Source organism: Sphingobacterium sp. UME9 (genome assembly GCF_014170215.1).
Lineage (GTDB): Bacteria > Bacteroidota > Bacteroidia > Sphingobacteriales > Sphingobacteriaceae > Sphingobacterium > Sphingobacterium paramultivorum.
The window spans coordinates 57,672-519,044 of sequence record NZ_LZZP01000013.1 but is presented as its reverse complement, the minus strand read 5'-3'; the positions used below and the strand labels follow the sequence as shown (position 1 = coordinate 519,044).

The 461,373-nt window shown below is 40.3% G+C and carries 394 protein-coding genes, 4 tRNA genes, 1 rRNA gene, 3 pseudogenes and 2 riboswitches (2 of these 404 running past the window's edge); of the genes and pseudogenes, 174 read left to right on the top strand and 228 right to left on the bottom strand.

The annotated features are described in order from the left end of the window. From A9970_RS21290 to A9970_RS21235, 12 genes are all read right to left on the bottom strand, one after another. On the bottom strand, nucleotides 1-1,937 hold the 5' portion of the coding sequence (locus A9970_RS21290) for a glycosyl hydrolase family 95 catalytic domain-containing protein (protein ID WP_182983609.1). The gene continues 415 nt to the left of window position 1, outside the view; the window shows 1,937 of its 2,352 coding nt (coding positions 1-1,937); it begins with the start codon at nucleotides 1,935-1,937; its stop codon lies beyond the left edge, outside the window. A 6-nt stretch (nucleotides 1,938-1,943) separates the two neighbouring features. Beyond that, nucleotides 1,944-3,929, bottom strand: a complete 1,986-nt coding sequence (locus A9970_RS21285) for a sialate O-acetylesterase (protein WP_182983608.1) — start codon at nucleotides 3,927-3,929, stop codon at nucleotides 1,944-1,946. A 96-nt stretch (nucleotides 3,930-4,025) separates the two neighbouring features. Next, a complete protein-coding gene (locus A9970_RS21280) occupies nucleotides 4,026-6,224 on the bottom strand; it encodes an alpha-galactosidase (protein WP_182983607.1) in 2,199 nt (732 codons plus the stop codon). A gap of 12 nt (nucleotides 6,225-6,236) precedes the next feature. Then, complete coding sequence (locus A9970_RS21275) at nucleotides 6,237-8,465, bottom strand: glycosyl hydrolase family 95 catalytic domain-containing protein (RefSeq protein ID WP_182983606.1); 2,229 nt, start codon at nucleotides 8,463-8,465, stop codon at nucleotides 6,237-6,239. A 34-nt stretch (nucleotides 8,466-8,499) separates the two neighbouring features. Continuing rightward, a complete protein-coding gene (locus A9970_RS21270; protein WP_182983605.1) occupies nucleotides 8,500-10,095 on the bottom strand; it encodes a solute:sodium symporter family transporter in 1,596 nt (531 codons plus the stop codon). 17 nt (nucleotides 10,096-10,112) lie between these two features. Beyond that, nucleotides 10,113-11,153 carry a GntR family transcriptional regulator gene (locus A9970_RS21265; RefSeq protein WP_182983604.1) on the bottom strand — a complete coding sequence of 347 codons (1,041 nt, stop codon included), beginning with the start codon at nucleotides 11,151-11,153 and terminating at the stop codon, nucleotides 10,113-10,115. A 9-nt stretch (nucleotides 11,154-11,162) separates the two neighbouring features. Continuing rightward, nucleotides 11,163-13,187, bottom strand: coding sequence for an alpha-galactosidase (locus tag A9970_RS21260; RefSeq protein ID WP_182983603.1), 2,025 nt, complete (start codon nucleotides 13,185-13,187; stop codon nucleotides 11,163-11,165). Between the two features lie 11 nt (nucleotides 13,188-13,198). Beyond that, a complete protein-coding gene (locus tag A9970_RS21255; RefSeq protein ID WP_182983602.1) occupies nucleotides 13,199-14,377 on the bottom strand; it encodes a DUF4998 domain-containing protein in 1,179 nt (392 codons plus the stop codon). 20 nt (nucleotides 14,378-14,397) lie between these two features. Beyond that, nucleotides 14,398-15,585 carry a DUF5000 domain-containing lipoprotein gene (locus tag A9970_RS21250; protein WP_182983601.1) on the bottom strand — a complete coding sequence of 396 codons (1,188 nt, stop codon included), beginning with the start codon at nucleotides 15,583-15,585 and terminating at the stop codon, nucleotides 14,398-14,400. Between the two features lie 25 nt (nucleotides 15,586-15,610). Next, entirely contained in the window at nucleotides 15,611-17,536 is a 1,926-nt protein-coding gene (locus tag A9970_RS21245; RefSeq protein ID WP_182983600.1) for a RagB/SusD family nutrient uptake outer membrane protein, read from the bottom strand. Nucleotides 17,537-17,549: 13 nt separating this feature from the next. Continuing rightward, entirely contained in the window at nucleotides 17,550-20,741 is a 3,192-nt protein-coding gene (locus tag A9970_RS21240) for a TonB-dependent receptor (RefSeq protein ID WP_259655451.1), read from the bottom strand. A gap of 280 nt (nucleotides 20,742-21,021) precedes the next feature. After that, complete coding sequence (locus A9970_RS21235) at nucleotides 21,022-21,327, bottom strand: hypothetical protein (protein WP_075993880.1); 306 nt, start codon at nucleotides 21,325-21,327, stop codon at nucleotides 21,022-21,024. 222 nt (nucleotides 21,328-21,549) lie between these two features. On the opposite strand from A9970_RS21235, the gene A9970_RS21230 reads away from it, so the two are divergent. The 3 genes from A9970_RS21230 (at nucleotide 21,550) to A9970_RS21220 (ending at nucleotide 24,335) form a co-directional block, all read left to right on the top strand. Further along, nucleotides 21,550-22,422 carry an AraC family transcriptional regulator gene (locus A9970_RS21230; protein WP_182983599.1) on the top strand — a complete coding sequence of 291 codons (873 nt, stop codon included), beginning with the start codon at nucleotides 21,550-21,552 and terminating at the stop codon, nucleotides 22,420-22,422. A gap of 134 nt (nucleotides 22,423-22,556) precedes the next feature. Continuing rightward, complete coding sequence (locus A9970_RS21225) at nucleotides 22,557-22,889, top strand: hypothetical protein (protein WP_153845189.1); 333 nt, start codon at nucleotides 22,557-22,559, stop codon at nucleotides 22,887-22,889. Nucleotides 22,890-23,276: 387 nt separating this feature from the next. After that, a complete protein-coding gene (locus A9970_RS21220) occupies nucleotides 23,277-24,335 on the top strand; it encodes a DKNYY domain-containing protein (protein WP_182983598.1) in 1,059 nt (352 codons plus the stop codon). Between the two features lie 410 nt (nucleotides 24,336-24,745). On the opposite strand, the gene A9970_RS21215 is transcribed toward A9970_RS21220, so the two are convergent. The 7 genes from A9970_RS21215 to A9970_RS21185 all read right to left on the bottom strand — a co-directional run bounded on the left by A9970_RS21215 (nucleotide 24,746) and on the right by A9970_RS21185 (nucleotide 38,974). Further along, on the bottom strand, nucleotides 24,746-26,209 hold the full coding sequence (locus A9970_RS21215) for a polysaccharide lyase 6 family protein (RefSeq protein ID WP_182983597.1): 1,464 nt from the start codon (nucleotides 26,207-26,209) through the stop codon (nucleotides 24,746-24,748). A 28-nt stretch (nucleotides 26,210-26,237) separates the two neighbouring features. Further along, entirely contained in the window at nucleotides 26,238-27,005 is a 768-nt protein-coding gene (locus A9970_RS21210; protein ID WP_153845186.1) for a hypothetical protein, read from the bottom strand. 24 nt (nucleotides 27,006-27,029) lie between these two features. Beyond that, a complete protein-coding gene (locus A9970_RS21205) occupies nucleotides 27,030-28,592 on the bottom strand; it encodes a RagB/SusD family nutrient uptake outer membrane protein (RefSeq protein WP_182983596.1) in 1,563 nt (520 codons plus the stop codon). Nucleotides 28,593-28,650: 58 nt separating this feature from the next. Next, nucleotides 28,651-31,749 carry a TonB-dependent receptor gene (locus tag A9970_RS21200; protein WP_182983595.1) on the bottom strand — a complete coding sequence of 1,033 codons (3,099 nt, stop codon included), beginning with the start codon at nucleotides 31,747-31,749 and terminating at the stop codon, nucleotides 28,651-28,653. Between the two features lie 205 nt (nucleotides 31,750-31,954). Continuing rightward, entirely contained in the window at nucleotides 31,955-34,090 is a 2,136-nt protein-coding gene (locus tag A9970_RS21195) for a TIM-barrel domain-containing protein (protein WP_182983594.1), read from the bottom strand. Between the two features lie 6 nt (nucleotides 34,091-34,096). Further along, nucleotides 34,097-35,236, bottom strand: coding sequence for a glycoside hydrolase family 105 protein (locus A9970_RS21190; RefSeq protein WP_259655450.1), 1,140 nt, complete (start codon nucleotides 35,234-35,236; stop codon nucleotides 34,097-34,099). 429 nt (nucleotides 35,237-35,665) lie between these two features. Next, nucleotides 35,666-38,974 (bottom strand): TonB-dependent receptor, encoded by a 3,309-nt coding sequence (locus A9970_RS21185; RefSeq protein ID WP_182983593.1) that lies wholly within the window; start codon nucleotides 38,972-38,974, stop codon nucleotides 35,666-35,668. A gap of 466 nt (nucleotides 38,975-39,440) precedes the next feature. Between A9970_RS21185 and A9970_RS21180 the strand changes: the two genes are divergently transcribed. Next, nucleotides 39,441-39,917: a hypothetical protein gene (locus A9970_RS21180; protein ID WP_182983592.1), complete on the top strand. Its 477-nt coding sequence runs from the start codon at nucleotides 39,441-39,443 to the stop codon at nucleotides 39,915-39,917. Between the two features lie 77 nt (nucleotides 39,918-39,994). Here A9970_RS21180 and A9970_RS21175 read toward each other — a convergent pair whose 3' ends face one another. From A9970_RS21175 to A9970_RS21160, 4 genes are all read right to left on the bottom strand, one after another. Further along, nucleotides 39,995-40,807 (bottom strand): M48 family metallopeptidase, encoded by an 813-nt coding sequence (locus A9970_RS21175; RefSeq protein WP_153845179.1) that lies wholly within the window; start codon nucleotides 40,805-40,807, stop codon nucleotides 39,995-39,997. Nucleotides 40,808-40,933: 126 nt separating this feature from the next. Then, a complete protein-coding gene (gene plsY / locus A9970_RS21170) occupies nucleotides 40,934-41,584 on the bottom strand; it encodes a glycerol-3-phosphate 1-O-acyltransferase PlsY (RefSeq protein ID WP_075993893.1) in 651 nt (216 codons plus the stop codon). Between the two features lie 15 nt (nucleotides 41,585-41,599). Beyond that, nucleotides 41,600-42,457, bottom strand: a complete 858-nt coding sequence (gene nadC / locus A9970_RS21165; RefSeq protein ID WP_182983591.1) for a carboxylating nicotinate-nucleotide diphosphorylase — start codon at nucleotides 42,455-42,457, stop codon at nucleotides 41,600-41,602. A 77-nt stretch (nucleotides 42,458-42,534) separates the two neighbouring features. After that, nucleotides 42,535-42,993 carry a DUF4783 domain-containing protein gene (locus tag A9970_RS21160; protein ID WP_182983590.1) on the bottom strand — a complete coding sequence of 153 codons (459 nt, stop codon included), beginning with the start codon at nucleotides 42,991-42,993 and terminating at the stop codon, nucleotides 42,535-42,537. A 172-nt stretch (nucleotides 42,994-43,165) separates the two neighbouring features. On the opposite strand from A9970_RS21160, the gene gpmI reads away from it, so the two are divergent. From gpmI to A9970_RS21140, 4 genes are all read left to right on the top strand, one after another. Then, nucleotides 43,166-44,698: a 2,3-bisphosphoglycerate-independent phosphoglycerate mutase gene (gpmI, locus tag A9970_RS21155; RefSeq protein ID WP_182983589.1), complete on the top strand. Its 1,533-nt coding sequence runs from the start codon at nucleotides 43,166-43,168 to the stop codon at nucleotides 44,696-44,698. Further along, the gene (locus A9970_RS21150) at nucleotides 44,679-45,266 is read left to right on the top strand and encodes a hypothetical protein (RefSeq protein ID WP_182983588.1); all 588 of its coding nucleotides are present in this window, start codon (nucleotides 44,679-44,681) and stop codon (nucleotides 45,264-45,266) included. The genes gpmI and A9970_RS21150 overlap by 20 nt, the downstream gene beginning before the upstream one ends. Before the next feature lie 213 nt (nucleotides 45,267-45,479). Continuing rightward, complete coding sequence (locus A9970_RS21145; RefSeq protein WP_182983587.1) at nucleotides 45,480-45,794, top strand: hypothetical protein; 315 nt, start codon at nucleotides 45,480-45,482, stop codon at nucleotides 45,792-45,794. Nucleotides 45,795-45,957: 163 nt separating this feature from the next. After that, nucleotides 45,958-48,252 (top strand): TonB-dependent receptor, encoded by a 2,295-nt coding sequence (locus A9970_RS21140; protein WP_182983586.1) that lies wholly within the window; start codon nucleotides 45,958-45,960, stop codon nucleotides 48,250-48,252. A 98-nt stretch (nucleotides 48,253-48,350) separates the two neighbouring features. On the opposite strand, the gene A9970_RS21135 is transcribed toward A9970_RS21140, so the two are convergent. Then, nucleotides 48,351-48,905 carry a ferritin gene (locus tag A9970_RS21135; protein WP_120336483.1) on the bottom strand — a complete coding sequence of 185 codons (555 nt, stop codon included), beginning with the start codon at nucleotides 48,903-48,905 and terminating at the stop codon, nucleotides 48,351-48,353. A gap of 234 nt (nucleotides 48,906-49,139) precedes the next feature. Further along, a complete protein-coding gene (locus tag A9970_RS21130; RefSeq protein ID WP_070563675.1) occupies nucleotides 49,140-49,796 on the bottom strand; it encodes a tetratricopeptide repeat protein in 657 nt (218 codons plus the stop codon). A 342-nt stretch (nucleotides 49,797-50,138) separates the two neighbouring features. On the opposite strand from A9970_RS21130, the gene lon reads away from it, so the two are divergent. Then, a complete protein-coding gene (gene lon / locus A9970_RS21125; RefSeq protein WP_182983585.1) occupies nucleotides 50,139-52,616 on the top strand; it encodes an endopeptidase La in 2,478 nt (825 codons plus the stop codon). Nucleotides 52,617-52,877: 261 nt separating this feature from the next. On the opposite strand, the gene dctA is transcribed toward lon, so the two are convergent. From dctA to A9970_RS21085, 8 genes are all read right to left on the bottom strand, one after another. Further along, entirely contained in the window at nucleotides 52,878-54,140 is a 1,263-nt protein-coding gene (gene dctA / locus A9970_RS21120; protein WP_220801672.1) for a C4-dicarboxylate transporter DctA, read from the bottom strand. Between the two features lie 132 nt (nucleotides 54,141-54,272). Next, nucleotides 54,273-56,183 carry a class II glutamine amidotransferase gene (locus tag A9970_RS21115; RefSeq protein ID WP_182983584.1) on the bottom strand — a complete coding sequence of 637 codons (1,911 nt, stop codon included), beginning with the start codon at nucleotides 56,181-56,183 and terminating at the stop codon, nucleotides 54,273-54,275. A gap of 120 nt (nucleotides 56,184-56,303) precedes the next feature. After that, entirely contained in the window at nucleotides 56,304-58,181 is a 1,878-nt protein-coding gene (locus tag A9970_RS21110) for an Nramp family divalent metal transporter (protein ID WP_182983583.1), read from the bottom strand. Nucleotides 58,182-58,265: 84 nt separating this feature from the next. Further along, nucleotides 58,266-58,868, bottom strand: a complete 603-nt coding sequence (locus A9970_RS21105) for a 2'-5' RNA ligase family protein (RefSeq protein ID WP_182983582.1) — start codon at nucleotides 58,866-58,868, stop codon at nucleotides 58,266-58,268. Between the two features lie 87 nt (nucleotides 58,869-58,955). Beyond that, nucleotides 58,956-60,911, bottom strand: coding sequence for a gamma-glutamyltransferase family protein (locus tag A9970_RS21100; RefSeq protein ID WP_220801671.1), 1,956 nt, complete (start codon nucleotides 60,909-60,911; stop codon nucleotides 58,956-58,958). A gap of 151 nt (nucleotides 60,912-61,062) precedes the next feature. Continuing rightward, nucleotides 61,063-62,739 (bottom strand): sodium/sugar symporter, encoded by a 1,677-nt coding sequence (locus A9970_RS21095; protein ID WP_120336239.1) that lies wholly within the window; start codon nucleotides 62,737-62,739, stop codon nucleotides 61,063-61,065. 51 nt (nucleotides 62,740-62,790) lie between these two features. Next, nucleotides 62,791-64,119 (bottom strand): xylose isomerase, encoded by a 1,329-nt coding sequence (gene xylA, locus A9970_RS21090; protein WP_182983581.1) that lies wholly within the window; start codon nucleotides 64,117-64,119, stop codon nucleotides 62,791-62,793. A gap of 1 nt (nucleotide 64,120) precedes the next feature. After that, the gene (locus tag A9970_RS21085; RefSeq protein WP_182983580.1) at nucleotides 64,121-65,605 is read right to left on the bottom strand and encodes a xylulokinase; all 1,485 of its coding nucleotides are present in this window, start codon (nucleotides 65,603-65,605) and stop codon (nucleotides 64,121-64,123) included. Nucleotides 65,606-65,725: 120 nt separating this feature from the next. Between A9970_RS21085 and A9970_RS21080 the strand changes: the two genes are divergently transcribed. From A9970_RS21080 to A9970_RS21065, 4 genes are read left to right on the top strand one after another with little or no spacing between them, the layout of a single operon-like run. After that, nucleotides 65,726-66,748 carry a LacI family DNA-binding transcriptional regulator gene (locus A9970_RS21080; protein ID WP_182983579.1) on the top strand — a complete coding sequence of 341 codons (1,023 nt, stop codon included), beginning with the start codon at nucleotides 65,726-65,728 and terminating at the stop codon, nucleotides 66,746-66,748. Between the two features lie 27 nt (nucleotides 66,749-66,775). Continuing rightward, a complete protein-coding gene (locus A9970_RS21075) occupies nucleotides 66,776-67,333 on the top strand; it encodes a hypothetical protein (protein ID WP_120336235.1) in 558 nt (185 codons plus the stop codon). 1 nt (nucleotide 67,334) lies between these two features. Continuing rightward, entirely contained in the window at nucleotides 67,335-67,808 is a 474-nt protein-coding gene (locus A9970_RS21070; protein ID WP_153845164.1) for a hypothetical protein, read from the top strand. A gap of 13 nt (nucleotides 67,809-67,821) precedes the next feature. Continuing rightward, nucleotides 67,822-68,844, top strand: coding sequence for an oxidoreductase (locus A9970_RS21065; protein WP_182983578.1), 1,023 nt, complete (start codon nucleotides 67,822-67,824; stop codon nucleotides 68,842-68,844). A gap of 122 nt (nucleotides 68,845-68,966) precedes the next feature. On the opposite strand, the gene A9970_RS21060 is transcribed toward A9970_RS21065, so the two are convergent. Both A9970_RS21060 and glmM read right to left on the bottom strand, forming a co-directional pair. Further along, complete coding sequence (locus A9970_RS21060; RefSeq protein ID WP_182983577.1) at nucleotides 68,967-71,042, bottom strand: Na+/H+ antiporter; 2,076 nt, start codon at nucleotides 71,040-71,042, stop codon at nucleotides 68,967-68,969. Nucleotides 71,043-71,129: 87 nt separating this feature from the next. Next, complete coding sequence (gene glmM / locus A9970_RS21055; RefSeq protein ID WP_120336231.1) at nucleotides 71,130-72,512, bottom strand: phosphoglucosamine mutase; 1,383 nt, start codon at nucleotides 72,510-72,512, stop codon at nucleotides 71,130-71,132. Nucleotides 72,513-72,712: 200 nt separating this feature from the next. Between glmM and A9970_RS21050 the strand changes: the two genes are divergently transcribed. After that, on the top strand, nucleotides 72,713-73,294 hold the full coding sequence (locus A9970_RS21050; protein WP_153845160.1) for a phosphatase PAP2 family protein: 582 nt from the start codon (nucleotides 72,713-72,715) through the stop codon (nucleotides 73,292-73,294). Next, on the top strand, nucleotides 73,294-74,103 hold the full coding sequence (locus A9970_RS21045) for a ZIP family metal transporter (RefSeq protein ID WP_153845159.1): 810 nt from the start codon (nucleotides 73,294-73,296) through the stop codon (nucleotides 74,101-74,103). Before A9970_RS21050 ends, A9970_RS21045 begins: the two co-directional genes overlap by 1 nt. Before the next feature lie 5 nt (nucleotides 74,104-74,108). On the opposite strand, the gene A9970_RS21040 is transcribed toward A9970_RS21045, so the two are convergent. After that, nucleotides 74,109-74,558, bottom strand: coding sequence for a MarR family winged helix-turn-helix transcriptional regulator (locus tag A9970_RS21040; protein ID WP_182983576.1), 450 nt, complete (start codon nucleotides 74,556-74,558; stop codon nucleotides 74,109-74,111). Between the two features lie 129 nt (nucleotides 74,559-74,687). Here A9970_RS21040 and A9970_RS21035 point away from each other — a divergent pair, with 129 nt between their 5' ends. The 4 genes from A9970_RS21035 to A9970_RS21020 all read left to right on the top strand — a co-directional run bounded on the left by A9970_RS21035 (nucleotide 74,688) and on the right by A9970_RS21020 (nucleotide 79,000). Continuing rightward, nucleotides 74,688-74,927 carry a FeoA family protein gene (locus tag A9970_RS21035; protein ID WP_182983575.1) on the top strand — a complete coding sequence of 80 codons (240 nt, stop codon included), beginning with the start codon at nucleotides 74,688-74,690 and terminating at the stop codon, nucleotides 74,925-74,927. Then, nucleotides 74,927-77,029, top strand: coding sequence for a ferrous iron transport protein B (gene feoB / locus A9970_RS21030; RefSeq protein WP_182983574.1), 2,103 nt, complete (start codon nucleotides 74,927-74,929; stop codon nucleotides 77,027-77,029). Before A9970_RS21035 ends, feoB begins: the two co-directional genes overlap by 1 nt. Before the next feature lie 6 nt (nucleotides 77,030-77,035). Beyond that, on the top strand, nucleotides 77,036-77,197 hold the full coding sequence (locus tag A9970_RS21025) for a FeoB-associated Cys-rich membrane protein (RefSeq protein WP_075993917.1): 162 nt from the start codon (nucleotides 77,036-77,038) through the stop codon (nucleotides 77,195-77,197). Nucleotides 77,198-77,581: 384 nt separating this feature from the next. Beyond that, nucleotides 77,582-79,000: an amino acid permease gene (locus A9970_RS21020; RefSeq protein ID WP_182983573.1), complete on the top strand. Its 1,419-nt coding sequence runs from the start codon at nucleotides 77,582-77,584 to the stop codon at nucleotides 78,998-79,000. Nucleotides 79,001-79,071: 71 nt separating this feature from the next. Here the strand turns inward: A9970_RS21020 and A9970_RS21015 are convergent, their stop codons facing one another. The 3 genes from A9970_RS21015 to mnmA form a co-directional block, all read right to left on the bottom strand. Further along, a complete protein-coding gene (locus A9970_RS21015; RefSeq protein ID WP_153845156.1) occupies nucleotides 79,072-79,614 on the bottom strand; it encodes a GNAT family N-acetyltransferase in 543 nt (180 codons plus the stop codon). Between the two features lie 52 nt (nucleotides 79,615-79,666). Further along, nucleotides 79,667-80,731, bottom strand: coding sequence for a PA0069 family radical SAM protein (locus A9970_RS21010; protein WP_182983572.1), 1,065 nt, complete (start codon nucleotides 80,729-80,731; stop codon nucleotides 79,667-79,669). A 187-nt stretch (nucleotides 80,732-80,918) separates the two neighbouring features. Then, nucleotides 80,919-82,010, bottom strand: a complete 1,092-nt coding sequence (gene mnmA, locus A9970_RS21005; RefSeq protein WP_046672147.1) for a tRNA 2-thiouridine(34) synthase MnmA — start codon at nucleotides 82,008-82,010, stop codon at nucleotides 80,919-80,921. A gap of 188 nt (nucleotides 82,011-82,198) precedes the next feature. On the opposite strand from mnmA, the gene A9970_RS21000 reads away from it, so the two are divergent. Further along, a tRNA-Phe gene (locus A9970_RS21000) sits at nucleotides 82,199-82,271 on the top strand. A gap of 42 nt (nucleotides 82,272-82,313) precedes the next feature. Further along, nucleotides 82,314-82,386: transfer RNA gene (locus A9970_RS20995), tRNA-Phe, on the top strand. Nucleotides 82,387-82,627: 241 nt separating this feature from the next. Here A9970_RS20995 and A9970_RS20990 read toward each other — a convergent pair. The 8 genes from A9970_RS20990 to fucP form a co-directional block, all read right to left on the bottom strand. After that, a complete protein-coding gene (locus A9970_RS20990; protein ID WP_159731720.1) occupies nucleotides 82,628-83,419 on the bottom strand; it encodes an SDR family oxidoreductase in 792 nt (263 codons plus the stop codon). Nucleotides 83,420-83,599: 180 nt separating this feature from the next. After that, nucleotides 83,600-84,427 carry an amidohydrolase gene (locus A9970_RS20985; protein WP_182983571.1) on the bottom strand — a complete coding sequence of 276 codons (828 nt, stop codon included), beginning with the start codon at nucleotides 84,425-84,427 and terminating at the stop codon, nucleotides 83,600-83,602. A 25-nt stretch (nucleotides 84,428-84,452) separates the two neighbouring features. Continuing rightward, complete coding sequence (locus A9970_RS20980) at nucleotides 84,453-85,310, bottom strand: fumarylacetoacetate hydrolase family protein (RefSeq protein WP_182983570.1); 858 nt, start codon at nucleotides 85,308-85,310, stop codon at nucleotides 84,453-84,455. A gap of 41 nt (nucleotides 85,311-85,351) precedes the next feature. Continuing rightward, nucleotides 85,352-86,116, bottom strand: coding sequence for an SDR family NAD(P)-dependent oxidoreductase (locus tag A9970_RS20975; RefSeq protein ID WP_182983569.1), 765 nt, complete (start codon nucleotides 86,114-86,116; stop codon nucleotides 85,352-85,354). Nucleotides 86,117-86,118: 2 nt separating this feature from the next. Beyond that, complete coding sequence (locus A9970_RS20970) at nucleotides 86,119-87,432, bottom strand: alpha-L-fucosidase (RefSeq protein ID WP_182983568.1); 1,314 nt, start codon at nucleotides 87,430-87,432, stop codon at nucleotides 86,119-86,121. Nucleotides 87,433-87,481: 49 nt separating this feature from the next. Next, nucleotides 87,482-89,140 (bottom strand): UxaA family hydrolase, encoded by a 1,659-nt coding sequence (locus tag A9970_RS20965; protein WP_153845149.1) that lies wholly within the window; start codon nucleotides 89,138-89,140, stop codon nucleotides 87,482-87,484. A 2-nt stretch (nucleotides 89,141-89,142) separates the two neighbouring features. Next, nucleotides 89,143-89,475, bottom strand: coding sequence for an L-rhamnose mutarotase (locus A9970_RS20960; protein WP_182330832.1), 333 nt, complete (start codon nucleotides 89,473-89,475; stop codon nucleotides 89,143-89,145). 10 nt (nucleotides 89,476-89,485) lie between these two features. Then, complete coding sequence (gene fucP / locus A9970_RS20955; RefSeq protein ID WP_182983567.1) at nucleotides 89,486-90,751, bottom strand: L-fucose:H+ symporter permease; 1,266 nt, start codon at nucleotides 90,749-90,751, stop codon at nucleotides 89,486-89,488. 144 nt (nucleotides 90,752-90,895) lie between these two features. Between fucP and A9970_RS20950 the strand changes: the two genes are divergently transcribed. After that, nucleotides 90,896-91,759, top strand: coding sequence for an AraC family transcriptional regulator (locus A9970_RS20950; RefSeq protein ID WP_182983566.1), 864 nt, complete (start codon nucleotides 90,896-90,898; stop codon nucleotides 91,757-91,759). Here the strand turns inward: A9970_RS20950 and A9970_RS20945 are convergent. From A9970_RS20945 to A9970_RS20910, 8 genes are all read right to left on the bottom strand, one after another. Then, nucleotides 91,748-92,719 carry an NAD(P)H-quinone oxidoreductase gene (locus A9970_RS20945; RefSeq protein WP_310889301.1) on the bottom strand — a complete coding sequence of 324 codons (972 nt, stop codon included), beginning with the start codon at nucleotides 92,717-92,719 and terminating at the stop codon, nucleotides 91,748-91,750. The two genes, A9970_RS20950 and A9970_RS20945, sit on opposite strands and share 12 nt — an antisense overlap. Beyond that, nucleotides 92,716-95,394 carry a TonB-dependent receptor gene (locus tag A9970_RS28955; protein ID WP_310889300.1) on the bottom strand — a complete coding sequence of 893 codons (2,679 nt, stop codon included), beginning with the start codon at nucleotides 95,392-95,394 and terminating at the stop codon, nucleotides 92,716-92,718. The genes A9970_RS20945 and A9970_RS28955 overlap by 4 nt, the downstream gene beginning before the upstream one ends. 223 nt (nucleotides 95,395-95,617) lie before the next feature. After that, nucleotides 95,618-96,145, bottom strand: a complete 528-nt coding sequence (locus tag A9970_RS20935; protein ID WP_075993930.1) for a ferritin — start codon at nucleotides 96,143-96,145, stop codon at nucleotides 95,618-95,620. Nucleotides 96,146-96,519: 374 nt separating this feature from the next. Then, a complete protein-coding gene (locus A9970_RS20930) occupies nucleotides 96,520-96,912 on the bottom strand; it encodes a DUF6686 family protein (RefSeq protein WP_259655449.1) in 393 nt (130 codons plus the stop codon). A gap of 240 nt (nucleotides 96,913-97,152) precedes the next feature. Continuing rightward, nucleotides 97,153-97,515 carry a ribosome hibernation-promoting factor, HPF/YfiA family gene (gene hpf, locus A9970_RS20925; protein ID WP_153845144.1) on the bottom strand — a complete coding sequence of 121 codons (363 nt, stop codon included), beginning with the start codon at nucleotides 97,513-97,515 and terminating at the stop codon, nucleotides 97,153-97,155. 14 nt (nucleotides 97,516-97,529) lie between these two features. After that, nucleotides 97,530-98,411: a tyrosine-type recombinase/integrase gene (locus tag A9970_RS20920; protein ID WP_182983564.1), complete on the bottom strand. Its 882-nt coding sequence runs from the start codon at nucleotides 98,409-98,411 to the stop codon at nucleotides 97,530-97,532. 101 nt (nucleotides 98,412-98,512) lie between these two features. Then, nucleotides 98,513-98,707 carry a 30S ribosomal protein S21 gene (gene rpsU, locus A9970_RS20915; protein WP_046672133.1) on the bottom strand — a complete coding sequence of 65 codons (195 nt, stop codon included), beginning with the start codon at nucleotides 98,705-98,707 and terminating at the stop codon, nucleotides 98,513-98,515. A 90-nt stretch (nucleotides 98,708-98,797) separates the two neighbouring features. Next, a complete protein-coding gene (locus A9970_RS20910; protein WP_182983563.1) occupies nucleotides 98,798-99,430 on the bottom strand; it encodes an HAD family phosphatase in 633 nt (210 codons plus the stop codon). 264 nt (nucleotides 99,431-99,694) lie between these two features. Between A9970_RS20910 and A9970_RS20905 the strand changes: the two genes are divergently transcribed. The 15 genes from A9970_RS20905 to A9970_RS20840 all read left to right on the top strand — a co-directional run bounded on the left by A9970_RS20905 (nucleotide 99,695) and on the right by A9970_RS20840 (nucleotide 114,484). Next, a tRNA-Ile gene (locus A9970_RS20905) sits at nucleotides 99,695-99,768 on the top strand. 183 nt (nucleotides 99,769-99,951) lie between these two features. Continuing rightward, nucleotides 99,952-101,253, top strand: coding sequence for a site-specific integrase (locus A9970_RS20900; RefSeq protein ID WP_182983562.1), 1,302 nt, complete (start codon nucleotides 99,952-99,954; stop codon nucleotides 101,251-101,253). 78 nt (nucleotides 101,254-101,331) lie between these two features. Next, nucleotides 101,332-101,487 carry a hypothetical protein gene (locus tag A9970_RS20895; protein WP_182983561.1) on the top strand — a complete coding sequence of 52 codons (156 nt, stop codon included), beginning with the start codon at nucleotides 101,332-101,334 and terminating at the stop codon, nucleotides 101,485-101,487. A gap of 128 nt (nucleotides 101,488-101,615) precedes the next feature. Beyond that, complete coding sequence (locus tag A9970_RS20890) at nucleotides 101,616-102,026, top strand: hypothetical protein (RefSeq protein ID WP_182983560.1); 411 nt, start codon at nucleotides 101,616-101,618, stop codon at nucleotides 102,024-102,026. Nucleotides 102,027-102,112: 86 nt separating this feature from the next. Next, the gene (locus A9970_RS20885) at nucleotides 102,113-102,331 is read left to right on the top strand and encodes a lipoprotein (RefSeq protein WP_182983559.1); all 219 of its coding nucleotides are present in this window, start codon (nucleotides 102,113-102,115) and stop codon (nucleotides 102,329-102,331) included. Between the two features lie 119 nt (nucleotides 102,332-102,450). Next, a complete protein-coding gene (locus A9970_RS20880; protein ID WP_182983558.1) occupies nucleotides 102,451-103,134 on the top strand; it encodes a HupE/UreJ family protein in 684 nt (227 codons plus the stop codon). Between the two features lie 12 nt (nucleotides 103,135-103,146). Further along, nucleotides 103,147-103,755 carry a hypothetical protein gene (locus tag A9970_RS20875; protein ID WP_182983557.1) on the top strand — a complete coding sequence of 203 codons (609 nt, stop codon included), beginning with the start codon at nucleotides 103,147-103,149 and terminating at the stop codon, nucleotides 103,753-103,755. 19 nt (nucleotides 103,756-103,774) lie between these two features. Further along, nucleotides 103,775-108,160 carry a CusA/CzcA family heavy metal efflux RND transporter gene (locus A9970_RS20870; protein WP_182983556.1) on the top strand — a complete coding sequence of 1,462 codons (4,386 nt, stop codon included), beginning with the start codon at nucleotides 103,775-103,777 and terminating at the stop codon, nucleotides 108,158-108,160. A 17-nt stretch (nucleotides 108,161-108,177) separates the two neighbouring features. Next, nucleotides 108,178-109,374 carry an efflux RND transporter periplasmic adaptor subunit gene (locus A9970_RS20865; RefSeq protein ID WP_182983555.1) on the top strand — a complete coding sequence of 399 codons (1,197 nt, stop codon included), beginning with the start codon at nucleotides 108,178-108,180 and terminating at the stop codon, nucleotides 109,372-109,374. A 22-nt stretch (nucleotides 109,375-109,396) separates the two neighbouring features. Further along, nucleotides 109,397-109,606 (top strand): hypothetical protein, encoded by a 210-nt coding sequence (locus A9970_RS20860; protein ID WP_182983554.1) that lies wholly within the window; start codon nucleotides 109,397-109,399, stop codon nucleotides 109,604-109,606. A gap of 124 nt (nucleotides 109,607-109,730) precedes the next feature. Next, nucleotides 109,731-110,441 carry a transglutaminase family protein gene (locus tag A9970_RS20855; RefSeq protein WP_182983553.1) on the top strand — a complete coding sequence of 237 codons (711 nt, stop codon included), beginning with the start codon at nucleotides 109,731-109,733 and terminating at the stop codon, nucleotides 110,439-110,441. A gap of 87 nt (nucleotides 110,442-110,528) precedes the next feature. Continuing rightward, entirely contained in the window at nucleotides 110,529-110,852 is a 324-nt protein-coding gene (locus tag A9970_RS28560) for a DUF6122 family protein (RefSeq protein ID WP_220801670.1), read from the top strand. Nucleotides 110,853-110,873: 21 nt separating this feature from the next. Then, nucleotides 110,874-112,151: an MFS transporter gene (locus A9970_RS20850; RefSeq protein ID WP_182983552.1), complete on the top strand. Its 1,278-nt coding sequence runs from the start codon at nucleotides 110,874-110,876 to the stop codon at nucleotides 112,149-112,151. A 114-nt stretch (nucleotides 112,152-112,265) separates the two neighbouring features. Continuing rightward, entirely contained in the window at nucleotides 112,266-113,174 is a 909-nt protein-coding gene (locus A9970_RS20845) for a hypothetical protein (RefSeq protein ID WP_182983551.1), read from the top strand. 134 nt (nucleotides 113,175-113,308) lie between these two features. After that, nucleotides 113,309-114,484 carry a hypothetical protein gene (locus A9970_RS20840; protein ID WP_182983550.1) on the top strand — a complete coding sequence of 392 codons (1,176 nt, stop codon included), beginning with the start codon at nucleotides 113,309-113,311 and terminating at the stop codon, nucleotides 114,482-114,484. On the opposite strand, the gene A9970_RS20835 is transcribed toward A9970_RS20840, so the two are convergent. Next, complete coding sequence (locus A9970_RS20835) at nucleotides 114,479-114,697, bottom strand: hypothetical protein (protein ID WP_182983549.1); 219 nt, start codon at nucleotides 114,695-114,697, stop codon at nucleotides 114,479-114,481. The genes A9970_RS20840 and A9970_RS20835 overlap by 6 nt on opposite strands. 110 nt (nucleotides 114,698-114,807) lie before the next feature. On the opposite strand from A9970_RS20835, the gene A9970_RS20830 reads away from it, so the two are divergent. The 30 genes from A9970_RS20830 to A9970_RS20685 all read left to right on the top strand — a co-directional run bounded on the left by A9970_RS20830 (nucleotide 114,808) and on the right by A9970_RS20685 (nucleotide 138,527). Continuing rightward, nucleotides 114,808-115,062 carry a helix-turn-helix domain-containing protein gene (locus A9970_RS20830; RefSeq protein ID WP_182983548.1) on the top strand — a complete coding sequence of 85 codons (255 nt, stop codon included), beginning with the start codon at nucleotides 114,808-114,810 and terminating at the stop codon, nucleotides 115,060-115,062. A gap of 160 nt (nucleotides 115,063-115,222) precedes the next feature. Beyond that, nucleotides 115,223-115,498: a hypothetical protein gene (locus A9970_RS20825; protein ID WP_182983547.1), complete on the top strand. Its 276-nt coding sequence runs from the start codon at nucleotides 115,223-115,225 to the stop codon at nucleotides 115,496-115,498. 294 nt (nucleotides 115,499-115,792) lie between these two features. Then, entirely contained in the window at nucleotides 115,793-116,068 is a 276-nt protein-coding gene (locus tag A9970_RS20820) for a hypothetical protein (protein ID WP_003005553.1), read from the top strand. Nucleotides 116,069-116,098: 30 nt separating this feature from the next. Beyond that, entirely contained in the window at nucleotides 116,099-116,932 is an 834-nt protein-coding gene (locus A9970_RS20815) for a hypothetical protein (protein WP_182983546.1), read from the top strand. Nucleotides 116,933-116,949: 17 nt separating this feature from the next. Further along, on the top strand, nucleotides 116,950-117,903 hold the full coding sequence (locus A9970_RS20810; RefSeq protein ID WP_182983545.1) for a toprim domain-containing protein: 954 nt from the start codon (nucleotides 116,950-116,952) through the stop codon (nucleotides 117,901-117,903). A 628-nt stretch (nucleotides 117,904-118,531) separates the two neighbouring features. Next, complete coding sequence (locus tag A9970_RS20805; RefSeq protein ID WP_182983544.1) at nucleotides 118,532-119,581, top strand: DNA cytosine methyltransferase; 1,050 nt, start codon at nucleotides 118,532-118,534, stop codon at nucleotides 119,579-119,581. Next, nucleotides 119,578-119,988 (top strand): hypothetical protein, encoded by a 411-nt coding sequence (locus A9970_RS20800; RefSeq protein WP_182983543.1) that lies wholly within the window; start codon nucleotides 119,578-119,580, stop codon nucleotides 119,986-119,988. The genes A9970_RS20805 and A9970_RS20800 overlap by 4 nt, the downstream gene beginning before the upstream one ends. After that, nucleotides 119,985-121,232 (top strand): relaxase/mobilization nuclease domain-containing protein, encoded by a 1,248-nt coding sequence (locus tag A9970_RS20795; RefSeq protein ID WP_182983542.1) that lies wholly within the window; start codon nucleotides 119,985-119,987, stop codon nucleotides 121,230-121,232. The genes A9970_RS20800 and A9970_RS20795 overlap by 4 nt, the downstream gene beginning before the upstream one ends. A 38-nt stretch (nucleotides 121,233-121,270) precedes the next feature. After that, the gene (locus A9970_RS20790; protein WP_182983541.1) at nucleotides 121,271-121,906 is read left to right on the top strand and encodes a ParA family protein; all 636 of its coding nucleotides are present in this window, start codon (nucleotides 121,271-121,273) and stop codon (nucleotides 121,904-121,906) included. Beyond that, nucleotides 121,903-122,250 carry a hypothetical protein gene (locus tag A9970_RS20785; RefSeq protein WP_182983540.1) on the top strand — a complete coding sequence of 116 codons (348 nt, stop codon included), beginning with the start codon at nucleotides 121,903-121,905 and terminating at the stop codon, nucleotides 122,248-122,250. The genes A9970_RS20790 and A9970_RS20785 overlap by 4 nt, the downstream gene beginning before the upstream one ends. After that, nucleotides 122,247-122,567, top strand: a complete 321-nt coding sequence (locus A9970_RS20780; RefSeq protein ID WP_182983539.1) for a hypothetical protein — start codon at nucleotides 122,247-122,249, stop codon at nucleotides 122,565-122,567. The genes A9970_RS20785 and A9970_RS20780 overlap by 4 nt, the downstream gene beginning before the upstream one ends. A gap of 6 nt (nucleotides 122,568-122,573) precedes the next feature. Continuing rightward, nucleotides 122,574-122,879 carry a DUF4134 domain-containing protein gene (locus A9970_RS20775; protein ID WP_182983538.1) on the top strand — a complete coding sequence of 102 codons (306 nt, stop codon included), beginning with the start codon at nucleotides 122,574-122,576 and terminating at the stop codon, nucleotides 122,877-122,879. Between the two features lie 41 nt (nucleotides 122,880-122,920). Next, nucleotides 122,921-123,229, top strand: a complete 309-nt coding sequence (locus tag A9970_RS20770) for a DUF4134 domain-containing protein (RefSeq protein WP_182983537.1) — start codon at nucleotides 122,921-122,923, stop codon at nucleotides 123,227-123,229. After that, complete coding sequence (locus tag A9970_RS20765; RefSeq protein ID WP_182983536.1) at nucleotides 123,226-123,597, top strand: DUF4133 domain-containing protein; 372 nt, start codon at nucleotides 123,226-123,228, stop codon at nucleotides 123,595-123,597. Before A9970_RS20770 ends, A9970_RS20765 begins: the two co-directional genes overlap by 4 nt. Then, the gene (locus A9970_RS20760; protein ID WP_182983535.1) at nucleotides 123,569-126,058 is read left to right on the top strand and encodes a TraG family conjugative transposon ATPase; all 2,490 of its coding nucleotides are present in this window, start codon (nucleotides 123,569-123,571) and stop codon (nucleotides 126,056-126,058) included. Before A9970_RS20765 ends, A9970_RS20760 begins: the two co-directional genes overlap by 29 nt. Beyond that, nucleotides 126,055-126,717 (top strand): hypothetical protein, encoded by a 663-nt coding sequence (locus A9970_RS20755; protein WP_182983534.1) that lies wholly within the window; start codon nucleotides 126,055-126,057, stop codon nucleotides 126,715-126,717. The genes A9970_RS20760 and A9970_RS20755 overlap by 4 nt, the downstream gene beginning before the upstream one ends. Beyond that, complete coding sequence (locus tag A9970_RS20750; RefSeq protein ID WP_182983533.1) at nucleotides 126,714-127,373, top strand: hypothetical protein; 660 nt, start codon at nucleotides 126,714-126,716, stop codon at nucleotides 127,371-127,373. The genes A9970_RS20755 and A9970_RS20750 overlap by 4 nt, the downstream gene beginning before the upstream one ends. After that, on the top strand, nucleotides 127,370-128,044 hold the full coding sequence (locus A9970_RS20745; protein ID WP_182983532.1) for a hypothetical protein: 675 nt from the start codon (nucleotides 127,370-127,372) through the stop codon (nucleotides 128,042-128,044). Before A9970_RS20750 ends, A9970_RS20745 begins: the two co-directional genes overlap by 4 nt. 2 nt (nucleotides 128,045-128,046) lie before the next feature. Beyond that, the gene (locus A9970_RS20740; protein WP_182983531.1) at nucleotides 128,047-128,835 is read left to right on the top strand and encodes a hypothetical protein; all 789 of its coding nucleotides are present in this window, start codon (nucleotides 128,047-128,049) and stop codon (nucleotides 128,833-128,835) included. An 18-nt stretch (nucleotides 128,836-128,853) separates the two neighbouring features. Continuing rightward, the gene (locus A9970_RS20735) at nucleotides 128,854-129,996 is read left to right on the top strand and encodes a plasmid transfer protein (protein ID WP_245153288.1); all 1,143 of its coding nucleotides are present in this window, start codon (nucleotides 128,854-128,856) and stop codon (nucleotides 129,994-129,996) included. Between the two features lie 22 nt (nucleotides 129,997-130,018). Beyond that, the gene (gene traK / locus A9970_RS20730) at nucleotides 130,019-130,639 is read left to right on the top strand and encodes a conjugative transposon protein TraK (protein WP_182983530.1); all 621 of its coding nucleotides are present in this window, start codon (nucleotides 130,019-130,021) and stop codon (nucleotides 130,637-130,639) included. Next, nucleotides 130,617-131,057: a hypothetical protein gene (locus tag A9970_RS20725; RefSeq protein ID WP_094256622.1), complete on the top strand. Its 441-nt coding sequence runs from the start codon at nucleotides 130,617-130,619 to the stop codon at nucleotides 131,055-131,057. The genes traK and A9970_RS20725 overlap by 23 nt, the downstream gene beginning before the upstream one ends. A gap of 12 nt (nucleotides 131,058-131,069) precedes the next feature. After that, the gene (traM, locus tag A9970_RS20720) at nucleotides 131,070-132,230 is read left to right on the top strand and encodes a conjugative transposon protein TraM (RefSeq protein WP_182983529.1); all 1,161 of its coding nucleotides are present in this window, start codon (nucleotides 131,070-131,072) and stop codon (nucleotides 132,228-132,230) included. Between the two features lie 22 nt (nucleotides 132,231-132,252). Next, on the top strand, nucleotides 132,253-133,101 hold the full coding sequence (traN, locus tag A9970_RS20715) for a conjugative transposon protein TraN (protein ID WP_182983528.1): 849 nt from the start codon (nucleotides 132,253-132,255) through the stop codon (nucleotides 133,099-133,101). A 34-nt stretch (nucleotides 133,102-133,135) separates the two neighbouring features. Continuing rightward, a complete protein-coding gene (locus tag A9970_RS20710) occupies nucleotides 133,136-135,160 on the top strand; it encodes a type IV secretion system DNA-binding domain-containing protein (RefSeq protein WP_182983527.1) in 2,025 nt (674 codons plus the stop codon). Beyond that, nucleotides 135,157-135,681 carry a M23 family metallopeptidase gene (locus tag A9970_RS20705; RefSeq protein ID WP_182983526.1) on the top strand — a complete coding sequence of 175 codons (525 nt, stop codon included), beginning with the start codon at nucleotides 135,157-135,159 and terminating at the stop codon, nucleotides 135,679-135,681. The genes A9970_RS20710 and A9970_RS20705 overlap by 4 nt, the downstream gene beginning before the upstream one ends. Before the next feature lies 1 nt (nucleotide 135,682). Then, nucleotides 135,683-135,841: a hypothetical protein gene (locus A9970_RS20700; RefSeq protein ID WP_182984346.1), complete on the top strand. Its 159-nt coding sequence runs from the start codon at nucleotides 135,683-135,685 to the stop codon at nucleotides 135,839-135,841. Further along, nucleotides 135,831-137,057 (top strand): ArdC family protein, encoded by a 1,227-nt coding sequence (locus tag A9970_RS20695; RefSeq protein ID WP_259655448.1) that lies wholly within the window; start codon nucleotides 135,831-135,833, stop codon nucleotides 137,055-137,057. The genes A9970_RS20700 and A9970_RS20695 overlap by 11 nt, the downstream gene beginning before the upstream one ends. A 31-nt stretch (nucleotides 137,058-137,088) precedes the next feature. Further along, nucleotides 137,089-137,904, top strand: coding sequence for a DUF4099 domain-containing protein (locus tag A9970_RS20690; RefSeq protein ID WP_182983525.1), 816 nt, complete (start codon nucleotides 137,089-137,091; stop codon nucleotides 137,902-137,904). Then, on the top strand, nucleotides 137,904-138,527 hold the full coding sequence (locus A9970_RS20685) for a hypothetical protein (RefSeq protein WP_182983524.1): 624 nt from the start codon (nucleotides 137,904-137,906) through the stop codon (nucleotides 138,525-138,527). Before A9970_RS20690 ends, A9970_RS20685 begins: the two co-directional genes overlap by 1 nt. Nucleotides 138,528-138,657: 130 nt before the next feature. On the opposite strand, the gene A9970_RS20680 is transcribed toward A9970_RS20685, so the two are convergent. The 4 genes from A9970_RS20680 to A9970_RS20665 form a co-directional block, all read right to left on the bottom strand. Continuing rightward, nucleotides 138,658-139,629: a hypothetical protein gene (locus tag A9970_RS20680; protein WP_182983523.1), complete on the bottom strand. Its 972-nt coding sequence runs from the start codon at nucleotides 139,627-139,629 to the stop codon at nucleotides 138,658-138,660. Nucleotides 139,630-139,670: 41 nt separating this feature from the next. Beyond that, on the bottom strand, nucleotides 139,671-141,416 hold the full coding sequence (locus tag A9970_RS20675; protein WP_182983522.1) for an SIR2 family protein: 1,746 nt from the start codon (nucleotides 141,414-141,416) through the stop codon (nucleotides 139,671-139,673). A 49-nt stretch (nucleotides 141,417-141,465) separates the two neighbouring features. Next, entirely contained in the window at nucleotides 141,466-142,707 is a 1,242-nt protein-coding gene (locus tag A9970_RS20670; RefSeq protein ID WP_182983521.1) for a hypothetical protein, read from the bottom strand. A 284-nt stretch (nucleotides 142,708-142,991) separates the two neighbouring features. Then, a complete protein-coding gene (locus tag A9970_RS20665; RefSeq protein WP_182983520.1) occupies nucleotides 142,992-144,365 on the bottom strand; it encodes a hypothetical protein in 1,374 nt (457 codons plus the stop codon). A gap of 145 nt (nucleotides 144,366-144,510) precedes the next feature. Here A9970_RS20665 and A9970_RS20660 point away from each other — a divergent pair, with 145 nt between their 5' ends. From A9970_RS20660 to A9970_RS20605, 12 genes are all read left to right on the top strand, one after another. Continuing rightward, entirely contained in the window at nucleotides 144,511-144,726 is a 216-nt protein-coding gene (locus A9970_RS20660; protein WP_182983519.1) for a hypothetical protein, read from the top strand. 209 nt (nucleotides 144,727-144,935) lie between these two features. Next, nucleotides 144,936-146,024 (top strand): AAA family ATPase, encoded by a 1,089-nt coding sequence (locus A9970_RS20655; protein ID WP_182983518.1) that lies wholly within the window; start codon nucleotides 144,936-144,938, stop codon nucleotides 146,022-146,024. 2 nt (nucleotides 146,025-146,026) lie between these two features. Then, entirely contained in the window at nucleotides 146,027-148,384 is a 2,358-nt protein-coding gene (locus A9970_RS20650; RefSeq protein WP_182983517.1) for a S8 family peptidase, read from the top strand. Between the two features lie 32 nt (nucleotides 148,385-148,416). Beyond that, entirely contained in the window at nucleotides 148,417-151,680 is a 3,264-nt protein-coding gene (locus tag A9970_RS20645; protein WP_182983516.1) for a DEAD/DEAH box helicase, read from the top strand. A 29-nt stretch (nucleotides 151,681-151,709) separates the two neighbouring features. Next, complete coding sequence (locus A9970_RS20640) at nucleotides 151,710-152,219, top strand: hypothetical protein (protein WP_182983515.1); 510 nt, start codon at nucleotides 151,710-151,712, stop codon at nucleotides 152,217-152,219. 64 nt (nucleotides 152,220-152,283) lie between these two features. Next, nucleotides 152,284-152,383 (top strand) — tRNA-OTHER (locus A9970_RS20635). A gap of 220 nt (nucleotides 152,384-152,603) precedes the next feature. Continuing rightward, nucleotides 152,604-153,122 (top strand): RNA polymerase sigma factor, encoded by a 519-nt coding sequence (locus tag A9970_RS20630; protein WP_182983514.1) that lies wholly within the window; start codon nucleotides 152,604-152,606, stop codon nucleotides 153,120-153,122. 49 nt (nucleotides 153,123-153,171) lie between these two features. Next, on the top strand, nucleotides 153,172-154,188 hold the full coding sequence (locus A9970_RS20625) for a FecR family protein (RefSeq protein WP_182983513.1): 1,017 nt from the start codon (nucleotides 153,172-153,174) through the stop codon (nucleotides 154,186-154,188). Nucleotides 154,189-154,213: 25 nt separating this feature from the next. Beyond that, on the top strand, nucleotides 154,214-157,423 hold the full coding sequence (locus tag A9970_RS20620) for a SusC/RagA family TonB-linked outer membrane protein (RefSeq protein WP_182983512.1): 3,210 nt from the start codon (nucleotides 154,214-154,216) through the stop codon (nucleotides 157,421-157,423). A 19-nt stretch (nucleotides 157,424-157,442) separates the two neighbouring features. Further along, nucleotides 157,443-158,822, top strand: coding sequence for a RagB/SusD family nutrient uptake outer membrane protein (locus A9970_RS20615; RefSeq protein ID WP_182983511.1), 1,380 nt, complete (start codon nucleotides 157,443-157,445; stop codon nucleotides 158,820-158,822). Between the two features lie 34 nt (nucleotides 158,823-158,856). Continuing rightward, complete coding sequence (locus A9970_RS20610; protein WP_182983510.1) at nucleotides 158,857-159,510, top strand: hypothetical protein; 654 nt, start codon at nucleotides 158,857-158,859, stop codon at nucleotides 159,508-159,510. A 7-nt stretch (nucleotides 159,511-159,517) separates the two neighbouring features. Beyond that, the gene (locus tag A9970_RS20605) at nucleotides 159,518-160,657 is read left to right on the top strand and encodes a cytochrome-c peroxidase (RefSeq protein WP_182983509.1); all 1,140 of its coding nucleotides are present in this window, start codon (nucleotides 159,518-159,520) and stop codon (nucleotides 160,655-160,657) included. 178 nt (nucleotides 160,658-160,835) lie between these two features. Here A9970_RS20605 and A9970_RS20600 read toward each other — a convergent pair whose 3' ends face one another. From A9970_RS20600 to A9970_RS20570, 7 genes are all read right to left on the bottom strand, one after another. After that, nucleotides 160,836-164,480, bottom strand: a complete 3,645-nt coding sequence (locus tag A9970_RS20600; RefSeq protein ID WP_182983508.1) for a M1 family aminopeptidase — start codon at nucleotides 164,478-164,480, stop codon at nucleotides 160,836-160,838. Further along, entirely contained in the window at nucleotides 164,473-165,357 is an 885-nt protein-coding gene (locus A9970_RS20595) for an ABC transporter ATP-binding protein (protein WP_182983507.1), read from the bottom strand. Before A9970_RS20595 ends, A9970_RS20600 begins: the two co-directional genes overlap by 8 nt. Nucleotides 165,358-165,554: 197 nt before the next feature. Beyond that, the gene (locus A9970_RS20590; protein WP_182983506.1) at nucleotides 165,555-166,523 is read right to left on the bottom strand and encodes a dimethylarginine dimethylaminohydrolase family protein; all 969 of its coding nucleotides are present in this window, start codon (nucleotides 166,521-166,523) and stop codon (nucleotides 165,555-165,557) included. Between the two features lie 66 nt (nucleotides 166,524-166,589). Then, complete coding sequence (locus tag A9970_RS20585) at nucleotides 166,590-166,991, bottom strand: glyoxalase/bleomycin resistance/extradiol dioxygenase family protein (protein WP_182983505.1); 402 nt, start codon at nucleotides 166,989-166,991, stop codon at nucleotides 166,590-166,592. Between the two features lie 9 nt (nucleotides 166,992-167,000). Beyond that, on the bottom strand, nucleotides 167,001-167,450 hold the full coding sequence (locus tag A9970_RS20580; RefSeq protein WP_182983504.1) for an SRPBCC family protein: 450 nt from the start codon (nucleotides 167,448-167,450) through the stop codon (nucleotides 167,001-167,003). Between the two features lie 120 nt (nucleotides 167,451-167,570). Next, a complete protein-coding gene (locus tag A9970_RS20575; protein WP_145330114.1) occupies nucleotides 167,571-167,993 on the bottom strand; it encodes a DoxX family protein in 423 nt (140 codons plus the stop codon). Between the two features lie 62 nt (nucleotides 167,994-168,055). Further along, the gene (locus A9970_RS20570; protein WP_182983503.1) at nucleotides 168,056-168,478 is read right to left on the bottom strand and encodes an SRPBCC family protein; all 423 of its coding nucleotides are present in this window, start codon (nucleotides 168,476-168,478) and stop codon (nucleotides 168,056-168,058) included. Between the two features lie 135 nt (nucleotides 168,479-168,613). On the opposite strand from A9970_RS20570, the gene A9970_RS20565 reads away from it, so the two are divergent. Further along, nucleotides 168,614-169,603: a GlxA family transcriptional regulator gene (locus A9970_RS20565; RefSeq protein ID WP_182983502.1), complete on the top strand. Its 990-nt coding sequence runs from the start codon at nucleotides 168,614-168,616 to the stop codon at nucleotides 169,601-169,603. 62 nt (nucleotides 169,604-169,665) lie between these two features. On the opposite strand, the gene A9970_RS20560 is transcribed toward A9970_RS20565, so the two are convergent. The 3 genes from A9970_RS20560 to A9970_RS20550 form a co-directional block, all read right to left on the bottom strand. Beyond that, nucleotides 169,666-171,420 (bottom strand): DUF885 domain-containing protein, encoded by a 1,755-nt coding sequence (locus A9970_RS20560; protein ID WP_182330820.1) that lies wholly within the window; start codon nucleotides 171,418-171,420, stop codon nucleotides 169,666-169,668. Between the two features lie 68 nt (nucleotides 171,421-171,488). Continuing rightward, the gene (gene mgtA, locus A9970_RS20555) at nucleotides 171,489-174,188 is read right to left on the bottom strand and encodes a magnesium-translocating P-type ATPase (protein ID WP_220801668.1); all 2,700 of its coding nucleotides are present in this window, start codon (nucleotides 174,186-174,188) and stop codon (nucleotides 171,489-171,491) included. Between the two features lie 73 nt (nucleotides 174,189-174,261). Further along, nucleotides 174,262-174,966 (bottom strand): MgtC/SapB family protein, encoded by a 705-nt coding sequence (locus tag A9970_RS20550; protein ID WP_120336208.1) that lies wholly within the window; start codon nucleotides 174,964-174,966, stop codon nucleotides 174,262-174,264. A 224-nt stretch (nucleotides 174,967-175,190) separates the two neighbouring features. On the opposite strand from A9970_RS20550, the gene A9970_RS20545 reads away from it, so the two are divergent. Genes A9970_RS20545 through A9970_RS20535 form a run of 3 tightly spaced genes read left to right on the top strand, consistent with a single transcriptional unit; the run spans nucleotide 175,191 to nucleotide 177,338 of the window. Beyond that, nucleotides 175,191-175,667, top strand: coding sequence for a carboxymuconolactone decarboxylase family protein (locus A9970_RS20545; RefSeq protein WP_182983501.1), 477 nt, complete (start codon nucleotides 175,191-175,193; stop codon nucleotides 175,665-175,667). Between the two features lie 40 nt (nucleotides 175,668-175,707). Continuing rightward, complete coding sequence (locus tag A9970_RS20540; protein WP_075993946.1) at nucleotides 175,708-176,046, top strand: YciI family protein; 339 nt, start codon at nucleotides 175,708-175,710, stop codon at nucleotides 176,044-176,046. 50 nt (nucleotides 176,047-176,096) lie between these two features. After that, entirely contained in the window at nucleotides 176,097-177,338 is a 1,242-nt protein-coding gene (locus tag A9970_RS20535; RefSeq protein WP_182983500.1) for an RNA polymerase sigma factor, read from the top strand. A gap of 8 nt (nucleotides 177,339-177,346) precedes the next feature. Here the strand turns inward: A9970_RS20535 and A9970_RS20530 are convergent, their stop codons facing one another. Together A9970_RS20530 and A9970_RS20525 are read right to left on the bottom strand one after the other, a co-directional pair. Continuing rightward, nucleotides 177,347-177,904: a hypothetical protein gene (locus A9970_RS20530; protein WP_182983499.1), complete on the bottom strand. Its 558-nt coding sequence runs from the start codon at nucleotides 177,902-177,904 to the stop codon at nucleotides 177,347-177,349. After that, a complete protein-coding gene (locus A9970_RS20525) occupies nucleotides 177,885-178,418 on the bottom strand; it encodes a hypothetical protein (protein WP_147420985.1) in 534 nt (177 codons plus the stop codon). The genes A9970_RS20530 and A9970_RS20525 overlap by 20 nt, the downstream gene beginning before the upstream one ends. A gap of 200 nt (nucleotides 178,419-178,618) precedes the next feature. On the opposite strand from A9970_RS20525, the gene A9970_RS20520 reads away from it, so the two are divergent. The 3 genes from A9970_RS20520 to A9970_RS20510 all read left to right on the top strand — a co-directional run bounded on the left by A9970_RS20520 (nucleotide 178,619) and on the right by A9970_RS20510 (nucleotide 181,374). Continuing rightward, nucleotides 178,619-179,437, top strand: a complete 819-nt coding sequence (locus A9970_RS20520; RefSeq protein WP_182330814.1) for a hypothetical protein — start codon at nucleotides 178,619-178,621, stop codon at nucleotides 179,435-179,437. A gap of 212 nt (nucleotides 179,438-179,649) precedes the next feature. After that, nucleotides 179,650-180,738, top strand: a complete 1,089-nt coding sequence (locus A9970_RS20515) for a DUF6688 family protein (protein WP_182983498.1) — start codon at nucleotides 179,650-179,652, stop codon at nucleotides 180,736-180,738. 75 nt (nucleotides 180,739-180,813) lie between these two features. Then, complete coding sequence (locus tag A9970_RS20510) at nucleotides 180,814-181,374, top strand: AAA family ATPase (protein WP_182983497.1); 561 nt, start codon at nucleotides 180,814-180,816, stop codon at nucleotides 181,372-181,374. Here the strand turns inward: A9970_RS20510 and A9970_RS20505 are convergent. Both A9970_RS20505 and A9970_RS20500 read right to left on the bottom strand, forming a co-directional pair. After that, entirely contained in the window at nucleotides 181,368-181,946 is a 579-nt protein-coding gene (locus A9970_RS20505) for a TMEM175 family protein (RefSeq protein WP_120336201.1), read from the bottom strand. The two genes, A9970_RS20510 and A9970_RS20505, sit on opposite strands and share 7 nt — an antisense overlap. After that, the gene (locus A9970_RS20500; protein ID WP_182983496.1) at nucleotides 181,939-182,658 is read right to left on the bottom strand and encodes an outer membrane beta-barrel protein; all 720 of its coding nucleotides are present in this window, start codon (nucleotides 182,656-182,658) and stop codon (nucleotides 181,939-181,941) included. The genes A9970_RS20505 and A9970_RS20500 overlap by 8 nt, the downstream gene beginning before the upstream one ends. A gap of 261 nt (nucleotides 182,659-182,919) precedes the next feature. Here A9970_RS20500 and A9970_RS20495 point away from each other — a divergent pair, with 261 nt between their 5' ends. From A9970_RS20495 to A9970_RS20485, 3 genes are all read left to right on the top strand, one after another. Then, on the top strand, nucleotides 182,920-183,342 hold the full coding sequence (locus A9970_RS20495; protein WP_075993955.1) for an OsmC family protein: 423 nt from the start codon (nucleotides 182,920-182,922) through the stop codon (nucleotides 183,340-183,342). Between the two features lie 11 nt (nucleotides 183,343-183,353). Next, entirely contained in the window at nucleotides 183,354-183,668 is a 315-nt protein-coding gene (locus A9970_RS20490) for a hypothetical protein (protein ID WP_075993956.1), read from the top strand. Nucleotides 183,669-183,797: 129 nt separating this feature from the next. Further along, nucleotides 183,798-184,676, top strand: a complete 879-nt coding sequence (locus A9970_RS20485; RefSeq protein WP_182983495.1) for a pirin family protein — start codon at nucleotides 183,798-183,800, stop codon at nucleotides 184,674-184,676. 76 nt (nucleotides 184,677-184,752) lie between these two features. Here A9970_RS20485 and A9970_RS20480 read toward each other — a convergent pair whose 3' ends face one another. Both A9970_RS20480 and rrf read right to left on the bottom strand, forming a co-directional pair. Then, nucleotides 184,753-188,619: a TIM-barrel domain-containing protein gene (locus A9970_RS20480; protein WP_182983494.1), complete on the bottom strand. Its 3,867-nt coding sequence runs from the start codon at nucleotides 188,617-188,619 to the stop codon at nucleotides 184,753-184,755. 376 nt (nucleotides 188,620-188,995) lie between these two features. Then, nucleotides 188,996-189,107: ribosomal RNA gene (rrf, locus tag A9970_RS20475) — 5S ribosomal RNA — on the bottom strand. 150 nt (nucleotides 189,108-189,257) lie between these two features. Between rrf and A9970_RS20470 the strand changes: the two are divergent. The 5 genes and pseudogenes from A9970_RS20470 to A9970_RS28950 form a co-directional block, all read left to right on the top strand. Further along, nucleotides 189,258-189,833: pseudogene (locus tag A9970_RS20470) on the top strand (porin family protein); the annotation flags it as partial. A 171-nt stretch (nucleotides 189,834-190,004) separates the two neighbouring features. Beyond that, a complete protein-coding gene (locus A9970_RS20465) occupies nucleotides 190,005-190,775 on the top strand; it encodes a succinate dehydrogenase cytochrome b subunit (RefSeq protein ID WP_046674909.1) in 771 nt (256 codons plus the stop codon). 57 nt (nucleotides 190,776-190,832) lie between these two features. Further along, nucleotides 190,833-192,767 carry a fumarate reductase/succinate dehydrogenase flavoprotein subunit gene (locus A9970_RS20460; RefSeq protein ID WP_153848171.1) on the top strand — a complete coding sequence of 645 codons (1,935 nt, stop codon included), beginning with the start codon at nucleotides 190,833-190,835 and terminating at the stop codon, nucleotides 192,765-192,767. Nucleotides 192,768-192,781: 14 nt separating this feature from the next. After that, entirely contained in the window at nucleotides 192,782-193,555 is a 774-nt protein-coding gene (locus A9970_RS20455) for a succinate dehydrogenase/fumarate reductase iron-sulfur subunit (RefSeq protein WP_182330307.1), read from the top strand. Between the two features lie 169 nt (nucleotides 193,556-193,724). Next, nucleotides 193,725-197,471: a HAMP domain-containing sensor histidine kinase gene (locus A9970_RS28950; RefSeq protein WP_153848172.1), complete on the top strand. Its 3,747-nt coding sequence runs from the start codon at nucleotides 193,725-193,727 to the stop codon at nucleotides 197,469-197,471. A 313-nt stretch (nucleotides 197,472-197,784) separates the two neighbouring features. Here the strand turns inward: A9970_RS28950 and A9970_RS20445 are convergent, their stop codons facing one another. From A9970_RS20445 to A9970_RS20435, 3 genes are all read right to left on the bottom strand, one after another. Continuing rightward, a complete protein-coding gene (locus A9970_RS20445; RefSeq protein WP_153848173.1) occupies nucleotides 197,785-198,711 on the bottom strand; it encodes a hypothetical protein in 927 nt (308 codons plus the stop codon). 99 nt (nucleotides 198,712-198,810) lie between these two features. Beyond that, the gene (gene gmd / locus A9970_RS20440) at nucleotides 198,811-199,962 is read right to left on the bottom strand and encodes a GDP-mannose 4,6-dehydratase (RefSeq protein ID WP_046674906.1); all 1,152 of its coding nucleotides are present in this window, start codon (nucleotides 199,960-199,962) and stop codon (nucleotides 198,811-198,813) included. Between the two features lie 248 nt (nucleotides 199,963-200,210). After that, the gene (locus A9970_RS20435; RefSeq protein ID WP_046674905.1) at nucleotides 200,211-200,765 is read right to left on the bottom strand and encodes a lipocalin family protein; all 555 of its coding nucleotides are present in this window, start codon (nucleotides 200,763-200,765) and stop codon (nucleotides 200,211-200,213) included. Between the two features lie 474 nt (nucleotides 200,766-201,239). On the opposite strand from A9970_RS20435, the gene A9970_RS20430 reads away from it, so the two are divergent. Together A9970_RS20430 and A9970_RS20425 are read left to right on the top strand one after the other, a co-directional pair. Further along, nucleotides 201,240-202,154: a lysylphosphatidylglycerol synthase transmembrane domain-containing protein gene (locus A9970_RS20430; protein ID WP_075990891.1), complete on the top strand. Its 915-nt coding sequence runs from the start codon at nucleotides 201,240-201,242 to the stop codon at nucleotides 202,152-202,154. A gap of 2 nt (nucleotides 202,155-202,156) precedes the next feature. Beyond that, nucleotides 202,157-202,864 carry an SDR family oxidoreductase gene (locus A9970_RS20425; protein ID WP_159731388.1) on the top strand — a complete coding sequence of 236 codons (708 nt, stop codon included), beginning with the start codon at nucleotides 202,157-202,159 and terminating at the stop codon, nucleotides 202,862-202,864. 159 nt (nucleotides 202,865-203,023) lie between these two features. Here A9970_RS20425 and A9970_RS20420 read toward each other — a convergent pair whose 3' ends face one another. Genes A9970_RS20420 through A9970_RS20405 form a run of 4 tightly spaced genes read right to left on the bottom strand, consistent with a single transcriptional unit; the run spans nucleotide 203,024 to nucleotide 205,820 of the window. Next, complete coding sequence (locus A9970_RS20420; protein ID WP_182983492.1) at nucleotides 203,024-204,397, bottom strand: S9 family peptidase; 1,374 nt, start codon at nucleotides 204,395-204,397, stop codon at nucleotides 203,024-203,026. Between the two features lie 12 nt (nucleotides 204,398-204,409). Next, complete coding sequence (locus A9970_RS20415; RefSeq protein ID WP_182983491.1) at nucleotides 204,410-204,994, bottom strand: hypothetical protein; 585 nt, start codon at nucleotides 204,992-204,994, stop codon at nucleotides 204,410-204,412. After that, nucleotides 204,984-205,475 carry a hypothetical protein gene (locus A9970_RS20410; RefSeq protein ID WP_153848179.1) on the bottom strand — a complete coding sequence of 164 codons (492 nt, stop codon included), beginning with the start codon at nucleotides 205,473-205,475 and terminating at the stop codon, nucleotides 204,984-204,986. Before A9970_RS20410 ends, A9970_RS20415 begins: the two co-directional genes overlap by 11 nt. Nucleotides 205,476-205,520: 45 nt before the next feature. Beyond that, nucleotides 205,521-205,820, bottom strand: a complete 300-nt coding sequence (locus tag A9970_RS20405) for a DUF2089 family protein (protein WP_182983490.1) — start codon at nucleotides 205,818-205,820, stop codon at nucleotides 205,521-205,523. A 123-nt stretch (nucleotides 205,821-205,943) separates the two neighbouring features. On the opposite strand from A9970_RS20405, the gene A9970_RS20400 reads away from it, so the two are divergent. Next, nucleotides 205,944-206,678 (top strand): lysophospholipid acyltransferase family protein, encoded by a 735-nt coding sequence (locus A9970_RS20400; protein ID WP_182983489.1) that lies wholly within the window; start codon nucleotides 205,944-205,946, stop codon nucleotides 206,676-206,678. 7 nt (nucleotides 206,679-206,685) lie between these two features. Here the strand turns inward: A9970_RS20400 and A9970_RS20395 are convergent, their stop codons facing one another. Together A9970_RS20395 and A9970_RS20390 are read right to left on the bottom strand one after the other, a co-directional pair. Beyond that, the gene (locus A9970_RS20395; protein ID WP_259655447.1) at nucleotides 206,686-207,696 is read right to left on the bottom strand and encodes a glycosyltransferase; all 1,011 of its coding nucleotides are present in this window, start codon (nucleotides 207,694-207,696) and stop codon (nucleotides 206,686-206,688) included. A gap of 103 nt (nucleotides 207,697-207,799) precedes the next feature. Beyond that, the gene (locus A9970_RS20390; RefSeq protein WP_075994618.1) at nucleotides 207,800-208,774 is read right to left on the bottom strand and encodes a lysylphosphatidylglycerol synthase domain-containing protein; all 975 of its coding nucleotides are present in this window, start codon (nucleotides 208,772-208,774) and stop codon (nucleotides 207,800-207,802) included. 100 nt (nucleotides 208,775-208,874) lie between these two features. Between A9970_RS20390 and ruvC the strand changes: the two genes are divergently transcribed. Further along, the gene (ruvC, locus tag A9970_RS20385) at nucleotides 208,875-209,441 is read left to right on the top strand and encodes a crossover junction endodeoxyribonuclease RuvC (protein WP_088160095.1); all 567 of its coding nucleotides are present in this window, start codon (nucleotides 208,875-208,877) and stop codon (nucleotides 209,439-209,441) included. Here ruvC and A9970_RS20380 read toward each other — a convergent pair whose 3' ends face one another. Further along, the gene (locus A9970_RS20380) at nucleotides 209,442-210,488 is read right to left on the bottom strand and encodes a hypothetical protein (protein WP_046674895.1); all 1,047 of its coding nucleotides are present in this window, start codon (nucleotides 210,486-210,488) and stop codon (nucleotides 209,442-209,444) included. It lies immediately after the preceding gene. A 388-nt stretch (nucleotides 210,489-210,876) separates the two neighbouring features. On the opposite strand from A9970_RS20380, the gene A9970_RS20375 reads away from it, so the two are divergent. Next, nucleotides 210,877-211,350 (top strand): Lrp/AsnC ligand binding domain-containing protein, encoded by a 474-nt coding sequence (locus A9970_RS20375; RefSeq protein WP_046674894.1) that lies wholly within the window; start codon nucleotides 210,877-210,879, stop codon nucleotides 211,348-211,350. Nucleotides 211,351-211,385: 35 nt separating this feature from the next. Here the strand turns inward: A9970_RS20375 and A9970_RS20370 are convergent, their stop codons facing one another. From A9970_RS20370 to rplC, 34 genes are all read right to left on the bottom strand, one after another. Beyond that, the gene (locus A9970_RS20370) at nucleotides 211,386-212,450 is read right to left on the bottom strand and encodes a M20 family metallo-hydrolase (RefSeq protein WP_182983488.1); all 1,065 of its coding nucleotides are present in this window, start codon (nucleotides 212,448-212,450) and stop codon (nucleotides 211,386-211,388) included. Beyond that, nucleotides 212,440-213,246 (bottom strand): pyrroline-5-carboxylate reductase, encoded by an 807-nt coding sequence (gene proC / locus A9970_RS20365; RefSeq protein WP_182983487.1) that lies wholly within the window; start codon nucleotides 213,244-213,246, stop codon nucleotides 212,440-212,442. Before proC ends, A9970_RS20370 begins: the two co-directional genes overlap by 11 nt. A gap of 27 nt (nucleotides 213,247-213,273) precedes the next feature. Continuing rightward, nucleotides 213,274-214,071, bottom strand: a complete 798-nt coding sequence (gene argB, locus A9970_RS20360) for an acetylglutamate kinase (RefSeq protein ID WP_046674891.1) — start codon at nucleotides 214,069-214,071, stop codon at nucleotides 213,274-213,276. Nucleotides 214,072-214,122: 51 nt separating this feature from the next. Beyond that, nucleotides 214,123-215,085 (bottom strand): acetylornithine carbamoyltransferase, encoded by a 963-nt coding sequence (locus A9970_RS20355; protein WP_075990879.1) that lies wholly within the window; start codon nucleotides 215,083-215,085, stop codon nucleotides 214,123-214,125. 141 nt (nucleotides 215,086-215,226) lie between these two features. Next, a complete protein-coding gene (locus tag A9970_RS20350) occupies nucleotides 215,227-216,372 on the bottom strand; it encodes an aspartate aminotransferase family protein (RefSeq protein ID WP_182983486.1) in 1,146 nt (381 codons plus the stop codon). Between the two features lie 157 nt (nucleotides 216,373-216,529). After that, on the bottom strand, nucleotides 216,530-217,033 hold the full coding sequence (gene rplQ / locus A9970_RS20345) for a 50S ribosomal protein L17 (RefSeq protein WP_153844941.1): 504 nt from the start codon (nucleotides 217,031-217,033) through the stop codon (nucleotides 216,530-216,532). A gap of 131 nt (nucleotides 217,034-217,164) precedes the next feature. Beyond that, nucleotides 217,165-218,157 carry a DNA-directed RNA polymerase subunit alpha gene (locus A9970_RS20340; RefSeq protein ID WP_153844940.1) on the bottom strand — a complete coding sequence of 331 codons (993 nt, stop codon included), beginning with the start codon at nucleotides 218,155-218,157 and terminating at the stop codon, nucleotides 217,165-217,167. 95 nt (nucleotides 218,158-218,252) lie between these two features. After that, complete coding sequence (gene rpsD / locus A9970_RS20335; RefSeq protein ID WP_153844939.1) at nucleotides 218,253-218,861, bottom strand: 30S ribosomal protein S4; 609 nt, start codon at nucleotides 218,859-218,861, stop codon at nucleotides 218,253-218,255. Nucleotides 218,862-218,921: 60 nt separating this feature from the next. Beyond that, nucleotides 218,922-219,311: a 30S ribosomal protein S11 gene (gene rpsK / locus A9970_RS20330; protein ID WP_046674885.1), complete on the bottom strand. Its 390-nt coding sequence runs from the start codon at nucleotides 219,309-219,311 to the stop codon at nucleotides 218,922-218,924. Nucleotides 219,312-219,321: 10 nt separating this feature from the next. After that, on the bottom strand, nucleotides 219,322-219,699 hold the full coding sequence (gene rpsM, locus A9970_RS20325; RefSeq protein WP_046674884.1) for a 30S ribosomal protein S13: 378 nt from the start codon (nucleotides 219,697-219,699) through the stop codon (nucleotides 219,322-219,324). A gap of 30 nt (nucleotides 219,700-219,729) precedes the next feature. Beyond that, nucleotides 219,730-219,846 carry a type B 50S ribosomal protein L36 gene (ykgO, locus tag A9970_RS20320; RefSeq protein ID WP_013665024.1) on the bottom strand — a complete coding sequence of 39 codons (117 nt, stop codon included), beginning with the start codon at nucleotides 219,844-219,846 and terminating at the stop codon, nucleotides 219,730-219,732. A gap of 45 nt (nucleotides 219,847-219,891) precedes the next feature. Beyond that, on the bottom strand, nucleotides 219,892-220,110 hold the full coding sequence (gene infA, locus A9970_RS20315) for a translation initiation factor IF-1 (protein WP_002997456.1): 219 nt from the start codon (nucleotides 220,108-220,110) through the stop codon (nucleotides 219,892-219,894). Between the two features lie 74 nt (nucleotides 220,111-220,184). Further along, entirely contained in the window at nucleotides 220,185-220,967 is a 783-nt protein-coding gene (gene map, locus A9970_RS20310) for a type I methionyl aminopeptidase (RefSeq protein WP_046674883.1), read from the bottom strand. A gap of 9 nt (nucleotides 220,968-220,976) precedes the next feature. Then, nucleotides 220,977-222,314 carry a preprotein translocase subunit SecY gene (gene secY / locus A9970_RS20305; protein ID WP_046674882.1) on the bottom strand — a complete coding sequence of 446 codons (1,338 nt, stop codon included), beginning with the start codon at nucleotides 222,312-222,314 and terminating at the stop codon, nucleotides 220,977-220,979. Nucleotides 222,315-222,317: 3 nt separating this feature from the next. Continuing rightward, nucleotides 222,318-222,764: a 50S ribosomal protein L15 gene (gene rplO, locus A9970_RS20300; protein WP_070570400.1), complete on the bottom strand. Its 447-nt coding sequence runs from the start codon at nucleotides 222,762-222,764 to the stop codon at nucleotides 222,318-222,320. A gap of 119 nt (nucleotides 222,765-222,883) precedes the next feature. After that, a complete protein-coding gene (gene rpmD / locus A9970_RS20295) occupies nucleotides 222,884-223,063 on the bottom strand; it encodes a 50S ribosomal protein L30 (protein ID WP_046674880.1) in 180 nt (59 codons plus the stop codon). A gap of 5 nt (nucleotides 223,064-223,068) precedes the next feature. Beyond that, a complete protein-coding gene (gene rpsE / locus A9970_RS20290) occupies nucleotides 223,069-223,587 on the bottom strand; it encodes a 30S ribosomal protein S5 (RefSeq protein WP_075990876.1) in 519 nt (172 codons plus the stop codon). A 12-nt stretch (nucleotides 223,588-223,599) separates the two neighbouring features. Beyond that, entirely contained in the window at nucleotides 223,600-223,962 is a 363-nt protein-coding gene (rplR, locus tag A9970_RS20285; protein WP_172392455.1) for a 50S ribosomal protein L18, read from the bottom strand. After that, nucleotides 223,959-224,513 (bottom strand): 50S ribosomal protein L6, encoded by a 555-nt coding sequence (rplF, locus tag A9970_RS20280; RefSeq protein ID WP_088160090.1) that lies wholly within the window; start codon nucleotides 224,511-224,513, stop codon nucleotides 223,959-223,961. The genes rplR and rplF overlap by 4 nt, the downstream gene beginning before the upstream one ends. Before the next feature lie 21 nt (nucleotides 224,514-224,534). Further along, entirely contained in the window at nucleotides 224,535-224,936 is a 402-nt protein-coding gene (gene rpsH / locus A9970_RS20275; RefSeq protein WP_223584601.1) for a 30S ribosomal protein S8, read from the bottom strand. A 136-nt stretch (nucleotides 224,937-225,072) separates the two neighbouring features. After that, nucleotides 225,073-225,342, bottom strand: a complete 270-nt coding sequence (rpsN, locus tag A9970_RS20270; RefSeq protein WP_028071569.1) for a 30S ribosomal protein S14 — start codon at nucleotides 225,340-225,342, stop codon at nucleotides 225,073-225,075. After that, nucleotides 225,335-225,904: a 50S ribosomal protein L5 gene (gene rplE / locus A9970_RS20265; RefSeq protein ID WP_046674875.1), complete on the bottom strand. Its 570-nt coding sequence runs from the start codon at nucleotides 225,902-225,904 to the stop codon at nucleotides 225,335-225,337. Before rplE ends, rpsN begins: the two co-directional genes overlap by 8 nt. Then, entirely contained in the window at nucleotides 225,904-226,248 is a 345-nt protein-coding gene (gene rplX, locus A9970_RS20260; protein WP_070570406.1) for a 50S ribosomal protein L24, read from the bottom strand. Before rplX ends, rplE begins: the two co-directional genes overlap by 1 nt. Before the next feature lie 2 nt (nucleotides 226,249-226,250). Further along, nucleotides 226,251-226,619: a 50S ribosomal protein L14 gene (rplN, locus tag A9970_RS20255; RefSeq protein ID WP_046674873.1), complete on the bottom strand. Its 369-nt coding sequence runs from the start codon at nucleotides 226,617-226,619 to the stop codon at nucleotides 226,251-226,253. 1 nt (nucleotide 226,620) lies between these two features. Continuing rightward, a complete protein-coding gene (gene rpsQ / locus A9970_RS20250) occupies nucleotides 226,621-226,875 on the bottom strand; it encodes a 30S ribosomal protein S17 (RefSeq protein ID WP_046674872.1) in 255 nt (84 codons plus the stop codon). Nucleotides 226,876-226,889: 14 nt separating this feature from the next. Then, nucleotides 226,890-227,108, bottom strand: coding sequence for a 50S ribosomal protein L29 (gene rpmC / locus A9970_RS20245; RefSeq protein ID WP_046674871.1), 219 nt, complete (start codon nucleotides 227,106-227,108; stop codon nucleotides 226,890-226,892). Nucleotides 227,109-227,200: 92 nt separating this feature from the next. Beyond that, the gene (gene rplP, locus A9970_RS20240) at nucleotides 227,201-227,623 is read right to left on the bottom strand and encodes a 50S ribosomal protein L16 (RefSeq protein ID WP_046674870.1); all 423 of its coding nucleotides are present in this window, start codon (nucleotides 227,621-227,623) and stop codon (nucleotides 227,201-227,203) included. 59 nt (nucleotides 227,624-227,682) lie between these two features. Beyond that, nucleotides 227,683-228,474, bottom strand: coding sequence for a 30S ribosomal protein S3 (gene rpsC, locus A9970_RS20235; RefSeq protein WP_075990875.1), 792 nt, complete (start codon nucleotides 228,472-228,474; stop codon nucleotides 227,683-227,685). Between the two features lie 11 nt (nucleotides 228,475-228,485). Continuing rightward, entirely contained in the window at nucleotides 228,486-228,920 is a 435-nt protein-coding gene (gene rplV, locus A9970_RS20230) for a 50S ribosomal protein L22 (protein ID WP_070570408.1), read from the bottom strand. A gap of 6 nt (nucleotides 228,921-228,926) precedes the next feature. Beyond that, nucleotides 228,927-229,193, bottom strand: coding sequence for a 30S ribosomal protein S19 (gene rpsS / locus A9970_RS20225; RefSeq protein WP_002997495.1), 267 nt, complete (start codon nucleotides 229,191-229,193; stop codon nucleotides 228,927-228,929). After that, complete coding sequence (gene rplB, locus A9970_RS20220; RefSeq protein WP_046674867.1) at nucleotides 229,193-230,020, bottom strand: 50S ribosomal protein L2; 828 nt, start codon at nucleotides 230,018-230,020, stop codon at nucleotides 229,193-229,195. Before rplB ends, rpsS begins: the two co-directional genes overlap by 1 nt. A 6-nt stretch (nucleotides 230,021-230,026) precedes the next feature. Next, nucleotides 230,027-230,317 (bottom strand): 50S ribosomal protein L23, encoded by a 291-nt coding sequence (gene rplW, locus A9970_RS20215; protein WP_075990874.1) that lies wholly within the window; start codon nucleotides 230,315-230,317, stop codon nucleotides 230,027-230,029. A 1-nt stretch (nucleotide 230,318) separates the two neighbouring features. Then, the gene (gene rplD, locus A9970_RS20210; protein ID WP_075990873.1) at nucleotides 230,319-230,948 is read right to left on the bottom strand and encodes a 50S ribosomal protein L4; all 630 of its coding nucleotides are present in this window, start codon (nucleotides 230,946-230,948) and stop codon (nucleotides 230,319-230,321) included. A 5-nt stretch (nucleotides 230,949-230,953) separates the two neighbouring features. Next, nucleotides 230,954-231,571: a 50S ribosomal protein L3 gene (rplC, locus tag A9970_RS20205; RefSeq protein WP_046674864.1), complete on the bottom strand. Its 618-nt coding sequence runs from the start codon at nucleotides 231,569-231,571 to the stop codon at nucleotides 230,954-230,956. 339 nt (nucleotides 231,572-231,910) lie between these two features. On the opposite strand from rplC, the gene A9970_RS20200 reads away from it, so the two are divergent. The 3 genes from A9970_RS20200 (at nucleotide 231,911) to A9970_RS20190 (ending at nucleotide 233,950) form a co-directional block, all read left to right on the top strand. Then, nucleotides 231,911-232,381, top strand: coding sequence for a DinB family protein (locus tag A9970_RS20200; protein ID WP_075990872.1), 471 nt, complete (start codon nucleotides 231,911-231,913; stop codon nucleotides 232,379-232,381). A 214-nt stretch (nucleotides 232,382-232,595) separates the two neighbouring features. Then, nucleotides 232,596-232,973 (top strand): hypothetical protein, encoded by a 378-nt coding sequence (locus A9970_RS20195; protein WP_075993755.1) that lies wholly within the window; start codon nucleotides 232,596-232,598, stop codon nucleotides 232,971-232,973. Then, nucleotides 232,970-233,950: an IS3 family transposase gene (locus A9970_RS20190; RefSeq protein ID WP_182983485.1), complete on the top strand. Its 981-nt coding sequence runs from the start codon at nucleotides 232,970-232,972 to the stop codon at nucleotides 233,948-233,950. The genes A9970_RS20195 and A9970_RS20190 overlap by 4 nt, the downstream gene beginning before the upstream one ends. A 253-nt stretch (nucleotides 233,951-234,203) precedes the next feature. On the opposite strand, the gene A9970_RS20185 is transcribed toward A9970_RS20190, so the two are convergent. From A9970_RS20185 to A9970_RS28745, 9 genes are all read right to left on the bottom strand, one after another. Continuing rightward, nucleotides 234,204-235,157, bottom strand: coding sequence for a YafY family protein (locus A9970_RS20185; protein ID WP_075990871.1), 954 nt, complete (start codon nucleotides 235,155-235,157; stop codon nucleotides 234,204-234,206). 142 nt (nucleotides 235,158-235,299) lie between these two features. Then, complete coding sequence (locus tag A9970_RS20180) at nucleotides 235,300-235,653, bottom strand: hypothetical protein (protein ID WP_088160088.1); 354 nt, start codon at nucleotides 235,651-235,653, stop codon at nucleotides 235,300-235,302. A 158-nt stretch (nucleotides 235,654-235,811) separates the two neighbouring features. Next, nucleotides 235,812-236,447, bottom strand: a complete 636-nt coding sequence (locus tag A9970_RS20175) for a hypothetical protein (RefSeq protein ID WP_088160087.1) — start codon at nucleotides 236,445-236,447, stop codon at nucleotides 235,812-235,814. Nucleotides 236,448-236,960: 513 nt separating this feature from the next. Further along, on the bottom strand, nucleotides 236,961-238,988 hold the full coding sequence (locus A9970_RS20170) for a DNRLRE domain-containing protein (protein ID WP_182983484.1): 2,028 nt from the start codon (nucleotides 238,986-238,988) through the stop codon (nucleotides 236,961-236,963). A gap of 396 nt (nucleotides 238,989-239,384) precedes the next feature. Continuing rightward, nucleotides 239,385-240,659, bottom strand: a complete 1,275-nt coding sequence (locus A9970_RS20165) for a glycoside hydrolase family 88 protein (RefSeq protein ID WP_182983483.1) — start codon at nucleotides 240,657-240,659, stop codon at nucleotides 239,385-239,387. A 43-nt stretch (nucleotides 240,660-240,702) separates the two neighbouring features. Next, the gene (locus tag A9970_RS20160; RefSeq protein ID WP_182983482.1) at nucleotides 240,703-241,971 is read right to left on the bottom strand and encodes a DUF2264 domain-containing protein; all 1,269 of its coding nucleotides are present in this window, start codon (nucleotides 241,969-241,971) and stop codon (nucleotides 240,703-240,705) included. A gap of 162 nt (nucleotides 241,972-242,133) precedes the next feature. Beyond that, the gene (locus A9970_RS20155; protein ID WP_182983481.1) at nucleotides 242,134-243,978 is read right to left on the bottom strand and encodes a RagB/SusD family nutrient uptake outer membrane protein; all 1,845 of its coding nucleotides are present in this window, start codon (nucleotides 243,976-243,978) and stop codon (nucleotides 242,134-242,136) included. 12 nt (nucleotides 243,979-243,990) lie between these two features. Continuing rightward, entirely contained in the window at nucleotides 243,991-245,145 is a 1,155-nt protein-coding gene (locus A9970_RS28750) for a hypothetical protein (RefSeq protein ID WP_376781342.1), read from the bottom strand. Nucleotides 245,146-245,172: 27 nt separating this feature from the next. After that, nucleotides 245,173-247,263 (bottom strand): SusC/RagA family TonB-linked outer membrane protein, encoded by a 2,091-nt coding sequence (locus A9970_RS28745; RefSeq protein WP_259655446.1) that lies wholly within the window; start codon nucleotides 247,261-247,263, stop codon nucleotides 245,173-245,175. 136 nt (nucleotides 247,264-247,399) lie between these two features. Between A9970_RS28745 and A9970_RS20145 the strand changes: the two genes are divergently transcribed. Then, nucleotides 247,400-249,580: a two-component regulator propeller domain-containing protein gene (locus A9970_RS20145; RefSeq protein ID WP_182983480.1), complete on the top strand. Its 2,181-nt coding sequence runs from the start codon at nucleotides 247,400-247,402 to the stop codon at nucleotides 249,578-249,580. Continuing rightward, on the top strand, nucleotides 249,504-251,276 hold the full coding sequence (locus A9970_RS20140) for a response regulator (RefSeq protein ID WP_182983479.1): 1,773 nt from the start codon (nucleotides 249,504-249,506) through the stop codon (nucleotides 251,274-251,276). The genes A9970_RS20145 and A9970_RS20140 overlap by 77 nt, the downstream gene beginning before the upstream one ends. A gap of 195 nt (nucleotides 251,277-251,471) precedes the next feature. Here the strand turns inward: A9970_RS20140 and A9970_RS20135 are convergent, their stop codons facing one another. Together A9970_RS20135 and A9970_RS20130 are read right to left on the bottom strand one after the other, a co-directional pair. Then, nucleotides 251,472-252,719: a glycoside hydrolase family 88 protein gene (locus A9970_RS20135; protein WP_145327171.1), complete on the bottom strand. Its 1,248-nt coding sequence runs from the start codon at nucleotides 252,717-252,719 to the stop codon at nucleotides 251,472-251,474. 165 nt (nucleotides 252,720-252,884) lie between these two features. Next, on the bottom strand, nucleotides 252,885-255,026 hold the full coding sequence (locus A9970_RS20130; protein ID WP_182983478.1) for a glycosyl hydrolase family 95 catalytic domain-containing protein: 2,142 nt from the start codon (nucleotides 255,024-255,026) through the stop codon (nucleotides 252,885-252,887). Nucleotides 255,027-255,411: 385 nt separating this feature from the next. On the opposite strand from A9970_RS20130, the gene A9970_RS20125 reads away from it, so the two are divergent. The 3 genes from A9970_RS20125 to A9970_RS20115 all read left to right on the top strand — a co-directional run bounded on the left by A9970_RS20125 (nucleotide 255,412) and on the right by A9970_RS20115 (nucleotide 261,496). Then, nucleotides 255,412-256,680 carry a Gfo/Idh/MocA family oxidoreductase gene (locus A9970_RS20125; RefSeq protein ID WP_088160080.1) on the top strand — a complete coding sequence of 423 codons (1,269 nt, stop codon included), beginning with the start codon at nucleotides 255,412-255,414 and terminating at the stop codon, nucleotides 256,678-256,680. A 12-nt stretch (nucleotides 256,681-256,692) separates the two neighbouring features. Beyond that, nucleotides 256,693-260,094: a DUF1080 domain-containing protein gene (locus A9970_RS20120; RefSeq protein ID WP_182983477.1), complete on the top strand. Its 3,402-nt coding sequence runs from the start codon at nucleotides 256,693-256,695 to the stop codon at nucleotides 260,092-260,094. Nucleotides 260,095-260,245: 151 nt separating this feature from the next. Continuing rightward, on the top strand, nucleotides 260,246-261,496 hold the full coding sequence (locus tag A9970_RS20115) for an ROK family transcriptional regulator (protein ID WP_153844923.1): 1,251 nt from the start codon (nucleotides 260,246-260,248) through the stop codon (nucleotides 261,494-261,496). Here the strand turns inward: A9970_RS20115 and A9970_RS20110 are convergent. The 8 genes from A9970_RS20110 to A9970_RS20075 all read right to left on the bottom strand — a co-directional run bounded on the left by A9970_RS20110 (nucleotide 261,493) and on the right by A9970_RS20075 (nucleotide 270,203). After that, nucleotides 261,493-261,852 (bottom strand): CoA-binding protein, encoded by a 360-nt coding sequence (locus A9970_RS20110; RefSeq protein ID WP_182983476.1) that lies wholly within the window; start codon nucleotides 261,850-261,852, stop codon nucleotides 261,493-261,495. The two genes, A9970_RS20115 and A9970_RS20110, sit on opposite strands and share 4 nt — an antisense overlap. Before the next feature lie 128 nt (nucleotides 261,853-261,980). Then, a complete protein-coding gene (locus tag A9970_RS20105) occupies nucleotides 261,981-263,171 on the bottom strand; it encodes a serine hydrolase (protein WP_153844921.1) in 1,191 nt (396 codons plus the stop codon). Between the two features lie 382 nt (nucleotides 263,172-263,553). Next, on the bottom strand, nucleotides 263,554-265,185 hold the full coding sequence (locus A9970_RS20100) for a pyruvate dehydrogenase complex dihydrolipoamide acetyltransferase (RefSeq protein WP_182983475.1): 1,632 nt from the start codon (nucleotides 265,183-265,185) through the stop codon (nucleotides 263,554-263,556). Nucleotides 265,186-265,214: 29 nt separating this feature from the next. Next, a complete protein-coding gene (gene pdhA / locus A9970_RS20095; protein WP_046674850.1) occupies nucleotides 265,215-266,210 on the bottom strand; it encodes a pyruvate dehydrogenase (acetyl-transferring) E1 component subunit alpha in 996 nt (331 codons plus the stop codon). Nucleotides 266,211-266,453: 243 nt separating this feature from the next. Then, a complete protein-coding gene (hisS, locus tag A9970_RS20090; RefSeq protein WP_182983474.1) occupies nucleotides 266,454-267,836 on the bottom strand; it encodes a histidine--tRNA ligase in 1,383 nt (460 codons plus the stop codon). 24 nt (nucleotides 267,837-267,860) lie between these two features. Beyond that, nucleotides 267,861-268,601: a ribonuclease III gene (gene rnc, locus A9970_RS20085; protein WP_075990857.1), complete on the bottom strand. Its 741-nt coding sequence runs from the start codon at nucleotides 268,599-268,601 to the stop codon at nucleotides 267,861-267,863. An 84-nt stretch (nucleotides 268,602-268,685) separates the two neighbouring features. Then, the gene (fabF, locus tag A9970_RS20080; protein ID WP_120333106.1) at nucleotides 268,686-269,939 is read right to left on the bottom strand and encodes a beta-ketoacyl-ACP synthase II; all 1,254 of its coding nucleotides are present in this window, start codon (nucleotides 269,937-269,939) and stop codon (nucleotides 268,686-268,688) included. A gap of 27 nt (nucleotides 269,940-269,966) precedes the next feature. Further along, on the bottom strand, nucleotides 269,967-270,203 hold the full coding sequence (locus A9970_RS20075) for an acyl carrier protein (RefSeq protein WP_028070665.1): 237 nt from the start codon (nucleotides 270,201-270,203) through the stop codon (nucleotides 269,967-269,969). 287 nt (nucleotides 270,204-270,490) lie between these two features. Here A9970_RS20075 and A9970_RS20070 point away from each other — a divergent pair, with 287 nt between their 5' ends. Next, nucleotides 270,491-270,985: an IPExxxVDY family protein gene (locus tag A9970_RS20070; RefSeq protein ID WP_227550100.1), complete on the top strand. Its 495-nt coding sequence runs from the start codon at nucleotides 270,491-270,493 to the stop codon at nucleotides 270,983-270,985. A gap of 134 nt (nucleotides 270,986-271,119) precedes the next feature. Next, nucleotides 271,120-272,547 (top strand): pyruvate kinase, encoded by a 1,428-nt coding sequence (gene pyk / locus A9970_RS20065; protein WP_153844918.1) that lies wholly within the window; start codon nucleotides 271,120-271,122, stop codon nucleotides 272,545-272,547. A gap of 47 nt (nucleotides 272,548-272,594) precedes the next feature. Here the strand turns inward: pyk and A9970_RS20060 are convergent, their stop codons facing one another. After that, nucleotides 272,595-272,924 (bottom strand): hypothetical protein, encoded by a 330-nt coding sequence (locus A9970_RS20060; protein WP_153844917.1) that lies wholly within the window; start codon nucleotides 272,922-272,924, stop codon nucleotides 272,595-272,597. Between the two features lie 381 nt (nucleotides 272,925-273,305). Between A9970_RS20060 and A9970_RS20055 the strand changes: the two genes are divergently transcribed. The 3 genes from A9970_RS20055 (at nucleotide 273,306) to metE (ending at nucleotide 278,613) form a co-directional block, all read left to right on the top strand. Continuing rightward, nucleotides 273,306-275,138 carry a sensor histidine kinase KdpD gene (locus A9970_RS20055; protein ID WP_153844916.1) on the top strand — a complete coding sequence of 611 codons (1,833 nt, stop codon included), beginning with the start codon at nucleotides 273,306-273,308 and terminating at the stop codon, nucleotides 275,136-275,138. Between the two features lie 102 nt (nucleotides 275,139-275,240). Beyond that, a complete protein-coding gene (locus A9970_RS20050) occupies nucleotides 275,241-275,930 on the top strand; it encodes a response regulator transcription factor (RefSeq protein ID WP_172840643.1) in 690 nt (229 codons plus the stop codon). A gap of 188 nt (nucleotides 275,931-276,118) precedes the next feature. Beyond that, a riboswitch (SAM riboswitch) is annotated at nucleotides 276,119-276,222 on the top strand. 78 nt (nucleotides 276,223-276,300) lie between these two features. Beyond that, nucleotides 276,301-278,613, top strand: coding sequence for a 5-methyltetrahydropteroyltriglutamate--homocysteine S-methyltransferase (gene metE / locus A9970_RS20045; protein WP_159731409.1), 2,313 nt, complete (start codon nucleotides 276,301-276,303; stop codon nucleotides 278,611-278,613). Nucleotides 278,614-278,713: 100 nt separating this feature from the next. Here metE and A9970_RS20040 read toward each other — a convergent pair whose 3' ends face one another. Continuing rightward, on the bottom strand, nucleotides 278,714-279,244 hold the full coding sequence (locus A9970_RS20040) for a hypothetical protein (protein WP_153844914.1): 531 nt from the start codon (nucleotides 279,242-279,244) through the stop codon (nucleotides 278,714-278,716). A 422-nt stretch (nucleotides 279,245-279,666) separates the two neighbouring features. Here A9970_RS20040 and A9970_RS20035 point away from each other — a divergent pair, with 422 nt between their 5' ends. Then, the gene (locus A9970_RS20035; RefSeq protein ID WP_182983473.1) at nucleotides 279,667-280,257 is read left to right on the top strand and encodes a helix-turn-helix domain-containing protein; all 591 of its coding nucleotides are present in this window, start codon (nucleotides 279,667-279,669) and stop codon (nucleotides 280,255-280,257) included. 31 nt (nucleotides 280,258-280,288) lie between these two features. Here the strand turns inward: A9970_RS20035 and A9970_RS20030 are convergent, their stop codons facing one another. Further along, a complete protein-coding gene (locus A9970_RS20030; protein WP_182983472.1) occupies nucleotides 280,289-280,654 on the bottom strand; it encodes a hypothetical protein in 366 nt (121 codons plus the stop codon). Between the two features lie 174 nt (nucleotides 280,655-280,828). On the opposite strand from A9970_RS20030, the gene A9970_RS20025 reads away from it, so the two are divergent. Further along, nucleotides 280,829-281,224, top strand: coding sequence for a single-stranded DNA-binding protein (locus A9970_RS20025; RefSeq protein WP_182983471.1), 396 nt, complete (start codon nucleotides 280,829-280,831; stop codon nucleotides 281,222-281,224). Between the two features lie 53 nt (nucleotides 281,225-281,277). On the opposite strand, the gene A9970_RS20020 is transcribed toward A9970_RS20025, so the two are convergent. Both A9970_RS20020 and A9970_RS20015 read right to left on the bottom strand, forming a co-directional pair. Continuing rightward, nucleotides 281,278-281,685 (bottom strand): hypothetical protein, encoded by a 408-nt coding sequence (locus A9970_RS20020; RefSeq protein ID WP_182983470.1) that lies wholly within the window; start codon nucleotides 281,683-281,685, stop codon nucleotides 281,278-281,280. Nucleotides 281,686-282,329: 644 nt separating this feature from the next. Continuing rightward, entirely contained in the window at nucleotides 282,330-282,989 is a 660-nt protein-coding gene (locus tag A9970_RS20015) for a helix-turn-helix domain-containing protein (RefSeq protein WP_182983469.1), read from the bottom strand. A 91-nt stretch (nucleotides 282,990-283,080) separates the two neighbouring features. On the opposite strand from A9970_RS20015, the gene A9970_RS20010 reads away from it, so the two are divergent. The 7 genes from A9970_RS20010 (at nucleotide 283,081) to A9970_RS19980 (ending at nucleotide 293,397) form a co-directional block, all read left to right on the top strand. Next, nucleotides 283,081-283,470 carry a YbjN domain-containing protein gene (locus A9970_RS20010; RefSeq protein ID WP_046674974.1) on the top strand — a complete coding sequence of 130 codons (390 nt, stop codon included), beginning with the start codon at nucleotides 283,081-283,083 and terminating at the stop codon, nucleotides 283,468-283,470. 4 nt (nucleotides 283,471-283,474) lie between these two features. Next, nucleotides 283,475-284,182 (top strand): PspA/IM30 family protein, encoded by a 708-nt coding sequence (locus A9970_RS20005; protein WP_088160063.1) that lies wholly within the window; start codon nucleotides 283,475-283,477, stop codon nucleotides 284,180-284,182. Continuing rightward, nucleotides 284,169-284,363 (top strand): DUF4177 domain-containing protein, encoded by a 195-nt coding sequence (locus A9970_RS20000; protein WP_088160062.1) that lies wholly within the window; start codon nucleotides 284,169-284,171, stop codon nucleotides 284,361-284,363. The genes A9970_RS20005 and A9970_RS20000 overlap by 14 nt, the downstream gene beginning before the upstream one ends. A gap of 11 nt (nucleotides 284,364-284,374) precedes the next feature. Further along, nucleotides 284,375-285,100, top strand: a complete 726-nt coding sequence (locus tag A9970_RS19995; RefSeq protein WP_182983468.1) for an OB-fold-containig protein — start codon at nucleotides 284,375-284,377, stop codon at nucleotides 285,098-285,100. 120 nt (nucleotides 285,101-285,220) lie between these two features. Continuing rightward, a complete protein-coding gene (locus A9970_RS19990) occupies nucleotides 285,221-287,338 on the top strand; it encodes a flotillin family protein (RefSeq protein WP_182983467.1) in 2,118 nt (705 codons plus the stop codon). A gap of 102 nt (nucleotides 287,339-287,440) precedes the next feature. Next, on the top strand, nucleotides 287,441-292,285 hold the full coding sequence (locus tag A9970_RS19985) for a DNA repair ATPase (RefSeq protein ID WP_182983466.1): 4,845 nt from the start codon (nucleotides 287,441-287,443) through the stop codon (nucleotides 292,283-292,285). 155 nt (nucleotides 292,286-292,440) lie between these two features. Then, the gene (locus tag A9970_RS19980) at nucleotides 292,441-293,397 is read left to right on the top strand and encodes a Fic family protein (protein ID WP_182983465.1); all 957 of its coding nucleotides are present in this window, start codon (nucleotides 292,441-292,443) and stop codon (nucleotides 293,395-293,397) included. Between the two features lie 315 nt (nucleotides 293,398-293,712). On the opposite strand, the gene A9970_RS19975 is transcribed toward A9970_RS19980, so the two are convergent. From A9970_RS19975 to A9970_RS19935, 9 genes are all read right to left on the bottom strand, one after another. After that, nucleotides 293,713-295,419, bottom strand: coding sequence for a bifunctional alpha/beta hydrolase/class I SAM-dependent methyltransferase (locus A9970_RS19975; RefSeq protein WP_182983464.1), 1,707 nt, complete (start codon nucleotides 295,417-295,419; stop codon nucleotides 293,713-293,715). Nucleotides 295,420-295,482: 63 nt separating this feature from the next. Further along, the gene (locus A9970_RS19970; RefSeq protein WP_182983463.1) at nucleotides 295,483-296,919 is read right to left on the bottom strand and encodes a phosphatase PAP2 family protein; all 1,437 of its coding nucleotides are present in this window, start codon (nucleotides 296,917-296,919) and stop codon (nucleotides 295,483-295,485) included. Beyond that, on the bottom strand, nucleotides 296,901-297,656 hold the full coding sequence (locus A9970_RS19965; RefSeq protein ID WP_182983462.1) for an SDR family oxidoreductase: 756 nt from the start codon (nucleotides 297,654-297,656) through the stop codon (nucleotides 296,901-296,903). The genes A9970_RS19970 and A9970_RS19965 overlap by 19 nt, the downstream gene beginning before the upstream one ends. Then, nucleotides 297,653-298,681 carry a patatin-like phospholipase family protein gene (locus A9970_RS19960; protein ID WP_182983461.1) on the bottom strand — a complete coding sequence of 343 codons (1,029 nt, stop codon included), beginning with the start codon at nucleotides 298,679-298,681 and terminating at the stop codon, nucleotides 297,653-297,655. Before A9970_RS19960 ends, A9970_RS19965 begins: the two co-directional genes overlap by 4 nt. 50 nt (nucleotides 298,682-298,731) lie before the next feature. Further along, entirely contained in the window at nucleotides 298,732-299,562 is an 831-nt protein-coding gene (locus A9970_RS19955) for a phosphatidate cytidylyltransferase (protein ID WP_182983460.1), read from the bottom strand. Further along, nucleotides 299,555-300,157: a CDP-alcohol phosphatidyltransferase family protein gene (locus tag A9970_RS19950; protein WP_075990835.1), complete on the bottom strand. Its 603-nt coding sequence runs from the start codon at nucleotides 300,155-300,157 to the stop codon at nucleotides 299,555-299,557. Before A9970_RS19950 ends, A9970_RS19955 begins: the two co-directional genes overlap by 8 nt. A 163-nt stretch (nucleotides 300,158-300,320) precedes the next feature. Further along, nucleotides 300,321-301,805, bottom strand: coding sequence for a YgcG family protein (locus tag A9970_RS19945; RefSeq protein ID WP_182983459.1), 1,485 nt, complete (start codon nucleotides 301,803-301,805; stop codon nucleotides 300,321-300,323). A gap of 180 nt (nucleotides 301,806-301,985) precedes the next feature. Further along, a complete protein-coding gene (locus A9970_RS19940; RefSeq protein ID WP_182983458.1) occupies nucleotides 301,986-303,308 on the bottom strand; it encodes a gluconate:H+ symporter in 1,323 nt (440 codons plus the stop codon). Nucleotides 303,309-303,324: 16 nt separating this feature from the next. Next, nucleotides 303,325-304,836, bottom strand: coding sequence for a gluconokinase (locus A9970_RS19935; RefSeq protein WP_182983457.1), 1,512 nt, complete (start codon nucleotides 304,834-304,836; stop codon nucleotides 303,325-303,327). Nucleotides 304,837-305,016: 180 nt separating this feature from the next. On the opposite strand from A9970_RS19935, the gene gndA reads away from it, so the two are divergent. Next, nucleotides 305,017-306,432, top strand: a complete 1,416-nt coding sequence (gndA, locus tag A9970_RS19930; protein WP_182983456.1) for an NADP-dependent phosphogluconate dehydrogenase — start codon at nucleotides 305,017-305,019, stop codon at nucleotides 306,430-306,432. Nucleotides 306,433-306,554: 122 nt separating this feature from the next. Here gndA and A9970_RS19925 read toward each other — a convergent pair whose 3' ends face one another. Further along, nucleotides 306,555-308,186 (bottom strand): ABC-F family ATP-binding cassette domain-containing protein, encoded by a 1,632-nt coding sequence (locus A9970_RS19925; RefSeq protein ID WP_075994613.1) that lies wholly within the window; start codon nucleotides 308,184-308,186, stop codon nucleotides 306,555-306,557. 84 nt (nucleotides 308,187-308,270) lie between these two features. On the opposite strand from A9970_RS19925, the gene trmD reads away from it, so the two are divergent. The 13 genes from trmD (at nucleotide 308,271) to dusB (ending at nucleotide 323,262) form a co-directional block, all read left to right on the top strand. Further along, complete coding sequence (gene trmD, locus A9970_RS19920) at nucleotides 308,271-308,948, top strand: tRNA (guanosine(37)-N1)-methyltransferase TrmD (RefSeq protein ID WP_088160046.1); 678 nt, start codon at nucleotides 308,271-308,273, stop codon at nucleotides 308,946-308,948. A 258-nt stretch (nucleotides 308,949-309,206) separates the two neighbouring features. Next, nucleotides 309,207-310,610, top strand: coding sequence for an anthranilate synthase component I family protein (locus A9970_RS19915; protein ID WP_182983455.1), 1,404 nt, complete (start codon nucleotides 309,207-309,209; stop codon nucleotides 310,608-310,610). Further along, nucleotides 310,607-310,900 (top strand): chorismate mutase, encoded by a 294-nt coding sequence (locus tag A9970_RS19910; protein WP_182983454.1) that lies wholly within the window; start codon nucleotides 310,607-310,609, stop codon nucleotides 310,898-310,900. Before A9970_RS19915 ends, A9970_RS19910 begins: the two co-directional genes overlap by 4 nt. Further along, a complete protein-coding gene (locus tag A9970_RS19905) occupies nucleotides 310,887-311,462 on the top strand; it encodes an aminodeoxychorismate/anthranilate synthase component II (protein ID WP_182983453.1) in 576 nt (191 codons plus the stop codon). The genes A9970_RS19910 and A9970_RS19905 overlap by 14 nt, the downstream gene beginning before the upstream one ends. 11 nt (nucleotides 311,463-311,473) lie before the next feature. After that, the gene (gene trpC / locus A9970_RS19900) at nucleotides 311,474-312,256 is read left to right on the top strand and encodes an indole-3-glycerol phosphate synthase TrpC (RefSeq protein ID WP_182983452.1); all 783 of its coding nucleotides are present in this window, start codon (nucleotides 311,474-311,476) and stop codon (nucleotides 312,254-312,256) included. Between the two features lie 66 nt (nucleotides 312,257-312,322). Beyond that, nucleotides 312,323-312,838 carry an RNA polymerase sigma-70 factor gene (locus tag A9970_RS19895; RefSeq protein WP_259655445.1) on the top strand — a complete coding sequence of 172 codons (516 nt, stop codon included), beginning with the start codon at nucleotides 312,323-312,325 and terminating at the stop codon, nucleotides 312,836-312,838. 49 nt (nucleotides 312,839-312,887) lie between these two features. Beyond that, nucleotides 312,888-313,526, top strand: a complete 639-nt coding sequence (locus tag A9970_RS19890; RefSeq protein ID WP_182983451.1) for a hypothetical protein — start codon at nucleotides 312,888-312,890, stop codon at nucleotides 313,524-313,526. Between the two features lie 31 nt (nucleotides 313,527-313,557). After that, complete coding sequence (locus A9970_RS19885; RefSeq protein ID WP_182983450.1) at nucleotides 313,558-314,760, top strand: DUF4374 domain-containing protein; 1,203 nt, start codon at nucleotides 313,558-313,560, stop codon at nucleotides 314,758-314,760. Between the two features lie 114 nt (nucleotides 314,761-314,874). Continuing rightward, nucleotides 314,875-317,265, top strand: a complete 2,391-nt coding sequence (locus A9970_RS19880) for a TonB-dependent receptor (protein ID WP_182983449.1) — start codon at nucleotides 314,875-314,877, stop codon at nucleotides 317,263-317,265. A gap of 25 nt (nucleotides 317,266-317,290) precedes the next feature. Continuing rightward, the gene (locus tag A9970_RS19875) at nucleotides 317,291-318,547 is read left to right on the top strand and encodes a DUF4374 domain-containing protein (protein ID WP_182983448.1); all 1,257 of its coding nucleotides are present in this window, start codon (nucleotides 317,291-317,293) and stop codon (nucleotides 318,545-318,547) included. Between the two features lie 66 nt (nucleotides 318,548-318,613). Continuing rightward, nucleotides 318,614-319,747, top strand: coding sequence for a PepSY domain-containing protein (locus tag A9970_RS19870; protein WP_182983447.1), 1,134 nt, complete (start codon nucleotides 318,614-318,616; stop codon nucleotides 319,745-319,747). 10 nt (nucleotides 319,748-319,757) lie between these two features. Next, a complete protein-coding gene (locus A9970_RS19865; RefSeq protein ID WP_182983446.1) occupies nucleotides 319,758-322,199 on the top strand; it encodes an outer membrane beta-barrel family protein in 2,442 nt (813 codons plus the stop codon). Nucleotides 322,200-322,266: 67 nt separating this feature from the next. After that, nucleotides 322,267-323,262 (top strand): tRNA dihydrouridine synthase DusB, encoded by a 996-nt coding sequence (gene dusB / locus A9970_RS19860; protein ID WP_182983445.1) that lies wholly within the window; start codon nucleotides 322,267-322,269, stop codon nucleotides 323,260-323,262. A 67-nt stretch (nucleotides 323,263-323,329) separates the two neighbouring features. On the opposite strand, the gene A9970_RS19855 is transcribed toward dusB, so the two are convergent. The 3 genes from A9970_RS19855 to A9970_RS19845 all read right to left on the bottom strand — a co-directional run bounded on the left by A9970_RS19855 (nucleotide 323,330) and on the right by A9970_RS19845 (nucleotide 326,419). Beyond that, nucleotides 323,330-324,799 (bottom strand): lipopolysaccharide biosynthesis protein, encoded by a 1,470-nt coding sequence (locus A9970_RS19855; RefSeq protein ID WP_182984291.1) that lies wholly within the window; start codon nucleotides 324,797-324,799, stop codon nucleotides 323,330-323,332. 44 nt (nucleotides 324,800-324,843) lie between these two features. Beyond that, nucleotides 324,844-325,125, bottom strand: a complete 282-nt coding sequence (locus A9970_RS19850) for an acylphosphatase (protein WP_046674815.1) — start codon at nucleotides 325,123-325,125, stop codon at nucleotides 324,844-324,846. A 118-nt stretch (nucleotides 325,126-325,243) separates the two neighbouring features. After that, nucleotides 325,244-326,419, bottom strand: coding sequence for an amidohydrolase family protein (locus A9970_RS19845; RefSeq protein ID WP_088160035.1), 1,176 nt, complete (start codon nucleotides 326,417-326,419; stop codon nucleotides 325,244-325,246). A gap of 228 nt (nucleotides 326,420-326,647) precedes the next feature. Beyond that, nucleotides 326,648-326,773: riboswitch (TPP riboswitch) on the top strand. Nucleotides 326,774-326,827: 54 nt separating this feature from the next. Between A9970_RS19845 and A9970_RS19840 the strand changes: the two genes are divergently transcribed. The 5 genes from A9970_RS19840 to A9970_RS19820 all read left to right on the top strand — a co-directional run bounded on the left by A9970_RS19840 (nucleotide 326,828) and on the right by A9970_RS19820 (nucleotide 332,399). Next, entirely contained in the window at nucleotides 326,828-329,263 is a 2,436-nt protein-coding gene (locus A9970_RS19840; protein ID WP_153844890.1) for a TonB-dependent receptor domain-containing protein, read from the top strand. Nucleotides 329,264-329,403: 140 nt separating this feature from the next. Beyond that, nucleotides 329,404-329,862 (top strand): D-aminoacyl-tRNA deacylase, encoded by a 459-nt coding sequence (gene dtd, locus A9970_RS19835; RefSeq protein WP_182983444.1) that lies wholly within the window; start codon nucleotides 329,404-329,406, stop codon nucleotides 329,860-329,862. Between the two features lie 16 nt (nucleotides 329,863-329,878). After that, nucleotides 329,879-330,205 carry a nucleotide pyrophosphohydrolase gene (locus A9970_RS19830; protein WP_182983443.1) on the top strand — a complete coding sequence of 109 codons (327 nt, stop codon included), beginning with the start codon at nucleotides 329,879-329,881 and terminating at the stop codon, nucleotides 330,203-330,205. Between the two features lie 62 nt (nucleotides 330,206-330,267). Next, nucleotides 330,268-331,968: a gamma-glutamyltransferase gene (ggt, locus tag A9970_RS19825; protein ID WP_182983442.1), complete on the top strand. Its 1,701-nt coding sequence runs from the start codon at nucleotides 330,268-330,270 to the stop codon at nucleotides 331,966-331,968. A gap of 56 nt (nucleotides 331,969-332,024) precedes the next feature. Beyond that, nucleotides 332,025-332,399, top strand: a complete 375-nt coding sequence (locus tag A9970_RS19820) for a hypothetical protein (protein ID WP_159731427.1) — start codon at nucleotides 332,025-332,027, stop codon at nucleotides 332,397-332,399. A 60-nt stretch (nucleotides 332,400-332,459) separates the two neighbouring features. On the opposite strand, the gene groL is transcribed toward A9970_RS19820, so the two are convergent. From groL to A9970_RS19690, 26 genes and pseudogenes are all read right to left on the bottom strand, one after another. Then, on the bottom strand, nucleotides 332,460-334,097 hold the full coding sequence (groL, locus tag A9970_RS19815) for a chaperonin GroEL (RefSeq protein ID WP_153844887.1): 1,638 nt from the start codon (nucleotides 334,095-334,097) through the stop codon (nucleotides 332,460-332,462). 167 nt (nucleotides 334,098-334,264) lie between these two features. Next, complete coding sequence (groES, locus tag A9970_RS19810; protein WP_028070710.1) at nucleotides 334,265-334,540, bottom strand: co-chaperone GroES; 276 nt, start codon at nucleotides 334,538-334,540, stop codon at nucleotides 334,265-334,267. 302 nt (nucleotides 334,541-334,842) lie between these two features. Continuing rightward, nucleotides 334,843-335,256: a preprotein translocase subunit SecG gene (gene secG, locus A9970_RS19805; RefSeq protein WP_153844886.1), complete on the bottom strand. Its 414-nt coding sequence runs from the start codon at nucleotides 335,254-335,256 to the stop codon at nucleotides 334,843-334,845. 12 nt (nucleotides 335,257-335,268) lie between these two features. Beyond that, the gene (locus A9970_RS19800) at nucleotides 335,269-336,339 is read right to left on the bottom strand and encodes a hypothetical protein (RefSeq protein WP_182983441.1); all 1,071 of its coding nucleotides are present in this window, start codon (nucleotides 336,337-336,339) and stop codon (nucleotides 335,269-335,271) included. Between the two features lie 13 nt (nucleotides 336,340-336,352). Continuing rightward, nucleotides 336,353-336,868 (bottom strand): LptE family protein, encoded by a 516-nt coding sequence (locus A9970_RS19795; RefSeq protein ID WP_046674805.1) that lies wholly within the window; start codon nucleotides 336,866-336,868, stop codon nucleotides 336,353-336,355. A 9-nt stretch (nucleotides 336,869-336,877) separates the two neighbouring features. Next, complete coding sequence (locus A9970_RS19790) at nucleotides 336,878-338,152, bottom strand: sigma-54-dependent Fis family transcriptional regulator (protein WP_153844884.1); 1,275 nt, start codon at nucleotides 338,150-338,152, stop codon at nucleotides 336,878-336,880. A gap of 36 nt (nucleotides 338,153-338,188) precedes the next feature. Beyond that, on the bottom strand, nucleotides 338,189-339,625 hold the full coding sequence (gene miaB, locus A9970_RS19785; RefSeq protein WP_182983440.1) for a tRNA (N6-isopentenyl adenosine(37)-C2)-methylthiotransferase MiaB: 1,437 nt from the start codon (nucleotides 339,623-339,625) through the stop codon (nucleotides 338,189-338,191). Between the two features lie 308 nt (nucleotides 339,626-339,933). After that, nucleotides 339,934-340,623, bottom strand: a complete 690-nt coding sequence (locus tag A9970_RS19780) for an OmpA family protein (RefSeq protein ID WP_172462318.1) — start codon at nucleotides 340,621-340,623, stop codon at nucleotides 339,934-339,936. A 212-nt stretch (nucleotides 340,624-340,835) separates the two neighbouring features. Continuing rightward, the gene (locus A9970_RS19775; RefSeq protein ID WP_182983439.1) at nucleotides 340,836-341,588 is read right to left on the bottom strand and encodes a hypothetical protein; all 753 of its coding nucleotides are present in this window, start codon (nucleotides 341,586-341,588) and stop codon (nucleotides 340,836-340,838) included. A 207-nt stretch (nucleotides 341,589-341,795) separates the two neighbouring features. Beyond that, complete coding sequence (locus tag A9970_RS19770; RefSeq protein WP_182330336.1) at nucleotides 341,796-342,194, bottom strand: hypothetical protein; 399 nt, start codon at nucleotides 342,192-342,194, stop codon at nucleotides 341,796-341,798. Between the two features lie 11 nt (nucleotides 342,195-342,205). Next, nucleotides 342,206-343,615: a 23S rRNA (uracil(1939)-C(5))-methyltransferase RlmD gene (gene rlmD / locus A9970_RS19765; RefSeq protein WP_182983438.1), complete on the bottom strand. Its 1,410-nt coding sequence runs from the start codon at nucleotides 343,613-343,615 to the stop codon at nucleotides 342,206-342,208. 233 nt (nucleotides 343,616-343,848) lie between these two features. Continuing rightward, the gene (locus A9970_RS19760; RefSeq protein ID WP_046674798.1) at nucleotides 343,849-344,424 is read right to left on the bottom strand and encodes a TetR/AcrR family transcriptional regulator; all 576 of its coding nucleotides are present in this window, start codon (nucleotides 344,422-344,424) and stop codon (nucleotides 343,849-343,851) included. Between the two features lie 125 nt (nucleotides 344,425-344,549). Beyond that, nucleotides 344,550-345,590 (bottom strand): phenylalanine--tRNA ligase subunit alpha, encoded by a 1,041-nt coding sequence (pheS, locus tag A9970_RS19755; protein ID WP_182983437.1) that lies wholly within the window; start codon nucleotides 345,588-345,590, stop codon nucleotides 344,550-344,552. Nucleotides 345,591-345,829: 239 nt separating this feature from the next. Then, nucleotides 345,830-346,288 carry a single-stranded DNA-binding protein gene (locus A9970_RS19750; RefSeq protein ID WP_046674796.1) on the bottom strand — a complete coding sequence of 153 codons (459 nt, stop codon included), beginning with the start codon at nucleotides 346,286-346,288 and terminating at the stop codon, nucleotides 345,830-345,832. Nucleotides 346,289-346,307: 19 nt separating this feature from the next. Then, complete coding sequence (gene mutY / locus A9970_RS19745) at nucleotides 346,308-347,357, bottom strand: A/G-specific adenine glycosylase (RefSeq protein ID WP_088160020.1); 1,050 nt, start codon at nucleotides 347,355-347,357, stop codon at nucleotides 346,308-346,310. A 42-nt stretch (nucleotides 347,358-347,399) separates the two neighbouring features. Further along, nucleotides 347,400-347,882, bottom strand: coding sequence for an urease accessory protein UreE (locus tag A9970_RS19740; RefSeq protein ID WP_153844878.1), 483 nt, complete (start codon nucleotides 347,880-347,882; stop codon nucleotides 347,400-347,402). Next, a complete protein-coding gene (locus A9970_RS19735; protein WP_088160018.1) occupies nucleotides 347,875-348,816 on the bottom strand; it encodes an urease accessory protein UreD in 942 nt (313 codons plus the stop codon). The genes A9970_RS19740 and A9970_RS19735 overlap by 8 nt, the downstream gene beginning before the upstream one ends. A 12-nt stretch (nucleotides 348,817-348,828) precedes the next feature. Next, nucleotides 348,829-349,449, bottom strand: coding sequence for an urease accessory protein UreG (gene ureG, locus A9970_RS19730; RefSeq protein ID WP_075990808.1), 621 nt, complete (start codon nucleotides 349,447-349,449; stop codon nucleotides 348,829-348,831). 18 nt (nucleotides 349,450-349,467) lie between these two features. Beyond that, nucleotides 349,468-350,154: an urease accessory protein UreF gene (locus tag A9970_RS19725; RefSeq protein WP_153844876.1), complete on the bottom strand. Its 687-nt coding sequence runs from the start codon at nucleotides 350,152-350,154 to the stop codon at nucleotides 349,468-349,470. 23 nt (nucleotides 350,155-350,177) lie between these two features. After that, nucleotides 350,178-350,672 (bottom strand): urease accessory protein UreE, encoded by a 495-nt coding sequence (locus A9970_RS19720; protein ID WP_153844875.1) that lies wholly within the window; start codon nucleotides 350,670-350,672, stop codon nucleotides 350,178-350,180. Nucleotides 350,673-350,682: 10 nt separating this feature from the next. Then, nucleotides 350,683-352,533, bottom strand: coding sequence for an urease subunit alpha (gene ureC / locus A9970_RS19715; protein WP_088160014.1), 1,851 nt, complete (start codon nucleotides 352,531-352,533; stop codon nucleotides 350,683-350,685). 77 nt (nucleotides 352,534-352,610) lie between these two features. Then, nucleotides 352,611-352,907, bottom strand: a pseudogene (gene ureB, locus A9970_RS19710) (urease subunit beta); the annotation flags it as partial. Nucleotides 352,908-352,922: 15 nt separating this feature from the next. Continuing rightward, nucleotides 352,923-353,225 carry an urease subunit gamma gene (ureA, locus tag A9970_RS19705; RefSeq protein WP_046674789.1) on the bottom strand — a complete coding sequence of 101 codons (303 nt, stop codon included), beginning with the start codon at nucleotides 353,223-353,225 and terminating at the stop codon, nucleotides 352,923-352,925. Between the two features lie 37 nt (nucleotides 353,226-353,262). Then, entirely contained in the window at nucleotides 353,263-354,453 is a 1,191-nt protein-coding gene (locus A9970_RS19700) for a porin (protein WP_182983436.1), read from the bottom strand. 157 nt (nucleotides 354,454-354,610) lie between these two features. Further along, on the bottom strand, nucleotides 354,611-355,993 hold the full coding sequence (locus tag A9970_RS19695; RefSeq protein ID WP_182983435.1) for a cell wall metabolism sensor histidine kinase WalK: 1,383 nt from the start codon (nucleotides 355,991-355,993) through the stop codon (nucleotides 354,611-354,613). After that, the gene (locus A9970_RS19690; RefSeq protein WP_088160011.1) at nucleotides 355,983-356,663 is read right to left on the bottom strand and encodes a response regulator transcription factor; all 681 of its coding nucleotides are present in this window, start codon (nucleotides 356,661-356,663) and stop codon (nucleotides 355,983-355,985) included. The genes A9970_RS19695 and A9970_RS19690 overlap by 11 nt, the downstream gene beginning before the upstream one ends. A gap of 406 nt (nucleotides 356,664-357,069) precedes the next feature. Here A9970_RS19690 and A9970_RS19685 point away from each other — a divergent pair, with 406 nt between their 5' ends. The 6 genes from A9970_RS19685 to A9970_RS19660 all read left to right on the top strand — a co-directional run bounded on the left by A9970_RS19685 (nucleotide 357,070) and on the right by A9970_RS19660 (nucleotide 362,274). After that, nucleotides 357,070-358,473 carry a WG repeat-containing protein gene (locus tag A9970_RS19685; protein ID WP_182983434.1) on the top strand — a complete coding sequence of 468 codons (1,404 nt, stop codon included), beginning with the start codon at nucleotides 357,070-357,072 and terminating at the stop codon, nucleotides 358,471-358,473. Beyond that, complete coding sequence (locus tag A9970_RS19680; RefSeq protein WP_083663466.1) at nucleotides 358,463-358,903, top strand: hypothetical protein; 441 nt, start codon at nucleotides 358,463-358,465, stop codon at nucleotides 358,901-358,903. The genes A9970_RS19685 and A9970_RS19680 overlap by 11 nt, the downstream gene beginning before the upstream one ends. A gap of 83 nt (nucleotides 358,904-358,986) precedes the next feature. Then, entirely contained in the window at nucleotides 358,987-359,547 is a 561-nt protein-coding gene (locus A9970_RS19675; protein ID WP_220801666.1) for a YeeE/YedE family protein, read from the top strand. After that, nucleotides 359,548-359,961 (top strand): DUF6691 family protein, encoded by a 414-nt coding sequence (locus tag A9970_RS19670; RefSeq protein WP_182983433.1) that lies wholly within the window; start codon nucleotides 359,548-359,550, stop codon nucleotides 359,959-359,961. It begins immediately after the preceding gene. An 88-nt stretch (nucleotides 359,962-360,049) separates the two neighbouring features. Next, the gene (locus A9970_RS19665) at nucleotides 360,050-360,865 is read left to right on the top strand and encodes a sulfite exporter TauE/SafE family protein (RefSeq protein ID WP_075990799.1); all 816 of its coding nucleotides are present in this window, start codon (nucleotides 360,050-360,052) and stop codon (nucleotides 360,863-360,865) included. A gap of 11 nt (nucleotides 360,866-360,876) precedes the next feature. Then, nucleotides 360,877-362,274, top strand: coding sequence for a rhodanese-like domain-containing protein (locus A9970_RS19660; protein ID WP_182983432.1), 1,398 nt, complete (start codon nucleotides 360,877-360,879; stop codon nucleotides 362,272-362,274). A gap of 125 nt (nucleotides 362,275-362,399) precedes the next feature. On the opposite strand, the gene A9970_RS19655 is transcribed toward A9970_RS19660, so the two are convergent. Beyond that, nucleotides 362,400-363,257, bottom strand: a complete 858-nt coding sequence (locus tag A9970_RS19655) for a hypothetical protein (protein WP_182983431.1) — start codon at nucleotides 363,255-363,257, stop codon at nucleotides 362,400-362,402. 160 nt (nucleotides 363,258-363,417) lie between these two features. Between A9970_RS19655 and A9970_RS19650 the strand changes: the two genes are divergently transcribed. Beyond that, complete coding sequence (locus tag A9970_RS19650) at nucleotides 363,418-365,295, top strand: M1 family metallopeptidase (RefSeq protein WP_182983430.1); 1,878 nt, start codon at nucleotides 363,418-363,420, stop codon at nucleotides 365,293-365,295. 101 nt (nucleotides 365,296-365,396) lie between these two features. Here A9970_RS19650 and A9970_RS19645 read toward each other — a convergent pair whose 3' ends face one another. Beyond that, a complete protein-coding gene (locus A9970_RS19645; RefSeq protein WP_220801665.1) occupies nucleotides 365,397-366,518 on the bottom strand; it encodes a glycoside hydrolase family protein in 1,122 nt (373 codons plus the stop codon). A gap of 368 nt (nucleotides 366,519-366,886) precedes the next feature. Here A9970_RS19645 and hemW point away from each other — a divergent pair, with 368 nt between their 5' ends. Then, nucleotides 366,887-368,014, top strand: a complete 1,128-nt coding sequence (gene hemW / locus A9970_RS19640; protein ID WP_182983429.1) for a radical SAM family heme chaperone HemW — start codon at nucleotides 366,887-366,889, stop codon at nucleotides 368,012-368,014. Nucleotides 368,015-368,148: 134 nt separating this feature from the next. After that, entirely contained in the window at nucleotides 368,149-369,600 is a 1,452-nt protein-coding gene (locus A9970_RS19635; RefSeq protein WP_259655444.1) for a glyceraldehyde-3-phosphate dehydrogenase, read from the top strand. Between the two features lie 46 nt (nucleotides 369,601-369,646). Here A9970_RS19635 and A9970_RS19630 read toward each other — a convergent pair whose 3' ends face one another. Further along, on the bottom strand, nucleotides 369,647-370,891 hold the full coding sequence (locus A9970_RS19630; protein WP_182983428.1) for a 3-deoxy-D-manno-octulosonic acid transferase: 1,245 nt from the start codon (nucleotides 370,889-370,891) through the stop codon (nucleotides 369,647-369,649). A 65-nt stretch (nucleotides 370,892-370,956) separates the two neighbouring features. Between A9970_RS19630 and A9970_RS19625 the strand changes: the two genes are divergently transcribed. Both A9970_RS19625 and galE read left to right on the top strand, forming a co-directional pair. Continuing rightward, nucleotides 370,957-371,949: a UDP-glucuronic acid decarboxylase family protein gene (locus A9970_RS19625; protein ID WP_120333049.1), complete on the top strand. Its 993-nt coding sequence runs from the start codon at nucleotides 370,957-370,959 to the stop codon at nucleotides 371,947-371,949. Next, entirely contained in the window at nucleotides 371,949-372,980 is a 1,032-nt protein-coding gene (gene galE / locus A9970_RS19620; RefSeq protein WP_182983427.1) for a UDP-glucose 4-epimerase GalE, read from the top strand. The genes A9970_RS19625 and galE overlap by 1 nt, the downstream gene beginning before the upstream one ends. A gap of 123 nt (nucleotides 372,981-373,103) precedes the next feature. Here galE and A9970_RS19615 read toward each other — a convergent pair whose 3' ends face one another. The 8 genes from A9970_RS19615 to A9970_RS19580 all read right to left on the bottom strand — a co-directional run bounded on the left by A9970_RS19615 (nucleotide 373,104) and on the right by A9970_RS19580 (nucleotide 382,112). Beyond that, complete coding sequence (locus A9970_RS19615) at nucleotides 373,104-374,774, bottom strand: hypothetical protein (protein WP_153844863.1); 1,671 nt, start codon at nucleotides 374,772-374,774, stop codon at nucleotides 373,104-373,106. Nucleotides 374,775-375,102: 328 nt separating this feature from the next. Then, nucleotides 375,103-375,687, bottom strand: coding sequence for a 5-formyltetrahydrofolate cyclo-ligase (locus A9970_RS19610; RefSeq protein WP_182983426.1), 585 nt, complete (start codon nucleotides 375,685-375,687; stop codon nucleotides 375,103-375,105). A 253-nt stretch (nucleotides 375,688-375,940) separates the two neighbouring features. Beyond that, complete coding sequence (efp, locus tag A9970_RS19605; protein WP_153844861.1) at nucleotides 375,941-376,501, bottom strand: elongation factor P; 561 nt, start codon at nucleotides 376,499-376,501, stop codon at nucleotides 375,941-375,943. A gap of 300 nt (nucleotides 376,502-376,801) precedes the next feature. Beyond that, nucleotides 376,802-377,431: an ATP-binding cassette domain-containing protein gene (locus tag A9970_RS19600; RefSeq protein ID WP_310889295.1), complete on the bottom strand. Its 630-nt coding sequence runs from the start codon at nucleotides 377,429-377,431 to the stop codon at nucleotides 376,802-376,804. Between the two features lie 17 nt (nucleotides 377,432-377,448). Next, a complete protein-coding gene (gene lpxA, locus A9970_RS19595; RefSeq protein WP_075990789.1) occupies nucleotides 377,449-378,237 on the bottom strand; it encodes an acyl-ACP--UDP-N-acetylglucosamine O-acyltransferase in 789 nt (262 codons plus the stop codon). Nucleotides 378,238-378,247: 10 nt separating this feature from the next. Then, nucleotides 378,248-379,648: a bifunctional UDP-3-O-[3-hydroxymyristoyl] N-acetylglucosamine deacetylase/3-hydroxyacyl-ACP dehydratase gene (locus A9970_RS19590; protein WP_172840641.1), complete on the bottom strand. Its 1,401-nt coding sequence runs from the start codon at nucleotides 379,646-379,648 to the stop codon at nucleotides 378,248-378,250. A 139-nt stretch (nucleotides 379,649-379,787) separates the two neighbouring features. Continuing rightward, nucleotides 379,788-380,828 (bottom strand): UDP-3-O-(3-hydroxymyristoyl)glucosamine N-acyltransferase, encoded by a 1,041-nt coding sequence (gene lpxD / locus A9970_RS19585; protein WP_182330352.1) that lies wholly within the window; start codon nucleotides 380,826-380,828, stop codon nucleotides 379,788-379,790. A gap of 33 nt (nucleotides 380,829-380,861) precedes the next feature. Then, the gene (locus A9970_RS19580; protein WP_182983425.1) at nucleotides 380,862-382,112 is read right to left on the bottom strand and encodes an HD domain-containing protein; all 1,251 of its coding nucleotides are present in this window, start codon (nucleotides 382,110-382,112) and stop codon (nucleotides 380,862-380,864) included. 221 nt (nucleotides 382,113-382,333) lie between these two features. Here A9970_RS19580 and A9970_RS29090 point away from each other — a divergent pair. After that, nucleotides 382,334-382,666: pseudogene (locus A9970_RS29090) on the top strand (response regulator); the annotation flags it as partial. 257 nt (nucleotides 382,667-382,923) lie between these two features. Here the strand turns inward: A9970_RS29090 and A9970_RS29085 are convergent. After that, nucleotides 382,924-383,043 carry a YSIRK-type signal peptide-containing protein gene (locus A9970_RS29085; protein WP_227550103.1) on the bottom strand — a complete coding sequence of 40 codons (120 nt, stop codon included), beginning with the start codon at nucleotides 383,041-383,043 and terminating at the stop codon, nucleotides 382,924-382,926. Between A9970_RS29085 and A9970_RS29080 the strand changes: the two genes are divergently transcribed. The 3 genes from A9970_RS29080 to A9970_RS19565 are packed head-to-tail and all read left to right on the top strand — an operon-like array spanning nucleotide 383,003 to nucleotide 385,380. Beyond that, entirely contained in the window at nucleotides 383,003-383,887 is an 885-nt protein-coding gene (locus A9970_RS29080; RefSeq protein ID WP_227550102.1) for a PglZ domain-containing protein, read from the top strand. The genes A9970_RS29085 and A9970_RS29080 overlap by 41 nt on opposite strands. A gap of 12 nt (nucleotides 383,888-383,899) precedes the next feature. Then, a complete protein-coding gene (gene tsaE / locus A9970_RS19570) occupies nucleotides 383,900-384,310 on the top strand; it encodes a tRNA (adenosine(37)-N6)-threonylcarbamoyltransferase complex ATPase subunit type 1 TsaE (RefSeq protein ID WP_153844856.1) in 411 nt (136 codons plus the stop codon). 23 nt (nucleotides 384,311-384,333) lie between these two features. Then, on the top strand, nucleotides 384,334-385,380 hold the full coding sequence (locus tag A9970_RS19565; protein WP_182983424.1) for an ABC transporter ATP-binding protein: 1,047 nt from the start codon (nucleotides 384,334-384,336) through the stop codon (nucleotides 385,378-385,380). A gap of 9 nt (nucleotides 385,381-385,389) precedes the next feature. On the opposite strand, the gene A9970_RS19560 is transcribed toward A9970_RS19565, so the two are convergent. Together A9970_RS19560 and A9970_RS19555 are read right to left on the bottom strand one after the other, a co-directional pair. Next, complete coding sequence (locus A9970_RS19560) at nucleotides 385,390-386,241, bottom strand: alpha/beta hydrolase (RefSeq protein ID WP_182983423.1); 852 nt, start codon at nucleotides 386,239-386,241, stop codon at nucleotides 385,390-385,392. Nucleotides 386,242-386,321: 80 nt separating this feature from the next. Then, the gene (locus tag A9970_RS19555) at nucleotides 386,322-387,533 is read right to left on the bottom strand and encodes an alanine dehydrogenase (RefSeq protein ID WP_153844853.1); all 1,212 of its coding nucleotides are present in this window, start codon (nucleotides 387,531-387,533) and stop codon (nucleotides 386,322-386,324) included. 325 nt (nucleotides 387,534-387,858) lie between these two features. On the opposite strand from A9970_RS19555, the gene A9970_RS19550 reads away from it, so the two are divergent. The 5 genes from A9970_RS19550 (at nucleotide 387,859) to ytxJ (ending at nucleotide 392,286) form a co-directional block, all read left to right on the top strand. Then, complete coding sequence (locus A9970_RS19550; protein ID WP_409079954.1) at nucleotides 387,859-389,592, top strand: polysaccharide biosynthesis protein; 1,734 nt, start codon at nucleotides 387,859-387,861, stop codon at nucleotides 389,590-389,592. A gap of 78 nt (nucleotides 389,593-389,670) precedes the next feature. After that, nucleotides 389,671-390,342, top strand: coding sequence for a tetratricopeptide repeat protein (locus A9970_RS19545; RefSeq protein ID WP_088159993.1), 672 nt, complete (start codon nucleotides 389,671-389,673; stop codon nucleotides 390,340-390,342). An 87-nt stretch (nucleotides 390,343-390,429) separates the two neighbouring features. Next, the gene (gene ribH, locus A9970_RS19540; RefSeq protein ID WP_182983422.1) at nucleotides 390,430-390,918 is read left to right on the top strand and encodes a 6,7-dimethyl-8-ribityllumazine synthase; all 489 of its coding nucleotides are present in this window, start codon (nucleotides 390,430-390,432) and stop codon (nucleotides 390,916-390,918) included. A gap of 287 nt (nucleotides 390,919-391,205) precedes the next feature. Then, nucleotides 391,206-391,946 (top strand): hypothetical protein, encoded by a 741-nt coding sequence (locus tag A9970_RS19535; RefSeq protein WP_182983421.1) that lies wholly within the window; start codon nucleotides 391,206-391,208, stop codon nucleotides 391,944-391,946. A 1-nt stretch (nucleotide 391,947) separates the two neighbouring features. After that, entirely contained in the window at nucleotides 391,948-392,286 is a 339-nt protein-coding gene (gene ytxJ / locus A9970_RS19530) for a bacillithiol system redox-active protein YtxJ (RefSeq protein WP_220801664.1), read from the top strand. Between the two features lie 121 nt (nucleotides 392,287-392,407). Here ytxJ and A9970_RS19525 read toward each other — a convergent pair whose 3' ends face one another. Further along, a complete protein-coding gene (locus A9970_RS19525) occupies nucleotides 392,408-393,457 on the bottom strand; it encodes an isoaspartyl peptidase/L-asparaginase family protein (protein WP_182984287.1) in 1,050 nt (349 codons plus the stop codon). Further along, nucleotides 393,450-393,860, bottom strand: a complete 411-nt coding sequence (locus A9970_RS19520) for an RNA-binding S4 domain-containing protein (RefSeq protein WP_088159990.1) — start codon at nucleotides 393,858-393,860, stop codon at nucleotides 393,450-393,452. Before A9970_RS19520 ends, A9970_RS19525 begins: the two co-directional genes overlap by 8 nt. Before the next feature lie 399 nt (nucleotides 393,861-394,259). Between A9970_RS19520 and A9970_RS19515 the strand changes: the two genes are divergently transcribed. Genes A9970_RS19515 through folP form a run of 4 tightly spaced genes read left to right on the top strand, consistent with a single transcriptional unit; the run spans nucleotide 394,260 to nucleotide 397,037 of the window. After that, nucleotides 394,260-395,078, top strand: coding sequence for a 2,3,4,5-tetrahydropyridine-2,6-dicarboxylate N-succinyltransferase (locus A9970_RS19515; RefSeq protein ID WP_075990775.1), 819 nt, complete (start codon nucleotides 394,260-394,262; stop codon nucleotides 395,076-395,078). Nucleotides 395,079-395,102: 24 nt separating this feature from the next. Beyond that, a complete protein-coding gene (locus A9970_RS19510; RefSeq protein ID WP_153844849.1) occupies nucleotides 395,103-395,681 on the top strand; it encodes an L-threonylcarbamoyladenylate synthase in 579 nt (192 codons plus the stop codon). Between the two features lies 1 nt (nucleotide 395,682). Then, a complete protein-coding gene (locus A9970_RS19505; protein ID WP_182983420.1) occupies nucleotides 395,683-396,162 on the top strand; it encodes a DUF4920 domain-containing protein in 480 nt (159 codons plus the stop codon). Between the two features lie 32 nt (nucleotides 396,163-396,194). After that, nucleotides 396,195-397,037 (top strand): dihydropteroate synthase, encoded by an 843-nt coding sequence (folP, locus tag A9970_RS19500; RefSeq protein WP_182983419.1) that lies wholly within the window; start codon nucleotides 396,195-396,197, stop codon nucleotides 397,035-397,037. A gap of 7 nt (nucleotides 397,038-397,044) precedes the next feature. On the opposite strand, the gene A9970_RS19495 is transcribed toward folP, so the two are convergent. The 29 genes from A9970_RS19495 to A9970_RS19355 form a co-directional block, all read right to left on the bottom strand. Then, entirely contained in the window at nucleotides 397,045-398,067 is a 1,023-nt protein-coding gene (locus tag A9970_RS19495; RefSeq protein ID WP_182983418.1) for a cytochrome-c peroxidase, read from the bottom strand. Nucleotides 398,068-398,215: 148 nt separating this feature from the next. After that, a complete protein-coding gene (locus A9970_RS19490) occupies nucleotides 398,216-399,064 on the bottom strand; it encodes an MbnP family protein (protein WP_182983417.1) in 849 nt (282 codons plus the stop codon). Nucleotides 399,065-399,086: 22 nt separating this feature from the next. Then, complete coding sequence (locus tag A9970_RS19485; RefSeq protein ID WP_182983416.1) at nucleotides 399,087-401,075, bottom strand: TonB-dependent siderophore receptor; 1,989 nt, start codon at nucleotides 401,073-401,075, stop codon at nucleotides 399,087-399,089. A gap of 5 nt (nucleotides 401,076-401,080) precedes the next feature. Then, a complete protein-coding gene (locus A9970_RS19480) occupies nucleotides 401,081-401,986 on the bottom strand; it encodes a hypothetical protein (RefSeq protein ID WP_220801663.1) in 906 nt (301 codons plus the stop codon). A gap of 413 nt (nucleotides 401,987-402,399) precedes the next feature. After that, on the bottom strand, nucleotides 402,400-402,777 hold the full coding sequence (locus A9970_RS19475) for a hypothetical protein (protein WP_153844843.1): 378 nt from the start codon (nucleotides 402,775-402,777) through the stop codon (nucleotides 402,400-402,402). Between the two features lie 197 nt (nucleotides 402,778-402,974). After that, complete coding sequence (locus A9970_RS19470) at nucleotides 402,975-404,312, bottom strand: DUF5125 domain-containing protein (protein WP_182983415.1); 1,338 nt, start codon at nucleotides 404,310-404,312, stop codon at nucleotides 402,975-402,977. A gap of 57 nt (nucleotides 404,313-404,369) precedes the next feature. Beyond that, the gene (locus A9970_RS19465; protein WP_228280082.1) at nucleotides 404,370-405,842 is read right to left on the bottom strand and encodes a glycoside hydrolase family 30 beta sandwich domain-containing protein; all 1,473 of its coding nucleotides are present in this window, start codon (nucleotides 405,840-405,842) and stop codon (nucleotides 404,370-404,372) included. Between the two features lie 79 nt (nucleotides 405,843-405,921). Next, nucleotides 405,922-407,439, bottom strand: coding sequence for a RagB/SusD family nutrient uptake outer membrane protein (locus A9970_RS19460; RefSeq protein WP_182983414.1), 1,518 nt, complete (start codon nucleotides 407,437-407,439; stop codon nucleotides 405,922-405,924). A gap of 11 nt (nucleotides 407,440-407,450) precedes the next feature. Then, nucleotides 407,451-410,396: a TonB-dependent receptor gene (locus A9970_RS19455; RefSeq protein ID WP_259655443.1), complete on the bottom strand. Its 2,946-nt coding sequence runs from the start codon at nucleotides 410,394-410,396 to the stop codon at nucleotides 407,451-407,453. Between the two features lie 289 nt (nucleotides 410,397-410,685). Then, nucleotides 410,686-412,314, bottom strand: a complete 1,629-nt coding sequence (locus tag A9970_RS19450; protein ID WP_182983412.1) for a DUF6377 domain-containing protein — start codon at nucleotides 412,312-412,314, stop codon at nucleotides 410,686-410,688. A gap of 164 nt (nucleotides 412,315-412,478) precedes the next feature. Continuing rightward, nucleotides 412,479-417,029 (bottom strand): efflux RND transporter permease subunit, encoded by a 4,551-nt coding sequence (locus A9970_RS19445; protein WP_182983411.1) that lies wholly within the window; start codon nucleotides 417,027-417,029, stop codon nucleotides 412,479-412,481. Nucleotides 417,030-417,042: 13 nt separating this feature from the next. After that, a complete protein-coding gene (locus A9970_RS19440) occupies nucleotides 417,043-418,149 on the bottom strand; it encodes an efflux RND transporter periplasmic adaptor subunit (protein ID WP_182983410.1) in 1,107 nt (368 codons plus the stop codon). A 184-nt stretch (nucleotides 418,150-418,333) separates the two neighbouring features. Next, nucleotides 418,334-418,714: a hypothetical protein gene (locus A9970_RS19435; RefSeq protein ID WP_157625872.1), complete on the bottom strand. Its 381-nt coding sequence runs from the start codon at nucleotides 418,712-418,714 to the stop codon at nucleotides 418,334-418,336. Between the two features lie 207 nt (nucleotides 418,715-418,921). Beyond that, nucleotides 418,922-421,219 carry a GH92 family glycosyl hydrolase gene (locus tag A9970_RS19430; RefSeq protein ID WP_182983409.1) on the bottom strand — a complete coding sequence of 766 codons (2,298 nt, stop codon included), beginning with the start codon at nucleotides 421,217-421,219 and terminating at the stop codon, nucleotides 418,922-418,924. Nucleotides 421,220-421,470: 251 nt separating this feature from the next. Then, on the bottom strand, nucleotides 421,471-422,514 hold the full coding sequence (locus A9970_RS19425; protein WP_182983408.1) for a PKD domain-containing protein: 1,044 nt from the start codon (nucleotides 422,512-422,514) through the stop codon (nucleotides 421,471-421,473). 42 nt (nucleotides 422,515-422,556) lie between these two features. Next, on the bottom strand, nucleotides 422,557-423,927 hold the full coding sequence (locus A9970_RS19420) for a discoidin domain-containing protein (RefSeq protein ID WP_120333024.1): 1,371 nt from the start codon (nucleotides 423,925-423,927) through the stop codon (nucleotides 422,557-422,559). A 16-nt stretch (nucleotides 423,928-423,943) separates the two neighbouring features. Next, complete coding sequence (locus tag A9970_RS19415; RefSeq protein ID WP_182983407.1) at nucleotides 423,944-425,680, bottom strand: alkaline phosphatase family protein; 1,737 nt, start codon at nucleotides 425,678-425,680, stop codon at nucleotides 423,944-423,946. 16 nt (nucleotides 425,681-425,696) lie between these two features. Next, nucleotides 425,697-427,313 (bottom strand): DUF5008 domain-containing protein, encoded by a 1,617-nt coding sequence (locus A9970_RS19410; protein WP_182983406.1) that lies wholly within the window; start codon nucleotides 427,311-427,313, stop codon nucleotides 425,697-425,699. 36 nt (nucleotides 427,314-427,349) lie between these two features. Continuing rightward, the gene (locus tag A9970_RS19405) at nucleotides 427,350-428,111 is read right to left on the bottom strand and encodes a fasciclin domain-containing protein (protein ID WP_120333021.1); all 762 of its coding nucleotides are present in this window, start codon (nucleotides 428,109-428,111) and stop codon (nucleotides 427,350-427,352) included. Between the two features lie 11 nt (nucleotides 428,112-428,122). Further along, nucleotides 428,123-429,670 (bottom strand): RagB/SusD family nutrient uptake outer membrane protein, encoded by a 1,548-nt coding sequence (locus A9970_RS19400; RefSeq protein ID WP_182983405.1) that lies wholly within the window; start codon nucleotides 429,668-429,670, stop codon nucleotides 428,123-428,125. Nucleotides 429,671-429,682: 12 nt separating this feature from the next. Then, nucleotides 429,683-432,841 carry a SusC/RagA family TonB-linked outer membrane protein gene (locus A9970_RS19395; protein WP_259655442.1) on the bottom strand — a complete coding sequence of 1,053 codons (3,159 nt, stop codon included), beginning with the start codon at nucleotides 432,839-432,841 and terminating at the stop codon, nucleotides 429,683-429,685. Nucleotides 432,842-432,852: 11 nt separating this feature from the next. Next, nucleotides 432,853-433,962, bottom strand: a complete 1,110-nt coding sequence (locus A9970_RS19390; protein WP_259655441.1) for a DUF5007 domain-containing protein — start codon at nucleotides 433,960-433,962, stop codon at nucleotides 432,853-432,855. Between the two features lie 21 nt (nucleotides 433,963-433,983). Next, nucleotides 433,984-435,090 (bottom strand): fasciclin domain-containing protein, encoded by a 1,107-nt coding sequence (locus tag A9970_RS19385; protein WP_120333017.1) that lies wholly within the window; start codon nucleotides 435,088-435,090, stop codon nucleotides 433,984-433,986. An 11-nt stretch (nucleotides 435,091-435,101) separates the two neighbouring features. Then, nucleotides 435,102-436,616, bottom strand: coding sequence for a RagB/SusD family nutrient uptake outer membrane protein (locus A9970_RS19380; RefSeq protein ID WP_182983403.1), 1,515 nt, complete (start codon nucleotides 436,614-436,616; stop codon nucleotides 435,102-435,104). A gap of 10 nt (nucleotides 436,617-436,626) precedes the next feature. Beyond that, nucleotides 436,627-439,560, bottom strand: a complete 2,934-nt coding sequence (locus A9970_RS19375) for a SusC/RagA family TonB-linked outer membrane protein (RefSeq protein ID WP_182983402.1) — start codon at nucleotides 439,558-439,560, stop codon at nucleotides 436,627-436,629. Between the two features lie 602 nt (nucleotides 439,561-440,162). Continuing rightward, on the bottom strand, nucleotides 440,163-442,457 hold the full coding sequence (locus A9970_RS19370) for a GH92 family glycosyl hydrolase (protein ID WP_182983401.1): 2,295 nt from the start codon (nucleotides 442,455-442,457) through the stop codon (nucleotides 440,163-440,165). 10 nt (nucleotides 442,458-442,467) lie between these two features. Then, a complete protein-coding gene (locus A9970_RS19365; RefSeq protein WP_182983400.1) occupies nucleotides 442,468-443,190 on the bottom strand; it encodes a basic secretory protein-like protein in 723 nt (240 codons plus the stop codon). Nucleotides 443,191-443,200: 10 nt separating this feature from the next. Then, nucleotides 443,201-445,549, bottom strand: a complete 2,349-nt coding sequence (locus A9970_RS19360) for a GH92 family glycosyl hydrolase (protein WP_182983399.1) — start codon at nucleotides 445,547-445,549, stop codon at nucleotides 443,201-443,203. Between the two features lie 148 nt (nucleotides 445,550-445,697). Further along, entirely contained in the window at nucleotides 445,698-446,684 is a 987-nt protein-coding gene (locus tag A9970_RS19355; RefSeq protein ID WP_088159969.1) for a LacI family DNA-binding transcriptional regulator, read from the bottom strand. A gap of 386 nt (nucleotides 446,685-447,070) precedes the next feature. On the opposite strand from A9970_RS19355, the gene A9970_RS19350 reads away from it, so the two are divergent. The 10 genes from A9970_RS19350 to A9970_RS19305 all read left to right on the top strand — a co-directional run. Then, nucleotides 447,071-448,504, top strand: coding sequence for an arylsulfatase (locus A9970_RS19350; RefSeq protein WP_220801662.1), 1,434 nt, complete (start codon nucleotides 447,071-447,073; stop codon nucleotides 448,502-448,504). A gap of 160 nt (nucleotides 448,505-448,664) precedes the next feature. After that, entirely contained in the window at nucleotides 448,665-449,240 is a 576-nt protein-coding gene (locus A9970_RS19345; RefSeq protein WP_182983397.1) for an RNA polymerase sigma factor, read from the top strand. A gap of 153 nt (nucleotides 449,241-449,393) precedes the next feature. Further along, nucleotides 449,394-450,521, top strand: a complete 1,128-nt coding sequence (locus A9970_RS19340) for a FecR family protein (RefSeq protein ID WP_220801661.1) — start codon at nucleotides 449,394-449,396, stop codon at nucleotides 450,519-450,521. Nucleotides 450,522-450,706: 185 nt separating this feature from the next. Next, nucleotides 450,707-454,282 (top strand): TonB-dependent receptor, encoded by a 3,576-nt coding sequence (locus A9970_RS19335; RefSeq protein ID WP_182983395.1) that lies wholly within the window; start codon nucleotides 450,707-450,709, stop codon nucleotides 454,280-454,282. 12 nt (nucleotides 454,283-454,294) lie between these two features. After that, a complete protein-coding gene (locus A9970_RS19330; protein WP_182983394.1) occupies nucleotides 454,295-456,211 on the top strand; it encodes a RagB/SusD family nutrient uptake outer membrane protein in 1,917 nt (638 codons plus the stop codon). Nucleotides 456,212-456,266: 55 nt separating this feature from the next. Further along, nucleotides 456,267-457,541, top strand: coding sequence for a DUF5000 domain-containing lipoprotein (locus A9970_RS19325; RefSeq protein ID WP_220801660.1), 1,275 nt, complete (start codon nucleotides 456,267-456,269; stop codon nucleotides 457,539-457,541). A gap of 6 nt (nucleotides 457,542-457,547) precedes the next feature. Beyond that, entirely contained in the window at nucleotides 457,548-458,273 is a 726-nt protein-coding gene (locus tag A9970_RS19320) for a DUF4998 domain-containing protein (RefSeq protein ID WP_182983392.1), read from the top strand. A 199-nt stretch (nucleotides 458,274-458,472) separates the two neighbouring features. After that, nucleotides 458,473-459,030 carry an RNA polymerase sigma factor gene (locus tag A9970_RS19315; RefSeq protein ID WP_153844814.1) on the top strand — a complete coding sequence of 186 codons (558 nt, stop codon included), beginning with the start codon at nucleotides 458,473-458,475 and terminating at the stop codon, nucleotides 459,028-459,030. Nucleotides 459,031-459,239: 209 nt separating this feature from the next. Further along, nucleotides 459,240-460,355, top strand: a complete 1,116-nt coding sequence (locus A9970_RS19310; protein ID WP_182983391.1) for a FecR family protein — start codon at nucleotides 459,240-459,242, stop codon at nucleotides 460,353-460,355. Between the two features lie 34 nt (nucleotides 460,356-460,389). Then, nucleotides 460,390-461,373 carry the 5' portion of a SusC/RagA family TonB-linked outer membrane protein gene (locus tag A9970_RS19305; RefSeq protein ID WP_182983390.1) on the top strand. Its footprint extends 2,475 nt past the window's final position, so the window shows 984 of its 3,459 coding nt (coding positions 1-984); the start codon lies at nucleotides 460,390-460,392; its stop codon lies beyond the right edge, outside the window.

Sequence of the window (461,373 nt, the reverse complement as noted above, 5' to 3'; positions counted from 1 at the left end):
TTATGGGCAATGGCCCAACTCGGTCCATCATCCCCCCGCACATCTAAGCTTTTTTTAGCGGCAAGCTGCCAGTCTGGATGTTCGTCATAACGAATCAGATAGCCTGGATACAAACCGTACAAATGCGAGATATGCCGATGCTGCGGATCCACCTCTTCATAATCTTCGATCCATTCCATGATGCGGCCATCTTTGGCGAGCTGCACAGCTGGTGCTAAACGTTTCAGTTGCGCCGCAACCTGCGTTAAAAAAGGATCCGATTGTTTGCCCAATAATCCCGCTGCATGGATGATATTTTCAAATAATTCGCGTACGATCTGATTATCTATCGTTGGCCCCATCGTAACATTTGCCTGCTGCCCATTGGGGAGCTTGAAGGAATTTTCGGGAGATACAGAGGGCGAAGTCAACAGCCAGCCCTTGGTTGGATGTTCGGTCAGGGCACTGGAATAAAACTGTGCTGCCCCATAGAGAATCGGGTATATCCGCCGTAGATAGTCGATATCTTCGGTATAGAGGTAATGTTCCCAAAGGTTATTGCAGAGCCAGCCCGAGCCCGCATTGGCAATGCCCCAGGAAGCAGACTCTCCGGGTTCGGTATAGCCCCATACATTGGTGATCACATGGGCCACCCATCCCGGTGCGTTATAATACGCTTTCGCGGTTTTTGCCCCCGGAGCCATAAGGCCTTCCACAAGCCCCACTAAGGGCTCATTGAGCTCGCCCAGATTGGCCGCCCCGAGGTGCCAATGGTTCATCTGCACATTGATATCCAGGTGGTAGTCCCCATTCCAGGGCGTCTGAATCTGATTTGCCCATAAGCCCTGTAAGTTTGGTGGTAGCAAGCCTAAGCGCGTACTGCTGATACTAAGGTAGCGACCATACTGATAGAATAGAGCTGCTAATCCTGGATCCTGATCCGGTTCTTTACCGAAGGCCACCAAACGCTGATCGGTCGGCAAGTCATCTTTCGACTGCCCTAACTGGAGCGACAAGCGGTTGAACTTTGCCAAGTAGTTTCGTAAATGTTCGGCATACTGCTGGCTATAGGATTTTTTCAACGCCTTTGCTAGCGTTTCAGCTGTCGTACGCTCAAAATCCTTACCTTTAAAATCAGTATCTGTTGCCACGTAAATCAGCACTTCGTCAGCCTGTTGAATAACAATAGATTGTCCTTTTACCAGCTGTTTCCCTCCTTTTATCTGCGCGCGGACACGTGTTTTAAACTGCATTCCTTTACCATCTACACCATTGTCCAATTGTCCTACTAAAACAAGCTCGCCATCCTCGGTCTTGGCAGTAGCCCTTTCGGGACGGTCAATCTTGATTTCCAGGCTTAGCTGTCCTTTTTTACTGCTCTGTAAACGAATAACGCCCAGGTCATCAGCAAAGCTTGTCCAATATTCGCGGCTATACCTGACGCCTTTGAGCTCATAGCTTGTTTTTGCCATCGCCTTATCGAGATCCAATTCCCGGCGATAGTTCTGCACTGCGGTGAGATCCGTTTGTCCGTCAAAGGCAAGCATCAGATTGCCGAGCACTTGATAACAGCCCCATTGCTTGCCGCCCGATCCGGGGCCTTTGCAGATAAAATGCTGGTCTATCAGACGCTGAGCGAGGTCGTTTTTCCCACTTTTGATCAGATTTCGAATACTATCCAAATACCTGCTGGCCTCATAATTATTGGCATCCTGAGGACTTCCCGACCATAGGGTGATATCATTGAGTACAATATGGTCATTCTTCAATCCACCATCGGGCATCATACCAATTTTTCCATTGCCCAGGGGTAAGGTCTCCTCCCATTGTTTTGCCGGCTGCCGATACCAAAGTTTGCCGCCCTGCACCTGCCCAAATAAGTTGCCCGAAAGAAAGAAAACCACAAGCGTGCAGAGTAACTGACCTTTCCGATGATTTATTTTTGATGATCTACTCATGTGGTTTTAGTTTTTTGTCCAGTCATCAGTTCGGAAGGGAGATCCGGGTATCCCGGCTTCGTTGTATAAAGTCAGGTCCGGGTTATCGGCCCAGCCGTAACGCACTGCGACGGGCGACGGTACTTCTTTGGCAGATACGATCAGCTTATTTCCGACCTGATTGACTTCAGCAGGATAAAAGACCTGATCGGCACCAGCAATTGTGAAACTACCGTTGCGGTTATCCGCTCCTTTCAGCACAAGCTTTTTGCCCATGGGGTTAAAGCTAAGTTCCATTTCTGCAGCTTTTGTCGTCCAATGCTGAAGAACAGGACCCGAATAAGGGATCTTCTTGCCATAGAGTTGCGCTGTTGCGATCCAACCAAGCCTTCTACCGACATCCTGCTTGTTTTTCGGATGAATATCCTGTGCATCGCCGATATCCGTTATAACAGCCATACCTGTATAAGGCAATTTGAGTGTTTGGCGCTGCGCTTCCCGTAATCTCGCCCAGGAAGAAGGCTGTGGTGTTACACTTTTCGCCTTAAAGTTGGCCAGTTGAACAAAATAAAAAGGCATCTTTTCATTGTTCCACTGCTGGCGCCAGTCCTGAATCAATGCGGGCAGCAGTTGCTGATAAGGAGCGTCTTTTGAATCCGCATTACTTTCACCCTGGTACCAAATGGCGCCTTTTATTTTAAAATCCACAAAAGGCTTAACCATGGCATTGTAGAGCACAGTAGGTCTGTTGGGTCCCTCCATCGCATTAGGTTTTGCGGGCAGCTTCGCCAGATCATAACCTACTTTGCATTTCCAGTCTCCAACGAGAGATAGCTGTTCGCCATTTGGCCCTTCCAGTCGCGGCTGTTCTGTTCCGCCATATATTCCGCCATCGCCGGCTCCATCAAATACGCGAACGGCGATATGCAATAGGCTGCCGTTGTTGGCCGTTGCAGGAACAGTATACTTCCGAATCTGGTCGTAACCGACAGTTTCACCCACTTTTGTACCATTGACATAAGTGATGTCGTTGTCATCAATCGCTCCCAAAATCAACTTGAGGGGTTTACCTTGCCAATGTGCCGGTAGTTCAACGTCTTTGCCAAAATAAACGACACCATCCATTCCCGGAAATAGGTTCTTGTCAAAAAAGCTCGGAATAGTAATCGTAGACCAGCTGCTTTTATCCAATTGTGGCGCAAACCACTCGCCCTGCGTTATTGTCTTCACTTGATCCTGCTGTTCGGCGACGCGATTCCAATCGGCCAGATCTTTCGCATAGATTTCCTGTGCATCCGGACGTTGGATTTTCTCAATGGCAGACGTATAGGTTGAAAAAGGTGTAAGTGCCTCCCGGCTCATCCAGGCTTCAATGATTGTTCCGCCCCAGGAGGAATGGATCAGGCCAATGGGAATGCCTGTTTTCTCGTAGATCTCGCGTGCAAAAAAATAGGCCGTCGCCGAAAACTCCGGAATACTTTGTGGCGTCACCGGATTCCATCCACCGGACTCCTCCTTCACTGCGGTGGTAGGTTGATTGGCGGTTGCTTTTGGAATCTGCAAAATACGAATATTGGGAAAGTTGGCTGCTTTGATTTCCTGCTCAAAGTTATTGATCTTACCCCAGCCCGCCAGGGGCATTTCCATATTTGACTGTCCTGAACAAAACCAGACTTCACCGATCAGAATATTTTTTAGGATCAATTGATCACCATCGTTGATGGTAATTTGGTAGGGTCCACCGTATTTCGGTGTCTCCAGATAGACTTGCCAGGCTCCTTGCTGATCGACCTCAACCTGATAGCTCTTGTTGTTCCAGCTGGTGTTTACGCTAAGTTCCTTGCCGACTGCGGTACTGGTTCCCCAGATCTTGACCTTTTCTTGCTGCTGCAGCACCATATTGTCGCCAATAAAAGCCGGCAGCTGTACTTTGGCCTGTAGGGCAGAAAACCCACTGGCAACGCTGAGTAGCAGGGCCAACAAAGTCCGTTTATACTGTTTAGGTTTTATCATGATTTTTGAGTTTGTTGCTCAATTGGGTTTATACATTTGGCGCATCCAAAGTCCCGGCTGTTGGAGTCGGAGCTTCGGATGTACCACAGTTATTTTTTAAAGTGCCGATATTTTTAGTAAAACACTGGTACGGTTGCTATTCAGGTCTGGATTTACGCCAACTTTCATCAGGTAGTCGCCCGAATAGGTTTGTCCCTGACCTAAGCTCGACTTGGTTCCCGGATACAGGTTGATTTCCTCCACCCGGTATTGCTTTTGGGCATCCAATCCTTTTAAACGAACAGGATCGGTTGTTCCGATACCATAGCGGTTATTGACCAGGTAGTTGAAGATGACAGCCTCAGTTTTTTGACTATTCACGTAGCTGAGGGCGGCAAAGTCACCTTCACGTGGATCGGCCAAACGATACTGCTCCCCATGCCAGATTGTTCCTTTAAGCGCGTCGTAATTCTTTACCGCCTGCTGGCAGAATAACAGATCCTGTTCTTTCAGGTGGCTCACTACAATATCAAAACCCAGTTTACCCATCATCGCTACATCCGTACGGAATTTGAGAGACTGTTTTCCCCAGTCTGTCACATGGTTTGAGGTGCTGATTGCCGGGAAAAAGTACGAATACTCGTACTGCATAAAAATACGTTCCAAAGGGTCTGTATTGTCCGAAGGCCAAAATTCGGTAAAGTACCGAAGTGCCGCATAGTCCACACGACCACCACCGCCCGAACATAACATCATCGGCACTTTCGGATACTTCGAACGAATGCGCTCCAACACTTTATAAAGGCCTTCCACATAAGAAACATAGAAAGCACCCTGGTCTTTTAGAAATGCGGAATGCGCATTGTAAATGACCGCATTACAGTCCCATTTGATATAGGCCAATGCCGGATTTTTGGTAAACAGATCGTCCAGAATCTGGAAAACAAAATCCTGCACCTTGGGATTTGTCAGATCCAGGATCAACTGATTACGGAAGTAATGTTCTTCGCGCTGTGGCTGTTTGACGACCCAATCCGGATGTTGCTCGTAGAGTTCGGATTTGGGGCTAACCATTTCGGGTTCTACCCAGATTCCAAATTTAACGCCCTGCTTGGTCGCTTCTTCCACAAGTGTCGCGATACCATTGGGTAGTTTTGTCCGGTTCGGTTGCCAATCTCCTAGACTGGAGTGATCGCTGTTACGCGGATATTTATTTCCAAACCAGCCGTCATCCAATAAAAATAGATCTACGCCTAGTTTTTTGGTATCCTGGAGCAAACCTTTTAATTTTTGTTCATTAAAATCAAAGTAGGTCGCCTCCCAATTGTTGAGTAAAGTCAGGCGCTCGCCATTTCCATCCAGCAGTTGATATTTACGGGCCCAATTGTGCAGATTTCGGGAGGCGGTGCCTTTTCCCTTTGTCGACAAGGTATAGATCAATTTGGGTGTTGTAAACTCCTGGTTGCTGGCTAATTTTACATTGGAAGCATAGTTATTTATTCCGGCAATGATACGCAGGTTATTGAGGTAATCCACTTCAAAATCCACCTTAAAATTCCCACTATACCCAAGGCTTGCCATCAGTACTGTTCCTTCATCTTCGGATGCCGCCTTGCCCAGTGACACCATAAAGGAAGGTGGCTGGAATAAATTCGCGCGCGTTCCGAGCTTACTGTCCAGCACTTTAATGCCATGTGTTAACGGAGCCTCGTCCACCTGCATTTCTTTTGCCCAGTCGCCATGGTACTGCCGTAGCCAATACGCGTTGGAGCGCAGGGTCAGATTGGCCGAAGCAAATTTTTCCAGCGTGACGACTTTCTTTTCCTTATTCTGAATCGTTGCCCACTGCTCGATGATATCCTCATTCAAAAACGATTTGTAGTGTAAAACGACATAAATATCGTATACCGGATCTTTTAGGGTGATATCAAGCTGTTTGACATTAGCATCCAGGTTTTTCACCGCATGCTTTTCATAGCGCAGGTCCAGGGAGCGGTTACCATCGGCATGAACGACACTAATAGCCGGTTCCAGTAGGTTTTTCGAACCTGAGGGGGTATACGCCGCATTGGAGAGGCCACTATAATCGGTCAATTGCTTATAACCGCTTGCAATAGTCGAGTACTCTTTAGAATCACTCAATTTTTCACCGTAATAGAGCATTTTCAGTGTTTTCGTGGAATCGTACTCCAACACTAAGGCATTCGATCTGGTTTCAATAGGAATCTGTTTGGACTGCGCCTGTGCCTCCAGATGGACAAGCCCCTGGGTCATCAAAAGCCCGAGTACAACATGTTTAAAATGATGGGTTGGCATATATAAATAGATTTAGGATTTGTTAACGAACTTGACTATTTTGTTTGCTTTCAATTGAATCTTATAAAGGTATTTACCATTGATTTCCTGCTGTGGGCTTAGACCTGCCAATTGGGAAGGACTTAACACCTGAATCGTTTGATCCTGCGGGGAAGAAAGAATAAGCTGCCTAATACTGCTGTTGTTCCATTCCATCTTTTCGATGTGTACATTGCCACGGGCTTTGAGTCCTTTAACTGTTCCGGCCGACCAGCGATCAGGCAGAGCAGGAAGTAATTCCAGCACATCCGTCTGCGACTGCAGCAACATTTCACTCACCGCAGCCACATAACCCAGGTTACCATCTATCTGAAAAGGTGGATGCGCGCAGAGCAAGTTGGCGTAAACGCCACCGCCATTGTTGTAATCAATACCATCGCCTCCGACGAGGTTAATGAAATTAGTTAGGATTTTATAGGCGTGATTCCCATCCTGCAAGCGGGCCCAAAAAGCCACCTTCCAGGCCATGGACCAACCTGTCGATTCATCGCCTCGCGCTGTAAGGGTAACTCGTGCAGCTTTGGCCAGTTCCGGTGTTTTTAAAACAGAGAATTGGTTGCCGGGATACAAACCAAACAGATGCGAAACATGGCGGTGCTTGTCCTGTGGATCATCACGATCCGTTTCCCACTCCTGCAGCTGTCCCCATGTACCGATTTTGGGTTTGAGCAGCGCATCGCGAAGTGCCGTGATATGCTTACGGTAATCGTCGTCCAACTTTAAAATTGTGCTCGCCTGGATGTAGTTGCTAAAGAGATCGTAAATAATCTGGTGGTCATAGCTCACGGCATCCTCTGTGGGGCCGTGTTCCGGCGACCAGCCCTTTGGCGCCACCACAGTTCCGTCTGCTCTTCGAACCAGACGATCATCCCAAAACTCACTTATTTCTTTTAAAATCGGATACGCAAATTCGCGTAGGTATTTCTCGTCCTTGTTAAAGGCATAATGCTCCCAGAGCGCCTGTGCATACCAGGCACTTCCGGGGGTATTCCAAAGGAAGCTCTCACCACCGAAGATATTATTTTCGGTCTTTACGGTCCAGCCCCTTACGCCCGGAAATTCCTTTTGTGTATTTATTTTTTTCACCTCACGCATGCTATTGATATAATCGAGGTAAGGCCAGGCCGATTCACGCAGATTAGCGACTTCTGCAGGCCAATAGTTCATCTGTACATTGATATTGGAATGGTAATCTGAGCGCCATGGTGGATTGTTACTGTTGTTCCAAAGCCCTTGCAGATTTGCAGGCAAACCACCTTTCCGTGAGGAACTGATCAGCAGGTAACGTCCATATTGGTATACCAAAGCTTCCAGAGCCGGGATCGGCTGTTTTTTATAGGCTTCCAACAGCGCTTTTGTTGTTTGCTTGCTGTCCAGCTGGCTATGGTCGAGATCAAGCTCCACGCGGTTGAACAGCGCTGTATAATCTGCAACGTGCCGTGCCAGCAGCTTATTTACACCATATTTTTCCGCTTGCTGCAGATAACGTTCATTAACCTTCATCGGTTCTTCGGCCGACTTCCATTTGGTAGCCCGTGTATTGGCGTAATCTGTTGCGGCACTCAGCAGCAGAACAATTCGATCGGCAGATTTTACGGTAAGGACAGCCTGTCCTTTTTCATCTGTCGTTTTGGAAAGTGAACCACCTACGACCTGTACGCGTACCTGTGCGGCATACCGCATGCCGTTGTCGAGCGTTCCCTGAAACCACAGATGACCATCTTCTGCCTGTACCGCCTGCCCATGTGCATCCTGAAGTGCGATCTGGGCATTGAGTTTCCCTTTTTTACTGTTCGCATACTCAAATACCATGACCTGATCGGGCTGACTCGCAAAATACCGACGGTTGATTTGCTGTCCATCCTGCTGATAGGCTATTTCATGCAGCCCTTTATCCAAATTCAATTTCCGGCTATAGGCGGTAAAGGATTTATTAACGTCGGAGTCAAAGCGAACAAAAAGATCACCAAAAGCCTGATAGGCACCTGTTTCCTGTTCATCACCTGTCCATAGGCTATTTTCATTAAATTGAATATGTTCCTGATTTACGCCCGCGAAGATCATCGCGCCAATTCGTCCATTTCCGATAGGGTATGCTTCGGTCATCCAATCTTTGGCAGGTCGATCATCCCAGAGATAATACCGTTGGGCCTGGGAAGTGCCAAAACAAATGATCAAGAGTGTTAAGAGAACGTATTTCATTTTTGTGTGCATCAACATAGCGGTTTATACAATTTTATTGGGCAATGCCCAAGGGTGAAAAAACAAGGTATATGACAATCATCAGGACAATCAAAATTGCGCCCACACCATAGCGGCCTTTCCAATAAGCTTCTTTATCCTGGCCCGAAAACTCAAATTGATACTCCGATAGATAGTTTGGCTGGCTCAGTTTACTTCCCGCCCAGATGACCAGCGCCACAGCAATAAACAACAGCGCGAACAGGTGCAGATAGTGTAGCTCTGTTTTCCAGACAAACACCAGAAAAAAATAACTGAACATGTATAAAAACAATCCAATCTGTGCCATGCGCGGTGTCACACGGCGGGATAAAATCCCCAAGATCATAATCGTGAAAATGGGCATATTAAATAAGCCCGATACGGTCTGTAAATAGGTATAAAATCCATCGTGGGCAAAAAGGATAAAAGGGGCAATAAACATCGCTGAAATTGAAATAATCAATTCGAACAATTTTCCTTTTCGTACCAATTCCTTTTCACTGTATGGTCTCTTTTTATAAGCCAGATAGGGTTTGTAAATATTAAAAATAAATAAACTGCCGCAGCTCTGCAGTCCTGCGGTATATGTTGTCATCGCAGCGCCAAAGACCAAGGCCAAGGAAAAACCGATCAGGATATCGGGAAAAATTAAAACGATAAGTTTCGGAAAAACAGAAGCCGTAGGCTGTACATGCGGCAACAGATGCACAGCCAAAAGCCCCGGCAGATTGATCAGCAAGGGCATAAGGAGCTTACCTCCCGCAGCCAAAGTCATCCCTTTTTGGGCCTCCTTTAAATTCTTAGCACTCAGGGCCTGCTGTGCAATATAGGGTTCCATCCCCCAGTAATAGAAATTGATCAGCAGCATTCCGGTAAATAAGGTCGAAAATGGGACCGCATCATGCTTTCCGCCGACAGCATTGAGGTGCTCTTTTTTTTCATGCAGTAACTGCGCTAGACCAGACCAGATATCGCCACCTCCAAGGTGCCAGAGCGCAAAGACAGGAATGAGCACAGCAAGTAAAAACAGGCATAAACCCAAACTTAAATCCGATAAGGAAATCAGCTTGAGACCACCCAAAATACTATATAAACTACCTATCACGCCTAAAGCCCATACCAGCAACCAGATGCTCTGCCAATAGGTAATATGCAATAACGCCGGGACATCAAACATGGTCGCAAGGCTCAATGCTCCGCCATACAATACAGGAGGCAGCAAATTGACAATATATCCAATCAAGATGAGGATAGAAACCAGCATTTTTGTTTTGGTGTCAAATCGCAGCGCCAAGAAATCCGGAACCGTCCGAAAGCCATGCTTAAAATAAATAGGTAGCAGAAACTCCGATACCAAAAGCATGGCAACAACAGAACTAATGCCCCAGCCGATAACTGAAAGATTATTGATATAAACCGATTCGTTTTCACCTATAAACTGGTTGGCGCTCAAGTTTGTCAACAGCAAGGCTGAACCAACCATCCAAAAGCTATTGCTCTTTCCAGCCAGAAAGAAGCCGTTGAGCGTCGTGGAATAGGTGGTCTTAAATTTCCATAAGGACCATAACGCAACCAAACCGGTAAAAAGACAAAAACTAAAAATTATCATCGTAAAACTTCCTTTTTTTATACAGAGCCGCGATCTGCCAACGTTGTCGGCACCACTTCCCGGATCAATGTTCTTTCGAGTACAAACTTGGCTGCTTCCGATCCGATACGTGCAAAACTTGTCGAAAAGGTGGTAATACCACCGCTGATAATCTCTTTGATAACATCATCATTATGCGATAAAATCCCCAGATCCTCACCCAAAGTCCAACCCTTTTGCAGCACCTCTTTTAACATCTGGTAGAGCTCCGGATTATGAATGGTAAAATACAGTTTCCCCTTTTTTAGATCGCCTACATGGTATTGCTTTTCGATATGCCCTTTTACCTTATACTCCTTCAAAAAGCGCAAGAACGCATCTTTGATTTCATTGGGTTCGGCTGTATTTTCCCTAAAATAGAAGATCACTTCTTTATACTTTTTGATCTTTGGATAAAGCTCCTGAAACACGGCATAGGTGGCTGCTTCAAATTCCTGAGAAACATAAGAATATTCCGCCCCTAAATCCATCAGCCGGTCGATAATCAATAGTTTTGACACAGGAATATTTCGCAATAAACGCTCAGAATCGGCATTTTCAATCGGAGCGACAATATATACCGTATAGCGTCCCTGAATACGATTGAAAATATCTTCAAAGGTTTCCATATTGTTGTGATGGAAAAAAAGATCGACCGTCACTTCCTCCGGAAGATTCGCCCGCAATTCGGATACCAAGGTATCCTGAAAAGTATCGTAAGCATACAGCAGGACCGCAACTTTCTGTTTCAACTGCGTATTGTTGCTCACCACAAAATATCCTTTTCTGTTTTTGGATTCCACGACTCCGTGGGCAATCAGATCGCGGTACGCCTTAGCGAAGGTTTCGCGTGCATACCCCAGGTATTGGATCAAGTTATTGACAGAAGGTAAACTGGCATGTACCTCCAGTTCATTGGCATCAATGGCATCCAACACGCCCTGCACAATACATTCATGTTTAGAGAGTGTATTCAATGCCTCCAGGCGTTTGATCCGATCGATCAATACTTTAAAATTTTCTTCTTTGCTTATCTTCATATGTTGTGATTAAAACAGGGCAATCTTAAATAATTTTGCACCTGCCTGCTCAAAGGCAATGGATTTATCAGCGACAAATTCCTGCGCTGTTTTTTCAAACAGTTCCACCGCCTTATAGGTTGTATTTGGCGCTAGGCCAATCTGTTTAAAATCTATGTTTATTGCTGCCGGGGCTGTATTGTAATTAAATATGGCCACATACAGCGTTGTTCCAATCTTTTTGTAATAATACGTATTTGCGGCTTTTCCTTCTACAAATCCTGCCGGACGGAAGCTTTTACCGTCGGCTATAATTTTTAGAATTTCGGGATCCTGCAGATATTGATTCATCTTTGGCTGCCAGTTTTCTTTTTTCGACAGGTCATCACCAAGGATAATGGTCCCCGTTACCACACCGGAAAGCAATCTTGCCTTATTGACCTCAGGGCTTTCATCATGAAAGACCAGGTGGTCGGCATCGATAAAATCGTAGAGATAAGTTTGCCACCAGCCGTAACTAACGCTGTTTAGCGTATATTGAGTTTGGTCGATCGTCTTCCAGGCATCGCAGGCTATTCTGCGCATGTGTGCAAATTGGGCTGTCGCCAAGGATGGCGAAATTGCGGCATAGATCAACATTTTACCCTGCAGCACGTCGACGAGATGTTTCATCCCCACAGCATAAGCCTGCATACCTGTCTGAATTTTCTTATCGTAAAAACCTGTGGATTCGATTGCCGCGTGAGAGAGGAAATCGACCTTGATCATTCGGAAGCCACAGTCGACCAATTTGCCCAGGATCACATCCATACGGGCCAACGTACCGGGATGTGTCGGGTCAAGAGCCCGACCACCATCTAAATTGTGGTAGCCTTTTTGGGTTTTGGTCCAAAGCTGGCCAAAGGTAAACTGGCTTCCCTCCGCCTTGCGGTCGGGTCCACTTCCATGCCCCCAGTCTGTAAAAGGGGCCCAATACACACCGGGCTTGAGGCCCAAAGAATCACAATAGCGAACAAATTGCTTCAGCTGCGTGTAGTCACCTGACATACCTCCGGGCGTCATATTATCCCAGAAAGAGTCAAGATCTATAAAAGCCTCGCCATCTGCATTCCGGAAATAAGGAATATCTTTTGCGAAATAGTCTGCTGTGCCTGTGGCATTCTGAAAATTAAGTTTTTCCTGTATCACACCCCAGCTGTTCCAGCCGACAGGTGTGGCTCCTTGCCACGATTTCACATAGGCCGGCGATAGCTTCCGGTGGATTTTAGCATAGTTTTCGAGCCCAATGCGCCAATCCTTGTCGTAAGACACGAGGTACTTTGGAGAGTGAATGACATCCCCCTTCACCGTCCCGTGCGCCATGGAATCGCGTGTGATAGTTACATCTGTAAATCCCGCCTGTGCTGCCAGGTGGCTATATTGGCCTTGATCTCCTTTGATTGCGATACCCGATTTCCAGACGGATTGATCCAATGAACCTATCAACAGACCTTTTCCGCTGTCCTTATCGTATACAACGCCGACCTCGGCGCTGCGCTTACTATTCATTGCAAGGACATTGTTTTCATACGAAATAAACGTATCGTTATCAAAAGGAACAGCCAGCTGGTACAAGGATTTTCCCAAGCCGGCAATTGAAGCATTTGACCAGATCGGCACAAGTTCATTACTGGCTATATTTTTACCCCTAACTTCCAGTTCAAGGATGACACCATCTATTGTGTCGTAGAAATAAAAATGCTGCAGCAATGTGATGCCCTGTTGGGTTTTAACAGAAATGGTATACTGTATACCTTTGCCCAAATTGTCCTGAATGAGCTTTTCTGTGACGCCGCGGGTTCCTTTCAGTTTATCTGTACTAACTTTCTGTCCATTAGCAAGTGCCAGATAGGCACTTGCTTGTTGGATATAGGCGACTTGATCTTTACATAGTGAATATGTTCCCTCTTGTTTGTTATAGGTCAACGTTAGGCCATTTTTCTTGACCTGAAAAGGCTGTGCGTATAACATGAAGGTACATAGCATAAAACTTAGCGCGAAAATAACTGTCTTCATTCTGCTTGATATTATTGTAAATTGATTTGAAAAGCGTTGATCTTCATGTAATGGTCAGGTTGAAAATTGACCAACATCCCCATATTGACAGTAACCTTTTCTTTGATTTCAAAATAAACACCATCTGATTTAACATCAGCATGGGCCATTGCCTGTTGAATCTGCTCAAGATCTGGAATTCCACTGTTTGCTTTGCTAACAACCAGTTTTGCTGGTGGTTGATCATAATTTGTCCAGGATAAGTTACAAAAAAAACGATACTTACCGGGCAATAAGGTTACTTTTTGCTCTATTTTACCATTTACGATAGCCGGAGCTCCCCAGCCTGCTTCAATGTTGACCACTCCGCCATCGTCCGATCCAAAACCACCGTAACCGTTATGGTTTTTCATGGCGGCGTTTGTCATCCAGTTGTCCAAAACTCCCCAGCGATTACCGTCATAGACCGTCGCTGTAAATGGTGTTTTATAATTCTGGAGGTACCAAGGTGTGATATTGTCTTTTTTCACAGCCAATTTGGTCGATTTGACCATAAAGGTATCGATGGCCGAACTATCGGGTCTGAACACGGTACGATAGGAAACTTCAGCACCAGGAAGATAGCGTTGAAGGCCAATCTTTTCATCCTGATTTTTAGTACGCACCACGGTATCTGTGGTACCACCATCCCAATTTCTATACGCGATACGCAGTCCATCAAAGCCCATGGTTTCCGATACATTTTGCAAACCCAATTGCAGTTGCTGTCCAGCAATAAAATTCTGTTCGAGTACCACACGTTGGTAAAGTCCTTCGCGATAACGATCGCCATATACGTTCCCCACCAGATAGGTCGGAACAGAAAAGCGTCCTGCGGCATCCACACTGCGAATTTCTAAATTCATAGGCCCTTCAGGCAGTTTGTCGATTAAATAACGTACGGTATCCACCTTACCCGTCAGTTTGACCGGTATTTTCATCGAATCCTGCTTACTGTTCCAATAGATCCGTAGCTCAGACACACCCGAGGAAGCTCTATAGACACCTTCTACTTGTATACGGTACTTTCCCGAACGAACTCTAATCGAGTCGAGCTTTGCCGGGTAGATAATTGCTTTCCCGTCTGTGTGCTCGGTAAACTCGTCCATTTTGGAACAAGCCGCCAACAGCGCCACGATAAACAGGGACAGCAATACGATATATCTTTTCATAACTTTGCTTTTTAAATTGATTAATAAACGCCCCATACCTGAATCTGGTTAATCTGCATAAAATAACTACCCCGCCAATTGCGCAGATTGCGAATGCGCAGGTATTTGTATTTCGGAGCATCTTCCGGTAGATCGAATGACCAGCCAGAGGTACCATACACTTCATCTGCATTGGTATTTGTTCCCGACGGTGTTCCTGATGGTTTACGTACCGTGCAGGTAGCCAGTTTGGCCCAGGACTCCCAAGAGCCATCCAAATTCGGCGTATTACTTCCCCAGATCTCAAAATCACGTAAATTGCCCTTATCGTAGAAGCCGTTTTCCCGTCTTGGAAAGATCACCACGCGGCTTAGTTTTGCTTCTCTACCGATCGAGAAAGTGACCGATTGCGGTACCCCTGCATTCTCTACCGTATAAAAGCTTGGCCATTTGCCCGTATTGAGATTGCCATCCCATAGATTATCCATAGAACCGTAGAGGATTTGCGCATCTCCAGGCAAGCGCAATGGCGTAAACAATTGCCGGTTAAACAGATTTTCCTCCAATGGCGTAATCGAAGTGTACAGCGTATCGGATTTATTTAACCAGCGATCACGGACATAAAATGCGAACTTCATTTCTTTGGATTTCAATCCACGGACATTATATAGGATGATGGAATCCTGTCCATAGTAATTGTCCAAGGGCAGGTACTCCCCATTGTTGAGCGAGTCTACCATCGGTACGATTACCACATTTCCTTTTTCCTTATTGGTCGAGGTAATGCGGATACCGCCAAAGGCAGCCGTTACTTTCATCTCCCCAAACACCAGATTAAAGATTGGCGTCTTCGGTTCAACAATCACGTCTACGGGATCCGACACAACCTCAGCCTTGCTTACCGCGTATAATTTAACGGTTTGCGGCTTGGTATCGGGGAATCCATCAATTAAGATCTCATTGGTGTACGTCGATGATTTGACAACACGGGTGGCGCCACTCGCCATCACGTATTCGGCTTTGACATAAAGTATGTTGTCATTCTCCGGAAGGCTATAATGTATGGTTGCCTGTCCATAACCATTCACGACGGAGGGATGCTGTACCAGTCCCGGTTTGGTCTGGTCGTCCTCCATTAAGGTCCAGCCTTTTTCCTCTTTACAGCCGAGCAGCAGAAACAGCAAACCAGCCATGACATAGATACTATTGCGATATATTCGTTTTTTCATGATTTTCTTCAATTTAATACGCTAATTACCAGCCTGGATTTTGTACCAAATTCGGGTTGACCAACAGATCGCTTTCTTTAATCGGCCAAAAATAGTCCCTTGGTGCCACGAATCGCTGTTGATAGAAGGTCTGTTCCTGATAGAAAAGCTCTGGATGGTCCTTATCCTGATTGCGATCCCAGCCCGTGATATTTTTGTTGAGTTCCTGCGCGGCAAGCTTCCAGCGTCTCAAATCCCAAAAGCGGGAACCTTCAAAGCTCATCTCAATATTACGTTCACGTTGTATGATAGCACGGAGTCCTTCTTTTGTCGTTGGTTTGGCGCTATTAAAAGCATACTTTGCCCAGGATTCTTTCACCCCTTCCAGACCGGCGCGCTTGCGAATTTTATCGAGATAGAGGAATACATCTGCTGTCGGTCCTTCACTTTCGTTCAGCGCCTCGGCATACATCAGATACAGGTCGGCAAGCCGTAGCATAGGCCAAGGATATTCTTCGATATGCGAGCTGTTTCCATCCTTAAAGGCAAATTTCCAGTTGACCAGTTTCTTTGGGTAATAGGTTGTGATCGGCACGGAAACACCACTACCAAATAGACCTAAACGAAGCTGTGTTGTCCAGGTATTTTCGTCTGTCTGACTTGGGCTGTTTTCCATGTACCAAACTCCACCGTCAAAGCCCACATTGGCGTAGAAACGATTTTCACGGTCAAAATGTAAACGCGCTGTTCGGTAATTTTCGATATTGTTGAAGCGTTCGTCATGCGTTCCGGCACGCAATTGGTTTTTATTGCTAAAATCAAGGGTTTTGTCTTCATCCATTGGCACCCCGTTTTTCGTATAAAACTGTTCAATGATTTTGATTGTCGGGGCCAAGGTACCGTTGACGCTGTTGTTGCCTGCATTATTCGGATCGATATGCGCCATGGACGAGTACTGCAGCTGCCATGTCCGCGAATTCGAATTCCCCCAGATGATCTCGCGGTTCCATTTTTCCGTCACAGCGTTACGAATGCTCATCTGAATCATTGTGGTATTGGACAGTGGACGTACCGGTGTTGGAAATTCGTATAGATTCATACCCAGCTCCTCACAGGCAGCAATAGCTTCTTTTGCAGCCTGCGCTGCTTTACGCCATTTCTCGGCTTGGAAGCTCTGATTAAAAAATAAGGTGCCGTCTACATTTTTGAAGGTTGCATAATCCGTATTACCATTGAATAACGGGCTCGCTGCATATAATAGGACTTTCGCCTTGATGCCTAAGGCAATTGGTTTTGTGATATGCCCCAGATCAGTTACTGGCGACTGCACCGCACTTGGCAGCTTACTTGCGGCCTCATCCAGTACCTTCACGATATAATCCGCTACTTGGTCGATCGGCTGACGCTTTACCTGCGTCTCCTCAATTGGTGCTGTGACAGGAACGTTGACATCCATAATGGGAATAGGGCCATAGTGACGCATCAGCATAAAATGATAATAGGCTTTTAAGAACAATACCTCACCCTCCCAGGTGGTACGTTCGTCTTGCGTCATATCGCGTACCTTTTCGGGATTTTGAATATTTTCCAAAAAGATATTACAGTCGCGAATGGCATTGAACATCGACCGTTCGCGAACATTATTGATTATATGCCCATCCCAATAGTTGACATAAGGATCGGTGACACTTTGATTGCCACGGGCGATGTTCCAGTTTGTCCCGTTGATACTCCGCGTTGGGTAATCCAGCCAGAGCTCATCTCCTGCCATAAAAGCAGGATTTATAGTCGGTTCACCATCATTGGGCAAATAAGAATAACAGGTTGCCAGATATTTGATCGCTTCGCTACGCATGGTAAAGGCATTATCTATTGTGGGGGCATTGTCGGGTACGACATCCAAATAGTTGCAGGATTGAAAAAACAATAGACCTGATACCACCATCGATTTAAATACAGTTAACTTTTTCATGATACATTGTTTTTTATAATCCTACATTGATTCCGATATTATATACCGCCTGAACCGGGTAACCCAAACCATCACCACCCATTTCAGGATCCCACATTTTAAATTTGCTCCATACAGCAAGATTCAGGGCATTGGTATAAATGCGGATATTGGACATCTTCCAGCGATCGAGGATCTTCTTTGGTACTGTATAGCCCAATTCAACAGATTTTAGGCGAAGGAATGCACCATTGCGCATCCACCAGGTCGAGAATTGATTATTGTTATTATTGAATCCATCGGTCAATCGTGGCCAAAATGCACGGATATCCTGATTATCTTCCGACCAGTGACTATCGGCCACCTGTTTTAACAGCCCATTTTGATAGGGGCCATTGATGGCGAAAGGCGTAATATTTCCGGGATTGATAAAAAACGATGAACGTGCAGAGCCCTGTAGGAAAGCACTGACATCAAATCCTTTGAAACCGACGGTGAATCCCATACCGTAGATAATTTCAGGATCCGTTGGAAAACCGATGGGCACTTTATCCAGATCAGTTATTTTGCCATCACCGTTAATGTCACGGTATTTGATATCACCGCCCATTGTTTTCAATGCTCCACCAAAATTTTGCAATGGCGAATTATCGGCTTCAATATCATCGACAAATAAGCGTTCGGCGATCAAACCATATTGTTGTTTAATCGGATACCCTAAGTGTGTCAGGTAAGATAAATTTGCCGGATAGTTTGGCTCTTCGTTGGTCAGCAAGCGATTGGTCGCATAGGTCATATTACCGCGCAACTGCGTCCACCAGGTATTTGCAAAGGATTTGTTGTAATCCAAAGCCAGGTCAAATCCCTTGCTTTCCGCTTTGCCCATATTGGATTGAATATCGGCCTGAAAACCTGCAGTCGTCGGAATCGTTGAGCGTACCATTAAGATATCACTTCGCTTGGAGTTGTAGTAGTCAAAGACAACACCCAATCCATTTTTAAGATTCAGATCAAAACCTGCATCAAATGTTTTGGCACGCTCCCAGGTAATATTGGGATTGGCGTAACGCGATATGGAATAACCCGGTCGGTTATAATCCCAAAGATTTCCCCAGGAAAATCCTTTTCCATTATCATTTGGATTAACCTGCGATAAATAGAAAAAGCGGTCGCGGTCGTTACCGATCTGGTCATTACCCACCAAACCATAGGTTGCCCGTAGTTTTAAACGAGATACCACCGGTGTCATAAACTCAAACATCGGCTCTTCCTGGAGGTTCCAGCCTACCCCAAAAGAGGGGAAAAAGCCAAATCGTTTATCTTTAGAAAAGCGCTCGGAACCGTTGTAACCAAAGTTTGCTTCAAAAAGGTATTTATTTTTATATGCATACGTTGCGCGTCCAGACACACCAATGTTACGTGCTGGCAGAGAGGCCTGTAAATTGCCTCCATTTGCTGTCTGATAATTGCGCATGATACCGATGAGCATACCCGTGATGTCGTGATCCTTTCCGATGGTTCGGTTATAATTGACCGCAAATTCGCCATAGGTCGTTGTATTCTGTATCCTATCGCCTTGACTGTAGTCCAGGTATTCCGTTCCCTGGTTTTCATTCAGCAAACTCAATACGGTATTGTTTGTACCCGGTATTTTCAGCAGATTATAGTAGAAGGGCTCAAAGCTTCTGCGTACTGAAAAATACGAGTACCGTTGTGTATAAGCCATCAAACGGGCCGACAAGCCTTTTGTGATAAAATCAAAGTTCTGTTTCAGCTCCAATTGTACATTGACTGTTGAACTATTGTATTCCTGAAAACCGTTGACCATCTTGGCATAAGGGTTATTGTACAAAGTCTTTGTCGTCGGTATAAAGCTATTTCCGAAGAGCGGATGAGTTGTAAACGGTGCGTAAGAAGCTGGATAGACTGCCGGGAACATCACCGGATTAGACCAGATGGCCTCTTTGAATACCCGTTGCCCCCCATTGATCAAATTACCCCAATCATCATAACCACCGATGGGTCCCTTATAATCGTCAAACTGAGCCGAAGTACGGATAATTCCTATGGTTGTCGGGGTTACATTTAAAGTGATATTGGAACGTATCGAATAATTTTTGAGGTTAATGTTATTGTCAAAATTATTGCCGCTTTCCGATTTCAAAATTCCCCTGTCATTGTTGAAAGTACCCGCGACGTAGTATTGCGCCAGATTTCCCCCGCCAGTTACGTTGAAATTGAAACGCTGGTTGTTTGTATAATCTTTAATCAATTGATCGATCCAGTTATTATTTGGATAAAGTAGCGGATCGTCGCCCCTTGCGGTATGATCGATTTTATTTTGGTCATAAGGCAAAGCCCCTTTGGGATTGCGCGTCAATACCGCTTCATTTGCCAGGTTCATGTAGGTAATGTTATCGGCAAATTGGAAATTTCGGGTATTGGTAGAAATGGAGTTTTCGAAACGCGCATTAAATTTTGCTTTTCCCACGATACCACTTTTGGTATTCACCAGAACCACACCATTTGCACCTCTGGCGCCATACAATGCAGAGGCGGCCGCATCTTTCAGTACCGAAAAACCAGCAATATCATCGGGCTGTAGCCGCGCTAAAGCTGTTGTATTCGATTCCATCCCATCGATGAGAATCAAAGGGTCTTTCTTTCCGGCACCAAAGGTCCCGACACCACGAATAAAGAACGAGGCATTATCATTTCCGGGTTCACCACTGCGCTGATACGCAATTAAACCCGCTACCCGACCTGCCAGCATGGTGGTCAGATTGGAGGTAGGGCCTTTAATTTCTTTTGGATTGATCGAGGTGATCGAAGCGACCATACTCGTTTTCTTCTGTGTGCCATAAGCGACGACAGTTACTTCATCCAGGTTTGAACTTGATGAAGACAGAAAGATGGTCATCCGGTTGGTACTGGTGACCTGAACAGTTTTTCGGTCGAATCCGACCGAAGTCAGGACAAGCTGATCATTGAGGTGTACATCTTTGATCAGGAACTGCCCCTGTGCATCCGTTGATACAGCAGCGCTTTTTCCCACAAAAGCGATTGTAACATTGGAAATGGGTAAATGTCCGACACTATCTAATACAACTCCTCTTAATTCAAATGATTTGGACTGTGCGTTTACAAGGCCCGTTAGCAGAAGAAAAAGGAAGACAAGACTACATCGCTGCCATTTACAGATTCGGTAATACATGTGGTAGATCATAAATTGGTCTTCTTATAGATTGGTTATTAGTTTATAGTATAGCGGCTAGTAATCTATACTATTCTATACTACTTTACAATAGTAAAAACATTTTCTGACATGGGCAAATATTTTTTTCAATAATAGGTTCAGGCTGTGTGTCATAACTAGGCTAGCGAGCCACTATTTACCACGAGGAAATAAGGAAAAAATAAAGCGGGATGTACAATCATGGCTGATCATACATCCCGCTTAGTAAATAATTTAAAAAATTTTGATCACAAAAAAAGGTAGGCCTAGCCTACCCTTTTGTCAATGAGTGATGATATTTTAACGTATGATTGAGTGAATGTGCGGTCTGCCGGGCATCGTCCTGATAGGACGATAAATCTTGGCAGGCCCTGATATCTGCTACATCCACCTTGTTTCTTACTTTGCTGATGACCTGATTTAATTCCGATTTCCAGTTGCCCGGATCGCCAAAATCGTCCACCCAATTTTTGTTAATAAACCTTTTATAGTTCAAAAGCAAAATATACAATTCCTCACCACTACCGGCGCGATTGATTGACGTGCGCCAGTTCTCTAATTTTTCTTTAAAACTCATAACCAGCAATATACAAAAAAAATATTACTTTTTCAAATTAAGGAGCTTATACAGCCTTTCATTGACCTGGATATGACATGACTCGTATTTTTTTGACCGGTAGCCCTTGCATTTCACGGATGGGGCCTCAATTCCCTGTCAAGCAATATTCAGAAAAACTATTATATTTATTCATTGCGATTTTAACGCTTAGGCGTTTCCTATTGGTTTGAAGACACTATTATGCGTTATTTTGATTTTGACGACAGCAAATACGGCTTTCCCTTAGCGATGGATGCCCATCGGTTCGAGGATAATACCGATCTGATTTTTGAGGCCGGTCCGCACACCATCAACTTTTTTGAGATCATGTTTTTTGAAAAGGGAAACGGAGTGGCATACACCAATGAAAAGCGTATCGAATTATGCCCAGGCACCATCTTATTTGCTTCGCCCAATCAGATTAAGCAATGTGACTTTGATAAAAACGGTGTCAAAGGATTTCATTTAATCTTTAAGCCCGAGTTTTTGGAATCTTTCTTTCAGGATAAAACACTGGTTTACAAACTTCCCTATTTTTACAATTATTCGTTTGCACCTTATATTGTCGCTATGGACGGTGATTTTGGGTTGTTCAAATCTATGCTCTCCGAAATTGTTTTTGAAGTCGGTGCGTTCCGATCCGACAGCCTCAATATGATCCGCGCATTGCTTGCCAGTATTTTACTTCGACTGGACCGGCTATTTCGTGCATTTCATCATATAGCCAGCGAAAGCGCGAACAACAATTTGCTCACTCGATTTAAAATGCTCATGGAAGAGCATGTCAATTCTAACCTGAACTGCAACCAATATGCTAGTTTACTAAAAATACACCGCAATGAGCTGAATCGCAAAATCAAAGCCTACACCGGACATAGTCCAATTACCCTCCTCCAACACCGAAAAATACAAGAAATCAAACAGCGGCTTCTATTGGACGAACAGTCTATCGCCCAAATTGCCTTTGAACTTCATTTCAGCGATCCTAATAATCTTTCCAGATTTTTCAAAAAACTGACGGGTTTATCTCCTTCCGCATACAAGCAGAAAATGCAAAATGATAGTTTTTCATAAACTTGTGATATTTATTCAATGACGCAGCAGGCTACCTTTGCATAGATCGTCATTCCAATCGTGAGGTGAGGATCTCCGTTTTAAGATTCATCAGCTGGATACCTGTATGTTATCGAGCTACACAATGGAAAAATATGCTGAAACTACTGCTACTCTCTTGTTCACTGTATGGGCTATTTACTACTCCACCTTACCGTATTACCGGCCGGTTGGTTGACCATCAGTATAACCCCGTTGGGTATTTTATTATTGAAACCTATGCGTCCAATAAGGAAAGGGAACCCTTGGCTTTATTAGGTCGGGATACCGTTAGAAATAGCAATGGCGAATTTAAAATACAGGTGATAAAAAAGGGCAGCTATCTCCTGCGAATAGCCGTTCCCGATTACACCGATTATTCCCTGTTTACCACGATCCAGGATTCCAGTTACTCCTTTCCCGAAATACACTTACAGCCGACCAAATAAGTGCCATCTATGCAACCTTGTGTTCAGCCTTTCGCTGTTAGGCAGGTTAACTTACCAATCGCCCCTGTTTTTGCGATCGCATTAGCCTTCTCTAGGGTGATTGGTCGTAATCGCGTAAGGTATGCTAGGGGCTTACTAGCCCCCTTGCTTGCTTATTCTTTGCCTATTCTTTGCCGATTGGTTGCTATTTAATTACCATTTTAGCAGAGAAACAGCGAAGAAACACCAAAGAAACGGCAAACGAATAGCAAACCATTCTCGAAGCAGATACGAAGAAGACCCGAAGAATAAGCAAAGAAACGGTAAACAAACAGCAGAGAAACAGCAAAGAATCAGCAAACCGATCTCCGAACAAGTGCAAGGTAACAGTTCAAAAAAATTTAATTAATGACTAAACTTTACTGGTATTACCGGGTCTCATTAACAAGAGTACAACAAGATTATTTGCTTTTTGCTTTCAAATTTAACCCGATGCCCTATATGATGACAAAAGTCCCATTTAAAACCATGCTCGTTCTTCTTTTGCTGACTACTGCCACACAGGCTATTTGTGCAAATATTGCGCAATATAACCGTACTGCCCTTTTCCTTCAGGACCATCTGGGCGATGGTTACAGCAAAATCGGATCACGCGTTTATTATCGCGGTAAAGAAATTCCGAACGCCAATGCCGGTTCATTTCAATTTTTAGGTTCGGGTTATGCAAAAGATACCTGGAAGGTTTATTTTCGAGGAGCAATAATAACTGATGCAAGCCCGTCTACTTTTCAGTTCCTGGGAGACGGTTATGCCAGCGATGCCTGGAAGGTTTATTTTTATGGCAAGCCATTGTCAAATGCAACAGCGTCTTCCTTCAAGATATTGGGAAATGGTTACAGCAAAGACCCCTGGAAAGCTTATTATTTAGGCAAAGAAATTAATGGGGCCAATGCTTCAAGCTTTGAAAATCTCGGCCGGGGTTATGCAAAAGATAATTGGTCGAGCTATTATAGGGGTGAAAAGAATGATAAATTTGCAGGTCCTAACACACAGCCCCTTGGCGGTCAATACACCAAGGACAATTGGTCTGTTTTTTACAAAAATCAGAAAGTGGAAGAGGCTTCAGCTTCAACCTTTGAATACCTTGATGATGGCTATGCCAAAGATGCCTGGAATCTTTTTTATCGCGGAGTCAAAGTCGAGGGTGGCAGCCCCAACTCGTTCAAATTAATCGGAAACGGCTATGCAGCAGATCCCTGGGTAGTTTATTATCAGGGGGTAAAAGTTAAGGGTGCCTCGCCATCTACATTTAAAGCGCTTGGAGGAGGTTATGCAAAAGACTCCTGGGCAGTTTTCTATCGCGGCCAGGAGTTAAAGGGAGCCGGTGCTAGCACGTTTGAGTACTTAGACAACGGTTATGCACAAGATGCATATACGAAGTTTTATCGCGGCGAAAAATTGGATTAATTCATTCTATAATAATGTTAATACCGACCATTTTGGCCTTGTATTTAATTTTTTCGATAAGGCCATAGTAGCTCCAGTTACGCAACAGGAATTCATTGAACAATAGCCAATCCACAGAAAGATAGTATAGCTTCAGCAAACGAAGATCAGAGGGTTACCAAGTTCGGCATTTTTACAGTGCTTATTCAGTGCTCGTTCAGTGATTGTTCAGTGCTTGCTCAGTGATGACTGAACAAACACTGAATGAGTACTGTCTAAAAACTGATTGAAAATTGTTTTTAGGTATAATTTAGTAGCAGTATGTTTCCATTGATCCCAAAATTATATGCGGTAAATACACGTATTGTTTACCACAAAAAAAACGGGGAATAAACGATTTATTCCCCGCATAAAATAGTACTTAAGGTCATTTAAGGATTAATAACCAAACTATTTCCCAGGCCGGTCATAAATACAGGACCTATATTTTGGGCTTTCAGCAGATCGCGATGTTTTGTATCCAGTTTAGGCGCTCCAGCATCTGCTGCTGCCGCAAAAGGATAATTCCCTACAAAGGCACCCAATACCGGGCTGCTACTCGTTGGCTCATAGATGCCATCTGTTGTTAGCGTATACTGTGGATTAACTCGGGTAAATCCAGCAGGCAGTTGTTGACTTGTCGGTACATCAAAAACGATGTTTCCCTGATACACAAAATTGACCGGTTGATCGGTAAAGGTCAACATGGTAGATTGGGCAGATTGAGAAACCACGTTATTTGCGATATGCCCATCCGTTGGCGGCAATGTCCGGCTATTGCCACCTTTGCCTGAACCTATATCAAATGACTGCTTACACTTGATCATTGTATTGGCAACAACTTTCACGCGTTTTACCTGAAAGTAACCGCTTAAAGGTGAATTTGGTACACCGTCCATAATGGCCAACGCAGCCTTTTGCCCCGTGCCGGCCATATTCTGGAAGTAATTGTTGTAGACAAGATGATCTTCACCTATGATACGAATACCGCCAGCGGCGCTATTGCCATTACCAACAAAATAGTTGCCATAAACGGCAGATCCATTGCCATGCCGCAGACATAGGGTTCCTTGGCTTTCATAGAAATAGTTGTTGCGGATCGTATCGGCCCCCATCTTATTGGATATAATTTCCGTTTCGCCGTTACAGCGCTGAAAAATATTATCTTCAATGGTTGTCAGTGCATTTGTCATCGACCAGTCGCTGGTTCCGACACGGATGGTTTCCCCACCATTGTCCGGTACCGCAGCACGCTCACCAAAGAAGTTGTGATCAATTCGGTGTTTCATTGGTTTACTGGTTCCCCATACGACCATGGTGGGTCCCTGATGGGTCTTTCCTTTTAAATAGCAGTGGTCAATGCGATGATAGGAACCATTGATGGAAACCCAACGGTAGTCGGTCGTTGCTGCCGGTGGATTATAGTCCACAATTGACGTATTGGTAAGGCGGCAGTTTGAAGAGGAAGAGGTGAAATCCACCACATTTTTGCCTGTCGTATACCCTTCCTGAAATACAAGTCCATCCACAACTAACCATTGTCCCGTGATACTAACGGAAGAAGTACCTTTCATGATAACTGCCCCCCGCTGCTCTGCCATCAATACAATAGGCTGCTGTTTTGTTCCCTGAGCACTGAAGGTTAGGTCCTGATTGGTCCATTGGCCAGACTTCATGATGACCGTGTCTCCGGGCTGTAAGCTCAGTGCCTGAAGATCCGCTGCCGACTGAATGGTGTGGCATTGCACACAGGCAATACTGTTTAAAGTGAGTTTTTCGGCTGGCGATTTCTCACAGCTAGTTCCTACCGCCAATAGCAGCAGAAGTGAAGCAATAACTGAATTCTTTTTGATCATATTTAAATTTGTTTAAAAGGTTCTTTCGTTAAAGTGCTCCCGAAAAAGGATAAACTGTTGTATTGCCCTTGCTTCCAAAGACATGAACCACGCCATTCGTCACAATATACCCCCCGGACCGATTGGTTGTTTTATTGTTAATCTGAATCGGCGCCAAATCGCTGTTATTAACCAGCCGTAACACCATCAGCCCTTCCTGATCAAAACCTTTGCCTTCATTCATGTATCCCAATAAAGAACTTTTGCTGGCAACCGTATTGGCTGGAAGCATGGTTTTCGCTTTGGTGTTTTCAATGGTCAGCTTATCGAAGTTGTAATTCCCTTGCAGCATGAGGTAAAGAAAATAGTTACGGACATCATCTTTATTGTATTCTTCCCATTTTGTTGCCGGCCTCGTAATCGGTTTGCCTGTTCCATCCACTCCGGTCACAATTGGGAAGTCAAAAAACAGGCCTGCTGTCACCTTCTTCGTTTTAGTATCCCAAGTCTTTATGGCTTCGTTATGTAAGAAAATAAAGGTTCTATCGTTTTTCTCAAATTCTTCCAAAGGAATTCCTGCGTATTCTAAGCCCTTCCGCATCCATTTGAAAACTGTATCCGTTGGGTTTTCTACCGTCTCATACGATCGGTTCTCCAAAAATTTCCGCGCACTTATCCCAATATTGGGATCTAAAGTTTTATGTTCGTAGTCGTAATCTTTTTGCAGTTCCAAATCGAAAAGTGAACAACTTGTCATTAATAGACTTGCTACGATGATAGCGCTATATGTCCATTTGGTCTTAAACATTCTTTTCATGACTCTCTGATTTAAATTCTTCTGTTAATCTGTATATCCTGGGTTTTGAACCAATGATTTATTGGAGTTTAAAACATTCCGATGAATAGGCCAATACACTCTGTTTGTTGGATCTAGGAATCCAGGTTTATCTAAATTACCCGCTTCTTCCTGTCTACGTTTCAAGATTGGATCCATCACGTCCTTCACACGTCCGGTGCGTACCAGATCAAACCACCTCTTACCTTCACCAAAAAGTTCCAGACGACGTTCATCCAAAATTGCCGTTTCCAACTGGTAGCTTGTAGCAATAGATGCATCATTCGCATCATATTGTGGCAGACGTGCACGCTTGCGGACAAAGTTTAAATATTTGAGGGCATTGGTTCGGTCCCCGAGGCCATTCAACGCTTCAGCGTATAAGAGATACATATCACTCAGTCGGTACATGGTCAAATAAACCGGTAGGGCCTGATTTGTCACCGGCCATGGATCCGCTTTGGTTGGGTTGGCATCAGTGGGATACCACTTGATAAAGCGATCTCTCTTGTTGCTTGGTAATCCAAAATAGACATCCAATGTTTGCTGAGGTCGAATATCAGGACTTGGCGAGGTTGTCGTTTGTGGCTGAAACCAGGTTGCCCACACTCCTTCATCGACTATGATCTGCTTATTATTGGGAGACCACGACGTTTGCATACAGGCACAGCCATTTTTTAAGTAGTCCCAATGGATACTCCAAATCGTTTCTTTACTGGAAGTTGGATTGACAAAAATAGTTTTCCAGTTTGCGCCATCCTGCAAATTGGTTTCATTGGTTCCGGAATAGCTCACTCCTGTAGGAGACTTTGTCAAAAACAGGCGTGTGATCCATTTTGTTGCATTTTGATAATCCTTTTTCCACATATACACATCAGACATGATCGCGCATATTCCTGCCCCGCCGATTGTCCATAGGGCGTTTTTCGCATCTTTGTCGACCAAAGAATAGGCTTTTTCCAGATCTGGAATAATGACCTCGTTCAATATCTTATCTTTCGGTTCACGTGCGCTGGCAGCGGGCTGCTGTACATCCTCATAAGGTTCAAGCCATATCGGAGCATCACCCCATACACGAACGAGATAGAAATAACACATCGCTCGAAGCGCATAACACTGCGCGAGATAATCCTTAAGCATCTCCGGGGTAATACGACTATCCAACTCGGCTGCCTTTGGAATATACTTGATATTGTTATTGATACGCCCGATGGCGGTATAGAGCCCGCTCCAGTCTGAAAACTGGTTGGTTGGCGTAAGGCTATTTAATACGATCTCGTCCACATAGTCTTTGGTGTAACTAATTGCACGGTCAAAATTATCGGCACGATACTCGCCCCAATACAGGTATTTTTCGAGATAATTGTCTTTGTTGTCCTGATAATTTCCCTTACCGACCATTTCAAGCTGAAAGGCGCTATACATTCCGGCTATTGCAGCCTGCACATCGTATAAGTTTTTATAATGCTGGTCCAGCGCAACTTCGGCCAACGGTTTCTCTTCCAAAAATTTGTTACAGCCCCCCAATGTAGCTGACAGCAGTAACAGTGCTAAGATCTTTGTTTTCATGTCAAAAATATTTTTTCTGTCCCATCCTTCAGACGGAACTTACCCTAATCGATAAATGCTAAAAATTGATATTTACACCAAATCCAAACTCCCGTCTCCTCGGATAACGGCCATCATCCTCGCCCGGTGTCAGCGGATTGTTTGTACTGAATTCGGGATCGTAGCCCCTATAATTGGTCCATGTCAACAGGTTGCTTCCATAAACGAAGGCTGTAAGCCCTTTCATTTTTAATCTGTTGATCAACTGCGGATCGAAGGTATAGGCCAACCGTGCACTTGACAGACGAACAAATGTTGCATCTTCGATATAAAGGCTATTTTGGTTTGTTTTTAGGTTTCCACGGTTGTTTCTCTCCACATAATTTGGATATTTGGCCACATCGCCGGGTTTGCGCCATACATTATAGACCATATCCGGGGAGCCTGCTCCTGTGTTGGTCGGATAATTTTGACGTTGCAGCAGCGCATTGTAAACTTCACCACCAAAGGAACCATTAAAGAGTACATTTAGGGTAAATCGTTTGTACCTAAAGGTCTGCATAAAACCAAAGTAGAAATTTGGTGTCGCATTGCCGAGGATCATACGGTCTTCGTCATTGATCAAACTATCTTTCTTATTGTTAAGCCATTCAGCATCTCCACCTTTCAGTTTACCATCGGGCGCATATAGCTGATGTACTGTACCCTGGTAATCGCTACCATTGAAGGTATAGACTGCTTTTCCATCACGATACATTGGTCTGCCCTGATCGTCAAGTACGAGTGTCAGTTTATCCCAATTGTCATTGTAGGCATTGGACTCGTCCCAGGCATAAACCCCTAAATTGCGCCAGCCGTAGAAATTTCCGATACGGCCGCCTTCTTCCGCGTACCATTTATTGCCCGGGAAAAATGGAATTCCATCGGCCAGCTTCACGATCTTACCGCGTTCAAAAGAAATATTACCATTCACTTCCCAGCTGAAATCAGGTGTTACGATTGGTTTTCCACTAATTACAAACTCCATTCCGCGGTTGCGAATCGTTCCCAGATTGACATTCACTTTTGCATAACCAGTTTCCTTGGCAAGCTCCCGTGGATACAGTAGATCTGTGGTGGTCTTGACATAGTAATCTGCCGTAAATCCTAATCGGCCATTTAAGAAAGTCAGGTCTAAGCCCACATTGTTCTGGGTGGTTGTTTCCCATTTGATCCGATTATTTCCAAATGTACTTGTCAATGCAGCTCCGCCGACACCATTATAAGACCCGCCAAAGGCTACTTTTGTATACGATTCATAATCGCCTACTTTATCGTTTCCAAGCTGTCCAATGCTGTATCGCAGTTTAGCATCTACCAATGCCGGCTTCGCCCATTTCATAAAATTCTCGTCCGAAAAACGCCAGGCAGCAGATGCTGAGAGAAAGTTCCCCCATTTATTTGCTGCGCCGAACCGCGATGAGCCATCCCTTCTGTAGGATCCCTGAACGAGATAACGTCCTTTGTAATTGTAGCCAATCCGACTAAAAACAGAGGCAGAAGCGTTGGCCGTTGCTGTGGTATAGGTTTTTGATGGCGTGAGGTAATCCGGAAAAGTCACCAGAACTTCCTCATTGACGCTATTCATATATTCAGAATGAAAACGATCATAGCGTCTGCGATCCGAACTGAATCCCAATAAGGCCGTGACATTATGGTCCTGTGCAAAAGTCTTATTATAATTCAGGTAGGATTGAAACTCCCAAGTGAACGTTTTATTAAACTCGTTTGTTCCGCTATTCTGATCCTTGTTTGCCGATAAAAAACGTGGTGAGAATTGGGTATTCTGTAAATTGTCCAACCGCACATTAAACAAGGTCGTAAATTTCAGGTCGTCCCGAATTTGATAATCCAACTGATTGTTAAATTGCCCGGAATAGGTTTCATCCATATTTTTTTCAAACAAGGCGTTGGCGACAGGATTCCGCTTCGAACCGATGTAACTTGTTAAAGAGCCATCAGGATAGTAAATCAAGGAATAAGCCGGACGGTCCATCACGACGCGGATCGTATTGCCGATTGGAATCGTATTGCCTTTTTGCCAGGAAAAAGAAATATTGTTGGAATACCTCAATTTGGATGAAAACTGATATTCAACATTGATACGTGACTGTAAACGCTTGGCGTAACTATTCAAGATGATCGATTTATCATCCAGGTAATTCAAACTGCTGTAGTAACGGAGATTTTTCTGACCACCTGATACGCTCATCTTGATTTCCTTCTTTTGAGCAAGATTTCCCAACAAGATTCTTTGTAAATCGTTGTCGGAATTGAAACTTGGGTTGATGGAATCCGTATTGGTATTGAGGCCTTGAATATACCGGAAAGCCCTTACCTCAGCAGAGTTACTTACCGGGATATAATGAGCTAGACGGCCGAAAAGATGATTGTAATTGACATTCACCATGGGTCTTCCCTCTGATCCGCGCTTGGTTGTGATGAGGATTACGCCATTGGCTGCACGCGATCCATAAATAGATGCAGAAGCAGCATCTTTGAGGACCTCGATATTCTCGATATCTGTTGGATTTATGGTGGCACCATCGGGGTTAATTACTCCATCGACCAGGTATAAGGGACCATTTCCCCCATTCAATGTGGAGGTACCACGCACCTGAATAGAGCCTGTCGCCCCAGGTGCCCCACCACCGTCATTGACAATAAGGACTCCGGCAGCCTGCCCCTGTAAGGCATCGAAAAGGTTAATGGGCTGACGTTCTTCAATTTTCTTTGCGTTGACGGAAGATATAGCGCCCGTAAGGTCACGTTTCTTTGCAACACCACCATAACCCGTAACAACAATCTCATCTAGCGCATTGTCACTATCTTCCAACGTGACATCAAGTTGCCGCTGGTTACCGACAGCGCGCTCCTGCTCTTTCATGCCTACTTGACTAAAGACAACGGTACTGGATGATGCAACATCAAGCTGATACTTCCCCGTGGCATCTGTACTTGTTCCCTGACTTTTCCCTTTGATACGAACAGTGACTCCCTGCAATGCCTCTCCTTTTTTGTTGGTCACCTTTCCTGAAAGCCGAATGTTTTGTTGGGCAAAGACCGGTAAGCCTATACTCCCCAAGGCTAGTAATAGGAAGAGTACAAAGCACCCCATTTTTGTGATACTTTTTATCATAATAAATCAGTTTTTATGGCGATTGTCTATCATGAGAAGATGATCGATAACCCGGCCATGCATTTAATAAATTGGTTATTTTTTATAATCAGTTACCTCAAATATCAGTCAATCTGCGAGGTTAAACAGTGTAATTTTTGGTCTTTTTAGCAGTAAAAAATGGTTTTTAGGCGCTTAAAACCATAGATTATTGTTCAAAACAATATCATTGCCCCATAAATTCAAACTTTACTGTACCTATCGTATTTGGTTTATTTTTGGCTGGTGCCGAGATATCGCCTTCCAGTTTCCCGGACGCATTTCTTTTCAGGACTATCCTACGCCAAGAATAGGCCCCTTTCTCATAATCGAAACTCAGACCATCATCGTCATACAGGTTATACATCCCCTCCTTCTCCCCATAATGTCGGATAATCAGGTTCACTTTTTCTCCTGCTGCAGGCGCATGAAGCCGTGCTGTCGTCATTGGAATGATGCCACCATCTTTTACATAGACGGGTATCCGATCGTCTTCGGGTTTGGCGACGATTTCCTCGCCGTTACCGACATAACGGCCCGAATAGAAATCGTACCAGTTACCCTTAGGCAAAAGCACCTTTCTAGTAGATTCGCCTGTAAATAAAGGTGCCACCAACAGATATTCACCACACATGTACTGATCTTTTACCTCCTTGTTTACCGCTTCCAGATAAGGATTTGTTTCTAGATCCTGGTTGCTCAGGCTTGCGTTTGTTTGCCCCTGAAATCCCTCTTCCAGCACCATGGCTCGAAAGGGAGGTGTTCCTTCAAAATGATATTTTGCAAATTCAGAATAGAGGTAAGGCATCAATTCCATCCGCAACTGCGCATAGTACTTCACTTTTTCGGCGACTTCAGGAAAAGACCAGGGTTTTGTTCCACTCGACCAAGCATTGATCATGGCCATTGGTGAGAATACAACAGTCTGGAAACGGCGCAACCACTCCTCGCCTGTTTTGGAGCCCCTTACCTCCGGTGTCCACAGTACGCCGCAAAACCCGCTATTGACCAGTGCAGTGATAAAGTCCTGATGACTATAATAGTCGTTATAGATCACATAGGGCATATTGTTGGCTCCGGCGTTGGATGCACGCACCAGTCCAAACGTCCGTTTGTTGTGCTGGCGGTATAGACTGTCGGTCAATTTTTGTGCAAGTACACCATAGGTTTGCCGCATTTGTATCCCACTGATGCCTGAGGGAAATTTAGCCATATCGGGCCAAAGGTAGTAGTCGTAACCATCGACTTCATCAATCTTATATCCGCTGATGCCAATATCGATCTGCGAACGGCTCAGTTGGCCTGCAAGGATGCGTTTTGCGTCTGGATGATTCAGATCAGGAACAGTTCCATTCCACACCGTATGCGAGCCGGTAAAAGGTTCAATCGCTTTACTGATAGGAGATTCTGGAGAGATATAAGGGTTTGTCCATAGGTTTAGGCGCACACCTTTATCGGCCAGTTTCTTTATCAAGGCTGCCGGGTTTGGAAAACGTCCCTTATCCCATTCAAATGAGCAAGGGTAAGCCTTGGACTGCCATCCGGGTTCGAGACCAATAAAATCAAGCGGGAAGCCATGTTCCTCAAATTCCGCCACCTCCTTGATCACCTCATCAGCCGTATAAAGCTTTTGTACACGTTGCGTAAAACCAAGCCCCCATTTCGGCGGCAGGGCACCACCACCACAAAAGAGGTTATAGCGTTTTATGGCATCGAGCGGATTGATGCCTGCAAATACATAAACTTCCGCTCCTTCTGTAGGTACATATACTTCCACCGCATCGGAGTAAGGCCGGGAGTTCCAACTTTTATCGGTATTGCGATCTTTTACCTCTGCAGGAACTTTAGCATCTTTCCGTACGCCTGTCCCTACATAATACGTTAAATATTGTGCTGAGTTGACCAATACACCATATCCTCTGGAAGAGACGTAGAACGGAACAGGTGCATGGGTGCGCCCATTATCTTTGCCACCATAATGGTCGACATGCAGATTAAGAATCTTGCCCCGCTGATGTACCGTCTGAAAATTAAGTCCCAGTCCGTAGATCTGTTCGTTTTTTTGCAGCGGGAACCGCAGGTATGTTTTACCATCGATCAGTTCGGCATGCACCTCCATCTTGGGTAAAGGAAAATCGACAGACTGCAACCGTTCGAGGGTCGCAGCTTGAGGTGTAGCCCCTGCTGCAGACAGCAGCGTATAATTATCGGGTTTGCCAAATGTTCCTTTCCATACACCCGGGTATTGTTCCTGCCAACGAATAGGTTGTGCCGATGCTCCAATAGCCAACAAAAGCAGCAAAATTGTCCATAATCTCATCATAGCTGGTTATTTTTTTAATAAAGCGTACACACACCAAAGTATGGGCGCCTGGCCGTGCATATCCCCTGTTTTCTGTTTTCGATCGAGGTAGTACTGATAATCATTTTTTCGGTTGGTACCTTCACAGACGTTGCTGATATCGCCATCTTTGTTGATGTAGCCCGTCAGAGCAATCCATGCCTTGCGTGCGATCGGCGTATATTCCTTAGCATCGAGCCATCCCTGTCTTATGCCCATAATAATGGCATAAGTGAACATGGCGGAACCCGAAGTTTCTACCCAGGATTCAGGTTTATCAATCAATTGCCCCCAAAGGCCGTCCGGACGCTGATACTTCTTTAGGCTTGTGATCATTTTGCGGTAAGCAGCCAATATTTTGGGTCTATTGGGGTTATCTTTCTTTAATGAAGAGAGCAATTCGCTCATTCCCGCGGCCATCCAGCCATTACCGCGGCCCCAAAAGAAAGGCGCATCAGGTGCGTGATAAAAAAGACCATTTTCCTTTTGAATGGTATCGAGGTAGACAACCATTTCATGGGCTGCGCGATCAATATAGTGCTGATCTCCGGTTACCTGAAAGGCCTTGGATTGAATCATGGTAATCATATACATATCGTCAATCCAGTAGCGGGTCTGCCAGGTAAGTCCTTTATCGAGAAATTTCTGATAACTATCTTTTACAACCTGAGGGGAGTCAATCGGAATGGACCATTGTGCATTTGCAAAACGCATTCCCATGGTATAGCATTTCTTGTTTTTCGTTTGCAAATAGATTTCCAGCGGAACCGTTCCAAAGACGGAAAAGTCCACATGCCAAGGTCGCGGAACAAGGTGCTTTTCCGTGTCAAACAAGGGCATAAAGCGTTGTGTCAATTGCGTCAACAATTTCTGATCATTGCTCACTTCGGCATACTTCAATGCTCCATACCAGGCGCAGACTTCGGGATAAGTAATGTTTTTTGGTGGAGCTGGCGGTTTAAAACTGTTATGCGGACTCGCCACAAAACGTTGAGCCACGAGATCACCTATTAATCTGGGGTCAGCCTGCGCTGGCCAATTAACCAGGTCTGTGCTTTGCGCAAATGCACAAAGAGACATGCAGACGCCAATACCCAGGAGTATGGACATACAGAACTGCTTCATCATCAGTTGGGTTTATAATTAAGTTATAAGCCAAATATCAGCAAGCCAGTCTGTTTTAAGGGGGTAGTTTTTGTTCGTTTAGGTGGAGAAATTGGTAATGGATCCCATCCGCATGGCGTCACTCTACTTGTGCAGTGTACACCGAAAGTTAGCAGAATTCTTTTCCGCAGTTTAGTTGTACGGAATAAGTACTCCTATTGTACTTTTCTCTTTTGTCAATATACTTAGCAACCGTTGCGTAAACAATGCTATTACTGTGCTATATTTCTGCTTAGGGAGTGCTAATACCGTGCTTAGTGAGTGCTTTATCTATAACGATGGGTAGTGGGCAAAAAGCGCTACTTCTTTATCAGCTTTTTTTATAATAAAAACACCCCAAAAGCTTTCATCAAGCTTCTGGGGTGTCTTAGATTAATTTACTATATATTATTCTTAGTTAAATTTAAATTTAACACCGAATTGCATATAATATGTTGAGCTAATCGATTCATTTGGTCTATTCAATGCCTTAATTGCATCTCCGTTTGCATAGCCCAAGTTAAATGTTGGAACTGTAGTGCCATTTGCTTCCACTTTAGCAATATTTGTTGGAGTCAATAAGATATTATTATTTATCTTATAGGTACCCCAAGAAGAATTAAACAGGTTACCAATATTCATCACGTCCCAGAAGAATTCTAACGAATTATTTCCGCCACCAATTCCTCTAAATACTTCTTGTGACAAATGGAAGTCAAACTGATGTCTCCATGGTGCAACAGCGCCATTACGTTCAACGTATTTTCCTTTGTGCTCGCTAAGGTATTTATCACCATCCACTAAGCCCCAAAAAATATCAGATTGTTCTTGAGCAGTGTAGGCTTTTTTACCATAGTTACTGTTACCAGCTGCGATATCACTAAATTTCAATTCAGAAGCATCTTTAGGGATGTAGATTAAGTCATTATTTTGACCGTCACGATTGAAATCAGAACCATAATAGTAAGAGAATCTACCCATTGAACTTCCACTATAGAATAATGTCATTGAAGTATTCAATTTGCCAATCCAATTGTTGGTATAAGTCACAGATCCCATTAAACGATGAGGAACAATATTGGTTGTATAGCCCAACTCTGGATTATTGGAATTACCATTTGCTTGTAATGGGATAGACCATAAGTTTTGAATCTGATCTCCAGCACCATCACCATAATTTTTAGCACCACTATAAGTGTAGGCAATCATTCCAGAAAATCCTTTATCGAAGCTTTTTTGCAATTGAGCAGTCACCGAGTAATAATGACCACCTTTCGCATTGGTCATGTACGTTGGAATAAATTGTCCCGTAGATCCTTTTACCGGTTGTCCTTTTGAGTCAATTGTATATAGGTATTTATCTGCGTTTGCATTCGGGAAGATAAATCTATTATCTCCGTATCCAGCAATATTCATCGCTGTTGGATCAACTAAGTTTACATTTTTTGCAACTACAGCATTAATATCTTTATTATAGATCGCCTCTACTGTACCGACCACTCCCCAAGGTAATTTGTAATCAACTGCTACACTTGATTTCCAAGTTGAAGGGAATTTCAGGTTCACATCCATCGCTGACATATTTCCTGGCAATGAAGTACCGGCTGCATCAGGTGTTGCAGGGTAATTTGCTTTAATATCTGGGCTAAACGCTGGCATATTAGCATCACCTGCAGCATAAGTCTTCGTATATTGAAGCATACCCGAGTCTCCAGATTGAGCAATAATCCAAACAAAAGGAATACGTCCGGTAAATACTCCAGTTCCCCCACGAACAATAAATGAGCGGTCACCTCTAACATCATAGTTAAATCCAAGACGCGGAGATACCATCACACGTGTTTTAGGCATTGCACCTGTATTTAGATGTAATCCATTCGCAAATTCCAGGGTCTGCAACAGTGGGTGAGTTTTCATTTCCGATACATCAGGATATGTTGGAAGCTCAAAGCGGATCCCCCCTGTCAATTTCAATTTTTCATTTACTGTAAACTGATCTTGCAGATAAAGTGACCATTGGTTAAACTTGAAGCTTGGCATAGCCTGTGAGCCATCTGCGGTCAACGGGTAAGTCAATGCATAGTTTACAGCAGGTTTACCACCAATAAAGTCTTGCCAAGAGTTATACATATAATACCCGGCTCCAAAACGTTGGAATCCATTTACTGTACGCGATGTCTCAAACTGAAGACCTCCAGTAAAGTAATGATCATTCACAGTATAGTTTGCATCATAGTTTGCCGTCCAAGTTTTTACAGAACGAAGGTTTCCGTATGTAAATGGATCTGTTCCAAAAGAAGTCAGAATATTACCTCCTGTACCAGCAATACCATCACGTATATCTACTAAAGGAAATACACTTCCTGAAACACTTCTAGGCTCATCTTGGTTTACATAAGAGAGACGAGCAGAATGATTCAAATTACCAATCTTTCCATTATATTCAGCTGTCGCAGAATATAAATTTGTTTCTTGGAAATAATTTGAGTTTTGAAAACTTAAAGCATTATTTCCAGTTCTGTTCATTGGATACACTTTTGTATCAATATTAGAACCACTAAACGATGAGCTCAAATTAGAAGGAGATTTCCCTTTAACTTGGTTGTATCTAAAATTGATTTTGTGATTATCAGAAATGTTCCAATCGATACGAGCAAAAATCTTATCATTATTACTTTTCGAAGAATATCCTTGGTAAGCACCAGGGTCATAACCGTAAGTGTTTTTCAAATAATTACTTACTTCATCCATGAAAGCAACTGTAGGTCTTGCAAAATAACTTGTAGTTCCATAGTCTGATTCTTTTACAGAAGCAACTTTGGTCGGTCCTGGTTCAGTTTGCTTCAATTGTTCAACATTCACAAAGAAGAATAACTTGTTCTTAATAATAGGACCACCTAAACTTACACCATACTGTTTTACGCTTAGATCATTTGGTGTAAACACCACATCATTTACACGGCTTCCCTGTTGTTTATCGGAACGACCACTATAAAAAGCTGATCCAAAGAAATCGTTACGACCAGAACGTGTTACAGCATTAATAGACGCTCCTGTAAAACCTGATTGACGAACATCAAACGGAGTTACATTCACTGAGATCTGCTCTATCGCGTCAATAGAAATTGGAGAACCATTTGCTGGAATATTTTGGCCAATACCAAATTGGTTATTGAAATTCGCACCGTCAACAGTGAAATTATTGGCACGGTAATTTCCACCACCAATTGCAGTTCCATTAGCCTGCGGAGTTAAACGGGTTAAATCATTTACACTTCTAGTAATTGTAGGCAAATTTTCGATCTGACGACGCCCAACAATGGTAGATGCTCCATTTCGCTCTCCTTTTAAAACACCAGCTCTTGTAACAACTACTTCTTCAAGATTAGTCGCTGAATCGCCGAAAACAGGATTTACTACGAATGGTTCACCTAATTGCAAATAAACATCTTCATACACGATAGGCTGTTGTCCTACATAGGTTACTTCAATTTTGTATGGTCCGCCAACACGCATATTAGCTAAGTTGAACCGACCTGCAGCGTTAGCCGAGCCAGAATAAACAGTTCCTGATGGCACGTGCGTAGCTTTAATTGTTGCTCCCGATGTGAACTGTCCGTTTGACTCTTTTACAATACCTGTAACGCTACTTGTCGTAACCTGAGCTTGTACAGCACCGTAACTAGCCATAACAAGAGCGAAAAAGAGTAAAGATCTTTTCATATAATGTGATTTGTTAAAAAATGTTAAGCAAAATTACTAAGAGATTTCAAATTACAAAGGACTTAATATAAACTTAACACACTAAACCACACATACTTCATGAAATACAGACGAAATTTACTACATTAATATACAATTTAACAACAAAAAAAACGTTGTAACATGTTTTAAACCAGCATTCCCCTCCGCACAAACCGATCGAAAATAATTTTCCACATCAAATCCGCATTTTTTTTTTGTAACAACATTCTTCCAATCGGTATTTTACTTTTTAAAAATTTTTAACTAATTTCCTTTCAATCGAGACTTTTATTAAACAACTCAGTTTCTTGTCGAATTTGAGCCACTGTAACCTATTCTAATCGAAAAAATCAAAACGATTGTATAGACGTGATGGTTTATATAAAAACTTGTTTCAAAAGCCGAGAACTTTTCAGAAATTCGCGCACCTAATAATTTATGCTTCATGGAAGACGGTATTCAAAATTCTTCTTTTCAAGAACCTGCAGACATTAAATTGTCTCCGGCAGGACTCTCCTTCTTGGCTTCAGCGGCCAGATGGGCCAATTTTTTGGCCATTGTCTGTTTTATTTTCATCGGCATTTCTGCCATAACCATGGTCAGTCTAATCTTCGGAGCCAGTGCATTATCACTCGGGGCCGACGAATATGTAACAGCAGGGGCTTTATCCACATTCGGTGTACTTTATCTCTTATTTCTTGCTTTTTTCTGCCTTCCCATCTATTACCTTTATAATTTTGGATCTAAAGCAAAAAAAGCAATAGAAAATCGCGACAGCATTCAACTCGAATTATGCTTAGATGCCCTCAAAAAACATTATAAGTTTATTGGAATCATGGTCATCATAACCATCGCCTTTAATTTTATGGGGCTAGTCGTTGGAATAGTGCTCGGTATTAGTGATGCTTTTGCGGGCGTATAATACAGCCATAAATAAGGCTTATAAAAAAAGCGGAGTATGCAAGGTGCATTCTCCGCTTTTTCAATTGTATTGACTCTTTATTTTTTATAATATTTCATCGCATTTGGAATCAATCTCTGAATATCAGCTATACGTCGCTCATCACTCGGGTGCGTACTCAAAAACTCAGGCTGCCCTTTTTGACTACCCGATGCCATACGTTTCCAGAAATCTACAGCCTCATTTGGATTATAACCTGCCAAAGCCATAATAATCAAACCTGCTGCATCCGCATCAGATTCATCACTTCTCGAAAATTTTAATTGCGCCAGGTTGCCACCTAAACCATACAGATTGTTAAAAACACCAAGCGTACTGTTTCCAGATACCCCTGCAGCTGAACCTAAAATCTGTCCTCCCAGCTGTAAAGCGATCTGATTCGAAGCCTGAGCTACAGAATGCTCCTCAATAGCATGTGCGATCTCATGTCCCATAACTGTTGCTAAACCCGCTTCTGTACGTGTTACCGGCAATATTCCGGTATATACCGCAACTTTACCTCCAGGCATACACCATGCATTCACATCATCGCTCTTCACCAAATTAAACTCCCAGTTGAAGTTAAATTGATTTGCGCGGCCTGTACTTTGCAAATACTGGTTAACCGCCGTTGCAAGCTTGTTACCAACGCGTTTCACCATAGCTGCATCTGCAGTTCCGGTTACTACTTTAGCGTTATTTTTCGATAAGAAATCTTTATAAGCCAATGCAGCTTGTTGGTTCACTTGATCTGCGCTGACCAATTTCAAATATTTTTTACCCGTAACAGCTGAAGTTGCGCAACCTGACAACCCCGATGCCAGTGTTACACACGCTAATACCATAGCCGAATACTTAAACACTCCGTTCATATGTATATATTTTCTTTCAATGGCCATATGGAATATCCGAGCGATGGTGATCGGCTTTCAGCTTTTCCAACATGGATATTTCACAATCAATTATTAAATACGTTTTAGAGGATGCAATTATTGTGCCTATTCTTTTTCCTTCGGCTTTTTCTTAAAGAGGTAAATTTTGGATTCATGTCCCTTTAACAGACGCTCTATATTCTTTTGATGGGTAATTAACAACAAGATACAAATGGCTATCCCATAAAGCAGCACAGAAGGTATGGTTGTTTTAAAAATAAAGGCCAAACTAAAAGGAAATGCAAAACCTGCTGAAATGGAACCCAGCGAAACATAATGGGTTGTCAGCAGAATGATGATAAACACTGAAACACAGACCAAAGCGGCAGGTGTATGTATAGCGAGGATCATACCACACAGTGTGGCCACCCCTTTTCCACCTCTAAATCCCGCAAATACAGGAAACAAGTGCCCTAATACCGCAATAACGCCAAGTGCCAACTGAAAGTTAACAAATTGGACATCGCTCGTATTTTGCCCCAGTTCTATTAAATAAGCCAGGTTTGTTGCTGTCCAGCCTTTAAATATATCTACAAACATCACGATCGACCCCGCTTTAGGGCCCAAGACGCGAAAGGTGTTAGTCGCCCCAGCATTACCGCTACCATACTCACGAACATCTACCCCATAAAATGCCTGTCCCAACCAAACTGCTGTAGGTATGGATCCAAACAAATAAGCTAGTAATACTGCAGTTACTAAATAAATTGATATCATTAATTAAATCAGTTCTTATATTAATTTGGCCTTCAGACTAAGATCCAGGCTCCTTACACTGTGTGTCAAAGCACCTACTGAAATATAATCTACCCCGGCCTCCGCATACGATCGAATCGTGTCGAAAGTTATTCCCCCAGAGGCCTCTGTCTTGAATCGATGGTCAATAATCTGAACAGCTTTGGCTACATCCTGCGGCGAAAAATTATCTAACATGATTCGGTCCACTTCGCCAAAGTTAAGAACTTCATCAAGCTCCGCAAAATTTCGGACTTCAATTTCTATTTCTATTGGTTTATTTAGGTTCTTTCTGTAATCATTTGCGCGCTTTAGAGCAGGTACAATACCGCCACTATAGTCCACATGGTTGTCCTTAATTAAAATCATATCAAAAAGACCAAAACGATGATTGATTCCACCTCCTATACGAACGGCTTCTTTCTCCAATACACGCAACAATGGCGTCGTTTTCCGTGTGTCCAAAACTTTCGTATCTGTACCTTTGAGAAGGTCTACATATTTTCGGGTAGTTGTCGCAATGCCACTCATACGCTGCATGACATTCAGCACCAAACGCTCTGCCAGCAAAATACTTTGGATATTTCCCCTCACATAAAAAGCAATGTCACCTACTTTAACCTGACTTCCATCCTGGATAAACACCTCACAGGTCAAACTATCGTCAATATAAGCAATAATCGCCTGCGCTACTTCAACCCCTGCTAAAATACCATTATCCTTAACAATCAATTTTGCTTCACCTTGTGCCCCAGTTTCAATCGTAGAAAGTGAGGTATGATCTCCATCGCCCAAATCCTCTGCGACAGCCTGTTTTACAAAATGGGCCAGATAGTCCTTGATTTCCTTCTCCATAAATACTATTTATTGGGCTAAGATGTGGAATAATTTTTTAATCGAAAAATAGATTTTTAAAAAAAGCATCGCTAGCTTTAATTTTTGTCGATTCTTAGCTCTTCAATAGATTGGTTATTATTTCCTACGCCGATCTTAATAAAGACACGATAGTTTGTTTGTTCGGTAGCTAATGTAAATGTAAAATATTGATAGCCATTGTTTGCATTGCTGGCTTGCGTCAATTTAACAGTCTTGGGTTTATGCTGATTAAAAAATGCCGCCAACATGATTTCCGACTGATACTTTGTGTAGACACCATTCTCCCCCAAAATAGATAAGGTTAAGTTTGAACCAAAATACTTGGCCATATTTTTTGCGTTACCTTCTTTTAAATACGATTTTAGCTCCTCTGAAATACTTCCTAAAGAATCATCATCACCTGGCAAAGCTACCTTTACCACTGTATTCACTTCTCTTAAATAATGCCCGAAGGCCGCAGTGTGTACAAAAAGACTATTAATAAGTATAAATGCGCAATAGCTTAAAAATTTCATATAGCTCAACATATTATAGAACAGCTTCTATCATCCATATCAATCATTAGGTAGCTCCGTTTTTTACCAAACATAAACTATGCCACAAACCTATAAAATTATTAGGGATTAACAAGGGAACTTTTTAAGATGCGTTGATAGATTCTAAAATTAAGATTATCTTTGTTATACGATGAATAAGAAAAAAGTTGCACTCATGATCCTAGACGGACTAGGATATGGAAAACATGATAAATCAAATGCAGTTGAAGCTGCAAACACCCCATTTTTAGATCATTTATTAGAAGCTTATCCAAACTCGAGCTTAGAGGCCTCTGGTGAAGCTGTAGGTTTACCTGCTGGACAAATGGGTAACTCGGAGGTTGGTCACATGAATCTTGGCGCCGGAAGAATCGTCTACCAAGAATTGGGTCGTATTCACAAAGCTGTCAATGACGGCGTATTCAATTCGGATCCTATCATTCAAGACGCATTTAAATATGCATTGGAAAATAACAAAAAGGTACATTTAATCGGATTACTTTCTGATGGTGGTGTACACGCACATACAAAGCATTTAAAAGGCTTATGTGATGCTGCAAAACATGCTGGCTTGACAAGTGACCAAGTTTTTATACATGCATTTTTAGATGGCCGTGATACGGATCCAAACTCCGGCATCGGTTATGTTAGGGACTTACAAGACTATTTAAAGACGACAACAGGTACTTTTGCCTCTGCAATCGGCCGATATTATGCAATGGACCGCGATAACAGATGGGAACGTGTAAAATTAGCATACGATCTTTTAGTAAAAGCGGAAGGTGAAAAATCCAATGACCTTGTTGCATCGATCCAAAAATCATACGACGAAGGTGTAACCGATGAGTTTGTGAAACCAATCGCATTGGTAGACGCCAACGGTACACCTGTAGCAACAGTCCAAGAAGGTGATGTAGTATTCTGTTACAACTTCAGAACGGATCGCGGCCGCGAGATTACAATCGCGTTGACACAAAAGGCATTTCCAGAATATGATCTACAACCATTGGATCTATATTATGTGACAATGACCTCTTACGATGAAACATTCCAAAATGTCAGCGTTGTTTTCCAAAAAGACAACTTGTCCAATACTTTGGGTGAAGTGTTGGAAGCAAACCATAAAACACAAACACGTATTGCCGAAACAGAGAAATATCCGCACGTGACATTTTTCTTTTCAGGAGGTCGTGAACAACAGTTTGAAGGTGAAAACCGCTTGTTGGTTCCCTCCCCAAAAGTAGCGACTTACGATCTTCAACCGGAGATGTCTGCCAAAGGAATTACAGAAGCTATCGTCAATGACATGGAGACCCTTCAACCAGATTTTATCTGTCTGAATTTTGCAAACCCAGATATGGTAGGTCACACAGGTGTTTTTGACGCTGTCATAAAAGCGGTAGAAACTGTTGATCAATGTACAAAAACGGTTGTTGAAACAGGCCTTAAAAATGGTTACTCCTTTATTATTTTGGCCGATCATGGTAACTCCGAGTTTATGCTCAATGAAGATGGATCGCCAAATACGGCACACACAACCAATTTGGTTCCGTGTATCTTAATTGACGATCAGTATAAGAAAATAGCAGATGGTAAATTAGGTGATATTGCCCCAACCGTCTTACAACTTTTAGGCGTCAATATCCCCGTTGAAATGACAGGAAATGTATTGGTATCAGAATAATAATTTACATAAAAATAGTAACAGAGCACTTTCCCTTCTTATGGGCAGTGCTCTGCTTTTTTGGAGCTGTGGATCTCCATCCGCGACAAAAAAAACACAAAAATCTTCAGCTATATTTTCTGTCGATTCGTTTTTTAATGCCGAAGTCAATCGCTTGCAGCAGCTCAATCCCGCAGTTCTAAAATCTGTCAGCAAAGACGGTGAGAAAGAACAACGCGAACTGAAAATTGGCAACTGGAAAAATGAACTTTCCGCTTTTCAAGCTGCCGATATCAGCAAAAACTTCGACCCATCACTGTATGAAGTCAAAGCTGTAGACTGTGTAACAGAATTTACAGCTAAAAAGAAAGAACTACAGATACAGAAACTGCGCATCGAATTTGACAAAAACGAAAAGGTAAAACACATCCATATCGATAAAAAGATAACAAATACCTTATACGATAGTCAAGAAAAATTAGACTATTACAGCGACTCGCTGTATCGAATTGTCAAACTGCAGGATGTCCAAGGTTTGGATGCCAATCAATATGAAATTGAAGGCAAGTTTATTCCTTCCAAAAAATAGACAGCCTGATCAGTACCATACACAGCCCTCAAGAATAGCATCCATTTTTGAGGGCTTTTCTGTAAATTCAGTTTATCTTTTAAGCGGACATTTATACAGTGTCACAACAATAATAAATGCAACACAATTGCTTTATATTTTATTTTCCTTATCTTTGACCAGATTAACAAAATAACTCAACGGATAAATGGGTTTAAACGTAGTGATTTTAGCGTGAAAGATATCTCATTGAACAAATTCGCAGCATTAATGCTCTTAATGACCTTCTTAATTGGTCAGTTCATTGTGTATACCCATGCGCATCCGCAAACTGCACTCAGTATCGTAGACAGTCCTGCAAAAAAAAATCATGCAGACCATCCGAAGTGTTCTATTTGTGATCAAAATTCACATCCACAAATTGTTTTTCATTTTACGCTACGCGAATTAATACTCCCGACACGTCAGGTCGAATTTGGCCTGTTTATCACCGGAGATCAAATTATTCGATCACTGCTTTCTGGCAATCGCGGTCCCCCCATCGCTTAATTTTTACATAAGTCCAATAATGTCACTCCTATATTCTTCTCATTATTGCGACAAACGACTTCATAAAAGTTTTTAGAACTCGACAATCTCAAGAATTCATACGATGAATTATTGGGTTGCTGTTATCCTTGATGTTATATATACGTAAAAATTATTCGTACAGATGAAACTTAAAATTATAGGCTGCATTTTTATGCTTGTCTCCTATTTCTCCATATTTCCAGCTCTCGCCGCAACAATCAGCGGTAAAGTAACGGATGCAAAAACAAATCTTCCCATTGCTGGCGCTACAATATCACTGCAACAGCTTCGTTCGAGCACCGCATCAGACCAACAAGGTCATTATAGCTTTAAATCACTTCCTTCAAGTGGACGCTACTTGGTTGAGGTCCGTTTCTTGGGCTATCAGTCCGTTGTCAAGACCGTTGATTTAACTTCGGAAAATCTTTCCCTTGATTTCGCCCTAACCGAAAGTATTATTGAAACCAATGAAGTCGTCGTTACAGGTACATTGGTCACCTCACAGAGCCGTCGCAGCAGTACCTCGGTTGCTGTAATCTCCAAAGATGAACTGCAGGGAAATGCAACGAATCTTATTGATGCTCTTGCCCGACAAGTTCCCGGACTAAGCCAGATCACAACGGGACAAGGTATTTCAAAACCTGTTATACGGGGTCTAGGTTATAATCGTGTCGTTACGGTAAGTGATGGTGTTAAACAGATGGGACAGCAATGGGGTGACGAACATGGTATTGAAATCGACCAAAATCAACCGGATCGTGTGGAGGTCCTGCGTGGTGCAGCCTCTTTGATGTACGGATCTGATGCTATTGGCGGTGTAATCAATGTGCTTGAACCAAATGTTCCTACAGCTGGGCAAATTAAAGGTGAAGTATTGAGCAGCTACTCCACCAACAACGGACTAACCAATAGTTCTGTTATGCTTACCGGTAATGAAAATGGCTTCGTATGGCGTGGGCGTGGTTCTTATCAAAACGCCTATTCTTATAATACGCCCGCAGGCCGATATGGCAATAGTGGTTTTAACAACAGTAATTTCAGTGGTATGCTCGGGCTAAACAAGCAATGGGGCTACTCTCATCTGAATTTTTCATACCTGAAAAATAATATCGGCTTTTACGATGCCGAACCTGGTGACCCGCTTTACATAAACTCAAAAAGCCGTACCTTAGATTTCCCTAAACAGGATATCCGCCATTACAAACTGGCCCTCAACAATAACTTTATCATCGGTTCCGGTAGTTTAAAACTTGATCTGGGCTATCAAAAAAATCAACGTCGGGAGCTTGAAGAAGCAACACCTTCCTTATTCTTTGACCTGAATACGTATTCACTTGACGCAAAATATTCGTTAAGTGAAAAAAATGGCTGGCAACATGTCTTTGGTATCAGTGCTAGCCAGGAACACAGTTTAAATAAAGGTGTTGAATTCTTAATTCCGGCCTATGATCAGTTGGAATTGGGCGCTTTTGGCTATGCGAAGAAAACCTGGGGCGAAAATACCTTTAACGTTGGATTACGCTATGACTACGTCAACAACAAAGGCAAGCAACTCTTTATTGAAGACGAAGAGCAGTTCGCTGGTTTTAAAAATAGTTTCAGCAATGTTAGCGGAGCGCTTGGATATACACATATTTTCAGCGAAGACCTCAATTTCAAAGCAAATGCCGGTTCGGCTTTTAGAGCGCCTAATCCGGCAGAATTAGGTTCCAACGGTGTACACGAAGGAACTTACCGGTATGAAGTTGGTAATGAAAACCTAAAACCTGAACGAAGTTACCAAGCGGATGCAACCCTCGAGTTTGGACATAGCATCGTTACAGGAAGTATCGGAATCTATGAAAACTATATCCACAATTTTATCTATGCCTCAACAACAAAAGGCGACACGAAAACCGTTGTGGGTGAAGATGGCGATTCGCATACCTACGACGTATATCGCTATGGCCAGGTAAATGCCAATCTTTACGGTGTTGAAGGAAGCCTGAATTTTCATTTGCTAAACTGGATACACCTGGATAATACATTTAGCTATACCCATGCACAGAACAATACCTTTAACAGACCCTTGGCATTGATTCCAGCTGGCGTTGTACACAATACATTGCGGCTTGAGCCCAAGATTAGCGGCTTGAATGCTTTCTACGTTTCTGTGGGGCTGGACAATTATTTCAAACAGAACCGCATTGATGAAACCTTCGAAACGCCAGCAAACTCTTATACTTTATTGAACGCAGGAATCGGTACGACATTACATCTCGGATCGCAGCAACTGAAAGTATTTGCAGCAGCTTCAAACTTGACCAACAAACGTTATTACGATGCGTTGAGCAGATTGCGCCCAGGACGTCTTTCACAGGAAGACACGAGCTTTGGTGTCTACAATATGGGTAGAAACATCACCTTCGGTGTGTATCTGCCATTGAGCATCAAGTAAATTAATCTTGGTAATAAATGATCGTAAGATCGATTAAGATTAGTACACGGCAAAATAAAAAAGCGGGATCTTGAAGATTCCGCTTTTTTATTTTATAATTATTTGGGGTCATCTGCTGTCGCTTCCCTTGCCAAGGCTACTTCGTCGGGCATGGCTTCCAGGGAGGAATCCAACGCAAACAAGGATTCATCTGAAGCTCGGTCACCACCGGCAATCTTCAGTTTATCCATCAATTCCAGCGCCAATTTCTCTTCTTCAATCTGTTCCTTAACAAACCACTGTGCAAAGTTCCATGTTGCCCAGTCCTTCTCCGCCATCGCTAAATTGACAATGTTATAGATCGCTTCGGTATTATCTACTTCATGTTTAAAAACGCGATTAAAGCATTCGGTCAGCGATTTTGGGTCAGCTGGCGGAGCTGCAATAGCCTGTATTCTGGGGCGTCCACCTCTTTCCAAAATATAACCCATAATTTTAGTCATGTGATTACGCTCTTCCTGGGCATGTCTATACAGAAAATTGGCGATTCCGCCATAACCCTGATCATCTGCCCATACCCCCAACGCCAAATAAATCTGTGCAGCTTCAGCCTCTTTTGTCATCTGACTGATTAAAATTTGCTGCATTTCCTTTGACAATCGATTCGTTTCCATAATATTCATTTTGATTTAGGAAAAGAACAGTTTCAGTGCGTATTTCGTTTGAAATTTATCAAAGTAAAAACGGTAAAGGTGATCCCGTTAAAATGAAAAGCAGCTCATTTGTGACCAACTGTTACATTCCAATAAGTACATTTCAACCGGCACAAATCAATAGGTACAAAATCAACAAGCACAAAAAAAGGGAATACCATTGGCATTCCCTTTTTTCGTGCTTTTATAGCGATACTATTTCAAGTTATCTCTATATACCTTCGCTTTTTTGATTTCTGTTTGGATATCTTTTTTCGATGCATCAAAGCTCAACACTTTTTCGTAATCCTTGATTGCATTGTTATAAGCGTCAGTTGCCATTGCCTTATTGTAGTTAGGCGTACCCTCCGTTCCGATCAAGATACCTAAATCGCGATTAGCGATCGCTCTATTTTGATAGAATTTCGAATCAGTCGGCGTAATAGCAATTGCTTTTGAATAATCCTCAATAGCAACTTTCAACAACTGCTCTTTGTTGGCAACAGATGTTTTATTTGTGGCCTGAGTAGCAAGATTGTTTGTTGCTTTCGCTTTGAAGTATAAAGCATTTGCATTTTTACCGTTCAATGCAACTACTTTTCCAAAAGTTTCAGCTGATTTTTTATAGTCACCATTTTGAAATTGAGAATATCCCAACATATATAATACATCCGGATCTTTCCCTTCTTGAGGGAGGGCTTTAGTCAAGTATGACTCCGCATTCTTGAAATCACCATCCAAAAGAGCTTTTTGCCCCATTCTCACATTAGCGTTGCTATGCTCAGCCTGTTTAGGTTGTTGTGCATTCGCGCTAAAAGCAACTAAAGCAAAAACCCCAGTAAACAAACCCAATTTAAATGATTTTAAATTCATATCTAAATAGTTACGTTTTTATATTCACTCTTTAATGATCACTTGTGATCGTTTCTACATCTGTAAAAAAGCATCCGATTGATTTCTTTAAACTTAAAAACTGCCATCGTCGCCCTTTCACATTCCAATATTACAATTATTATGCCTATTTCTCCAACAAATGGCAGATAAATTTTATTTAACCTGCCTTTTTTTCCTATTCTAGAAAATAGATTTGTAATTTTGCTCACTTTTAGCAATTGGCACTTCCCTTGCAATATAGGGGAAACAATAATAGAAGCTTAAAATTTGAAAGTCAGCCGTCAACATGTCAGCGACTGCCAAATACACAAAATAAATACTATGAGCAAATTCGAAACTTTTGATTTCAGTCAAGCAATTCCAATCGTTGCAGAGGATACCGAATTCTTCCCCCTACTTACACAAGAGGATGAAGATAATATGGCGAATGCTGAAATTCCAGAAGCATTGTCTATTTTGCCTTTACGTAATACCGTATTATTCCCCGGTGTTGTCATTCCGATTACCGTAGGTAGAGATAAATCCATCAAACTGGTCAAAGAAGCCTATAAAGGCAGCAAGACCATTGGTGTTGTTTCTCAAAAGGACATGACTGTAGAGGACCCAGGATTTGAAGAACTAAATAAAGTGGGCACCGTAGCTCATATCATTAAGGTACTCCAAATGCCTGATGGTAATACCACCGTCATCATCCAGGGAAAACAACGGTTCAACTTGTTGGAAATTGTCGATACTGAGCCTTATTTAAAGGCACGTGTGGAGAAATTCAATGAAGCGAAGCCGAAGATGACCAAGCACTTTAAAGCGACAATTTCTACCTTAAAAGAAATGGCGCTGCAGATCATCCAGCTTTCGCCAAACTTACCTAGTGAAGCTGGTATCGCGATTAAAAATATTGAAAGCCCTTCGTTTCTGATCAACTTTATTTCGTCGAACATCAATGTCGAAATGATCAAAAAACAGGAACTACTTCAAATACCTAAAGTAGAGAATCGTGCCAAACTTTTATTGGAGCTGCTGACAACAGAAATCCAGATGCTGGAACTAAAGCACCAGATTCAGAATAAAGTACGTGTCGACCTTGACAAGCAACAACGTGATTATTTCTTGAACCAACAGCTCAAAACAATCCAGGAAGAGCTGGGTGGAAACACGCCCGATCTTGAGCTGGAAGAGCTTAAAAAACGGGGCAAGAAAAAGAAATGGAATGTTGATGTAGAAAAACATTTCACAAAAGAACTCGAAAAGCTATCGCGTATCAATCCTGCGGCTGCAGATTATTCGGTACAGCTCAATTACCTTGAGCTACTACTTGATCTACCCTGGAATGAAACAACAAAAGACAATTTTGATTTAAACAAAGCACAAAAAGTGCTCGATAAAGATCATTATGGGCTTGAGAAAGTAAAAAAACGTATCATTGAATACCTTGCGGTATTGAAATTAAAAAATGATATGAAAGTACCTATTCTTTGTTTAGTAGGCCCTCCTGGAGTCGGTAAAACCTCTTTGGGAAGATCTATTGCCAAAGCATTGGGGCGTAAATATACCCGTATGGCCTTGGGTGGTGTACGCGATGAAGCAGAAATCAGAGGACACCGCAAAACTTATATCGGCGCAATGCCGGGCCGTATCATCCAGTCCCTGAAAAAAGCAGGAGCAGCAAATCCGGTTTTTATTTTGGACGAAATCGATAAAATGAGCGCGGACTTCAAAGGAGATCCTTCGTCGGCCTTATTGGAGGTATTAGATCCGGAACAAAACACACATTTCTATGATCATTATGTCGAAATGGAGTTTGACCTTTCCAAAGTGATGTTTATTGCGACAGCCAATTCCTTGAGCGCTATTCAACCTGCGTTATTGGATCGGATGGAAATTATCGAAGTGAATGGTTATACCATCGAGGAGAAAATCGAAATCGCGAAAAAACACCTCTTGCCAAAACAACGCGAAATGCATGGAATGGCAGCCAAAGATGTCTCGTTAAAAGCTAAGATCATCGAACAGATTATCGAGGATTACACACGTGAATCTGGTGTGCGTGGATTAGAAAAAAAGATCGGCTCTGTCGTACGTGGTATTGCAACACGCATTGTCATGGAAAAGGATTACAGTCCGAGCATCAACGAACAAGATCTGCTCGATATCCTAGGTGCTCCAATATTTGACAAGGACATCTACGAAAATAACAATGTTGCCGGCGTCGTAACGGGCTTAGCCTGGACTTCCGTAGGTGGCGATATCTTATTTATAGAATCCTCGCTGAGCCCAGGAAAAGGACGTTTGAGCCTGACAGGTAATTTGGGTGATGTCATGAAAGAATCTGCGTCGATAGCACTAGCCTACCTGAAAGCCCACGCTTCGGATTTCGGCATTAACTACCGCGTTTTCGACCATTGGGATATCCATATTCACGTTCCTGCGGGTGCCATTCCAAAAGATGGCCCTTCGGCTGGTATAACAATGCTCACAGCACTGACATCGCTATTTACCCAACGTAAAGTGAAGGAGAAATTAGCCATGACAGGTGAAATTACCTTACGTGGAAAAGTATTGCCTGTTGGCGGTATTAAGGAGAAAATCCTTGCCGCAAAACGTGCGAACATCAAAGATATTATCCTTTGTAAATCCAATGAAAAAGACATCTTGGAAATCAAGGAAGATTATATCAAAGACATGCAGTTCCACTATGTGACTGAAATGTCGCAGGTGATCAAACTCGCGTTATTGGAAGAAAAAGTAATTGGCGCCATCGATCTGACACAAGATTTAGAAAATACCAAAAAAGAGAATTAATAGGTACCCGAAAGGTCTTGAATAGAAATGGGCTATCCAAATGCAGTGCCCCCAAAAAGTTAGACACTTTCTGGGGGCATTTTTTATGAATAAGAAAAAGAAGCACAGTTTTGAATTTAAGCTGAGCTGTGTTAAACAGATGGATGAGCATTATCGCTCACAGAACCTTATCAGCTATTCTTAAACGGTTTGAGCTGACTTCTCAAACACCTTCTTTGTTGGAGCGAAGCGTCTTTTATCCTTAGCTTTTGATTGCGGAAATCATCGTTTAGACCCTAACTTTTCATGTAGGAGCTCCTCGTCCAAACTATCTTCATATTTTGAAATCACCAGCGTTGCCGCTGAATTTCCGATCAAATTGGTTATCGCCCTTGCTTCACTCATAAAACGATCTACACCAAAGATCAAAGCGACAGATTCTACCGGTACATGGCCAACAACAGGCAAGGTCGCAGCAAGGGTAACGAAACCACTTCCTGTTACGCCTGCAGCACCTTTGGAGGTCAATAGCAATACCAACAATAAGGTAATTTCCTGCTCCAAGCTGAGATGCATATTGAGGGCCTGCGAAATAAAGACCGCTGCCATAGTCAAATAGATACTTGTCCCATCCAGATTGAAAGAATAGCCCGTGGGGATAACTAAGCCCACAACAGGCTTGGCACAACCCGCATCTTCCATCTTCTGCATGATACCTGGCAACGCCGACTCGGAAGAGGAAGTCCCCAAAACGATTAAAATCTCTTCTTTGATATATTTTAGAAACTTAAAAACATTCACCTTGAGATAAAAATACAATACGGCCCCGATCACGATGATCACGAAGATAAAACAGGTCAGGTAGAAGCTCAACATCAACATACCGAGTTTAGATAAGGCCTGGATTCCAAACTTACCGATCGTAAAACCCATTGCTCCCATTGCCCCGATTGGAGCCAGATACATGATCATTTTGATAATGGAGAAGAGAACCTTCAGAAAAGATTGCAATACATTGAGCACAGGCTCGGAAGCTTTCTGCCCTATTTTTGTCATACCGATCCCAAATAGCACTGCAAAAACGAGTACCTGCAACATGTTGTCCGAAGCTACCGCAGCAATCACATTATCTGGAATGATCCCGATGATAAAATCCATAAAACTATGTGGCTCTTTGGATTCTGAAATATAATGGGATACTGAAGATACATCAAGACTAGCTGGATCGGCGTTCATGCCAGTACCCGGCTGTATCCAATTAACAAAGACCAAACCGATAATAAGGGCTATTGTTGTCATGATCTCGAAATAGATAATGGAAGTTAAACCGATTTTCCCCACTTTTTTCGTATCCTGCATTCCCGCTATCCCGATCACAATGGAGCTAAAAATCAATGGTGCAATAACCATCTTGATCAGTTTAATAAAAGCATCTCCTAATGGTTTTAGCTTAACAGCAAAATCGGGGTAATAGATACCACAGATGATCCCCACAAGTATACCCACGATGACTTGAAAATAGAGGCTCTTAAAAATATGCTTCATGATAGATTTATTTACGGACAGCAATTCCCTTGCTTTAATCGGTTTTTTAATTTAGGATATTGAAATTAATTGGTACGAATATAAAAAAAAAAGGGATGCATAAATGCATCCCTTCCTATTATAATTTTGAACTTAGCTGCTGAAATATGCTCTTACATTCTTTCCTTCAATCCAGTTCATATAAGCTTTATTGACAACCTTGTTTCCTCCAGGTGTTGGGTAATCACCGGAGAAATACCAATCACCCTTATGGTCTGGACAAGCTTGGTGTAAATTATCCAAAGTTTGGTAAATTACTTCGAGCTCTGCTTTCAGGTGGTGAGGTCTTACGATACGGGCAATTTCTTCCGAAATCTCTTCATCAGTAAAAGGTGCATAGATCGCTTTGACATAATTATCGATATCATTAACATCCTGGGTCATTGATAACACACATTTTTGATAAACTTCATCGATAATATGTGCCATACCACGTTGTTTCAAGAGATTAATTGCTGCTTCGAATGCGACAAATTCACCCATACGAGACATATCGATACCATAACAATCTGGGTAACGAATCTGAGGTGCTGATGAAACAATCACGATTTTTTTCGGATTCAAACGATCCAAGATCGTTAAAATACTTTGTTTCAATGTTGTTCCCCTAACAATAGAGTCATCAATGGCAACGATCGTATCTTCGTGATCCTTTACAATACCGTAAGTTGTATCATATACGTGCTGTACCATGTCTGTACGGTCCGCATCTTGCGTAATGAACGTACGCAGTTTAGCGTCCTTCACGTTGAGTTTTTCAAAACGAGGTTTAATACTCAAGATTTCATCCAATTCTTCATCAGAGATTTTTTCTGAGCGATTTAATAGGGTCTCTTTTTGAAAATCCCGAACGTAGGCATTGATACCATCCATTAGGCCATAGTAAGATACTTCAGCTGTATTTGGAATAAACGAGAATACGGTATTTTTGATGTTATTTTTGACAGATTCCAATACCTGAGGTACCAGTAATCTTCCTAATTCTTTACGTTCTTGATAGATATCAGCATCTGATCCACGTGAGAAGTAAATCCGTTCGAAAGAACAAGAACGTTGTTCTACGGGTTGTCTAAACATCTCTTGGGATACTGTACCGTCTTTTTTAGCGATCAGGGCATGGCCTGGTTTAATTTCCTTCACAGCACCAATAGGAATATTGAATGCCGTTTGGATGACCGGTCTTTCCGATGCTACAACCAGGATCTCCTCATCCTGATAATAAAACGCCGGACGGATACCAGCTGGGTCGCGCATAACAAAAGCATCACCGTGACCAAAGATACCTGCGATGGTGTAACCGCCATCCCAAGTTTTGGCCGAACGCTTCAATATTTTGGTAACATCAATATTTTTAGCAATCAGCGAGCTGATCTCAATATTAGAATGACCTTCTTTTTTGAATTGATCGAAAAGATCCTGGTTCTCATCATCTAAGAAATGGCCAATTTTTTCCAAAACGGTTACGGTATCCGCTTTTTCCTTTGGATGTTGTCCCAACTCATATAATTGTTGCAACAATTCGTCCACATTAGTCATGTTGAAGTTACCCGCTACCACCAAATTACGAGACATCCAATTGTTTTGTCTTAAAAATGGGTGACAGCTTTCGATACTGTTCTTTCCATGCGTTCCATAGCGCAAATGTCCTAAAAGTACTTCTCCCGTAAAACTTACGTTATCTTTTAACCATTGCGTATCTTTTGACTCCTCTGGAAATGCTTTCTGAACAGAAGCAAATTTTTTCTGTACATATTCGAATATGTCTGCCACGGCAGTTGAGCCCATAGCTCTGTAACGCGAAATGTAACGATTTCCAGGTTTTACATCAAATTTAATGGTTGCAATTCCAGCCCCGTCTTGTCCACGGTTGTGCTGTTTTTCCATTAATAGGTACAATTTGTTGATGCCATAAAATGGCGTACCATATTTTTCCTGATAATAAGATAAGGGTTTTAACAGGCGAATTAGTGCGATTCCGCACTCGTGTTTAATAGCGTCGCTCATATCTTGATTTGATGTCGCAAAAGTACGAATTATTTAGCACTTACCGACCCCTCCCTTCACTTTTTCAGCAATAAAATTACAGTGAATAGACAGACGCTCTTTAGGATAGCTCCTTAAGACCTATTGGGCGATAAAAACAGGTACTTTCACCGCATGCCGCAGCTTGTTAACTGTCTCACCAAACACAAAATCCTTCACACCACTGTGCCCATGGCTTCCAACGACCAATAGATCGGCGCCGTATTTTTCACAGACTTCTGCGATACTCTTGATCCGGTTATTGTATCCCAGTTCATATGCTGTTTGATGTCCTTTCGACAATAGAAAATCAGCATACAATTTCAGCCGTTCCAAATCCTGACGCGATTCATAATCATCCGTCGAATCTCCGGTATATTTCACCGATGCACTTTCAACAATATGTACTACGACAAAAGTCGTGTCGTCATGCGACAGCTGTAAAGCATATTGGATTACTTTCTGATCAGAATTTGAGAAATCCAACGCGATCACAACTTTCTTAAAAGAGCCTTTATGTTCAAAATGCAATGCCTCGAATGGTGGGTGAACCTCCAGCTCCGTTGGTTTCGATTTGAGTAAAATGGGGTATAATACCGTCATCATTAATAAGGCAAACAAACCCACAGCGCCCAAGATCAATAATACGGTTACCAAAATATTATTGGCTTCACCAATCCAGCCGGCCACTTCGTCGTATACCAATTTAAAATTCAGAACAGCGATAATGGCCGCTATCAACCAGGCCGCAATTTTTGTTATCGGTTTAATGGCAAAAATACCCATCTTGACTTTATCGCTCACAAAATGGATCAACGGGATGACTGCAAAAGCAAGCTGCATACTCAAGATCACCTGACTAAAGATCAGCAGCTGTCCAACGCGACCTTCACCCGAAATCAGAATCACCAATACAGCCGGGATAATCGCCAAAAGCCGGGTTATAATTCTTCGTAAGGTCGGGCTAATCCGCAATCGAAGGTACCCCTCCATCACAATCTGACCGGCTAGGGTTCCCGTCACCGTTGAGCTCTGTCCGGCAAGAATCAAGGCAACAGCAAACAATTTTGAGGCCCATTCCGTTCCAAGAAGATTGCCCAATAAGTGATAAGCATCTTCAAGTTCGGCAACGTCATGCATACCGTTTTTGTGAAAAACAGAGGCTGCAAGAATCAATATCGCGGCATTTACCAAAAAGGCCAGGTTCAAGGCAATCGCACTATCCCAAAAGTTATACTTGAGCGATTTTCGGATCGAAACCTCATTCCGGTCAATCTTCCGTGTCTGTACAAGAGCCGAGTGCAAATATAGATTATGAGGCATGACGGTTGCGCCAATAATTCCTATGGCAATATATAGTGCGGCACTATTCGGGATACTGGGTATAAATCCAGTGGCCACCTCTGCAAAATCCGGTTTCGCCAAAAACATTTCTACCATGAAACACATGCCAATAAGCGCGATCAGTCCAATGATAAAAAGTTCCATTTTCCGCATCCCCAGCTTCTGAAGATAGAGCAATAAGAAGGTATCTGCAAAACTGATCATTACCCCCCAAAGCAGATCAATGCCGAAAAGAAGGTTAAGACCGATTGCCATACCCAAAACCTCCGCCAGGTCACAGGCTGCTATTGCAATTTCAGCAAGCACATAGAGTACAAAATTCATCCGTTTAGGATAGGTCTCCCTATTACACTGCGCAAGGTCCTTACCGCGTACAATACCTAGACGGGCACATAGATTCTGTAGCACTAGCGCCATGATATTACTCATCAACAGCACCCAAATCAGGGTATAGCCAAATTGGCTTCCTCCAGCAAGATCGGTAGCCCAGTTACCTGGATCCATATACCCCACACTAATGAGATAAGCTGGACCAAAGAAACTAAGTATCTTCTTAAATTTGGATTTCCCTTGATTGACATCTACACTTTCATGGATATCAGATAGGGATTTATGATGAGATTCGTCGTAATGCATAAAGTGCTGTAAGTGCAATATCGTCTATTGTCAGCCTTAAAGATAAAAAGCTTTACATTATTAGGCAATTAAACCGCGATATTATTAGAATTTAAATGCCAGCTGGCCAGAATTTTCCTTCGATAGGTTGCCAAACTGTATAAAATCGATGATCTCATACTGACCTAAATCAGGTTTAAACTGCCGCACATGAACGCCCTTGCACATAAAGCTCAGGTCGACAGACCGCAACTGTTCTTTTGCAATTTCAAGCTGTTCTGGCTCCAGACGTCGTCCAATCGAAATATGGGGTTCGTCGCTAATCTCGATCAAATCAAACTCCGATAAAGTTTGAACAACCTTCCGCGCCCGGTCCTTGAGATAACTGCGGGCATGTACTGTCGGTGCAATATAGAAAGCACCACCGGCAAATGATGCAAAATGATCGAAATAAACATACTGACTCCGCTCATAGACCAAAGTCTCCTGCAAAGCCTCAATAGCCATTGTCAGTTTATTCCCATCTGCTTCAAAAGCACATATCGTTACATGGGCTTTGGAATTGCAACTGGGATACCAGCCTTTGTTTTTGTCGGGAAACAGCTCGGCTAACGATGCACGTAATCGCCGCTTCAAGCCATCTACCAAGACAATCCCAGCTTCATCAGGCTGAAAAACAAACGAATATTTATTGACACTACCCTCCATAACAAAAATCAGTTTCCGATCAGTAGGTAAGATAACAAATACCGCGGAGATAACAAAACCAAAACCGAGCAGCAGGCAAATGACAAACTACCACCCGATGCCATAGTCCTCCCCATTGTTGCTACTGCCGCCCCAAAGTGTATTGTGCTGCTGGTCGAAATAAATGGCATTGATAGGTCCACTGGTGCGGTCACCGAGCTGTATGCTATACCCCATTTTCTTTAATTCTTCAATAATTGTTGGTGCTGTATTTTTGTCCAATAGAAGGCTACCTGAGCGCGGTTTTCGATCGTCGGTCTTCGTTCCTCCAAGCGATAGCCAAAGCTGGTTACTGTTGATATTGGCCGCCTCGCTGGCTTGTTGTGGCGTCATACCAAACTCGACCATATTCAAGAAAAACTGCAATAGGTTTTGATCCTGTGTATCTCCTCCCTGCACAGCAAAAGAAAGGTAAGGTTTTCCGTTTTTCAATGCCATCGAAGGGGTAAGTGTTACACGTGGTCTTTTGCCTGGCTCAACCACATTGAACGGGTTTATCAATGAATCTAAGACAAAACTCTGTAAGCGCTGACTCATGCCCACCCCGGTATTCCCGGCAATACAGGCAGGGAGCCAACCACCACTCGGTGTGATCGAAACGACCCAACCTTCTTCATCCGCAGCTTCAACGCTTGTGGTTCCCCGTAATAAACGGTCGACATAAGCACTATCCACCGTTAAAGATGCCAAAAGAGCTGTTTTTGGCAATTCCGTCAGCGACGAACTTGAGCGTGCGTCATGTTTAGGGACAAAATCATTTTTCAGCTCCGTATGTGGCGTAAACTCTTTCCTACGCTGCTCCAGTAACGAAAGATACGGATTCTGCTTACCTTCGTAGGGATAAGGGTCTCCTGGAAGTACATTCGGGTTATTTTGCTTAAGATCAATGGTTGCGGCCCTCGCCTTGGCATAAGACTCATGCAAAAGACCTTGAATAGGTGTCTTTGGTTTACCGTAGGGATCACCGTAATAAAAATCCCGATCGGCAAAGGCTAAGTTCATAACCTGATAGAGTGTATGAATATAAGAAGCAGAATTATAACCCATTGCCTTTAGATCAAAGTTTTTCAGCAGCTGCAAACTCTGTAGCATGGCTGGTCCCTGTGTCCATTCTTGTAATTTATACACGTCAACGCCCTTATAATTGACATGCAATGGTTCCTCCTCAATAGGTTTCCAATTGGCTAAGTCTGCTTTCGTGATTAAGCCACCTTGCTCCTTACTACCACGGACAAATTCATCTGCTATATCGCCGGTATAAAACCGGTCATAAGCAGCCATGATTGCCGCTTTCCGGTCTTTTCCCGCTGCAAGAGCCTGCTTTTCGGCTTCTATCAATTTGGACAGGGTATTATGCAGATCCTGCTGCACGAAAACCTCTCCCGCTTCGGGAGCTTCCCAGGATTTACCTTCATGTACTAAAAACACCTTTTTACTGTAAGGCCATTCTTTAATACGGTCTTTACCTCGCTCAATACTCGTTGCAGTTTGTGCGTCAATCGGGTAACCTGCAGCCATTTCAAGAGCAGGAGCTAATACCTCTGCTAGACTTTTCGTTCCATAATGAGCCAACATATAGCACAATCCGCCGGGTGTACCCGGTGTGACAGCAGCAAGAGGGCCGTATTCCGGTGGAAATTCGTAGCCCTTTGATCTAAAAAAATCGACTGTCGCTCCACTGGGTGCTACCCCCAAGGCATTTATGGCAATGACCTTTTTTAGTTTCGGATGATAAATTAACGCTTGCGTCTCTCCGCCCCAACTCAGTACATCCCACATCGTACAGGTTGCTGCGAGCATTGCACAAGCAGCGTCCACCGCATTTCCGCCTTGTTGGAATAGCTGGGCACCCGCTGTTGCCGCCAAGGGTTTACCCGTAATAGCCATCCAATGTTTTCCATGTAAAGGTGGTTTCTGTGTACGCTGGGCGGAACTCAGCATCGGCGTACAGGTAGTAAGCAATCCAAACAGCGTCATCAGTAGCGAGGGGGATCTTCTTTTCATAGCAGCAATCTTTCGTTAAGTAGTCTTTCTTTAAGTAATCTTTCGTTAAGCAAAGGTTTTAGTAAAACCAAGATAGGTATTTTTAAAACAAACAAAAAACTCCCATCAACCGAGATTGATAGGAGTTTTTAAAATCTTATTTGCTATTGGATTACCAATAAATAGAATATAATGCTGTAACCAATAGCGCTACGATCAATGCAATGACCAAAAACGCCCGGTGTGGTTTAAACATCGTGGTATCAACTTCCAATCCTGCTGGCACGACACCACGCTTATTGTCGACAATACTGATGAGAATCATACCGATAATACAGATGATGAAGACGAATCCCATTCTATCCAAAAATGGAATTTCGTAGACTCCTGTTGTTGGATTTGGAACGGAGAAACCTGTCGATGACAAGAATGACAGATCGACCCAATCCGGCAATTTTTTGAAGATGATGGAGAAAATAAAACCTCCAATTGTTGCAAATAAAGCCGCATTTGAAGTTGCTTTCTTCCAGAAGAATCCTAAAATGAACATCGCAAAAATACCTGGAGATACAAAACCCGTATATTCTTGAATATATTGGAATCCACCTTTTTTATCAATACCCAAATGTGGAGCAATCAGCACACCCAAAATCATGGCAACCACAACAGTTAGCTTGCCGATATTGACCAATTTCTTGTCCGATGCTTCTGTATTGAATACTTTTTTATAGATATCCAAGGAGAAGATTGTAGCGATACTGTTTGCTTTACCTGCCAAAGAAGCGACCACTGCAGCTGTTAATGCCGCAAAAGACAAGCCTTTTAAACCTGCTGGCAATAAATTCAACAAAACTGGATAAGCGTGGTCAGGGTTTACCTCACCATGTTGCATCATTTCATTTTGGAACAAACCATCTTTCCACATTACATAGGCTGCAATACCCGGCAACACGACAATGATAGGCATTAATAACTTCAGAAATGCTGCAAACAAGATACCGTTTCTCGCGGTTTTCAAATCTGCTCCAAGCGCGCGTTGCGTGATGTATTGATTACATCCCCAGTAATTCAAATTAACGATCCACATACCGCCAATCAATACGGTTAGCCCCGGTAAATCGAGATAGTTCTCATTTTTACGATCCAGAATCATATGGAAGTGGTCGGAAGCTTTTTCGGTCATCAAGTGATAGCCTTCCAATACTCCTGAGCCACCATAGTGCTCTGAAACGAGGTTCAAGGCCAGGTAAGTGGTAGCCAAACCACCCAATACCAAAAAGAAAACCTGAATAATATCCGTATAACCGATTACTTTCATTCCTCCCAATGTAATGATCACAGCAAAAATCGCAATGGCATACATACAGGCATCCAGACTGATACCGGAAATACTACTTACCGCAATGGCTCCCAAATAGAGGATGGATGTCAAATTGACGACAACATACAACAGTAACCAGAAAACGGCCATGATCATCGCAACAGTTCCATTATATCGTTTATGGAGAAACTGTGGCATCGTAAAGATCTTGTTCTTTAAATATACCGGGATAAAAAATACCGCAACGACAATCAGTGTAATGGCAGCCATCCACTCATAAGTCGCAATAGCCAATCCCATCTTAAATCCGGAACCGCTCATACCGATAAATTGCTCGGCCGAAATATTGGACGCAATAAGTGAAGCTCCGATAGCCCACCAAGTCAATGACCCCTCAGCCAAAAAATAGTCTTTGGAACCTACAGATTCAGATTTCTTGCGATAATACACCCATAATCCGTAACCTGCTACAATAACAAAGTATATCAGGAAAACGATGTAATCTTTTGTGCTTAAATAATTATTCATGTATTGGTAATTGGTTTAATTTGATCGCCTAATATAGAAATATTTTTAGAACTATATATATCTATTAACCAAATTTTCTAAATACTCCTGTTTACCACTAATTGTTTTTGGCTCACCTAATTCCGCTGCTAAATCCCTTAAGTTCTCCAGGGTCAATGTCCGTTCTTCAAATGATGCGCCATGGCCTGTATCAAAAGAGGCATAACGATCGGCCCGTATTTTTTTGTAATCCGAGTCTTGAAGGATATGATCTGCCGTAATAAGCGCGCGTGCAAAAAGATCCATACCACCGATATGTGCATAAAACAAATCTTCAGGATCTGTCGAGTTCCGACGGATTTTGGCATCAAAATTCACACCTCCACCTTGGAATCCACCACCTTCTAAAATAATCAACATGGCTTCGGTCAATTCATTGATATCATTCGGAAATTGATCTGTATCCCATCCATTTTGATAATCACCGCGGTTAGCATCAATGGAGCCCAATTTACCTGCATCTACAGCAACCTGTAGCTCATGCTGGAACGTATGTCCGGCCAATGTCGCATGGTTTACCTCTAAATTTAATTTAAAATCTTCCAAAAGATTATACTGACCCAGGAAGCCCAGCACGGTAGCCGCATCATAATCGTATTGATGTTTTGTAGGCTCACATGGTTTCGGCTCGATAAAGAAAGTTCCTTTAAAACCATTTTTGCGGGCATAATCCTTGGCCATGTGTAAAAACTGTGCAAGATGTTCCTGCTCACGCTTCATATTGGTATTTAAAAGGCTCATATACCCCTCTCTTCCACCCCAGAACACATAATTTTCACCACCAAGAGCAATCGTTGCGTCTAAGGCTGCTTTGACCTGTGCGCCACCATGTGCAAGAACATGAAAATCTGGGTTAGTTGCTGCTCCATTCATGTACCGTTTATGGCTAAAAAGGTTGGCTGTTCCCCAAAGCAATTTTATACCGCTTTCCTGTTGTTTCTCCTTCGCATAATCAACGATAGTTGACAGACGCTTTTCATTTTCAACAACATTATCCGAATAATCAACTAAGTCCACATCATGGAAGCAATAATAGGGTATATTTATTTTACTGATAAATTCGAATGCTGCATCCATTTTATCTTTTGCCCTAGTGATTACATCGTTGCTTTCATCCCATGGAAATTGATGTGTCGGTCCGCCAAATGGATCAGATCCGTTACCATTGAAAGAATGCCAATACGAACAGGCAAACTTAAAATACTCCTCCATCGTCTTGCCACCAACAATTTGTTTTGGATTATAATAACGGAAAGCCAATGGATTTGTACTGTCCTTTCCTTCGAATTGAATTTGGCCAACGCCTTTGAAAAATTCTTTTTTCGCTTTGATAATATTCATCTTATTTGCTATTTATTTGTTTGTTTAATAATTCCTTCCATTGCTGATAATGCTCCTCATATTGCGCTACAAATTGAGGTTCCACTGTATACACAGGTTTCAAAGAACGAAAAGCTTCTGTAGAATCTGCATAATACCCACTTCCTATACCTGCTCCAAGAGCGGCTCCAATACTGCCATCATGATTAAAGATTTCAACTGGAACGTCAGTGGCCCCCACAAATGACTCCCTGAAAACAGCGCTCAGGAATAAATTCGCATAACCTGCACGAATCATATTTGGATACAGATTGTTTTCGCGCATGATATCCAAGCCATAGCGAAAAGCATATGCAATCCCTTCCTGTATAGCGCGCAGCATATCACTTGTCTCATGCCTATTCAAATCTATCGCTGAAATTGAAGCTCCAACCGTTTGGTTGTTGAGCATCCGTTCGGCACCGTTGCCAAATGGGATAACCTGCAGACCTTTGCTACCGATAGGAGATGCACCAGCCATGGCATTAATCTGTTCGTAAGACAAATCGCGTCCCAACAATCGTCTACCCCAGCTATTCATAATGCCTGTTCCATTGATACAGAGCAATACCCCTGTCCGGATATCATTCTCTTGATAATTCACATGGGCAAATGTATTTACGCGCGATTCGCGGTCGGCGATCAGCTTGTCGCTGACGCCATAGATCACCCCTGAAGTACCTGCGGTCGCAGCGACTTCGCCAGGTTGAAGGACATTCAGCGAAAGTGCATTGTTGGGCTGGTCGCCGGCTTTATAATTGATGGTCACTGTATTAGATAACCCAAGTTCTTCAGCAACAGCGGCTTTAATTTGACCATGCGTTGAAAACACAGGTAAGATCTCAGGAATAAGATGATCATCAAAGCCATAATAATCCATAATCGTACGCGACAATACATTGTCCTTGAAATCCCAGAATATCCCCTCAGATAAGGCTGAGATGGAAGTCGTCACCTGCCCCGAAAGTTTCATGGCGATGAAATCCCCAGGCAACATGATCTTATCTATTTTTTCATAAATTTCCGGCTCGTTTGCTTTTACCCAGGCCAACTTTGACGCTGTAAAATTACCTGGTGAATTCAGATGATGACTCAGATTAAAAGACCTTCCGATTTCTTCAAAAGCGATATTTCCCAATTCAACAGCCCTACTGTCGCACCAGATAATGGCATTTCGCAGCACATGCTGATCTTTATCGACCACGACTAAGCCGTGCATCTGGTATGCAATGCCAATGGCCGAAATTGCTTTGGGGTCATACAGGCCCAGCCTGTTTGCCTTCAACAGAGCCTGTTTAAAGTAGTCCCACCAATCGAGCGGGTTCTGTTCAGCCCAATTGGGCTCCAAAGTAATTATGGGAGCTTCTACGTCCGGATATTGCACCGAGCAAACCTTACGTTGTGAAGATGCCTCAACAATCGAAACTTTTACAGAAGAAGTACCTACGTCTATACCTAATAAATACATGGTAATCAATTCTAATTGGTTATAAAAAACAACATCGGCCTTACACTGCAACCGGTTGCATAAAAGTAGGGTATGTTTCTGAATTATCAAAATATTAAATAAAATTATTTACTTTGGAGCGTGAATAAAAAAACGACAATTTATGATATCGCCCGTGCGCTTGGAGTGACAGTCTCTACCGTATCGCGCGCATTGAATAATGTGCCTACGATCAGCGAGGCGACACGAAAACTGGTGCTCGACAAAGCAAAGGAATTGAATTACAGTGTCAATAAGTTGGCCTCTTCTCTTTCCTCGGGCAAGTCCAATACCATCGGTGTCATTGTTCCTACCATGCAAATTCATTTTTTTGCGGAAGCCGTGCATAGCATTGAAAAAGAGTTAAAAAAACACAACTACAGCCTATTGCTTTATCAATCGAATGAATCTTTTGAAGATGAAGTCAATGGCGTGAAGACTTTACTTGAAGCTCAGGTAGACGGCATCATTGCTTCGTTGTCGCTGGAGACGCAAGAAACCCAGCATTTTCAGGAAGTGATCAATCAGCGCAAATGCCTGGTCATTTTTGACCGTACCCATAAAGATATTCCTGCTCCTATGGTCAAACTTGACGATTTTAAAGCAGGCTACCTTGCCACACAACATCTGCTCGAACAGGGTTATAAAAACATTGCCTTTATCACAACGGACAAAGAAATCGCTATTTTCCAGGATCGTTTCCATGGTTTCGAAGCGGCCTTAAAAGATGCGCAGATTTCCCCACGGGAAGACTTTATCATTCGCGGCGACTTATCTATTGAAGCCGGCATCAAAGGAACCGAACAGATTCTAAAATCTGCAATCCAACCGGACGCCTTTATTGGTGGTGATGACTTTACAGCTGTCGGGATTATACAGGCCTTAAAAACTGCAAATATTGCCATTCCAGCCACAGGAGTGATCGGTTTTGCAAACCAGACCTTTTCTTCCTTTATCAGCCCTACGCTATCAAGTATTGATCAACAGGCCAACAAAATGGGGGAAGAATGTGCAAAACTCTTTCTGAAAATGGTTAAACAAAAAAGTCCGTACGAAGCAATCGAACAGATTGTTCTTGATCCCATATTGATAAAAAGAAAATCTACCAATAGAATAGACAAATAATCAGTACCTTTGCCTAAATTTGTTTAAATGCAAGCCCGGCAGAAATTTAGGATAATAAGCATCTGCTTATTATTTGTCATTCAGGCCCTTTTTTTAGTGGCCATCTTTGTAGAAAATACACATTCTTATATTGTATTGGCTTTTATCGGCCTATTGTCCTTACTGATTTTATACAGTTACCTCAGGTCGCCCATTCATCATCACAGGCATGAATATGAATCGATCAAAATTGCCCTTTGGGTACCTGTAGGAGCGATTGCATCCTACTATTTCAATCAGATCTTCGGCTTGGGCCCTGTATTGGGCGCTGCGCTGACAGGTACCATAGCCTCTTTCATTCCCAATATCAACAAAAATTCAACTTATCTGCCCCACCTCCCTGCAGCAATTTATTGCGGTGCATTTGTAGGAATGTCCAATGCGCAGGTGGCTCATGGATTCTCTTTTATTTTAGCCGCCAGTATTTTTACAGCGATCTTTCTGATTGTATCGAAAAGTCTATTGAATGGTGTCGGCGGTAAACTAGGCACATTGGCCTTTCTTGGTGTTTCATTGACATACCTGCTGTTATATATTTTTAAGTAATATGGAAACATTCATTTTATACCTAGTTGGCATCATCGGGAGCACGGCGACATACTATGTCAACACCAAATTTCACCAAGGGGCAGTGCGCTCATCCGCAATGCTGACCTTACTTGTCGCAGGTTTCCTTCACTTCTTCCCACAAAGTGTTTCTCCTTATCTCGCACAGTACATCCCCCCTATTTTTATAGGCGCGTCATTTATAGGCATGGTCTCAAAAAACCAGTTATCAACCTATTTCGGTTTGGCTCTAGCTGGTGTTATTTTTACGACAATTCTGCTCAATACCAGTAAATTTTTTACTGGTTATGGTGGAGCCCTCGGCACTTCTGCCTGTATCGCGCTGTTGGTCGTATTGAGCATTCCTTATTTTAAATCACCGAGAAAAATGACGGTTGGATTTCTTCAACTCCGCAAAACAATCTTAAAAAAACAAGGAAAAGTTTCAAAAAGACGAGTAGATTTGTTTAAATAAAAAGTATAACCACATGAAACCTTTATTTCTGATTTTTATTACCCACATCTTGTTCCTGGGCCATCTGAACGCTCAACAAGCGACCATTAACCTGGTAAATCAAGAGCGAAACAGCAGCTACAGAGGCCTAAGCGTGGTCGATGATACAACTGTATGGGTAAGCGGAAGCAATGGTACCGTCGGGCTCAGCACCGATGCCGGAAAAAACTGGCAGTGGGTCAATCCAATTGGCTACGAAAAAACAGATTTTAGGGATATCGAAGCATTTGATGAGAATGAAGCTTTAATTATTTCGGCAGGTTCCCCTGCCATCATCTTAAGTACCCATGACGGCGGTCGAAGCTGGAAAGAAGTATTCATAGATAAGCGACCCGAAATATTTTATGACGGTTTTGCTTTTACCCCAAAAGGGGTCGGCATTGCCTTTGGCGACGCCATTCAGGGGAAAATGCCACTATTAAAAAGCATCGATTTAGGAAGGTCCTGGAAAGATATATCCGCGAATATGCACTTTACAATTACCGAAGGAGAGGCTGGTTTTGCGGCCAGTGGAACATCCATATACTGCGATAATAAAGGGGCATACTGGATTGCCACTGGTGGAACAGCAGCCAATATTTACAGCAGCAAAGATCAGGGGGACACATGGCAACGTTACAGCTGCCCCATCATTCAGGGAAAAAATAGCACCGGTCCTTTTTCCGTAGCATTTTACTCGTCGAAAACGGGCATTGTAGTCGGTGGCGATTACAAAGAGGATAAAAACAAAGAAAAAAATAGCCTACTAACCAACGATGGCGGTAAAACATGGTTTGCACCAGAAACAGCTCCCGCTGGCTTTAAGTCGGCCGTTATTTATCTTTCCAAAAAACAGCTGATCAGCACGGGTACCTCGGGTACAGACCTCTCGAATGACGGCGGAAAAAACTGGACGTCTATCGGAAAGGAAAGCTTCAATGCCGTACAAAAGGCAAAAAAAGGCCGAGCGATATTTTTAGTGGGTGATAAAGGAAAAATAGCGAATTTAGCATTATAAGCTAAATTCGCTATTTTTTGCACCTCCGCGCACTATTTCTTACAACAACGGCGCACTATTTTTTGCAACACTGGCGCTAGGTTTCGCAGTGCAAAAACCAAGATTTACTCGTTTATAAACAACTACTTGCGCGACAAACGCGATTCTTCCAAATCCAGGGAATACTCCATCTCTTTAATAACATCACTGTCAAAAGCCTTGCTTTCCTTGATCTTGTACAGGCCGTCACGACGTAGCGCCAAAAGTTCCAACATAATTTTATTATAGAGCCCCCTTACTGCAGAAAGCTGTGCACGTGTGTCTTCTTCCTTCGCTCGTTCGGATGCATTTACGCTCCGGATGATCTGCTCTTTAACACGGGCAATTGTCTCATGCTCCAGCATTTCCTTTGCGTAATGTTTATCCAGATACGCAATAGATTCTTTGCCAAGACGTACCCGAATCTCATCGATTTGCTCTTCCATTGAAGCTTGCTCATCGACCTCTTCAATTTTTATCAATTTAATCAACAAAGGCAATGTAAGCCCCTGAAAAACAAGCGTCACTAAAATAACCACAAAGGTAATGAACAAAATCAGATTTCGGTGTGGGAAGGCCGTTCCATCATATAACGTCAATGGTATTGCTAATGCTGATGCCAAAGAAACCACTCCGCGCATACCGGCCCAGCCAACGACCAGGGGCAATTTCCATCCTGGACTCTTTTCCTTGATGCGGACCCGTTTGAATATTATCCTGGGAACAAAAGCCGAAAGATAAACGGCGATTAATCGCAGAACAATAACAATTACACAGATCGCCAATGCATAATCAATAGCTTCCTCCATGGAGTATTCTCCCAAACCATTGATGATCACCGGGAGTTCAAGTCCAATGAGGATAAAGACAAATCCATTTAAGAGAAAACCTACTGTTGCCCACACTTCTTTGGTTTGGATCCGCGTATGATAGTTGAGGTAATCCCCTGCCCGGAAAGAAAGAAACAATCCGCCACTAACCACGGCCAAGACCCCCGACCACTCAAAATGCTCCGCAACAATATACATCAGGTAAGGCGCAATGAGCGTTATGGGTGTTGAAATGCTCGACGACTTAGCTACATAACGTAAGAATATATAGAGGATGTGACCGATGACCAGACCAACGACAACACCCATGACCGATAACATCAGAAACTGCGTCGTCGCAGTGCTCATCACAAACTGGCCGGTAAGAATCGCAATGGATGCAAATCTAAATACCGTCAATGAGGCTGCATCATTCACCAGGCTTTCCCCTTCCAATATCGCAATTCCACGTTTAGGAATACTTACCCCTTTCAGGACAGAACTAGCAGCCACGGCATCTGGGGGAGAGATAATCCCACCCAGTAAAAAGCCCAGCGCCAAGGTAAATCCCGGAATAATACTGACCGAAAAGTAGGCAATCGCCAGCGATGTGAAGAAGACTAAACCAAAGCCCATGATAAAAATAGACCGTCGCCACTTTAGAAAATTCCCCCAATTGGTATACCAGGCTGCTTCAAAAAGCAAGGGTGGCAAAAATACCATAAACACGATATCGGGATCAACACTTATGACAGGTGCCCCGGGGATCAACGAGATCACCAGTCCGCCAATAACCAACAGAATGGGGTAAGAGATCTTGAGGCGTTGACTCAGCACAAATAACATGGCCATAAAGAAAAACAGCACCATAACCAATAACAGGTTACTGTGAATTTTCTGACCTGCCTTTCCACCTACGGCCGCTTTCACATCCGCATAAGGTGCCGACATGGACATGCTGTATTGACGAAGCTTCCATTCATTGTCCAGCTTACTTAATACGCCCACGCCACGAAAAGACTTGGTATTGATCTTAAACGTTTCATCAAACCAGGCCGTCGTGCTATCGGCATTAAAGCTGATATGCCGCTTGTCATAGGTGTAAGTCCAAGCATTTTTTGGATTGAAATATTGATCGCTGAACTTCTCCGCATGGGCTTTATCCCACCTTTCATCATGATCGGGACCCAAAATAACTCCATCCGAAGCAATAACATTCAAAAATGGGCCATACTTTACCTCACCAGAAGTTTTGTGCCAACGATCCAGTAGCCCATTGATTTCGTCCATAGGCTGCTGGGCACTTGTCGGAAAGACAAATAAAATTAAACTAATAAAACAATACGTACCTAAAATGATCTTTCTAATCATACATTATAAAACTTCGTAATAGCTAAGACAATCCTCTTCCGATGAGATCAGTCTTAAAACAAAAAGCTGCATATGCAGCTTTTGTCTTTATTTAATTATTTCTTCAATTTCGCGGATAATCTTCTGCGCGATCTGCTCAGCAGCTTCAGGCGTAGGTCCCTCCGAGTAAATCCGAATAATCGGTTCGGTATTCGATTTACGTAAATGAACCCATTCATTTTCAAAGTCTATTTTCAATCCATCGATTGTTGAATGATCTTCATTTTTATATTTTTCCTCCATTTTGGCCAATAGGTTGTCAATGTCCAATTCCGGAGTCAGTGTAATCTTGTTTTTTGACATAAAGTACTGCGGTAAAGAGGCGCGGTATTCGGAGGCTTTTTTACCAAGTTTCGCCAGATGTGTCAAGAAGATCGCTACCCCTACTAGCGCATCACGGCCATAATGAGATGCCGGATAAATAACACCACCGTTTCCTTCTCCGCCAATTACCGCATCTACTTCCTTCATCTTTGTAACCACGTTGACTTCACCAACAGCAGCGGCATAATATTCGCCACCATGTGCTTTAGTCACATCACGCAGTGCGCGTGTGGAAGATAAATTAGAAACTGTATTTCCTTTTTTATGCTGCAATAAGTAGTCCGCTACTGCCACTAAGGTATATTCTTCACCAAATAACTCACCATCTTCCATCATAAAGACCAATCGATCTACATCTGGATCCACAGCAATTCCTAAATCAGCTTTGTTCTCGATAACCGCAGCCGATAGATCCGTCAAATTCTCTTTTAATGGTTCGGGATTATGCGGAAACTGACCATTCGGTTCACAATGGATTTTATAGATTGTCTGCACACCAAGCGCATCCAATAATGCAGGTATAAATGTACCACCGGTACTGTTAACGGCATCCAAAGCAACTTTAAAATTAGCGGCTTTAATAGCTTCCTTATCAACATATTCCAACGCCAATACAGCGTCTACATGTTTTTGTAAATAGGAATAGTCTTTATGAACCTGTCCTAGTGCTTCAACTTCTGAAAAATCAAAGTCTAAGGATTCACCAAGTGCCAATACTTCTTGCCCTTCGGCATCTGAAATAAATTCGCCCTTTGCATTCAATAACTTTAGCGCGTTCCATTGACCTGGATTGTGTGAAGCAGTCAAAATGATACCACCAGCAGCTTTTTCCATAGGTACGGCAATCTCTACCGTTGGTGTCGTTGAAAGGCCTAGATCAACCACATCAACACCGATGCTTTGCAGGGTTCCAATCACCAAATTACTTACCATCTCACCAGAAACACGCGCATCTCTTCCAACAACAATTTTTTTGATACCACTCTGCTTAACAATTATTTTGCCGTAAGCAGCTGTAAACTTAACGATATCTATCGGGGTAAGTGCCTCTCCAGCACGCCCGCCTATCGTACCTCGTATTCCTGATATTGATTTAATTAAAGTCATTTCTTTTGAATTGATTAACGTGTAAATTTAGTACAATGGCAATAAAATATCGAATTAAAATTATAATTAATGAATATTTAACGTATATTTGTTGCAACAAAGTTGTTTTTAAAAGAAACAACCGTTTGCAATGAAATTATTTTTACTTTTGAAAAGTGAGTTTTTAAAGTTTGGGAATTTCATTGTCATCAGCAACATTTATGATTCAACAATTAGTACACATCGATCAAGAGATTTTTCTGGCCATTAATCAGGGCTTGAGTAACCCCGTGTTTGATTGGTTATTGCCTATATTACGCAATCCATACACTTGGGCACCCTTGTATTTATTTCTGATCATATTTTTCATAAAGACCTATGGAAAAACAGGAATTCTAATTGTTGCCATGACCTTGGTTACCTTCGGAGTTTCCGATGGTATATCATCTCATTTGATCAAAAAGACTGTAAAAAGAATTAGACCATGTAACGACGTGGAGTTTAAAGAAAATGTCAACATCCGGGTGCGATGTGGCTCTGGCTTTAGCTTTACCTCCTCTCATGCGGCCAATCATTTTTCCCTTGCTTTTTTCTGGATTGTACTTTTCCGGAGAAGATGGAAACATGCACTTTGGCTTTGTATTACCTGGGCAACCCTAATTTCAGTCTCTCAAATTTATGTTGGTGTCCATTACCCGTTTGATGTCCTCTGTGGTTCAGCCTTAGGTATACTAGTTGGTTTGGCGACAGGCTATCTATTCAAACGGTTTGTACCTAGCTTTTTTAAAACTGAACACGTATAATGAATTCAATTTTATTGATTTTAATTTTATTCATACCTGCATTTGCAAGTGGAATTGCCGTATTTTTTGTACAAAAGAAAGGAACCAGTTTTCTCAAACTCATCCTTTCTTTCAGTGGAGCCTATTTGTTCTCCATTACCGTGCTTCATCTCATTCCGCATGTCTATCAGTCCACCAATACTTCACCTGAGGTATTGGGTATTTATGTACTTGCTGGATTTCTTTTCCAGCTCTTTCTTGAACAGTTCTCCCAAGGGATCGAGCATGGCCATATCCATACCGAAAATGATCACGACCACCACAACCATCGTTTTCCAATCGGTATTATGTTCAGTCTATGTCTTCATGCTTTCCTTGAGGGCATGCCACTTGCAGCAACACATCAGACTGAACTTGCCCTAGGCATATCCATCCACCACATTCCGGCGGCATTTGCATTGGGGAGTATTCTAATAAGCACGCATTTAAAGAAAAACACCATTCTCATTACACTAGCTTTATTTGCGGCAATGACCCCTTTTGGCTTTTTACTGAGCAAAGCCATCAGTGCAGGTGAAGTGGGCAATATCCAGCAATATTTTGATAAAATCATGGCCGTGGTTATTGGTATCTTCTTGCATATATCTACAACGATACTTTTTGAATCGGGCTCAATTGACCATCATAAATTCAATAAAAAGAAAATGATTGCTGTGATAGCTGGCGTTGCCATTGCACTCGGAAGTTTCTTATTTGTCGGAGAACATGATCATGGGCACGATCAACACCAACAATCGCATGATCATGAACATCATGACCATGCGCATTAATTTTTTTAGCCGCGAAGTTTATCCAGCAGTGTACTTAAGGTCACAGCTTCTTCTTCGCTAATTCGATCGGGTAAAAGATCCTTCATCAGCATATCCTCATCTAAACTCTTAAGAATCGCGAGGCCCTTCTCAGTGATAACCAAATCCACTGCCCTTTTATCACCACCCGATTGACAACGTGAAACCAATTCTTTGGAAACCATGCGATCAATCATACGCGAAATATCCGGTGTAGTGCTCAACATTCTTGATTTAATCAGATTATTGGTTGCAGGCTCGGGATATTGACCCCTTAATATACGCAAGACATTAAACTGTTTCAAAGTGATTCCTTCTTTGGCAGCACGCTGTTCAAGCTCATTGTTAATCCAATTGTACGTATATAGAATATTTACCGTACAACGATGCCATTCATTGCTGAATTTACTTACTTTGATTTCGTCCTCAATCTTCATTCTGGTTGATAATTAATCGTTCTGAATAGTAAAGATAGCTGTTTTTTACTAAATACATAACTATGACATTAGAATCATTCTAAATGGTAGAAATTCTGTATATTTGAAGAATTCAAAAAAAACAGGCAGATGCGTAATAGAACTAGCTTAGATAAGCTAAAAAAAGGGGAAAAAGCAGTAATTATAGATTTTGATTCACACGAAATTCCAGCTAAATTTTTCGAATTGGGGTTTATTCCCGGTACTGAAATAGAGGTGAAACATATCGCACCTTTGGACGGCCCTATATGTCTAAATATCAGTGCTAATAACGCCTTAATTGCTATCCGCAAATCAGAAGCCAAAGTCATCCTTATTGATCAGAAATAATGAATAACCCGATTATTGCACTTTTGGGTAATCCAAATGTGGGTAAAACATCTCTATTTAACCGGATTACAAAATTAAATCAGAAAGTAGGAAATTATCCCGGTATTACGGTCGAAAAACGTGAGGGGCAAGTTAAAGCCAACAACAAAGTTTATCGCATTATTGACTTACCGGGCACATACACCCTGTTCCCAAGTTCACTGGACGAAGAAGTTGTTTTCAACACTTTAGTCAATAAAGAGAGTAGTTTCAGACCGAACCTCGTCGTTGTCGTCGCTGAACCTACGAACCTAAAACGGTCTATTATTCTTTATCAACAAGCCCGGGAGCTCGGTCTGCCGGCCATCTTTGTCATCAATATGATCGATGAAGCCAAAGAAAAAGGAATTACAATCGATGTTCAGAAACTTGAACACCTATTAAATACAAAAGTATACGAAACCAATGCGCGTACGGGGCAAGGTATCGATCAGCTGATCAAAAACTTTGATGCTGTTCCGCCCATGTATATCAGCAAATTCAGTCTACCAACGGAAGCTGATGCGGCGTTAGAGGAAACCAAACGTCTCTTTCCATTAGATACGGAATACCACACCTGGCAATACCTGGCCAAAGGCGAAGTATCCTTTTTATCGAAGGAAAAAAATCAGGCTATTCAGCAAATCCGTGAAAAATATCAATTGCGGGCCGAAAAGCTGCAAAAGGATGAAGCTATATTGCGCAGTAAATCCCTAGATAGCAGCCTTACTGAAATCTATGTAAAGGATGAATCCTCGAATAAAAACAAAACCAATACGATCGATAGCATCCTGCTTCACCCAATCTTTGGTTACGTCATCTTCTTTGGCATCCTCTTTTTAATCTTCCAGGCAATTTATACCTGGTCTGGACCAGCCATGGATTTTATCGACGGTTTATTTGGTGATCTTGCAGCCTATACACAAACAACACTTCCTGCAGGACCTCTGACCGATTTGCTCAGCAATGGTATTATCAAAGGTATTGGCGGGATTGTAATCTTCATCCCACAGATCGTTATTTTATACATCTTTATCTCGATCATGGAAGAAACAGGCTATATGAGCCGTGTTGTTTTCCTGATGGACCGCTGGCTTCGTCCCTTTGGTCTGAATGGAAAATCAGTGATTCCATTGATTTCGGGCGTAGCCTGTGCTGTTCCTGCAGTCATGTCTGCACGTAACATCGAAAATAGCAAAGAAAGACTGGTTACTATTCTGGTAACACCTTTTATGACCTGCTCAGCACGACTTCCTATTTATATCGTTCTGATCGGACTGGTGATACCGGACACGAAATTAGGAGGATTTCAAATACAAGGGATTGTATTGTTTGTGATGTACCTGCTTGGCATATTCGCAGCTTTGCTATCCGCGATTATCCTGACCAAAGTCATCAAATCAAAACACAAATCATTTCTCATCTTTGAACTCCCCACCTATAAGACTCCGGATTGGAAAAATGTAGCCTTAAATGTTTGGGAAAAAGCATCAAGCTTTGTCTTCGGCGCAGGTAAAATTATTTTAGCCATTTCCGTTATACTCTGGGCATTAGGTAGTTTTGGTCCAAACGACAAATTTAGCCAAGCAGAAGAATATGTAACAAAAAATAACCCCAACCTGTCCGAAGCAGATTTGGAGCATGAAGTTTCATCTTATCGTCTGGAACACTCCTTCCTTGGTTATCTTGGCATGGCTATTGAACCTGTTGTTGAACCATTGGGCTATGACTGGAAGATGGGCATAGGTCTCATTTCTTCCTTTGCTGCCCGAGAAGTGTTTGTGGGCACAATGGCAACAGTATATAGCCTTGGTGACGAAGTGGATATCGAAGATGAAGCATCTAAAACAACGGTATTAGGCAAAATGAAAAGCGAAATTAACCGGAATACCGGTTTACCGGCTTACAATTTAGCTTCCGGTGTATCCTTATTACTGTTCTATGCTTTTGCTATGCAATGTATGAGTACAATTGCGGCAGTAAAAAGGGAAACAGGCTCATGGAAATGGACTTTAATACAACTTGGTTTTATGACAGGTTTGGCCTATTTCAGTGCCTTAATTGCTTATCAACTTTTAAAATAAAAAGCTATGGATAATTTAACAGTACAATATCTCATCGTAGGAATTCTCGTTTTGGCGGCTGTATGGTATGTCGTTAAAAATGTCCGAAAATCATTAAAGGGCAAGTCGAGCTGCTCGAAAGGCTGTGGATGCGACTGCAGCGTAGAAAAAACACAAAAAGCAAATTAATTTATCTTTTTGAGTAGCATTTGCAAATAAGATTTCGTTATTAGCTAGAGTGGCCAAAAATCACACTAGCTACTAATTCATAAAGCGCCGTATTTCCAAATTACGGCGCTTTCTATTTCTTAACCAAACATGGCTCCCGCCATTGTTTATAAAAAAACTACGAAATACATTAAAACCACAACAGAATGTGCACAAATACCTAAGTGTTTTATTAACTTTATGCGCTTAGGGCAAAAGATGCACTGGGAGCCACGTTATTCGTCGGCACATCATACAGCGGCAGCAATTTTGACCAATTCGATTCTTGTACGGAGTAAATGTCTTCACAGGTTTCCCCTGCAAAGGATCGGTCAAAACAAACTAGTAACCGTATTAACCATACACATGGAGAAACAGAACAATAAGGAAGAATTAAAAAGAGGACTTCAAAATAGACATATTCAATTAATTGCCCTGGGTGGTGCAATTGGTACGGGTTTATTTCTAGGTATCGGAAAGGCTGCCACACTTGCTGGGCCGGCAGTTATACTCGGCTATGCTTTCGCTGGAATTATTGCTTTTTTTATTATGCGCCAATTGGGCGAGATGGTCGTTGAGGAACCTGTTTCAGGAAGTTTTAGCTACTTCGCCAATAAATATTGGGGTTCTTTTGCAGGTTATGCTTCGGGCTGGAACTATTGGGTCCTTTATATCTTGGTGAGCATGGCCGAACTCACAGCAATAGGTGTTTATGTGCAGTTCTGGTGGCCAGAAATACCCCTATGGGCATCAAGTTTATTTTTCTTCTTTGCAATCAACGCCCTTAATCTTGCCTCTGTCAAAATTTATGGCGAGACGGAATTTTGGTTTTCCATTATTAAGGTTGTTGCGATCATCGCAATGATCGTTTTTGGTGTATACTTACTGGTAAGCGGTACTGGAGGTGAGCAGGCAAGTCTCAGCAACCTGACTTCACATGGTGGTTTTTTCCCAAAAGGCTGGTTTAACGAAACATCGGATGGCAACTTTGAAGGTCTCCTTTCTGCCATGGCATTGATTATGTTTTCTTTCGGTGGCCTAGAGTTGGTTGGCATTACTGCTGCAGAAGCCGAACATCCCGAAAAGAACATCCCCAAAGCGACCAACCAGGTGATCTATCGGATCTTAATCTTTTATGTAGGCGCACTCATTATTCTTTTCTCTTTGACACCGTGGACAAATATCACAGCCGATACAAGTCCCTTTGTACTGGTATTTGACAAACTTAATGGATTTGAATTTACCCTCTTTGGAAAGACTTTTTATTTTACAAAAATTATCGCAAATGCGCTAAATCTCATTGTCCTTACCGCCGCATTATCTGTTTATAATAGTAGCGTCTACAGCAACAGCAGAATGTTATATGGACTGGCAGAACAGGGGAATGCCCCTCGTTTTCTTTCGAAACTCAACAAGAATCATGCGCCTATTAACGCAATTTTAGTCTCGGCACTGTTCGCTGCGATCTGTGTATTTATCAACTATGTTGCGCCGAAAAATGCCTTAGAGATCTTGATGTCACTGGTGGTATCTTCACTGATTATAAACTGGGTGATGATTTCCATTACACACTTGTATTTCAGAAAGAATAAACTCGATACCCACTTGCGGACCAAGTTCCCATCCTTTCTATATCCCCTAAGTAACTATATCTGTCTGATCTTTTTGATCGCTGTACTTGGCATCATGTGGATAACAGGAATGAAACTTCCTGTAGAATTGATCCCTGCTTGGCTTATATTACTCTATGTGAGTTATGTTTTGATCAAAAGAAAGAAATCTTAGTTCACTGAACCTCGTTCTTATCTATAAAAAAAGCCTGATTCATACAATGAATCAGGCTTTTTTGCTAAAATTTAAAGCGGGTATTCCTCATCGAGAACAGCAAATTCATAGTTGTCGCTCCAACCATCTTTTAACGGCAAAATTTTCCGTCTGCGAGCCTCTTTGACCATGCCGACTTTCTCCATTACTTTAGCGGAAGCGATATTTTCAACAGCACAACCGCCCTCAATTCTATGAAAATTAAGTTCCTTGAAACCAAATGTCAGGATTCGGTTCAATGCCTCTGTAGCATAGCCCTTATTCCACATTTTCGGAACAAGCTTAAACCATACTTCTGCATTTCGATAGCGTAGCTTGACAACGCTGATATTAATTAGACCAATAAACTCCTTTCCTTCTAGAGTTTCTATGTAAAACGTATAATCCTTTCGGACATCGGATTCATTGATTTGCGCTGACCAAGCTTCCACCATTTGCGCCGTATGGGCTATTCCATCCGGAAATCCACTCGGATTAAATAATGCAGATTCAGGGTACATTAATAGGGAATGGATATTTTCCAAATCTATTTTCTCTACGGATCTGAGTTTGAGCCGTTCTGTTCTAATTTCCATTTTTAAAATTACACAAATGGCTTAATTTTCTGCTGCCATTTGACAATAATAACTAAAACAAGCCCAGCTGCGTGCCTGCATCGGGTAAGCGGAAAAGATCCCTTCTCAAGGATGGAAGCGTCCCATTATTCATATATTTCTTGACGGAAAGCTTGAATAAATGCTGTAAGCTCTCGGCCATATGGCCATCCCCTTTTATCCTCCGTCCAAAATCGGTATCGTTAATTTTTCCACCATGGCAGGCTTCAATCCAATGTAATACCTTTTCAGCACGGTCAGGATAATTCTGATAGAGCCAATCCTTAAAGATACCACCGATCTGTCCATTGAGCCTTACGATGGTATAAGAGGCTGTAATTGCTCCCGCATCTGCTCCCGAACGGATCAAATCTGAAATCTCATCACTATTAATCCCCGGAACGATGGGCGCCATCATCAGCATGACGGGTACACCTATCCCTGCCAATCCCTCGATCAGTTTCAACCGGGCCGATGCCGTTGCAGTACGTGGTTCCATTTTCTGACGTACCTCCTCGCGCAACGAATTGATGGTTACTGCAACGGAAACCAGATTGCGTGCTGCAAGCTCACGCAAAAGATCAAAATCCCGCCGCATCAGTACATTTTTGCTGATGATAGAGACCGGATGCTGGTATTTGACCATCAATTCTAAAAGCGAACGTGTGATACCCAGCTTCCGTTCAATAGGTTGGTAACAGTCTGTATTGCCTGAAAGCATAATCAAATCGGGCTGATAGCTCGATTTTCTAAACTCCTGTTCGAGAAGCTGAGCGGCATTATGTTTTACCAAGATCTTACGCTCAAAATCCAATCCTGCACTAAAACCCCAATACTCATGCGAATTGCGTGCATAACAATAAATACAACCATGTTCACAGCCCTGATAGGGATTAATGGATCTTTCAAAACGGAGATCCGGGCTATTTGATTTGGATATAATGGATTTTGGATGAGTCGGAATAAATTGTGTTTTTTCGGTCCCCAAAAACTCCTCATCCAGCCCTTCAACATGCTCCTGCACGTATTGGTTAGAAAAAAATTTATTATTGGGATTGATCTGTGCCCCTCTACCCTTAAAATATTCTGACGAATTCATAAGTTAAAATTACTAAAATTATTAGTAATAACAAATTAAGATTTCTCAATTTTCACAAAGGCGGAAAGCGAATATCTTCTAGTTTGAAGCTCAACTAAATCGCATTTTAAACCAAATAAAAATCCCTATACTGTCGTTACAGTATAGGGATTGAAATTCTTATGCTAGATCTCAGTCCAGCTTCTTCTTATTTCATTAAGAAACCACCACCGAGTAGATCATTGCCTTCATAAAAAACGGCCGATTGTCCAGGAGCAATACCTTTCACATTGTGTACAAAATCAATGCGCACTTTATCACCTTCTTGGGAGATGGTCGACAAAGCACCAGAATCTTTATAACGTACCTTTGAAATTGCTTCCATCGGTTGATCCAGTCCTGCGTATTTCACAAAGTTCACATTGCGAACATAGGCATGTGACTTTTCAAGTTCGTGTTCTTCACCCAATACCACCGTATTACTTTCTGGAAGGATTTCGATCACAAACATCGGTTTACCCAAGGCAATACCTAAGCCTTTACGTTGACCGATGGTGAAATAAGGGTAGCCAATATGTTTACCGACGACGGTACCATCGGAAAGGATAAAATTACCCGGACCAATTTGTTGATCCAATGTTGGCACCTTATGTCTCAAAAACGCACGGTAGTCGTTGTCAGGAACGAAACAGATCTCGTAGCTTTCAGATTTATTGGCCAATTCTTTTTGTCCCATATCCAAAGCCATCTGACGAATTTCCTTTTTCGTGAAAGATCCTAAAGGAAACTGGGTCCGAGCAAGGTTTTCTTGTGACACGCCCCATAGAACGTAAGATTGATCTTTGTTTTCATCCTTACCTTTTGATATCACATAGCGACCATTGTCGTGCATACGGATATTGGCATAGTGCCCGGTAGCGATAAATTCGCAGTCCAATTTGTCAGCACGTTTCATTAAAGCCTCCCACTTGATGTGGGTATTACACAAAACGCATGGGTTAGGCGTGCGCCCAGCAATATATTCTTCTACAAAATTATCAATCACAAAATCTCCAAACTCATCACGTATATCTAATATATAATGAGGGAAACCATAGTTTACGGCTAATGTACGAGCGTCATTGATACTATCAAGGCTACAACATCCGGTCTCTTTCGACGAACCACCTGCGGATGCATAATCCCATGTCTTCATCGTGATACCGATAACTTCATATCCTTGTTCGTGGAGCATGACAGAAGCAACGGAGCTATCTACCCCTCCACTCATTGCAACTAAAACTCTTCCTCTTTTACTCATCTCTAATTATTGAAATGCAAAGATACAGCTTATTCCTTTTTCTCTATGTTAGTTTCTTGTAATTTTATCTCGATCAAAATCAACACGTTCGAAAAAAGTATAAAAATAATCTCCATAAAAGTTTTAGAATTCAAATTATCGGACTATATTTGCATCGCAATAGGGGAACAAACCCATAGCAAAAAAGCGGTGCCATAGCTCAGCTGGTAGAGCAAAGGACTGAAAATCCTTGTGTCCCTGGTTCGAACCCAGGTGGCACCACGCTTCAATCTGATGATCACAGATTTAAATAAAAGGTCAACTGGTGCCATAGCTCAGCTGGTAGAGCAAAGGACTGAAAATCCTTGTGTCCCTGGTTCGAACCCAGGTGGCACCACAAAAAAAGCTTGTTCATTGAACAGGCTTTTTTTGTTTTATCTAACTGCATTTCATACAACTTCCCCTTCATCTATGCTGTGTAGAACATTCACCATACCACTACTACCCGAGTTCGATGGGAGATGTTTTCATTGATTGAAGGGCAATATCAAAAAACGATTATGGATTTTGGAAATGAACCGGAGTTGTTACTTTAAAAACCACACAAGTTTAATTCCCAAAATCCAACCGCTTTTCTGCTACGATTCAGCAATAATAGAGCGATCTAGATGCACATAGCCACCGTCCACATGAATCAACTGACCTGTCGTATGGCTTGATTTGCTCGATAAAAGAAATACAGTTGTATCGGCGATTTCTTCTGCTGTCGTCATGCGATGCTCCAATGGAATGCGGTCCGTAATTTTCTTCAAGGTCTCCTCCGGATTTGATAAGGTTTGAATCCAGGTATCGTATTGCGGAGTGGCACATTCTGCCACAATAATAGCATTTACACGAATCGAGTAAGGTAACAATTCTACAGCCCACTCACGTGTAAGCGCATTACGTCCACCATTGGATGCCGCATAAGCCGAGGTATTCCCCTGTCCTGTTTCGCCAGTTTTGGACGAAATATTCACAATACTACCTTTAGAAGCTTTCAATGCATCCAAGGCATGATGTGCCATCAGATAGTAGTGGATTAAGTTCTTGTGCAGAGAAGCAACAAATTTTTCATAATTACCTGATGCTAATCCAACACCATCATTTTGCCCAGCATTATTCACCAAACCATCGATACGGCCATATACTTCCAATGTCTTTTGGACTGCTCGTTCACAATCTTCGGGTTTAGATAGCTCTGCTTCAATACAGAGTGCATCCACACCAAATTGCTTGATTTCTTCCTTGACTTTTTCATTATCCGCCTGTTTACGACCAACAATGACCGGAATAGCCTGTTCTTTAGCTAACGCATGAACTACGGCCCGCCCGATTCCTTTTGCTCCGCCGGTAACAATAACAACTTTATCTCTTAAATGAAGATCCATAATACTTTTATTGAATGGTTTGTTTCATTGATTGTGCTTAACATTAGCAACAATGAACTCGTTCTCTGGTTATTGATTAATTTATATTGACGTTATTCAGCCCGATTATCCTGCTTCATGGCCAATAGAAAACTTCAGCATGCTATTTTTCCCTTTCATAACATACTGAAGTTCTTCCTCTTAAAGATTATACACGCGTATAGCGTTCTCTGCCCAAAATGCGTTCTTCTCTGCAGCTGTAAATTGCCCTAGTTTATCTTCAACTATGGCAATACTTTCTTCGTAAGATGCCGCCAATAGACATACCGGCCAATCTGACCCATACATAATGCGCTCCTTTCCAAAACGTGCAAAGATATGTTCCAGATATTGTTTAAAATCATCAAGCTTCCATCCCTCCCAATCGGCCTCTGTGGCAAGTCCAGAAACTTTACAGACAACATTCGGAAAAGCCGATAGCGCATCGATAAACGCTGCCCACTCATCAAATGCTTTCGATTTGATTGGCGGTTTGGCAATATGATCCAGCACAAATTGTAGATTTGGATTTTGCTGCACACAATCTAGTGTTGCTGCATAATGACGTGGACGGATGAGCAGATCATAAGTATAACCATAATCTGCCAATGCCTTCAGTCCATTTAGTACGGCAGGGCGGATAAGAAAATCAGGATCCGCTTCTCCTTCAACAATGTGACGAAATCCTTTGATGACCTTATCTGATTGATAGGCATCCAACTGTTGTCGAATATCTGCTGCTTGAAGATCAATCCAGCCCACAACGCCTTTAATAAAAGGATAATCATTAGCCAGCTGAACCAAATAAGCAGTCTCTTCTTTGGATTGATCTGCCTGAACAGCAACACTCCCTCCGAATCCATTTCGTTCAAGCACAAACTGAATATCCAAAGGGCTGAAATCACGTCTTATGACTTGCATTTCTTCGGTAATCCAACTATCTCTAATTGGATCGAATTTCCAGAAATGCTGATGGGTATCTATACGCATAATGAAATGAAAACCTGATGAGCAATTAATTTTTTGAATACGCTACAACAGTCTGACGGGACTCCCCAAGACCATCTGCTCCTAACTCGATAACATCGCCAGGTTTCAAGTAAATCGGTGGATTAAATCCTAACCCAACACCTGCAGGTGTACCTGTTGAAATAACGTCGCCAGGCAACAAGGTCATAAATTTAGACACATACGATACCACATGTGCTACCGAGAAGATCAAATCCTTGGTATTGCCATCCTGATAGGTTTTTCCGTTTACCTTTAACCATAGGCGCACATTGTTGATATCTTTGATTTCTTCTTTTGTAGCCATGAAAGGTCCCATTGGCGCAAAAGTATCACATCCTTTTCCTTTATCCCAAGTACCGCCACGTTCCAACTGATACTCACGTTCGGAAACATCATTGTGCAACACATATCCAACCACATAATCTAAGGCCTCATGCTCTTCTACATAAGAGGCTTTTTTACCGATCACGATACAGAATTCCACTTCCCAATCTGTTTTTACAGAATCTTTAGGAATCATCACATTATCGTATGGACCTACCAACGAAGTGGTCGATTTCATAAAGATGATCGGTTCAGCAGGAATAGGTGCATTGGTTTCCTTTGCATGGTCTAAATAGTTCAATCCAATACAAACAATTTTGGATGGACGGGCAAAAGGTGCTCCGATACGCTCGCCTTGAGGAACTTCAATCAACTTACCTTCATTTGCCTTGACAAATTCTTCTAAACGAGCTACACCATCCTCAGCAAAGAATTGCTCATTGTAGTCACCACCAAATGCGCTTACATCGTAATTTACGCCATCGATCTGAACACCGATTTTCTCTTTGCCTTGAGCTCCAAAACGTATTAATTTCATTTTTATAGTATTGAGATAATAGATATTTTATTTTTAGCTTTTTAATTGTTCAATTTAATAAAACCACCATCAATTGGATAGTCATTTCCAGTAATAAATCCCGCGTCGTCACTACACAGGAAAAGTGCTAATTTGGCAATTTCCTCCGGTTGTGCCATGCGGCCTATTGGCTGACTTGCTGATAATTTTTCAAACATTTCTTCCTCTTTTCCAGGATAGTTTTTTGCGATAAATCCATCCACAAATGGCGTATGTACACGCGCAGGCGAAATGCTATTGCAACGAATACCGTATGCCATGTAATCCCTTGCAACAGACATTGACATCGCGTAAATAGCACCTTTGCTCATCGAATAAGCAAAACGATCCGTGATACCAACCCATGCAGCGATGGATGCTAGATTAAGGATTGCTCCAGAACCCTGCGCTTTCATCATCGGCACGATAGCATGCAATGCATTATAAGCTCCCTTAACATTCACATTAAAAACACGCTCAAAATCTTCTGATTGACAATTTTCCAAATTACCAACATGAGCAATACCTGCATTATTTACTAAAATATCAATTTTTCCGATATTTTGTGCTATAGCAGTAATTTCTTGCTGGTCAGTTACATTACAACGATTAAACGCAGCCTGACCACCCAAAGCCAAGATCTCATCAACCACAGCATTACCACCGTCTTCATTCAAATCCAGAATATGAACTTTTGCTCCTTCTGCAGCAAATTGCAGACTGATCGCACGGCCTATCCCACTACCACCACCGGTAATTACAGCTACTTTTTGTTCTAATTTTCCCATTGTTATTTAATTGTTAATGTCAATACCAAATCTGCTTCATCTGTCGATGTTGGCAAATCCACGCGTAGACTATTGTTCTTATGACTAAACTTAATCTCTTTCTTTCCGATAAATGTGCTTACTTTTTTCACTTGATAAGGCAGGTTATTGATCAACAATTCCTTTTTATCGGTTTTAAACACATGTAGATACACCTGGTTTCCTTTTTTCGTCAACGCATAATCGTCTGTTGGCGGCACCGCTCCCCCCTCTGTTCCATAGATTGTTTCACCATACACCGATAGCCATTTTCCAAGTTCTTTCAAACGCTCCTGTTGATAGTCCTGAATCTCACCGTTCGGCATCGGACCTACATTGAGCAATAAATTGGAACCATGACCAGCTGCCTTGACCAGGTATTTCAGTACTTCCTGAAAAGATTTACGTGTCCGATCTTTCAGCTCAAATCCCCACGATCCAGCAATTGTTCCACATACTTCCTTCGGTAATTTCCCGACATCATGTGCATTCGTACCGAACCCAGTGGTATTCTCCCCAGGCAAATCACGTTCGAACATCTGAAAATCTTCACCTTCAAATGGTGCCAAATGGTGATTGTTACCCACCAAACATTGTGGCTGTAACTTATGAATCAATTCATAGATTTCTTTGAAATGCCAATCTTCATTGGGCTTGTCCCAATGACCATCGAACCAGATCCCATCGATCTTACCATAATTGCTCAAAAGTTCGGTCAATTGGCTTTTCATAAACTGAACATAATGATTCCAATCCCCTTTTGTTGAATCACGGCCCGCAATGCCACCGCCCGTTTTACCAACGGGTAGATAATCATCCCGGTGCCAATCTAAAAGTGAATAGTAGAACATCACTTTTATCCCTTCAGCATGGCAAGCTTCCACCAACTCTTTCACAATATCGCGTTTGAAGGGAGATTTCTTCACCACGTTATAGTCCGAAATCTGGCTATCCCACATCGAAAATCCATCATGATGTCTGGTGGTAAAGGTGATATACTTTGCTCCGGCCTGTTTAAATAACTTCGCCCATTCTTTCGCATTGAAGGAAATTGGATTGAAAAATTTAGGCAGCAATGCATATTCATCCAAACTGATATTTTGGTTGTTCATGACCCATTCACCATCTCCCAGCACACTATATACCCCCCAATGGATAAAAACTCCAAACCGAGATTGTTCAAACCATTCCCTATTTTTTAAATTTTCGGGACTGGGCTGATAATGTTGCTGGCTATAGCTCGCGGATACAGATCCCATCAGCAAGGCCAAACCACAGATTACATGTTTAAGTTTCATATGTAAATAATTAGTTGTCATGGATTTTCAATAAACTCATTATACTCAACTACAATGAAACACCTCTACGCCATGGAATGAAATCGTCTTGCCCCAACAACACCGCTTTTGGTTTCACTTCACCAGAAGCAACTTCTATCACATAATCCAAAATACGATGTGCAGCCTCCTCAATAGTCTCTGTACCTTCGATAATGGTACCACAGTTCAGATCCAGGATATCGGGCATTTTCTCAAAAGTTTTGGTATTTGTTGAAAGTTTCACCACCGGTGTAATCGGGTTACCCGTGGGTGTACCTAGGCCAGTCGTAAACAAGACGATATTGGCACCAGCTGCCACCTCTGCAGTGGTACTTTCCACATCATTACCTGGAGTACATAATAAGTTTAACCCCGGACCGTTGGCCAATTCAGGATAATCAATCACCGCTGCAACAGGAGAGGTTCCTCCTTTTTTGGCTGCCCCTGCAGACTTAATCGCGTCAGTAATTAAGCCATCACGAATATTTCCCGGAGAAGGATTCATATAGAAACCCGAGCCATCAGCCTCGGCTTTTGCATTATAAGTACGCATCAGCGACATAAAACGCTCCGCAGTTGACTCATCAATACAACGATCACTCAACTCCTGTTCAACGCCACATAATTCAGGGAACTCCGCGAGAATCACCGATCCGCCTAAAGTCACCAAAATATCCGACACAAAACCGAGTGCTGGATTAGCAGAGATACCTGAGAATCCGTCCGAGCCACCACATTCCAGTCCAATACACAATTTGTCCAATGTGGCTGGTTTGCGCTCATTTTTATCAGCTTGCATCATCCCCGCAAAAGTTGCCTTAATAGCCTTTTGCATAAGCTCTTTTTCAGTTCCTTCTTTCTGCTGTTCGAAAATATACAGCGGGCGATCAAAACCCGGGCTTCGCTTTTCAATTTCCGCCTTCAGAATAGAAGCCTGCGCATGCTGGCATCCTAAACTCAACACCGTTGCCCCCGCAACATTCGGATGGGTAATATAGCCAGCCAAAAGACCACATAAAGCATCCGAATCCATACGTGTTCCACCGCATCCCATCTCATGATTCAAAAACTTGATTCCATCGACATTTTTGAATAGGCGTTCCTGCTCACTGGAAGTCGAATTAGCAAGTAGATCCTGACTAAGGATCGCATTTACATCAGCACCAGACTTATATAAGCCAATGAGATCGTCAACTTCTGAGATGTAATTATTCGCTTTTACTTTATAGCCGAGCTTTTCCTCAAAAGCAGCCTTCAAGGTCAATACATTTCTGTTTTCGCAAAAAACCAATGGAATAACCAACCAGTAATTGGCCGTTCCAACAGTCCCATTTGAACGGTGAAATCCATTGAACGTTTTATCTCTAAATGCAGCAACATCAGGTTTTGTCCAAGCTGTCTTACGGTTGCCCATTCTAAAATCTTCCGACGCATGGCGCAAGTTTTCGGTGGTAATGAGTTCCCCTTCAGCTAAGGGAGTATTCAATTTCCCAACCAGAACACCATACATCAATATCTCCGTATCTTGTTCCATTGGCTGGATCGTGAATTTATGCTTGGCAGCAACAGCTTGCTTTAATGTAAATTCCTTACCTTCAAAAACAATCGTTGTTCCCTCAGCCAAGTCCTGTAATGCAACAAGGACATTATCCATTGGATGGATCTGTAAATAGCGCTGTATAGCCATAATTATACTAATTCAAATATTTTTGTCATCATTACCCATTTCTCTCCTGGATTTGCCCCCGGAATAGCCGCCTGATATTTCCACATCAGCTGTTCCCATTCCTGAACTTTTTCATTGGCAGCATCCATAGCTGATTTTTTCTCAAATGAAAAATCCTCACCTACCTCCATGTTCATAAACAATCTATTTTCAAAACGATAGATCTCCATCTGCAGAATACCTGCATCCAGAATCGAGCGTTTTATTTCCGGCCACACTTCACGGTGGTAATCCTCATATTCCTTGATCAATTGTGGATCGTCCACAAGATCCAAGGCCATGACATATCTTTTCATTACTAACTAATTAATGTGATTTAAGATTTTCCGTTTCCGCAATACTGACATTTCTATTTTGGAAAGCAAACAACAAGACAACAATAAAACAAACCAATGGTACAAAATAGCCATATTGGAAATGTCCCGTTTTATCGGAGATAAAACCCAATATTGGAGGCAATAAAGCACCACCAACAATAGACATGACGATCAAACTAGAAGCAGATTTGGTATCGGCACCGATACCTTGTACACCAAATGCGAATATCGTCGGAAACATAATGGACATAAAAAATGCAATGCCAATCAGCGCATATAGGGTCTGAATACCTGATCCGAAGATGACAAATAGGGATAGAACGATCGCTATAGCGGAATAAATGATCAGGAGCTTGGATGCTGACACAAAACGCATAAAAAATGTACCGATAAACCGGCCCAACATAAAAGCCAATCCAGCGAACCCAGCATAATCGGCGCCATCCTTACCTGATATGCCGGCAGCTTCTGTTGCACATAATACAAGGAAGCTTAAAATACAAACTTGCGCTCCGACATAGAAAAATTGAGCCACCACTGCCCAACGCACATTTTTATGACGCAATGCATGGAAAAAACCGGCTCTACCTTCTTCCTCTGCATCTTTGATATCAGGTAATCTGGTAAAGAAAAACAAAGCAGCAATCAATAAGATCAATATCCCTAGTACCACATAAGGCAATTTCACAGCAGCTGTTTCCGACTGAATATATGCCATCTTTGCCTGCTCAGCCATTTGAGCCAGTTCCTCCTGTGTTTTAGGTTCATGGGATAAAATAAATTTTCCCCCAAAAATCGGAGCAACAAAGGCAGCAAGCCCATTAAAAGACTGCGCAAAATTTAGTCTTTGCGCCGACGAAGCTGGATCTCCCAAAATAGCGACATACGGATTTGCTGCAGTTTCCAGAATGGTAAGACCACAGGCAACAACGAACAAGGCCCCTAAAAAGAAAACATAACTTATCGTATTGGCCGCAGGTACAAATAGAAAACAGCCAATGGCAAAAAAGATCAATCCGATCAGAATACCAGCTTTATAGCCGTATCTTTTCATAATAATTCCAGCAGGAATCGCCATCACAAAATAAGCGATAAATACAGCCGAATCGACTAAGGAAGCCTGGAAATGTGTTAAACTAAACGCATTCCTCAAATGCGGAATTAAGATTGGATCAAGGTTATGAATAAATCCCCAAAAAAAGAACAAGGATGTCACCAAAATCAAGGCAAATGCGTAACTCTTTTTATTCGTCATATTTTTCAAATGGTTATAAGTAGTTATTTAATGTAAAATAAGCTTAAAAATGCTAGACAATATTCAAGTATATTATCAAATTATTAAGCTATATTACCATAGCTAAACTGAATTATGTAACTTTACTGCATATATTTCATAATTATGAAAGCACAGCTGCTTCATTTAAATAGCAATCTTGAGCATTCGTTCAACGCGAGAAGAGACGATACGCCCCAATACCATAATCTTTGGCATTACCATGAAGAACTGGAATTAATTTATTTTGCCAAAGGCTCAGGCACCCAATTTATTGGCGATAGCGTCCGGCGCTTTGAATCAGGCGATATTACCCTTGTTGGTTCAAACCTTCCTCACTATTGGTTATTTGACGAAATTTATCTTCAAGAGGAAGGAGCAGAAAGTGCAGATATTCGTGTAATTCATTTTAAGGAAAACTTTTGGGGAAATAATTTCATTAATTTACCTGAAAATAAATCCATCAAAGACCTTATACGTGTAGCCAAAAGAGGCATTTCATTATTGGAGAGCAGCCGACTAAAAACTGTGCAATTAATTGACGCTATCTTGGCAGCAACAGGTACCACACGTATTATTCATTTATTAGAAATCTTACAATTTATTTCGGCCGAAGAACAACATGACCTGTTAACGAGCCCCACTTTTACCATCCAGCTGCAAGATCAGGACGCCAACCGAATGCAGATTGCCATGCAATATATCGGTGAAAATTATCGCGACCAGATACGACTGCAGGAACTTGCTTCCCTAACGGGAATGACCCCCAATTCGTTCTGCCGTTATTTCAAATCACAAATCGGAAAAACACTCTTTCAGTTTCTGATCGAAATGCGTGTGAAGACAGCCTGCAATTTATTAATAGAAAACAAACAGACGGTGAAGCAGATCTGCTTTGAGTCAGGTTTTCAAAACTTTTCGAGCTTCCATAAATACTTCAAAAATGTAACTGGCACTACACCGCTCAGCTTTCAGCGATCAAAAACTTAAAACGATTTTACCCAATAAGCTTGAATCTTCCATCAATCGATGGGCTTCAGCAGCTTCCGCAAAAGGAAGCACACGGTATAAAGTAGGCTTGAAATGGCCAGCGCTAAGCTTCGGCCATACTTGAGACCAGATATCATCCCGTAGCACTTGCTTAAAATCACGGTCTCTCGCCCGCAGTGTACTTCCCGTTAAAACAATCCGTTTCTGCATTAATTTGAGCAAATTTAACTCGACTCTTGCGCTTTCCATCGCATTAATGTAAACCAACCGGCCATCAGGGTTCAATAGATTGATATTTTTCTCAAAATATGATCCGCCAATACTGTCTAAAATAACATCAACCCCCAAAGGCTTCAGCACCTCCAGAAAATCCTCCGTTTTATAATTTATTGTTTTGCTGGCTCCCAATGATTTACAAAAGCTAGCCTTTTCAGCTGAGCTGACTGTCGTATATACTATCGCACCAAACAAGGTCGCTAACTGAATGGCCGTACTGCCAATCCCACCAGCACCACCATGTACCAAAAAATGATCGTCGGCCTGCAACTTTCCCCTTCGAAAGACATTGTCCCAGACCGTAAAAACGGTCTCGGGCAGCGAGGCTGCCTCCGCAAAACCCAAATGGTCGGGAATAGGTAAACAATGTCCCTGATAGACTTTCGCATAGGAAGCATAGCCTCCACCGGCAACAAGTGCACATACACGATCACCAATAGCCCAATCGACCACATCCTTCCCTTTAGCGACTACAATCCCTGCTATTTCCAATCCCGGTATTCGCGCATCCACACCGGCTGGTGCCGGATAGTTGCCTTTACGCTGAAAGACATCAGGTCTATTTACTCCCGCAGCCTTTACTTCCACCAAAACTTCAAGTTCACCGATCTGCGGCATCTCTACATCGCGGACTTCCAAAACTTCCGGTCCACCCGGTTCAGTAATAATGACGGCTTTCATCATGATTTTTTTGGGTATTTCTGTAATCTTATATTGAGCGAAAGCATAAAATAACGAGCCAAACGATTGTTCCGAACATCTAAAATATCATTTCCCACCACGGCACGTGAAATACCAGTATTCTGATTCATCAGATCGAATCCCTGAAATCTCAACATACCCAAGTTATTCCTTCCAAAAGTATATTCCATATAGGCATTAATTATCGTCGGATTAATATTGTTCCATGAGCTCGAATAACCCGCATTAAATTTTTGAGAAAGCTCAAGGCCCATGGTAAAATGTTTCCCTAAATAAGCTTTAGATCCCAAACCAACAATTCCTGAATGCGCCGTGATATTATCTTGTACAGGCCAGTCAAATGTCGCCCTGTTTAAAGAATAGTTTCCATTTAATTCAGCTTCAAAGATATCACTCCAGGTATAGCGGAATTGAAGAGCTTGTGTAAACAAAAAGTGTCCACCAAAGCTCTTTTTATCATTGACATAGGAAATATTGTTGTAATAATCTGCATTACCATTCAAGCTCATCTGCAAATTATCCGACAATAAAGAAGCTGTAAACAAATAATAGCTCTTAATATCATAATAACCTTCTGTATTGCGATAGGTCGTTTTCTGTATCGTTGAATTGGGTTCAATTGTCCGGTTTGCTACAATCTTGTCATTTACCAAGTTAAAAGCCAGACTGGCTTCTAAATATTGCCCCCTTCGTGTAATGGACTTCCGATACTTTGAAACAATACTATGTGCAAATTCGGATTTCAAATCCTTATTTCCGATCACAATATTTTGTGTGTTGGTATTATCCACCACAGGCTGTATCTGATAGAAGCTAGGCTGGTTATTACGTCCATAATAGTCCATGGAAAGATCCTCTTCTTTGGTAAACTTCCATTTCAATCCAGCAGAAGGCACGAGGTTAACATTTGAATAGGAGGTTTTTATCAGTTTGTCCGTTGAGCTTCCCGTTAATTCGGAAGGCTGAACAGCAAAACCGAAGTTCACTTTCACTTTCTCGCTTAAATCTTGCCGGTAAATCATGCCGACTTTATTGCTAGCAAAGGAATAGTCGTACTTCAAACTAAGGGAGTCTACCAGTATGGGGCCGTTGTTAAAATTATTGTTATTATCAAAAGTGGAGCGGCGAGCATCAATTTTGGTATAGTCGAAATCGTAATTGATCTCCAAGGTACCACCTAAATCAACGGGCTCTACCAACGACAACCGACTTTGGATATTTTTATTCTCATTGCTGGAACGGACCATTTGATTCAGATAAGTCTCCGTTATTTTTGGCACGTTCGTACTGCTGTCGATCGCCCTATTAAAATCGCGCACTTCCTCATCTTTATCCAGGGAATTAAAATCCGTATGCAATGTATAAAGCACTTTCCGCCCCGGTTTAGTAAAACTTCGCACGTAAAAAAGATCTAAAGCTGCTGCAGGACTTTCTGTACTATTGGCCGCGCCATAGTTTCCCGTGCTACTCAACCGATTATTTTGGATCCTTCTATCTTTTAACGTATTGCTGGTCGAATTGGTCCAAGATAGTTTGGGCGATATTTTAAGCTGATCTTTGGGCGACAGCTTCATATCAAAATCCCAGTCCATTTTATGTATACGATCGATTGATTTTATCTTGTAGTCTTCATAATTACTAATCAAATTATTCGCTGCTTTGCCGTATCCATATATCGATTGTAATAAGGAATTTCCCTGGATATAATTATTGCGCTGCGTAAAGGAATACTTACCGCTTGCTGTTACCGTTTTAGAAAGCGGACTAGAGAAACTCCCCCCGACAGATCCGATTTTATTGACCCCATCTGTTGGATCCGCAAAGTCGGCTAGCTCGCCCATTTCCCTTTCCCGCTCCCCTCCATTGGGAGAACCGAAGGAAAAGAGATTGGTATTCGTATTATTCACCGATGCGATAACAGAGTACTCTTTACCGTCATTGAAACGATTCAGTCCAGCACTCCCCAAATAACGATCTACCGAACCACCGCCAAGCGTGGCTTGACCAAAAGTAATTTTCTTCTTATCATCTTTGAGCACGATATTCAGGACTTTTTCGGATTCAGCACTTTTAATTCCTTTTGCCGTCGCCTCATCACCATAAAAATCAATAACCTGTACACTTTTCACAAAATCTGCAGGAAGGTTACGTGTAGCGGTGAGCACATCGCCACCAAAGAATTTTTTTCCATCCACCTTAACAGAGGATATGGGCTTACCGAAGGCATAGACAGAACCATCACGGGACACCTGTATATTGGGCAATGCTTTAAGAGCCTCTTCTAAGAGTGCCCGACGATCAAATTGAAAGGCATCTAGGTTAAATTGAACAGTATCCTGCTTATATACAATGGGTTTATATTTTAGTACAACAACTTCTTTTAAAAGAGATACATGGGGAAACATGGTCAATTTTCCGACATCCAATTTAGCTGTCGTGCTATTATACAACGGATAACTACGCTCCAATATACTTAAGCCCAGCTGGCTACAGCTAATACGAATATCATTACCGAGTACACGATTAAAATGAAAATAACCTGATGCGGAAGTCGATGAGAACAAGGTATCGCGAGAACTCGTCAGATGAACACTAACGCCATTTAAGGGCCGTCCTGCAGTATCTACAACAATTCCATAAACTTCTTTTTTTGACACCTGCCCTAAAGCGCTTTTGGGTAAAAAAAACAAGTTCGTTATAGCTAAAAAAAGTACTAACCGGATAATATTCCCGCCCCTTAGTTCCATCAAATAGACTTTGCAATAATACAATTCAATATAAGAATTCTTAAGCTATTAACGTAAAAAGTTGTGATTTTGTATATAAAAAAACGAGCTGTTTTCTCAACAGCTCGTTTTTTACACTATTTTTTACAATTTATTATTCACCCGCAAAGGCAACCTTAACGAGGTGTTTGTCAATTTCCCAACGACCAGTACCGTCTTCGCCAATTACATCGAACAACTCAAGGATACGTCTTGCAACAAACTCCTCTTCTACTTGCTCTTCCAAGAACCATTGTACAAAATTAAAAGTAACATAATCCTTCGCTTTAGCACATTTATCGGCGATGTTGTTGAACTGTTCAGTAACAAACATCTCTTGTTCCAATGTTTGTTCAAAAACGCCACGGAACGATTCAAAATCTTGAGGGATACCTGTAACTTCCGGAGAAATTGCACGACCACCGCGGTTGTTGATATAATTGAAAAGCTTCAACATGTGCTCGCGCTCTTCGTTGGATTGCTTCGCAAAAAATTCTGAAGCATTTTCCAAACCTTGATCATCACACCATGAAGACATTGCCAAATATAACGCTGAAGAATGAGCTTCAACTTTAATCTGTGCATTCAATATATTTTCGATCTCTTCTTTCAAAGAAGATTTTAATTTCAATAAATCTTTCATATTTACCTTAAGTTTAATTTCTAAAACATCAACAGGTGAAACACATTATCACCTGATTACATTACAAAGATACAGTAGATCTTCAAAATCTGTATCAAGAATATGCAATACAAATTCAGTCTAAATTAGACATGAAAACCGCAACTTGTTTAGAATCAATACAATTACAAATACGTGATATTGATACTTTCAATAAGCGATAAATTAAAACAATAAGTGGCTTAAAGGCCTAAAAATCATTGAATGTCAATAAAACCAGAGGACGGCCTCATTGACACTTATTTAAATTAAAATTAAATAAGGTCTTTCCAAACAAAAAGCGGTGTACATCACAGACGTACACCGCTTTTTTCAATTCTTTTATATGTATAGCCTTATGCAAAAACTGCAAATGGCGAAACCTGTAAACAAGTTCTGACGACGCTATTCAATTCCATCATAAATTTAGCGCCATCTAACAATTCGCGCAACTGAAGTACTTCCTCTACAGCTAAGATGAAACATCTTTCCGTACGGAAAGGCATGATGATTTCAAAATCCGATGAACGTGTTGTATCGTGAAGCATGTGCTCAACATCAATCCCATCGATACGTTTCTTAAACTTCAAAAAATCCGATACCGAGAAAGAGGTGGTTTCATTATTATATTCCAACCAGAAACAATTTTTGCGGCTACATTGATAGACTGTACCTGCTGTGGTTGAAAAAACTTCCTCAACATTTGCTAACGGGCAAACCAATTCTGACATTTCTATTTCCCTTATCATTTAAATCGATCAAAAATAAATATTATTTATAATCAATCCAAGTAAAACAGAAGATTATTTTGATTTAATATAAATAAGCCTTTCAGCGAGTCGTGCGAAATGAATTTATCATGATTGGCAGACACCATTAGCGCTGAAAACCCACCGAAGTTTCCTTTTGGTCAATAACAAGAGCCAGTTATAAAAAAGGAGGTCAGTTGCTACTGACCTCCTATATTTACATCTATATTTTAATAGTTATTAATCGTATTCTTCTTCCTCTTCTTCTTCCTCTACGGCAAGAACTTCATTACGTCCATTGACAACTGTATTTTTCGTCTTTGTTTTATGTTTGTTAATCTGCCTACGCAAGGATTCTACAGCAATATCTGTCGCCTCCTCAAAGCTTTTCGCTTGCCCTTTCGCAAAAAGCTGGCTTCCGGGGATATTCAATTTAATTTCTGAAATTTTATTTGCCTCATCATCGACATTTTCCAATCGCAGGTAGCATTCGCCACCAATGATGGAATCCAAAAACTGTTCCAATTTTCCTGTTTTCTTTTTGATAAACTCGATTAGCTTTTGATCAGCAGTAAATCGAATGGATTGCACAGTAATGTTCATTTTTCCTCCTTTTTTTAAGCTTTTGGATGAGCTTGTTTATAAATTGACTTCAATCGTTCTGCTGAGTTATGCGTGTACACTTGTGTTGCCGCAAGCCCTGCATGCCCCAGCAGCTCTTTAATTGCATTTAAATCCGCCCCATTGTCCAACAGGGCCGTTGCGAAAGTATGTCTCAAAATATGAGGACTTCTCTTACCCTGAGTAGAAATCAGCGTCAATTGCCGATGTACAATATCATAGATCAGCTTGGCATATGCCGGCTTTCCTTCTTTCGTAACGATTAGTAAGCTGTTATTAGTATCAACAAATTGCGTCGCCTTTTGTTGCAAATAGTTTTTCAATTCTTTCAATAAAAGATTATTGATCGGAACCAAGCGTTCTTTGTTCCTTTTACCTAATATAAGAATATTTTTATTAAAAAAATCGATATCCTGCTCCTTAATTTTCAACAATTCGGCCAAGCGAATCCCGGTACCGAACAACAATTCCATAACCATATAATCGCGACAGGATTCAAATCCATCCTGCTCCTGTCCCATCTGATCCAATAAACGCACCAGCTTTTCCTTTTCAACGACTACAGGTAATTTTTTAGCAGTTTTTAACGCTTTAATGAGCGTCATGGGATTTTTCGCGATACACTCTTCTCTTTGCAAAAATTTAAAATAAGTCCGCATTGAAGACATACTCCGGTTGACTGAACTTGCATTTTTTCCAGACTCTACCATTTGTGCGAAATAGTGGCGTAAATCACGGTATACAATATCCGGCACAGTCAGTCCCTCACGACCCAAAAAAGACTGGAACATCTCCAGCTCATGCTTATAGGCAATAACCGTATGTTCTGAATACCTTTTTTCAATCTGCAAAAACCGAATAAACTCCTTTTCCAACATATTTTCCCTTGCTATATAGCTTAAATTACAAACTTAAAAGCACAAAAAAAAGGGAAAAGCAATGCTTTTCCCTTTATATTTTAAAATTCTCAGCGAATCAATTAGTTAGCTACATCTTGATTCAAAGATTGTTTGTAAATCGCTTTTTTCACTTGAATGCGACGAGTTACAGATCTCTTTTCGTAAGCTTGACGTGAACGCAACTCTCTTAAAACTCCAGTTTTTTCGAATTTCTTTTTGAAACGTTTCAATGCTCTATCTAAAGATTCTCCTTCTTTTACATTTACGATAATCATGCGTTATATATACCTCCTTTCGCCGCTTTTAAATTTAAAGTGGGACAAAGGTAAGCTATTTATTTTTAAAAAGGAAAACAAAATTATTTTTTATAACAATTCGAATTCTTCCAACAAAATTCTTAGCGGTTTCTCCTTCGTACACAATGCCGTATGCCAACCCAATTGTTTTGCTGTCGCCAGATGTTGAGGACTATCATCAATAAATAAAGTCTCCGCCGGATTCAATTGCTGCTCTTGCATGACCAATTCAAAAATCTCCGCATCTGGTTTGCGCATCCCTACTAAATGGGAGTAATAGGTTTTTTCAAAAAAACCTTCATTGTCGGCAACACCATATTTCTCATGAATATCATTCATACAATAGGCATAATGAATTGCATTGTTGTTACTTAACAAAAAGGTACGGTATCGATCTTTCAACTGGACTAAAATCTCATGATTACCCTGTGGTACACCGATCAGTAAACTGTTCCAGGCCGTATCAATCTGTGCGTCCGTCAGTGCTGGATTTTGGGTTAATTCTCTTATCCCCTCACGAAATTGCGTCGAATCAATTTTTCCTTTATCAAAATTATCAAAAAGTGCACTTTGACCATGATGTCCAAATACGGCATCAACATTTTCTATACCTAACTGAGTAAAAGCATCTTTCAATTTTACAAAGTCGATCATAAAGATCACATTCCCATAATCAAGAACAATATTTTTAATTTTTTCCATCGAATTATTTTGAAATATCGATACAAATATCGATAATTGCATCGTCAAAACGGCACAACGGCTGTTTAAATTGACAAAACAAAAGACCTGCTCCTATAGCTCAGTCGGTTAGAGTAGAAGACTCATAATCTAACTGGTTAAGGCGTTGAAAGTCAGGATTACATAATAAAAAAAGTGTTCTGATTGACATTGAAAAGTTAGAGTTTGAAAAAACTCAACAAGTTTAAAAAAAATACCTGTTTGACGACAGGCAAAACAACATAAGCGCCTATAGCTCAGTTGGTTAGAGTAGGAGACTCATAATCTCTTGGTCGCTGGTTCGAGCCCAGCTGGGCGCACAAAAAGCCGTTTCAGAAGAAATTTTGAAGCGGTTTTTTTTCATTTCTTTGAGCCGATTTCTTCGGCGAGACGGTCACGGGTAAATCGCCCCTATGGCTGGTTTTACATAGTTTTTTGTTGAACTTCACGCAAAACCGTAACAAATAGGTAACGGAAATTTTTGCGTGCTAATTGAAAAAATTATGGCAACCGTAAGCGCAAAGGTTTATGAACACCACAAGAAAGCAGATGGAACTTACAATGTAAAAATTTGTGTCCATCACAAAAGCGAAAGAAAGTTTATTGACACCAATCACTTTGTTGTCAAGAAGCAACTGACAAAGGATTTTAAAATCAAAGATCCTTTTATTGCAGACAAGGTCGAACAGCAGCTGAGAGATTATCGGAAGATGATAAGCGACCTCGACGACCGACTTGATTATTTTACAGCTACGTCACTGCGAGATTACTTGCGTGATAAGGACGAGGACATCGACTTCATTAAGTTTTGTAATCAACACATCGAACGCCTAAAAAAAGAGGGACGCGGTGGATCGGCCAAAAATCAAGCAGTAATCCGTAACAGCCTTGTCGATTATTTTAAACGGGCATCCGTTTCCATTAAGGAGATCAACTCCAATATGCTAATGGCCTACGAACGTTATCTAAGATCCGAGCGAACAATGACACGCTACAATCAAGATAACAAGCCAGTAGTTACCACCGAAAAAGGTTTATCGGATAGTGGATTGCATAATCACATGCGTGACTTACGGACATTATTCAATGCTGCACGAGAACTTTATAATAACGAAGACCTCGGAATATACCGTATCAAGCACTATCCATTCAAGAAATATAAGGTTGGTTCCCCACCCCTCACCAAAAAAAGGAATAATACGCTTGAACAGGTGTTGATTATTCGGGATTGTGTCACTAAACCCGGAAGCCGTGCAGAATTGGCTAAAGAACTTTATATGCTTTCGTTCTACCTCTGCGGAATGAATGCTGTAGACCTTTATCAAATAACAAAACGTGATATTAGGAACGGTCGTGTAGATTATAATCGCTCCAAGACGGAGGGTAAACGCAAAGACAATGCCTTTATCAGTATCAAGATTGTTGATGAGGCAAAACCTTTATTGGAGAAATATTTAGGAAAATTGCGTGAGCGTTATTCAAGTGCCAATTGCCTTAATTGGGCATTGTCAAAAGGCATGGAGCAATTGCGTAAGTTGACGGGAATACCCGAACTCACTTTATATTGGGCAAGGCACACTTTTGCGAATACGGCTCGTAACGATTGCCGAATGAGCAAGGACGATGTGGCTCTTGCGCTCAACCATGTCGACGAGGGCAACCGTACGACGGATATTTATATTGCCAAAGACTGGAAGATTGTGGATGACGTACAACGCAAAGTCATTGCACAGCTAAGAAAAGTCGAAATCAAGGTGATGAAGAAAATACAAGCAATGGACGAAACGGAAAGCATCGCCGCTTAATTATAATAACCGGATTACATGAGGTTAACTCCTCATGTAATTCTTTGTAATATTTTAAAATTGTAAATTTGATTGATTATGAAAAATGTAATTTGGTTTTTTATTACCTGCATCATTGCAACGATAGGCTTCTTTGCTGCTTTGTCTATGAAAACACCGTGGATTGGATTTGGCGTGGCTTTTGGTGTATGGTTGATCTTTTTATGGACGACAACAAAGCCGAGACGACAATGAAAGGGATTTGTTTGGAATCAAATTAAGCGTTAAGAATGTAAAGGAAATAAAGATTTTAAGCCACCATTCTTCCAATACTTTATAATTTCTATAATTATCTTTTCCGAACTTTTTATATCTTTGCTGTAATGTTGCGTAAGTACTCTGCCATATTATTTTTAATAGTTGCCCAAATTGTTATTCTGGGTCATGGCATTGTATCGCATCATCATCACACCGATATTGTCAATGATGGACATCATAAAGACAATGATAATCATCATAAAAACAGTAAGGAAACTCCTTTAGAGATTGCGTTTTCGGGTTTTATGCACACTGGTGAACATGCAGCATTTACCACTGCTGATGCCACTAAAATTGTAGTTTCCAAAGATGCAGAAAAATCAATAAAGGCATTGCCTGCCGATTTCACGGCTCCGGTTGCATATATTGTCATCTATCAAAAACATACCTTTCCACCGGATAGGCATACTGTTTACCAATCACCGCTCTACGGCGCATATTCCCTCCGAGGTCCTCCCTCTATCATCGTTGCTTAACTTTCATCCTCGAAAGTTAAAATTTGACTTTTGCTCTTGATATCACAGGGCAAATAATTTCTTTTTTACAACAAATTTTTAAAACGATGAAAAAATCATTCATAATAGCAGCATTCGCTGCCCTTACTCTTACGGCTTGCAATAACAGCGAAAAGTCTTCGACCGACAACAATTCCAATTCAGCACCATCTTCAACCGCTCCTACGATTAATCAGGATAGTATTGATAAGGCTCATGGACACTCCCATGACGCACCTGCTGTAAATCAGGATAGTATTGACAAAGCTCACGGGCATAAACATTAATAATTCCCGGAACATTCTTCTACCACTTATATTATGGCATTCCATCGCTATAATATAGGTGTGTGCATTCTTATAAGCAGTTCCTTGAAGTTTGTGCCGATTTAAATTCACTGTTCTAAATGAGATATATAAAAATAGTCTTATCAATAACCTTGTTGTTATTGATAACCGGGTCGGTGTATGCTCACGGCGTTGATGAGGATACCCAGACCTTTCTAAGCGGAAATTCGGGAGTAGCCTTTGTGCCGTTCCTCTATATCGGGGCAAAGCACATGCTTACCGGATATGACCACCTGTTGTTTCTTGTTGGGGTCATCTTTTTCCTTTATCGACCAAAAGAAGTATTGCTTTATGTGAGCTTTTTCACCATTGGGCACAGTATAACCCTTTTGTTGGGCGTACTGGCAGATATGGCAATCAACGCTTATCTGATTGATGCAATCATTGCACTGTCCATTGTATATAAAGGCTTTGACAATTTGGGTGGCTTCCAACGTTTTTTAGGTTATCAGCCTAATACAAAAGCAGCCGTTCTAATTTTTGGTCTTTTTCATGGTTTTGGGTTAGCCAGTAAATTGCAGGAATTAAGTTTTGACAGGACGGGACTTCTGACAAACCTCATCGGCTTTAATATCGGCGTAGAAATAGGTCAATTTATAGCCTTAGCCCTTGTACTTTTCATCATAACCAATTGGAGACGGTCGCCAAGTTTCATGAAGTTTTCAACCCTCACCAATACCCTGCTTATGGCAGCAGGTTTCTTATTGTTCGGCTATCAGTTAGTCGGTTATTTTAACTCTTAAAAAAAAATCAAAATGGCAGAAATAACGCATCAAATATTAGACAAAAAATCCATAGTCAAGCAGATACTAATTGCTTTGGTCGTAGGAACGATACTCTTGGTCGGTGCCGTACTTCCGGCAGAATATGGTATAGACCCTTTGGGTATAGGCAAAGCAACAGGATTTAGCAAGTTGTATGTTGGAGAGGCAAACACGGAGATGTTGGCTTCGGGGCCACATAAAATATTGCAACTTGAAAACGTCGGTTCAGGCGCAGAGGTACCCAAACCTGCTGCCGCAGGCAATCCTGCTCCTGCTACGCAACTTGCAGAACGCACAGACGAAGTTAATGTGGTCATACCAGCAGGAAAAGGACTGGAATATAAGGTGGACATGCTGAAACACGGAAATCTTCGCTATGAGTGGATTACGGACAAAGGAGAACTGTACTTTGATTTTCACGGTGAAGTCAAGAATAACAGCAACTACTTCGAAAGCTATACCATTGCCTATTCAAACAATATGGTGGGGTCATTGCTTGCACCGTTCGAGGGTCCACAGGGATGGTATTTCAAAAACAATTCAAATGAGGACATAACTGTCAAAATCAGAATGAAAGGACAGTATCTCCTTAAACAATAAATTCTAACAACATTATGACATGTTAAATAAAATCATTCATTTTTCAATTAAGAATAAGTTGGTAGTAGGACTATTTACCCTGGCATTGATATGCTGGGGTACATATTCCCTTACCAAACTTCCGATAGATGCCACACCTGATATCACAGACAATCAGGTCATGGTCATCACGGTGTCGCCTACGTTGGCGGCACAGGAAGTAGAACAACTGGTAACCTTTCCCGTGGAGCAAACGATGGTCAGTATTCCGGGGATTAAGGATATGCGTTCCTTTTCACGTTTCGGACTATCCATTGTCACCATCGTATTTGAAGAAAAGGTGGACATCTATTGGGGCAGACAACAGGTGCAGGAACGTCTGACCATAGCCTCAAAGAATATTCCAGAGGGGGTTGGGACACCTGAAATGGCACCTGTTACAACAGGTTTGGGCGAAATATTCCAATATGTAGTCCACCCCAAGAAAGGCTATGAAGATAAGTACGATGCAACGGAATTGAGAACCATTCAGGACTGGATTATCAAAAGGCAGTTATTGGGAACACCCGGGGTTGCCGAAGTGAGCGGTTTCGGTGGTTTCGTAAAACAATATCAGATAACCTTTGACCCCGATAAGCTGGCAAGTCAAAGTATAACCATATCCGATATATTCACTGCACTGGAAAAAAATAACCAGAATACAGGGGGAGCTTATATTGACAAAGGTCCGAATGCCTATTTTATTCGGAGTGAGGGTTTGGTAAAGAACATTGACGAAATTAAAAGCATCGTTGTCAAAAAAGAGAGCGGTACACCCGTGTATATCCGTGATGTCGCCGAGGTGGGTTTTGGCAATGGCCCACGCTACGGTGCGGCCACCAGAAACGGACAGGGTGAAACGGTTACGGGTATCGTTATGATGCTGAAAGGAGCCAATTCATCGGAAGTTATTTCCAATGTAAAGGATAAAATCGAGGAAATACAGAAAGGTCTTCCAGAGGGTGTTGAAATCGAACCATTCCTTGACCGTAAAAAATTAGTAGACGGGGCTATTTCAACGGTTTCTACCAATCTTATCGAGGGAGCTTTGATTGTAATCTTTGTGCTGATTGTATTTCTTGGCAATCTTCGAGGTGGGCTTGTCGTAGCATCGGTCATCCCTTTGGCAATGCTGTTCGCTATTTGCATGATGAACCTTTTTGGCGTTTCCGGTAACCTGATGAGCCTTGGCGCGATTGACTTCGGAATTATTGTCGATGGAACGGTCATTATAGTGGAGGCAGTCATGCACCGTATAACGGGAAGCAGAGCCCGATATGGCGGGGTGGAAAAACTTACACAAGACCAAATGGATGAGGAAGTGTATGAAAGCTCACGCAAAATCCGAACAGCCGCCGCTTTTGGCGAAATCATTATCCTCATCGTTTACCTCCCACTGTTGGCTTTGGTTGGTGTTGAGGGCAAGATGTTCACGCCTATGGCGCAGACGGTATCCTTTGCCATTTTAGGAGCATTTATTCTTTCTTTTACCTACGTACCGATGATGTCGGCTTTGGTATTGAGCAAGAAGACATCGCATAAGGAAAATTTTTCTGATAGGATGATGAACGCTATACAAAGAGTGTATTCCCCTATTATCAACGGTGCGATGAAACGAAAACTTTTAGTGGTATCGGTTGCGGCAGTATTATTCATCATCACGCTTATTACATTCAATAAAATGGGAGCTGAATTTATCCCGCAATTAGACGAGGGCGATTTTGCCGTGGAAACAAGGGTTCCCGTCGGAAGTTCCATAAACCAAATGATAGACGTTTCCCAAAAAGCACAAACTATTTTATTGAAGAATTATCCCGAAGTAAAACAGGTGGTTAACAAAATCGGTTCGGGTGAAATACCTACTGACCCGATGCCTATTGAAGCGGGTGACATGATGGTGGTTTTGAAACCTAAGAAAGAATGGACAAGTGCAGAAACAAGGGAAGAACTTATTGAAAAGATGCAACAATCCCTCTCTGTTATTCCAAATGCAACATTCAGCTTCCAACAGCCTATCCAGATGCGTTTCAACGAGCTTCTTACCGGAGCAAAGCAGGATGTGGTATTAAAAATTTATGGGGAGGACTTAGATATACTTTCCGATTTGGCTTCGGATGTTGGCAGGAAAATCAAATCCATTGATGGCGTTGAAGACCTGTATGTGGAAGAAATAACAGGTTTGCCACAAATCAATATTCAATTTAACCGTGACAAAATTGGTCAATACGGCATGAATATAGAAGATGTAAACAGTGCCATTTCAGCAGGGTTTGCAGGCGAGGTTGCAGGTCTGGTTTATGAGGGCGAACGCCGATTTGATTTGGTGGTCAGGCTTGACAGTGCTTCCCGTGTAGATATTACCGATGTACAGAACCTGTTTGTAAGTACACCGGAGGGGCAACAAATTCCGTTGAGCGAGGTTGCAGAAATCAGCTATAAGCCGGGTCCTGTTCAGATACAGCGAGATAACGCAAAAAGACGGATTACGGTAGGCTTCAATGTCCGTAATCGGGATGTTAAGAGTATCGTAAATGACATTCAGGATATTATCGCCGCTAAAGTAAAAATGCCTGCGGGTTATTATGTTACCTATGGCGGTCAATTCAAAAACCTTGAAGAAGCCAATGCCCGGCTCGCAGTAGCGTTACCTGTAGCCCTATTGCTGATTTTGGTGCTTTTATATTTTACGTTCCATTCATTAAAACAGGGACTACTGATATTCAGTGCCATCCCACTGTCGGCTATCGGTGGAGTGTTCGCTTTACTGATAAGGGATATGCCATTCAGTATATCTGCCGGAGTTGGGTTTATCGCACTTTTTGGCGTTGCCGTATTGAATGGGATTGTATTGATTGCAGAGTTCAACCGATTGGAGAAAGAGGGTGTATCGGATATTTACGAACGGGTGCGTATTGGTACACGGGTAAGACTAAGACCCGTGTTGATGACAGCAAGCGTAGCTTCGTTAGGCTTTCTGCCAATGGCGTTATCATCCTCATCCGGGGCCGAAGTACAACGTCCTTTGGCAACGGTGGTAATCGGTGGATTGGTTACGGCAACGGTTTTGACTTTGGTCGTACTGCCTGTACTCTATATCTATTTTACCCGACCATCAAAAAAAGTTAAAAGTTTACCTGCCGCTATCCTGATTTTAGGCTTTTTCCTATTACCATCATTGGGCAATGCTCAAAATATTGGCGGTCAATCTACGAGGACACTTACCTTGCAGCAATCTATTGATGAAGCCTTGAAGAGCAATGCACAGGTAAAAATTGCCGATTATGACATCAGCTTGCAGCAGACGCTCAAAAAAGGAAGCATTACCATGCCCAAGACGGAATTTTCTTATACGCAGGGCGTAGTCAGTAATCCTACCATAACGGATAACCTGCTCGTCGTCGGACAACGGATAGATTTCCCGACCGTGTACGGCAACCAGTCGAGACTGGCACAGGAGAAAATAAAGAGTAGCGAAGCCTATAAAGCCGTGACAAAAAATGACCTTGTACGTAGTGTAAAACTGGCTTACGTTCAGTACCAGTATGCGTTGGAACGAAAAGCACTTTGGGTGGGGCTTGACAGTATTTATGTAAAACTAAGCAAGGCAAGCAATATAAGATATAGAACCGGAGAAGCGACCAGTTTGGAAAACATCACTTCATCGGTGCAGTCAAAGCAGATACAAAATGAACTTGAAAAGAGTAATGCCGATATAAGAATCGCCAAACAACTTCTTCAGACACTTTTGAATACATCGGATGATATTACTATTAAGAACACATCATTGGTGGAGAGAGAGCTTTTATTGTCTCAACAAGTTGTGTCATCTACGGATAATCCATTGCTAAGCTATCTGCGACAGGAAATAGCAGTAAACCGACAGACTACCTCTTTAGAGAGAAGCAAAATGTTGCCCGACATCATTCTTGGATTTAACAGCCAAACCTACAAAGGGTTACAAACCATAAATGGCGTTGACCGTACCTACACGGGCAAAGACAGGTTCAACTTTTTTCAGATTGGAGTAGCTATCCCTTTATTTCCGGGCGGTTATCGGTCGAGAATAAATGCGTCGAAAATCAACGAGCAGAAATCACAGGCAGAGGTTGAACTTGCGACCACGAACCTAAACGGCAGACTGAAAGAACTTGTACAGGAATATACCAAATTCCAGAAATCGCTTAGCTATTATCAGCAAGAGGCATTGCCACAGGCTAATCTGATTATAAATAACTCGGATAAAAGTTTCAGGAGCGGTGATATATCTTATACCCAGCATTTACAGAACCTCACCCTATCGAGCAATATCCATTCGGAATATCTGGATAACCTGTACAACTATAACCGGGTAGTGATTTCAATAGAAGCGATTTTAGGCAACAAGTAATTAAAAATTTTAAAGAAATGACAAAATTATCAATTAAATATTTACCGTTACTGCTCGTTGCGATGATGGCAGTATCTTCTTGTAAAGACAAAAAAGACGGTGATACGGAAAGTCAAGAAGTCCCTGAACAGGCTACGACCGACACTGCGGCAAATGGTACCAAAACCATGACGTTTACGGACGACCAATATAAGCTATCTGATATTCAGACAGGCAAAATAGAAAGCCGTAACCTAAGCAGCATTATAAAAATGACGGGGGTCATCGATGCCGAGCCAGAAAGCGAAGCCTCCGTATCCGCACCTTTGGGCGGATACATCAAGACAGCCGGACTGTTACCGGGGCAACAGGTGAAAAAAGGACAGCTATTAGCTACATTGGAAAACCCTGAATTTATTGTTATCCAACAACAATATCTGGAGAGCCTCGGTCGACTTGAATATTTGGAAGAAGAATATAAAAGACAGCAAGAGTTAAGAGATGAAGATATCAACGCTACCAAAACTTTTCAGCAGGTCAGTGCTGACCTGAAAGTGATGAAAGCCCAAATTTCAGGTTTGGAGCAGCAGATGGCATTGATAGGGATTAGCAGCTCGGCTTTGAAGAAAAGCGGAAGCATTTCCAGAACAGCAAATATCTATGCCCCTATAGGTGGATACATAAAAGCCAGCAATGTTAATATCGGGAAATACGTGGCAGCCACCGATGTGCTTTTCGAAATCATGGGGACAAATAACCTGCATCTTGCATTGAATGCCTTTGAGAAAGATTTAGGCAAAATCCGTCCGGGACAATCGGTTAAGTTCTCATTATCCAATGAAAACAGGTACGACAGGACAGCCAAAGTATTTCTGGTCGGACAGGCTGCGGACAATAACAAAATGATACCCGTACTTTGTCGTTTTTCCCAAGAAACCGGTTTGCTTCCGGGTATGTATGTGAAAGCACTACTTGAAACCGGAGCGGAACAACAGAATGCTGTCCCAACTAATGCCCTCGTTCAGTTAGAGGGAATGGACTATATTATTGTTCAGACAAATCAGGCAAAAGAAAGCTATACGTTCCAATTAATTCCGGTTTCAAAAGGTGTTGAGCAGGCAGGCTACACAGCTATTGAATTGCCATCAACGGTTAATGAAGATGAGCTTACGGTCGTTACCAAGAATGCTTATACCATTCTTTCAGCAATTAGAAACGCCGAAGAGGAAGAATAAGACCATTCATTATCTCTACTGTATGAAATCAGGAAGAAATAGAAGCAGGAAAACAAGAAAGAGAAAGAAATTTGTACCTCCTCCAAAAATGAAAGGAGGTACAAATAATAAACGCTTATCAACGATGACAAAGTGTTTGCTGATTGCTTTTGGAGTACTCGTGTTTATCGTATTGCTCATGCTATCGACGGTGTTGTCAAACATGGGGGTATCGAAAGAACATGTCCCTTAATAGCACAACAATATGAACTATTTACAAATATTTTTTCCCGGCAATTCTTTGGCTTCCTGTCATGTTGATAAAGGCTTTCCCTTTTCGGGAAACTGCTATCGTAGAATTTAATTTAATATAATCAATGAAAAAATATTTGAAAGAAACACAAATTCTTGATTACAATCACCCATCGATACAGCGTATTGTTAACCAAAGGTATTGGAAAGATTTTGATACAATTTTTAGAATTAAAGCAATATATAACTATGTAAGGGATGAAATAAAGTTTGCTTATGAAAGCCATTCAACATCAAGTTCCTCCCAAGTGATTTTGAACGGGTATGGAGACAACAATACAAAATCAATTCTATTGATGTCATTTTTAAGGGCAGTCGGCGTACCAACTCGTGTACATGGATTTATTGTCAGCAAATCGCTAATAGCGAGTGTGCCGAAAGACATCTGGTATAAAGTTCTGCCAAACAAATTCAGACATAGCTTGGTGGAAATATATGTTGAAAGTGATTGGTACATTTTAGAGGGGATAATGTTAGACAAGGATTATTTGGACGGACTAACTAAAGTATATAATGAACCAGAATGCGAAAACCTGTTCTTGGGTTTAAAGGCGAGCCAAGAGGATATAGATTTCGAAAATCTAAAAGTCAACCCGTTATTGAAGAAATCCATTATCAAACAAGAATACATATTGGAAGACTTGGGCGTATTCGAATCTCCTGATAAATTCTATTTTCGGTATCCAAAACAGAGTAATACCATTAAGATTTTTTTTTTCAAAAACCTTGTACGACACTTACTAAACAAACAGATTGATAAGATAAGAAAACGATAATGTTCAAAGAACCTAAACCTTTAAATCTGATAGAAGGTAGTAAAATGTAAAAACATTAGCTACTGCCTGTTTTAATTCGAATATCCAATGTCAATATTTATTATAAAAAGTATCGTCCACTATTCATTACACTTCCTCTTTCCGGGGTTGGTCGCCTTTGTGTTTTACAAAAGGGAATGGAAAACCGTTTGGATAATTCTACTACTGACAATGATTGTTGACGTTGACCACTTGATTGCAAAACCGATATTCGACCCAAATAGATGCAGTATTGGTTTTCATTTTCTGCATTCGTATTATGCAATAGCTGTATATGCTTTAGCATTCCTATTCGGCACTAAAACAATCAGAATTATTGCACTTGGACTATTACTACACATGGCAACCGATTTTCAGGATTGCCTTTGGTAATAAAAAACAATATTCCAATATATGAAAACAATATTCTCAATAAAAATAGCTACAGGGCCTTTTAAGACCTTGCGAAATGCGACATTCGCAAGGCTTTATTTTGCGCAAATCGCAAGCCTGTTTGGTGATGCTTTTACGTGGTTGGGCTTAGCGTTGCTAACGTATGAAATTAGCCCCGATAATGCAGCCGCCATATTGGCATCGGCTCTTACACTACGGGTAACGGCGTATATCATTTTCTCGCCCTTTGCAGGTGTGGTATCTGAAAAGTTTCAGCGGAAACAAATACTATTAATAACACAGTTTGCAAGAATGGCAATCGTATGTATGCTTCCCTTTGTTAATGCCGAATGGCAATTGTACGGATTGATATTTGCATTGAACCTATTTGCTGCATTCTTCACGCCAACATACAGGGCTATTATTCCGCAGATAGTGGACAAAAAAATATATAGGGAAGCCAACGGATTATCAATGGCTACGTTTCAGTTGTTGAGTGTTTTCGGACCTGCATTGGCAGGTATATTTGCTGTATGGTTAGGAGCCAAACAGATATTCTTCGTAAACGGTACAACCCTGTTAGTCGCCATACTTTTTATTATCTCTATTCCTAAAGCATCGTTGCAGAAAGGTGTAAGCACCGATAATACAGCATCCCAAAAAACGTGGAGCGAAGTATTAAAAGGCATACGGCTACTGTTTGCAAATAAGATTGTGCGTTTTGCACTGAGCATTGAATTTATATCAGCTATTGCAGGTGCAATGGTATTGGTCAACACCGTTGGCTTGGTAAAAACATCCCTGCAATTGGATGATAAGCATTACGGATGGATAATGTCAATATTTGGGGTGGGCGCAGCTATTACGGCATTTCTGTTGGGCAGTTTAGATAAGACCAAAACACGCAGTATATCCCTGATAAGCGGTGCTGTTCTGATAGGCATAGCCATAAGCCTTGCCAACTTCGTTCCGTACAACGGATTGCTATTTTTATGGGTTTTGGCAGGTATCGGGCAAACACTTGCCGATATGCCCTCTGAAACGTTGATAGGTGAAAATATAGAACCCCGAGACCAAGGCAAGGTATATGGTGCGCATTTCGCATTTTCCCATTTATGGTGGGCAATAGCTTATCCAATAGCTGGTTTTTTCGGTACAAAATTTCCCGATAAAGAGTTTTTATATGGGGGTATCCTTACCCTAATCTTAGCTATGATAGCTTTTGTTCTTTTTAGGGTATCAGCAAAATCTCGAAGCGAAATAGAGATAGAAAAAGGATTAAACAAAAAACAAAGTTAATACAGTTGAAAAAAGAGTATAAGAATACTACTGTACAAAAAGAAGCCCAAAAACAAATATCTCCCTAAAGATGAAAGGTATAGATATGACTAGCTAATAGTAAAAAATAAACTAATGCAAAACAAATATCAGATAAAATCAACGGTTCAATTTCCAGAACAAACAACTATACCGAAAGATCAATCGGATAATATCATGTTTGATATTTTGCAGGAGAACGTTGTTGGTAACAAAGCTTATTGTGAGGAATTGATAAACAAAATTATTAAACTTCCTTATGCTAAACTGCCCGATTTTTTTTCACACCATTGCTTTTTTGTAGCAGACCCCATCAAATGGCTTAATAAATTTGAAAAACTTATAGCAGAAAACGAGGAACTGTTTGTCAGCACTACCAACCGAAGTAGAATGATAAAATGCTACACCATCATTGAAAGTAAGCGGAAAGAAATAGAACAGACAGACTATAGACATAAGGCGGCTAAATTACCAATGCAATATGTAAATGCTGAATGTGAAGCACGATACTTTTCATTTAAAGAAACCAAAAACAGATTGACCGAATTGCAGGACTATACCGAAAAAATTATGTTCCTCACCAAAGAAAAATTTGATTACGAACAAGCCAGTATTGACTTTATTAATCCCAAATTACCCGATTATTCGGATCAATGTCAAAAGGAAATAGATCAAATCCAACACATCAACCGTCTAACAAACGAATTTTCCATTGCGCAAATGCAGAAAAAAAAAGATATGCTTCCATTCAGCAAACTAAAAATAAATTGTAACATCAATCAGTTGGTGGATATTTTCTATCAATTGAACAGAGAATTGTATACCAATGGTAAACCAGTCATAGATGGCAATGTAAACGACTTTGTTGCTATCCTTGTAAATTCATTTGTAGACAAGAATGGTAAAGAACTAAGTCCTCAAACCATCAAAACAATATTTACTCCATCCAAAGCCGATAAACGGCCTAAATCTTATAAGAGAATAGATATTGACAAGATGCTGTAAAGCAAAAGTGTCCTATAAGACCATTTCGGGACTTTTTGACTTTTTAATGTTTCTGATTTTTGTTTCTCGTATGTACAAAATTAATTTGATTTCAACGCTATTCAATATCATGGTCGCATTAAGAAGTATTAATTATGAGGGGAAATTTTATAAGTTGGCTTTATGTATTGGAAAAGAACTTACATCCAAATGTACTAATCAAGACTGCCGAGCATCATTTAGGATTCACTCGCTATTTTGATGACCTAAAGGAAAGCACACAACGATTTAGACCCTATTTTTTAAGTTTGGTCGGTAGTTCTAAATCCGAAAAAAAAGCAATTCTATTGCAGTTGACAATCGTTAGTAACACTATACATAATTATATGGTTGGTATGACAGGATCGTGGAATGAATATTCATTTTCTACCGAAGTACACCAGCTTTACCGCCAAACGCTCACCATACTGGAATCACTTTTGGAAGCCAGCGAGAGGATCGACAGGCATATTTTATCTGGTCTGCCTTTGACGGCCTATTCCATTCCAAGTATCCGTATGGAACTAAGAATAAGATTACGTGATTTACACAGTCTGGTTTCCAGATCAGATGTTGATCCCGTATTGGGAGAATTGGTATTAAATAAACTAAAGTTATTAATCGAACGAAAGGGAATGAACCGATCGGATGCGGAGTACGCATCACTGATTTTGGAAGAACTGAAAAAGTTACAGCCCTTTACCACAGTTGAGGTGGAAAACCTATTGTATCAGTACGATTTCAATACCCCGGCTTTTTTCAACTATTGCGCAAAATGCTGTAACCGCCTAATGGTGGACACACCAAGTTTACATGAACAATTAGAAATACTAATTGGATTGGAAGACAGAATCAGCAGCCTACCGGCACGGTGTACATCAAGATGGATGGCAGAAGATGAATCCATTAGAGAACAAATAAGGACACTCCTTGCAGAGAAGAAACAATATATCCAACAGCGAATTGAATTACGACGATTGGAAATACAAGATAGTAAACTTAGTGAACAAACAGACCGGATGCAGGTTAATCTACCCGTGGCTCAATTTGGACTTTTTATAAGGTTGTTTATGGAGAAAGGATTATTACCCAAAGAAGAAGTAGGTAAGACTTTTGCCTATTATGCCCGACATTTCAGTACGCCAAAGACACCTTTTATTTCTGCCGAAAGTTTACAAAAGAAATCAACCGATGTGGAATTTTCCACTGCAAAGAAAATGAAAGGTCATCTTATCGGTATGGTCAATTGGCTGAACGAGCATTACAACGTTTCCAATCACAGAGATTCATAACTGCCTGCGCTCAAACTCGTCAAGAAGTCCTTGCTTTTCCAGTATCTCCAATAAAGTAGCATACCAGATATAGTTGAAGCCTTTTTTCTTTCGTAAATCGGGCAATTTCATATCCATAATGTCTCCGAGCGTTTCCAAGCCCATACCTTTAGCTTGCTTAACGAAATCGGTATCTATGTTCAATGCCGTAAGGGATATGTCAGAGGATGTCATCTGTTGATCTGAATTATAAGGTGAAAATTAATCATAAATATTCTTATCCCCACAAATTTAATATACCAAATCTTAAATATGAAATATACTTCATAACATAGCAGGTAATTATGTCGCAATTTCGTTATGTGAAGCACATACGAAATGACGATATAATTAAAGCTCTTGGCCAACGGGTCAGAGACCTTAGGTCGGAAAGAAAGCTAACGATGGAAAAGTTAGCCGAATTTTCCGGTATCGACTATCGTCAACTTTCCTACATCGAATTAGGCCAGACCGACCCTGGTTTAAGTACCCTATATGCCATAGCTAAAGGGCTCAATATTTCTCTCTCCTTTTTGATGGATACGGAATCTCTCCGCTAAAATCCACTCTTCTTATTTTTCAAAAAAACACACTTTATTTTTAATCACGCATACATTTTGACATGGGGGTGAAACGTTTCTTTCACCCCTCTTCACTGTTTTTGCCTTATGCCGTTTTCGTGCTTTGTACCTGAATGGGAGAATAACCCCATCTGGAAGTATGAGGTACATGGAATTGGCAACGCTGCTAAAAAATGCAGCCGAACAAGGAACAGCAAATGCAATCAAAGATGAACGCCCCGTTCCAGATCAGTTGACCAAAGCCGATGCTTACCGCCTGTACGGTCGGAGCAATGTGGATAGATGGCTCCGTGAGGGGCTGATCTTTGCCCAACAACCCACCGACACTTCCCAAATCTTTCTTGACAGATCAGAACTCGAAGCCGTTGCGGCTTCGAGCAATCGGATCACCTACCTACCCGTAGCGGACAGGTAAACGCATCCGCTGCGATAGCGGAGCATGGACGGTCTTTGACATTGAGGAGTGAAACATTATCCCATGAGGAACGGGAAATTTTGCGAAAGTGAGGTAAGCCAATACTTGGCGATACCAATATACTGAAAGCGCATTGGCAGGCGATAGCCCGGTCCGTACGGACTGACGTGAGTAGCTCCGACAACTTACCCTAATCGGCAAGAGCGGATCATTTCGGGTTCGTTGCCCGTTGCCGGTTCCGACATGGGAAGACCCAATTCCCTTTATCAGTAAACCATCAAACCCCAAGAAGCTATGAATATACTATTGACACCGCTGCAATTGCAGACATTGCTTTCTTATGCCGCCGAAATGGGCGCAAAACTGGCCCTGTCCAAAACTGGCCATATCAGGCCATACCTCAAAAAATCAGAAGCATTCAAACGGTACGGACGAAAAAATGTAGAGCATTGGATCGGTCTGGGACTGATTACCCCACGCAAGGACGGCGACCACTCCGCAGCATGGCGGATCGACCGCATGGAGATCGAAGCCGTAAGCAAATCCCGCGAAGCCATGCGCTACCTGTAAAACCTATCCATCACATCAAAAACATTTCTTATGACATCTTACAAAAGCCACACACCATCCAACGAACCGTTGACCCTCGTTTCCCTGCTCAAAGGATTGGGGCATGAACCCATATCGATCAATGGCGATGAATTTCAATACGCCAGCGTATTCGGAAAGCGAACCAATAACAAAGTAGTCCTAACGGTCAATCAACAATTTAAAAGCTGGTTTGACAGCTCACTTGGCAAAGGTGGAAATCTTATGGATTTTGCCCGTACCTATTGGCCCAATCTTTCCCCCGAACGGATCGAAGAAAAACTTAGTGACATACAAACCCAATCAGCTAAAAAAGATAGACCCCTGCGCAAACGGAAAGCAACCAAGATACCCGATTACCATGTCGCCCATACCCGCCCATTGGGATACAACAATGAGGTTACCGATTTTCTGATGGAAAGCGGCCTTTGGGAACTCGCCGATCTGAACATCCGGGAAGTCTATTATTATGTCACTGACCAAAAGGGTAAGCGCAAGGACTTTTGTGCCGCAGGTTGGATGAATGAAAATGGAGGTTGGGAAGTGCGCGCCCAAAATTATACGGGCTGTATCGGTACAAAGGGAATGACCTTTATTTCGGTAAGCGGGTCCGTGCTTGCCATATTCTCCGAATATGTGGACTATCTGAAAAGACGGAATGACAAGCATCTGCACTACGCATCGGTACTGATATTAAACCATCCCGATTTTTTGTCCGCAGCGCTGAAACGTGCCAGCCATTTTGAAAAGGTACTGCTCTATATCGATGAAACGAGGAACGGCTACCAATCGGCGACGGAAGCATTCATTGAAAAACTACCACATATCGAAGTTATACCCATTTAATTATCCAATCCCTGCTTATGTCAAAATATGTAAACGTGGACGATCTCCGAGAAATCCCAATTTCGGATTTTTTGGCTCGGCTCGGTCACCATCCGGCACGAAAATCCGGCAAGGAACTTTTCTACCACAGTATGTTAAGGGAGACCAAGCAAGATACGCCATCCCTCACGGTGTGGGACGAGGGAGGAAAATGGATCGACCGAGGTGGGCCGAACTCGACAGGCATACAGGGCGGTAGTATCGTCCAGCTCGGCCTTGCCTATTGGCCACAGCTTTCCTTTGTCGAGGTACTTGGCAAGATAAAGGAAACCTGCGATATGCAAGTCTCCATGATACCAGCCTATAAACCCGTCCGATCCACTACGGAACAGGAACAAAAAGGATACACCTTTGAACTTGTCCGAACGCAACCCATCGGCAGAAACTTTGTCTTGACCAAATACCTTGAAGCACGTGGGATATTGGACGTTGCAAATGGACACCTGCATGAAATCTATTACAGAAATCGTCTTGACAACGAAAATAAAAGCATTTTCTACGCTATTGGTTGGAAGAACGATTTAGGGAACTGGGAATTTAGCAATGCCAAAGGATTCAAGAGCAGCATCGGTAAAAAGGGAATTTCTGTTATACCCGGCAATCCAAGCCATGCCGTTCTATTTGAGGGATATATGGACTACCTAAGTTGGCTCAAAGTAAACCGCCCAGATCCTGCACCCACCGCCATTGTCCTAAATTCGATTGTTCAATTAAAGAATGCCATTGAACGGATCAAGGGCATACCCATCGTGGACGTGTATTTCGACAATGATGATCCCGGCCGTAACTGTACCCAAAGGTTGATCGAAGCCGTACCACAAGCTAAAGACCGATCCGGTGTATATCAAGGGTACAAGGATTACAACGATATGTTAAGGGATGCCATAAATGAGCATGAAATCCATCACCAACGGGCAGGCCCCGGACGGTGAATTTCGGATGGGCTGAAAACGGTTATTCCGATATATTGATAACCACATATACACATAAATGGATATACCGACAGCTATCTATGTAACTATCCGAATATACAGTTATACGGATAGACCTATATACCGATATTTCGATAGCAACCTATACAGATATTCATATATCCCGATATATGTATATCCAAACAGGTAGCGATACGGATATATGTATAGGTACGTATCGGTTTATCCGTATAGGCACATATACAGTTATTCACATAGATACTTATACCGACATACAGCTATCCGTATAGATAGCTGTATTTATAGCCATACAGCCGATCAGATATATAGATCATCAATTGCTATCCCCAAACCTATGTGCTAAAAACACGCCCCAATCCACTTTTTTGCCCGTTGCGGTATAACCCCTCTTTTTTGTTTCGTATTGTGCAAGTTGTGTTTTTGTACGTACGGCTCTCGTACCTCGATGCCGTACCCACAAAAACCAACTTGCCCCGGAACAGACCAACTCCGATGGAGCAGGGCTGCACCAGGGTAGGAATAAGGTCGCAACTCCCTTTTTCTCCTTCCAAGCGCACCACATCCGCCGACAACGGCGAAACATCCATAAACCTTTAAAACTATTACCATGCTAAGACACGTTAGCCTTTTTTCAGGCATCGGCGGTTTTGACATCGTCGCTTCATGGATGGGTTGGCAGAACGTTTTCTCTTGCGAGAAAGACCCTTTCTGCCGAACTGTTCTCAAACACTATTGGCCAAATACAACACACTATGAAGACATCTACGATTTTAGGGCAACTCACTATCGAGGGCACATCGACATCATCACCGGAGGGTTTCCCTGCCAGCCATTCAGTCAGGCCGGACGGAGAAAGGGGGCGAAAGATAACCGTTACCTCTTCCCGGAGACTATCCGAATTATTAAGGAAGCACGACCGGAGTGGATCGTTCTTGAAAACGTTACTGGTCTGTTCACCATTCTCGAACCCGATAGTCTATCTGAAATGGAGATCAAAGCGATTGAGCTTTTTTGTCAGGACGGTGAACAACCTGCAACAAGCACCATCATCCGACTCCAACGACGAGTTATCGGAAGCATCATTTCAGAAATCGGAGCAGCAGGATATGTACTTCCGACACTTGAAGACGGCACGCCAGTCATTTTGTGTATTCCGGCTGCTGCCGTTGGCGCTCCACACCAACGGGATCGGGTTTGGTTTGTTGCCCACGCCGACCGCCACCGAGATAAGCAACATAAAAACGACAATCGAACAGGCAGAGGACAGGCGACGGCTAAAGGACAGGAAGAACGAGAGAGGCAACGGCGGTCAGGTCTCCTTGACGGATTTTCTGGTGTACCACGCCCTGATCTCCCTGTGGAGCCCGGCAGAGGACTTAGCCGAGAGGATGCCCCAAGAAATACAGAAGCGTTTGCTGAAAGTACTACCAACAGCGGAGCAGATCGATGGTACGAAATTCCCCTATGGACGGGATGGCCAACTGAATCCCCGTTTTGTGGCCGAGATGATGGGCTTTCCGAAAGACTGGACAGAGTTACCTTTCCGACATGGTGTGCCGAAAGCATAAAAGCCTACGGAAATGCCATCGTTCCGCAGGTCGCCCTTGAAATATTCAGGGCGATACAGTCCGTCACCCTCAACCAAAAAGTACCATGAAGAACAGCATAAAAAAGAGGAAGCCCGCATCCCATGAACAACGATCCCGACGTTTTGAACTTCGGTTGAGCGAAGCAGAACGCACGCAGTTTCTTGATCTTGAAAAAGCACTTGGTCTAAGCCGTGCGGACATCGTGCGTATCCGGGTACTCCAACATTCCACAAAGATGCTGGTCAATACTGCCGAAATCATGAAACTACTGGACAGTATCGGTACAGAGATCGGCCGATCCGGCAACAACATCAACCAATTGGCAAAACACGCCAATACCCTGCAACAACAGGGAATGTTACACTCCGCGCTGATCCGTGACCTTGCGCCATTGCTAACAGAATATATCAGATTGCAACGGAGGTTGGAACAGTCCATTCGGCAGCTCATCAGGCATATAAGGGGGCAGACATGATCGTCAAGATACTCGACCCGTCCGCTACGTTCAAAGGGGTGCGCTACAATACGAACAAAGTGGACAAGGATAAGGGCGAACTGATGAAAGTGGCAAATTTCGGTGCTTTGCAAGCCCTGCAAAATCTCCGTCCAAAAGATTACGTCAATTATCTGGAAGCCCAATCCGCAGCCAGTAGCCGCACGAAATACCCACAGCTCCACGCGGTCATTTCCTGCAAAGGACGTTCCCATAGTAAGGAAGAACTAACCACCATCGCAGAGCAATGGTTGAGCGGTATGGGCTACGGTGAACAACCCTATCTCTTGGTATTCCATAAGGATACGGCAAACAACCACATTCATATTGTCTCCACACGGGTAGGCCGAGACGGCAAAAAGATAAACGACAGTTTTGAGAAAATCCGTGCCTACGAAGTGTTAAACCGTGTCGTTGGCGTGGACGAAAAGCAACAGGCCAATAAGGACATCGAAAAGGTTCTGGATTATAGTTTCTCCACACGGGCGCAATTCATGATGGTGCTTGAAGCGCAGGGTTATTCCCTCAAACTGTCAGATGGGAAATATCAGATCAGCCGTTACGGCAAAAGACAAGGCACGGTTTCTTTGGAACAAGTGAACACCAAAATCGGTACTTTCAGCAAAGACATTAATCGGTTGGCACAGCTCCGAGCTGTCTTTGCCAAGTACCGTAACCAGTACGATCCGGCGGTCGTCCATGTTCCGGCCCCACTTCCCGGCAATAGGCCGTCCGCGCCATCCGGCTATACGTCAGCAATGGCGCAAATGCTATCGGACAAATTTGGGGTACAGATCATATTCCACGGTAAGGACGGGAAACCGCCATACGGCTACACGATCATTGACCATTCGAGAAAAATGGTCTACAAAGGAAAAGACCTCATGCCATTGACGGAATTTATCACACCATCGGAAGACAGACACGAAATATCGCCTAAAGCGGATATAAAGAAACCTACTGTAAAAGGATGGGTATCCCAGCCCGAAGAAATAATCACCGAAAACGGTTATGTGCAATCAGCCAAAGACGACTTAACAGAACCAACCGAAAAAGAACGGAAATCGGTATCCCAAGAGACCGCCAAGGTTACGGACTATATACATGAAACGACCGCCCAATGGATAACGAATATCCAAATCGATATTTCCGACGACATCGACGACGAGGCGATCCACGGGCGCAACCGTAGACGTAAGCGCAAAGCCCGGACGAATACCCGTTGACACTCCTTTATCAACAACATCATTAAACCCCATGCACTATGCTCATACTTATAGGAAACCAAAAAGGCGGGGCCGGAAAAAGTACGCTCACCCTGCTGCTCGCCAATTACCTGACCCAGCAACAAGAACGGCGGGTTACGGTACTTGATATGGACTATCAGCAATCCCTTTCCGCCAAAGCCGAGAAAGCAAAAATCTTGGAAAATGAACCGCTGTACGAAATCGTTCCTGCCGACCTCAGCCATTTTCCGGCAATGCAACGGAAGTTGGAAAAATCACGGAATGAAATCGTACTCGTAGACCTGCCGGGCAAGATGGACGATGACGGGTTGATACCCATATTCGCTGCCGCCGATGCGGTACTATGTCCGTTTGCCTTTGACGAATTTTCGGTGGATTCCACATTGCTGTTTGCAATGGTCATCGGCAGGATCAACAAGAGAGCGCCCCTCATTTTTGTACCGAACCGTATCAAGAACACCGTCAAATACGAGACTCGAACGGAAGTCGAAAAGGTACTGCGAGGCTTCGGTACGGTCGCCCCCGGTCTGCCGGATCGCATAGACTTCCAGCGGATAAATACGTTCCAGACACCGATCATCCTGTATCCCGTTGTGCTGCCGCTCTTAGACCTGATCTATGAACAATACATTGCTAAGGAGGAACCATTATGAGCGGAATAAAAAGCCTAGCCGACGAGCTTCGGGATTCCATGCGGAAAGACAGACAGCCGCAGACTAAAGAAATCCCCACGGAACAGCCCCCAAAGGATACGCCAAAGAAAAAAGCGGAAACATTGGAACACCTATTTGAAAATATCCTAAACCATGAACTGACCGGACGGGAAAGATTATTGATCCGCTTGGACGACAAGACCCTTTTCCTGCTCAAACAACTGAAAGTTGCCAAAGGCATCGATATGAACAAGATCATTGCCTACAGCCTGCATCTGTTTTTAAAGACCCACCCCGAAATTTCCCGATACATCAAAGAACACATTAAAACTCTTGATCTATGAACTGGACACAATTCCTGCTCGGCGTTATCGCCGTCTATGGCATCTACTATGCCCTCAACGTACTGTATGACCTGTTTATCCACCGCCGTGCTCCGACTACGGGCGATGGCGGAAACGAATTGGTATTCGATGAAGATTCGCCGCCCGAAAAGGTCATTCCCAAGCCAAGCCCAAAAGAACATGAACCCACGGCAAAAGAGGGAAAAGCCGTTATCTCGTCCGGCCCCCTGCAATCCACGGGAGGCATAACCATAAAGGAGCTTGTTTCGTTCGCCCAAAACAACGTAATCGAGTACACCAAAGCCATCCCTTATTAATCCGTTATGCGACCGATCCGTTTTTTGACAGTATCCCTTACTGTCATTTTTTTTGCCCTGTACGCAACCGCCCAGCCCGGCCTTGCCGAGTTTAGGGAAGTGCGCAAGGAAGTCAATACGTGGTATTACAACTTCTCTGACCTTGCCTTTGTCATCGGTGCCGTGTGCGGACTGCTCGGCGGATTGCGGGTGTACAGCAACTGGCAGTCCGGTAAGCACCATATCGATGCGCAGGTCATGGGGTGGTTCTTTTCCTGCCTGTTCCTGTCGCTCGTCGGTGCCGCACTAAAAGCCCTTTTCGGGGTGAACTAACAGCCCAATCATTTTTCATTCACTTTTTATCCATTATCTCTATGACAGTAAACACTAAAAAACTGTTTGCAATGGCCGCGCTTGGCCTTTCCGCGGTCCAATCAACATTCGCACAAGGCGGTACAGTAGGTATCGATGCCGCCACATCTTCGCTTACCAGCTATGTCGATCCGATTTCAACCCTCATTCTCGCCATTGGCGCGGTCGTCGGTTTGATAGGGGGAATACGGGTGTACATCAAGTGGAACAGCGGAGATCAGGACATCAATAAAGAGTTGATGTCGTGGGGCGGTTCCTGCCTATTCTTGGTACTCGTGTCGGTGGTCATTAAAGCGTTTTTCGGCGTATGACACACGGGCGTTATCCGATTTATAAGGGGCTTCAAAAGCCCCTTATCTACCGAGGTTTCAAAGGAAAGTTTATCTATTGGGGCATAGGTTCCCTAATCGGCGGTCTGGCCATCGGCGGACTTATCGGCGCAATGACCAATCTCTTTCTCGGTGGCTTCGCAACCCTTGCCCTAATGGGTGCAGGACTTGCCTATACATTCATGAAACAAGGTGACGGTCTCCATGACAAAACCCGCCACCGAGGTGTATTTATCCATCCTGCCCATTTATCGATCAGCTATGAAACCGATCCCGATTTATCGGGTGAGCTCTCATCGGCCATTAAAAACAAACAAACTGATGAAAACAGAGAGAAAGACAACCTTTGAAATGCCCTATGTGGGTATTGACCATTATCAGGGAATGTCGGTACTGTACGGCGACCGTGGTGATTTTTCAGTCGTTATGCGATTGACCAATCCCGTCTTACAGTATGGCGCCGATCCCGAAGCCTATACCGTTTTCCAACAAGTCTTGCTGAACGTCATCAAGATACTTGGCGAGGGGCATATCATCCAAAAACACGACGTATTTATCAAACGGAAATACCGCCCCAAACCCGCATCCGAATTTTTGGAACAGAAATACCAGGAACATTTTGAGGGTCGGGAATACACCGAGATCAGAACCTACCTAACGGTGACCCGTCAGGTCAAAAAAGGGGCATTCTATACCTATGACAAAAAAGTGCTGGTCACTTTCGGGCAGAACATGGCCAAAGTCCATGACCTGCTTTCGGGCGCTGCCCTTAACCCCTCATATCTTACGGAAGCCGAAATAAACCGCTTTGTAAACAGGGTGCTCGGAATGGAGTTTGAGCAACCCCACATCACATTGGACAATCTCCGCTGCGAAGACCGTCAATTGCAAATAGGTGACCGAGCCGTTCGCTGTATCAGTATGGTCAACACCGATTCGGTTGACCTGCCCGAAAAGGTCGGATCGTTCACCGCCAGAACCGAAACAAACGGTATGCGTGATTTTCCGGTAGACAACCTTTTTTTCCTGCACCATGTTCCGGGTTACCGCACCATTATCTATAACCAGCTATTGGAGATACCCAGCCAACAGATCACGCTCGGTAAACTTGAAGTAAAGCGTAAAAGGCATTCGGGCGTACCCGATCCGGCCAACCTGATGTGCGTAGAAGATATTGATCGATTACTTGTAGACGTGGCCCGTGATAATCAACTATTGGTACACGCCCATTACTCCATGATCGTATGTGCCGATACGGACAAGATCGACAAGACGGCCAATTTTATTGAAGCCGCACTTTTCCAACAGGGGATCATTCCCTCACGCAATGCTTACAATCAATTGGAGCTGTTCCGGTGTGCTTTACCGGGTGTTGGCGTGGAGCTGAAAAAATACGATTGGTTCCTGACTACCGCCGATGCCGCCCTCTGTTTCTTTTTCAAGGAACGGCTGCCTACAGACGAGCCATCCGAATTTCTGTTAAGGTTTACCGACCGTCAAGGTGTGCCCGTGGCGATAGACCCATCGGATTTGGTTATGAGGACAGGCCGTATAAAAAATCGTAATCGCTTTGTTTTAGGGGCATCAGGTACGGGTAAAAGTTATGCCATAAATACGATCTGTCAGCAGTACCTGCAATACAACATGGACGTGGTGATCGTGGACGTGGGGCATTCCTATTCCGGTCTTTGCAGTACCTACGGGGGCAAGTACATCACCTATTCGGAAGAAAAGCCCATTACGATGAACCCCTTTGCGATCAGCGAGGAAGAATACAACATCGAGAAAAAGGATTTTTTGATAACGTTGATCTGCCTGCTCTGGAAAGGTGCAGAGGGTACGGTTACCACAGTGGAGCGAGATGTAATCTCCAACGTTATTTCAGCCTATTACGCCCATTATTTTGATAAGGCCACCGAAAACCGTATAGACAAACTGGACTTTAATTCCTTTTATGAATTTGCCGTTCGGAAAATCCCCGATATAAGGAATGAAGAAAGCATAGCTTTTGACGTAGAGGAATTTCGGTTTGTACTAAAGAAGTTTTATCGAGGGGGCGAATATGAAGCCATATTGAACGAAGATGCTGACCAATCACTGTTCAACGAGCAATTCATAGTCTATGAAATTGACAATATACAGAATAATAAAACGCTCCTGCCGATTGTCACGCTCATAATTATGGATCTGTTCGTACAAAAGATGCGCCACCGGAAGAACCGCCGGAAAACGCTGATTTTGGAGGAAGCATGGCGGGCCATTTCGTCGCCCATGATGGCGAATTTCCTTTTATACCTGAACAAAACCGTACGGAAATTCTGGGGTGAAATCATCGAGGTGACACAGGAGATCAACGACATCATCGGCAATCCCATTATCAAAGACAGCATCATAAACAATTCGGACACCATCATCCTGCTGCAACAGAACGAAGCCGATTTTAGAAAGGTTGCCGAATTGCTTTCCATCAACGAAGCCGAACAGAAGAAGATTTTCACGATCAACCGTCTGGACAACAAAGACGGACGTGCCCGTTTCAACGAGTTCTATATCCGGCGTGGAAACGTCGGGGAAGTTTACGGCGTAGAAGTCAGCATTTACCACCACTTGGCGTTCACGACCGAAAAGCCCGAAAAAAGTGCAGTAGAGATTTACGCCAAACATCATGGCAGCTACCCAGCCGCCCTAACAGCGTTCGTGTCCGACATGGAAAAAAGCGGTCTTGCATTGGGCGATTTTGTGCAAAAGGTAAACCAAAATAATGCACCTGTTGAAACAACAAGAGAATACTTTAAACCCGATTTTACATGAGACGATTTATTGCAATAACGATCCTGTCCTTTGCTGTATTTTATGCAAGAGGACAGATTTACATCGACCCCGCCGTGGCAGCCGCAACGGGTGTCCATGCCGGAGTAATGAACAGCCAGCTCAACAACGTAAACGACAATCTAACACTAATCCAACGGGGGCAGATGGCGGTAACAGGCCAGCTCCTGATCGTGAACGATTTACAGGATAAGATTTACAAGGGATTGAGCGAAGTATCCGGCGTTGTCCGTTCCCTGCTGACCGTAAAGGACATTGCCAATATTTCCCTTGACATCGTTAACGACGTGGAAAAAGCAATGAACATCGCAAGGGGAAATCCGGCACTCCTATTATTTGCCGAAGCGGGCGCAAGGGAATTTAAGACACGGGCGACCAACCTGTCCGCCGAGGTCAGCGCCTTTGTGCTGAAAGGTGGAAAGGATAACCTGATGGATTCAGGCGAACGGGCAAAATTGCTTAACCGTATAAGAACGGAGCTGACCATCCTGCGGGGCGTAGCATTTGGGATGCACCGAAGTATGTATTGGGCGAAGCAACGCGGTATTCTTAACTCCCTCAATCCATACGCTGGTTTTATCAATATCGACAAACAGATTGCCGATGACATTATCCGTAATTCAAGATTGCTCAAACGATGAGATACGTAATCCTAACCCTATTGCTTTTGGTCATCGCCTTGACCAGAGCAAACGCGCAGCTCAACGTGGAACTGCTCCACCAATTGGTAGCACACAGTAAAGACGAATACGACCGCCAGATCACCGCACGGAACCGACAGGCTATTACCACGGCTAACGAGGAAGTAAACAAAGAAGAAACGGCAAAACTCAAAACCCGTTACCGAGAACTGCACAGCCGTTTTCAGGTTTTGGGAACGGCATTGCAGGGGCTTAGCATGGGGCTGGAATCCGCGCCAATCGTAACCGACATCATAAACCAACAAAAGAGGATTTTCGGCATCGTTTCCGCACACCCCGAATTTCTGTTGCTCGCCATTGATGCGGAAAGGGATATGGCAGAAAAAGCCGTGCAATTGGCCCGTTACCTAACCGGGCTTTTTATCAGTATCGGCGACCTCAACCAGATGAAAGCGAGCGACAGGAGAATACTGTATGGACACGTCCTGCAGGAGCTTAGGGCAATAGCCGGAGCATCACGGGGGCTTGCAGTTACCATGTACTATTCGACACGGAAAAAACTGCTTGATTCCCTAAATCCGTTTTCGGGTTACATCAATGAGGACAAGCGTATAGTCGATAATATTCTAAGGCAATTGGAGGAATTTAAACCATGAAGAAACAACTTATATCCGTGCTGTTTATATGCTTTTCGACACTTGCCTTTGGACAAAGCTATGTAACCATTATCTATGATGCCAAGCACCTCGCCATCGTAAACGAGAACGGTGCGGTCAGGTTGGTTTCCGAACAGGCCCATAACAATATGTTGGGCAATATCCGCGGACGGATCGACGATATTAACGTCAACCTATCTTCGGTGGTATTGGTACAGAACATGATACACCGATCATTGACCGAGGTGGATCGGGCGTTGAAGTCCGGCCGTTCCGTACTCCATATTTCAAGGCTTGTTCAGGACATTGCCACGCACAGCACAAAAATGCTGGAAACCGCCAAAGGAGAACCGTGGTTACTGCTCTTTGCCGAAGACGTTGCCCGACAGCTCAAAGACAGGGGAATAAGCCTTGCTACCGAAGTCTCCGATTTTGTTCTCCAAGAGGGAAAAAACGTATTGATGGACTACGAAAAAAGAGACCACCTCATGCGGAAAATCATTTTGGAACTAAAAGTTATACGGGCATTGGTATTCAGTATGGAAAGATCAATGTATTGGGCGAAAATCAACGGTGTACTGAAAATGGCAAACCCTTACCGCAATTTCATCAACATGGACAAACGCAAAGCAGACTTGATCATACGAAACTATTATCTACTAAAGGACTGAACATGAAAAGAATATTTATCACCGGCTTACTGCTGTGCCTGTTTTCCATCACCGGAACGATGGCGCAGAACGTGAAGCGACAGACCGACAAACATATCGTGCATCAACAGGAGCGCATGGTTCATAAGCAATGGGATCGAAAGAAGTTTACACCAACAAGTGGTTTTCTCGGTCTAAACTATCAATACTGGCTCACCTGGGCGTGGCATCCCAATTACCCCAAGACCGACCGCCGTCCGTTGAGTGGTACAGGCCCGCAAACCCTGCGCATGGGTATGGTACTGGCCATGCAACAGACAGACGAAGCGTATAAAAAACACGCGGACACCATCCGAAATGTAGCGGTCACCGAAGCCCTTAATTATTCCGGTATGGTCACGGATGCCGACCCTTTATGGCTTCTTTATTACCGCAGGGAATTTGGAAATCTGATCGATGATACGGACACCAATCCGCTCGCCGGACTTTCACCGGGCGTGAGTGATTATTTGAGGAACAAAGGTCTGTTGGAATGGTACAACGAAGAACGTGCGGAATTGAAAGAACGATTGGGAGCTGCCCGAACGACCACGCTTGACCGTGGTAGCCGCATCATGGCTTATCATCGTTTACTTGCGGAACACCGGAAACTTCTGTCCGCATGGGAAGCAAAAAAGAACTATGCCAGCAAATTCCTTTTATTGAGCAAAAGCCGTGACCGTCTGCAAAGTGAGAACCCCGATCTGCCGGAGTTTGCAACGGATCGTTCCGATGTACAAATTGCAGAGGACATCCTAAAAAGAACCAAATAACCAAAATCAGATTACTTTATGGACTTTATCAACATGACGGGGCTAATGCCCCGTTTTTTATTGCAGGGAAATCCTGTAAATGTGCCGGACTCTTTTAAAGACACGTTCAACTTTTTGCAAGGGAACGGTGTCTATGAGGAGGGTGTAATGCACTTTCTCAAAGGCATGAAAAACACGATATGGACGCACTTCGACACGTTCATAACCGATGCACAGGCCCTTGCTGCCATTTTCATGCTCATATTCTTTGCCATCAAATCCTACGAAATGATGGCGGGCGACAAGAAAATGGAAATCATGCCGTTATTGCGCCCGTTCGGGCTGGTGATGGTCATCATCTGGTGGGGAACATTTACCCGCGTACTTGCGTATCCGACGGACATCGTTGCCGCCAAAACAGAAAGCCTGTTTGACAGCGGACAGATCGAAGTAAACAACCTGCGCCTGCAACGGGCAAAACTCATGGTCGATGTTGCCGATCAGCTGACCACGATACAGGCCGAGACCGAGGTTGCCGAAAAAGAAGCGGATACGTGGTACGGACAGGCTTGGGATGCGGTCACCTCAACCGTAAAGGAGGGGTTTTCGACCGTATGGAATACGGTTACCCAGATCAGGAACAGGATGCAGGTAGGTTTTCAGCTATTGATGACATATACACTGGAAACGTTGGCGGTTTGGATACTGCGTATTTGCGTTTACATTATATTCATTATCCAGATCATCTATTCGACCGTCCTAATCATATTGGGACCCTTTTCCGTCGCCGTAAGTATCCTGCCCGCCTTTAGGGATTCCTTTGGTACATGGATAGCCCGGTTTATCAGCGTAAACCTGTATTCGGGGATTGCCTACCTCGTCATGCACATAGCGAGCCTGTTTCAACAATATGCGATGGAAGCCGAGATTACCCGGTATCAGCAACTCCTTGACAGCACGGGCGACACGATGGAGAAAATGGGCTGGTTTGCGGGCAACGGACTTTTAAGTTTTGGCATCGTCATCGTGACGTTTCTGATCGGAGGATTAACCATGCTCACCGTGCCGAGTATCAGCACATGGATTGTATCGACAAGTGGTATTACTTCGGCCGCAAGCACAATGGGGCGTGGAGCATCCAATATGGGCCGTGCCGCAAGAAAGATAATCGCCAAGTTTTAACCCCTTTTAAACACGCAATGCTATGATAATAAAAAATATTGAAGCCAAGATCAGGCTTGCCACCTTTATTGCCGGGGCAAGTCTGATTGCCGCCGCGCTCATGGTGATGACAGTATCTTTTTTTGCCTACAAACAGGTAGGCAATGCACGTAAATCCGTGTATATACTTGACGCTAACAACGTTCCCATGTCTGCAAGCCAGACCGATGTTGAAGTAAACAGACCCATCGAGTACCGTACACATATCAACCTTTTCCATTCACTATTTTTTACGCTCGCACCGGACGATAAATTCATCGAATACCAGATGCGAAAAGCCATGTACCTGATCGATGAATCCGGTGCATTGCAGTACAACAACCTGCGGGAAAAGGGATTTTTCAATTCCGTGCTATCGTCCAGTTCCGTCCTCACCATCCAGACCGATTCCATCCATGTCGATCCGTTGAAAAAGTATTTCCGCTATTACGGTAAACAGACCATAGATCGGCGTAGCTCGACGGTGATACGCACATTGGTCACGGAGGGCTATTTGCGAGACCTTGATGTGCGTACGGAGAACAATGGTCACGGTATATTGATAACCAGATGGAAAACGCTCGAAAACAAGGACATCAGCTATGTTCAAAAAAATAACTTCTAACCGACCGCCCGACACAACGGTGTGGACAGCTTTTTACAGGGAGTTTGGCAAGTATATCGATGGAAGCATCGCACGTTCCAAACGGTTCCTTGAAGCCCGACCACGTACGGTATTTTTTGCAATGGTGGTAAGCATCCTCGTTTCCGTTGGATGCTTTCTTTTTCTCCCAAAAGAAATACCGCAAAAAGACACCGCACAGCTTTCCGTACAACAACCCTTAATGGACGGAATGGGCGGTATTGTCACGACCGTTTCAGCTCTAAAGGAACTGCTGGAAATCCGTACCATCCTCGACAGTCTGATGGAAAAAGAAAACTTGGACAGCTCCGACAGCCTGCTAATGGAAAGAGCCATCGACAGGATGCAGATCCTCGAAAAAAGATTGGCCGAAGCAAACAAACACCACAATTCACCTTAATACAATCCAAATATGAAGATTAATTTCAGACAACCACGCTATGTGCTACCCCTCATAGTGTTGCCCTTTCTATGCCTGTTCTTCTATGTCTATCGGACAGGTTTTGCAAAGGATGAAGCTCCCCAGCAAGAGGGCGATCCCTTGCAAGGGCAGATTGCCGATGTATCGGAGGACGTTAAGAACCGTGCGCTATCCGACAAACTTGCCGCCTATCGTGAGCAGTACCGTCGTGGTGACGGCTATACGGCAATAGGCCAGTTACAGGAAGAAAGAGCCGAACAATTCCGTTTTGATGAACTGTACAACGAAGAAGAAAAGCGAAGACTTGATTCCATCGAGCGGGCGCTCAAAAACGGGCGACCTGTTTCCACTAATGGAGATTCGGGAAACGACGACGGAGACAGAGCCTTGCAACAGGCCCTTTCGTCATTACAGCGAAAACCCGAACCGATCAGAGAGACGCCGGATAAAACTGATCCGATGGAACTTTTCCGTAGGCAGATGGCTTATGCGGACAGTATGGCAAGAGCGAACGATCCCGACGAACAGGCAGCCCGCAAGGAACGTGAACGGATGGAAGAAGCAAAAAGAGAACTCGAAAACCAGCCCCGCTTGTCTGTTTCCAAATACGGTACAGATCAAGGAACGTTCAACACCATTCGCTCCGAAAGCGACAACACTTTCATACAAGCCATTGTTGACGAAAATATAACAGGTTATGCCGATTCCCGCTTGCGAATACGGTTAATGGATGACCTATTGGTCGGCCCGCACGTGGTCAAGAAAGGCACACACGTCTTTGCAAAAATTTCGGGTTTTTCGGGGCAACGGGTGCTGCTTACGATTACTTCCATCATGCAGGGGAACAATATATTGCCCGTCCGACTGGAAGTCTATGATAATGACGGCTCCCCCGGACTGTACGTGCCTGCTTCGGCATTTAGGGAGTTTAGCCGAGAGCTCGGCGGTAACACCACACAGGGAATTACCCTGCAACAACAGGCCGAGAACAATAGTCAGTTGGTCATGAGTGCCATTCAACGGATGTTCCAATCCACAACGACTGCCGTATCAAAACATATTCGGAAGAACAGGGCCAAACTGAAATACAATACGATGGTGTACCTCATCGATCCGCAGGCACTCCGCCAAAGCCAACAGAATTACAAATAGTAAAACCATTTAAGATTTCACCATGAAAAAGAAACATCATTTTCTAATCCTTTTCCTTTTGTGCTGTATCGGATATTCCGCCCATAGTCAACAGGCTACGGAAACCCGGTTGGGAACACTTCCCGAATTAAGCCTGCACCGTGGCCATACGGTGCATATACTTTCACCCGAACCTATCCAATACGTTGACATCGCTTCGCATCATGTATCGGGCGACCTACCCCTTGAAAATGTACTACGTATCAAATTGCACGAGGATACCACGCAAACCGAACACCTCGATTACGAGCTTGGAACAGTTACCATTGTCGGCGATAACTTCGTGGCACAATACCGTCTGACGGCCCCATTGTGGATGAACGATGCGAGTATTCCGGCCATGCTCGAAATCAAACCGGAGCACACCCGTCCTTTGGAAATTTCGGAGATCGGGTTGAGCCGTAGCCAGATGAAAAACCTTGCACTTGGTCTGCTTACAAAAAACGTCCATCGGCCTGTACGGAGTACGAGGGATTACGGTGTAGGTATTGCGCTTAACAGCATTAGTACATTGGGCGATTATATCTTTCTTGACGTATCGTTTACCAATACATCAAACCTTTCTTACAATGTAGACGAACTTCGGTTTTTCATTGAAGATAAGAAGATCACCAAAGCAACCAACGTGCAGACCGTTGAAATCAAACCCCTATGGCAATACCAGCCCCTTGCCGAATTTAAGAAAAGACACCGTAACGTGTTCGTGCTGAAAAAGGCAACTTTCCCCGGCATTAAGGTACTTCGGGTAACGCTTACCGAAAAACAGATTTCAGGCCGTACAATAAACCTAAAGATAAAGTACGGAGATATATTGAAAGCCGACACCTTTTAGGTCGGCTTTATCTAACCTCTAATAACAGATACTTATGGAAGAAACCAAAGAGCAACAGGGGCTTTACCGTTCCCTGCAATTTGGCATATACCTGTCCGTTGTCCTTGAAGTCTTTTTGTTTTTCTATGTAGACAGGTTTTTCTTGACGGGAACAGCCCCTAACAGTTTGCTACTGTTTGCGGAAAGACTTTCGAGAGTGCCATTCTATGACGAATTGATAAACAGCAAACTCTTTACACTTGTGTTGATCTGTCTGGTCTCCATCGGAACATTGAGCCGAAAGAAAAAAGACCTCAATCCTAAAACCCAGATCGTATATCCTTTGGCATTGGGGATGCTTATCCTTTTTTCGGGCTTGTGGTTGCAAGGGCGTGAAGCCGCGCCTATATGGGGACAAGTTAATTGGTATGACCTTGCCTACATCACGAGTGCTTTTGCCGGAGCCATTTTGGTACACGTTGCAATGGACAATGTGTCTAAGATTATCAGCTCCAATTTGGGTAAGGATCGCTGGAACGTCGAAGAAGAATCCTTTATGCAACCAACCAAACCTGTGATAAATCCGTACTCGATCAACATCCCGACACTGTTCTATTATAAAGGGAAAGTCCGCAAAGGTTTTCTATCCATCGAAAACATTTTTAGGGGCCTAATTCTGTGCGGAGTTCCGGGAAGTGGAAAATCGTTTGGGGTCATTGCGCCAATCATCCGCCAAATGTTGGCCAATTCTTTCACGTTAGCACTTTATGATCTGAAATACCCTGATCTTGGTAAGATAGCCTATTACCATTATCTGCTTGCCAAGCAGAACGGTCGTTGCAGGGATTACCGTTTCCATGTTATCAATCTCAACGATCCCGCAAAGAGCAGACGGGTAAACCCTTTGAAAAGGGTTTATCTCAATACCCTTGCCGATGCTTCGGAAACAGCCGAAGCACTTGTTGAAGCCTTGAAAAAGGGAGACAAAAGCGGTGGTAGTGACCAATTTTTTACGCAGTCCGCCATCAATTTCCTTGCCGCCTGCATCTTCTTTTTCAGTAGGTATGAAGACGGTCGGTATTCCAGCCTGCCCCATGTGCTTGCCTTTCTCAATCTGTCTTATGAACAGATTTTTACTGTACTGTTCAGTAACCAAGAACTGGCTTCTCTACTATCGCCATTTTTGTCCGCCTACAAGGCAAAGGCATTTGACCAATTGGAGGGGCAGGTTGGAACGCTGAAAATCTTTATCAGCCGGATGGCCACCAAAGAAACATTCTGGGTTTTCGGTGCCGATGATTTCGAGCTCCAGATCAGCAACCCCAAACACCCCGGTATATTGGTGCTCGCCAACGACCCAAGCACGCAAAGCATTAATTCTACCTGTTTGTCGGTGGTACTTAATCGGGTTACGAAACTTATCAATACAAAAGGCAATTTACCCATCGGTTTAGTGGTGGATGAGGCACCCAGCTTATATATCCACCGAGTGGACGTATTGGTGGCACAGGCCAGATCCAATTTATCGGCCGTGGTTTTGGGGCTTCAGGAGTTTCCAATGTTACGCCAACAGTACGGTAAGGAAACAGCAGAAACCATCACGTCCATTATGGGTAATGTACTATCCGGTGCGGTCAGGAGCAAAGAAACTTTGGAGTGGCTGGAACGCCTATTTGGTAAGGTCAAGCAAACGGGTGAAAGCCTAAGCATCGACCGTACAAGAACCTCGCTGTCCTTGAACGAAAAACTCGAACCATTGATTCCAGCCGGAAAGATAGCATCGTTAAAAGCGGGTGAAATCGTTGGTATAGTTGCCCGTGATACGATGGAAACCTACACGGGAAAATACGAGACTACGGCGGTTAACTGCCGTGTCAATCTGGATATGGAAGCCATCAAAAAGGAAGAAGCGAATTATCGGGAACTACCGACCTATTACGACTTCGGAGATCGAAAAGAAGAAATCCTATTGTCCAATTTTTTCCGTATCAACAGAGAAGTACAGGAGATGGTCGAGCAGTTAATGCCGACACAGAACACACCCCAGATTCCCACTCCAACCGAAACCAAAATATCATGAACAACACGGAACGTTCTGCCTATCAGCGGAACATATTAACTATCCCAAGCCTTGTTTTCGGGTGGTTGCTACTTGTACCCTTTGTGCTTTATGGGCAGGGCATCGATTACAGTCCGCCATTGGACAAGCTAAAGGTTACATCACCGTTCGGGTACCGTATTCACCCGATCAATGGTAAGGCATCGCACCATAACGGTGCCGATTTCGCCGCCCGTTCCGATCCTGTATTCAATGTGCTTGACGGTCGGGTCAAAGCAACCGGAAAGCATAAAGTACTTGGTAAATATGTACGGGTACTTCATGGTGACGTGGAAACCATTTACGGACACCTTTCCCGAATACTCGTTTCGCCCAGTAATATGGTAACGGTGGGGCAACCCATTGGTATTACGGGAGCAACGGGCAGGGTGACGGGTGAGCATTTGCATTTCTCGGTGAAATTCAAAGGGAAATACCTTGACCCATTGAAATTCCTGCACAGACTAAGAGAACAATCGGATAAACCTTTAAACATCGAATAATATGGACTATCATTTAAGATCACTACAACAAAAACTAAGTATTCTGGCCAGTGGTGAGGATATTGGTCTAACCCCACAGGAAGCCGCCATTTATGGCGTGGAATACGCCGACGAATGGCCGGAAGACGAATCCCCGGAGGTGGGTGAATATGAGCAGTAAAAATTCAAAATCCCTGCATGAAATAGTAGCCGCAAATATCATCAAGAAACTTGAAGAGGGTACGGCACCGTGGCAAAAACCGTGGAATGACAACGGCCCAGCCTTTGAAATCCCATACAATGCCACAACGGGAAACCGCTATAAAGGGATAAATATTTTCTCCCTCTTGATGGCTGATCGTGAAGACCCCCGATGGATGACCTTTAAGCAAGCATCGGAAAAAGGCTTGCAAGTGCGGAAAGGTGAAAAGGCTTCCCTTATTCAGTATGTCAAACTACACCAATTGGTGCCCAAGAAAGACGAGCAGGGCAAACCAATTTTGGACGAAAAAGGAAAACCCGTAAAGGTTCAAGTAAGGTTGGACAGGCCGATCATTACAACCGCTTGGGTGTTCAATGCGGAGCAGATCAATGGTATCGAACCTTTGGTTAAACCCGATATTAAACAATTCCAATGGGATCCTATCGAAAGGGCAGAAAATCTCATTCAGGCTTCGGGAGCGAACATAACCCACAGTGCGGGCGACCAAGCATTTTATAGCCCACTCCGTGACAGTATTACCATGCCGTTCCGTGAGCAATTCGATGCACCAGATAAATACTATGCCACCGCACTCCATGAACTCGGCCATTGGACAGGACACGAAAACCGTCTTGACAGAAGTCTTATAAATAGATATGGAACAGAGGGGTATGCCCGCGAGGAACTCCGCGCCGAAATTGCATCCATGCTCATAGGTCAAGAACTCCACATTGGTCACGATCCCGGCCAACACGTTGCCTACGTGGACAACTGGATTCAGATATTGCGTGATACACCTTTTGAAATACACGCCGCCGCTGCCGATGCTGAAAAAATACTCAATTACCTATTGGCATTTGAACAAAAAAGGGAAATCAAGGCAGCCGCCGATGTGGCGGTCGAAGAACACACCGCAACACAAGCACAAAAGGCGAAAGAAGCAGCCCTTTCTATGGGTGATGAAATCGCCTATAACAATACGGCGTACAGGGTGCAAGGTCATCTGAAACGTGGACGTATGCGTGTGGAAGACCTGACAACCGGAAATGTATTTTCCCTATCCAAAACAGACCGGCTATATAATTCCCTGCTCCAAGCCAAACAGCATCCCGAAGCTGTCAAAGTGGGTGAAGACCTAAGGCGCCCGGCGCATACAGAAATGGAAGTTGTCGCCGCCTATGGTATCAGAAGATAAAATTATTAAAACCCAAAAAAACAATTACATCATGAAATACCCTATCAACGAACATGAAATGCCCCTAAACGAACTTGAAAAATTAGGGCTTTACAAAGACGGTGGATTTAGCATAAGCCCGGAGAATATCGATGCCCTGCTTGCAGGGAGAAGAACCGATATGTTGAGCATGGCCAATCTGAATATCGATGGGTTTGCCATCCGCCAACTGGATGCAAAGCTATCTCTTAGCCGAGGTGAGGACGGTACTGTCCAACTTAACATACATCCGATCTATCGTGAACCACAATGGCATCCGCTATTGAGCGACGACGAGGAAAAAGCATTGATTGCCGGAGAAAAACACGTAGTGAGTAAAGAACAGGAAATCGGCGGAAACAAAAAGAAGAAAGTCATCATTGAATACGACGATCTCACAAGGGAGTTTGTGACGTATGAACCCGAAGAAGTGCAGACCCCCATTCGAGTAAACGGCGAAGAACTTTCCGAAAAGCAACAAGAGGCTTTCCGTAACGGCGAAGTGGTGGAACTCAAAGACGGAACGAAAATCCAGCACTCGGCAACGGACAATAAGGGTATTCGTTCAGACCGTAAACGGCTTATCCTATCCGTGCTATTGGATGGCGGTATCTCATACTTGGTATTCCGTGGTATCAATAACCTAAGAGGTAGGCTCGAACCACAAAGTGAGGGGTACAGCGAGGGGTATAACCGTGCGTTGGCCGACATGATGATGGCCGACAAAAAGCTAAGGGAAAAAGGGAACGAGAAAACCGTTCAAGACCTTGCGCAAGATCTTCGGGATAAACAAGAGAGCAGGGGTTATACCCGTACCGTTGCGAGGTAATGGTATTTCTCCAATTAAAAGCCGGAGTAAGGAACTTCTTTGCTCCCTATATGGATATGGTCGAAGATAAAATTCTGTTTCCCTATACATTGGGAAATCAGGTCATAGATCATGAACGTTGGAACGAAAACGGTGTTCGTATTCCGGTAAGCAAAGGTGTATGGTTGGCGACGGATAGCATACCCTTATCCGTCACCGACCTTTTTATCGGTCATTCGGCTGGTGATATAATGTGCTTCTGCCATTATTACCCCAATTGGATTATTCCACACCGTCCGAGTGCATTTGCTTCATTGGGGTTATTGCCGATCAAAGAACAGTTTACTTGGCTAAAATCCCTTTTCACCAATGCCAAAATACATACGGTATTTGACGGGGGAATAAGTGGCCGTGTAGCCGATTGTAAAGTGGCAACGTGGCAGATCGGCAAGAGTGCAAGGTTTAGTCTTGTTGATGAACATGGCGAATTTTACTGCAACAAAAAGAAATACCGTATTCCGGTCGGTAATTTTTCATTAAACCGTTTTGAAAGATTGTCCGGCATCCGTGCAGGTATCAGAACCCATAAACCCAAAGCACCATTTGAAACGTTCTACCAATCCTTTGCAAACGGGCTAATCTAAACCAGCCCACCCGCACCCCTGATCCTTTATTGGGTCAGGGGTTTTGTTGTATATAAGGTAATCGGAAAATTTCGATTCCCCTATTTGGTTTATATAAAGTGTTTATCGAGGACTTGTAAATCCAAATCACTTATATATTTAAACCCATCCAGTTTCTTATTTTATTAATTTCTGTAATGTCGAAAAACAGATCAGCATCGGGGTCATAAAAACTCGTGTCCATTTGTAATATACCCTGATTATCCTTGCTCTGATCTATTAATTTTCCATATTCATCTATGGTAACACTCGGTGGCTGTGTAAAACCACCTATAACGGTTTCGGAATAATCTGTTTTTAAAACAAAAATATTAAGAATAGCTTCTAAATTTTTATTTAGAATATAGTATGTTCCCGCCGATTCTTTTTTGAATTGATCTTTAATAAATGGTGTCCACGGAAATATGGATTGACGCGGTTTGAGCAACTGTTCCCTTAATTTGTTATACTGCTCGGACAACAAAAAAATATAACCGAATTTTGCAAACGTGATAATATAATTGGTTTTGACTAAAGCATAATTTATTCGTTGAGGATCAAGTTTTCTGGCAGGAGGTATAATATTTAGTATTGGCCCGATAGTCTTATTTTTTATCCCATATATAAACTTTTCTAATAGGGTTGGATTATTATATTTTATCCTGTGGTAAGCTGTTAGTGTTCCATCCCCTAATGATTCAAGCTCGACTGTAAGTTTCTTGTTTTCGAACTCTATCGTTGCACTTTGCTTAGTACCCTTGTAAAAATAACTATCGTCAATAGCCCTTAATACATTAATTAAATGGCAATCTATCTCTTGCCCACAACTGTTATTACATTCCCGACATGTCAATGCTATTTTAGTACCACCCAACGCCGCTGGTGGAGCATCTTCCGCAGTAAGAAAATTTCTATATTTATTTTCATCCAGATGGTCTTCCGAAAATTCTCTTAAACAAATCGGACATAAATAAGGGTCAGCATATTTGAAAGTCCTGTCAATATATCCGTGTTCTTTCAGTAACAAAAGTTGCCCTGAAAATTTCTTGAATAAACTTCTTCTCCGTTCTAAATTACGCCCCATATAGCACTTTCTATATCAAACAAATGTTACCCAGTAATAGATCATACCCGAAAGGATTGTAGATACTCCGTGACATTCTTTTTTACTTCCTCAAATTTTTCATACGAACCGCCGAACATACCTACTTTAAGTGGAGACCAATTCTCTTTATCAGACGAAGCAAGTTTTTCTAATCCTTTTGTACCCCTATCCTCGTCCATTCTATTATTTCGCCATTTGAACTCACCATAGGGTGTCCAAGTCGATCCATATTTATTGCCGACCAAATAGCAGAAGTTCAGAGCTAATAGATATTCGAATTTATCGAAAGCATCAAGAAAATCACCCTCTGTATCAAACTGTTCATCCAAAAATGGCTTAATTTTTTCTTTTATAAAGGTATTTATGGGTGTCATATAATTTCTTCCAATCAGTTGGTTAACGAAACGGTTATCTATCATTGAAGTATTTGCAATTTCAATCAAATAGTCTTTTGGTCGTGAGCCATCGAAATCTGTGTTGGCTTTTATTTCAAATAACCTTTTAAGGAGAAGATAGTTGTCCATTTTTATAGCAATGATACCTATGGTATAAAATTGCAGTAATACTGGAAAATAATAAAGTTTCTTACTTTCTTCATGCCATTGAGACATTTGTTGGGGTCTCGCAGATCTGGATATGAAATCACAAATAAGTCCGTGGTGTTCTGGCTTGCTCCATAAAGTACAAGTTATAAGTAATGGTAATGTAACTAATGTTGACTCAACAAAACTATCCAATATCGGTGTAAGATTATTGTAATCGGGATGGGCAGCAGGTTGATACCTATTGAGTATCAATTTCATCAACTTTTTGTTTTCTTTTAGTAACAAGTCGTGAAGCTGAATTAGATATTCTGTCTTAGATAAATACTTTTTTGCTCGATTAATAACAATATCTATACTTAAATCATCGTTTCCGTCCATTCTTTCTAAAGCCTCAATACGCTCCAATAACTCAACAAAAAAATCATCTGCATCGGTAACTTTTAATGTTCTTCCTTTCCGCAGGTTTGCAATTTCTTCGAGTTCGATGCTTGAATTGCCAAGATGTGTCCAAAAACTTGAATATCGATGATTAGTGCTTGACCTTAAAGTTTCAATCAATGCATTATCCCATTTACCAGACCATCCACACGAAATTATCCCAAAATCATTCAAAACACTACCGAGATAATCTGAAAGTACACTATCGTATCCGCCAAGTTCTGTTTTGGTGTTTAGAAATCTACTATCTAAGTAATCTCCGTTTATTTTAACCAAAGTAAAGGGGCTATGGACTAAAGGAATTGCTCCATCAATATCGGTGTGGTGCCTTATTACCACAGGTTCGATACCATCACTCCGAAGAGCGGTTTCTAATAGACGATCAAAATTGGTCGTAATCACTACCTTGATATATCCCTTTTTGACCAATTTAGCGATTGCTTTATGCGCTTTAGTTGGTTGTTTTAACTGGACTTCATCGTCCTGTTCGGAAGTTTCGAAATAGGATTTAAGTATATTAAGCCTTTCTGTCGGTGTTAAAGCCAACTTTTCCAGTAAAGCAGAATAATCTGGTTCTTCCCTATATTTAATTCGGTACCATTCATCAGGATGTGCTCCGCAGTCCTCGTTTTCCAATTTTGCGATCTTCTTAATCAAGTCTAATACAATATCCCATCCCGTTGGAATACCTGAATTTCTTGAAATACCAGATCCTAGTAAAAATGCATATACGCCTTTGCTTGAAAAAATTGAAAGGGCTAAAAGGTTTAAGATATTATTCATATTAAAGCCAAAATACAGAAAAAGTCATTCCGTTTGTATTATTTTAATCTTATAGATTATAAAACAGATGGTGTAGTTCAACGTTCTTCATATCGTCACCTGGCAAGCTATGTTGAGATAATAAATGTGTTTGCTTAAGTACTTGAAATCCTCTTCTATATGTAACATGGGATTGAATACTACTGGCAGCCTCTGATAAAATATTAGTGAATTTTTTATTTCTGCCAAAAGTAATCACAATTCCAAAATTTTCACGCCAAGTAAGGTAATTCAACAGTTGATCGATGGTTTCTGCATAATGTTTTTGACCGCCCCAAATTTTACATTCGCAGACCAATATATTCCCTTTCGTTATGTTCAAATAAATATCAGTCTTACCTTTAGCCATGAAGGTTTCACCGGTTGCTTTTCCCTCAAAAAGAGCATTCAATCCCACTAAAATAACATTGCGAAGATCTTCTTCGCCACTATTTTCGAAACTTTTTGGTGTCTTTTCAAATTGAAGCCCTTGATTATCTATAATATGAATAATATCCAATACTTTACCGCGATCTATCACATAGTTTTCGGGTAGTTCAGGCTTAGGCCTTACAGCTTGTACTAACGGTTTTTGGTCAACCTGAATACGCTTAACCGCCACGTCATCCTTTCTTTTCAAAGGAATATTGATCTGCTTAAGTAAGGAATTATATTTACTTTTATCTGCTTCTAACTTGTCTTTTCGCACATTTACCAACTGCGTAAGTGCCGATTTTAAATTTTCATTACATCTCTCTATTTCCGCTGACACTGTATTTATATGGGTATAAATATGCTGTTTTTGTTGATCGATCATATTGGTAATCTGTCTTTCATCTCTATTGAAACCATATCCCTTCATGTCAATTTGAAAAGTCACGGAATCACTTTTCCAATCTACTTCGTCGCTACTCCAACTTAAGGAAAATTGAGATGGTCTCATTTTCAAAATCTCGGAAATCGACTTATTGGGCTTTAGTGCAATTGAAACGGAAATAGATTCGTATTCGAAGTTCAAATCTCCGTCATTTCTGTACATTGCCTCCCGATTGTTTGCACGAATTAGTCTTACTTCATTTTTGATATTTGCTGTCTCTCCAAGTTCTTCATCTAACTCAATCGGCTGAAAGTGTTTGTTTCCATAATAATATTGAACTAACTGGTCTGTAGTAGTACCGATTATGAAAGATTCAGGTTCGCGAAGTATTTGTAATCGAGCCTCCTCTAAGAAGCGTTTATATACGTCTGTTATACTAGGTTTATAAAAATTCATGATTAAAGATACTGATAATTCGCTGTAAGGTTCATTCTAATTTGTTCAAATGGGAAATGATATATGCGAAAGAAATATGATAAACGGTATTACTGCAAATCTGTATAATGACCGTCTATATGAAATAACCTCTTTAAAAAAGCTACAACTGGATTACAAGCAATATTTTTTGGAACCAAAAAATATTATGTTTTTTTCTGCAGTCGGGAGTGTTAATTTCGCAAAATGTAAAAATGATAATCTATTTCTTGCACACATTTAATATTTGGGTTCCTAATCTTAACTTACAAAGGATTAGATGGGTTATGCAGGCTATTGTAAATATCCTTATATGTTTGTTCAGTCATTAAGTAAGGCTGAACCTGGTCAAATCCAAAATTGTATGGAAATTCATTTATAAGACGTGAATTTTTGGCCATGATATACTTGCCATAATATGTTAAGATAACCTTATATACATCTATAATTCCGTAAATATTACGACTTAATAGTTTTGAGAATCGTATTTGCGAATAATGCTGTTTAGTGTGTATCGTTTGATCTCTTAATTCTTGTAATTCTACTAAATCTTGCCACCACTCCTCATTTTCAGGATTCGGTGTTTGATATATGTCGGTTAGAATTGTTTTTAATTTATCTTTTAATGGCCATCTACGCTCAATTTCTTCTCTACCCAACACTTTTGTTCCATTCGGTTTCTTATAAGTATATTCTTCTGGAATAAAACTATTTGTAAAAGCTTCAATAGAGCTATATGCAAAAATCAATGCGGTAGTGATAAGCTCGAAATAATCAAAATATTCCTTTTGTTGTTCTATTAATGGGAAATTTCCTGTATGATACTTGTGCCGGATTAGAATTACATCTTCATAAAACCTTTTTGCCATAGTTAGATTTTTTTCACAGATACTCGAATAGAGACTAACATCATTAGGTCTGTTTAGTAAAGTTGATAATCCATCAAACTCCAATACCCAATTGTCACCGAACGTATGTTTTTGGTTTAATTTATCTTGCTGTAAAATAATATCAGGTTTATGTGCTCTTAAGTCAGCATGTTCCATATATTCCTGATTTAATTGTTCTGCAACATACAATAAAGGATCTATGACGTTCCATGTTGTTTCTTCATAACCAACATAGTAGATAGTGTTGTTGTACGAGTAACTCTGTTCTATTGCTTCTTCAACTTCGGGGCTGTTGCCACTCATCAAGTCTGCAATAAAAGATAATAACTGCAAATGCTGTTTCTTTAATAAATCAGGGGTATCATTCTGCATTTGAAATATTAGAACTTTTCCGTTATTCCCTCTATAGAAGAACGAATATATAGCAGATCTAACAGAATTAGCCGAACGGTCCTTTGTTCGACCTACCATTTCAAAGACATCTCCTAAATAACTGTTGAACGCATGGTAAACGTCCGTTTTCGGTATGAAATGTTGTGTAATAAAATCTTCTGTTAGATAAATATTCATCCACGATGGAAAATATAGGAATCCATCATCAGGTATAATTTCTTTCTTTTCTAAATTTAACAACGTCGAAAGTGTACCAAAATCTATTAGGGGTTTATGGAACTTCTCCTGTAAAATTAATTGAAAGAGTTGTTCCGAACCAGTACATGCTACCGCGGTTTTAAAATCAGGCCAAATCATAATCAAAGTTATGATTCGCAAGACAAAAAAAGAAGACCTTTAGGATAGGACTTTGCTATAGCCTTAGAAAAAACTTAGCTTAAAATCCTACTCCCAAACACTAAAATACATACCGTATTCGATGCAGGAATAAGTGGACGTGTAGGTGATTGAAAAGTGGCAACTCTTTAAAAACGCAAGGTTTAGTCTGGCCAATGACCAAGGAGAGTTTTATTACAACAAAAAGAAGTACCGTATTAAGATCAATATTTTTTCATTGAGCCGTTTTGAAAAATTATTCGGTATCCGTTCGTGTAGCCGAACACATAAACCAAAAATGCCATTTGAAACGTTCTATCAATCCTTTACAAATATGGGCTAATCCGAACCAGCCCACCGAAACCCCTGATCCTTAATTGGGTCAGGGGTTTTTGTCGTGGGTCAAACATTAAGTTTTCAGAAACGACTAAGAACCAGTTCATCACCATTAACGGTGTGCATTATATAAATATTACGGTTTTTATTAAAAAAATACGCGTTTTGTGAAAAATATAACAATAATCGTTATATTTGTAACGCAAAACATTATTTATGTACACAGAGATAATTAAGATAATAGAGGGTGGTTTAGCGAAAGATTCCAGAAAAGTAAGCAGTTACGCCAAGCTTCTTGCTGAAAATTTGGGAAAAAGCGGAGAACCTAAATTGGCAGAAAAGATCATTAAGATTTTAAACAATACAAAAGCACAGGCGGTTTATATGGATCAATTAGTTAATACACCAGTTGATCAAGAAACAAGGATGAATATAGTCGACTTTATACTGCCTGATGAGGAGAATATAAAAGTCGTAATGCCCGAACAATTGGAAAATGCTATCTCTCAATTTATAAAAATCAATATTAATAAAGATCATTTAAGGTCTGCTGGCTTAGAAGTAAACTCTTCTTTATTGCTTTATGGCCCTCCGGGTTGCGGAAAGACAACTATCGCAAAATATATCTCGAAAACCCTCAATCTACCATTGGTTGTTGCAAGATTGGACTCTTTAGTGTCATCATTATTAGGAAACACGTCAAAGAATATAAGGAAAGTTTTTGAATTTGCAAGCAGACAGCCTTGTATATTATTTCTTGATGAATTTGACGCAATCGCAAAGGCAAGGGACGATCATCACGAGCTAGGGGAATTAAAGCGAGTTATAAACAGCTTACTTCAAAACATTGACGAATTTACTCAAAACAATATACTACTTGCGGCCACTAATCATCATGAGCTTTTAGATAAAGCCATTTGGAGAAGATTTAACAGCATTATTGAAGTAGGGCTCCCAGGCAAAGAAGAAATTCATGATCTTATACAGCATTATTTTTCTAAACATCCTACTGACTTTACAGCCGATTCCAGAAAAATGGACAAAATAGTCGCAGCATTAGATAGCTTGTCACCTGCCAATATAAAATCTATTGCACAAAATGCTATCGCCAAAAATATTATAGAGTCTAAGTCTGTCGTGTCATTTGAAGATTTAGTTCTTGAAATATTTTTGTTTCAACATCACGGTTCTTACAACCAAGAACAACTAATTAATTTTTTGACATCTCAAGGAGTCTCTCAAACTAGCATTAAAGAACTTTGCAAGATATCAATCAGACAAGTTAGAAACGCATTAAAATACTAACCATGGAAGATAAAAACCTACCAATTAAACTCTTTAAGAAAAGAGATAACGTTGATGACAGAAGAACAGAAGGCATGTCCAGCGACGAACTCCCTCGCTGGGTTATGACGCGCCAAGAACTTTTAGTTAAAGTTGACGAATTCCAGTCCTCGCTGAATACGGTAAAAAAAATATTGGAAACGAGGGTTAAAAAGGACAATTATCTTCCTGCGGTGCTTAAAGTCAGCTTGCGGGATGTCGCAATAGCAAAATCTCACCGCACACAAGTTGGAAAATTATTTAATGTCAATCATAAGTATAACTTTATTGGGATGTCCGACGATTGTGATCTAATGGTAAAGGTTGACAATGTAAAAGACTTGGATGAAATAAGTAAAAATGTAAACTCTATAGATAAAAATGCATATGGTCTTTCTGCTATTGAAGATCTTGGCGTTTTCAGTCCAGCAATAGAGGAGAAATTGGGGGTTTTGAAAGTTAGGTTAATAAATTACAACGATTATAGTTTAAATTCAGTCGCGGAATCAATCTTTATAAATAAACTGTCCGAAGCCAACATTCAATATAAAAAAACTAGATATGCGGAGGACTTAACGATATTTAAGCTTGAAAAAGTAACAACCGACCAATTTTCTAATATCGAAGATTTTGAGGCGGTATACTCGATAGTTCCGATGCCCAAAGTTGAAGTTGGATTAGATTATGCGCTCGAGGATTATGATATTCCTATCAAGGAGCCAATTGAGAATATAGATTACCCTATCATAGGTGTTTTAGATTCGGGAATAGCAGACATTCCACATTTAAAACCTTGGTTGTTGGACGAGAGTTTTACGTCCTATCCAGAAAGTTTCCTAGATAAATCCCATGGAACTTTTGTTGCAGGAGTAATTGTATATGGTGATGAATTGGAGGGGCATAAATGGACTGGATTTGGAGGATGCAAATTGTTTAGTGCAGCCGTATTTCCAGATCTTCAGATGGAAACAATAGACGAAGATCAGCTGATAGAAAATATCCGAGAAGCTATAAATAGCCGCCCAGACATAAAAATATGGAACTTATCATTAGGGTTAAAATCAGAATGTGACCTGAATGATTTTTCAGATTTTGGAAAATTCCTCGATGATATTCAGCTAACAAATGACATTCTTATTTGCAAATCAGCTGGTAATTGCAAAAACTTTCTAATTCCGGCGGGGGTTCAAAGGATTCCTAAGTCAGCAGACTCCGTCAGGTCTTTAGTTGTGGGGAGTATTGCTCATAAAAAAGGAATAAATGACATCGCGGAAATAAATTGGCCATCACCATTCAGTAGAATTGGATTCGGACCAAATACATTAATAAAGCCTGATATAATTCACTACGGCGGAAACGCTGGTAAAAATACCTCTGGAAAAATATCCGTATCTGGAGTACGTTCATTTTCTATAGGCGGTGCTACTGTTAGCGATGTAGGCACAAGTTTTTCGACTCCAAGAATAACAACCCTAGCTGGTGGTTTAAATTTTAAGATCGAAGACAATTTTAACCCACTATTATTAAAAGCCTTAATAATCCATTCAGCTAAATATCCAGACAACGTAACGTTAGGTCTGGAAGAAAAGATTAAATATATGGGCTATGGTCTTCCTGCTGATGTAGACGAAATAATTTATAATTCACCAAGCGAGATAACTTTAATCTTACAGGATAGCGTTGTTAAAGGAAGTTATTACGAAATTTTAGATTTTCCGTTTCCTACAAATATGATTGAACACGGACGTTTTTACGGGGAAATCACTCTAACTCTGGTTTCTTCCCCAATTGTCGACAATAATAATGCTACTGAATATTGTCAATCTAACATTGACGTTTCTTTTGGAACATACGATAAGGTAAAAGTCCGAGATATTCAAAAGCGTCATATTTTGAATGAGTACGGTACAGACGGTGCAATGAACTTGCTTAATCCAGCATTATATAGCAAAAAACATCTAAAAAATTCGTTAAGCCCATTTGCTGGAGAACGATTGTTGAGAAACTATGGGAAGAAATACCATCCTGTCAAAAAATACTCAATTAATTTGGACGAATTAACAGAGACGAATTCGCTTAATGCACTTACAGCGCCTAAAAGATGGTATTTGCGACTTGAAGGTTTATACGGGTCATTTATTGAATCTCGCGCAGCTATAGATGGTACAATCTTAAGTCAAGAATTCTGCATGGTTGTAACTATTAAAGACAAACGGAATAGCACACAAGTTTACGATAATGTATCAAGACTATTAGATACAAACAATTTCGTACATCAAAATATAAAACTGCGTAACACCGTCGATATAAGATATGGTTCAGGTCGGGGTTCCAATGGATGACCCGTTGCATTCGGATATAAAATCTTTATTGGATGAAGAAACTATTAATATTACCTGAACTCATTAAAGAGGTAAAATTTGGGAAAAATTTACTTAAACAGTTTCTGTTTGCGGAAGCTATTATAAAACCTTCAAGCTTGGAGCTGGGTAACGGTTTTCTTGTTGTAACTGCTGACGAACAACGTTATTGTGTGGTAGGTAAAGGCAAATCAGTGCCGCCGAGTTATAAGTATATATTAGTTTCAGATAAGCAGCCAAACCATCAAAATCTCTATGACATCAATTTAAAATGGTTGAAATTCCCAGGTCTTGACGAGGAATTTGATGCAAACCCGGTTACTGATAGCTGGACTAATACTTTTTCATTTATTGAAGAAGATCAGGAACAAGAAAAGCGGGGGTTAAGAAAGCCACAAATTGCAGCAATTTTTAACGTTTTGTCACACTGGCGAGTAGGCGGAGAAATAGGCACCGTAATTATGCCGACTGGTACAGGTAAAACTGAAACGATGCTTTCCCTTCTAATTGCAGAGAAAATTAGGCGACTATTGGTTATCGTCCCGAGCGACCCTTTAAGAGAACAAATATCAAACAAGTTCCTAACACTCGGACATCTACAAAATCCCGAATTTGGAATCGTTGGAGTCACTGCAAAAAAGCCAATTGTTGGCATTTTAAACGAAAATTTTAAAACAGAGCAAGAATTAACTGATTTCATAACCAAGTGTAATGTTATAGTAAGCACCATGGATCTGATTGCTGCTGGTAGACTCGAAATGCAGAGAACGTTAGCCAATATGGTGACTAAGATATTTATTGACGAAGCTCATCACGTAAAAGCGCCGACTTGGTTGTCCTTTCGGAGGATGTGTGATAAAGAGAAAGTAATACAATTTACAGCTACGCCATTCCGAAATGACGGTCAAAGTTTAGATGGTCAATTTATTTTCAATTATTCTTTGAAAAAGGCTCAAGAAGATGGCTACTTTAAAAAAATATCATTAATTCAAGTCAACGAATGGGATAATTCAAAATCCGACGCTGCTATTGCCGATGCTGCCGTTGACCAACTACGAAAAGATTTAAAGGATTACGATCACATCTTAATGGCTCGATGTAATAAGCAGACTCGAGCTGATCATGTTTTCGAGATTTATAAAAAGCATACTGACCTAAATCCTGTGGTTATTCACCGAGGACGTCCAGTTGAGGAAAGAAAAGAAACCACAAGAAAAATCTTAAGTAAAGAGGCGAAAATCATAGTTTGTGTGGATATGTTAGGCGAGGGTTTTGATTTGCCTAATTTGAAGATTGCTGCATTTCATGACATCCGCCAAAGTTTACCAATTACCGTTCAATTGGCGGGTAGATTTACGAGGACCAAGTACGACGAAAAATTAGGAAATGCCAGTATTGTTGTTAATCTCAAAGATTCAGATGTGCCGAAAGAACTGGAAGAATTTTACGCCTTAGGTGCAGATTGGAATACTCTACTACCACGTGTCAGTATCAACAGTATTAATAAAGAAGTAGATTTTTCCGAATATTTGAATGGATTTGTCGACGTTGATCAAAGCAAGATTCCTTTTCAGAGTCTTAGACCTGCTTTAAGCGCAGTAGTTTACAAAAATCACACTGATACTTGGTTCCCAAGTAACTTTCAAGCAGGAATACCAAATGTTGAGGATTTAGATTATCTGTTCCATTCGATAAATCGTGATAAAAAGACGTTAATCGTAATTACTGGCAAAAAGAACAGTATCGACTGGGGTTATTCAAAAGATATTTACGATATAAACTGGACGCTCTATGTCGTGCATTGGGATACACGTAACAATTTACTATTTATAAATTCTAGTGAAAATGTCGGTGTTTACAAAGACCTAGCCGAAGCAATAATTGGGGATCAAGCTGAAATCGTTAATAAAATCAACATTTTCAAAACATTTTATGGAATTGACCGTGTTCGCTTACAAAATGTCGGGCTAAAAGAATTTCTAGGGAAGAATCGCTCATTTAGTATGCATACTGGTTTTGATATTGAAAAAGCTTTGGATCAGGCAGATAAAGAAGGGGCTGAAAAAGCTTTTGTATTCGGAAGTGGTTTTGAAAGTGGTCAGAAAGTTTCTATTGGTTGCTCTTATAAAGGTCGGGTTTGGTCTCATGCAAAAGGAGATATTCATCAATTTACAGAATGGTGTACCCATATTGGTAATAAATTAGTTAGAACAGATATTGATCCTAATACTATCTTAAAAGAAACCCTTATTCCTAACTCTGTTTCCATGCGTCCGTTAATTACTCCATTTGCCGTGGAGTGGGATGAGTCTGTATATCTTGAACCCGAAACCAGAATTACAGTTACGGTTAATGGTAAACCATACGAGTTCTATAATGTTGAGCTTAGAGTTGTCAACCCCACGGAATCCGAGACCTTATTGTTCGAATTAGTTACTCCTGCAGAAGTCATTACATTCAAACAAGAACTTTTTAATAATGCACGTTATGACGATTACAAGTTTGAGCAAGTAGGATCTACCCACGACATTCGCGTGAATAAGGGAAGGAAACAAGTGTCATTCGAACATTTTCTTTATGAAAATCCTGTGACTTGGTGGTTCGTTGATGGCTCTTCATTAAATGGCAACAGCTTTGTGGAGTTAAAACAGCTCATACCCTTATATCCCCAAGAACAAATATTAGGCTGGGATTGGACAGGAGTCAATTTAAGCTCTGAATCACAACAAGTCGAACCAAAAGTCCTAGACTCAATTCAATTTAAGATTATCCAAGCTTTAAAAGCTGGTGACTATGATATTATCTATGATGACGATTATAGTGGTGAAATAGCAGATGTAATTGCCATCAAACAGTTTGATGAATATATCAATATTCAACTATACCACTTGAAATATGCTAAAGCAGGTATTGTTAGCAGGAGAATCGACGATCTTTATGAAGTATGTGGTCAGGCGATGAAGTCGATCAACTGGAAGTTTAAAGATTCTAAAGAGTTCTTTGAACATATGCTTCGTAGGGAGATTAAAAAGAGTGGTGGGAAAACATGCTCTCGAATAGAATTTGGTGACAAAGATAAAATCAGCTTTTTGAAAGAGCTTGCAAGGAAATCTTATCCAGTAGAGTTTGAAATGTTTATTGTCCAACCAGGATTGTCAAGTATCTCACCATCTATTGAACAGCTCACTTTATTAGGTGTTGTGAGTTCCTATTTGAAAAGTAAAGGTTTAATCAGTTTGACAATTATTGGTTCGTCAACAGAACCTCGATTAAAATAAAAATATTATCATTAAATTGAGCTAACATCATGAACGAATATAACATCAATAATGTCAGAAACTGGATTGGAGATTCTTTGAGAGCACTAATGCTTGTGGACCATATCTTACTCGAAAGAAGAGTGAAAGAGGAGTGTATAAACCATAGATTAGCGAGATTTCTAGAATTATGTTATCCAAGTGTTTTTCTCGATGAGTTTCCAGCTAATTTGGAGATTGATTTAGAATATAATAAAAATCTAGATGAGGGACCAAAATTTCTCGAAGTAGGACACGGTATGATGATATCGATTAGACCGGATATTATCGTTCACCATCGATTAGATAATAATTCAAACATTCTTGCAATTGAAGCAAAACTTGACTACTTAAGATTTGGTGATAGGCAAAAGTTATCCGGTTTGGTTATGGAACCCTATAATTATCGATTTTCGGCCGGAATATCTTATCTGCCTGCAAAAGAATATTCCAGAGTAATGCTCTGTAGTATTGCAAACGATCCTATTTGTTTTGATGTTTATAAAAATGATTATCATTAGTAAAAAACCGTAACAAATACGTAACAGTGGAAAATTTTGCGATTCCAAAAATTGTTCATATATTGCTTCTGTAAAGCAGAAATGGCATTTTTCAACCATTTCCAAGATATATGACCATCAGACTCATAATCTTTTGGTCCCTGGTTCGAGCCCAGGTGGGAGCACAGAACAAAAAAGTCGCTTTTCTATATAGAAAAGCGACTTTTTTGGTTCTTAGACATCCATATTTATTAAGGGAATTGACCTAGGGAATCCCTTCTCTTTTTTGAGCATAATGTAGCAATTAAAAAAGTAACCACACGAAAGATTTATTCAAAAAAACACAAACGAGAATCTTATTTGTAATTATTCTAAATAAAAATGTAGATTTGCGCCATTCTTACCATGAAACAACATTGGACAGCTACATTAAAAGGTTCTTCTGAAGCTTTTGAATCCTTATATGACTTAGTATATCGAGAGCTTTTCGCTTATGGCGTTATGTTGGGGTATTCGCGCGAATCCGTAAAAGACGGTATACAACATCTTTTCTTAGAACTATGGGAAAAACGTGACCGACTACCCGATGTTGATAATATCAAGTCTTATTTAATGACATGGCTACGCCGTGTACTGAATGACCATCGCGTATTGAATGAAAAATTAAATTCGGGAAATTATCAGCCCAATGATAATACACCTTCACATGAAGCTTTACTCATACAACAGGAAACCGTAAACGAAACCACTGCGCGTCTATCAAAAGCATTGGAATCCCTCACACCTAAACAAAGACAGGTGATTGACCTTAGGTTTTTTCAAAATATGTCTTATGAACAGATCGCTTCCAAAACAGGCAATAGTCAGCGTACAATCTATAACATTGTATATGAATCTGTTAAGATTTTAAAAGAAAAAAAATAAAAATAATCCGGTAAAAAAACGGAATTGCTCCCTCTACCTTCATATATACATGAAAAAAATTTATAACGACAGCGTTGATTTGCTCAGTGACGAAAGTTTTGTGTCTTATCATAATGGAACCGCAAATAAACAGGAAATTCATTTTTGGGATACATGGATCGCAGAAAATCCGGATAAATTGGATCTTGTTGCAGATGCGCGAAAGATGCTCGATACACTAAAAATGCATATCACCGAAACGGAATATCAAGTTGAAAAAGACAAACTATTTGCGACACTCGAAAGCAAAGTGCCTACAAAAACTCGAAGACTGACAACGAGGTGGCGCTGGATCGCCGCAGCATCAATCCTGCTCATAGGAACATTTACATTCCGTCAGTTTTTCTACAAAGACTCACCTCAGCGTACTTTAGCTGTAAATACAGTTTCCGCTGAACAATGGCTCAGTGTAGTCGCCCAAAATGGCAAAATGGTTAAAGTCAATCTAACTGATGGCAGCCAGATTACGTTGATGGGTGGTAGCACACTAAAATACCCCAAACATTTCCGTAAGGATACAATGTATGTCCTACTAGATGGCGATGCACGCTTTAACATTGCAAAAAAGCCTGATCGCACATTTGCTGTAAAAACAGGCAATACCTTGGTAACAGTATTGGGAACACAGTTTTTGGTCGAACAAGCTGACACTAAAAATACCAGAGTCAGTTTGTTTTCTGGAAAAATTAAACTAACCAACCACTTAAACAACAAACAAGCCCTACTCAGTCCGGGACAACAGGGGTATGTCACAAATCAGGAGATCCATCTCGATAAATTTACGCCAACAGAGATCAATAATTTTGCAGAAGGTATTTTGCATTTTCAAAATGCTTCTTTTGCTGAAGTCGCGCGAAAAATGGAGCAATATTATGGTGTCCACATCTCTCTCAGCAAACCAAATGCACGATGGCGGTATAGCGGGCATTTTGAGAAGCTGCCTGTTGAGACCGCACTCGCCGCGATTTGTTTTTCAAAAGAATTGTCATTAAAAAAAATAGCAACAGATACCTATGTGCTTTATTAAAAAAACAGTAAGACGAACCTGTTTATTGAATACTTTTTTTCTATTATTCGCTGGCGCTGTTTCAGCTCAAAATGCTTCCAACCAAGGGAGTTTGGAAACTGCTTTTCAATTACTGACGCAGCAACATGCTGTACATTTTTCCTACGATGCATCCATCGGACTGCAGCGACACGTTCCACTTCCCACAGCGAAAGAGAATATTGATACGTATTTGTCGAGACTTGCTTCAACGCTTCAGTTGCGCTTTCAGCGGATTAAGCATTCAAATCTGATAGCCGTCAGCAAGGCGCCAAAACCCATACAATTAAGAGGTGTAGTGAAAGATGCCAAAACAGGCTTGCCTATGGCCGGTGCGACTATTATGCTACGCAAAGAAAACAAAACCTATTTCACCGATAGTTTAGGGCGATATCGCATACTGACAGCAGCCGAAAATCGCGGCGAGGGAATAGGCGTACGTTACTTAGGTTATCAGAATTACGACTTCAAGGTGGATACCGCTGTACAGCAGATCAATCTGTCACCTTTAGATCAACAGCTTGAAGAAGTATTTGTTAGCAGTACCTACGAAGCGCCTAAACTGCGCGAAGAGATGATCGGAAGTGTCTATACCGTCAGCGCAAAGGATTTACAGGCCGATCGCCCTATAGAGAGTGTCGATAAGATGTTGGAAGGATTGGTACCGGGATTATATGTCGAACCCAGCACTTCCTTGGGCACATCCGTTAAGCTCCATATCCGAGGACAGGGAACATTGACAAACCTGACAAGCAATACTGGACGATCAACCTCATCGCAGCCTTTGTACGTGGTGGATGGTGTCGTTGTCCAAGAACAGGAGATTGGCGACGCCAGTTCGCTTTTTAATGGCGAAACATTGCTGAACCCAATTGCAGGAATCAATCCGTTAGATATTGAATCCATTTCGGTACTTAAGGATGCTGCCGCAACCGCAATCTATGGTGCTAATGCAGCAAACGGTGTGATTTTAATCACCACCAAGTCTGGGCGGAGCGGCAAGCCGCAGTTGACAGCGTCATATAATACCGGTGTATCCACATTTATCAATCGGATGAAATTGCTCTCCGGGCCGCAATACTATGAGCTACTACGGGAGTTCCATATCAATACGGGTAAAACCGAGAGCGAAGCAACGCGTCTGGCGGGTAGCAATACCATTGATACAGATTGGTTTGGACTGACTTCACGCAATGCACGCTATGATAATGTAAATCTATCACTTTCGGGCGGAAAAGGTAACGATACGTATTACCTCTCTATGGGCTACCGCAATCAACAAAATGCCAGTCCGGGAAATGGGCTGAAGCAATACACAAGCTCCATGCGTTATTACAATCAGTTTAGTGATAAACTGCAAATGACCACGACTATATCGCCGACACTGATGCAGCGTGAGGGGCTCGACCAATTTGCAAACGCTGCTTACATGCCTCCCAATATAAATCCCTACAAGGAAGACGGAACTTACAGTACCTTCTTAGGGCTCGTGAATCCTGTCGCAGCGCTGGCTGAAAATACAGATAAAGCCTTGGCTTTTACAGGGACTGCACGGATTGAACTGCAATATGCACTGTTACCCTTTTTAAGCCTGCGCGGAGCTATCGGCGGGAATATGCTGCAATCCAAGCAGGAAACTTTTCTTTCAGGCATAGCCGGTGCTTCCACAGCCAAAGATGGGCGCCTCCGCATCAACGATCGCACGACGTACAACTGGACCTCCATGTTACAGCTAACCTATAGCCCAAAATGGCTAAACGGGCATCGTTTTGTTGGTATTGCGGGGATAGAACTAAAAGATCAATACAGCAAATTATTAGTGGGCCAAGGTACCGGCTTTACTTACGATAGGGTCATCTCACTCGGCCTCGCAAGTTCGACACAGTCGTCTTCCTCTAAAATCTCGGATGCGACAGTATCCAACTATGTACAAATGAATTACGACTATGACAAGCGATTTTATGCTTCTCTGAGTGGCCGTGCAGATCAGTCGTCCATGTTTGGTGGTGACAAACAGGTCGCACTCAATGGAGCGCTTGGATTAGGCTGGAATATCAGCAACGAAAAATTCATGCAACCCGTTGCAGCAATTGATTTCTTACGTCTTCGAGCCAGCTTCGGAACCACAGGGAATTCGCGGATCGGATCATATGCTTCCAGAGGGCTTTATGAATTAAACAACGTGACCTATGGTGGACAAATGAGTGCAACTCCCTCTTCTTCCGCTGCCGAAAATACAGATCTAGGTTGGGAAACGAATATCAAATTCAACTTCGGTTTTGACTTGAATGCCTTCAATAGATTACGTCTTGTATTGGACCTTTACCGGAATAATATCCGCAATCTCATTACAGACATCAGTGTGCCATTAGAAACAGGATATGGCAAAATGCCAGTCAATTCGGGCAATATGTACAATCAAGGGCTCGATTTAAGCATTGCCTATCAATGGCTTAAACAGTCTAAGGTAACCTGGAACAGTACCCTTATCGGTGGTTGGAATAGAAATAAGGTGACCTCCTTTAATAATCCACTCATTGAACAATATGCAGCAAACTCCTCCGATAATGTAGGTATAGGTCAGCGTGTGGGATACAGTTCAACTTCGCTCTGGGGTATCAAATGGGGCGGTGTAGATCCAAGCACCGGAGTGGAACAATTCTATACCCCTGATGGAGAGCTGTTAAATCGGACTGAAATACGGGCAATGGGTCAGAACGCTTACCAATTACTAGGCAATTCGATGCCTGATTTTCAAGGAAGTATCATCAACAATCTGGGCTGGAAGGGTTTTCAGTTCACCTTCAATATACAGTATAACCTTGGTGGCAACAAGTTTGCATCGACAACCTACTTACGGGATGGCAATAATCTGGCAAACTCCAATATGTCAGTCAACCTACTGGATCGTTGGCAGAATGCGGGCGATATCACTGCAATCCCCAAACTTAATTCAAGCTCACCACTCAACAATTCCTCCCGCTATTTGTACAGCATGACTTATCTCAAGCTGAGCAACGTATCCTTAAGCTATCGCCTGGCAGATCGATTGACCAAGCGCATCGGCATAGGGCAGACAGCTTTGAGCTTCAATGTTACAAATGTACTTTACTGGTTCAAAGACAAAAGCCCCGCTGGCAGAAACGGTATCCGCGAGTATAGGTTTGTCTATCCCGAGACACGTAATTTTTCGATTGGCCTACGCACCACACTTTAATCCTTTAATAATTTGAGCTATGAACATAAAGACGCTAAGTATTGCTTTTCTTGTCACTTTAGGCACAACGGGCTGTTCAAAATTTTTAGATAAAGAACCGGAAAACAAAGTATCGGTCGACCTGCTTTTTTCAGATATGCAGGGTGCTAAATCGGCTTTGGCGGGAGTTTACGAAGACCTATTTCAGTCAACTTATTACAATGGCTTGCGTATGGTTTACCCAGACCTGCTTGGCGGAAACTTAACGTTTACCGTAGCGAGCAAAACGACACTTTCGGATGTTTATTCCTTTGAGACAGATGCCGAAAATGGCTCGATGAACAGTCTATACAGCTATCAGTATACGCTACTCAATGCGATCAATAATATCATAAAGCGTGTCCCAGCGATGCAGAATGTCAGTGAACTCGAACGTAATAACGTAATGGCCCAGGCCTATGGTCTGCGGGCATTGGTTCATTTCGATCTTGTGCAGTTATATGCGCAGCCTTATCGTTACACCGAAGATGCTTCACATCCGGGCATCATATTGGCCAAAACGACAATTGTACCCAATGAGGCACAGATTGCACGCTCCACAGTGGCAGATGTATATCAATTTATACAGGCTGATTTGTCCCTCGCTGATTCTTTATTTGCCAATAGCAAAGCTGTATTTGAAGGCAATGCCAAAATATATATGAGCTTACAGGCAAGTAAAGCACTCCAAGCCCGATTAGCATTAAATCGCAACGACTGGGAAAAAGCTTACCAGCTAAGTGCCGAACTGCTCAAAGCGAACTATTCGCTATATACCAATGCTGAGTATATCGACAGTTGGAAACAGGCCAACACCAAAGAATCTATATTCGAATTGGCTGTGCCGAGCAATTATTCCAGTAACTCAATCGGTAGTTATTATGTCAATGATTCAGGCAACTCCTACTATCAGTTTGGACCAAGTCAGGATCTACTCCATTTGTATGGGCAAAATGATGTGCGTGCTCAGGGCGGAATATTTAAATATCCAACTATACAAACTGCAGTAACAAGCGTCAAGTTGATCCGTCTTTCCGAAATATATTTGATTCATGCCGAAGCGGCAGCTGAACTTGACTATGCTAATGAAGCTATTTCAGACCTAAATGTCATCAGACTACGCGGGAATCCGCAGCTCGGCGCTTATCTTTTCAACACAAAAGACCTGCTGATCAAGGAGATCCTTGACGAACGTCGTCGTGAGCTCTGTCTTGAAGGCTTCTTATACCTGGATCTGATGCGTAGAGGTCAATCCGTTATGCGCAATGACTGTACTGGTGCAAACTGTAATGTCACTTATCCAAATGATCATATGGTACTGCCTATTCCACAACAGTCTGTACTCTCCAATTCACTGATGAGACAGAATCCCGGCTATTAATCACTCAATAAAACACAAATTAATAAAACAACACATGAACAGTTTAAAAGCAATCCTTAAGTTATCCAAGCTCGTCACTATTTTCAGCATCTTATTTTTTACCATGTCCTGTAGCAAGGACAGTACCGTGACTCCTGAGCCCGAGTATGTCCCTAAACCAGATAATAATGCCGTAGCTGCATTTACCAGTACAGATGCTTATTTCGAACTCTATATCTATCGCTTCGATGATGTCACACAAACATGGGGCAAACGTATCCGATCCCACTACCCAACGGTATCTTCAACAGACCCAACCTATATGGGCTTTACCAATCCTTTTGTGACAGATAGCGGGGTAAACCTTTTCCAGATGGTCACGCTTTACAGCGATAAAATCGGCTCAACAAATATCAAAACGGCGGGTATAAATGTCGATCAGGTATTGCAATTTCTACCAGATGAGAATAATAATAAAATTGGTAAAGTGACTGTAAAAGAACAACAGGTAAAAATCTATAAGAAAACCGAATCCGCAAAAGAACGGAAAGATATGGAGTTCTTTGAGGTTGGTATCAGTGGCTCGGGAACCTATGATCTAAATGAAGGTGTAATCGACTTGGAAGTGAATTTTAACGAGTCTGCGATCGGAGGAGCAAATAAGGTAACCCGTAAATACAAATTGAGTACCAAAGCGTTAGAACTATAAACAACGAATGATACGAAGAGTACTTGTATTTGGTTTATTGGGAGTCGTCCTGATCTTGCTGGCTTTTGTGCAGGATCAGGATATTCCTGATATTGCGCTATGGCGCAGATTGTATGCTTCCGGCGACAGCAGGCAATGGCCGACTCCCCACCTAGATGATGATGTAAAAACAAATTTTGTGGATATCGGCTCACTGCCCGATGTAGAATACCCTTTGGACAATCCCTTTTCCAAGGAAAAGTCAGCGCTGGGAAAATTATTGTTTTTCGATCCCAGACTTTCAGCGACCAAACAGCTGGCCTGCGCAAGCTGCCACGATCCGCAACTGGGCTGGGGCGACGGCAAAAGCTTAGCAAATGGGCACTATCGACGGGTAGGAAAGCGAAATGCAATGACCTTGTATAATGTTGGATACTACCATACTTTCTTTTGGGATGGACGATCTCCCTCCCTGGAAGCCCAGGTATTATTCCCATTGACCGATAGCGTTGAGATGAACACCGCTCCGGAAGTAGCTGTACGTCATATTCAGGCAATAGCCGGTTACAGGCCTTTGTTCAAATCAGCCTTTGGAGACAGTACGATCAGTATCTCGCGTATTCAACAGGCTATTGCAACTTTTGAGCGCGGCATTCGTAGCTACAACAGCAAATTTGACCGCTTTATTAAAGGAAATAAAGATGCCATGACGGATGACGAGGTCTGGGGGCTTCATCTTTTTCGGACTAAAGCACGCTGCATCAACTGCCACAATACACCGTTATTTTCAGATAATCAGTTCCATAATGATGGTCAAACATTATATGGTACCAGGCAGCAGGACTTTGGACATTACCATATCAGTGGCAAGCAGGAAGATATAGGTGCATTTCGAACGCCCTCTTTACGGGAAATCACCCTTACAGGACCTTGGATGCACCATGGTAATTTTCCAACATTACTGGACGTCGTACAACTTTATAATCTAGGTAATCCTGAACCCATACAGCGGAGCGTTACGATAGATCCTAAAACCAAACCCATTCATTCGGCGAAGCTGAAAAAGCTGAACCTCACAAATGAAGAAATTAATGCTGTACTTAAATTTCTAGGGGCTATCAGTAGCAGTACACAACAGCGTATAGCGATGCCAAAATTGCCCGATTAAACCAAAATAAATAAAAAGAGAAATCCAGCATTAATACGAAGATAAATAAGGTGTCAACCTAGTCTTCTTAAAATAACATGTGCTTATCGCTTTAAATGAACAGCGTAAAAAACGAAGGCAGCACAAAGCCATAAAAAATCCCCATCGCATGATGGGGATTTTTCTTACCGGGCTCTCCTTATATTTCCTTTCGATTATCGTCCGATTCAATATCGATCAGTTTATTGTAAGGATCTATACCTACCTGTTCGGGTTTTTGATCAACAATCAGCGTTATCGTATTGTTGATTCGATCGATTTTATGCTTTTTTAGATAAAGCTCCTGACGTTTATTACCGTCTTTGCTTTTCTTATCCGAGAAAACACCTACCTCGATATAGTCTGTCAATGGTAATGATTTCAGAGTCACACGATCTGATTTCTTAAAGGACAGCGGCTGTCCACCTTCGTCATTGTAGCTCTTTTTCCCATTGCCATCTACGCGGTACTTGGACACTTCAAATTGGATATCAACCTGGTATTTACCATCCTTAAGTTTCTTTGAACTTACTTTTTCTATTTTATTGTTATACAGAGTGATCGTTTCAAACATATCTTTAATCAGGTAACGTAATGAGTCAGGTGTCGCCTGTCTAAAACTATCCACAAACTCTGATGAAGTTGTATACGGTGGGTTTTGAAACGCTGTACGTTGTAAATAAGATTGGGCTGTCCTGTTAAAAAGATCCTCGCCCAGATAATCGCTCAAGGCATAAAGCACCAGGGATCCCTTTTGGTAATGGATGTACATTTGATTTTCATTATACATCAACGGCTTTTCACCTAGTTTTTCTGCACTTCGTCCTTGCAAATAGCCATCGAGCGCATCTTTGAGAAACTTACGCATCTGCCCTTTGCCATATCTTTTTTCCAAAACCTTGAGCGATGAATATTCAGACATACTTTCGGACATCAATGTAGCCCCTTGCACATTGGCTCCTACCACTTGATGTGCCCACCACTGATGTGCAATCTCATGGGCTGTTACCGCGTAGGGATAATCGACCGCATCTTCTTTCTTCTCATTGACATCAGCAATAAAACCGATCGCTTCGGAAAAAGGAATTGTATTTGCAAAGGACTGCGCGAAAGTTCCCGCTGTGCGCGGAAATTCAATAATACGCAATTGTCGATGCGGGTAAGCACTGTATTCTTTCGTATAGTAAGCCAAAGAAGCCTTACTGGAAGCCATCATCCGATCGAGGTTATAGGTATGCCCTTTATGGTAATAAATCTCCAAATTAACCCCGTTCCACTTATCTTTTTTGACTTCATATTCGGCCGAATTAAAAGCAAAAAAGTTCAGGATTTCCGAATCCATTTTATATTGATAGTACTTACGACCATCTTTTTCCCATTGTTTTGTGAGATAGCCCGGAGCAATAGCCAACTGATTCTTGGCCGTACTTACTGTAGCTTCAAAACGGATCCAATCGGCATCGTTGGATATATAGTTATTCTGCAGAGCCCTTTTGTCAGTCTGCGGAGCCATCCTATCGCGATACGGAAGTCCATACTTTTTGCGGACATCATTATCTACCAACTCGCCCCGGTCAAGATAGCCTATATTCGGAAACAGCATATTGTTGATAAATGTACCATTGCCCTTCACAGGCGATTTTTCATTTATCCAGGTATTGGCCGGACTAACAGTACTAAATTTCAACACAATAGAATCGCCCGGAGCCATAGGCTTGTCCAGTTTATAAATATTGAAATTATATTTATCGTCGGCAGAGATCAATTTATTTGGTACACTTAAAGAAAATGTATAATCGTAATTATTGTAATTGACAAAAATAGAATCAATAGGTGTATTGGTCTTGTTTTTTAATACATAGTCCGCATGCGCTTTAAAACTTCGCGTATCGGGAAAAATATCCAGATTAAACTTAATATCCACGACACGGGGCTGCGGCCTGTACTGGTATTTCTTATATTTTTTTTCCCATTCTACAGCCTGTTTTTCATGATCTAAACTGGTATAATATGGATTTTTAATGTGGTTTTCGTAATATATTGCAGCACCGATGCCAATAAAGCCCACAAAGGCAAAAATGAGCATTGCCGTTGTTACCGGCCCTAAATTCGCCTTAAAAATACTCCATCGCTCCCGAACTCCCGAAAAACCACCTCTTCGCCATAACAGCAGGGCGATGACAGCAAAAAACACCGCAAAAAGCAGCCAATAAACCCGATACGTTAAAAACGGAAGAACATAGCCGAATCCATCCATATCCGAGTAATCCAGATCTGGCCCCTGGTTAAACTGATAGATCTCCTGTTCTACACCGACCATGGATAAAAATGGTAATCCAATAAAGAGGGTCAATAACACAAAAAATCCAGCCAGGTAATTTTTGAAAAGCGTATGTACAAAAAGTGAAATAAACAGCCAAACCAAATTTGACAGCATACTATACACCATCAGATGCATCACATATTGTCCAATTTCAAAATTATAATAGTGATGGTACACCTGGAAGCCCATGCAGGTCGCAATCACAACGGCTAGCAAAGTCAATTGCATCAAAAGGATTGCGATAATCTTCGATCCCATAAAAGCCCAGTTGGGCGTCGCTGTTGTATCTAACAATCCCCCCATCCGCGTAATGCTTCCGCGGTGGACAAGAAGTCCTGTAAAAAGAAACGTCAGGATCAGCAGGAAAAACTTAAATGTAGTCCCCGGGATCATCAGCATTTTCCAGGTCACCGGATAAGTCGACGTTCCGAATATCGAGCCAATGGTGCTTGCCATCAAGATAATAAACAATACCCCTACTAAACTCAATATTAAAAACACCGGATTTTTGACGATATAGCGATAGTCGTATCGCGCCATTGTCCATGTTGTTTTCAAATAATGAAAGGTCGAAAAATCATAGTTTACTTTAGGTAGATTGATTTTGAAGATACTATCAAAGTTATTTTTGGTTAAACGGGCTCCTTTTTTCGATGATTTAAAGGAAATCGAATGTTGTGAAAAAGAAAACAACATATAAAACCCGCCAATGAATAAGGCTGCGACAGCGAGCCATATTAACCGGTTATAAATAACAGCTCCGGTAAAGGGAAGATTATTGACATTCTTCTCATCTGGAGACCAGTATTGGGTATAGTATGAGATGGCACTATCCCCAAAAGGATCTATCAATGCCCCCACAAAACGATTGTCCATATTGTTCGCCAGATTCTGAACCAGCACCTGAAGAATAATAAGGATCAACACCGCGACAAAACCAACGTATACGTTTCGTGTCAATGTTACCAGCACAAAGATAATTGCACTAAAAATAAGGAGATTCGGGATAACCTGTACAAGATAGGTCTGTAAATACGCCCAAACATGAATTGGCCCCAATAAGGATTGATTGATGCCTGGTACAAATTGTGCGACGATAATCCCCAAGGTTGAAGCAAATACAATAACCAATACAACAGCTACTGATCCAAAGAATTTACCGAGTAGATAGTCCGTTTTTGAGAAAGGGTAACTGAAAAGTATCGTATGCACCTGGTATTGAAAATCCCGGTAGACGCAGGCTCCAACAATGGACGGTATCAAAAAATAGATAATAGTCGACATGCCATTAACCATACCATTAATCGCCCATGGAGAATTCATAATGGTGTTGGATGAGGTCGTTGCCGTTATACCGTCAAAGATGCCGAGCGAAGACAACATAATAAACAGCGAAAGCGCAAAGAAGAGTGCCATATAGATGTAGACGGCAGAACTCTTAAACCAACGCGCAAACTCAAAATGGAAGATGGCTTTAAACATGGCGTTGATCATTTTTTAGCGCTACAAAATAGACATCCTCCAATTGGCCTTGAGCGTTCACAAATGATTCATCGGGACGCACATCGCTGTATACCCGAATATTGAGTGTGTTGTCCTGATTGTAATTGGTTGAAATAACGTTATATTTTTGTGTATACTCATCCAGTTGATCCCGACTGATGATACGTACCCAGATCTTACCATCCAATTGATCGATGGATTCTTTAGGAGTGCCTCTCAAAAGAATCTTTCCCCCATTCAGAATGGCCAACTCATGACACAGTTCACGCACATCATCCACAATATGTGTAGAAAAAATGACGGTATGATCTGTACCTATCTCCCGTAGAACGTTCAAAAAGCGATGTCTTTCCGCGGGGTCAAGCCCTGCAGTCGGTTCATCTACAATGATTAACTTGGGATCATTCAGCAACAATTGCGCAATACCAAAACGTTGCTTCATCCCGCCCGAGTAACCACTTACGCTTTTATTGCGCACGTCCCAAAGATTGGTTACCTCAAGAACACGATTGATAATGGCATCCCGATCGGCTTTCGATTTAATTCCTTTAAGCTTTGCAAAATATTGCAGCAGATCTGATGCAGAGAGATTGGGATAAACACCAAATTCCTGTGGCAAATAACCCAAAACTTTCCGCAAATCGAGCTGATTTTTGAGTACATCAATATCACCAAAAGTAATACGGCCACTGTCGGGTTTCTGAAGTGTCGCAATTGTCCGCATTAAAGAAGACTTACCTGCTCCATTGGGTCCCAACAAGCCAAACATCCCAGGCTTAATTTCTAAGTTTACACTGTCTAAAGCTTTCACCCCATTAGAATAGGTCTTACTAAGGGTTTCTATGGATAAATTCATAATTTATTTTAACTGTTAATAATATGTTAGTATACCAAAACAATGATATGTTACATCAATATAGTAAAAGTTAAAAACAAACGAAAATGAAAGGCTTCCAATAGACACATCTGCAGGCAAAAAAACTGTTTTTGCTTTTGGACAAATACCCTAAAAAGATGAGTCTCCAGGCGGCTCAGATAGCATTAAAAGATCTACTAAAAACTTCGCAATAATGGCTGTGTACTACATCGAAAGGATCCGCCAAAGCTACGGCTGATCTGGAAATCAACGTATTCAACATGGACACCACAAGCGGAGAGCTTATCTCCAATATAGCCAAACACAGGATCTGTCACATAGACTGTCGGATTAATAGGTAGACCATTCGTTGCTAGCAAGCTCGCCTCATTCAAATTGACCACAATTTTGTCCCATGTTTTCAGTTTTTGGGGTATCCCATAGGGTAGCGCTTCCTCACAAACGATCATCAATCCTTCGCGGATCAGTCCTAGTGCACAGTCCAAATGAAGTATATTGGGATGAAGTTTCACTTCTTCAACCTGATAACCATAAGGCTGTAATAGTTTAGCGAGCCACTTAATCCCAAGGCTGTTTGAGGAAAGCCCAGAGTTGCCGACAAAAATATGTTTACCGTATACCAGGATGTCGCCTCCTTCTATAAAAGGGCCATGCCATAATCCCAACTCCTCCTCCGCCGCCATGGCAGGTCTTGGCGCGGCCACATAAAGGCAGTCACTGTGATAAACTTCACGTTCCAACAGATCGCGAATAGGCCATATTTCATTGCGGCGCTGCATAAAACGGATTGACCCCTCAATAACGGCATTTCCGATGGTGAAAAATGGGTCTCGGACAAAGAAATTAGAATACCCGTGTTCTCCTCCGGACACTTTTTCAAGTGTTGTTAGGTTACGTGGCCGCAACACTTCAACCCCATATTTCTCCAACAGCAAAGCAAAATTATGGCGCTCTTGTTCCCATGCCTTTTGCAATTCGGGATGCACTTCTCCAAAATCTTTTCCTGCATTGGCATCGTCACCCTCCAGCGCAGTGGAAGATAAAAACCGAAGATCTTCAACCTTCATCATTTCCGGAAAGCCAAATTCAGAAACCGTAAGAATAACTTTCTTTAAAGGGGCAAACTCATTTTCTACAAAGATCATAGCACTGATTTTAAGTCCAATTTGCTTTTTTTTATCAAAAAAAGCAAATGTATAGGAAAGCGGAATCTAAATTCCTAGAACCCAGCGCACATTGAACAAATCAGTTACTTCAATAAATTTCTGCTGCTTATCAAAATCTATTCTTCTTTTTTGTTGGGATGTAAGTCTTTCAATCAATTCCCCACGCTCGGAAATATCCCGACAGGGCAAAAACACAGCGACGTAGTTTCCCACTCTCCGCCCCTCGTTGTGCACCAAATCAGAGCCGTAAATTGCGATACGCCCGGAAATAAGAGTGGCACTCACTACAGGTATTTCAGCATAGCCCTGCAAGGGTTCGTCGAACATATCAAAATGTAACGTTCCCCCAAAACAGGTCTGATAAAATGTAAGTGCCGCTCTACAATTTCCTGAGAATGTAATGAAAATTCCGCTTTGCAAGCGTTCCATTTGTTGAACTAACATCATATCAATTGGCTATGCATCCGGTATTTCAGGCTCTACAAGTTTTCTCATTTTTTCCAACGATTCTTGCCATCCAAGGTAGCACATCTCGGCAGGAATAACCTCAGGAATTCCAGTCTGTTCAATCTTAAGTTCTGTACCACAGATCACTTTACGCAAGGAAACAGTCGTAATCATTTCACCCGGTAAATTGGGATCATCAAATCGATCCACGTACTTGATAAAGGTATCTTGCTCAATCTCAAGGTACTCACCACCAAAAGAATGGCTATGACCGGTACTAAAATTAATGAAAGTCATTTTGAAAGTTCCGCCTACCTTAAAATCCATTTGCTGTACTGTACAGACAAAACCATAGGGAGGTAGCCAGGTGGCATGTGCTATCGGATCTGCGAAAGCACGGAATACCTTTTCAGGACTTGCCTGAATAATTCGATGTAATGAAACATGATTCGTTTTCATATCTATATTGTTTATAAGTGAATAACCATTGCTTATTTTTTGTTTTACTCGCTATCAGTACATTCTTTCAGTACATTCTTTCAGTACATTCTTTCAGTCCAATACAATCCGGTAAACTTGCTACACTACTGAAGTCTGATGATATGCTCCTGTACCAGCTGTCTCTTTGTTGCTTAAACGAGTAATCTTGGCCTGATAGAAATAAGAAACAGCAAGTATCCCCAATACTAAAATGGGCATCACCATAAATGCTGCATTTTTGTCAACACATGCATGACTAATAAAAGCAAATATTAAATTGAATGTCAATCCAGCATAGGCCCATTCTTTTAATTTGGTCGGAACCTGCGGTACTGCAATTGCGATAACGCCCAACAGCTTACAGATAATTAAAGCATAGGCAAAATAGTCGGGATACCCCAATGGTTTTGTACCTGCATTGATATATTGCGGCGCAAATAACAGTGTTCCAAGTGGCATCAGTCCTTCCCAGAGAACTATAAATACCGTTGCTATCCAAAAAGCAATCTTGTTCTTTTTCATTGTATAAGTCGTTTGTATAAATGTATAATTTCATTGATGATCAGCCCTGAACCCAAGAATTACTAATTCGCAGATTCTACATAGTTTACGAAGTTATTTAGGATAGCCTGCCAGCCCGATTTTTGGAATTCAGGATCATTTTCCTGTTCCGCATCAAAAACTGTAATCACACTGGTTTTTCCTTCCACTTCTGAAAAAAGCGTATTTACAGTTCTTCCATCAGCCATGGTATACGCAATTTCCTTGTATAAATTTACCGTATGGTAGGTTCCTTCGAAGTCAAATCCGAAGCTTCCATCTTTTGCCTCCATTCTATTTTTAAAAGTACCATCCACGCGAAGATCATTTTCACTGCTTGGGCAGTGCCAACTCGGGTCTGCCGAGTTCCATCGCATAATATCCGTCGGACTGTTCCATAATTTCCATACTTTTTCTACAGGAGCATTAATCGTTGCTTCAACTGTAATTTTTGTCTGTCTTTCCATTGTTTTTCTATTGTTTATATTGATATAACAAAGATGCAAAGGATCACAACATTGCGGCTGTTGCAAAGACGACAACTTTAGGGGTAGATTACGACAAAAACTATTTGTACCTTTATATCATAAACCAAAAATGATATGCAAATCTCTGTTTTTGTTCCCGAATACGGCACTATCGAAGGTATTACCCCTGCGTTCAGAACCTTTCATACGGCCAATGAATTTCTAACGGCCTTTGGAAAACAGCCTATTTTTGAAATCGAATATGTAGGTTTAACGACTTACGTTCCGGCCAATAGTGGGGAGTACACCATCAAGACAAACCGGCTACTACAGGACGTTCAGAAAACAGATCTGCTTATCATACCGCCTATTTTTGGCAACATAGAAAAAGGAATACGTGATAATGCCGAAGCGATCCCTTATTTCACAAAACTGTACCACAAAGGGGCTAGTCTTGCCAGTCTATGCGTGGGTGCTTTCCTGCTCGCTGAGACAGGTCTTTTAAATGGAAAAAAATGTTCGACACACTGGGCACATATTGAAGAGTTCAAGGAAAAATACCCCCACATTGAAATTGAGGATGGCGCCGTGATCACTGAACATGAAAATATCTACAGCAGTGGTGGCGCGAGCAGTTTATGGAATCTGATCCTCTATTTAGTGGAAAAGTATTCCGACAGGGAAACAGCCGTACTCATAGCCAAATATTTTGCGCTGGATATCAGCCGGGATAATCAATCGCAATTCGCCATATTCAGAGGTCAGCGTAATCATGCTGATCTGGATATCCAACAAGCTCAAGACTATATCGAGAAGAAGTACGAGGAGAAAATTACAGTCGAAGAACTGGCCAATCATGTCAATATTGGGCGGCGAACATTTGAACGGAGATTCAAAGAAGCAACCAACAACACGCCTGTCGAATACCTGCAACGCGTACGCATCGAAGCTGCAAAAAAATTCTTCGAAGCATCACGAAAAAACGTTTCCGAGGTGATGTTTGATGTAGGCTATACCGATACAAAAGCCTTTCGGGATATTTTTCGAAAAATTACAGGCCTTACACCAATAGATTATCGAAACAAATTTGCCAAAGTGACTGCTGATGTCGCCATTGAGCAATAAGCTGTGATAAACAATAAAGCCACTCCTCAGAGTGGCTTTATCATTGCTCGAATTCCTTATATTTATTTTAACATCATTTCCCGAATATACTTCACGGGTGAATTACCAAAACTTAGGAATTTTTCATTGAACGCCTTCAAATTAAACTGTTTCCCTTCTTTTTGTTTTACAGCTTCCCTAAGGTCATAAATTTCTTTATATCCCGTAAAGTAAGACGTCAGCTGCACACTGCTCACAGACACACGTTTCCATTTACCGGCTGCTTCGGCCTGTTGTTGAAACGCTTCATCAACCAACAAATGCATAGCGTCTTTTTCACTCATATTTTTCACATGGACGCTATAATCGAGTATAGCATTGCACACGGTACGCAGATGCCATTTGTACCACATCAACCACATTTCAGGAGCATTGTCACCGTAACCGTTTTCGAGCATCATTTGTTCGGTATAGACAGCCCAGCCCTCAATCATTGCACCATTACCTAAAATACTCTTGATGAGGCTCGGCGATTGGTTTGCATATACCAATTGGGTATAATGGCCCGGAATAGCTTCGTGGATATTGAGTATTTGCAAGATATAATGGTTATACTCCCGAAGGTAACTTTCCGTTGCCTCTTTGGTCCAGCCTGTCAGACTGCCCACATTGTAATAGGTATTCCCACCTTTATCGTATGGACCAGGTGCACTGATTGAAGCTCCCGCAACACCAGCCATATAAGCAGGCTCTTTGCGCACCACAAGCGGCTTGCTATCATCGATGTACAATAAATCCTTTTGTTTGACAAACGCTACCAGCTTAGGTATCTGTGCTTCGATAGCGGATTGAAACTCTTCTGCTTTAACATGTTTGACAGACAGGGTGTCGATCATTTTTCGAATGACAAGCAAACTATCTGACGGCAAGGATGATTTTCCAAAATATTTAGGCCACAGCTCTTTGCTGATTTTATACATCTCACCATGTAAATAGCTTTTTCTTGCTAGAGCAGCCTGATAAATCTGTTCGGCCGTTGAACCCGATTGGATATCGAAATCAAATTTCTTGTCGTAAAGTTCTTTTCCTAATCTAAAACTTCGCGGAGAAGGATTAGGTGTCACTTTTAAAAATTGCACATATCCGTTGATCGCCGCAATAGCTTGTTGCGAAGCCTTCTGGATGGCATCCTTTTCTGAAGCCGGCAGATCGGACTTTTTCAGTGAATCCCGCAAATCGCTTTCAAAAACAGATAAACCGCCCAAATTCTGTTGAATTGCCAAATCGGTCAATACCAAGGCCGGATTTTTAAGCTGTCCTTTCGCGGCCTCATAATAGGCCGGAATCTTCGTCAAACGTTGATAAATTGCTTTAAGTCGGGTCGATAATGGTGCATAATTCTCGGCAAGCATAAAAGCGATCGTCCCCCCAACATTGTACGAAGAAGGATTCCACTCATACGCGCGCTCTTTCTCAATAGACCAAACATTGGATTCAAGATAGTTTTGAATCAGATGATAATCTGTTTGCTGAGAAAGATTCAAGGTGCTCAGATCAAAACTTTTGAGGCTGTCCAAATGTCGCTTTGAAAACTCCATACGTAGTTTTCGCGTATTGGCATCCGGAATTGTCAACAAGGAATCATACTGATGGAACCCTACTTGGGTAGCCCATTCCGGATTTTCTTTCCAAAGCTGCTGAATAAAGCGGTCCTCATACGATTTAAATTTTTCATTCACAGCAGTATCAGCAGCAGATTGTCTGTTATGAGTTCCCGATCCACAGGAAGCCATCAGGCCCAATCCAGCGATAGCAAGGGTATATGTTATAAGTTTCATTGGAGTAATTTGTCTAAAATTAACATTATTGTTGATGAATTTCAGCATTTTACTCCAATAATTTAAAACTATAACCAGGTATGAAATTTCTGGATAAACCAATTCTTGACCCACTGTGTAAGTAAACAATAGCAGACCAAAATGCCGATAAGCCATGGAAAATAAGTCAGAGGCAGTGCCTCCATTTTTAAGGCAGCGGCAAATGGCGTAAACGGCAAAACGACACCAATAATCATAATTAAACTCGTCAAGGCAACAACCGGTGCAGCGGCCCAGCTTTGAATAAAGGGTATTTTTTTGGTCCTTATCATATGGATAATTAATGTTTGTGAAAGCAATCCCTCTACAAACCAACCAGTCTGAAAGAGTGTTTGATCCGATACCGTATTGGCCTTGAACACGAAAAACAATACCGCAAAAGTGGCGAAATCAAACAATGAACTTATGGGGCCAATAAATAACATAAACTTAGAGACACTACCAGCATCCCATTTCTTTGGCTCGACGATAAATTCCTCATCCATGCTGTCCCAAGGAATAGATACCTGCGATATATCGTAGAGTAGATTTTGAATAAGCAGATGCACCGGCAGCATCGGTAGAAAGGGAAGAAAAGCACTGGCCCCAAGCATACTGAACATATTGCCGAAATTGCTGCTTGCCGTCATCTTGATATATTTAATGATATTTCCAAAAGTTCGACGTCCATAAATAACCCCTTTGCGCAGCACCATAAGATCTTTTTCCAGCAGAATGATATCTGCACTTTCTTTGGTAATGTCAACAGCCGTATCTACACTGATACCCACATCAGCCTCCTTAAGTGCCGCCGCATCATTGATACCATCGCCCATAAAGCCAACCGTATGTCCTTTATCCCGCAATGCTTTTACAACACGAACTTTTTGAAGAGGGCTCAACTTTGCAAATACCGATACCTCATCAACACATTGATTTAACTCGGTGTCCGGAATGCTATCTAATTCATTTCCATTGACAATCCGATCCACCGGAATGCCGACATCCATACAAATTTTGCGTGTGATAATCTCATTATCTCCTGTCAACACTTTGATTCCGATTCCCAATTTTTGTAAGGATTCAATGGCCGGCTGTGAAGACGGTTTGGCCGGATCCAAAAAGCCGATAAATCCCGTCAACGTCAATTTCGCTTCATCTGCAACAGCATAGGTCAAGGGGTGAGCACCTTCAAATTCGCGGATGGCAACCAATAAAACACGTAATCCCTCCTCATTCATCTTTTTCGAGGTTTTCAATACAATTTTACGCATCGTATCGTCCATCGGTACAGTACGGTCATTTTCGACATGCAGACTACGGTCATCTCCCGGATCAAAAGCATGTGTACAAAGCTCAAGCATTTCCTCTACGGCCCCTTTACAGATCAGTAGATGTTTGCCATTATGCTGTTTGAGGACCACAGACATCCGTCGCCGCTGAAAATCAAATGGAATCTCGTCAATTTTCAGATATTGATCCTCCACTTTCAGGTAATCGTGCAATTCGGCATGTTCCAACACAGCCTTATCCATCAAATTCTTGAGACCAGTCTGATGAAAACTATTGAGATAGGCCCATTTGAGCACCTCATCATCTTCGACCCCATACACATTAAGATGTTTTTCCATGACGATCTTGTCCAATGTCAACGTTCCTGTTTTGTCGGTGCACAGAATATCCATGGCACCTATATTCTGGATAGAATTTAACCGCTTGACGATGACTTTACGCTTGCTCATATTGACAGCACCCTTGGCCAAGTTAGCGGTGACAATCATGGGCAGCATTTCGGGAGTTAAACCTACAGCGACAGCAATGGCAAACAGTAGCGCTTCTGTCCAGTTCCCTTTCATCAACCCATTGATCAAGAAGATCAGCGGAACCATGACCAGCATAAAACGGATCAATAAGAAACTCACCTTATTTACACCCTTATCAAAACTTGTTTCGGGACGTTCGCCGGTAATCGATTTGCTGATACTCCCAAAATAGGTGTAACTTCCTGTCGTTACAATCACGGCTATCGCCGATCCACTAACAACATTGGTCCCCATAAAACAAATATTACAAAGTTCAATAGGTGATTTTTCCGCCGCATTCCGGATAGGCAAATAATTCTTCTCTACCGGAAGCGCCTCTCCAGTCAGCATACTTTCACTCACAAAAAGATCCTTACTCTGAACAATACGGCAATCTGCAGGTATCATATCCCCAGCAGAAAGGTATACAATATCTCCCGGCACCAGTTCGACAATAGGAATCTCTCTTTTCCCTTTAAATTTCCGCAATACTGTTGCCGTAGTTTTGACCATACTTTTTAATTTTTCTGCCGCGGCATTACTTCGATACTCCTGTACAAAACGAAGCAGCGCACTGACCAAAATCATAATGGACACCACAACAACTGTTTTATAATCTCGTTCGCCAACCTCTGGAAGCCCTACATCGATGATAAAGGAAACAGTGGCAATCAATAACAGAATATATATAAAGGGGTTGGCAAAAGATTTCAATAGCTGCACATACCACTTTGGGGCCTTTTGATGTTTCACCTCATTTAATCCAAATTTCTGTTGACGTTCCTTAGCCATTTCATCTGTAATCCCCTCTCTGCTCGTTTCTAACATCGCGCAGGCAAGTTTTTCATCCTGACTGGCCACCCCCTGCAACTTGGTCACGGTCCCCACATTCATTCCATTGGAACTGATCATATTGTGCAATGGATTCTTTGTTGTTTTATTGTTCATTTTAATCATAACCCTATAGCCCCTTTCATGTTAATTTCCGTAAATCCCGTTCTTATTATAGATCCGATTCTTATTACAGGTCCGACTCTGTACCTATAATTTCCCAGCTTATTTTTGTTACTCTTTCCTCGATGGTCAATCGACTAGCCATCCGTTCGATAAGACTGTCTTGCTGACCGATGGCTCTAACGATGGCCCTAATGACAACGCCGTTTGTAGCGAGGGTATCGTCACTCGAAAGCGAAGACAACAACAGTTTTTCGTTACTGCTCAGCATCTGCATCAATAAAACACGAATATGATTTTCGATGTCTATCCCACAGCCTATGGTCAGTAGATATTCGGTTTGTGATGCTGCAGATTTATTAAAAGTCAGGAAGGCCATTTTTTGCCCGATTGGACGAAAGATCAGGTGTGTAAGAATAATAGCCAACGCAACCACAAATGCTTGGGCATGCAAACCTAGACCACAGAGCGCCCCTACTGCAGCCGAACACCAAATCGTCGCCGCCGTGTTTAGACCATGCACATTCAAACCGTCCTTCATAATCACACCAGCGCCAAGAAAACCAATTCCGCTGACCACATAAGAAGCAATCCGTCCGGTAGCATCACCGCCAATTTCTATGGAAAGCAGCACAAAAGCTGCTGCTCCCAACGAAACTAAGGTATTTGTCCGAAGCCCCGCATTTTTCTGGCGCCATTGGCGCTCTACTCCCACAGCAGCCCCCAAAAGCAATGCTACAAATAATCGTATGGCAAATTCAAAAACACTCATCTCTTTGTCCTCCTTTGCCTGCAAAGGTCCACATTCCTGCTCCTAGAATCTGTTAGAGATCTTTTAGAAAATTATTAGAATTTTATTAGAGAAATAATCAAATTAAAAAACTGTAATACAGTTACTTATAATTTAAATATAAAATTTACAGATCAAGCTGTCCAATTTCTTTAACTTCAAGCATTGTTGTGGTGTAAATCAGTTACACTAAAAACAATAAAAAAATGGAACAACGCATCAATTTTTTCGCAAAAGGGCAAAACGCCATGAAATCAATGTATGGAATAGGTACATATCTAAGCAAGTGTTCGATAGAACAAGAGCTTTTGCATCTTATTTATTTCCGTGTATCACAAATCAATGGCTGTGCGTATTGTCTTGACATGCATTCAAAAGATCTACTGGCGACCGGAGATCAACCACAACGATTGTTCTTATTGGATGCCTGGCGGGAAGCCCCCCTGTATAGCGAACGTGAACGTGCTGGGCTGGAATGGGCCGAAGCCGTGACGAAAATTACGCATGGTGATGTGTCGGACGAGGTTTATACGAAAGCAACTGCTGTATTTTCGGAAGAAGAACTTATCGACCTGACCTTGGCCATTACAGCAATCAATTCTTATAACAGGATCAATATTTCCTTCCGCACACAAGCAGGAAGCTACAAAGTTGGGCAGCACAAAGTACAGCCAACCTCATAAACACGAGGTCGATATTTATACGATAAATTAAACCATAAAAATGAAAGATTTCATCTTATTATTTCGTCAGGGGGCCAATGAACCAAGTCAACTGACAGAAGAAGAAGCAAAGGCTGTAAACAAAAGATGGTACGACTGGATTAGTGACATCGATGCGCAAGGTAAACTGAAGGATCATGGCTCCCGTCTTGAGCCAGCCGGAAAGGTATTAAAGCCAGGCGGTATCGTTACGGATGGACCTTTTGTGGAGATTAGGGAAAGACTCGGCGGTTTTATTGTCGTCGCAGCAGACGATCTTGACGAAGCAACAACCTTGGCCCATGGCTGTCCTATACTCGAATTTAATGGTAGTGTAGAGATACGTGCACTGCTCAACTAATCATATACGGGGCAGCTGTACACGCGCACAGCCGCCCCTATTTTAGACTTATGGATCCGGATTTTCTAAAACAGCTTTTCCAGCAAGAATTTACCAAAATAGTCGCTGTCATCAGTAAAAGTTTTGGTCTTCAATACATCGAAATCGCCGAAGATATCGTCAGCGAAACTTTCTTATTGGCCACAGAATCTTGGCAGACCAAAGGCGTTCCTGCAAATCCTACGGCTTGGCTGTACACGGTTGCAAAACAAAAGACACTGGCCCACTTTAGAAGAAATAAAATATTTACAGATAAAATCATCCCTGCAGTGCGGCAGAGCGAGCCGGAAGCAGAAAGCATCGACGACTTTAATTTCTCGCAGGAAAATATCAAAGACAGCCAATTAAAAATGCTGTTTGCAATCTGCACGCCAGCAATTGCCAGTGAGGCTCAAATAGGTCTTGCCCTTAGAATCCTCTGTGGTTTTGGTATAGACGAAATTGCCGAGGCATTTCTTTCCAACAAAGAAACCATCAATAAGCGCCTATTCAGAGCAAAGGAAAAACTACGTTCAGAAAAAATCGAACTCGAACTGCCCTCCGAAGCAGAAATTATTAAACGCCTCGATAACGTACTCCATATTATTTACCTCTTATTTAATGAAGGGTATTATTCTAAAACCCAAAATCAAATTTTAAGAAAGGAGCTCTGTATTGAAGCTTTACGCCTTGCGCTAATGCTTTCGACTTATGAGAAAACAAATACACCTAAGACCAATGCGCTTATTGCGCTGATTTGTTTTCATTCCTCCCGTTTCGAGGCAAGGCTGACCAATGAAGGTGATTTCATTTTGTATGAGCAACAGGATGAGGAACGCTGGAATCAAGAACTTATACATCAAGGGCTTCATTTTCTCAAGAACGCTGCATCGGGCGATGAACTCACATCCTACCATCTGGAGGCTAAGATTGCTCAATGCCATTGTATAAAGGAAGACAGTCCAGAAAAATGGGCCGAAATACTGCAATGGTATGACCGTTTATTAGTCGTCAATTATTCCCCGGCAGCTGCATTGAATAGAATATTTGCACTGTATAAAGTAAAAGGTGTTAAAGCTGCATTAGTCGAAGTAAAAACCTTACAACTAGAAGACAATCATTTTTATTTTGTGCTGCTGGGAGAACTCTATAAGGAACTGGATAAAAACAAAGCCATCGCAAACTTTAACAAAGCAAAAATCCTGGCTAAAACAACATTGGAAAAAGAGATCATCCAACAGAAGATTGATGCTATAAAGTCTGCAATGGCCTAATTTGTTTACTACTTATCGATTACTTTTGCTCCTTTCCAATAGGATACAAAAAGTTGGTATAGCTCCGAGGGCTCCAAATCAATAGTTGAGGACGAATACATGATACACAGTTCTTGAGTGGATTCTTGATAAGCCATTTTCCATAACAGCGACGAAAGCTGCTCTTTATATTTAGGGGGATTACCCAATGTAACAATGACCAAAGTATCACCACCGACTTTTTGTAAGTCGATGCTTTTGACATCCTGCCAGTCGCCTTGGCCAAAAGCTTTCGATACCGGTGTTGTCTTTCCAAGAAAATAGCGGTCGTTCAAAACAATTTGCGCTGTTTTATCTCGAAGGCTCAGTAGGCTGGAAAACAATAAAATTAAGAGTACCAGCAATGCTCCTGCAGAGAAAACTGTCGGTTTGGCTTTAAATACACCATCAAATAAACCGATACTGTACAATAAAATGACCAGAAGCAACAAACATAGGCCTCCCGAAATTGACAATAGCTGACTTGTTTTCTTTTTATTTCTGTATAAACTTGTTTCCTTCATCTGCTTAATTTCCCCAGTTAACATTCAGGTTATGTTTTTCAGCATAAGCTTTTCCTAAAGCATATACGTTGTCAAACACCTCGTTAATGGAAGGCATATCGTTTTTTTCGATCTTTTGGAGTAATGCCTGCTTTTCTTCAGCCGAACCTTTACCATCACATAACTTTGCATAAGCGGTATATTCATTTTTATAGACAGGCAACACTTTTTCAAATAATGCAATAGACTGCTCTTTCAATGCTTTTGCATCGGCATCGGAAACATTCAGTTCCTTAATATCCTTTAAGGCCTTTTCGACAACCTGAATTTTGATCCCGACAGATTTTTGAGCTTCATCGCCTACTTTCTTACTGGAGGGCATATCCGCAAATTCAACGGTCTCCTGCTCGAGCTGTTTGCCATAGCGTTCAGGGGCAAAATCTGCTACAAGATTTGTGTTTAAAACAACTTTTCCGAAAAAAGTCTCTGGACTTGGGGATTGACAAGCCGTAAAAAATAAGCTCATCGACATGAAAATAATAAATAGTAAGTGCTTCATATATAAATTCTGTTTGTGACCAAAGTAATTAATTATCATGAAATAGGCAAACATCTTGCCCCCGCCCTCCTGCTCTATAAATTGTCATAAACCCTTCCTTTTAGGCGGAAAAAGCACGATATCGGAGCGATTTATATTGCACAAAATGTTAATTTTTAATATATTAGCAATTACAACATAAGAGATTAAAAACAGTCATTATGGGCTATGATATTAGTTACCACCCCATCTCAGAACAGCAGATAGAAACTTGGTATTTTGACTTGCTCAAAAATCCTGAAAAGATTGAGGAAGTTTCTGCAACTCACCAACTAGAAGACTTCTATAAAACCAAATACCAAGACACCTTAAATGCGGGCCGGGAAACCGACAAAAATGATTATTTTGACAAAACCCATGGTTTTTTCATTGCTGTTGTCCAAGGTTTTTTCGAAAAATACTTCTATGTTCGAGGTGGAGCCCTGTCCTTCTCCAAAAATGACCATTTATCCAGCTATTACAAACAGTGGGAACAATTTGTTCAACAAGAATTTCTAACCAATAATATCGAAAATAGGCTTGTAGAAAATTATTGTTCGGGTGTGTTTATCCCGGCAGAAAAAGTCGCGCAATTGTTGATAGATTACCAAAGTGACCCGACGATCAAGGCTGAATTAGATACGCTATTTTCTGATAACCGTATTTCTATTTTCCTCAATGCACTGCAATATGCCAAAGATCGTAACCTTGGTCTCTTGGAAGCAACAGAAGTTGTAGAACCACAACCTTTTGATCTGAATGAATCAAAAAGTTACTCCAACCTTTTTAACTGCGACAAAGATGGACCGCTTTTATATCAGACAACAGCATTAAAACAGATCCAAGAAATAGAACAACGCAATGGACTTCCAGAAAATGAGATTTTACCAAATGTCAAAACAGAGACAATCCATGCGGACCCTAAACATTTTGAAACCACAGACAGTTCTCAAAGCAGCAAAAAAAAGAATTTTTGGAGCAGATTATTCGGTAAAAATTAGTCGCTGGTCTTTGCTGAACATTGGCACTATAGATACCTTAATAGCATCTACACTGTTGAGAAAATTTTGAATTCCGACCCATTAAACACTTCAATAATTTTGGATTCAATCCGTTATACTGATATATTCCAAAAACAATTGATTGCCTTGTATCTGAATTAAACAAATGATTTGACGATATTCGTCTTAGAATTATAACTGCTCACCCCATTATGATCTTCATTCTTCTCCTTATTATTCTTACGCTGTTCGGGATTTTATATCTGCTTCGTTCGGCTGTCAAAAAACAACAGCGGAAAATAACAATTGTTGAGTATGCCATTATCATCGGCTACCTGATTTCATTAATGATAACTGGGGTAGGGCTATTATTCCACTCGAGTCAATATAATCAAGCCGTAGATCCCGTAGATGGTGATTGTTATATTCCCTTCGGCGGAAAACACCTTGTATCGCTATCATTTTATTTTATTGCATTTAATATTTCAGCAATAGCGATTTGGCTCAAAGGACGAAAAATCCCCCCTATTCCTCTTGTTCTGATGCTGATTATGTTAATGATAGGTAGTATTATCAGTCTGTTTGTGCTCGTTCAGGTCAGTCACCACGATACGTCCACATTGGATATGTATGTTGGCAACGAAGGAACTTTATTCTTTATTTTCACGCCAATATGCTGCTTGATTATGGGCATTGGGCTAATCCGTAAAATCATCGTTGAAGAGCGGGGTTACGCTATGAGCAGAAGCTATGCCAACAGCACGCTCAATAAAATCAATAACCTGCTTTCCTCAAAGCTGAATTATCCGGCATGGGCTCTTATTTTACTTGTTCCGGTCTTTCTCCTACTAACTATCATCCTCATCTTATTGGGGCAGGATCGGGACTCCATGGTGAAAGTTTTCACAGAAACAACTACTTGGGCTTTTTCACAAAAAATGCACCCTCCTATCCTCGATCATCAGGGCCATTACCTCTGTACAGTTGCGGCAAAAGGAGATCCTGCCCTTGTTAAACCCCTACGGCTAGGCACAAGACATGGCAACACGATCATTGTCAATAGACAGCTTCAGGTGGCCAACGCATTCGAAGAAATATTAAGCGATTTATCACCAGCACTACATCGCTATGTCAGATATTGCTACGATAAATATGGTTTTAATATCTCCGTAAAAATTAATTCCAGCAGTGCCTCAAATGTGACTTATATTTTGATGAAACCACTAGAATATATATTTTTATTTTTCTTATATACACTCTACGTCGAACCCGAAAAGAAAATCGCAAAACAATACAGCTAATTTTTAAAATCGTAGCCAACAATCAGTCATTACCTCAATTTTCTCCATTTCGGGAAGCACTTCATTTTAATCATTATGGATCAAACACATTATTTTATCGTTCTGACAGGAGGACCTGGAGTCGGTAAAACTACCTTATTAAATGAATTAAATAAGCAGGGATTCAGCATTGTGGAAGAGGATGCCCGGCGCATCATTCGAGAACAATTGGAAGCTGATGCCGATGGTTTGCCCTGGAAAAATAAAATTCACTATGCCAAACTCATGTTGGCCGCTTCATCAGCCAGCTATTTGATGCAGGTGAGGCAAGATCACCAAAACTACATTTTTTTTGACCGCGGAATTCCAGATACATTGGCATATATTGCGATGGAAGATCTTTCAATCGAAGAAGAACTGCTTCACGAAGCAAAAGGTCGACGTTATCATAAAAAAGTATTTATATTACCGCCTTGGGCTGAGATCTATGCGAATGACAACGAGCGGAAACAAACTTGGCGGGAGGCCGAAAACACTTTCAAGATAATGAAAGAGACCTATACACAACTCGGTTATGAAACCATTGAGGTTCCAAAAACAACGGTAAACGATCGCGTTCAGTTCATCCTGAAAGCCCTGGAACAGCAAAACTATTGATTCCGCATTTCTTTCTCAATACGGCGGTCAGGTATAAGCCACATAATAGCGACTGTTCCATACATGAGCAAACTGATATAGGGATTAATAAAAGACAGCCCTATCCCCAAAAAATACAGCGCTGTAGAAATATTTTCCTTAACCTTCGATTTAACCGCTTTTTTAAGTGCAGATTCTTCCCCTTCGATTTGAATCACAAAATATTCAACGATATTATATGATATGGAACACATGATCAGGACAAAGCCATAAGCGATAATAGGATCCCTTTCAAAATGTGACTCACCAATCCAATTTGTTGTAACCGGCATTAATGATAGCCAAAACAATAAATTCAAATTGCTCCAAAGAACTTTTCCATTTACTTTTCGAACAATTTGAAAGAGATGATGGTGATTATTCCAGTACAGTCCAACGTAAACAAAACTAACGATATAGGAGATAATTTTAGGATATAATGGTTTAAGACTCGCAAAAGTAAATCCTTCAGGTACTTTTAATTCAAGTACCATAATCGTTATAATGATGGCCAAAACGCCATCACTGAATGCTTCTAACCTGCCTTTAGTCATTTTTGAAGATCGGAGTTAATAGCTGATACTGCAGGCCTAAGCGAAATACATTTAATCGTGCCACACCGGGATCAGCACCAAGCATCCCGTTGTTATAATCCTTCACTCCCCATGAATAACCGGCAAACACGGTATAACGGTCATAATTTACATTAAACTGTAAACGAGGGCGTAGATCCAAATCAATAACCTTGCCTCTATCACGATCAAAACTTGTTTTATTCCCCTGTTTATCTTCAATGCTACCATTTTCTTTGATGCTCAGCGTTTTGGCAATATCCATACCCAGCTGAATATCCATTGTCATCGGTTCAAAAAAGACACGATAGCCAACAAAAGGATTAAAATTGATAAATTGTTGATTTAGACGGGTCTGACCACGGCTTCCATTCATAAACTCATTGCCTTCCAAATCAATCTTTGTCTGCAATCGTTCATATGCACCCTCTAAACCTAATATTAGGTTGTTGGCAAAAACATAACGGTAGTTTAAAGCGCCACCAATATTGATTCCATATTTTTTTCCATAAGGATTATTGGTATAATAGTCCTGTTGCGTAGATCCATTCAACGTACTCTTTGCTTCGGTTCCCGATCCCGTAAAATTGGATACACCTGAGGTAACACCCACACGTAGTTCATGAGATTGCGAGAAAGCCATAAAATGGGTTATACCAGCAAAAAGTCCGACAAGTAAAAATCTCTTCATCATAACCGAAATATTAAATTAAAATCCTTTAAAAAATTGAGTGAATTTGATTGTTAAAAGTAAGAAAATTTATGTGATTCAACTTACTCCAATCTTTATTTTTTCTGTAACGATAAGGTGTATTCATCAGCGGAAATCCATCAATCTTATCAACCAATAAAAAAATATCGGGAGACAATATGACTATATTTATTGAACTACATCAATGGAAATGAATCAATTCAGGCTTATTTTTGTTGTATTACAAACAAAAGAATAATCCGTATGAAATATATATTGGAAAACCCTATCCTTGGCCATATTACTGAGCAGAAATATAAGACCACCATACAATGGAGAAATGGAGAGTTTATTACGGATGAACCTGAAAAACTTGGTGGCAAAGATCTTGGTCCTGACCCCTACACCCTTCTTATCTCATCGCTTGTATCTTGTACCTTAGCTACTTTACGCATGTACATCGATAAAAAAGGGCTTGATATTCCAGAAATTTCAGTCAGTTCAAATATGTACCTCAAAATTGAAAAAGGACAAGTGGTTACATATTTTGATCGCGAGATAGCTTTTGGACAAATCTTAGCAGAGGATACCCGAGAACGCCTGCAACAAATTGCCGAAGAATGTCCCATTTCAAAAATTTTAAAGGGTAATGCCATTGTCAATACGCTCATCAGGACAAATCCTTAAACAAGAACATCATGAAAACATTAACCTTTCTCATATTTGGTAAAAATGAAGAAATTCTCCTCACGCTCAAGAGAATCATTGAAAACACGCCCAACTGGAATGCAACGATACAATACGATTTGGATGCCTGTAAAAAACAGCTAATAGATGTCCCTGTAGATGTTTTATTATTGAGTTCGGGACTTTCTCCTCAGGAAGAGCATGAAATAACAGATCACCTTACGCGGCTCACCTATTCGATTGGTCTGATCAAACATTATGGCGGTGGAAGTGGGCTTCTAAAAAATGAAGTCTATAGTCTTTTTCCAGACTTACTCTCCGTTTAATAAAGCATAGGCCATAGCAATAGCGCCCTAGAAAAACAACCGAAAACCGTTAAAACTCTTTCTTTATTGAACTAGATCAATAGAAATCGGCGGCTAATAGGCTAATTTTGGATACTAAATAATAGAATCATGAACAGACAGAACTTTATAAAAAAGGGACTTTTGGGTTCCGGAATATTTGCATCAACAGTGTCTTCAGCTGATATCTTGAAGAATGATATTGACGAGATAGAACCGCTTGAAACGCTGGATGCCGAAGCTGTAAACTATAATTCAGACAAATTGGAAAACCATAGTGTCCTCCACAAAGCGGCTACACGCGGTCATGCAAATCATGGTTGGTTAGATAGCAATCATACGTTTAGCTTCGCCAATTATCACAACCCCGAACGTATGCACTTTGGTGTGTTACGTGTGCTAAATGATGATATGGTGGCTGAAGGAAGAGGTTTTGGCAAACACCCTCACGACAATATGGAAATCATCAGTATCCCTTTGGAAGGTGATTTGCAACATGAAGACAGCATGGGTAACAAAGCTATTATCCGGAAGGGAGATATTCAGGTCATGAGCGCCGGAACGGGCATCATACACAGTGAATATAATAAAAATACCGATCAGGTAGTCAAGTTTCTTCAAATTTGGGTGTATCCTAATCAACGGAATGTGAGCCCCCGATACGATCAAATTACATTGGATATAACACAAAGACAGAATAAATTCCAGCAAATTCTTTCTCCAAATCCAGAAGACGAGGGTGTATGGATCCATCAGGATGCCTGGTTTTCCATGGGGCATTTTGACAAGGACGCCCAAACAAAATACCAAATCAAAAAGGCCGGAAATGGTGTATATGTTTTTGTAATAAAAGGTAGTGTTACTGTCGAAGGACAAGAATTAGAAAGCAGAGATGGCTTTGGAATATGGGATGTCGCTGAAATTAACCTGAAAGTGACCTCAGCAGATACTGAAATCCTACTGATGGATCTCAGTATGATATTGGACTAATTAGCTGCACTATTTAGACATCAATTAACAAAAAAAGGGAGCCTATGAGGCTCCCCTTTTTGTTAAGGCTATTTATTTAGAAAGTAACGGAATTCAGCTTTTTATCAACCAAAATACCATCTATCGCTTTCAGATTGAAATTGACATTACGCTTTGCTTTCAATTTGATCTTAAATAAAACTTCAGATCCATTCAAAGTCTCCTTGTTGCCCAGATTAACAAAAGTAGCATACAGAGCCTTACTTCCATTGGTGTGAAGACGATCGTTGCTATAATTGTTCATCTCTTTTAAATGTAAGGACTCAATACCGACATATTCAAAATCGCCCTGATTGTAAGGAAGAGCAAAACTAAGTGCATTGACAGCTTTAAGATTCTCGCCACTAACACTGATCTCCACAATATCTCCCGATTTTAAGGTCGTTTTTGAAGGAATCAATTTTAATTTACCACTGACCTTTTCTTCTTTATTTGGTTTTGCACCACCTTCAATGACAACAGCAACATTGGAAATATCATAAGCGTCAATCAGATTATTTTTATTGACATCACCATTGCTGACATAACCTTCGAAATCTCCATCTCCCAGTCGCAATCCCGTGTAGTTAATATATGAAGTCAAGTCATTATGATCGATCAATCGGTCATTATTAATATCGCCCGGTAAGTAGCTTGACGATCCTGGTACTTTAAACACATATAATTCTCTTCCTGAACCGAAACCACCAACAGCTTCAGAAACTGAAATTTTGATAAATCGAGCCACCGGATGGGTTCCAAAATCAAAACGTTTCATTTCGCCATCACGTTTCCAGTCAAAACTACCAGCTTCCGTCCAGGTGTCCTTATCGTTGCTATAGAATACTTTTCCTTTTAAAATGATGCCATTTCCGCCATCGGTTCTTGGAAGATACTCAAACTTATCCAATTGATTAACGGATTTTAGATCTAAGGTCATATCAAACGGAACCGCAGTCTGTCCCCATTTTGTATGCCACATATCCCCCTCATCATAATTGAACAATTTATTGATACCATTTCCGCCTTGGTTATCCGCAGAAGTCTCTGCTTTGATTCCTTCGATGGCAAATTCCAATGGGTTTGCCTTTGTCTTTGCGGCAAATGTACTCCAATCTGAAACACCAGATTTATTGACAGCTCTAATTTTAAACTGGTAATCCGTTTCCGCGGCCAATCCTTCGAATAGCAATTGACTGTCTTTGATGGTCGAATAGATCAGATTATTGAATTCAATTTCATAATAATCAGCATTTGCAACCTTTTCCCAGGTTGGCGTTAAGGTATATGCTTGTGTATTTTGATCTGTGATAACAGCTTTGGGCGAAGTCAAAGCACCAGTCTGAGCCAGATAGTTGTCAGCAGGAGCATATTCGAAACCCTCCAATTGTACTTCTATTGCGGTCGATGAGACATCCTGTTTGGCTAGTCGCACCAGCAACATCGGATTTTTAACCAAAGGTACTTTTTCAAATTCAGATCCCTTGGTTGCAAACTGATTCAGGTTTGGTTGTGCGTCATAGAAATATACGTTTTCAGAAGTATTAAATGCATCTATGCTATTCACTTCTTTAAGTTTGCTATTTTTCCCATTGACCTTTACTGTCAATTTCTTCGGTGCTTTGCTAACGTTGAAACGAATTTCCGTAGACTTCATTTTCTCAAAACCGTCAAATTCGCCTTGCGTTGGAGCTATCGCAAAAACAACTCTATTGTTGTTTAACTGTGAAGTTATGGATGTATTTGCCCCCTTACCATAACGATAAGCCTCTGTCTTTCCATCATCATCATATTCCACGAAATTGGAGTTCCCATAAGGATACACCTCATAAATACGTTGATCTTTTTTGATTTCCAGTACATTATTATTTGGGTTGGTCACCGGAATAATGGCTCCATTTTTCACGAAAACAGGCAGCTTCCAAATAGGCACATTAAAGTTATTGATAATACGCCCTCCCTGGTATTTTTCACCCGTAAAATAATCAATCCATTCACCATCCGGCAGGTAGATACCATTGCGCATATCATTTCCTTTCTCATCCACACGTGTTTCCTGGTAAATTGGTGCTACAAGGAAATTTGGACCATAGAGGTACTGGTATTGCGTTGCCTTTCCAAGCGTATAACTATTTGCTTGCTCTAAAAACATAGCACGAATGATGGGCAGTCCATCTACTGCTTGTTTCGCAACACTATAACTATAGGGAACCAATTGAGATTTCAATTTCAGATACAGACGATTGATAGAAGTAGCCGGCTCACCCAAAGCATGTGGGTACTTCTCGTTCGATCCCCAGCCATCCATATTGAGTTCCATTGGTGTCCAGGTCTTCCATTGAAAATCACGAATATTGACCTTAAAGTTTTTACCACCAAAGATCCCGTCCATATCGGAGGTAATATTGGGCTGACCTGAAAGTCCCGAGCCGATATACGTTGGTATATGGAATCGAATGTACTCCCATACGCCTCCAGTCTGGTCGCCCGACCAGATACCGGCATAGCGCTGTGTACCTGCCCAACCATCCAATGAAATAATAAATGGACGAGCGTTGTTACCATAGTAAGGCATGGTATGTCCCACATCAGCGACCCCATTGAGACCGAAGGAGTATCCTGGACCAACCCAGGCCACATCCGTTTTTAGGACTCTTACACCCGCATCCCGAACCTCTTTTACAATATCACGTTGCAGTAATGCACTTATACTATCTTTCGGATGGAGATCGGACTGTGTCCATAAACCGATTTCTACACCATTCTTACGTGCATAATCACCAAACTCTTTCAAATTTTGGATATTTCCATCTAAAGATTCCGTTTGGCCATAGCCAGCACCATAGCCATCATTTGGAAGAATCCAGCCCAAAGGCATATCATGAGCCTTATAACGGTCTATTACTGCGCGAGCCGAAAATTGATAATTGTTTTTCTCACCGTTCAGCGATTCTTTGATTCCGCCATTGTCCTTTTGACTTTCTTTATAGCGTTTGCCGTCTTCAAATAGAATTCCCTTTTCATCTTCTTTCCAAAAATCGCGGTTATAGGCATTAAGATGCCCCTCATACAAACCAAATTTCGGTAGAAGAATTGGGTTGCCCGTCAATTGATAGAAATCATTGAGCAAAGGTACTATCCCGTCATTAATCATAAAAAAGACATCCAGATAATCTGTGTCATGCGCCAATTTTACTGTCCCAGGGGTTTTGGCTCCAAAGGCATAACTTCCCTTTTTAAAGGTATGCCACATAAAACCATACCCTTTGGTTGACCAGTAATAAGGGGTTGGAGAGGCAACACCACCATCGGTCCAGCTGTTCTGATTTTCGATTGCAACCACTTTTCCCTTATGTGAAAAACGCCCATTTTGAACGCCGCCACCAAAAAAGTATTCATCTGCATTTTCCTTCAATTCAACGCTAACTTGTTTCTCTTCGAAAACAATCGGCTTTAAGCTTTCAACTACAATTTTATTGCTTTTCCGATTGAGGATACTAAACTGTGAAGTCTGTTTATCCATTGAAAAAAGAATATCGTTAGTGGAGATACTGACCTTATTACCTTCATCCTTTACTTCGAGCCCAGTGACCGTTTTCCGAGGTTGCTCTACCAATATTTTTGCTTCGGGTTTTGCTTCGGGATCACGGATAATACCGCCATGAACATCCTGGAACATCCTAAAAATATGATTACCGTAGAAATCTAAAGTCAGACGTTGACCATTATCGTATACAATCTCGACTGTTGTCGGATTAATTTTCTGAATCGTGATAATACGGTTGCCTTGATCGCGACCTATTGTATTATAATAATTGATCGTACTTACTTTAGCGTCAACTCGAGAGGGTTGAAAAATAAAAGGAGAAGCCAATCCCATCAGTAAACTGACTTGTGCTTTTGTGCTCCAAAAAGATATCTTCATGCGTATGATTTATAATGCATTAAATTAACATAACAATAATACAATAGTAAATCGAAGTAAAAAAGGGATTATGGAATGCAAACGATTGTCCAATAATAATGTTGCAGGCTAGCCAACCTATTGTAAGCCTTTCATCGCAAAAGGAACGTTTACTTCCATTTGGCTTATGAAATGAGCGGGATGATGAATGCATTGTAAAACCGGAGGGACTGTTACAGCGTAGTTGCAGGACAATGAGAGTTGCGCAACAACTGCCGACGGTCCTATGCTGCGATAACCAATATGCGGAGGATAGGCAATAGCCTGTACATGGAAATACGGAAGTACTTAAACGAAAGAAGCCCTTGACTGTTTCCAGCAAGGGCTTCCGTGTAAAAAAAGGCACCGACCTACTCTCCCACCTGTTACGGCAATACCATCGGCTCTGGCGGGCTTGACTGCTCTGTTCGGAATGGGAAGAGGTAGACACCGCCGATATAGGCACCTAAAAATCTTTATTGGTTGATCTATGATATTCATATCACGTTCATGCCAACTGACATAGCTATTGAAAGAGCTTCGTTTCTGTTTGTTTCAAAAATTAAAGAGGAAGACAACAGTGTCTGTCTGCTTGAGAAAGCTTCGGGCTATTAGTACCACTTGGTAGCGTAGCAACGGCACAGGCGCAGCTTTTGCCAGGGTTTGAGGTGGGTGTAAAAGGAGGCTTGAACTTCTCTAAACTTAAAAGCGATGGAAAATATTTCAATTCTGACACGAAAGCAGGCTACCAAGCAGGTCTTTATGGACGTGTTGGTGTATTGGGATTCCATATTCAGCCGGAGGTTTATTTAACAGGTAAAAACACCACTGTGAAAGGTCAAGGAGAAGACGGGGCTTCAACGACTACCGATGTTAAGTTTACCACAGTTGATATTCCTGTATTATTAGGCAAGCGTTTTGGCTTGGGTCCAATCGGGGCGAGAATCCAAACCGGTCCAATTTTCTCATTTAAAGTAGATGATAATCAGCCCAAGATGATTGACCAATTGAATCCAGGTAACTACAAAAAAAGTGGTACAGCTTGGGCTTTTGGTGTAGGTGCTGATGTTTCAAGCTTACGTGTAGACCTACGTTACGAAATGGGCTTGAACAAGGTCAACAACGAAAGTCAGGCAAATCCCAAAATCAACATGTGGAGTATCGGTTTAGGCTATAGATTATTCAGTATCCTATAGTTCTTTAAACCTTGTTCATATACTGTTTAAAAGTCCGTTTTTATTCAAAACGGACTTTTTATTTCAATAAACTTTAGAACCGTTCTAAATTATTGCTTTTTCTTGTCAAAATGGTATCATATTTAATAGCAAATAGTAGATTTGCCTAATTCAAATTAAATTACAAGGATAATGAGTAAATCAAAGCCAGTTTTCAGTTCTTCGATTGGGAAGAAGCTAATCATGAGCTTAACAGGAATCTTCCTATGTTTATTCCTAGTTGTTCACTTGGTTGGTAACTTGCAATTATTTAAAGATGATGCGGGTCTAGCGTTCAACAAGTACGCCTATTTTATGACTCACTTTACACCAATCAAAGTTGTTTCTTACTTATTGTATGCTTCGGTAATTGTTCACGTCATCTACGCTATTACATTGTCGATGAAAAACAAGGCCGCTCGTCCTATTGGTTATGCCAAATATGATGGTCAAGCAAACAGCAAGTGGAATTCACGCAACATGGGTATCTTAGGTACTGTCATTTTAGTATTCTTAGCTACGCACATGTCTAATTTTTGGTGGAAGTTTCACAATGATGAAGTGCCGTACATCGAATACCGTACTGATTTGGCAACTGGACAAACCACAGCGAGAGAACTTCAAGCTTCTGAATTCCACGACTACCAAGAAACGGTAGAAAACAATGTTCAAATCTTAAAAGCGAGAGATTTGTACAAGCAAGTTGACTTTGCATTCAAAAATGTTGCATTGGTAGCTTTGTATGTTATTGCGATGGCAGCTTTGGCATTCCACTTAATTCATGGTTTCCAATCTGCATTCCAAACTTTAGGTTTTAACCACAGAAGATATATTGGAATCATCAGAGCAATCGGTGTTTGGGTATTTGGGGTATTAATTCCAATTGGCTTTGCAATAATGCCATTGTTTTTCTTCTTTAAATAATTCAGAATCTTTTAAGATAAAGCTCAGGCTTTATCGATCAATATAAAATTAAGAGATATGTTAGATTCAAAAGTACCAGCGGGCCCATTAGCCCAAAAGTGGTCAAATTATAAATTTAATCTTAAGTTGGTTAACCCTGCTAACAAACGTAAATTTACTGTTATTGTTGTTGGTACAGGTCTTGCTGGTGCATCTGCAGCGGCATCTTTAGCCGAATTAGGATATAATGTAATTACCTTCTGTTACCAAGATTCACCTCGTCGTGCGCACTCTATTGCGGCACAAGGTGGTATTAACGCAGCAAAAAGCTACCAAAACGACGGAGACTCTGTTTTCCGTTTATTCTACGATACAATCAAAGGTGGTGACTACCGCTCACGTGAGGCAAACGTTTACCGTTTGGCAGAAGTATCTGTCAACATCATTGACCAATGTGTTGCTCAAGGTGTTCCATTTGCACGTGAATACGGAGGTCTATTGGACAACCGTTCTTTCGGTGGTGCGCAAGTTAGCCGTACCTTCTATGCACGCGGTCAAACGGGACAACAATTGTTGTTGGGCGCTTATTCAGCGTTAAACCGTCAAATCAAAAAAGGAAAAGTAAAATCGTATACTCGTCATGAGATGTTGGACTTAGTAATGATCGATGGTCATGCTAAAGGTATCGTAACACGTGACTTGGTATCCGGTAAAGTTGAAACACATGCTGCACACGCAGTATTGATGTGTACTGGTGGATACGGTAACGTATTCTTCTTGTCTACAAATGCAATGGGTTGTAACGTTACAGCAGCTTGGAGAGCACACAAACGTGGGGCTTACTTTGCTAACCCTTGTTACACACAAATTCACCCAACTTGTATCCCTGTAACAGGAGATCACCAATCTAAATTGACATTGATGTCAGAGTCTTTACGTAATGATGGTCGTGTATGGGTTCCTAAAACTCAGGAAATGGCTGAAAGATTACGTAAAGGTGAGATCAAAGCCAACGATATCAAAGAAGACGACAGAGATTATTTCTTGGAGCGTAAATACCCTTCATTCGGTAACTTGGTACCACGTGACGTGGCATCCCGTAATGCAAAAGAAGCCGTTGATGATGGTCGTGGGGTTGGTAAAACTGGTTTCGCAGTATTCTTGGATTTCAAAGAAGCTATCGGCCGTTTAGGCGAAGATGCTGTACGTGCTAAGTACGGTAACTTATTTGACATGTACTATCAAATCACTGACGAGAACCCTTATAAACAACCAATGCGTATCTACCCAGCTGTTCACTACACAATGGGTGGTGTATGGGTTGATTACAACTTGATGACTACAATCCCTGGTTTGTATGCTTTGGGTGAGTGTAACTTCTCTGACCACGGTGCAAACCGCTTAGGTGCTTCGGCATTGATGCAAGGTCTTGCCGACGGTTATTTCGTAATCCCTTACACTGTGGGTGATTACTTAGCTAAATTAGGCTCATTTGCACCAGTAGATCATAGCCACCCAGCTTTCGAAGCTACGCGTAAGGAAGTTGAAGGCAAAATCAACAAATTATTGTCTTTAAACGGTACAGAAACTGTTGATGATATCCACAAAAAACTAGGTCTCATCATGTGGGAATATTGTGGTATGGCTCGTACGGCTGAAGGATTACAAAAAGCACAAGGTTTGATTCAAGAGTTGAAAAAAGAATTCTGGACAAACGTTAGAGTTCTTGGGGAAAACGAAGAATTAAATCTTTCTTTAGAAAAAGCTGGTCGCGTAGCTGACTTCTTAGAATTGGGTGAGTTAATGGTTGTTGATGCATTGCAACGCGCTGAGTCTTGTGGTGGTCACTTCCGTCTGGAAAGCCAAACTGAAGAAGGTGAAGCAAAACGTAACGATGATGAATTCGCATATGTATCTGCTTGGGAATACAAAGGAGACAATGTACCTGAGGAATTACACAAGGAAGACTTGGTATTCGAGAACGTTCAGTTAACACAAAGAAGTTATAAATAAGAAGGAAAATTATCATGGCACAACATATGAATTTAACGCTGAAAGTTTGGCGTCAAAAAAATGATAAAGATAAAGGTCAATTTGTAACTTATCAGGCAAACGATATCGCTGATGATATGTCTTTCTTAGAGATGCTTGATATTGTCAATGAAGAATTGACTCGTAAAGGAGAAGATCCTGTATATTTCGATCACGACTGTCGTGAAGGTATCTGCGGGATGTGTTCATTAGTAATCAACGGTCGCCCTCATGGTCCTAAAGAAGGTACGACAACATGTCAATTGCACATGCGTAGCTTCCACGATGGACAAACTATCGTGATTGAACCTTGGAGAGCTGCTGCATTCCCTGTCTTGAAAGACCTTGCAACAGACCGTACGGCATTTGACCGCATTCAACAAGCGGGCGGATATGTAAATGTCAATACAGGTGGTGTTCCTGATGCCAATGTTATTCCGATCCCTAAACGTATTGCTGACGAAGCATTCGAATCGGCTACATGTATCGGTTGTGGTGCTTGTGTTGCAGCATGTAAAAATGCTTCTGCAATGTTATTTGTGTCTGCAAAAGTATCTCAATTTGCCTTATTACCTCAAGGCCAAACTGAGCGTTACGAACGTGCACAGGCAATGGTAGATCAAATGGATGCAGAAGGTTTTGGTAACTGTACGAACACTGGAGCTTGCGAAGCAGAATGTCCTGTTGGTATCAAATTAACAAACATTGCTCGTCTAAACCGCGAGTATTTGACTGCCAAAATCTTCCGTCAAGAAGAACCACACGTTTAATTAGCGTATTAAATCCTTCATGTTTTCGCTAGCATCAACAGCTAAAGAAATCTAATGAAGATTCTTTCTGGTCCATGAAAATAGGTAGTTCAGAAAAATAATATAAAAGTCCTTGCCCTAAGAAAGCAAGGACTTTTTTTTATATTTACAATAATGTAAATTGACGAACGTGAATTCTGGTATAAAAATTCGATTACTCCTACTTATCTTGACTTTATGCTTTATAGGAACAGCTATCACCATTAAAGAATCTGTTACCAATAAGGAAATACTAGACATTGATACAAAATCACTCAATGATTATATCGCTCAACAAGAGAAAAAAGTCGACCGAATTTTCAATGATTCACTCCTACTCAAAACATTTAAAAACTACGATCAGTATCCGATAGCAGTTTATCAGGCATTTGAAAAGTTTAAAACCAATGAGAAGGTTTATTTATTTCTCTTTAAGGACCATGAACCGAAGATGTGGAGCACGCATCTATTTGTACCTATTACAGATCAGGGATTTCCAGAAAAATCCAATTTTATTCAGGATGATAACCGTTCTTACGTTGTTCGAAAAAAAACAATTGGCAATATCAGTATACTCGCCTATATTATTGTAAAAGGCTATACAAATAACAACAACCCCTATTTAAATAGCTCTTTGCGGAGAAACTTCTTCGACACCAGAAATATTGACATTGCCTCCTATACAGACACGGTCACCATTAAAAATATCTATAGCAATGAGGGGTCTTATCTGTTCTCCGTTAAGCTGAAAGATGGAGAGCATGAAAATGCCTATACAATTTTGCAATTCTTCTGCTGGCTACTTGCCTGGATCGCATTACTGATCTTCTTCAATAGCCTCTGCTTACATATGGCCAAGACAGGACGGGCCTGGTGGTCTGCAATCCTGCTGTTATCGATATTTAGCCTTGTCAAATTTGCTGATCTTAAATGGAATCTGCTGTCCGAAAATGCGACATTTTCAATTTTCGACTCGCGTAATTATGCTTACAACCGTTTCTTCCCCAATATATGGTCCGTGATGTCCACCACAATATTGGTGCTATGGCTAATTCTGTTCATTTATTCAATTCGCAAAGAGCTCAATTTCGACAAGATAAAAAACATCCGGCTCTTTAGAATTCCTATTGCAATCGGATTTATTCTGAGTATATATCTGTCGTTCGGTCTGTTATATGATATCGCCGGTACATTGATTACCCACTCCAACAATATCTATTTTGATTTTACAAAACTCGTCGATTTACATTTTTTAAGCTGGGTAGACCTCGGCATTGTTGGCATGGGTATTTTGGCCTTAAGTATCTACATTGATCTTGTACTCTTTTTCCTTAAAAAATTAGAATTAAAACCGACGCAGCTACTCAACATTCAACTGGCATGTGTCATCTTTGTCATTCTGATCATTTCCTTCTATATAGAGAAAAATAGCCTAGTCAACTTGCTACTCGCACTGATCATTCTCATTAAGTCATTTGGAGAGAAGTATTTCGACCGACATATATTAACAAATTATATCGCCGTACTGATACTTTGGGCAATCATAAGTGCGATCACGCACGCACGTTTCTATCAGGAACGGAACTTAATCGACATGAAAATCTTGTTGAGTAATCTACAATCAGAAGATGATGTCAATGCTGTTTCATTATTCTCTGATATTGAAAGCAGCATAGCAAACGATCAAGAATTAAAACACTTATTTAATATCAGCCTTCCCTATACCAATACAGAGGGGATCAACGATTTTATCAAGAAAAAGTACTTTAGCGGCTATCTTTCCAAGTATGAGTTCAAAGCATATTATTATGATCAAAATAATATTCCGCTCAATCCGGCCAGTCAGAATAAGATCAATGAATATCGAGAAAAGGTAATCAACAAATCGATAAAAGTCACGCAGAACTTCTACCGTGCAAGTGCGGAACTAGGTACGCATGAATACTTCTCCATCATTCCTGTCACTATTGACCAAAATAGGATTGTCAATGTCATCATCAATCTTTCCAATAAAGACTTTAGTTACACGGTTCCCTATCCCGAAATCCTCACCGATATGCGGATCAACAATTCGCAATATTATAATAAAGGGGATTATTCGATAGCCCTTTATAAAGGAGGTTCTTTAATAACACAGTTTGGGAAATATACCTACGAGAACAATTTAAGAGGGCTGAAAGGTGTTCCAGGAGAATATATTCAAGTACTGGACCGTGATGCATATCTACATATGGCTTATGTTGCCAATAAATTCTCAACATATGTTATCAGTAAACAAAAACCTTCTTTTTGGGATTATCTAGCGACTACGTCATTTCTGTTCCTGGTATTTTTTATGATTTTCATGTTTTTCCATTTCATAAAATCATTCTATATCTTTCTTAAGAATACCAAGCTAACTTTCCGTAATTTAAAATATCAGTTCTACAAAATAGTAAACAAAATACAGTACTCTACACGTATTCAGACCTCCATTATCTCATCGGTAATACTGGCGATCCTCATATCGGCGGTAATTTCGTATATAAGTATCAACAAGCAGCTTTATAATAACAATAAAGCAAGCAAGGAACGTTTTATTATCGAACTAGGCAAACGGATGGAAAATATGTTGACGTACACGGATGAAACATCCACCGAGACGCAGCTTATCAGCATGCTCAAGACATTGTCTGAAACAATTTCCAAAGACTTCAATCTTTATTCCAAATCAGGCCGCCTACTTTATAGCTCTCAGCGTAGGATTTATGACTTGGAGCTATTCTCTACCTTCATTAATCCGGCCGCACTGAAGAATCTTTCTATCTTAAAAAAATCAGAGACGATTGAAGATGAGCGTATAGGTACTTTTCAATTTGAGACCAGTTATGCCACCATCAGGGACAAAAACTATAATACACTGGCTTATATAGGTATACCAAACTTCTCGCTTCAGAAGGAAGAAAACATCAATAAGAATCTTCTTTTAAATACAATAGTGAACATTTATTCGCTGATCATCATAGGCTTTGGTTTTTATGCGACATTTGTGGCCAACAGTGTCACCAATCCATTGAGCATCATCAGTAAGAAGATCTCACAACTACGCCTGGGACAACCCAACGAGCCTCTGTTTTGGCAACGAAATGATGAAATAGGTACATTGATCAAAGAATATAATCTCATGATCATAAAACTTGAGGACTATGCCAATAAAATCAAAGATACTGAGCGAGAATCCACTTGGCGCGAGATGGCTCAACAGATAGCCCATGAAATCAAAAATCCGCTGACACCAATGAAATTAGGCATTCAGCAACTCCGTAGATCGTACAAAGATGAGGACCCTAAATTTCCGGATCGCTTCAATAAATTCTCCACTTCATTTATCGAACAAATCGATGCATTGACACATATTGCCTCAGAATTTTCGCACTTCGCAAAATTCCCAAATACGGTAATGGAAAACATCAATATTGTAGAAAAAATAACAAAGTCCATTTCCTTGTACAACAATACACCAAATGTAAGTATTCGTCTCATTAACAATGCTGATCACAAAACCCTTATTGTCAAGGCTGATGGTAATGAGCTATTGAGAACCTTCAATAATTTAATAAAAAATGCAATTGAAGGCGGTTATGGACGAAAAAACATGAAGATCGAGATTTCCATTGAACGCTACTCAGACAAATTTGTCAAGATAGACATCAAAGACAATGGTTATGGAATTCCCAAAGAGATGCAGGATAAAATTTTCCAGATTAATTTCACGACAAAGAGTTCAGGAAACGGTTTAGGGCTAGTTCTTGTCAAAAAAACAATTGAAGCCAGTAATGGGCAAATTTATTTTGAGACTGTAGAAGGCGAAGGTACGACGTTTCATATACTGCTTCCTTTGCAACAGGTAGAGTCTTAATATGTGCAGATAACAATCAACAAAAATAAGACATCGAAGAAAGCGTATATGAAACCTATCTCCAGTATATCTAATAAGGACCTGCCGCTCCATTTGTGTAAAGAAGGGGCCGTCATGCCAACTAATGTAAATAAAAATATAGCGTTCAATTAGGGCACCTCATAACTCAAACACTGATAGCATAAAACTAACCAGTTAATGGATAGCCTTATTCTTTTGTTTTAAGGATCAGTATAACAAGAACAGTATACTATAAACAAAAAAGCTCTTTGCATGACTGCAAAGAGCTTTTTTGTTTATAGCCTATTTATTTTTAACGCAATACAACAGTAGATCGTCCCATAATTGCATTATCTTCATATAACAAAATCGTATAGGCCCCTTTCGAGAATCCTTCCTCTGCTGCCCAATAGACGATATAATCTTCACCTTTGTTGGTAAATAAAATATTGTGTTTAAAAGTATATTGTAATTTCTCGCCATGCACATAGAAAATATTATCACCTTGCACGACCAGATTTCCCTGTGGATCTATAATTCTGACATAGATATCACGTTCTCCATTTTTTGCTAAGGGGTTATCAGCAATGGTAAAATTGATTTTTAACTTATCAATTTTTTTAGCACGTTCCTCCACAAATTCCTTTCCATTCTTTTTGACTTCAAGGCCATTTATACTGATGCTTGAAACCTTTAATGCTGAAGCAGTCGCAACCTTCTCTTTCAGATCCGAATTTGATGTAACTAATGAAGTAATCTGTTTTTCTTTTTCGACAACAGATTCGCTCAAGTTGGAGTTTTGCTTCGATAAAATCTGATTTTCCTGAATCAGCCGCTGCACATTTACACGATAAGTATCCACCTGCTTCTTAAGCTGATTGATCTTGTGCTGTGCTTCATCGATATCTTTTGGAGTAATACTCTTATTTTCAAGTTTTTTACGAAGCTCTGCGATCTCAGCTCTGGAATCATCCTTCTGCACGGACATCTCTGGAGTCAATTGGACATTTTCTACATCAATTTTATCCAATTCAGCTTCAATACGATCGATTTGTACCTGCAAATTTTCTTTTTCCACTGTAAGTGTATAGACCTTTTCACCATTGGTCTTAAACTTGACATAAAAATATATGTTCGTTGCAAGTAATGCTGCTATCGCAATGATAAAGAAATAAATCTTCGAAGAATCTTTCTTCTTTTCTTCTTCTTTCTTACTCGAAACAACTTCTGAATTTATCATAATATACTGTCATATTCATAGGTATAAATCTATAAATTTATACTATTGAATGTTTAAACAAAAATTATTCCAGTTTTATTTTTTATTATCAATTATGAATTATTCAAAATAATTCAAGGTCTCAAATCCGCCTTGTTTTAAGTATTCTTCCTTTCTCATCAGGTGAAGATCGGATTGTACCATATCTGTTACCAACATCTGAAGATCATATTTTGGCGTCCATCCAAGTTTTGTATTTGCTTTAGTCGGATCACCAATAAGTAAATCGACTTCAGTTGGTCTATAATATGCTGGATCAACTTTGACAACAGTCTGACCGAATTTAATCAGCGACTTATCAATATTTAACTGGGCTAGGCGCTCCTCGTCAATATCGATAATTACCCCCTTCTCCTGCTCTCCCTTTCCACTGAACTCAATCTCGATTCCCAATTCTGCAAAAGCCATGCGAACAAAGTCCCTTACAGTTGTTGTCACACCTGTAGCAATCACAAAATCTTCTGCGGTTTCTTGTTGTAGAATCAACCACATTGCTTCTACATAATCTTTGGCGTGCCCCCAGTCGCGTTGTGCCGACAGATTACCAAGATATAATTTATCCTGTAGCCCTAGCGCGATTTTTGCTACAGCTCTGGTAATTTTACGTGTCACAAAAGTCTCTCCCCTTACAGGGCTCTCGTGATTAAATAAAATTCCATTACAGGCATACATCTTATAGGCTTCACGATAATTGACAGTAATCCAATAACCGTACATTTTTGCTACAGCATAAGGACTTCGCGGATAAAAAGGTGTTGTTTCACTTTGTGGAACCGCTTGCACCAATCCATACAGCTCGGAAGTAGAAGCCTGATAGATACGGGTTTTCTCAATCATTCCCAATAATCTGACTGCTTCAAGAATCCGCAAGGTACCGATACCATCGGCATTTGCAGTATACTCCGGCGTATCAAAACTAACTTTTACGTGAGATTGCGCCGCAAGATTGTAAATCTCGTCAGGCTGTGTTTCCTGTATAATACGGATTAAGTTGGTTGAATCCGTCAAATCACCAAAATGCAATGTGAAATTTCTATTGTCAAGATGGGGATCTTGATAAAGATGATCAATACGATCTGTATTGAATAAAGAACTGCGACGCTTTAAACCGTGTACTTTGTAACCTTTCTTCAATAGGAATTCTGCTAGATAGGCACCATCTTGTCCTGTTATACCTGTTATTAAAGCAGTTTTCGTGTTTTGTTCAGCCATGTTTCTCTCTAGATTAAGCAATACCTGACGAAATCGTTAGGTATATATCCCATTTTCATACTTAAAATAAGCTTATCCGCCCACAAGATTATCATGCATAGTTGGCTTTTTCACTGTATCGGTAAATTCCGCAGCCTATGGCACAAATAAATCATAATGAATTGGGAGTGTAAAAGTATTAAATTTTAAACAAAAAAAGCCATAGGAATTCCTATAGCTTTCTGTTATTCTTCTTTTATCGTTTACGTTTAGTTCGAACGCGTAAAATTAAACACTAAATAGGCTTCTCCGTTAGCAACAGTCAATGGCATGCGCATAACTAATTTATTCCCATCCGAATAAGATAAATCCAAACGGTAACCTGTTGTTACGTTCTTCGCCTTATCGCCTGCATAAATCTTTTTAAATTGAAACTGAGGTTCTCCTAAGCCTTTTCCAGGGTTATAGATAGACCAAAAGATCTCACGTGATGCACCCGGAGCACATAAAGTTCCTTGCGCATTAAAAGTAATAGATCCTTTACCATTTCCAATAAAATTCCATGTACTACCTACGAAACATTCTGCAGGAGCCTCTTCAAATACACTTTTAATCGTGAATGAAGAAGGTAAATTCTCTCTATCGATTGTATTCAATGTCCACGTTCCTTTTACAGCGGATTTCCAATCCGAAGCGCTAGGACCAGAAGCTGCACTCGTATTGGAAGAAGGATTTCCAGTTGATGTACCTTGCTTTTGTGCTCCACAAGAAAATAAGGTCACCGTAGCAAAAACTGTTGCTAATGATAAAACGAATCGATTCATATGTATAAATTTTAATTTCAAATTGTATTTTTGGGGTAAATTAATCCACAAATCATGAAGATTACAGCCAAAAATCATACCATAAGCAAAATAATCGCAAAAACGCTGTTAAGGTTATTTATCATTTTATTGGCCTTTGCTTCTTATCCGCTTTTTTTAGGACAGGAAGCAAAAAGCAAATTGAATCAAATCAGCCTTGCATTTACCAATAAGATCGCGCTTGTCGCTCCTATTTTATTATTTTGCTTCATCATTGGATTGATGATCGCTGTGCTCAAGCACAAATATAACAGAATTGACCTAAATTGGCTATTTTCTCTTGCTACTATCTTTGGTATTTTATATTTGATATTATTGTATTCAAGAATTTACCCAACGATCGCTTAAGCACAATTGCACAATTCGACAAAGTTTCTAACTTTGGATTCGCCAAATCGCTAATTACAGCTGAACAAGATTGGACGTATAATTTCTATGGATAAAAAAAAGGGGCTCAAAATAGCCAAAAATATAGCAAAGATCGTTGTTACTGTGGGAGCCTTATATTGGGTATTCAGCAAGGTATCTCTAAAGGATCTGAAAGAAGCTGTCATCAATTCCAATCCGCTCTATCTATTCTTTGCTTTAGTCGCTTATAGTATCTCCATTTTTATTTCCTCTTCGCGTTTATTAACCTTTTTAAAGGCAATCGGTCTGGATGTCACGGAAAAATATAATTTGAAATTGTACCAACTTGGCCTATTTTATAACCTCATTCTACCTGGGGGTGTTGGCGGAGATGGATATAAGATATTTTTCCTCAGGAAAAGATTCAATATTAAAGGAAGAAAATTATTCACGGCCCTATTTTTAGACAGATTAAGCGGCCTATGGGCACTGTGCCTTATCATTGCAGCGCTGGTTACCTATATGCCACAGCTAGGGATTCCAAACTATCTTACCATCATTTTATTTATTATAGGGAGCGTTCTCTATTACTTTATCGTAACCAAGTTCTTTAAGGAATACAAAGCAACATTTCTAAGAGCACATTTAAAGGCTATTGGTGTACAATCAATGCAGGTTCTCGCAGCAATCCTCATTCTTTATGCCTTAGGTTTTAGCGGTAAGTTCTCTCCGTACCTATTTCTATTCCTTGCATCTTCTTTGGTTTCAATCATTCCGTTTTCTGTTGGGGGATTGGGCATGCGTGAACTTGTGATTATGTGGGGAGCTGGCATATTCCAGGTAGACTCTCACAATGCGGTTTTGATCACATTGTTATTTTATATTATTTCCGCTCTCGTTGCTCTTTCGGGGATTTACTTTATCTTTCATCCGCAAGCAATTGGCGAGGACAAATTACCTTCCGCAGAAGAAGTTGAACAAAGTCAAAAACTAGAAGAATAAACATGGCAAATATTATTATTACAGGTGCAAGCAGTGGTGTTGGATTTGAAGCGGTATTGGATTTGACCTCTAAAAAGGACAACAAAGTAATTGCTTTGGCTAGATCAGCAGACAAACTGAGAAAACTTCATGAAATTGCAGGTCAGCTCAACTATGATGGCGGCACTTTATATCCGGCTCAATTTGATATTGTCTACGATGACTATACTACTCTCGTTCCCTTCATCCAATCAAAATTTGATAAGGTTGATATCTTGATTAACAATGCTGGAGCACTCATCAATAAGCCATTTATGGAAACTGACGGAAAGGATTTTGCTGAAATGCTACAAACCAATGTGATGGGACACGTCAATATGATACAACACGTTGTTCCCATGATGCAATCAGGCTCACATATTGTCAATATTAGCAGTATGGGCGGATTCCAGGGATCCCTAAAGTTTCCCGGACTTTCGGCATATTCAACCAGCAAAGCTGCATTAGCAGTGCTTACAGAATGCTTAGCGGAGGAATTTAAGGAAAAGGGAATCAAAGTGAACTGTCTAGCCTTAGGATCTGCTCAGACTGAAATGTTCGAAGCTGCTTTTCCAGGTGTTGAAGCGGGTACTTTAGCCTTTGAAATGGGACGCTATATCGCAGATTTCGCTCAAAATGGGCATCACTATTTCAATGGGAAAATACTTCCTGTAGCCAATACAACACCCTAATTGGAATAGCGCACTTCAAAGAGATATCCCTTGTTCTAATACACTCAGGTTTATCTAATATAGTCAGGACCATTTAATGTACTATTAAATGGTCCCGATTTTTTTAAGCCTATTTGATCCGGAAAAAATATTAAAATTCGCGGCCTTTAGTTGATTAAATCAATTTGTTTTCAGTTTAAGCCATTTCGTAAGGTCATCCATCAATTGTTCATTAAAGCTCTCTGAGTTTTCAAAATATTCTTCAATTTTTCCTGTTTGCGCATTTTGAAAAAGGTGATTCAAATTAGGATAATCCTTAATAGTGACGTCGGTGGTGTTTAAATGCAGGTGTTGGAGACAATAGATGTTTTCATTCGCCGGGACTTGAACATCCTTTCCCCCGAAGGAAGCGAAAATCGGTACTTTCACCTGCTTCAGATAATAAGCTGGATCGATGCGAAGAAACGTTCTAAACCAGGGGCTCATCATTGGACTAAGTTTAATCTTCATATCAGGAGTCAGTGGATTCCCGTTATTTTGCTGAATAAGTTCTTTTTCCAACGATTCGGCCAATACTTTTGGTGGCTCGTCTTCCAACAGAATATTATACAATTTTCGATTATTTGCTTTATTTACATCCAAAGCCTTTTCAGATAAACCACCGACTTTCCCCAAGGCGTAACTTTGTAAGATCAGTAGGGAATCACCTTTAATCACAGGTCCGGATAGAAGCGCTATGTATTTTACTTTACTATTTTCTGATGCCACTATTTCAGCAATTAAAGCGCCCTCACTATGGCCAATCATCCCGATTTTATCCACATCAACTACAGCTTTTTTGCTTAGAAAATCAACTGCAACATTGGCATCGGAAGCAAAGTCAATCGTTGTTGCCAAATTAACTTCTCCTTTGGAGCCACCTACTCCCCTGTCATCGTAACGTAATACGGCAAAACCATTTTTCGTAAGATGATCAGCAAGTACCTTAAATGGCCTGTGACCAAACACTTCAGAATCTCTATTTTGTTGCCCACTGCCATTGATTAATACTACCGCAGGAAACGGCCCTCCACTTTTGGGATAAGTCAGGGAACCCGTAAGTAGCGCATTGCCCGCGCTATTTTTGAATTCCACTTCCTCTTCCGTATAGCTATAAGGGGGGAAAACATCCTGTTTACGAGAAAGCCCACTCTGTTCGTTCTCGCTTCGTACCAAAATCATAGCAGATTCAAAAGGACCTTGTTTCATCACTCCTTTCATAACATCTTTATCCCGATCTAAAAAGCCAGCATACAGAAGACCTATATTCCTAACGTCCAACCAAATGGAATCGTGCTCTATACGTATTTGATTGATTGCAAATTTCTGCGCTGTTTGCATCGGACTCTCAAAGGTTCCATTCCACTTCCCTGCGCTATCTTTTTGAATGTTGAACACCAGCAGCAACTTCTGCCCCGAAACCTCAACCTCGCCCTTCCATGATCCATCAAATGTCTGTGCATGGGAACATGAAAAGTGGAAACAAATAATAAATAGGTATAAAATTTTTCTCATTGTCGTTTTTTACTAGAAATTAAACTGTATACATAGATCCAGTATAAAATATAATGCCACAAATAGTACACTGATACCAATCTTCTTATTGTTAACCGCTACATTCATGCCCTTGACCAATAAATAGAACTGATAAAACAGCAATAATAAACTGATTATTCCAAACATACCAAATAAAAATAGTTCAGTTTTATCAACTCCAGCCAATGTATGATCGCCTTTTTGCACCGCTTTTAATAGTTGGTCAGTAAATTTGTCCTGATTTAATAGTTTCCCCAAAAATAATGCAAAATAGAGCGGAAATGGTATAATCAAAACGACATTCATGACATCAATGATTCTAGTCTTTCTGTTTAATACCATCCCTGTACCGTAAAGAAGTGTAAAAGGAGCCAAAACCATAAAGGCATGAACGCTCAAGACAGCCCATATGGAAACCCCTATATCTGGTTGATAGAAATGCATAAATCCATTAAACTGCTGGCCCGATAAATAAATAACATAGCTTGATAACAAAAATCCGATAACACCAGCAAAGAATAGTTTCCACTCCGGCAATTCCGCAAATGGATTCTGAAAAATCTGTTTAACTTTCATTTTTTAAGAATTGAGATAAGCTCAGCTTTTCGATTTCTACTGGATTTTGGGTTCCAATAAGTAATATCTTACCAGTTTCCAATGTAAGTTGTAAGCCCATATTACCACGAGCTGAAAAAGCCAGCCCTTTCTGCCCTCTCCGAAAACCCCATCCACCAAACTCACCAATCGGGTTATATTTTCGTACCTCAACAGCACGAATATCTGTCCAACGCGCTCTTTTACGATAGAAATTAAATGGAAAAAAATAGACTTCAATTCCATCTTCACGAATAGTAGTTCTTAATCGTAGAACGCCAAACAATCCCCATAATACCAAATTGATCCAAAACCCCGGTAATTGAAATAATGGAGCAAAATTCAACCGCAAGAGCTCATTCCAGTGCACAGAAAAACTGGCCACACTGACAGATAAAAGGATCAGACAGAGCCACCAGCTAAAAAAAGATTGGCTTTCGGTATAAAGCGTATTATTTTTCATCTTGATATAATTCTTTGTTTATCAATCATTCGATTGTCCAGACTGCTAAATACTTCTATTTCTGCCACCATTGTTTGTATGATCAAGCGATTTCAATTTGCGAATCAGATCATCGAGAATATTACGGACCGTCGGATAGGATTTGCCCATCTGATTTGCCATTTCTTTTAAACTCCCTGAGTGCATCAAAAAATTCAAAACAAGTTCTTGCTCCTCTACAGTAAGCTGCATCAACACAGGTAAAGAAAACTTACCTACAACTTCGGTTTCACAGGAGTCACACACCAATTTGGCGACTTTTAACTTCGACTCACAACAAGGGCAATCAACCGGTATTTTTTTCATTAAATAATAACATTATTAACATTATTAAAGATAATATTAATAATGTTAAAACAAAACATTATAAAATCAATATTTTTCAAAAACCATTGCTTAATGATATATTTGTATCATTAAATAACGTTTATGAAGAAGTTTTTAGGCTATTTCCTATCTATTATATTTTGGTTTTGTTTTGGTTTATCCTTAATTATTTTTCACCCCATACAGTGGCTATGTTTAAAGCTAGGTGGATATGATGCCCACAAAAAAAGTGTCGATATGTTAAATGCCTGCCTCGTTGCCTGCTATTACACGCTATTTAATCGGGTGACATTTATCGACAACAAAAATATTCCAACAAGTCAACCTATCGTGTTCGTTGCCAATCACCAAAGTACTTTTGATATCCCCCCAATGATCTATTTTTTGCGTAGATTTCACGGAAAGTTTATTTCTAAAATAGAACTTGCCAGCGGTATACCTAGTATCTCATTCAACTTAAAACATGGTGGTGCCGCAAATATAGATCGCAATGACCCCAAACAATCTATTGCTGAAATATTAAAACTTGCCAATAATATGAAAACCAAAAACTGGTCCGCGTTTATTTTTCCAGAAGGTACAAGATCAAAGACCGGGAAAATGAAGGCCTTTCATGTTGGTGGGATTGCCACATTATTAAAGAAAAATCCACATGCACTCGTTGTTCCTATTGCGATCACTGGATCATATGAAATGGTACAATATGGGATGTATCCACTGACCCCATTTCTTCACATGACCTGGGAAGTGCTAAATCCGTTGGATACGGAGGGTAAGAATATTGAGGAGATCGTTAAATTAGCTGAAGAAGCGATAAAACTAAAGGTCGAGAAATAGGAATAAGCTACTTAACCTGCCTTCCCTTCCAGTCGTACTTACCCACATTACCCAATATGCCTATATAAGCCAGATAAAGAATATGAGCCAAGCTCAATAAAGGAAGATACCATAAGAGTTCCTTTCTGCTTGCGAACCTGGTCAAAGGTTCAATAAAAAGAAATTCGACGACCATCTTCAATAGCAATGCAAAAAGTACAACCCAAGCAACGAATTTCACGCCGAAAAGAGCAAGAACTGAAGCTACCAAAACCAATAAATTAAAGAACCAAATGGAAATCCCCAATGCGATGACACCTTTATTTTTATATTTGGTACTTTTTGAAGCCCAACGTCTGCGTTGACTAATGAATGACTTCAAATCCGGTTTGGCATCCGTATAAACAACGGCATCTTTTGATTTACAAAACGTTATTCTCTCAGGATATTGTTCTGCTACCTTATGTAAAAAAAGTTCATCATCTCCGGATGCTAGCTCATCAATCCCTTTAAATCCGCCCATTTGTTTAAAAATATCCTTTCGATAGGCCAAATTCGCACCATTACAGGTCGTTGGTTTTTTGTTACCAATACCTGCAGCGCCCAGACCTATCAAATACAAAAATTCCAAGGTTTGCAGTCGTTCAAAAAAACTCTTCTCCTCCGAATACACCACTGGAGAAGATTGTAGATAAGCACCTTCTTTCTCAAATGTGCTGATAACCGTTGCTAACCAGTTCGACCCCATGCGGCAGTCTGCATCAGTGGTAATAATAATTTCACCATGACAACATTCTATTGCTCTTGAAATTGCTAATTTCTTATACGAATTCAAACGGCCATTTTCGTTTAATTGAATCAGCTTGACACCTTTATCTTCATATTCTTTCACAATCAAAGACGTATTGTCGTCTGAATGGTCATCGATAATAATTAGCTCAAGGAGCTCTTTAGGATAATTCTGCCCTAGTATGGATTCAATGGTGCGCCTAATATTTAACTCTTCATTCCGCGCAGCGATAATCACAGATACGGTCATTGTTGGCCTAATAGAATTGTTAGGTTCCAAAATCAAGAACCAGCCCCTACGCATCCATAAAACTAGAATTGCATATACGCAGGTAAAAATGATCAATAAATAGTTAAGAATTTGTATCACCGAAAAAATTAATCTTAAAAACAAAAATAGAACCAAATATAGCTGGAAGAATCAAATTAACGAACCAAATACAGGAAACAATAGCCATTACAGCAATTTCTTGTGTGGTAATATAGCTATATAGATTGCTAGCAACAAAACTTCTAACACTGAAATCAAAAATATCCAATGTAGGTAGAGCTGCCTGAACAAAAAACAGGATAAAAATCATCAGAATCATGGATAAAAGTGGTAACTCAGGCAAAGTTAACTTCATCAAGATGATATACTGAGAAGTAAAAATAACAAATCGCGCCAAAGAATTTAAAAGAACAATACTGAGCTCCCGCATTGAATAATGCTCCAATACTTCAAAGAAGGGCTTAATTCGCGTCAAAAACTTAATTTTACCGACCAATAAATCGATCCATTTTACATTGAAATATAAGATGACAAATCCTCCAGCATAGATAATAGCAAGTAGCCATACCCCAAATTGTACTGTTAAAGGAGTAGAAAGAAATTTACAGATAAACCAAGCGATACTTAGTGATCCCGCAACGCTTGTAAGCACCAATTGCGCAAATAACCCAACGCCCATCGCTACGGCTCCTTTTGCCCGATGTTGGGGCTGTAGAAAAAGTACCCGCCCGCCATATTCTCCAATCCTATTGGGTGTAAAAATAGCCCAGGTAAGCCCGCAGAAAACGGATTGGAAAGCCTTCCAAAATGAAATATGCTCCAGTTTAGATGCAAGATACCGCCATTTCACAACTTCAAGCAACCAATTGACAAGCATTAAAACCACAATTAAAATAAGGGTCCAAACAACCGAATGCTGCTCCAAACCGGCAATTAGGGTTTTGAACTTCTCAATATTGCTTCTATCGGATACCTTCACAACGATATACCAGGTCGCTAGGGCGAAAACCAGTATCTTCAATAAAAGACTGATGTATTTTTTTTGTCTTCCAGTCAACTTTTGATAATTAGAGAGCAATGTTACTAAATTTTAGCCAAATGATTAAGTTTTGTCGAACGCAATCCGCGAATAAAACGCAAAATTTGTATTATTGTATATGCAGAAGGAAAAGGCGAAAGAAAGAATAATTTTAGGTATAGACCCCGGAACAGTAATACTTGGGTATGGCATCATCAAAGAAGTCGGCAATAACATATCCTTGGTCTCAATGGGGGTCATCAAAATGGGACATTTAGATGACCATGCTCTAAAACTACAACGTATATTCAAAAAAACTTCTGCTCTAATGCAGGAATATAATCCCGACTGCGTAGCTCTTGAATCACCATTTTATGGCAAAAACATACAGGTCATGCTCAAATTAGGGCGAGCGCAAGGTGTTGCCATGGCGGCGGCGCTGGCGCAAGATATCCCAATCTTTGAATATTCCCCAAGAAAGATAAAACAATCCGTTACAGGAAATGGAAATGCTACAAAGGAGCAGGTTTCCGCTATGCTAAAAAATCTATTAAAATTTGAGGAAACACCACAATTTTTAGATGCCACCGACGGATTGGCAATCGCTGTCTGCCACTCGTTTCAGAAAAATGCAGTATCAGGCAGCAGCAAGTCGTACACTGGATGGTCCGCCTTTATCAAAGACAACAAAGATCGGATCAAGTAATTACATTTGCACCTGACGAATCACATTCTTCACATTCAACTCAACAATATCCGTCATCGTTTTACACTTGAGGTAGGAGTTATTCTGATAAAATTCAGCATAGCCCTCACGTAACTGTTTGATATTCTCCTGCGTCGAGAGCACCTGCGTTTGCGAAGCATCCCTCAGATCAGCAATGCGGTGTCTTTCACTTCGGACTCTATGCACAATGGAAGAACGTTCCTCCTGTTGGTATTGCAGCACTGTTTTTTCATTTAGATGTTCCATCGCTAGTTTGACATAGGGAAGATTCTCCTTAAAAAATTGTGGCATATATACTTTTGGATTTCCCTCATAAAACTGCTGGTCAAAATCTATTGCCCGAATTCGAAACTGGAAATCATCGAAATCCGGTGTAATCTGCATCACAAAATTGTAGGCTCTCATATCCCCCAACAACGTAATAATACACCGTTCATTAAACTTGACAAATTCTTTGGAAATCCGGGTCAGATTATAATCAGGTGAGAACATACGTGTTTTCGAAAACGTGTCCCCAGGAATTCCAACAATATGTTCTTCAACCAAAGTATCATGGTCTACCATATAATTCACCTGATTGGGCGACAATATTTCTTCTAACTCCAATCCATATATTCTTGACGCATCAGCTTGCTTGATGTAAAAATAATCGTACACATCATTTAAACGGTTTACGATACGAATACGAAATGGTTTAGTATTGCCAAAGCCGCAATACTCGACACGATCAATATATTTATGCTGGACGATTCGCGTATTACCTGATGCTTTCAGTTTAGCATAAATCACCTTCAACCCGTCATACAATTGGTCAATAAGATATTGCGGATACAGTGGAGTCTCCCAAAAAGTATCGTTGCCAAATTTATCCATGACAGGTACTGTCTCCGTAAAATTCAGTAGATCTTTGTATCCTATCGGCAACTTTTCGTCTCGCTGATACAGCTTAAGGTATTTATGAAGTCCTTCCCCTACTTCAAAAATCGGTTTCTTTTTCGAAATCTTTACATCTTGAACCTCTTCCATCTCTATTCCGTATTTGATTTTTCGATTACTAAAACATCACACAGTCTGCTACATTTTTAACCCATCATACGCTAAATACGAACTGATTAGATTTTTAATATGCCAACTGTTTTTCCTACTTCTAAAAAAGGTAATACTAAATTAATCTATCATAATCTTGATATCAAACATGAAAACAATCACTTAACCTATAATAAGATCACCATGAAACAATTATAATCACTTTCAATCAAAAACATATAACATTATCAATATGAATAAGTATTTTTTATTAAATTTACATCTATAAACCGAAAATTCTTAGTAATTTTGAAATAAATTTAATTATTTTAGCTATTGGTCAGATCTTGATGCAACGACCAATTAATGAACACAAAAACCATTGTTAATGGAAAATCAATATGCAAACTATGATCTAGACAATTTGGATATCCAAATCTTGTCTATTCTAATGAACGATGCCTCTATTCCTTATACAGAAATAGCAAAAAAGCTAATTGTATCAGGTGGTACAATTCACGTTAGAATGAAGAAGATGGAAGAACTAGGTATCATTAGAGGGTCAAATCTAATTATCAATCCCCAAAAAGTCGGATTTGATATCACTGCCTTTTTGGGTATCTATCTTGAAAAAGGTTCACAATATGCAGATGCGGTAGATAAATTGAAAGAAATCAAAGAAGTGGTCGAATTACACTATTGTACTGGCCAATACAGTATTTTTGCAAAAATCATCTGTAGAGATACAGTTCACCTGAGAAAAGTATTGAATGAAGATATTCAATCCGTACCAGGAATTCAACGTACCGAGACGATCATCTCTCTCGAGGAGAGTATCAAACGTCAAATCAGCTTAGTCTAGTATAAAAAAAGCTTCCATAAAAATGGAAGCTTTTTTTATACTATCTTTTCTAACATGGCGATATAGAGATCGATCCCTACTCTAATTTCGTCAATATAGATAAACTCATCTGCCATATGCGACCGCGCGCTATCGCCAGGTCCCAGCTTCAGAGAAGGGACAGGAATAAGAGCCTGATCACTCATCGTCGGTGAACCATATACTTTACGTCCCAGTACAATGCCTGCTTTGACGATTGGATGCGTTTCAGGAATAGAAGAAGACTTCAGGCGCGTCGATCTCGCTGTGACCTCTGATTTTACATGAGACTTGATAATATCCAACGTCTCTTCATTCGAATAAGCATCTGTGGTTCTGACATCAACAACAAAGTTACAAGTAGCCGGTACCACATTGTGCTGTGATCCCGCCTGAATTACTGTTACCGACATCTTAATTGGGCCTAAGGTTGACGAAGTTCTTTCAAATGTATAATTTTGAAACCATTCAATATCCTTGATCGCTTTATAGATCGCATTATCACCCTCATTACGTGCAGCATGTCCAGCCGTCCCTAAAGCGGTACAATCCAACACCATGAGCCCCTTTTCTGCAATTGCCAAATCCAATAAGGTAGGTTCACCCACAATTGCAAAATCAATTGGACCGATAGCATCCAAAACAGATTCTACACCATTCTTACCTGAGATCTCTTCTTCGGCACTGGCGACAAGACAGAAGTTATACTTCAATTCCGTCTGCTGGTAAAAATACAAAAATGTAGCTATCAATGATACCAAACAGCCTCCAGCATCATTGCTCCCCAATCCGAACAATTTACCTTCCTCTACAGTTGCCGCCAAAGGATCCCTTATATAACCCGTATTTGGTTTTACTGTATCGTGATGGGAGTTAAGCAATATCGTAGGTTTAGTGATATCATAATGGGCGTTATACACCCAGACATTATTGCCTTTCCGATGTGTTTTGATATCACGCTCCCGAAAGAAGCGATCAATTAAATCTGCTGTGAACTCTTCCTCTTTACTTAAAGACGACAGTCCAATTAATTGTTTTAAAAGGGCCAGAGCATCTTCAAATAGATGCTGTTTATCCTTCATGGTATAGTCCTCCTGCTTTATCCGCAGACAGTTTAATTCCCTTTATAAAAGCAGAACTAAAACCGTTATGTTCCATTTCGTTCAATCCCGCTATTGTACATCCCTTTGGTGATGTTACCTTATCAATCTCTCCTTCTGGATGAGCATTGGTATGCAATAACAAATCAGCAGCGCCTTTTGCAGTTTGAACCGCCATTTTTAATGCGTCGTGCGCATGAAATCCGATTTCAACTCCACCTTGTGAAGCAGCACGAATAGCACGCAGGAAGAATGCGATACCGCAAGCACACAATGCCGTTGCCGATGTCATAAGGTCTTCATTAATAACAACCACTGAACCAACAGTTTCAAACATCTTCTCAACCTCCTTCAAACTATCGTCTGAAGCACTGTCGCTGGCGATACAAGTCATTGATTGAGCGATTGCTATTGCTGTGTTGGGCATTGCCCGTATAACTGTAGCATCTGCACCCAACTCTGCTTTTAAATCGGTACAAGAGACTCCTGACACGATGGAGACAAAAATCTGATTTGTCTTTTCAATTACAGGGGCCACTTCCATCAATACCTTTTTTAGTTGTTGAGGTAGAATTGCGAAAACAACAATATCAGCCCCCTTTACAGCGAGCTTATTATCATTACTTACTGAGAAGCCCTGGCTCGCTTCTTCGGCCAGTGCATTCAAATTTCTCCTCGTCAATGTAATATCGGCAGCATGGGCAAATTCACTTTTTACAAGTCCTTTTGCCAAAGAAAGACCGATATTACCACTTCCGATAATGGTGACCTTTTTCATAGCGATCGTTGGGTTTAGGTTAGATTTTTATTTTAATGTCAAGCAAGTTCCAAATTGTCCTTGTTGAAACAAATGCAAATTATTAGCATTTCCAATATAGACCTCTTGAACACCTTTATTTATAGCATTGAATGCATTTTGCAACTTAGGGATCATCCCGTCATTCACCACGCCGGATTCCTTAAGATGTTCAAACTCTTCTGACTTAATCGTTGGAATTACTGAATTCTCATCTGTTACATCGCGTAAAACGCCGTTCTTCTCGAAACAATAAACCAAAGAAGTTTCATATAATGAAGCCAAAGACACCGCCAATGAAGAAGCTATAGTATCCGCGTTGGTATTGAGCAATTGTCCAAGGCCATTGTGTGTAATAGCCGAAAACACCGGAACAAACCCAGCTTCTAGAAATTTCTTGATAGCCAGCGTATTTACAGAGTCATGCAACAAATCACCTACAAAGCCGTAATCGATATCTTTAACCGGACGCTTTATCGCTTTAATGACATCACCATCGGCTCCAGTCAATCCAACAGCATCACATTTCAAATTTTGTAACTTAGCAACGATTGTCTTATTTGTCAATCCAGCATATACCATTGTTACAATGCGTAACATTTCCTCATTTGTCACACGACGCCCTTCTACCATTTGGGCTTCAATTCCCAGTTCACTAGCCAAACGAGTTGCAATTTTACCCCCACCATGTACAAGAATCTTTTTCCCTGATAATGCGGAGAACTTTTCTAAAAAAGAATCCAATTGGCGCTCATCATCAATAATATTCCCGCCAATTTTAATTATATTTAATACACTATTAGCCATTACGCAACTTTTCCCAATAAAAATAGTTTTTCAATAATCTATAGGATTGGACTATGCCAAATCCTCTAACATACGTTTTAAAACAACCTGAGCAGCCCATACACGGTTGCTAGCCTCTTTAATCACGAGTGAGTTTGGTCCATCTAAAATCTCAGAAGACAATTCAAGATCTCTTCTTACTGGCAAACAATGCATTACTTTGGCATCGTTCGTCAAATTGAGCTTCTTGTTATCCATCATCCAATCTTCATCAACACCATATACCTCGCCATATTCTTGATAAGAAGACCAGTTTTTCACATAGACAAAATCAGCATTCTTTAAACTTTCCTCAAGATTATTAGATATGGTTGCTCCAGCAGTAAATTCTTCACTTAACTCATACCCCATAGGTTGAGCTATCGTAAAATCGACCAATCCCTCTTCTTGTGCTTTGCACATCCATTCTGCAAAAGAATTAGGTACTGCCTGAGGTAATGCCTTAACATGCGGAGCCCAAGCCAATACCACTTTCGGCTTTTCAGTCTTCTTGTACTCAGTGATGGTAATCATATCTGTCAAACTCTGCAATGGATGGCGTGTTGCACTCTCTAAGGAAACAACAGGAACACCACAGTACTTAATGAATTTGTTGAACAGGTCCTCACTATAATCCTCTTCACGATCTTTCAATTTTGGAAAGGAACGAAGTCCCAAAATATCACAATACTCGCCCATAACAGCGGCGGCTTCACGAATATGTTCAACAGTTGTCCCGTTCATCACAACACCATCTTGTGTCTCAAGAGCCCAACCATCTTTATCCATATTCATAACCATCACATTCATGCCCAAATTCATCGCCGCTTTTTGTGTGCTCAAACGCGTACGTAAACTCGGATTCAAAAATACAAGTCCCAAGGTTTTATGTTGGCCAAGGTCCTGATTGTCATATGGTGCAGCTTTCAAAGCTAACGCTTCTTGAACAACGTCCGCTACACTGGAAACATCCTTAACAGAGAAAAACTTTTTCATCTATATTTATTTATTCGAGTGCATTTTCAACGGCAATAAATAGGCGCCTCACACTCAGTATATATTTTAACTACTATGTCGCAATCAAATTTGTATTAGCCGATGTGTGGCTATTGGATAATTTGATCGACAGCCTTAAGGTTATGCAACCGTTACTGCTTTGATATGTGCTTTCAATGCTTCTAAAAACTGATCAGCATGATCTTTCGTAATATTCAAAGCAGGCAATAAGCGAATCACAAAAGGCTTAGCCTCTCCTGTAAAGATACGGTTCTTTAGCAAGAGATCTTTCTTCACATGGGCCAAATATTCAGGTAGTTCTATACCGATCATTAATCCTCGGCCTCTCACTTCTATAATCTCATCGAGTTGCTTAAGCTCATCAATAAGATATTGTCCGACTTGAGCCGCATTTTCCATCAGTTTATCTTGTTGGATAATCTCTAATACAGCCAGTGCGGCAGCACATGCGAGATGATTGCCACCAAATGTCGTTCCCAAGCTACCGTAAGTCGCTTTAAATTTGGGCGATATACTGATTGCACCAATTGGGAAACCATTGCCCATACCTTTTGCCATGGTGTAAATATCGGCCTCAACGCCCGAATAGTCCTGCGCATAGAATAAGCCTGTTCTTCCGTACCCACATTGTACTTCGTCTGCAATAAACACCGCATTATATTGATCGCAAAGAGACCGAATCAATCGAAGAAACGATACTGACGCTTCTCTGATTCCACCTACCCCTTGGATACTTTCCACGATAACAGATGAAATTTCATCACCATATGATGCGAAAGCCTCAGTCAAAGCCTCTTCATCATTGAAAGGAATAAATACAATATTATCAGTTTCATTGACAGGAGCAACTATACTCGGATTGTCTGTAGCCGCTACGGCCAATGAAGTCCTTCCATGAAAAGCTTTTGAAAACGCTATGACTTTTTTACGCTTATTGTAAAAAGAAGCCAGCTTCAATGCGTTTTCATTTGCTTCTGCGCCAGAATTGCAAAGAAATAAATCGTAATCAACCTTTCCCGAAACTTCCCCTAACAATCGGGCAAGTTCACGCTGAATTGGAATCTCGACAGAGTTGGAATAGAACCCAATACGGTTCAATTGTTCTGTGACGCGTTGTACATAATGTGGGTGCGTGTGTCCTATCGATATCACAGCATGGCCACCATACAAGTCCAAGTAAGCATTTCCTTCGGCATCCCACACCGTTGATCCATTAGCTTTTACTATGTTAATGGGATTAATGGGATAAACATCAAATGGTTTCATCTTAATGAATTATAGATTGATAAACGAAATAGCTAGTAATAGAAAAAGCTATCAGATTTTAGCATTACAAATATATTAGTTATAACGGTAGGAATGGTCATAAAATAAAAAAAGTCCCCTTAAAAAGAGGACTTTTTTATGCTAGATCAGAAGAAGACTATTCTCCGTCTACTTTTTCTTCACCTTCTACTTCAGCTTTAACTTCTGCAGGAGCTTCAGTTTCGGCAGCTGTAGTTTTCTTAGCACCACCACGACGACGAGTAGCTTTTTTATCAGCAGCAGCAGCTTTTTTACCATAGATTTCGTTGTAATCAACTAATTCGATGAAAGCCATTTCTGCGTTATCACCTAAACGGTTTTCCATTTTGATGATACGAGTATAACCACCTGGACGGTTAGCTACTTTTTCAGAAATTTCGCGGAATAAGATAGAAACTGCGTCTTTATCTTTCAAATAAGCGAATACTGTACGACGAGAGTGTGTTGTGTCGTTTTTAGATTTAGTAATCAAAGGCTCTACATATGTACGCAATGCTTTAGCTTTAGCTAAAGTAGTCGTAATACGTTTGTGTAGGATTAATGATGTTGCCATGTTAGCCAACATTGCTTTTCTATGGCTATCCGTACGGCCTAAGTGATTTACTTTTTTTCCGTGTCTCATTTTGATTTTATTATACTATATATACCGTTCTTGCTTTACTTAAATTGCGAAATCTATCAAAAGGCAAAAGCCTATCTTGTTCAGCAATCAGCTTGAAGAGGAATTACATATAGTGGTCGCTTAATAAATTATTATTCTTCGTCTAATTTGTATTTTGCTAAGTTCATTCCGAATGACAAACCTTTTGATTTAACCAATTCTTGAATTTCACTTAACGATTTTTTACCGAAGTTTCTGAATTTCAACATATCAGCCACGTCGTAAGTTACTAACTCAGCTAATGTGCGAATATCAGCAGCTTTCAAACAGTTCAATGCACGAACTGAAAGATCAAGATCTACTAATTCTGTTTTCAAGATCTTACGCATGTGTAAGATTTCTTCATCAACAACTTTAGTTTCTTCTTTCGTTTGAGACTCAAGAAGCATATTCTCATCAGAGAATAAAATAAAGTGTTGAATTAAGATCTTAGCAGCTTCTTTCAAAGCTTCTTCGGGGTGAATTGAGCCATCAGTAGAGATATCCAACAACAATTTCTCGTAGTCAGTTTTTTGCTCTACACGGTAATTCTCAATGGTATATTTAACATTCTTGATCGGAGTAAAGATCGAATCGATTGCGATAACACCTACTGGCGCATCAACAACTTTATTCTCATCAGCATTTACGTATCCACGACCTTTGGCAATACTCAATTCCAATTCAATTGTCACTGAATTATCCATGTTACAGATTACCATGTCTGGGTTTAAGACCGTAAAGTTATTAGAGAACTTTGTGATATCACCAGCTAAGAATTGTTCTTGACCATTGATTACTACAAATACCTTTTCGTTGTCGCCAATCTCACCTGTTTTTTTGAAACGAACTTGTTTCAAGTTCAAGATAATTTCAGTTACGTCTTCAACAACACCTTTGATCGTTGAAAATTCGTGCGAAACGCCAGAAAACCTTATCGACGTAATTGCATATCCTTCTAAAGAGGACAATAGAATACGGCGCAAAGCATTACCAATGGTTACACCAAAACCAGGCTCCAATGGACGAAATTCAAACGTACCATCAAAATCCGTAGATTTTTGCATGATAACTTTATCCGGTCTTTGAAATGCTAAAATTGCCATTTATTTTCTTTTAATGTTTTATTTGTAATAATAATTATAATACAATAGAAGATGCATACCCCAAAATTGGACTATGCATTCTTCTATTTTATTTATTATTTAGAGTATAACTCAACGATTAAGTTCTCTTTGATGTTTTCAGGAATATCAGCTCTTTCTGGATAGCTTAAGAAAGTACCTGTCAATTCTTTCGCATTCCACTCTAACCAAGAAAATTTGTTTACAGTACGACCTGCAACTGAATTTGTGATGGCTTCAAGTGTTTGAGAACGTTCACGAACTGCTATAACGTCACCTGGACGTAAGCTATATGATGGAATGTTAACAACTTCGCCGTTAACAGTAACGTGTTTATGGGATACCAACTGACGAGCAGCGGCACGAGAAGTAGCGATACCTAAACGGTAAACTACGTTATCCAAGCGAGCTTCTAACAATTTTAAGAAGATCTCACCTGTAATACCTTGTTTAGAGGCAGCTTTAACAAATAAGTTTGCGAACTGGCGCTCCAATACACCATAAGTGTATTTTGCTTTTTGTTTTTCTAACAACTGAATAGCATATTCAGATTGTTTACCTCTGCGTTTAGAAGCTCCATGTTGTCCAGGAGGGTAGTTTTTCTTTTCTAACGCTTTATCTGGGCCGAAGATCGGCTCTCTAAATTTACGGGCAATTTTGGACTTAGGTCCTGTATATCTAGCCATTTTCTTTTACAATTAAAGTATCTATCAGCCTATTGCCGATGAATCTTATCTTTAAATTAATTAAACTCTTCTGCGTTTTGGAGGACGACAACCGTTGTGAGGAAGTGGAGTGATATCTTTGATAGTAGTCACATCGATTCCTACTGTTTGCAATGTTCTGATTGCCGATTCACGACCAGCACCAGGTCCTTTAACAAACACTTCAACTTTACGTAAACCCAAGTCGTGAGCAACTTTTCCACAGTCTTGTGCAGCTTGACCAGCAGCGTATGGAGTGTTCTTTTTAGAACCACGGAAACCCATTTTACCAGCACTAGACCAAGAAATAGTTTGACCTTGATTATTTGTCAAAGTTACAATGATATTGTTAAACGTTGCGTTAATGTGAGCCTGACCTACAGGTTCGATAACAACGATACGCTTTTTTGCAGCTTTTTTAGTTTTAGCCATTTCTTATTTATTATTTAGTAGCTTTTTTCTTGTTTGCAACTGTCTTACGTTTACCTTTACGAGTACGTGAGTTGTTTTTAGTACGTTGACCACGAACTGGTAAGTGTTTACGGTGACGCAATCCACGGTAACAACCGATATCCATTAAACGTTTGATGTTTAATTGAATTTCAGAACGCAATGCACCTTCCACTTTCAATTCGTCGTTAATGATGGTACGAATTGCTGCCAATTGCTCATCATTCCACTCTTGTACCTTCACATCTTCGCTGATACCAGCTTTTTCCAAGATATATTCAGCTCTTGTACGACCGATACCAAAAATATAGGTAAGGCCGATCACACCTCTTTTGTTTTTAGGTAAATCAATACCTGCTATCCTTGCCATATAATATTAAGCTATTATTTTTTTAATGAATTAACCCTGACGTTGTTTAAACTTTGGGTTCTTTTTGTTGATTACAAAAACTTTACCTTTACGACGGATGATCTTACAGTCCGCGCTACGTTTTTTTATTGATGCTCTTACTTTCATGATATTTATTTTTTCAAAAGCTTGCGCTAATACAAGGGCTTACAGCTATTTATAGCGATAAGTAATCCTTCCTTTAGTCAAATCATACGGAGACATTTCCAATTTAACTTTATCACCAGGTAAAATTTTGATATAGTGCATGCGCATTTTACCAGAAATATGGGCAATGATTTCATGTCCATTTTCCAACTCTACCCTAAACATAGCATTAGAAAGTGCCTCTCTAATTATACCGTCTTGTTCTATTGAGGCTTGTTTAGCCATATATTCTCGATTAAATTTAATTTAAAAGCCTGCGAACAGGAGTGCAAAGATAAATAAAAATAATTGAAAACCAACTACTTTTTGTTCAAAACTTTCTCTACATGTTCGAATGTCAGCAACACATCTGGTTCTCCTTTTCGGATTGCAACCATCTGTTCGAAGTGCGCCGATAATTTCCCATCCACTGTACTTACTGTCCAACCATCATCCCAAAAACGAACACCCGCACGCCCCGCATTGATCATCGGTTCGATACAAATAACCAAACCTTCTTCCAATTTAGGACCAGCACCTCGTTTTCCATAATTAGGAACCTCAGGTTTTTCATGTAAGTGATAACCAACTCCGTGTCCAACCAGCTCGCGAACAATTCCGAATCCGAATTTGCTCACATACTCCTGAACAGCTGAAGAAATATCCCCAACACGTTTACCAGCCACCGCCTGTTCAACACCTTTGTACAATGATTCCTTTGTTACATCCAATAACAACTGTGCTTCCTCAGATATTTCACCTACACCAAAGGTGTATGCGGAATCACTGATAAAGCCGTTCAGATTGACACCACCATCGACCGAAACAAGATCTCCATCTTTAATTTCATAATCACTTGGAAAGCCGTGTACAATTTGATCGTTGACAGATATACACAAAGAATATGGAAATCCCTGATAATTTAAGAACGCAGGCGTCCCGCCGTTATCATGAATATACTCATAAGCTAATTTATCAAGAGATATAGTCTTTACCCCAGGTTTAATCACTTTTGCGATTTCACCAAGCAATTGCGAAAGCACATCTGCTGACTTCCGCAATTGCTCTATATCTTCTGCTGACTTATAAAATACTTTAGACATCTAAAGAAATTAAATTGCCGAATGATCCATTCCCTCAACAGACGCGGCCGAACGACCTTTAATACGACCTGTTTTCATTAATCCATCGTAATGACGCATCAATAAATGAGATTCGATCTGTTGCAAAGTATCCAACACCACACCTACTAAAATCAATAATGACGTACCACCGTAGAAGTGCGCAAATTGATTATTAATACCAAACAAACTTGCAATAGCAGGTAGAATAGCAATGATCGCTAAGAAAATTGCACCTGGAAATGTAATATTCGATATTACGCGGTCTATAAAATTACTAGTTTCCAATCCCGGTTTAATACCCGGTACAAAACCTCCGTTCTTCTTCATGTCGTCCGACATCTGTTGTGGGTTCACCATAATCGCTGTATAGAAAAACGTAAATGCGATAATTAACACCGCAAATGTCACGTTATATGCTACAGACGTATAGTTACTCAACGAAGTCAAAAATTCCGACTGAAGATTTGGGAAGAACTGTCCTAAACTCATTGGCACAAACATGATTGCCTGCGCAAAAATGATAGGCATTACACCTGCAGCATTTACCTTTAACGGTATATACTGACGTACTCCACCGACTTGCTTGTTTCCAACGATTTTCTTCGCGTATTGTACAGGGATCTTACGAACACCTTGTACGATCAAGATCGTAAAGATCACAACAAAGAACAAAGCTACAAATTCAAGCAACAATGGAATTGGACCACCACCACCTTTCGCCATTCTAGAAACCCATTCCGCAGTGATACCACTTGGCAATTGAGCGATAATACCAGTCATGATGATCAAAGAAATACCATTACCGATACCTTTATCAGTAATTTTTTCCCCTAACCACATCACAAATAAAGTACCGCCTGTCAAAACTATAGCAGTTAGAATAGTGAATAATGGGTCAGCTATTGTCTTAGCACTTGGCTCGATTTGAGTACGTACATAAGCAAAAGCCTGAAGCAAAGTAATCCCTAAAGTTAAATAGCGAGTAATTTGATTCATTTTTTGACGACCACTTTCCCCTTCCTTCTGCATCTTTTGGAAGTAAGGAACCGCGATGCCCAGCAATTGAACAACAATGGATGCCGAGATATATGGCATTACCCCTAAAGCAAAGATAGCCGAACGAGAGAAAGATCCCCCCGCAAACATATCCAGTAAGCCCAATAAACCCTCTTTTTGACCAGAGGCCAAAGCATGAGGATTTACACCTGGTAATACCACGTGACATCCAATACGGTAAATCAAAAGAAAAAGTAAGGTATTTAGAATACGCGTACGTAAATCATCGATTTTCCAAATATTGGTTAAGGTTGTGATTAGTTTCTTCATTTATTAAATTTTAACGATAGAACCGCCTGCAGCTTCAATAGCTTTTTGAGCAGAAGCAGTAAACGCGTGCGCTGTTACTTCAACTTTAGCTTTCAATTCACCGCGACCCAAGATTTTAACTTTGTCATTTTTAGACACTAAACCATGAGCTTTCAATGCGTCGAAATCTACAGCTGTTAAATTGTGTTTCTCGATCAACGCTTGTAAAGTATCTAGGTTTACACCATTGTACTCAACACGGTTGATGTTTTTGAAACCAAATTTAGGCACACGACGTTGCAAAGGCATTTGACCACCTTCGAAACCGATTTTCGTAGAGTGACCTGAACGAGAACCAGCACCTTTGTGACCACGCGTTGAAGTACCACCACGACCAGAACCAGTACCACGGCCAATACGTTTGCTACTTTTTACTGCACCTTTTGCAGGTTTTAAATTACTTAAGTTCATTTTTAAACTAAATTGTGCTAGCCCTTCGCTCTCACTAAACAGGTACTAGCGATTAAAAAATAATGATTATTAATAACAAGTAATGGAAGAAGCCCAAAGACCTCTTCCATATGCTAATATTAAATAGTTTCGATAGCTACTAAATGGTTTACTTTACGTACCATTCCAATAATTGATGGAGTAGCTTCAACTTCTACTGAGTGGTTGATTCTTTTCAAACCCAATGCCTCAATAGTTTTCTTTTGGCGCTCGCTTCTGTCGATAACGCTCTTTATCTGGGTGATTTTGATTTTTGCCATGATAATTAACCGTTAAATACTTTATTCAAATCGACACCGCGGTGTTGTGCTACTGTATACGCATCACGCATTTCTGCTAAAGCAGTTACAGTTGCTTTTACCACGTTGTGTGGGTTAGAAGAACCTAATGATTTAGCCAATACATCTTTGATACCAGCAGACTCCAATACTGCACGCATTGCACCACCTGCTAAAACTCCCGTACCACCTACAGCTGGTTTAATCAAAACTGAACCACCAGAATATTTACCATATTGCGCGTGAGGAACAGTACCTTTGATAATAGGAACTTTTACCAAATTTTTCTTTGCGTCATCGATACCTTTCGTGATTGCTTCAGTTACCTCTTTAGCTTTACCTAAACCGTAACCTACGATACCGTTTTCATCACCTACTACAACAATTGCAGAGAAGCTGAAAGTACGACCACCTTTAGTAACTTTAGCTACACGTTGGATACTTACTAAGCGATCTTTTAATTCAATTTCGCTTGATTTTACTCTTTTTATATTGCTTAATGCCATTTCTTTCTATGATTAAAAGTCTAAACCGCCTTCGCGAGCACCTTCAGCCAAAGATTTGATACGGCCATGGTATAAGTACCCATTACGGTCAAAAACTACTTTATTAATACCTGCTGCTACTGCTTTTTCAGCCACCAATTTACCTACAGCTTTAGATTGATCAACCTTGTTACCAGATGCAACAAACTCTTTTGACAAGCTAGATGCAGCAACTAATGTTTTACCTGCATTGTCATCAATGATTTGCGCATAGATACCTTTGTTACTTCTAAAAACCGATAAACGTGGACGTTCAGACGTTCCAGCAAGGTTTTTTCTGATTCCTTTTTTGATTCTCTCTCTACGAGATGCTTTTTGTCCTGCCATGATTATTATTTTTTAGCTGATTTACCTGCTTTTCTTCTCAATACTTCACCTGCAAACTTAACACCTTTTCCTTTGTAAGGTTCTGGTTTACGGAAGCCACGGATTTTAGCCGCTACCTGACCGATCAATTGTTTGTCAGCACACTCTAAAGTGATTGTAGGGTTTTTACCTTTGTCAGCAGTAGTTGATACTTTAACCTCGTTTGGCAATACAAAAACAATCTGGTGAGAGAAACCTAAAGTTAACTCTAATACATTACCAGTACTTGAAGCACGGTAACCTACACCGACTAACTCTTGCGTAGTTTTGTAACCTTCAGTCACACCGTGAACCATGTTAGCCAACAGGGAGCGGTATAGACCGTGTAATGCTTTGTGTTTCTTTTGATCAGTTGGACGTGTTACAACGATATTACCCTCTTCTTGAGCAATCGTGATGTCACGGTCAACTTGTTGTGTTAATTCGCCTTTAGGACCTTTTACTGAAACTAAGTTTTTGTCCGAAATAGTAACAGTTACCCCAGCAGGGATAGCGATAGGCGCTTTTCCAATTCTTGACATTTCTTTGTGCTTTTACCTAGATTAATAAACGTAACATAAAACTTCACCACCAACATTTTGAAGTCTAGCTTCTTTATCTGTCATTACACCTTTCGATGTTGACAAGATAGCAATACCTAAACCGTTCAAAACACGAGGCATAGTATCAACGCTTGCATACTTTCTTAAACCAGGTTTACTCACACGTGTCAACGTACGAATAGCCGGAATTTTGCTAATTGGATTATATTTCAATGCGATTTTGATCGTACCCTGTACGCCATTCTCATCGAATTTGTAATTAGCAATGTAACCTTTATCAAAAAGAACTTTAGTGATCTCTTTTTTTAGGTTCGATGCAGGAATTTCAACAACCCTGTGGTTGGCCTTGATGGCATTCCTTACTCGTGTAAGGTAATCCGCAATTGGATCTGTAGTCATTATATATGAAAATTTGTGACAGCGGTTTCCCTCCCAACCATTGGTATGGGACCTTCTATCTGTTAAACAATTTTAAAATGCAAAAACCCCGGCAATCCTCAGTTGAATTGCCCGGGCAAAATTAAGTATTTTTTTTTAATTACCAAGAAGCTTTTTTCACCCCTGGGATTTTGCCATCTAAAGCCATCTCACGGAAAGTTACACGAGAGATACCGAATTGACGCATATATCCTTTAGGACGGCCAGTCAATTTACAACGATTGTGTAAACGTACTGGAGAAGCATTTTTAGGTAATTTATCTAATGCAACGTAATCGCCAGCAGCTTTTAATTCTGCACGTTTTGCCGCATATTTAGCTACCAATTTAGCGCGTTTTACTTCGCGTGCTTTTAATCCTTCTTTAGCCATTGTTATTAGTATTTTGATTTTTAAATGGTAAACCGAATTGTTTCAACAATTCTAAAGCCTCAACATCATTTTGAGCGGAAGTCACGAAAGTGATATCCATACCTTGGATCTTGTTGATTTTATCAATGTTGATCTCAGGGAAAATGATTTGCTCAGTGATACCTAAGTTATAGTTACCACGTCCGTCGAAACCTTTATCGTTGATACCGCGGAAGTCACGAATACGTGGAAGCGATACTGCTACCAAACGATCCAAGAATTCAAACATATTGTTGTCACGTAAAGTAACACGTGCCCCTACAGGCATACCTTTACGTAATTTAAAGTTTGAAATATCTTTTTTCGATTTTGTAGCAACGGCTTGTTGACCTGTGATTAAAGTCAACTCAGCGATAGCGTTATCGATTAATTTTTTGTCAGCTGTTGCAGCTCCTACGCCTTGTGAAACAACGATTTTCTCAAGTTTAGGAACCTGCATAATACTTTTATACTGAAATTTTTCTTGAAGTGCTTTACGGATTTCTTCCGCATATTTCACTTTTAATCTTGGTACGTAAGTCATTATTTAATTTCCTCCCCTGATTTTTTAGCGTAACGAACTAATTTACCATCTGCATTTAACTTACGACCTACACGTGTAGTTGCACCTGTTTTAGGATCGATAACAGCTAAATTAGAGATGTGAATACCAGCTTCTTTCTCAATGATACCACCATTAGGATTAGCTGCACTTGGTTTAGTGTGTTTTTTTACGATGTTAGCGCCCTCAACGATAGCTCTATTTTTATCCACTAAAACAGTTAATACTTTTCCTTGAACACCTTTAGAGTTACCAGCGATAACTTTCACTAAATCACCTTTTTTAATTTTGATTTTGTGCGTAGTTGTTTTTGTTTTCTGTGCCATAATTATAAAACCTCCGGTGCTAATGATACAATTTTCATGAACTGTTTCTCACGCAACTCTCTGGCAACAGGGCCAAAGATACGTGTACCACGTGGTTCATCATTATTATTTAATAATACAGCGGCGTTGTCATCGAAACGGATATATGAACCATCTTTACGACGGATTTCCTTTTTCGTTCTAACCACTACTGCTTTAGAAACGGAACCTTTTTTCACGTTTCCTGAAGGCATAGCGCTTTTCACCGATACAACAATCTTATCTCCGATTGATGCATAACGCTTGCGCGTACCGCCCAATACACGGATTACTAAAACTTGTTTAGCACCGCTATTGTCAGCTACATTAAGTCTTGATTCTTGTTGTACCATGTTATTTAGCTCTTTCTATAATTTCTACTAATCTCCAGTTTTTTGTTTTACTCAGCGGACGAGTTTCCATGATTAATACCGTATCGCCGATACCGCAGGTATTAGTTTCGTCATGAGCTTTAAATTTAGTAGTTTTTTTAACGAACTTACCATAGATCGGGTGTTTCACTTTACGTTCCACTGATACCACGATAGATTTGTCCATCTTGTTGCTAACTACTAAGCCGATTCTTGTTTTTCTTAAATTTCTTTCCATTTCGACTTTAAATTTTACGCCTCAGAGGCTGTTTCATTTTTAGCTGCAGCTTTGCGTGCACTGATCTCTGTACTGATACGAGCGATAGTTTTGCGTGCTGCTTTGATCACGTTAGGGTTCTCAATAGCTGAAACAGCATGTGCAAATTTCAATTTTGTAAGGGCTGTTTTCTCTTCTACAAGACGAGCTTTTAAGTCCTCATTAGATAATTCTAAAATTTCTGAATTTTTCATGTTTTTTCAGTTGTTATTTGGGTTATCATCGCTTTATATATAGCGTTAGGGGTAACGGCCCTAACGCTTAAATGATGACATTACCAAGATTTTTATGCTTCAACGTAGTCTCTACGAATCACAAACTTAGTTTGAACCGGAAGTTTTTGCGCTGCAAGGCGTAAAGCTTCTTTGGCAATTTCCAAAGGCACACCTTCTGCTTCAAATAACATACGGCCTGGGCGTACTACTGCTACCCAGTATTCTGGAGCACCCTTACCTTTACCCATACGTACCTCTGCAGGTTTTTTCGTAACAGGTTTGTCAGGGAAAATACGAATCCAAACTTGACCTTCACGTTTCATATAACGTGTAACCGCAATACGAGCTGCCTCGATTTGACGACTAGTGATCCATGCTTGCTCCATTGTTTTGATACCGAAAGAACCGAAAGCTAACTCCGCTCCACGAGAAGCGTTACCTTTCATGCGGCCTTTCTGCATCTTTCTGAACTTCGTTCTTTTTGGCTGTAACATGTTCGTATACTTTTTAAATCTGCTTTTTCAGCAGGTTTTTGTTGTAATCTAAATAACTATTAATCTTTTTTCGGACCACGGTTGTTTCCACCACGGTTTCCACCACGGTTGTTTCCACCGCGACCACCTTTGTTGTTACGGTTGTCACGACGCTCGCCACCACCTTCGTGGTTGCCACGTGATTTTACACCAGATGCTTGACCAATGTTTGGAGATAAGTCACGTTTACCGTAAACCTCACCTTTACAGATCCAAACTTTGATACCGATTTTACCGTATGTAGTCAATGCTTCAGCTAAAGCGTAGTCGATATCAGCACGCAATGTGTGTAAAGGAGTTCTTCCTTCTTTGTATTGTTCAGTACGCGCCATTTCAGCACCACCTAAACGACCAGAACACATGATTTTGATACCTTCTGCACCCATACGCATGGTAGAAGCGATTGAAGTTTTCATTGCACGACGGAATGAAATACGTGCCTCTAATTGTTTAGCGACACCTTCAGCTACTAACTTAGCATCTAACTCAGGGCGTTTGATCTCGAAAATGTTGATTTGAACATCCTTTTTAGTCAGTTTTTTCAACTCTTCTTTGATCTTGTCAACTTCTTGACCACCTTTACCGATAACGATACCTGGACGAGCAGTGTGAATTGTAACAGTGATACGTTTTAAAGTTCTTTCGATAACAACTTTAGCTACACCACCTTTTGCAATACGAACAGAAAGATATTTTCTGATTTTTTCGTCTTCAACTAATTTATCGGAATAGTTTTTACCTCCGAACCAGTTAGAATCCCAACCTTTGATGATTCCTAATCTGCTACCTATTGGATTTGCTTTTTGTCCCATTTCTCAATAAATTAGTTTTGTTCAACGTTTAATTTGCTATCAACTACCAACGTAACGTGATTTGAACGTTTACGAACTCTGTATCCGCGACCTTGAGGAGCTGGACGCAATCTTTTCAATTGACGACCGCCACCTACTGATACTTCTTTTACAATTAGTTCGCTTTCTTCCACTGATTTACCTTCGTTTTTGGCTTCCCAGTTTTTGATTGCAGATAATAATAATTTTTCTACACGAGCAGCAGCTTCTTTACTTGAGTGTTTCAAAATGTATAATGCATTTTCAACACGTTGACCGCGAATTAAGTCTACCACTAAACGCATCTTACGAGGCGAAGTAGGGCAGTTCAATAATTTGGCATCCGAAGCTCCTCCTTTTTGAGCTTTCTCTTGCTCTTTGCGTTGTCTAATTAAGACAGACTTTTTAAGTTTTTTTGTTGCTTCCATTACCTATTATTTTTTCTTTTCTGCGTGGCCTCTGAATGTACGCGTAGGCGCGAATTCACCAAGCTTGTGACCTACCATATTCTCTGTTACATAAACAGGGATAAATTTATTCCCGTTGTGCACTGCGAAGGTATGGCCAACAAAATCAGGTGAAATCATTGATCTACGAGACCATGTTTTGATAACTGACTTTTTGTTAGTTTCATTCATAGAAAGAACTTTTCTTTCTAAGTTGTGATCGATATAAGGACCTTTTTTAATTGAACGAGCCATTATTTTTTCCTTCTCTCAATGATGTAACGATTCGATGTTTTCTTCTTGTAACGTGTTTTGAAGCCTTTAGCTAATACACCTGTACGTGAGCGTGGGTGACCTCCTGAAGTACGGCCTTCACCACCACCCATAGGGTGATCTACTGGGTTCATCGCAACACCACGAACTCTTGGACGACGACCTAACCAACGTTTGCGACCTGCTTTACCTAACACTTGGTTAGATCTTTCATGGTTCGATACTGAACCAATTGTAGCAACACAAGTCAATAAGATCATACGTGTTTCGCTCGAAGGCAATTTGATGATGGCATATTTACCATCACGAGCAGACAATTGAGCATAAGTACCAGCCGAACGAGCAATTGAACCACCTTGACCAGGATTTAATTCAATGTTGTGGATGATAGAACCCAATGGAATGTTTGCTAATGGTAATGTATTACCAACTTCTGGGGCAACTTTATCACCTGCGATTACAGTTTGACCAACTACTAAACCAGCTGGAGCAAGGATGTAACGTTTTTCACCATCAGCGTAATGCAACAAGGCAATACGAGCAGTACGGTTTGGATCGTACTCGATAGTAGCTACTTTTGCAGGGATATCTTTTTTATCGCGTTTGAAATCAATTAATCGGTATACTTTTTTATGTCCCCCACCGAGATAACGCATAGTCATTTTACCGGAGTTATTACGACCGCCTGATTTCTTGTTGATTTTTACTACTAACGATTTTTCAGGAACGTTTGTAGTAACATCAGAGTAGTCAGCGCCTACTCTAAAACGAGTACCAGGGGTTACCGGTTTGAATCTTTTAACTGCCATTTTTTATTATATAGTACTGTAAAAGTCAATAGTTTCGCCGTCTTTAATAGTAATGACAGCCTTTTTATACTTAGGAGCTCTACCAGATACGAAACCTGCTTTTGTGTAACGGCTTTTTGCTTTACCAGCTACTACTGCAGTGTTTACAGCAAGAACTGTAACACCAAACATAGCCTCAACAGCTGCTTTAATCTGGATTTTGTTTGCTCTGTGATCTACTTTGAAAGCGTAACGGTTTAATTTCTCCGTTAACATAGAAGCTTTCTCAGTCAAGATAGGTTTTTTAATAATTTCCATATTACTTAGCTAATGCTTCCTCCAAAGATTTAACAGAATCTGTAGTCAACAATAATTTTGTTGCGTTCAATACATCATATGTATTTAAATCAGATGCAACAATAACTTTTGCTTTTTTCAAGTTTCTGCTTGATTTATAAACAATTTCATCGTAAGCTGGCAATACCAACAATGTTTTCTCATCAGCTACATTCAACGCATTGATTAAAGCAACATAGTTTTTAGTTTTGATAGCATCGAATTTTACTTCATCCAATACCACAATGTTATTATCTTTTGCTTTGTAAGACAATGCTGATTTACGTGCTACTTGTTTCAATTTTTTGTTCAATTTGAACGAGTAGTCACGAGGTTGAGGACCGAATACACGACCACCACCATTAAACAATGGAGATTTGATAGAACCCGCACGAGCACCACCAGTACCTTTTTGTTTGTGTAATTTACGAGTAGAACCCGCGATTTCGTTACGTTGTTTAGATTTGTGAGTTCCTTGGCGTTGGTTCGCTAAGTATTGTTTCACATCCAAATAGATCGCATGATCGTTAGGCTCTAACCCAAATACCGACTCAGGAAGTTGCACCTTGGCACCTGTTTCTTTACCTGATAAATTTAAAACTTTAACTTCCATCTCTACTATTTGTCTACGATTACATAAGAACCTTTAGCTCCTGGAATGGAACCACTAACAACGATAAGGTTTTGCTCAGCGTAAACTTTCAACACCTGTAAGTTTTGAACTTTAACTCTGTCACCACCTGTACGACCAGCCATGCGCATACCTTTGAATACGCGTGAAGGCCATGATGAAGCACCTAATGAACCTGGAGCACGTAATCTGTTGTGCTGACCGTGAGTCGCACCACCTACACCACCAAATCCATGACGTTTCATTACACCTTGGAAACCTTTACCTTTTGAAGTACCGACTACATCTACGTACTCACCTTCTTCAAAAAGAGTAACGTCAACTACGTCACCAAGTTGTTTTGCATCTGGGAAAGTTTTAAACTCTACCAACTTACGCTTAGGCGTTGTGTTTGCTTTCGCAAAGTGCCCTTTCAAAGGAGCTGTCGTGTTTTTCTCCTTAGCTTCGTCGAAACCAAGTTGAATTGCCGAGTAGCCATCCTTTTCTTCCGTACGTATCTGCGTAACCACGCACGGCCCGGCCTGAATCACTGTACAAGGAATATTTTTCCCATCAGCGTTAAACAGGCTCGTCATTCCTACTTTTTTTCCAATAATACCTGACATGTTGTAAATTAATTAATTAAAAGTCCTTCGAAGCAGTAGGGCTTCGCTCAAGACATACTATTCCCATTAAGGGACTGCAAAGTTACAAACATTTTTATAACTGTCAAATAATTAGTGAATTATTTTTTTTATTTTCTAGATCTTTTCTTTATCCGCGTCAAATTTCCGAATAATACCTATCCAGCTCTCCGCTCCGATTAAATCACCTCCAGAAAAATAAAATTACTTGCATTTATTTCTGCTGCCATACAGTTGTCACAGATCACCCTAATTTTGAACTATCGTACAACGCAGAAGGCGATGTATTGCTTACTATAAAAACTTTAAAATACGAGAATCATGAAAACAGAAATCATTTCCAAAAACGAGCTACTTCAGCATTGGTTAGGCCACAGAAACCTGACAAGACAGACTATTGAAAAATTTCCAGAAGAAGGATTGTTCAATTACAAAGTAGAAGGCATGCGCACTTTTGCAGATATGATTAAGGAGCTATTAGGTATTGCTGCGCCAGGTCTCCAAGAAATTGTCACCAACAAGAGCGGCGAACTCAATGAGAATCTCAGTTATTCGACCAAAGCACAATTGCTTCAGGCCTGGGATGAAGCTACTCCTCAGATCAGTGAATTGTTCAATCAAATTCCAGAAGAACGCTTTGCCGAAGAATTCAACCTATTCGGCCAGTACAAATCGCCAGTCATTCACAGCATCCTTTATTTTATCGATAATGAAATCCACCACCGTGGCCAAGGATTTGTTTATCTAAGATTACTTGGTATAGAACCTCCATTTTTTTGGGAAAGAGGGTAGTTAGTCACCTCCTCAAAAACTCATACTCGCACCGATTATCCATTGCGCCGATCTTGAGTCCGTGTTATTCCCACTATTTGAGCATCCTTCGATTTCTATTCGCCCCTCTTTCTGGTCTGATTCGTGCCCTATCGCACATAAATGCGGGGTGAGAAATGTCCATTCCTGAAAAAGGTTTACAAAAACCGAATATTAAAATCTTAAATTTAATATTATGAAAAAGCGTATGACAAAACGTAAATCAGGGGGACAGCAAGTTTACAGTGATAGCTTCAAGATCCTCGTTTCCAGAGAATACCTTGCCGGCAAGCTGAGTTATTCGCAACTTGCCCAGAAGTACAATCTTCCGGGGGAAGCCACTCCGCGGTATTTTATGAAATGGTACCAGCAGTGGGAAAACAATCTGGAGCTGGAAGTTTCCCAGACTGTTGAGCCAGAAGACACTGGGGTGAAAAATGAGCAGGATCTCAGGGATGAACTCTTCCAGGCGAACCTCAAAATTACTGCCCTGGAGATGTTGATCAAAAAAGCGGAGGAGCTCCATGGGGCTGATTTTGTAAAAAAGTCTGGGGCCAAATCGTCCAAGAAATGAAGTCGTGTTACCAGAATGTTTCGGTCTCCAGACTTTGTGGACTATTTGGCAGAACAAGGCAATCCTACTATAAATATATGGGCAGAGAACAGGAATACTCCGTTCGCAGCGGGCTTGTGCTGGCGCGGGTACGTGAAATTCGGAAGGACTCCCATCGCATGGGTACCCTTAAACTCCGCAGCATATTGGTCAAAGAAATGGGTAGTGCGATGGTTGGACTGGGAAGGGACGCTTTCTTCAGGCTGTTGCGCGAAAATGACCTTTTGGTCAAATGCAAACGCAGGTATGCCATCACCACCCAGTCCGACCACCGTTTCAAAAAGTGGCCCGACATTGTGCAGCGCAGGCAGGCCCTGCGTCCCGAGCAGATATGGGTAAGTGACATCACCTACATCCGCATCCGGGACAAATGGATCTACCTGTGCCTGGTCACAGATGCCTATTCCCGAAAGATCGTGGGCTACAAACTTACGCACAGGCCAACAGCACAGGCCTGTATATCAGCGCTCAGGATGGCAATATCACATAGAATGTATCCACAGAGCGATCTGACCCACCACTCCGATCGCGGCATCCAGTATTGCAGTACAAATTATGTCACTATATTGCAGGAAAATAGGATTACAATAAGCATGACACAATCCGGAAGCCCGTACGACAATGCCGTGGCAGAAAGGCTAAATGGCATCCTAAAAAGCGAATATCGCATGGCTGAGACCTTTCCAGACTACAAAACGGCACTTGCACAGCTGGTCAAGGCAGTCAATATATACAATCATTTTAGGCCACATATGTCCTGCAATATGATGTCTCCCCAGCAGGCACATCAGCAATTGCAGAACCAAAAAGTTCCCAAAATGTTTCAAAGACGTAACGCTGAGTCAAAAAAGTTCCGCAGCAAAACTAGGGAAACTGTGGTTAGGGAAAGGACAACCGATAACAGTCAGAAAACGGACAATGACAACCAAATCCAGTAGAAAAAATAGGATGTAAAATCTATATAGTAATCTGTTCGGTAAATGTAAACCTATTTCAGTATAAGACAAAAGAAGTACAACCGTGGTGACTCCGAGTTTAACTCGGAGTCACCACGGACTCATGTCAGACTCACCACGGATACAAGCTGACTCTGACACGAAGCAGGCTCGAACAGATACCGAAGGCATATCGAATCTCTGCATCCGCAGTTGCTCAAAAAACAACTGTAAATTAGGTTATGGATAGTATCTTTTAGATTTGTTCCAAAGCCGATGAAAGCAGACGCTTTACGACCTCTTTTAACGATTCGGGTTCAATAATTGTTCCTTTATCAGCAAACATCAGATACCAGCGCGCAAAGCCGTTCTCCATATTAATGCATTCGAAATGCATCTCTACATAATTATCGGTGACAGTTTCCTTTTGGAAACCAAAATAGTGACGATCCCATTCCATATAGCGGGCCATATCCTTATCTACTTGCACAACGACTTTTGTCGTGGGAACGTCATGACGTTTATTCAGAAAGAAAGATAACTCGGGATGCTCTTTTCCAAAATCTTCGGCAAGTATTCTAATATTGTTTATTCTGTCCAAACGGAATTGCCTGTAATCTTGTCGTAATCTACAAAAAGCGAGGACATACCAAAACTTGCTCTCCACAAAAATACCCACAGCTTCGATTTCACGCCTTTCTGGAGTTTTATCCGAAGGTTTGGAATAATAGATTTCCACACATTTTTTAGCAGCGATGCTTTCGATCAGTATATTGGTGCCATGGGTTAGCTTCTCATTGAATTGATGACGCCCACCGCGCACCAGAAAGTTATCCCCAACTAAGGCTACCTGTTCTTTTTCGTTACCCCGTAATATGGCTTTCATTTTTAGCAATGCTGTTGTAAAATGATGCGCAAGATTCCGATCTGTATACTTTTCCACCAGTTTCTCCGCTGCCACAAAACTCAATGCCTCCTCTCGGGTAAATTGCAGAGGTGGCATTTTATATCCCTCCACCAAAGAATAACCGCTTCCCGCTTCACCGTAAATCGGAATCCCTGCTTGCATCAGGGATCTGATATCACGATAAATCGTACGCGGACTTACTTCATAGCGTTCTGCCAAAGCAGCAGCAGTGACCACAGGTTTAGCCTGTAGATGCATATAAATAGCAAGTATGCGGTCGAATCTCTTTTGAATATCGGTCATTGGGATAAAAGTACAACAAAAAATACACCGATTTAAGCTTTAAAGTGCAAAGTTAGCTCTCAAACATAATGATAATTCGCTATTCGAAAACTACAATTACAACTATCATATTCTAAATTCATATCCATAGTCCAATCTTAATTTAACCAGGTATTTTTTTCCGATCGTGTAACTTCCAGTAACCATGAGCTCTTCTTAAGGTTCCAACTAGCTTCTGTTTAAATTTGGGTGTACCTGAGAAGTCTAATTTCTCTAAAAAGCTAATAAAAATTGTATTCTGTACCTTCTTATCAACCAAAGGCAAATTTTCGTTAAGAAAAGCTACCACAGCATCAAATAGATCTGAGTTGTCATCATCTATAGCTTTCTGAATATACCGTTTAAGACTTCCCATTTGTAAAGTAATAGAAAAACTATAATCTTCATCCAGAATTTCTTCTTCTAAATTTGGAAATATCCTAATCAAATCGGCGATAAATAAATCTTTATTTTTCATAGCACAATATCAAAACATATTATTCATATCTCTTCTAGCTCTATTTAAGTTGAATAATCTCAAAAATGGCAAAGCTTTAAATTATAAAGCCTTGCCACTAATCTTATCTTTGCACATAACATCTTTCTAAGCCAGCTTATGGATTCCGTCGAAAACAACTATATAACCCCACAATAGATGGAATTCGAGAAGTCTCCCTCCAGTGTATCCCACACACCAACATAAACATGGAGATCACCTGTTTTTCTGCTTATCTCCTCAAATTGCAACGAGCAGGTGCCCTGATTGACATTGGCAATAGAGGTTCTTAGATGCGACTCGGCATCTAAGCTTATCAATCCCAGATTGATTTTATATATGCTACTTTTATACTGATCATCTACAGTCCAGCTAAGATCAATCTGGTCGCCATCCAAGCTTACTTGACAGTTGGCTAATGGGGTAAGCGGACCCGAAAACAGCAATAGCTTTTCAAGGTTAACAAAAGGCTTATTCTCTTCATCTAATTCAAGAGTTTCTTTAAAAATGTGGCGCTGTGCCAATTGGAAAGCACCTACACGACTTCCCTTTTTCGCTAGAGACTGATAGCCAAACTCAAGAATTCTTTTATTCCATGCGGCAAACTTACCTGCAATTTTCTGTTTTTCTCTATTTAATAGCTCGGCCTCGCTAGGCGGAGACGTTCGTTTTCTTTTACCGCCGCGTATGATATTTTGGCCATTCAATAGGTAAGCATTCACCGAACCAAATTTCCCAACAATAGGGCCGTTCGGACCATTTTGTAAAATTGCCATAAAGTTTCTCTCCTTTTGTTTATAATTAATTGGTATATAAATTATTACCAAGATAACACCAAATTCCCTATTAAAAGAGGAGTAACACTATTTTTACTAGGGGTTAGCAGGGGGTTAACAGGGGTATTACCCCTGTTAACCCCCTGTTATACCCCTATAAAAGCCCTGTTAATATAGAAATTGATATAAGCTAGATATTGTTATGTGCACTAGATGAAAGAGCCTGTATTTGACAGAGAATAGGATCAAATACGACATGAAGAAACATGTCGTAAGATAGAGCGGGTTCAATCCTATAAAACAAAAAAAGTGAAGTACCTTACATACTTCACTTTTCCACATCGTGTTAATAACTTTGTTGAAAACTCAAAAAAAATAGCTCTTATTGCTTGATTACCTTTTCTCCAAGGGGCAACCGGTCATATCGCACCAATGTTTCTACATAGAAGAAATGGACATAGGTCAAGCACACACTATAATTACAAAAAACACCTTTTCATTTAGATAAATTGACTAAAGATATTCAATCAACAGCGAAGATGTCTTATCGTTAAAGTTTAAGATTGACAAATCAATGGTATGTCCAGTTAATAGCGCAGAATCTCCTGTAAAATCTCCATTTTCATAGAGTGTAACCTTAAAACCTTTTGGAATACTAATACTGCTCAGTTGGTCGTTCGTAACACCCAGTCCTTGCAAATCAGTAAGACTGTAACTTCCAATGCCAAGCTGTTTATACCAGCCACGGAAAGGAGTATCACCATACAATGTCACATCGGTCATAGGCGAAGTACTTAAAGATGGCCCATAAGAGTTAATATAGTAACGCAAATCAGTATATCTGTTGAAACTAGGATTTAACTTTTTCAGGAAACCGAACATCTCGCCTTTCATAATGGATGCCATCTGGACAAAAGCATAGCTGGATCCTGCCGCATTAAACGGTTTATTATAATCAGCTCTAGTTTTGTCAGGAGCCCATTCGGTGTTGACAAATTCAAGATGAATATTATTGTCAGGATCCAAGACATAAGGGGCCATAAAAGAGACCGCATCCCTAATAGATCCACCCAAGACTGGCGTATCATTGGGATTAATTCTTAAATTAACCCATTTTGTAGCACGGTGATTTACCAAACTATCAAGCATATGCCGGCCTCGTTTGATATAAAAAGTGCGACCAATCTGTCCGATAAACTCTAGATCATACACATGATAGGCAAAGGCATCCCTGCCAAGAAAATCTACGCTAGCCCCATCCGCACGATAATTTTTATTATGATGAGTACTAAAATCTGACGTCGCTTGGTTGATAAGCGCTCCATCATTCAGTATATAAGCGATATCAATCATCAACAGATTACGGATAGTTTCCCAATTATTGGTTCTGACCGATTGAGTTTTGTAAAAGTTATATCTTGTCCGTAACCAATTGTCGATCGTCATCCTGCTGTTAGCATCAATTTTTGCACGAATAAGTGAATATCCTGTAAGAAATGGAAGATATATACTTTCATCGGGAGTTTGGCTTGTTGCTGCGTTAACGGCTGCCCAAGAAAGAAGAAATTCCTTCGCCTTATCAACATATTGCCCTGCATTTGCCTGCTCCTGAAACAAAAAATATTGTAGCGCCAACGAATACACCTTAGCTGCATCAGTCTGCACTTTATTCTTGCCATCGGGATCTGAAATTTTTGCAACCGGAACAGGAACTGTATTCAATGCATCATTTGCTTTAACAGTAACTTGATTGTTTATTAGCGTTTGGGCGGCGGATAATGTTGCTAGATCAAGCTGAATGGAGTCAAAGGTTACTTTATCCATGACTAGGTTGCTATAAAAGTTTGGCCCCGATGCTGTATAATCAATTTTCAATTTTGGTCGAAGTCCCACATCCTGTGCTTCTTTAGACTGAAAGTCGGAATAAAATGAAGTAGAACCGGAGGTTTTTCGCTGTGCGACAATCTTAATAGACAATTTTCTGTCCGAATCCAAAGCTTCTTGAATCACTGAGGAGGGAATATCGAGATAGACAATTCCATTTGTAACTTTTAGTTTTCCATTGACTTCTCCAAGCTTTGTCCCTGTCGCTGGCGCATTATTCCAATTGATCGTTTTCTCACCCCAATCTTTTTCAAGCGTTGTGTAGTACAGCCACTTGGCATTTGCTGTATCCGCAGCACTGGAAACCCCACCAGCCAATTCAACACGTGCTGACTGTACACTAGCAACATTGCTGGGCAATGCGGTCAGATCAAAACGCAGATAGATATCCCTTCGATAACCTGGAGCATCATCTTTGGCAATCAGCCAACTATTATCACCATAATTGGTACTGGCGTTAGTCCCATCCTGAACATACGCATCTGCGACGGGCAAAAGGCTGACCTCATTTGCGGAATCAAAAGTAGCTGCTTTTTTTTGCAGCTGAGCAATAGAGCTTTCGGGCTTTAGCATATCCTTATGACAGGCCATCATTGCCGAAAGTGTGCTCATCAGTGCGACTGCAATGAATCTGAGTTTACTGTTTGTTGTTCTCATTCTTTGTTAGATTTATGATATTGGTAGTTTATAATTGGAACAATATGCCTCTAATACATCCGGGAGATGTAGATCATATTGTTTATCTATTGCTACTAATGGAACAGCCCTGAACAAGAGATCCTCCCAATGAAAATTTCTCTTGGCTATTTACCTCTTTTTAGCTCGCTCTGAAATGGATAGTTCTTTCCACGGCTACGTCCTTTAAAAACGATAAGAACTGAACCATCTTTCCATATCAAAGGAGCAGGATTTGATATATGTTTATGGTTCATGATCTATTGTGACCTAATAAAAAATTCGCTCTAAAAATTGTAGTATTCAATAGAATTATTATCATGTCTTTGAAACAATAAATCAAACATTGTTTCAAAGACTAGGCACTTATGATAGTTTCTATGGCTTGATTACCTTTTCTCCTTGGAGCAACCGATCATACCGAACCAATGCCTCTACATAATAGTAATCAGCATAGGTTAAAGGAACATCAACCTCTGTTTTATGTGGAATCGAACCAACACTATGTTTTAAAATATAGCCACCGGCTTCTTTATAATCTGCTTTGTAGGGTTTAGATGATAAAGACCGCAACATCTGCTCAGCCTTTGAGATATACAGCTGGCTTTCACCACCTGTTGTGTATTGCGCCAGTTCCAGCAAAGCCGAAGCGGTCACCGAAGCGGTCGACACATCACGAAGATCTTTCTGGCTATAATATTTACTATCCGGAGTAAGCTTGTTCTGGTCCATATCCCAATAAGGTATCAGATCTTTTGGAAGATTGGGATGATTCAGATAAAACTGTGCAATATGTCGAGCTTGCTCCAAATATTTCTTGTCGCCGGTCTCGCGGTACATCATCGTATAACCATACAGTCCCCAAGACTGTCCCCTAGCCCATGCAGACTCATCAAACGCACCTTGAGCAGTCTTTCTCGAAATAATGCTTCCATCCTTTGGATTGTAATCCACGACATGGTAGGAACTGTAATCTTTTCGGTAGTGATTGACCATCGTTGTATTGGCATGTTGCACCGCAATATCACGATAACGCTTATCACCTGTCATTTTGGAAACTTCCGTCAGAAACTCCAGGTTCATCATGTTGTCAATAATCACTGGGTAAGTCCAAGGCTGGCCATCCCAGTTTTTGCCCCCATCCCATGAACGGATAGTTTTGGGTGCTTCGTGGAAACGGGTCGCCAATGAGGCTGCTCCGGTACTTAAAATTTCCTTATAAGCAGCCGAATCTCCCGTCAAGCGTAATGCATTACCAAAGCTGCAGTACAACATAAAACCCAAATCATGTGTCCCCTTATTGTTCTTTTCCTTCTCGAGTTCCTTCAACTTACTTTTTGCTTCCGTTAATAGCTTCTCATCTTTGGTATATTCATAGAGATAGAGCACTGTACCGGGATAAAATCCAGAACACCACCAGCTTGAACCCCAATTCACATATTTACCATCTTTATAGGTTGTAGGCATATCCGATTCATCGATCGATGCTGCGAGGTAGGCGATCTGCTTGTGTGCATCTTCTAAATTGGTACGGACAAATTCTTTGTCAAGCCCCAATTTCACTGTCCCTAAGTTTCGCTGACTGGAACAGGAAATTCCCTGCATTCCTAGTCCGATCATTAAAGCCCCCGTAATATAGTGTTGTATCTTCATTTTATCCAGTCCTTAATCTTTTGCTTTTTTATTCTTTTTTCGTTTAATAACTTACATAATAGTCCTTGGGAAATTGCTCAGCATTCCAGCATTTTTGGGAAGTCCAGGGTTGTGGAGCACAGGTCCAGAACTCATCGTCTGCCGGTAACCCCAATGGCAAGAATGACAGAGAGGCCACATACATCGAGCCTGCGTTTGTATAGTAATCTGCGAGATTGGATTGTTTATCACCCACTACGCCCATACGCAGCCATCCTGAGGGTGCAAAGGTTTTGTCAATATAAATATGGCGGAGTATCGTGGTCAATGCGGCTCTGACCTGACCCTTCGAAATATCTTCGGGCAGCTTATTTTCTAGAGCAACAGTCGCTAGAGGCTGGAATGCGGCATTTTTATAAGTTGAGGAGCGTCCAACAACGACATAATGCCCTTCCGGAGAGATCATGCGTTCCAGGTGATGCGCATAACGCTGCATTCGTTTATAAGCTCGCTCATACATTTCCTTGTATTTTCCTCCCGCTGAAATGTTATGACGCAGTGACTCCACCTGCATACAATGGATCACATAACCATTGTAGTGGTCAAAACTAAAATGGGCACCATCACTATACCAGCCATCCCCCACATACCATTCCTGATCAAATTTATTGACCGCATAATCGATCTTTTCCCGTGCACATTCCTCTCCTATGCTGTAAAGAAATGTTTCTGTCATTGCCGCAAAAAGCAGCCAATTGCTCTCATTCGGTTTAATTTTGCGCAATAGTTTAAACTCTTCGACGACTCTTTGCTTAGTGGCCTGGTCCAAAGGCTGCCATAAAGCTTTTGGGGCTCTCAGAAAAGCCAGTGCAAGATGCGCTGCATCCACAAGGGTCTGAGATGAAGGTCCTCGCCAAGTAAAATAATCCGGCGATTTTGGATCTACACCATATTGTATACCCAATAATGCTTGGTCACGTAATTTTTTACGCAATTTACCTTCCTCGGTTGCGTCATCCGCTAATTCCAGCCAAGGTGCCATTCCAGCCAACAAACGCCCAAAGGCTTCCAGGTATCCAACGCCGGGATCCCTACTATCAAAAGTCGGGCTCACCTCCATCGGCATATTTTTACGCCATTGTTCCTTACTGATATTGCTCAATATGGGAGCTGCCATCTTGTGTAAGATAGATACCCAATAGGCCCGATCGTTCTCGCGGTAATTATTTCTTTCCGACGCGGTAACATTGGCTTTCGCTTCACCAGCAAAAGATGTCGCCAGGGCTCCCATCCCGGCACCGCCCAATAGTTTTAATAAGAGTCTTCTTTTCATTGACATTGGTTTATAACGAACACAATCGAAGTGTTACACAAAACATTAAAAATCTTTATTTTAACTAAAAAAAACAAACAAAAAGAAATCAATCGCTCGAGCAAACGATTGCATGAGCGATTGATAACAACTTCTTTACGAGGGAAGTCATTTAGTTTTCTTTTACCAACCTGTATTTTGTGTTAAACTGGTATTTCGTTGCCTTTCCAATTCAGGAATAGGCCATGTATAAAGCTGATCTCCTAAATAGGTGTATTTGTCTACTATAGCACCCCAAGGTTGTTTGTTTCCAGCGTTACCACTAAATACCTGCTCCTTCCAGGATTTCCATCTTAACTCATCAAAATAGATAACACCTTCTCCAAAAAGCTCTCTCCTACGTTCGTTACGAATTCGCCTGGTTAAATCGACTTTGCCACTCACAGTCGTCGCTGCAGAACTATTCAACAGCCCTACTTTAGCACGGGCGCGAACCTCATTGACTTTATCGACGGCAGGTCCTGTTTGTCCTTTTTCATTTAAGGCTTCGGCCCATAATAATAACACATCTGCGTAACGTATCACCGGATAATCAATATCACCTGCAACCCTGCTTGGAATAGGAGGTTTACCGCCTTCATATACAAATTTACGCGGCAGGTAGAAAAACTGACTTTCAATATCGGTCCTTAGGTCAAAAACATTGTTCAATTGCTCAATATGTGGCCATCTAGACGTGAACGTTTGATCTGCCGTACCATTCATTCCTACGAAAGTAGAGTAGGGTAAAATGACATTGGCACTTAAACGTGGGTCTCGATTTTCGAAGGCTTTCTTTAAGCGGGCCTCATTTCCATTTTGTAGATACAGCCCAAAATCAAGTCCTCGTTTTGGATCGATCAAATCTGTGTATTTAGCGGGTTTGTTATTGGCCTGCGCTACTTGCTGTACATTGTCACGTACGAAATAGATTTCTCTCTTCGCTGGTGCCATAGCGTTATAGCCCGGGATTACATCATCCCAGTTAAATTTACTGCCATCTTTGTTCTCGTATAAGTCAACAAAATCCGGACTAACCAAATAGCTGTCCCAATTGGAACCAAACGCTGAACGGCTACCAAAGTAGAATTGCATGGTCGATCCATAATTATCTAATGCAATGTTCTGAATGGAAAAAATCATCTCGTCAGATTTTTCGTTGGCGGCAGTGAATAAGGTCTTATAATCTGAAAATAGTTGATGACCGGAATCTTTAACCGCCTGAAAATCTGCTATCGCCTTATCCCAGTCCTGCAGATACATATACACTTTACCACGCAACGCATAAGCGGCAGACTTCGTGATACGACCAAAATCTTTACTTCCAGCCGGAAATTTAGTTGGCAAATTAGTTTCGGCAATACAATCACTCAGATCTTTTAGTATAAAATCCCAAACCTCTTTTTCAGTATTTCTAGGTTTAGTAGCCTCATTGTAATTTATCGGAGCGTCATATATAGGCACCCCTCTATACAATTGATTTAATCTGTAGTAATAAAATGCCCTTAAAAACTTCACTTCCGCCAATAGACGTGCTTTCTTCTCAGGTGCAGAAGGGGAAATGTTACTTATTCCATAAATTGCATCATTCGAACGATGTACACTTTCATATAACTCCTTCCAGACATCAGCAAAAAGTCCTGTTGAAGTATTGGCGGTAGCATTCAACAAGGGATCTCCTCCCCTAGGTATCAGCGTATTGGATAGACGATCATATTGGTAAAGCTCCCGATTATTTGTTCCGCCGGTTGAATATCCAAAACGCAATGCCTGATAAACTCCATTTACACCAAGATCGGTGTAGTTATCTGTTGTCCACATTTTGTCCTCAGGGACTTGCGTGTTTGAGGTGATATCCAATAAATCCTTTTTACAGGAACCCATTGTCCCTAAAACGATAGCCAACATGGATATACGCCCCAAGCACTTATTATATTGTTTGTAATGCGTAAATAATCTTCGCATACCTATAGTTAATATTTTCTTCATTTGTTCTTAGTATTAGAATCCAAAATTCAAACCGAATGCATATTGTTTCATCGTTGGATATTTAGCTCCAGCTCCGATTTCTGGATCAGCTCCAGGGAATTTTGTAAACATCAGTAGATTCTCACCAGAGAAGTATACGCGTAGATTACGTACATGCAGACGCTCGGTAAGCCTATTATTAAATGTATAACCGATTTGTAAATTCCTCAGTTTAATGAAGTCTGCATCGTAGAGGTAATAGTTGTTCGCTACGTTATTGATTGTTTCACCGTTATATTTTAAGCGCGCATAAGATCCGGTCAGATTTGTACGGGAGTCGCTCGGATTAGCAGGATCATAAAAATAATGGTCATCCGCCACCCGTTTTGAAATGCCATTTCCATCACGAACAATATTGTTGCTATAACCTTCATCATTCCAATAATATTGCAATTTACCTTCACCGGACCACAACATTTGTAAATCAAACCCTTTATAGGAAAATCCCAAATTAAATCCATAGATATATTTCGGAATATCGGAGGTTCCTGTGAAATCAAGATCGTTCTCATTGCCATAGATCTTATCTCTATTTAAATCTGCATAAAGAAAATCACCATAATAAAGTTGTTCTTTACCCAAAGTATTTACTGGAGAAAAACTATAACCCGCCGTTTTCATATCCTGAGCCCACTTGTAATCCGCTTCGGTACGGATCATACCATCCCGAGGTCCACCATTCGGATTTACCGATCCATCACTAGAATAGTAACTACCATCCCCTTTATAGCGCTGTCTTACATAAAACTCTCTATATGTATGCCCTTCCAAATTACGTTGGTTTGTACCAACAGCGTTGGATACCTGTCCAATATTGGTACTGTAGCTATTCGTACCATTGACATCATTCCAACCTCTTACCAACTGGCCTTTAAGTTTGGTCACCCGGCTTTTATTGTAAGCAAAATTACCACCGATATTGTAGCTCACTTCACCTATTTTATCCTTCCAAGTCAGATTGAGTTCTATACCACTATTACGCATAGCCGCCGAGTTGACAATTGGAGCAGAAGTATTGCCGGTTGTTAGCGGTAATTGTTCAGGAACCAATATTCCGGAGGTTAGTTTGTTATAGTAATTCACCTCGACATAAGCTTTATTCTTGAAAGTAGAGAATTCAAGTCCCACCTCTTTATTTTCACTTTCTTCCCAAGCTCACATCCTATTTCCAAATTTGCTCCGTTCCAAACCACTTACTTGTGACCCGCCGTAGGAGTAACCTACATTTCCATAAAAAGCAAGTGCCGGGAAATAATTCTCACTGTTTGGATCCCCGTTATTCCGGTCATTACCCAATTTACCCCAAGACCCACGCAACTTAACGTTCTGAACGTAAGGATCTAGGCCTTTCATAAACGATTCTTTAGAAAGCAACCAGCCCAAACCTACAGAAGGAAAATAACCGACCTGTTTATCCTTTCCGAATTTGGAGGATGCATCTCGACGCAAATTGAATTCTACCAGATATTTTCCATCAAAGTCATAATTCACCCGTCCGAAGAAAGACCGCATACTGGTTTCATATTCGTTACCATCAATGCTATTCATTTCATTTGCTGTACTGATATTAGAAATTGTTGGATCGATAACTCCTCTTTTTGATGCAGAGAACGTATACCATTTGGTTTGGAACTCATTATGCCCCAATAATGCGCCTATATTATGCTTACCTATAGTTGTTTCATAACGAAGCACATTGTCAAAAGTCAACGTACGAAGATTTTCATAGCTTTGAGAAAGCGTAAGATTAGCTGCCACACCGGCAGGGAAAACAATTGCACCAGTTGCAAAATTGTACTTATCTACAGGAATACTGCTACCAGTCTGCTCTCTGAAGCGTGTCAAATAGTTGAATTTGGTTTCAAAAGTTAATCCTTTGATAATTTTAACATTGGCAAAAATAGTGGAGTTAAAATTTGATACTTTATCCATTCCCTGAGGTTCATATAGATACTGCATCAGATTGTTCAATTGAACGGACTCTTCAGCGGCTACCGCTCCTCCAAATTTCCCATCATACATCGGATATACACCCGGGGTTGACTGCCTTAAGAAATTATACAGATTATCAACGTTTGCTTTTTTCCGATCTTCTGTTGATGCAAAAGTGTTTGTCCCAATTGTTAAACGGTCTCCAATTTTAGTGCTCAGATTCGTTCTTAATTCATACTTTTTGGCACCAGTGTTTTGCATAATACCTGGATTGTCCAAAATCCGTCCGGAAATCATATAATTGGTAGACTCCGATCCCCCAGTTGCGGAAATATTATGGCTCTGCAGCCAGCTCGAGTTATAGATCCAATCTGTCCAATCTGTATTTGGATAAGCAATATAATTTGGTAAACCCGAAGGAGCCATAATACCATTTGGATCCGCATTTGCTTTTCGCCATTGCTCTATTGTAGATTCTGCATACTTATTCGGTTTTCCCAGATTGAAGGTTCCTTCATTCATTAACTCCATGTGACGCACGTAATCCGACACAAACTCAGGTGTTCCCATCGGTTTGGTCTTGGAAAGAATTCCTGAATAAGTCAATTGAGTCTTTTGATTTGCCTTACCTTTTTTAGTTGTGATTAATATAACCCCGTTTGCCGCACGTGTACCATAGATTGAAGCAGAAGACGCATCTTTCAAAACAGAAATTGTTTCAATATCATTTGGATTTACCGCATCCATTGTTCCAACAATCCCATCAATAACAACCAATGCTTCAGCATTATTCATTGTACCGATACCACGTACGCGAATGGTAGCGCCATCGGCGCCTGGTCGACCAGTACCTTGTTTTACCTGAACACCAGCAGCAACACCGCTTAATGCCGTAGAAACATTTGTGACAGGCCTATTTTCAATTTGCTTTGCATCAATTGTACTTACAGAACCCAATAGCTTTTCCTTTTTTTGCTTTCCATAACCGACAACAACAACCTCATCAATAACCGAACTTGTACCATCCATAGTTACATTGACGACATTACGTCCATTGACAACAACTTCCTGATTTTGATAACCGATATAGGAAACGACAATTGTTGCATTGGAGCCAACTGACAATGAATAGGTACCGTTTGCATTTGTAGAAGTAGAAACACTTCCACCCTTTTCTCGAATCGTTACACCCGATAAAGGTGCTCCTTGACTGTCTGTAATCCGCCCCGTAATTGAAATTTTCTGTTGTGCCATACTCGCACCCACAGTAAACATCATCATAGCAGACAGTCCAACTTTGTAAAACTTTGCCATACTTTAGGAAATTAGTTTTATAATAAAAATTGGTTGTTTAATAGGTCAAAGATGAGTCTATAAGCAAATTAAGAGGGGTGAAATTCATAAATATTTGGGGGTAAAATCTTAAATTTGACACAAATACCCCATAACCATGAGCATACTACCTATTTTATCGAGACATTTTTTACTGCTGATATCCATCATTTCCATTGGTCATGCCCAGAATCTGAAATTTGAGACACTGAGCCAGGAGAACGTATTGGATAAACAGGCGGTATTAACAATTGCTCAAGATAAACAAGGTAAACTGTGGTTCGGTGGCGGAGCCAACCTTTTTGTCTATGACTCCCAAAATATCACCAATATCCTCGTACAGGATACGGTATTTAAAAAGGTAGATTACATTAACAAGATTGCCATCAACGCAAATAATGCCCTTTTTATTGCTACAGCAACGCAGTTATTTATTTTCGACATCGACAAACGTAAAGCCGTATTTAAACAGGGAAAACCTTTTCAGGAAAAAATTGCTGTTACCGACATTCAGTTTCTTTCAGACCAGATATTTTTGTGCACTGACAAAGGACTCTATCAGGCTGTCCCGACAGCTGGAACCTACAATCTCAAGAAAATTCTTGACCGTCCGCGGGTGCAATCCATTATTCAAACTAGCCCCAACAACTATATAATAGCCAGTTACAATGGCATAGAATCTTTTTCATTGCAAAATAATCAGGTCCTCCATATCCAGAATCTGATACTGCCTGCGCTCCCTTTAAAAGAACGTATTTTCTGTGCCCTATATCTCCATAAAAACATCCTGTGGGTTGGCACAAAATTGCATGGAATATTCCAATATAACTTCGCTGATAAAAAATGGAATAACTTAACAGAAACAAATAGCAATCTGCTCAGCAATAACATCCGGAAAATTGTCCCAACTAAACAGGGAGACCTGCTGATCGGTACATTAAAAGGACTCTCCATCTTTAATGGGGCACCACATTTCTTAAACTATAAACATAATACCTCCGTCAAAAACTCATTGAGTCAAAATTCAATCTATGATATTTTTATTGATCGACAACAGATCACCTGGATAGGAACTTATTTCGGCGGAATCAATGCCATCTACCCCGAACTGATCCCCATACAGCATTACTCAACACGTTCGCGTCCTGGTCTCAGCCTGAATAGTGATATCACCGGTAGCTTCGCCGAATCAGACAATGCCTATTGGATAGGAACGGAGGAAGAGGGAATCAACAAAATTGACAAAAGAACAGAAACGACCTCTCCTTTGTCAAAATTGACCCGGTCAAACCTGATCAAGGATCTATATGTTAGAGATAACAAAATTTATGCGGCACAGTATGGCGGGGGCTACTCCATTATCGATGCACAATCTGGAAACACACAACACTTTTACCTGGAAAAAGATGTCTTGAATCTCAAAAACAATATTTATAGCATTTACGTCGATCCCGTACATCGCATTTACCTCGGAACCAATAAAGGGCTTTACATCGTCGATCCTGGAAAACCTGCAGCGTATAACGCTGCATTAAAAACAGGTACAATTGATGATATCCAAGCGGACAATAAACAGCAGACTTATTTTCTCAGAGGAGGTACACTTTTTCGCAAAAAACCAAATGAATCAAACATAAACCCAATAAAACAGCTGGATACATTAACGCTAGGTGGGTTTTATGTTCACCCGAACGGGGACATCTGGCTGACATCCAAAGAATACTTATATCATTTTGATCAGCATGATCAATTAACCAAGGTCTCTCGCTTTCCGAACAATTCGCTAGGCTGGCCCATCTTTGTGAACAATCAGGTATGGCTTACCAGTAAAAATGGATTAATATGCTATAATCCCAAAACAAAACATAGCTACCTCCTGAATCAGTATGACGGTTTACCGGTCAAAAATCTACTTGGAGCCAAAGTCTTTGCCAGCAAAACAGGAACACTATTCGTCACAACACTCAATGGCGTAGTTGCCATGGATACCCGAACAATAATTTTCAATCAGACTATCCCCGAGGTACTCTTCCGGAATATCTTTCTCGAAGAGACACCATTAAACTACGGACGGCTTCAGAAAACGACCGATCACAACAGCTATCAGCTCAAACTCCGACATGATGAAAACTTTGTTACGATTAATTTCTCAGGTTCTAATTTCATCAAACCACAAAAGAATAGATACCGATATAAGCTTGATGGCTTTGACAAGGATTGGGTTGAAACAAGTACTCCGTCAATACGATATACCAATATTCCAGTCGGAATTGCATACTTTGACCATATTCGCCAGTAACAACGATGGCATTTGGAGCAGTATCCCCCTACGGATCAACATCGATATTAAACCTCCCTTTTGGAGAACCTGGTGGGCCTATCTGTTGTATGTGGGCTTGTTCACCTTGGGTGTACATTTTGTCATCAAGTTTGTTGTCGAACGTGAGATGTTGATCAATTCAGAACGGGAACAGGAAAAGAAAATAAAATTCTTTACACAGATATCGCACGAAATTCGCACACCGTTGACGTTGATTACAGCTCCATTAGACGAAATTATCTCCGAAACGGCCAATCTGACTTCTACACAAAACAAAGTAAAACGGATAAAAAAGAATGCCAGTAAACTGCTTGGTGTAATCAACGAGTTGCTGGACTTTAAAAAATTCGATGATAAACACTTTGTACTGAAGAAAACCGACATCTCTTTTAGAGAATACATAGAAGATACGTTCTACTTACTGAATGACCTTGCCAAAACAAAACATCTCAACTATTATATACGTCAGTTGGATGCAGTAGGATTACAATCCATCGATACCGTGCAATTTGATAAAGTGATGTTTAATCTACTGTCCAATGCTATCAAATACACACCCGATTATGGTACAGTTTACTTGGAGTTGATCGAAAGTGATGACTCGTTTTCCATAAACATAGTTGATAACGGCATTGGCATTGCTACAGACAATCAGTTTAAAATATTTGAAGAATACTATCGTGAAGAACAAGCTAATGATGCGATCGGCACAGGCATTGGATTGGCACTTACCAAACAAATTGTGCTGCAACACAAGGGAGACATTCGTTGTTTTTCACAGGACGATGAAAAAGGAAAATGGACGGTATTTACGGTAACCTTACCGAAACAAGCTGGCGAGAAAGTAGAGCTGCAAGCAATAGGCCTCCTTGGAAAGGAAACAGAAGACGTTAGCACACCTGTACCAAGCACGCTTGATACTTCCTTACAACAAACTATTTTAATTGTAGAAGACAATAAAGAATTATTAGCAACAGTTGTCAATCTATTTCAGGATACCTACACGATCATTACAGCAAACAATGGTGAAGAGGCTCTTTCCAAAGCATTGGAATATATCCCTGATCTGATTATTTCAGACCTCATGATGCCTTACATGGACGGTGCTCAATTGTGTCAGGCCATTAAAACAAATATGGTAACAAGCCACATTCCGTTCATTTTGCTGACGGCCGTAACAGACAGCCATTCACAAACCTTAGCACTAGAACTGGGCGCCAATATCTATTTGACAAAACCCTTCGACAATAAACAACTATTTCTCTCCGCTCAGAATCTCATGGCTATCAGCCAGAAAAAGAGTAGAGAATTTCAGGTCAAAACAGCTTCATTCGACAATGAGCTTGATGCACAATTCATCTTATCCCTAAATGAATTGATCGAAGCTAATATCCAGTCAGATGGCTTTGATGTTAATTTTATATCACGTAAAATGGGAATGAGCGCTCCAATTCTCTATCGTAAACTGAAGGCAATATCCAATTTATCGCTCAATAATTATGTTAAAACGTATAGGCTAAACAAAGCGAAAGAACTACTGAATTCTGACATGAACATCAGTGAGATCGCCTATACTGTCGGGTTTTCGGACAGGAAGTACTTTAGTAAGGAATTTAAAAAACAGTTTGGATACAATCCGTCGGAACAAACCGCTACGCCCAACCAGAATAGCTAAACCCTGTTATATCGAACTGTGGTCCCCGTAATGCTCAATAAACGCTGTAATTCCCAATAAAAAGACAGAGGTGGCTATGCCACCTCTGTCTTTTAGCTTTAACTACGTTTTTAATCAAGTTTGAGCCTTACTTAAAACAAATCATTTTTTAAACGATCTGATCCCACTAAAATAAGCTTTTAACTGTTGACAACCTTATTTAGCGATCTCTTTGATCATAGGTTCTCCGGACAATAGGCGCTGATAACGAACCAAGGCCTCCACATAATAATAATCGGCATAGGTCAACGGCACATCGATTTCCGAATTTAATGGCAGCGCTCCAACACTGTGTTGTAAGATATACCCACCATTTTGACCATAAGGTGCCAGATAAGGTGCCTTCGACAGGTTCTTAAGAATCGTTTCTGCTTTATCAAAATAATTCAAAGCTTCACTTCCCTTTGTGTATTGTGAGAGCTCTAACAAAGCAGATGCATATAATGCCGCCGCAGATACATCCCGCAGATCCTTATTCGGATACATTTTATCTGACTGCGCAATTTTATCTTTATCAAAATCCCAGTAAGGAACCAGATCAGCAGGCAAATTCGGATTGCTTAGGATATACTTTGCGATTTGCTGGGCCTGCTTCAAAAATTCTTTCTTCTTTGTCTCGCGGTACATCATGGTATAACCATACAGCGCCCATCCTTGTCCTCTTGACCATGCCGATTCATCAAATGCGCCCTGATGGGTCTTTTTACCAATCGCCTTACCTGTGTTTTTATCATAATCGATCACATGGTATGAGCTATAATCTTTTCTGAAGTGATTTTTCAAGGTTGTTTCAGCATGAGATACCGCAATATCATAGAATTTTTTATCTCCAGTCATTTTAGACACCTGTGTCAAAAACTCCAGGTTCATCATATTATCGATTATAACCGGATACTGCCATGATCCGTGATCCCAAGAACGAATCGTTTTGGTAGTTGGACTATAGCGCGATGCTAAGGAATTGGCGCCGGTGCTGAGTACTGGTCCATACTTTTGGTTATCACCCGTGAGACGCAGTGCGTTTCCAAAACTACAGAATAACATAAACCCTAAATCATGTGTACCCTTGTTGTTCTTTTCTTTTTCTAGATAGGTCAATTTCTCGGTTGCTTTCTTTAATAACCCTTCATCTTTGGTGCCTTCATATAAATACAACAATGTCCCTGGATAAAACCCCGAACACCACCAGCTCGACGAAGAAAATACCTCTTTGCCATTTTCGAAAGTTTTTGGAAACTTTTCTGTCGGAGTTTCGTTCGCCAGGACTTTTATTTGCTTCGCTGCAGCATCTAGCTGCTGCTGAATAAACGCTTTGGATAGATTCGGTTTTGCCGTTTGCGCCTGAACGACAGTCGAAGTACCCAAAATGGCCAATAATAACACGGAAAGTTGTTTTAATTTCATTATTTTCTATTCTTTTATTTTTATTTGGTCAGCGCATTAGCGCTTTAATGCTATACCTAAATAATCCGCTCTTTTTCTTTATTTCAATTGATCGAGGAATATTAAGCAATTGGCTCAAGGAGCTTGAATATTCAGTTTCAACGTAATTTCTTTAACTTACTTTTATCAATGTACATTAATCAAAGCGATCGCTCCCTTATCAAGCTTCAGATCAATTGTTCCATCTCTCCTTATATCAAACGTACCTTTTCCCTGTATCTTTACCTCTGGTATTCCGATATCGGATTTTAAACGTAGACGACCTCCATATTGACTTTTGATCCGGATGTTGGCCGTTTTTCCATTTTTCCGCTCTGCTGATACGAGATTTCCACCATCTGTCAAAAAATTGGTAAAGGAAACATCCTTCCATTTATGAGGAATAGCAGGAAACACGCGTAATACACCATTCCAATACTGCATACACAATTCTTGAATACTGGCCATCGCTGCCAGTGGGGTTTCTATCACCGGACCGCTTTCAGCATATAGTGTATTGGCTTTAATATATTTCTGCAATAGCACATCCAGCGAAGCCAAAGCCGAGTCTCCTCTTCCCATCATGGCATACATAGAGGCAGCCCCCGTAAATGAATAGCCCTGCAACAATTGCTTTTTGCTCTGCCAATGTGCAATAGAGCGCTCAATAAGAGCTTGATTATTTACCTGATCCCAGTTTATATCGTAAAAAGGATAAATCATCATTAGATGCGAATAGTGACGATGCGACTCGCCATAGGGTAGATCTTTTGCGATCATAAAGCCATCGACATCTTGTGGATAATCAATCAAGTTGGCCAATACGTCTGTCCAGACAGCATGAAGTTTATCCTTGCCGCCTCTTTCTTGATCCAGCTCAATAAGCGTCTTGAGCCCCCATTTGAAAATAGAAAGATCATAATTTGTATCATAAGCATACCCTTTTGAATATTCTGGTGAATAGGTTTTCACACCGATATGGTATTTTCCTGCTTGATTCTTTTCCAATAAGTGCAAATGATAATTTATCGCTTCCTTCAGTAGCGGAAATAAGCGATCATATACTTCCTGCGACAGGGTCGCTCGATAATATTGATAATAACTATGCAACAGCCATACGAGATTACCTAGCTCCTTTTCACCATCGGAAGCCGCATCCAATGAAACATTTTTTGCCAGAAGAACAGGACTCCATAAGCTTGGCCCCGAGGAGCGACCTACAGCCAAACTGTTATAGCGATAAGGCTCGGGAACATTTTGTCTTAAATTATCTTTATTCCGATCAATCATCTGGATCAACGAGTTTGCAATACCGAGCTGGTTCGCTTTGAAAACAGGGGAATAAGCAAGTTGCATATTAAGATTAAGCCAGTACGCTGGCCACGGAGTTGGACTTGTCCAGGGCCCCTGTAAATCCATAGCGGGTTTATCTGACCTTGTTGCACTGGCAAGCTTATACAGTTGCATTTCATAAAACTGCTGGTAAACCGTATCTGGCAGCTCCAGTGTAGATGCTACAAAATAGTCTGTCCACCACTTGCGATGGGACGCCAGTCCCTTCGTTAACTTTTGTTCTTTAAAATTCTGAACATAATTGATCGCCTTTTTGACATAAGCGGTTCCCTGCTGGTTATAATCTACGGTAATTAAATAGGTATCCACTTCTTTGCCGGATCTGCCACAATAAGCCGTCACATACCCTCCCCCGGCTAGAAGAGGCTGATCAAAATATTTTATTTCGCCTTGGGTGCCAAAACTTCCTTTTGGATTTGTCGGATAGTTTTTCGGTTTTTGCGTATAGCTGAATCCCATCCTTGGGCTGATGGCTTCGTCGGGTTTCCATGTAAGATGGTAATTCCCGTTAAAATCTTTTTTAAATACCTCTAGCAAAATAATGTTGTCATTTGATAAGGTGGTCGTCCGAATTCTCACCATCCCTTGGTCTGTGCCGACTTTCGCCTCAGCATAGGCATCTTTTAAATGAATTTCTCCTTGTGCCTGCACAATCGGGCGTTCAAATTCTATTTCAAAATGACCTAACGACATACGCGCCTGATCAAACAATTTATCGGCCGAATTCGCTCGATGATCATAAATATCAGTTCTTCCAATATCCACACGCATCGAATTCTTACCGGCTAAGTAAGTCATCGTTCCCAGGAGACCATTGCCAGTAAACACACCTTCATAAATCGTATGGCCCAACACTGGAATTCTAAATTGAGCTGATCCTTCAAATGGCTGGCATAGGATGCAAACGAGTAAAAACAGTATTCTTAGATTCATCATTAGGATTTAATGCTATCAGAGCGACCATAAAGATGCTGGATTATTCTCCTGAAATCAAGCCTCTTTTACGAAAACGATTGAGGAAAACCTAGATTCAAGCTCTTCTCTGTCCATCACATCGAATAGCTACATCACTGAAATGTAACAATTTAATAGATAAAACAACAAAGCATAGGCAATAATGGGGGTAGCTATATATGAAAGAAATGAATTCAACAGTATTCTTTTGTTATTTTTTAACAAAACACAAATAAACAATACGTAAAATTTTAGTTATCAGTTTACATTTATCAGTTTTTTATCTATTTTTAAGATTAAATATCCAATGCCGTTATTTTTAACAGCCTAATAGTGGATCAATTATAAAACAACTAATCCAACCAAAATGAAAGAACAGAATTCATCAAGGCGTGATTTCATAAAAAAATCCGTGGTCGGTGCTGCGGCATTTTCTATTGTACCACGCTTTGTACTCGGAGGACAGGGCTATCTTGCTCCGAGCGACCATCTAACCAAAGGTGTAATTGGTGTCGGCAATATGGGCCGTGGACACTTTGGCTACGCCGGAACTAAAACAGTAGCCATTTGTGATGTGGACAAAACCCATCTAGCGGCAGCACAAGCAGACTTAGGCGGTGGTGTGAAGGAATACCATGACTTTAGGGAGTTGATTAAATCTCCGGAAGTAGATATTGTGCATATTGCTACTCCGCCACATTGGCATGGACTGATGTCCATTGAAGCGGCAAAAGCAGGAAAAGATATCTGGTGTGAAAAACCAATGACACGTACTATCGGTGAGGGTAAAAAAGTAAAAGAAGCCATTGCACAACATGGCAATATCTTCCGTTTAAATACCTGGTTTCGTTTCAAGGATGACTTTTATGGAATGAATGTTCCGGTAAGCAAAATCAAAAAATTAGTTGATACTGGCATGTTAGGTTGGCCTTTGAAAGTTACGATAAGCAAACATACCGGCTTTGACTGGAAGTTCTATTGGGTAGGAAAAGAAAATTTACCAGAGGAGAAAGTACCGGCTGAACTTGACTACGATTTTTGGTTAGGTCCGGCGCCGTACAAGCCTTACAATAAACACCGCGTACATACCACTTTTAGAGGATATTGGGATTATGATGGTGGCGGTCTAGGAGATATGGGGCAACATTATATGGATCCTGTTCAATACTTCTTAGGTAAAGACAACGAAAGCCCGATTACCGTCGACGTTGATGCTCCGCAGCAACATCCGGATGCCGTGGGCACATGGAGACGAATTACATTTACCTATGCCGATGGTTGTCAGATCATTCTAGATGGTGAAGCGAAAGATGAAAAGGCAGCCTATATTGAAGGTCCAAAAGGTAAATTATATCGAGGGTTTCAGTCAGATATACCAGATTTGGAGAGAAAACTTGCACAGTACCCTGAACCTGCACCACAGATTACTGACTTCTTGGAATCCGTTCGCACAAGAGAAAAGTTTGCACTGAATGAAATCAATGGACACCGTTCTTGTACATTGGTCAACATGGGATTAGCAGCATTGCGACTGAACAGATCACTAAAATATGACTCCCAAAATGAGCTATTTATTAATGACGACGCCGCAAATAGATTAATTCACCAACCAATGAGAGGCCCTTGGTCTATTTAAAAAGATATCCTAATGAAAAGAATATTCAATTCGCTGACCGTATTGCTTCTTATATCTAGTGCAACCTACGCTCAGCAACCACAAAATAGAACGACTGCAACTAAAATAGCAGACGTATTGGCACAACAGCCGGCTGAAGAAAAAGAAAAGTTTTTACTTGCCATGCATGAGCTGGAAGGTTTTTCTTCTGATGACGTCGTTACGTTCCTCAAAGGACTTAAAGCACCAGGTAGCAACAATGCTCCGATAGAATTTGCGGCAAACAGCTATTCGTTCTATGTAAATCAGCCTGGTAAAGAACAACAAAAAAGAGTTTTCGTTGAAGGATTGGCAAAATCCATAGCGCAATTGAGTGAACCAACAAATCAGGTCTTTGCCCTACGCCTGTTACGTCAATGCGCCGATAATACAGCTATACCAGCTGTCGCTACTTGTTTGACAAACGATTATCTCGCCGATGCAGCAGCGAGAACCCTAGTTTCTATTCGTACCCCTGAATCGACAGCAGCCTTAGGAAAAGCTTTAGCAGCATCCACAACAGAGAAAACTGCCATTGCCCTGGTTACAGCACTCGGAGATCTAAAAGATAAAAATGCTGAAAGTGCCATTTTAGGATTAACGCAAAAATATAATTCGGATGGCTTCCAACGAACAGCATTGATCGCGCTGAGCAAAATCGGGGGCACAGCTTCTGAATCGCTATTCCAGGAAAAACTAAATGCCGCCGGCTATAGCTATGACAAATTGGATGCAGTAGGACTTGGTATCGACTATGCTCAAGCATTGATCGACAATAAACACGACCAAGATGCGGTTAAGTTCCTAAACAAGTTTTTCCAGGAATCACAAAAAGCAAAATCGATCAACGGCCAAATTGCATCGCTTAAATTATTGACAACCATCGACCCAGCGAAACAACAAAAGAATTTGTTAGCAGCTGTTAAGAGCGATAATGGTGCTTACCGTAACATTGCATTACAATTACTCGGAAAATATGGAAAAGGCGCCGACGCAAAAAGCTTGCTTGCTTTAGCAAGCAAGGGTACTCCTGAAGTGCAAGAAAGTGTATTGAACTACTTAGCCCACAATGGTTCGGCAAGCAGCTTAAAACTAATCCAGGCATTAGTAAATAAAACACAGTCTCCCGTAACTAAATTAGCTGGATTAAGTGCACTAAATACACTATCTCAGGGTAAAGAAACCAATACCTTAATCCAGGCGCTCAACGCTGATCAACAATTCAACAATTCGGTAAAAGCATTGATACTTTCTTCGAAAGATGCAAATGTCGTTACTGACGTCAACAATGCACTTGCCACTGTAGACGACGACAAAAAGATTCAATTGCTGGATATTTTAAGTAAACGTTCCAACAATGCATCATCCAAAGCTGTATTAGCCATAAAGAGTGCAAACCCTGCTGTCGAAGAAGCGATCAACAAAGCACTCCCAAATGTAGCTCAGGAATCGGACTTAGAAGAACTATTCAGTAGGTTAAACAATACGACAGACAATAAATCTGCCGTGCTATTGCAACGTTCCATTGTCAATGTGGTTCAGTCAAGCACAAATTCAAAAGGATTAACAGAAAAACTAGCAGCAAATATATCGAAGTCTGCAGCGCCTAATACCGCTAAGTATTTCCCTATTTTTGCTGGGCTTGGTGACGCCCAGTCATTGAAAGCTGTAACTGCATACCTTAACAACAATAATACAGGTCTACGGTCCGCAGCAATTGAGTCTTTGGCTGGCTGGTCTACCTCCAACGCACTACCAGAATTGGTATCTCTTTCCCGAACAGAAAAAGACGATAATCTTTTCAATACGGTATACAGAGGATTAATTAAATCAATTTCTTCTTCTTCGAATACGCCTGAACAGAAAACTTTGTTATTAAGAGATGCATTCAACGTTGCCAAAACAACAGATCAGAAAAAAGCAGCATTATCGGCATTACAACCTACAGGAACATACCAGTCTTTAGTTTTTTCCGCCGATTTAATGAACGACGCTCAACTTGGCGGAACTGCGGCCAATGTAGCGATGAACATTGCAATGGACAACAAGTTCTATGGCAAAAAGGTTAGAGAGGTTCTTGAACAGGTAATCGGTAAATTGTCGGGTAGTGAAAGTGGATACCTTAAAGAAGCTGTTGTTCGCTATCTCGCTGAAATGCCAATCAAAGAAGGTTATGTTTCGATGTTCAACGGTAAAGACCTAAGTGGCTGGAAAGGTTTGGTAGCGGATCCGATCAAACGCAGTAAAATGAACGAGAAAACTTTAGCAGCAGAACAAGCTAAAGCCGACGATATCATGCGCAAAGGCTGGACAGCATCCAACGGTGAAATTGCCTTCAGTGGTAAAGGAGATAATCTGGCTACCGTAAAGAAATATGGCGATTTTGAAATGCTCGTAGATTGGAAATTGGAAAACTATGGCGGTATAGAAGGTGATGCCGGTATCTACTTGAGAGGTACTCCACAAGTACAAATTTGGGATATTGCAAATACAAGAGTCGGCGCCCAAGTTGGCTCTGGCGGATTATATAACAACCAGAAAAATGAAAGCAAACCATTAAAGGTTGCCGACAATGCTACTGGCGAATGGAACACGTTTAAAATCAAAATGGTAGACGATAAAGTCACAGTTTGGTTAAATGGACAGTTAGTAACCGATAATATTCCTCTTGAAAACTATTGGGATAGGAACCAATCAATTTTCCCTACCGAACAAATTGAGTTACAAGCGCATGGTTCAGTTGTTTATTATAGAGATCTTTTTATCAAGGAATTTCCAAGAAAACAAATCTCTAAATTGAGCGATCAAGAGAAAAAAGAAGGTTTTGAAGTACTTTTTGATGGAACAAACCTCGACAAGTGGACAGAAAACCAAGCTTATGTCGTCAATGACGAAGGTTATATCTGGGTGTATCCAAATGCAAAATTTGGTGGAAACCTTTACACAAAAGAAGAATATGCAGACTTCATTTATCGCTTCGACTTCAAATTAACTCCTGGTGCCAACAATGGTGTGGGAATACGCGCTCCTCTGGAAGGAGATGCCGCATATGAGGCTATGGAAATCCAGGTACTTGATGATGGTGCAGATGTTTATAAAGACTTGAAGCAATACCAATATCACGGTTCAATTTATGGAGTTGTTCCTGCCAAAAAAGGTCATTTAAAACCTGTAGGTGAATGGAACTCCGAGGAAATAGTGGTGAAAGGAAATCGCATCAAAGTTACACTGAATGGCGCGGTTATCGTGGATGCGGATATCGCAGAGGCAAGCAAAAATGGAACCCTGGATGGCAAACAACATCCCGGGCTTAAAAGAACCTCTGGTCATATCGGGTTTCTAGGACACGGTACCGAAGTATTCTTTAAAGATATTCGAGTGAAAAAACTCAAATAGTCTAAACTTATACGTAGAAAGGGGATAAGGAATCTTATCCCCTTTTTGCTAATTAGCCCACTTGCTTGTCAAGTGAGAAAAATAACCAAATGATTCCAAAACTTTTGCTAAATTAAAGCCCTGAGGATTCTATTTCAAAATATGATGTTTTATGACTAAAGCCGTAAACTTACTGATTAACAAAAAATTGGAGAGTAAACCTGAAAAGAAAAATCTGTTCAATAAAATCTCCATTATAAAATTAATAGCCGAATTAGGATCTGTATCGGTAAATGACATTGTAAAAAACCTCTATTTAAGCCTGCCTACGGTAAATAGCCTCATTGCAGAATTGCTGGAAGATGATTTTATCCGTCAATTTGACAAAGGAGAATCTATTGGTGGACGTAAACCCAATTTATATAAGCTATGTGATGGATTATTTCAGGTGCTATCGATTGAACTCCAACGTTTCTCCATCACACTGAGCATAATGGACAACAACCAGAACATTATTGCTGAAACTATTGAGCTTGATAATGAATTATCTCGCAATGGAGAAAATCTAGCTATTATCACACAAATCGTTGATCAATATCTCATCGATAAATCAGTTGATACCGAGAACCTAACAGGGATTATTATTGGCATGCCAGGACTAATCAACGCTGAAGAAGGTACCAACGAGACTTTTTTACATGAGGACAATCAATCCATAACAAACTATTTTGAGCGCATATATAAAAAACCGGTCTTCATTCTGAATGACGTCAAAGGTGCAGCTTATGCTGAATTGAAATTTGGATTGGCAAAAAACACAAAAAACAGTTTAATTATCCTAATGGATTGGGGGATAGGTTTAGGAATCGTGTCCAATGGCGAAGTCTACCTAGGCCGTGATGGCTACTCCGGGGAAGTAGGACACATGCCCTTTATCGACAACGGTGAACTTTGCTACTGTGGGAAAAGGGGCTGTTTGGAAACCGTAGCTTCCGGAATTGCTTTGGTCAACAATGCTAAACAGGAAATTCAAAAAGGAGAGCTGACTAAATTAAATGAATTGCAACCCGATGAATTACAACATTTAACACCGACACATATTATTGAAGCGGCAAACAAGGGTGATCAATTTGCAATAAACCAGATTTCAAAACTAGGGACAAATCTAGGAAAAGCTTTTGCATCCTTAATACAGCTACTCAATCCCGAATTGATCGTGTTGGGTGGAAAAATTGCAAAAGCAAATGAATTGATCACGATTCCGATACAGCAAGCCATAAATTCCTATACCATGGCCATTTTGAAGGAACATTGTGACATAAAAGTGTCAAGTCTAAATCTCGACAGCAATACCGTGGGTCTGACAAATTATTTTATCACGAAGTACCTATCGGTTGAATTGCTTCATAAATCCAAAATCTAGAACTGCCCTGTACTCAACAAGACAAGAGTACAGGCTCTTTCTGTCTTAATACCGTGCTCCATAGCGAGCTGTTCCAATTCTGCATTCTCCGCACCAGGATTAAATATTATTCGTTTTGGCTTCGTCGCTAATATATAATCGTAATATTCTTTCTGATTAGGCTCACTAAGATACATTGTCACAGTATCAATATCCGTATAGATCTCACCTTTCTTTTCAATAGGAACTCCGGCGGCTTCCCCTCCACTCAAGCCAATATTGACGATAGCATGCCCATGTTTATGCAACATATTTGCAGCTTTATTCGAATAACGTGAAGGATTGGTACTAGCACCTAAAATCAATGTTTTTTTCATCCCTTTTTATATCTTTTGTGTTTACCTGTTGTATGCATACTCAGTGCATGTAGATTATCTTCTTTGCCTTCTCGTTACAATAGGATAAAGAAGATAATCTAAATTCTCAAAGTAGCATCGCCCAAAAATTACTCATCGATGATAAAATCACCATGGTTGCTATACGCATTTTTACGCAATACTGGCATTCCCATGATTTTATAAAGCTCGTCCAATTTGACCAAGCTTCCATTTGTCATATTAGAAAGTAAAACAATAACTATGTTTCTCTTTAAATCTCTTACATAAATATGTCTAAAACCGTGCCACCAACCTGTATGGTATACGATATGATCATTACCATGCTCAAACGTACGCCAACCATAACCATAGCTAAAAATTCCCTTTTTGGCATCCGGATATCCTCGGTATGCCGAATCCAATGTTGACTGCTTTAACAATCGTCCATCTCTCAAAGCAAGATCAAAACGATAAAGGTCACGCACTGTACTATAAATTCCTTTGTCACCAAGCGGTCCATCCTGAAAATTTTGCACGACCGATCTTCGCCATACCTTGTCATGCCCAATAACGTTAGTCGGAATTTTATCATACACTGCCTTAGAAAGTGCAGCTGTATTTGTCATTCCTGCAACATTAAATACGCTATCTTTCATATACGTAGCGTAATCTTGCTTTGATATCTTTTCAATAATGGCCCCTAAGACCATAAAGTTGGAGTTATTGTAAAAGAAACGCCCTCCTGGCGCACCATAGCGATTGGGTTTAAATTCAGTCAACATTTTCATCACATCCTGATTCGTCATTCCTTTCTTACGATCAGGCCAATGTTCCTCGGAAAAATAAACGTAATTAGGTAATCCCGAACGGTGTGTCAATAACATTTTTATGGTAATACCAGGATAAGGAAAATCTGGATAGAAGTCATTGATCGTTTGATCGAGCCGTAACTTTCCTGCCTCCACTAACTTTAAAATTCCGACAGCTGTAAGCGGTTTAGAAACGGAAGCGAGTTCAAATTTGTCATCAATTTTTAGACTATCCCGTTTTAAGTAATTGGCCCAGCCGAATGTATTCTGATATAAAATTTTACCATCTTTAGCAACAAGAACATTCCCATTGAATGCAGCTTTTGAATGAAGATTTTTCATAAAAGCATCGATCTTCTGATCTGCATTATTTGGATTATAGATGAGCCTTGTGCTATCCACTTTTGCCTGCGCTATCGCTGCTTCCTTCTGTTTTTTCTCTTTTGAACTACAAGCCACTGTAGATACAAACAAAAGAGCGACTATTCCCTTTAAAAAAAATAATTTCACTATACTAAGTCTCCCGGATTTTTGTGTTTTCTGTATTGTATATCAATAAATACCTCCTATTTCCTGTGTCCTAAATAATGTCAAATTATTGAAGCTCGTAATAGAAGGACCAGCATACTGATAATAATGCTAAAATGAAGATTTTAGTATAAAAAAACGAATTTTTCCCCACAATAATTGTTATTCATCGTATATGTTACCTTTTTTACGCACAGAGTCTCCTTTACTATAGCGTTGGACAACGTGTACTTACTTCAACCAAACAGATAACGATAGAAACTATCGGTAAAAAAAGCTTTCCCGTGGAATGAGCTTAATCAATTAAGGCCATAAAAAAAGCCACTTTATTACTAAAGTGGCTTTTAATTCCTCTATTAAAGGATTATGCTAATAATCTTACTGGATTTTCAACCAAAGATTTTAATGTTTGCAAAAATGCAGCTCCAGTTGCACCATCAACCACGCGGTGATCACAACCCAAAGTCACTTTCATTACATTACCAGGAACTACAGCACCGTTTTTAACAACAGGAACTGCTTGAATAGCACCAACAGAAAGAATAGCTCCATCTGGTGAGTTGATAATGGATGTAAATTCGTCAATTCCAAACATACCTAAGTTGGAAACTGTAAATGTAGATCCTTCCCAATCCGCAGGCTGTAATTTTTTAGCTTTCGCCTTTTGGGCGAAGTCTTTCACCTCTGCAGAGATATGTGACAATGATTTACCGTCTGCAAAACGCACAACAGGAACTAATAAACCATCTTCAACAGCCATTGCAACACCAATGTTGGTATGCTCATTGAAACGGATTTTATCGCCTTGCCATGAAGAGTTTACAGCAGGATGTTTTTTCAAGGCAACAGCAACAGCTTTTACAACGATATCATTGAAAGAAACTTTTACTGGAGCAATCTCATTGATCTGTGCACGAGCAGCCATTGCATTGTCCATGTCAATAGATACAGTCAAATAAAAGTGTGGAGCTGTAAACAATGACTCTGCTAGACGACGCGCAATAGTTTTGCGCATTTGGTTAACTGGTTTTTCAGTATAACGCTCTTCACCAACAAATGTAGGCAAAGTAATTGCTTTTGCTTCGGTTGCAGGAGCAGCTGCAGCTTTTGTCTCCGCAGGTTGTGCAGCAACAGGAACAAATGATTCAACGTCTTTCTTCACAATACGGCCACCATCTGCAGAACCTTTGATATCACCTAAGTTGATCCCTTTTTCTTGTGCAATTTTACGTGCTAAAGGAGAAGCTTTCACACGAGAATCATCGCTTGAAGACGATGCTACCGGTGCAGCAGTTACAGCAGCAGTTGAATCAGCTTTAGGAGCTTCAGCACTTTCCGCCTTTGCAGGTGCAGATTTTTGATTTAACAAAGGTGTGATATCAGTTCCAGCAGGACCAACGATCGCGATGATATCGTTAACCTTTGCAGCTTGTCCAGCTTCAAGACCAACATATAACAAGGTGCCATCAGCATAAGCTGTAACTTCCATAGTCGCTTTATCAGTTTCTACATCAGCAATAGCATCGTCAGATTTAATCGTATCACCAACTTTGAAGTTCCATTGCGCAATGACGCCCTCTTTCATGGTATCACTTAACAAAGGCATTGTAATAACCGTACATCCCAATTCTTCAGGAGTTACAGTACTAGCCGAAGATTCTGATCCAGAAACTTCTTCTGCTTTTTTCTCTTCAGTTTTTTCTGGTGCTTTTTCAGCAGCAGGTGCATCACCACTCAACAATGCTTGAAAATCTTCACCCGGCTCTCCTAAAACAGCAATAACAGCATCAATAGCTACTGCTTCGCCTTCTTTGGGACCAATATATAAAAGAGTTCCTTCTTGGTAAGACTCAAAGTCCATCGTAGCTTTATCTGTTTCAATCTCAGCTACTAAATCACCAGAATTTACTTTATCACCAACTTTTTTGTGCCATTTCGCGATGACCCCTTCGGTCATTGTATCGCTCATTTTCGGCATTCTTACTACTTCAGCCATTCTTTATTATATTATCAAGTTAAAGAGTATTAATCTAAAATAAATGGATAGTCTTGTTGTACATATACATCTTTGTACAATTCATCTGCAGTTGGATAAGGAGATTCCTCTGCAAATTTCACCGACTCCTCAACGACCTTTTTCACATCAGCCTCAACTTCTGCAAACCAAGCGTCATCTGCATAGTTGTTTTCTAAAATAGCATGTTTAGTCGACAACAATGGGTCACGGTCTTTATACGCTTCTAGTTCTTCTTTCGTACGATATTTAGCTGGATCAGACATCGAGTGTCCTTTGTAACGGTATGTACGAATTTCTAGGAATGTTGGACCTTCTCCTGCACGAGCACGTTGAACAGCTTCGTCCATCGCATTATGTACAGCAACAACATCCATTCCATCAACCGGAGCAGAAGGCATATCGAAACCTAAGCCCATTTTGTAAATATCCTGCATGTTCGTTGTACGTTGTACAGAAGTACCCATTGCATAACCGTTGTTTTCACACACGAAGATAACCGGAAGTTTCCACAACATCGCCATGTTCAATGTCTCATTGAATGCACCTTGACGCACAGCTCCATCACCCATATAACAGATATTTACATTATCTGTACCAAGATATTTTTCAGCAAATGCAATACCAGCACCTAAAGGAATCTGACCACCAACAATACCATGGCCACCCATGAATTTGTGTTCTTTGGAGAAGAAGTGCATAGAACCTCCCTTACCTTTTGAACAACCAGTGATCTTTCCATATAATTCAGCCATACAAGCATTTGCAGAAACGCCTTTAGCCAAAGCGTGGGCGTGATCACGATAAGCAGTGATTAAAGAATCTTCAGGTTTGATTACTGACATCGTTCCAGCGACTACAGCCTCTTGTCCTATGTACAAGTGACAGAAACCACGAATCTTTTGCTGTCCGTAAAGTTGACCTGCTTTTTCTTCAAACTTACGCATAAGTAACATAGACTTATACCACTCCAAATATGTCTCTTTTGTTATAGGTGTTGAACTCATTTCAAAGTTTTGATTTTCTTACTATTCTAGACTACAAATCTAATAATTTTGGACGAATTTCCTTGCCCAAAAATCAATTTTATTTATACTTTAAGACACTTCTAAGACATTTGATTTAAAGTATATAGCATTTGATTGCAAATAAATGAACGGCACAATCAAATAAATCAAAAACTTATGAAAATAAAAAAGCCAAAGGACTTAATAATCATTTGGCTTAATCTATTTTATGCAAACTGTTTGCTATCGAAGTTTTTGTATCAGCTCACTTTCAGTTACCTTTACCTGTTCCCCGCTTTCCATGTCCTTTAAAGACAATTGCCCTGAAGTAGCCTCTTCGTCACCCACTAATAATACGTAGGGAATTCCTTTCCCATCCGCATAACCCATTTGTTTTTTCAATTTTACAGGAGAAGCATAGAGTTCCGAAGCGATATTTTCCTTCCGAAGCTTATTGAGTAAATTCAGGGTATAACTTTCCAGTTGCTTATCAAAATTTATAATCAGGAGCTTGGTAGAATCGGCCTTACCGATAGGAAATAACTCCAGCTCTTCCAACACATCATAGATGCGATCCGCACCAAAGGAAACACCGACTCCTGTCAGCCCCTTCAGCCCAAACATACCTGTTAGATCATCGTAACGACCACCGCCACCTATACTTCCCATGGCAACCTCATTCGTCTTGACCTCAAAGATACAACCTGTATAATAATTAAGACCTCGAGCCAATGTAATATCCAGATCTATGATTTGATTAAGCAACTTTTCTTCAGCACCTAATTTGCCGACATAGTCAAACACTTCTTCAATCTCAGCAATACCATTTAAACCGACAGCAGAAGTTGCTAAAATCGTTTTTAAGGAAAACAGTTTCTCATCATTCGAGCCTTCCAATAAAATTATAGGTTTCAAAATAGCAAGATCTGCTTCTGTAAAACCTCTTTCCAACAGCTCTTTGTTGACACCTTCCAACCCGATTTTATCCAATTTATCGATCGCGACGGTCATATCCACAATCAGTTCCGGTTTTCCGATGATTTCAGCAATACCTGAAAGAATTTTCCGGTTGTTGATTTTGATATTAAAATCTTTCAGTCCAAAACGTTCGAAGGCTTCTTGATAAATCAAAATAAACTCAGCTTCATTCAATAGACTTTCTGACCCGACCACGTCGACATCACATTGATAAAACTCACGGTATCTTCCGCGCTGCGGACGATCTGCACGCCACACAGGTTGTACCTGAAAACGCTTAAATGGTAAAGTAATATCATTTTGGTGCATCACAACATAGCGTGCAAACGGCACCGTAAGATCATATCGTAGTGCTTTCTCTGATATATGAGGAATGAGCTTATTGGAATTTTTATCGTGAAGCAGGTTATCTGGCGCTTTCGCCAAGTAATCACCCGAATTAAGAATCTTAAAGATCAATTTATCACCCTCGTCACCGTATTTACCGGTAAGGGTTGTCAAATTTTCAAATGAAGGGGTCTGTATTTCATTATAGCCATATTTTCTGAATACCGTTTTCAGTGTATCGAAAATATAGTTACGTTTGATCATTTCGGAAGGTGAAAAATCACGCGTTCCTTTTGCCAAAGAAGGTTTTACTACTGCCATATTTGGCAAAGTTAATAAAATCCTTTATTCTACTTCCAGAATTTTAAGGAATTCACAGGCTTTTTCGGCAGCAGATTTCTCTGCAGATTTCTTATTAAAATCACGGCCAAGCCCACAAACAACGCCATCAACGACCGCTTCAATACTAAACATTTTAGAAGACTCCCCTTCTGGGTTGTCTGTTTGCCGAAATACGATCTCTTTGCCAGTATGTTGACACCACTCAATCAATCGACTCTTAAAGTTTGTTTCCGTCTGTTCCAATAGATGAATATCGACGTGCGGTTTAATAATTCGATTCAACAAAAAGCTCTTTGTAAAAACATAGCCCCTGTCCAGATAGACTGCCCCTACCAATGCCTCAAAAGCATCTCCCAATAAGGATCCTTGTTTATTCGGAAAACTGATCATTCGCGCATCAAACTGGATAAGCTCATTAAACCCCAACTTTCTGGAAAGCTGGTTTAGGTTTGCTCTACTGACAATTTTTGAGCGCATTTCAGTAAGGAACCCTTCATCTTTATAAGGATACTTCTTAAATAACAGTTCAGCCACAACCGAACCCAAAACAGCATCACCCAAGAATTCTAAACGTTCGTTGCTATTCTTTGCGCCCTCCTTAATTGTAACGGCGACAGACTTGTGTCTGAACGCCATCTTGTACAGATGTACATTTCCGGGAACAAATCCAAGCAGGTTTTTTAGTTTTCTAACGTATTCCCGATCTGGCGAAAAATATAATTTATATATCCTTGCAAAAGGCATCTCTTCTAAAAATAAGGCGACAAGTCCTAGTTAAAGAACCTGTCGCTAGCTCATATTATCAAACCATGTTTGAAGGATCAAACATTAAGCTTTATATTTTTTCACAATAACGGTAGCATTATGCCCACCGAAACCGAATGTGTTGCTCAACGCCGCATTAACGGTACGTTTTTGCGCTTTGTTGAATGTAAAATTCAAGTTATTATCAATTTCCGGATCGTCTGTAAAGTGATTGATTGTCGGAGGGACAATATCATTTTGAACAGCCAATATAGAAGCGATAGTTTCTATGGCCCCTGCAGCACCCAAAAGGTGTCCTGTCATTGATTTAGTTGAACTGATATTCAATTTATAGGCGTGTTCACCAAACAGGTCAACAATAGCCTTCGTTTCACTAATATCACCGACCGGTGTAGAAGTCCCATGAACATTGATATAATCAATATCTGAAAAATCCATCTCTGCATCATTTACAGCCATTGTCATAGCCAGTTTTGCGCCCAATCCTTCAGGATGCGATGCTGTGATATGATGTGCATCAGCACTCATTCCACCCCCTGCAATCTCTGCATAGATTTTTGCTCCACGTGCTAAGGCATGCTCCAAACTTTCTAAGATCAAGGCACCTGAACCCTCTCCCGAAACAAAACCATCTCTATCTTTATCAAAAGGACGTGAGGCTGTTTTAGGATCGTCATTTCTGGTTGACAAAGCATGCATAGCATTGAACCCACCAATTCCAGCTTCATTGACTGTAGCTTCTGATCCACCCGTAACAATCACATCAGCTTTGCCCATACGAATATAGTTAAAAGCATCTATCATTGCATTGGTAGCTGAGGCACAAGCCGATACGGCAGAAAAGTTGGGACCACGAAGACCATGACGCATTGAAATATGTCCTGGAGCAATATCAACGAGCATCTTAGGAATGAAGAAAGGATTGAAACGAGGTGTTCCATCTCCTTTTGCAAAATTTGCAACTTCTTCAGTGAAAGTTGTTAAACCCCCAATTCCTGAACCCCAAATTACTCCGATACGATTTGTATCTAATTTTTCAAAATCTAAGCCAGCATCTTTAATTGCCTCATCTGTTGACGCAATTGCATACTGTACAAAAGGATCGACTTTACGAGCTTCCTTACGATCCATAAATTCATGCGGATCAAACCCTTTTACCTCACATGCAAACTGAGTCTTGAATTTTGACGCATCAAAATGCGTAATAGGAGCAGCTCCGCTTACACCATTTATTAACGCCTCCCAGTAAGCTGAGACGGTATTTCCAATTGGTGTAAGGGCGCCTAATCCTGTTACTACTACTCTTTTAAGCTCCATTTATTACGATTAGCCTAATTAAATTAGTTAGTTAACGTTTTTTTCTAAATAAGCGATTGCTTGACCAACAGTACCAATAGTCTCTGCTTGATCATCAGGAATAGCAACGTTGAATTCTTTTTCAAACTCCATGATCAACTCAACAGTGTCAAGTGAATCAGCACCTAAATCATTAGTGAATGAAGCTTCTGGTGTTACTTCGTTTTCGTCAACACCTAATTTTTCAACGATAATTGCTTTTACTCTTGAAGCGATATCTGACATGATTTTATAGTTTAATTGTTTAATAAATCTGTGCAAAGAAAAATAAATTTCATCAAAATTCAAACCTAAATTGATATTTAGATGAAAGTCACCACGTTAGGCGACCGAACTTATTCGCGTCTTATACTAGCTAACCCACTCTATATTAACTTAGTTCAAGTATAACAAAAAATATTTTGTATTCCAAACGCTCAGCTAATTAACTCAAATTTTACACAAAAAGTATATTCCAACCTTGAAATTATTAGTACCTTCGTTAGCAGAGGAACATATATTTAAGCATTAAAGTGGTCAATAAGTTAGTAGCAAGATTAGATATGGATATGGACGAAGAGTTGGATTTTACCCTACTCGCCATTACCTGTTCTTTGAAAGATTACCGACTCTGCCATTTCATCAACAAGGAGACTAATCTGAATTTTTCCAGAGGAAAAGAAAGCAAATACGACCACGATGGTCGACAAAAAAACAAACCCGAAGAAGAACTTGAATATCATATTATCTTTGACACAAAGAAAAAAATAAGCTACCACTTCACTGCTTTTCATCACCTTATCCCCGATGCCGATACCGAATATTTTCTTATCAACAATAAGAGCATCGAAGGAACTTATTTAATTCCTGAAAACCCCCACTTTGATTTTTTTATCATTATAAAAAACTACATCTGTGAGGATGACGTGGAACATATTATCAAAAGGATCAGCAAATTACCCGAAGTCGTCATTGCAAAAGAAATATCGCCAAAAATATTGAAATCTAAAGAAAATCTCATATTTTAGCAAACTGTAGGTTAGTGTAGCAAATACACCCCAGTTTAGATCTAAATTAATTCGATTTAGTTTTGACAGAACACAACAATATAGTTTGCTATTTGTTGTGATTAATGAAGAACATTTAAAATACAAAATAACAGATGGAAAAAGTTCAAAAAAGGACTAAAATTGTCGCAACATTAGGCCCTGCCTCGGCAGACAAACAAGTTTTGACCAACATGATTGCCAAAGGGGTTGATGTGTGCCGGTTGAATTTCTCTCATGGCAGCCAGGAAGATCACCTTAAGGTAATCGAAACTATAAATGCAATAAATAATGAAACAGGATTCAATGTTGCCATCTTAGCCGATTTACAAGGTCCAAAAATTAGGATCGGAAAAATGAAAGAAGGTGGCGCTGTTCTCGTGAATGGTTCAAAAGTTGAAATCACGACACACGAGCTTATCGGAGACGAAAACAGAATCTACATTACATACGAAAACTTTCCAAACGATGTTGAAGCCAACGAAATCATTTTACTTGACGACGGAAAACTTCAACTTCGTGTTTTAGAGACCAATCATAAAGACACTGTTGCCTGTGAAGTTGTACATGGAGGTGTTCTTACTTCACGTAAAGGCGTTAACTTACCAAATACCAAAGTATCTATCCCTTCGTTGACCGAAGAAGATTTAGACAACTTGAATTTTGCCTTGGATCATGGTGCAGACTGGATCGCTATGTCTTTCGTCCGTTCGGCAGAAGATATTTTTCAATGTAAAAAAATCATTGAGGCAAAAGGAAGCCATGCACGTGTAATCGCAAAAGTTGAAAAACCAGAAGCGATTGAAAATATTGATGCAATTATTGAAGCTACAGATGCTGTTATGGTTGCTCGTGGAGACTTGGGTGTTGAGCTTCCAATGGAAGAGGTACCAGGACTTCAAAAGATCATCGTACAGAAATGTAGAGATCTTTCAAAACCAGTGATCATTGCGACACAGATGTTGGAAAGTATGATCACTACACCACGTCCTACACGTGCTGAAGTAAATGACGTAGCCAACTCCGTATTGGATGGAGCGGATGCTGTGATGTTAAGTGGCGAGACTTCAGTTGGTGAATTCCCTGAAATCGTTATCGAAACAATGAGCAAAATCATTATCCACGTGGAACAAACTTCTTATCCTTATTATAATGAGAAAGTTAGTGAAATCCACGACGGAACACTTATTCCGGACGCGATTTGTGCTTCTTCAGTTTACCTTGCTCAAAAAACAAATGCATCAGCAATTGCGGTATTGACATCATCTGGAGCAACAGCGTTTGAAATTACAAGTTATAGACCAAATGTAGATATCTTAGTTTTCACAGGAACACAAAAATTGCTGAAACAACTCAGCCTACTTTGGGGAGTAAAAACATTTATCTACGACAAGTTCGAAAGCACGGATGGATCTATCCATGATGTTAACAAATTTATTGTAAAAAATAACTACGTTAAACCTGGATCTATCATTATCAATACAGCTTCGACGCCGTTAATCGAAAAAGGTAAAACAAATACAATCCGTGTTTCCCAGCTATAATGGACAATAAGGATTAAAGCAAAAAAAATAGCGTTCTAGATAGAACGCTATTTTTTTTGCTTGTTTGGATACAAGGAGTCGATTTTTAATTTAAAGTCCTTCACCTTTAACGAATCATTCAAGCGCCTAAACGGAAGATTGTTTTCTTTCTCATCACCTTTGGGCATTTTTTCTGTTCCTGGCATCGGAGCTAAACCATCCACACGATTTGGCTTCTTAATGGGCATATGATATTTTTCATCTGAAGAATCCAATTTTAGGACAGGCATCTTTGATTCTTTTTCCTCCATTAAAGGAATCTGCGGCTTTACCTTCACCTGCCCCAAAGCAATGGTCCCTATGGAAGATAATACCAATAATAATACATAACTTTTCATCTCTATATAGTTGTTAAAGAGTATCTGCACTCATTTGCACCAATGAACACGTTATACTCGGCTTATTCACTTCTACAGCAGCCAGACTCGACCGCGTAGATTAAATTTATCAAATAGACCAATTCAGCATATAATTCATTTCTATTCACTAATTTACAAACAACAGCACCTATATTTAAACAGATTGCTGTTAAACATTGTTAAAACAGCATCAAAACACATTAGCATCTTTATATTTGTAACAATTTAAGAAAATATGAGCTACCGGACCTTAAATGGCCACTCACATGGTATAAGGGATGGATACGCAAATGGTAAATAAACTGAGTGCTATAAACTTTGTTATATATTCAAAATACATTTATTTAATACCCAATTCTAATGAAGAAAAATAGCATTGTATTAATCATTGGACTGATGTCTCTAGCTCTAATTGGGGTATTGGCTATGCAATTCTATTTTCTGAGAGATTCCTATCGTCAAAAATCCCAATTATTTGATGAGTCCGTCAATGCTGCGATTACAGCTGTTGCCGGAAAGCTTGAACGACGGGAAGTGGTCGACTTTGCTAAAGTTCAACAGGAACGTAACATTGAAAAATCCAAGCAGGAACAAGCCAAACAACGTCTTTTGGCCGAGCAACTCGAAATACAGTATAGAATTGAAGAATTAAAAAACAAACAACATGTTGTTTTCTCAAACTTTAAAGAGCAAGAAGACCAATTACGCGCATTGTATCCAAATGTAATTGAAATCAAGAATTCTTTTTACGAAACATACATCAAAAGACCGGAGTACCAGAAATTCATCAAATTTTCTGTTTCAAATGAGCTTACCGACGATAATCTTGTACAGGCTTTTATCATGTTAAATGCATCAAAGGTAGATGATCAGATTAGTGGAAAAGACGATAGCACACGGTTTGTTATCCCCCTTATGGACCCACTGGTCAATCAACAGACAAAATTCAGGGTAGCCACATTACCACCTAGAGAGAACACGAAACTTGCAAAAACAATTTCTGATTTGGAAAAAAGATTGGATATTCTCAACAGAAAAAATGCTTGGAGTGGTTTTAATGTATACGATTCCGTTGCCATGCTGGGGGGCAAAAAAGCAGACTACATCGAAGATGTTGCTATTGGAATGGAGCTGGCTAAACGTCCGTTAAAAGATCGATTGAATGTTATTATCGTCCAAGAACTTATCAAAGAAGAGTTGGCTCAACGCGACATTAAAGCTCCTTTTAATATTGAAATATGGAGTACAAACAATATATTACTGAATAATATTTTAAACGAAGCCGCTTTAAATAACCCGACAAATACAACAAAATACTCGACCGCACTTTTTAAAGGTGATATCGGTGCTGCGCCAGGGAAATTAACAATCTATTTCCCCAATAAAAAGGCAATAATCGCAGATAATATGGGCTATCTGTTACTACCTATGCTGGCACTACTTTTCTTGCTGGTGGGTTGTTTTGCTTATACACTGATTATCATCTTCAGACAAAAGAAAGTTTCGGAAATGAAAACAGATTTCATCAACAACATGACGCATGAGTTTAAAACACCTGTTGCAACAATTATGATTGCCAGTGAGTCACTTAAAGATCCAGACATCAATGCCGACCACAAGCGCGTTCAGAAATTGGCTAATATCATCTACGACGAAAATGTTAGACTCGGAAATCATATTGAACGTGTACTCGATTTGGCAAGACTAGAAAAAGAAACGCTAAAACTCGACCAGGTAGAAGTAAGCATCAATGATCTTGTTTCTGCAGTAACGGACAGTATGCAGCTACGCATGCAGAATATCGGCGGAAAATTCAGTATAGATCTTGCAGCGACCAAGGATATTGTTATTGGTGATGAGTTACATTTTTCGAATGTATTTTACAATTTATTGGATAATGCCATCAAGTACAGCAAAGGAGATTTACATGTCAACATCAATTCAAAAAATGTTGGCGATACCATTGTCGTCACCATTGCCGACAACGGCATTGGGATGAGCCGGGATCACCTGCAAAAGATTTTCGACCAGTTCTACCGTATTCCAACTGGAAATGTTCATAATGTCAAAGGATTTGGTCTTGGCTTAAGTTATGTACAGGACATCCTGAGAAGGCTGAACGGAAAAATTACAGTTAAAAGTGAAAAAGATAAGGGCACGACCTTTGAAGTAATTTTGCCTATTAAAAAATAAAACGTTCCTTTTTTGTATATTTCCTCTTTAAAAAATTTCAAAGGTTGAGGAAAGCTGATTTATCAGCATCAAGGGACATTGGTGAAAATTAATATAATCATTATGCAAAAGATATTATTAGCAGAAGATGATCCTAATTTGGGGGATCTTTTAAAAGACTATCTCGAATTAAAGGGAAAATTTGACGTCACATTATGCACGGATGGAGATGAAGCGATTTCTCAATTCAAAAAAAATAACTACGACCTCTGTATTTTCGATGTCATGATGCCAAAAAAGGACGGATTTACAGTTGGACGTGAAATCAGAAAAACAAACAATACTGTTCCTATTATCTTTGCCACAGCAAAGGGGATGATGGAAGATAAAACCGAAGCCTTTGAACTAGGGGGAGATGATTATATCACCAAGCCTTTTCGAGTTGAAGAATTATTGCTCCGCATCAATGCTTTATTGAAACGCAGTGTTCGAGACAAAGAAGAGGAAGTGGTTGCTGATAAATTTGAAATTGGCGATTATTTCTTTGATTATACAAGTCAGCAAATTTCTTACAAAGGACAGATGCAAAAACTATCCACTAAAGAAGCGGAACTACTACGCTTGCTTTGTTTAAAGAAAAATGACGTGCTGACCCGGGAAGAAGCTTTATTAAAAATATGGCATGATGACAACTACTTTACGGGTAGAAGTATGGATGTATTTCTCAGTAAACTTCGTAAATATCTAAAAGAAGATAGTAAGGTTGAAATTGTCAATGTGCACGGAAAAGGTTACAAACTTTTGGTGAGCTAAAAGAATGGGGAATGAGAAATACAGTCATTCCCCATTTTTTATGCTACACAGTGTATTGAAACATAGCATACACTAATTCATGGATGAAAAGAAAAGAACAAAACAATTTCATCTTTAGTAGAATATAAAAAATTGACGCACTTTTATAAAAAATTTGCATTTCAAAAAGAAATGTTCTAACTTAGCGTCGCTTATAGAGAAAGGCAGAGGGAATAGACCCGATGAAGCCTTAGCAACCTGTCCCTTGACAAGGTGCTAAATTCTACCCTACTTGATATGGGAATGATAAGCCGAAGTCACCGAATTCTAGTGTGTCCTTCTCTCTCTAGCAAGAAATATAGTTGAAAAAGAAATATTAAAAACATTCATTATGTTATTGACTAACAATTTAGGTTACCCTCGTGTGGGCGCGTTCCGCGAATTGAAAAAAGCCAATGAGGCCTATTGGGCTAAAAAATCTTCTGTTGAGGAATTATTGGACACAGCAAAAAAAATTCGTGAAGGCAATTGGAAAACACAAAAAGATGCTGGAATAGATTTGATCCCTTCCAATGATTTCTCTTTTTACGATCAAGTATTGGATTTAACCCTTACTGTTGGTGCAATTCCTGCTCGTTACCATTCTTTATTGAATAAAGTAGACAACAATTACAGCTTAGATCTATATTTTGCCATGGCGCGTGGTTTCCAACAAGAAGGAATCGACGTGACGGCAATGGAAATGACCAAGTGGTTGGATACCAACTACCACTACATGGTACCAGAATTCACAAAAGATCAAGAATTCAAATTGACGTCCGAAAAATTCTTAAATGAATATAACGAAGCAAAATCATTAGGCATCGATACTAAACCAGTTCTACTAGGTCCTATCACTTATCTTTTGATCGGTAAAGAAAAAGAAGCTGGCTTCGACCGCATCGATTTATTGGATAAACTTGTTCCAGTATATGAGCAAATATTAGCTAAACTAGCTGAGGCTGGTGCCCAATATGTTCAGATTGACGAGCCTTTCTTAGCATTGGATTTAGATGCTAAAGTAAAAGCTTTATATCAACCTACTTTCGAAAAATTAGCTGCAGCAGCAAAAAATATCAAATTAATCGCGACGACTTACTTCGAAGCTTTAAAAGACAACGAAGATATCGCAGTTAACCTACCTATCCATGCTTTACATTTGGATCTGGTACGCGGTGAAAACCAATTGGATACGGTACTAGCTAAAGTTCCTGCTTCATTAACATTATCTTTGGGTATTGTTGAAGGCCGTAACATCTGGAAAAATGATTACGAAAAATCATTGGTTAAAATCAAACAGGCTGTTGATGCATTAGGAAAAGACCGTGTATGGGTAGCTCCTTCTTCATCATTGTTGCACGTTCCTTTTGACTTAGACAATGAGCACAATGAGCAATCGCTACCAGCTGAAGTAAAAAACTGGTTAGCATTTGCTAAACAAAAATTAGCTGAGGTAAAAGACTTAGCCGTACTAGCGGAAGGTGAAGTTGATGCTGAAACAGCAAAACGCTTCGAAGCTAACAAAGCTGCTGCTGAAAGCCGTCGTACTTCTCCATTGATCCACAAACCAGAGGTTAAAACACGTACAAGCAATATCACTGATAACGATGCAAAACGTACTTCAGCATTTGCTGACCGTAAAGCAGCGCAACAAGCGAAATTCAACTTGCCGGCATTCCCTACTACAACTATTGGTTCATTCCCACAAACGAAAGATGTTCGTAAATGGAGAGCAGACTTGAAAAAAGGTGCTATCACGCAGGCAGAGTACGATAAAGCAATCGCAGAAGAAACTGAGAACACAATCCGTCTTCAAGAGCAATTAGATATCGACGTATTAGTACACGGCGAATTCGAACGTAACGACATGGTTGAATACTTCGGTGAACAATTGGCTGGTTACGCTTTCACACAAAACGGTTGGGTACAATCTTACGGTTCACGTTGTGTAAAACCTCCAATTATCTATGGTGATGTATACCGTCCTGAAGATATGACTGTCCGTTGGTCTTCATACGCGCAATCATTGACAAATCGTCCGGTTAAAGGTATGTTGACTGGCCCAGTAACAATTTTACAATGGTCTTTCGTACGTAATGATCAACCGCGTTCAACAACGACTTACCAAATTGCATTGGCGATCTTGGATGAAGTACAAGCGTTGGAAAAAGCAGGTATCAAAATCATACAAATCGATGAACCAGCTATCCGTGAAGGATTACCGCTACGTAAAGCTGATCAAAAAGATTACTTGAACTGGGCAGTACGTGCTTTCCGTGTTTCTTCATCAAATGTAGAAGACGATACACAGATTCACACACACATGTGTTACTCTGAGTTCAATAATGTAATCGAAGATATCGCTGCAATGGATGCTGACGTCATCACGATTGAGACTTCACGTTCTCAAATGAAATTGTTGAATGCTTTCGCCGGTGATTTCAAATATCCAAATGATATTGGTCCAGGTGTCTATGACATTCACTCACCACGTGTTCCAAGCAAAGATGAGATGGTAGATCTATTGCGTAAAGCAAAAGCAGTAGTTCCAGCAGAACAGCTTTGGGTTAACCCTGACTGTGGTTTAAAAACTCGTGCTTGGCCAGAAACCAAAGCGGCTTTAGAGTCGATGGTTGAGGCTGCGAAAATCTTAAGAGCAGAATAATTCTTAAACTATATTGATAAAGCCCTAGATGAAATTTCATCTAGGGCTTCTTTATGGGACCTTGGTTCGAAACAAAAACTGTTATCGGGATAGTGTAAGACTATTTTCGGGTGTTCTTCTTTTCTTTCTTATTTTCCTTTTCTCTCCCGTTCTTAATTTCCTGTTTCCCTTTAATCCGATCTTCAATCGACTTCAGGCTTGACGAAAAATCAAGATCAACATTTTCAAGTTTTGCCATCTTTAACGCCTTCAATGCCTTTTTGTATTTTCTTAATTTTTCAAATAGAAGTGCTTTCTTGATCCAAATCCCTGTCAAGGGCATCGCCGGAAGTGTCAAAGCAAATTTAATCGTCTTTTTTGCAGCTTCATAATCCCCCATATCAATCAATGTCTGAATGAAATAAGGATATACTTCCAGTGCCTGCACATTATGCACCAAAGCTTCCTGGAAATACCTTTTTGCCTGCTCATAGTCCAATAGCTGTTCGGCATGAACTCTTCCCATCAAACAAAGCGCCATTGTATTGGACTCATCATAAGACAGTGCATAGGATAAGGATTCCATGGTCTCCTCCAAATACATAGGATAATTATCCAGTGCCTGAAGGACATATTTATTTACTGAATTCATAAAATTTTCTAAAACATAACATTCATATCCAGCTTTCACAATAACCTTGAAAGTAACTGGATTTTTAAAACTCCATAATAAGCTAAGCATATTGGAACAGTGGACCACCATTTAGAGAGCCAAGTTTTAGCCAATATCAACATAGGTTACTTAACGTATTAAGAAAGAAGATTAGGAAAGGGCCGTATTCCGAAGAATATTCCCGAGAATCTTCTCTGTGGACGAAGCGGGATTTTCTGATATTACAAACATATTCTTCCGTTTTTATTAATTACTCTATTAAATTGCAAAGATTCAAAATATTTACCAAATTCCCAAAAACTTTTGATTATTAATCCGTTATATCTTACAGCACGATATTGGCATATTATTGTCGCATCAATTTCGCTGAAATTCAACGACTATTTCCCCATCTTTGGACTATGGAAAGTCAATCAGCTAATCAATTAATCAAACTATCAAGAAAACGTAAGGGACTAACGCAGCAGGAACTCGCCGATCAGGCGGGTGTATCGCTAAGAACAGTGCAACGCATAGAAAAAGGCACTGAAGAAATCAGTGGATTTAGTCTCAAACAGATCAGTCAAATCTTGGAAATACCTTTAGAACAACTCATTATGCCAAATGTAAATCAAATCAGTATCGACAACAATCAAACAGGAAGTATTAAAGCTTTATATTTAGCATCGCTCACCTTTTTGGTCAATCCGTTATTAGGATTATTGGTCCCAGCAATTATGGGCTATACAAAGCAAAACAAAGACGCCTTATACAGTAAACACCTAAAAAAAATAATTGTAATACATGCTGTTGGACTATTTTTTCTCGGAAGTTTCATAGGCTATATTATTATTGCAGATTTTTTTAAGATTTCACTACCGCCTTTTTTAAGCGATATCTTTAATAGCGCCTATTTTTTACTCATCCCAGTATGCTACTACATATTGATTCTAACCTTCACTATTTTTAATTATACCGCAATAAGGAAGGCCAAGCTCAGTTCTGCAAACTAAACCAATACTAATGAATCTGTTGCGTTCAAAATCACAGTGGTTTCTTTTGAACGATCAATATCCAATCATTCTCCAGCAACAGATAGCCTGTTTCATAAATAAAGTTATAGGTCTGTCCTTTGTTATTGGAAAAAGTATGTGTATGAAACTTAAAATCAAATCCCAACCGCTTTAACTTTTCCCGTTGTATCTTGATCATACCCTCCCCACTCAACGCATCCAATAAAATACGGCGGTTTTTTCGTAGGATATTATTCACATTGCGCACCATATTGGTCTGGTCGCTATTTAATTTATTGTTATAGGCGTTCCGGCAAGCATCATCACAAAATCGCTTGTCAGAACGGCCATATATATCCTTGCCACATTCAAGGCAGACTTTCTCGACAGAACTCATAACGGAAGATTAAACGACAACAAACGGTTACAATCGACTATAGTCGAATACAAATGGTAAATAGACGACTATATTCTTTTCCCCGCCCCACCTTTGCTTAAGATCATTTGGCATCGATAGCCAATGACCGTCAACTAAAATAAGAATTATTAAAAACATTTAAAAATTAGACACATGAGCACATTACGCAACAAAGTACAATTGGTTGGGCATTTAGGAAACGACCCATTAATCAAAACAACTTCCACCGGTACAAATTATTCCGTATTACGTCTCGCCACCAATGATCTTTTCAAGAACAAAGCCGGCGAGTGGGTTGAAGAAGTTCAATGGCATACACTCGTGGTTTGGGGTAATCAAAACAATACCATTGAAAAGAAATGCCAACGTGGAACCAAACTCATGGTTGAAGGCAAACTCACCTATCGTAACTATGAGAACGCAGATGGGGTAAAACAATATGTCACAGAAATTAAAGTAGATAATTTCATGGTTTTATCGGAGTCCAACGGTGCCAAAGAAGACAGCCCAGCACTTCCGGATGAAACTGAAGATGACCTCCCCTTCTAGTATGATCGACGAGGTAGATTTTTCAAGTCTCTACCTCGTCGATTGTTCCCAACTTATTTTGTTAGGCTTGCTGTCAACGCTCTTCCTAGGTTCTCAGCATAAGCCTTCCATAATTTGGCATCTTCCGGTGTAAACTTAGAAACAGCTTCATTTTCTTTGGTCGCCCATTCCTGACGCTTGGACGCAAGCTCCTTGAGCTTAACAACATCGCCACTTTTAGCAACAGCGATAAATTCTTTGATATATTTTGTGTAATCCTCCGCCAATTTTTGTGTCTCAACAGAACTAAATTTAGGTATTGGCACTTCGCCGCCTCTATTTTCCAACAGCGTTTTGGCCGTATCTTTTTTAATGTCAATAGCGGCAGTCGTATCTTTTACTTCGACTTTTTTAGTCGTGGAATTATTACAGGAAATAACAAAAAATCCAGCAATTAATGCTAATAAGGTTACTTTCTTCATCTATTTAAATTTAGTTTTTTATCCATGGTAATTTAGCCGTTTATGCATGTTGTACTGAAACTAAATAAATCACACTACTTTTAGCGGATCGACCCGCTCGTCATTATTTATCTTACTTATAACACTACCGATTTATAACATTAACGTCCTTGAGATTTATTCTTACCAATAAAAACCAACTCGCTGTTGATGATACATTATCCTACTATCCAGGTGTTGACTCCTGATCTTGGATCGAATCCTGCACAAATTTCCATTTTTATTGTGAGATAACAGTTTAGAATAATCTCTCATGAACCAAAGACGCGAATCAACAGCGCAAAAGTTTTACTTTATTATCGAACTAATTTAATTACAATGCCCGACTTCACAAAATTTTTTGTGGGCATTCACATTTGCAGACCTGATTTAGTAGTCTTCTTTTCTTGCCTGAAAGTCAGCATCAGATCAATTTCAAGGCCGCTTTTAGTAGGGGTATTACAAGGGGTTAACAGGGGTATAGCAGGGGTAAATCCCTGCAAACCCCTTGTTAACCCCCTGTAAGTAGAGTACAATGACACCATTAACCTAGAATATGGTAACAATATGTAAATAAACTCGATACCGGCAATACCAAATAAACAGCAGGAAAAAGTTCCACGCAATTAGATTCGCTCAAACTTGGCATACAATTTCCAGAAATATGCTTTCTCTCCCAAAGTGAAATCAACCTTTTTCCAGACATTTAAGGCTAAACTAATCTCCTTTTCCTGCAAACTGTATTTTCCAATAAAGAACTCTTCCTCGGAAAAATACAAACCAAAGGCCTTATCCAAAGTATGTAAGCTCTGAACATCAACTTCTTCAAAAAACAAAATGGATTGAGGGCTAGCCAAAAAATCGCTCGGTACCGGAATAGCATCAGCATATTCGATTGCGATGAGACGGTTCCTACTTTGCAAAGGAAATTCTATTATTGGAAGCTCATCTAATTTCGAAAAATGAGTACTCGCTTCAAAAATAGCATCCCGTTCCAGCAGCGGGATTTGTAACAATCTTTTACGTCCAATAATAGAAACATTTGGCTCAAAATAATCATTGAAATTAAGAATTTCATTGACAGATAGATTTTTTTCAATAAGATGCTGCACAGGAATGCCAAAATAATTTGCAATCTTAAGAACAATCTCAATTTTTGGTTCCGCACGCATTTCTTCGTAAGACGAAATATTACCTCTAGTAAGATTAAAAATATCCCCAAATGCCTGTTGGCTCATTCCTTTCACTTTTCTTAGTTTCTTAATATTGTTCCCTACGTTACTCATTTTAAAAAAAATTGAATTTTTATTGCAAAATATTTTTGCATTTTTATTACCTTTATGCAAAGAATATGTGCAATATATAAAAAACTTGATTATGTACTTCTCAAAAATTGAAAATTATATCGCCAACATCGGTTACACCATTACCCATAAGGATACAAAAGAAGGAATCTTTGTCATCGAAAATGAAGACGACGGAATTCGTAACCTCATTGTAGGCATTGCCCAACCCATCCTGATTTTTGAGCAATACCTTTTTACAATCAGCAATGACACCATGGATATGTTCAAATCACTATTGATAAAAAATAGAGATATTATCCACGGCGGATTTGCGTTAACGGAAGATGGTACCAAAGTTATATTTCGGTATACGTTACAAATACATAATCTCGACCAGAACGAATTTGATGCAGCCATCAATTCGCTGAGTCTGTTGATGAGTGAATATTATAATCAGTTAATAAGTTTTTCAAAATTATAGAATAATGAATATTTTTAAGAGAATTTTCAGAATCGGTCAAGCAGAGATCCACGCAGTCGTGGACAAAATGGAAGACCCCATCAAAATGACGGAACAGGGTATCCGTGAGATGAAAGAGGACCTGGAACAATCGTTGGAAGCCTATGCTAAAGTGAAGGCCTTAGCCATACGTACCCAAAACAATTGTGAAAAGAAAAAAGAAGAAGCCAATGAATTTGAGAACAAAGCTATTCTATTACTCCAAAAGGCACAAAAGGGAGAGCTAACGGCAGAAAAGGCCGAAGGTCTGGCAAAGGAAGCGCTGTTGCTGAAAAAACAGTTATTAATTGAAGCTAGTGAATTGGAGAAACAAGCCGTGATTCATCAAAGTTCAGCCGATGAGCTACACAAAAATGTAGACATTCTCAAATTCAATATATCGAAATGGGAAGGTGAACTCTCCACATTAAAGGCACGTGTAAAGGTCTCTAACGCAGCTAAAATGGTCAATCGGCAGCTCGCTAATATCGATTCCAATAGTACGATTTCCATGTTAGAACGTATGAAAGAGAAAGTCGAGGAAGACGAGGCACTAGCGAAGGCCTATGGCGAGATTGCACTAGGTAATAAAAGTAAAGTTGATGAGATTAACGAGACCATCGGCGGGTCTGAAGCTGTCAACAACGAATTAGAAGAACTAAAAAGAAAATTAAATAGTGATGAAAAGATTTGAGTATAAAACGCTAAAAATTGAACCTAAGGGTTTCTGGGGAACAAAGTTGGATCCCGAAAAAATTGATGAAATCTTAAATGATCTTGGAAATCAAGGCTGGGAACTGGTAACCATGCAGGACCTTGAGGTCAATGGCAGTTCCTGGTCGTTCCATTACACATTCAAAAGGGAGAAAATTTAAACAATAATACGATGACAGAACTAATCAATATCTTATTCAATCCATTATCCAATGGAATTATGACAGTCTTAACTGGCATGTCTGTAGTGTATTGGTTATTTATGTTTCTGATGGGTGATGGAGTACATCTCTTTGATGCCGATGCAGATATAGACCTCCATCCCACACCTGATGTCACGGACGTTGATGGATCACATGATATCGCAACCGAGGGGGGCGACCATGCTCACCATCATCATACGGATACGGACGCTAATACAGAACCTGGTTTCTTTGCAAAAGCAATGGATTACATCAATGTTGGCAAAGTACCCATCATGCTTATTGTAACACTATTCAAATTTATTGGCTGGATAATTACCATTATTTCTTCGCTCTTTATCGACGTTGCTTCATGGGGAATAAAGTCTGTTTTAATCCTAATCCCCGTTTTCATTGTTACATTTATATTAATGCATTTTCTGACCAAACCCTTAGCTAAAATGTTTAAAACTATAGGTTACAATGGCGAAGAAAGTCACGATTTTCTTGGTCGCATGGGTAAAATGAGAGCCAGTATTGAAGGCAAGAAAATAGGTTCTGCCGAATTTATCATTCAACAGGATCCTATTCGCCTCAATGTTGTCAGCCACAATGGAGAGAAAATAGGCTACGGAGACGATGTCATTATTGTTGACGAATCCAGGGACAAGAAATATTATTATGTGACCAAAGAAATCACGATAGACAATATTTAATGAAAAAAGAATAAAAGAAAAGAATCGACACCTAAACAACTGTCCTAAAAGAACGGATATTTATTCTTTTAAATCCTAATCGTAAACCCAAATATTAAAATCTAAATAAATACAAATCATATGCTATATCAACCTCTTTTATTTTTAAGTGGCTTAAACGGAATTATACTTTTAATTGTCGGATTGGCTGTCTTTTTAATTTTTGCATTCTTTGTTGTATTGAGTGCATTCTATAAGAAAATTCCACAAGGGAAAGCAATTGTCCGGACTGGTGTTGGTGGTACAAAGGTAGCATTCAACAAAGGAATGTATGTTGTACCTGTATTTCACAAGATGGAGATCATGGACATCTCTATCAAAAAAATTGAGATCGCCCGTATGCAAGGTGAGGGTTTGATCTGCAAGGACAATATTCGTGCAGATATCAAAGTTGCTTTCTTTGTTCGCGTCAATAAAAGTGTAGATGATGTGATCAATGTTGCCCAAAATTTAGGTTGCGACCGTGCAAGTGAGCCGGAAACATTAAAAAGCATTTTTGAATCTAAATTCTCCGAGGCCTTAAAAACAGTCGGTAAGAAATTTGATTTCATCGAATTGTATGAAGCGCGTCGGGAGTTTCGCGACGAAATTTTGGATATCATCGGAACAGACCTGAACGGTTATATTCTAGATGACTGTGCAATCGACTATCTTGAGCAGACAGATATTGAGCATCTCAATCCAAACAATATCTTAGACAGTGAGGGCATTAAAAAAATAACGGAGCTAACGGCGAAGCAAAATATCAATGCCAATTTTATCCGTCGTGACGAAGAGAAGTTGATCAGAAAGCAAAACGTGGAAGCTCGTGAAGCGATTTTGGAACTTGATCGTCAACTTGCTGAAAAAGAAGAAAAGCAAAAACGTGAAATTGATAACATCAAGGCCCGCGAAGAAGCAGAAATAGCAAAGGTCCGTGAAGAAGAGCGCTTAAAATATGAAAGTGTCCGTATTTCTACCGAAGAGCAGCTGGCAGTACAGGAAGAAAATAAGCTGCGTCAGATCATCATTGCTGAGAAAAACAAGCAGCGCACGGATGCTGTGGAAGCAGAACGCGTAGAGAAAGACCGTGCTTTGGAACAAACTGAACGTGAACGCATTGTTACCTTGGCCCAAATCGACAAAGAACGCTCAATCGAGACTGAAAAGAAAAGTATCCAAGGTGTTATCAAGGAACGCGTACAATTGGAGAAAGGTGTTATTGAAGAGCAACAAGGCGTCAAAGACATCGAAGTATTCCGTGAAGTAGAACGAAAGAAACAAGCTGGTGTTATCGCTGCGTCACAAGAAGCAGAAGAAAAATTAATATCCACTGTTAAGGCGGCCGAAGCTGCAAAAATTGCTGCAGAGCAGGAAGCGGAGAAAAAAGTAATCGACGCAGAGGCGGCTCGTAAAATTGCCGAAAAGCGTGCTCAGGAATTATTGATCGATGCTGAAGCGAAAAAAGAGGCATCACTGAAGGAAGCCGAAAGTCGTAAAATTATTGCTGAAGCACAAGCCAAAGAAGAAGCCGCGCTTGGCTTATCCGAAGCTGAAGTGATGGTTGCAAAAGCCGAAGCCGAAGAAAAACAAGGTACCGTTGAAGCTAATGTGATCGAGAAGAAAGCGGAAGCGATGCGTAAAGAGGGCTTAGCACAAGCGGAAGTTGTGCGTGAGAAAGCGCTTGCTGAAGCTAAAGGTATCGAAGAGAAAGCAGAGGCGATGAAGAAATTAGATGGTGTAGGCAGAGATCACGAAGAGTTCAAATTGCAATTGCAAAAAGAACGTGATATTGAACTCGCACACATCAATATCCAAAAAGACATTGCTCAAGCACAAGCTGGCGTATTGTCGGAAGCACTTAAAACGGCAAAAATCGACATCGTTGGCGGTGAAACGATGTTCTTTGAGAATATCGTCCGTCAAGTTTCCAATTCCAAAGGTTTTGACCATCTGATCAACAACTCCAAACATGCGACCGATATCAAAAATTCCCTGATAGGTCCAGATGGACAAGGAGACCTTGCAGAGAAAGTGCGTGGATTAGCCGATAAATATGGAATTTCCACAAACGATATAAAGAACCTCACAGTTTCAGCAGCATTGATAAAACTTCAACAAGCGGCGACTGACGCTGAAAATGGCGAAGACACCGGTTTTATCAATTCTTTGTTCGGATTAGCAAAAAACTTAGGCATATCCAATAAAAAGCTGTCTTAGTTAATACCTACTCCATTATTGCCTGCAGATGAATGCTATTTATCACTGCAGGTAATAAACAAAAGATTTCACCACATATACAAAGTCGATAAAGCTCATTTTATGCCAGAAGAAAACGTAATAAACCAGAACGACTCCCTTGATCAAGGTGCATATGAGATTATTCGAAAGCGACTCCTTACACAAAAAGAAGAGCTTTCTTCCAAACTCCTGCAGCTAAATGATGCCCGCAAGGAAGTATTTAATGCGACAAGTTTTATACTCAAGGCCAATCAACGGATCACCACAGAAAACAACTGTGTTGCCCGTGGTATTTTAGCCCTCGACAATCTATGTATATTTGGCTATAATGTCCATTTTGGCTTACGCTCTGAAATTAAACTCGAAGATGTTTTTAGTGTATATGCATTTGAAAACAACCAGTTTATACCACAATCACTCGATCTGATCAATGATCACAATTTCATTAGTGATTATCAAAATCTATATAAATACTATCGCGACTCGATCTTTTCCAAGTTTCGACGTACGGAAAACTATCTTTACATGATCTTTCAGACCAGCAAAAATCCTGCTGACCTGAAAGCTTTCAAGTGGTTGATCAAAGACGGAACGCTTCAATATCAGGACGACCGCAGCATTCATGAGGTCAAATTGCCTAACCAGTTTGAGTTTGATTGGACAAAAACAACACTGGAAGATCGTCGTCTTGGGAAACATCCACACATATCCATTAAGGACAAAATCTTTATTGAAGCAATCAATGGCGATATTACTTTCAAAATCGAAAATAATACCGATACGGGGAAAGGGATCTTCTCCGAAAAAGTTTCAAACACCGACCAACAATTGGACGATGCGGATTACTATTATGCAGACCTTGGCAATTTGATAGCCGTTCGCATCAAACCCTATCAAGAAGATTTCCGCGCATTTGTCTTTAACCAACGGACAAAAGAAGTTGTCAATCTTAAATCGCTTAATGAATCAGCCATTCTACTTCCCGATAATCAAGGAATCATTTTTTCTAACGGATACTACCTGCAGAATGGTACCCATAAAATCTTTGACGTCCAGTTTGACCAGGTTAGCTTCCTTAGACGCATAGCATCACCAAACGGCGAAGACTTTCTCTATATCTTTTGTCAGGAGGAGACGAATACCTACATATTACTGTCTTATAATATCATTCAGCAGCATGTCGAAACTCCGATCATCTGCAATGGCTTCACACTTTTCAAAGACGGTAGTTTAATTTACTTTCACACAGAGGCTGAAGCAACAAGGCATCATCAGGTTCAGATCTGGGAAACCCCTTACTTGGCCATACTCAAAGAAAATGAGCTAAAAAAAGACGATCCGCTTTATAAGGTTGGTAATAAACAGATCGTACAAGCCATGGCCGAGGCACAAGAAGTCATACAGCTCATTAACAAAGAAGACAGTTATGAAGGTCTTTACGAGGATATACTCAAAAAATCGACTGTCCTGCTTGACTCCTATTTTTGGATAAAGGATGAAGCCTTGTCAAATCTTGGGCAGCCACTGGCACAGATCAAGGAGGTCGCCAATACGGCGATTGACGAATTTGTTAAGGTCCAAGCTCAACGTAAATACGCCACAGAGCTCAATAGCAGTGCCGAGAAGAAAATGGAAGAGCTTACCTTTTCCATCAATAGTACAGTAGTCGAAAAGCTTGATCAACTTGTTCATCAACTGGCAGATTCACGTCGTTTACAGGGCGAAATCATTGACCTTAAAAATGTCAAATATATCGATATAGTCCGCATCGATGCTTTACTCGATAAACTACAGTCAATCACCACCGAACTCGCCGAAAAGACAATTGCCTTCTTGCTTCGCGACGAGGCATTGCAGTCCTATGAGCAAAAAGTTGAACAACAGAAGAACAACGTCGCTGCAATTATCAAAGTTTATGATGCCAAAGCGATCGAGGAAACGAATTCGGCAATATCCAGTGAGCTCGAGCTCCTAATTGACATACTAAACAGCTTAAAAATAGACGATTCCACCCAGACGACTAAAATAATTGAAAAGATAGCTGTAATTTTCTCGTCCCTGAATGAAGTCCGGGCGCAGCTTACACGCAAACTCAATTCATTAAAAAGTACGGAAGCCATTGCAGAATTTTCTGCCCAACTTACGCTACTGGAGCAGTCTGTCACCAACTACCTTGAACTCTCTACGACAACAGAAAAAGTAGACGAGTATTATACCAAGGTCATTGTTCAACTGGAAGAACTTGAAAGTAAGTTCTCAGAATTTGAGGACTTCGCCCTGAAGATCGCAGATAAACGCGATGAAGTTATCAAAGCATTCAATTCCCGCAGAGAGCAAATCGTTGAACAGATCAACAAACGAAGCTCTTCACTCGAACAAATTGGCCTTCGTGTATTAAAGAATATCGAAAACAAGTCAAAGACATTTGCAACGCGTGAGGAAATCCTAAGTTTCTTTGCTTCAGATTTGATGATTGACAAAATCAGACAACTTGTGCAAGAACTGCAAACGCTCAGTGATGTTTCAAAAGCCGAAAATCTTGAAAACCTACTCAAAAAATCTCAAGAGGATACATTGCGCATTTTACGTGACAAGAATGATCTTTTTGTAGATGGAGAGAACATTATTGCGCTTGGTAAGCATAAATTTGCCGTCAATAGTCAGTCACTTAGTTTAACGCTCTTGCGCAAAAATGACGAAATATACTTCCATCTTACCGGAACAAGCTTCTATCAAAAAGTCAAAGGCTCCGAAATAGAAAACTTTAGAGATATTTGGGATCAGGAACTGATTTCCGAAAACAAAGACGTATACCGGGCTGAATACCTCGCCTATAAAACATTTCTTGCTTCCAAAGGACAGCAAGATTTTGATGCCAACCTGTTTATCAATCAGACTGTCGAGCAAAGTTATTCGGAAGGTTATGTCAAAGGAGTGCATAATTTTGATGCCCTGGTAATCTATGATACCATCAAACAGCTAGACAGCAAGCTTGATCTTTTACGTTACGATGCTCATTTGCGTGCTATGGCGCAGTTGTTTTGGCATTCACTGGCCCAAGACCAACAGGAAAAACAGAAAGCGTTGATCCAGTCTACACACGCCGTATTAAAAGCATTTCCAAATTCCACACGCTACCAATCTGTCGTTGACGAACTCACAAAATTATTCAACAATTGGGACACTCATTTGGATCGCTCGACAATTAATGGAGAGGAGATCGCGAGCTATCTTTTCCAGACTTTCACAAGCTACAGCAAGTTTGTCGTCAGTGAGCAATCGGATGAACTGAAGAAGGCTTTCATCAGGTTATTGGAAAACAAAAAGAGTTTCAAACTCTTTGAAGCAGATATTCAGCATACACAATTTAGTCTCGTAGACCGTTTCTATTTGACTTTAAATTGGCTAAATTCTTTTATCGACGAGAACAGTGACTACCAGGCTTTCCACAAGTACATTGAGGAAACTGCAGTCACACTTCTTTATCCAAAAGATGAATACCAATTGATCATCGCCAAAGACAATGCGCTCATCCAGGGATTAAAGGGAAATCATCCTATCTTGAACAATGGAGAAGAACAGATTCAATACCATCAATTTCTGAGTAGGTTGAAGACATTTGCCGAATTGAATGCCCCTCGTTTTCAAGAATTCGCTTCTTTGAAGGAACAGCTTGGAAAAACATACGCCAAGGAGCTGAAAATCGGAGAATTTGAACCAAAAGTCTTAACATCTTTTGTCCGAAATAAGTTGATCAACGAGGTTTACTTTCCATTGATCGGAAATAACCTGGCTAAACAACTTGGAGCAGCTGGCGACAATAAACGTACCGCCAGAATGGGTATGCTTCTCCTCATTTCTCCGCCAGGTTACGGAAAGACAACATTAATGGAATATCTCGCGAAAACCATGGGTTTACATTTCGTAAAAATCAACGGACCTACAATTGGGCATTCCATTACTTCAATTGATCCTGTGGAGGCGAAAACTTCTGGTGAACGTGAGGAACTTAAGAAGATTAATCTTGCCTTCGAAATGGCCGACAATGTGATGCTCTACCTCGATGATATCCAACATTTGAATCCGGAATTCTTACAGAAATTTATTTCATTGGCAGACGGGCAACGTAAGATCGACGGTATTTTCGAAGGCGAGAGTAAAACATATGATTTGCGTGGGAAAAGGTTCTGCATCGTGATGGCTGGAAACCCCTATACAGAAAGCGGGTCTAAATTTCAGATTCCAGATATGCTTGCCAACCGTGCCGACGTCTACAATCTGGGGGATGTGATCGGTGATACCGAAGCACTATTCAATCTAAGCTTGATCGAAAATGCGGCAATTGAAAACAGCTACCTTGAAAAAATAGCAAGCAAATCCTTCAACGATTTTTATGCTTTAGTGAACTACGCGCAATCAGTGGTAGACCAACTTCCCGATTTAGAAGGCAATTACCTGAAGCAAGATATCGATGATTTTATAACGGTATTAAAACATGTATTAAAGATCAGAAATGTTGTCATCAAGGTCAATCAAAATTATATTCAAAGTGCGGCCATGCAAGACAATTACCGAACAGAACCGCCGTTCAAAATGCAAGGATCCTACCGGAATATGAGCAAGCTCATTGCGCAGATCGTGCCCATGATGAACGATGAGGAGATTGATCAGGTTCTCCTCGCACATTATGAAAGCGAGTCACAAACCCTTACTGCCGATACAGAAAGTAATCTTCTAAAATTGAAAGAACTCGCTGGATTGATAAACAATGTGGAACAAGAGCGCTGGGAACACATCAAACAAATCTTCCGCAAGAACAATAAACATGGTGGTTTGGCCAAAGATGATAAGGTGTTTGCACAAATGCAGGACTTTAACGAAAACCTAGAGGGTATCATACAGGCCATTCGTGCTTATAAGAACTAATATTTAACATTGCTATTCCAGTGGACTTTACCTGTCTATTCAGCTGGAATAGCAGTATTTCTGATACGACTACTGTCAAATATTTTTTAAGCATTAGCTATTTTTAGGTTAATTAATGATTACCTTTGATAGTATCAAATGATAGTATCATCATAATGAAACCACCGTATATTATTACAAGTGAAACTTTAAAATTAATTAGTTCTATTTCAGAAAGAATAGGAGAAATTAATGCTGCTCATTTATATAAACCCACCACGGAGCTACGAAAAAAGAACCGTATAAAAACGATTCAATCGTCTTTAGAAATCGAAGGTAACACGTTAACTGAGGAACAAATTACCGCATTATTAGAAAATAAAAGAATTATTGCACCCAAAAAGGATATTTTAGAGGTACAAAATGCTATAAAAGTTTATGACAAATTAAATGATTTTAATCCTTATGAATTAAAAAATTTAGAAAAGGCTCATTCTGTCCTGATGAATGGGTTGATCGATAATGCAGGAAAATTAAGAACTACGAATGTGGGTATTGTAAAAGGTTCAAAAGTAAAACATATTGCCCCAAGTGGGACAGTGGTTAAAGGTTTGATGAAAGATCTTTTTGCTTATCTAAAAAAAGACGCAGATTTAATTCTCATCAAAAGTTGTGTATTCCATTATGAATTTGAATTTATACATCCGTTTATCGACGGCAACGGCAGAATGGGGAGATTATGGCAAACATTGATTTTAATGCAGCAATATCCTGTTTTTGAGTTTTTACCCATTGAGAGCCTAATCAAACAAAAACAAGATGCGTATTACGCAAAGCTCTCAGAGTCGGACAAAGAGGGTAGCTCAACACCATTTATTGAGTTCATGCTTGGGATTATTCTGACCGCTTTAGAAGAACTTTTACAAGCTCAAAATAAAACACTTCGTTTAGAAGACAGAATAAGTCTGTTTAAAGAGAAAATCGGTCAAAATAAATTTCATCGAAAAGACTATCTACAAAATTTTAAGAATATTTCTGCTCCCACTGCAAGCAGGGATCTAAAATGGGCTGTTGAACAAAATATTTTAAAGAAGTTTGGAGAGCAGCGATTGACAGAATATCAATTCAAGTAATTTACTATATAATGAAAACAGCAAATCTATATTTAACATTCGGCTATACATTTAGTTCTTCTTGCTGATCGGACAGCTACTGGACTTCAATGGAAATTTGGAACATATTGTTCAGGAGATCAGAAAATATAAGAACTGGATATCCATTTTACTTACCTCCATTTTAAAAAACCTGAGATAAGCAAAATCAAAGCTATTTCAATAAAAAGTTCCCGAAATGGGAACTTTTTATTGAGTTTGTTTTAAGATTAAAAAATATTGAGAGTAAGATTAAAGAAAACATTACTAGGCTATGAGCTTTTCAATCTTTTACGATTATCCGCCCTTCACAGCCCCCGAAGAGACTGTAAATATACCAAAGTCGTCGATCAGCATACGTTCCTTAACGACTCCATTGTAGGCCATCAGACGGTCTAATTCTTTCTGCGAACGGCGGCGCATCACCCAGTCTTTTTTCTGATGACTGTTTAATACGTAAGCAATCATCTTTAACTGTGGATGCCATGGCTGTCCAGTATAAACCAAATGACTGCTTTCTTCACAAATCGAAGTTGCACCTTTTACAGCTCTACTTGCCATTTCGTTATCACCAAAAAGTTCAAAGATACCTGAGATAATAACAATGTTAGGCTCGAATTCCAGTTTGGAATAGGTAGCTGGATCAAAACAATCGTAGTTGGTAAATCGTATTCCCTGCAATCCGTTTCTACGGATAATCTTCTCTCCTACCGCAATATTTGACAACAGGAATTCATTAATCACGATTTCGGCCTCGGGATATTTTTCTTTAATATCAAATAAGTAATTTCCGGTCCCACCCGCAATGTCCAATATCTTAACGGTTTTTCCAGCAGCTTTAACTTTTGTTATATGCTCTTCCAGCAACTGTAACAAGTGTTGTTTTCGAATGCGAATTCCTTTCCAGCCGATGGCCTCCAGATAACCACGGTCGAGGATACGCCCAAAGCGATTTTTACCCTGCGATTCATTGCGATAGACGTAGTCCAGCGATATCCCAGAATCAAATCCAAACTGCAGGCCTAAATTCATTCCTTTACTTAAGGAACCTATTTTACCCAATGCCCATTTTTGGACCGCATAATTCAATTTTTCACCCGCAGGAAGTAACTTATGGTATAATTGTTCATACTCTTTCACCGAAAACTCATCGGGTTCAAGCGTCAACTCAGGACTTTGTCGGGCATAGGCCTTGTCGATAAAGTTTCGCAGATACTGGTAAACTTTCTGCCGGTTTGTTTCAAATAGAATCCCATGGTAGAAATTACGTAATGTAATAAAGGTCTTCAACTTTGAAGCAATTGTCACAAAGAATTTTTTCTGTACCGAATTTTTGACCACATAATCTTTTTCAGCAGAAAGGACAATCACAGGAATATCAATCGCCGCAGCGTCTTCAACGATACGCTCGCCAGCTTTTAATAGATCAACCAACAAAGCGCCATTGATAGATTTGGATATCAAAGGATCGGCATCGTAAGCCTTCTGCTGATCGATATCGTGAGTCAACACTTTAGATTTGACATAACTCTGTATAATCAGATCTTTTTTAAGCTTTGTTCCCAAAGCAATCATCTGATTTGCCAAGGGCACATATAATTTAATTTCAAATGCAGGTGCCAACAATGCAATACCTGCGACTTTAGGAGCAAAATCATGTACCCAGGCACTGACAACAACTCCTGCAATACTATTGGCGATAACGAAAATGTCTTTCGAATCAACCAAATATTCTCGGCCTATATAATGAACGAAACTATCTAGATCCCGTACATAATCCATAAAGATCGGTGAAACTGGCTCTTTCGTATAACCATGTCCGCGCAAATCAAATGCAAAGATTGAATGATTGGCAAACTGTGGATCCGTAGCCATCTCCTGCAGACGTTCCGAATGCTCATGCCCACGGTGCAGTACGATCAATGCCCGCTGTCCGGCCTGATAATTCCAAACGCGATATAATAACTCCCCTTGATCAAAACTCTTGAAGTAACCTGATTTCATGTATAATTTTATTGACTAATATCAAATAGTATAGTTAACAACAAAGATCATGCAAATGACTGTCTAGCTATTTCTCTCGACCAGCACCTCCATCAACTTAAGTGTATGTCTATGCAATACAAGATGCTTATTATGAGATTTAACCAAATCTATAGCATCCATTAAATCTAAAGATAATATTTTTTGTGACAATAGAACAGCAAAAATCATACTCCTGTTGTAGCCCATTGTACAATGTATAATCATATTTTCACCTCGCTTCAATTGCTGATAACTGATGACAAGCGCAGCCAATATCCTTTCGGCATCAGCCAGCGTAATTGCCGCTATATCCAACAATGGAAATGAATGATAATTTTCCTGCACATGTAGGATCGCTATTTCTTCCAATTCTGCAGCCAGGTCAAAAACAACCAGATGCTTATTCAGACCAAGCACATGGAGATCTCCTGCTGTCGTCCTCGGGCCTACATAACAACGCGGTAAAATCTCAAGCAATGGCGGATTATTACGACGTCTTACGAATCGCCACAACAACCAATAAATCCATTGGTATGGGCTATAAAACAATTTCTTAAAGCCGGATATCCAACCTTTTTCATTTTTCAGAAACTTTGGATTATTGATAACATAATTTCTTCCTACCGCAATACAGACTAAGGATGGCCAACACAAAAGATATAATCCAAATGCATGAGTCCCGCCCCACAATGCCAGTAACAGTAAACACCAGCCGATGGCGTAGTAAACGTTGCCAATTCCCTGGTTTCTACGACAAACCTCCGCTTCCAAGTCTAATTTCGCCCTTTCGTCTAATTTCGCCTTTTCGGTACCGGCCAAAAAGGGCAATTCCCCCGCCTTTAGCCTAGATAATGCGCTGTCATGAAGCAATCCCGATGGAGATGGGAATAGGACAAATCCAACATGAACCAGAATCAACGCGGTCAAAACATCCACCAGATGGTGCTGATAAACGGTGAGTGTAGCAATCCCCATGAATAGCAGCCAAATCCCCACTATCCAGCGTGTCCAGCCTTTTAGCTGCCTACCGAGCACAGACCAAAACAGACATGCATACGCCACATGCAGCGAAGGGGCTTGATTAAATGGAGAGTCATGCTTATTTAAAAAGGTGAAGAAGAATTTAAAAACAGGATGCTCAACGCTAGGCCTATCAAAAGAAAATCGCAAGGGAAAAATAAAAAAACAACAAATAGAGACGATGGTAATGAAACTGAAACGCTTCGTATAGACCCAAAGCTCTTCTCGACTTCGACAACAGAAAGGAACCAAAGCGAAGAACAAACCGCTACTCATGTAGGGGATAATCATCCAAGAAACGAACGGCATAAAGTGTTCAAAAGGAAACACAAACGAAGATACAGTAGCCTGATTTGCAGCATGGAGCGCAGCAGCAGAATAAGTCAACTGAAAAAATAGCGCACAATAAAGGAAAATAGCAAATTGCAGTCCCCTATTTTTCAGTCGTTTTTCATCCATTTGGCCTTCCTTGACATAATTTTATTCAACACGATATTTGGAAGTAGTCCCAGAGATGCCATCAACCACTTCATACGCTTAGGAAAAACGACTTGCTTCTTCTTCTGTTCGATAGCTGTCATTATACGCTGTGCCGCATCGTCTACAGCGATTAAGAATGGCTTTTTAGACAAATCTTGCTTATTGAGCGCTCTCAGTTTATCCGTATCAACATAGCCCGGAGCAATAACAGTAACCGCAATTCCATACGGATGGAGTGCCCTACGATACGCATCTGCCACTTGGATTGCAGCACGCTTTGTCTTACTATATAGGCTTGAATTGGGAAAATGAAGCGTTCCCGAAACTGATGCAACGATTGCAATTTGTCCTTCCGACTGACTTTGCATAACAGTTCTTGCCGCTTCAAAACAATTTAAAGTGCCCATCATATTGACCTGGAGCATAGCCACCGCCTCCTGATAGCTTATTTGTTGAGCAACGTCATCCGCGTAACTCCCTGTACAATTAATAAAGAGATCTAAAGGCATATGTGCACAAAATGAACTGACCGCATTTTGCAGGCTGCTCAATTGACATACATCGACTTCAAAACTTCTGATGCTATGTCCCAGGGAATATGCTGACATTTTCGTCAGATCACGCCCACATACCGCTACCTCCGCTCCTTCCTCAAGATAACGCTTGGCCAAAGCAAGGCCTATTCCACTTGTACCACCGGCAATAAATACTTTCATTTCAATGAATTTAATGTCACCTCATAGCCATAGTTCCATTGCGCTTCCATCGCTTCAGCAAATTCTTGTTGATCAATCGGGAAAGACAGCGTAACTTCAAATTTAGACCAATCGATTCCTTTTTTACAGTATTTCCCAGCTAATTGTTCCGCGGCATCCTGTGTATCAATCCAATGTGCATACGGAAACTGCTGTTTCAAATCTGTTAATCGTTTATTTCCGCTAAAGCCTAATACCGCCCGAACCAACGCTTCTTCTTGCGGTTTATAAGGTTGTTTTCGCTCACATATGATGTTTTGAGCAAGCGCCTTTGCTAGCTCCATTGGTACAAGATCAATTGCTCCACCCGTATAATAGGTTTTATTGGAGCATACAGGTTCAATATAAAACATATCGGACATCGAAATACGGGCCGCCTGTAGCATAGAAAACTCAGCACTCAAATGAACTGCTTTAGCCACTGCACTATGCTCGTAATTACTATCCGAAATTCCTATTGCCTCAACGGGCACGTTTGCCAATACATCCTGAGTTCCCATCAACATCTTTTGATAGAGTTTCCGATCCCCACGCCGCTGCCCAACTTCAGACGGACTGAACAGCACTTTAGCGCCGACCACAAGTGCTGGAATTGCTGCTGAGAATGGTCTATCCAATGTAGGCAATAGTAAGGAAAGATCCTGTTCCATATGGACAAGATAGCGATTAAAAACATCCTCAATAAAGGGCGCCCGTTTTCTGTTAAACTGTTTTTTCAAAACATACACGCCCAGCCTCCCCAAACGACGCTGTTCTGTAAGCCGATGATGCAAGAAAAACTGATAAAACTCATCTGATTGCAGATAGGACTTGCGAGCTTCATGTGTATCAAAGGCTTGTATAACAGCCACTGCCATTGAACCACCACAGCTCGCGATAAGCAGATCTGGTTTTAAACCCAGCTCATCCAGCGCAGCATACATACCAAGATATAGACTGAACCGAGTTCCACCCCCCGAAAATAAAACAGCACGTTGATAAGCCATCAGATTGAAATTTTAGTTAGCCTTCTCACTACCACATTCATCAAATCCTATTAATTCTCCAACAACAGGATAATCAAAGCATAAAACAGGGGCGCATTGAAGATCAGACTATCGATACGATCCAATAAACCACCATGCCCAGGAATCAATGTTCCAGTATCTTTTACTCCTGTCTTTCTTTTCAGATAGGAAAAAAGGACATCTCCCCAGAATCCCAAAATACCGAAAAACAAACCGAACAACGAAAAGTATAGAAAATTCTGAAATGGCAGTAAAAAATAACCCAATAAATTACTCAATATAATTGTTAAGCTGATACCGCCCACACATCCCGCAATTGTCTTATTTGGACTAATACGCGGAACGATTTTACGTTTGCCAAAAAACTTACCCATCAGGTATTGAAAGACATCATTCAGTTCCGTTAGCACAACAATATATCCGATTAATTTTAGTCCTAGGAACGCGTTGCCATCCACTTTAATGGATCGGATAAAAGCTAAATGGCTAAATGCAAGCAAACAAGCTACCGCGCCCAAAAACAGCCCAAATACAGCTCCCTTCTTAACCTTTAAACCATATTTAAAAAACAAAGCAGTCCCCAAACACAAGAAGCTAGCCAACAATAGATATGCTCGATAGGAACAAAAGTATAGGAGCAACGCTTGCAACAATGCCATGCAAAGAAACACCAATGGATGCGTCTTACATTCAGGGATAAACATACGAGCAAACTCGCGCATCCCCTGAAAGGTTATCCAGGCCACAAACAAGGGTGATAGTGTCGCTGGAACGAAGGCAACCGCCAACACCAAGACAATATACCCCCAGCTTCTAACACGAACAGGAACATCTGCGAATTTGCCGTTGGCATCAGCCATGTGCCAAAGCCTTTCTCAATCGAGTTACCGAACTCAAAAGTAAGAGTAAGCACAAAACACCAAAAATATAACCTGAAACAGTAACCATTGAAATATGCAATAATGCTAAAATTCCATATACCCCCAACAGCAAAGCACGATCACTTTTACCCATCGGCCCATCGTAACGACGATCATTGGCAATCACCTTCCCGATCAATCCACAAAATTCATTCACAACACTTAATACAATAAAAGCGACGATCAGATATATGCTTTCCGGATGAAACTTCAGCAAAGGAAAAAATAGCACGACATCCGAAACAATATCTCCGACTTCGTTCAAGACTTCGCCCGTCTTGCTAGTCTGATTAAAAAGTCGTGCCATCATGCCATCCAAGGCATTCAAAGCCATTCGTAATAACAATCCGATTGGCAGGGCCAAAAAGAAAATCGGGAAACGATCAGCATACCAAAACAGTAAAGCAATGATCAAAGACAATACAATAGATCCGATCGTAATCTGGTTTGCCGTTACCTTTTTTCGATGCAAAAAGTTCAAGATCGGCATCAGCAACTGCTGAAATTTTGGTTTTAATTTATAAACAGAAATCATCTCGCGCTAGCTGTAATTTATTTTTTCATTTTTTTAAAAAAAAAATTTGCATAGTGTAATATATACACTATATTTGTGTCATCATAATTTAGGTTTATAATTGGTTATTTAAGGTTTTCATTCTCCCCGTTTGGAAACCTTTTTTTTTGCCCTAAATTATGGATTACCATCGTCCACCGGCACCACCACCGCCAGAAGATCCGCCGCCAAAACTTCCACCGCCACCACTACTACTAGATCCTCCGCCAGAGCTACTCGATGTTGAGCGCACTTTAACTGGAGTCGAGTGTTCACCATGAGATACCCGATGTCCACAATTCTTACATAAGTCAAAGCGTTCCTCCAATCCCTGCGAACTATAAGTTGCTGCACGTATTGTCTTGGTACGCCCAGTCTCAAAAGTTCTATAATGACATGCAGGACATTCACTGAACCCAACATTCTCGTCCCAGGGAACCAGCTTTGTTTCATTGTTCGCCTGATCTATCCAGATTTCGTACGAACGGCTACCAATTTTTTCCTCCAAAAGCTGCCCCTTATCCAGGTACGCACTTTCACGGGTAGATACATCATCCTTATTCAGACGCAACCAGCGACCAGATTGATCTGGCGGCATCAATCGAAGTTGATTCTTCCGAATGCGGTTGTTTAATCCAATGAGATCAAATAGAGCCAATGGACTCAGTAATAGCGGAACCAAACCCCAGACACGAAATTTACGCAGAGCCTTTTGAATATTTTCCTCATCCTGATAGGAATTAACAATTTGCGTGCGGCTTGCATTGTATTTCATAGCCAGGGTAATACTACCAAAAACAACTATAAAATAAGGTAGATTTTTCCACTGATAGACCTCCTCAAAATTATTGAGGGCAAATGCACAGATAAATACCGAGATAAACATTAATATCCCCATACATCCGCATCCACTGACTAAAGGCGGAAAATATTTACTTTTTTTGGTCAACTTTCCTTTGATCGCTCGCGTCACCTCGCCCAACCAGATATAACAGATCGCAAATAAACCTAAAACCAACAGTGAATTTCGCAGGATAGGACTTTTAAAGCTCCAGACCGGCGTTGCCTCTGGCATCAAGCGTTCCAGCTCGGCCTTACTATCCGGTGAGGTAAGTATTGTCTTAATAAATTCTGCGGCCTCCGTAACACCGCGGTCGTAATCTTCATTCCTAAAATTGGGTACGAGATATTTTTCGCCAATACGTTTTAAATAGGCATCGGGCAAAATACTTTCCATACCATACCCTGTAATAAAACGGTATTCATGTCGGTCTTTAGCAATAAACAACAAAAGCCCATTGTTACTTTCCCTCTTACCGATACCCCAGGTATTGAATAATTTTAAAGCAAATTCGAAATCACTGTCGCCAACATAATCATTCACAACAACGATTGCAAATTCACCTTTTGTAGCAGCCTCAATCTGTGTCGATAAGCCATCTAATTCGGCCACTGTACCCGAGGATAGAATCCCATCAGGATTGGAGACAAAATAATCCTGTCCCTGTAATTTGGGGCTTGGCAAATTGTCGACGGTATAGGCGATAAATTGCCCGAAAGCTGACAGCGCGGGGAGGCAGCTTCCTACCCAAATCAATAAAAAAATATAAAAACGATGTAATCTCTGCATAGTTTTAGAACAACAAAATTTGGCTCATTGTCACGATATTAAGAAAAAAAAATCAAACAAAGGTTTTCATCAAAAAAAAGCCCATAATCAACCGATTATGGGCCTATATAATTCAATATTCGTTTAAGACGCTCTGTCCTATTCATGTATCCTAGCAATATGAAACTTTCCCATTCGCTGTCAATGACCAAGCCAGTGTAAAATCAAGACACCGATCAATCCAATAACAGAAACGAGCGTTTCCATCACCGTCCATGAGCGAAACGTATCCTTCATGCTCACTCCAAAATAAGATTTAAACATCCAAAACCCCGGATCGTTGACGTGTGAGAACATAAGACTACCCGCTCCCGTCGCTAGCACCATTAATTCAGGCGTAACCTCTCCTGCCTGCACAATGGGAAGCATAATGCCCGCTGCCGTGAGCCCAGCAACACTAGCCGAACCGATAACTAGGCGAATGATACCGGCTATTAACCAGGCAAGCACAAGAGGCGACAAGTTAAGGTCTGCGGTTAGGTCAGCGATGTAGTTCGCTACACCACTATCTACCAAAATTTGCTTGAAAGCGCCTGATGCTGCAATGATAAAAAGGATCATCATTATCCCGCGGATTGCTTCTTCCACACTTGCTGACTGCTCCCGCAAACTTTTGCCTTGGCGGATACCCATTGTGTACATCGCCATTAGCGATGCAATCATTAAAGCCACCACCGGGTCACCCAAGAAACGTAGTGCCTTCAGCCAAGAGGAGCCTTCTGGAAATATTAGATGGGAAAATGAACCAAAAGCAATTAAAATTATTGGAAAAAGCCCCGTAAATATACTAATTGCAAATCCGGGAAGCTCTTTTCGATCTGCTTGATTGTGTTCAGGAAAAAACTCCGTGGGTGGGTTGGTCGGAATACGCTTAAGCATCCTGCCAAAGAGCGGTCCACCGATAATTATGGCAGGAATTGCCACAATAATGCCATACACCATTGTTAAACCTATATCCGCTTTGTAGGTAAGCGCTATGGCCGTAGCTCCCGGATGTGGAGGCAAATAACCGTGTGTCACGGACAGCGCTGCCAGCAACGGAATAGCGACGTAAAGCAAGGGCATTTTATTGGAAGCACATACCATGAAAACGAATGGTACTAAGACGATAAAACCGACATTGTAGAATAAGGGAATTCCTACTAAAAAGCCCGTGAGAACCATTGCCCAAGGTAAGTTCTTTTTGCCAAATACAGCCGTTAGTACCGTTGTAATCTTTTCTGCAGCACCACCCTCCGCCATCAATTTCCCCAGTAGAGACCCGAAAGCCAACAATAGTGCCAACTGGCCCATAGTGGTACTCACTCCAGTTTCAACAGATTTAAGGATATCGACGGCACTCATATTCATCGCAAAACCGACCGCAACAGAGGTTATCAGTAATGAAAAGATCGTGTTTAACCTGACGACAGTGACTAAAAGAAGTAGTAAAGCTACTCCTAAAATAACGATGATTAGAGGCATAATAATTTATATCTAGTTAAAACTCACCTTCCAATATATGGTACAGGTGTTCAAATTTCTGGAAGTTTTTAATATATACAGCGTGATGCTCCGCACTCGGTTTATAACAGTGCTCGGTATCTTGCTTTTCTTCCGTTTGTTTGTTTTTTATAGTAGGCTCACCTCCCTGTATACCCAATGCTTCCAAGCCTATCAATGCTGCTCCCCAAGCAGAGCTTTCTACTGTATTTTTGGTAAATACAGGTTTATTGAAAATGTCTGCAAGCATCTGCACCAACAACGATGAACGTGCTAAGCCGCCGCTTGCAAAAATCGTATGAATGGGACCGGTATTCTCCTCTAATGCGAGTCCTACACTGTAAATTGCAAACAACATCCCTTCCATCATGGCACGTGCAAAGTGCGCCCTGCCATGATGCAACTGTATTCCAAAATAAACGCCTTTTGCATTGGAATTCCAATGTGGTGCCCGTTCGCCAGTTAGATAGGGCAAGAATATCAAGCCCTCTGCCCCTGGAACGACGGAGTCGACCAAAGCATTTAACGCCGCAGAAGGATCTCCATCTGCTTCCATTTGGGTAAATTCGCACAAAAAGTTGTCTCGAAACCAGTTGCGTAATACACCGCCATTGTTAACCGCACCACCAATTATATATTCATTTGGTCTAAGTAGATATGTAAATAGTCTTTGTTTTTTTTCTTGATTTGCCTGCGAACTTGCTACGCGAATAGCCCCACTGGTACCGACTGTTACCGAAGCCACTCCAGGACTTATAGCCCCTACCCCGAGATTAGCCAAACAACCATCGCTACCACCTATAACAAAAGGTGTATCTTCAGGGATGTGCATCAAGGCCGCAATTTCTCGGCTAGGCATATTTAAAATATAATCGACCGGAACTGGAGATGCTAGTTGCTCTTCCGATATACCCGCCAAGCTTAACGCCTGATCAGACCATGTTAGGTGATGTATGTCGAAAAGCCCTGTTGCAGATGCGATGGAATGATCGACCATGTAAACTCCAAAGAGCCGGTAAAAAAGAAATTCTTTGATACCGATAAACTTGTGCGACTGAGCAAATAATTTTTGATCGTTGGACTTTATCCACATTAATTTGCAAAGCAAAGACATGGGATGTATTGGTGTACCAGTCTGCTGATAAAGTAGCCTGCCCGTCTCACTTGCCTCCAAGGCAACCGCAATATTCTCGCTTCTGCGATCTGCCCATATTATGCAATTGCTAAGTGGCTGTCCCGCCGAGTCAACAGCGATCAGTCCGTGCATAGCACTGCTCACCGAAATACATACGGGTTTCGGTATCTCAGCACTAGATTGCCTTAAGCTAATCATTACATACCGAATAGACTCAATACATGCAGCATAAACAATCTCCGGATCTTGCTCGTACCAGCCTTCAGACGGGTTTAATATAGGATAAGGTACACTATACTGGGATAAGATGTTCCCTTCGTAGTCAAATGCAACAGCTTTCGCAGATGATGTCCCAATGTCTAATCCAATGATCATAAATAAAATTGATGTTTAGGAAAGCTCAATATACGGATTATCTGTTGGTTTACAACAAAAGGCTCAATACCAGCAGACTAATTGGAACGAGAAAAGCGCCGCATACCGATCTGCTGATAATTGTCTTTCATAGTATCAACAAAAATGGTAAATTTCAACTTAGAAAAACGGTATTAAACGATGAGTATAGATAAAAAGAATAACTACGATTTTGGAATAGTTGGACTCGGCGTAATGGGGCGTAATTTATTGCTGAACATCGCCGACAACGGTTTCGCAGTAGCAGGACTAGACCTAGATCCACAGAAAGCGGAGTCATTGGAAGCTGAAGCAAGCGAAGGACATCGCATCAAAGTGACGACCCAAGTAGAAGAGTTTATCGGGGCTTTGCAACAACCCAGAGCAATTATGCTATTGGTGCCAGCCGGAAAGCCGGTTGATATGGCAATTGCCAGTCTTGTTCCGCTTTTGAATAAAGGAGATATCATCATCGACGGCGGAAACACGTACTTCGCGGATACAGACAGAAGGTTTAATGAGCTTTCCGTTATGGGTATACATTTCTTCGGAATGGGCATATCGGGAGGAGAAAGTGGCGCTCGTCGCGGGCCAAGCTTGATGCCCGGTGGCGATAGAAAGGCATACGAAAGACTAAGGCCAATATTTGAGGCCGTTTCGGCCAAGGTAATCGGCGAACCCTGTGTAGAATTTTTAGGCAACGGGTCGGCCGGAAATTATGTAAAGATGGTGCATAACGGTATCGAATATGGTATCATGCAGTTAATTGCAGAGACCTATGATCTGATGAAAAGATTATATGGTTTTGACACCCAAACCATACAGCAGACCTTCGAAGAATGGAACAAGGGCGAACTAAACTCATTCTTGCTTGAGATTACCGCTCAGATTCTAAAGAAAAAAGAAGGTGACCAGTATCTGGTGGACCTGATTTCAGATTGGGCAAGATCAAAAGGAACGGGTAAATGGACTTCGCAAAATGCAATGGATCTACAGGTGCCAGTGCCAGTGATTGATGCAGCGGTCAATATGCGCGATATGTCCAAATACAAACCTGAACGTTTGGAGGCGGCAAAATTACTTCAATGGGATGGACAAGCGGTTGATCTCCCCGCAGCAACACTCATTTCTCGCTTAAAAAATGCATTGTACTTTGTGATCATCACGACCTATGCGCAAGGTTTGGCACAGCTTACTGTTGCATCGGAAAGCTATAGCTATGAGTTAGATTTACAGGTGGTAACCAAAGTCTGGCGAGGCGGCTGCATTATTCGCGCGGCTTTGCTCGAGGATTTTAGAAAAGCCTATGCAGCTAATCCTGACTTGCGCAATATCCTACTCGATAGCACCATTGCACAAAAGTTGCTCAGCACGCAGGCCAGCCTTCGCGAGGTATTGAAAGATGCTATCGCAAATGGGATACCCGTATCCGGATACGTAAACGCACTCTCTTATTTTGATGCCTATCGATCGGAAAAATTACCTACAAATATTATACAAGCGCAACGAGACTATTTTGGTGCACATACCTATGAACGTATTGATCGGGAAGGTATCTTTCACACACTTTGGGATTAAGAAAAAAAGCCTGAAGATTCGATTAATCTTAATTTAAAACGCAAAAAAGCGGCTTTTATATAAAAAAGCCGCTTTTTATAACTGAGCCCCCTACCGGGTTTTATACTACGTTTATTTAGATGCTAACGTTCAATATCCTTCAAGCTACTCATCTTCTTGTATTCCAAGAAACCTTTAATATCTTCAAAATGCTCCCTTACGCGTTTATTTCCGAATTCAAAGACTTTCTCTGCCAAACCATCCAAAAAGTCACGGTCGTGTGAAACAAGGATCAGCGTACCATCGAAATCTTTCAAAGCATCTTTGATAATGTCCTTTGTCTTCATGTCCAAATGGTTTGTCGGCTCATCGAGAATCAATACATTTACCGGTTCCAACAACAATTTTATCATCGCCAGACGTGTTCTTTCTCCTCCGGACAATACTTTCACCTTTTTAGTTGTATCATCGCCACTAAACATAAAGGCTCCTAAAAGATCTTTCATTTTAACTCGCACTTCACCTACAGCGATTTGATCAATGGTATCAAAAACGGTCATCTCTCCATCAAGCAACGCGGCCTGATTTTGTGCAAAGTAGCCAATTTTTGCATTGTGCCCTACTTTCAGCGTGCCTTCGAAATCGATTTCCCCCATAATTGCTTTGATCATAGTCGATTTACCCTCACCGTTCTTCCCGACAAAAGCGACCTTTTCACCACGTTCGATGACCATATTTGCTTTTTGAAATACGACGTGTTCATCATAAACCTTGGTTAGATCCTCAACGATAACAGGATATTGACCCGAGCGCGGGGATGGTGGGAATTTAAGACGCAGTGCGGAAGTATCTACCTCGTCGATCTCAATGATTTCCAATTTCTCCAGCATTTTTACCCGTGATTGCACCTGCAATGTTTTAGAATAGGTACCTCTGAAACGATCAATAAACTCCTGATTGTCCGCAATAAAGCGTTGCTGCTCTTCATACGCTTTTAGCTGATGCTGGCGACGTTCCTGACGTAATTCCAAGTAATGACTATACTTGGCACGATAATCATAAATCCTTCCCATCGTCACCTCGATGGTCCGATTGGTGATATTGTCGACAAATGCCCTGTCGTGCGAAATAACGATAACTGCTTTAGCCGAATTGACCAAGAAATCTTCCAGCCATTGGATACTCTCGATATCCATGTGGTTGGTTGGCTCATCCAATAAAATCAAATCGGGCTTTTTCAATAATATTTTAGCTAATTCGATACGCATCCGCCAACCACCGGAAAACTCAGAAGTCTGTCTTGTAAAATCCGAACGCTCAAAACCGAGCCCTTTCAGGACCTTTTCAACTTCTGCATCATAGTTAACTTCCTCAATCGAATAGAACTTTTCACTTAATTCGGATACACGTTCGATCAATTGCATATAATCGTCAGACTCATAGTCTGTACGGATATTTAATTGCTCATTCAGGTTTTCCAACTCATCACGCATACCATAGACTTCTTCGAAAGCCTTTGATGTTTCTTCAAAAACAGTCACGTTATCCTCTGTTAACAAATGTTGCGGTAAATAGGCTATAATGGCATCTTTCGGACCAGCAACATTACCTGTAGTAGGTTTACCCACTCCAGCGATAATTTTCAGTAAGGTGGATTTACCGGCACCATTTTTACCCATCAATGCGATCTTATCATTCTCATTGATGGAGAAAGATACATCTGAAAAAAGAGTTGTTCCCCCAAAGGAAACAGAAATATTATTTACGTCAATCACTGTATATACACTTAATTTTGGCACAAAGATAAGCGAATCAATCTTATAAATAGACAATGGTGCATTTTTGTGTATCTTTGCCCCATGCGTTTTGATATTATTACGGTCTTACCTGACCTCTTGGAAAGTCCATTTGCACACTCTATTTTGCAACGAGCAAAGAACAAAGGCTTGGCTGAAATATATGTCCACAATTTAAGAGACTATTCAACAAATAAACACAAAAGTGTCGATGATTATCCGTACGGGGGCGGATCGGGCATGGTCCTTCAAATAGAACCCTTTGCCAAGTGTATAGAGCAATTGCAAGCTGAACGGGAATACGATGAGATCATTTACATGACTCCCGACGGTGAAACATTCAATCAGGATATTGCGAATGGATTATCTACAAAAGGAAATATGATGATTCTCTGTGGGCATTACAAGGGAATAGATCAACGTATCCGTGATATTTATGTAACAAAAGAGATCTCAGTCGGTGATTATGTACTGTCCGGAGGTGAGCTTCCAGCGGCGATTGTTACAGATGCTGTTATCCGTCTGATTCCCGGAGTTTTGTCAGATGAGACATCCGCGCTTTCAGATTCTTTTCAGGATGGATTACTAGATGCGCCTATCTATACACGCCCTGCAGACTGGAAAGGCCACAAAGTACCTGATATTCTCCTTAGTGGTCATGAGGCAAAAATCGCCGCATGGAAAGATGAACAACAGTTAAAAAGAACGCAAGAAAGACGTCCTGATTTATTAAATGATTAAGAAATAAGGTGAATTTTTGTTTTTTTGTCACAAAAAGTTTGCTTATTTATTTTTTTTTATAAATTTGTGTAATAATGACACGAAGATATACAAATACAAATTGGTGGTGGCCTGAAGCAATAAGCATCGGGAACTAATTGGTATTGTCATAATATTTCATAATCAACCAAAACCATTTATGGAAATTCCAACCCCGATGCTGACCAGTATCGGGGTTTTTTTATGCATAGTTTACAACAAGAAGATAAGACACAAAAAATGAAGTATACATTCAAAACACAAACCAGAAAGTTGCTTGCGGATACAACTACACCAGTGAGCATCTATCTTCGCCTAAGAGATATCTTTCCAAACTCATTGTTACTGGAAAGCTCCGACTACCATAGTCGCGACAACAACATAAGTTACATCTGTTGTCAACCAATTGCCGGAATCCAGCTCGATGAGAAAGAGCTGACGCTCACTTATCCGGGTAGAGAACGTATCGTAAAAAATGCGCACGAAATCGAATTACGTCAAGAAGTTTCCGATTTTAGAAATTCCTTCGAAGATCATACAATTGCTGAACTTAACTTGATCTCCAATGGCCTATTTGGTTACTTCACCTTCGATTGTATTGAACACTTTGAGGACATCAAACTAACAACAACGGTAGATCCGGCACGGAAAATACCGTTTATGCAATATCATGTTTACAAATATGTCATTGCCATCGACCACTTCCGTAATCAACTCTATATTTTTGAACATCTGCTGGATGACGAAGAATCAGAACTTGAAAGAATGCAGTTCCTTATTCAGAACAAAAACTTTCCTGAATATACCTTCAAACTAGCTGGCGAGGAAAGCTCCAATCGTACCGATGAAGAACACCGTCAGTTGGTTAAGAAGATGAAAGAGCATATCCAACGTGGTGATGTATTCCAGATCGTTCCATCCAGAGGCTTTAAGACACCGTTCTCCGGTGATGAATTCAATGTCTATCGTGCGCTCCGCTCCATCAACCCTTCGCCCTATCTTTTCTATTTTGATTATGGTGACTTTAAACTTTTCGGATCATCGCCTGAGGCTCAATTGCGTATTCACGGGAAACAAGCGACAATTTTCCCTATTGCAGGAACATTCAAACGGACAGGCAACATGGATGAAGATCAAAAGATAGCCACCAAGCTCAAAGAAGACCCAAAAGAGACTTCAGAACATGTTATGCTCGTCGATCTTGCCCGCAATGACTTAAGTAGACATTGCACCCAAGTTAAAGTTGAGTCCTACATGGAACCACAATATTACTCGCATATTATCCACTTGGTCTCCAAAGTAACGGGCACATTAAAAGATAATATCAACCCATTTGACATCGTAGGTGATACATATCCAGCGGGTACGCTTTCAGGAGCTCCAAAACATATGGCGTTGACATTGATTGATCGTTATGAAGGATTACAACGCTCATTTTATTCGGGTGCAATCGGATTCATGGGTTTTAACGGAGACTTTAATCATGCCATTATGATTCGTTCCTTCCTAAGTAAGCAAAACACCTTACATTATCAGGCCGGCGGCGGTATCGTATTAGATTCAGACCCCGAAATGGAGCTACAAGAAGTAAATAACAAAATTGCTGCGCTACGAAAAGCATTACAATTAGCAGAAACATTATGATCAGACCATTGGAATACTGTGTCAACAAGCAACATATCCATGATTCGGTAGACACCATTGACAACCGCATCGTTGAGCTATTGGCATTACGAAAAACCTATATCGGCAAAGGCAAGTCCTTCGAGGATGAGCAAAACGAAGAGCAGAATGTCATTCGGAACCTGGACAGTAATTATGTCGTACTGGCAAAAAGATTTCATTTGCCAATCGAATTTATTCAGTCCATATTCCAGGAAATTGAAAATTATATTAATCAAGATTTTATAGCAAAAGGTTATGAGCAACAATAAAATAGTCGTTATAGACAACTACGATTCGTTCACCTACAACTTGGTCCATTTGTTACAGGAATTAGATCAAGAATATGTTGTATGGAGAAATGATAAATTTAAACTGGAAGATATTGATGCTTTCGATAAAATACTTCTTTCGCCGGGCCCAGGTATTCCAGAAGAAGCTGGATTATTACTTGATGTTATCCGTACCTACGCTCCACATAAAAGTATATTGGGTATTTGCTTAGGCCAACAGGCTATTGCAGAAGTCTTTGGTGGTACACTATTCAATATGGAAAAACCTTTGCATGGCGTAGCAACAAATATTACTGTTGTTGATGAGTCAGAGAAATTGTTTCGGGACTTCCCAAAAGATTCCAAAATTGGACGCTACCATTCTTGGGCTGTAAACAAAGACAGCCTACCAGCTAGCCTCAAGGTAACGGCGATCGACGAGAATGGCATCATTATGGCCTTAACCCATACCGAATACGATGTAAGGGGTATGCAGTTCCACCCAGAGTCGGTATTGACCACAAATGGTAAAAAATTAATTGAAAACTGGTTGGAAATCTAACATCTAAAAAAATGACTATACTTGATAAAATCATTGAACGAAAAAAAATAGAAGTAGAAAAAGCAAAAGCTTTAGTTCCTTTTGAGGAACTATTAAACTATCCCTATTTCAGTATGGCTTGTCTATCGTTGAGAGAATCTATTCTTGATCCTGAAAAAACAGGAATTATAGCGGAATACAAAAGAGCATCGCCATCAAAAGGAGACATCAATAGTACTTCAGCAGTGGAAGATGTTGTAAAGGCATACGAGGAGGCAGGTGCTTCGGCAGTCTCAGTTCTTACTGATAGCGAATTTTTCAAAGGCAATTTAGAAGATCTATCGAAAGCACGCGAGGCTATTAGCATTCCTATCTTAAGAAAAGAATTCATCGTGGATAAATATCAGATCATCGAAGCGAAAGCTTATGGAGCAGATATCATCCTCTTAATTGCAGCATGTCTGAAAAAGGAGGAAATACAGGAATTTGCAGCCTATGCACACCAATTGGGTTTAAATGTTTTACTTGAGGTGCACAATGAACAGGAACTGTTGGATAATCTTTTCGATGACATTGACGCCATTGGTGTCAATAATAGAAACCTTAAAGATTTTTCAGTCGACATTCAGCATTCTTATGATCTCCTGAACAAAATACCAACAGAATATATTAAAGTATCTGAGAGCGGTATATCTGATCCTTCGACAATTAAAGCCTTAAAAAAAGCCGGATTCCAGGGATTTTTAATTGGTGAAAATTTCATGAAGACAGCCGATCCTGGACAAGCTATCAAAGACTTTGTAAAAGAAATATAAAAAGTTATTTAAAATCAATCTAAATAAGATTATATTTGCCAAGGTATAAGCTAAGGTCAGTGTATTTTGGAAACGGATTTTTTTATTATAGATCGAGAGAGTTTTGAGCAAATATATCTTCGTCATTGGGAAGGTATGTTTGCTTTCTGTCTTAGTAATATCCAAGATGAAGAGCATGCAAAAGAAATCGTTCAAGATGTTTTCAAATCACTTTGGGAAAGACGAAATGAGCTTCGACTGAAAGAAGTGGAACGTTATCTGATCCGCTCGGTAAAACTCAAAGCTTTTGAATACATTCGCAACAAGGTCTCCCGTCAACAACACCTAAGCAATATTTCAAATACCAGCGAATCCCACTATACGGACAATACGTTGATTGCTGAGGAACTCGCAAACAAAATTTCCCACCTGGTCAACACACTGCCTAACCAATGTCGAAAAGTATTTCGGATGAGCAGGGAACAGGGACTTACCAACAAGCAAATTGCCCAGGAACTGGTGATCTCTGAAAGAGCTGTAGAATACCATATTTCGCGGGCACTTAAAACATTAAAAACAGAATTAACAGAATATATATCCTAAATTTAGCTATACAAAAGAAATCCTGTACTTTTGTCAGGAAGTATATCATATGAAAATAGACCATAAACTCATAGAGAAATATCATTTAGGCCAATGCTCTCCCGCAGAACAACTTCTTGTGGAGGAATGGTTATTGGATGACACCCTCGAGTCGGAGCCCTTGTCTATTTCCATCACTAAAAAAACAAAATTAGAAACGGATATCTGGGCCGAGCTGAGCAGCCATATTGATCAGTCCGAAGTCCCAACAATAGTTCCTCCCAGAAAATACAACTTTAAATATATTGGAATAGCAGCCAGTATTGTACTTTTACTCTGTTTTGGTTTTTATCAATTCAGTAAGGATGCCGAAAACACTGCCGCCATCTTTGATAACAAAACAAGTGCTGGACTGAAGTATATTAACCAGAATACTTATAATATCGTCCTCGGTAAAAATGCACGGGCTGAGATCAATACGGATACTGGGGAATTCAAAACTTCAGGCAATATGATGTTCATTCCCAAAAAAAACTTTGCATTTAGCTTTTCTGGAACAGATAAAAAGAAGGAACTCAAACATGGAGAAACATATTTTGTATTAAAACCACAAAAAAATGGCAAGCAGGTAATAATCTCCAAATCGGAACTTACCTTTTTAGCCCCTACCATCCAACACGAACTGAAAATACAATTTAATATCATCTAAATAAGAAGAACTTCAATTAGTCCATACACTTATGCTATCCAACCGCTTCACGCTATTCTTATCCTTGTTATTACTCCATTTAGTAATAAGCTGCAGAACGGAAGATGGGGGCAGAAATATCGACGGGAAGTACAGTCTCTATACGATGAATAAAGATCTCGGAAACACCATCATCACCTCAAATACCGTTGATAATGGAAATCTGACCATTTCAAAAAATGGCATCGACATTCCGACACAACAATTCGACCGAAGCATCATCGTTAAGGACAAGCATTTTTATTTTCTAAGAGCGGGAAAATTCAGAAAATATACACTTGAATCAAATGGATTAAAGGAAATTGCACAGTTGGCTATGCAAGATCAGCATGTTGAAAATATAAACTGGCTTGATCGAGATACATTACTCCTATTTACTTCGGACAACAAAACAAACCGTCGGCTATGGGTCTATAAAATTACGGTCAACGATTTCAAAATCAATCAACAGCAAGAAGTAAAACTACCTTCAGCCTCAGCAGACTTTAAGATTCTTTCTGTCGGCTTTGGTACCATACATCAACAACGGTTATTGATCGGTTATACCTTTAATAAAGTGATTAATGAGACTGACTTTACCACAATAGATACAATGTATATTGCGACACTGGATAAGACGACTTTACAATTAGAAAATATACAAAAAGATACTCGTTCCTCTTACCCCGGAGGAGTAAATACGGTTCAATCTTATAGCTTCCACGACGAAAATGGCAATTTCTATTTTATGTCCTGCCCAGGTATAGCACTAGGCAACAGCCCATCAAAACCTACCGCAATTTTTAGAATTGACAGCAATTCCACCCACGTCACCCCTACCTATTTTCTCAATCTAACAGCCAAAACACACAATCATGCTTATGGCATGTGGTATTTGGGCAACAATCAGGCTATCGTCCGAAGTGAACGTAAAGATCGCTACACCGACTTTAGCGATCATCATTCCACCTTTCAATTTGAGTACTATCTCATTGATCTTATCAGTCAAACTACGACAAAATTAAACCTACCTTTCGACAAGGGGACACGCAAAGAATCCGTTCTCGTCGAAAATGGGAAAGCCTATATCACAATAGATGATGCAAAGGATCAGCATCAAGTCTGGATCTATGATATCAAATCAAAAAATATTCAGGTTGGTCTTACCCTAGATCAAGCGACCGATTTTATTGTCAGAATAGACCGACTACATTAAATTTCTAACTGATATTCAGTACATTAAAAAATAATAATTTTTATTTACTTTTTTGACCTTCGGTAGATTTAGAGTTACGCAACTTCTCTATGTGTAATTAATCTAAATAAAGTAATGTCAAAATTTAAAGTAGTATGGTTATTCTTTTTTCTAATCATATCATTTCCTTCACATTCCCAACAACTAGCCGAAGTCAAAGGTAGTGTTACCAATACATCAAACGAGCCTATTCATGGGGCAACAATTGTCCTATCAGGTACAAATAAAGGAGCCAAAGCAGACAAAAATGGTTTTTTCAAAATAAACGGAATTCCTTTCGGTAATCATCAGGTTACAATTTCCGCTGTCGGATATCAGACTATAAATCGGTCAGTAACCTGCAGTAAAAATGTTATTGATCTATCCGGAATACAAATGACCCCAGATCAAAAAATCATGGCGGAAGTTGAAGTTATAGGTCGATCCACGACAAGTGAGGTAACACGACAACCCTACAACGTCTCTGCAATAGATGCAAAAAAACTGTATAATACGACTTTAGATATCGGCCAGGCACTTAATAGAGTCTCGGGCGTACGCTTGAGAGAGTCCGGTGGTGTCGGATCAAATATGTCTTTTAGTATTAATGGATTCTCCGGCAATCAGGTCAAGTTATTTTTGGATGGTATTCCGATGGACAATTTTGGTTCATCCTTTCAATTGAATAATATCCCGATCAATTTTGCCGAGCGTGTGGAAGTGTATAAAGGTGTTGTTCCGGTATGGCTGGGTGGCGATGCTTTAGGTGGTGCTGTGAATATTGTCACCAAAAATGACCCTGGTAAGTACCTTGATGCTTCTTATTCTTATGGTTCCTTCAATACACATAAAACTGCGGTAAACGCGGGATACATCTCGAATAACGGATTAACGATGACCTTATCGGCCTTCCAAAACTATTCGGACAACAATTACTGGGTGAATGTGCGGACGGCTGATTTTGAAACCGGAAAATATACCAAAGGAAGAAGAAGGCGTTTCCACGACGCCTACCGAAATGAAACAATGGTTTATAATATCGGAGTCTCCAACAAGAAATATGCAGATCAGCTACTTTTTGGAATAACACTGGGTGAAAATAAAAAAGAAATCCAGACCGGAAACCACATGGACGATGTTTATGGAGGCCGGGAAGCTTTGGGAAATATCATCCAACCCAGTGTAAAATACATCAAAAAAGATCTATTTGTAAAGGGACTAGATGTCAACATATTTGGTCGATACAATCTTGGTAAAGAACGCAGCCTGGATACAGTGAATAGAAGATTTACCTGGTCTGGAGAAAGTGAACCCAAAGACAAAAAGAACCCTAATGCTCCCGGAGGTGAAAACGAACTACGCGACTATCGTTTCAACAATAACAATGGCAACTTCATTGCCAACCTCTCTTATGCGATCAATGAAAAACACCATTTTATGGTCAATCACCTATTGACAACTTTTGACCGCAAAGGAAAAGATAAATATTACCCCGATCTCGAAATCAATAAGTTGCCACGAAAAACTACAAAAAATATTACTGCATTAGGTTATCGTACCAACATAGCCGATCAATGGGATTTAAATGTATTTGTAAAAAATTACAATCAAAAAGGTAAGTACTTTGAAGAAGTCAAGAAAAATGAAATCTACAAAAATGTAGAAACGACGGTCAATAAATTAGGCTATGGCTTTGCGGCTTCCTACTTTGTCAATCCAACCCTACAATTGAAAGCTTCCTATGAGAAAGCTTCCAGATTACCTGAAAACAACGAATTATTTGGCGATGCTCAAGACCTGAGCGCAAATCCAACACTTAAACCAGAGAATAGCCATAACATCAATATCGGCCTCTCCTACACAAAAAAATGGAATGAGCATAATCATATCATCATAGATGCTAACTATACCTATAGAAATGCAACTGATTTTATAAGACTCTACATCAGCCCATTAAGCTCAAACAACAAAAGAGAGAGTAAATACCTCAATTTAAGGAGTGTACTCAATAATGGAGTAGATCTTAATCTAAAATATTTCTATAAAAATCAATTTTCAATCGGTGGTAATCTAACCTACCAAAATATAATCAATAATACGAAGTATGAACCCGGTCAACTCGTAGAAAGCAGTGTTTACAGGGATCGCATGCCCAATATTCCATATTTATACGGGAATGCAGATGCTGCCTATTATTTACACCACTTCGGAGGTAAACATAATACATTGACGATCGGTTACAACCTTCAATATATCCATGCGTTCTTTTTGGATTTTCCAAGTTTGGGTACACCAGCACAGCGTTTCATTATTCCCGAACAGCTATCTCACGATGTCAACATTGTCTATGCAATGGCTTCGGGAAAATACAATGTTGCGCTGGAATGTAATAACCTAACTGACGCAACACGATACGACAACTTTGAGATGCAGAAACCAAGTCGGTCTTTCAATGTCAAATTCAGATACTTTATCCGTAAAAAATAACACACAATTTATTAAATAACTCAAAATGAAAAAGTCAAATTACTTAAGATTGCTTACAGTAGCCTGTGGCGTGTTAACAATTACCGCTTGTTCAAAGGACAAGCCCGTTGAAGGAGGAGAAGATTCAGGAAACTCGAAAAAGAAGGAAAAATTCGTCTTTATCGTAACTGGTCAAGGGAGTTCGGAATCAGGTTCATCAGGCACTTATATTGTTACCACGGATGATGTTACACAAGGTAATTTAAGCATAGTGGGTAACGGTCTGCCGGCAACTGAGGCTTCTTTTATCAATCAAAACAACCATGTTTTTGGTCTGACATACGGTGGCCAAGGTCCGATAACTCCTTATGCTATTGATGCCAAAGGCGATCTGCAAAGACTTAAAGATGATCAGGTAAACGCCGAAACCGCAGGTATCTATGGTAATTTCGGTGATAAAAATATTATTTTGGGAACGACCAACAGAAGCATTGTAAACCCGGTCGCGACGCTAAGAAACTATGATGCACAAAATTTCTCCATCGCCAACAAAAACACGGTCGATCTTTCCAAAGTATTGGGCGGTAAACGCATGGCAATCTGGACAGGCGTATTCCAAGTAGGTAACAAGGTCTATATTCCTTTCCAATCCGGAGATGGTTCAAGTAACTGGGGCGGAGATTTTACGACAACAGATACGACCTATATCGGTATCTTCTCTTATCCGGAACTTAAATTTGAAAAAACAATCCGTGACGGAAGAGGTTCCCATATCGGGAATTGGTGGGCTCAGCAAGGTCTAGCCGTGGATGACAAAGGCGATGCGTATGTTTGGTTCTCCGCAAATGAAGCGTCACTGGCATCTAAAAATAAATCTGGATTCCTACGAATCAAGAAAGGAACAGATGAATTTGATAAAGACTATTATTTCGATATCGAATCCCTTGGAAACGGTAAGATCGCAAGAGGCAGTTATCTTAAAGACGAGAAATTTTTAATGACGGTCTATAATAAAGGCGAACAAGCTGAAGGTGTAGGTGGTGGACTTGTCAAACTATATATCGTAGATATCCAAACCAAAAAAATGACAGAAATCAAAGAGATTCCTGCACATGAACAACAGGGATATAAAGATGTTGTATTTGTTGACAAAGGTAGCTCAAAAGCTTACTACACCTGTCAAAATAAAGACGACAAGCAATATTACACTTACATCATTGATATCAACAACGCTACCGCAAAAAGAGGGTTGAAATTTACAGGGATCTCCCATGTATCATCAATGAGCAAAATCAATTACTAATCACCTACAATGATCCGATCTGCCGACCAACAAGTGCAGATCGGATTATAAAAATCGTTTCCCATTATGCTCAGTAAAATTAATGCCTGGCTACACCTTTGGTTAGGAATCGCTGCGGGTATTCCTGTTATCATCTTAGGAATTACAGGCTGCGTACTTGTCTTTGAACATGATATCAAAGAATTAACCACAAACTATATTCAGGTCACAGCTCAAAAATCAGAAGAACAGCTTCCCCCATCCGCGATCTATAAATCTGTTAAAGCGACGCTTCCTGATTATGAAATTGCGAGTTCCTGGTATTATGGTTTGGACAAATCAGTTAAAGTAAGTCTAGATCACTCCGACAGTCTTGTCTATGTAAATCCTTATACAGCCGAAGTCCTCGCGATTGTCAACCATGAGGATTTTTTCCATTTCATGGATGAGGGGCATCGTCATCTTTGGATGCCCGCAAAAATAGGCAGGCAGGTCGTTGGCTGGAGCACCTTTATCTTTTTCATACTACTGATCACAGGCCTGGTATTATGGTGGCCAAAGAAATGGAACCGTAGATCGAGAGAACAGAGTTTTACCATCAAATGGAAAGCAAAATTTAAACGTGTCAATTATGACCTCCACAACGTACTGGGTTTTTATGCGCTAACAATCGCATTCGTCATGTGCTTTACAGGGCTCATCATGAGTTTTCCCTGGATTCGAAGTTCTGTCGTTTGGATGACGGGAGGCTATCCCAACAAACCAAAAACGGAAAAGAATAATAAACCCGAGCTTCCGGATCAGCCGCTAAATGATGCGTTGGTAGTTGCTGATCAGATCTGGTATAAAGTGCGTCATGAATATGCAAAATTCAACAAAGAAGCTGTTATTGTCCACTATCCCGAAAAAGAAGATAAAGCGGTATATGCCTGCACGGACATGGCCAACGGAAGCTGGAGAGACCTTAATTTTGACCGAAATACACTGGAATTAACAGGCCGCAAACAGGGACCAATTGATGAAGCCAATACCACGGAATGGCTCATGCGTTCCAATTACGCCCTGCATACCGGTTTTATCGGTGGAATGACCACCAAAATAATTTACTTCATCGCATCGCTTATCTGTGCGACTTTGCCTATAACAGGGTTCTACATCTGGTGGGGAAAGAAAAAAAAGTCAACCAAAAAAACAAGACGTCCACAATTAGCAACAACTTAATTATATAATCATGCCTTATATCCTCCGTTATCTCTTAAGTCTCCTTTGGATCTGTACCCTATTTACAAGCCAAGCTCAAAAAGCAAATCATATCAAGGGACAGACTGTGGGCGAAGATAAACAGGCCATTCCTTATGTAAGTATTTCGCTTTATCACGTCAATGATGGTACACTGGCTAGTACGGCACACTCAGATAGTACCGGAAATTTCAGGTTTACCAATACCAAAGCGGGCAGCTATTTTATTAAAGTCAAAAGCCTTACCCATCAGGATACTTTCAGTCCCCATTTCAGGTTGGACGAACATTTTGAGGAGTATGATCTTGGCAAGATCCTATTATTGCAAAACAATGCCTATTTAGCTGAGGTCGTCGTCGAAAGAAAAAAACAATTTATCGAACAGCAACAGGACAAGCTGGTCTTCAATATTGAAAACTCAATGCTCGCAGACGGCAACAACGGACTGGAATTACTCAGCAAGATTCCAGGTGTCGCTGTCGATGAAAGTGGTTCACTAAGTATTAAAGGTAAATCCGGAGCGACGGTCATGATCAATGGGAAAATTACATACCTGTCCGCCGATCAATTGGCCAATCTCCTACGGAGCACCTCCTCAATGGACATCAATAAAATCGAGGTCATGTCCAATCCAAATGCAAAACAGGATGCTGCTGGATCTGCAGGTATCATCAACATTGTGTTAAAGAAAGGACTCAAACAAGGGTTTAATGGTTCCGTATCGGCTAATGCCGGTGCCGGTAGAGGAGCACATCTTGGCGGGAGTCTAAACCTTAATTATCGTACAGAAAAAATCAACGTATTCGGGATTTATAATCAGTATTTCCAAAATCTGAAATATTATAACTCACTTACACGCTATTTTTACACTGATCAGGGATCAGTCCCTGAATCGTATTCACAGCAGGAGAACACCATACAGCCCAAACTCCGATCTAATAATTTTAGAGTCGGCATGGACTACAGTATAAATCCCAAACAGACGATAGGTTTCTTAATTAATGGAGGATTCGGGAAATTTCCAAAGTACGAGCCTACCACGAATAATTTCCGAAACTTTAATACCGATAATTTAGTATGGTCATCCACGACCATCACGGAGGGCAAGGAGCGTTGGCGAGATATGCTGTACAATGTCAATTATAATTTAAAGCTCAATGATAAAGGCCATGAATTAAAAATAGATCTTGACCTTGTTGACCACTATTCAAAAATGGATCAGCAGCTGAATACGGCATACAACAATGTCGGAGCTTCAACACCGCCTGCAAGTTCCTCCAGAATAGGTGATATCCCCTCAGACAATAAGGTATATGTCGCCAAGCTAGATTATACACTCCCTCTTCCAAGAGAATATAAACTGGAAGCCGGCTGGAAGAGCAGTTACGTACGCACTGAAAACGATCTACATTATGATACATTACAAAATGATCAATATGTTCCGGATCTGGGTACAAGTAATCACTTTATCTACAAAGAGACTATTCATGCGGGTTATCTAAATCTATCAAAAAGCTGGCACAAGTTTTCAACGCAAATAGGCGTTCGTGGTGAACATACCCGTACACGTAGTCATCAAATTACATTGAACGAACAATTTGAAAGATCCTATTTCAAACTATTCCCAGCAGCGTTTTTCACTTATACAGCCAATGACAATCATAAAGTACAGACCAGCTACAGTTATCGTGTACAACGACCTTCGTTTTGGGATTTAAATCCATTCAGGGTATATACGGATCCTTTTTCCTATGCTGAGGGAAATTCGAACTTAAACCCAGCATACGAACACTCCTTTGAACTAGGTTATACTTACGCAAGCAAATACGTCTTAACGCTGAATTATGCACAGCGGTCAAATGTTGTCAACGAAATATTGGGCAGAGATCCACTTAATCCCTATATTACTTTTGAAAGGCCCGAAAATATAGGTTCTTTTAAAAATTATGGAATCTCCTTTATTGCTCCGACCCAATTTACCAGCTGGTGGTCGGCAACCCATTTTGCGAACTATTATTGGAATGAATATGAATTGCCACAAGAAGATGGGCTAATTGTCCGCAAGGGCAATACATTAAGTCTAAATAGCCAAAATTCGTTCAAATTGCCTAAGGATTGGTCTATCGAATTGGGGGGCAACTATGTATCTGGCTTGACGGTAGGGATCAGTCATATCAAGAGCTACGGACAGGTATATTCTGGCATCCAAAAAAACTTCCTCAATAAAAAAGCCACGCTGAAATTAGTCGTTAATGACATTTTCAGAACCAACAATAGACGATATGAAACGATCTCCCCGACCATCAGGCTAATCGGTAGATCTAACCCCGACAGTAGAACCGCCATCTTATCTTTCAGCTACCGTTTTGGTGGTTCTCAAAACGCGACAGCACAACGCGCTACGGGTTCTGAAGACATAAAAAGTAGGCTCTAAACTCATGACAGTTAGCTAACTTTATACTAATTCCAAATTTTGTACCTTTGTAAAAAAAAAATTGAAGATGTCGGTCAAGATTGGTGAAAATATTGAATTGGGAGAATTCCCTTTGTTACTTGCTCCGATGGAGGATGTCAGCGATCCCCCATTTCGGTATGTTTGCAAACAAAATGGTGTTGATTTAATGTATACTGAATTCATTTCCTCTGAAGGACTGATTCGTGATGCGGCTAAATCTGTTCAAAAACTAGATATTTTTGAATATGAACGGCCCATCGGTATCCAGATATTCGGTGGAGATATTGAAAGTATGCGTCAATCAGCTGAAATCTGCACAAAAGCAAATCCAAATCTAATCGACATCAATTACGGTTGCCCTGTTAAGAAAGTGGTCTGCAAAGGAGCTGGTTCATCCCTGCTACAGGACATCGATAAAATGGTTGCAATGACAAAAGCTGTCGTTGAGGCTACGGATTTACCCGTAACGGTGAAAACACGTCTTGGCTGGGATGACAACACAAAAAATGTATACGAAGTTGCCGAAAGGTTACAAGATGTGGGGATCAAAGCACTTGCTATTCATGGACGTACGCGTGCCCAGCTGTATAAAGGTCAGGCGGACTGGTCTATGATTCGTGATATCAAACGCAATCCGCGCATCAAGATTCCAATTTTTGGCAATGGCGATGTAGACTCTGTCGAAAAAGCTGCGGCATGGCGGCAGGAGTTTGAAGTGGATGGCATTATGATTGGCCGTGCAGCAATCGGATACCCCTGGATTTTTAGAGAAATAAAACATTTTTTCAATACTGGTGAGCGTTTAGAAGGACCAACTATTGCCGAACGTGTCGAGGTATGTAAAACACACTTAAACAAATCCATTGAGTGGAAAGGTGATAAATTAGGGATCTTTGAAATGCGCAGGCATTATGCGAATTACTTCAAAGGAATCCCTAACTTTAAGGAACACCGAATGAAGTTGGTCAGCTTACAAAACCAAGCTGAGATTCTTGAAGTACTTCATGAAATTGAACACAATTTCTCAGCAGAAATGGTATAATCCTGAAGTCTACGATTTATAAAGAAAAAGGTCGTGCTAAATTAACATTAGCACGACCTTTTTTCGTTTAAGCTTCTTTCTTTATGAATCGCTTGAGCTGATTTCGTTCCATCAGAAATACACCTCCAATGTAAGCAACTAAAAGCCCATTACCAACGAAGGCATTATGATTAAATACAAAGTAGGATAGATAGGAGAAACATATCCCTACAAATATATACATCAGGATCTTGCCCAATTTATAGGGTATAGGATAATGTTTTTGCCCCCATACATAAGATAGCACCACCATAGAAAAGTAGGCTAGAAATGTGACTATTGATGCTCCAACATAACTGTACCTCGGGATCAGGTAATAATTTGCAACGATGGTTATTCCTGCCCCTACCAATGAAATATACAATGCGTACCGCGTTTGATCGGAAAGCTTATACCATACCGAAAGATTCATATAAATACCCAGCAGGACATAATTGAATAGTAATAGCGGAACGATAAAAAGTCCAGACCAATATAAGTCACGAGTTTCCACATTTCCTTTAATAAAATACTTCAGCCAGTCAATATTCGCTGTAATCCCCAGCATAACTAACATCATGGCAATTACGAAATATTCCATAATCAACGCATAGGTCTTCTTTGCATTGGCATTTTTTGCATAAGAAAAGAAAAATGGTTCGGCCCCCAATCGAAAAGCCTGAACAAAAATGCTCAGAAACATTGCTAATTTTCCAACGGCTCCATAGATCCCCAAATCGCGATCCCCAATATCCTTAGGCAGGTAGATTGGCAACACAATTTTATCTAAATTTTCGTTGATGATATAAGAAATATTAGCTATTAAAATCGGAAAGCTATACGATAGCATCTTTAAGATTAGCTGCTTTTCCGGTTTAAAATAGAAACCCCTCATTTCAGGAAGGAGCAATAGAAAGGTTGCTGCACTTGCCACAATATTAGAAATAAATACATAACCTATCCATTCATTTCTATACCAACCGGAACACCAAGTACCCAAAACACCACCATCTTTTATCAGATAGGGAACTAGCGCAATAAAGAATAGGTTAAGAATAACCATAATACCGATGTTGGCCAATTTAATAGCACCAAATCGAATAGGCCTTCCCTCCGATCTCAATTTCGCAAAAGGAACAATAGCTAAAGCATCCAATGCCAATATGAGGGCGAAATACTTCACATAGCTCTCGTAATCGGCATTGTAAGTTCCCTTATTCAACCAGCTACCAATAGTGCCAGCAAAGACTATGGCCGTAATAAAAAATAATGCTGCCAAAGAGGCAATGACGATAAAACTGTTATTGAAAACCTGCTTTTTATCCTTTTCTTCGACTTTTTGGAGAAACCTAAAAAAAGTTGTTTCCATTCCAAATGCCAAAACGGCATTGATCATGGATGCCCAGGCGTACATATTAGTAAATATTCCGTAGGACGCAGGTGGATATTTGAGGACATACAATGGCGTCATGACGAAATACAGCATACGGGCTATAATCGTACTCAGGCCATAGATCATGGTCTGTCCGGCGAATTTTTTAAGTACTGACAAGGCGAAACGGCTTAAGATTGAACTCTTTTAACTACTTCAAAATTGGAAAAGCCCTTCATTTCGCCTTCCTTTACCTCAACACTTTCAACGATTGCACCCTCGGGTCCTTCTTGGCAGAACTCCAACAGTGAATCTAGTGCAAAATCGTCGCCCTCGCCCTCTATATAGACAGAACCATCTTTTAAATTGACAACAAAGCCTCTAACACCGACTTGATCTGCAACCGCCTTGGTTGTCAATCTAAAAAAGACCCCTTGTACTTTACCTCTTATTGAAATATTCAAATGTTTCATCTGTAACTTATTTTTTCTTCCATCGGTCAGATGGAACTTACCATGACTATAGTTTCGTTATTATAGTCATGGACGGTTCAATAAGAGCAAAAGTACAGAAGTTTTGGGGAATTAAATACTACGCTAAACGTTTTACCTTAACATCTTCATTTAGGCGCATGTGTTCCATACCTTGCAACAACACAATCCCAGGTTTTTTACCCACTTCAAGTGAGCCAAATTCATTCTCAATGTTCAACGCGATAGCACCATTGATTGTAGCCCATTGAATAGTCTGCAAGAAATCGAGATCCTCAAAGTGCGCATGCAATACCTTTAGCTCCTCCAAAATGGACAATGTATCGTTTGAAGCTAAACTGTCCGTTCCGATTACTAAACGCTGTCCGGCATTCATAAAATTCTGAACCTTTGGTAATGTTCCCTCAATATAAAGGTTGGCTTTTGGACAGAGACACCACATCACATCACGATCCATACGCTCTACAAAATCCAAATCTTTAAGAGAGGTATAGGTGTTATGAACCAACAATAATTTATTTGGATAAGGCAAATAAGGAAGATAAGACTGAATCGAATTTCTTGCCTGCGCCTTAATCGCATCAGCATTTTTTCCTATACTTTTATAAAAGTCCAAGAACTCACCCATTTTATAACGGAACAGTTTATTCTCCTCTTCACTTTCTTGATTGTGAATACTGATAATATTTGTTTCCGGAACCATCTTCTTGAATTTCTTAAAAAGGACCTTCGAACAAGAATAGGGAGCGTGCGGAGTAATGGATACATGCCCATTCCTAAACTCTTGGGTCAACGATTTAGCCTCCTTTAACTTAAAGTCAGCTTCTTCAGGTTCAATTCCGAGCACCTCCACAAATGTGTGATATAATATCTGTGAATCTTCCTTCAATTTTGAAGAATTATCAGTGTTGGCGTGATCTCCGACTGCGACAATACCATTTTCGTACATATCTCGATCGGCTTTGGCCATAGCGTCATCTATTTTTTTCATCGATGCCGACCGCGTTGTCATCACCTTACTGAGAAAGCTCGGAAGCCCCGTACCTTTAGGAACAATACCTTTCATATGCGACAATTCAATGTGGCAATGTGCATTGATAAAACCTGGAATTATCACTCCTTCATATCTCTCAACCTTCGTTTTATCTGAAGGTGTAAATGAAGTTGGGTCATAGATACCTTGAATTACCCCCTCCTCATCTACCGAAACAATACCGTCTTTTATTGGCATTGAAGTAATCGGCAGAATATAATTAGCGCTTAAATATTTTAACATTTTATCTCCTCACTATCAATTTAGTAACTAAAATTTTTTGACCTGTATGAATACATACCTCTAGTAGAAAAATTCATGCCAAGGTACCTAAAAAGAACAATAAATACCAAAAACAACAATTTGCACAAATTTTTAACCAAAAAGAAATAATACCGCAAATCCACTCTTTTCCATTTGTCATAAATTACTTCTTTATACTTCATTTCAATTTTAAATTTATATATTCGCAGCATCGAATAGGGGTGCCTTGTTTTGTCAGGAACACAAATAAAGGCTGAGATTATACCCAACAGATTAAATTCTGTACACCTGATCCAGATAATGCTGGCGTAGGGAGAGGTTAGTTAAATAGTGCGGTCATAGTAACCCCTTGCTATGATTTGTTTAACTCAAACAAAATACATTACCATGATCAAATTTTTGATTTGTAGCTCCTTAGCTACTATTTCAAGCCAAATTGCCATTGCGCAACAAAATCTGACAATTAAAGCTGTAGACAATACCAATCAGACCCCCTTACAGTATGTTTCCATATCCATAGATGGACAAGCATCCTTCGCTGGCCAATCGGACAAAAATGGACTGATTAAACTATATCGTATCAATACAGGTAAGCACCAGATCCAGGTATCTTCTCTTGGATATAAAACATGGAGCCAAAATGTGGATGTTAAAGACAATTTGGAGCTTACGGTAGCGTTAGAACCTAGTACAATTCAAATGGAAGAGGTGCTTGTTCAATCTACCCGTGCCAAAAGAAATGCTCCTACAACCTTTAAAAACATCTCCAAAGAAGAAATAACGCGTAATAACCTCGGCCAGGATATTCCATTCCTTTTAAATCAGACTCCATCCGTGCAGGTCAATTCCGATGCCGGTGCAGGCATAGGTTATACCGGAATGACAATCAGGGGATCGGATAATCAACGAATCAACGTAACATTAAATGGAATCCCTTTAAATGATGCGGAGAGCATGGGTTCATTTTTTGTAAACCTTCCCGACTTTGCCTCTTCTACCGAGAGCATCCAAGTTCAGCGTGGTATTGGGACTTCGACGAATGGTGCCGGATCATTTGGAGCCTCATTAAATATTCAGTCCAATACGTTAGTCGAAACCCCTTACGCAGAGCTCAACAATTCATTTGGCTCCTACAATACCTGGAAAAATACAGTCAAGGTAGGTACCGGGCTAATTAACGACAAATTTGCCTTCAATGCCAGATTATCTCGAATCAGTAGCGATGGTTATATCGAAAGAGGTAGTTCAGACTTACAGTCTTTTTATGTGGACGGAGGTTATTATGGCAAGAAACATATTTTAAAAGGAATTGTATTCTGGGGAAAAGAAAAGACATATCAAGCCTGGAATGGCGTTCCCGAACCATTGATTACTGGCGATCGATCACGCATGGATGACTATGCAGATAATGCACTCGAAATCTCGGGCGCAGAGAAAGATCGTTTCATGAACGCCGGCCGGAATTATAATCTATATACGTATCAAAATCAAACAGATAATTATACGCAGAAACATCATCAACTTCATTATACCAATATCCTGAACGACAAATTGACGCTCAATACAGCCCTACACTATACAAGAGGTTATGGTTACTATGAAGAAATGAGACCCGGAGATAAACTAAGTAAATACGGTTTGCCTAACGTCATCATTGGTAAAGATACCATACAAAAAACAGATCTCGTCCGCAGGAGATGGCTTGATAATTATTTTTATGGCATGACCTATGCACTAAATTACAGACCGAATGATCAGCTTGAAATTACTTGGGGTGGAGCTTATAATCAATACAAAGGAAAACATTATGGCCAGGTGATTTGGGCACAATATGCATCAACAGGTTTTCTTGACGATAAATATTACTTCGGGAAATCACAAAAAAATGATTTCAGTAATTTCTTAAAGGTCGATTATAAACTAGATAAGTGGATATTAATGGCCGATATTCAATATCGGAATGTAGATTACCACATGTATGGTGATGATGATAAGGTGAAAAATTATAATTATCATCCTAAGTTTAATTTCTTAAACCCTAAAGCTGGTGCAACTTATTTGCTAAATGACCATTCAAATGTATACGCTTCTTATGCCTTTGCACAAAAAGAACCTGTTCGCAAGGATTTTATAGAGAAAAATAGCGCCTTACCCGATCCGACCCCGGAGAAAATGCAGGACATCGAATTTGGCTATCGCTTTACAAATGAAAAATTCAACATCGGATTGAATGGGTATGGCATGTTTTACAAGGATCAGTTGATCCCAACAGGTGAAATCAGTGATACTGGCTCTCCAATTCGACAAAATGTCAAAGATAGCTATAGAATGGGGCTTGAATTCGATGGATCATGGAACATCAACAAGCAGTTCAACTGGAAAGCAACAGCTAGTTTCAGCCAAAATAAAATTAAAGACTTTGAAGAGGTAATCGGTGATACAAGGATATTTTATTCGAAAACAGACATTGCTTTATCTCCGGGAACGATTTTGTCAAGTAATTTTTCTTATAGTCCGATAACATCACTTACATTCTCTCTTCTATCCAAATTTGTAGGAAGACAATATCTAGATAATTCATCTGCGAAAGAGAGAAGCATTTCCTCTTATTTTGTCAACAATCTGTTAGCAAACTATAGCTTTACAGCATTAGGTATCAAAAACATCAGTGCAACTTTACAGGTCAACAACATCTTCAACGAAAAGTACGAAGCCAATGGCTACACCTTTGGTTGGATGGAAGGTGATACACGAAAATATTATAATTTCTATTTCCCACAAGCACCAACAAATTTCCTATTGGGCTTGAATTTCAAATTTTAGAAACAATTTATTTAAATAAAAAAACGTCTCTTTTTTCCTGAGGAAGCAAGAGACGTTTTTTATTTAATATCGTGGATAAATTGCACATTACATCGTGTTTAACAATCGGAATTTTTACCTTTGGTTTTATACTTTTCATTATGCGCGCAGTTATACAACGAGTGAAAAACGCCTCTTGTACGGTAGATAATCAGATTACAGGCCAGATCCAGAAGGGTTTAATGATTTTATTAGGAGTTGAAGAAGCAGACACAACAGAAGATCTTAAATGGTTAGGACAGAAATTCATCAACTTACGCATCTTCGAGGATGAACAGTGCTTGATGAATAAATCGATACAGGATATAGACGGAAATATCTTACTCATCTCACAATTCACCCTCTTTGCTCAAACAAAAAAAGGAAACAGACCTTCTTTTATCAGAGCAGCAAAACCGGATAAAGCCAAACCAATGTATGAAGAGATGGCTTTATTGTTAAGTCAATTGCTCCAAAAAGAGGTTCAACTTGGCGTATTCGGAGCAGATATGAAAATCGACCTACTGAATGATGGTCCAGTTACCATCGTCATGGATACAAAAGATAAGGACAACTTTTAATTTTTTATTGAAAAAGATGACAATTAAAGAAGCACAAGAGATTATTGACAAATGGATCAATAGTACCGGAGTACGTTATTTCAACGAACTGACAAACACCGCCATACTCATGGAAGAAGTCGGTGAGGTTGCCCGAATAATGGCTCGGAAATACGGAGAGCAATCTTTCAAAAAATCAGACAAAGAAGTCAATTTAGCAGATGAAATGGCCGATGTATTATTCGTTTTGATGTGTCTTGCCAATCAAACGGGAATTGATCTAACAGAAGCTCTGGAACAAAATCTTCAAAAGAAATCAATTCGGGATGCCGACCGCCATAAAAACAACGAAAAACTTAAATAATTGGAGATCGTATTGTTTGTACAACTCTTTGAGATAATATTTAAAGTTTTAAATCGAATACGATGTATAAATTCATAACCTATTCGCTCATAGCGAGCATATGTCTTGCCTCTTGTGCGACAAAACAACAGCTAAATTCTAAGGTCGAGCAGGCCAGTACTTTTAATAAGGCTGCCGTAGTCACAGCGCATCCTTTGGCTTCAGAAGTCGGCGTAAAGATTTTAAAACAAGGTGGGAATGCAATAGATGCTGCAGTTGCCGTGCAATTTGCTCTTGCAGTTGTTTATCCAAATGCAGGAAATATTGGTGGTGGTGGCTTTATGCTCTACCGCGATCATCGGGGTAATTTAGATGCCCTAGATTTTCGTGAGAAAGCTCCTCAAAAAGCATCCCGGGATATGTATCTCGATGCCCAAGGTAATGTTATCCCTGAGTTGAGCCTTTATAGTCAATTGGCCTCAGGCATCCCTGGGTCTGTTGCCGGTATGTGGGAAGCACACAGAAAGTATGGCAAGTTGCAATGGAAAGATCTCGTACTCCCAGCAATACAGCTAGCCAGAACAGGTTTTAAAATCAGTCAACGACAAGCCAATGAGTTTGAAAGCCATAAAGATCGTTTTGTCAAGCTGAATCCCTCTGGTGCTGCAATTATCAAAACCACAGCTTGGAAAACAGGTGACCTATTTATCCAGGAGGAGCTAGCGAAAACGCTGGAAAGAATCGCAATAGAAGGGCGAGACGGCTTCTATAAAGGTAAAACGGCCGACTTAATTGTTGCCGAAATGGGCAAGGGGAAAGGCATTATTAACCATCAAGATCTACTGGATTATCAGGCACTTTGGCGTATCCCAATTTCCACAAATTATAGGGGCCACAAAGTTATTTCCATGCCGCCGCCTTCGAGTGGGGGAACATCTCTTTTGGCCCTGCTCAAATCAGTCGAACAGTTTCCACTTCAACGCTGGGGCTTTCAAACCGATTCAACCATTCGTGTCATGGTCGAAGCTGAACGTTATGTATATGCCAATCGGGCCAAATATTTAGGAGATCCTGATTTTATTAGGGTACCCGTCCAACAGCTTATTGACTCCAGCTCAAATGCACATAAACTCAATTCATTCAATTTCCGTAAAGCGACATTAAGCAAAGATGTCAATGCAGATGTCATTCCTGGCTATGAAAGTGAACAAACGACACATTTCAATATCGTAGACGAGCAAGGGAATGCAGTATCCATTACAACAACACTCAATGATTCTTATGGCTCGGGAGTATTTGTGGCCAGCGCAGGTTTTCTCCTAAACAATGAAATGGATGATTTCTCTGTGAAAACCGGTGTCCCAAACATGTATGGGCTTACAGGAGAAAAAGCGAACGAGATTCAGCCCGGCAAAAGAATGCTCAGCTCAATGACACCAACTATTGTAGAAAAAGATGGCAAACTATTCATGGTTGTGGGAACCCCGGGGGGATCAACCATCATTACCTCTGTTTTTCAGACTATCCTCAACGTTATTGACTTCCGACAAAATGCACAATCGGCTGTGAGCCTGCCAAGATTTCATCATCAATGGCTTCCTGATCGCATTGATGTCGAAAATAACGCTATCAATGCCAATTTACGTGGCCAATTAACAAAAGATGGCTATACGATAAATCCGAGAGGGGCAATCGGCCGTGTGGAGAATATACTTGTCTTACCAAATGGTAAATTACAGACAGGAGCCGATCCACGTGGAGACGATACAGCGAAAGGCTATTAGATTAAAAATGATTAAACTATTTGATGCAATCCCTATCTTACAAGAAATAACATATTATGATTCAAAGGAACTACAACAGGATTTTCAGAGCAACATTAGCGACCATATTTACGTTAATTTTATTTTCAAACTGCAAAATACTTCAAGGGCCTGATCTTACAAAGATACAAGTTGGTATGACCAAAGCACAAGTTATTCAAAAACTTGGAAAACCAGATGCTATTGTGGCTGCTAAGAAGTATCAGGAAGGCATCTTAGAAATATACGAATATAATACTCCTCAACTTGAAAATCCAGTAGATTCAGCCTCAGGATTGCGTCAATATTGGTTACATTTTTTTAATGACGAGCTGCAGGAATGGGGTACTAAACGTAATTATTCACCTCGAGAATACGATCATTATTACGAGAAATATAGAAGGCGTCATTAAGTACAAGGCATAAAAAAACCTGTTATCTAAGATAACAGGTTTTTTTTATAAGGATGAATCTTACATCATTCCACCCATACCGCCACCCATTGGAGGAGCACCAGCACCTACAGGGTTTTCTTCAGCTTCGTCAGCTAATACACACTCCGTAGTCAATAACATTGAAGCAACTGAAGCTGCATTTTCCAATGCTACACGAGATACTTTAGTTGGATCAATTACACCAGCAGCGATTAAGTTTTCGTAACGGTCTGTACGCGCGTTGTAACCGAAATCTGCAGTTCCTTCTTTCACTTTTTGAACGATCACAGCGCCTTCGATACCTGCATTATTACAAATTTGACGCAAAGGCTCTTCAATAGCACGTTTGATGATATCAATACCGATTTGCTCATCTTCGTTTTCACCTTTAAGGTTTAACAAAGCCTCTGTAGCGCGAATGAAAGCAACACCACCACCAGCGATAATACCCTCTTCAACAGCAGCACGAGTTGCATGCAAAGCATCATCAACACGGTCTTTTTTCTCTTTCATTTCAACTTCAGTAGTCGCACCTACATACAATACAGCAACACCACCTGACAATTTAGCCAGACGCTCTTGTAATTTCTCACGATCGTAATCAGAAGTTGTTGTTTCAATCTGTGAACGGATTTGAGAAACACGCGCTTTGATGTCTTCTACATTACCTGCACCGTTGATGATTGTTGTATTATCTTTGTCAACTTGAACTTTCTCAGCTTGACCTAAATAAGATAATTCAGCATTTTCCAATTTGAAACCTCTTTCTTCTGAAATCACAGTACCACCTGTCAAGATAGCGATATCTTCCAACATAGCTTTACGACGGTCACCGAAACCTGGAGCTTTAACAGCTGCAACTTTCAACGAACCACGGATTTTATTAACAACTAATGTTGCCAATGCCTCACCATCTAAGTCCTCAGCAATGATCAATAATGGCTTGCCAGTTTGAACTTGTTTCTCCAAAATAGGCAACAATTCTTTCATGTTGCTGATTTTCTTGTCGTAGATCAAGATGTATGGGTTATCTAATTCTGCTTCCATTTTGTCAGAGTTTGTAACAAAATATGGAGACAAATAACCACGGTCAAATTGCATACCTTCTACAGTTTTTACTTCTGTTTCAGTACCTTTTGCTTCCTCAACAGTGATAACACCATCGTTACCTACTTTTTCCATAGCTTGAGCAATCAAAGCACCAATTACTTCGTCGTTGTTCGCTGAAATAGTAGCAACTTGTTTGATTTTGTTATTGTCTTGACCAACTTCTTGAGACTGAGATTTCAAGTTTGCAACAACAGTTACAACAGCTTTATCAATACCACGTTTTAAATCCATTGGATTAGCCCCTGCAGCCACAGATTTGATACCTGGAGCAACAATTGCCTGTGCTAATACAGTAGCAGTCGTAGTACCATCACCAGCTTGATCAGCTGTTTTGGAAGCTACTTCTTTTACCATTTGTGCACCCATATTTTCTAAAGCGTCTTTCAATTCGATTTCTTTCGCTACCGAAACACCATCTTTAGTAATTACTGGAGCACCAAATTTCTTCTCAATAATTACGTTACGTCCTTTAGGACCCAATGTTACTTTAACTGCATTAGCTAAAGTATCTACACCTTTTTTAAGGGCCTCGCGAGCCTCAACGTTATATTTTACTTGTTTTGCCATTTTTATATGAGTATTTAGTATTTCTAAGAAGCATAATTAGGCATTGAAATAGAACCGTAAACCAATTTTATCTTTTAATACCTCTAATTTTAAAGCTTCACTAAAATAACCTATTGAATTCTTATTTGAGCCAGCAAGCTCTTTTTTAAATAACCTGTTCGTATTAATTAGATAACAGCGTAAATATCAGACTCACGCATAATTAAGTACTCTTTTCCTTCATAAGTGATTTCAGTACCTGCGTATTTTCCATACAATACTTTATCACCAACTTTAACAGTTAACGGCTCGTCAACTTTACCTGTACCTACAGCAACTACTGTACCTTGAGATGGTTTTTCTTTCGCTGTATCGGGAATATATAACCCTGAAGCTGTTTTTTCTTCTGCAGGAGCAGCTTCTACTACTACTCTATCTCCGATAGGTTTGATACTTAATGCCATAATTAATTTACTTTTTATCTGTTATTGAATTTATTTTAATGTTATAATCGTTATAAACACATCATCTTTTATGCCAATTGTAAATAAGACAGCTTATAAGACAATTTTTCACAGAAAAGTTAATATCGCCATCGACAAAAATTCATTTTGCTGTCACACTGTCATTCCCGGTCTGCCAGTCTTACTTCCGCCGACCGCCATCCCTATAAATTTAACGGTACATGCCTACCTTAGACAAAATACCCAACATAAAAAAGCCCCGTCTGTAAAAACAAACGGGGCTCATAATTTTTTACTGACAACTATTTCTTAGCTTCTTCTGCCGGTTTTGTTGTCGGTGTAGTCGCTGGGGCCTTTTCTTGCGATTGAACCGGAGCAGCTTGCTCTTGTCCCGCCGGAGCACCAGCAGGTTGTTGTCCTGTACCCAAGTTCAATGGACCTTGTTGTTTAGGTGCTTCGATTTGACCTCCCAATCCACCTTTAGATGTACTTGGAGACGTACCAATAACATTTACACCTAAGCTAAATACCATAATGGCAATAACCATGATCCAGGTACCTTTTTCCAAAAAGTCACCCGTACGTTTTACTCCCATAAGATTCGTTCCACCGGAAAAACCAGATGACAAACCTCCTCCTTTTGGATTTTGGATTAAAACCAAAAACGCTAAAATAATACTAGCTAATATGATTAGACCGATTAATAATCCTTGCATCTCTTTATGTTATTAATTTAATTTCTTTTCTAATTCTGTTATGCGTGCCGCAAAGTAAGCATTTTTTTCTGGATATTTCAAAACTAATTTTTTGTAAACCTCTATTGCTTTTGGATATAAGCCTTGCTCTATATAGATCTTTGCAAGTGTTTCGGTAACAAGAGAATGTTGATCTTCTGAACTTTTCCTAGCTTTATTCTCCAAGTCTAATTTTTCCGCTTGCAAAGGCTGAATCATAGGTTCCTCACGAATAAACTTCTCGATCACCTCGTCAGTTTTACGCGGTATTTGAAAAGAGATTGTCGTTTTAACCTCATCACTCAACTTTGCTTCAGGCGATTGTAAATGAAAGATATTCTCCCGGATCTGTTGATCGAGTAGCTGAGTATCCAGTTTCTCATGAATTTTAGCAATATCGTCATTGGAGGGTGTCATTGGGCCTAATGGAGATTTAACATAAGGCTGATAGGTATCAGCATATTCTAATCTCGTCTTATGCAACCACCATAAGAAACTGTATGGCATGGTATCATCATCATAGACCGAAACACGTTCTTGACCATCATCCATTATATCGGCAACAGATTCCGCTAGAATAGGTGCTACTAGTGGAGGCTCCTCTGAATCGGCAATAATTTCTTGCTGCTGATCGTTTGACCGAAAATAATCTTTTGCAACCCCGGCTTGAATCAAACGATCCAATTCATCAACCTCTACCTTGGATAAAACTGGTTCAGCCACCATTTCGCTCACAGCTTCAATTTCGACAATCGCATCATCGTCGCGAAGTGCTCCATCCACCGGGAAATCATCTGAAGGCATTATTGCATCAGGTTCTGCCGCTGATTTACAATGCATATATTCATACAACCAACTCGGAGAAGATGCATAGAGCAAAGTAGACGATAAATTCTGAACTGAACTATGCTTGCCAAAAACTTTACGTTCATAAACGAATCGCAGGCTTTGGGCATAAGGGTATTTTTCAATCAATGCTAAAACAACATCTTCCGCCACAGTGTCCGGATGATTGATTGCTTGAAAAAAAAGCTCGTTATTGGATAATGATATATTAAGATTCATCTTGGAAATAGAATTACCAATTAGCAAACGCTTTATTGTATATATCCTCAGTTAACATTTGAATAATTTCTTTACCCAAGGTCTCTTCTTGTGCACTCTGAAGATTTCCTGCAAACTCTTTAAATCGCGTAAAAGGCTGTTCAAAATCATCCTTCGGATTAATTTTATTATGATAGGTAACCTTGATTGTAATAGTCAATCTATTCATAGCTGCACGATCTGTCCCGGCTTCAACAGCTGCCGGACTTATCGAATACTCTGTAATAAATCCCTCAAAGGTAGCATCACCATCTTGATTCACCTGACTCAATCGAGATTGGTTACGGATACGCTCTTTCAGTGCCTCCGTAAAATTCTGACTTAAGGTCGGATAAACCAAAGGAGCTATATTTTCGAAATATTGAATATTGACTGTTTTCATTCCCTCAGGAATGGATCCACCAGTAAATCCATATTTTACCCCACAACTATTCATTACAAACAAAAAGATTGTGGTGAGAAAAGCATATAAAATTTTTCTTGACAACATCTGTAAACCTTAATCTAAATTTAAGTCTTTAATTTTTCTGTACAACGTTCTTTCAGAAATTCCCAACTCCTGCGCAGCAGCTTTACGTTTACCACGGTGCTTTTTCAGTGCTTTCTTGATCAGATCAGACTCTTTATCAACAAGCGATAAAGATTCCTCAACTTCTTGAGCATCCTGCAGATATTCATCTTGTGCAACAGGACTTTTTAATACATTTGTCGTATTTGCCGGAGAATGTATAGTTAGTGTTGGGGTCGTATTATAATTTTCTGGATCTGCTTTCAATTGTGGTTCAATCTCCTGATACAATTGATTAATGTAGGGAGAATTTTGATCAAATGTACTAGAATCGACACCTTTCTGAATTAATTCAACCACCAGTTTTTTCAGATCAACCATATCCTTCTTCATATCAAATAAGACCTTATACAGCAAATCTCTTTCTGAGAAATCCTCTTTTCCACCATTATTTGAAGGAACTACCGCCGGCAAACTCGTTCGGGATTCATTGGGCAGATAATTTTGAAGTATATATGCATCAACAATGCGCTCTTTCTCCAAAACAGCGATTTGTTCCGCAACATTTTTCAGTTGACGCACGTTTCCGGGCCAGCTATAGTTGCGTAGCATATTCTGTGCATCTTCCGTCAATTGAACCCCAGGTGTACGGTATTTCTCAGAAAAGTCCACAATAAACTTGCGAAATAATAAGTTGATATCTTCAGGTCTTTCACGTAAAGACGGTACACGCAACGGCACAGTATTTAAGCGATAATAAAGATCTTCACGAAATTTACCTTTTTGTACGGCTTCAAACACATTCACATTTGTCGCAGCAACCACACGCACATTTGTCTTCTGTACCTTGGATGACCCTACCCGTATATACTCCCCTGACTCCAATACACGTAATAATCTTGCTTGTGTACCCAAAGGCAACTCACCTACTTCATCCAGAAAGATTGTTCCACCATCAACGACTTCAAAATATCCCTTTCTGGCTTCGTGGGCACCCGTAAAAGAGCCTTTTTCGTGACCAAACAACTCGGAGTCAATGGTCCCCTCTGGTATAGCTCCACAATTGACCGCAATAAAAGGGCCATGCTTACGGGAGCTCAATTGATGGATAATATGCGAAAAAACTTCTTTACCACTCCCACTTTCACCCTGTATTAATACGGAGATATCAGTTGGAGCCACCTGTCGTGCAATATCAATAGCACGGTTCAACAAAGGCGAATTACCGATAATTCCAAATCTATTCTTTATATCTTGGTTATCCATAAATTTCCAGTTGGAAATAAAACAATCTAAGTTTTCTTAATCAACAATCTTTCCCAATAATGTCGCAGAAGTACATGACTCGATAAGTACATTCACATAGTCACCTTGTTTAAATCGAGGATCGATTGGAAATACCACCAATGCATTTTGATCATTACGACCACAAAAATCGAACTCAGACCTTTTTGAAAATCCCTCAACAAGCACTTTACAAACTTTGCCAACAAAATGTTGATAACGATATAAGCTATGATCGCGCTGTTTATTGATAACTTCTGTTAAACGACGTTTTTTTACATCCTCTGGAATATCATCTGCGTATCTTTTTGCAGCCAAAGTACCTGGCCTTTCCGAGTAAGCAAACATATAGGCGAAATCGTATTTGACATAATCCATCATAGATAATGTTTCTTGATGTTCCTCTTCTGTTTCAGTACAGAAACCTGTAATAACATCTGTAGAAATAGCACATTCAGGAATAATACGACGGATGGCATCCACACGTTCCATATACCATTCACGGTCATAGGTACGATTCATCAATTCCAATACACGGGAATTTCCAGATTGAACTGGCAAGTGAATATAATTACAGATGTTTTCATGCGAAGCTATTGCATATAAAACTTCATCTGTAATATCTTTTGGATGGGAAGTAGAGAAGCGAATACGTAAAAGCGGGCTGATTTCAGCAACCATCGTAAGCAAGCTAGCAAATGTTATAGTTTCACCCGGTTCCTCCCCTTCAGCTACTGGAGCAGTATATTTGTAGGAATCCACATTTTGTCCCAACAACGTAACCTCCTTATAGCCTGCATTAAAGAGATCTTGGGCCTCCTTCACGATAGATTGCGGATCACGGCTACGTTCACGTCCACGTGTAAAAGGAACAACACAGAAAGAACACATGTTGTCGCAGCCACGCATAATCGAAATAAAAGCTGTTACACCATTTGAATTCAAACGAACAGGATTAATATCGGCATACGTTTCCTCTCTAGATAACAAGACGTTTACAGCTTTAGCTCCATCGTCAACCTTATCGATCAAATTTGGCAGATCGCGATAAGCATCTGGCCCTACAACGACATCAACCAACTTTTCTTCCTCTAAGAATTTCGATTTCAAACGCTCCGCCATACAACCCAGCACACCAACGATCATTCCAGGATTTTTTGCTTTAGCAGCTTCAAATTCCTTTAGACGATTGCGCACACGCTGTTCTGCATTTTCGCGGATTGAACAGGTATTAATAAAAACCACATCAGCTTCCTGATAATTCTTGGTTGTTTCAAATCCCTTATCCAACAAAATAGAAGCAACAATCTCACTATCCGAAAAATTCATCTGGCAACCGTAACTTTCAATATACAGTTTGCGTCCATTACTTAACGTCGGATCCTGTTCTAATAATAATGCCTCACCCTGACGAGATTCGTCGTGTTCCTTAGTGGTATGTGTTAAATCTAGCATAGCTCGATATTCAATAGAATATAATTTTTATTATTTTCGATGGCGTAACCAATGCAATGACCGATCTTTTGCTGATCTGATTTTATGCCCTTAGTTATTTCAAAGACTACAAAGTTAGAAATTTAAATCCATATAATGACAGTTTGTCAGACAGAAATATGGTTTATCCTTTGTCAAATTTTAGGAGCAAATCGACCATATAAAAATTCTGACACGCTGTATTTCACAAAAAAAGCGTTGATTAAATCAACGCTTTCTTATGATTCAAGATCAATAAATTTATTTCAGGAGAATATTCCTGAAAATGCTTACTGACCTGCTTGTTGTTTCGCTTCTTTCTTCATTTGATCACCTGCAACAATAACGATTTCAACACGACGGTTTTGAGCACGTCCTGCTTCCGTATCGTTACTTGCAATTGGCTCAGAGAAGTTTCTACCTTCAGTTCTAATACGCGAAGACGCTAAGCCTTTAGATACCGCAAATGCACGTACAGAATTTGCGCGGTCCAAAGATACTTTTTCATTTGCTGCCAACGTACCTACATTATCTGTATGTCCGATAACCAGGATTTCAGTACCTTGTTCCTTGTTCAAGGTTGTTACCAAATTTGCAATATTATCCTTAGCGGATGCTTTTAAGTCGGATTTATTGAAATCGAACAAAATACCTGAATCAAACTTAACCACGATACCTTCCGCAGATTGCGTAACTTCAGCTCCTTCAACAGTTTTAGAAATCTCAGCAGCTTGCTTATCCATTTTTTTACCAATCAATACACCCGCAGCTCCACCAATGGCAGCACCCGCTAATGTACCGATAGCCGTATTACCAGCTTTGCCACCGATCAATGCGCCTAAAGCACCTCCGGCAACACCACCGATTACTCCACCTTTAGTCGTATTATTTGTATTTTGGATGGTAGAACAACTTCCAAATAACATAGCTGAGGTTGCAACTGTCAAACCTAATACAGCCAATTTTCTATTCATTTTCATATGTATGCTATCTAAGACTTTTAATATTCAAATTAAATACCGTTCTACTAAAATCAAACAAAGTGCCAAAAGATATTTTTATAAACTTTTTTGTTACAAAACACTGAAAAAGGCCCTTAAAACTTCCAAAAATGACGTCGATACGCTACATAATTTTAAATCACCTTTTGCTACTGGTACAAACAGCTAACAGTAACAAAAGCAAAATGTTTTTATTTTTCTTGGGTCTTTACTTCAATATCAGGTAAAAGAGCCCCTTTAGGCCTTCCCTTTGCATTAAAGTCGTCCATAGATTGTTGTACGTAATGCATTAAATCATACTGTCCCCAATGCTCAGCCAGATCAAAAGATGGACGGTAACGTATCATAAAAGCATCTAATTCTGTACTATCCAGCTTCGTCAGATTTTTAACAACTTCACGAGAGAAAATACGATCAACTTGTAATTCATCCTTCTCTTTGTCCATAAATCGCCCAAAGCGTTTTGCATTCTTGGCTTCCCTTCCAAAAAGATTATAAAGGGCGGTTGCTGGACTACCCAGATAGGTTCCGAACTTATTTTTACCCCCATTATAAACACCCTTTTTACCGTAATTATTCATGGCATCATTTAATTCGGCTTCCTTCGTTTTTCGCTCAACGATGACGGTCTCCAATCGTATCCCTTCTTGCAATTCCACATAAAACTCATTCAGGTTGGTCAGCACGGTTTTAACAGGTGAATACCCGACTTTGGTAAAAGACAGGGAATCTCCTACCGATGCATCAATCGTAAAAACACCAAAAGAGTTGCTCAACGTTGATCTGTGCGTGCGCATATTAAGCACCACAGCATCTCCAATGCGATTACCGTTCCCCTTTTGCAATACCATTCCCGAAACCTTCTGCTGTTGTTGCGCAGTAGCTCCGAAATAGGTGAATAACAGCAAAAAAAGCCCTAATATATGTATCTGTATTATTTTCATCCTATTATCTCTCTTCAATTACCCCAATTGGTTTCAGTGCGATTGTAATTATCAACAATTTCATTGGGTCAAACATTCAATTCCGTAAGGAACAGCTTATAATTTATTTCAATCTTATTAATTCCCAGCTACACCTAACCTACTTTGCTAAAAGTAGTAATAGTTTGACACTTGTATTGTTAAAAAAGTTTAAATATTCTTTGCTTATCATTTGTATGGATAAAAAACAAAATTAGCCCCTTCAGCAACTACAACAAACAAGCACATATAGTCTTTCGCAGGCTTATAGTTCTGAATAAAAGACGCTTTACGATCTTCTTGAATAATATCCATTTCTACAAACTCTTCCAATGTAGAGGCATTTATGCTCCATTTCGTCTCCAATTCCTTGCGATCTAATATCACTTCGCCAACGGAAACTTCATGCTGATGTGCGACAAAAATTGGGTAGTCAGAATAACCTTCTTCAACAATCTCCAGCGCTACTTCGCGGATTGATTCACTATAAAAATCGAGATCTACCTGCAGACTCTTTAATGGACTTTGCTCTGTAGACGGCGCATTTTCTTCTCTTGCAGATCCTGCAAATAAATCTTCTACTTCCATATTGTATGCTATTACTTCTTTAACTCCAATAAAACCACATTTTCAACATGTTGGGTATGCGGAAACATATCTACTGGCTTGATCCGCTTCACCTCATATTTTTCGCCCAACAACACCAAATCGCGTGCCTGTGTAGCAGCATTACAACTGACATATACAATACGCGGTGATTCCATTTCTAACAAACGAGCTACAACATCAGCGTGCATTCCTGCACGTGGTGGATCGGTAATCACCACATCTGGTTTACCGTGTTCGACGATAAAGGAAGGGGTCAACACATCTTTCATATCTCCAGCGTAGAACTTTGTATTCGTAATATCATTGATCGACGAATTGACTTTAGCGTCCTCAATGGCAGTTGGAACATACTCTACACCAACAACTTCTCTCGCCTTCTTAGCGACAAAGTTTGCAATTGTACCCGCTCCTGTATATAAGTCATACACCAACTCATCCCCCTTTAAATCGGCAAAGTCACGTGTGATTTTATACAGCTCATACGCTTGCGCAGAGTTTGTTTGATAGAACGACTTAGGCCCTACTTTGTAACGCAAACCCTCCATCTCCTCATAGATAAAATCACGACCGGCATACACATGAATATCCTGGTCGAAGATTGTATCATTGCGTTTCTGGTTTACGATATATAACAGAGAAGCGACTTGCGGAAACTTTTCTTTAACAAATTCCATCAACAACTCAACCTGTCCTTCTTCCGGATATGCAAACACAACGATCACCATCATCTCCCCGGTTGAAGAAATACGGATAATCAAATTGCGCAATACACCTGCGTGCTCACGCAGATCGTAGAACGTCATACCTTGACTAAGAGCAAAATCACGAATGCTGTTGCGAACTTCATTTGAAGGATCTTCTTGCAAAAAACAATGATCGATATCTAAAATCTTATCAAAACGTCCAGGCACGTGAAAACCCAGTGCGTTCATTTCTAATTGGGACGAATCTTCATCAACAGAAGTCAACCATTTTTTGTTTGAAAAAGTATATTCTAATTTATTTCTGTAATATTCTGTTTGCACAGAGCCTAAAATACTTTCCATCGCTGAAGTATCTACTTTCCCAATACGCGACAGCGCATTATCGACAGATTGTTGCTTAAATTTTAACTGAGCATCATAGGTCATATGCTGCCACTTACATCCACCACACACTCCAAAATGTGCACAAAACGGATCTACGCGATAAGATGAAGCCTCTTTTAAACTGGTTACCCGAGCTTCCGCAAAATTCTTTTTCTTGCGCATAAGCTCCACGTCAACAACATCACCAGGAACAGCTTTTTCTACAAACAAAACCAAATCTTCGGTTTTTCCAACACCTCTACCCTCTTCGGCAATATCAATGATGGCAATATCTTTCAAGAACTTTTTATCTTGCGGAATTCTTCTACTCATAGGGTGCAAAAATACAAATTTATACCGATTTTCCATCTGCATAAATTATTTATAGGCATTGATTATCACTGGTATAAACGGGTTCTTAACAGGCTCGTAATTTCGTAAAGGAAACAATGAGACAAAGGAATATGAGCAAAAGCAACTCCCCTACAAGAGAATCATAAGAAAAGAGAGCTATACTCAAAAGATGGCGCCGCGATTTGGGCAGAGATGAAAGGCTTAGGATAATTTTACTGAACTGTTGCCTGAACAAGATAAGGAAGGATCTCTTTCTGAAACGAAATAAAGTTTTTTCGTACATCGGCATCTGAGACGGCCGTAAAAGCAAAAGAAAACACAATGCTTTTACTGGACTTGATCAAAAAGGTCAGCTTTTCTTCGCTAATCGCTTCATTTATTTTTTCATTCTGAATGAATGTGCTTAGGAGCAAAAACTCCAAATCTTCAGAAAGCGTTTTTAAATATTCTTGTGCGTTCGCAGATTCCCGAATAAACTCCCAACCGATCAATTCATTGCAAGCCGTATAGGTTAGTCGGCTTACCCGCAAAATTGTTGAAGCCAAAAATGAAGCCATATCATCTTCATATTTGGTTGTTTTCAAAATATCCTGCAGACTCGCACGAAGATAATCCATGAGAATGGCATGCAAGATCATCTCTTTACTATCAAAATACTTGTACACCGTCGCCTTCGCAATCTTAGCTTTTTTTGCCAATGTGTTTACACTGGTTTTATGGTAGCCATTTTGACGAAAGAGCTCACGTGCTGTTCTTTTTATGGATTCAATAATATAATCTGGTTCCATATACGTTAGATCGTACGAATGTTGAAAGTCATCTACAAAGCTTAAAGACCAAAAAGCATCACATTATTCTCTTGCCTAGTTATCGTAGAGAATAATGTGATGCCACAATCTTTACAATGATTAATTTATATTAATTCAGTCTCAAATTGAGACAAGAAACGTGTGTCATTTTCTGAGAAAAGACGTAGGTCTTTAATCACATATTTAAGGTTTGTGATACGTTCTATTCCCATACCAAAAGCAAAACCCGAATATTTTTTACTATCGATACCACAGTTATCAAGCACGTTAGGATCGACCATACCGCAGCCTAAAATTTCTACCCAGCCAGAGTACTTACACAAGTTACACCCTGCCCCTTTACAGATTGTACAGGAGATATCCATTTCTGCCGAAGGTTCAGTGAAAGGAAAATAGGATGGACGGAAACGTACTTTGGTACCTTCGCCATACATCTCTTGAACAAAATGATATAAAGTTTGTTTCAAATCCGCAAAAGAAACATTTTCATCTACATATAACCCTTCTACTTGATGAAAGAAACAGTGTGCACGTGCTGATATAGCTTCATTTCTATAAACACGTCCAGGCATTATCGCACGAAACGGCGGTTTACCGGCTTCCATTAAACGCACCTGAACCGAAGAGGTATGCGTTCTCAATGTAATGTCATTACCTTCTTGTTTTTTGATAAAGAAAGTATCTTGCATATCACGCGCAGGATGTTCCGGCGGAAAATTCAACGCAGAAAAATTATGCCAGTCATCTTCAATTTCCGGCCCTTCTGACACAATAAAACCCAATTTCTTGAAAATTTCAACAATTTCTTTACGAACTAAAGAGATTGGATGTCTAGACCCCAGCTGAAAACCTTGACCAGGCAATGTTAAATCACTCGTTAATTCCTGGGATTTTTGCTTCTCACCAGACCCGAACTTTTCTTGTGCTTCTTTGAATGTATTTTCTGCTAACTGCTTAAATTCATTCAACACTTTTCCCAAAGTACGTTTCTCTTCAGGCGTAACTGTTTTGAATTCATCAAAAAGATTTTTCACAATCCCTTTGGAAACCAAAAACTTCAATCTGAAATTTTCTACATCGGCTGAAGAAGTTGGCACAAATGCCCTAATCTCTTCAGTATACTGCGTAATTCTATCTTGCAACATAATTAGAGCAAACATAGCCAAAATTTCCGCTAAAAAGAAATTTTGAACTTCGACTGAGCATCATAAAAAAACACGCAACAGAAACAGCATACTCGCTTGGGAGAAAGCTATCAGATTTCAACCCCCAAAATACGAATAAAACAAAAGAGCAGGCATAGTTGCCTGCTCTTTTGTTTTTCGATGATTTTACTATATTTACTATACATGTAAAGTTTTTACATAATCTCAAATTCTTCCGCTTAAAATGGTAATGGATTATCCTCCTGATCATTCTCCGTAAAATCGACCTCCACTTCCTTATCTTCGACTTTTTGCGCCTGCGTGTTTGCTGTATTACCAGCACTTACACCAGCATTCGGCTCAAAATCCGATTTACGGCCTAAAAGCGTAAAGGTTTCGGCGACAACCTCTGTAGCATATCGTCTAATACCTTCCTTATCTTCATAAGTACGAGTCCGCAGTCGACCTTCAATATAAACTAATTTCCCCTTTGTTAGATATTTTACAGCCACGTCAGCCAGACCTCGCCACATAACAATATTGTGCCATTCGGTTTGTTCTACTCTTTTTCCGTCTTTGTTATACGTTTCTGATGTTGCCAATGGAAAACTGGCAACAGAGACATTGCCTTCTAAATAGCGAATTTCGGGATCTTTTCCAAGATGTCCCACTAAAATGACTTTGTTAACTCCTGACATAATTTAAAAGCATAAATGGTTAAAAATTTGATCTTTCCAAAAAGGTAAAGATCAACTTGTGTTTAGCTAATTTATCTAAATCTTTTAGAAATACATAATCCCAATTGGATTTTTTTTGAATTAGATCGCCTTTTAACCGCACCTCAAAAAATGTCGCATAAATATTCTGATGACTCAAGATATGTTTTGTCTGCTGCTGTAAAACATGCAGTTCTGCATCGGGACCGAAACAGGAAATAAACCACTCATCGCTAAGAACATCCGGAATTGACAAGCTGTAATTAGACTCCAAAAGTGGAAACTCATATAGATTCTGCCAAACGTCACCTTCACCGCGTTTAGACATCAGTATCCGATCGTTGTCCTTCAAGATAAAATAATTAAAGTATCTATCTTTGCTTGCCTTGGCTTTAAGCTTTACAGGCAATTGATCTACCTGGCCTTTTGATAACGCATAACAGGAAGGACGAAACATACAGAATTCACATAAAGGCAGCTTGGGCTTACAATGGGTGGCACCAAAATCCATTATCGCCTGATTATACAATGCCGGGTGTTTAGGATCAAGATTTTCTTTGGCTATAGCTGTAAAAATCTTCTTTCCTTCCGTAGAATTGATAGGTGTTTCTATGCCATAGTATCGCGCCAATACACGAAACACATTTCCATCCAATACCGCCTGGGCTTCATCGTTCGCAAAAGAGGATATCGCCGCAGCAGTATACTCTCCTATTCCAGGAAGCGTTATTAATGTTTGATAATCTACCGGAAAAACACCCTGATACTGATCGCGAACTATTCGAGCGGCCTTATGCATATTCCGGCCTCTAGAATAATAACCCAGACCTTGCCAAAGATGAAGAATGTCATCTTCTTCTGCATTCGCAAATTCCACAACATTCTTAAATCGCTCGACAAAGCGTACATAATAGGGCAAGCCTTGTTCGACACGAGTCTGTTGCAGAATAATTTCAGAAAGCCATATTTTGTAGGCATCTTTTGTTTCTCGCCATGGTAGATCTCGCTTATGCTGTCGATACCATACTTGCAATTCCTCGCCAAATTTCATAACGACAAAAATGCGTAATTTTTCGCTAATACCAACATTCCATCATTCGAGGATAGGTCTACGAATGTAGGTAATCTGTTCATCAGGTTCTAAAATCGTATTTTCCAATGTGATAAAGCCCTTATATTTTTCCTTTAGCGCCTGATAGAGACGTCCATCATAAGAAACAGCAAATCGCCCATCGGCTTTGAGATAAACCGGCAAATGTCGATTGCCCACGTCGAAGCAGAACTCACCCACAACAGATAGATTCTGACTATCCAACAATACACAAAGACAAGGTAAAATGTTGACCTGGATAAATAAATCACCGCGATGATAAATACACTGCCCTGAACGCAATGCGCTGCTATCATCACGCTGTATGCGCACTAGATTACCCTTTCTTGTTTTCCGCTGGATAACGCGCTTATTTACTTCATAATAGGAAAGATCCAAAATATCTGAATCGCGGCCCAGCTTCAATTTGTCAAAATCAGGGATAACATCAATCCATATCTCGTCGTGCAGGTTTCCCTTATGCATAGTTAGTTCCTTCCACCACTACAGCATCCACCAACTCCCGCTTACTTTTTCGACGAGGTTTTCTGTGTTCAATGACGGTGATTTCCTGCGCCTTCGATTTCTCATCTTCGGCTATAGCTTCAACTGTTGTGTCTTCCTTCTTTTCAGAAAGCTTATGTTGTGTAAAATCCCAACACAATTGCCCCAACATATGTAAAAAGTCATAAAGCAACTCTCCATCAGTACCCAAAGCACGTAGGATAACCACATCTTTTGAAGCCTGCGTAAAGCCGTAAGAGATGTCATTGTATTCAACAGTTAGGATTTCATCCAATTCATATTTTAATTCTTGCGCAAAAAGAGCCGAGAACACAAAAGTTGCCTGATGGGTGTATCCCTCAAAAAATAACATCTTCTGTATCGGCTGACTTTTGGGACGCAAAAGCTGATTGTCAATAAAGGACAGTTTACCTTGTCTAAAAATCTTGGTTTGGGTATGCAGGCTACCAAACTCAAAAGCTTCTTTCATGTGGATTCTTCCCACACTAATAATGTCCCCCCACATCAAAACTGCATCTTCAGCCAAGTGAATATGATTGCTTGCCTTAAAAATAGAATCCTTAAACGGCGTTACTGGATGTGGAATGTAATGAAACAGGCCTCCGGCATCCACATGCACGTCCGTATGTTGTCTTGCTCCGGTTTTCATGGGATGAAGCTTATTGAATGACTGTGTAAAAAGTTTCAATTGTGCATCTTTTTTCACATGAACATCAATGTGCAAATAATCCGTATCCATAATACCAGGCGATGCACTCATGATGATCATTTCCAAATGATTGGTCAATCCTGACGCGCCATAATGCGTTAGTTTATAAGGTGCATTATGATAACTTTCCTTCAATCTACTTCTGCCGTCCTCTTTGGCAACATTTAATACGATTTTGCTATCCATATACGATAAATTTTAACCTACGGGCTCCAACAAAGCATACTTTTTGATCCATGATTTCACATCTTCTAAACCTTCTAAAGTCATTAAGTTTGTAAAAATAAATGGTCGTTCACCGCGCATGCGGATTGTATCCTGGCGCATAACTTCCAAGTCGGCATTTACATAAGGAGCAAGGTCTATTTTATTGATCAACAACAAATCCGAGCGCGTAATACCTGGTCCACCTTTACGTGGCATTTTCTCGCCTTCAGCAACATCGAGAACAAATATGGTCAAATCGGCTAGATCCGGACTAAAAGTCGCCGTCAGGTTATCGCCCCCACTTTCAACAAAAATTAGTTCCACATCCGCAAAACGATTCGCTAATTCTTCTACAGCTTCAATGTTCATCGAAGCATCTTCACGGATTGCCGTATGCGGACAACCTCCTGTTTCAACACCAATAATACGTTCAGCGGGCAGTGCCGAATTCTGTTGTAGATACATAGCGTCCTCACGCGTATAAATATCATTTGTTACGACACAGATACTATAATCTGCCGACATCGAACGTGTCAACCGTTCAATAAGTGCCGTCTTGCCAGAGCCCACAGGACCAGCAACACCAATTTTCACGTAATTTCTCTTAGACATCTTTTATTTCAGTTATTTTTACGAAATGTAAATTCTCGTGTATAATTTTTCATGTTGCATGCATCGAATATCCTGAGCGATACAACAATTTCCAATCAGATCATCATCCAGTTCGGGCTGTAATCCGACCAATTTATTAATCAAGGGCTGTAGTTTAAACAAAATCTGCTGTGCATCCATTTGGCTAATTGGAACCAGTTTGGCACAATTCGTCATAATACCATTCAAAGAATTATAATAAAAAGCACTCAGTGCGTCTGCATAACTAATTTCCTGCGCATGGGCAAACATGGCAAATGCCATCGCATAGTGACCATGCAATTCTTGCGCATTTATCGCCTTTAGATAAGCCGAACAACGCTTGACCGGTTTTAACTTTTCTGTCAATTTTAAAAACCGTATTCCCAATTTCTTACTGGCATCCCGAATCTCATAAGGGGCTTTGAAAGCGGTTATCAATGCATCCAGTTCAGCGATCTTTTTCCTAGTTGCTCTTGATTCACACAATTGCCAGGCCTTATGAAAAAAAGCGGCATCGTTGTAATAGAAACTATGCTCCAATAAAGTCTGTGCATATTCTTTTGCAGTTTTAGCATCATGTACAATCTCTTTATTGATATAAGTTTCCAAGCCATAGGAATGTGTGAAGCCTCCAATCGGAAATACAGAATCATTAATCTGCATTAATGTCAACAATGGATTCATATGTAATCGTTATTAATTAAGTATTAGAGCCCATTGGCCAAGGTAATTTTGTGCTGGACTACGGCATACTGATGTATGCGTAACGTATGGGTTCTTTCAATCACCCGTAGTTCTTTCGTCGGCGTAAAACCTGCCCTTTCTAAGGTTTCCCAAAGGGGATTTTCATAGGCTGCAATAATTTCATGTGCAGCGTTGATGAAAACAGGGATATGTTTGTTGCCAATTTCGAGACATATCCGAGCCATATCCAAGAGGTTTTTAGGACGTACAACAAGGCAAGGACAGGGCAATATTCGAACAGCAATGCGCAGTTCCTTTGTTTCGAACAAAATATCACCGTCAAACAAGGATTCCGTCCCCAAATTTTTAAAGCCTATTTCACGGCCTTCAACAGTGAACCCTCGGATAATACGTCTTTCCGTATCAAACCATTCGAGTTCCAAAAAATCAAGTTCAACACCGTTCTGATCTGTGCTATCGGCCCAAATATTCCCCTTAATGTCTCTTGCTAACAACATAAATAACCAATTAGAATAAGAAGTACCGTTGGGCCATTGGAAGTTCCTTCAATGGTTCACAGGTCGCCAACACACCATCGACTGTTACTTCATAGGTTTCTGGATTAACGACGATATTTGGTGTTGCATGATTATGTACCATATCTTTTTTCATCACCGTACGACATCCCTCCACAGGCAGGCATTTACGTGACAAATTCAATTTTTGAATATTTCCGTTCTCCAAAGAAATTTTCGAAACGAAATTGAAGCATAGTTTTGAAACTGCTTTACCATAATTCCCAAACATTGGCCTATAAATGATTGGCTGTGGCGTCGGAATTGACGCATTGGCATCCCCCATTTTAGCGCCCAAAATCATACCGGCTTTGATGATCAACTCGGGTTTTACACCAAATAATTCTGGTTTCCAAAGGATCAAATCCGCATACTTTCCTTTTTCAATCGAACCAATATATTGGTCAATGCCATGTGCTTTAGCAGGGTTGATTGTAAATTTAGACACATAACGTTTGACACGGAAGTTATCATTTTCTTTGCCTTGATCTTCAGCTAAAGGGCCGCGTTGGATTTTCATCTTATGGGCGGTTTGGAATGTACGGGAAATGACCTCTCCCACACGTCCCATCGCTTGGCTATCCGAACTCATAATTGAAAATACGCCCATGTCTTGCAAAATATCCTCGGCAGCGATTGTCTGTGGACGGATACGTGAATCAGCAAATGCCACATCTTCTTTCACATTTTTATCCAAGTGATGGCAGACCATCAGCATGTCCAAGTGTTCTTCAGCAGTATTTACCGTAAAAGGTTTTGTTGGATTGGTAGATGCAGGGAGGATATTGGGATACATGGCGATCTTAATAATATCCGGAGCGTGTCCACCGCCGGCTCCTTCCGTGTGAAAAGTATGGATTACACGACCATCTATCGCAGCAACAGTATCTTCCAAGAAACCGGCCTCATTCAGTGTGTCGGTATGGATCGCAACTTGTACATCGTATTTATCAGCAACTTTCAATGCCGCATCAATTGTTGCCGGGGTCGCTCCCCAATCTTCATGGATTTTCACGCCCAGTGCACCAGCTTCAATTTGTTCTTCGATAGGTTTAGTGGTCGATACGTTACCTTTTCCGAAAAAACCAACATTGATAGGAAGGTTTTCAAAAGCTTCAAACATACGCTCGATATACCACTTTCCTGAAGTCACTGTCGTTGCCAGTGTTCCATCTGCTGGTCCCGCACCGCCGCCAATAAAAGTAGTTACACCAGAATATAGCGCTGTTTCAATCTGTTGCGGCGAGATAAAGTGAATGTGCGTATCAATACCGCCTGCAGTTAGGATATAGCCCGCTCCCCCATGAACTTCCGTAGAAGCACCGATGATCATGCCCTCGGTTACACCATCCTGTACATCTGGGTTTCCAGCTTTACCAATACCTACAATTTTACCATCCTTAATACCGATATCGCCTTTTACAATACCCCAGTGATCAATGATAATGACATTAGTGATGCAAAAATCCAACACACCCTCATCACGCAAGGCACGAGCAGATTGCCCCATACCATCACGAATAGTTTTACCGCCACCAAATTTGTTCTCTTCTCCGTAAACATTGAAATCTTTTTCAATTTCAATAAAAAGCTCTGTATCTGCCAGACGAACCTTATCTCCAGTGGTCGGTCCAAAAAGAGCGGCATATTTGTCTCTCGGGATATAAAGTTCCCCATCAACATATTTTACAGATGATTTATCTAAACCTAGTTTATCTAAACCAAGCGCATGTAGACCAACAGTAGTACCCAAAGTAGTGAGCCCTACAACTTTAATCCATTCGCGTCTATTCCATCCTCCCATATTTATTTAGATTGTCTGAATTTCAATTTTTTCATTTTATCAATGGCTTTGGTCTTCACCGATTGATCTGTATACTTCCCATTTGTCAATCCATTAAAACCGTGGATTTCCTTACTTCCGCCAAATTCAACCAGAACAACTGATTTTTGTTCCCCTGGTTCAAAACGAACAGCGGTGCTGGCTGGAATATTCAAGCGCATCCCAAACGCTTTCTCCCTGTCGAAGGAAAGCAACTTGTTCGCTTCAAAGAAATGATAGTGTGAACCTACCTGAATCGGTCGATCACCTTCATTTTTCACAACAATGCTTGTGGTTCTGTGCCCAACATTAGCTTTGATTTCCTCTTTTTTTAAAATGTATTCTCCTGGAATCATATCATTCAATATTTATTAACGAATAGGATCATGGACAGTCACCAATTTAGTTCCGTCCGGAAAAGTAACTTCGATCTGTACATCATGGATCATCTCGGGGACTCCTTCCATGACTTGGCTCCTCTTCAATAAGGTAGTACCATAAGACATTAAGTCCGCCACAGACCTTCCGTCCCTAGCCTCCTCCATAATCTGGGCACTGATGTAAGCGATACACTCTGGATAATTTAATTTTACCCCGCGTTTCAATCGCTTAGCCGCCAATTCGCCGGCCAAATGCAACAACAGCTTTTCTGTTTCTCTCGGTGTTAAACGCATAAAAAAATAATTATTTGTTAATTTGTTAAAGGAATTATTATAAAACTGGAATGGTAAAATATGCCCCAAAGGCTAAGCGGTTGTACTGACTCTTGGCCATATCCATATAGCCCTTATAGTTTACGGTGTTACCAACGTAACCTAAATAAAACCGAAGATCCTGGTTGTGAAACGGCTTATGTTGCAAAGCCGCAAAATAGGTCCAGTTTTGGCGAAAATTCTTACCGAGTTGATTATCATCTCTTGATCCCGCGATCTCATACCCACCTTTCAAAGCAACCTCCCATTTTTTACTCAAAAATTGATCATAGCGCAATATGGCAGAGCTGTAGTTCACATCTTTGGCCAATACACGGTTCTCGCCAGTTCTAACATAAAATTCGTTGATCGCCGAAGATGCAATCATCGCATGATCGACAGCAAGATAAGAGTACTGTAAATCAAGATATAGCATCTGTTTTGCTGTTTTGAATTTATTCGCTAATGAAACGGCATGATTAGTATGTCCCTTTGCAAACTGAGAGATGTTGTAAGACCATTTCGTATTAAAACGCTTATCCATAAATGCACCCACCCAAGTGAAATAGGCTCCCATTGGTACACTAGAGCGTTCCAAATCACCTACAGCAAAACCATTTTTTGCATGAAGCTCCATAAAACTATCATTGGTCGTGTTGTAAACTTGGGCATGTAACGAATGATTCGGGTTGACTTCATAAGATAACATTCCACCGACAACAAAGAGATTCAGTATACGGTCGACATAGTCTGTGAACTTATATTCGTAAATTGGGTTATTTTCAAATTCATAACTCCCGACCATCGCACTTTGCTTGCCGGCCGTAACGGACCATTTGAGATCCTTGCCAAACTTGTACTTGATCAATGCCATGTCCAAGGCTCTGGATCCATTATCCTGACTCGTTGGAGCAAATGACCGATTCAAGCGAAAACGTACTTTATACGACAGTCTATCATTGTATTCCCCGCTCATCAAAATACGGGCATCATCAAGGTTTGCTTTTGCTTGAGACGCCCCCTCCCCATTGTCCGTTTGCAGGCCTGCTCTTAACAGGACATCCAATTGAAATGATTTTGCTCGCGCGGGTTCTTTCAGTAACAAGCTGCTCCTTTGCGCCTGAACAGAGTCCGTTTGGATCTGCTCCTGCGCATGCAATGATGCTATGCCAATCCCCAGTGTTGTAAAAAGTGAAAGTGTTTTTTTCATCCTTATATTTTGTTCCTTTATGGTAACGAAGCAATCCCGCGGTTTCAAAACATAATTCGATTCGAAACAACAAGATAGATCCATGAGTTATACTTATCTCTGGTACAAGTATATCACAGCCACCTAAAAATGGAATAAGGATGAGATTAAAATGAAATTAGAAAGGAGTTTTTGGGATTGTAACAACGACCAAAGTGCCTTGACCTTCCGTTGAATTGAGGAACAATTCAGCACCATGGAGGTCAAAGATATTTTTGGCTAAAACAAGCCCCAAACCATTGCCATAGATGTCACCGACATTAGAAGCACGGTAAAAAGAGGTAAAAATATGTGGCTGGTCTTTTTTAGGAATACCTATCCCTTGGTCAAAAACTTTTATCGTAATATTTTTGCTATCGCTACTTATGGCTACGCCAACCTGCAGTCCATTGCCGTACTTAAATGCATTTGAAATAATATTGCTAAAGGCAATAAAAAACAGATCCGGGTTAGCCAAAACCGTAAGTTCATCACTATCTTCTGGAATTTCTGTTAGATCAAAAGAAAGCTTGAGGTCCTTATGAATACTTTTTTCGACTTTATAAATTTCATAGAGTAATTCGTCAATTCGAATAATTTCTTTATTGTCCACTTCCCCCTTGAAGCCCATGCGGGATAGTTGCAAAAGATTGTTGATAATCAACTCCATTTTATCCGCATATTTCGCGATCGTCTCCAGGGAATAATAAGCTTCATGCTCTTTAGACAGGAGCTGTTGTGCCAATTCGGCTTCTCCCCCGATAATTGTAAGCGGGGTCTTTAGCGAATGAGAGGCATTTCCGATAAAACTCTGTTGCGACTGAACCGAGATATCCAATCGGCTAAGCATTGAATTTAAGTTCGCAATCAAAACACCCAATTCATCTTTGCTATTACTAAATTTACTAAACAGGCGATGGTCTAAATGTGCGATATCAACTTTATCTAAATCATTGTTGATATCCTTAATGGGTTTCAATAATCGGTCAGCAAAGTAAAAAGACATCAGTACAATTAAAAAAATCGCCAAAATCCCACCTGTGATCAGGGTACGATCCAATTGACGCTGTTCATCATGGCCGTAATCATCAATACCTTCCGATACAACAATCAAATTTTCCTGGTGAAGATGATCTTGAAAGAATACCGCTACAAAGGCAGTCTTACCATGCATGTATCTTCCCTTTCCATGACGAATTACATCGGCATAGAATGTTTTTGGCATAGGCAGCTCAGGCCTCAATTGAACTCGATCACTTCCCTTAACAACACGAATGAGATGGTCTGTTCCTTCAGATAATTGTTTCAGGTATTTACGTTTTACCTGAATATAGAGTGCCCTATTTTCATCCTTCTGATGGACGATATGATCTCCGACAATCACGGCGTTCTCTTCTAGCCGATGAAAAAATTTGGTTTGTAGACTGTCGTACGTGAAATAAGACACATAAATGGCAAAAACAACAAGCAGCAGGGTGCTGATGATAGAAAATAGGAGAACTATTTTGGTCCTAATTTTCATGACGGATTACATAGCCCATCCCAATCACTGTATGGATAAGTTTACGTGAAAATTGTTTATCGATCTTTTTGCGCAAGTAATTTACATACACGTCAACAACATTGGTACTTAAGTCAACATCCATACCCCATACTTCTTCCAGGATATCGATCCGGCTCAATACCTTATTTCGGTTGAGCATTAAAAATTCAAGTAAACGAAATTCAGTAGCTGTGAGAATAATAGGAGAATTGGCACGTTGAACCGATTTACTGTCTCTATCCAATTGAAGATCGTCAAATACCAATATATTTTTCTGCTCGGTAATGGTTTTGGATTTGCGGCTATAGCGACTGATTCGAGCTTTTAATTCCTCTAAACGGAACGGCTTTGTCAAGTAATCATCCGCATCCCTGTCAAAGGCCTCGACAATGTCCTCCGTTTGATTTAATGCCGTTAAGATAATAATTGGGACTTCGTTGTTGGACATCCGAATGTTTTTACAGACATCTAAGCCATTCATACCAGGCAACATCACATCCAATAGGATCAGGTCATAACGGTTCAATCCCGCCATTTTTAGACCAGTATAACCATCCATAGCAATACTAATATGATAGCCTTCTTCTTTTAAGCCTCTTTCGATCAATGATATGACCGATGGTTCATCCTCTATTAGTAATAGTTCCACAGGTATCTTTTTTAAACAGTAAAAAATTCGAGGTTTGTAAAATACAAAATTAACATTTCACCTTTTTCCAAAAAGCGACATTCCTTAATTATTTTCGCTTTTTCTTGACGATTATATGATAATAACCTATAAAACAAGTAAAAAAACACATAGAACCCAAGAGCGCTATCTTAACCGCCGTCCTTATAACCATTTATTTCACTTGGTATAGAAATAGTCCACAACGCAAGATCTTTACTCAAAAGATAGGACTATTTCAAGCACCTGAATCTGAAGTACAGACCAAAAATCGGTTTTAAACAACCAAATACAATAATATCTATTTTTGAAAGAATTTCCACAAACAACGAAAGATTATTTCAAAAATCAATCGAATTTCAATATTTTTGCAGCTTAAAATCACACAATGAAACAATTTATCCTTTGTTTACAGTTGGCGTTTTTACTCCTTATCGGACAAGGACACGCTCAGCAAAAGCTATATAAAATTTCATATCAATTTGCTGATCCTGAAACGGGAACAGATACCGCATCTTCAGAATTCATCAAAATATTGGCTGGAAATAATGAAGCATTAATGCAGGCCTTCATCACCAAAGACCAGATGCGAATTGAAAGTTTATTATTCGGAAAATCGATACAGATCAGCAATATCCACGAAGGCAGCTCTTTTCTACTGGATGAAATAAATAAAACCTATACTGCAACAGAGCTGGCCACCGGCAAACTCATTGAGACTGCCGTAAACGAGGGTGATAATTATGCCTATTCGGGAGATTTTGAGATCAGCTTAGTTCCCGATCAAAAGAAAATAATTGCAGGAATCACCTGCGAAAAAGCAACATTCAATCTAACAGGGAGCCAAGATCCACAAACGGAAATTACCGTTTGGTATGCACCAAAATTACCAAAGTTATACTGGGGTACTTACGATTATCTCGAAAAAGTGCCGGGGGCAGCGCTCTATATCGGATCGGCCGGGCTCGGAATTCAAGCGACCAAGGTAGAAGAAATAACATTCGACAAATCACTCTTTGAAATTCCGGCGGATTATGAAGAAGGTGAACCTATTGAAGAAGCTGTAGATTCCACGCTAAACGACCATTTATCTTGGTATCAAGATTCCAATACAGCATATTTTGGTGTACAGGACAGTTTAGGAAACAAATTAACACCAGCAAAGTATACGGCAATATATAGCTATGTAGGAGACTATGCCATCGTAAATGATGCAGCACAAATGTTTGGCTTAATAGACATACACGGCAAAGAAGTTATTCCATGTCAATATGAATCGCTCAGCTTAGAAACCGAAGGCGGTCCAGTAGTTTATATGAGAGATCTTAAGTATGGACTGTTGGATACAAACGGTAAAATATTGCTGCAGGCCAAATATGACTTTATTTCAGTTCCTAGCCCAGAATATGCACTTTTTACGGAAGGAGAACATACGGGTATCATGGATCAAAAAGGCGCTGTTTTACTTCCTGCCAAATATGAAACCATTTCGGATTATCGCGATAACCTCGCGTTAATTCTAGTCAACCAATCCTACCAGCTTATTAATAAAACGGGGCATAATCAACTTAAAACGGATTATGAGTTCCTATCGTTTGCTGGTGAAAGACTTCTACTGGCATTTAATGACAATAAATATGGGTACATTGATTACACAGGAAAAGTCGTTGTTCCATTTAAATTACAAAATGCCCAAGCTTTTGAAAACGGGCTAGCGCTTGTAACGGAGGATCTAGAGAATTTTTACTATATTGACGCAAAAGGGAAGTTTATCAAGAAATATGAAGAGTAATCCACAGACATTCCACTTGTCGACATTGCATCGTGGAAAATACATGTTAATCTTGCTGATTTCAATCTTTTTGATCGGCATGGGAATGTCTAAAGTTCCCATACAGGAAATTCTCAAGATTATTATTGCTCTTTTAATGATTCCTTTAGCACTGTATCTGGCCATAAAGTCTTCGACTTTGTCATCGACTTGGGTCTTGGATGAAAATACACTTCAGATAAGTAACGCTAAAAAAACAATCGTTTTCCCTTTGAATAATATTTCTCATATCAGGAATCTCAAACGTTCCGGCGGAAACCTGATCATTATCAACCAAAACAAAGGTCCAGCCTTCCGTACCTGGCGCAACAAATTATTTCAAAAGGAAGATGATCTTCCCCTGCTAACGGAAGCCCTAAAGGACGCTGACATCGAATATTACGACCTATAAATTCTTTCTTCCTTCGGTAACATTTGTTACAGGCTTTTGCAAAGGCAGTATGTACCTTTGTAACATCACTTAAGAACATTGTTATGCTATTGGAATACATCAAACAACCATGGCCCTGGTATATTTCAGGACCTTTAATTGCACTGGTCATGTACCTGCTGCTCAAACAGGGAAAGGATTTTGGCATGTCCAATAATCTGCGCACCATGTGTACTGTATTAGGGGCCGGAAAGACTTCCTCTTTTTTCAGATTCGATTGGAAGACCCAGTCATGGAATTTATTGGTAGTACTCGGGACAGCTATTGGCGGTTTTATTGCACATAATTTTTTGAGCGACGGCACTGCAAGCCAGATTAATTCCAAAAGTGTTGCCGACTTAAAAGAGCTGGGTATTATCGACCATCTACAAGGCTACCTTCCTGAATCCATTTTCGTTTTCGACGGATCTTTGTTTCAGTTTCTACTTTTAAGTATTGGCGGTGTATTGATTGGATTTGGAACACGCTATGCTGGTGGATGTTCATCAGGCCATGCTATTTCTGGACTTAGCAATTTTCAGCTTCCTTCTTTGATCGCCGTTATAGGTTTCTTCCTAGGTGGGATCATTATGGTTCATTTTTTATTCCCGCTAATTTTCGCATAAATGAAAGCATTAAAATTTATTTTCATCGGTATATTGTTTGGCATCATCGTATACAAATCGGAAGCCGCATCATGGTATAGAATCTACGAAATGTTTCAATTTCGTTCCTTTCATATGTATGGGATTATCGGTACAGCACTGACCACAGCAATTATAATCGTACAAATCATCAAGAGAAAACAAATCAAAGATAGTAACGGGATGCAAATAGCATTCTATGACAAAGACAAAAGTATTACACGATACCTGCTCGGAGGAACAATCTTTGGCTTAGGATGGGCATTGACAGGCGCTTGCCCAGGACCAATGTTTGCCCTAATCGGTGCTGGTTATTGGACTCTAGGAATCGTCCTTCTTTTCGCTTTGTTGGGTACTTGGCTTTATGGTGTCTTGCGCAATAAGTTGCCGCACTAGTTTTAACTAGCTGCTTTACAGTAAATTAATCACATATCCGAAATCTGACTGACGCCTGTACCACTAGTTAAAATTTTAGAAAGAGAAAATGGAATTAATATTTATAGCTGGTTTTATATTAGCTGTTCTGGTCGGTCTATCAATGGGTTTGATGGGTAGCGGCGGAAGTATTCTAACATTGCCAATATTTGTTTATATTTTTCATATAGAACCTCAATATGCATTGGACTATTCGCTGTTTTCTATAGGAATATTAGCCTTGGTCGGATCAATTTCTCCGTTGAAAAAAAGAGAAATTGACCTGAAAACTACGGCCATTTTTCTCTTTCCATCGCTAATTTCGGTCTATTTGACCAAGCGTTATCTCCTTGTAGCCATACCAGAGTCATTCCACCTTGGCGAGATAGCGATCTCCAGAAACCATATCATCATGCTGCTTTTCTCGATTGTGATTCTGATTTCTGCGACAGCAATGGTACGAAGACGTAAACAGGTTCAGCACGATCGATTCAGAGGTGGAATTGGCCAGATTTTCAACGTTGTCCTCGTCGGATTGCTCGTCGGTATCATGACTGGCCTGGTGGGTGCAGGAGGAGGCTTTATCATTGTGCCGGCCCTCGTATTACTCTTAGGAATTCCACTTAAGCAGGCCATTGCCACCTCGTTGTTTATCATCGGTTTAAACGCCTCATTCGGTTTGATCGCGAATTATCAGTTCCTGGAACATATGAATTGGTTTATATTGGTTACCTTTACGTTAATCACTTTAATAGGCCTCCAAATTGGTTCCAAATGGAAAGACAAATTAGATGCGGCAAAATTGAAAGGTATTTTTGGGTACTTTTTAATTAGTATCGGCATCCTAATCTTTGCTTTCGAATTCATTCAATTTGTAAATTATTAAAATCACACGTTATGTTTTTTCAACACATTTTTGAGTCATCTTTAGCACATTCGAGTTATATCATTGGTTGTCAAGCCAAGGGTGTAGCGCTAGTCATTGACCCTAAAAGAGATGTAGACAGCTATCTTGAGATTGCACAAAAGAATAATCTGACCATAACCCATATTGCGGAAACGCATATACATGCCGACTACCTTTCAGGTACGCTAGAATTAGCCGCATTGACAGGCGCCCAACCTTATCTTTCCGATGAAGGTGGAGAAGATTGGCAATATGAATTTCCACATATTGGATTAAAACATGGAGATCAATTTCAAGTTGGAAATCTGATTTTCCAGGTTATCCATACCCCCGGACATACGCCCGAGAGTATCAGTTTTATATTGATTGATACGCCTGCAACCATGGAGCCTGTCATGATATTTACAGGTGATTTTGTATTTGTTGGAGATATCGGACGCCCAGATCTGTTAGAAAATGCAGCGGGAATGATCGGAACCAAGGAAATTGGAGCCCACCAAATGTACCGATCGTTGCAACATTTCTTGGCTCTACCTGATCATATTCAAGTATGGCCTGCACACGGGGCCGGATCCGCTTGTGGAAAGGCGCTAGGCGCCGTTCCGAGTTCAACAGTTGGTTATGAAAAAATACGAAACTGGGCGCTTCAATACCAAAACAACGAAACAGCCTTCGTGGAAGAGCTATTATCAGGACAGCCCGAACCGCCACGCTATTTTGCCATGATGAAAAAACTCAACAAAATAGCACGGCCTTTGCAAACGGCAGTTCCTCAGTACAACAAGTTAACGAACGAAACTTTTCTGGGTTTATACCACAAAGGAACAACTGTCATTGATACACGCCATAAGTTTGAGTTTGCCAAAGGATATCTCCCCAATAGCATCAATATTCAGAATAACAAAACGTTTAATACCTGGGCTGGTTGGATCCTTAATTACACGGATCCTTTTATACTCATTGTAGAGGAAAGCCAATTGGACGACATTGCCCGCAAGCTTATGCGCATTGGATTGGATCATGTCGCTGGATATGTTACGCCTGATACGATTCCTCATTTGGGGATTCCATTGGAACATCAGCAACTGATCGGTTTCGAAGAGATGAATAGTGTATTGGGCAAATCCGACATCCAAATACTTGATGTGCGTAATGCCGCTGAGTTTTCAGAGGGCCATTTACCGCATGCGACTCATATCTTTGTTGGTACAATTGCAGACAATCTGAACCAAATTGACCGAAATAAACAGCTATACCTGCATTGTCAGTCCGGAGACCGAGCAACCATAGCGGCATCCATATTGGCGAAAAATGGTATTAAGGACGTCAAAATTTATAGTCCTTCCATCAATGAATGGAAATTAAAGGGTGGAACATTGGTACAATAACATATACAAAAAGATCCCAGGGGAAATATTCCTGGGATCTTTTTTTAAAGAACCAAGCTATACGATCGAACTTTAGCTGCCAGTGCATTCAATATAGAGCAACTCAGCTCGGCAGTATGTTTCGTTTATAGACTATTTCTATTGATCCGCAAGAATTCGATAATCTCATCCTTCTTCTCTTCCATCTTGCCTTTCTTTTCCGTAAATTGATGATTATAGATGGTCAGGTACTGATGGTCGTCCGTTTCAGATTCATATAATTCGGCAGTGGCAAAAGAGAAATGCTCTTCTTCATCCGAAAGATGGTCATACACATAGGCAAAATCATGATTACCCAAGGAGCTTACTACAGCATCTTTATCCGCTACGAATTTTAACCTTCCCGGCAATGTCCGCTTATTCATCCATGCTTCGTCTTTTTCAGAAAAAGGATAAATAGTAATACCCCTGAATGCCATAATAATTGGGGTAATCAGAATAATACCCATTTCAATCGCCCACACGGCCCACAACATACCGCCCGAAACCGGACTCTTTTTCAAGGTAAAAGTGCCGACTTCATTTAAACCCTGCATCGCTTCCCAAATAAATGAAGGGTGTAAGAAAAACGCCTTGAACCCCTCCAGATTAAAAGACGATTTTACCCAGGTATCTCCGCCCATTGTCCCCTCTGCATTGTACATCAGCGACACAAAAAGAGCCCACTGGGCATAAAAGCCTAAAATTGCAATCAGCAAAGTAATCAATATTGCAATGCCCTTATTTCTTAATTTCCATTGTTTGAAACAGAAGTTAAGAACATAGAATATTCCAGCACCAAATCCCAATGTAATAAATACATTAAAATAAATAATAGGAATAAACCATTGTAAGGCGATGTATACAATTGCCAATACAACGGCACTAATTGCACCTAAGACCAGAGAGCCAATAAATGCCAACGCAGGAGCCTTTCCCGAGGGCTTATAATATAGATTTTCCATAAAAACAGTAAAATTGATTTTTAACTTAACAGATAAATCCCCTAACCAAAACCAAGCCAATTCTCCAAAGACCAGTCAATTTTCGTCAAGATTTGATGACATTAACTTCGTTACATTCGTTTAAGTGCCATTTATTGAGACAATTTTGTAAGTTTGGGACATGAAAATCAAAATAATATCCTTTTTTACACTTGCATGTGTATTAAATATTTGGGGGGCAGTAGCGAAGGCCCAAAGAAAAGGATTCTGGCAACAGAAAGTTGACTACAACATGGATGTCAACGTGGATGAAAAAGCATATCAGTACGATGGAAAAATGACCTTGAAGTACAGCAATAATTCAGGGCAGTCACTAAAAAAGGTATATTTCCATTTATATTTCAATGCTTTTCAACCAGGATCGATGATGGACTATCGATTAAAAAACATAAGTGACCCCGACAAGCGAATGGTCACTAACTTGGGTACAAAAGAAAAACCGGTATATCAAAGTCGCATCGGAGAACTGAAAGCCAATCAAACTGGTTACCAGAAAATTAAAACCCTAACGGTCAATGGTGCCAACACAACATTTAAAATTGATGGAACTATTTTGGAGGTAACTTTACCAGTTGCGATCCAAGATGGGGAAACAGCACGTTTTGATATGGAATGGACCGCACAAGTTCCGGAACAAATCAGAAGAACTGGCCGAAATTCGGCCGAGGGTGTAGCACTATCTATGGCGCAATGGTATCCGAAGATGGCTCAATTCGATGAATTCGGCTGGCATTTGGATGAATATACGGGCCGTGAATTTATTGCCCCTTTTGGCAACTTTGACGTTACCATACACCTCAATAAAAATTATGTCGTTGGTGCCTCTGGTGTTCTTCAAAATCCATCAGATGTTAAAGGCTATCAACCAAAAGCAAAAGTAAAAGCCGTCGACAATAAAGCAACGTGGCACTATAAGGCCCAAAATATCCATGATTTTGTATGGGCAGCAGACCCTAAATTTGTCGTGGATTCCGCTTCAAGTAAAAATGGTATAAAAGTGTATACCGTATTCTTGCCAACAGACAAAGAAGTGATCTCGAATTGGAAAACAGCAATAGGCCTTTCTACCGAATTCTTTGACTTCTGTAGTGTGAAGTTTGGTAAATATCCATGGCCAACTTATACCATCATTCAAGGTGGAGATGGCGGAATGGAATATGGTACAGCTACGCTTATCACAGGTGGCCGCAATCTAAAAAGCCTTGTCGGTGTAATATTCCATGAATCGGCACATTCTTGGTACCAACAATTATTTGGCATAAACGAAACCGTAGATGAATGGTTTGATGAAGGCTTCACATCCTATGTCGAGGAGTTGGCTATGCAGCATATCTTTGAAAAAAGAGGTGCCGTAGCATCTAACCCGCAAATTGCAGCCTACCGTGGATATTATAAATTGGCCCTTTCAGGTAAAGAAGAACCAATGAGTTTACTGGCAGATTATTATAACACCAACTATGGCTACAGCAACGAAGCGTACAACAAAGGTGCCGTGCTTGCAGAACAGTTGGGTTATATTATTGGTCAGGAAAATTTAGAAAAAACCTTCTTGAAATTTTATGACATCTGGAAGTTTAAACATCCGACACCAAATGATTTCAAACGCGTGGCTGAAGATGTTTCCGGTATCAATTTAAAATGGTATTTCAATCTGTTTATCAATACAACACGTCAAATCGATTACGCCGTTGAAAAAGTAACAGATACAGAAATCCTATTGGCCAATAAGTCCAATTTTGCCATGCCACTGGATGTTCTGGTAGAATACACCGATGGAAGCAAAGAATTATTTTATATCCCTTTGCGTGAAATGCGTGGAGAAAAACCAGAAGAGCATTTTGACATTTACAAAGGTGTTAAAAGAACCGTGCTTGAGGATTGGTTCTGGACCAAACCCGACTATACTATCCATGTGTCGAAAACACCAAAAACGGTAACAATTGATCCTTCATTGCGATTAGCGGATGTAGAATCGGCAAACAACAGTTTTAGTAAGTAACTACATATACTTCCCATTATCTGAACAGATGGGAAAATCAAGACAGCTTCCAAACCCAATATATACGACGCGGTTTGGAAGCTGTTTTTTAATTCCGTGGATTATATACTCTTAAGGGGAATAACCATATTCCATGTACGTTCAAATTGATAGGGCTCTGAACCATCCCCGGTTGCCGCAAACAAATGAGTAGGCTTCCCATTTTCAAATAGTAAAAACGGTCGTTCAAAATTGGCCTGATGACTCGTCGTGCCATCATCCCATTGAATTGTTTTAGAATAAGCTTTTACAGACTTCGAAAGATGCCAATCTATGCCATCCTTCGAATAAGCATGTATCCCGCCCCCCTCTTCACCGCAGATCTTTCCGTAACGGTCCTTCATAATAAGTTCAAACTGCTGACCGTTATACCAGACAAATGGATCTTCTACATCGTTTTCATGGTTTTGGTCCGTATGGAATGAAAAAATAGGCTTGTCCGATAAACGGCGATAAGGTCCGAGGAAAGAATCCGCTTGCGCGGCTCCCAATAAAAGTGGTGGATTATAATTTACGGGGGAAGATTTATACAGCAAATAAACCTTCCCGTTCGGTAAGACAACTGGCGAAGGATTTGATGTAATGGAGGCATCCCATTGACCTTTTCGGGGATTCAAAATCGGTTGATCAACTCTTTTCCATGGCCCTGCAATTGACTTGGAATAGGCCATCCCAATACGTTTATGCATCCAGGCTTTCTGGCCTAAGCCCGACTCCCATACGTTTTCTGTAAAAGAGGGATTTGGTTCGTCATAGTTATTGCCAAAGTAATAAAGCACATAATAGTCACCGTTTTTTACAATTCGAGGATTGTGTGTTGTACAGCCATCAAAATATTGCTTCCCTCGGGCAGGCAGTACAACTTCAACAAATTCGTACGGCCCTTCAGCGGTATCTGAAATAGCCCTGACGACTTCGGAGTTTGTCACCCAATTACCAAAGCCATATTGTTTGCTCCAACGCGAAGCAAACATATGATATCGTCCATCTTCTCCTTTTATGACCGATGGGTCCCAAATCCAGTAATCTTTCATCGCAAATCCTCCTCCTTTTGGCGCCGGTAATAACTTATCTATAAAGGAGTCTTCAAGACTATCCCCCCAAGCATATCCATGGTTTGAAAATATGAAGAAGCCAGAAACACCGGCTACATTTTTTAGAAAGTCTCGACGGGAGGTTTTCATACGTTTTACTTTTATTAGAAGAAAATAATTCGTTTTTTAATCTATTTGATAAGCTCCCATGAAATAATTTACACGAGCCTGATACCTATAGCTTTTCGATTTTTTCAGAAGGAAACTTTTGAATTCACTCCTCCTTCATCAGACATTAGGTGCTATATTGGTGCTTTCTACCAACAAATATTGACAACAAGATAAAGAATAACTAGCTTGTTGTCAACCTTCTTTTAGATGATTCTTCCATACTCTTGCACTTTCTTTTTAAATCCTTAATGAGCGTGCGGAAAAGCCATGCGAAGATTTCAGGTACGCATAGTCGAAAGAAGAAAAAATAAAGGGCGATTTGGTCAGGTCTTGGTATATTTGTCCCCATGATTTATGTCCATATCCCCTTCTGTAAACAGGCTTGTCATTACTGTGACTTCCATTTTAGCACTTCACTACAATACAAAAGTGAGATGATCAATGCCATCCGACGGGAAATTGAGCTCAGAGCAGCCTATTTGGAAGACAAAAAGGTCGAATCGATCTATTTTGGTGGTGGCACGCCATCCTTATTGGATGCTGAAGAGATCGCACGGATCATCGATACGATAGCAATGCATTTTGACATCGTAAATCATGCTGAAATTACGCTGGAAGCAAACCCCGACGATCTAAATGCGGCCAAAGTTAACAGTCTCAGGAATACAGCAATCAATCGATTCAGCATAGGCATACAGTCTTTCTTTGAAGAGGATCTTAAATGGATGAACAGAGCACATAATCAGCAGGAAGCACTGGCTTCTATCATGCGGGTGCAAGATGCGGGCTTTGAAAATATTACCTGTGATCTTATTTATGGCTACCCGCTGTTGACTGATGAGAAATGGCGCCACAATATGCAACAACTGATTGACTTTGAAATTCCCCATATTTCTTCGTATTCCATGACCGTAGAAAATAAGACAGCATTGGATCACTTCATTAAAAAAGGCTTAAGTCCAGCAATAGATTCAGATCAGGCAGCGGATCAGATGAGTCTTCTTATCCATACATTGAAAGCCGCGGGATATGAACAATATGAAATTTCCAATTTTGCAAAAAATGGCCGTTATGCGCGTCACAACACAAATTATTGGAAAGGTAAACATTATCTTGGTATAGGTCCTTCGGCACATTCGTTCAATGGAACTTCCAGAGCTTGGAATGTTTCCAACAACGCAAAATATATGACCTCAATCAATTCAAACCAACTTCCCCTGGAAATTGAGGAGCTTTCTACGCTGGACCAGATCAACGAAAGTATCATGACTTCGCTGAGAACCATGTGGGGACTGGATTTGATTGCGCTGGAAAGTAAATTCGGGCAATCTGTCAAAAATCGTGTATTGAAAGATGCAGAACCATTTCTAGCAGAGAAAAATCTCGTTTTGGAAGAAAACAAATTACGCTTGACGGATCCCGGTAAATTAATGGCCGATCATATCATGTCTGAATTATTCATAATAGAGGATTAACAAATAAATCACTAATATTTTATTAAAATAACAATATTACAAGTATTTAAATTTAAAAAATTACGAAAATAAAAATATAAATCTATTTTCTAGGCAGTTTGTACTATGTTTGCATCATAATCTATTATAAAATTATGATGTCACACAAGCCATCTTTTGATTTAGAGATCAAAAGTTACAGAGAGCAACAAAACGCTGCCGTAAGCTTAATTCAAATTGTCAGTAACCTGTGGTATAACCACGCTATTGAACTTGTATTTTTTCGAAATCAACTCATTGATGTAAAATCGAGTTCAATTCTCAACCTGATCAAGGAAAGCGTCCTCCTTACCGACGAGCCATTCAATATTTTTGACACCCTTCACACAGCACAGGTATTGGAAAAACTCACGCTATCTCCTGCACGTATTGATATCGGAAAACTTACCTTAAAAATCAAAAAACAGACTATTGACAACAACAATCTGCCTAGTTTTATTACAAATGAATTAAAAGATATCAATCAACAAGCGGAATTAAAACCACGCGATGTTGTGCTTTATGGATTTGGTCGTATCGGCCGTTTACTCGCCCGAGAGCTTATGCATAAAGCCGGTGCTGGACAGCAGCTTCGCCTTCGTGCCATTGTAACGCGAGACGCCAATGATAGCAAGTCCATATTGAAAAGAGCGACACTATTAAAAACAGATTCCATACATGGTGCGTTCGAAGGCGACGTACAGGTCGACATTCCAAATCAGGCACTTATTATCAATGGCATCACTGTCCACCTTATCTCTGCCAAACAGCCAGAGGACATCGATTATACCTATTATGGAATACAGCATGCTTTAGTCGTCGACAATACGGGTGCTTTTCGAGATGAGCAAGAACTGAGTCGCCACCTGAAATCCAAAGGTACCGCCCAAGTTTTATTAACAGCACCCGGAAAAGGTATTCCAAATATCGTATACGCAGTCAACGAAAATGATATTGACGTGCAACGGCATGCGATCTTTTCCGCCGCTTCCTGTACGACCAACGCAATATCCCCTATTTTGGCGGTCCTTGAAAATAAAATAGGCATTGAAAAAGGGCATATCGAAACCATACATTCCTATACTAACGACCAGAATCTTGTCGACAATATGCACAAGAAGTCCAGACGGGGCCGTGCCGCAGCGCTCAATATGGTGATCACAGAAACTGGAGCGGGGGCTGCCGTTTCAAAAGTATTGCCTTCACTGAAGGGCAAACTGACCTCCAATGCCATTCGCGTTCCCGTGCCAAATGGATCATTGGCGATTTTAAATCTCGAAATTAAATCTAAAACTACCGTCGAAGAAATCAATGCACTTTTAAAAGAGGCATCACTACAGGGTGACCTTGTCGAACAGATTAAATTTTCTAAAGACAATGAACTCGTTTCTTCAGATATCATCGGCTCCACTGCCGCTGCGATCGTGGATGCTCCAGCGACGATAGTCTCGGCAGATGGCAGGAATGTCATTCTATATGTCTGGTACGACAATGAATACGGATATTCCCATCAGGTAATGCGTTTATCTCGTCATATTACCGGCGTAAGAAGATATACATATTATTAGCATCACCCCTAAAAATATAAGCGGCAGTTCGTTGTGCAATTACCGCTTATATTTTTACAGGATTGCTTTTGAGGTATTTCATAATGATCGGTGTTGCTCCTGCTTTCTGCAGAACATATTCACGGGCCAGTTTTCCGGCCTTTTGACGGACAGTCTGATCTTGCAAAACAGCAAAGACTTTCTTTAATTCTTTAGCACTGGCAATGGCGAAACCTGATCCATTTTGCACAAGATCTTTCGCCTCCTGAAACTTCTTGAAATTTGGTCCAAATAGAACCGGTATGCCATAAGTTGCGGCTTCGAGTGTGTTATGTATCCCCACGCCAAAACCACCACCAATATAGGCCAGTTGGCCATACCCATACAAAGACGAAAGCATACCAATGTTATCGATAACCAGTACCTTTGAATCGACTATTATTGCGGCATCGTAGGTAGCCATGTCCGAAAAGCGGAGTGCCTTCGGCCAAAGGTTAAAAATGCTCGCTAAATGTGATTCATTGATTTCATGCGGAGCCAAGATCAGCTTATAGTCTGAATTATCCAGCAGCAATTCCTGTAGAGCCTGCTCATCCTCGGGCCAGGTACTTCCTGCAACCAAGGCCGGATTTTCACCAATAAATTGGCTGATCTCGGGAATCATTTTTCTGCTTTTAGGAATGTCTACTACACGATCAAAACGTGTATCTCCGGCTAACCCGGCATTCCGTATCCCAAATTCTTTCAAAAGACGTACACTTTCTTCATTTTGCACAAAGAAGTAAGTCACATAACTTAAAATTTTCAGAAAAAAAGTACCATAGGCCTGAAAGAAAATCTGATCGGGTCTAAATATTGCTGAGATCAAAAACAAGGGAATGCCCCGTCTATGCAGGCCCTCAAAAAAATAATACCAATATTCATATTTCGTAAACACAGCGAAACTTGGATTAATCAAGTCGAGAAAAAGCCGTGCGTGCTGAGCAGTATCGTAGGGGAGATAAAAAACATAATCGGCCAAAGCAGTGTTTTTTCTGATTTCATAGCCAGAGGGAGAGTAAAATGTTACAATTATTTTATGATCCAAATAATTATTTTTCACCGCTTCCAGGACAGGTCTTCCTTGCTCAAATTCCCCCAATGAAGCAAAGTGAAACCAAATATGTTTTTGGGAAGAATCAACCGTTTGTTTCATCCTCGAATACCAGTCTTTTCGTCCCTCTACCATGAGCTTGGCTTTGGCATGAAAAGGAGCCAAAATACGCAGTAAGAGTCCATAAAGAAAGATTCCAATTGAATAAAGCAAACGCATGTTTTTAAAATAATGTTTATCTTAGTCAAAGATATTAAACCCATTTCATTAAACGGAACCATTGAGTGGAAAATAAACATCGCAAACGGATTTTGATAACAGGAGCAGCTGGCTTCCTCGGTTCTCACCTTTGCGATCGCTTTATTGCGGAAGATTACGATGTAATTGGAATGGACAACCTAATTACCGGAGATCTACAGAATATAGCACATCTATTTAAGTTGGAAAATTTTGACTTCTATCATCACGATGTCTCAAAATTTGTCCACGTCCCCGGGCACTTGGATTATATCCTGCATTTCGCTTCGCCAGCCAGTCCCGTTGATTACCTTAAAATTCCGATACAAACATTGAAGGTAGGATCTTTGGGCACACATAATCTCTTGGGCTTAGCGCGTGCTAAACAAGCACGTATTTTGGTAGCCTCCACCTCTGAGGTTTATGGCGACCCACTGGTTTCACCACAATCCGAGGACTACTGGGGCAATGTAAATCCCGTGGGACCTCGCGGTGTATACGATGAAGCGAAGCGCTTCCAAGAGGCAATAACGATGGCCTATCACAATGCACATGGTCTGGAGACCCGTATTGTCAGGATATTTAACACCTTTGGTTCCAGAATGCGTCTCAATGACGGCCGAGCTATTCCCACCTTTATCGCACAAGCGATACGTGGCGAAGACATCACGATTTTTGGGGATGGTTCACAAACACGATCATTCTGTTATATTGACGACCAGGTCGAAGGCATCTTTCGCTTGTTGCATTCGGCATGTGCAACACCTATAAATATTGGTAATCCAGACGAAATCAGCTTGCTACAATTGGCCCATGAAATTGTCGAATTGACAGACAGCTCGAGTAAAATCGTCTACGAACCATTACCGGTTGATGATCCCAAACAACGGAAACCCGATATTGGCTTGGCCAAATCAAAATTAGCCTGGGAACCTCAAATAGACCGAAAAACAGGATTGAAAAAAACCATAGAATTTTACAAAAAGATCCCTTTGGATACCTTATCACATAAAGACTTTACTTACTATAATCAACAATAATGAACAAAAAAATACTAGTCACAGGAGGAACAGGTTATATCGGTTCGCATACAGTGGTCGAACTACATCAAGCAGGATATATACCTGTCATCGTGGATGATCTGTCCAATTCAAACATCAAAATTTTGGATCAGGTTGAGAAGATCATCGGCGTTAGACCTGAATTTCACCAATTTGACCTTTGTGACACAGACCGCGTGAATGAATTTGTAAAAAACAATACCGATATCTCAGGAATTATCCATTTTGCGGCCTCTAAAGCTGTAGGTGAATCTGTACAGAAGCCTTTGAAATATTACCACAACAATTTCTTCTCGTTAATTAACTTATTAGAGGCATATCAAAATAAGCCTATTAATTTTGTCTTTTCTTCAAGCTGTACCGTATATGGTGAGCCAGACTACTTACCTGTAGACGAGAGTGCTCCCGTGAAAAAGGCAACCTCTCCTTATGGAAATACAAAACAAATTGCTGAAGAAATCCTACAGGAAACTGCTGCTGCATATGACAACTACAATATTATTGCGCTCCGTTATTTCAACCCTGTAGGTGCACATGAGTCGGCATTGATCGGTGAATTACCAAACGGTGTTCCTCAGAACCTGCTTCCTTTTATCACACAAACAGCCATCGGAAAAAGAGAAAAATTAACGGTATTTGGCTCTGATTACGACACACCGGATGGATCTTGTATCCGCGACTATATCCACGTTGTTGATTTAGCAAAAGCTCACGTTGCAGCAATCAGATTATTGGAAAAAGGCAACCCGAACGGAAAATACGATGTCTTTAATGTGGGAACAGGAAATGGATATTCTGTCCTTGAAGCGATCAAGGCTTTTGAGAAAGCTTCAGGACAAAAACTAAATTACGAATTTGGTCCACGTCGTGACGGAGATATCATCAAGGTTTATGGGGACGTCACTAAATCGGCCAATCAGTTGCATTGGAAAGCAGCACTTGGTATTGATGAAATGATGGCTTCTGCCTGGGCATGGGAAAAAAATCTGAAGGAAAATCCATTAGATTAAACAGTAGCCTCTGCCGCTACAGCAGAGCATTATACTCAGCTTAACTTTATATGACCGTCTTAAAAACTGAGACGGTCATCTTTTTGGCTCCCAAAGGGTCTCTCTGCCAACTGAAGGTCGACATTAAACAAACTCTTTGTCGGAAATATATTCCATGAGCACTCCGGCCTGATCTCCAAGCTTCTTTTTCAAGCGCTGCATAGATTTTTTTATCGCGTCTGGAGTAACCCCCAATACATTAGCTACTTCCTTATTATTTAGCCCCAGTTTCATAAGCACAATTACCCTCAGATTGGATTCCGTTATATCGGGAAATCTAGATTGTATATCCTGGAGTAAATTGGGAAATTCTTTTACAATCAATAATTTAAATTCCTGCCATTTCTCTTCAGTGATGAGATGTGACTGCAACAATATTTTTAGCTCCTCGCGATCTTTTTCAACAACATTCCCTTTTTCTTCAAGCATCGCAGAAAGTACATTTATCTGTTCATTATTGCGCTTAAGATAAGCGACGTACTCTTCCACTTGGCTTTTAGAGCTCACCAGTTCCCTGTCTAATTCCGCTTTTGTATACTTTAAATTAAGAAGCTGATATTCATAGTCACGTATCCGTTTTCTAGCACGGGATCGAACAGCATTATAAATAAAAAAGAATAAGACCAATACCAATAAACTTAATATTAGCCATAATCGTCTCTCAGCTTGCTTTTTCTTAATAACAGCTTGTGCCAGCGATAATTTATCGGCATACTTTTGCTTGTCGGCCATAAACTTCAATTGGGACAATACTGGATCACCATCTAAAAAGCGTAGTGAGTCTTGGAGACGTTCTATCCTTCTTCGTGCATTCAGCTCACGACCTATATCGTTACTTTGCATAGCCAAATTCAACTTGTGAATCTCAAGTTCAAGTATTGTCTTCTTATCATCCGAGCCCAACAAAAGGGACTCAGCTTCCGCAATCATATGACGAACATCCTTCGTTTCCTTATTCGCTATATCTAATCGAATCCGCATCATTAAGGCAAAGATTGTATTTCGGTCATTCCCAAGAGATCTGGAAATCTCAAGATCTTTATCTAGAAGCAATAAAGCCTTATGGTAATCCTTCATACCTTCAAACACGGCAGCCTGATTCCCTAAAATCTTCGCGTAGCGTAATGAGTCATTTTCTGAAAGTGCTAAAGTTTGAGCCAATTCAAAAATTTTCATTGCCTGCAAGGTATCACCACCACTTTTCAGAGTCAGTACACCTAAATTGTCTAAGATTTCAGCTTTCAATTTCGGTGAAATTTGTTCTTCTCGTTGCCCTAATTCCAGATATTTAATTCCAGAAGTATAATCACCTAAAGTTCCAAAAAAATAGCCAAGCTTCTTGTAAGTTTGTGTTAGGTCTAAAACAAGTTCTTTCGGTATATCTTCGAGCCCTTTCTCTCCTTCCAAGATAAAAGGTAATGCCTCAGAGGCTTTCAGACATCGATATAAGTAAAAGCCATACATTACCTTTACCCAAACGCGTACGTTTTGATAGCTATAGCCTTCTTCAAGGTCCAGCGCTTTTAAATAGTATTTATCACTAAAGTTATTTCTTGCACCCTCGTCATTAAACGACTGATCCGCCAATAAACAATAATAGATTGCCAAAAGTGCCTTATCATTTTTTCGTACCGCTTGGCTAAAATATGGCGCAAGATACTTGCTCAACGACAGACTAGAGGATTGATACTGCGCTGATTCTTTTATAATTGTTTCGTAAAAGTTCTTCTCTTCTATCGAGGAATTGGAATCCATTAAATCCATCCCATAGACAACACGACAAGGTATGATTGTTAGGAAAAGAAAAAATAGAAGACATCGAAACATATCGGCACAGGCATTGAATTTCGCAATAAAAATAAAAAATAATTTTAATTAAATCATCATGAGAAAAAATCAACCAACTACAAACACTGTTAAGATTGAGACCGTAATCGTGCCTTACACTCTTCGATTAAAAAGAAGAATAGTGCATTAAATAATATCCTACTATTGTTCGCGAATTAAACAGAGAAGCCACTTTTTAAAAAACCTTGTGACTATTCACAAAAACCGGTAAGATTATTCTTCTGACCAAATAGTATTACTTGTCATCAAAAAAATGATAAATATGATCTGGTGTAATAGCTTTCGTTAATTGGACATCATATTCATTTTTATCTGCAATAACATCAATTGGATTAAAAAAAGATAGTCCGACACGCTGTACACCAACTTTACAGGACGAGAAAAAACGGTCATAAAACCCCTTCCCATAACCTACTCTGTATCCGAAAAGATCAAAAATTAACAATGGCACTATAATCATATCAATAACCGATGAAGCGACCTTAATGCCAGATATTGGCTCTGGAATACCCCAGCTGTTCGTCTCAAATAGTGTATGCTCATCCAATATGAAATGTTGCATCGAATAATCATCAAAATTAGATCGCGAAACAACGATCTTTATCTGTGGAAAAAACTCTTGAACATAATTTATTATTAAATATGTATTGGGTTCGTGGTATTTTCCTATAGGAATGAAAATATGCAAAAATTCGACCCCTGAGAGATCAAGCTTTGTAAACCGCGAAAGTAGTTGTTCATTGAGCGCAGTTTCTTCCTCTAAAGACAATTGACATCGCTTAGTTTTATACTCAAGTCTCAATTCTTGTTTCGATTTCATTTGTAAAATAGTTATTTCCAAAATTTATTTCTCTTTCTTACCAAAAGCCTCATTAAATTCCATCACCTATGCCAAGATCAATCAAAAATAGCATTCCTTCCAATTCAATTTTTATTTAAGCTTCAAAAGCGATTAGAGTTTTTTGTTCAGAATAGAAAAACCAGGTGCTAAACTGAGTCTAGTATTACAAAAAACGGCCTTGTAGCGAGCGCTAACAAGACCGAATAATCAACCTAAACCTAAAATCTTTATATTATTTTACGCGCTCGATATAATTACCTGTTTGCGTATCAACTCTTACTTTCTCACCTTGATTAATGAACAACGGCACCATAATTTCAACACCAGTCTCTACAGTTGCTTTTTTCAATGCATTTGTCGAAGTATCTCCTTTTACAGCCGGTTCAGTATATGTAATTTCTAACTCAACACTTTTTGGAGCTTCTGCCATGATAGGCTCATCACTTTCAAAAGCAATAATTACAGTCATTCCTTCTTTCAAGAAACGTGCAGAATCACCAAATAAAAATTTCGGAATATTAAACTGCTCATATGTATTATTGTCCATTACAACGAAGAAATCGCCATCATCATATAGATACTGATAATCATTCGTTTCTACACGTGCAATCTCGACAGACTCATCAACTCTAAAACGGTATTCAACTAACTTACCAGTTTTAACATTACGCATTCTAGCTTGATAAAAAGCACGTAAATTACCTGGTGTACGGTGTATATATTCCTCTACGGATACTAATTCTCCGTTAAATCTTAAGATATTTCCTGATTTTACCTCTGATGCCTTAGCCATTCTTTGAATTGAACTTTAAACGGTTATCTCATTATTGAGTCGTCAAAAGTACAAAAACTAATTGTGTTATTAAAATTTCATTCGCTACTTTTTTATTGAAATAACCGTTTTCAAGAGTAGCTGGAGCCATCCCTATAATTTCAAAAAGCGGATACGAATAATATACTCCCATCATTTACCCAAAAACAGATATGCAGCTATAAAGATTCCAATTCGTAACGATTTGGGTTCATAAAAAAATGAAATATTAGGATGTTATTGTTAAGAATTGTGCATTAAATGCTATGAGAAATAGGAGAATTAGGCTTTAAAATCCAGAATGGATATCGTTTCATCACAGAACTCATATTCTTTCTTTTGATTTGAACAAACGACGAGTATTCTTGATTTTAATTTTGCTCGATCGATCAAATTCAAGTACCATTCTTCACCGGCACTATCCAAATTACTTGTTGGCTCATCCAACAATACCAAGCTAGATGCAGAACAACAAGCTAGTGCTAGCTTTACCCGTTGACGCATACCTGAAGAAAAAAATCTTATCTCTCTGTCAAGTGCATGCTCCAATCCCAATAAGCTGACAACTGTTTCTTTATCAAAAGAAGGAAGATAATTTTTAAATTTAAAATGGAAATCGATCAACTCATTTAAGGTAAATTCCTCGATCAGTTCAACGTAGGGGGCTGCAAGAGACAGTTGTTGATATATTTGATCCACACTTAAGACCTCTTCGCCATATGTGTAAATCAATTCACCCGCTGAGGGTGTCAAACTACTTGAAAGCACTTTTAGGAAAGTGGACTTCCCTGAACCGTTATGGCCAAGGATGGCATAACTCTTGCCGGACTCGAAGGTATAGTTTATATGCCTAAAAATCCATTCATTGTTATACCTCCTACCAATATCTTTTAATGTAATTTTCAAATTCACTAGAATCGACAATGCGATTACATCGCTCTATTATTGAATCCCTTCATGATACCCCGGCCTGAATTCCGAATAAAATCCAAAATTTCATCACGGATTTCCGTTGCCTGATATTCAGCTTCTATAATTTCTATTGCTTTAGCCAAATTTCTGTTTTGGACAAAAAGAATTCGATAAAGATTCTGAATCTCGGCAATTTGCTCTTCCGAAAAGCCTCTTCTTCTCAATCCAACAGAATTAATACCAGCATAAGAAATCGGTTCACGTGCGGCCTTAACAAAAGGAGGAATATCCTTACGCACCAATGAACCACCGGTAACAAATGCATGCGAACCAATTTTGACAAATTGGTGAACAGCAACCATTCCAGCAAGTACAACATAATCGCCGACCGTAATATGTCCAGCAAGTGTACTGTTGTTCGAAAAAACACAATTATCACCTACTTCACAATCATGTGCAACATGACTATAAGCTTGGATCAAACAATTTTTTCCAATGACCGTTTTATACCTATCCTTGGTTCCTCTATTGATTGTTACACACTCACGAATGGTTGTATTGTCTCCAATTTCAGCTGTAGTAATCTCACCATCAAATTTTAAATCTTGAGGTTCCCCAGAGATTACTGCACCGGGATATATTTTACAGTTTTTTCCAATTCGAGCTCCATCCATGATCGTCACATTTGATCCTATCCAAGTGCCTTCACCAATGACGACGTCTTTATAAATGGTTACAAATGGCTCGATGACCACATTTTTAGCAATTTTTGCCTCCGGATGAATATAAGCTAATGGCTGTATCATCTATACTACTTTAGTTGTTATTTACTCTTACGATCTGTGCCATAAGCTCCGCTTCGCACACAATTTTCTCTCCTACCATAGCCACACCTTTCATTTTTGCGATACCTCTTCGGATCGGCTCCATCAAGTCACATCTAAAAATAACAGAATCTCCTGGAGTTACCTGCGCTTTAAAACGTGCATTTTCAATTTTAAGGAATAAGGTCAACCAATTCTCTGGATCAGGGACCGTCTTCAAAACTAAAATTCCCCCTGTCTGTGCCATAGCCTCCACTTGCAAAACACCAGGAAATAATGGTGCACCAGGAAAATGTCCCATAAATAAATCTTCGTTCATGGTAACATTCTTCAACCCCACAACATGTGTTTCTGTCAACTCAAGAATTTTATCGACCATAAGCATGGGCTGACGATGAGGTAAAATCTTCATGATTTCTACCGTATCGTATAATGCCGGCATATTGGGATCGTAAACTTTAATTTTTTTTCGTGTTTTATCTTTCTTGATCTGCTCCTTTATCTTTTTTGCAAAAGCCACATTCGCTGCATGGCCTGGCCGTGCAGCCATAATATGCCCTTTCAAAGGTCTTCCGACTAGCGCTAAATCTCCAACCATGTCCAACAATTTATGTCGAGCAGGCTCATTTTGGTAACGCAATTGATTATTGTTTAATATTCCTTCCTTAGCAACTGCAACGGTTTCTTTATGAAAAAGGTGCGCTAATTTTTGCAATTCCTCAGGAGAAGTCTCCTTGTCCACAATAACGATGGCATTACTTAAATCACCACCTTTAATAAGCCCATGATCAACCAACATTTCCAATTCGTGTAAAAAACAAAACGTACGCGAAGAGGCTATTTCCGATTTAAAATCCTCAATAGATGTTATTGCTGCATGCTGGCTTCCCAACACAGGCGAATTAAAATCGATCATACAAGTCAAACGATAACCATCCATTGGCATGCCCAGTATTTCAACTTTGCGATCTGGCTCTGCATAATGGATATTATTGGAAATCTCATAATAATCCCGATCAGCATCTTGTTCTTCAAATCCCGCTTCCTCTAACAACTTCACAAAAATAGCTGAACTACCATCGAGAATTGGTATTTCAGGACCATCAATATCAATCAGCACATTATCAATTTGTAAACCAATTAACGATGCCATCAAATGTTCAATTGTACTCACACTTGCTCCATTCTGCGTTATTGTCGTCCCTCTGGAGGTATCCGTAACATTATCCGCATCAACCAAAATTTCTGGTTGCCCCTCTAAATCCACACGTCTGAACTTAAACCAGTGATTTTCCGGAGCTGGCTTAATCGTCATCGATACAATTTTTCCTGTATGAAGACCTACCCCCGAAATTTCAACCTCGTTTTTGATGGTTCTCTGTTTTACATTCATTTCTAATAACATATTTTTAAATCAAAACTTCTTTTGACAAAACATTTATCCTTGAAGCTATTTCGATGTTCGCCATAGCCTTACTAGGAATGATTATTTCATCATAAATAAAGAACAGTTTATTTTCAATGAAAAATAATTATTTCAATTTTTTTTCTACTAACTTTTCTAACTCTTGGATTCGTTTTTCCAACTCAGGAAGACGTGCAAAAATCACATTAGAACGCAATTGCGGCTGATAAGGCATCACTGGTGTACCGCCCCATTTTTTCCCTTCTTCTTTAATCGATCTATTCACTCCTGATTGGGCTTGGATTTGAGACCCCTTTGCAACAACAATATGCCCAACAACACCAACCTGTCCTCCTAAAACTACATGTTCTCCAATTTTTGAACTACCAGAAATACCTGTTTGCGCTGCGATTACTGTATTCTTTCCAATATCAACATTATGTGCAATTTGAATCAAATTATCCAACTTAACACCATCACGCACTATTGTAGCGCCCATTGTTGCCCTATCGATTACAGTATTGGCGCCAATCTCAACATTATCCTCCACTTGCACATAACCGATCTGCGGTACTTTTTTATATGTTCCGTCTTCTTGTGGAGCAAATCCAAATCCATCCGACCCAATCACAACACCGGAATGTACTACGACATTTTCCCCTATCTTACAATCATGATAAATCTTCACCCCTGGATAGAGTGTTGTATTATCTCCAATCGTAACTTTATCGCCAATATAGACCTGTGGGTAGATTTTTACGTTATTTCCAATGGAAGCCCCGCGTCCAATATATACAAATGCACCGATATAACCTCCTTGACCGATCTCCGCTTCAGCATGTATAAAATGAGGTTCCTCACGTCCACTTTTGTCAAGACGAAACTCATTATACATGTTCAAAATAGTAGAGAAAGCAGCATAGGCATTCTTAACCCGTATGATCGTCAATGTCGGTTTAGTTGCTTGGGTCAATTGTAAATCTTCATTAACAATTACAATCGAGGCGTCAGTAGTATAAATAAAATGCTCATATTTTGGATTTGACAAAAAAGAAAGATCGCCTTTTTTACCTTCCTCAATTTTGGCAAGGTTACCTACAGTAACTTCTGGATTTCCTTCAATCCGTCCTTCTAATAATGTCCCTATTTGTTGAGCAGTAAATTGCATGGTACAAATCTATGTTTTTTTATTAAAAAATAACTACTTGATGGAAGTAATTGCAACATATCCCACCTCTTTTGGATAACATAAGGCATATTTAGCTACATTTTGCGATAGCGCTTCTAAATTCCCTAGATCAGAAGCCTCTGTTATATCGACGAGCTCGCCCGATTTCAATAATATTTTAATTTGATCCCTGGAAGAATTATAGGCCCGGTTTTGAATTTCTTGCATAAATACATAATAATGAATATCCTCTTGAGCCACTCCCATCTCAGCTTGTACTTTCGCCTTTACTAAATCAACATATTCTGGCAAGAATGGCTTATCACTCATGACAGATCGATATAGATTACGTTTCATAACACGCTGGCACATTGTACTTAAAATCGAATCCTCATGACGTTCCCATGTTTTTATGGCTGACATAATATCCGTATCATCTAAACGAGTAAACCAATCCAAATGTAACGAGTCATCCAAAAAGTTAGTTTTGTTGACCTGCTGGCTTAAAAACCAATGAAAAGCCGGGGTAGAAAAGAGCTTATGGCCAGCAGCCGTCAAATATTTTGCCCGCTGCAGAATTTTAATCAATAACTGTTCAGCACCGATAACGGTCTTGTGTAAATAGACTTGCCAATACATCAACCGCCGCGCAATCAGAAATTTCTCCACAGAATAAAGCGCTTTATACTCCACTACTATTTCGTCGTCCACCACATTGAGCATTTTTATGATACGGTCAAATGAGATGACGCCTTCCGATACGCCTGTAAAAAAACTATCTCTATTGAGGTAGTCCATTCGATCAACATCCAATTGGCTCGACACCAATTGATGAAGAAATTTACGTTCGTATTTATTATTAAAGATTGTAATTGCTAGACTTAGTCTTCCACCCAAATCATTATTGATTCGATCCATTAAAAGGGAAGACAATAGCTCATGAGAAACTCCTTCAATCAAACTATGCTCCAAGGAATGTGAAAAAGGGCCGTGACCTATATCATGCAGCAATATTGCCGACAGAACAGCCTCCTCTTCATCCGCTGAAATTATAACACCTTTACTCCTCAAAGTTTCCAAAGCCATCGACATCAAATGCATCGCTCCTATGGCGTGCTGAAAACGAGTATGCAAAGCTCCGGGATAGACAAGATGCGTCATGCTCACCTGCTTAATATAGCGGAGCCTTTGGAAATAAGGGTGTTGCACTAGGTCAAAGACCAATCCTGTAGGAATAGCGACAAATCCATATACCGGATCATTAATAATTTTATTTTTGTTCAATGTGGAGACAAATTAATACGATCATCAACACTATAAATATGAAACCGAGCCCTTTAATCATGAACTCCTGGTTAACACTAGTATAAACTTAAAACAAAGATAGTTAGTTCATCGTTAATAAATGTTAAAAATAAAATCTGAAGCACGATATTTGCTTATGTTAGCATGAGATCGAAAATCCGATCCTCCCCCTCTACTACTAATAGACATATAATAACAAGATGCAAAAAACACATATTCTTTGGGCTGACGATGAAATTGACTTTCTAAAACCACACATTTTATTTTTAGAAAGCAAAGGTTACAAAGTTGACACAGTCAATAATGGAAATGATGCCGTTGAAGCCTTTAAAAATGGTTTTTTCCACCTCGTTTTCTTAGACGAAAATATGCCTGGGCTAACCGGGCTCGAAACACTTGCTATACTCAAATCGATCAACCCTACTGTCCCCGTTGTTCTGGTCACAAAAAATGAAGAAGAACATGTCATGGAAGATGCCATCGGCTCCAAAATAGATGATTATCTTATCAAGCCGGTCAACCCCAAGCAGATCTTGATGACAATAAAAAAATTAACGGAGAACAAACGTCTTGTCAATGAGAAAACATCCATGGCCTATCAACAAGACTTCCGCAATTTGGGGATGATCCTGAATGACAATCTGGATTTCAACCAATGGTCAGAAGTTTACAAAAAACTTGTCTACTGGGAATTATCCCTCGAAAAGCTTGAAGATAACAATATGCATGAAATTCTGACGATGCAAAAATCCGAAGCAAACATGCAATTCTCAAAATTTATAGAAAACAACTATATACAGTGGATTAATCGCCCCGAAAACGCGCCCATTCTTTCACACCAGCTATTTAAGAAAAAGGTATTTCCGACCATAGAAGATGATACACCTACATTTTTCTTTCTAATAGACAATTTGCGTTTCGATCAATGGAAAATTATCAATGAGGTGATCACCGACTATTTTAGACTCGAGGAGGAGATAAACTATTACAGTATTTTACCAACAGCAACACAATATGCTAGAAATGCCATCTTTAGTGGATTAACTCCACTGGAAATGGAAAAACGCTTCCCGAAATTATGGCAAAACGATGAAGATGAAGGTGGTAAGAATTTATATGAGGATAAATTTTTGGAAGATCAGATCAAGCGACTTTACCGCAAGTCCATAAAACACTCCTACACGAAAATTTTGACCCTGGAACAAGGAAAGGATGTGTTAGACAATCTCGGTAATATGATGCACAACCAACTGAATGTATTGGTGTATAACTTTGTTGATATGCTTTCTCACGCACGTACGGACAGCTCTATGATTCGTGAATTAGCAAACGACGAAGCAGCGTATCGCTCCCTCACTTTGTCATGGTTTGAACACTCACCTTTATTAGAGGCTATAAAATGGCTCTCACAAAAGAAAGTCCGTGTGATTATTACAACCGACCATGGCACGATACGTGTAAAAAAGCCAAGTAAAATCGTTGGTGACCGAAATACAAATACAAATTTGAGATATAAGCAAGGGAAAAATCTGAACTATATTGACAAAGATGTTTTTGCTATCAAAAATCCCCACGAGGCACAGTTGCCTAAACTTCATGTTAGTTCAACATACGTTTTTGCCAAAGAAGATTCGTATTTTGTTTACCCCAACAACTACAATCAATTTGTCAATTACTTTAACGGAACATTCCAACATGGAGGAATCTCTTTGGAAGAAATGATTATCCCCTTTGCGACATACTTACCGAAATAGTAATTTTGCAACATGGAAATTATTGTAAATACGACAGCGGATCTATCTCAAGCGGCTCAGACACTTTTAAATAGTTTTCCAAAGGACCGGATTTTTCTATTATATGGTTCAATGGGAGCAGGAAAGACAACTTTTGTAAAACACCTGTGCAAACAATTGAATGTACAAGATAGTACATCTAGTCCAACATTCTCCATTGTTAATGAATATGAGTCTCCCGTTGGACCCATATATCACTTTGATTTTTACCGCATTAAAGATGAACAGGAGGCTTTCGATTTTGGCTATGAGGAATATTTCTATTCAGGTGCATATTGCTTTGTTGAATGGCCAGAGAAAATCCCCAATTTACTTCCTGAAGAAGCAAAAGAGATACATATTAGCATCATAGATGCAACAACACGTAAAATTTCTATTCGTTAACTACCTTTTTTCGACTCCCTACTATGGCTCATTTATCATCTTGTCAATATATTCCATCTGATATCCATGTGCCCGGATTAGCGGCTATACACGCCGAACACCTTAGCTTTTCCTTTCATGAGAACAATATGCAGTTTGCTGTTGAAAATAGTTCTTTCGATATCGATGAAGGAAAAATAACAGCGATCATTGGTGAATCTGGCAGTGGAAAAAGCACCTTACTACGATTAATATATGGTTTATTGGAACCAACAGACGGTACTGTCCGTTATAAGGGGTGGCAGGTTCCTACACGTAAAGACAAGTTAATTCCCGGACACGATGCGATGAAATTAGTATCACAGGGCTTCGACGATTTAAATACTTATGCCAATGTATGGGATAATGTTGCATCGCAGTTGCCAAATACAGATATTAAACGCAAACAAGACAAAACCGCGGAAATATTGCAACGTCTACGGATAGATCACCTCGCTAAAAAAAGAGTAGCAGACATCAGTGGGGGAGAAAAACAACGCGTCGCCATCTGTCGTGCATTGATCAACGAGCCTGAAGTTTTACTAATGGATGAACCCTTCAATCAGGTTGATGCCTCTTTTAGGGATACCTTGCAACAGGACATAAAAGATATTGTTAAGGAAACTGGGCTGACCGTCATTTTAGTTTCACATGATCCTACGGAAGTACTTGCTTTGGCAGATAATCTCATTGTGATGAAATCTGGTAAAATCCTAGATCAAAACAATCCACATGTATTGTATAGCAATCCATCGCACCCTTATACTGCGCAATTACTGGCAAAAAGCAATATATTACAGGTTGAGCAAGCTCAAAATTTAGGCATAACAAGCGAAAAACCAATCGCGATACATCAAGAATGGATTTCAATCAGTCCTTCTGAGCAGTCTACTTTTTTTGTAAAAGATGTCCGATTCAGAGGTTTTTATTATGAAGTCGTCGTCAGCAATAATGAGATTAACTTACATGCGATTATAACATCGCAAATAATTCCACAAAAACAACAGGCTGTCGATCTAACCATATCTCACTGGATCGCTTTTGACCATTAATTGTATGCCCTAGTCTTGTGTCTCTAGCCAAGATAAAAATGCGTCAAACCATAATTTATCCGAGGTTTTGTTAATTAATCCGAAACCGTGCCCCCCTTGCTCAAAGGTATAAAGCTTGTTGGGCACTTTTGACTTGTCCAAAGCTGCCATCATTCTATAGCTATTTTCTATTGGCACAGCCATATCGTCTTTGGCATGGACAAAGAAAACCGGACAAACCTCAGAAGACACCTGCAAATTGGAAGAAAACAGCTTTATTTGGTCTTGTGAGGGGGTTTCTCCAATGAGATTTATACGCGAACCTTTATGTGTTATATCATTTTCCATAGAGATTACTGGATAAATTAATCCTGCAAAATCAGGTCTTAGAGATACATGGGAAGGATTCGCTATATAGTCTTTCTTAAACTTCGTAATTAAAGTGGAAGCCAGGTGCCCGCCAGCGGAAAATCCTATTACCCCAACTTTTCGAAGTCCGGGATGCAAGGTTCGGATCAACTGCATTGCCCGCTGGGCATCCTGAAGAGGTCCTATTGATTTGTCACGCATGATATTTGGTGAAGGCAATCGGTATTGTAAAACAAATGCCGAATAGCCATTTTTTATCAGCTCTTTTGCAACGGCATGCCCCTCATGATCCATTGCTATATGAGAATACCCTCCTCCTGGAATAACCAGTACCGCGATATTTTTATCTATACTTTTATCTGCTGTATATGCAAATAACTTTGGTACATTCTTTTCTAAATTTACCTGCTCTTTATCAGTCGAATTTGGAATAGAATCTGCATAAAGGTTGATTGCTTCCTGCGCTTTAACAAGCGAAATCAACGAACATAAAATCATAAAAATTCTTTTCATTAAAAATGATATTTTAAAAGAGAGCTCCAGACTACATATACTAAAAAAAACGAATCAAACATGAACTGGATACCCCTGGTTTATAAGGAAGAAACAACTAAAAGATCTAAATCTTTCGCCGTCATATTAAATCTTGAGGCCATGTCAATATTTGTAAGGTTTCCTTGGTACAAATAAATAGAACTCCGAATACCGGGATTCTTCCAGATTGCATTTTTCAGTCCCCCGAGTTCTGCGAAATCAAGCAAAATAGACGTAAAAATATTGCTCATTGCATAAGTGGCTGTTCGTGCTACCCGAGACGCTATATTGGGAACACAATAGTGAATAACATCAAATTTCCGAAAGATAGGTTTATCATGTGAAGTCACTTCTGAGCTTTCAAAATTCCCCCCTTGATCGATACTCACATCTATCACTACAGAATTAGGTTTCATTTTAGAAACTGTTTCCTCCGAAATTATACAAGCAGAACGTCCATTACGAGCTCGTAAAGCGCCAATAACTACATCCGAACTGATCACAGCCTTGTTTAAAATAATAGGTTGTATAACGGAAGTGAAAACACGGCTGCCAAGATTGTTTTGCAGGCGTCTAAGTTTATAAATCGAATTATCAAAAACCTTTACCTGTGCACCTAGCGCCAAAGCCGTTCGGGCAGCTTGTTCACCAACGGTCCCCGCGCCTATAATAACGACTTCTGTGGAAGCTACGCCGGTCACACCACCGAGCATCAGTCCCTTCCCTCCAAATGCATTGCTCAGATACTCTCCAGCGATTAAGGTTGCCGTTGCCCCCACGATTTCGCTCATCGCACGAACCACTGCCAGGCAACCGCCCTCATCTCTTAAATATTCGTAAGAAATTGCAGTGATTTTTTTATGCATTAACGCCTTTAGTACATCCAGGTTCATGAGTGAAGGTTGCTGAGAAGATAACAAAAGCTGTCTTTCTTTCATCAACTTAACTTCACTAAGCATAGGGCTACCAACTTTAATGATCAGATCTGCTTGGTACACCTCTTCCCGAGATGAAACGATACGAGCGCCCTGTTCACTATAATGATGATCCAAAAAATTGGCCCCAGCACCTGCTCCCGTCTCAATGATTACTTCATGTCCATTTTCTACCAATAATGCAACCGCTAATGGCGTCAAGCATATCCGCTTTTCCTGAAGCGAGATTTCTTTTGGAATGCCTATAAATAAACTCTTTGCATTCTTTTTCTTCTCAAACAGCATCTCTTTTGGAGAAATCATAGCCTGACTCGCAAGCTTTCCTAACTCATTCATCTTGTAAAATTGACAGTTAGCTAAAATTACAATAAAAAATCAATCTTATCAAACGAAGATAAATTTGGTTTGGCACGGCTTTGGAATGAAACAAATTTATATACATTTGTCTAAATTAATCAGATATAATACCATGCTCAGTAAAGTCAATATAGTGCCACGATGGATCATTTTTTTATTGGACATCTTTAGTGTTTCCATCGCTTATCTCCTCGCAAATGTTATTTACTATGATTTTAACTTCGATTTTCTGCTCGACATTGATTTTAGCATTCGTTACATTTTATTTATAGCCATATGTTCTTTATCATTCTACCTCTTCAAGATGTATACTGGGATAGTTCGTTACACAAGCGCTATCGATTCAATACGTATATTATCAACGATAACATTTAGTGTTTTCGTTCTCTTGGTTATAAAATTAGTGATCCAGGCAAACGAGATAGAGCGAAACATCCCAACTGCACTCATTATCTTCTTTGCACTCTTTTCATTTCTTATTTTAACCGTATATAGAACAATTATTAAAATTTTCTTTCTATACACCAAAAAAGTCAACGGATCCAGAAAAAAGACGCTCATCTACGGTGCCGGTGATTTGGGAATTGCTGTAAAAAGAACCTTAGACCATGATGTACGATCCAAAAATGCTATTGTTGGATTCTTAGACGATAATGAGCAAAAAATTAACAAAGTTATTGATGGGACCAAAATTTACTCTTCTCAAAAGTTTAGCCACCTCATCAACACACTAAATATTGAAGAGGTCATCATCGCTTCGCACAACATTCCTTCCGACCGTAAAAATGAAATTACAGATGTTGCGCTCGAAAAAAATGTCAACATATTAACGCTCCCTCCTGTTAAAAAGATCATGAATGGTGATCTTAACCCCAATCAGATCCAAAAAATAAAAATTGAAGATTTACTAGAAAGGGAGCCGATTAAGATTAACGACGACCACATCCTAAGCCAAACGAAAGGCAAAAGGATCTTAGTTACTGGGGCAGCAGGTTCCATAGGTAGTGAGATTGCATCCCAATTGGGGAAATACGAGCCCCAGATGATTATCCTTTGTGACCAAGCGGAGTCCCCGTTACATAATCTCCAACTTGACCTTCAAGATGAATTTCCAAATCAAGTTTATCATACTTATATAGCAGACGTCCGAAGTACAAAAAGGATGCAATTACTTTTTGATACTTTCAAGCCGCATTATGTATATCATGCGGCAGCTTACAAACATGTGCCAATGATGGAAAACCATCCTTTGGAAGCGGTACAGACCAATGTCATGGGTACAAAGAATCTAGCTGATTTAGCCGTGGAATTTCAAGTTGAAAAATTTGTTTTTGTCTCTACCGATAAAGCTGTCAATCCCACGAATATCATGGGAGCGACAAAGCGTATCGCAGAAATCTATGTACAATCGTTAAACAATCATTTGGAAAACTCGTTAGGGGCAACTGTGCACACCAAATTTATCACAACCCGCTTTGGCAATGTCCTAGGCTCCAATGGATCTGTTATCCCTCGATTCAGAGACCAGATTCAAAAAGGTGGCCCTGTAACAGTTACTCATCCAGAAATTACGCGGTATTTTATGACCATTCCCGAAGCATGTCGACTAGTCCTTGAAGCTGGAACAATGGGACAAGGTGGCGAAATTTTTGTATTTGATATGGGTAAATCTGTAAAAATAGTTGAGTTAGCTAAAAAAATGATTCGTCTTTCAGGATTTAAACCGAATGAAGATATTGAAATAAAATTCACTGGATTAAGACCTGGTGAAAAACTATATGAGGAATTACTGAATGATTTAGAGAATACCTTACCGACTCACCACGAAAAAATCATGATCGCCAAAGTCAGAGAAAATAATTATGATATCGTGTGTATGAAAATTGGCGAATTGCAACAGCGTTTAGCGACACAAAACAAAAACGAAGTTGTCTATCAAATGAAAATTATTGTACCTGAATTCAAAAGTAAAAATTCCATCTACGAACAGCTAGACAAGGAAATTGAACTATCGAATGAGTCAGAAAACCAAAGTTAATTCACTTTAAAATTTGCAAAACACTTGCAAATTTGCTCGAAAAGTGTATTTTTGCAATCCATATTTTACTGATTAGTAATGTCTAAAAACACAAATAATACAAATCAAGGTTTCAAACCTTCAAAAGGATCTTTTTTTCAAGATAACCAAAAAAGTGTAGTGTTCATTTTAGGTGGTATCGTTGTATTGATCTTACTTTATTTTGGATATCAAAAGCTTTATCTAGATCCAAGAGCAGAAGAAGCTTCGAACCGTATGTACAAAGCAGAACAGCTTGCTACAATTGATTCTTTACAAAGTAAAGCAATCATGGGTGATGGTGCGTTTCTTGGTTTTAAACAAATTGCGGACGAATATTCCAATACAAAATCTGCCAATATTGCAAACGCCTATTTAGGAGGTTTATATTTGCGTCAAGGTAAATTCGATGAGGCTGCGAAAGCGCTTGAAAAATATGCTCCAACAGGAAGCCAAATTCTAGACCCACTCGTAATTGGTTTAACAGGTGATGCTTTTTCAGAGTTAAAAGACTACAAAAAAGCCGCTGATTACTACAAGCAAGCTTCTGAAAAATCAAGCAACTCGTATACAACTCCACTCTTTTTGAAAAAACTAGGACTTGTATATGAAGCACAAAATGACTATAAAAGTGCAGAGACTGCTTACAAGAAGATTAAAACAGATTTTCCTGAGAGTCAAGAAGCTTCAACAATTGATGGTTTATTGGGTCGTGTACAAGCACATCTATAATAGATAATTATAAAAATATAATAAAAAGAGGCTATTTGATAGCCTCTTTTTTTGTGACCATCTAAAATCACTATCTTTGTTACTATTATGGCAAGTAGCATTAAAAATTTATCCGACTTTTCGCATATCCAGGTTGCGGATGCAAGTCCATTCAAATTTGCAATCGTTGTTGCACAATGGAATGCAGAAATTACAGGTGCATTATTGAATGGTGCAATAAAGGGCTTGGAAGAGCATGGCGCTCAGGAAAGCAATATTCAAGTCATAGAGGTTCCTGGAAGTTTCGAATTAATTTCAGGAGCAGACCTCGCATTCAGAAATCAGAGTTTTGACGCTGTAATCTGTTTAGGCTGCGTCATTCAGGGTGAGACCAGACACTTCGATTTTATCTGCGATGCAGTTGCAAATGGCATTGCCAATGTAGGGCTAAAATACAATAAACCAGCTATTTTTGGTGTATTAACGACTGATAATCTTCAGCAAGCATTGGATCGCGCCGGAGGGAAACATGGTAATAAAGGTGAAGAAGCTGCTATTACAGCAATACAAATGGCCCATATTGCCAAAAAATTCTAGTTTGGTATTAATTTTGCCTACCATTCAATGATGAAAAGTATTGCTGAGCACAGCTTATTACTCAGGTACTTATATTTTGAATAAATCGATTAATAAAATATTTAGTTATCTTATTAATCGATTTTTATTTTTTCACTAGAATAAATTGTTATTGAATTGTCTTGATTGTAGTGTAAATCAGTTATACAACAGTCGGTAGTTTTATAGACAATGACGCAATGATGAAGTTTAACGCTATCAATTTTGATACGAATTACTTGATGATTGTTTCTTTAAAAAATAGGATTATGAAAACATTATCGAATGTACTCTTGGTCGTTATACTGACGTTATTTTGTCAGTTGGATCTAGTGGCACAAGACGATAGTCTAAACAAGCAGATTTGGCAAAGTATCGGTGGCCAGGAAAAATGGGATTCTTTGCAGTTTTTGGCTTTCTCAGCAAAGGGAAATACCATCTCAGACCAGTTGTCAAACGACGAACGAAAGTTCCTGTTCAATAGAACGACTGGAGCATGTCGATTTGATGGCTATAACGGAACGGATCAGGTGACCTACCTGTTTAATTTTAAAAACCCAGGGTCAGACAAACTCTTTATTGGAGGGAATTTATCTGCAGATGGGCCAGAGCTCAAGAAATCAATTAAAAACCAGCTATTTTCGGATCTCAATCTGCTGCTTTTGCCCACCTTGATCGGGCAGAAAAATGTGCAGCTGAAAAGCCAAAAGGAAAGTTTCAGTGCTGGACAGAAATTAACGATAGCAAATATCAGCTCGTCAGGCCCTATCTTTGGTTCAAAGATTGATGGTTTGCTTTATATTGATCAGAATACCGGTGAGATTGTCCGCTACGAATACACAGATAAGGGCGAAAAAAACACCTATGAAGTGAGCAAATATAAGGAGATTGGCGACGGTATACGTTTACCCAGTTTCTTCAATTCCACAAGCAATGACCAAAAGAGTTGTATATTCTCCTCTATTTCATCTTTTGTACAGGTAGAACAGAAAAAATTTACAGAACTATAATATGATTAATTGGATAGAATTAAATACAGAAGAACAGCTACAGGAGCTTTATCAATCTGATAAAGTTGTAGCCATCTTTAAACATAGCACAACTTGTGGTATTAGCAATATGGCTAAGCGTAGTCTTGAACGTATGTCTGCTACTTCAGACCATGATTATGCGATTTATCTTTTAGACCTTTTGCGTTACCGCCCACTATCGAATGAGATTGCCCAACGTTGGCATGTAGAACATCAATCACCCCAAATACTGATTGTTGAAGGAAAAGACAGTCTATATGACGCTTCACATGGTGATATCCAATTTGATGAGATAGAACAATACCTAACGGCAATTTGACATTATAGGCCATAACTGCTATTCAATAAAAAATTTTAGCAAAATTTATCCCAAGCGATCTTCAACATGTATTGTATTGATCACTTGGGATATTTTATGATGATGAAAAAAGCTGAATTGGCTATTTATAAATTTCTACAGTTATTTTACCGTCTTTAGTCACCGTACCCCGATACATGCCGGCGGTATTAAAAGGCATAGCAACATGTCCATTTTTATCCAATGCGATCATGCCGCCATTACCGCCCATTTCACCAATCCGATCGATTACTTGCCGGCTCGCTTGATCAACATGTTCACCTTTATATTCCATTAAAGCTGACACCGAATATGCAGCCACGGTGCGGATATAATATTCACCCCATCCAGTACAGGAAACAGCACAGGTATTATTGTTCGCATACGTTCCAGCACCTATAATTGGCGAATCTCCGACCCGTCCAAACTTCTTGTTTGTCATCCCTCCTGTTGATGTGCCTGCAGCCAGATTACCTGCTTTATCCAAAGCAACACAACCTACAGTACCAAATTTAGCGTCTTTATTGATAATGCCTAAACGTGAACTTTGTTTTTGATCGTGATCTAGTTGTGTTTGAGTACTATCGTCCTTTCTCACTTTCTGCAAAGCTTCCCAACGTGCTTTCGTCCAAAAATAAGAAGGATCTACAATGGCTAATCCCACTTGCTTCGCAAATTCTTCGGCACCTTTACCTACCATCATAACATGCTCAGATTTTTCCATCACAGCCTTGGCTGCTGAGATTGGATTTTTGATTGTTGTCACTCCCGCAACGGCGCCTGCAGCCAAGGATTTACCATCCATGATGGAGGCATCCAGTTCGTTATGTCCTTCATGTGTAAAAACCGCTCCTTTCCCTGCATTAAACAAGGGTGAATCTTCCATAACATGGATAGCAGATTCAACGGCTTCCAAACTGGATTTACCTTCTTGCAACTTTTGATAGCCCATACGAAGCGCTTGCTCCAAGACAATTCTATAAGCTTGCTCCATCGAATCTGTCATATTCTTTTTCAAGATCGTCCCCGCTCCACCATGGATCGCCAAAACAAATTCACCCTCCGTCATGGCTACAGGTTTTTTATATGATTTACAGGAGATTGTCAACAGACTTCCCATAATTATCATGGCGCATATCTTGAGATTATTCATCTTCCTTCTCCCACCATTCTGAAGATTGTAAATCATCTATCTCACGACGGTCTTTTTTCGTAGGGCGCCCTGTACCGCGGTCGCGTTTTAGGACAGGCGCATGAAATACGGATTTAAACCCTACAGTTTCTTCAACAGGTGTTTGATCCTCGTAGAATTGAACAGCAGTCTTGGCGTCAACACGACGTTCCAAAAGACCTGTCACCATCACCACTTTTTTCTCAATTCCCTTTTGGACATGGTATACATCTCCGATCTTAACTTCATAAGAGGGTTTTATATTTTGGCCTTTTAGTTTCACCCGACCTGCCTTACAGGCCTCTGTTGCCAAAGTTCTTGTCTTAAATAAGCGAATTGACCACAAATATTTATCAATTCTCAATTTTTCTGATGTTCCAGCCATAAAACAAAAATAATTATATTTTTAGAATCATTATAACCAAAAGCAATTATGGAAAATTCCTATTAAACTGAGTTCACTTATTAAAACGTCTTTCATCCGTTCGCCGGAAGAGTTTAAGAGCTAATTGCCGACAAGTTATCATCAAATCCATACCAACTCCTCACTGCAAGCGGGTTGGGAAAACAATGTCTGCATAGTGAATGCACCTTAAAAAGGTGGACTCAACGTGGACTCACTGTGCACACACTGTGGTTGGAGTCAGGAGTTGATCATAATTTGGTAGGGTGTTGTTATCAGGAAAGTCTATTGCAAGGAACAATGGATAAAGTTGTTTTTAAGTCCAACTTTATCTAAGTTTGTACATCAAAATAAACTAATTCAAATAAGAAAATAAATAATATGGTAGAGCCACTTAAAAAACTGATTGAGGAAGCTTGGGAAGATAGGCAATTATTAGAATATAAAGAATATACAGAAGCCATCCGCGCTGTTATCATGAAATTAGATAGCGGTGAAATCCGCGTCGCTGAAATGATCGGTACAAGATGGCACGTCAATGACTGGATTAAGAAAGCTGTTATTTTATATTTTCCAATCAATGATATGCGCGAAATGACTGCAGGTCCTTTTGTGTTTCATGATAAAATGAAATTAAAGACAGACTACAAGCACACTGGAGTACGTGTTGTACCAGGGGCTTCTGCTCGTTTAGGTGCATATTTGGCTAAAGGAGTGATTATGATGCCTTCTTACGTTAACATCGGTGCTTATGTAGACGAAGGTACCATGGTGGATACTTGGGCAACTGTTGGATCTTGTGCACAAATTGGTAAACATGTCCATTTAAGTGGCGGCGTCGGAATTGGTGGCGTATTAGAGCCCGTACAAGCAGCTCCAGTTATTATTGAGGACAATGTTTTCATAGGTTCAAGAGCGATTGTAGTAGAAGGTATTCGTGTAGAAAAAGAGGCTGTATTGGGTGCTAATGTCGTATTGACAGCGTCAACAAAAATTATCGACGTTACGGGACCTCAACCAGTAGAATATAAAGGTTATGTACCTGCCCGCTCTGTTGTTATCCCAGGTTCTTACACCAAAAAATTTGCGGCAGGGGAATATCAAGTTCCTTGCGCTTTGATCATTGGTCAACGTAAAGAGTCTACAGACAAAAAGACTTCATTAAATGATGCACTACGTGATCATAATGTAGCTGTATAAAGTTAAAACTAGTATAAAGATAAGATGAGTGCATTCGTAGATCGTGAGGATTTGAATAAGGCCTTGGAGACATTAAAAAACGGCGGATTAATTCTATACCCCACCGACACCATTTGGGGGATAGGTTGTGATGCCACCAATCCAGAAGCCGTGGAGAAAGTTTTCCAACTGAAAGGAAGAGATAAATCCAAAAGTCTGATCGTCCTATTACACAACGACAATCAATTAGCGAGTTATGTAAATGAAATCCCGGATGTGGCTTATCAACTTATTGAATACACCGAAAAACCCTTGACAATTGTCTATTCGAATGCCAAAAATCTTGCGCCCAATGCGATTGCTGAGGACGGTTCAATTGGCATTCGAATTGTCAAGCACCCTTTTTGTGAACAACTTTTACAACGGTTTCGCAAACCGATAATTTCAACTTCGGCAAATATCAGTGGTGAACCCACGGCGAAAGATTTTGACGAAATATCTGATGCCATCAAAGATGGGGTAGACTATATTGTCGCCTATGACAGAGACGTAACAACAGATGGGAAATCATCTACTGTTATGAAGCTGGACCCAAGTGGTAAATTTGAATTTATTAGAAAATAGCATGAAAAAGATCGTTTTATTTTTTGCATTAGCATTTGCTGTTACCAATTTATCTTTCGCACAGCAAAAGGATATTCCAGCAGCCAAACCAGGCGTAAAATATGGCAAAGAAATCTCTGCGTCCAATGCGATTTCAGTGGCAAAGCTTGAAAAAGAACTCACGCAAAAGAATGCCTTCAATGGAAAGATATCGGGCAAAGTTGTTGAAGTGTGTAAGAAAAAAGGTTGTTTCATGACCTTGCAACGGGAAGGCGAAGAGCCTATTACCGTCCGTTTTAAAGACTATGGTTTCTTCATGCCAGCAGACATTGTCGGCAAAACAGTTGTCGTCGAGGGTATCGCAAAGAAAAAGGAAGTTTCTGTAGCATCGTTACAACATGCGGCAAAGGATCTTGGTAAATCACAGTCTGAAATAGACCAGATTACACAAGCTAAAAAAGATATTAGCATTATTGCTGACGGTGTTTTGGTTGTCAAATAAGACGCTCTCACACCAAGCCTAGCATTGTTCTGATGAAAAGATTCCACACTTCAGCCTGTCATTCTATACTGGTCGATGGTACCTTAATGACCTTCGAAAAGCCTATTATTATGGGGATACTCAATGTGACTCCAGATTCTTTTTATGACGGTGGCGACAATACAACCGTAGCACTTGCGGTAGAGAAAGCAAAGAAGCTATTGCTTGAAGGTGCTCAAATTCTTGATATTGGCGCATATTCCTCACGTCCGGGCGCTCCATTAATTTCATCACAGGAGGAAATGGATCGAGCTATTCCCGCTATTCGAGCAATTAAAACTGTATTTCCTGACGCTATTTTATCAATAGATACCTTTAGGGCAGACGTTGCTGCTGCTGCCATCGATGCGGGAGTGCACATCATAAATGATGTTTCGGGAGGTACACTCGATGATAACATGTTCGCCACGGTAGCAAAATATCAAGTTCCTTATATTCTCATGCATATGCGCGGTATTCCCGAAAATATGCAGGAAAAAACAGATTATACAGATATTGTAACTGACGTAGCCACCTTTTTAGGTGACCGCATTGCGACGCTAAGAAGTATGGGGGTGAAAGACATTATTCTCGATCCGGGCTTTGGTTTTGCAAAGACAGTCGAACAGAACTATGAGTTGCTCTATCGTGTCAATGAACTTCACTACTTCGAATTACCAATTTTGGGCGGAATATCCCGTAAATCCATGATCTATAAAAAAATCGGAATCACCGCCCAAGAAGCTTTAAATGGCACCACCGCTTTAAATACCTTACTTCTCGAAAGAGGCGTACAAATTCTCCGCGTACATGATGTAAAAGAAGCGAAACAATTGGTTGATCTCTTCTATTCATAAATCAGCATTATTTGCCTACAAATTTGGGATCACTTAATGTTTTAATAAAAGCTATGATAGCTTCCTTTTCTTCTTCTTCCATAGGAATTCTTTTGCCATTTTCTTTAAGAATCGGATCTAGGTTAGCTGCATCCAAAACACCCTTATCAAAATAATCCAGAACAGATTTTAACGTTGGGAACTGCCCAAAACTTCCATAAGGCGCTGTGTATTCGGCATTTCTTAAAGAAGGTACCCGAAAAGCCATATAGTCCGTTTCAATACCTGTGATACGTGCTCGCCCGGCCTCATCGGGATGCTTATTTAAAGGAAACCCTACATTTCTAAAACTCTGATCGGTAAATAATTCTGTTGCATGGCAGCTTTCACATTTCAACTTAAACAGCTGATACCCCCGTTCTTCCTCAATCGTGAATTGCTCCCCTTCACCTCGTTTTACCTGATCATATTTACTGTCGGCCGAAATTAAGGTATACTCATACTGTGCAATGCTTTTATAAATTCGCTCAGGTGTAATATTCTCATCGCCAAAAGCCTTCTTGAACAATCTTTTATAATCAAAATCGCCATTGATTTTACCAATGACCTCCAGGATAGATGAGTTCATCTCCTCATGCGTGATAATTGGCACTAAAGGTTGCTTTTCCAGTTCGAGTATATTGCCATCCCAATTATAAAATTTCATAAAAGCCAAATTCTGCAAAGGTGGAGTGTTCCGAAATCCGACACGATTATCTATACCCACTGCCTGCATTTTTCCATCGGAAAAAGCCAATGAGGGATTATGGCAACTGGCACATGATATCGTATTATTTCCACTGAATCTTTTTTCATGAAATAGTTTTTCACCCAATTCAACACCATACTTTGTTGGCTTATTGCTATTAAATGCATTATTCAGACTCGGAAAATCCGCAGGAATATTGAACGTGACTGTGGGGTTGGCTTCCGGCGTAGATTCAACGATATCATCCCTACTACAGGATAAAGCAATCAGTATAACTGTCAGGATTAAGATGACTTTTTTCATCCTTTTATTTTTATCAATGGTTGATGAATATTCAGAATGCACACTTGAAAGTCATGGTGCAATCAGACGGCGTTCTTTTGTTTATGCATAACGTATTTTCAGCAAATGGCTACAATCTCATTCAAGATCATAGCCATTTACGTAAAATTTAGTTAGAAACACGCTCAACAGTGAACATCCCAGCTGTATCACTGCTGCCGTTACCGCCAAGATTATCAACAAATTTGACCATTTCGACTGCCGAATGAATACTAGGCACAGCGTTGTTAGCGCCCAATGTGATGGTATTCGTTTTCCCGCTTAAGAGCTTATCGAAATCCGCCCTGATATTAATCTGTGGTACACTTTTTCCAACAGTAACTAAGGACGGTAAATTCAACGTAATATCCCGATAAGCATCTACCCCCTGTTTATAAGTGGATTCATCACCATTTGTTCCGTTGATCGTACTTCCTGTGTGAATAGACAACTCTTTATGATCAGCACCATAAAAGCCTTCCAATTTCGTAAATCGGTAACCTGTTCCCCATTCCCAGTGCATTTTGGTGTCATTAGCCCCTGCTGTTGCATAGAAAACTGGGAATCTCAGTTGATCCAACGTATTTATTTCCTGTTTTACCCCCAAACCGAATTTGATCTGTTTATAATCTCCAACAGGTATATTACTCAGTACATAATTTAAAGTTGCCGCTTTCGCCTGATCAATTACTGCAGCCCCTTTATCCAGATCATTTACATTATAAGGGATTTCAGATCCATCGGCTTTAATAAGCCTGATATTGCTAATTACATACTTCAGCTCAGAAAACTGATGCAGTTGCCCACTGGCTGATGTATTTGTTGTGGCAGCTGGTGAATCTGCATTACCCAGCACAATTGTTGTATTTTTAAATGTATTGTTGAAATGTAAGTTAACACTGTTGGCGACATCTTCACTTTTGCTACAAGAAACCATAACCAAAGAAATCATCAGGAGTTTAATTGCATTGTTTTTCATTTTATTCTAAGTTTTAAGGTATTTAAAAATTGATTTTTAAGGATGTAAAAATATTCCTACCCATGCGTGGTATATTTCCCCAATCTGCATAGGTACTATAGTATTCATTGAAGAGGTTCTCCGCACCGACTTGAAACACGGCATTTAATTTTCCAATAGTGAAGGTATAGTCTGCCGAAACATTCCATATCTTATAGGATGCAGTTTGGTCCTCTCCGTATTCAGGGCTAAAATTGACCTGGCTAAAGTCCCCGTTCATTGAAGTTTGCACACCGATCATTTTGTATCGATAATGCAATGATGTTTGATAACTTAAGGGACGTATAAAAGGCAGGTTTCCGCCCATATTGTCTTGCCCTCTGGCATAGGTAAGTACGACTTTCCAATCTAGGCTTGGCAAAATTTGATATTGCGCATTGAGTGCCAGGTTAAACAGAGTCGCATGATCTAAAGAGGTATAGCCTTTCACACCTACCGATTGATAATTCATAGGGCTACCCAAACTCAAAATCCGGCCAATAATGTAGTCTTGGATAAAGAAATAATTGGCCTTGGCCCCAATGCTTAACTTTCCGGTCTTAAATCCGGCACTGGCATTGGCTTCATAAGAGACTTCATTTTTTAAATCCGGATTTCCGATATAGTCATAACGATCGAAACTGTTGTAAATGTAATAACCATACGCTTCCGAAACAGAAGGAGCACGATGCCCAAACCCTGTTCCTAGGGAAAAGTCAAACTGACCAATATTTAACTGATAACTAGCATGTAGGCTCGGAAGAATTCTATTTTTCTTCTGTGGAGAACCAGGATGGAAGATCCAATTGAATTCAACGTATTTCGAATAGTTATAGTTCAAACCCAATGAACCTCCAAAGACAAGTCTACTGATATCAGAAAGATCTAACGAGTTATTAATGGCTACACTCGCAAAACGGGTGGTCACCCATGGCCAGCTATAGGCAAACATGGTCTGTTTGGATCGATCCTGCGGATACATGCGCATCTCAGCTATCGAGAGATTATCGTAAGCATTTACCTGTATTTCCGAAGAATAGCGATCTTTCTGCAGATTAATTTTAGATAAAAGACCATAGGTCGTACTCCAGCCTGGCATATCCATATGAACCAAATTTTCCGGACGGGTCGTATCATCCATATAGTGCTCAACTGCATTAAAATAAACTTTGGTGTCCCATACTTTTACCAAGCCCTCTTCAAACAACTGTTTGTATGCAACGGAAGTGATAATCGCTCTGGATAAGGATAAGTCCATTGGCAAAGCCGGGAATCCCACATCTTTTGCACGATCAAAAATAGCATCTACCCGAACAGCAGAAAGCGGACTTGTTTTATAGGCCAAGCCCAACGACGCATTGAATTTATTATATTGCGAATGCCGTACTTCATCGTCATTTCCATCGTAATAATTTCCAGCCTTCCGGAAGGCAATACTTCCATCTGCCACAAATTTGTCACTTGAGTAATATAAATTCCCAAGATTGAAAGTCTGCTTATTATTGAATTCAAAACCTGTCTGATAGGCTCCGCCAATTTTTTTCTGCAAACCAAACGAGGTATTCCTTCTTTTTAGATCTATACTGCCAGCGACCGTAGCACCATGCAGATTACCTTCCTGCCCCGATTTAATATCTATCGCAGCAAGATTATTACTTTCTACATACGAGGTTATCGGGTCCATTTTATCCGTACATGCTCCAAAGACATGCATCCCATCGATCGTAATTGTCGAACGCTCGCTACTCATATTATTGAGCAGGGGTTCCCAAGCATAGGCTCCGCGTTTGATAAAGCTAATATTACTTGCAGAAGCCAAATACTCATCCACGGAGACTGTCATCTTCAGATCGTTTTCAATCCTCTTTTTGGCAGCTGCATTGACTGTAACCTCCTCCAGACGTCTCGTTGTATCGCGGGTAACAGGATTGTTTTGTCCGTGTACGTTCCATCCCAAAGACAACATAAAGAGAATAATACTTATCTTCCTCATAGCCTCTAGAATAGAATATCAATGTATAACTCGCTTTTACGACCTTCTACTCCAGGTGTAAAGTCCTTGGGCACCTCAGTTCCTGCTATCACCCTTCCATTTTGGTTAACCAAAATAAAATTCAATGTCCAGTTTCCTGTCATTGTATAATTCACAACGCCATGGTACAATCCGTCGGCCTGTTGTACCAGGTCTTTATTATTGGGCGAAGAATGGTTGCCCATCGAAGGTTCTGGCATACGCGGATCCAATTGTAAGGTATATCCATTGACTGTCGTATAAGACAATTGTGCCAAGTCCAACTTATAAATCCCGGCGACCAGTTTATTTTCAGAAACAGTTGGTTTCCAAGGAGCAATCAAGGCGATTAAATACTGTTCGCCATCTTTCCCGGTTAAGGTGGTTATGTTACGATTTTTATTTACCTGCGGCTTTACAGTTACTTGTTGTGTAGCGGTGAAGGTCTGACCGCCAATTGTAAAATCGATTTCCAAACTCCAGTTTGCTGCTGCAGAGCTTTCATCTGTAAACACACTGTAACCCGAAAAGTAGCGACCATCCAACGTGTAGTCCATTTCGGACTGGTGCGGACAAACAATTTTCATTCCTTCCACATTGGTTTGGACTGGCAGCAATTTGACTGAGGAAACGGCTACAGGTTCATTATTTTGCTGCTTATTGATTATCACGCGGATATCATTATAACCGCGATACAATACCCCACCTAAGGCCTCAACACGAATACTATACCCTGAAGAAACAAGGCTTGTAACCTCTTTAAACTCTGTATTCTCTGCCACAGTATTTCCCCGCTCTGCCTCATAGTCTGTTTTCTCCTTTGTACAAGCGACTAGGAGAAAAGACATAATCGCGATATAAAAACCCACTTTTTTTATAAATAAATCTCTCATCTATAATTTTTCATTTGTTAGGAAGCTATCCGATTTATTGCGTGAGCACGAGGGCTCATCCAATAAATCAAAATGATATCCTATTGTGACGAACGGATATATTTCATCGTATAGATGCGCTCCATTCAACTTTTAGAGAAATGAAACTATCAATATTGATCTTAAACAGATTATTATCTATTATCAATATTCAGATGATTCGGATCCACACCATGATGTAGCCCAAATAATTAGGAAGGTTTCATTGAAATAAATAGTTATTGAAGAAATAGCTTAACCGAAGATCGATTTTATGGACAAAGCATCACTAAAAGCATTTTCACAGCACAATTATAACGCGAAGGAAATCTTAGCATACCTTGTAATCCATCGTCAGTGATCGACTACTTAATCAAATAAATTTCTAAGTGGATTTAAACCAAAGGGGGGTGAAATATCGTAAAGATGGGATTATAAGAATAATCTTCATTATATACTGGAAGCAGGCGCTCCACAGTATCTTCATAAAGAGCCGTATTTTTAAATGTAAAATCTTGTGTATTATTTATAAAAACAACATCGATAATACGCAATTCAAGATTTTTTTGTTCCTTTTCCTCATGCTCGCGCATTTTCTTCATCAAAATACACTGGCCTCGACAGGCTAGCGCATTATCGTTAAAACGATTGATACATTCGTAACGTGCAATATAATCTCGATTCAATTCGAAGACTGTCCATAGCCATACCGTCGAGAAGCTCTGGAGGAGCATCAAGGGTAATAGAATCCATATAAACAGTCTGGTTTTCATTCGAATATTTTATTCTCAATAGCAGCTTACATCGTTAAGATTACTTCTTTATCTTGTAAACTTACCAAATCGAGCTCATGCTGATTCATCTTGAGTTTGGGCAAATATAACAAATGAATCTTGGAATAAACAAATGCTATTTAAAAGAAAAAGTCCTAGGCAGACTACTACCTAGGACTTATAAAACTCAATTTTAATTATTTTGAAGCAATTGTCAAAACAGCTTTCTTATTGCCGGCGGTCAAATCCAATGTAAAAACATAGGTTTTACCTGCCTCTAAAACTTTACCCGTTTTGATGCCCAGATTGCCTGAATCACGACCATTCTTGCCATCCCCCACAAAGACAATATCATTTGAGGTTGTCACATCTGTACCCCCAAATTCACCTCCCCATCCTTTTTGATGGAAAAATTTGAAGTTGATGTTATCAGAATTTATAGACTCTCCTGCCTTAACAGTTATCTGGTATTTCTTGTTACCTAGTGGAACCAGACAAAGCGCTTTATCCGTGTTCCAGCCCACCTGGTTACTGGATACTTTAGGCTTTCCAATTCCTTCACCAATAATCCACACAGCCCCAGATCCATCATCTTGTAATTTTGCCAAATCATTGCCTGTCATCGCCTCAACCACAAAGTATTTTAAGTTAAAGTCTGCGGTAACACGATATTTCCCTGTCGCTCCTTTAAACGATAGGGTTCCATCGGCCGCTTTGGTAAAGAAATCTGGATCGATCCACCAATCTTGCAGATCCGCAATCCCTTCAAAAGTCGTCGTTTTCCCTTGCGCCAGCTCGATTTCAACTTTAGCATGTTTATCATCCAGTCGACTGAACTGCGATCCATTTAGCAGTACAACAATAAATGGAGATGCCTGAAATGTCAATGTATTAAATTGAATTGGATATACGCCAGAAGTCGAATTTGAAAAAGGAATTTCAGCGGTAGACCCCAAGTTAATAACATTATTGACCCATCCAAAGTTCATCGCATTGCCTTGTGTACCTACTTTTGGTGCTTGAATATAGCCTTTTACCTCAGCTGCAAAATTCTCTTTTGCCGCATATTGGTTGCGCCCTACCTTTTCCATGCGATAGGATTTGGATTCTGTGACTAAAGTCAAATATGGAAAGTCGGGTCTGCTCAGGGTAATATCAAAAGATTGTTCCGTTATTTTTTGGCTAATATTCTGTAAGACAAACTTAAGGGTTGCTTTTCCATCGGGAATATCTTTCAGAAACGGAACATAAATCTTTCCAGCATAGTCTCCATTTTGTTTGGTACGGATAACGGTTTCTGTTACCTTGTCATCTGTAAAATACAATTGTGCTTTAACAGTAGACAGCGCAACTTCACTATCCGACACATGGACCTGAAACTCGAGACTATCCCCAAAATTTGCAGCCGAGATAGGCGATTTCAATTCGATTTTAGGATCCCCTATTTGATAGGTATATTTTTCATCCTTTTTACAGGAACTAACTGCAGTAATAGCAGCAGTTCCCAATAGTATATTGATGAGATATCTTTTCATTTGTTCATAATTTATGCGCTATCAATGTGATAGCGCTTAGGGTTTATCATCCTCCAGTTAATAGGTCCAACGGTAAGAAACAACCGACTTAGCTGGCACATCATAGCTAAAATGATGTTTACCGTCTGCGACGGTAATTTTACGGCTATCTCCTGACTCGTTTAACAGAACAACAGCGTAGGTCCCATCTGTATTTTGAAAGGCTGTATAAACTAGCCCTTCTGCTGTATACCCAGAAGTACCAATCCGCGAGGCTCCTGATTTGACAACCGAAGAAAGATGACCAACAATATAGTAGTGCGAATTGCGCGTTATATTCTTATAATTTGCCTTACTAATATCCACGGCGCCATAACATGTCTGACAGCCACCTTCGCGATTTGGCCCTTTGTCAGTATCAAGCATCAGGTTCCATACTATGACACCCTTACTCCAATTGTTCACTGTACCGAGAGCCACTTCACGCATATCCTCCATCAAACGTTTTTCAAGATTGCGTCCATCATTCCATTCCCCAATGGATGTTTCCGTAAATACCAATTCCTTGTCTGGGCGTTGATTATGAATATCAATAAGTTCAGCTTTATCCCCACCATAATTATGGTACGCCGCTCCGGCGAAGAATGACGCTGCTCCGGCATCGTTATAAATCTTTACTGGGTAATCAGACTGATCGGCAATATTATCATAGTTATAATTATGATCAAATGCATAGATCTTTGTTGATAAGTTAGCCGCTTTTAATTGCGGGCCTAGCGCTTGTTTGACAAAAGCCTGTTGTTCCTGCCATGACATATAAAGCGAAGCGGAATTTTTTCTATTCAATGGTTCATTTTGAACAGTAATCGAATAAATATTAATGCCTTCTTTCTTCATTGCCTGGATCCATTGAACGAAATACCAACCATAGTCTTGATAATATTTTGGATTTAACTGACCACTGGTCCATGAATCAAAGGGCTTTAAATCAGTTAGGTTGTTAACTTTCATCCATTTCGGTGGAGTCCATGGGGAGCCCATGATTTTTATGGATGGATTGATAGCAAGTATTTCTTTAAGCACCGGAATGATATATTGGGTCTCTTCAGACTGCAATCCAAAATTTTCCTTTCCTTCTTTGTCCCAACAGGTATATTCACTCAAAGAGAAGTCGGAACATCCAATAGCAATACGGATATAGTTCATTCCCATTCCATCTTTATCTGAAAACGTCTCTGTAAGGAATTTTGTCCGATCTTCCTTACTCATTTTCATTAAATTATAACATGTTGAGCCTGTGATGGCTGCACCGAAGCCGTCCATCGTCTGGAATTTCTTAGTAGGATCAAGCGTAATTGTATTGGGCGACATATTAAATTTGGAGCTGAAATCAACAAAGCGTTTTCCAAAATCTAAAGACCGACTGCCTGTCGTCGTATAAATGGTAACATCACCACTTTTTTTAATTTCATCACCTTGCGAAGGTGTATAGCTGTCACGGTTACAAGATGTTGCCGTCACTAGACAGGACAACAAGAATGTATATATCATAGTTTTTTTATTATTACGTTTCATCTGTTAATATATTTGTCTCCATCCATCAGATGGGGGATTCCACTTGTTAAATCAATTAATACCCTGGATTCTGAACTAGATTAGGATTCTGATCAATTTTTGGTTGCGGAATCGGTAAACGGTAAGAGTTCTTCGTGAAGGGATACACCTGCGCCTTTCTGCCAGCGTCTTTTGCATAGACCGCATTCATGACAGATTCCACCTTGTCCAAACGCACGAGATCGAACCAGCGTTGTCCTTCGAAGGCTAATTCCAAACGACGTTCTTTCAAATAAGCATCTAATAAAGCATCCTTATTTGAACGTATCGCAGCTGACAATTTTGGTAATTTAACACGTGTGCGAATTTTGTCAATAATGTCTGCTGCGCCGGATAAATCTGTTCCCTGTTGAATTAAAGCTTCTGCCTTGAGCAATAAAAGATCTGCGTAACGAAGCTTGACAATACTATTAAATGCAGACCGCAATTTAAACATGAATGGATAATGATTGGAAGGATAATAGTTGCTCCAAGTAGTGGAATAATAGACGATAGATTGCCCCAAACGAATCTGATCCCCTTCATTCGTATATGCTTGTATCAAATCCCGTGATGGAGTTATCCATTTTGCCCATGTGAAGTTATTATCATAATTGGACAAATCCCTTCCAAACATCCAAGTCGCCCAATTGCCTCCACCTGCAGTGAACTGTGCTTCCAAAATCGATTCTTTCGTATTCCGTTGTGCAAGATCTGTGCTGCTTGCATTCATCGCATATAAATCCGAGTAATTGGTATTCAGATCAAAACCATCCCCAGTCAATGCATCAACAAATTGGATGACTTTAGCATAATCGCGAATCGGTTTTTCGGCATAGATCTTTGCCAGCATAGCTCGCGCTACGGATTTAGTGAATAACGTCTTATTTCCGTTATTGTTGGCAGGTGCATCTGCCAATCCATCCATCAGGTCTTTTTCGATCTGTTTGTAGGCTTCTTCTTCGGTAGCTTGTTTCGGAAAATATTGCGGATAAACTTCATTGACATTATCACCGGTAATATCGGGTGCGATCGTTGTGATGATAGGGATAGATCCAAATATACGGACCATATCAAACATCGCCAATGCTCTGAATAGTTTCGCTTGTGCTTTATAAGTCCTAATTTCTGTATCGCTCACCGATTTATCAGCGACACTATCCACATAAATGATCAATCGATTTGCACGTCCAACATCTTCCAGATATCTTCCCCAATCCCGGTCAACCACAGAATTAGACCCTTCAATAGAATTATTTTCAAAAGGTACAACTTCCGCGCCGGTCGTTCCCGCATAGGAATTATCGGCGTGCGAATCGCCAATCAAGAGCAGGTCGAGATACCAATGTTCCTGCCGATCTTTCATCTGTTGGTAGATCCCCGCCAAGTAAGTTTCAACTTCGGCTTTATTCTTGAAAACGACCTGTGTTCCTGTCTCTGTCTTTCCTTGACTAACATCCGAATAATCTGAAAGTGGATCACGGTTCAAAGAGCAAGAAAATAAAAACAAAGAGCCGGTTAGCAAAGAAAGAGCGTTACTTATATATTTTTTCATGATACAGACAATTAAAACTCAATATTAAGACCTAAAACAAATGAACGATTCTGTGGATAGGTCCCCCAATCAATACCCTGGATTCTGGAATCAGATCCACCGGAATACTGGTTTACTTCGGGATCCATACCTGAATATTTAGTCAAGGTAAACAGATTACTTACAGATAGATAAGGCTGAATTTTATGGATACCAATACGTTTCAGTCTCTCCGGAGAAATGGAATAGCCCAAGGAAACATTTTTCATCCGCAAATAACTACCATCTTCAACAAAATAGGTTGAATTCTTCATGTCAAACCCAGCTTTCGGAACGTTGGTAATCTGTCCCGGTACCCGCCAACGATCCAATACAACGGTCGTTTGATTTCGACCATCATACATCCCCTCTGTTTCCATGCGGCTCGCATTGAAGATGTCATTTCCGTAAGTTCCCTGAATAAATATACTGAGGTCGAAATTTTTCCAGGAGAAGCTGTTTGTCATACCATAGACAAACTTTGGAAGAGGATTACCGATATATGTACGGTCGCTCGATGAAATCTTTCCATCGCCATTCAAGTCGCGGTACATCAGTTCGCCAGTTTCAGGGTTTACACCATCAGAGATATAACCGAAGAACCCTGCAAGTGATCTTCCTGGCTCATTCTTTACGACAAAATCATTGACATAATCGTTTGTCTTTACATCGTAGTACACTTGTTGTAGATCCAGTTGTTTCAGTTTATTTCTGTTAAAAGAAAGATTAAAATCGGTATTCCAAGTCAAGTTTCCGGTCAGATTTTTTGAATTTACTGCGAATTCAAAACCATGGTTATTCAACCGGCCACCGTTTCTTTGGATTGTGGTTGCTTGCTGTCCTGCTGGCAAGCTTGCATTCATTAAAAGATCTTTCGTATCCTTGTTGTAATAATCTGCACTGATGCTGAGTCGATTATTCAACATGGTGATATCAAAACCAATACTTGTTGTGCTTGTCGTCTCCCAAGTCAAATCTTTCGCTCTTAAGATTGTTGGTTTATTGATATTTGGCAATGAATTGTCTTTTCCCTCAACGAACCACTGTTGACGTTGGATCCCACTCAACTGTAGGTACGCATAATCACCTAATCCATATTGATTACCTGTCTGTCCCCATCCGCCACGGATTTTAAAGTCGTTTATCCAGGTTACATCTTTCATAAAGTCTTCAGAAGAGATTCTCCATGCAGCTGAAACCGATGGGAAATACCCCCAGCGACGTTCCGGACTCAACTTCGAAGAACCATCGGCACGCATATTTGCGGTCAATAAATACTTGCCATCATAATTATACATTGCGCGGGCGAAATAGGACATAATCCCCCAGTTGGATGCTGTGGATCCTGTTCTATCCCAAGAGATTTTGTTTGCCGCATTAAGTGTCTCAATGATTCCATTTGCATAGTTTGAACCATAGATATAGCTTCTGGAGTACTTGGAATCTGTCCATGACGAACCGCCCATTACTTCCAAATTATGCTTTCCAAAGCTCTTCGTGTACGTCAAGAAATTGTCCCAAGTCAACACGGTATTTGTATTACGAATATCTGAAGCCTCCCCGAATTGGTTTCTTCCCCAAGCTGTTGTCCAAGGGTCCAAAAAGGTCGTCATCACACCTGATCTTCTATCTAATGAAAACGCAGTTTTCCAAGTTAAATTAGGCATAAAAGAAACCAGTGCACTTCCTGTGGCAACAAGTCGGTTTTCGCGGTTATTATTATTTCTTGTCCGGGCTAGGTTTTCCAAAGGACTGGTGATGTTGTTGATCCCATAGAAATTATTATAGAATCGATCCGGATTGGTTGGATCCCATACAGGCGCGTAGGTTGGTGTTGTAATCACCGATGTAACTACCCCCCCACGATTAGAACCCAATCCTGAGGTAATTCCATTATCATTGTTATCGGAATAATTGATATTCGCATTCACCTTTAGCCATTTTCGGACTTGGTTATCAATATTAGCACGAAAATTATATCGTCTAAAGAAGGATCCTTGTAGTGTTCCTTTTTCGTTCAAATACCCCCCTCCTAAATAATAACGGAGCTTCTCATTGCCATCCGAAACGGATATTTGATGATTTTGTTGAATACCTGTCTTATAGGTTTCTTTAAACCAATCTGTTTGATCCAACAATCCCTCTGGCAGATTTATCATGCCTATTTCATCCTGTAAATCTTTGTATTGACTGGTATTTAAAACTTTAACCGTGTTATTGACAACATTGGCTGTCCACTGTGTTCCCAGTGTAATTTTTGCTTCCCCGGCTTTTCCTGATTTTGTCGTAACCAAGATAACACCGTTCGAACCACGGGAGCCGTAGATCGCTGCCGATGACGCGTCCTTTAGAATTTGAATATCCGTGATATCATTAGGAGACAAGAACTTAATATCTTCCACAGGAACTCCATCAACAACATACAAAGGAGTGGTATTGCTATTAAAAGACGTTATTCCACGAATTTGTATCTGAGGTGCTGCACCTGGTTGACCACTCGGCTGAATAACAGTGACCCCGGCAGCTTTACCTTGAATGGCTTGCCCAAAATTAGTAACGGGTCTCTTTTCTAAGTCTTTGGTGGAAACTGAAGAGATTGCAGTCGTGACATCTTTTCTTTTCACGCTACCATAACCGATTACAATGACATCCTCCAGCAAATTGGTTGAGGAATTTAATTGGACAATCATGGTACTGTTGGCAGGTAGTTCTTTACTGTCGTAGCCAACAAAAGTAAATTGGAGTATACTGCCCGTGCTAGCTGAAATTTGAAAACGCCCATCTCCGTTACTGGAGACTGCGTTATTACTTCCTTTTTGTGTAATGGTTACTCCAGAAAGTGGTTTCTGATCTTGGGCATCCAAGACACGTCCACTAACTTGAATTCGGTCTTGGGCAAACACCAAATTCACCAAAGTAAACAAGAAAGCTAACCCCATTGAAAAGGCAACTTTTCGTGTAAAGTAAATCATATGAAATAAAAAAATTGGTTATTGTTTAATCTTTTGGTTATTCCAAAATGGCAATGAGTTTCCCCTGCTTCATTGCTCAAAACAAAACTAAGATCAGCTTGACGGAGAAAAAAGAGCTAGTACTTAAAAAGTACCGAAGAAAAAACATAAATAACTAAAAACAAGATGACTATAAAAAATACACATCCTTAAAAAGTACCTAAAGGAGCGTACAATTGTCTTTAACATAGCTAATTTTCGGGTATTACAGCACATTTTATGCCCGGTCGATCACCGCAATCTGACATACAGCGGCCTCGAAAGCATCGCGATTTCCCGCGGCTTTATTACGTACTTTTGTTCTGTAATTATAAACCGTCCGAAGCGAGTATCGCAGGAAACTTGCAATCTTCACAGAATCATCAATCCCTAATCGAATCAATGCGAAAATCCGAAGCTCGGTATTTAACAATTCTGTCTTTTTGGGATAGATCTTCTCCTCCTCCTGAAGTAGTGCATTGAATTCATCAACAAAGGTTGGATATAGATTTAAAAAGATACGATCAAAATTAACATAAAGTTGCTGCACTTCCCTTTCTTCCATTTGCGTTGACTTTAACTGTTCCCGCAGCGCATCCCATTGCTGATTCGTCGCTTTTTTCAGTAATGCCTTTCTGATATCTTCCATTTTATCGATGTAACTCGAGCACATGTCAAAGAATTGGGCGATATATTCTTCTTTAATATGGTTGGATTCCGACAATTTAAGGTTAGTCTGATTAATTTCGTTATTCAATGAGCGAAGCTGCTGATTTGTGGCAGACAATTCTGATCGTATTCGCCGCAAATGTTGTACCTGTCTATAGATAACAACAAGTCCAATAATGACACCGATCAATAAAATACTAACGATAATGACCAGTCCAACCAATTGTCGATTTTGACTACTGATTTTCTGCTGATAGGCTGCATTGATAATGGGATAAGAAGAGGTCCCCTCAATAATGCGATACCGTACTTTACATAACATCGCATCGTCTATGGCTTTTTCAATAAACTGAAAAGCCCGATCAAAATCCTGTTGATCGTAATACGTTAGCGCCAGATCATGAAAAGATGCGTTATCACGATTTGCCATTTCAATATCTGCACTGGCCGATATTGAAAGGTAGTAAATTTGGCTTTTCGTATCCTTTTCATATTTATAAATGAGCCCCATAAAATAGGCGATCAGCGCGCGTTGCTCAATATCCTTTTTATTCTCATTCCAAAGGACCAACAACTGCTTTTTAGCGTCCTCACGATTACCATTAAAAAGTGTTTTTATCGCAATGGTGGTACGATACTCCAAGGAAGACTTCGGTAGTACCGTTAACAATGAATCACGATATTTTTCACTTGCCTGGTAATATTCTGGTCGATTATTGCTCTGACCGTAATGACTATAGAACGAGCTGTAGGTATCGTAATACTTGGCAAGAAGCTCCCTACCTAGATGAGCGGGATCGACTTGCTTCAACAATTGTGAAGCTTCTATATACCGTCCGATGGTGGAATACACCCAGGCCAAATCGAGATGAATCACTGCCTGTAGGGAGTCATTATGCGGTGGAGCGAGCTTTTGACACAGTAAAATATAAGTAAGCGCTGCGTCAGAATCAAACTTCTTATAATTTTCAAAGATTTCGTAGTTCTTCTTCAAAAATTGAGCGGGATTGCCTTCTAATGCTTTTGCCTCCTGTTTTAATTTCTCCAATTTATCTTCACGGTTCTTGATGTAAATTTTCTGATTTTCCATCAGATATTCCAATCGTTGCAAAACCCGGGTGCTATCGGAAGCCACTTGTGCAGATAGGTAAAGACTAAAATGTGCGAAAAGAATAAAAAGAAAAATGCGCTGCGACATAATAAAATCGGTTCAAGATAGTGTAGACTAAACTACATAAAAATAACAACAAAAAAGAGGACGTCTCACGACGGCCTCTTCCCCTGACCCAGTTAAGGGTCCAAGAATTAACAAGTTAATTCTTTATCGCATGAAAAATAGTTTTCTTTTTAATCCATAATCACCTATTTCCAACCTCCTCCCAAGGCTTTGTAGAGTAGAATCTGATTTAAAGTATTCTCTTTCTCCAATTCTACTTTTCCTATTTGGGCTTCCAGAGACTCTTTTTGTGCTGTAACGACATCAAGAGAAGTCACCCGCCCCGCAATAAATAGTTCCTGTGCCGCTTCAATAGAGAGGTTTAACGCTTGAACATGTTCATCAACAAAGCTACGTCGTTTGACTATTGCCTCTTGCGTCATGACAACATTGGAAACTTCGTTATAAGCGTTTACAACTGCTTTTTCATAGTCTACAAACGCAATTCCATAATCTGCTTTCGCAATCTCATACTGCGTTTTAAGCTGTCTTTGATTAAATATCGGCAGTGTAATACCTCCAAACAGATTATAAGCAATAGACTTATCCAAATTAAACAACTTGTTAAAGCTAAAGCTCTGTAATCCGATAAATGGACTTATTGCAACAGAAGGCAAAAAAGCCAAACGTGATGCTTCCTGATTATTCGAAGATGCAATGACTTTCAAATAAGCGGCCTTAATATCTGGGCGTTGGTTCACGAGATCATCTGGTGTACCAAAACGCATTGCATGATACAAATCTGCATTTTCGGTATATGTACTTCTTACAATAGGTTGATAAAAACGCCCCAACAGGCCGTTGATATGATGTTCCCAAAGTGCTATTTCCTGGCTCAATTGTTCCTTGGCAGCTTTCGAGTTGGCTAATAGTGCTTTAAATTGTTGCACAGAAAGTTCAGTCGCATAACCGGCATCTTTTTTCACCTCAACAACTTCCAGTGCATTTTTATGTAATTCAATATTCCGATTGTAAACTTTTATCTTTTGATCCAAAGCAATTAGTTCATAATAAGCCGTCGCAATATTGGATACCAATTCCGTTTCTAATAGACGCTTGCCTTCCTGCTCAGCTAAAAAGCTAAAATAAGCGGCCTGCTTTTGACTCTTCAACTTTCCCCAAAGATCAATCTCCCAGGACGAACGAAGTCCTATAAAATAATCTGGGATAAATGGTTCGGGCAATTTTTCATCACTTTTCAAGTTCTCCGAAAAATTTGAATCATAATTACCTATTCCTGATTCTGTATAATGCCCATATTTCCGTATTCCTCCTTCTACTGCAGCCTCTACAGTTGGCCCCAATGCAGCCTTCCGTTGTTTAAAATAAGCTTGTGCAGATTCCAGCCGCAAAATGGATTGACGAATATCTAAATTGTTCTGCAGCGCAGAATCAATTAGAGAAACTAACTTCGGATCTTTAAAAATTTCCTTCCAAGACCGGCTTCCTACATTTAAACTATCTGGAGAAAGATGTTTGGAAAAAGAAGTAGGTACATTTAATTTCTCCGGTTGAAGCGTTTTTTTGGGAACCGAGCAACTACCAAATAAAATAAGTGCAGCTATGACTAAAGAAGCTTTTTTAACGACCTGTTTCTTGTTGTCCTTTTTTGAAAATAAGATCACTAATCCCGGGATGACAATTACTCCGAGTATGGTTCCGATAAGCATTCCTCCCACCGCAGCGGTACCGATACTTCGATTACCCAATGCTCCTGCTCCACTGGCCATCATCAAGGGAATTAGACCTGCAATAAATGCAAAGGAAGTCATTAATATCGGACGCAAACGGGCAACAGCTCCTTCGATTGAAGCGGTCACGATATCCATTCCCTGCTTATATTTCAAATTGGCATATTCCACAATCAGGATCGCATTCTTACCTAGCAAACCAATCAGCATGACCAATGCCACCTGCGCATAAATATTGTTTTCCAATCCAAAGACTTTCAAGAAGATAAATGCACCAAAGATCCCTGCCGGAAGACAGAGCAGAACAGGTAAAGGCAACAGAAAGCTTTCATACTGTGCACATAACAACAGATAAACAAACAGAAGACAGAGTGCAAAAATATACAAGGCTTGATTTCCGGAGATTTTCTGTTCACGAGTCATCCCCGACCATTCGATACTATACCCTTGCGGCAAAGAAGAAGCAATTTTCTCGACTTCTTCGATAGCTTGTCCGGAGCTGAAACCGGCTGAAGACTGTCCAGTAATCATTGCTGAACTGAACATATTGTAACGGGTAATTTGTTCAGGACCATAAATTCTTTCCATCGAAATAAAGGCATTGTATGGTACCATCTCACCCGTCTCATTCTTCACATATAAGCGTAATACATCTTCTGGTCTTTGGCGATATTCGGGACCAGCCTGTACCATGACCTTATACATCTGTCCGTAACGGATGAAATTTGTCGCGTAAAGACTTCCCATTAAGGTCTGCAGTGTATTCATGGCATTCTCCACCGATATTCCTTTTTTTGCAGCCATATCGTAGTCCACCTTCAGCATATATTGCGGGAAGTTTACATCAAAACTGGAACCGATATCCTGAAGGACTTCACTTTTCTCCATATCGTCCATAAACTTCTGCAGTACCTCAGCCGTCTTATTGAGATCTTCGTTACCACTGCGATCCAAAAGCCGCAACTCAAAACCTGAAGAGTTACCGAAGCCTGGCACCGTTGGCGGTGGAAAAAAATCAATCTCTGCATCCGCAAAATCCTTAGTCTTATCACGTAATTCTTTAATGACATCCGCTACGGTCTGATCACGTTCTTTCCAAGGCTTAAGGTTAATCATCCCCATCCCATAGGAAGCACCGGATACTTCTGTAATGATACTATAACCGGACAACGTAGAGACTGTTTCAACAACATCGAGTTTCCGTGATACGGAGTCAATTTTATCCAAAACGCGTTCTGTACGGTCTACGGTTGCTCCCGGTGGGGTTGTTACAGCGACATAGATCATTCCTTGATCCTCGGTTGGAATAAAACCTGAGGGTAAGATGGCACTACTTCCCCAGGTCGCTAGAAAGAACCCTCCAAGTAGAAGGAGAGTCAGTCCACGTCGCGCACTGGTTTTTACCAAAATTCCCTTATAGCCGAAGGCAGTCTTGTCATAAATGGCATTGAATTTTTTAAAGAAACGATCCAACCAGTTATTCGAAGGTTTACGGTCATGGGGCGATTTTAGGAAAAGTGCACATAAAGCGGGCGTCAATGTCAACGCGTTGATACCTGAAATAACAATAGCAGCCGCGAGCGTCAATGAAAATTGACGATAAAATATCCCCACCGGTCCTGAAAGAAAGGCAACTGGAACAAACACGGCAGACATCACCAACGTAATGGCCACTACAGCGCCACCGACTTCTTTCATTGCCTCCAATGTCGCCTCCATTGGTTGAAGATGTTCTTCTTCCATCTTTGCATATACAGCCTCGACGACGACAATTCCATTGTCTACCACAATACCTATGGCCAGTACCAAGGCAAACAAGGTCAGCAGGTTGATTGAGAAACCTAACATCTGCATAAAAAATAATGCCCCAATCAAACACACTGGTACAGCCAAAATAGGAATTACAGTGGCCCTAAAATCCTGTAAAAAGATAAATACAACGATAAAAACCAAAAGAAACGCCTCCAATAAGGTTTTGATGACAGAAGAAATTGAAGCATCCAAAAACCGCGACACATCATAACCCATGGTATAGGTCATGCCAGTCGGGAATTGCGTTTGTTTCAATTCTGCCATGCGGTCTTTTACACGCTGAATAACCTCTTGTGCATTTGATCCCGGCAATTGCTTTAGCATGATGGATGCGGATGGACGTCCATCAGTTTTGGATACCATTTCATAATCCAATGAACCAAATTCAACATCTGCTACGTCTTTTATACGGATAATAGAACCATTTGAAGTAGCTCGAATAGGTATATTGGCATATTCCTCAATTTCAGTGAATTTACCCGGATAACGCAATACATATTGTTGCATGTTACGCATTTTATCGGAACTGATACCGGTTTGTCCTGGCGCAGCCTCGATATTCTGTTTTCGTAATGCGGCCACCACATCCTCCGTAGAGATATTATAAGCTGCCATACGGTCAGGTTTAACCCATACACGCATCGCATAATCACGCATTCCCATAATCTGAGCGAGACCGACACCTTCGATCCGTTTCAGTTCCTTTAGAATGTTGATATCTGCGAAATTGTAAATGAATCTTTCATCCGCGGTTTCATCATCGGTAAAAACATTCAGATACATCAGCATGGAGTTGACCTCTTTTTCGGTGGTTACCCCTGCTTTGATGACCTCTTCAGGGAGTTCATCCAATACAGTAGTTACCCTATTCTGTACGTTTACAGCTGCAATATCTGGATCTGTACCAACTTCAAAAAAGATTTGAATAACCGTGCTGCCGTTATTGGTAGACACTGAATTCATGTAAGTCATCCCAGCCACACCGTTGATTGCTTTTTCCAAAGGAATAGCGACGGCATTTGTACTCACCTCAGCATTGGCACCTGTATAATTGGCATTGACGACTACCGAAGGTGGTACAATGTCCGGAAATTGTGTGATGGGCAATGTAAATAAGGCCAACAACCCTAAAAGTGTAATAAACACCGAAATAACCAACGACAATATGGGCCGTTTTATAAATGTTTCAAACATAATCTATCCTCCCCTACAGTTTCCTCATTTTTGGATTAATCTTCATTCCACTCCGCAGTCCCTGTACTCCCTCATAGACAATCTTGGCGTTGGGATTTAAACCTCCATCCACGATGTAATAATGCCCCACACGCGGGCCCGCTGTAAAAGGTGTCATTTTTACGGTACTATCTGCCTGTACAGTATAAACGTATGTCTTGTCCTGAATTTCAAATACTGATTTTTGGTGTACAAAGGTATGTTCCCCTGTCTGCATTGGCACAGCAATCTTACCTGTTGCACCATGTTTTAGGATATGCTCGGCATTGGGAAATTGAACTCGAAGGGCAATGGATCCAGTATTGGCTTCAAATTCACTTTCTACCAAATGGGCAATTCCCTCGTGTGGATACAGCTCACCATTGGCCAAAATTAACTTGACCGATTTTTGCGTTTCCTTACCGTCCAACTTATCACGCATAAGTGTCAGATACTCCCTTTCAGAAATGTCAAAATAAACGTTCACTTTGCTTAAATCGGAGATCGTCGTAATTAAGCTACCCTCGGTCAATAAAGAGCCTTCTCTCAATAAGATACGGTCTATACGGCCGTCAAAAGGAGCTTGTATAACAGTATAGTCCAATCTTGTCTGTGCCTGATTAACCAAAGCTCGGGCTTCTTCTATCTTAGAATTGGCCGCTTTTAGTTGAATTTTCAATAAATTATATTCGGAAGAGCTCACAATATTCTTGTCAACCAATTTTTGAGTTCGCTCCATTTCCAACTTAATCTTTTGTGCTTCGGCAATGGCATTATCATACTGTGCTTTGGCCTTGGCTAATTCCGAACGATATTCCTCATTATTATACCTAAATAGTATTTGGCCTTTCTTTACCCAAGCCCCCTCGTCTACATAAATTTTATCTAAAAATCCATTCAATTTGGAACGAATTTCGACGTTTTTTAAGGCTTGAACATCCGCAATATACTCTTGATAAACAGTCGTATCCATTACCATTAAAGGTACTACAGGGATATTTTTGAGTTCTTCTTTCGGATCAGCGTTAGCGTTGGATGAATGGCATGAAGCCAGCATCCCAACCATACCCACGAAAAGGCACAGTAAAAGTAATTTCTTCATAAACGATAAAAAATGTAAAATGTTAAACCCTCCTACGGTATTTTAAAATCAGTCGTTAGGAGAATGTGTTAGATGGGAGCTACAGCAATTCTATAGCGTAAAGAGCGGCCCAAGGCCTTCCATACCATATATAGAAATAAAATTAAACTGTTGCAGCCTCCGCTAGAAAATTAAAGGAGCGTAACTAGAATGGCCTAAAACGGGACAGGAAGCGATAATACCCTGGTAAGCATAGGGTTTTAGATCGGTAAAAAGGATGTTCATCATCTTTTGCAAAACATAATGCGGTAAAGACGATTCCAAAAACAAAAATAAAAATTGGTAGTACTTGACTATTGAGCGAAAATATACGATAATCATCTTGCAATAGTACTTTTTCTTCTTGGGAAGAATGAATGGGTTCCAAATCCAATACGTCATCCAGAAAATACTCCACAATGGTCTCACCTGCATGCAGCACCTGTCCGGTTGCCGAGGAGAAAGACTCATAGGTCAACAGATTAAGGTATGCAAAGAGTGTTAAAAAATGAAATATTTTGCCTAACATATCGAAATTTCGAATCACAAAGGTATGACTTTAAATAGCTAAGATTATTTTATTCGTGTAAAAAAACCATGACAGCCTAAAAAATTAGCAGTCATGGTTTTCAAAAAACAAGTAATGTTCATGGTTTCCGTTATAAACCTTAAAAGATCAATTAAACAGTCGACACAATTACTTCGAACTAAAGTATCATCATTGAATTCATTATTGTCTATCAGAACTCAATCTTTATTTTCCTTTTATTTTTTCGTTACTAAAGGAATATGGAGCATCTTCTTTTTTTGTACCTCTATTTCTATTCGGTGCGTCGCTCATTTTGAAATCAAGTTTGGCACCCTGCAATAAATCTTTATAACGGATATAATTATGACTATAAGGCTTTCCATTCCAAGTTAGTTGATCTACGTAGACCTGATTTGCTCCCCGCTGTTTCGCTTGGATATTCACTTTTTTCCCATTTTCAAGATTTAATGTCACCTTATCGAATTGTGGTGAACCAATCACGTATTCGCCCGAGGCAGGAGAAACAGGATAAAATCCTAGCGAAGAGAAGACATACCAGGCTGAAGTCTGCCCATTATCTTCATCACCACAATAGCCATCTGGTGTAGGCAAATAAAGTTTATCCATTATTTTGCGCACCCAATATTGTGCTTTCCAGGGCTCTGCAGCATAATTATACAGATAGGGCATATGTTGGATAGGCTGATTTCCATGCGCATACTGCCCCATATTCATCACCTGCATTTCACGCATTTCATGGATCATTCCGCGACTTTTCATACCCTCATAACTCGGAATAACAAACACCGTATCCAACATGGAAACAAAAGATTTATTACCACCCATCAAATTAATTAAACCCTGAGGGTCATGGAACACACAAAAACTCCAATGCCAAGAATTTCCTTCCGTATATTCTCTTGACCAGGCACTTGGATCAAAATCTGAGACGAACGATCCGTCTGCTTTTTTTCCACGCATAAGTTTTGTACTTGGGTCAAACAGATTTTTATAGTTCATCGCGCGTGTTGCATAAATAGCTGTTTCAGCTTCCGGTTTGCCCAATGCTTTGCCAAATTCATAAATACACCAGTCGTTGTATGCATATTCCAGTGAACGTGCTACATTTTGGTCTACTTTTACATCAGCAGGTATATAGCCCAATTTATTATAATATTCATAACCGAAGCGTCCCGTCGAAGAGTGTTTCGGATAGGCACTATTGGCCCCATGCTTAAGCGCTTCCCATAACAGGTCTTTATCATAGCCTTTGCGATCAGTAATCAAGGCATCTGCTACAATAGAAGCGGAATTGTTTCCAATCATCGATGCACGATGTCCTGGCGAGGCCCACTCCGGAAGGTAACCACTCTCTTTATACGCATTCACCAAACCTTCCTGCATCCGATCATTCATCGACGGATACAATAAATTCAACAGGGGAAACAAACTCCTAAAGGTGTCCCAAAAGCCTGTATCCGTAAACATTTCGCCAGGCAGGACCTGCCCATTGTAAGGGCTATAGTGTATACGCTTGCCTGTTCCATCAATTTCAGAAAAATCCCTTGGAAAAAGTGTTGAACGATAGAGGCTGGAATAAAATGTACGTAATCGGTCAATATTAGGATCTTCAACCTGTACACGTCCGAGGATTTCGTTCCACTGTGCTTTACCTTCGTCAACAACCTGTTGAAATGTTTTCGATTTAACCTCCTTCAGGTTAATTTCTGCCTGCTCAAAACTTATAAAGGAAGAAGCAATACGGGCGGTGACCTTCTCCCCTCTTTTCAAGGGAGAGAAACCAACGACTGCTCCGGCGTGATTGTCCTGAATTTCCAATTCGTCTTTACTTATTGCTCCGCTTTTAACAGCAGCTTTGTAAGAAAATGGTTTATCGAAAGTAATGACGAAGTAATTCTTGAAATTCTCCGGAACACCACCGCTATTTTTTGTTGAATACCCGATAATCTTATTTTCATGTGGAATTACTTTAATATAAGACCCCTTATCAAATGCATCAATAATAACATAAGCACTGTCTGTTTTGGGGAAGGTGAACTGAAAGATTGCTGCCCGTTGTGATGGCGACAATTCTGTTGTCACATCGTGATCCGCAAGGTAGACGCTATAATAATAAGGTTTTGCAATTTCTGCTTTATGTGAAAACCAGCTCGCCCGTTTTTCTTGATCAAATTGCGGTGTACCTGTTATTGGCATGATTGAAAACTGACCATAATCATTGTTCCAGGGGCTTGGTTGGTGGGTTTGCTTAAATCCTTTAATTTTATCTGCCGTGTAAGTATATACCCAGCCATCGCCCATATTTCCAGTCTGCGGGGTCCAAAAATTCATACCCCAAGGACGAGCTATTGCAGGATAAGTATTGCCATTAGACAATTCATACTTCGATTCAGTACCAATCAAAGGGTTAACGAAATCAACAGGCGAGGTTTGTTGCGCCATTCCAGCATGCGTCGCGAATAGAAAAAGAATACTACCTGTTAGTTTTTTAATATTAAACATAAATTATGTATTTGGTTGATAGCACTAGCAAAAAAGCTAAAACGTATTAGTAAATATAAGTAAGATAATTAAATATAGAAGATGGCAAGGTATTTTTCACAAGATGGTTACAAAAAAAGAGTAGATCGTATCCCTACCCAACATAAAAATAACCGTAGAATATTCCTCTTTCAAGCGAATATCTTACGGCTACTTTTTGAGCCAATCACCCTCTTTTCGCTAACTAGCGTGCTGATGTCGTTCTTTAGTGTCTACTGAGGTAGTTCCAAAAGCCTAAATTCGCTCATTTGGAAATTTGATCCAGAGGAGACTGATTTCACAACATACCGATAATGGGTGTAAGGTTTTGAATTCGTAAAGGTGAAATTGACCGATTTATTTCTATCTGCCGGAGTATTTCCAAAACTATACCCTGTGACAGTGCCCAATGTTACCCAAGTATCTCCATTTTCAGAGGCCTGTATTTCCCAATCTTTAGGATCCCTTTCAGGAGAATCATTTCCGGTTGTTATGGTATAACCATTAATGATTTGTGGTTGATAGAATACAAATTGCCAATACATTCCAGGTTGATATCCACCAATAAATAGTTTCGTCTTGGTATCACCATCTATTAACTTCTTCGATCCTTCACCTGCATCAGGGCCGCTCGAGTTGTCTTGAGAGATTCGAAAGGTATTATCAATATTTGTCCAGTCTTTTATAATGCCAAGATCGGTAAGCATCTTGGTAACGACAATTTGAGACCCTTTAGGAGTTTTTACATTTAGCTGATAGGTTTCGAATTTCCCCACCTCAATCGAAATATCGGCTTTCTCCTTATCAGAAACTTGCTCATATTTATCTTTATCAGTCATCTTTGACCAAATGACTCCTTTAACTGCAATATCACTAGCATAACTTAGGATCAACTTTCCTATTCCGTTCTTTGTCGCATTGAATCGAATTAGCTTCTCCGCATCAATTTTAATGACCTCCTCCCGTTGGGCCCAATCGCCATTTTCATTGAGCACTTTAAGTCTTACAGTGAAATCACCCGTCCCTAAAAAAGTATGTTGCGGCGAAGTTTTCGAAGAGGTGCTATCATCACCAAAGCTCCATCGCGTTTCAGTATAATCTTTTGACTGATTTGTAAATTCAAAAGTAAATGGGTCATCCTTCGCAACCTGCTTAATAGAAAAAGCAGAAACCGGATTGGGAAGCTGTGGTTTGTCAACAACCACTTCCTTTTCTTTACTGCAACCTAATAAGGTAAACAGTAAAAGTATATAAAAGTTATATCTTACTAATTTCATCTTTATAAATTCATAGTTGTAATACCATAAGTTACCGCCCGTCTATAAAAATTCGATCATCCTCCATTCAGAACACTGGAATAAACTACTTCCCACGTTTTCTGTAATATTTAGGCGATAAAATTTATAATTACCTGGTTTTTGGATATTAAATCTTCTTGTTTGAATTCTATTTGGGAAACTTTCATTTACTCTGGTATCAATAGTGACCCAATTTATACCATCTAATGATCCCTCAAGAAACCAACTTTTTGGATCACGTTCTATAGCATCATTTCCAGATGTGAGCGTATATGCTCCAATCTTCAGCGTTCTGGTAAATGTAAGTGTGCACTTCAGATCACCTGTAAATGCGCTCTGCAAGAATTTTGTGTTCGTTAGATCATCCACCAGCTTGAGACTTCCCTCACCTGCATTTGCGCCACCATTATTATCACGATTTACCGTTAGAGTTGCTTCCCCAGTTACATCGAATTCGACAACCTTTGCACAATCAATTAAAATCGTAGTATAATTTTTCTGAGGATTGATCACATGCAGCGTAGGATCTTTCAAGTAGACCGTTACAGCGAGAAACTTATCTTTATTTTTGGTAATAACATCCCAAGGAATTGATATATTGAACGCCGCTGCAGATTTATTACCCAAAACCTGCACGCGTGAAGGAATGGAGTATTCATTCTCCTTTAAACCGATCGTGTTCACAGGTACCTTTTTCTTCGTTATCCAATTTGAAATTGAATCAGTTGTTCCTCGCACTTCAACATAAAAAAATTTACTAGGAAAGGATGCTAACGAAACACCGATCGGTATTTCAATTCCAGAAGGTGTTGTATTGTAATTATTATGATCGCTTGCCAGGATAATATTGCCAGGTGAATTTGTTATCGAAAGATAATGGATATCTTGCGCAGTCAGCAGATCCTTTGAGTCCATCGTTACAATTATGCTATTTGGATTTCCCAACTGATTACCTTTTCCTGGATTAGACAACTTATACGACAGTGCAAACTTCTTACCGTAAACACGTTCAATTTCTGTTCGCGAAATCGTTAACAAAAAAGAGGTGGTATCTGCACCATATTGAAACTTCACTACATTGGGAAAAGAAAATGCCGAATTCGGAAGTGTAACCACATCTTTTAGTGTTCCCGATTCGATTAATTTGGTAACTGTATCGGTATTCAATTGAAGCTCAACATCAAAAGTTTGGGATGCTGGACTACTCAATTTCACTTTCATCGGAACCTGTACATAATCATTTGTTTTGATCAGATCTTTTCCCTCACCTTCTGCGATAACTTGAACAGGAGCCCCTCCTTGTAAATTAAACACTTCTAGATTATCTTTTGAACAAGCCAAAAATTGACTACAGCCCAAAATTATCGTTATATAATAAAATAGTCTTTTCATATTAGCTTTTTTAAGATTATTTGTCTACCCAAACTCGTCCATCTAGTTGCCAATTCTCCTGTCTAGCGATCTGCAACCAGCTAAATATCTGGGCAGTTATATCGGTATTTTTCGGCACTAACGTACTTATTGTTTCAACAGAAGGAGCGCAAAGGAAATCATTCAGCTTAGAAATTTCATAGGCAGAATCCCCAATCTTCAATGTATTCCCATAGGGGCCATCATCATAAAGTACACCATCAGTAACAGTTCCCACAATAGGCCAATTGGCCGCAAGATTTGGATAATAGGGATGTTCTTCACTTACTCCTACTTGGCAATTATATTGCGTAATAACTGCCAAGGGCAATGCTACTTTCCAAAATCGAACATCAGCCAAGTAGTAATCGCCTTCGTTCCAATTGCTTCCCCCATTTAACAGTCCCAACCTAAATTTTGCTGGACTACTAATTGAACCCCATGAACTAATGTCCATCTCATTGCCGGGGAGACCATTTGTATAGGTTTTAACTATGCGTTTACCGTCACTTGTCAATGCTCCGACTATTGTTACATTATTCCATGTTGCGTTGTTCAATTTCGGGCCATTTACCTCACCACTTCCATTCGGACCGCGACCATTGAACATCCAATAATCGTCTTTGAAAGCCATGATCCATCCATTTGTCGGCGCGCCTGATTCCCATTTCTCTCGTTTACCAATAAAAGATGGATAATTGGGAAATTTATAGGTATTATTTGGTCCTTTATTCTTCTTAACTTTTAATTCAATGGTAAATTCCTCATTATCGCCGAGATCAAAAACAGGATTATCCCCTTCGGTCAACTCTGCGTAAATACCGCCTTTAAACCTTAAAAAATCTCCCGAAAAGCGACTGCCCAAATAAGGTTTATTAATATACCTTGAATTATATTTCGGTGAGTAGAAAATAGTAAAGGTATTAACATTTGGGTTGCTAAAGATTGTATTGTCATTCTGCGTGGGAGGAATTTCAAACGGGCCGCCTTTACTCGAAGTGATGATTACCAACCAATTCTCTTTTTTAAAAGCGGGACGTTGCTCCAACGCCTTAATAACTTCCCCTACCTGCTTATCGAAATTTTCTATGGCAGCTTTATAAACAGCACTGCTATTGTCATAAGCGCTAGCCTTTCCTGCTTTATCAATCGCTGTAAAATGTGCAGTTAGCATTGTTAACTCTGGTTGCTTTAAACCCTCCTTAATACCATTGACAACCTCTTCGTCTGTACTCTCCAATTTAGCTACCGCAACAGGAGTTAGATGATCAACAAATAGTTTAGAACTGCTATACACCTTGAATTCAGGGCTTTTCATATTTGAAGCGACCCTTGTATAGACTGTCGGAAAGGTCTGAAAATTATTGTTCTTAAAATTATCACCAATGACCAAATGTTTATTTTGGCTTACCCCAGTGATAATACTGGATAAATCAGCGCCAGTAGCAGTTGCATCGTCATGTTCCTCGCTTAACGAAACCCATGAATAAATCGAATGGTTGAGTAAACCATTCATCGTTGGAATATTTGCCGTTCGAACCGATTCTCCTCTTGCTCCATCCACAATGAGCATGAGCACTTTAGGTTTACCATACACCAGGTCCACGGTATCTTGTTTACCCTCATTATCCGGTAGCAAGCGACCGAATTCATCTTTACAGGACATGAACATCGATAACATGACCAAAGACATTAGCCAGCGGCTTATATTTCGAAAATTAGCTTGAGATCTCATCAGTTTAAAATTTAAGTTACTGTTCCAATTTAATTCGAATCAGATTATGTACTTCTTCATTATTAAATCGTCCAAAAAAGCCCATCAAAAGTAATGCGCGTTTGCCATCTTCTGTTTTTGTCTCGACAACTTTATTGATATAGCCAGAGAAATAACCAGAAGTGTTATAATCTCCATTCAATTCTCCATTGGAATTCAGGATCATAAAGCCATTTCGGGCAATATTACTATAGCGCGCAAAATCTCCCGAAACGACAACTAAACCATCATTTAATTGCATCGCATAGAAGGGACTTCCACCTTCAAAAGTTTTGGCCTGGAAACTTTGGTCTACTGTTCCATTTGCATTCAACATAATAACTTTTATTGCAGCTACACCGTTGTATTTACTAAAATCTCCAACAACCATATATTTATTCGTGACATTATTGTAAGTAACCGAAGACACATTGTAGTCCGCTCCAACTCCACCAGGGTTAAATGTAGCATCTAATGTTCCATCAGCATTTAACCGTGTTATATATCCTGCGGATTGTCCATCAAATCTATTGAAAGAACCATAAGCTAAAATTTTCCCCTTTAAAGCCCCACTATTATGATAGACAGTTGCTACAGATCCATTTCCACCAGCCATTGCTTTGCCATCTGCCCCAAACCTAAAAGACTTATCCAGTGAACCATCCAGATTCAATCGGGCGATATGCCTGATTTCTGTACTATCCAAAATAATGGTATCTCTTGTCTCAAGCCGATTTGGCTTATCATAGGTGCGGTGAATGTAATATCTAAAATTTCCTGTCGCTAAGATTTTTCCTTCAGACTCATAAATATTTCCGATATTTCCATCAAACCCACCATTAAATGTCGGATAATACTTTAGTGTATCTGTTTGCCCAGGACGTCGGAATGGTTTAATGCCCATTGTATCGATAGCTCCTGTTGTATAAATTCGTGTCAGATTGCTGATATCTGAATTACGCTGCCCATACCCCGAAAAAGAACCTGCCAAAAAATAGTAATTTCCTAATTTTAAAATGCTATTTAGCGAATTATTGGCGCCGGTACCTATACGAAAGCTTGCATCATATGTTCCATCTGCAAAAGTTCTGACGAGACGATTAATTGGCCGGATAGATCCTTTATTATTATAATTTGTAAAGGAACCTGTAAAGATCATTTTGCCATCTTCCAAAAAAAGAACATCAGAAACGGTATTATTTGTTCCTACCCCCACTTGAAAAGTTGGATCTATAGATACATTTCCTAAAACCGTAAATTGTGGTCCAAAAAATACAATATCATCAATTGCAACAGAAAGCACTCCCGTACTAGCAAAAGGCGGAACCTTAAGCTTTACGTAATCTGCTGTTAACTCGACAATCTGTGCTTTCTCGCCGTTAAATCGGATGATAGCTTTATCTTTATATTTATCTAAACCTTTAATCCGCATGATGGTCTCAACTCCAGTTTTACCCGATTCTGGTTGCATTTTATCGGTTGGATTGATTTCTATATCCAAAGGCGGTAGCCCTTCCTCATATGGAGCTGAAAACATCTTATTATTCTTATTGCATCCAAAAAAAAGAGCAATAACAAACAACAAGGCTGTAAATTTCCAAATCGTATTGTACATAACTTTCATAATTTAAACTACAACTGGTTATTGTTATTAACGCTTACTTTCTAATATATCCCATAGAATATCGCTCTGATTGAATCCGAACTGAGCTTTGGTATAATCGATTACATGGACAACGCCATTATCAGGTTGAATATCTGATGAAGCGACCGGGCATGACCGCCATTCATTTGGCCTACTGATATCTGGAATATAGGAGATATACAATTGTCGGTACCCCATATATTTCAACCGGGTGATATTGTTTTTATCAGAATCATTTATTGCATCGTTATAGACAACTCCTATATTGGAAACTGTATTTGCAAATGAGGTGTAATTTTGTCCTTTATAGACATTTAGTAAATCAAAATCGATCTGTGGATAGTCCATTAATTTTCGTTTTCCATTAAACATATAACGCAGTAAATACTTACGCCAAATCGCACTATCTACATCTGCCAATGTTTTGATGGTATCTCGCCCTAAATTGTAAAGCAACCAATTAACACTTGACTGATCGATAATGGAATTTGATTTCGCTCGACCAATCAACCTCTTTATATTTTCATCCCTCGGAGCAAAAAAAGTAAATTCCTTGGTCTTAAAATCTTCTTCCAAACCTGCCAACCTAATTATTTTGGCAATCGAATCAAATTCCCTTGGTTTTGAATCCAGGTAATCTATAATGGAGCCATCAAATTTTGCCTGCGCCAATCCGCCATCTTTATAATATGCATCCTTTTTGCATGATCCCAGGCCAAACAGTAACATCGTAATGAAGGCATATCCTATAATCTTAGCTTGTCTCATAATAATCTGATTTAATTTCCTCCTGTCCAATAATCGTTCAACACGATTTTTGAATTAAAATTTTTAGCTGAAGCATCCAAAGGCCAAGTCCACGCACGACGGTTATACTGATCAATTGTCATGGGATTCATGGTCCATTGTGGATTTAGTATTCTTCGGGTCCGGATCAGATCAAAGTATCTTGCCCCTTCGCCAATCAATTCACGACAACGCTCTTCGAAAATAAAATTCTTAAGATCTGTACCACCACCAGCATAGCGAGGGGCTTCAGCCCGATCCCGAACAATATTAAGTACTGTGATTGCCTCAGCCTCACGTGCAGCACCTAAATTAGCTAGCGCCTCCGCTTCTAATAACAGCGCATCCGCATAACGAAATATCATAAATGTATTATCCGGATTAGAGTCTTCATTTCCCGACGCAAAGACATTGGCTGCAAATTTCTTCAAAACAAATAATCCATCATTCGCATACATATCCTCATACCAAAGCTCTTTTCGCTTATCTGCAGGACCATTTAGCGGATAAATCCTGTACATGAAAATGGAGGAATAATAAGCAATGCTGAATTGCTGGTTATAACGAGGAAACTTATATGGCCAACGTAAAAAATGATCCCACAAAGGCGCATATGCATTGTTCTGATCATCGTAATTGATCGTTCGGTAGAATTCGAACAGCGATTCCTCCGTACGTCCTTTTGAGACTTTAGCCCACTCCTCGGGGGTTAGTTTGTACAGACGGTGAACGCCACTAGCACGCAACTCCTTACCTAAGCTAGCCACACTTTCATAATACTTCGTTGCATTTGGCGAATCAAAATTCGCATTCCACATCTTCATGTGCATCAACAAAGCGATAATGCTTCCCCGGCTTGCTCGGGCCCCACGCTGTGATGACTCCCCAAAAGTCCATGGCATAATATCTTTAACAGATTCTAAGTCGGCAATGCTTTTGCTAATTACAGAAACCATATCCTCACGTGGAAGTTGCTTTGCGAAGTATGCATCGGTATAATAAACCACGTCGCCATATAGACGAACCATCCAGAAGTAACTTAGACAACGCATAAAAGTGGCTTCAGATTTATAACGATCTTTATCCGAAGCAGATAAGCCTGGAATCCCCTCTTCCAATTTGGAGATTAAAATATTACAGCTCTGAATTACCTTATAATAAGTATCCCAGATAGAAACCTTATACATGGCATAACCTTGGGAACGACCGCCACTCATTGTATTGTTATACACAGCATTCATGTCATTCGTCCCTAGGTCGCGAAGTATCATTCGATCAGTTCCAGCTGTAGGGGCGGGAAAAATTTCTCCCGACCTCGCCTCACCAATGGCACCGATTACCCATGACTCGTTCAGTTTTTCAAAAAATTGACTGTAGATACGTGCTATATTTGCTTCTACATCTTCCTTTGACTGATAGAAATTGTTACCCGTAAGCCTATCGATCGGCTCCACCGTCAGAAATTTCTTACAGCCCATCATTACGGTTGTACATAGACATATGACAAACGCTATTCTTCCTATATTTCTTTTTATTTTCATAATACAGCTCGATTAGAAATCAATATTAACACCAACATTATATTGCCTAGGAACAGGGTATCCACCAGAAGCATCCCTACCCATCGTGCTTACATTTTCGGGATTAGGTCCACTATACTTGGAGAATGTGTTTATATTTTCAGCCGAAACATATACCCGTAGACGCTCAAGCCCATATCTTCTGATAGCATTTTTTGTAAACATGTAAGACAGTGTCACACTATTTAACTTAAAGTAGGACCCATCTTCAGCCCAGAGATCTTGATCCATCCGAAACGGATTAACACTTGAGTATCTTCTGAAATCGTAAGCATAAGGATACTTTGCATTATCGCCGGGTTTCATCCACATATTAACATCATCTAACGGAACCACCGCTCTATCACCATAGGGATCGCTCATCAATTGCAGTCGCTCGGCAAGTGCATTATTCAAGATGGTGCGTTTTGCCGTATAGGACGCATATAAGTTCAAACCAAATGATCCGAGAGTTTCATGATTGTAATTAAAATTCAATTGCATACCGCCGGTAATCAATGGTTGAGAATTCCCGGTACGGGCATAGTCATTTTCATCTAAAACATAGTTGCCATCTAAATCTGCAAAAATGGGATCACCCGCCTGAAATTCTGTACCATTTGCCATCCGATAACGTCGTCCAGTCGCCGGATCAACCGGTACATCCGCATCTGTGCTGTATACACCTCTATTTAATAACATGTAGTTGGACATCGTTGAGGTTCCCACTCTAAAAACAACGTGTTGCTTATATTTATCAATATTTTCCCAACGGACAAATTGCCCACCATAATGCTCAGGTAGTTTTAACAAAACATCCCGGTTATAGGCTCCGTTTACCCCTATGGACATGGTAAAACGACCTTCGGTCAAAGGCCTTAACATAACAGATAACTCATGTCCATAATTGGCAATGGCAGCTGAGTTGCTATTTACCTTTTCAAAGCCGAGCGACGAAGAAAGTAGTTCTTCAAATAGAATATTGTTTACTTTCTTATAATACGTGTCATAAGTCAATTCAAATCTATTTTGAAAGAAAGCGAGGTCCAAACCTAAGTTATACTGGCTTGTTGTTGTCGGTTTTAGATCAGGATTTGGAATTTGTTCATAATTGATTCCGATGCCTATCTTATCATTATAGCTTCCTGCAATATCGTATTTTCCGTAAACGCGCTCCAAGGTACTATTCGGCATAACATTCACCCCCCAACTGGTTCGAATGGAGAGCAAATTAATCCAGTCCACATCTCTCAAGAAATTCTCATGATAGACATTCCATCGAAGACCAACAGCAGGATTTTTGGTATACAGGTTTCCAAATCCATTCTGTGACGACCCATCCATTCTGTAAGAGAGGTCTACCACATACTTCTTCATGTAATCGTAAGTTCCAGCGATTGCAAAAGATAATCCTCTTTCTTTTCCGAATCCACGGCGCAATAATCCTCCTCCTTTGGAAAAATAGCCATCAAATCCAAGAGGTCCTTCAAATTGATCATTTGGTGTACGGGCTTGTAAAGTTGCATTTGCTTGTTTTTCCAAGGTCCGAATCTCATTGAATAGATTGAAAAATACGGTATGCTTTTCATTAAACGTGTGACTATAATTGATAGAGTTCCTATTATACAATGAATTGTATCGACCATAATAAGCATAAACTTGTGCAAATTGACCATTTGCTGCCGCTGGTGTAAACGTGTTTTCATTATCGGAAGTAGACTCATAACTCATTGTTGTTGTTGCCCGCAAACCTGGAATAATTTCATAGGATGCTTCAATGAAAGGCTTGATCGATTTAGACGAATTATCATTTCGGGTCTTCAATGCTGAATTATATCCTGAGGATGCCAGATAAAAAGACGGACCAGGCAACAACGTTGATGCCATCCCGTTTGTTGCCACACCAGATTGTAAAATACCTAACCCGTTCCCCTTACTTTTTGAGCCAAGTGAAGCACTTATCTGCGCTGTAAATTTAAATTTCTCGTTGGGATAATATTCAAATCGCATATTGGTCATATAGCGATCAAAACCCGTATTTTTGATGATACCATTTTCATTATAATAATTCAGGTTCGCCTTATAGTTTAACTTCTGGTTCCCCCCATCAATTGCGACATTATGCGTTTGGTTGTAGGTTGTCGCATAAAATAAGTCCTGCCAATTGGTTGAATTATTGTAATAAGCGTTCAAACTATCCGATAACATGGGGGTTTGTGAAATTCGGTCCAGGTCATCCTGCGACAGCGCATTTCCGTAGATCTGCAATAGCTTTAAACGGCGTTCTAGATTTCCACCCAAAGTTGGACGTAACTGGGGTGGCGTTTTCAGGAAGAAATTGCCCGTATACCTGACTCTGGGAACCTCAGAATTACCACGTTTCGTATTGATAATGATCACACCGTAGGCAGCCAACGATCCATATAGCGATGTAGCCTGCGCATCTTTAAGCACCTCTATACTTTCTATATCCTCAGGGGGAATTAATGACAATGGACTGATTCCTGGCCCCTGCTGGCTTAATCCAAGTTCATTGGCTCTATCCGCATCCATTGGCACGCCATCGATAACATACAACGGTGAGGTGGGGGTCAGAAATGACTGATCACCGCTACCTGTCACACTGATTGTCGAAAGTCCACGGATCTGTGTGGATCCTCTAAATCCCGGTGCTCCAGTATTTACCTGTATATTTAACCCTGCGACCTTGCCTTGAAGTAAATTTTCCACATTCGCCGATGGAATATCTTGAATTTCTTTTCCACTGATCTTAGTCGAGGACCCTGTAGTTGTCTCTCTTGGACGCTTCACATACCCCCTAACAACAACTTCATCCATTTGATTATCGATCTCCTTCAATTGAACGACTACATTTCTGTCGGCCTTCACAGTCATCGTGGTTCCATCATAACCAATTAATCTAAAGGCAACGGAAGTTCCGGTTGCCGTTGTTAAGCTAAATGCCCCCGAGGAATTTGTCGAGGTCGCTTCCTTTCCAGATTTGCCAAAACGTACTGTAACACCCGCCAGCGGCCTCCCTTTATTATCTGTTACCTTACCAGACATAATGACTGTCTGTGCAAAAACCTTTGTAGAAAGAAACACACACAATATCAACAGCATGCAGCTGTTATAAAATATCTTAAATTGCATAACTTTTTCAATTATTCATTATCAAATCGTGGATTCTCCCTTTGAAAATGGAAAACAATCTCCCAATCTCCTTTGGTAAAAATTTTAAAGTTCAACCCAAAATTGGCCGTAATTAAACCGCCGCCAAATCCCTTTCTGGAATAGGAAAAATCGACCTTTGCACTGTTCCCATTGCTATACTTTGTTGGGAAACTTGTTAAGGGAATTGGATAAGCTACATCATATTGCACATAAGTAGACGTTTTTTTCATGTTAAAACCATGCACCAGTTCATTCCACTTTGTTTCATTAAAACTATCCGGATTTATCGGTTCTCCATTTTTATTCAAAAAGACAAAGCGCAAATTATGTCCATTCCCTCCAGTAAATCTGCGGATATAGACAACCAGATCTTTAAACTGATCATCCGTGCGTAATAACTGATTGGAAGATTCCCCATACACCCCATTCATATAGGAAGGCCAGATATAGCTTTTCTTGTTTGGATTTTTAGGGTCATTTGGATCAGGAGCAGTTTCGCCATTATATGGATTTTTATCCGAATAAGGTTCATAGTCCTGAACACGCCATGGCAGGATCATAAAATCCTTGATCACTGTAGACCCACCCGAATTGGAGACCTTTAGATCAAAATATCGTATATTCTGCACCAGATCTATACTGTCTTTTGAGCGCGGCTCGATCAACTCGTTTGTCGAAGAATTCCACAAAATAAAGCTACCTGTAGAATCTACCTCAAAAAGAGGTCGATACACCAACTGGCGCTTGGCCTCAATTTCTTCCAAATTCTTTTCAGTACCATCGTAACGGTATATCCACCGATAGACAGGTTTTACTTCGAAAAGGTCCTTGTAAGGACGCCCATCACCATAACGGGGATTAACAATTTCAAATCGTAGCGGTGTGGTCGAATGATCGGTATTAATATTCCCCATCAGCGAGGTTCTTCCCAAGATGGGATAAAAAGATTTTCCGTCGTAAGTCAAGTTGACACTTAAAAATTCCTTTTCATCAGGTAAATTGTAAAGCTTTTTACATCCATTTAAGCCGACGCACATCAAGATGAGCAGTCCCAAGTTGCATGCCTTATTTATTGTGTTAAATTTTCTAGCAATTTTCATGTCCATACATTCTTAAATTGGTTATTGATTACGATTCATTGTCCAATCTGCCAACTGAAAATCGTTACCACCGTACATGCGTGCAATATTCAAACGATAAGCTTTGTACGTCTTCGTATTTGTAAAAAAGAATACGCGCAATTGAAACCTCTCGTCAAACTCCTCCCCTTGTCGAGAGTCCAATAAGATCCATTTCCCACTTTCTCCATCAAGTCCCTGTAAAGTCCAGTCTGTTGGATCTCGGTCTTGAATATCATTAGCTGAGCGGAGTGTGTAACTGTTGGCAAGTACTTCGACAGGAAAATCCCACTGCAGATAGAACTGCCCAGGACTTGATAAAAAGAACTTTGTTTCTGGATTACCATCGAATACATATTTTGATGCTTCTACTGCATTCGGCCCACCTGAAGTTTCCTTCGATGCAGAGCCCTGTCCTTTGAATTTTATGAAAAGATTTTCTGGCGGTGGGATGTAAATGATCTGACTAACAAATTTGTTAAATCCAAATACATGGTCTGGGTTCAACACATGAACAACGGCATTATCTGTTTGGATATTTAACGAACTGGTTTCAGTCGTTACCCAGTTACGATTGAAAACAGATCTTCTTGTATCGGACAGGTCAACAATCGTAGGGCCGCCATTCATATAGCCAGATGAAGATTGTTTGTTCAGCCCAATATGCATTGGATAGCCATAGCGAATTCCCAATACATCCTTTCCATCCTGACTATTAAGGGAATCACTCGCAATTTTTCCTTGGATAATATATTGGCATAACAAAGAATCCAGTATTTCATACTTGACCGAGTTCAGGTATTGTGCAGGCTTGTCAGACACACTCAATGTATTATTCAGGTTTTGAATAGCCAATTGAAAATTGGCATTGGTTAGCGCAAACAGTGTTACTGTACTATCTTCCAGTTTCTTTTGGAGACCGATTCTATCGATGACCTTAACCAAAGAGTCATACACACCAGGTTTACTTTTAAGGTAGCTATATAAGTTGCCTTTAAACACCGGCTCCTGGGATATGGGCGAATAATAGCCTTTATCCTTGGCACAAGCATACAGCAGGGCTGTCATTAAGAGTGCATATACACCACGTACAAATAGGTTATTTCTCATAATTAACTCCTTTACTTCCAATAAGCATTTTGTTCGATCAACTTATTTTGTGTTAGAATCTCTCGAGCAATTGGCCAATAGATTCCATCATTGGCTATCAATTGTGCCAACTGAGGATTGTCATGTTTGATCTTCTCCCGCCGAATCATATCATACCAGCGGTGCCCTTCACCCATCAATTCTCTTTTTCGTTCTAAAAAAATGGCATCTACCAGATCTCCATTTGTCGTTTCACTATAAACTTTAAGCCCCCTTCGTTCCCTAATCTCATTTAGAAGTTCAATGGCAGTAGATTTTTCACCCAACACGGCTAAAGATTCCGCCCGCAAAAGCGTGATATCTTCCAAACGTGTGAGTACAGTCGCACTGGTAAAAATGCGAAAAGTAGGATCGGAAGAACCTCCCATGATACACTTGATTTTACTAAAGATTGGATACTTACCATTGAAGTTTCTGAAATACACTTCAGTAGTGGGGCTACCTAGTGTATCAATACTAAAGCGCTGATCCTTCTTCTCATTAAAAGTTTTTAAAATCGTTTCTTTCGGCATATAAATATCTGGCACCGACTTGTTGACAACAGGAGCAGCCAGTGTCAATTCTTCAATATGCCCTGTAAACGATGCCTCCACATGGGCCCATATGTAAGGAAATGAGAACATCTGCTCGGACCGTTTCTCAAAGAAAAAACCATTGCCCTCCGTTAAGAACGAAGTAGACAAATAATAGGCACCTCCTTTACTATAATTATCCATCACAAATTGTGAATAAGAAGCCGCATCAGCATAATTAGCTTGCCATGCCGCTAAATGTGCGAGAATAGCATAGACAGAAAGCTTCCTAACCAAAGCACCATTCCATCTTGAAGAGGCCTCATTGTAATAGTTGCCAATCTGTTGTTCATCACCGGTACTATAGGAATAAGGCAATAATTGCGCTGCATCATACATTTCTTTTTCAATCCAAGCATACAGTTTTAACCGATCTTCCTTGGGCTTATTCTCAAAATGTCCGTCATGGGAATTTAGTATTAGGGGTACATCACCCCAAATACGGACCATATTAAAATAAGCGTAAGCACGTAGAAATCGAGCCTGAGCAACATCTACTACCAAATTATTTTCGGTGTAGCGCATGTCTTTTTCTCTTACTCCCGATGCACGCTCCATAAAAATATTAGCGGCATTAACTACCGCAAACCACCGTCTCCAATTCGATAATGCATTCAGCGATTCATAATTCGCTTTGAGGTCATTCTTAATAATTGCTTTGAGATCCTGCCGATTAGGGCTTTCGAAATCTCCCGCCCGAACTTCTCCATATAACCAATACGCATTATTATCGTCCAAAGCCGCTTTGGTTAAACCATAAATTCCCATCAAACCTGCGCGCGTGTCCTCCAAAGTATTCCACATGTTCTCTTCCTTGACCGTACGAGAGGAATCTATATCCAGCATTTTCTTACAGCCTCCCAGAAGCAATAAGAAAAGCAACAAAACACTCAATATGAGGTGATATCTTTTCATTTCTTTACGTTTAAAAGTCAACTTTTATTCCTAGCGTATAAATTCGTGGTATCCTCATCTTTGACCCAATATCATAACCTGTGTAATCTACAATCTCAGGGTCCACTCCACTATAAGATGTAATCGTAGCAACATTATTCGCAGATACGTAGGCATATGCATTTTTAATGGCCTGAGCTCGGCCCGCCACAAGAGAAGTTAAGTTATAGCCCAAAGTGACCGCCCTTATTTTAACAAATGAAGCATTCTCTAAGAAAAGATCTTGATCGGCCTGATAAGCTATAACAGTACTCCACGGGTTATACAGTGGATATTTACTGTAATCACCCCTTTTTTCCCAATACGTAATCTCTTTGATAGCATCTAGATTTTTCGCCCCTTCATTATTGATAAAATCAAACCGATTGGCCATTTCTTGGTTAATGAGTTGTCGACCAATATTATAGTACATATTGATCCCCAGGTCCCATTTTCCAAACACAAAATTGTTATACCAATTACCAAATACAGCAGGTAAACGATGGCCTTGCAATTTCCGATCCTCATCATTGATCGTATTGTCGCCATTTCGATCTTTCCAAATCGGATCACCCGCACGTAACTGGATCGCATTGTAGGTCATTCCCTGAGGAACCTCTGCATCTGTCCTGTAAATACCTTCATTAGCAAGTAGCCAATACTGGTCTAATGGCTTGCCGACCTCCAAAAGATTATTCCCTATCACGAGCCGATCTAGACCATTAGGCAATGCCTTTAATTTATTTTGATTATGGGATACATTCAGTGCCGTAGACCATTTAAAATTATCGGATTGAACCGGATCAAGCCCAACAGTCAATTCAGCACCTAAATTCTGCACATTCATTCCTGCTGCATAGCTCGATTTATAGCCATATTCGCTATAAGATGGAACGTTAATCAACTGGTTTTTTGTCTGTTTCACATAGACATCAAGGGAAACATGAAAATTTTTCTTTTGAATGGCATAATCCAGGCCCAGATTGCCTTGGTCTATGTAGGCCCAAGGAATATTGTATCCAACCCATCCCGACTCATAAGGTCTTACCAACCCTGCAATCGCATTATAACCAGCGATAAGCTGATTACCCGTAAAGCCCATTTGAGCGACATAATTGGGACCTTGTGCAAAATCATCAAACACATTGTTCAAGCCAATACGTCCAACACTGAAACGAGCAGTAAGGTCTTTCAGACTAGTATTGGTATTAAAATAACTATTCTTGATATTCCAATTTATAGACAATGAAGGCGTAAAAATCCAGCGAGCATCCGGTTGTGCATTAGAAGATCCATCAGAACGCAGTAAGAGAGACGTCTCAACCTTATCGCCATAGTTATAGGTCGCTTTTCCATAAAATGAAACCAGGTTATGACGAATGCGATCTAAAAATTTAAATATAAGCGCCTTAGGATATGCAGTAGCTTCGAGATAATTTGATTTAAGCGCATCATCTTCCAACAGATTCACCTTAATGAAATCATTCACTCCCTTATAAGCATAAGCATAGTTGTAGCGATAGGTATCCCATTGCAAACTATTGCCGACCAATAGATTTATCTTATTCTTTTCATTAATATTCCAATCATAAAAAGCCTTATTGTCAAATACTGCCCGCTGATTATAGCCATAGTAGTTTGACGCAAAACTATTGGATTCCATCAGCTTACTATGATAGAATTGGTCCCTATAGCCCTCATTATAATCGAGCATTCCTGTCGAAAGAAAATGAAAGTTTCCAAAATCAAACTGCAGCTTTCCGTACCCCTGCACAACGTTCGTCTTGTTGTTATCAAAGCCCTTTTTATAATAACTTAAATACTCATTATAGACCTCCTTATTGGGTGACAAGGGTGCCGACAGATCCGGAAAATAGGCTAACTGGGCAAACCTATCCCGCAGGTTCAGATTACGATTACGATCGAGTCGAGCTATATTTGCTTGCATGGAGAACGTCAGCCAAGTCATCGGCCGCATATTCAGCCCAAACAAAGCATAATATTTATTCAATTTTACCTGATCAGCCACGCCTTTATCCTGTGTTGAGCCCGCTGCAAATTGAAAATTTGCACGTGGCCCACCACCTGATAAATTTGCATTCAAATTGTAAACTAAACCACTATTGTAATAAGAGTCCGTCCAATCGGATTTTCCAAAATAATTCATGTTGAGCGAGTCACTTAAATACACAGGGTATGAATCGCCGTCATTATATTTGCCATTGGAGGTATACAGATCATAAAACTGCTTTCTGAATTTATTTTCGTATTCGCCATTAATTGTTGTGACATGTGGCCGCTCGGCCAAACCCGTATACATATTGACCGCTATCCGGTTGCTTTTATCCGCTTTATACTCTTTCGTACGAACAACTATAGCTCCGTTTGCAGCGTTAGGACCATACATCGCAATCGCGGCAATATCTTTTAATACTTCAATGGACTTAACCATATCTATATTAATATTCGCTAATAAATTGGTAGCCGGGCCAATACGCTCTAGGTTATAGGTTTGAACGGCATAAGCAAAGGGGTGTTCTCCAACCAAAGGGACTCCGTCCACAACAACTAATGGCTGATTCTGAAATACATCAATATCAGAGAACAATGGCCTCGAAATACCACGAAAATACATTGGCTGCTTGGTACCCGATTCCCCGGAGGGTTCAGTTACATAAAGCCCGGTATTACTTCCTTTTAGGTATTGTGCTAAGGAAGAGTAAGGTAATAACGCCTGTTTTTTTATTTCTATTGGATTTACTTGGCTAGTCTTAATCTGAAATATTGAATCCAATTTTGAAGTTCCAATCTGAAGCTTAAGACTATCGGATGGTGATAACACCTTATCTTGACCAAAAGCAAAAGAATAACAGGCACAGGACCACCCTAAAAGAATAAGCCTATCCAAATACCTTTTTTTTATCATGTGCATATGAATGATATATAATTAGGTTATTTTTACTTTTCTACTATAACTGGTTAAAATCACCTCAAAAAAGAGATGAAAATTTATTGATTTTTCGGGATAGGAAAATTGGTCGATTCCCATCCAAAATTGATATTATGCAGTATCAAATAGGATTAACATCATAATTTAAGGTTTTAAGTTTAAAATATAAAAACGTTTTAGCATAACACAACATAATGAAATGTCAAAACGAGTCGGTTTGCTTAATTGGTCAGCACTTATCTCTCTTGGTTATATTGAAGATATATAGAAAAATGAGAAAAAAAAATTATCAGTGAAATTTTCTTTATTTGCTAAACTGGTTTAGTCATTAACATTAAGCAATTTATAGCTTAAAAACTGGTTTTTTACGTAGAAAAAATATGATTTTGCTAAAATGGAATTTTAAATTAATTTTTTTTCCAATTGTAACTTCATGGCACAAACGAATCTAAAAACGAATGGACAGCTTAGCAATTATATGAATACCAGCTTGCTAGCACTACTCATTCAGATTGTAGGAAAAAAATAAAAACCCCTCGTAAAAGAGGGGTTTTTATTATAGTAATCTATCGTTACTATTATTTGTTCGGTTTATTACTCATCTCAAAGATTAATTCACCGCCATTTATAATGCTGCTATAGGGTAGTAGCAAATCAGCCAATTTCCGCCCGTTTAAAGAAACGGATTTAACGTAAACATTCTTCTCAGACTGGTTACGGGCAACTATAGAAAGACTGCGTCCGTTTTCAAGATTAACCTTTGCCGATTTTACCAAAGGACTGCCAATCCAATAGTTATCTTCCCCAGGTGCCACCGGATAGAACCCTAATGCAGTAAATAAATACCAAGCAGACATTTGTCCACAGTCATCATTTCCCCCTAAGCCCGCATGACCATTATGATACTGATTCCGTATGATCTGTCTTACACGCGCCTGAGTTTTCCAGGGACTCTTGGTGATATTGTACAAGTATGCCACGTGATGTGAAGGCTCATTTCCGTGCACATAATTTCCGATAATGCCATCTCGGGTAATATCCTCCGTATGTTCAAAATATTTATCCGGTAATTCCATGGTAAACAGTGAATCCAAATAAGACTCAAAACGTTTTTTGCCTCCCATTAATGCCATCATTTCAGTAGGTTGATGCGGTACATACAGGCTGTAATTCCATGAATTACCTTCAATAAATCCTTGTCCATGTGTATCCAAAACATCAAATTTCTCCTGAAATTTACCCGCCGAATTCTTCGGGCGCATAAATCCAATAGTGGAATCATAGAGTGATTTCCAACTTTCAGCCCTTTTGGAAAAGGTCGTGTAAATATCCTCTTTTCCCAATTTTTTCGCTAATTGCGCTATACACCAATCGTCATACGCATATTCCAATGTATTAGAAACAGATGTTCCCGATACATCTGCAGGAACATATCCCTTATCTATGTAAGCCCCAATCCCCTCGTACTGACGTGTATTTGCTGTTTGTACACAAGCTGCTAATGCAGCTTCCGCATCACCTTTGTAAACACCTTTGAGGATAGCATCAACAATAACCGATACGGAATGATAGCCGCTCATGCACCAGTTATCATTTGCATAATGCGACCAGATCGGCAACATTTTCAATACACTTTGGTCATAATGAGCCATCATGGATGCCACAATATCTGCATTACGAGAGGGGCTTATTAGATTCAACAGCGGATGAAAGGCCCTAAAGGTATCCCATAAAGAAAATGAGGTATAATTCGTAAACCCTTCAGCGCGGTGCACCTCCTGGTCCAACCCTTTATACTCACCATTGCTGTCCATATACACCGTCGGCATTAAGCTTGCATGGTACATAGCTGTATAAAAATTGACAAGGTCTTCCTTGTTCAACATTTCAGCTTCTATCTTATGCAACTCCTTTTCCCAGGCGTTTTGCCCTTGCTTAACGTAGCCGTCAAAATTCCAGTCCGGAGCCTCAGCCTCCATATTGGCCAATGCATTCTTCATGCTTACTGGACTTAAAGCTACTTTCAGGAGGATGGCTTCTTGTGCTTTTGTATCAAAATCCAAGTGAAGCTTAATATTGTGCGCAGCAAGATCAGGGAAATTGTTCTGTTGATCAAACTTACGCCAGAAACCATTATAGACAGATTTTCCATCTTCATATTTGGCGCCGTAATTCTTAAAAGCTTTTGATGTCTTTATCGCAAAGTATACGGTGCGGGTTCTTGACCAACCGTTTGTCTGGCGGTAGCCTACCAGGGTTGAATCGTTCAAGACCTTGACAACAGTCCAAACATTCTTGCCGTCATAATTATAGATCCCAGCAGTTAAGTCTACAATAAGATGTGAAGCATTCGATTCTTTGAACGTATAACGGTGCAGTCCTACACGTGTTGTTGTCGTTAATTCAGCTTTAATCTGATGTTTATCCAGTAAAACACTGTAATAGTTGGCCTCAGCCCGTTCATTGGCATGCGAATATGGCGATCGATAACCATCTTGTGGTCGATCAGCTGTACCCGGGTTTAATTGGACTTTTCCTTGTGTCGGCATGATCTGTATATCACCAAGATCGGAGTGACCTGTACCGCTAAAATGCGTATGACTAAACCCAACAATCGTCGGATCATCATATTGATAACCAGCACAATATTTATAAACATCGCCGTTATACCGCCCATTAACAGCATACGATAATGTATCCGTATCAGGGCTTAATTGTACAGCACCGAATGGAACTGTCGCCCCCGGAAAAGTATGCCCCATTTTCGCCGTACCGATGAGAGGTTTGACATACTGAACTAATTTCGTTTCTTGTGCCTTTAATAGATATGGGACACTAATTAATCCCAAAAAGACTAAACTTCTGATATTCATCGCTTATGAATTATAGTTTGGGATTTTGGTCATAATCGGCCCACAGCTCATCAATAGTTTTACCCGTCTCCACTTTCCAAAAAGCATCACTATAGCTTTTGCTACGCATCGCCGCATCCAATTTTTTGACAAAATCCTTCTTTACATGTAGATTGATCCAGTACAAAAAGCGCGCTGTAATACGATAAGAATCTGTGTATTTTTGCTTTTCGTTATATTCTGGCAGCTTCCAATTTGCTCCCGCATTATCTATTCCATCATCAAATCGCACAAAATCGGCTATCCCCTCGGTAATCCACCAAGGGCCGGCCCCATCGGGGTATGCTTGGACAATATGCATTACCTCATGGGTAACCACATCAATATCGCCCGGATTTTTGGCAAACCAAGCTGGACTGTAACGGACAATCCCGCCCGCTGTTGCTGCCACACCTTTATAGTCCGGATCAATAACGAAAGACACCTTTTTTATGGTCTTTTTATTATATTTCTTGGCTAGTTTAGGATAGTTTGTAAAATATGCCGCCACCAACCTTTCTTTTAAAGATGCACTAAAATCTTTGTCTTTATTAATCCAAATTAGGGTATAACCGCCTTTACTGATACTATCAACATCCACAGCCACTTTGCGGTCGTTTTCTGTATGTTTCCAGTTGTCCTGCGCGAAAAGTGAACAGGAGTATGCCAAGCCAAATACGGTAACAACTACTTTTAAGTTTTTAAAGTTTATCATAACCCAATGATTATTTCTTTTTGTTCGACTTCAACTTGATATTTGTTTGCAAATCCGTTGTCATTGAATAAGGCGCTGAATTTTTGGACGATCCCCTCGTATAATTGGGTTTTGCCGCCATGTCAAAATTAAGTGTGCCACCTTCATGCAATGCTTTGTGACTTAACCAGTTTTTACCATAATCCTTACCATTCATTTGCAATGTGTTTACATATACATTTTCAGCTGAGTTCTTTGGTGCATCAATAGTCAATGTCTTACCATTTTCAAATGTTAAGGTCGCTTTTTTAAATAATGGAGCTCCGAGCACATATTCATCCGTCGCCGGACAAACCGGATAGAATCCAAGCGCTGAAAAAACATACCATGCAGAGGTTTGACCATTATCTTCATCACCACAATAGCCATCAGGTGTAGGTTTATACATTCGATCCATCACTTGACGCACCCAATATTGTGTTTTCCAAGGTTGGCCAGCGTAATTGTACAAATATGGCATATGCTGAATTGGCTGATTACCATGTGCATATTGCCCCATATTCGCAACTTGCATTTCACGTATTTCATGAATAATACCACCATAATAGCTATCGTCGAAATCTGGGGACTGAACAAACACCGAATCCAACATGCTCACAAAAGTCTTCTCTCCGCCCATTAAATCGATCAGCCCCTGAACATCGTGAAATACGCTCCATGAATAATGCCAGCTATTTCCTTCTGTGAATGCGTCACCCCATTTTAATGGATTAAAAGGAGCTTGGAATTTTCCATCTTTATTCTTTCCACGCATAAGATTGGTTGATGGATCAAATAAATTCTTGTAGTTCTGTGCACGCTTAGCATACAAATCAATTTCAGCCTTCGGACGGTTCAACGCTTTTGCCAATTGGTAAATAGTGAAATCGTCATAAGCATATTCCAATGTACGTGCTGCATTTTCATTGATTTTAACATCATATGGCACATAACCTAAACTATTATAATATTCCACCCCTTTTCTTCCAACAGCACTCATTGGTCCTTCGTTATTAGCACCGTGTTGTAAAGCTTCGTATAACTTATTGATATCATAACCGCGTAATCCTTTCATATAAGCATCCGAAACCACCGAAGCGGAGTTATTACCCACCATGATATCGGCATATCCAGGACTGCTCCATTCAGGAAGGAAGCCTCCTTCTAAATACGCATTAAGTAAACCTTCTTGCATCTCCTTATTAATGGAAGGATACATAAAGTTTAAGAATGGATACAACGCTCTAAAAGTATCCCAAAAACCTGTTCCTCCAAATAAATAGCCAGGAAGTGTTTTTCCATTATATGGACTGTAATGTACAGCCTTTCCTTGCGCATCAATTTCATATAACTTGTTCGGGAAAAATAAAGTCCGATACATGGTCGAGTAAAATGTACGCAGTTGATCAATATCATCACCCTCTACTTTGATCTTCCCTAAAGTGGAATTCCAGATCTGACGTCCGTCTTCTTTTACTTGATCGAAAGATTTGTTACCTAACTCATTTAAGTTTAATAAGGCTTGTTCGGCACTGATAAAGGAAGACGCCACTTTCACCTGTACTGGTTTCGTTTTGTCTTTTACCTTAAACCCTACGATTGCACCAGTGTGATCACCTTTGATCTGAAGTTGCCCATCCTTCTTCTCTTTGCCTTCCCAAGTAGCGACACTTGCAAAAGGCTGATCAAAAACCAAAACAAAATAGTTCTTGAAATTAGCTGGCAGCGGACCGCGTGCATATTTCGAAGAATAGCCAATTATCATATTTTTTTCTGGAATAATCTGCACTTCAGATCCCTTTTCATAAGCATCCAAAACAATATAAGCGTCGTCTGTTTTATTAAACGAGATCCTAAACATGGCTGCGCGTTCTGTTGGTGTCATCTCTGCAGTCACATCGTGATCTGCTAGATAAACCGAATAATAATACGGTTTTACAATCTCCGCTTTATGTGAAAACCAGCTCGCACGCTCATCTTGATCAAATACAGGCTTTCCGGTCACGGGCATAATAGAAAAAACACCGTAATCATTCATCCAGGGTGATGGCTGGTGAGTCTGTTTTAAACCACGAATCTTATCAGCGGTATATTGATACTGCCATCCGTCGCCATTTTTCCCTGTTTGTGGTGTCCACATATTCATGCCCCAAGGTCGCGCAATCGAGGGATAGGTGTTACCATTGGACAACTCAAATTTGGATTCGGTACCCATTAATGGATTAACAAGATCGACAGCTTCTAGCTGCTGCCCTCTAAATTTCTGAGCCAAAACCGGTTTTGCGTAAAACAAACCCAAAGACAATAACGACCCTAGAAAAACACTTAAAGATTTCTTCATTATTTAGGATATATAAAAATATTTCTACTAAAACGTATTAGTAAAGATATAAAAAAGAATATTAAATCAAAATAAAGTCCTAGAATTGGACAAACACGTCTTATGATTTTTACAATTCAATTTCTATATATCCATTTGTTGTCCCTTTTTATCGCTTGATCAATTTGGTCGAAATGACATATTCTTTTGGTATGGATATCCCCTGGTCTATTTCCTTTAACAAAACCTTCACACAAGTTTTAGCCAGAGGTTCCAATGGTTGCTGAATACAGGAAATTTTAGGAATCAAAATATCAAATAATTCATGGTCATCAAAAGAAAACATCGGAAAATTATAGCTATTCTCAGGCGCTGACCGCAATACCTTCAATCCGAGAATACAAAGATAATTTGTGGTAAAAAATAGACCATCTAAGCCTACCTGCTTAGCAGCCCAATTTTTCAACATACGTGAACCTTTCTGCTTCAGGTGCTGATAAGGTAATTGCAGTATGCGAGGTTCCATTCCATATGTGTCACAAAACGCCAAATAAGCACGCTTACGTGCCAGCATTTGTGGTTGATCCGAATCGATGGTTACCAGCCCAAAATTTCTACAACCAATAGATTTCAAATAGTCACATGCATTCTTCCCACTAACTTCATTGTCAATATGTACATAATGGGTTTCCACTGTTGGAGAATTTCTATCAAAAACTACCAACGGAACCTTATGTTCCAATATTTTGCGCTGATATTCTTCCAGATCTACTGTCGGAGCCAAAATAATACCCTCCACTTTCTTTTCCAACATCGAATCGATGATATCGCGTGCATTTTGCGGATCTCCAAGCGTACTACTGTAGAGGACATGATAATTTTTCTTTCGGAACAATTCCTCTACATACAATGCAAATGGACCAAAAAAAGAATCCCCAATATTCTCTACAATTAGACCAATAGTATTTGACCGCCCCGTTGCTAAACTCTTCGCGAGAGCATTGGGCTTATAGCCAACTTTTTCAACGTATGCAAGTACGCGGTTTTCCAATTCCTTGCTAATGCGGGCTCGCTCGGCTTTGTGATTAATGACTAACGAAACAGTTGATTTAGACACATTGAGTTCCTGTGCTATTTCTTTAATTGATTTGGCCATAAGAGCATTTTCATAAAATTAGGGTGAAATTAGAAAATAAATATGAACATATCGGAGATTACAATTGATAGCACACAATAAATTATTACACAATCGTATGCGCGGGAGTCAAAAAAGGATCAGATTGACAATGAAGACTGTTTAACTAACAATATTATACTTCTATGAATGAAGATCGATATGGCCTAAAAGATATTTTTGCCTAGATTTAAACTTCATTCTTTATGAATAGCAAATGTCTATTACAAATAGATGTATAAAAAAGGAATACAAACCATTATTGATAACCATCAGAATTTCTTAAAAGATTAAGATGACCATTATCTAAATTAATGGCCTATCCTAACCAACAAAGAGATTTGATTTGACGAATGAACTAGATGCAAATGAAAACACCTTTTATGTTATCTTTTCTGATGATGTTAACAGCTATGGCTGTAGCGCAAGAGAAAGACAAAAGACCCAATATCATACTTATTATGGCAGATGATCTTGGTTATGGAGACCTTGGGGTATATGGTCAGCAAAAAATTGAAACGAGGCATATTGATTCATTGGCTGCTAAAGGAATGAAATTTGATAACTTCTACGCTGGTACATCTGTATGCGCTCCGTCGCGGTCATCGTTAATGACAGGACAGCACACCGGCCATACCTACGTACGCGGTAACAAAGAAATTGAGCCCGAAGGACAACAACCCTTAGCCGACTCTGTACAAACTTTTGCTATGCTTCTACAACAGGCAGGATATACAACCGGTGCGTTTGGAAAATGGGGACTTGGAATGGTCCATACAACAGGTGCTCCTGATCAAAAAGGATTCGATGAATTCTATGGCTATAACTGCCAACGTCAATCCCATCGCTACTACCCAACTCACCTCTGGCATAATAACGAACGGATAGAACTCCATGGCAATGGTTTAATGGCCCAAGGGCAGTATGCACCGGCATTAATCCAAGAAAAGACCTTGAAATTTATTGATGAAAATAAAGAAAAACCTTTTTTCCTTTATGTACCTACAGTTCTTCCTCACGCCGAATTATCAGGTCCGAATGACAAATATTATCAATTATATGCAGACAGGTTTGATGAAAAACCACATAAAGGAAATGACTATGGCCCACAAGCGACTGTTCCCGGTTACGCTTCGGTAGAAAAACCGCATGCCATGTATGCGAGTATGGTAAGCCGTATGGATGCTTATGTTGGTCAAATTGTTGATCGCTTACGCGAAAACAAGCTATTGGATAATACAATTATCATTTTCACGAGCGACAACGGATCGCACAAGGAAGGCGGAGCCGATCCCAATTTTTTCAATAGCTCTGGCGGGTTACGCGGCAACAAACGCGACCTCTATGAAGGTGGTATCAAGACTCCTTTCATTGTTTATTGGCATGGTAAAGTTGCCGAAGGGAAAACCTCAAACTACCTGGGCGCTTTTTGGGATATTATGCCTACGATGGTCGAACTTGCCGGGACAAAAAAACCGCATTATACAGACGGAATTTCATTTTTGCCAACGCTGCTAGGTAAAAACAAGCAACAAAAACAGCACCAATACCTGTACTGGGAATTTCACGAAGATGGGGGACGTCAAGCCCTGCGCCAGGGAGATTGGAAACTTATCTTACAAAAAGTTACAAGTAGCCAACCTACAGCCGAACTCTATAATCTCAAACAAGATCCAAAAGAACAACACAATATTGCCCAAGGAAACCCAACGAAAGTAAAAGAATTACGTCAGCTGATTGAAAAAGCGCATGTCGAAAGTGGTATTTTCCCATTGACAAGTGTAAACACGCACAAAAAATAAAACTAAGGTTTGGAGAGTAGCTAACTGCGTGTTATTCCCCAAAAAACGATTAAAGTCACTAAAAATATAGCAATATAGTAAGAACGCTAAAAATAGAGATTGTCTTTCCTGTAACAAGAAATCATATTTTTTTCGCTAAGTTTACTGCCCGAGTACACCCATGAAAAATCAAAAATCATATCAATATCACGAACTTCTCCCTCTTATACGCCAAGGGGACCAACGAGCATTTGTTATATTATATGATCTATTTACGCCCGATTTAATTGCTTTTATTGCAAAAAAAGTTGCTAGCAGTGAAGTCGCTGAAGATATACTGCACGACCTTTTTATGTCAGTATGGAAAAATCGGGACATGATTGAACAAATAGAATCTCTCCCGGCCTATCTATTTAGCTCCTGTAGGTACCTTATCCTTGCTCATTATCGCAAGAATTTAAAATTAAAGGTATCATCTCTCGATTTTGAGGAGCTCGAACTGGAAGATGAAACCGTTGCAATCGAAGATAAACTCTATTATCGTTATATCATCGATATTGTCGCCAAAGAAGTCGAAAACCTTCCCGAAAAGTGCCGAGAAGTATTTAAATTGAGCCGTGACTTCTACATGAGCAACAAAGCTATTGCCCAACAGCTTAATATCAGCGAGTCTACTGTCGAGAAACACATTAATAAAGCAATCAAACATCTTCGAGCAGCGACAAGCCATTTATTTCATTTTACACTGTTTTTCTAGTCAACACCCGCCCCTTTTTAACAAGCATTTTCATAGATATTTTACCCATTTAAAAAAAAAAACACTTTTTTTTCATTTTCGACTAGAGGTTCCACCTTATTTTACACACTTGTATAGTAACTGACCATTCCAATGGAACCTGTTATGAATCAAATGAACGAAATATACAAGCTGATTTCCGTCTTCTTGAACAGGAAGGATACTGTTCAAGATAGAAAAGAACTACTCGACTGGTTTGAAAAACAGTCCGAAAATGGCATTTCTGAGACCGAATTTGCGGATATTCAAAATAATGCAAAAAAGAGCCTTATCAAGGAAATACAAAATCCGACAAGAAAGATTATACAGCTTCGTACAGTCAGGTATATAGCAATCGTCGCCAGCATACTGCTGATTGGTTTTTCGATCTTACAATTCTGGCCAAAGTCCGAGATCCTAGCGACCACAGCGCAATTGGCATCAATCCCGCCCGGTAAAGAAAGAGCAATCATTATCTTGGGAAATGGTAAACGAATAGATCTCGAACATCTTTCGCTCAATCAAAGTATACAAACAGGCGATGTCATTATAAAAAAGGATGGTAAGGGACAAATCAGCTATCATGATGTTAAAACTGGACAAATAAGTATACAAAAAAATAGCATGTATACGCCAAAGGGTGCCACCTATGACCTAACCTTATCAGATGGCACATTAGTGACACTAAATGCTGATTCGAAAATCTCTTACCCAACCTCCTTTGATAAGGGAGACAGAGAAGTTGAATTACAGGGTGAAGCCTACTTTCATGTACAGAAAACAACCAATAGAAGCAAATTTATCGTTAAAACACGTGGTCAGAAAATTGAAGTTCTTGGAACCCGCTTCAATGTCAACGCATACCCTGAAACAGATAGAACACAAACAACCCTAGAGGAAGGTTCTGTGGTAGTCTCAGCACAAGATGTACCTCAATCCAATCTTTACCTAAAACCAAATGAGCAGGCTACGCTGCAACATGGCACACTAAATTCCCGCCACATAGATCTTGATGAAGTATTAAGTTGGAAAAAAGGTCAGTTTTATTTCAATGGTAATAACACGGAAGAGGTAATGCAACAAATTGCCCGCTGGTATAATATTGACATTACGTACAGACGAAGTAAAAGCAAAGAACAATACACGGGCACAATCCCTCGCAATCTAAGTTTAAACAAATTGATTGAGCTGCTCAATTTTGCAGATATCAATACAAAAGCTTTGGTGGGTGACAATAGCCGAATTAAATTAATCATTACGTAACCAATTGCCAAAATTATGACAAGTACAAAACTGCCACCATAAATCCTTATTGATATACCAATAAAAAACGGACCCTGTTGGCGCAGAATCCGTAGTAGTAATTGGTATTAAAGCATCGTATAACATCTCAATTATTAATACATTAAAACCAAACGAATTTAATGAAATTTTCAATAACTCCGTTCATGAAGAAGGAGAGGGATTTTCATGAAGGTTTGTTGGGCGACCGCATGACGCCTAATAAAAGCCTTAAACGTGAAAAACAAATACCTTTTTTTGCGCGACCATTACCTAGATCTCTTATGAGGGTCAACTTAATCACTTTATTGATCGGCATAGGACTATCCCAAGTGGATGCTCATACCTATGCACAGCAAATTACGCTTAAAAAGCATAATGCGAGTCTTCAAGTTATTTTAAAAGATCTTGAGAAACAAAGTGGATATACTTTCTTCTATAAAAAGAATGAAATATCCGCCAATAAAGACATCTCTATCGATGTAAAAAACCAGCCATTTTCACAGGTTTTAAAAATTGTATTGGGGAATGCAGATTTTACTTACGATTTCTTTGACAAAACAATTGTCATTAAGAAAAAAAATGAACCGTTGAGAGATGACCTTAACAAGATTATTAGCAGACCAATAATCAATAAGAGTTTAGACCTACAGCAAGAAACTCAAGTAACAGGCTCTGTCAGTGACACCTTAGGCAGAAAACTTACCGGTGTAAGTGTAAGTATCAAAGGGAAATCAGGCCTTGGTACAGCAACAGATATCAATGGAGCTTTTGTACTAAAAGTACCCACTAATGCGACCCTGATTTTCACAATGGTTGGATATGACCCACAGGAAGTTGCTATTAACGGAAAATCAAAATTTGACATCATATTAAAAGAATCTGCATCAAGTTCCATTGACGAAGTCGTTGTTACAGCATTTGGTCAACGCTCCAAGAAGAGCGACCTTATTGGTTCCGTTTCATCACTTAGCCCCAAAGAATTACGTGCGCCAGTAAGCAATCTTACGGCAGCATTACAAGGCAAAGTTGCCGGTGTCGTTTCATTTCAACGTAGCGGAGAGCCGGGAGGCGATAATGCCGATTTCTTCATCAGAGGTGTAGGAACTTTTGGAACGAATAACAAGCCGTTAATCCTTGTTGACAATATGGAGGTCACAGCGGATGATTTGGCACGTATCCCAGTTGATGACATCGAAAACTTTTCGATCTTACGTGATGCCACCGCATCAGCCGTGTATGGCTCTCGTGGAGCAAACGGAGTTGTCCTCGTGACAACAAAGGTAGGACGTGACGGACCTGCAACGATCAGCTTTAGAGCCGAACAACGCATATCAACACCTACCCAAACGTTGAAATTTGCTGATCCTGTCACTTGGATGAAAATGTACAACGAAGCTGTTACAACACGTGACCCCTTGGGGGTAGAACCTTATGGGCAATATAAAATTGAACGCACCGCTGCTGGAGACGATCCTATCACCTACCCAGCAGTAGATTGGCTCAATGCCCTCACTAAGAAGACCACAACAACCCAAAACTACAACTTAAGTGTATCTGGCGGTGGACAAATTGCAACTTATAACGTGAGTGGAAATTTTACCAATGACAATGGTCTACTTAAAATGGATGCTTTGAACAACTTTAACAATAACGTTAATTTCAAGGTTATGAACCTGCGGAGCAATATTGGTATCAACTTAACCAAATCAACATTCGCTATGGTTCGTACCGTGGCCAATCTGCAAAACTACAGTGGTCCACCGACAAATGGAGCAGAGGCCTACAATCTTGCACTTCGTGCAAATCCTGTTTTATTTCTCCCTGTATATCAAGCTGGTCCTAGTCAGTCCTATATTCAGCATCCACTCTTCGGAAATGCCGATAAGGGACAGTATGCCAACCCTTACGCACAGATTATGCGCGGATACTCGGAAAGAAAGCGAAGTGATATTCAGGTACAATTGGAATTAAAACAAGATTTTTCAACAATTCTTTTGGAAGGTCTAAATTATAGAGGACTCTTTAATCTAAGTAGAAATTCTTATTTTGCCCAATCACGCCAGTACAACCCGTTTTATTATGAGCCAATAGGAACCGATCCAAAAAACAACTCTTTGCTCTTTCGCGAGATCAATCCTGAAACAGGAACAGAATATCTCGACTTTGTTCCTGGAGAAAGAACCCAATCCGCTGTTTTCTATATGGAGAATCAGCTCTCCTATCAACGGACCTTTAATGAGAAACATAATGTATTTGGAATGTTGATCAACACCATTCGGGATAATGTCAAAACACCCGTCGACAATAACATTTCCCTAATCAATACGCTTCCCAACAGAAATGTGTCCTTATCAGGCAGTTTCACCTATGGTTATGATAATCGTTATCACGCTCAATTTGCTTTTGGATACAATGGCTCGGAGAAGTTTTCGGACAAATTTCGTTGGGGATTTTTCCCTTCCTTCGGTTTAGCATGGAATGTCTCCAATGAGCAGTTTTTCGAACCAATTAAGGACGTCGTCAGTAATTTAAAATTCCGCTTCACTCGTGGTGTTCTCGGGAATGACCAGATACTTGATACTCGATTCTTCTATCTTTCAGATGTCAACCTTAATAGCACAGACTATGGTTATTCCTTTGGATTACCTGCCGAGTCAGGGCGTAGAACCGTTAACGGTATTGTGGTTAATCGGTATGCCAACCCCGACATTAGATGGGAAATTTCCAAACAAACCAATTTAGGAATTGACTTAAGCTTATTCAAAGGCGCATTGACATTTACAGGTGATTTTTATCAGCAAGAACGCGACAATATCGTTCAAGCACGTTCATTATCCTCAATCAATGGTCTAACCGCCTCTGTCTTTGCCAATGTCGGGAAATATAAGAGTAAGGGATTTGACGGAGAATTGGTCTACAATAAGTCTGTTAACAGTGATTTATGGTTCCAAGGTAGAGGAACATTCACTTTTGCAACAGGGGAATATGCATTTTTCGAAGAGCCAGCGTATAAAAACGAGTACCGTCAACGTCAAGGAACTTCCGTCAGCAATCAGTTCGGCTATATAGCGGAGCGCTTGTTTATTGATGATAACGAAGTCTATAATAGTCCCGCCCAAGAATTCGGATCAACAGTCCGTGGTGGAGATATCAAATACTTGGACGTTAACCGAGATGGTTTAATCAATGACGACGACCGCATGCCAATTGGCTATCCTACGACTCCAGAAATCAATTATGGATTTGGTTTAAGCACTGGCTATAAAGGTTTCGACTGCTCGTTCTTTTTTAGCGGAGTTGGAAGAACATCGTTATTTATTAATCCAACAACGAATAATACGAGCAGTCCATTGAGTCGAGGAATTGCTCCATTCGGCGTTGAAACATCACCCAACGCTGTCTTCCAAGAATGGGCAAATAACTATTGGTCCGAAGACAATAAAAATATCTATGCAGCATGGCCTCGTTTAAGCGTAATGCCTATGGCCAACAATACGGTTCAAAGTACTTTTTGGATGCGTAATGGCAGTCTGCTTCGGTTAAAACAAGTCGAATTAGGCTACACATTCAACAAAAAACTAACGCAACGATACAAATTCAAAAACCTACGTATTTATGCCAGTGCAACAAATCTACTGCGATTTAGCTCTTTCAAATTATGGGATCCTGAAATGGGCGGTAATGCGTTAAACTATCCATTGCAAAGGGTATTTAACATTGGTATCAATGCTAATTTATAAGAAACTATGAAAATGAGATTTAAGAAAAGTATAATCGCGTTAGGGTTGTTCGTAGGTCTTTCGACCTCCTGTAATAAGTTTCTGGATGTTGTTCCAGATAATGCACCTGTACTGGACCAAGCATTTGCAATGCGTACAATGGCCGAGCGTTATTTAGTGACTTGTTATAGTCAATTACCACAAAGCTTTTCGATGACCAATAACCCAGGTTGGCTCTCTGGAGATGAGTTTTGGTTAAACTCCGAATCAACCTATTCGGGGTACTTCAATTGGAGAATCGCTTTGGGCAACCAAAATGGCGACAACCCCCTATTAAATGCTTGGGATGGGAACAATGGAGCAACAAATCTTTGGGTGGGTATCACAAACTGCAATACATTCCTCGACAATATTATGTCGGTACCGGATATGACAGACGAAGAGAAACAGATGTGGATCTCAGAAGTCAAATTTCTGAAAGCCTACTACCATTTTCTCCTAATGAAACAGTACGGTCCAGTACCTATCAGAGACAAGAATATCCCTATCTATGATAGCCCGGGATCTTCTCAGTTGCCTCGAAATAGTGTCGAAGAATGCTTCAACTATGTTATCGGCATGATTGATGAATCCATCCCAAATTTAATGGATGACGTTACTGCGGTGAACAGTGAAACGGGACGCATCACAAAAATCGTCGCCAAGGCAATGAAGGCTGAGATATTGGTTTATGCCGCCAGTCCTCTTTTCAATGGAAATGTCGGTACGGAAGCTTCTATTAAAAACAGCGATGGGAAAGAGTTGTTCAACCATACCTATTCGGCTGAAAAATGGCAATTGGCAGCGAAAGCTTGTAAAGAAGCCATCGATTTTGCTACTGAACATGGAAAGAAACTGCATACCTGGACGCCAACTGGAGGATTCACCCCACAAGCGAGTACACAGTTTCAAATGAATATTCGGGAGGCCTATAACGAAAACACCGATAATCCAGAAGTATTGTGGTTAGATACGAAATCAACCGCCAATGGAACCATCCAAGGTTATTTTATGCTTCCTCGCTATACCGCCAATGCAACGTCGGGGACCTTGTTGGGCTTTATGTCTGCAACAATAAATATTGTTGAAAAATTTTATTCAAACAATGGCGTCCCTATTGAGGAGGATATTACTTATCCATATACATCGAGATTCGATTTGATTACAGTTCCCAACACAGATGCTTATAAATACGATTTGGTCGCTGGGAAACAAACAGCCCGGATGAATCTAAATCGGGAAAATAGATTTTATGGCACCTTAATGTTTGATGCCGGACGTGTATTTATGTTGCAAGCCGGTTCGGATGCAAATGCCTACAATATTGATCTCAAATATTCGGGATCTTCAGGAAAAGTGGACCCCACACGATTCAATTGGACAGGGTATGCCTCAAAAAAACATTATAATTATCGAAGTACTGTTGGTGCAAGTAATGCATATACTGCGCGGTTGTTTGGCCATCCGATTATGCGTTTAGCCAATCTTTACCTTTACTATGCAGAAGCGTTAAACGAAGCAAATGGACCCTCAGCAGAGGCTTATTCCTACATTGATGCTGTTCGAACGCGCAGTGGCCTTAAAGGTGTAGTTGAATCATGGCAAAATTACTCTTCTGCACCAAATAAACCTGCAACCAAAGATGGACTGCGTGAAATTATCAAACGTGAACGTACCAATGAGTTTGCTTTGGAAGGTGTACGTTTTTGGGATCTTCGCCGTTGGAAAGATGCCGTCAAAGAACTAAACAATCCAATTTTAGGATGGGATATCAATCAATCATCCGAAGGCTCTTACTATCGGACAACACTATTATATACACGGTCATTCATGGATCGGGATTACTTTTGGCCATTGAGCTTAAATGAAAGAAGACGTAACCCAAATCTTGTCCAAAGTGCAGGATGGTAATTTAAATTACAAATATCGCATAATGAAAAATTTATTAAATAAAACCGCTCCAATCATGCTAGCAATCCTTTTGACGGCTCCATTACTATGGACAAGTTGCAAGGAAGACATAGGCATTACCGCAGCAAGACAAGGAGAAAAACCAAATACCTTAAAGAACCTTGCCTATGAAGAAGCTCCTGGGGGAGCAAAGATCAGCTACGATTTACCTACTTCAGCAGACTTACGCTATGTCAAGGCAACGTATACATTGGAAAATGGGAAAGAAATGGTCACCAAGGCCAGCATATACGATAACCAACTTGCTATACAAGGATATGCTACGATAGGTGAACATGAAGTTAAACTTGTTGCTGTCTCAGTTGGTGACGTGGAATCCGATCCTGTTACCATTAAAATCAAGACAGGAAAGCCCAATTATATCATCTTAGCCGAATCGTTTAAATCTAACGATTTTTTCTATAGTACATTTGGTGGGGTAAACCTCAAATTTGAAAATAAAGATGCCGCAAATATCATTTTAAGTGTATTCAAATATGGGGAAAATCCGACCACCAAAGAGATCGGCTGGAATGTTCTGAACGAGACCTATACAAAATCCAAAGAAGGTGTTATTCGCGTTCGTGGAGAACAACCGATCGCAACAACCTACGGTATTGTCATACGCGATCAATGGGGTAACGTATCAGACACCATTCGTCGCAATTTAACACCACAAGAAGAATATGAAATCAACAATTTACTGATCTACAATGGTATCACGGCCTATAGCGATATGAATAGAAATGGTGATTACATCAGCAATTACAATGCACAAAGTGGAAGTGCTGAAATGCAGGTATCACTATTTGATGGGATTGAAGGATCACCATATTATATCACAAACAAGCAGTGGTGGGGTAAGGCTGCTCCAATCCCATTCCAATTCACTTTGGATGCCCGTAAAAAGGCACAGGTAAGTCGGGTCAAACTTTGGGGTCGAAACGACAATTATGGGCTATTGTTTCAAGCTACACACCCAAAAGAATTCGAACTTTATGGCAGTAATTCACCTGCACAAGATGGCTCCTGGGATTCTTGGACATTACTCGGAACATTTGAAGGCGTCCGTCCATCCGGCCTAGCTTTTGGCACTAACGCAAATAGTGAGGATCAAGATTATGCACGTAAGGGAGAAGATTTTGAAGTAAACTGGGACAACCCGAGCGGATTCAAATATTTCCGCATAAAAGTAAACTGCACATGGAACGGCGTTAGAGAACAACCGCTAGGTAATGCCCTCACAGTTGCGATATCGGAATTGAAATTATATGGAAAATACGTAGACTGATAAATTATGAAAAAGATATTGAATTATATGCTGATCGTATTGGGTACTGTCCTTTTAACCTACAGTTGCAAGCCATCAGACTACTATTATGGGGAATACCTAAAAAATGGGGAAATTTACTATCCGGGCCGGGTAGATTCGCTATCTATTATCCCCGGTAACCAAAGAGGGATACTACGTTTTAAGGTAACGACAGACCCCAAAGTGAATAGCGTTAGAGTCTATCTAAGGAGCAGCCTCTCGCCTACGGCAGAAGTAAAAAATTATCCGATAGAAGCCAGCGAACATGGGAAAATCAAACTCATCACCTTAGATGCACTTTCGGAGGCAACATATACGGCAAACGTTTATTCATTTACCAGTCAAGGTGATAGTTCTCGATCAGTAGCCTCGAGCCAGTTTATTTACGGTCAGAGTTATATACGTACCCTTGTAAATCGCTCATTTTCAAAATTTGACAAAGCGAACGCCAATGAGCATTTCCTGGTACTAGCCCGAGAGAACAATTTGCCCAGACAGGGCACATTTTATCCAATGCAATTTACAGAGGTCACCTATCGTAACAATTCCGGAGATTCCACAACTGTGCGTATTACACCCTATGAGGATTTTGCAAGTTTAAAAAATATTTTTAGTCCAAGCACGGTCAAGTATAGGACTGTTTACAAACCTGTACAAGCTTCTATCGACTATTTTTATACCGCTTTTACAGAACAGAAATATAGCAAATAACAAGAATACCAACAAAATTGTAACTATTGCGACCATACTTGGTAAGGTAAATAATTGGGATTTCCTTACATGTATTTTTTGATCCCGTAGATTACAACAGAAAAGGTTAGACGGAAACGCTTCTCAAGCAGTTCCCTGTCTAACCTTTTTTAACTATCTTTTTTTAGATACATTTGTACCATAATTGGGGAACTAAAAGATGGATAGTACAATTGCACTTTGGCTAAAACAAATCGCAGAAGGCGACCGAACTGCATTCGATGCACTATACAATCATTTCTGGAAAACAATCTACCAATATGTTTACCCCAAAACTAAAAATACAGAAGCAACGGAAGACATTCTACATGATCTATTCCTGAGTATCTGGAAAAACCGGAGTAGATTGCAAGAAATCAATAACATCGAATCATACCTCAAAACTGGCGCACGCTACCTCACCTTCTCCTACTTCAATAAAAATAGCGAACAGCATAGGGTGGATATCGATAAAGTAGATATCATCGTTGATGATGCGCCAATCGAAGATCGCTTACATTACCGCTATCTATTGGACCTCATCCAAGAAGAAATACAAAATCTTCCTGAACGTTGCCGAATTATTTTCAATGAAAGCCGCATCAACCACAAATCCATCAACCAGATAGCCCTTGAATACGGACTATCAAAAAGTACCGTTGAGAATCAAATAAACAAAGCTCTCAAACGTTTACGCTTAGTTACCAAAGACTTCCATGCCTTTCTCTCCTTTTTTTAATTTTTTTTCATTTTAGCGTAGGTGCTTTCAGTTTTTTCGATGACTATATCTATACAAGGCTAACCAAACGACCTGTGAAGTCATCATGATGTATTCAAGTGATACTGGATAATGCATATCACTGATAACTCAATCATAGCTGAAACAGTCGAAGGCAACATAAATCTCTTAAAGAGACTGCTTACTAATGAATAAATAGATTTAACTAGATGAAAGTACCTAATACACTGCAAAAACTAATCAAAAACTATCTATTGGGCTTCGAAAATAAAGCCGAATACGATACCTTGAAAAAATGGTTTGAAGAAGCCGAGGCAGACAACATGCCCACGGATAACGATATTCAAGCAAGTCAGCACCGTATACTACAACGTCTAAATCATAGTATGGCATTCCCTGAACCTAAATCTATTGGCTATAGGTATGGGATTCGTATAGCGGCTTCGATTACGATTGCGCTCGGTTTTGCCATGGGCTACTTCTACTATCAGCATGCAGTGTTCGACAAAATAGCACCTGCGCAAGTAGCGATGATACGCCCCGTTCAGGAAAATGTACAGCTTACTTTTGAAGATGGAGCAGTCGTCATACTCAATAACCAAGGTAAAGCGACCCAAGCCATTGAAGGCGTTCAGGAAATCAAAAACGGAGAACTTGTCTATAATGACAATGCAAATCATATCGTTCAAAATACGCTTTCAACACCTCGGGGACAACTATTTAAAATTGTACTTCCCGATGGAACCAAAGTATGGATGAATGCGAATAGCTCCTTGAGCTACCCTTCGAAATTCATAGGCCCAGAGCGTTTAGTTGAATTACATGGTGAAGCCTATTTTGAAGTTAGCAAAAATCCGGAACAACCGTTCATTGTAAAAACAACCGATCAACAAGTCAGAGTTTTGGGTACACATTTCAATATCAATGCCTACGATAATGATCTTACGACGCAAACAACACTTGTTGAAGGTAAAGTTGAAGTACAACATCAGCAGCAGAAAATACTCTTGACACCCAACCAACAAGCGAATTTTAAAGGTACAGCGCTCAGTAAGAAAAATGTGGATGCCGCGGAGTATATAACCTGGCGTGAAGGTTATTTTACCTTCCATAATGCCACAGCAAATGAAATCATGCAACAGTTGGCAAGATGGTACGATCTCAACGTCCGTCTTGATGACTCCGAAATAAACGAACGATTCAGTGGAAAAATCAATAAGCAGATGAATTTGCAGGAAATCCTAACCGTCCTCCAAACTGCTGGGTTGAATTTCGATATCGTACAGAATAAAAATCAACAAAAAACAATCCTACTGAAAAACTAAATTATTAATACTGAACTTATAAAACATTAACCTAATGCAAAACTACAGGAAGGCCAAACCTTCGGTTCCATGGGATAACCATGTCCAAATTTCAGCAAACTCAGACGCTATCACCTGGCCTCGGGCTTTTGTGAAGAGCAGTAATGACAACAATTTACCCGCCGTGTTTAACCGAAAAAACAAATTGCGTTTTCACCTTGTTTCAGCGCTTTTGACGATCAGTTTGATGCAGCTCCATGGCACAACAAATGCGCAACGCATCTCTATCAATTCAAATCAGTTGTCCATCAAGCAAGTTTTCCAGCAACTTGAAAAACAGTCTGGCTATAGTTTTTTCTATAAAGACGTCATTCTCGAAAAAATTAAGGATACGGGTATTAGACTCGAAAATAGCACCCTTCAGCAAGCTTTAGACGCCATTCTAAAACCAAATGGTTTGGACTATGAGATCGTAAACAAGACTGTAGTCATCAAGCCTGCTCCGAAAAACAATTTAACGGTAAATATAAGGTCCATTCAACAACAATACATTAGCGGCAAGGTCCTAGACGAAGAAGCGAAGCCCATCCCTGGGGCAACGCTTAGACTGAAAAGTGACAGTAAAAAAGCTATTCAGACTCAGGCCAACGGAACTTTCAACCTACCGATGAATTCCGAAGGAGAGATTGTCATTGTCTCAGTACTTGGATTTGAATCGCAAGAATTTGTGGCTAAAAAATCAATGCCTACCATTACAATAAAGCTGAAAAGATCAGAAAATAAAGTTGATGAAGTTGTCGTAACAGGGATCACACAACGAAAAAAAGAAAGCTTTACTGGTGCGACTGCATCTTTTACCGGTGAAGAACTAAAAATGGTTAACAACCAAAATGTGGTTGCTTCCCTACGCGCTTTAGACCCATCTTTTATCCAGATAGAAAACAATGCCTTAGGATCGAACCCGAATATGTTGCCCAAAATTGAGTTACGTGGGCAAACAAGTATTTCGACTTCCAGCTTACAAAACGAATTCACCAGC

Bases quoted from the DNA above. Each gene is read 5' to 3' on its own strand.
- A9970_RS21285 (WP_182983608.1), bottom strand. From the start codon at position 3,929: ATGATAAAACCTAAACAGTATAAACGGACTTTGTTGGCCCTGCTACTC.
- A9970_RS21280 (WP_182983607.1), bottom strand. From the start codon at position 6,224: ATGCCAACCCATCATTTTAAACATGTTGTACTCGGGCTTTTGATGACC.
- A9970_RS21275 (WP_182983606.1), bottom strand. From the start codon at position 8,465: ATGAAATACGTTCTCTTAACACTCTTGATCATTTGTTTTGGCACTTCC.
- A9970_RS21270 (WP_182983605.1), bottom strand. From the start codon at position 10,095: ATGATAATTTTTAGTTTTTGTCTTTTTACCGGTTTGGTTGCGTTATGG.
- A9970_RS21265 (WP_182983604.1), bottom strand. From the start codon at position 11,153: ATGAAGATAAGCAAAGAAGAAAATTTTAAAGTATTGATCGATCGGATC.
- A9970_RS21260 (WP_182983603.1), bottom strand. From the start codon at position 13,187: ATGAAGACAGTTATTTTCGCGCTAAGTTTTATGCTATGTACCTTCATG.
- A9970_RS21255 (WP_182983602.1), bottom strand. From the start codon at position 14,377: ATGAAAAGATATATCGTATTGCTGTCCCTGTTTATCGTGGCGCTGTTG.
- A9970_RS21250 (WP_182983601.1), bottom strand. From the start codon at position 15,585: ATGAAAAAACGAATATATCGCAATAGTATCTATGTCATGGCTGGTTTG.
- A9970_RS21245 (WP_182983600.1), bottom strand. From the start codon at position 17,536: ATGAAAAAGTTAACTGTATTTAAATCGATGGTGGTATCAGGTCTATTG.
- A9970_RS21240 (WP_259655451.1), bottom strand. From the start codon at position 20,741: ATGATCTACCACATGTATTACCGAATCTGTAAATGGCAGCGATGTAGT.
- A9970_RS21235 (WP_075993880.1), bottom strand. From the start codon at position 21,327: ATGAGTTTTAAAGAAAAATTAGAGAACTGGCGCACGTCAATCAATCGC.
- A9970_RS21230 (WP_182983599.1), top strand. From the start codon at position 21,550: ATGCGTTATTTTGATTTTGACGACAGCAAATACGGCTTTCCCTTAGCG.
- A9970_RS21225 (WP_153845189.1), top strand. From the start codon at position 22,557: ATGCTGAAACTACTGCTACTCTCTTGTTCACTGTATGGGCTATTTACT.
- A9970_RS21220 (WP_182983598.1), top strand. From the start codon at position 23,277: ATGACTAAACTTTACTGGTATTACCGGGTCTCATTAACAAGAGTACAA.
- A9970_RS21215 (WP_182983597.1), bottom strand. From the start codon at position 26,209: ATGATCAAAAAGAATTCAGTTATTGCTTCACTTCTGCTGCTATTGGCG.
- A9970_RS21210 (WP_153845186.1), bottom strand. From the start codon at position 27,005: ATGAAAAGAATGTTTAAGACCAAATGGACATATAGCGCTATCATCGTA.
- A9970_RS21205 (WP_182983596.1), bottom strand. From the start codon at position 28,592: ATGAAAACAAAGATCTTAGCACTGTTACTGCTGTCAGCTACATTGGGG.
- A9970_RS21200 (WP_182983595.1), bottom strand. From the start codon at position 31,749: ATGATAAAAAGTATCACAAAAATGGGGTGCTTTGTACTCTTCCTATTA.
- A9970_RS21195 (WP_182983594.1), bottom strand. From the start codon at position 34,090: ATGATGAGATTATGGACAATTTTGCTGCTTTTGTTGGCTATTGGAGCA.
- A9970_RS21190 (WP_259655450.1), bottom strand. From the start codon at position 35,236: ATGATGAAGCAGTTCTGTATGTCCATACTCCTGGGTATTGGCGTCTGC.
- A9970_RS21185 (WP_182983593.1), bottom strand. From the start codon at position 38,974: ATGAAAAGATCTTTACTCTTTTTCGCTCTTGTTATGGCTAGTTACGGT.
- A9970_RS21180 (WP_182983592.1), top strand. From the start codon at position 39,441: ATGGAAGACGGTATTCAAAATTCTTCTTTTCAAGAACCTGCAGACATT.
- A9970_RS21175 (WP_153845179.1), bottom strand. From the start codon at position 40,807: ATGAACGGAGTGTTTAAGTATTCGGCTATGGTATTAGCGTGTGTAACA.
- plsY (WP_075993893.1), bottom strand. From the start codon at position 41,584: ATGATATCAATTTATTTAGTAACTGCAGTATTACTAGCTTATTTGTTT.
- nadC (WP_182983591.1), bottom strand. From the start codon at position 42,457: ATGGAGAAGGAAATCAAGGACTATCTGGCCCATTTTGTAAAACAGGCT.
- A9970_RS21160 (WP_182983590.1), bottom strand. From the start codon at position 42,993: ATGAAATTTTTAAGCTATTGCGCATTTATACTTATTAATAGTCTTTTT.
- gpmI (WP_182983589.1), top strand. From the start codon at position 43,166: ATGAATAAGAAAAAAGTTGCACTCATGATCCTAGACGGACTAGGATAT.
- A9970_RS21150 (WP_182983588.1), top strand. From the start codon at position 44,679: ATGTATTGGTATCAGAATAATAATTTACATAAAAATAGTAACAGAGCA.
- A9970_RS21140 (WP_182983586.1), top strand. From the start codon at position 45,958: ATGAAACTTAAAATTATAGGCTGCATTTTTATGCTTGTCTCCTATTTC.
- A9970_RS21135 (WP_120336483.1), bottom strand. From the start codon at position 48,905: ATGGAAACGAATCGATTGTCAAAGGAAATGCAGCAAATTTTAATCAGT.
- A9970_RS21130 (WP_070563675.1), bottom strand. From the start codon at position 49,796: ATGAATTTAAAATCATTTAAATTGGGTTTGTTTACTGGGGTTTTTGCT.
- lon (WP_182983585.1), top strand. From the start codon at position 50,139: ATGAGCAAATTCGAAACTTTTGATTTCAGTCAAGCAATTCCAATCGTT.
- dctA (WP_220801672.1), bottom strand. From the start codon at position 54,140: ATGAAGCATATTTTTAAGAGCCTCTATTTTCAAGTCATCGTGGGTATA.
- A9970_RS21115 (WP_182983584.1), bottom strand. From the start codon at position 56,183: ATGAGCGACGCTATTAAACACGAGTGCGGAATCGCACTAATTCGCCTG.
- A9970_RS21110 (WP_182983583.1), bottom strand. From the start codon at position 58,181: ATGCATTACGACGAATCTCATCATAAATCCCTATCTGATATCCATGAA.
- A9970_RS21105 (WP_182983582.1), bottom strand. From the start codon at position 58,868: ATGGAGGGTAGTGTCAATAAATATTCGTTTGTTTTTCAGCCTGATGAA.
- A9970_RS21100 (WP_220801671.1), bottom strand. From the start codon at position 60,911: ATGAAAAGAAGATCCCCCTCGCTACTGATGACGCTGTTTGGATTGCTT.
- A9970_RS21095 (WP_120336239.1), bottom strand. From the start codon at position 62,739: ATGAATAATTATTTAAGCACAAAAGATTACATCGTTTTCCTGATATAC.
- xylA (WP_182983581.1), bottom strand. From the start codon at position 64,119: ATGAATATTATCAAAGCGAAAAAAGAATTTTTCAAAGGCGTTGGCCAA.
- A9970_RS21085 (WP_182983580.1), bottom strand. From the start codon at position 65,605: ATGTATTTATTAGGTATAGACGTAGGTACTTCTTCTGTAAAAGTTTCG.
- A9970_RS21075 (WP_120336235.1), top strand. From the start codon at position 66,776: ATGCAAGCCCGGCAGAAATTTAGGATAATAAGCATCTGCTTATTATTT.
- A9970_RS21070 (WP_153845164.1), top strand. From the start codon at position 67,335: ATGGAAACATTCATTTTATACCTAGTTGGCATCATCGGGAGCACGGCG.
- A9970_RS21065 (WP_182983578.1), top strand. From the start codon at position 67,822: ATGAAACCTTTATTTCTGATTTTTATTACCCACATCTTGTTCCTGGGC.
- A9970_RS21060 (WP_182983577.1), bottom strand. From the start codon at position 71,042: ATGATTAGAAAGATCATTTTAGGTACGTATTGTTTTATTAGTTTAATT.
- glmM (WP_120336231.1), bottom strand. From the start codon at position 72,512: ATGACTTTAATTAAATCAATATCAGGAATACGAGGTACGATAGGCGGG.
- A9970_RS21050 (WP_153845160.1), top strand. From the start codon at position 72,713: ATGATTCAACAATTAGTACACATCGATCAAGAGATTTTTCTGGCCATT.
- A9970_RS21045 (WP_153845159.1), top strand. From the start codon at position 73,294: ATGAATTCAATTTTATTGATTTTAATTTTATTCATACCTGCATTTGCA.
- A9970_RS21040 (WP_182983576.1), bottom strand. From the start codon at position 74,558: ATGAAGATTGAGGACGAAATCAAAGTAAGTAAATTCAGCAATGAATGG.
- A9970_RS21035 (WP_182983575.1), top strand. From the start codon at position 74,688: ATGCGTAATAGAACTAGCTTAGATAAGCTAAAAAAAGGGGAAAAAGCA.
- feoB (WP_182983574.1), top strand. From the start codon at position 74,927: ATGAATAACCCGATTATTGCACTTTTGGGTAATCCAAATGTGGGTAAA.
- A9970_RS21025 (WP_075993917.1), top strand. From the start codon at position 77,036: ATGGATAATTTAACAGTACAATATCTCATCGTAGGAATTCTCGTTTTG.
- A9970_RS21020 (WP_182983573.1), top strand. From the start codon at position 77,582: ATGGAGAAACAGAACAATAAGGAAGAATTAAAAAGAGGACTTCAAAAT.
- A9970_RS21015 (WP_153845156.1), bottom strand. From the start codon at position 79,614: ATGGAAATTAGAACAGAACGGCTCAAACTCAGATCCGTAGAGAAAATA.
- A9970_RS21010 (WP_182983572.1), bottom strand. From the start codon at position 80,731: ATGAATTCGTCAGAATATTTTAAGGGTAGAGGGGCACAGATCAATCCC.
- mnmA (WP_046672147.1), bottom strand. From the start codon at position 82,010: ATGAGTAAAAGAGGAAGAGTTTTAGTTGCAATGAGTGGAGGGGTAGAT.
- A9970_RS20990 (WP_159731720.1), bottom strand. From the start codon at position 83,419: ATGGATCTTCATTTAAGAGATAAAGTTGTTATTGTTACCGGCGGAGCA.
- A9970_RS20985 (WP_182983571.1), bottom strand. From the start codon at position 84,427: ATGCGTATAGATACCCATCAGCATTTCTGGAAATTCGATCCAATTAGA.
- A9970_RS20980 (WP_182983570.1), bottom strand. From the start codon at position 85,310: ATGAAATTAATACGTTTTGGAGCTCAAGGCAAAGAGAAAATCGGTGTT.
- A9970_RS20975 (WP_182983569.1), bottom strand. From the start codon at position 86,116: ATGGGAAAATTAGAACAAAAAGTAGCTGTAATTACCGGTGGTGGTAGT.
- A9970_RS20970 (WP_182983568.1), bottom strand. From the start codon at position 87,432: ATGAAACTTAAACATGTAATCTGTGGTTTGGCCTTGCTGATGGGATCT.
- A9970_RS20965 (WP_153845149.1), bottom strand. From the start codon at position 89,140: ATGGCTATACAGCGCTATTTACAGATCCATCCAATGGATAATGTCCTT.
- A9970_RS20960 (WP_182330832.1), bottom strand. From the start codon at position 89,475: ATGAAAAGATATGTCATGGCCTTGGATCTTGTGGACGATCCACAATTG.
- fucP (WP_182983567.1), bottom strand. From the start codon at position 90,751: ATGACGAATAAAAAGAGTTACGCATTTGCCTTGATTTTGGTGACATCC.
- A9970_RS20950 (WP_182983566.1), top strand. From the start codon at position 90,896: ATGAAAGCACAGCTGCTTCATTTAAATAGCAATCTTGAGCATTCGTTC.
- A9970_RS20945 (WP_310889301.1), bottom strand. From the start codon at position 92,719: ATGATGAAAGCCGTCATTATTACTGAACCGGGTGGACCGGAAGTTTTG.
- A9970_RS20935 (WP_075993930.1), bottom strand. From the start codon at position 96,145: ATGAAAGATTTATTGAAATTAAAATCTTCTTTGAAAGAAGAGATCGAA.
- A9970_RS20930 (WP_259655449.1), bottom strand. From the start codon at position 96,912: ATGATAAGGGAAATAGAAATGTCAGAATTGGTTTGCCCGTTAGCAAAT.
- hpf (WP_153845144.1), bottom strand. From the start codon at position 97,515: ATGAACATTACTGTGCAATCCATTCGATTTACTGCTGATCAAAAGCTA.
- A9970_RS20920 (WP_182983564.1), bottom strand. From the start codon at position 98,411: ATGTTGGAAAAGGAGTTTATTCGGTTTTTGCAGATTGAAAAAAGGTAT.
- rpsU (WP_046672133.1), bottom strand. From the start codon at position 98,707: ATGATTATCGTAAATGTAAAAGAAGGAGAATCTTTAGATAGAGCATTG.
- A9970_RS20910 (WP_182983563.1), bottom strand. From the start codon at position 99,430: ATGGAAAAAATTAAAAATATTGTTCTTGATTATGGGAATGTGATCTTT.
- A9970_RS20900 (WP_182983562.1), top strand. From the start codon at position 99,952: ATGGCAACCGTAAGCGCAAAGGTTTATGAACACCACAAGAAAGCAGAT.
- A9970_RS20895 (WP_182983561.1), top strand. From the start codon at position 101,332: ATGAAAAATGTAATTTGGTTTTTTATTACCTGCATCATTGCAACGATA.
- A9970_RS20890 (WP_182983560.1), top strand. From the start codon at position 101,616: ATGTTGCGTAAGTACTCTGCCATATTATTTTTAATAGTTGCCCAAATT.
- A9970_RS20885 (WP_182983559.1), top strand. From the start codon at position 102,113: ATGAAAAAATCATTCATAATAGCAGCATTCGCTGCCCTTACTCTTACG.
- A9970_RS20880 (WP_182983558.1), top strand. From the start codon at position 102,451: ATGAGATATATAAAAATAGTCTTATCAATAACCTTGTTGTTATTGATA.
- A9970_RS20875 (WP_182983557.1), top strand. From the start codon at position 103,147: ATGGCAGAAATAACGCATCAAATATTAGACAAAAAATCCATAGTCAAG.
- A9970_RS20870 (WP_182983556.1), top strand. From the start codon at position 103,775: ATGTTAAATAAAATCATTCATTTTTCAATTAAGAATAAGTTGGTAGTA.
- A9970_RS20865 (WP_182983555.1), top strand. From the start codon at position 108,178: ATGACAAAATTATCAATTAAATATTTACCGTTACTGCTCGTTGCGATG.
- A9970_RS20860 (WP_182983554.1), top strand. From the start codon at position 109,397: ATGAAATCAGGAAGAAATAGAAGCAGGAAAACAAGAAAGAGAAAGAAA.
- A9970_RS20855 (WP_182983553.1), top strand. From the start codon at position 109,731: ATGAAAAAATATTTGAAAGAAACACAAATTCTTGATTACAATCACCCA.
- A9970_RS28560 (WP_220801670.1), top strand. From the start codon at position 110,529: ATGTCAATATTTATTATAAAAAGTATCGTCCACTATTCATTACACTTC.
- A9970_RS20850 (WP_182983552.1), top strand. From the start codon at position 110,874: ATGAAAACAATATTCTCAATAAAAATAGCTACAGGGCCTTTTAAGACC.
- A9970_RS20845 (WP_182983551.1), top strand. From the start codon at position 112,266: ATGCAAAACAAATATCAGATAAAATCAACGGTTCAATTTCCAGAACAA.
- A9970_RS20840 (WP_182983550.1), top strand. From the start codon at position 113,309: ATGAGGGGAAATTTTATAAGTTGGCTTTATGTATTGGAAAAGAACTTA.
- A9970_RS20835 (WP_182983549.1), bottom strand. From the start codon at position 114,697: ATGACATCCTCTGACATATCCCTTACGGCATTGAACATAGATACCGAT.
- A9970_RS20830 (WP_182983548.1), top strand. From the start codon at position 114,808: ATGTCGCAATTTCGTTATGTGAAGCACATACGAAATGACGATATAATT.
- A9970_RS20825 (WP_182983547.1), top strand. From the start codon at position 115,223: ATGAGGTACATGGAATTGGCAACGCTGCTAAAAAATGCAGCCGAACAA.
- A9970_RS20820 (WP_003005553.1), top strand. From the start codon at position 115,793: ATGAATATACTATTGACACCGCTGCAATTGCAGACATTGCTTTCTTAT.
- A9970_RS20815 (WP_182983546.1), top strand. From the start codon at position 116,099: ATGACATCTTACAAAAGCCACACACCATCCAACGAACCGTTGACCCTC.
- A9970_RS20810 (WP_182983545.1), top strand. From the start codon at position 116,950: ATGTCAAAATATGTAAACGTGGACGATCTCCGAGAAATCCCAATTTCG.
- A9970_RS20805 (WP_182983544.1), top strand. From the start codon at position 118,532: ATGCTAAGACACGTTAGCCTTTTTTCAGGCATCGGCGGTTTTGACATC.
- A9970_RS20800 (WP_182983543.1), top strand. From the start codon at position 119,578: ATGAAGAACAGCATAAAAAAGAGGAAGCCCGCATCCCATGAACAACGA.
- A9970_RS20795 (WP_182983542.1), top strand. From the start codon at position 119,985: ATGATCGTCAAGATACTCGACCCGTCCGCTACGTTCAAAGGGGTGCGC.
- A9970_RS20790 (WP_182983541.1), top strand. From the start codon at position 121,271: ATGCTCATACTTATAGGAAACCAAAAAGGCGGGGCCGGAAAAAGTACG.
- A9970_RS20785 (WP_182983540.1), top strand. From the start codon at position 121,903: ATGAGCGGAATAAAAAGCCTAGCCGACGAGCTTCGGGATTCCATGCGG.
- A9970_RS20780 (WP_182983539.1), top strand. From the start codon at position 122,247: ATGAACTGGACACAATTCCTGCTCGGCGTTATCGCCGTCTATGGCATC.
- A9970_RS20775 (WP_182983538.1), top strand. From the start codon at position 122,574: ATGCGACCGATCCGTTTTTTGACAGTATCCCTTACTGTCATTTTTTTT.
- A9970_RS20770 (WP_182983537.1), top strand. From the start codon at position 122,921: ATGACAGTAAACACTAAAAAACTGTTTGCAATGGCCGCGCTTGGCCTT.
- A9970_RS20765 (WP_182983536.1), top strand. From the start codon at position 123,226: ATGACACACGGGCGTTATCCGATTTATAAGGGGCTTCAAAAGCCCCTT.
- A9970_RS20760 (WP_182983535.1), top strand. From the start codon at position 123,569: ATGAAAACAGAGAGAAAGACAACCTTTGAAATGCCCTATGTGGGTATT.
- A9970_RS20755 (WP_182983534.1), top strand. From the start codon at position 126,055: ATGAGACGATTTATTGCAATAACGATCCTGTCCTTTGCTGTATTTTAT.
- A9970_RS20750 (WP_182983533.1), top strand. From the start codon at position 126,714: ATGAGATACGTAATCCTAACCCTATTGCTTTTGGTCATCGCCTTGACC.
- A9970_RS20745 (WP_182983532.1), top strand. From the start codon at position 127,370: ATGAAGAAACAACTTATATCCGTGCTGTTTATATGCTTTTCGACACTT.
- A9970_RS20740 (WP_182983531.1), top strand. From the start codon at position 128,047: ATGAAAAGAATATTTATCACCGGCTTACTGCTGTGCCTGTTTTCCATC.
- A9970_RS20735 (WP_245153288.1), top strand. From the start codon at position 128,854: ATGGACTTTATCAACATGACGGGGCTAATGCCCCGTTTTTTATTGCAG.
- traK (WP_182983530.1), top strand. From the start codon at position 130,019: ATGATAATAAAAAATATTGAAGCCAAGATCAGGCTTGCCACCTTTATT.
- A9970_RS20725 (WP_094256622.1), top strand. From the start codon at position 130,617: ATGTTCAAAAAAATAACTTCTAACCGACCGCCCGACACAACGGTGTGG.
- traM (WP_182983529.1), top strand. From the start codon at position 131,070: ATGAAGATTAATTTCAGACAACCACGCTATGTGCTACCCCTCATAGTG.
- traN (WP_182983528.1), top strand. From the start codon at position 132,253: ATGAAAAAGAAACATCATTTTCTAATCCTTTTCCTTTTGTGCTGTATC.
- A9970_RS20710 (WP_182983527.1), top strand. From the start codon at position 133,136: ATGGAAGAAACCAAAGAGCAACAGGGGCTTTACCGTTCCCTGCAATTT.
- A9970_RS20705 (WP_182983526.1), top strand. From the start codon at position 135,157: ATGAACAACACGGAACGTTCTGCCTATCAGCGGAACATATTAACTATC.
- A9970_RS20700 (WP_182984346.1), top strand. From the start codon at position 135,683: ATGGACTATCATTTAAGATCACTACAACAAAAACTAAGTATTCTGGCC.
- A9970_RS20695 (WP_259655448.1), top strand. From the start codon at position 135,831: ATGAGCAGTAAAAATTCAAAATCCCTGCATGAAATAGTAGCCGCAAAT.
- A9970_RS20690 (WP_182983525.1), top strand. From the start codon at position 137,089: ATGAAATACCCTATCAACGAACATGAAATGCCCCTAAACGAACTTGAA.
- A9970_RS20685 (WP_182983524.1), top strand. From the start codon at position 137,904: ATGGTATTTCTCCAATTAAAAGCCGGAGTAAGGAACTTCTTTGCTCCC.
- A9970_RS20680 (WP_182983523.1), bottom strand. From the start codon at position 139,629: ATGGGGCGTAATTTAGAACGGAGAAGAAGTTTATTCAAGAAATTTTCA.
- A9970_RS20675 (WP_182983522.1), bottom strand. From the start codon at position 141,416: ATGAATAATATCTTAAACCTTTTAGCCCTTTCAATTTTTTCAAGCAAA.
- A9970_RS20670 (WP_182983521.1), bottom strand. From the start codon at position 142,707: ATGAATTTTTATAAACCTAGTATAACAGACGTATATAAACGCTTCTTA.
- A9970_RS20665 (WP_182983520.1), bottom strand. From the start codon at position 144,365: ATGATTTGGCCTGATTTTAAAACCGCGGTAGCATGTACTGGTTCGGAA.
- A9970_RS20655 (WP_182983518.1), top strand. From the start codon at position 144,936: ATGTACACAGAGATAATTAAGATAATAGAGGGTGGTTTAGCGAAAGAT.
- A9970_RS20650 (WP_182983517.1), top strand. From the start codon at position 146,027: ATGGAAGATAAAAACCTACCAATTAAACTCTTTAAGAAAAGAGATAAC.
- A9970_RS20645 (WP_182983516.1), top strand. From the start codon at position 148,417: ATGAAGAAACTATTAATATTACCTGAACTCATTAAAGAGGTAAAATTT.
- A9970_RS20640 (WP_182983515.1), top strand. From the start codon at position 151,710: ATGAACGAATATAACATCAATAATGTCAGAAACTGGATTGGAGATTCT.
- A9970_RS20630 (WP_182983514.1), top strand. From the start codon at position 152,604: ATGAAACAACATTGGACAGCTACATTAAAAGGTTCTTCTGAAGCTTTT.
- A9970_RS20625 (WP_182983513.1), top strand. From the start codon at position 153,172: ATGAAAAAAATTTATAACGACAGCGTTGATTTGCTCAGTGACGAAAGT.
- A9970_RS20615 (WP_182983511.1), top strand. From the start codon at position 157,443: ATGAACATAAAGACGCTAAGTATTGCTTTTCTTGTCACTTTAGGCACA.
- A9970_RS20610 (WP_182983510.1), top strand. From the start codon at position 158,857: ATGAACAGTTTAAAAGCAATCCTTAAGTTATCCAAGCTCGTCACTATT.
- A9970_RS20605 (WP_182983509.1), top strand. From the start codon at position 159,518: ATGATACGAAGAGTACTTGTATTTGGTTTATTGGGAGTCGTCCTGATC.
- A9970_RS20600 (WP_182983508.1), bottom strand. From the start codon at position 164,480: ATGTTTAAAGCCATCTTCCATTTTGAGTTTGCGCGTTGGTTTAAGAGT.
- A9970_RS20595 (WP_182983507.1), bottom strand. From the start codon at position 165,357: ATGAATTTATCCATAGAAACCCTTAGTAAGACCTATTCTAATGGGGTG.
- A9970_RS20590 (WP_182983506.1), bottom strand. From the start codon at position 166,523: ATGATCTTTGTAGAAAATGAGTTTGCCCCTTTAAAGAAAGTTATTCTT.
- A9970_RS20585 (WP_182983505.1), bottom strand. From the start codon at position 166,991: ATGATGTTAGTTCAACAAATGGAACGCTTGCAAAGCGGAATTTTCATT.
- A9970_RS20580 (WP_182983504.1), bottom strand. From the start codon at position 167,450: ATGAAAACGAATCATGTTTCATTACATCGAATTATTCAGGCAAGTCCT.
- A9970_RS20575 (WP_145330114.1), bottom strand. From the start codon at position 167,993: ATGAAAAAGAACAAGATTGCTTTTTGGATAGCAACGGTATTTATAGTT.
- A9970_RS20570 (WP_182983503.1), bottom strand. From the start codon at position 168,478: ATGGAAAGACAGACAAAAATTACAGTTGAAGCAACGATTAATGCTCCT.
- A9970_RS20565 (WP_182983502.1), top strand. From the start codon at position 168,614: ATGCAAATCTCTGTTTTTGTTCCCGAATACGGCACTATCGAAGGTATT.
- A9970_RS20560 (WP_182330820.1), bottom strand. From the start codon at position 171,420: ATGAAACTTATAACATATACCCTTGCTATCGCTGGATTGGGCCTGATG.
- mgtA (WP_220801668.1), bottom strand. From the start codon at position 174,188: ATGAACAATAAAACAACAAAGAATCCATTGCACAATATGATCAGTTCC.
- A9970_RS20550 (WP_120336208.1), bottom strand. From the start codon at position 174,966: ATGAGTGTTTTTGAATTTGCCATACGATTATTTGTAGCATTGCTTTTG.
- A9970_RS20545 (WP_182983501.1), top strand. From the start codon at position 175,191: ATGGAACAACGCATCAATTTTTTCGCAAAAGGGCAAAACGCCATGAAA.
- A9970_RS20540 (WP_075993946.1), top strand. From the start codon at position 175,708: ATGAAAGATTTCATCTTATTATTTCGTCAGGGGGCCAATGAACCAAGT.
- A9970_RS20535 (WP_182983500.1), top strand. From the start codon at position 176,097: ATGGATCCGGATTTTCTAAAACAGCTTTTCCAGCAAGAATTTACCAAA.
- A9970_RS20530 (WP_182983499.1), bottom strand. From the start codon at position 177,904: ATGTTAACTGGGGAAATTAAGCAGATGAAGGAAACAAGTTTATACAGA.
- A9970_RS20525 (WP_147420985.1), bottom strand. From the start codon at position 178,418: ATGAAGCACTTACTATTTATTATTTTCATGTCGATGAGCTTATTTTTT.
- A9970_RS20520 (WP_182330814.1), top strand. From the start codon at position 178,619: ATGGGCTATGATATTAGTTACCACCCCATCTCAGAACAGCAGATAGAA.
- A9970_RS20515 (WP_182983498.1), top strand. From the start codon at position 179,650: ATGATCTTCATTCTTCTCCTTATTATTCTTACGCTGTTCGGGATTTTA.
- A9970_RS20510 (WP_182983497.1), top strand. From the start codon at position 180,814: ATGGATCAAACACATTATTTTATCGTTCTGACAGGAGGACCTGGAGTC.
- A9970_RS20505 (WP_120336201.1), bottom strand. From the start codon at position 181,946: ATGACTAAAGGCAGGTTAGAAGCATTCAGTGATGGCGTTTTGGCCATC.
- A9970_RS20500 (WP_182983496.1), bottom strand. From the start codon at position 182,658: ATGATGAAGAGATTTTTACTTGTCGGACTTTTTGCTGGTATAACCCAT.
- A9970_RS20495 (WP_075993955.1), top strand. From the start codon at position 182,920: ATGAAATATATATTGGAAAACCCTATCCTTGGCCATATTACTGAGCAG.
- A9970_RS20490 (WP_075993956.1), top strand. From the start codon at position 183,354: ATGAAAACATTAACCTTTCTCATATTTGGTAAAAATGAAGAAATTCTC.
- A9970_RS20485 (WP_182983495.1), top strand. From the start codon at position 183,798: ATGAACAGACAGAACTTTATAAAAAAGGGACTTTTGGGTTCCGGAATA.
- A9970_RS20480 (WP_182983494.1), bottom strand. From the start codon at position 188,619: ATGAAGATATCTTTTTGGAGCACAAAAGCACAAGTCAGTTTACTGATG.
- A9970_RS20465 (WP_046674909.1), top strand. From the start codon at position 190,005: ATGAGTAAATCAAAGCCAGTTTTCAGTTCTTCGATTGGGAAGAAGCTA.
- A9970_RS20460 (WP_153848171.1), top strand. From the start codon at position 190,833: ATGTTAGATTCAAAAGTACCAGCGGGCCCATTAGCCCAAAAGTGGTCA.
- A9970_RS20455 (WP_182330307.1), top strand. From the start codon at position 192,782: ATGGCACAACATATGAATTTAACGCTGAAAGTTTGGCGTCAAAAAAAT.
- A9970_RS20445 (WP_153848173.1), bottom strand. From the start codon at position 198,711: ATGATAAATTCAGAAGTTGTTTCGAGTAAGAAAGAAGAAGAAAAGAAG.
- gmd (WP_046674906.1), bottom strand. From the start codon at position 199,962: ATGGCTGAACAAAACACGAAAACTGCTTTAATAACAGGTATAACAGGA.
- A9970_RS20435 (WP_046674905.1), bottom strand. From the start codon at position 200,765: ATGAATCGATTCGTTTTATCATTAGCAACAGTTTTTGCTACGGTGACC.
- A9970_RS20430 (WP_075990891.1), top strand. From the start codon at position 201,240: ATGGATAAAAAAAAGGGGCTCAAAATAGCCAAAAATATAGCAAAGATC.
- A9970_RS20425 (WP_159731388.1), top strand. From the start codon at position 202,157: ATGGCAAATATTATTATTACAGGTGCAAGCAGTGGTGTTGGATTTGAA.
- A9970_RS20420 (WP_182983492.1), bottom strand. From the start codon at position 204,397: ATGAGAAAAATTTTATACCTATTTATTATTTGTTTCCACTTTTCATGT.
- A9970_RS20415 (WP_182983491.1), bottom strand. From the start codon at position 204,994: ATGAAAGTTAAACAGATTTTTCAGAATCCATTTGCGGAATTGCCGGAG.
- A9970_RS20410 (WP_153848179.1), bottom strand. From the start codon at position 205,475: ATGAAAAATAATACGCTTTATACCGAAAGCCAATCTTTTTTTAGCTGG.
- A9970_RS20405 (WP_182983490.1), bottom strand. From the start codon at position 205,820: ATGAAAAAAATACCGGTTGATTGCCCTTGTTGTGAGTCGAAGTTAAAA.
- A9970_RS20400 (WP_182983489.1), top strand. From the start codon at position 205,944: ATGAAGAAGTTTTTAGGCTATTTCCTATCTATTATATTTTGGTTTTGT.
- A9970_RS20395 (WP_259655447.1), bottom strand. From the start codon at position 207,696: ATGACCGTATCTGTGATTATCGCTGCGCGGAATGAAGAGTTAAATATT.
- ruvC (WP_088160095.1), top strand. From the start codon at position 208,875: ATGCAGAAGGAAAAGGCGAAAGAAAGAATAATTTTAGGTATAGACCCC.
- A9970_RS20380 (WP_046674895.1), bottom strand. From the start codon at position 210,488: ATGGAAGAGGTTCAAGATGTAAAGATTTCGAAAAAGAAACCGATTTTT.
- A9970_RS20375 (WP_046674894.1), top strand. From the start codon at position 210,877: ATGGAAAATCAATATGCAAACTATGATCTAGACAATTTGGATATCCAA.
- A9970_RS20370 (WP_182983488.1), bottom strand. From the start codon at position 212,450: ATGAAGGATAAACAGCATCTATTTGAAGATGCTCTGGCCCTTTTAAAA.
- proC (WP_182983487.1), bottom strand. From the start codon at position 213,246: ATGAAAAAGGTCACCATTATCGGAAGTGGTAATATCGGTCTTTCTTTG.
- argB (WP_046674891.1), bottom strand. From the start codon at position 214,071: ATGGCTAATAGTGTATTAAATATAATTAAAATTGGCGGGAATATTATT.
- A9970_RS20355 (WP_075990879.1), bottom strand. From the start codon at position 215,085: ATGAAAAAGTTTTTCTCTGTTAAGGATGTTTCCAGTGTAGCGGACGTT.
- A9970_RS20350 (WP_182983486.1), bottom strand. From the start codon at position 216,372: ATGAAACCATTTGATGTTTATCCCATTAATCCCATTAACATAGTAAAA.
- rplQ (WP_153844941.1), bottom strand. From the start codon at position 217,033: ATGAGACACGGAAAAAAAGTAAATCACTTAGGCCGTACGGATAGCCAT.
- A9970_RS20340 (WP_153844940.1), bottom strand. From the start codon at position 218,157: ATGGCAATTTTAGCATTTCAAAGACCGGATAAAGTTATCATGCAAAAA.
- rpsD (WP_153844939.1), bottom strand. From the start codon at position 218,861: ATGGCTAGATATACAGGACCTAAGTCCAAAATTGCCCGTAAATTTAGA.
- rpsK (WP_046674885.1), bottom strand. From the start codon at position 219,311: ATGGCTAAAACTAAAAAAGCTGCAAAAAAGCGTATCGTTGTTATCGAA.
- rpsM (WP_046674884.1), bottom strand. From the start codon at position 219,699: ATGGCAAGGATAGCAGGTATTGATTTACCTAAAAACAAAAGAGGTGTG.
- ykgO (WP_013665024.1), bottom strand. From the start codon at position 219,846: ATGAAAGTAAGAGCATCAATAAAAAAACGTAGCGCGGACTGTAAGATC.
- infA (WP_002997456.1), bottom strand. From the start codon at position 220,110: ATGGCTAAACAAGCCTCAATAGAACAAGACGGTATAATTAGAGAGGCA.
- map (WP_046674883.1), bottom strand. From the start codon at position 220,967: ATGTCTAAAGTATTTTATAAGTCAGCAGAAGATATAGAGCAATTGCGG.
- secY (WP_046674882.1), bottom strand. From the start codon at position 222,314: ATGAAGAAACTAATCACAACCTTAACCAATATTTGGAAAATCGATGAT.
- rplO (WP_070570400.1), bottom strand. From the start codon at position 222,764: ATGAACTTAAGTAATTTAAAACCTGCAAAAGGTGCAGTAAAAAGTAGC.
- rpmD (WP_046674880.1), bottom strand. From the start codon at position 223,063: ATGGCAAAAATCAAAATCACCCAGATAAAGAGCGTTATCGACAGAAGC.
- rpsE (WP_075990876.1), bottom strand. From the start codon at position 223,587: ATGGCATTAAGCAATATAAAAAGAGTAAAATCAAGCGAAATTGAATTA.
- rplF (WP_088160090.1), bottom strand. From the start codon at position 224,513: ATGTCAAGAATTGGAAAAGCGCCTATCGCTATCCCTGCTGGGGTAACT.
- rpsN (WP_028071569.1), bottom strand. From the start codon at position 225,342: ATGGCTAAAGAAGGATTAAAAGCACGCGAAGTAAAACGCGCTAAATTG.
- rplE (WP_046674875.1), bottom strand. From the start codon at position 225,904: ATGACTTACGTACCAAGATTAAAAGTGAAATATGCGGAAGAAATCCGT.
- rplX (WP_070570406.1), bottom strand. From the start codon at position 226,248: ATGGCACAGAAAACAAAAACAACTACGCACAAAATCAAAATTAAAAAA.
- rplN (WP_046674873.1), bottom strand. From the start codon at position 226,619: ATGGTACAACAAGAATCAAGACTTAATGTAGCTGACAATAGCGGTGCT.
- rpsQ (WP_046674872.1), bottom strand. From the start codon at position 226,875: ATGGAAAGAAATTTAAGAAAAACAAGAATCGGCTTAGTAGTTAGCAAC.
- rpmC (WP_046674871.1), bottom strand. From the start codon at position 227,108: ATGAAAAATTCAGAAATTTTAGAATTATCTAATGAGGACTTAAAAGCT.
- rplP (WP_046674870.1), bottom strand. From the start codon at position 227,623: ATGTTACAGCCAAAAAGAACGAAGTTCAGAAAGATGCAGAAAGGCCGC.
- rpsC (WP_075990875.1), bottom strand. From the start codon at position 228,474: ATGGGACAAAAAGCAAATCCAATAGGTAGCAGATTAGGAATCATCAAA.
- rplV (WP_070570408.1), bottom strand. From the start codon at position 228,920: ATGGAAGCAACAAAAAAACTTAAAAAGTCTGTCTTAATTAGACAACGC.
- rpsS (WP_002997495.1), bottom strand. From the start codon at position 229,193: ATGGCTCGTTCAATTAAAAAAGGTCCTTATATCGATCACAACTTAGAA.
- rplB (WP_046674867.1), bottom strand. From the start codon at position 230,020: ATGGCAGTTAAAAGATTCAAACCGGTAACCCCTGGTACTCGTTTTAGA.
- rplW (WP_075990874.1), bottom strand. From the start codon at position 230,317: ATGGAAATTATTAAAAAACCTATCTTGACTGAGAAAGCTTCTATGTTA.
- rplD (WP_075990873.1), bottom strand. From the start codon at position 230,948: ATGGAAGTTAAAGTTTTAAATTTATCAGGTAAAGAAACAGGTGCCAAG.
- rplC (WP_046674864.1), bottom strand. From the start codon at position 231,571: ATGTCAGGTATTATTGGAAAAAAAGTAGGAATGACGAGCCTGTTTAAC.
- A9970_RS20200 (WP_075990872.1), top strand. From the start codon at position 231,911: ATGAAAACAGAAATCATTTCCAAAAACGAGCTACTTCAGCATTGGTTA.
- A9970_RS20195 (WP_075993755.1), top strand. From the start codon at position 232,596: ATGAAAAAGCGTATGACAAAACGTAAATCAGGGGGACAGCAAGTTTAC.
- A9970_RS20190 (WP_182983485.1), top strand. From the start codon at position 232,970: ATGAAGTCGTGTTACCAGAATGTTTCGGTCTCCAGACTTTGTGGACTA.
- A9970_RS20185 (WP_075990871.1), bottom strand. From the start codon at position 235,157: ATGACCGATATTCAAAAGAGATTCGACCGCATACTTGCTATTTATATG.
- A9970_RS20180 (WP_088160088.1), bottom strand. From the start codon at position 235,653: ATGAAAAATAAAGATTTATTTATCGCCGATTTGATTAGGATATTTCCA.
- A9970_RS20175 (WP_088160087.1), bottom strand. From the start codon at position 236,447: ATGGCAATTTTACAAAATGGTCCGAACGGCCCTATTGTTGGGAAATTT.
- A9970_RS20170 (WP_182983484.1), bottom strand. From the start codon at position 238,988: ATGAGAACAACAAACAGTAAACTCAGATTCATTGCAGTCGCACTGATG.
- A9970_RS20165 (WP_182983483.1), bottom strand. From the start codon at position 240,659: ATGAAGATACAACACTATATTACGGGGGCTTTAATGATCGGACTAGGA.
- A9970_RS20160 (WP_182983482.1), bottom strand. From the start codon at position 241,971: ATGAAAAGAAGACTCTTATTAAAACTATTGGGCGGTGCCGGGATGGGA.
- A9970_RS20155 (WP_182983481.1), bottom strand. From the start codon at position 243,978: ATGAAGAAAATATTAACTATAGGTATGCGAAGATTATTTACGCATTAC.
- A9970_RS28745 (WP_259655446.1), bottom strand. From the start codon at position 247,263: ATGGCAAAGTTTTACAAAGTTGGACTGTCTGCTATGATGATGTTTACT.
- A9970_RS20145 (WP_182983480.1), top strand. From the start codon at position 247,400: ATGAGCATACTACCTATTTTATCGAGACATTTTTTACTGCTGATATCC.
- A9970_RS20135 (WP_145327171.1), bottom strand. From the start codon at position 252,719: ATGAAATTAAAACAACTTTCCGTGTTATTATTGGCCATTTTGGGTACT.
- A9970_RS20130 (WP_182983478.1), bottom strand. From the start codon at position 255,026: ATGATGAATCTAAGAATACTGTTTTTACTCGTTTGCATCCTATGCCAG.
- A9970_RS20125 (WP_088160080.1), top strand. From the start codon at position 255,412: ATGAAAGAACAGAATTCATCAAGGCGTGATTTCATAAAAAAATCCGTG.
- A9970_RS20120 (WP_182983477.1), top strand. From the start codon at position 256,693: ATGAAAAGAATATTCAATTCGCTGACCGTATTGCTTCTTATATCTAGT.
- A9970_RS20115 (WP_153844923.1), top strand. From the start codon at position 260,246: ATGACTAAAGCCGTAAACTTACTGATTAACAAAAAATTGGAGAGTAAA.
- A9970_RS20110 (WP_182983476.1), bottom strand. From the start codon at position 261,852: ATGAAAAAAACATTGATTTTAGGTGCTAGTACCAATCCTTCACGTTAT.
- A9970_RS20100 (WP_182983475.1), bottom strand. From the start codon at position 265,185: ATGGCTGAAGTAGTAAGAATGCCGAAAATGAGCGATACAATGACCGAA.
- pdhA (WP_046674850.1), bottom strand. From the start codon at position 266,210: ATGAGTTCAACACCTATAACAAAAGAGACATATTTGGAGTGGTATAAG.
- hisS (WP_182983474.1), bottom strand. From the start codon at position 267,836: ATGGCAGTAGTAAAACCTTCTTTGGCAAAAGGAACGCGTGATTTTTCA.
- rnc (WP_075990857.1), bottom strand. From the start codon at position 268,601: ATGCCTTTTGCAAGGATATATAAATTATATTTTTCGCCAGATCGGGAA.
- fabF (WP_120333106.1), bottom strand. From the start codon at position 269,939: ATGGAGCTTAAAAGAGTAGTAGTAACAGGATTAGGCGCCCTTACACCA.
- A9970_RS20075 (WP_028070665.1), bottom strand. From the start codon at position 270,203: ATGTCAGATATCGCTTCAAGAGTAAAAGCAATTATCGTTGAAAAATTA.
- pyk (WP_153844918.1), top strand. From the start codon at position 271,120: ATGGAAAAAGTTCAAAAAAGGACTAAAATTGTCGCAACATTAGGCCCT.
- A9970_RS20060 (WP_153844917.1), bottom strand. From the start codon at position 272,924: ATGAAAAGTTATGTATTATTATTGGTATTATCTTCCATAGGGACCATT.
- A9970_RS20055 (WP_153844916.1), top strand. From the start codon at position 273,306: ATGAAGAAAAATAGCATTGTATTAATCATTGGACTGATGTCTCTAGCT.
- A9970_RS20050 (WP_172840643.1), top strand. From the start codon at position 275,241: ATGCAAAAGATATTATTAGCAGAAGATGATCCTAATTTGGGGGATCTT.
- metE (WP_159731409.1), top strand. From the start codon at position 276,301: ATGTTATTGACTAACAATTTAGGTTACCCTCGTGTGGGCGCGTTCCGC.
- A9970_RS20040 (WP_153844914.1), bottom strand. From the start codon at position 279,244: ATGAATTCAGTAAATAAATATGTCCTTCAGGCACTGGATAATTATCCT.
- A9970_RS20035 (WP_182983473.1), top strand. From the start codon at position 279,667: ATGGAAAGTCAATCAGCTAATCAATTAATCAAACTATCAAGAAAACGT.
- A9970_RS20030 (WP_182983472.1), bottom strand. From the start codon at position 280,654: ATGAGTTCTGTCGAGAAAGTCTGCCTTGAATGTGGCAAGGATATATAT.
- A9970_RS20025 (WP_182983471.1), top strand. From the start codon at position 280,829: ATGAGCACATTACGCAACAAAGTACAATTGGTTGGGCATTTAGGAAAC.
- A9970_RS20020 (WP_182983470.1), bottom strand. From the start codon at position 281,685: ATGAAGAAAGTAACCTTATTAGCATTAATTGCTGGATTTTTTGTTATT.
- A9970_RS20015 (WP_182983469.1), bottom strand. From the start codon at position 282,989: ATGAGTAACGTAGGGAACAATATTAAGAAACTAAGAAAAGTGAAAGGA.
- A9970_RS20010 (WP_046674974.1), top strand. From the start codon at position 283,081: ATGTACTTCTCAAAAATTGAAAATTATATCGCCAACATCGGTTACACC.
- A9970_RS20005 (WP_088160063.1), top strand. From the start codon at position 283,475: ATGAATATTTTTAAGAGAATTTTCAGAATCGGTCAAGCAGAGATCCAC.
- A9970_RS20000 (WP_088160062.1), top strand. From the start codon at position 284,169: ATGAAAAGATTTGAGTATAAAACGCTAAAAATTGAACCTAAGGGTTTC.
- A9970_RS19995 (WP_182983468.1), top strand. From the start codon at position 284,375: ATGACAGAACTAATCAATATCTTATTCAATCCATTATCCAATGGAATT.
- A9970_RS19990 (WP_182983467.1), top strand. From the start codon at position 285,221: ATGCTATATCAACCTCTTTTATTTTTAAGTGGCTTAAACGGAATTATA.
- A9970_RS19985 (WP_182983466.1), top strand. From the start codon at position 287,441: ATGCCAGAAGAAAACGTAATAAACCAGAACGACTCCCTTGATCAAGGT.
- A9970_RS19980 (WP_182983465.1), top strand. From the start codon at position 292,441: ATGAAACCACCGTATATTATTACAAGTGAAACTTTAAAATTAATTAGT.
- A9970_RS19975 (WP_182983464.1), bottom strand. From the start codon at position 295,419: ATGAAATCAGGTTACTTCAAGAGTTTTGATCAAGGGGAGTTATTATAT.
- A9970_RS19970 (WP_182983463.1), bottom strand. From the start codon at position 296,919: ATGGATGAAAAACGACTGAAAAATAGGGGACTGCAATTTGCTATTTTC.
- A9970_RS19965 (WP_182983462.1), bottom strand. From the start codon at position 297,656: ATGAAAGTATTTATTGCCGGTGGTACAAGTGGAATAGGCCTTGCTTTG.
- A9970_RS19960 (WP_182983461.1), bottom strand. From the start codon at position 298,681: ATGGCTTATCAACGTGCTGTTTTATTTTCGGGGGGTGGAACTCGGTTC.
- A9970_RS19955 (WP_182983460.1), bottom strand. From the start codon at position 299,562: ATGGCTGATGCCAACGGCAAATTCGCAGATGTTCCTGTTCGTGTTAGA.
- A9970_RS19950 (WP_075990835.1), bottom strand. From the start codon at position 300,157: ATGATTTCTGTTTATAAATTAAAACCAAAATTTCAGCAGTTGCTGATG.
- A9970_RS19945 (WP_182983459.1), bottom strand. From the start codon at position 301,805: ATGCAGAGATTACATCGTTTTTATATTTTTTTATTGATTTGGGTAGGA.
- A9970_RS19940 (WP_182983458.1), bottom strand. From the start codon at position 303,308: ATGCCTCTAATCATCGTTATTTTAGGAGTAGCTTTACTACTTCTTTTA.
- A9970_RS19935 (WP_182983457.1), bottom strand. From the start codon at position 304,836: ATGATCATTGGATTAGACATTGGGACATCATCTGCGAAAGCTGTTGCA.
- gndA (WP_182983456.1), top strand. From the start codon at position 305,017: ATGAGTATAGATAAAAAGAATAACTACGATTTTGGAATAGTTGGACTC.
- trmD (WP_088160046.1), top strand. From the start codon at position 308,271: ATGCGTTTTGATATTATTACGGTCTTACCTGACCTCTTGGAAAGTCCA.
- A9970_RS19915 (WP_182983455.1), top strand. From the start codon at position 309,207: ATGAAGTATACATTCAAAACACAAACCAGAAAGTTGCTTGCGGATACA.
- A9970_RS19910 (WP_182983454.1), top strand. From the start codon at position 310,607: ATGATCAGACCATTGGAATACTGTGTCAACAAGCAACATATCCATGAT.
- A9970_RS19905 (WP_182983453.1), top strand. From the start codon at position 310,887: ATGAGCAACAATAAAATAGTCGTTATAGACAACTACGATTCGTTCACC.
- trpC (WP_182983452.1), top strand. From the start codon at position 311,474: ATGACTATACTTGATAAAATCATTGAACGAAAAAAAATAGAAGTAGAA.
- A9970_RS19890 (WP_182983451.1), top strand. From the start codon at position 312,888: ATGAAAATAGACCATAAACTCATAGAGAAATATCATTTAGGCCAATGC.
- A9970_RS19885 (WP_182983450.1), top strand. From the start codon at position 313,558: ATGCTATCCAACCGCTTCACGCTATTCTTATCCTTGTTATTACTCCAT.
- A9970_RS19880 (WP_182983449.1), top strand. From the start codon at position 314,875: ATGTCAAAATTTAAAGTAGTATGGTTATTCTTTTTTCTAATCATATCA.
- A9970_RS19875 (WP_182983448.1), top strand. From the start codon at position 317,291: ATGAAAAAGTCAAATTACTTAAGATTGCTTACAGTAGCCTGTGGCGTG.
- A9970_RS19870 (WP_182983447.1), top strand. From the start codon at position 318,614: ATGCTCAGTAAAATTAATGCCTGGCTACACCTTTGGTTAGGAATCGCT.
- A9970_RS19865 (WP_182983446.1), top strand. From the start codon at position 319,758: ATGCCTTATATCCTCCGTTATCTCTTAAGTCTCCTTTGGATCTGTACC.
- dusB (WP_182983445.1), top strand. From the start codon at position 322,267: ATGTCGGTCAAGATTGGTGAAAATATTGAATTGGGAGAATTCCCTTTG.
- A9970_RS19855 (WP_182984291.1), bottom strand. From the start codon at position 324,799: ATGATCTATGGCCTGAGTACGATTATAGCCCGTATGCTGTATTTCGTC.
- A9970_RS19850 (WP_046674815.1), bottom strand. From the start codon at position 325,125: ATGAAACATTTGAATATTTCAATAAGAGGTAAAGTACAAGGGGTCTTT.
- A9970_RS19845 (WP_088160035.1), bottom strand. From the start codon at position 326,419: ATGTTAAAATATTTAAGCGCTAATTATATTCTGCCGATTACTTCAATG.
- A9970_RS19840 (WP_153844890.1), top strand. From the start codon at position 326,828: ATGATCAAATTTTTGATTTGTAGCTCCTTAGCTACTATTTCAAGCCAA.
- dtd (WP_182983444.1), top strand. From the start codon at position 329,404: ATGCGCGCAGTTATACAACGAGTGAAAAACGCCTCTTGTACGGTAGAT.
- A9970_RS19830 (WP_182983443.1), top strand. From the start codon at position 329,879: ATGACAATTAAAGAAGCACAAGAGATTATTGACAAATGGATCAATAGT.
- ggt (WP_182983442.1), top strand. From the start codon at position 330,268: ATGTATAAATTCATAACCTATTCGCTCATAGCGAGCATATGTCTTGCC.
- A9970_RS19820 (WP_159731427.1), top strand. From the start codon at position 332,025: ATGATTCAAAGGAACTACAACAGGATTTTCAGAGCAACATTAGCGACC.
- groL (WP_153844887.1), bottom strand. From the start codon at position 334,097: ATGGCAAAACAAGTAAAATATAACGTTGAGGCTCGCGAGGCCCTTAAA.
- groES (WP_028070710.1), bottom strand. From the start codon at position 334,540: ATGGCATTAAGTATCAAACCTATCGGAGATAGAGTAGTAGTAGAAGCT.
- secG (WP_153844886.1), bottom strand. From the start codon at position 335,256: ATGCAAGGATTATTAATCGGTCTAATCATATTAGCTAGTATTATTTTA.
- A9970_RS19800 (WP_182983441.1), bottom strand. From the start codon at position 336,339: ATGAATCTTAATATATCATTATCCAATAACGAGCTTTTTTTTCAAGCA.
- A9970_RS19795 (WP_046674805.1), bottom strand. From the start codon at position 336,868: ATGTTGTCAAGAAAAATTTTATATGCTTTTCTCACCACAATCTTTTTG.
- A9970_RS19790 (WP_153844884.1), bottom strand. From the start codon at position 338,152: ATGGATAACCAAGATATAAAGAATAGATTTGGAATTATCGGTAATTCG.
- miaB (WP_182983440.1), bottom strand. From the start codon at position 339,625: ATGCTAGATTTAACACATACCACTAAGGAACACGACGAATCTCGTCAG.
- A9970_RS19780 (WP_172462318.1), bottom strand. From the start codon at position 340,623: ATGAAAATGAATAGAAAATTGGCTGTATTAGGTTTGACAGTTGCAACC.
- A9970_RS19775 (WP_182983439.1), bottom strand. From the start codon at position 341,588: ATGAAAATAATACAGATACATATATTAGGGCTTTTTTTGCTGTTATTC.
- A9970_RS19770 (WP_182330336.1), bottom strand. From the start codon at position 342,194: ATGGAAGTAGAAGATTTATTTGCAGGATCTGCAAGAGAAGAAAATGCG.
- rlmD (WP_182983438.1), bottom strand. From the start codon at position 343,615: ATGAGTAGAAGAATTCCGCAAGATAAAAAGTTCTTGAAAGATATTGCC.
- A9970_RS19760 (WP_046674798.1), bottom strand. From the start codon at position 344,424: ATGGAACCAGATTATATTATTGAATCCATAAAAAGAACAGCACGTGAG.
- pheS (WP_182983437.1), bottom strand. From the start codon at position 345,590: ATGTTGCAAGATAGAATTACGCAGTATACTGAAGAGATTAGGGCATTT.
- A9970_RS19750 (WP_046674796.1), bottom strand. From the start codon at position 346,288: ATGTCAGGAGTTAACAAAGTCATTTTAGTGGGACATCTTGGAAAAGAT.
- mutY (WP_088160020.1), bottom strand. From the start codon at position 347,357: ATGAAATTTGGCGAGGAATTGCAAGTATGGTATCGACAGCATAAGCGA.
- A9970_RS19740 (WP_153844878.1), bottom strand. From the start codon at position 347,882: ATGCATAAGGGAAACCTGCACGACGAGATATGGATTGATGTTATCCCT.
- A9970_RS19735 (WP_088160018.1), bottom strand. From the start codon at position 348,816: ATGGATAGCAAAATCGTATTAAATGTTGCCAAAGAGGACGGCAGAAGT.
- ureG (WP_075990808.1), bottom strand. From the start codon at position 349,449: ATGTCTAAGAGAAATTACGTGAAAATTGGTGTTGCTGGTCCTGTGGGC.
- A9970_RS19725 (WP_153844876.1), bottom strand. From the start codon at position 350,154: ATGAATCCATTGTTGACATTAATGCAGATTAATGATTCTGTATTTCCG.
- A9970_RS19720 (WP_153844875.1), bottom strand. From the start codon at position 350,672: ATGTTGTTAGCAAGAGACATTAAGGGGAATATTTGGGCCGATAGCACA.
- ureC (WP_088160014.1), bottom strand. From the start codon at position 352,533: ATGGGAGGATGGAATAGACGCGAATGGATTAAAGTTGTAGGGCTCACT.
- ureA (WP_046674789.1), bottom strand. From the start codon at position 353,225: ATGCGTTTAACACCGAGAGAAACAGAAAAGCTGTTGTTGCATTTGGCC.
- A9970_RS19700 (WP_182983436.1), bottom strand. From the start codon at position 354,453: ATGAAAAAAACACTTTCACTTTTTACAACACTGGGGATTGGCATAGCA.
- A9970_RS19695 (WP_182983435.1), bottom strand. From the start codon at position 355,993: ATGAAAATTAGGACCAAAATAGTTCTCCTATTTTCTATCATCAGCACC.
- A9970_RS19685 (WP_182983434.1), top strand. From the start codon at position 357,070: ATGAAACAATTTATCCTTTGTTTACAGTTGGCGTTTTTACTCCTTATC.
- A9970_RS19680 (WP_083663466.1), top strand. From the start codon at position 358,463: ATGAAGAGTAATCCACAGACATTCCACTTGTCGACATTGCATCGTGGA.
- A9970_RS19675 (WP_220801666.1), top strand. From the start codon at position 358,987: ATGCTATTGGAATACATCAAACAACCATGGCCCTGGTATATTTCAGGA.
- A9970_RS19670 (WP_182983433.1), top strand. From the start codon at position 359,548: ATGAAAGCATTAAAATTTATTTTCATCGGTATATTGTTTGGCATCATC.
- A9970_RS19665 (WP_075990799.1), top strand. From the start codon at position 360,050: ATGGAATTAATATTTATAGCTGGTTTTATATTAGCTGTTCTGGTCGGT.
- A9970_RS19660 (WP_182983432.1), top strand. From the start codon at position 360,877: ATGTTTTTTCAACACATTTTTGAGTCATCTTTAGCACATTCGAGTTAT.
- A9970_RS19655 (WP_182983431.1), bottom strand. From the start codon at position 363,257: ATGGAAAATCTATATTATAAGCCCTCGGGAAAGGCTCCTGCGTTGGCA.
- A9970_RS19650 (WP_182983430.1), top strand. From the start codon at position 363,418: ATGAAAATCAAAATAATATCCTTTTTTACACTTGCATGTGTATTAAAT.
- A9970_RS19645 (WP_220801665.1), bottom strand. From the start codon at position 366,518: ATGAAAACCTCCCGTCGAGACTTTCTAAAAAATGTAGCCGGTGTTTCT.
- hemW (WP_182983429.1), top strand. From the start codon at position 366,887: ATGATTTATGTCCATATCCCCTTCTGTAAACAGGCTTGTCATTACTGT.
- A9970_RS19635 (WP_259655444.1), top strand. From the start codon at position 368,149: ATGATGTCACACAAGCCATCTTTTGATTTAGAGATCAAAAGTTACAGA.
- A9970_RS19630 (WP_182983428.1), bottom strand. From the start codon at position 370,891: ATGCGTTTGCTTTATTCAATTGGAATCTTTCTTTATGGACTCTTACTG.
- galE (WP_182983427.1), top strand. From the start codon at position 371,949: ATGAACAAAAAAATACTAGTCACAGGAGGAACAGGTTATATCGGTTCG.
- A9970_RS19615 (WP_153844863.1), bottom strand. From the start codon at position 374,774: ATGGATTCCAATTCCTCGATAGAAGAGAAGAACTTTTACGAAACAATT.
- A9970_RS19610 (WP_182983426.1), bottom strand. From the start codon at position 375,687: ATGAAATCGAAACAAGAATTGAGACTTGAGTATAAAACTAAGCGATGT.
- efp (WP_153844861.1), bottom strand. From the start codon at position 376,501: ATGGCTAAGGCATCAGAGGTAAAATCAGGAAATATCTTAAGATTTAAC.
- lpxA (WP_075990789.1), bottom strand. From the start codon at position 378,237: ATGATACAGCCATTAGCTTATATTCATCCGGAGGCAAAAATTGCTAAA.
- A9970_RS19590 (WP_172840641.1), bottom strand. From the start codon at position 379,648: ATGAATGTAAAACAGAGAACCATCAAAAACGAGGTTGAAATTTCGGGG.
- lpxD (WP_182330352.1), bottom strand. From the start codon at position 380,828: ATGCAATTTACTGCTCAACAAATAGGGACATTATTAGAAGGACGGATT.
- tsaE (WP_153844856.1), top strand. From the start codon at position 383,900: ATGGAAATTATTGTAAATACGACAGCGGATCTATCTCAAGCGGCTCAG.
- A9970_RS19565 (WP_182983424.1), top strand. From the start codon at position 384,334: ATGGCTCATTTATCATCTTGTCAATATATTCCATCTGATATCCATGTG.
- A9970_RS19560 (WP_182983423.1), bottom strand. From the start codon at position 386,241: ATGAAAAGAATTTTTATGATTTTATGTTCGTTGATTTCGCTTGTTAAA.
- A9970_RS19555 (WP_153844853.1), bottom strand. From the start codon at position 387,533: ATGAATGAGTTAGGAAAGCTTGCGAGTCAGGCTATGATTTCTCCAAAA.
- A9970_RS19550 (WP_409079954.1), top strand. From the start codon at position 387,859: ATGTATACTGGGATAGTTCGTTACACAAGCGCTATCGATTCAATACGT.
- A9970_RS19545 (WP_088159993.1), top strand. From the start codon at position 389,671: ATGTCTAAAAACACAAATAATACAAATCAAGGTTTCAAACCTTCAAAA.
- ribH (WP_182983422.1), top strand. From the start codon at position 390,430: ATGGCAAGTAGCATTAAAAATTTATCCGACTTTTCGCATATCCAGGTT.
- A9970_RS19535 (WP_182983421.1), top strand. From the start codon at position 391,206: ATGAAAACATTATCGAATGTACTCTTGGTCGTTATACTGACGTTATTT.
- ytxJ (WP_220801664.1), top strand. From the start codon at position 391,948: ATGATTAATTGGATAGAATTAAATACAGAAGAACAGCTACAGGAGCTT.
- A9970_RS19525 (WP_182984287.1), bottom strand. From the start codon at position 393,457: ATGAATAATCTCAAGATATGCGCCATGATAATTATGGGAAGTCTGTTG.
- A9970_RS19520 (WP_088159990.1), bottom strand. From the start codon at position 393,860: ATGGCTGGAACATCAGAAAAATTGAGAATTGATAAATATTTGTGGTCA.
- A9970_RS19515 (WP_075990775.1), top strand. From the start codon at position 394,260: ATGGTAGAGCCACTTAAAAAACTGATTGAGGAAGCTTGGGAAGATAGG.
- A9970_RS19510 (WP_153844849.1), top strand. From the start codon at position 395,103: ATGAGTGCATTCGTAGATCGTGAGGATTTGAATAAGGCCTTGGAGACA.
- A9970_RS19505 (WP_182983420.1), top strand. From the start codon at position 395,683: ATGAAAAAGATCGTTTTATTTTTTGCATTAGCATTTGCTGTTACCAAT.
- folP (WP_182983419.1), top strand. From the start codon at position 396,195: ATGAAAAGATTCCACACTTCAGCCTGTCATTCTATACTGGTCGATGGT.
- A9970_RS19495 (WP_182983418.1), bottom strand. From the start codon at position 398,067: ATGAAAAAAGTCATCTTAATCCTGACAGTTATACTGATTGCTTTATCC.
- A9970_RS19490 (WP_182983417.1), bottom strand. From the start codon at position 399,064: ATGAAAAACAATGCAATTAAACTCCTGATGATTTCTTTGGTTATGGTT.
- A9970_RS19485 (WP_182983416.1), bottom strand. From the start codon at position 401,075: ATGAGGAAGATAAGTATTATTCTCTTTATGTTGTCTTTGGGATGGAAC.
- A9970_RS19480 (WP_220801663.1), bottom strand. From the start codon at position 401,986: ATGAGAGATTTATTTATAAAAAAAGTGGGTTTTTATATCGCGATTATG.
- A9970_RS19475 (WP_153844843.1), bottom strand. From the start codon at position 402,777: ATGAAAACCAGACTGTTTATATGGATTCTATTACCCTTGATGCTCCTC.
- A9970_RS19470 (WP_182983415.1), bottom strand. From the start codon at position 404,312: ATGAAAAGATATCTCATCAATATACTATTGGGAACTGCTGCTATTACT.
- A9970_RS19465 (WP_228280082.1), bottom strand. From the start codon at position 405,842: ATGATATATACATTCTTGTTGTCCTGTCTAGTGACGGCAACATCTTGT.
- A9970_RS19460 (WP_182983414.1), bottom strand. From the start codon at position 407,439: ATGAAAAAATATATAAGTAACGCTCTTTCTTTGCTAACCGGCTCTTTG.
- A9970_RS19455 (WP_259655443.1), bottom strand. From the start codon at position 410,396: ATGGGGTTAGCTTTCTTGTTTACTTTGGTGAATTTGGTGTTTGCCCAA.
- A9970_RS19450 (WP_182983412.1), bottom strand. From the start codon at position 412,314: ATGTCGCAGCGCATTTTTCTTTTTATTCTTTTCGCACATTTTAGTCTT.
- A9970_RS19445 (WP_182983411.1), bottom strand. From the start codon at position 417,029: ATGTTTGAAACATTTATAAAACGGCCCATATTGTCGTTGGTTATTTCG.
- A9970_RS19440 (WP_182983410.1), bottom strand. From the start codon at position 418,149: ATGAAGAAATTACTTTTACTGTGCCTTTTCGTGGGTATGGTTGGGATG.
- A9970_RS19430 (WP_182983409.1), bottom strand. From the start codon at position 421,219: ATGTTTAATATTAAAAAACTAACAGGTAGTATTCTTTTTCTATTCGCG.
- A9970_RS19425 (WP_182983408.1), bottom strand. From the start codon at position 422,514: ATGAAATTAGTAAGATATAACTTTTATATACTTTTACTGTTTACCTTA.
- A9970_RS19420 (WP_120333024.1), bottom strand. From the start codon at position 423,927: ATGAAAAGACTATTTTATTATATAACGATAATTTTGGGCTGTAGTCAA.
- A9970_RS19415 (WP_182983407.1), bottom strand. From the start codon at position 425,680: ATGAGATCTCAAGCTAATTTTCGAAATATAAGCCGCTGGCTAATGTCT.
- A9970_RS19410 (WP_182983406.1), bottom strand. From the start codon at position 427,313: ATGTACAATACGATTTGGAAATTTACAGCCTTGTTGTTTGTTATTGCT.
- A9970_RS19405 (WP_120333021.1), bottom strand. From the start codon at position 428,111: ATGAGACAAGCTAAGATTATAGGATATGCCTTCATTACGATGTTACTG.
- A9970_RS19400 (WP_182983405.1), bottom strand. From the start codon at position 429,670: ATGAAAATAAAAAGAAATATAGGAAGAATAGCGTTTGTCATATGTCTA.
- A9970_RS19395 (WP_259655442.1), bottom strand. From the start codon at position 432,841: ATGCAATTTAAGATATTTTATAACAGCTGCATGCTGTTGATATTGTGT.
- A9970_RS19390 (WP_259655441.1), bottom strand. From the start codon at position 433,962: ATGAAAATTGCTAGAAAATTTAACACAATAAATAAGGCATGCAACTTG.
- A9970_RS19385 (WP_120333017.1), bottom strand. From the start codon at position 435,090: ATGAGAAATAACCTATTTGTACGTGGTGTATATGCACTCTTAATGACA.
- A9970_RS19380 (WP_182983403.1), bottom strand. From the start codon at position 436,616: ATGAAAAGATATCACCTCATATTGAGTGTTTTGTTGCTTTTCTTATTG.
- A9970_RS19375 (WP_182983402.1), bottom strand. From the start codon at position 439,560: ATGATAAAAAAAAGGTATTTGGATAGGCTTATTCTTTTAGGGTGGTCC.
- A9970_RS19370 (WP_182983401.1), bottom strand. From the start codon at position 442,457: ATGAATATCAGAAGTTTAGTCTTTTTGGGATTAATTAGTGTCCCATAT.
- A9970_RS19365 (WP_182983400.1), bottom strand. From the start codon at position 443,190: ATGATAAACTTTAAAAACTTAAAAGTAGTTGTTACCGTATTTGGCTTG.
- A9970_RS19360 (WP_182983399.1), bottom strand. From the start codon at position 445,549: ATGAAGAAATCTTTAAGTGTTTTTCTAGGGTCGTTATTGTCTTTGGGT.
- A9970_RS19355 (WP_088159969.1), bottom strand. From the start codon at position 446,684: ATGGCCAAATCAATTAAAGAAATAGCACAGGAACTCAATGTGTCTAAA.
- A9970_RS19350 (WP_220801662.1), top strand. From the start codon at position 447,071: ATGAAAACACCTTTTATGTTATCTTTTCTGATGATGTTAACAGCTATG.
- A9970_RS19345 (WP_182983397.1), top strand. From the start codon at position 448,665: ATGAAAAATCAAAAATCATATCAATATCACGAACTTCTCCCTCTTATA.
- A9970_RS19340 (WP_220801661.1), top strand. From the start codon at position 449,394: ATGAACGAAATATACAAGCTGATTTCCGTCTTCTTGAACAGGAAGGAT.
- A9970_RS19335 (WP_182983395.1), top strand. From the start codon at position 450,707: ATGAAGAAGGAGAGGGATTTTCATGAAGGTTTGTTGGGCGACCGCATG.
- A9970_RS19330 (WP_182983394.1), top strand. From the start codon at position 454,295: ATGAGATTTAAGAAAAGTATAATCGCGTTAGGGTTGTTCGTAGGTCTT.
- A9970_RS19325 (WP_220801660.1), top strand. From the start codon at position 456,267: ATGCTAGCAATCCTTTTGACGGCTCCATTACTATGGACAAGTTGCAAG.
- A9970_RS19320 (WP_182983392.1), top strand. From the start codon at position 457,548: ATGAAAAAGATATTGAATTATATGCTGATCGTATTGGGTACTGTCCTT.
- A9970_RS19315 (WP_153844814.1), top strand. From the start codon at position 458,473: ATGGATAGTACAATTGCACTTTGGCTAAAACAAATCGCAGAAGGCGAC.
- A9970_RS19310 (WP_182983391.1), top strand. From the start codon at position 459,240: ATGAAAGTACCTAATACACTGCAAAAACTAATCAAAAACTATCTATTG.